General features: G+C 60.1%; 298 protein-coding genes, 3 tRNA genes, 25 pseudogenes and 1 riboswitch (1 of these 327 running past the window's edge). Of the genes and pseudogenes, 166 read left to right on the top strand and 160 right to left on the bottom strand.

The features are described 5' to 3' along the window. A pseudogene (locus tag KQH55_RS14405) lies at positions 1-217 on the top strand (two-component system response regulator); the annotation flags it as partial. Here KQH55_RS14405 and KQH55_RS14400 read toward each other — a convergent pair. The 3 genes from KQH55_RS14400 to KQH55_RS14390 form a co-directional block, all read right to left on the bottom strand. After that, on the bottom strand, positions 186-965 hold the full coding sequence (locus KQH55_RS14400) for an SDR family oxidoreductase (RefSeq protein WP_076796714.1): 780 nt from the start codon (positions 963-965) through the stop codon (positions 186-188). The pseudogene KQH55_RS14405 and the gene KQH55_RS14400 overlap by 32 nt on opposite strands. Beyond that, the gene (locus KQH55_RS14395) at positions 962-2674 is read right to left on the bottom strand and encodes an ATP-binding protein (RefSeq protein ID WP_235091461.1); all 1713 of its coding nucleotides are present in this window, start codon (positions 2672-2674) and stop codon (positions 962-964) included. Before KQH55_RS14395 ends, KQH55_RS14400 begins: the two co-directional genes overlap by 4 nt. Before the next feature lie 112 nt (positions 2675-2786). Beyond that, on the bottom strand, positions 2787-3287 hold the full coding sequence (locus KQH55_RS14390; protein ID WP_076796713.1) for a molybdopterin-dependent oxidoreductase: 501 nt from the start codon (positions 3285-3287) through the stop codon (positions 2787-2789). Positions 3288-4059: 772 nt separating this feature from the next. On the opposite strand from KQH55_RS14390, the gene KQH55_RS14385 reads away from it, so the two are divergent. From KQH55_RS14385 to KQH55_RS14375, 3 genes are all read left to right on the top strand, one after another. After that, positions 4060-4323 (top strand): helix-turn-helix domain-containing protein, encoded by a 264-nt coding sequence (locus KQH55_RS14385; RefSeq protein WP_076796710.1) that lies wholly within the window; start codon positions 4060-4062, stop codon positions 4321-4323. 1 nt (position 4324) lies between these two features. Further along, positions 4325-5674 (top strand): type II toxin-antitoxin system HipA family toxin, encoded by a 1350-nt coding sequence (locus tag KQH55_RS14380; protein WP_235091460.1) that lies wholly within the window; start codon positions 4325-4327, stop codon positions 5672-5674. 379 nt (positions 5675-6053) lie between these two features. Then, positions 6054-11999, top strand: coding sequence for a DUF3320 domain-containing protein (locus KQH55_RS14375; protein WP_235091482.1), 5946 nt, complete (start codon positions 6054-6056; stop codon positions 11997-11999). A gap of 122 nt (positions 12000-12121) precedes the next feature. Here KQH55_RS14375 and KQH55_RS14370 read toward each other — a convergent pair whose 3' ends face one another. The 5 genes and pseudogenes from KQH55_RS14370 to KQH55_RS14350 all read right to left on the bottom strand — a co-directional run bounded on the left by KQH55_RS14370 (position 12122) and on the right by KQH55_RS14350 (position 16516). After that, a complete protein-coding gene (locus KQH55_RS14370; protein ID WP_170872434.1) occupies positions 12122-12265 on the bottom strand; it encodes a hypothetical protein in 144 nt (47 codons plus the stop codon). Positions 12266-12323: 58 nt separating this feature from the next. After that, a complete protein-coding gene (locus KQH55_RS14365; RefSeq protein ID WP_076785806.1) occupies positions 12324-12764 on the bottom strand; it encodes a CesT family type III secretion system chaperone in 441 nt (146 codons plus the stop codon). Positions 12765-13378: 614 nt separating this feature from the next. Next, the gene (locus KQH55_RS14360) at positions 13379-14986 is read right to left on the bottom strand and encodes a hypothetical protein (RefSeq protein WP_235091459.1); all 1608 of its coding nucleotides are present in this window, start codon (positions 14984-14986) and stop codon (positions 13379-13381) included. 228 nt (positions 14987-15214) lie between these two features. Beyond that, a pseudogene (locus KQH55_RS14355) lies at positions 15215-16022 on the bottom strand (IS5 family transposase). 344 nt (positions 16023-16366) lie between these two features. Beyond that, positions 16367-16516, bottom strand: coding sequence for a hypothetical protein (locus KQH55_RS14350; protein WP_235091458.1), 150 nt, complete (start codon positions 16514-16516; stop codon positions 16367-16369). 589 nt (positions 16517-17105) lie between these two features. On the opposite strand from KQH55_RS14350, the gene KQH55_RS14345 reads away from it, so the two are divergent. From KQH55_RS14345 to KQH55_RS14335, 3 genes are all read left to right on the top strand, one after another. After that, positions 17106-17297, top strand: coding sequence for a type II toxin-antitoxin system VapC family toxin (locus KQH55_RS14345; protein WP_139337414.1), 192 nt, complete (start codon positions 17106-17108; stop codon positions 17295-17297). Positions 17298-17377: 80 nt separating this feature from the next. Next, positions 17378-17794 carry a hypothetical protein gene (locus tag KQH55_RS14340; RefSeq protein ID WP_076796696.1) on the top strand — a complete coding sequence of 139 codons (417 nt, stop codon included), beginning with the start codon at positions 17378-17380 and terminating at the stop codon, positions 17792-17794. Positions 17795-18099: 305 nt separating this feature from the next. After that, positions 18100-18573, top strand: a complete 474-nt coding sequence (locus KQH55_RS14335; RefSeq protein ID WP_076796694.1) for a transposase — start codon at positions 18100-18102, stop codon at positions 18571-18573. A gap of 237 nt (positions 18574-18810) precedes the next feature. Here the strand turns inward: KQH55_RS14335 and KQH55_RS14330 are convergent, their stop codons facing one another. Beyond that, positions 18811-18966 carry a hypothetical protein gene (locus KQH55_RS14330; RefSeq protein ID WP_235091457.1) on the bottom strand — a complete coding sequence of 52 codons (156 nt, stop codon included), beginning with the start codon at positions 18964-18966 and terminating at the stop codon, positions 18811-18813. Between the two features lie 1117 nt (positions 18967-20083). Here KQH55_RS14330 and KQH55_RS14320 point away from each other — a divergent pair. The 16 genes from KQH55_RS14320 (at position 20084) to KQH55_RS14245 (ending at position 45195) form a co-directional block, all read left to right on the top strand. Beyond that, positions 20084-20533 (top strand): phage tail protein, encoded by a 450-nt coding sequence (locus tag KQH55_RS14320; protein WP_104076374.1) that lies wholly within the window; start codon positions 20084-20086, stop codon positions 20531-20533. 54 nt (positions 20534-20587) lie between these two features. Then, entirely contained in the window at positions 20588-21820 is a 1233-nt protein-coding gene (locus tag KQH55_RS14315) for a phage tail sheath C-terminal domain-containing protein (RefSeq protein WP_235091456.1), read from the top strand. 69 nt (positions 21821-21889) lie between these two features. Beyond that, on the top strand, positions 21890-23314 hold the full coding sequence (locus KQH55_RS14310) for a phage tail sheath C-terminal domain-containing protein (protein WP_235091455.1): 1425 nt from the start codon (positions 21890-21892) through the stop codon (positions 23312-23314). Between the two features lie 78 nt (positions 23315-23392). Next, positions 23393-24763, top strand: a complete 1371-nt coding sequence (locus KQH55_RS14305) for a phage tail sheath C-terminal domain-containing protein (RefSeq protein ID WP_235091454.1) — start codon at positions 23393-23395, stop codon at positions 24761-24763. Beyond that, complete coding sequence (locus tag KQH55_RS14300) at positions 24760-25302, top strand: phage tail protein (protein ID WP_235091453.1); 543 nt, start codon at positions 24760-24762, stop codon at positions 25300-25302. Before KQH55_RS14305 ends, KQH55_RS14300 begins: the two co-directional genes overlap by 4 nt. Continuing rightward, a complete protein-coding gene (locus KQH55_RS14295) occupies positions 25299-25511 on the top strand; it encodes a DUF5908 family protein (RefSeq protein ID WP_235091452.1) in 213 nt (70 codons plus the stop codon). Before KQH55_RS14300 ends, KQH55_RS14295 begins: the two co-directional genes overlap by 4 nt. Further along, complete coding sequence (locus KQH55_RS14290) at positions 25508-26269, top strand: hypothetical protein (RefSeq protein WP_235091451.1); 762 nt, start codon at positions 25508-25510, stop codon at positions 26267-26269. The genes KQH55_RS14295 and KQH55_RS14290 overlap by 4 nt, the downstream gene beginning before the upstream one ends. Next, positions 26269-28029 carry a phage baseplate assembly protein V gene (locus tag KQH55_RS14285; protein ID WP_235091450.1) on the top strand — a complete coding sequence of 587 codons (1761 nt, stop codon included), beginning with the start codon at positions 26269-26271 and terminating at the stop codon, positions 28027-28029. The genes KQH55_RS14290 and KQH55_RS14285 overlap by 1 nt, the downstream gene beginning before the upstream one ends. Before the next feature lie 20 nt (positions 28030-28049). Beyond that, the gene (locus tag KQH55_RS14280; RefSeq protein WP_076796677.1) at positions 28050-28490 is read left to right on the top strand and encodes a GPW/gp25 family protein; all 441 of its coding nucleotides are present in this window, start codon (positions 28050-28052) and stop codon (positions 28488-28490) included. A 145-nt stretch (positions 28491-28635) separates the two neighbouring features. Next, positions 28636-33492, top strand: a complete 4857-nt coding sequence (locus tag KQH55_RS14275; RefSeq protein WP_235091449.1) for a hypothetical protein — start codon at positions 28636-28638, stop codon at positions 33490-33492. Between the two features lie 75 nt (positions 33493-33567). Then, positions 33568-36444, top strand: a complete 2877-nt coding sequence (locus tag KQH55_RS14270; RefSeq protein ID WP_235091448.1) for a hypothetical protein — start codon at positions 33568-33570, stop codon at positions 36442-36444. A 52-nt stretch (positions 36445-36496) separates the two neighbouring features. Further along, the gene (locus tag KQH55_RS14265; RefSeq protein WP_076796674.1) at positions 36497-38182 is read left to right on the top strand and encodes a hypothetical protein; all 1686 of its coding nucleotides are present in this window, start codon (positions 36497-36499) and stop codon (positions 38180-38182) included. After that, positions 38179-39048, top strand: a complete 870-nt coding sequence (locus KQH55_RS14260) for a hypothetical protein (RefSeq protein WP_076796673.1) — start codon at positions 38179-38181, stop codon at positions 39046-39048. Before KQH55_RS14265 ends, KQH55_RS14260 begins: the two co-directional genes overlap by 4 nt. Positions 39049-39225: 177 nt before the next feature. Then, positions 39226-40986 carry a hypothetical protein gene (locus tag KQH55_RS14255; RefSeq protein WP_235091447.1) on the top strand — a complete coding sequence of 587 codons (1761 nt, stop codon included), beginning with the start codon at positions 39226-39228 and terminating at the stop codon, positions 40984-40986. 89 nt (positions 40987-41075) lie between these two features. After that, entirely contained in the window at positions 41076-42833 is a 1758-nt protein-coding gene (locus tag KQH55_RS14250; protein ID WP_235091446.1) for a methyltransferase regulatory domain-containing protein, read from the top strand. Positions 42834-42846: 13 nt separating this feature from the next. Continuing rightward, positions 42847-45195 (top strand): contractile injection system tape measure protein, encoded by a 2349-nt coding sequence (locus KQH55_RS14245; protein WP_235091445.1) that lies wholly within the window; start codon positions 42847-42849, stop codon positions 45193-45195. A 57-nt stretch (positions 45196-45252) separates the two neighbouring features. On the opposite strand, the gene KQH55_RS14240 is transcribed toward KQH55_RS14245, so the two are convergent. The 4 genes from KQH55_RS14240 to KQH55_RS14225 form a co-directional block, all read right to left on the bottom strand. Further along, complete coding sequence (locus KQH55_RS14240; protein WP_235091444.1) at positions 45253-45954, bottom strand: hypothetical protein; 702 nt, start codon at positions 45952-45954, stop codon at positions 45253-45255. A 118-nt stretch (positions 45955-46072) separates the two neighbouring features. Then, the gene (locus KQH55_RS14235) at positions 46073-46684 is read right to left on the bottom strand and encodes a hypothetical protein (protein WP_235091443.1); all 612 of its coding nucleotides are present in this window, start codon (positions 46682-46684) and stop codon (positions 46073-46075) included. Positions 46685-46924: 240 nt separating this feature from the next. After that, the gene (locus KQH55_RS14230) at positions 46925-48325 is read right to left on the bottom strand and encodes a hypothetical protein (RefSeq protein ID WP_235091442.1); all 1401 of its coding nucleotides are present in this window, start codon (positions 48323-48325) and stop codon (positions 46925-46927) included. Positions 48326-48446: 121 nt separating this feature from the next. Then, the gene (locus tag KQH55_RS14225) at positions 48447-49181 is read right to left on the bottom strand and encodes a hypothetical protein (RefSeq protein ID WP_235091441.1); all 735 of its coding nucleotides are present in this window, start codon (positions 49179-49181) and stop codon (positions 48447-48449) included. A gap of 728 nt (positions 49182-49909) precedes the next feature. Here KQH55_RS14225 and KQH55_RS14220 point away from each other — a divergent pair. The 4 genes from KQH55_RS14220 to KQH55_RS14205 all read left to right on the top strand — a co-directional run bounded on the left by KQH55_RS14220 (position 49910) and on the right by KQH55_RS14205 (position 54672). Further along, positions 49910-50056 (top strand): contractile injection system tape measure protein, encoded by a 147-nt coding sequence (locus KQH55_RS14220; RefSeq protein WP_235091440.1) that lies wholly within the window; start codon positions 49910-49912, stop codon positions 50054-50056. 5 nt (positions 50057-50061) lie between these two features. After that, positions 50062-52248, top strand: a complete 2187-nt coding sequence (locus KQH55_RS14215; RefSeq protein ID WP_235091439.1) for an ATP-binding protein — start codon at positions 50062-50064, stop codon at positions 52246-52248. Positions 52249-52357: 109 nt separating this feature from the next. Then, the gene (locus KQH55_RS14210; protein ID WP_235091438.1) at positions 52358-53239 is read left to right on the top strand and encodes a DUF4255 domain-containing protein; all 882 of its coding nucleotides are present in this window, start codon (positions 52358-52360) and stop codon (positions 53237-53239) included. A gap of 332 nt (positions 53240-53571) precedes the next feature. Beyond that, positions 53572-54672: a hypothetical protein gene (locus tag KQH55_RS14205; RefSeq protein ID WP_235091437.1), complete on the top strand. Its 1101-nt coding sequence runs from the start codon at positions 53572-53574 to the stop codon at positions 54670-54672. 236 nt (positions 54673-54908) lie between these two features. Here the strand turns inward: KQH55_RS14205 and KQH55_RS14195 are convergent, their stop codons facing one another. Then, positions 54909-55172, bottom strand: coding sequence for a type II toxin-antitoxin system RelB/DinJ family antitoxin (locus tag KQH55_RS14195; protein ID WP_076785779.1), 264 nt, complete (start codon positions 55170-55172; stop codon positions 54909-54911). A 168-nt stretch (positions 55173-55340) separates the two neighbouring features. Here KQH55_RS14195 and KQH55_RS14190 point away from each other — a divergent pair. Then, positions 55341-56267 (top strand): annotated as a pseudogene (locus tag KQH55_RS14190) (DUF6216 family protein). 162 nt (positions 56268-56429) lie between these two features. On the opposite strand, the gene gyrB reads toward KQH55_RS14190, so the two are convergent. The 3 genes from gyrB to dnaA all read right to left on the bottom strand — a co-directional run bounded on the left by gyrB (position 56430) and on the right by dnaA (position 62064). Next, positions 56430-58913, bottom strand: a complete 2484-nt coding sequence (gene gyrB, locus KQH55_RS14185) for a DNA topoisomerase (ATP-hydrolyzing) subunit B (protein ID WP_235091436.1) — start codon at positions 58911-58913, stop codon at positions 56430-56432. 99 nt (positions 58914-59012) lie between these two features. Then, positions 59013-60119: a DNA polymerase III subunit beta gene (gene dnaN / locus KQH55_RS14180; RefSeq protein WP_076785776.1), complete on the bottom strand. Its 1107-nt coding sequence runs from the start codon at positions 60117-60119 to the stop codon at positions 59013-59015. A gap of 391 nt (positions 60120-60510) precedes the next feature. Then, complete coding sequence (gene dnaA / locus KQH55_RS14175; RefSeq protein ID WP_235091435.1) at positions 60511-62064, bottom strand: chromosomal replication initiator protein DnaA; 1554 nt, start codon at positions 62062-62064, stop codon at positions 60511-60513. A gap of 423 nt (positions 62065-62487) precedes the next feature. Here dnaA and rpmH point away from each other — a divergent pair, with 423 nt between their 5' ends. From rpmH to KQH55_RS14145, 6 genes are all read left to right on the top strand, one after another. Further along, positions 62488-62622, top strand: coding sequence for a 50S ribosomal protein L34 (rpmH, locus tag KQH55_RS14170; RefSeq protein ID WP_006998755.1), 135 nt, complete (start codon positions 62488-62490; stop codon positions 62620-62622). Between the two features lie 140 nt (positions 62623-62762). Then, positions 62763-63293 (top strand): ribonuclease P protein component, encoded by a 531-nt coding sequence (gene rnpA, locus KQH55_RS14165; RefSeq protein ID WP_076785774.1) that lies wholly within the window; start codon positions 62763-62765, stop codon positions 63291-63293. A 1-nt stretch (position 63294) separates the two neighbouring features. Further along, the gene (yidD, locus tag KQH55_RS14160) at positions 63295-63525 is read left to right on the top strand and encodes a membrane protein insertion efficiency factor YidD (RefSeq protein ID WP_235091434.1); all 231 of its coding nucleotides are present in this window, start codon (positions 63295-63297) and stop codon (positions 63523-63525) included. A gap of 30 nt (positions 63526-63555) precedes the next feature. Continuing rightward, a complete protein-coding gene (yidC, locus tag KQH55_RS14155; protein ID WP_235091433.1) occupies positions 63556-65220 on the top strand; it encodes a membrane protein insertase YidC in 1665 nt (554 codons plus the stop codon). Between the two features lie 153 nt (positions 65221-65373). After that, a complete protein-coding gene (gene mnmE / locus KQH55_RS14150; protein WP_235091432.1) occupies positions 65374-66762 on the top strand; it encodes a tRNA uridine-5-carboxymethylaminomethyl(34) synthesis GTPase MnmE in 1389 nt (462 codons plus the stop codon). A gap of 383 nt (positions 66763-67145) precedes the next feature. Further along, a complete protein-coding gene (locus tag KQH55_RS14145; protein WP_076785770.1) occupies positions 67146-67478 on the top strand; it encodes a DUF4148 domain-containing protein in 333 nt (110 codons plus the stop codon). Between the two features lie 187 nt (positions 67479-67665). Here KQH55_RS14145 and KQH55_RS14140 read toward each other — a convergent pair. Then, a pseudogene (locus tag KQH55_RS14140) lies at positions 67666-68161 on the bottom strand (O-methyltransferase); the annotation flags it as partial. A gap of 118 nt (positions 68162-68279) precedes the next feature. Here KQH55_RS14140 and KQH55_RS14135 point away from each other — a divergent pair. The 13 genes from KQH55_RS14135 to KQH55_RS14070 all read left to right on the top strand — a co-directional run bounded on the left by KQH55_RS14135 (position 68280) and on the right by KQH55_RS14070 (position 87447). Further along, a complete protein-coding gene (locus tag KQH55_RS14135) occupies positions 68280-68453 on the top strand; it encodes a hypothetical protein (protein WP_235091431.1) in 174 nt (57 codons plus the stop codon). An 876-nt stretch (positions 68454-69329) separates the two neighbouring features. Further along, positions 69330-69680: a surface attachment protein Sap1 gene (sap1, locus tag KQH55_RS14130; RefSeq protein WP_235091430.1), complete on the top strand. Its 351-nt coding sequence runs from the start codon at positions 69330-69332 to the stop codon at positions 69678-69680. 534 nt (positions 69681-70214) lie between these two features. Beyond that, positions 70215-70895: a CsgG/HfaB family protein gene (locus KQH55_RS14125; protein WP_235091429.1), complete on the top strand. Its 681-nt coding sequence runs from the start codon at positions 70215-70217 to the stop codon at positions 70893-70895. 41 nt (positions 70896-70936) lie between these two features. Further along, entirely contained in the window at positions 70937-71305 is a 369-nt protein-coding gene (locus KQH55_RS14120; protein ID WP_306666093.1) for a DUF4810 domain-containing protein, read from the top strand. A gap of 13 nt (positions 71306-71318) precedes the next feature. Then, positions 71319-72002, top strand: coding sequence for a DUF799 domain-containing protein (locus KQH55_RS14115; RefSeq protein WP_235091428.1), 684 nt, complete (start codon positions 71319-71321; stop codon positions 72000-72002). A gap of 1069 nt (positions 72003-73071) precedes the next feature. Next, entirely contained in the window at positions 73072-73725 is a 654-nt protein-coding gene (locus tag KQH55_RS14105; RefSeq protein WP_235091427.1) for a hypothetical protein, read from the top strand. Next, complete coding sequence (locus KQH55_RS14100; protein WP_235091426.1) at positions 73722-80972, top strand: S8 family serine peptidase; 7251 nt, start codon at positions 73722-73724, stop codon at positions 80970-80972. Before KQH55_RS14105 ends, KQH55_RS14100 begins: the two co-directional genes overlap by 4 nt. Before the next feature lie 85 nt (positions 80973-81057). Further along, positions 81058-83184 carry a type I secretion system permease/ATPase gene (locus tag KQH55_RS14095; protein WP_235091425.1) on the top strand — a complete coding sequence of 709 codons (2127 nt, stop codon included), beginning with the start codon at positions 81058-81060 and terminating at the stop codon, positions 83182-83184. A gap of 13 nt (positions 83185-83197) precedes the next feature. Further along, positions 83198-84619 carry an HlyD family type I secretion periplasmic adaptor subunit gene (locus KQH55_RS14090; protein WP_235091424.1) on the top strand — a complete coding sequence of 474 codons (1422 nt, stop codon included), beginning with the start codon at positions 83198-83200 and terminating at the stop codon, positions 84617-84619. Then, positions 84609-86069, top strand: coding sequence for a TolC family protein (locus KQH55_RS14085; protein ID WP_235091423.1), 1461 nt, complete (start codon positions 84609-84611; stop codon positions 86067-86069). The genes KQH55_RS14090 and KQH55_RS14085 overlap by 11 nt, the downstream gene beginning before the upstream one ends. A gap of 258 nt (positions 86070-86327) precedes the next feature. Next, entirely contained in the window at positions 86328-86621 is a 294-nt protein-coding gene (locus KQH55_RS14080; protein ID WP_235091422.1) for a hypothetical protein, read from the top strand. Between the two features lie 272 nt (positions 86622-86893). Beyond that, positions 86894-87166 carry a CopG family ribbon-helix-helix protein gene (locus KQH55_RS14075; RefSeq protein ID WP_235091421.1) on the top strand — a complete coding sequence of 91 codons (273 nt, stop codon included), beginning with the start codon at positions 86894-86896 and terminating at the stop codon, positions 87164-87166. A 26-nt stretch (positions 87167-87192) separates the two neighbouring features. Then, the gene (locus KQH55_RS14070; RefSeq protein ID WP_255763158.1) at positions 87193-87447 is read left to right on the top strand and encodes a type II toxin-antitoxin system RelE/ParE family toxin; all 255 of its coding nucleotides are present in this window, start codon (positions 87193-87195) and stop codon (positions 87445-87447) included. A gap of 199 nt (positions 87448-87646) precedes the next feature. Here KQH55_RS14070 and KQH55_RS14065 read toward each other — a convergent pair. Together KQH55_RS14065 and KQH55_RS14060 are read right to left on the bottom strand one after the other, a co-directional pair. Further along, positions 87647-87722 (bottom strand) — tRNA-Lys (locus KQH55_RS14065). A 580-nt stretch (positions 87723-88302) separates the two neighbouring features. Continuing rightward, entirely contained in the window at positions 88303-89316 is a 1014-nt protein-coding gene (locus KQH55_RS14060; protein WP_076785765.1) for a D-2-hydroxyacid dehydrogenase family protein, read from the bottom strand. Between the two features lie 350 nt (positions 89317-89666). Here KQH55_RS14060 and KQH55_RS14055 point away from each other — a divergent pair, with 350 nt between their 5' ends. Further along, positions 89667-91523, top strand: a complete 1857-nt coding sequence (locus KQH55_RS14055) for a phosphoenolpyruvate carboxykinase (GTP) (RefSeq protein ID WP_235091419.1) — start codon at positions 89667-89669, stop codon at positions 91521-91523. A gap of 217 nt (positions 91524-91740) precedes the next feature. After that, positions 91741-92898 carry a LysR family transcriptional regulator gene (locus tag KQH55_RS14050; RefSeq protein ID WP_235091418.1) on the top strand — a complete coding sequence of 386 codons (1158 nt, stop codon included), beginning with the start codon at positions 91741-91743 and terminating at the stop codon, positions 92896-92898. A 215-nt stretch (positions 92899-93113) separates the two neighbouring features. Here KQH55_RS14050 and KQH55_RS14045 read toward each other — a convergent pair whose 3' ends face one another. From KQH55_RS14045 to dprA, 3 genes are all read right to left on the bottom strand, one after another. After that, entirely contained in the window at positions 93114-95792 is a 2679-nt protein-coding gene (locus tag KQH55_RS14045; protein ID WP_235091417.1) for a DNA topoisomerase III, read from the bottom strand. A 217-nt stretch (positions 95793-96009) separates the two neighbouring features. After that, complete coding sequence (locus KQH55_RS14040) at positions 96010-96387, bottom strand: thioredoxin family protein (RefSeq protein WP_076796618.1); 378 nt, start codon at positions 96385-96387, stop codon at positions 96010-96012. A gap of 147 nt (positions 96388-96534) precedes the next feature. Next, positions 96535-98280 carry a DNA-processing protein DprA gene (gene dprA, locus KQH55_RS17015; protein ID WP_076796615.1) on the bottom strand — a complete coding sequence of 582 codons (1746 nt, stop codon included), beginning with the start codon at positions 98278-98280 and terminating at the stop codon, positions 96535-96537. 250 nt (positions 98281-98530) lie between these two features. On the opposite strand from dprA, the gene def reads away from it, so the two are divergent. The 9 genes from def to KQH55_RS13985 all read left to right on the top strand — a co-directional run bounded on the left by def (position 98531) and on the right by KQH55_RS13985 (position 106918). Next, positions 98531-99034, top strand: coding sequence for a peptide deformylase (gene def / locus KQH55_RS14025; RefSeq protein WP_076785758.1), 504 nt, complete (start codon positions 98531-98533; stop codon positions 99032-99034). An 8-nt stretch (positions 99035-99042) separates the two neighbouring features. Further along, the gene (gene fmt, locus KQH55_RS14020) at positions 99043-100056 is read left to right on the top strand and encodes a methionyl-tRNA formyltransferase (protein WP_235091416.1); all 1014 of its coding nucleotides are present in this window, start codon (positions 99043-99045) and stop codon (positions 100054-100056) included. Positions 100057-100065: 9 nt separating this feature from the next. Continuing rightward, positions 100066-100707, top strand: coding sequence for a LysE family translocator (locus KQH55_RS14015; RefSeq protein ID WP_076785756.1), 642 nt, complete (start codon positions 100066-100068; stop codon positions 100705-100707). A gap of 81 nt (positions 100708-100788) precedes the next feature. After that, positions 100789-101646: a zinc metalloprotease HtpX gene (htpX, locus tag KQH55_RS14010; RefSeq protein WP_076796613.1), complete on the top strand. Its 858-nt coding sequence runs from the start codon at positions 100789-100791 to the stop codon at positions 101644-101646. After that, on the top strand, positions 101647-103026 hold the full coding sequence (gene rsmB / locus KQH55_RS14005; RefSeq protein WP_235091415.1) for a 16S rRNA (cytosine(967)-C(5))-methyltransferase RsmB: 1380 nt from the start codon (positions 101647-101649) through the stop codon (positions 103024-103026). Next, a complete protein-coding gene (locus KQH55_RS14000; RefSeq protein ID WP_076785753.1) occupies positions 103023-103616 on the top strand; it encodes a DUF4390 domain-containing protein in 594 nt (197 codons plus the stop codon). The genes rsmB and KQH55_RS14000 overlap by 4 nt, the downstream gene beginning before the upstream one ends. Position 103617: 1 nt before the next feature. Next, a complete protein-coding gene (locus tag KQH55_RS13995; protein ID WP_304610934.1) occupies positions 103618-106050 on the top strand; it encodes a PAS domain-containing sensor histidine kinase in 2433 nt (810 codons plus the stop codon). Then, positions 106051-106737, top strand: a complete 687-nt coding sequence (gene esaR / locus KQH55_RS13990; protein WP_235091413.1) for a response regulator transcription factor EsaR — start codon at positions 106051-106053, stop codon at positions 106735-106737. Positions 106738-106842: 105 nt separating this feature from the next. Continuing rightward, a tRNA-Phe gene (locus KQH55_RS13985) sits at positions 106843-106918 on the top strand. Between the two features lie 124 nt (positions 106919-107042). Here the strand turns inward: KQH55_RS13985 and KQH55_RS17010 are convergent. From KQH55_RS17010 to KQH55_RS13945, 9 genes and pseudogenes are all read right to left on the bottom strand, one after another. Further along, a pseudogene (locus KQH55_RS17010) lies at positions 107043-107984 on the bottom strand (tyrosine-type recombinase/integrase); the annotation flags it as partial. 854 nt (positions 107985-108838) lie between these two features. Continuing rightward, complete coding sequence (locus KQH55_RS13980; RefSeq protein WP_235091412.1) at positions 108839-111631, bottom strand: toprim domain-containing protein; 2793 nt, start codon at positions 111629-111631, stop codon at positions 108839-108841. After that, positions 111610-111909, bottom strand: coding sequence for a hypothetical protein (locus tag KQH55_RS13975; RefSeq protein ID WP_212667367.1), 300 nt, complete (start codon positions 111907-111909; stop codon positions 111610-111612). The genes KQH55_RS13980 and KQH55_RS13975 overlap by 22 nt, the downstream gene beginning before the upstream one ends. A 43-nt stretch (positions 111910-111952) precedes the next feature. After that, positions 111953-112156: a hypothetical protein gene (locus KQH55_RS17005; RefSeq protein WP_076796754.1), complete on the bottom strand. Its 204-nt coding sequence runs from the start codon at positions 112154-112156 to the stop codon at positions 111953-111955. A gap of 5 nt (positions 112157-112161) precedes the next feature. Further along, positions 112162-112380, bottom strand: coding sequence for a hypothetical protein (locus KQH55_RS13965; protein ID WP_076796755.1), 219 nt, complete (start codon positions 112378-112380; stop codon positions 112162-112164). Positions 112381-112465: 85 nt separating this feature from the next. Then, positions 112466-112714 carry an ogr/Delta-like zinc finger family protein gene (locus tag KQH55_RS13960; RefSeq protein ID WP_255763156.1) on the bottom strand — a complete coding sequence of 83 codons (249 nt, stop codon included), beginning with the start codon at positions 112712-112714 and terminating at the stop codon, positions 112466-112468. Beyond that, entirely contained in the window at positions 112702-112905 is a 204-nt protein-coding gene (locus KQH55_RS13955) for a hypothetical protein (protein ID WP_235091410.1), read from the bottom strand. Before KQH55_RS13955 ends, KQH55_RS13960 begins: the two co-directional genes overlap by 13 nt. Positions 112906-112944: 39 nt before the next feature. Next, positions 112945-113142, bottom strand: a complete 198-nt coding sequence (locus KQH55_RS13950) for a hypothetical protein (protein ID WP_076785744.1) — start codon at positions 113140-113142, stop codon at positions 112945-112947. Positions 113143-113156: 14 nt separating this feature from the next. Continuing rightward, a complete protein-coding gene (locus tag KQH55_RS13945; protein ID WP_235091409.1) occupies positions 113157-113372 on the bottom strand; it encodes a hypothetical protein in 216 nt (71 codons plus the stop codon). Positions 113373-113432: 60 nt separating this feature from the next. On the opposite strand from KQH55_RS13945, the gene KQH55_RS13940 reads away from it, so the two are divergent. Next, positions 113433-113942, top strand: coding sequence for a helix-turn-helix domain-containing protein (locus KQH55_RS13940; protein ID WP_306666091.1), 510 nt, complete (start codon positions 113433-113435; stop codon positions 113940-113942). A gap of 566 nt (positions 113943-114508) precedes the next feature. Further along, entirely contained in the window at positions 114509-114790 is a 282-nt protein-coding gene (locus tag KQH55_RS13935; RefSeq protein WP_235091408.1) for a hypothetical protein, read from the top strand. A 3-nt stretch (positions 114791-114793) separates the two neighbouring features. On the opposite strand, the gene KQH55_RS13930 is transcribed toward KQH55_RS13935, so the two are convergent. Beyond that, on the bottom strand, positions 114794-114994 hold the full coding sequence (locus tag KQH55_RS13930; protein WP_235091407.1) for a hypothetical protein: 201 nt from the start codon (positions 114992-114994) through the stop codon (positions 114794-114796). Positions 114995-115338: 344 nt separating this feature from the next. Between KQH55_RS13930 and KQH55_RS13925 the strand changes: the two genes are divergently transcribed. Continuing rightward, positions 115339-115644, top strand: coding sequence for a transcriptional regulator (locus tag KQH55_RS13925; RefSeq protein ID WP_235091406.1), 306 nt, complete (start codon positions 115339-115341; stop codon positions 115642-115644). Positions 115645-115869: 225 nt separating this feature from the next. Here KQH55_RS13925 and KQH55_RS13920 read toward each other — a convergent pair whose 3' ends face one another. From KQH55_RS13920 to KQH55_RS13850, 15 genes are all read right to left on the bottom strand, one after another. Then, positions 115870-116145, bottom strand: a complete 276-nt coding sequence (locus tag KQH55_RS13920; protein ID WP_235091405.1) for a BrnA antitoxin family protein — start codon at positions 116143-116145, stop codon at positions 115870-115872. Beyond that, positions 116117-116398, bottom strand: a complete 282-nt coding sequence (locus tag KQH55_RS13915) for a BrnT family toxin (protein ID WP_235091480.1) — start codon at positions 116396-116398, stop codon at positions 116117-116119. Before KQH55_RS13915 ends, KQH55_RS13920 begins: the two co-directional genes overlap by 29 nt. A 196-nt stretch (positions 116399-116594) precedes the next feature. Further along, positions 116595-117671 carry a phage late control D family protein gene (locus KQH55_RS13910; RefSeq protein ID WP_235091404.1) on the bottom strand — a complete coding sequence of 359 codons (1077 nt, stop codon included), beginning with the start codon at positions 117669-117671 and terminating at the stop codon, positions 116595-116597. After that, the gene (locus tag KQH55_RS13905) at positions 117671-118099 is read right to left on the bottom strand and encodes a phage tail protein (RefSeq protein WP_235091403.1); all 429 of its coding nucleotides are present in this window, start codon (positions 118097-118099) and stop codon (positions 117671-117673) included. Before KQH55_RS13905 ends, KQH55_RS13910 begins: the two co-directional genes overlap by 1 nt. Positions 118100-118106: 7 nt before the next feature. Continuing rightward, a complete protein-coding gene (locus KQH55_RS13900; protein ID WP_235091479.1) occupies positions 118107-120809 on the bottom strand; it encodes a phage tail tape measure protein in 2703 nt (900 codons plus the stop codon). 2 nt (positions 120810-120811) lie between these two features. Further along, positions 120812-120925, bottom strand: coding sequence for a GpE family phage tail protein (locus KQH55_RS13895; protein ID WP_235091402.1), 114 nt, complete (start codon positions 120923-120925; stop codon positions 120812-120814). 8 nt (positions 120926-120933) lie between these two features. Beyond that, positions 120934-121284, bottom strand: coding sequence for a phage tail assembly protein (locus tag KQH55_RS13890; RefSeq protein WP_235091401.1), 351 nt, complete (start codon positions 121282-121284; stop codon positions 120934-120936). 60 nt (positions 121285-121344) lie between these two features. Then, entirely contained in the window at positions 121345-121854 is a 510-nt protein-coding gene (locus tag KQH55_RS13885; RefSeq protein ID WP_076785733.1) for a phage major tail tube protein, read from the bottom strand. A 15-nt stretch (positions 121855-121869) separates the two neighbouring features. Beyond that, the gene (locus KQH55_RS13880) at positions 121870-123042 is read right to left on the bottom strand and encodes a phage tail sheath protein (RefSeq protein ID WP_235091400.1); all 1173 of its coding nucleotides are present in this window, start codon (positions 123040-123042) and stop codon (positions 121870-121872) included. Between the two features lie 45 nt (positions 123043-123087). Further along, a complete protein-coding gene (locus KQH55_RS13875) occupies positions 123088-123846 on the bottom strand; it encodes a tail fiber assembly protein (protein ID WP_235091399.1) in 759 nt (252 codons plus the stop codon). Positions 123847-123860: 14 nt separating this feature from the next. Continuing rightward, entirely contained in the window at positions 123861-125822 is a 1962-nt protein-coding gene (locus KQH55_RS13870; protein WP_235091398.1) for a hypothetical protein, read from the bottom strand. A gap of 1 nt (position 125823) precedes the next feature. Beyond that, positions 125824-126366 (bottom strand): phage tail protein I, encoded by a 543-nt coding sequence (locus KQH55_RS13865; protein WP_235091397.1) that lies wholly within the window; start codon positions 126364-126366, stop codon positions 125824-125826. Further along, positions 126359-127264, bottom strand: coding sequence for a baseplate J/gp47 family protein (locus KQH55_RS13860; RefSeq protein ID WP_235091396.1), 906 nt, complete (start codon positions 127262-127264; stop codon positions 126359-126361). The genes KQH55_RS13865 and KQH55_RS13860 overlap by 8 nt, the downstream gene beginning before the upstream one ends. After that, positions 127261-127632: a GPW/gp25 family protein gene (locus KQH55_RS13855; RefSeq protein WP_235091395.1), complete on the bottom strand. Its 372-nt coding sequence runs from the start codon at positions 127630-127632 to the stop codon at positions 127261-127263. Before KQH55_RS13855 ends, KQH55_RS13860 begins: the two co-directional genes overlap by 4 nt. After that, on the bottom strand, positions 127629-128330 hold the full coding sequence (locus KQH55_RS13850; protein WP_235091394.1) for a phage baseplate assembly protein V: 702 nt from the start codon (positions 128328-128330) through the stop codon (positions 127629-127631). The genes KQH55_RS13855 and KQH55_RS13850 overlap by 4 nt, the downstream gene beginning before the upstream one ends. A gap of 139 nt (positions 128331-128469) precedes the next feature. On the opposite strand from KQH55_RS13850, the pseudogene KQH55_RS13845 reads away from it, so the two are divergent. Continuing rightward, positions 128470-128733: pseudogene (locus KQH55_RS13845) on the top strand (site-specific DNA-methyltransferase); the annotation flags it as partial. 21 nt (positions 128734-128754) lie between these two features. Here KQH55_RS13845 and KQH55_RS13840 read toward each other — a convergent pair. From KQH55_RS13840 to KQH55_RS13780, 13 genes and pseudogenes are all read right to left on the bottom strand, one after another. Then, entirely contained in the window at positions 128755-130005 is a 1251-nt protein-coding gene (locus tag KQH55_RS13840) for an F-box domain-containing protein (RefSeq protein ID WP_235091393.1), read from the bottom strand. A gap of 391 nt (positions 130006-130396) precedes the next feature. Continuing rightward, positions 130397-130861 (bottom strand): phage virion morphogenesis protein, encoded by a 465-nt coding sequence (locus KQH55_RS13835; RefSeq protein ID WP_235091478.1) that lies wholly within the window; start codon positions 130859-130861, stop codon positions 130397-130399. Further along, a complete protein-coding gene (locus KQH55_RS13830; RefSeq protein WP_076796773.1) occupies positions 130846-131292 on the bottom strand; it encodes a phage tail protein in 447 nt (148 codons plus the stop codon). Before KQH55_RS13830 ends, KQH55_RS13835 begins: the two co-directional genes overlap by 16 nt. Further along, complete coding sequence (gene lysC / locus KQH55_RS13825; protein ID WP_235091392.1) at positions 131285-131548, bottom strand: Rz1-like lysis system protein LysC; 264 nt, start codon at positions 131546-131548, stop codon at positions 131285-131287. The genes KQH55_RS13830 and lysC overlap by 8 nt, the downstream gene beginning before the upstream one ends. Further along, positions 131472-131774 (bottom strand): annotated as a pseudogene (locus KQH55_RS13820) (LysB family phage lysis regulatory protein); the annotation flags it as partial. The gene lysC and the pseudogene KQH55_RS13820, both read right to left, overlap by 77 nt. Positions 131775-131835: 61 nt before the next feature. Beyond that, positions 131836-132642 carry an N-acetylmuramidase family protein gene (locus KQH55_RS13815; protein ID WP_076796776.1) on the bottom strand — a complete coding sequence of 269 codons (807 nt, stop codon included), beginning with the start codon at positions 132640-132642 and terminating at the stop codon, positions 131836-131838. Beyond that, on the bottom strand, positions 132639-132914 hold the full coding sequence (locus KQH55_RS13810) for a phage holin family protein (RefSeq protein WP_076796777.1): 276 nt from the start codon (positions 132912-132914) through the stop codon (positions 132639-132641). The genes KQH55_RS13815 and KQH55_RS13810 overlap by 4 nt, the downstream gene beginning before the upstream one ends. Positions 132915-132916: 2 nt before the next feature. Then, positions 132917-133261 carry a putative holin gene (locus tag KQH55_RS13805; RefSeq protein ID WP_076796778.1) on the bottom strand — a complete coding sequence of 115 codons (345 nt, stop codon included), beginning with the start codon at positions 133259-133261 and terminating at the stop codon, positions 132917-132919. A 17-nt stretch (positions 133262-133278) separates the two neighbouring features. Further along, the gene (locus tag KQH55_RS13800) at positions 133279-133485 is read right to left on the bottom strand and encodes a tail protein X (RefSeq protein ID WP_076785719.1); all 207 of its coding nucleotides are present in this window, start codon (positions 133483-133485) and stop codon (positions 133279-133281) included. Beyond that, positions 133485-133976 (bottom strand): head completion/stabilization protein, encoded by a 492-nt coding sequence (locus KQH55_RS13795; protein ID WP_235091391.1) that lies wholly within the window; start codon positions 133974-133976, stop codon positions 133485-133487. Before KQH55_RS13795 ends, KQH55_RS13800 begins: the two co-directional genes overlap by 1 nt. Positions 133977-134075: 99 nt before the next feature. Beyond that, positions 134076-134789, bottom strand: coding sequence for a phage terminase small subunit (gene gpM, locus KQH55_RS13790; RefSeq protein ID WP_235091390.1), 714 nt, complete (start codon positions 134787-134789; stop codon positions 134076-134078). Continuing rightward, entirely contained in the window at positions 134786-135847 is a 1062-nt protein-coding gene (locus KQH55_RS13785; protein ID WP_235091389.1) for a phage major capsid protein, P2 family, read from the bottom strand. The genes gpM and KQH55_RS13785 overlap by 4 nt, the downstream gene beginning before the upstream one ends. Positions 135848-135883: 36 nt before the next feature. Next, on the bottom strand, positions 135884-136747 hold the full coding sequence (locus KQH55_RS13780) for a GPO family capsid scaffolding protein (protein ID WP_235091388.1): 864 nt from the start codon (positions 136745-136747) through the stop codon (positions 135884-135886). 142 nt (positions 136748-136889) lie between these two features. Between KQH55_RS13780 and KQH55_RS13775 the strand changes: the two genes are divergently transcribed. Both KQH55_RS13775 and KQH55_RS13770 read left to right on the top strand, forming a co-directional pair. Further along, positions 136890-138656: a terminase ATPase subunit family protein gene (locus KQH55_RS13775; protein ID WP_235091387.1), complete on the top strand. Its 1767-nt coding sequence runs from the start codon at positions 136890-136892 to the stop codon at positions 138654-138656. After that, positions 138656-139723: a phage portal protein gene (locus tag KQH55_RS13770; protein ID WP_373566402.1), complete on the top strand. Its 1068-nt coding sequence runs from the start codon at positions 138656-138658 to the stop codon at positions 139721-139723. Before KQH55_RS13775 ends, KQH55_RS13770 begins: the two co-directional genes overlap by 1 nt. On the opposite strand, the gene KQH55_RS13765 is transcribed toward KQH55_RS13770, so the two are convergent. The 9 genes and pseudogenes from KQH55_RS13765 to KQH55_RS13725 form a co-directional block, all read right to left on the bottom strand. Beyond that, positions 139720-140025 carry a BrnA antitoxin family protein gene (locus KQH55_RS13765; protein WP_235091385.1) on the bottom strand — a complete coding sequence of 102 codons (306 nt, stop codon included), beginning with the start codon at positions 140023-140025 and terminating at the stop codon, positions 139720-139722. The genes KQH55_RS13770 and KQH55_RS13765 overlap by 4 nt on opposite strands. Then, entirely contained in the window at positions 139979-140215 is a 237-nt protein-coding gene (locus tag KQH55_RS13760; protein WP_235091384.1) for a hypothetical protein, read from the bottom strand. The genes KQH55_RS13765 and KQH55_RS13760 overlap by 47 nt, the downstream gene beginning before the upstream one ends. Next, entirely contained in the window at positions 140212-140403 is a 192-nt protein-coding gene (locus KQH55_RS13755) for a type II toxin-antitoxin system HicA family toxin (protein WP_235091383.1), read from the bottom strand. The genes KQH55_RS13760 and KQH55_RS13755 overlap by 4 nt, the downstream gene beginning before the upstream one ends. A 49-nt stretch (positions 140404-140452) precedes the next feature. Continuing rightward, complete coding sequence (locus tag KQH55_RS13750) at positions 140453-140806, bottom strand: addiction module antidote protein (protein WP_235091382.1); 354 nt, start codon at positions 140804-140806, stop codon at positions 140453-140455. Between the two features lie 2 nt (positions 140807-140808). After that, positions 140809-141042 (bottom strand): annotated as a pseudogene (locus tag KQH55_RS13745) (type II toxin-antitoxin system RelE/ParE family toxin); the annotation flags it as partial. A 462-nt stretch (positions 141043-141504) separates the two neighbouring features. Next, positions 141505-141705, bottom strand: a complete 201-nt coding sequence (locus KQH55_RS13740; protein WP_235091381.1) for a hypothetical protein — start codon at positions 141703-141705, stop codon at positions 141505-141507. Between the two features lie 627 nt (positions 141706-142332). After that, positions 142333-142515, bottom strand: a complete 183-nt coding sequence (locus KQH55_RS13735; protein WP_235091380.1) for a hypothetical protein — start codon at positions 142513-142515, stop codon at positions 142333-142335. 1093 nt (positions 142516-143608) lie between these two features. Next, positions 143609-143989 (bottom strand): type II toxin-antitoxin system VapC family toxin, encoded by a 381-nt coding sequence (locus KQH55_RS13730; protein WP_235091379.1) that lies wholly within the window; start codon positions 143987-143989, stop codon positions 143609-143611. Continuing rightward, on the bottom strand, positions 143986-144192 hold the full coding sequence (locus KQH55_RS13725; protein ID WP_235091378.1) for a type II toxin-antitoxin system VapB family antitoxin: 207 nt from the start codon (positions 144190-144192) through the stop codon (positions 143986-143988). Before KQH55_RS13725 ends, KQH55_RS13730 begins: the two co-directional genes overlap by 4 nt. A 612-nt stretch (positions 144193-144804) precedes the next feature. On the opposite strand from KQH55_RS13725, the gene KQH55_RS13720 reads away from it, so the two are divergent. From KQH55_RS13720 to queD, 4 genes are all read left to right on the top strand, one after another. Continuing rightward, on the top strand, positions 144805-146064 hold the full coding sequence (locus tag KQH55_RS13720) for a glycosyltransferase (RefSeq protein WP_235091377.1): 1260 nt from the start codon (positions 144805-144807) through the stop codon (positions 146062-146064). A 116-nt stretch (positions 146065-146180) separates the two neighbouring features. After that, on the top strand, positions 146181-146915 hold the full coding sequence (gene queC / locus KQH55_RS13715; RefSeq protein ID WP_235091376.1) for a 7-cyano-7-deazaguanine synthase QueC: 735 nt from the start codon (positions 146181-146183) through the stop codon (positions 146913-146915). Between the two features lie 22 nt (positions 146916-146937). Continuing rightward, a complete protein-coding gene (queE, locus tag KQH55_RS13710; protein ID WP_104076420.1) occupies positions 146938-147579 on the top strand; it encodes a 7-carboxy-7-deazaguanine synthase in 642 nt (213 codons plus the stop codon). 18 nt (positions 147580-147597) lie between these two features. After that, positions 147598-148044, top strand: coding sequence for a 6-carboxytetrahydropterin synthase QueD (queD, locus tag KQH55_RS13705; protein WP_076785890.1), 447 nt, complete (start codon positions 147598-147600; stop codon positions 148042-148044). Between the two features lie 33 nt (positions 148045-148077). On the opposite strand, the gene rodA is transcribed toward queD, so the two are convergent. From rodA to KQH55_RS13680, 5 genes are read right to left on the bottom strand one after another with little or no spacing between them, the layout of a single operon-like run. Further along, positions 148078-149226, bottom strand: a complete 1149-nt coding sequence (gene rodA / locus KQH55_RS13700) for a rod shape-determining protein RodA (RefSeq protein WP_076796599.1) — start codon at positions 149224-149226, stop codon at positions 148078-148080. An 8-nt stretch (positions 149227-149234) separates the two neighbouring features. Beyond that, complete coding sequence (gene mrdA, locus KQH55_RS13695) at positions 149235-151586, bottom strand: penicillin-binding protein 2 (RefSeq protein WP_235091375.1); 2352 nt, start codon at positions 151584-151586, stop codon at positions 149235-149237. Between the two features lie 17 nt (positions 151587-151603). Beyond that, entirely contained in the window at positions 151604-152116 is a 513-nt protein-coding gene (mreD, locus tag KQH55_RS13690) for a rod shape-determining protein MreD (RefSeq protein WP_076785892.1), read from the bottom strand. Continuing rightward, a complete protein-coding gene (gene mreC, locus KQH55_RS13685; RefSeq protein ID WP_235091374.1) occupies positions 152113-153129 on the bottom strand; it encodes a rod shape-determining protein MreC in 1017 nt (338 codons plus the stop codon). The genes mreD and mreC overlap by 4 nt, the downstream gene beginning before the upstream one ends. A gap of 35 nt (positions 153130-153164) precedes the next feature. Beyond that, entirely contained in the window at positions 153165-154208 is a 1044-nt protein-coding gene (locus KQH55_RS13680) for a rod shape-determining protein (protein WP_076785893.1), read from the bottom strand. Between the two features lie 336 nt (positions 154209-154544). On the opposite strand from KQH55_RS13680, the gene gatC reads away from it, so the two are divergent. From gatC to KQH55_RS13655, 5 genes and pseudogenes are all read left to right on the top strand, one after another. Further along, complete coding sequence (gene gatC / locus KQH55_RS13675; RefSeq protein WP_076785894.1) at positions 154545-154844, top strand: Asp-tRNA(Asn)/Glu-tRNA(Gln) amidotransferase subunit GatC; 300 nt, start codon at positions 154545-154547, stop codon at positions 154842-154844. A 22-nt stretch (positions 154845-154866) separates the two neighbouring features. Next, positions 154867-156360, top strand: coding sequence for an Asp-tRNA(Asn)/Glu-tRNA(Gln) amidotransferase subunit GatA (gatA, locus tag KQH55_RS13670; RefSeq protein WP_076785895.1), 1494 nt, complete (start codon positions 154867-154869; stop codon positions 156358-156360). After that, complete coding sequence (gene gatB / locus KQH55_RS13665; protein ID WP_235091477.1) at positions 156357-157832, top strand: Asp-tRNA(Asn)/Glu-tRNA(Gln) amidotransferase subunit GatB; 1476 nt, start codon at positions 156357-156359, stop codon at positions 157830-157832. Before gatA ends, gatB begins: the two co-directional genes overlap by 4 nt. After that, positions 157831-157977 (top strand): annotated as a pseudogene (locus tag KQH55_RS13660) (polyphosphate kinase 2 family protein); the annotation flags it as partial. The gene gatB and the pseudogene KQH55_RS13660, both read left to right, overlap by 2 nt. Positions 157978-158041: 64 nt before the next feature. Next, on the top strand, positions 158042-158830 hold the full coding sequence (locus tag KQH55_RS13655) for an exodeoxyribonuclease III (protein WP_076785896.1): 789 nt from the start codon (positions 158042-158044) through the stop codon (positions 158828-158830). Positions 158831-158874: 44 nt separating this feature from the next. On the opposite strand, the gene KQH55_RS13650 is transcribed toward KQH55_RS13655, so the two are convergent. The 7 genes and pseudogenes from KQH55_RS13650 to argB all read right to left on the bottom strand — a co-directional run bounded on the left by KQH55_RS13650 (position 158875) and on the right by argB (position 165118). Then, complete coding sequence (locus tag KQH55_RS13650) at positions 158875-159732, bottom strand: M48 family metallopeptidase (RefSeq protein ID WP_235091373.1); 858 nt, start codon at positions 159730-159732, stop codon at positions 158875-158877. 95 nt (positions 159733-159827) lie between these two features. Continuing rightward, positions 159828-161111: an AmpG family muropeptide MFS transporter gene (locus KQH55_RS13645; protein ID WP_076796588.1), complete on the bottom strand. Its 1284-nt coding sequence runs from the start codon at positions 161109-161111 to the stop codon at positions 159828-159830. A 26-nt stretch (positions 161112-161137) separates the two neighbouring features. Then, on the bottom strand, positions 161138-161746 hold the full coding sequence (gene metW, locus KQH55_RS13640) for a methionine biosynthesis protein MetW (protein WP_235091372.1): 609 nt from the start codon (positions 161744-161746) through the stop codon (positions 161138-161140). Next, positions 161743-162888: a homoserine O-acetyltransferase gene (locus KQH55_RS13635; RefSeq protein ID WP_076796585.1), complete on the bottom strand. Its 1146-nt coding sequence runs from the start codon at positions 162886-162888 to the stop codon at positions 161743-161745. Before KQH55_RS13635 ends, metW begins: the two co-directional genes overlap by 4 nt. Positions 162889-163132: 244 nt before the next feature. After that, a pseudogene (locus KQH55_RS16730) lies at positions 163133-163380 on the bottom strand (nucleoid occlusion factor SlmA); the annotation flags it as partial. A 35-nt stretch (positions 163381-163415) separates the two neighbouring features. Beyond that, positions 163416-164216, bottom strand: coding sequence for a pyrimidine 5'-nucleotidase (locus KQH55_RS13625; RefSeq protein ID WP_235091371.1), 801 nt, complete (start codon positions 164214-164216; stop codon positions 163416-163418). Positions 164217-164218: 2 nt separating this feature from the next. Beyond that, a complete protein-coding gene (gene argB, locus KQH55_RS13620; protein WP_235091370.1) occupies positions 164219-165118 on the bottom strand; it encodes an acetylglutamate kinase in 900 nt (299 codons plus the stop codon). Positions 165119-165453: 335 nt separating this feature from the next. Between argB and KQH55_RS13615 the strand changes: the two genes are divergently transcribed. After that, complete coding sequence (locus KQH55_RS13615) at positions 165454-166722, top strand: ATP-binding protein (protein ID WP_076785903.1); 1269 nt, start codon at positions 165454-165456, stop codon at positions 166720-166722. Further along, positions 166719-167261, top strand: a complete 543-nt coding sequence (locus KQH55_RS13610; protein WP_076785904.1) for a response regulator transcription factor — start codon at positions 166719-166721, stop codon at positions 167259-167261. Before KQH55_RS13615 ends, KQH55_RS13610 begins: the two co-directional genes overlap by 4 nt. Before the next feature lie 27 nt (positions 167262-167288). Here KQH55_RS13610 and hslU read toward each other — a convergent pair whose 3' ends face one another. The 9 genes and pseudogenes from hslU to KQH55_RS13565 all read right to left on the bottom strand — a co-directional run bounded on the left by hslU (position 167289) and on the right by KQH55_RS13565 (position 176568). Further along, a complete protein-coding gene (gene hslU / locus KQH55_RS13605; RefSeq protein WP_235091369.1) occupies positions 167289-168626 on the bottom strand; it encodes an ATP-dependent protease ATPase subunit HslU in 1338 nt (445 codons plus the stop codon). Between the two features lie 99 nt (positions 168627-168725). Next, positions 168726-169262 carry an ATP-dependent protease subunit HslV gene (gene hslV, locus KQH55_RS13600; protein WP_076796583.1) on the bottom strand — a complete coding sequence of 179 codons (537 nt, stop codon included), beginning with the start codon at positions 169260-169262 and terminating at the stop codon, positions 168726-168728. Positions 169263-169511: 249 nt separating this feature from the next. Continuing rightward, positions 169512-169931 carry an RNA polymerase-binding protein DksA gene (gene dksA / locus KQH55_RS13595; protein WP_076785906.1) on the bottom strand — a complete coding sequence of 140 codons (420 nt, stop codon included), beginning with the start codon at positions 169929-169931 and terminating at the stop codon, positions 169512-169514. A 418-nt stretch (positions 169932-170349) separates the two neighbouring features. Continuing rightward, positions 170350-171396, bottom strand: a complete 1047-nt coding sequence (locus tag KQH55_RS13590; RefSeq protein WP_373566398.1) for a GTP-binding protein — start codon at positions 171394-171396, stop codon at positions 170350-170352. Positions 171397-171590: 194 nt separating this feature from the next. Next, a pseudogene (locus KQH55_RS13585) lies at positions 171591-172800 on the bottom strand (class I SAM-dependent rRNA methyltransferase). A 71-nt stretch (positions 172801-172871) separates the two neighbouring features. Next, positions 172872-173810, bottom strand: a complete 939-nt coding sequence (gene xerC / locus KQH55_RS13580) for a tyrosine recombinase XerC (protein ID WP_076796578.1) — start codon at positions 173808-173810, stop codon at positions 172872-172874. A 29-nt stretch (positions 173811-173839) separates the two neighbouring features. After that, positions 173840-174643, bottom strand: coding sequence for a DUF484 family protein (locus KQH55_RS13575; protein WP_076797313.1), 804 nt, complete (start codon positions 174641-174643; stop codon positions 173840-173842). 139 nt (positions 174644-174782) lie between these two features. After that, entirely contained in the window at positions 174783-175661 is an 879-nt protein-coding gene (gene dapF / locus KQH55_RS13570; RefSeq protein ID WP_076785909.1) for a diaminopimelate epimerase, read from the bottom strand. Positions 175662-175683: 22 nt separating this feature from the next. Further along, on the bottom strand, positions 175684-176568 hold the full coding sequence (locus tag KQH55_RS13565; protein WP_076796572.1) for a lipid A biosynthesis lauroyl acyltransferase: 885 nt from the start codon (positions 176566-176568) through the stop codon (positions 175684-175686). 253 nt (positions 176569-176821) lie between these two features. Here KQH55_RS13565 and metK point away from each other — a divergent pair, with 253 nt between their 5' ends. After that, complete coding sequence (gene metK, locus KQH55_RS13560) at positions 176822-178009, top strand: methionine adenosyltransferase (protein WP_076785911.1); 1188 nt, start codon at positions 176822-176824, stop codon at positions 178007-178009. A 122-nt stretch (positions 178010-178131) separates the two neighbouring features. On the opposite strand, the gene KQH55_RS13555 is transcribed toward metK, so the two are convergent. Further along, positions 178132-178899, bottom strand: coding sequence for a BPSS1780 family membrane protein (locus KQH55_RS13555; protein WP_076796570.1), 768 nt, complete (start codon positions 178897-178899; stop codon positions 178132-178134). Positions 178900-179049: 150 nt separating this feature from the next. Next, positions 179050-180456 carry an amino acid permease gene (locus KQH55_RS13550; protein ID WP_076785913.1) on the bottom strand — a complete coding sequence of 469 codons (1407 nt, stop codon included), beginning with the start codon at positions 180454-180456 and terminating at the stop codon, positions 179050-179052. A gap of 354 nt (positions 180457-180810) precedes the next feature. On the opposite strand from KQH55_RS13550, the gene KQH55_RS13545 reads away from it, so the two are divergent. From KQH55_RS13545 to KQH55_RS13525, 5 genes are all read left to right on the top strand, one after another. Continuing rightward, the gene (locus KQH55_RS13545; RefSeq protein WP_076787564.1) at positions 180811-181023 is read left to right on the top strand and encodes a hypothetical protein; all 213 of its coding nucleotides are present in this window, start codon (positions 180811-180813) and stop codon (positions 181021-181023) included. 222 nt (positions 181024-181245) lie between these two features. Beyond that, positions 181246-182286, top strand: a complete 1041-nt coding sequence (locus tag KQH55_RS13540; protein WP_076785914.1) for a serine/threonine protein kinase — start codon at positions 181246-181248, stop codon at positions 182284-182286. A gap of 265 nt (positions 182287-182551) precedes the next feature. Then, a complete protein-coding gene (locus KQH55_RS13535) occupies positions 182552-184747 on the top strand; it encodes a TonB-dependent siderophore receptor (protein ID WP_235091368.1) in 2196 nt (731 codons plus the stop codon). A 28-nt stretch (positions 184748-184775) separates the two neighbouring features. Next, entirely contained in the window at positions 184776-185462 is a 687-nt protein-coding gene (locus tag KQH55_RS13530; protein ID WP_076796567.1) for a Fe2+-dependent dioxygenase, read from the top strand. Continuing rightward, entirely contained in the window at positions 185459-186076 is a 618-nt protein-coding gene (locus tag KQH55_RS13525) for a PepSY-associated TM helix domain-containing protein (RefSeq protein WP_235091367.1), read from the top strand. Before KQH55_RS13530 ends, KQH55_RS13525 begins: the two co-directional genes overlap by 4 nt. Before the next feature lie 314 nt (positions 186077-186390). On the opposite strand, the pseudogene KQH55_RS13520 reads toward KQH55_RS13525, so the two are convergent. Beyond that, a pseudogene (locus KQH55_RS13520) lies at positions 186391-186621 on the bottom strand (acyl-CoA dehydrogenase family protein); the annotation flags it as partial. Positions 186622-186685: 64 nt separating this feature from the next. Between KQH55_RS13520 and KQH55_RS13515 the strand changes: the two are divergent. From KQH55_RS13515 to KQH55_RS13470, 10 genes and pseudogenes are all read left to right on the top strand, one after another. Further along, positions 186686-186784 (top strand): annotated as a pseudogene (locus KQH55_RS13515) (LrgB family protein); the annotation flags it as partial. Positions 186785-186816: 32 nt separating this feature from the next. Further along, positions 186817-186931, top strand: a riboswitch (S-adenosyl-L-homocysteine riboswitch). A 29-nt stretch (positions 186932-186960) separates the two neighbouring features. Next, positions 186961-188382 (top strand): adenosylhomocysteinase, encoded by a 1422-nt coding sequence (gene ahcY / locus KQH55_RS13510; RefSeq protein ID WP_076796556.1) that lies wholly within the window; start codon positions 186961-186963, stop codon positions 188380-188382. A 76-nt stretch (positions 188383-188458) separates the two neighbouring features. Continuing rightward, a complete protein-coding gene (locus tag KQH55_RS13505; protein WP_076785924.1) occupies positions 188459-188824 on the top strand; it encodes a phage holin family protein in 366 nt (121 codons plus the stop codon). Between the two features lie 48 nt (positions 188825-188872). Then, positions 188873-189703, top strand: a complete 831-nt coding sequence (gene metF, locus KQH55_RS13500) for a methylenetetrahydrofolate reductase [NAD(P)H] (RefSeq protein WP_076796553.1) — start codon at positions 188873-188875, stop codon at positions 189701-189703. A gap of 139 nt (positions 189704-189842) precedes the next feature. After that, complete coding sequence (locus KQH55_RS13495; RefSeq protein WP_076796551.1) at positions 189843-191486, top strand: ABC transporter substrate-binding protein; 1644 nt, start codon at positions 189843-189845, stop codon at positions 191484-191486. 128 nt (positions 191487-191614) lie between these two features. After that, positions 191615-192625: an ABC transporter permease subunit gene (locus KQH55_RS13490; RefSeq protein WP_235091366.1), complete on the top strand. Its 1011-nt coding sequence runs from the start codon at positions 191615-191617 to the stop codon at positions 192623-192625. A gap of 2 nt (positions 192626-192627) precedes the next feature. Beyond that, complete coding sequence (locus KQH55_RS13485) at positions 192628-193557, top strand: ABC transporter permease subunit (RefSeq protein WP_076796548.1); 930 nt, start codon at positions 192628-192630, stop codon at positions 193555-193557. Continuing rightward, a complete protein-coding gene (locus KQH55_RS13480; RefSeq protein WP_235091365.1) occupies positions 193554-194726 on the top strand; it encodes an ABC transporter ATP-binding protein in 1173 nt (390 codons plus the stop codon). The genes KQH55_RS13485 and KQH55_RS13480 overlap by 4 nt, the downstream gene beginning before the upstream one ends. Beyond that, positions 194723-195730 (top strand): peptide ABC transporter ATP-binding protein, encoded by a 1008-nt coding sequence (locus tag KQH55_RS13475; protein WP_076796542.1) that lies wholly within the window; start codon positions 194723-194725, stop codon positions 195728-195730. The genes KQH55_RS13480 and KQH55_RS13475 overlap by 4 nt, the downstream gene beginning before the upstream one ends. Then, complete coding sequence (locus tag KQH55_RS13470; RefSeq protein WP_076796540.1) at positions 195723-196832, top strand: TraB/GumN family protein; 1110 nt, start codon at positions 195723-195725, stop codon at positions 196830-196832. Before KQH55_RS13475 ends, KQH55_RS13470 begins: the two co-directional genes overlap by 8 nt. A 181-nt stretch (positions 196833-197013) precedes the next feature. On the opposite strand, the gene pcp is transcribed toward KQH55_RS13470, so the two are convergent. Further along, positions 197014-197673 (bottom strand): pyroglutamyl-peptidase I, encoded by a 660-nt coding sequence (gene pcp / locus KQH55_RS13465; protein WP_235091364.1) that lies wholly within the window; start codon positions 197671-197673, stop codon positions 197014-197016. Positions 197674-197875: 202 nt separating this feature from the next. Here pcp and KQH55_RS13460 point away from each other — a divergent pair, with 202 nt between their 5' ends. After that, the gene (locus KQH55_RS13460) at positions 197876-200584 is read left to right on the top strand and encodes a hypothetical protein (RefSeq protein WP_235091363.1); all 2709 of its coding nucleotides are present in this window, start codon (positions 197876-197878) and stop codon (positions 200582-200584) included. Here the strand turns inward: KQH55_RS13460 and KQH55_RS13455 are convergent. From KQH55_RS13455 to pxpB, 5 genes are all read right to left on the bottom strand, one after another. Next, on the bottom strand, positions 200505-201461 hold the full coding sequence (locus KQH55_RS13455) for a DUF979 domain-containing protein (protein ID WP_076785932.1): 957 nt from the start codon (positions 201459-201461) through the stop codon (positions 200505-200507). The two genes, KQH55_RS13460 and KQH55_RS13455, sit on opposite strands and share 80 nt — an antisense overlap. Then, on the bottom strand, positions 201461-202201 hold the full coding sequence (locus tag KQH55_RS13450) for a DUF969 domain-containing protein (RefSeq protein ID WP_076785933.1): 741 nt from the start codon (positions 202199-202201) through the stop codon (positions 201461-201463). Before KQH55_RS13450 ends, KQH55_RS13455 begins: the two co-directional genes overlap by 1 nt. 74 nt (positions 202202-202275) lie before the next feature. Further along, positions 202276-203052 carry a 5-oxoprolinase subunit PxpA gene (pxpA, locus tag KQH55_RS13445; RefSeq protein ID WP_076785934.1) on the bottom strand — a complete coding sequence of 259 codons (777 nt, stop codon included), beginning with the start codon at positions 203050-203052 and terminating at the stop codon, positions 202276-202278. 15 nt (positions 203053-203067) lie between these two features. Beyond that, complete coding sequence (locus KQH55_RS13440) at positions 203068-204096, bottom strand: biotin-dependent carboxyltransferase family protein (protein WP_076785935.1); 1029 nt, start codon at positions 204094-204096, stop codon at positions 203068-203070. A 61-nt stretch (positions 204097-204157) separates the two neighbouring features. Continuing rightward, positions 204158-204811, bottom strand: coding sequence for a 5-oxoprolinase subunit PxpB (pxpB, locus tag KQH55_RS13435; protein ID WP_076787574.1), 654 nt, complete (start codon positions 204809-204811; stop codon positions 204158-204160). A 189-nt stretch (positions 204812-205000) separates the two neighbouring features. On the opposite strand from pxpB, the gene KQH55_RS13430 reads away from it, so the two are divergent. Beyond that, positions 205001-205513 carry a winged helix DNA-binding protein gene (locus KQH55_RS13430; RefSeq protein ID WP_076785936.1) on the top strand — a complete coding sequence of 171 codons (513 nt, stop codon included), beginning with the start codon at positions 205001-205003 and terminating at the stop codon, positions 205511-205513. A gap of 16 nt (positions 205514-205529) precedes the next feature. Here the strand turns inward: KQH55_RS13430 and KQH55_RS13425 are convergent, their stop codons facing one another. Beyond that, a complete protein-coding gene (locus KQH55_RS13425; protein WP_076785937.1) occupies positions 205530-206153 on the bottom strand; it encodes a 5-formyltetrahydrofolate cyclo-ligase in 624 nt (207 codons plus the stop codon). 33 nt (positions 206154-206186) lie between these two features. Here KQH55_RS13425 and KQH55_RS13420 point away from each other — a divergent pair, with 33 nt between their 5' ends. The 3 genes from KQH55_RS13420 to KQH55_RS13410 are packed head-to-tail and all read left to right on the top strand — an operon-like array spanning position 206187 to position 209719. Further along, complete coding sequence (locus KQH55_RS13420; protein WP_235091475.1) at positions 206187-208160, top strand: lytic transglycosylase domain-containing protein; 1974 nt, start codon at positions 206187-206189, stop codon at positions 208158-208160. A gap of 58 nt (positions 208161-208218) precedes the next feature. Beyond that, positions 208219-208467, top strand: coding sequence for an NAD-dependent epimerase/dehydratase family protein (locus KQH55_RS13415; RefSeq protein WP_076785938.1), 249 nt, complete (start codon positions 208219-208221; stop codon positions 208465-208467). A gap of 7 nt (positions 208468-208474) precedes the next feature. Then, the gene (locus KQH55_RS13410) at positions 208475-209719 is read left to right on the top strand and encodes a multifunctional CCA addition/repair protein (RefSeq protein ID WP_076796531.1); all 1245 of its coding nucleotides are present in this window, start codon (positions 208475-208477) and stop codon (positions 209717-209719) included. A 166-nt stretch (positions 209720-209885) separates the two neighbouring features. Here KQH55_RS13410 and KQH55_RS13405 read toward each other — a convergent pair whose 3' ends face one another. Together KQH55_RS13405 and KQH55_RS13400 are read right to left on the bottom strand one after the other, a co-directional pair. Further along, entirely contained in the window at positions 209886-210584 is a 699-nt protein-coding gene (locus KQH55_RS13405; RefSeq protein ID WP_076785940.1) for a dienelactone hydrolase family protein, read from the bottom strand. 156 nt (positions 210585-210740) lie between these two features. Then, entirely contained in the window at positions 210741-211961 is a 1221-nt protein-coding gene (locus KQH55_RS13400; protein WP_373566396.1) for an MFS transporter, read from the bottom strand. 328 nt (positions 211962-212289) lie between these two features. Here KQH55_RS13400 and KQH55_RS13395 point away from each other — a divergent pair, with 328 nt between their 5' ends. The 3 genes from KQH55_RS13395 (at position 212290) to KQH55_RS13385 (ending at position 215344) form a co-directional block, all read left to right on the top strand. Next, positions 212290-212949, top strand: coding sequence for a HugZ family protein (locus KQH55_RS13395; protein ID WP_076796528.1), 660 nt, complete (start codon positions 212290-212292; stop codon positions 212947-212949). A gap of 458 nt (positions 212950-213407) precedes the next feature. Beyond that, on the top strand, positions 213408-213707 hold the full coding sequence (locus tag KQH55_RS13390) for an H-NS family nucleoid-associated regulatory protein (RefSeq protein WP_041753907.1): 300 nt from the start codon (positions 213408-213410) through the stop codon (positions 213705-213707). A gap of 470 nt (positions 213708-214177) precedes the next feature. After that, positions 214178-215344, top strand: coding sequence for a cation diffusion facilitator family transporter (locus KQH55_RS13385; protein ID WP_235091362.1), 1167 nt, complete (start codon positions 214178-214180; stop codon positions 215342-215344). A 13-nt stretch (positions 215345-215357) separates the two neighbouring features. Here the strand turns inward: KQH55_RS13385 and KQH55_RS13380 are convergent, their stop codons facing one another. After that, positions 215358-215816 (bottom strand): Lrp/AsnC family transcriptional regulator, encoded by a 459-nt coding sequence (locus tag KQH55_RS13380; protein WP_076785944.1) that lies wholly within the window; start codon positions 215814-215816, stop codon positions 215358-215360. A 249-nt stretch (positions 215817-216065) separates the two neighbouring features. Between KQH55_RS13380 and KQH55_RS13375 the strand changes: the two genes are divergently transcribed. Continuing rightward, positions 216066-217199 (top strand): glycosyltransferase family 4 protein, encoded by a 1134-nt coding sequence (locus KQH55_RS13375; RefSeq protein ID WP_235091361.1) that lies wholly within the window; start codon positions 216066-216068, stop codon positions 217197-217199. A 19-nt stretch (positions 217200-217218) separates the two neighbouring features. On the opposite strand, the gene KQH55_RS13370 is transcribed toward KQH55_RS13375, so the two are convergent. Both KQH55_RS13370 and KQH55_RS13365 read right to left on the bottom strand, forming a co-directional pair. Further along, positions 217219-217899 carry an exonuclease gene (locus tag KQH55_RS13370; protein WP_076785945.1) on the bottom strand — a complete coding sequence of 227 codons (681 nt, stop codon included), beginning with the start codon at positions 217897-217899 and terminating at the stop codon, positions 217219-217221. Positions 217900-217910: 11 nt separating this feature from the next. After that, on the bottom strand, positions 217911-218558 hold the full coding sequence (locus tag KQH55_RS13365) for an MBL fold metallo-hydrolase (protein WP_235091360.1): 648 nt from the start codon (positions 218556-218558) through the stop codon (positions 217911-217913). A 606-nt stretch (positions 218559-219164) separates the two neighbouring features. Here KQH55_RS13365 and KQH55_RS13360 point away from each other — a divergent pair. After that, on the top strand, positions 219165-219794 hold the full coding sequence (locus tag KQH55_RS13360) for a septal ring lytic transglycosylase RlpA family protein (protein ID WP_076796517.1): 630 nt from the start codon (positions 219165-219167) through the stop codon (positions 219792-219794). 59 nt (positions 219795-219853) lie between these two features. On the opposite strand, the gene rsmI is transcribed toward KQH55_RS13360, so the two are convergent. Continuing rightward, positions 219854-220681: a 16S rRNA (cytidine(1402)-2'-O)-methyltransferase gene (rsmI, locus tag KQH55_RS13355; protein WP_255763162.1), complete on the bottom strand. Its 828-nt coding sequence runs from the start codon at positions 220679-220681 to the stop codon at positions 219854-219856. Between the two features lie 80 nt (positions 220682-220761). Between rsmI and KQH55_RS13350 the strand changes: the two genes are divergently transcribed. The 7 genes and pseudogenes from KQH55_RS13350 (at position 220762) to KQH55_RS13320 (ending at position 225596) form a co-directional block, all read left to right on the top strand. After that, positions 220762-221307, top strand: coding sequence for a YraN family protein (locus KQH55_RS13350; protein ID WP_306666090.1), 546 nt, complete (start codon positions 220762-220764; stop codon positions 221305-221307). A 32-nt stretch (positions 221308-221339) separates the two neighbouring features. Continuing rightward, on the top strand, positions 221340-221927 hold the full coding sequence (locus KQH55_RS13345) for an SIS domain-containing protein (protein ID WP_076785948.1): 588 nt from the start codon (positions 221340-221342) through the stop codon (positions 221925-221927). Between the two features lie 22 nt (positions 221928-221949). Further along, positions 221950-222735, top strand: coding sequence for a BON domain-containing protein (locus KQH55_RS13340; protein WP_076797306.1), 786 nt, complete (start codon positions 221950-221952; stop codon positions 222733-222735). Further along, positions 222735-223133: a c-type cytochrome gene (locus KQH55_RS13335; protein WP_076796509.1), complete on the top strand. Its 399-nt coding sequence runs from the start codon at positions 222735-222737 to the stop codon at positions 223131-223133. The genes KQH55_RS13340 and KQH55_RS13335 overlap by 1 nt, the downstream gene beginning before the upstream one ends. Before the next feature lie 57 nt (positions 223134-223190). Further along, a tRNA-Ala gene (locus KQH55_RS13330) sits at positions 223191-223266 on the top strand. Between the two features lie 106 nt (positions 223267-223372). Then, a pseudogene (locus KQH55_RS13325) lies at positions 223373-224272 on the top strand (tyrosine-type recombinase/integrase). Between the two features lie 991 nt (positions 224273-225263). Further along, a complete protein-coding gene (locus tag KQH55_RS13320; RefSeq protein ID WP_235091359.1) occupies positions 225264-225596 on the top strand; it encodes a hypothetical protein in 333 nt (110 codons plus the stop codon). Positions 225597-225692: 96 nt separating this feature from the next. Here the strand turns inward: KQH55_RS13320 and KQH55_RS13315 are convergent, their stop codons facing one another. The 8 genes from KQH55_RS13315 to KQH55_RS13285 form a co-directional block, all read right to left on the bottom strand. Further along, complete coding sequence (locus tag KQH55_RS13315; RefSeq protein WP_170872431.1) at positions 225693-225947, bottom strand: hypothetical protein; 255 nt, start codon at positions 225945-225947, stop codon at positions 225693-225695. A 2-nt stretch (positions 225948-225949) separates the two neighbouring features. Continuing rightward, the gene (locus tag KQH55_RS13310; RefSeq protein ID WP_235091472.1) at positions 225950-226201 is read right to left on the bottom strand and encodes a type II toxin-antitoxin system RelE/ParE family toxin; all 252 of its coding nucleotides are present in this window, start codon (positions 226199-226201) and stop codon (positions 225950-225952) included. A gap of 26 nt (positions 226202-226227) precedes the next feature. Further along, entirely contained in the window at positions 226228-226506 is a 279-nt protein-coding gene (locus tag KQH55_RS13305) for a CopG family ribbon-helix-helix protein (protein ID WP_076785951.1), read from the bottom strand. Between the two features lie 93 nt (positions 226507-226599). Then, the gene (locus KQH55_RS13300; RefSeq protein ID WP_235091358.1) at positions 226600-226899 is read right to left on the bottom strand and encodes an LPD7 domain-containing protein; all 300 of its coding nucleotides are present in this window, start codon (positions 226897-226899) and stop codon (positions 226600-226602) included. Beyond that, complete coding sequence (locus KQH55_RS13295) at positions 226900-227145, bottom strand: hypothetical protein (RefSeq protein ID WP_235091357.1); 246 nt, start codon at positions 227143-227145, stop codon at positions 226900-226902. Then, on the bottom strand, positions 227142-227696 hold the full coding sequence (locus KQH55_RS17000; RefSeq protein WP_338893462.1) for a hypothetical protein: 555 nt from the start codon (positions 227694-227696) through the stop codon (positions 227142-227144). Before KQH55_RS17000 ends, KQH55_RS13295 begins: the two co-directional genes overlap by 4 nt. Positions 227697-228087: 391 nt before the next feature. Then, positions 228088-229218 carry a replication protein RepA gene (locus tag KQH55_RS13290; RefSeq protein WP_170872430.1) on the bottom strand — a complete coding sequence of 377 codons (1131 nt, stop codon included), beginning with the start codon at positions 229216-229218 and terminating at the stop codon, positions 228088-228090. A 1034-nt stretch (positions 229219-230252) separates the two neighbouring features. Continuing rightward, entirely contained in the window at positions 230253-230771 is a 519-nt protein-coding gene (locus KQH55_RS13285; protein WP_235091356.1) for a DUF6496 domain-containing protein, read from the bottom strand. A 578-nt stretch (positions 230772-231349) separates the two neighbouring features. Here KQH55_RS13285 and KQH55_RS13280 point away from each other — a divergent pair. After that, positions 231350-231859 (top strand): hemerythrin domain-containing protein, encoded by a 510-nt coding sequence (locus KQH55_RS13280; protein ID WP_076796501.1) that lies wholly within the window; start codon positions 231350-231352, stop codon positions 231857-231859. A gap of 673 nt (positions 231860-232532) precedes the next feature. On the opposite strand, the gene KQH55_RS13275 is transcribed toward KQH55_RS13280, so the two are convergent. Next, positions 232533-233399: an SDR family oxidoreductase gene (locus tag KQH55_RS13275; protein WP_076785955.1), complete on the bottom strand. Its 867-nt coding sequence runs from the start codon at positions 233397-233399 to the stop codon at positions 232533-232535. Between the two features lie 538 nt (positions 233400-233937). On the opposite strand from KQH55_RS13275, the gene KQH55_RS13270 reads away from it, so the two are divergent. Both KQH55_RS13270 and KQH55_RS13265 read left to right on the top strand, forming a co-directional pair. Continuing rightward, the gene (locus KQH55_RS13270; protein WP_235091355.1) at positions 233938-234870 is read left to right on the top strand and encodes an extracellular solute-binding protein; all 933 of its coding nucleotides are present in this window, start codon (positions 233938-233940) and stop codon (positions 234868-234870) included. Continuing rightward, positions 234867-236771 carry an ATP-binding cassette domain-containing protein gene (locus tag KQH55_RS13265; protein ID WP_235091348.1) on the top strand — a complete coding sequence of 635 codons (1905 nt, stop codon included), beginning with the start codon at positions 234867-234869 and terminating at the stop codon, positions 236769-236771. Before KQH55_RS13270 ends, KQH55_RS13265 begins: the two co-directional genes overlap by 4 nt. Here KQH55_RS13265 and KQH55_RS13260 read toward each other — a convergent pair. Further along, complete coding sequence (locus KQH55_RS13260; protein WP_235091347.1) at positions 236746-237504, bottom strand: Mut7-C ubiquitin/RNAse domain-containing protein; 759 nt, start codon at positions 237502-237504, stop codon at positions 236746-236748. The genes KQH55_RS13265 and KQH55_RS13260 overlap by 26 nt on opposite strands. Before the next feature lie 491 nt (positions 237505-237995). Continuing rightward, positions 237996-238853, bottom strand: a pseudogene (locus tag KQH55_RS13255) (alpha/beta fold hydrolase). A 263-nt stretch (positions 238854-239116) separates the two neighbouring features. Here KQH55_RS13255 and KQH55_RS13250 point away from each other — a divergent pair. Then, a complete protein-coding gene (locus tag KQH55_RS13250) occupies positions 239117-240076 on the top strand; it encodes a nitronate monooxygenase family protein (protein WP_235091345.1) in 960 nt (319 codons plus the stop codon). Here KQH55_RS13250 and KQH55_RS13245 read toward each other — a convergent pair. The 3 genes from KQH55_RS13245 to KQH55_RS13235 all read right to left on the bottom strand — a co-directional run bounded on the left by KQH55_RS13245 (position 240033) and on the right by KQH55_RS13235 (position 242088). Then, positions 240033-241067: a LysR family transcriptional regulator gene (locus KQH55_RS13245; RefSeq protein WP_076796494.1), complete on the bottom strand. Its 1035-nt coding sequence runs from the start codon at positions 241065-241067 to the stop codon at positions 240033-240035. The two genes, KQH55_RS13250 and KQH55_RS13245, sit on opposite strands and share 44 nt — an antisense overlap. A gap of 110 nt (positions 241068-241177) precedes the next feature. Then, the gene (locus KQH55_RS13240; RefSeq protein WP_170872429.1) at positions 241178-241330 is read right to left on the bottom strand and encodes a hypothetical protein; all 153 of its coding nucleotides are present in this window, start codon (positions 241328-241330) and stop codon (positions 241178-241180) included. A 71-nt stretch (positions 241331-241401) separates the two neighbouring features. Then, positions 241402-242088 (bottom strand): hypothetical protein, encoded by a 687-nt coding sequence (locus KQH55_RS13235; protein WP_235091343.1) that lies wholly within the window; start codon positions 242086-242088, stop codon positions 241402-241404. A gap of 264 nt (positions 242089-242352) precedes the next feature. Between KQH55_RS13235 and KQH55_RS13230 the strand changes: the two genes are divergently transcribed. Continuing rightward, a complete protein-coding gene (locus KQH55_RS13230; protein ID WP_235091341.1) occupies positions 242353-243360 on the top strand; it encodes a bile acid:sodium symporter family protein in 1008 nt (335 codons plus the stop codon). Here the strand turns inward: KQH55_RS13230 and KQH55_RS13225 are convergent. Then, the gene (locus KQH55_RS13225; protein ID WP_076785962.1) at positions 243357-245111 is read right to left on the bottom strand and encodes a penicillin-binding protein 2; all 1755 of its coding nucleotides are present in this window, start codon (positions 245109-245111) and stop codon (positions 243357-243359) included. The genes KQH55_RS13230 and KQH55_RS13225 overlap by 4 nt on opposite strands. Before the next feature lie 629 nt (positions 245112-245740). Here KQH55_RS13225 and KQH55_RS13220 point away from each other — a divergent pair. Next, positions 245741-249373 carry an indolepyruvate ferredoxin oxidoreductase family protein gene (locus tag KQH55_RS13220; protein WP_235091338.1) on the top strand — a complete coding sequence of 1211 codons (3633 nt, stop codon included), beginning with the start codon at positions 245741-245743 and terminating at the stop codon, positions 249371-249373. Between the two features lie 156 nt (positions 249374-249529). On the opposite strand, the pseudogene KQH55_RS16995 reads toward KQH55_RS13220, so the two are convergent. Beyond that, positions 249530-249679 (bottom strand): annotated as a pseudogene (locus tag KQH55_RS16995) (EAL domain-containing protein); the annotation flags it as partial. Between the two features lie 170 nt (positions 249680-249849). Between KQH55_RS16995 and KQH55_RS13215 the strand changes: the two are divergent. Together KQH55_RS13215 and KQH55_RS13210 are read left to right on the top strand one after the other, a co-directional pair. After that, entirely contained in the window at positions 249850-251523 is a 1674-nt protein-coding gene (locus tag KQH55_RS13215; protein ID WP_235091336.1) for a Na+/H+ antiporter, read from the top strand. A gap of 146 nt (positions 251524-251669) precedes the next feature. Beyond that, complete coding sequence (locus tag KQH55_RS13210) at positions 251670-252977, top strand: solute carrier family 23 protein (protein ID WP_235091329.1); 1308 nt, start codon at positions 251670-251672, stop codon at positions 252975-252977. A gap of 92 nt (positions 252978-253069) precedes the next feature. Here the strand turns inward: KQH55_RS13210 and hemN are convergent, their stop codons facing one another. Further along, positions 253070-254461 carry an oxygen-independent coproporphyrinogen III oxidase gene (gene hemN / locus KQH55_RS13205; protein ID WP_076796480.1) on the bottom strand — a complete coding sequence of 464 codons (1392 nt, stop codon included), beginning with the start codon at positions 254459-254461 and terminating at the stop codon, positions 253070-253072. Between the two features lie 285 nt (positions 254462-254746). Between hemN and KQH55_RS13200 the strand changes: the two genes are divergently transcribed. Next, positions 254747-255766, top strand: coding sequence for a sulfate ABC transporter substrate-binding protein (locus KQH55_RS13200; protein ID WP_076785967.1), 1020 nt, complete (start codon positions 254747-254749; stop codon positions 255764-255766). Between the two features lie 87 nt (positions 255767-255853). Here KQH55_RS13200 and bioB read toward each other — a convergent pair whose 3' ends face one another. From bioB to KQH55_RS13160, 8 genes and pseudogenes are all read right to left on the bottom strand, one after another. Beyond that, entirely contained in the window at positions 255854-256783 is a 930-nt protein-coding gene (gene bioB, locus KQH55_RS13195; protein ID WP_235091471.1) for a biotin synthase BioB, read from the bottom strand. Between the two features lie 355 nt (positions 256784-257138). Next, a pseudogene (locus KQH55_RS13190) lies at positions 257139-257297 on the bottom strand (adenosylmethionine--8-amino-7-oxononanoate aminotransferase BioA); the annotation flags it as partial. A gap of 44 nt (positions 257298-257341) precedes the next feature. Continuing rightward, a pseudogene (locus tag KQH55_RS13185) lies at positions 257342-258160 on the bottom strand (dienelactone hydrolase family protein); the annotation flags it as partial. 142 nt (positions 258161-258302) lie between these two features. Beyond that, positions 258303-258728: a YchJ family metal-binding protein gene (locus KQH55_RS13180; protein ID WP_255710802.1), complete on the bottom strand. Its 426-nt coding sequence runs from the start codon at positions 258726-258728 to the stop codon at positions 258303-258305. A 41-nt stretch (positions 258729-258769) separates the two neighbouring features. Continuing rightward, positions 258770-259993, bottom strand: coding sequence for an acetyl-CoA C-acetyltransferase (locus KQH55_RS13175; RefSeq protein ID WP_235091327.1), 1224 nt, complete (start codon positions 259991-259993; stop codon positions 258770-258772). A gap of 40 nt (positions 259994-260033) precedes the next feature. After that, entirely contained in the window at positions 260034-260849 is an 816-nt protein-coding gene (gene can, locus KQH55_RS13170) for a carbonate dehydratase (protein ID WP_235091325.1), read from the bottom strand. A gap of 46 nt (positions 260850-260895) precedes the next feature. After that, positions 260896-262728, bottom strand: a complete 1833-nt coding sequence (gene aceK / locus KQH55_RS13165) for a bifunctional isocitrate dehydrogenase kinase/phosphatase (RefSeq protein WP_235091323.1) — start codon at positions 262726-262728, stop codon at positions 260896-260898. Beyond that, entirely contained in the window at positions 262728-263156 is a 429-nt protein-coding gene (locus KQH55_RS13160; protein ID WP_076797297.1) for a MerR family DNA-binding transcriptional regulator, read from the bottom strand. Before KQH55_RS13160 ends, aceK begins: the two co-directional genes overlap by 1 nt. An 80-nt stretch (positions 263157-263236) precedes the next feature. Here KQH55_RS13160 and KQH55_RS13155 point away from each other — a divergent pair, with 80 nt between their 5' ends. Then, positions 263237-264319 carry an MBL fold metallo-hydrolase gene (locus tag KQH55_RS13155; RefSeq protein ID WP_076796467.1) on the top strand — a complete coding sequence of 361 codons (1083 nt, stop codon included), beginning with the start codon at positions 263237-263239 and terminating at the stop codon, positions 264317-264319. A gap of 105 nt (positions 264320-264424) precedes the next feature. Here the strand turns inward: KQH55_RS13155 and KQH55_RS13150 are convergent, their stop codons facing one another. The 6 genes and pseudogenes from KQH55_RS13150 to argS form a co-directional block, all read right to left on the bottom strand. Beyond that, positions 264425-264814: a GtrA family protein gene (locus tag KQH55_RS13150; protein WP_076796465.1), complete on the bottom strand. Its 390-nt coding sequence runs from the start codon at positions 264812-264814 to the stop codon at positions 264425-264427. A gap of 6 nt (positions 264815-264820) precedes the next feature. Continuing rightward, entirely contained in the window at positions 264821-266380 is a 1560-nt protein-coding gene (locus tag KQH55_RS13145; RefSeq protein ID WP_076797296.1) for an ABC transporter substrate-binding protein, read from the bottom strand. Positions 266381-266571: 191 nt separating this feature from the next. Continuing rightward, positions 266572-266984 (bottom strand): annotated as a pseudogene (locus tag KQH55_RS13140) (SDR family NAD(P)-dependent oxidoreductase); the annotation flags it as partial. 20 nt (positions 266985-267004) lie between these two features. Beyond that, positions 267005-267652 (bottom strand): thiol:disulfide interchange protein DsbA/DsbL, encoded by a 648-nt coding sequence (locus tag KQH55_RS13135; protein ID WP_076796462.1) that lies wholly within the window; start codon positions 267650-267652, stop codon positions 267005-267007. A 114-nt stretch (positions 267653-267766) separates the two neighbouring features. Then, positions 267767-268528 (bottom strand): SPOR domain-containing protein, encoded by a 762-nt coding sequence (locus KQH55_RS13130; RefSeq protein ID WP_076796459.1) that lies wholly within the window; start codon positions 268526-268528, stop codon positions 267767-267769. A 125-nt stretch (positions 268529-268653) separates the two neighbouring features. Then, entirely contained in the window at positions 268654-270462 is a 1809-nt protein-coding gene (gene argS, locus KQH55_RS13125) for an arginine--tRNA ligase (RefSeq protein WP_235091321.1), read from the bottom strand. A gap of 193 nt (positions 270463-270655) precedes the next feature. Between argS and KQH55_RS13120 the strand changes: the two genes are divergently transcribed. Next, positions 270656-270982, top strand: a complete 327-nt coding sequence (locus tag KQH55_RS13120; RefSeq protein WP_076796454.1) for a DUF1840 domain-containing protein — start codon at positions 270656-270658, stop codon at positions 270980-270982. A 95-nt stretch (positions 270983-271077) separates the two neighbouring features. On the opposite strand, the gene metH is transcribed toward KQH55_RS13120, so the two are convergent. From metH to KQH55_RS13105, 3 genes and pseudogenes are all read right to left on the bottom strand, one after another. Further along, positions 271078-273795, bottom strand: a complete 2718-nt coding sequence (metH, locus tag KQH55_RS13115) for a methionine synthase (RefSeq protein WP_235091319.1) — start codon at positions 273793-273795, stop codon at positions 271078-271080. Beyond that, positions 273792-274841: a homocysteine S-methyltransferase family protein gene (locus KQH55_RS13110; protein WP_235091317.1), complete on the bottom strand. Its 1050-nt coding sequence runs from the start codon at positions 274839-274841 to the stop codon at positions 273792-273794. The genes metH and KQH55_RS13110 overlap by 4 nt, the downstream gene beginning before the upstream one ends. A gap of 148 nt (positions 274842-274989) precedes the next feature. After that, positions 274990-275287: pseudogene (locus KQH55_RS13105) on the bottom strand (IS3 family transposase); the annotation flags it as partial. Positions 275288-275702: 415 nt separating this feature from the next. Between KQH55_RS13105 and KQH55_RS13100 the strand changes: the two are divergent. The 5 genes from KQH55_RS13100 to KQH55_RS13085 all read left to right on the top strand — a co-directional run bounded on the left by KQH55_RS13100 (position 275703) and on the right by KQH55_RS13085 (position 279541). Further along, positions 275703-277076, top strand: coding sequence for a hypothetical protein (locus tag KQH55_RS13100; protein WP_235091315.1), 1374 nt, complete (start codon positions 275703-275705; stop codon positions 277074-277076). A gap of 263 nt (positions 277077-277339) precedes the next feature. After that, positions 277340-277864 (top strand): F-box protein, encoded by a 525-nt coding sequence (locus KQH55_RS16725; RefSeq protein ID WP_306666089.1) that lies wholly within the window; start codon positions 277340-277342, stop codon positions 277862-277864. A gap of 90 nt (positions 277865-277954) precedes the next feature. Further along, positions 277955-278668: a hypothetical protein gene (locus KQH55_RS16720; RefSeq protein WP_306666088.1), complete on the top strand. Its 714-nt coding sequence runs from the start codon at positions 277955-277957 to the stop codon at positions 278666-278668. A 293-nt stretch (positions 278669-278961) separates the two neighbouring features. Continuing rightward, positions 278962-279297 carry a type II toxin-antitoxin system Phd/YefM family antitoxin gene (locus KQH55_RS13090; RefSeq protein WP_235091313.1) on the top strand — a complete coding sequence of 112 codons (336 nt, stop codon included), beginning with the start codon at positions 278962-278964 and terminating at the stop codon, positions 279295-279297. After that, complete coding sequence (locus tag KQH55_RS13085; RefSeq protein WP_235091470.1) at positions 279194-279541, top strand: putative toxin-antitoxin system toxin component, PIN family; 348 nt, start codon at positions 279194-279196, stop codon at positions 279539-279541. The genes KQH55_RS13090 and KQH55_RS13085 overlap by 104 nt, the downstream gene beginning before the upstream one ends. 114 nt (positions 279542-279655) lie before the next feature. On the opposite strand, the gene KQH55_RS13080 is transcribed toward KQH55_RS13085, so the two are convergent. The 3 genes and pseudogenes from KQH55_RS13080 to tnpB all read right to left on the bottom strand — a co-directional run bounded on the left by KQH55_RS13080 (position 279656) and on the right by tnpB (position 280479). Then, on the bottom strand, positions 279656-279802 hold the full coding sequence (locus tag KQH55_RS13080; protein WP_170872370.1) for a hypothetical protein: 147 nt from the start codon (positions 279800-279802) through the stop codon (positions 279656-279658). A gap of 232 nt (positions 279803-280034) precedes the next feature. Then, positions 280035-280214: pseudogene (locus KQH55_RS13075) on the bottom strand (transposase domain-containing protein); the annotation flags it as partial. Beyond that, the gene (tnpB, locus tag KQH55_RS16990) at positions 280183-280479 is read right to left on the bottom strand and encodes an IS66 family insertion sequence element accessory protein TnpB (RefSeq protein WP_373566395.1); all 297 of its coding nucleotides are present in this window, start codon (positions 280477-280479) and stop codon (positions 280183-280185) included. The pseudogene KQH55_RS13075 and the gene tnpB, both read right to left, overlap by 32 nt. On the opposite strand from tnpB, the pseudogene KQH55_RS13070 reads away from it, so the two are divergent. Beyond that, positions 280467-280741: pseudogene (locus tag KQH55_RS13070) on the top strand (IS3 family transposase); the annotation flags it as partial. The gene tnpB and the pseudogene KQH55_RS13070 sit on opposite strands and share 13 nt — an antisense overlap. Before the next feature lie 77 nt (positions 280742-280818). Here the strand turns inward: KQH55_RS13070 and KQH55_RS13065 are convergent. The 3 genes and pseudogenes from KQH55_RS13065 to KQH55_RS13055 all read right to left on the bottom strand — a co-directional run bounded on the left by KQH55_RS13065 (position 280819) and on the right by KQH55_RS13055 (position 283599). Further along, on the bottom strand, positions 280819-281076 hold the full coding sequence (locus KQH55_RS13065; protein ID WP_076785985.1) for a DUF3567 domain-containing protein: 258 nt from the start codon (positions 281074-281076) through the stop codon (positions 280819-280821). Positions 281077-281297: 221 nt separating this feature from the next. Further along, complete coding sequence (locus KQH55_RS13060; protein WP_235091311.1) at positions 281298-282836, bottom strand: DUF3108 domain-containing protein; 1539 nt, start codon at positions 282834-282836, stop codon at positions 281298-281300. A gap of 52 nt (positions 282837-282888) precedes the next feature. Beyond that, positions 282889-283599: pseudogene (locus tag KQH55_RS13055) on the bottom strand (IclR family transcriptional regulator). Between the two features lie 61 nt (positions 283600-283660). Here KQH55_RS13055 and KQH55_RS13050 point away from each other — a divergent pair. From KQH55_RS13050 to rfaE2, 5 genes are all read left to right on the top strand, one after another. Further along, a complete protein-coding gene (locus KQH55_RS13050) occupies positions 283661-284497 on the top strand; it encodes an enoyl-CoA hydratase/isomerase family protein (protein ID WP_076785988.1) in 837 nt (278 codons plus the stop codon). Between the two features lie 46 nt (positions 284498-284543). Beyond that, positions 284544-286025, top strand: coding sequence for a PhaM family polyhydroxyalkanoate granule multifunctional regulatory protein (locus KQH55_RS13045; protein WP_235091309.1), 1482 nt, complete (start codon positions 284544-284546; stop codon positions 286023-286025). Between the two features lie 310 nt (positions 286026-286335). Beyond that, complete coding sequence (locus KQH55_RS13040; RefSeq protein WP_235091307.1) at positions 286336-287346, top strand: MerR family transcriptional regulator; 1011 nt, start codon at positions 286336-286338, stop codon at positions 287344-287346. A 242-nt stretch (positions 287347-287588) separates the two neighbouring features. After that, positions 287589-288467, top strand: a complete 879-nt coding sequence (locus KQH55_RS13035; protein ID WP_076785990.1) for a ferritin — start codon at positions 287589-287591, stop codon at positions 288465-288467. A gap of 4 nt (positions 288468-288471) precedes the next feature. Continuing rightward, on the top strand, positions 288472-288951 hold the full coding sequence (gene rfaE2, locus KQH55_RS13030; RefSeq protein WP_235091305.1) for a D-glycero-beta-D-manno-heptose 1-phosphate adenylyltransferase: 480 nt from the start codon (positions 288472-288474) through the stop codon (positions 288949-288951). Here rfaE2 and KQH55_RS13025 read toward each other — a convergent pair whose 3' ends face one another. The 3 genes and pseudogenes from KQH55_RS13025 to KQH55_RS13015 all read right to left on the bottom strand — a co-directional run. Beyond that, the gene (locus KQH55_RS13025) at positions 288952-289221 is read right to left on the bottom strand and encodes a hypothetical protein (RefSeq protein WP_235091298.1); all 270 of its coding nucleotides are present in this window, start codon (positions 289219-289221) and stop codon (positions 288952-288954) included. 40 nt (positions 289222-289261) lie between these two features. Continuing rightward, entirely contained in the window at positions 289262-290119 is an 858-nt protein-coding gene (locus KQH55_RS13020) for a type III pantothenate kinase (RefSeq protein ID WP_076785993.1), read from the bottom strand. A 234-nt stretch (positions 290120-290353) separates the two neighbouring features. Beyond that, positions 290354-291268: pseudogene (locus tag KQH55_RS13015) on the bottom strand (biotin--[acetyl-CoA-carboxylase] ligase); the annotation flags it as partial. A 73-nt stretch (positions 291269-291341) separates the two neighbouring features. Here KQH55_RS13015 and KQH55_RS13010 point away from each other — a divergent pair. The 8 genes from KQH55_RS13010 (at position 291342) to KQH55_RS12975 (ending at position 297944) form a co-directional block, all read left to right on the top strand. Next, positions 291342-292505 carry an ABC transporter permease gene (locus KQH55_RS13010; RefSeq protein WP_076796428.1) on the top strand — a complete coding sequence of 388 codons (1164 nt, stop codon included), beginning with the start codon at positions 291342-291344 and terminating at the stop codon, positions 292503-292505. A 7-nt stretch (positions 292506-292512) separates the two neighbouring features. Continuing rightward, the gene (locus tag KQH55_RS13005; protein WP_076785995.1) at positions 292513-293469 is read left to right on the top strand and encodes an ABC transporter ATP-binding protein; all 957 of its coding nucleotides are present in this window, start codon (positions 292513-292515) and stop codon (positions 293467-293469) included. A gap of 1 nt (position 293470) precedes the next feature. Then, positions 293471-294430 carry an MlaD family protein gene (locus KQH55_RS13000; protein ID WP_076797292.1) on the top strand — a complete coding sequence of 320 codons (960 nt, stop codon included), beginning with the start codon at positions 293471-293473 and terminating at the stop codon, positions 294428-294430. A 53-nt stretch (positions 294431-294483) separates the two neighbouring features. Continuing rightward, positions 294484-295140: an ABC-type transport auxiliary lipoprotein family protein gene (locus tag KQH55_RS12995; RefSeq protein ID WP_076796425.1), complete on the top strand. Its 657-nt coding sequence runs from the start codon at positions 294484-294486 to the stop codon at positions 295138-295140. Positions 295141-295213: 73 nt separating this feature from the next. After that, positions 295214-295549, top strand: coding sequence for a ferredoxin (locus tag KQH55_RS12990; protein WP_076785997.1), 336 nt, complete (start codon positions 295214-295216; stop codon positions 295547-295549). A gap of 4 nt (positions 295550-295553) precedes the next feature. Beyond that, positions 295554-296198 carry an alpha/beta hydrolase gene (locus KQH55_RS12985; RefSeq protein ID WP_076785998.1) on the top strand — a complete coding sequence of 215 codons (645 nt, stop codon included), beginning with the start codon at positions 295554-295556 and terminating at the stop codon, positions 296196-296198. A gap of 178 nt (positions 296199-296376) precedes the next feature. Beyond that, positions 296377-297585 carry a D-alanyl-D-alanine carboxypeptidase family protein gene (locus KQH55_RS12980; RefSeq protein WP_235091293.1) on the top strand — a complete coding sequence of 403 codons (1209 nt, stop codon included), beginning with the start codon at positions 296377-296379 and terminating at the stop codon, positions 297583-297585. 89 nt (positions 297586-297674) lie between these two features. Continuing rightward, positions 297675-297944 (top strand): DUF493 family protein, encoded by a 270-nt coding sequence (locus KQH55_RS12975; protein ID WP_076786000.1) that lies wholly within the window; start codon positions 297675-297677, stop codon positions 297942-297944. Between the two features lie 135 nt (positions 297945-298079). Here KQH55_RS12975 and KQH55_RS12970 read toward each other — a convergent pair whose 3' ends face one another. Next, positions 298080-299021, bottom strand: coding sequence for a transcriptional regulator GcvA (locus tag KQH55_RS12970; protein ID WP_235091291.1), 942 nt, complete (start codon positions 299019-299021; stop codon positions 298080-298082). Positions 299022-299178: 157 nt separating this feature from the next. Between KQH55_RS12970 and KQH55_RS12965 the strand changes: the two genes are divergently transcribed. From KQH55_RS12965 to lipA, 3 genes are all read left to right on the top strand, one after another. Further along, complete coding sequence (locus KQH55_RS12965; RefSeq protein ID WP_076797291.1) at positions 299179-299505, top strand: DUF2917 domain-containing protein; 327 nt, start codon at positions 299179-299181, stop codon at positions 299503-299505. Positions 299506-299607: 102 nt separating this feature from the next. Beyond that, on the top strand, positions 299608-300306 hold the full coding sequence (gene lipB / locus KQH55_RS12960; protein WP_235091468.1) for a lipoyl(octanoyl) transferase LipB: 699 nt from the start codon (positions 299608-299610) through the stop codon (positions 300304-300306). Positions 300307-300340: 34 nt separating this feature from the next. Then, positions 300341-301354: a lipoyl synthase gene (gene lipA, locus KQH55_RS12955; protein ID WP_076797289.1), complete on the top strand. Its 1014-nt coding sequence runs from the start codon at positions 300341-300343 to the stop codon at positions 301352-301354. A 91-nt stretch (positions 301355-301445) separates the two neighbouring features. Here the strand turns inward: lipA and KQH55_RS12950 are convergent, their stop codons facing one another. Further along, positions 301446-301961, bottom strand: coding sequence for a TlpA disulfide reductase family protein (locus KQH55_RS12950; protein WP_076797287.1), 516 nt, complete (start codon positions 301959-301961; stop codon positions 301446-301448). A gap of 225 nt (positions 301962-302186) precedes the next feature. Here KQH55_RS12950 and KQH55_RS12945 point away from each other — a divergent pair, with 225 nt between their 5' ends. Further along, positions 302187-302708 (top strand): hypothetical protein, encoded by a 522-nt coding sequence (locus KQH55_RS12945; protein ID WP_083703715.1) that lies wholly within the window; start codon positions 302187-302189, stop codon positions 302706-302708. Positions 302709-303141: 433 nt separating this feature from the next. Here the strand turns inward: KQH55_RS12945 and KQH55_RS12940 are convergent, their stop codons facing one another. Together KQH55_RS12940 and KQH55_RS12935 are read right to left on the bottom strand one after the other, a co-directional pair. Then, complete coding sequence (locus tag KQH55_RS12940) at positions 303142-304674, bottom strand: YifB family Mg chelatase-like AAA ATPase (protein ID WP_235091289.1); 1533 nt, start codon at positions 304672-304674, stop codon at positions 303142-303144. 54 nt (positions 304675-304728) lie between these two features. Continuing rightward, positions 304729-304986: an accessory factor UbiK family protein gene (locus KQH55_RS12935; protein ID WP_076786003.1), complete on the bottom strand. Its 258-nt coding sequence runs from the start codon at positions 304984-304986 to the stop codon at positions 304729-304731. A gap of 395 nt (positions 304987-305381) precedes the next feature. Between KQH55_RS12935 and KQH55_RS12930 the strand changes: the two genes are divergently transcribed. From KQH55_RS12930 to ptsP, 7 genes are all read left to right on the top strand, one after another. Further along, the gene (locus KQH55_RS12930) at positions 305382-305720 is read left to right on the top strand and encodes a P-II family nitrogen regulator (protein ID WP_076786004.1); all 339 of its coding nucleotides are present in this window, start codon (positions 305382-305384) and stop codon (positions 305718-305720) included. 71 nt (positions 305721-305791) lie between these two features. Further along, the gene (locus KQH55_RS12925; protein WP_076796417.1) at positions 305792-307294 is read left to right on the top strand and encodes an ammonium transporter; all 1503 of its coding nucleotides are present in this window, start codon (positions 305792-305794) and stop codon (positions 307292-307294) included. A gap of 355 nt (positions 307295-307649) precedes the next feature. After that, on the top strand, positions 307650-308939 hold the full coding sequence (gene gshA / locus KQH55_RS12920) for a glutamate--cysteine ligase (protein ID WP_076786006.1): 1290 nt from the start codon (positions 307650-307652) through the stop codon (positions 308937-308939). Between the two features lie 72 nt (positions 308940-309011). Next, positions 309012-309962: a glutathione synthase gene (gene gshB, locus KQH55_RS12915; RefSeq protein ID WP_076796414.1), complete on the top strand. Its 951-nt coding sequence runs from the start codon at positions 309012-309014 to the stop codon at positions 309960-309962. 71 nt (positions 309963-310033) lie between these two features. Beyond that, complete coding sequence (locus tag KQH55_RS12910) at positions 310034-310552, top strand: PTS sugar transporter subunit IIA (RefSeq protein ID WP_076797286.1); 519 nt, start codon at positions 310034-310036, stop codon at positions 310550-310552. A gap of 76 nt (positions 310553-310628) precedes the next feature. Further along, on the top strand, positions 310629-310898 hold the full coding sequence (locus KQH55_RS12905) for an HPr family phosphocarrier protein (protein WP_076787634.1): 270 nt from the start codon (positions 310629-310631) through the stop codon (positions 310896-310898). Between the two features lie 248 nt (positions 310899-311146). Further along, complete coding sequence (gene ptsP, locus KQH55_RS12900) at positions 311147-312892, top strand: phosphoenolpyruvate--protein phosphotransferase (protein WP_076797285.1); 1746 nt, start codon at positions 311147-311149, stop codon at positions 312890-312892. Positions 312893-312904: 12 nt separating this feature from the next. On the opposite strand, the gene KQH55_RS12895 is transcribed toward ptsP, so the two are convergent. The 3 genes from KQH55_RS12895 to gpmA form a co-directional block, all read right to left on the bottom strand. Next, positions 312905-313678: a molybdopterin-synthase adenylyltransferase MoeB gene (locus KQH55_RS12895; protein WP_076796412.1), complete on the bottom strand. Its 774-nt coding sequence runs from the start codon at positions 313676-313678 to the stop codon at positions 312905-312907. A gap of 101 nt (positions 313679-313779) precedes the next feature. Further along, complete coding sequence (locus KQH55_RS12890; protein ID WP_076786009.1) at positions 313780-315354, bottom strand: S41 family peptidase; 1575 nt, start codon at positions 315352-315354, stop codon at positions 313780-313782. Positions 315355-315467: 113 nt separating this feature from the next. Continuing rightward, the gene (gene gpmA / locus KQH55_RS12885; RefSeq protein ID WP_076786010.1) at positions 315468-316214 is read right to left on the bottom strand and encodes a 2,3-diphosphoglycerate-dependent phosphoglycerate mutase; all 747 of its coding nucleotides are present in this window, start codon (positions 316212-316214) and stop codon (positions 315468-315470) included. A 123-nt stretch (positions 316215-316337) separates the two neighbouring features. On the opposite strand from gpmA, the gene KQH55_RS12880 reads away from it, so the two are divergent. From KQH55_RS12880 to KQH55_RS12860, 5 genes are all read left to right on the top strand, one after another. Continuing rightward, positions 316338-316760, top strand: coding sequence for a rhodanese-like domain-containing protein (locus KQH55_RS12880; RefSeq protein ID WP_076797284.1), 423 nt, complete (start codon positions 316338-316340; stop codon positions 316758-316760). Continuing rightward, positions 316757-317017 carry a glutaredoxin 3 gene (gene grxC / locus KQH55_RS12875; RefSeq protein WP_076786011.1) on the top strand — a complete coding sequence of 87 codons (261 nt, stop codon included), beginning with the start codon at positions 316757-316759 and terminating at the stop codon, positions 317015-317017. Before KQH55_RS12880 ends, grxC begins: the two co-directional genes overlap by 4 nt. 151 nt (positions 317018-317168) lie before the next feature. Then, positions 317169-317654 (top strand): protein-export chaperone SecB, encoded by a 486-nt coding sequence (gene secB / locus KQH55_RS12870; protein ID WP_076786012.1) that lies wholly within the window; start codon positions 317169-317171, stop codon positions 317652-317654. A gap of 91 nt (positions 317655-317745) precedes the next feature. Continuing rightward, the gene (locus KQH55_RS12865) at positions 317746-318750 is read left to right on the top strand and encodes an NAD(P)H-dependent glycerol-3-phosphate dehydrogenase (protein ID WP_076796410.1); all 1005 of its coding nucleotides are present in this window, start codon (positions 317746-317748) and stop codon (positions 318748-318750) included. A gap of 57 nt (positions 318751-318807) precedes the next feature. Beyond that, positions 318808-319341, top strand: a complete 534-nt coding sequence (locus KQH55_RS12860) for an O-acetyl-ADP-ribose deacetylase (protein ID WP_076786014.1) — start codon at positions 318808-318810, stop codon at positions 319339-319341. 29 nt (positions 319342-319370) lie between these two features. Here the strand turns inward: KQH55_RS12860 and trmL are convergent, their stop codons facing one another. Together trmL and KQH55_RS12850 are read right to left on the bottom strand one after the other, a co-directional pair. Beyond that, positions 319371-319841 carry a tRNA (uridine(34)/cytosine(34)/5-carboxymethylaminomethyluridine(34)-2'-O)-methyltransferase TrmL gene (gene trmL / locus KQH55_RS12855; RefSeq protein WP_076786015.1) on the bottom strand — a complete coding sequence of 157 codons (471 nt, stop codon included), beginning with the start codon at positions 319839-319841 and terminating at the stop codon, positions 319371-319373. Positions 319842-319917: 76 nt separating this feature from the next. Then, positions 319918-320838, bottom strand: a complete 921-nt coding sequence (locus tag KQH55_RS12850) for a ComF family protein (RefSeq protein ID WP_083703713.1) — start codon at positions 320836-320838, stop codon at positions 319918-319920. A gap of 74 nt (positions 320839-320912) precedes the next feature. On the opposite strand from KQH55_RS12850, the gene KQH55_RS12845 reads away from it, so the two are divergent. From KQH55_RS12845 to KQH55_RS12820, 6 genes and pseudogenes are all read left to right on the top strand, one after another. Next, positions 320913-321965, top strand: a complete 1053-nt coding sequence (locus KQH55_RS12845; protein ID WP_083703712.1) for a methyltransferase domain-containing protein — start codon at positions 320913-320915, stop codon at positions 321963-321965. A gap of 174 nt (positions 321966-322139) precedes the next feature. Continuing rightward, entirely contained in the window at positions 322140-322460 is a 321-nt protein-coding gene (locus KQH55_RS12840) for a DUF2244 domain-containing protein (RefSeq protein WP_255763148.1), read from the top strand. After that, positions 322454-323662: pseudogene (gene coxB, locus KQH55_RS12835) on the top strand (cytochrome c oxidase subunit II); the annotation flags it as partial. The gene KQH55_RS12840 and the pseudogene coxB, both read left to right, overlap by 7 nt. Before the next feature lie 60 nt (positions 323663-323722). Then, entirely contained in the window at positions 323723-325333 is a 1611-nt protein-coding gene (gene ctaD / locus KQH55_RS12830) for a cytochrome c oxidase subunit I (protein WP_076786017.1), read from the top strand. A 223-nt stretch (positions 325334-325556) separates the two neighbouring features. After that, entirely contained in the window at positions 325557-325784 is a 228-nt protein-coding gene (locus KQH55_RS12825) for a DUF2970 domain-containing protein (protein WP_076796405.1), read from the top strand. A 77-nt stretch (positions 325785-325861) separates the two neighbouring features. Beyond that, the gene (locus KQH55_RS12820) at positions 325862-326719 is read left to right on the top strand and encodes a cytochrome c oxidase subunit 3 (RefSeq protein ID WP_076786019.1); all 858 of its coding nucleotides are present in this window, start codon (positions 325862-325864) and stop codon (positions 326717-326719) included. 68 nt (positions 326720-326787) lie between these two features. On the opposite strand, the gene KQH55_RS12815 is transcribed toward KQH55_RS12820, so the two are convergent. Next, on the bottom strand, positions 326788-326997 hold the full coding sequence (locus KQH55_RS12815; RefSeq protein WP_235091285.1) for a twin transmembrane helix small protein: 210 nt from the start codon (positions 326995-326997) through the stop codon (positions 326788-326790). A gap of 72 nt (positions 326998-327069) precedes the next feature. Between KQH55_RS12815 and KQH55_RS12810 the strand changes: the two genes are divergently transcribed. From KQH55_RS12810 to KQH55_RS12785, 6 genes are all read left to right on the top strand, one after another. Continuing rightward, the gene (locus KQH55_RS12810) at positions 327070-327786 is read left to right on the top strand and encodes an SURF1 family protein (RefSeq protein ID WP_235091467.1); all 717 of its coding nucleotides are present in this window, start codon (positions 327070-327072) and stop codon (positions 327784-327786) included. 211 nt (positions 327787-327997) lie between these two features. After that, positions 327998-328618 carry a cytochrome C oxidase subunit I gene (locus KQH55_RS12805; RefSeq protein WP_076787644.1) on the top strand — a complete coding sequence of 207 codons (621 nt, stop codon included), beginning with the start codon at positions 327998-328000 and terminating at the stop codon, positions 328616-328618. Positions 328619-328659: 41 nt separating this feature from the next. Next, a complete protein-coding gene (locus tag KQH55_RS12800; RefSeq protein WP_235091282.1) occupies positions 328660-329769 on the top strand; it encodes a heme A synthase in 1110 nt (369 codons plus the stop codon). 7 nt (positions 329770-329776) lie between these two features. Then, on the top strand, positions 329777-330682 hold the full coding sequence (cyoE, locus tag KQH55_RS12795) for a heme o synthase (RefSeq protein WP_076786023.1): 906 nt from the start codon (positions 329777-329779) through the stop codon (positions 330680-330682). 110 nt (positions 330683-330792) lie between these two features. Then, the gene (locus KQH55_RS12790) at positions 330793-331353 is read left to right on the top strand and encodes an SCO family protein (protein ID WP_076797281.1); all 561 of its coding nucleotides are present in this window, start codon (positions 330793-330795) and stop codon (positions 331351-331353) included. Positions 331354-331552: 199 nt separating this feature from the next. After that, on the top strand, positions 331553-331659 hold the 5' end (the start) of the coding sequence (locus tag KQH55_RS12785; RefSeq protein ID WP_076786024.1) for a MetQ/NlpA family ABC transporter substrate-binding protein. Its footprint extends 697 nt past the window's final position; 107 of the gene's 804 nt are visible here — the first part of the coding sequence; its start codon is at positions 331553-331555; its stop codon lies off the right edge, out of view.

Below are 331659 nucleotides of genomic sequence, written 5' to 3'. Positions count from 1 at the left end.
TCAGTCGCGTCACGGCGACGCACCCATTTTGCTGCTCACGGGCAAGCTGGTGACAGGCGAGGCGAACGAGGATGAGGTGGCGCGGGTCATTCAGCAATACGATGTGAAACCCTTTGAAAAGCCGGCGCGACTGAATTGGGTGGCCGTGGAACTGGCGCGTCGGCTCAAGGCGGGGGGCCATCCGGCTAGGGCCGCGGGGCGCGATGCAGATAGATGACGTCCTGCTGCACGGGTATCAGGTTCTGGCCGCTATCGATGACGAAGTCGGTGCCGTTGTAGGCGGGGGAAGCCAGCAGCAGGACCGCCGCTGCGACATCGGCCGGGCCTGCCACCCTACCCAGCAAGTTGGACTGGCGGGCCGCGTAATGAAAGTCCGCATCGGTCTGGCTGTCGCTGGGCAACATCAACCCGGGAAAAACCGCGTTAATGCGTAAGACCGGTGCGGCCGAGATCGCAAGCATTTGCGTCAGGTTGCCCAGCGCTGTCTTTCCGACCGTATAAGTGAAGTGGTCGCGGTGGAAGTTGCCTTTCACCTTCTGGTCCACAACATTGACCACTGCGCCGGTTACACCCGTGGCTCTCGCGCAGTCGTGGAAGGCCCGCGTTAGCAGGATCGGAGCCCTGCAGTTCACCGCCCATGCCTGATCCAGCGCCTGCACGGAGAAGTCGACGAAATCGTCTTGCCAGAAAACCGCCGCGTTGTTGACCAGCAGGTCCAACCGGCCGAAGTGCGCGAAGACATCCTGGATGAGCTGGTCGATCTGCGCGGCGTCCCGCAGGTCACCGCTGAAGGCAAGTGCGTCATACCCGGCATGCTGCAGCGCCAATGCGGCCGTTTCCGCCTCATCGCGCGATGTGCACGCGTGTACGGCCACGCGATATCCATTCTTCGCGAGATGCTCCAGGATCTGTCTGCCGGCCCGCTTGGCCGAACCGGTCACCAGTGCTACCTTATCGACGCTCATGAAGACGCTCCATCCAGCAAGTTTTCGAATGCGGCGCGCAGCGCGTCAATCCGGACCGGTTTCATCAAAAGTTCATCAAACATGGCCAATTGCGTTTCACTGAGTAGCTCCGGTGCCGATGCGCTTACGCCAATCAATTTCGAATGAGGTGCGCCGGTTTTCCGGATCCATCGCGCTAATGAAGCGCCGTCTTCCCCCGGCATTTGCAGGTCAATGAGCGCGACATCCACTTCCCGCTGGCTAAGCATGACTCTGGCGTCCCATGCCGAGTCCACGGCAGTAACGGCCAGGCCCAAGCTGCGCATGAGCGCGACCAGCGCATCCCGCATCTGGGGCTGATCGTCCACCACCAGCGCCTGTTTGCCGCACAGCGGCGTGTCCGGCAGCGCGCTTCGGCTGTCGCCGTCGGGCTGCGCGCGACGTATCAACGAGTCGGTCGATTCGCGAAACGTGACTTCGAACGTCGATCCAACACCGAGCGTCGACGTAACGGTGATATGGCCGCCGAGCAGTCGCACCAGCCCGTCGACAATGGCCAGACCCATGCCGATGCCCGTGTGGCTTCGCGTGTTGCCGTCGTCAAGCTGCACGAACGGCTCGAACAGCTTTTCCTTGGCCTGCTCCGGGATGCCAATGCCGTGGTCGGTCACCGCGATCCGCGTGACGCATTCCGATGCAGCAATGTGCTGCGTCGCACGGATCAGCACGTCGCCTTGGGTCGAATACTTGATTGCGTTGTCGACCAGGTTGAGCAGGATCTGCCGTATCCGTTGCTGATCGGAATGAATCAACCAGACGATGCCGCGCGTGTCGATTCGTACAGACAGCCGCTTGAGCGCAGCCATCGGCCGCATCTGTGTGGCGACCTGCTGCACGATATCGATCAGATCCACCGGCGCAATGCGCAACTTGAGCTTGCCCGCGTCAAGCCTTGCATAATCGGCCAGGTCTCGCAGTTGCGCGTCGATCTGTTCGGCCGCCTGCTCCATTCGCAACACAGCGCGCATACTTCTTGTCGACAGTTCGGCGTCCGCGAGACTCGAAAGACCGGCCGATATGGTTTGTAGTGGCGTGCGGATCTCGTGCCCGATCGCCCCTAGAAACGCACTCTTGGCTTTTAATGATGCATTGGCTGCCGCCGTCGCGCTTTGCTCGGCGATTCTCCAGGTTCGCTCCCGCCAGGCGGCGCGCATGCCACGATATGTGGCGATGGCCAACACGATCAATAGCGTGCTCGTCAACGAAGCTGCACTGATATAGCTCGCCCACAGCACTCGCCGTTTGTGTCGGAAGTCCTCCAACGCAATGTCGCGACGTTTGTTTTCCGCTTCGCCGATGCCTTGCGCCAATCGAAGTGTTGACTCGTCCAGCGCGTGCAGGTGGCCGGCGATGACGCGCGCCGTCGACCTGTCGCCTGGCTGCAGATCGACGATGAGCGGATCGATCGTTTGCAAGCAATGTCGGATTGCCGCGATGGCCTGCACGTAGTCCGGCACGCTCAGCTGTACCTGGATAGTATCCGACGGCTTCGAAATAAGCGAGAACTTTGACACCAGGATCTCATAGGAACGCTGGATCTCATCCAGGTCCTGGCTGTCGCCGCTCGCATACCGCAAAAGCAGGTTTTCCAGGCGATCTGCATTGAACTTGAACTGAGCGGGTGCCCAGTAGTAGTTTTCCTGCGGACCGGCTAGCTTGTACACGGACATGGGTTCCGTGCTGGTCCATTGAAGTGCCGTATAGCCCCATGCCGCTATCACCAGCGCGAGCGCCACCCCCAACAAGGTGCCTGCCCGCGACCAACGAAGCCATTGACACGTATCATCTGACCTCAATCGACTTCACCTGCCACACGAACCGCCCGGCGATCTCTGAGCGATTCAACTCCTTTGGGAACCGGTCGCGGGGATAGACAAGAAACAGCGGGCCGAAGTCCCTGAGCGTCAGCTGTTTGCCGTTGATCTGGTCGGCTAGAATCACGCCGTACCGGTGCGCGTCGCTGATCGGGACCGCATACGATACATAGCCATCGTGTGCTGTCACCCGGAGCGTTGTTCCCTTTGCGCCCACCTTCGATAGCACGTCGCTCAAAAGCACGCCGGAAAACTGCGACGAGGGCGTCCAGTTCGTGGCCGTGGTGAACTGGGCACGCGGCATTGACCGCCATTCCTGCTCCGTGAAACGGTACATGTGAGTACCTGGCACATTCGTGCGTTGAATATTGCCGGTGACATCCAATTGCATCGGCGTAGCCTGTGCAAGGCCACCGAAGACGAACAGGATGAGCGCGAGGCCTCTCGCGAGCGTTGCAAACTTGTTCATGCAGGTTCTCCTGACGAGCCCATTGGCTCAAGCGGTATCTCGGGATTCACATGCTAGACAAGCGGTCCAATTGGTAGCCACGGCGACTGGCTGTGGAATGCGACATGCAAGCTGTCGCTCAAATGATTAAACGCGTTCGTAAACAGCCGACCGCGTTGACTGCAGTGCATATAGGGTATCGACAGTGGGTTTGCTTGCGTGCCCGTCGTTGCGGGATCGACGCAGCTTTTCAAAAAACCAGCGTACCCGTCCAGAACAGTCGGTGCGCCGCATACCTTGCAGTGACAAACGGCCACATCGCTATCGATATCAGATAAGCGGACCCTCGGTGCAGCCATTAATAAATGGACAGATTTGTCTGGACGAGGTTGGAAACCAGGTCAGCATATCGTCGGTGTCCGTGTGTCGCAATGCTTGCGTCCGACCTTTTTACAAACAGACGGAATGCTTGCTTTTTATGACGAGGTGGTGGGTTGAGTGATGCGGTGGCTAGCCCACGCTACACCAGCCCTTTTGCGTGCTGGCCGCGGCTGGCGTATCGGTGAAGCGTTTAACGAAGCATTGGTGTATTGTCAATGTGCTGCTGGGACGTTGCGCGCGGTATCGGTGGTGCAAAGCTGGGTAATTGTGAATCTGACGCGGCGTCAGCGTGCTGAAGGGCTCAATTTTATCTGAATTTCAGATATTTTTTAGGTTATCCGTTTTTCGGATATATTGCAAATATCCGGATTGCAGCTAAAATTAAAATAGCTGATTTTCGGGTACAAATCGTATGTCTCACACCCCGCCGTTCCAACTGCTTGTGACTGCTTTGCAGCTAGGTCAACTGCTGAAGGCGGCTCGCAAGCGTAGCAAGCTGACACAGGCCGAGGTGGCGGCCCGATTGGGGCTGAGCCAGAACCGCGTTTCCTATCTGGAACAACATCCGGACCAACTGAGTTTCAAGCAGTTGCTGGGCTGGTGCGCGGCCGTCGGCCTGGAACTGCGGCTGGGCGAGCGCGAGCGCCTCGAATCGACCAACAAGACGCAGTGGTGAGATGGGGCAGCGCTCACACAGTCAAACCCTGACGCTTTGGGCCAACGGCGACTACGTAGGCCGCTGGACTATCACGGCCCGCGGCGACATGGAGCTGCAATACGATGGGGGCTGGCTTGCCTCTGCGCATGGACGGCCAATATCTTTGTCGCTGCCCTTTAACCTCAACAACGAGCCGTTGAAAGGCGAGCGCGTTGCCCATTACTTCGAAGGCCTGCTGCCTGATAGCGATGCCATCCGCAAGCGCGTTGCAGCCCGCTTCAAGACGGGGTCTACCGAAGCCTTCAACCTGTTGGCCGCCATCGGACGCGATTGCGTAGGCGCACTACAACTCCTGCCGGAAGGCGAGACACCTTCTGGTGTTGACCGTATCGACGGCGTTGTCGTGGACGACGAAGCCATCGAACGCCATCTGCTCGAAGTCGTAACCCCGGACCGCTTCGCCGGTGCGAGGGACCCTGACGACGACTTCCGGTTCTCGCTAGCCGGCGCTCAGGAGAAGGATGCTTTCCTGTGGTGGGATGACAAGTGGATGAAGCCGCGCGGCGCAACGCCCACCACGCACATCTTTAAGCTGCCGCTTGGCCTGGTCGGTGGTCGGCAGGCCGACTTCAGCACCTCCGTGGACAACGAGTGGCTGTGTCTTCGCTTGTTCAAGGCGTATGGCCTATCCACGGCAAAAGCTCACATCGCCACATTCGGCAAGCGGCGGGTACTCGTTGTCGAGCGATTCGACCGCGTGGTGTCGTCCGACGGCACGCGGTTGTTCCGGCTCATACAGGAAGATTTTTGCCAAGCCACTGGAACATCGCCGCTCGTAAAGTACGAGAACGAAGGCGGGCCAGGCCTCAAGCAACTGTTCCCCCTCGTGCAGCAGTCGCTGGATGCCGAGCGTGACCTGCGCGCCCTCATGGCTTCGCAAATCCTGTTCTGGATGCTGCGCGCGCCGGACGGGCATGCCAAGAACTTCAGCATCCAACTACAGGCCGGGACAGCTGGACGGTTCCGGCTCACGCCGATGTATGACGTGATGTCTGCGTATCCGGTCATCGGCGAAGGACCGAACCAGTGGGCCGAGCAGGACCTTAAGCTTGCTATGGCGCTGCTGGGCAAGAACCGGCACTATCGTATGCACGCCATCCAGCGCCGGCACTTCAATAGCACGGCCCAAAAGCTCGGCTATGGAGGAAACGCCGAGCCATTGCTTCAGGAACTGGTCGCTCGGACGCCAGAGGTAGTCGCGCAAGTGCAAGCGGAGCTGCCGCAAGGCTTTTCGCAGCAAGTGGCCGACAAGGTACTGGGCGGGCTATTGGATGCCGCCCGGGCGCTCGAAGGGATGCCGCCAGTGTGACGCCCGCGGCAGTCGTAGCAACGGGTAAGGACAGGCGACAACCACGCGAATTACCTTGTCGTGAAAGCTCCTTACGCCACCGGCCGCACTTCTGCCGCGAGACGAAAGAAGCGATGCCGCCAACGCTGGTCTCAGCACTTGCAAGCCCGCCGGAACAATGATGCGAAACTGACTATGATCGCCATGTTCATCCGTACGGTGACGCATGTCGCTTCCAGGTTGCCGTTCTTGATCAAGGGGACAAATTTCCGCGCACCCGGCATTGGCGAGGAGAGAATAAAATCTTTGCGAAAGACTCGCAGGTTATCGCGCAATCAAGGTCCAATCTAGCGCCTGCAATAATGAGAACTCGGTTGAACACAGTAGGGGGAACGGGGTGATGATGCAGGAACAGGCAGACAATGCTAAGGATCTGACGACCGATACCGATGTGAAGCTACCTGACGTTCAGGTGATTGCCAACCTGACGATAGGGTATGCGGCGATTCAGAACAATGTTCCGGTCATCCGTGAAATTCGGGTCACAAATGAGGGTGAAACAACGCTCTCTGATATTGAACTAATGGTCAAATGTGTGCCGGCTTTTGCTGAAAGTGCCCGTTTCCGTTTCGACGCATTGATGCCTGGAGAGAGCCGTCGCCTTGCACCGGTCGACCTACGCCCTGATCATCAGTATTTCAGCCAGCTCGACGAATCTGAGCGAGCGGTCATCACAGCAACGCTGCATGCTCGGAAAACGGCACTCGTAACGGCAACGCACAACATTGATGTGCTCGCCTACGACCAGTGGGCCGGCACACGGTCGCTACCCGAACTGCTTGCCGCGTTTTGCATGCCGAACTCGCGGGTCGTAGACAAGCTTCTCGCACGAGCATCTGGGTTGTTGCGCCAGACGTCGGCCGACCTGTCCATGGACGGATACCAGTCCAAGAATCGTGAGAAGGTCTGGAAACAGGTGTCGGCTATCTACAGCACGATAGTTGCTGAGGATATCCAATATTCCAACCCGCCGGCGTCGTTCGGCAATGACGGTCAGAAAATCCGGACGCCGGAACGCATTCTGGATGGCAAGCTCGCGACGTGCCTAGACCTCGCCATGCTGTTTGCGTCTTGCTTGGAGCAGGCGGGCCTGCATCCCGTTGTGCTGTTCAAGGAAGGTCACGCCTGGATCGGTGTCTGGCTGATAGAGACCAGTTTCCCGACCGCATTGGTAGACGACGTTCAGGCTGTTCGCAAGCGGGTGAAATCCGGCGAGTTCATGGTTTTTGAGACCACCAGCGTAGCAGGCGGACATAAACCGTCCCTTCGCTGGGCCTGCGCTCGTGGTCAGGAACACCTGAATGATGAGGACGAGTTCGTGTATGCAGTAGATATTCGGCGCGCACGTGAAGTCCAGCTTCGTCCCCTGCCATCGCGCTCGTCGCAGGTCGATGCGTCTGCTGTCCCGATTGGCAAGACCGAAACGCCCATCATCGAAGACATGCCGCAATTGCCGCCGCTGGACCCGGTCGTCGTTCCACTGCACGATAATGTTACATTCGATACACCCGAAGGCCGACTGGCGAAATGGAAGAGCAAGCTGCTCGACCTGACGCTCCGCAACAAGCTTCTGAATTTCAAGCCGACCAAGTCGACGCTGCGCGTCATCTGCCCTAACCTGGGTGCGCTAGAAGACCGGCTGGCAGGCGGAAACGCATTCCGCGTTCGTGCGAAACCAAAGATGATGTCCGGTTCGGATGGTCGCGATGCCGATGTGTACACCGGGCGGAACGGTACGGCTGCAATGGATGACCTAGCGACCGACGCGCTTGGTCGCAACGAAATCATCACAGACATCGACGAGGAAGCGCTGGAAAGCAGGCTTCTCGAGATATTTCGAACGGCCAGCACGGGCATGGAAGAAGGCGGGGCCAATACGCTGTTTCTGGCTTTTGGAATGTTGGAGTGGCAAGAGAGCCAGGATGCCGAATCCAGCCACCTAGCTCCTATTTTGCTCATCCCGGTCACGTTGTTCCGCCAATCCGTCCGGAGTGGTTTCCGCCTGGCCCGTCACGACGACGACGCGCTCGTGAATCCGACGCTGCTACAAAAGTTGCAGCAAGATTTCAGCCTGAGTCTGCCGTCATTCGACGTTTTACTGACTGATGATCGTGGTATCGACGTCAACCGGATTCTGCAGATCTTCCGGCTGCATGTGGGCGAAATGAAGGGATGGGAAGTCAAGGAGCAGGTGCATCTAGGTATCTTTTCGTTCACGAAGTATCTGATGTGGAAGGACCTCCAGGACCGCCAAAAGCAGCTTCAGGAAAACAGCGTTGTCGCTCATTTAATTAACCATCCCGGCAAGGCATTTGCTGACAGCGCAACTGGATTCGAGCCCAGTACCCTGGATGAGAAGTTCCGACCTCAAGACCTATTTACGCCGTTGCTATCGGATTCGTCGCAGTTGCGTGCCGTTTGCGTCGCTGCCGAAGGCAAGAATCTTGTCATCGAGGGTCCGCCAGGTACGGGTAAGAGCCAGACCATCTCGAACCTGATTGCGCACTTGTTGGCGACTGGGAAGACCGTGCTGTTTGTCTCGGAGAAGATGGCCGCGCTGGAGGTAGTACATCGTCGGCTCAGCAGCCTCGGTTTGGGGCCATTTTGTCTTGAGCTGCATTCGTCCAAAGCTAAAAAAGGGGATGTTCTGAAGCAGCTTGGCGTCGCGCTTGATGCTGCCAGCACACGTACGGTGAAGGATTGGGAGCGGGAGTCAGAACGGCTTCTAACGCTTCGTGCAGACCTCAATGGTGTCGCGCGTGCACTACATCACATCCATCCGAACGACCTGACCATTTATGAGGCCATCGGAACCAGCCTGCAGTATGCGCAGTGGCGGCCTGGCGCAATGCCGTGGGCGGATGCAGATGTACATGATCGTGCCCGGCTCGAGGCACTGCGTGAGCGCTGTCGCCAGATGGGCGCTCTGGCTGGCCAGCTGACCGGTTTGCAGAACCATCCTCTGGCAGCCGTTCACAAAACCGAATGGATGGCGTCCTGGCAGCAAGAGTTTCTCGACGCGGTTTCGGCGTTTGAAGCCCAAATCAAGAAGCTGGATGAGGCTGCATCGAACCTGCTGGATCAATTGGGCCTTCCTAAAATTGCTTTTTCCCTGAATGGGCTGGGCCAATTGGATGTACTGGCCGACGTGCTCTCTGCCGCGCCCACCGTTCCTATCGAGGTCGCCCGGTCGGCGCATGACGAATCCACGCGCAACCGACTTGCCAACCTGCGGCGCCATGGCCTCGCGCGCAATCAGGCATGGGAGCCGCTGAGCAAACACTACGTGGAAGACGTTGCCACCCTAAATGCGTCGGAGCTGAAACTGCAGTGGGCGGCGGCGACCCATACCTGGTGGCCGAAGCGCCTATTTGCCCGGCGTGCGGTTACCGGACGATTGCGACTGTATCGACAGGACCAGCGTCGCCCACCAGGTGGCGATGTTCCGTCCATCATTACGGCATTGACCGCCGTCAATGCCGAGGACAAGATCATCGAGTCTATGTCTCATGACGCGTCGCAATTGCTGCATGAAGCGTTCGCCGCGTCGAAGACGGATTGGAACGCCGTCGAGTCGGCCGAGCGGTGGGCGACGTCATTTGCGGACGCGGTAGCGGCAATCGCGGACAACGACATCGAGCTGGCCCAGACGCTCCGCGCAAAGCTGCAGCCGTTTGTTTCCGACAACCGGGGCATGCTGAAGGCAGGCATGCCTCTCGGCTCCAGTTTGTTGGCGTACCGCGATTGCTATCGGAACGTCATGACTAAACTCCGCCAGGTCATTGAGCTTGGACACTGTCAGGCTGACTTCGGACTCGATCCAACTGCCGCCAGCGTGATTCCTCGGCTGTTGAACTTGCTCCAAAGATGGCAATCTGCTTCGCGGCAACTGCAGCCGTGGTGCCTGTGGCGGAAATCCCGCGCCAATGCAATCAACAGCGGGTTGCAGGGTATTGTGGATGCACTGGAGGCTGGCGAGGTGCCATTGTCCGCTGTGGCGACGTTCTTCGAATACAGCTACCAGAGCTGGTGGCTGCGCAAAGCGATTGACCGGGAGCCGGTGCTCTGCAACTTCTCGAGTGCCGAGCATAACCGCAAGATTGCTGAGTTCAACGAGGCTGACGAGCGGTTTCAGAAGCTGACCCAGCAATATATTGTGGCCAAACTTGCGGGCCAGATTCCGGCGAGCCTCGAGGTTGTGCCCGGTGCTGATTCTGAACTGGGGAAGCTACGGCGCGAATTACAGAAGCAGCGCAAGCACATGCCGATTCGGCAGCTGGTGCAAAACCTGCCGACTCTGATGACCCGGCTGAAGCCATGCCTGCTGATGTCACCCTTGTCAGTCGCCCAGTATCTGGACGCGTCGCACGCTCAGTTTGATGTGGTCATCTTCGACGAGGCCTCTCAGATTCCGGTGTGGGACGCCGTCGGTGCAATGGCGCGCGGCAAGCAGCTCGTCTGCGTCGGCGACCCGAAGCAACTGCCGCCGACCCGCTTCTTCTGCCGGTCAGATGACTCGGAAGTCGGGGCGGATAGCGACGATGTTCAGGACCTTGAGAGCATCTTGGACGAGTGTCTCAGTATCGGCCTGCCTGAACTGCGGTTGAAATGGCACTACCGAAGCAAGCATGAAGGGCTGATTACCTTCAGCAATGTCACGTACTACAATAACGAATTGGTCACGTTCCCGTCGCCGATGACAAATGACCAGAGCGTGCGCTTTGAACGCGTACTGGGTGTCTATGATCGCGGCGGTTCGCGAACTAATCGGGCGGAAGCCGATGCCATCGTCAAGGCAATTGAGCGGCACTATCTGGACTCGGCGAAGCGGCATCTGACGCTCGGCGTAGTGACCTTCAATCAGGCACAGCAAAGCCTGATTGAGCGGATGCTGGAGGAGCGCCGTCGAGCGTCTCAGCAACTAGACCAGGCTATTGCACAGGCGGCGCAGGAGCCGCTGTTCATCAAGAACCTGGAAAACGTCCAAGGTGATGAGCGGGACATCATCTTCTTCTCCATTACCTACGGCCCCGATGCATCGAGCAAGATCAGCCTCAACTTTGGGCCGTTGAATCTAGAGGGCGGCCATCGGCGTCTCAACGTGGCCGTATCACGTGCTCGTGTCAGCGTCGTGATTTTTAGCACGCTGCTTCCCGAGCAGATTGACCTGTCGCGTGTCCGGGCTGCCGGCGTACGAGACCTGAAGAACTACCTGGAGTTCGCCATTCGAGGCCCACGCGCCCTGGTGGAGCAAAAGGTGCCGACTGGACGGGAGCCCGATAGCCCGTTCGAGCAGCAGGTGATTTCCGCACTTCGTGAGAAAGGTTGGACTGTCCACCCGCAGGTCGGCGTGTCCGGATACCGGGTTGATATTGGCGTGGTCGACCCGCGTGCGCCGGGACGCTATCTGCTGGGCGTCGAATGCGATGGCGCCATGTATCACTCCGGCGCCACTGCGCGCGACCGTGACCGGCTCCGCCAGCATGTCCTTGAAGGGCTGGGTTGGGAACTGTATCGTATATGGTCCACGGACTGGTGGTTGAATCCGCAAGAGCCGATACGAAAGCTTGTGGCCCGACTGGAAGAGTTGGTAGCGACGGTGCCGACCGAGAGCGAACCGCCTGTTGAGCTGCCGGAAGAGGAGAAGGATGAAGAAGCGCCGCATGCTTTGTATGCCCGGGCCGGATCGGTCGTCGAGTCGATTGCGCCTGCTACTCAGTTGCCCGAATACGAACTGACCTGCTTGGACAGGGGCAACCCCCACCTCTTCTACGAGAGCCGCTCAATGCCGACTTTGGTCGAGCAGTTACTTAAGGTAATCGAAACGGAAGGACCGGTATCGCAGGCGATAGTGTTCAAGCGTGTGACGCGGGCTTGGGGGTTGTCTAGGGTGGGTAGTCGCATCGAGGCTCATTTGATTGCAGTGGTGCCCAAGCAGGTGACCCGTACGACGGACAACGACATCACTTTTTATTGGCCTGGGCATGCTAACCCAAGCACCTGGGAAGGTATCCGGGTACCAGGAGGTGACCCCGAAACGCGCCGCAGTATCGACGAGATTAGCCTCGAAGAATTGGGCAATGCGGCTATGTATATCTTGATGCAACAGGGTGGTACGTCGCAAGAGGGATTGGTAAAAGCGGTTTGCCGACTACTCGGTGTGGCTAGGACAACGGCCGATGCCGGCATACGGATTTCTCGGGCGCTGACCCACGGGCGAGTCCAGGCAACAGTGGCTATGGAGGGCGGTTCTGTTCGGTTGCGGAACGGAGTTAGCGTAGGGTAGGCGTTGTTTCAGGGCCGCGTTGATGTTCAGAATTGGGTCCACTCGCCGAATAGGCGGCTGGTTACTGGGTCGAGAATGGCCGCGCTTACCGACGATGATAAGCGGCGCGACCAGCGCTTTGTTCATCGACTGCCGAGCGAAATCCGCGCATCGCAGCGCTCCTCAAGCCCTACAGTAACGGCGTCGTTGAGGGCCATGTCAATCGGCTCAAGTTCCTCAAGCGCCAAATGTATGGCCGCGCCGGCTTCCAGCTGCTTCGTATTCACAGTCTTATGCCTACCCGCTATTGTAAGTGGCAGAGTGTGTCCGGACTTTCAAAGGATGTCAAAGTTGCCGGATTTGTCGAAACCGTTGAGCGAGGCGCTGGCGTTCTTCGATAAATTTTTCGATTGCTTGCTCAAGCGCATCGGGCTTAAGCGTCTCGGCAGGCAAACCGAGATGATAGACGAATGCGTCCATCGGCTCAGAAACTGAAATTACACCGCCACGCGTGCCTACCTCCAAACAATTCAAACGCAACATATCGGCAAGAATTTGCCCATCCTGAGCATCATTCAACGGCGCAAAGGGTGCATATATATACAGTTTGTTTGATTCAGCATTGAACCTTAGGTACAAACGCTCCCCCCACGCTAGCTCGATCCCTGCCTCGTCATTGGCATCCAATGTCAAGCCGGTGATACGGTGACGTTGACCAAGTGCTTCAAGACACCTGCGCACGCGTTCTTTAGCTTGAAATTGCATGACTGCAAAAAAATGATTCATAGTATTTTTACTGTCAATAGATGCAATAGCACATGACCGCTCAAAGAGTGAAGTGCTGTTTTGAAAATATAGAAAAAACCTTTTTTGGATATTTGGCCATAATTTGCGAAAATTTCATCAAGACAGATAGTTTGTGTTGGAGAGCTTGCTTTATATTAAGTATTTTTCTGAAAAAATAATTTTACGGCATGTAAACGTTAATTTCATTTCCGTGGATTAATCGGTGATCATGTGCATAATTTCTGTGCTGCTCAGAATAACAAAGCGCAAAAATGTGTGAATTTTATTGGTGACTGGTTACGCTGCTTAATAGCCGGCAGTCGTGCAAAAAATATTGCTTAAATATTTGTCAAAAATAAACGCTCAGATAGCTCGCGGCATCAATGTCGATGTGCATTCTCTCAGTAACCCACTTACACCCGTGCGGCCTCACTTGTTTATGCGTTTTGTCCTATAATTTATTCCATGTTAAATATAAGTTTTAGTATTTACCTTCGCGGCCGAAACCTTTTGTCAAACTTAATGCGGTTTTGGCATTTTTCTCTAATTCAAAAAACGTTTTTGTTGGATTATGCGCACTGAAAGCACAGTTTAAAATTTAGTCAAATCATTGTTTATTCCGAATAATAGCGAGAGCGCCCAGAAACGCGGAGGCGCTCGGATTTTTGAAGAGCCGATAGTGGTGAACTAATCGGGTCGGACTTTGAAACTGCTGATGGAGCTTTGGTTGAAGTCGCTCCTTCAAGGGGGCTCTTGGTCCAAGTATTAAAAATTGTATTAGATTGATTGTCGGAGGATTTTTGTTTATGATAATCTAATATAATGCGCTCTATAATACATGCTGCGACGTTGTGTGATTCCGGGCTTGGGTGTTGCTCAATATATCCTTGATCTTTAAAATGCTCCATGAGTTTATTTAAGCTCATGGTTTTCCCGTCAAATTCAACTTGGGTATCCTTTTCTGCTTCAAAAAGCTTCTTAAGGGTTTCGGGGCGCATTTTTTTCCAATAGTGATTGAGTTCATCCTCCTGGCCCTTGAGTTCCTTCTTCACAATTTTTCCTTCCATTAAAGCGATATTTTTGACAATAGGTCGACCGTATTTTTGTTTAAATTTTTGGATTAAGCCTTGCTGTATTCCCATAAGCATGTCTTCTCCGCCTGCAACCATATACGCAGCATAGATTCCATCTTCCCCTTTTTTGCGAAATGGAGATTTTATAGAAACGTATTGTTGTGCTGGCGATAGAACTGGTCGCTCGTTTGCGGCTTTTGGTTTTTTGGGTGAATATTCATTTTTTTTGAATCCAAAGTGTTTTGGAGGATCTTCGCGTGTAGGATAACCAACTCCAAGTCCGATGATAGATTTTTGAGTATTTTTATGTTTATTGTTCAATTGAGTTTTTATACCAGGATTGGTGTGTCTAGTATTTTCGGTTAGAGCAACGTCCTGATCCATCATTATAATTTGCTGAGGACGATATGGTAGTGTATCTGCAAACGCCAAGGCTGCAGCGCGCGCAGCGCCGAAACCGGTCAATTTACCGCCGTACCACCCAACAAGGCGCAAATTTTTATATTGCTCCATCATTTCGTTAAGAGCAGCCTCATAGCATTTGAACTCTGTCTCATGAACAAGCAAATAAATTGATTCATCTCGCATATGTTTTGGATGCCATGCAAGGCTGCCACCTGTTTTGCTTTTAAGGTCGCCTGCAATTTTATTTGCGCTCCCGCCGCTTATAACAATAATTGGCACTTTATTTGACTGCAGATCATATTCTTGCCCGTTATGTTCTTGTGTGCCCTCTCTTTTTCTGAATGAGAACCAGCCAGCTGGATTGTCTTTATAATTGCCTTGATAAGCGAGTTTTTTACATGTGGCAATTCTTTTTTCTAACACTTCTTTCATGTATTCAAAATTTTTATTTTTATCACCTGATACGGTGACGGGAGCATATTTGCAGCTTGGTCGCGTTTTTTTGTCAGCCCATCGAGGGTTTAAATCTATCTTAATTGCAGGTTTCCCTGCAGGCGCAGTGCCAGAATTATTTTTTATATCAGGAGCGCTACGATCTCCAGTAAGATGAAGTTTAGGGGTATAGTATCTTGAATTTTTTAAAGAACTTTGGTGACCTTTCGAAACAGAAGCGTGTGCTTCCGCCGATCTGGACGACCTAGAAGGATTTGTAGAATTATTTTTTAGCTCTTTGCGGCCAAGCATAATTTTCCCTCTATTTTAATTAATTAAAATTATTGGGGTATAGCTATATCCCAATTATCGAAAAACAAATTTCTTCCTTATTGGCATCTTTCTTTGCGCAATGCACAGAGCATTTGGACTGTCAATCAACGGTCAAACCCTCAATGTAGAATAATTTGAGTGATCTCTATTTATTTTGGCGGCAATCGACTAGGTTATGTCTGATGGATCAAAATTATCTAGAGCGTGTTATGCACTTTGCGAGATAGGCGCGGCATGAACGTGCATGAGCATGGCAAAGATGACGAAATGCAAGCCGACGAGCGTTTCAGGCAAACGCTCGTCGTCGCGAGCGAGTCTTTGAAAGCGATTGAGCTATCCAAGACTGCGCTCGACGACCCATCGGCGCGGCAGCAGGATAAAGCCCTTCGTTGCCTCTGACCGTTTGATAACCTGCAATTCGATGCCTTCATCTTACGCGGCTTGCGCAGGCTCTTCTCCTGTATAACCTTGGTCGGCAAAGGCAAGCTTCACGCTCTGCCTGCTAACATGTTGTACCTCTTGTGCCAACACCTGAACCTGTGCGCGTGCTTGCTCATTGGCCGGCGTAACATGGACCGCCAGCCAATGCCCGGGCGTATCGACGGCCCTATGCACCTTGCTTCCCCGTTTGCGCTTGTAGCCATCGTAGCCTGCGCGTGGGCCGTTCTCGCAGCTCGACTGCAACATACGCCCGTCCAGAACCACCGCACTAGGCTGACCTTGGCGACCCTGCGCAACATGCAGCACCGAACGCAAATCCTGAACCATCGCTTCGAAGCCGCCCGCTCGCAGCCAGCGTTGAGTTTGCTGATACACCACGCTTCCCATGGCGGAAAGTTCGCCGGCAGCATGCGCCATGCAGCGCCTGCATGAGCCAGCCAACGCAGCGTGTTGCACAACTCGCGCAATTCATACCATCTTGCGGTGCGTCTGGCTCCATCAACGTCAAATACGGAGCAGCGAAGCGCCATGCTTCGTCCGTCACGCCGCTCGGATAGGGTCTGCGTTTCTCCATCTTGATTCGGCCCTGAGCCTCGATAAAATTGCATAACACGCTCTAAATCCGCAAGAGCCTGGCTTGCCACCCGTTATGGCATACGGTGTCAGCAATGATGAAGAGCGTAATCTGCGCGTCCCATGCGTCCCAGTGCGTAACCTGTCAGAAGGTTGTAAATTGCCAGAGTCTTCTACACAACGGAAGCAACGTAGATGGGACCGCAGTGTGCTATATCCAAAAGGAAGCTCACCGACCAACACATAGAAGTTCTGTTGCATTAATGCGGCGATGCCGCCAGTTGCCTGGACAAGTCGATCAGGGACCCCGCGAGAATCATCATGTGTGGCATGGGGCCCTCCGGCTCACCGGGCCGCGGCGCATCCGCCGACCGGGACAGTGCGATAGCACATATACGCATAGAGCGTGCTCTTGGGAATGTGCAGCCGTTGTGCAATCTGCTCAACGCTGAGCTGCCACTCGCGGTACAAGGTCTCGGTGGCATATGCTGTCATGCAGCAGCCCGCGCGCTTTGGAATACAATCACCTCTCGCAGGCAACAGTTACTCTTCGCCAACGTCTGGTGTACCCGATGTCGCGACGTAACAACGATCGTCGATTTTAGTGGTCGGACTGAACGCAGGGATTTCGTGCTGCAGGGGCGCTGCAAAATCTGCGGTGGTGAAGTCGCACACTCCTGCAACTGCCCCTTCCATTCCGTGACCTGATTCGGGCGCACATTGAATGGGTGCGCCAATCCCGCCAGCGCTTGCTCACCCTTGACCGCCGACGAGTGCTTCCGTCTCGTTCTCTTCATCATTTCTTGGGATCCTTTGCCTGCATTATCGCCGGCTTAGGCCCGGACATGTCACTTATCAGGCTGTCCGATTGCAAGGCCACCTATGCTAACTTGGAACCCAAAACGTCACACGATATGTGAGAGCCAGCTTTTGAAAAGCGTTGACTGGGCGAGTTAAGATGGACTAGTATGAACTTAAAGTGTGTTATGAACTTTCAGCGAGACTCGTCGCAGACGATGTTTTGTCAGCAGCGCGAGTATTCGCGGCCAATCTAGGCAAGCTTGATGCTAACGTGAGTCCGCTCGTGTCAGAAATTGAGGCTGGCGGCTTTTTAGAACTGTCGGTAGCTTACGCTGCAATGGCTCGCCATCTACCGGCTATCCATCATGACCTGTTCGATTGGCTTCTTGCTGCACAGGCGTTTTTTGAATCGTTGCGCGTATTGATATCCGATGGCCATTTACCGAAATACGCTGATTTTGTGATTTCCCTATAGGGAAAAGGATCTATTTTAGATTTCGCGGGGGCTTGGTAATGGAACGGTCGATTTTTAGCTGAAGGCAATGGAGATCATCGATGGGCAAGCTGATCGTCGTGACGGGCGCCATGCTGGTTTTTCCGGTTCAGATTCAGGATGTACTATTCGTGCCCCCGATTCCTCCACGGCCCCTGTCGGGAAGCGGCTTTGCCAAGGTAAAGGGGCGGCCGGTTTGTCAGCTTGGCGATGAAAAGAAAATCATCGTGACAACTAGCTATCAGACGGCATCGGCCTCCATTCCAGGCGTCGCTATTCTGACGGTCACGCAGGCCGAAACCGCCAAGCGAACAAAGAGCCCGCTGCCTGTCATTATCGCGCCCAGCTGGGACATATTATGTACTATCACGGTTCCGGCACAAATACCGGGTGCGCCCCCTGTTCCACAACCCCATCCACCCGTTTCAGGCAAGGCTACCGTGATGGCTAATCCCAATATCAATGTGATAGCGAATTAGGCATAGGTTGCTTATCTATCTAAAAACCACTTCATTTCTACACCATTTTTTCCTTAAATATCGTGATGGCTTTATCTGAATCACAGCAAGCATGCATTCAGGTTTGCAACATATGCGAAACAACTGGCACAATCGCATGCACTTCCTTAATAATCCTTATGGGGAAAATAAGACTTTAGTGTGGTATGATTTTTTCTATAAAAATGAATCGATCTTTATTTCGATGGCAGGTAGTATCCGATAGGACATGTGATTGTGTGCCGCAATTCATTTTTCATGCTGTTCAACGATAGGAATAACATGACGTGAGGAACCATAAGCTCAATGCGACTGAAATCATAGCGGTGTTACAAGCACTCCGTGAGGGCGAGACGGTACCTCAGGTTTGTTGCCGATGGGGTATCAGTGCAACGACGCTTTATCAATTAAAAAAAAGTTATGATGGTCTGAGTGCACCTGTATTTGAACGTATCACCGCACTGACGCGGGAAAACGCACGGTTGCGCCAGCGTGTGAAATCGCTTGAACGCGATAGTGAAGTACTGAGCGAGGCGCTTCGAGCGCAGAGTCTCAGCACACACAAGCGTCGCAGGTTAATCGATCACTTAAGGCAGCATTTCACCGTGAGTCTGGCGCGTGTGTGCCGCTTAGTGGGGATGTCGCGCACCCTTTATTATTATGAACGTGGCGAACTAGGAGGAGAACAAGATGGCCCGGGCTTTGACCGAAGCTCGGTAAAATCGTCTGGAAACGGCCTTACTCAATCGGACAGGCCTTGAAGAAATGAGCAAGAAGGCAAGAGAATCTTTAAGAAATGCCTTGCGCAGGTTGCAATGAGACGCCAAATTCCGCCGCTCGCCGATGTCATTGTTTGATGACTCGCTCCCTGTAGCACCGTCCGTAACGATCTGCTCCGGGGGCCGCGGACGTCATGCCGAAACGCATCGTGTTGTAGAGCAGCACTGCAATCTTCCGGGCGGTGGCTGTTAATGCCTTTGCTTTACCGATACGCGCTGCTAAACGACGATAAAACGCCCGAGCGCCGTATTGGACTTGTTCACAGTGACGGCAGCCAGCCGCAGCAGTGCGGCCAGGCGATTAGTTGCCTTGCGCGTATGCGACAACAATACCTTGCCGCCGCTGATTTTGCAGCCGGCGACAACGTTAGTCAAGCACGAGGTGAAGTGTTTAGCCGTTGGTCAGCAGCTCAGATTGGCACCGCACTTGGCAACTAGGCGTCTGGTCAGATACGGTCCGAGTCCGTGGATCTGCGTCAGGTCAACGCCATCAAGCTGATAGATGACATCTCGTACATCAAAGCTCCGTGCGTTCTGTTGCTTCGTGCGGCTCCGCGTATCGGACAAAAGCTTCTGCGGTATTGGCTTATCGGCAGTCAGGACATCCAGATCACGCTCTCCTGGCTAATAGAATCTGATGCGTTGCATCGACAAGCTATATCTGGCGTTTGCATTTGCCGGGGCGCGGATGCTTGCGTGCCTGCTGCGCCGGAAAGGCCATGAGGTGGCCGGTGACGCGTGCGCACATTGATGGAACGGGTGGGCGTAGAAGCGTTGTACCACCGTCCGAACACGAGCCGGCGCAACATGCAGCACAAGGGTTCGCGCTACGGCAGCCCAAAACCGCGAACACAAACCAAGGCAGTCAGTTCACAGCGAACGCGTTCATGGAGGCCGTGCCGTGCTGGGCCGGAGCATTCGAGTGTTAATAATGGGCAAAAGAAGTGGGCGCGACAATGTATTTGTTGAACGAATGTGGCGGAAACTCACTAAAATTGTCCGAATAACTGAGGCCAACTCGGTCATCTATTACAAGAATAAATTGTACTAAACTATTTTTCACACTGAACTAAACTTTTAGCCACGGCGATACACTGCCGACTGCGAACGAAGCATCACTCAGGCGGTGCTGGCGCAGCAACCGAGTCAGAGGTGAAGGTCCAGCGCGAATCGGGTGAATTGTCAAAATCACGAAGCATAAAAAGGATACGAAGATGACAGCACTGAGTTAGCCTTTATCGCTTGTTTAGCCGCGGGCGGGTGTCGATATTCGAAGCGTTGAAGCTCGACTTGCTTAGCCGGTCAATCCATTCTCTCAATGAAGCGACGTATAACCGCCGATGAGTTGGGCGCGTCTGTCAGCGGATCAAAATATCGCTGAGCGGCACGGTAAACGTCGTGTCCACTGTACGTAATACGTGCTAGTCAAACGGCACGGGCTCATGATGCAATCGGGACGCAGGGTTTCCTAATACACAATAAAGGAGAAGTTATGGCAACCACGGCAGATCAAATCGCAACAACTTACCCGATTCCGGTTTACCGGTTCAAAGTGACGATGGGCAAAGACGAGATGGCATTTAGCAATGTCTCGGGGTTGGATTTGGGATTTGAGACGATTACCTATAAAGATGGAGCGGGGCATGTGTACCGGATGCCCGGGCAGCCTAGTGAGTTAAACATCACATTGCGGCGGGGCGTGATTAAGGGTAAAAACGAGCTGTATGACTGGATTAGCAAGATATCGAAAAACCTGATCGACAAACGGGATCTGTCGATTAGCCTGACCGACGAGGCAGGCACCGCGTTGCTGGTGACGTGGAATGTGACGGATGCATTCCCGAGCAAATTGTCGGGGCCAAGCTTTGATGCGACAAGCAATGAGGTGTCGATCGAGGAGTTGACGCTTGTAGCCGATCGATTGACGATAACATTCCACTGAAAGCGCGATCAGCGGCGCATGCCGCCAGTGCCCTATCCCGATTGAGGTAAGAACATGGCTTACGATTGGCCGGGTGTCTATGTCGAAGAAGATAAAGGTCTGTCCTTGGCGATTACCAGCGGGGCGACCGCGGTGCCGGTGATTGCGTATGACCTTGGCGACCAAAATAAAGATAAAAGTAAAGCAAGTAACCAAGAATTAATCTCAGCGCCGACCCGTATCGATTCATGGATGGCGTTCATAAATTTGCCCAATGTTCAGACCGCGGCCGAGAACGAGGCAAAAGATCCAAAAAATCCTCTTACAAAGCATCTGGTCGATTACTCACTCTATGTTGCGTTAAAAACCTATTTCGACAATGGCGGTGGCTATTGTTATGTGTGTCCGACAAACGGAAAAGGTGATACTACCGACGCCTTAATCAAGACTGTACCCGAGCTGGATGACGTGACGTTAATTGTTCAAGCGGGGGTACCTAAGTTGGCAGACGCGGTCTTTACGCCAGGTACAGGTTTATGTGCAGAGGGCAAATCGCGCTTTGCGATCCTGGATGGTCCATCCATCAAGCTTGCCACGGACCCCAGTCAGAGCATGACAAAGGATTATCCTAATAGCTCATATGCTGCTGCTTATTATCCCCCTTTGCAGGCAAACTGGGCAACTTATGTCACGACGGATAAAGGTACAGGGAAGGATGCGCAGGTTATAAAGGATATCCCGGTGAGTGCGGCGGTTGCTGGTGCATACTGTGCTGTTGACCGTGACCGCGGCGTGTGGAAGGCGCCAGCCAATGTTCAGTTACAAGGCGGGGTCGTGCCGAAGTTTGTCGTATCCGATGCAATTCAGGGGATCTACAATCAATATACCAAACCCCTGAACATCATTCGCTGTTTTCAGACAGACGTGCCATTGGTGTGGGGTGCGCGCACGCTGGCAGGCGACAGCGAGAAGGAGCGTTGGCGATACGTGCCGGTGCGGCGGCTATTCAGTGCGGCGGAAAAAGATATCAAACGGGCGATGGCGTTTGCGGTGTTCGAACCGAATAACCAGCCGACGTGGGAGAAGGTGCGGGCGGCAATCGATGCGTATCTGTACGGTATCTGGAAGGCGGGCGGGCTCATGGGTACGAAGCCGGAGGAGGCGTACTTTGTGCGGTTAGGGCTGGGGGTGACAATGACGCAGGACGACATCGATGAAGGCAAAATGATTGTCCAAGTTGGCATGGCGCCCGTGTTTCCTGCGGAGTTCATTATTTTGCGCTTCACTCAGGACATGGACACCGCGTAATGCGAATAGGTGGTCGAGCGGATAGGATGCACTAGAAAATTAAGAAATGTATAAATAGTGAGGGTAGTTATGGGCGTATCTTATAAAGTTCCTGGCGTGTACATCGAAGAAGACCATTCGTTGTCGCTGAGTGTGCTCTCTGGTGCAACGGCCATTCCAGTGTTTGTTGGACAGTTTTTTAAGCCCGGGAAGAATAAAGGTGATCCTCCAATTTCAACACCAGAGGGCACAAACCCAGTAGCCTGCGTCAGAGTGAATAATTGGGCTGAGTTTACTAAGCAGTTTGATAGCACGCTTGATTTAAAGGAAGCCGATCTTAAAGTGGCTAACGATGCCATTAAGGGTACGTGCACCGTTGTGCCCAACTCCGCCAGCGCCATATCGGTACGGGCATATTTCGAAAATGGTGGTGGGCCATGCTATATTTTGTCAATTCAGCAATCAACATTACAAGCCGATATTGAAAGTGCGATTCTAGCCTATCCTGATATTTCACTGCTGTGCTATTGTGGAAATGAGTCGTCGGAGCCGGAGAAGGTTAAAAGTACCTTCAAAAGTTTGATTGATCCGCAGAAAAACCTTGGCTATTTTGTGCTGACGGACAGCAATCTTGAAGATGTAACGAAGGTTGATTTCGGCAATAAGGAGCAGGTTGCGATTTACTACCCAGCATTGCAGATGGATTATCAGATGACGATACCTGATGATGATAAAATTAAATTAAGTGGAAGTTTTAAAAGTTTTTCCCCTCCCGGTCCGTCTTTGCCGACAACACTTAAATCACTGAACGATTATAACCCAAAAAATGACGCGGAACAGAGGGATAAAGAAGAACTGATTGGAAAGATTAGGTCGTTGTCAGCCATTCCTCTGCGTGCAAGTGGAGTCATGGCGGGAGTCTATGCGCGTACCGATGCATTGCGTGGAGTATGGAAGGCCCCGGCAAATGTGACTTTGTCGTCGGTAAAAGGGACGGTGTGGCCTTGCCCAACACCCCAGCAAGTACTTCAGCAAGCACCTCTGCCGGTGACGGTTACCGATGAGCTTCAGGAGAAACTGAATCCAGTAGGCATCAATGCAATCCGATATTTCACGAATCAACAAGCTTATGTAGTCTGGGGAGCCCGGACGCAGAACGGTACCGACGAAAATCCTGATAAGCGTTGGCGGTATATCCCAGTGCGGCGATTATTTAATGCGGCTGAACGGGATATCAAGGCCGCGATGAGGCAAGTCGTGTTCGAGCCGAACAGTCAGCCGACATGGGAAAAAGTTAGTGCGGCTATTAATACTTACCTGTACGCGATATGGCGTAAGGGCGGCTTGCAGGGCACAAAACCGGAAGAGGCGTATTTTGTACAGGTGGGAAAGAATGTGACGATGACCGATGCCGATATTCGCGCGGGCAAACTGATCGTTAAGGTTGGAATGGCTGCGGTGCGCCCGGCCGAATTCATTATCTTGCAGTTCTCACAGAAACAACAAGACGAGTGAGCGCTTGAGTTTGGCACACCGAGTGCCGGTTGGAGGCATTGAGATGCGTTGAGATTGACGAATTTTGGAGTTTGAACAGTGCATCACGAACAACCTGGTGTCGGTTTCAATTTTCAAGAGGAAGCCCGTACGACGACACCGGCCGATACGACGGTGCCGTTATTTGCTGGCTATACGGAAAAAGACCCGGAATCACAGGATCCAAAATTAAAGTGTCCAAAATTCCCCGTCCTGCTAAATACGTTCGAAGATTTTACGCAGGTTTTTGGTGGTTTTCCGTCATCTAATCCACTGGTTCCGTTGACGCAGGAAGCCGCTTTCTATTACACCGTGAGACATTATTTCGATAACGGTGGTAGTGCATGCTATGGTGTTTCATTGGGAAGCTATGCGAATTTGCCAGAAGGGGACGACTATTACACACGGCAAGGCATAGCCGATTGCATCACTAGAACTGACTGGAATGATTTTCTTGAACAAGCGCTAGATGCAACGCTGCTGGCGGTGCCCGATATGGTGATGCTATCGGCACCCCAGTACTATCAGGCAAACGGCAGCGATCAGTTGAGCGATCAGCCGGTACCGCAGGGAGATGTAGGGCTTTGGACGTCGGTGTGGAAGACTTTATTAAACACAACCGAATCTCATCGGCAAGTTTTTGTAGTACTCGATGCGCCGGACAATCCGAAGCTTGTGCGCCATTGTCTGGATAGTCTGGAGTCAATGGATGAGACACTGCGCGCGCGCGGTGCGGTGTATTGGCCACGTCTGCAAACGAACTATTACGTTGATTACGATGACGGCCGTCAGCGTACTCGCCAAATCGTCGTTCCACCTTCAGGCGCTGTGGTTGCAGCGATCGGTAAAACTGACCGCGATCGTGGTATTTGGAAGGCACCGGCCAATGTCGAATTAAGCCAAGTGATCCGGCCTAACTATCGGAGCTGGCGCGATGTATTGCTCTCTGACCCGCCGTTATTCGATGAAAATAGAATCAGCATTAACCTGATTCAAAGCTTTGTCGGGCGCGGGGTGCGTGTATGGGGTTGTCGCACGTTAGTTGCCCCACCGTTGCCGGATCGGTGGCGCTACGTTCAGGTACGGCGCACGCTGACCTATATCGAGACCACTTTAACGAACATTGGCCGTTATACGATGTTCGAGCCGAATACCGCAATTACGTGGACGACGCTCAAAAGCTTAGCGCGTGCTTGGCTACGCGATCTATGGCTCGCGGGAGGACTGGTTGGGACACAAGAAGACGATGCGTTCCAGGTCTTGTTAGGACTTGGCGAGAGCATGACGACAGAAGATATTCGATCGGGCCGGTTAATTCTGATCGCGAAGCTTGCGATGCAATATCCGGCGGAATTTATCGAGCTGCGCGTGTTGTTTCAAACGGGCAGCGATGCTGTGCTAACGGAATCGACGGAGAAAGTGACATCATGAGCAGTGCAATTTTATCAACCGCCGAGGCGATGGCTAAGGCGCCGATCACCGGTGATTTTTACGCGCATAGCCACCGGTTTCTAGTCCAAATATTTGCTAAGAAGAATTGGGGATTTACGGGTAATCTGCAAGCGCTCAATGTACTGCCAACGGTCGTTGATTTTCGTTTTCAGCGCATTAGTGGACTGGGCCGGACGATCCAAACACAGAAGTTTCATCAAGGTGGTGATCCTATTAACCAGATTCACTTACCGAAGGAACTCACACAGGAGAACATTGTGTTGGAGCGCGGGGTCACGACATTATCACCGTTGACGACAATGTTCATCGACACGATGCGTCAATTCAAAAGCCGGTATTTGGTGGTAGTCATATTGTTGCTTGATTCATCGTCGTTGCCGCTGTGCAGTTGGATCTGCATGGATGCGTTGCCCGTGAAGCTGCAATGGGGTGAACTTGATGCTAATAGCAACACCGTCTTGCTTAATACGATGGAACTTGCTTGCCGGGATGTGCAGTGGATGGGATTGGTGGCATGATTGAAATTCATGAATTAATCATCGAGGCGCGCATCGGTACGCCAAGGACACGGAGTGTGCCGGCGACCGCCCTGGATACGACTGCGTCACCCATACCCCCTCGGGAAGCAGCACAGGGTGAGGCGCGTTGGGTGGATGCGATCGTGCGGCAGGTTATTGAACGGTTGCGTGATGAATGGCGCAGTGATGTCCACGGAGGTGGCGTATGAGCGGGAGCGATCAGTCGCTGCAGAAATTGAAGATGACGCCCTATTCGCTGGACAAGGGGGGAGCGCTCAAAAACTTGGCCGGGCCCTTCGAAGTTTTGTATAACCCCGAATCATTGACGATTGGGTATGGTGCGGATTTTCGGGAAGAGTCGCTGGCCGACAGCTCCAATACCCGCGTCAAATTCGGCGCGGTGACACCTAGCACGCTGGCGGTGGAATTGATCCTAGACAGCAGTTTGCCAGACAGCAAAACAAGCGTCGATGAACAGTTGTCTAGTCTGTACATCACGTTTTTTAGGATCAAAGGTGCGGTGCGTACGCCCAATATTGTTAAGGTCGAGTGGGGCCATTTTGGCTGGGCGGGGCAAATGAAGTTTACCGGCTGGATGACGAACATGACGGTGACATGTTCGCTCTTTGACCGCAGTGGCGCGCCTCAACGTGCCAACCTCTCAGTCAACTTTCTTGAAGAGTTGGAGCTAGATATGGGAGGCAAGGGAGGCAGCGGCGGTAACGTGTCGCAGGGAGGCGGCCAAGGCGGTAGCGGTGGTAGTACGCGGCAAGCCAGTATGTTGTACGAGGGCGGGCCCGTTCCAGATGGTGCCACATTGGCTCATATTGCCGAGGGAGCGTGGTCTGTGCCGAGCCAAACGACGGCGAGCGATTATCTCTCGTACGCTCGTGAAAATGATTTGGATAGCTTGGAGGCCTTGACACCCGGCCAATTTTTGCGTGTGCCTGGCTCTAGGGAGACGTGATGACGCTTCCCTTTGCGAGTAAAAAATTTGACATCCAGGTGCAAGGCCAGCCGTTGTCCAAACTCGGTTTAACGGTGATTGAAGCGGAAGTTCAGTATGCAGCCAACCGGATTCCAATGGCTCGGTTAACGTGCCGGGTGGATATAGAAGATCCAGCTAACAGCTGGGCATCGTTAGACCAGATAGATAAGGCATGGCAGCCAGCTCATCCCGTCAAGATCAGCTATACGGATGAAACGGGCACGCGCGTTCCGATTTTTGATGGGATGGTCGCCAGGCCACTGAACCCAAGCTATGTGCAACGGCAACTAACGTGCCAGCTTGAGGTGGTCCATGAACTGCAGAAAATGGCCAACAGCCACCGCAGTCAGGTGTTGACCCAAAAAGGCGAAAAACTCACCGATGCTCAGGCTCTGCAAAAGCTGTTCAAGGAGCACGGCATCAAGGTGAAAAAAATGGATGGCATGACGGTTTCTCACGCACAGCTGATCCAATGGTCTTGCTCGGACTGGGCCTGGTTGATGAGCCGGATTAGCGCGTATCCGGTCTGGTTGATCGGTGCTCCAGAACAATCGGTGTCGATTCTCAAACCGGATATTGGGCAAGCGCCCCAAGGCCTCGTCTTGAAAGCGGCGAAGCAGAATGCTGGGATCGAGTTGCGTGATATGAAGTACCGGCGTGATAGCCGAAGACTACCGAGCCAATTGAGCGTAAATTACTGGGATGTCGCGCAGCAGAAAAGCCGGTCTGTGAAGGCGAAATCTCCGGCAGTCGGATCGGGCGTGTTCAAGCCGCTCACCTATGCTGCGTCCGATGCGATGCACTGGACACTGAACTCAGGCTTGCCGCTTAGCGAGACGGAAGCGCAATCTTTCGCGGATGCCCGCTTACTAGGTTGCCAACTGGCCGGTACCCAGGCGGAGTTCACAGTGGATTGGAGTGAAGCAACGGCTAAACTGGCACCTGGGCAAACCCTAGAGTTGTCGGGCTATGGCACTTTCGATGGCAAGGGGCTGATTGCCGAAGTGCGGCACCAATGGCTCGGTGCTGGCCAAGGTAAGACGATCTTGACGACAGGCCGGCCTAACGCCGTGATCGGCCTTCAAGTACCTGAAATCGATGCGCCCTTGATGCCAAGGGTCCAAGGTATGGCACCCGGTGTGGTTGTGAAGCCTGGTCGCGAAAAGGACCCGACTGGTTGGGGGTGTATGGCGGTGCGTGTGCCGGGCCTGGGAGGCACGCCAGGACAGGAGCCGCCGATCTGGGTGCGGCCCGGCATGGCCTATGCCAGCAAAGGCAGCGGCTTATGCTTGTATCCGGAAGCCGATGACGAGGTGATGCTGGCGTTTCTGAGTGACGATCCGCGCTTTCCAGTGATCGTCAGCGCCGTGCATAACCCGAAAAACAAGGCACCGTTCGAGCCGAGCGAGAAAAACGAGCAAAAGGGCTTGGTTTTGGCGAAAGACGGCAAGGCGCAGTTCCAGTGGCTTTTTGACGTCAAGGACGGTGGCACGCTTACATTGGAAGCGCAGAAGACAGCACTGGTGCTGTCTAAGGCAAGCCTGCGCTTGCATGGCGAAGAAGCATTTGCGCTTGATGCGAAAAAAATCACGGTAGAAGCCAAAGAAGGTCTCACCCTCAAAAATGGTCAATCCGAAATGAAGATGGGAGGGACCTCCCTAAGCGCCAAATCGCAAACGCTTTCGCTGCAGGGCTCAGCCAAAGCTGACCTCAAAGGCGGCCAGGTCAACTTGGGTTAATCGTATGAATGGAGGACAGGATGGCGAACGGACCCCAGAATCAACTTGGATGCGGCTGGAAGTTTCCAGTGCAGTTCGAATGTGTCTCCGACAAGCCAAAAGCAGCGCAAGTGACGATGTCACGCGATGCGGACAATATCAGAGAGAGTCTGCAGGTACTGTTTAGTACGCAGCCGTACGAACGGGTGATGCGTGCAGGCTATGGGTGTGATTTGCAGACCTTTGTGTTTGAGAACATCAGCGATGGGTTGCGCACCGCAATTCGCCAGATGATCAGTGACGCGGTTCAAACCTACGAGCCCCGGGGCACGCTGGTCTCAATTGATTTCAGGCCGGACAGCAATTCGCCGTGGACGCTCAATATCGATATTGCTTACCGGATTCCTCTGAACAATACGGTGCAGCATGTCGGTGGCAAGCTGAATATTGGCAGTCCGCAGGGAGGATGGCTTGCACGATGAATAGCCGGATAAGGCGCCCTTGAGCCAGTGTGATACAGCAGAGCATGCGTACCACGCGGCGAGCCAATGAGAGCAGTGCTTAGGGAAGGAAGTCCAAGCCGGGTAAATAGAACGTTTTCTCACGATCAGCGTAAAAAAACCTATTATGGCAGCGAAGAAGACATTATCGCCTCAAGAGTCGTTCATACTGGATCAACGTGATTTGGCATGGCACTTAAAGGCTTGGCGAGACTATGTAGCTTTGCTGCCATTTGATGACCCGTTTGCCAAGCCAGGCAAATTTAATAAAGACGATGAGTCGTGGAAAAAGTTTTTTTTCCCGTCCGATGAAGCCGGTGATTCAGTCGACCCCGTCGCGGCACTACTTGAGTCGGTAGCTCAGCCCAATGGCTTGCTGCCTCCCCAACAAGCCTTTCTGATCGCATTTTTAGCCGCGCTCAACGTGCCGCGAGACCTGTTTAACACAATACCGGCTCGGCATCGCGCGCTTTATTATCGGGACGAGCTTGGTGTGCGGGAACGCCCTGCCGTGCCGGATCAGGTGATGCTGTCATTCACGCCAAGCCAGCCAACCTTGATGTTGCCGGCCGGTGAACGGTTCAGTGCGGGTCAGGATAGTGCAGGGACACCATTGGAATATCGGCTTGATGAGGATGTGTGGGTGAATCAGGCGATGCTCACGGACGTGTGCTGGTATCAGTCGAAAAACCATAACGATAACCCTCAAATCCAGCATCCTGCCATGAAGCGGGTGGTGCTTGATACGCTTGGTCAGTCTGCCACGGTGTGGCCAAACGAAGGGGTGCGGCTATTTAGTTACGATCCTCAAAGGGACCAGACCGTGGTGTCCGGGCGCGTGGTGGCTTCGCCGGTGCTGGCTGTTGCGCAAGGGGAGCGCGAGATCGAGGTGACGTTTGAGGGTGACGGCGGCCTGGTAAAAGAAGACCAGAACCTCAGTGCATGGATGAGCGGGGAGAAAGGTTGGGTCCCCCTAAAGAGTCTCCCCATCATCGGTATGCCGCCTGATGGCTGGAAGGCGGTGTTTGTATTACAGGCCGATCAAGGCGCCATAGCGGTGCCCGCGGGGTTGGATGGTTTTAACGATTCCGTGCCGTTGCTCAAGATAACGTGTCCATTGACTGATATTCCACGTGTTAAGCAGATTAACGTCACGGTGCGTAACTCCACCCAGGTGATGATGGCGACCGATGACAGTGTGGCAGAAATAGGTAAAAAGAGCACGCCATTCGGTGAATTTCCCGCATTGGGCAGTAGCTTGTATTTGATGTCGCCTGATTGGTGCAACAAGCCGGATTGTATGCTGACCATCACACTGAATCCGGCGTGGACGGGATTACCCACGCAGAATTTCCACGATTGGTACCAATGGGACAGCGTGGGCGGCCAGGGTGGAGAGTCTGGTTACGCCATTTATGGCGGTGGCGTACCCGCGAATAATCAGGCGTTCACGGTCAAAATGACGGTGGCAAATGGTCAATCAGACGGTGAAACGGTCCCGTTATACGACAATCAATCGTCGGGAGACGCTCCGCCGCCGATAGGCGCCTTGCTAGCCTTTAACGAGATTGAGACACTCACTGCTCCCATCATTGAAAGTACCGATCCGCACGACTGGACACAGTATCTTCGTTTCGAATTGACGGGTCAGGACTTTGGGCATGCTGCGTATCAGAATTCACTTGTCGCGCCGCAATATAAGAATACGCCTACGATTATTGAACTCCATCCCCCCTATACACCGCGGTGGACATCGTTATCGGTGTCGTACGAGTTATCGACAACAAAGCAGCTCACCCGGCATCCGCTCCCGTCGGGTTGCGCCATTGCTTCGTCGGTGCTGGCCGTTGCGGGCGGGCAGCGTGTGATCGAAGTGACATTTGATGCCTCTATCGGGGCAAGAGAGGACCTGAGTGCATGGGTGAGTGGGGAGAACCAAAGTTGGATTTCCCTGCAGAAGACCGAGAAGATCGATGATGATAAAAAGGCTTCATTTGTATTACAGGCCAGTCAGGGCGCAGTAGCGGCGCCCGCTGGGTTGGATGGCTTCGATGATCTTGTGCCGTTGCTTAAGATGACGCATTCATCGGCTGAGGTTCCAGGTGTTACGCAGATCAACGTAACCGTGCACAATTCTCCCCACGTGTTCATGGCGACCGACGGCGGTGTGGCGGAAATAGATAACGAAAACAAGCCATTTGGTGATTCTCCAGAATTGGACAACAGCAGCTTTTATTTGATGTCGCCGGACTGGTGCAACAAGCCGGATTGTAAGCTGGCCATCAGGCTGGACCCAAGTTGGGTGGGATTGCCCGCGCAGAGTTTCCAGCGTTGGTATAAATGGGACAGCGTTGATGGCCAGGATGAGAATTTTGGCTATGCCATTTATGATGGTTGCATACCTGAAAACAATCAAGTTTTCACTGTCGAAATGACTGTGGCAAGCCGTCAAACGGTGATAGCTGGCAATTCATCAGATAACGAGAAGCTCCCGCTATTTGAAGACAAATCGCCGGGGAACGATTCGCCACCGATTGGCGCTTCGTTAGCCTTTAACGCGATTGATGCGCTGAACGCCGATATCAGCCTAGATCCCGATCCGCGCCAGTGGGACCAGTACCTTCGTTTCAAACTGACGGGCCAAGACTTTGAGCATGCCGTTTATCAAAGTTCTCTGAACACACCGCTCTACAAGAATACGCCTACGATTATCCGGATTCATCCCCCGTATACGCCGCAGTGGTCATCGTTGTCCGTGTCGTACAAACTATCGACGGCTGCACTCGACACCCAATACCAGCTTACGCCATTTGGCCATTGTTTGGACGATGCGCCAATGGCCCGCGAGTTGGGGCAACCAGCGCGTCAATTAATGCTGGGCTTCACGGGGATACAGCCGGGACAAGATTTGACGCTGTACTGGAAAGTGCGAGCAGCCAATCCCGATGTGTTGTTGTCTTGGGACTATCTTTCCCAGGACAAGGATAAGAAGAGCTGCTGGCAAGCGCTGGACATGCAGGTACATGATAAAACAGAAAAATTGTCAATGTCCGGCTTATGGCGGACAACGTTGCCGCATGATGCGAGTCAAGAAGACCCGGCCATGCCCGCAGGGCGCTATTGGGTACGCGCACAGTTCAAGCCGCCTGCCCAGCACGAGCACGATGAGGAGCAGGATGACTTTGCGGTCAGTGACGATGCGGTGCGGCCTTCCGATTTTCCGTGGCTGTTGGGCCTGAATATCAATTGCATGACGGCTACGCTTGTCAATGTTGAGCATATTGCCGCAGATCATCTGACCACGCCCCTGCCTGCTGATACCGTCACGCGCAGTGTCGAGCCCATCGAGGGTCTGCAAACTATCACACAACCCTGGCCTTCCGAGGGTGGCCAACCCGTGGAAGAGACAGGAAGATTTTACCAACGAATTGCCCAGTGCCTGCATCACCGCGGCCGTGCATTGACATGGGGCGATATTCGGCAATTGCTCACGGAGCGTTATACGGAAATTCATGACGTACGAGAGGCCGCCCCCCGCGTGCAAGACAAAGATGATCCAAACGCTTATCCTTTAATTCAGCGTCTGGTCGTCATTCCAGAGCCTGATCAATCCGATAGCGGTGACCGGTTGCGTCCTGCATTCAATGCGTCACGGCTGAAGCAGATGAAACAATTCATTCTCGACAAAGCGACGCTATGGCTTAACCTTGAAATCGGCAACCCAGCTTATCGTGATGTCCCGCTCGCTTATACGATCGACTTTACTGCGAGCACGAATTCTGACCAGGGCTATCGGCTGGTGGCCCAGGCGCTCAGCGCTCAGTATATGCCGTGGGCCAATGGCTCCAGCCCGGGTGAAGTTCGTACGGGTGCAACGCTCGACTACTATGCGATGCTTGCTTTCATCGAACGTTTGCCGATCGTGATGCGCGTGAAGAGCCTATTGCTCGATGGACAAGCGCGAACCGTTTCGGCAAACGGTTTAGAGGCGTTGGTGCTCACGTTTGGCGAACGCACGTCAACACTTTTTGGACAACCTCAGCAGGTGAAGCTTCCGGCAGACTATACCCTTGTTGGCAAGCGCGTACGCATTAGCCATGACGGCCAGTATCTAGCGGTCGATGCGACTAAGGAGTCTGACAAGCCGGTCATTGCCATTTATGGGCCAGACAGACAATGGCGCCAGATTGACCTAGATGCCGGGCAGGCGGCCATATTTGAGTTGACTGGGCCGCATGCCTGTCCTGGTATTGCCTATCTTCGCGGTACCGCCGTGCAGTTTGATCTGCTCAATAACCAGCCGTTTGGCATCGGCCCAAGCTTCGAGGTGGACGCAAAAGAAGGCGATGTGACGGATCTCAGCGTTGAGGACAACGGGCAGTTTATCGCTGTGGCTCAGAAAGGAGGATATCTTCGTTTCTGGACACTCAACAACAATACGTATCAGAAAGTATGGGAGGACCCGATAACGCTGCCGGATTGGAAAGATCGCCAGATTGACCTCAATGGCGGCGGAACGCTTCCCTTAGTCGCAAGCTGCAAGGACGGTACGGGCGTTTATGTGTACCCGGACGTGATCCATCATCCTGATAAGCCTGTCCAATTGGGAAGTACATCAAGTGCCGTGTCTACTCTCAGCCGGAACGCGCAGGTGATCACATGCGCGTATCAAACGGATATTACTATTGATCAGCTACAAAACGGCATCTGGCAACGTGCCGGTAAGGGCATCTCATTGGCTCAGCCGGTGACTAGTGTGAGTCTGAGTGACACCGGCTATGTTCTGGCCGCCGGCGCTGCTGATGGCAAGCAGGTTGAAATTTGGATCGGTGTGAATGGTCCCGATCCCACCTTGTTGCAAACGCTTGAGGCGGAAACAGAGTTCGGCACAAGTGTGAGCTTAAGCGGCAATGGCTTAATACTTGCGATGGGCGGCGAACAAGACTCAATCCTATTGTTTCACCGGGCAGCAGAGTCAATATGAGTCCGCTGTTGATTCGACGGTACACACCGTCTACGCGCCGGGAAACAGACACTTTTATCGACTGGGGCTTATCGCATGGATGACGCTGAACAGGAGTACGACGCGATTCACTTTGATAGCCTGTGGGCCACGGCGCTGGATACGTTGCGTACGCTCGCTGGCCAACAATGGACCGAGTTTGGCGAGCACGATCCAGGTGTAACGTTTTTACAGGCGCTCACCTATAACGTGGCCGATCTAGCTTATCGGCACACGCATCCGCTAAAAGATTTGCTGACGCTCAGTCCTGAGGATGTTAAACGGCGTGAAGAAAAAAATCGGAAGCGAATTTTTCCATTGACGTTTGGCCCAGATTGGGTGCTAACCTGCTCACCGGTCACGGAAGGCGACTATCGGCGCGCGGTTCTGGATCTGCGCTCAGATGAGACAATGCAGGCTGCAATCCTATCGCAGGGTTTTTACTTTATGGATGCGCAGCTGGTACGGGAGCCCTTCGATCTCGAACAGATATATAGCTATCGGTACGATGAAGACAATCGTCGTTTCTGGTTCGATTTCGGTCTGCTTTCCGGTCACCCGCAGCTTGAACCCAATCAATTCTGTTTGTTAGGCGGATACCACTTGTATGTGGCGAAGCAGCGCGATATCGATGAAGAAAAAGCGAAGGAGGCCTTGCAAAGGTGTCTGCGAAACAATCGTAATCTGTGTGAGCAGGTGCGCAGGGTCATCTGGCTCAATCCCCAAAACGTGGACGTGCAAATCGATATCGAACTCGACGATGAGTGGCAGGATCCGGTCAAGACAATGGCCGCTCTTTATCAGCAGGTGGATGCTTGCATCAGTTCACCGACGAGGCGAGCGGGGGCGCAGCAGCTCGTCGAGCAAGGCATCCCGGTGGAGGCAGTCTACGATGGTCCGCGATTACAGAACGGCTGGATTACCTCAATACCTGACCCCGTTGACTACACGCAGTCCCGTGCCGTCGATATTAGTGGACTTGCTCAATCACTACTGGCGCTTGCCGGGGTCGATAGGCTGATGAAGCTGCAAATCGGCGATATACCGTCCTGGACAACGGTGATCGGCCCGGCATGCTATCCGGTCGCCTGGGGGGACGATCCGATTGCTTCGTTAACCGGTGATTCACCTAAAGTCCGCTTATTTAAGCGAGGCAAACTACAAACTATTGATCCAGACGCTCTCAAACAAGCGATCCAAGAGGCGCAACCCTCCATCGTCACGGACACGCCTACGGGCGTGCCGATTGGCCGTTGGCGTGGCGATACCTACGCACCAGCGAGCAATCGCATTCCGCCGTGCTACGGCTTGCAGGATGATATTAAGTATCAAGAGGACGAAGAAACAAAACGTCTGCAACGCCAATACCAGTTCTTTTTGCCGTTCGAGCAGTGGATTGCGAACGGCATAGCGCAAACGGCCAATGTTGCCAAATTATTGGCATTCGATCGGTACACCTTGAAGCAAGCTGCGCCAGGGAACGTATGGGGATTTCAGTGGCCTTATTTGCCGGATTCTCACTTGAATGATTTGTTCGATCACTGGAAAAAGGACCTAACCGATTGTATGGTCGAGCGCTCGGAGGATTGGGCCAAAGAACTGGCGATTATCGGCTATCTACTGGGGTATTTTGGGGAAGGTCTAGGCGTGTTGCGTGATGAGGCGCGGCTTCATGAATTTATTCAGGTTCAGCAAGGCTACCTCGAAAATTTTTGTACGCTGACCTACAACCGTGCCAATGTCCAAATCGGTCAGATCTCCGATCTTCAGAAGCGAATTGCCGCTCGGCTGGGCATTGGCGCAGAACTCTTTGCCCTGCCTCGTGGCGGCAAGCTGAACAATCTACCGTTTTACCTGATTGAATATTGGCTATTGTTACCGCCGCAACCCAGAAAATCCATTCAGTTCGGGCCTGCGACTAAGGCAGTCATTGAATTTTTAGATAAACAGGAAACGGAAAAAGAAGCACTAGCTCTGAGCTTTGGAAAGGGAGCAGACGTTCCCGAAATCGGACAACTCTTTAAAATGACTGTGACAGGCGGTTCTCCACCGCCTGATGTTAGTGCTTATCCTTGGGCGGTTGTTTCGAATGTAAAGGAAGAAGAAAAGTCTATTACGCTATCGTTCGATCTGCAGCACAATAACCAGCTGTATGTCGATGCTGAATACATTGTGGATGGTGTACACAATAAAGCGTGGCAGCTGTCTTGCGAGACATTGAGCGAATGGATGTGGGGCGTCGACTATCCACTCGTCTATGCTGCTGATCAATCTGGCTTACTCGATAATCAGCGGAAGCGCTGCCAAATTGCCTCCAGCGCGACAGCGATCCAGATCGGGGATAAGATTGATATTCCACCTAATCGAAACATTCCGGGTGATCCGATCAACGTGGTGGTTGAACAGGTGAACATATCGCAGGGCACCTTTGTAGCGAAATGTGACACTGGCGCCCAGTGGCCAGGAACCAACGCAGACGGCAAAACACTTCGGCGCTGCTACATCGAGCGTTCGTTACCCCTGGCAGACCAGTTTTCATTTAGCATCGGCGTCGTGTTGAATCGCGAGAGCGATTGGTTCTCTCCGTCTTCTAAACCCAGCGATGTTATCGAGTGGGTTGAGCAGGTTGTACGAGATGAAATTCCATGTCATATCCAATCGACTGTCCACTGGTTGAACCGTAGCGCATTCCGTTCCTTTGGACATGCGTACAATGGTTGGCAAAATAGCGGTTGTCCGTTCGGCGATGAGGCATATCAACTGCTCGAGCTCCTGTCACTGAGTCGCTTGCCAGATCAACCGGCTGGCATTGGCACGGTCTCTCTGTATAAAACAGATGGAGATGTAAAGCTTAATCCTGATGGGACTTATCAAAACGAAGAGGCCGTTAAGGAAAATGAAGTGATGTATATCTTAACAGATAAACCGTACTAATCACCATGCGATATTTGAACGCGAGGCTGCTGATATTACCGGTGAGGAGCTTATGACGCTGCAAAAAGCCATGCACCGAATATTGGGCGCCCGTTTGGAAGTTAAGATTGCCGATTTAAAAAAGCGTTTCGGGACCGGCAGAAAACCGAGTGAAGGCGATTATGTCCTCTTATTTAACGTGCTCGAGGCATTATGTGATGCGCTGGACATGGCGCAGGATCTAACGAAAGTTGTGCCGGGTGATGGACTGCGGTTGGAACAAGACCGTCTCGCGCTGAATCTGGAGGCAAAGGGTGGGTTGAAAATCAACGCATTGGCGCCGTATCTTTTTGCTGATTTCGACGGCAGCACATGTTTAGCGGCCGATGAAAACGGTATCTATGTTAAATGCCGCCCCGTGCTTCATGATGGTAAAGGCCCCCTGTCTGTGCAGACGGGATTTGGCGTGAGAGTCGAAACGGTCGATGGTGCCGAAAAAGTGGTGCCGCAAGGCGTGAATCAACCCGTGGGCGGTATTCGGGCTACGGACGACGGCTTAAGGGTGGCGGCAGCCGGTAGCGGGCTTACTATCAAAGAGGGGCTGGCGTTGACGTGCGGCAAAGGCATGAGCGCTGAGCAGGGGCTGCAGATCGTGCTGGCTAAGGATACAGCGTTAGTGCTCGATGCTGATGGTCTGCATGTGTGTACAGGCAAAGGCAATGCGCTGCAGATTGACGAGAAGGGTCAATTGACGCTTAATCCAAAAGTCTCGGTTAGCACGTTTGAAAAGATGTCATTCGCCGAGCGTCAAGAGATATGGAAGCTTTTAGAAGCGACCACTCACCCCCCCGCGATCGGTAAACTGCGTATTTTGAGTCAGTCTGAAGATGTGCACTTGAGTGGCATCCTCAATGATCAGGAAAAAATTGAACTGGCCAGAGTTTATTTTGTGCCAGCTGCTTCAGAGCAACCGGCTCAGGCGGTCACGGGCGATTTAGCATCGGTCATTGTGCAACTCAAGGAGGCATTTCAGACAGAAAAGTTACCGTGTCCCGAGCATTACGTGTCATGGTTCAATGTACTCGAAGCGTTGTTTGACGCGCTGGGTATGACGCAGGATCTAACGAAAGTCGTACCGGGTGATGGACTGCGATTGGAACAAGACCGTCTTGCGCTGAATCTAGATAAGAAAAGTGGGTTGAGTGTCGATCAACAATCATGCCTCACGGTCCACCTTGACGACAGCACATGTTTAGTAGCTGATGACAAAGGGATCGATGTGAAGTGCCACCCCGTACTCCATGATGGCCAAGGCTGCCTGGCTGTGCAAACGGGGCGCGGCGTGATGGTCGAAAAGGTGGACGGTGTCAAAAAAGTGGTGCCAAGCAATTGGCAAAGCAACAATCAACCCGTGGGGGGTCTTCAAGCCACGGCGCAGGGTTTAAAGGTCGCGGTGGCTAGCAGCGGGCTGACGACCCGCGAGGGGCTGGCAGTGGTCTGCGGTGGCGGTGTGAGTGTCCAGGACGGGCTGCACGTCGCGCTGGCCCAAGACACAGCGTTGGCGCTCGATGCAAACGGACTCCGTGTGCATACCGTCGAAGGCAACGCGTTGCGACTGAACGGCAGCGGCCAATTGGCGCTCGATCCGAGCGCTTTGGTCTCGGTTGAAACGTTTGAAAAGATGCCGCTCGCCCAGCGTCAAGAGATATGGCGGATTTTAGTGAAAGCAGGCCAAGAAAAAGAGGATGAGTTGACATGAGTTCAGACGACGAAAACGGCAGGCCGCAGAATACGCTCGTTCGGAATAGCCCGCTGAGAGACCGGATTGCAGAGCTAAAAGAATATTTTCAAGCGGGGCAGGTCCCGACTGAAGCTGACTTTTCCGAACTATTGGACCTGTTGCAAGAGGCCTGTCAAGCAGTTGGGGCAGTGGATCTTAATCCGGGAGCTGGTTTGCAGCTGTCTCCGCCGTCGACAAAATTGGACGGTCCGTTGAAGTTGAGCGTTAAGTGTGACGGCCAGACAACTGAGCTAGGCGCGGAGCAAGAAGGGTCAAAGGCACTGAAACTGAAAACGAACCCGGACGGCGCGTTGCAGGTTTCTGATGATGGAAAGCTTCAGCTTGTTTTCAGTTCGGAGTTGGAGGGGGCGGGTTTGCTTCAAATCCAAACAGGGCCGGGGCTGGAAATTATGAGGAACGCGGGGAAAGAAACCCTTGCGGTGAAGTTGCAAGAGGATAAAGGTTTGAAGTTTGACAGCACAAACGGCGACAGCGTGCAGATCCATTGTGGGCCTGCCATCAAGATCGATAATGGGCCGCTTGAGGTTGTACTGGGTGACGGATTGCAGTGGAATACTCAAGATAAAAATCTCGAGCTCAATCTGGCAAAAGATAGTGGTTTGATATTTAACGGTGAAAATGCTGTCGATTTGCTGCTTAATCCTCAAGAGGATAACGTGATAGAGAAGGTCGGAGAGAATGGCCAAAACGCTTTGCGTGTAAAGGAAGGTACGTTGCTTTGTGATGTCGCCACATTTAGAAAGCTCGATGAAGACCCAGCGGGCCGTCTGATCCTGAAGGCTATTTATCAGCTTCTATGCGACGCTGCACAGGAGGATTCATGATAAAACAGAATAAACGAGAGCGCTGCATGTAGTGGAAAAAGCGGTAGAGTATTACTTTCAACCTTTGACGGAAAATGGGGCGATTCGACGAAAGTTGATGAAAGCGTTAAATTTAGATAGCGGAGTATATTCTTCGTATCAACGTGGAATCAGCGGGACTCGATCGAATAGTGAGTAATGGAACCAGATAAAGATCTTGGTGCAAAAAAAAATGTCGATGAAGAGGGCTCCTCTACAGAGGGCCCCTGGTCGCTATCAAAGCTGAAATCGTGCTTTGAAGCCAAACATGTTCCCCGACAAGAGCACTTCGAGGCCATTCTGGATGGGTTGTCGAAATGTTTTAAGGCCATTGGTATCGATTCAGAGGGAAAGCCAGAATTGCCTGCGAATGGGTTATATTTGAATAAACTACCCAATGATAACTATCAATTATCTGTGTGCCTGGATGAAAAACGGTCAATGACCAGCGAGACAGGTAGTGTGGCTGTCAAGGTGGACAAAGATCGTGGAATCGGTTCGGATGATAAAGGTTTGAAATGTATTTTTGGCAATGAGTTGAGGGGCGAAAAGAATGAAAATGGTGTGACGATGCTTGCCCTGCAGGCGGGCTACGGGATTGAGGTAACAAAGGGCGGTGAAGGTGGTAAGGCTAAAAAAGTCAAACTGAAAATCAAGAACAAAGATGCATTAGTCTTGGATAAACAAGAGGGGTTGGGGTTGAGATGCAAGGAGAACAGTGGATTCAAGATCGATTCCACTTTGCAGCTCGATATATTTAAGGAAAAGGGACTAGTCATCCCAGATGAGGGAAGTAATCAAAATAAATTGAGTGTTCTGCTTGATAAGACAAGGGGCGTGGAATTTAATGGTGGGTTACGTCTTAAACTCGATGCCGAAAGTCATTTTGAAGATATTTCAAAGGGGCTTTGTTTAAAGCAGGGTGATGTATTTTCGAAGGAGGTTTTTGAGAGTCTTGGAAAAGAATCATTGAAAAATATATACAATTTACTTCGTTCTGTTTTTGATGAAAATGGTGTGCCGTTTGGGCCTGAAATTAAAGATTTTTTATGGGCGGATGCCGCTTGCGGTCGTTACGATAACTATCGCTCGAATAGTGGATGGTTTTCTGTTTTGACTATTAGTGAAAATGGCGAAAATAAATCATCAATGTTTTTGGATCGGGAGGGGAGAAAAGATATTGAAGGGGAGGTTGGGGATTCAGTTGTTATTATTGGCAATAAATTGGTTGCCATTGGTGTATGCGAAGAAGAATCTGAAATTCACTGTATAGATGTAAGTACTACACGCTATAGGGATGAAATATTTCAACTTGAACCAAAATCTGGTTCTAAAATTTATTTTAGTGGGCCGCTATGCTTTAGTTCGGATGGGGATCGAATAATCTTGTTAGATGACGACAAGAAAAATGTCAATGTATATTATTTTAGTGACGAGGGCGGTGACGAGGGCGGTGATGGAGGTGTAAAGAAAAAATACGAAAAAAGTGATGATTTTATCTTTAATGATGATCTTCCTTTTCATGTTGTTCCAACCTGTGTAACGTTGAGTGGAAACGGAAAATTTGCAGCGGTGGGGGACGAAGAAAAAATATATTTTTTTAAAGAAGGGGGTGGAAAAAAATGGACTAAAGAGCACGAATGTGAGTTGTCCCATTCTGCGCTGGCCATCGGTGAAAATGGAGATTATTTCGCCGCGATAGAGAAAGATGTCATTGGGGTTTATCGAATTAAACGGGAAAATACCCCCGCTCTTTCTATTGATAGAGTGCAAACGCTTGGTTATTCCGCGCGGTCCATCTCGATGAAAATAATTGAAAGCTCGGAAGAACAAAAAGAACAGTATCTTGTTGCAATCAAATCAGACAATAATGAGGCCCCCTTTTTAGGGGTGGTATTTAAAGGCTCAGTTATCGGGTGACATCACAGTTTGATGATTGCGTCGCGCGCCTGAAAGGGAGCCTGTATGAGCTGGCTGAACGGCAGGCTGTCCCAATTTTTGGAAAGTTTATGTTAGAAACGCAATTACAAGTTGATGAAGCCGTTCAAGACACTGCGGCAACAGCGCTTGCGCCTTTTGTCTCGACGTATGACCGCTTGCCGTACACTTCGTATCCGTTCGAGCAGACACACCCAGGAGCACTCGCTGCGTTGGCAGGACTATTCGGGCTTACCGCGCCGCCAGTGCATACCGCGCGGATTCTAGAGCTGGGTTGCGCGGCTGGCGGAAATCTGATTCCGCTCGCCGCTGAATTTCCTGAGTCGGTGTGCGTGGGTATCGATCTGTCGCCGGTCCAAATTGAGGATGGGCAACAACGCATTGCCTACTCGAGTTTGCACAATGTGCGCCTCGAATGTCGCGACTTGCTCGAGCTTCCTGGCACATTAGGCCTATTCGATTACATTATTTGTCACGGTGTCTACAGCTGGGTGCCGCCTGCGGTACGTGCGGCAATTATGCAAATCTGCCAACAGCATCTGGCCCCCGACGGAATCGCGCACGTTAGTTATAACGTGCTGCCGGGTTGGCGGCAGCGGCAGGCGATTCGGGATGCGTTGTTGTGGCACATTTCAGCGGATGTGGAGCCCGCTCAGCAGCTCGAGCAGTTGCGAGCAATGCTGAGCTTTTTGCGAACGCATGCATCGTCCGATTCGATGTATGGCTCGGCAGTATGTGCGATCATCGACGATTTGACGCAGCGCTCAGATCCGTATTTGATGCATGAATATCTGGCTGCAACCAACGCACCGTGCCTATTCAGCGAATTCGTGCAGGCGGCCAAAGGGCTGGTGTTTCTGTGCGAAGCGCGCTTAACCACCATGCTGCCGGAGTTGAGCGCTCCCGAGCGGGCAGCCGCGATCCGTGCGTGGACGGGCGACCGGTTACTGGCGAACGAGCAGATGAATGATCTCGTCTCGGGCCGCCCGTTTCGTGAAAGTTTGCTCGTGCATGATCATCGGACGATTGATCGCACATTGCGGGCTATGCAGATAGATAAGCTGCACGTCGTTTTGTGTGGACCTTACCGGTTCGAGTTGGAGAATGACGCTTGGATGTTGCATGCTCCTCAAGGTCAATACCGGACGTCTGACCCCATTGTGCAGGCGGCTTTGAATACGCTTATCTTACGGTATCCGGCTTCGAGTACGTTGGATGAACTGAGTGCGGCTGCGGTGGGATCTGGCATTTCAGAGCCCATTCGAGCAGCAATACGTGATGCGCTGTTTTATCTCGTGGTGGGCGGGCTCGCGATCGCGCGCACGGAACCGGTGTGCGCACAACCCGCGAGCACGCTGGAATGCACGGTGCTGGAGGATAAACTGGACACAACATTTTGCTGTGCCAGTGCGCTGGCACGCAGCGATGCCGCAGCCGGCGCGCGGGCCACGGCGAATCTGCTTCACCGGCCTGTGCAGCTTACAGCCATTGATATCCTTCTGTTACCTCGCTTGACGGGGGACATGTCGATCGCTGCGCTACTCACAGCACTGGCGGGTGCAGTGACAGAAGGGCTGCTCAAGTTTGCTGAGCACGGCGATGTGTCGCTGCGCGAGCTGCTCATCGCACGTTTGCGGCATTATGCGCGGGCGGCATTGCTGGTCGCACAAGCAAAGGACGAACCAGGCGGCAACCGGCAGGATGCCGAGCACGACCAGGTGCAAGCGATGACCTTATCAGGGGAGGTGTCAAGATCAGGGGAGGGGGCAAGCACAGCCGGGCAATCGATTAATGAAGCGATTGTCTCGTTCAGTTCGCCAGAAAATTGACTGGAAAGCAGCCGTGTCCAAAATTGACCGAATGCGCTTATCGTTCAAGGCTGAGCAGTTCGATGGTCACGCGTTGCTGCGTGAATGCAGCCAGTTGTTTCACCAGCGTGTGCTGGCTGATCTCGATCAACTCATCCATCGTTTAGCGAAGCAAGCCTCCCGTCCCAGACTCATCAAACGGCTGGTGGTCGATCTAGGTGTGTTGGACGCGTCCGGCTGGAAAGAGCAATGGCGAACGCGCTTGTTGCAGCGAGTGGAGCAGGCGCTTATCGAGGAATTGGCACGTGCTGAGCAAGACAGGGCCAATGAGGACTCAATGGCACCGCATGATGAGTCCGAGGCGTGGATTCACTGGCTGCAGACGGGCATTGGGACAGCGTCAGCTGCACCGTCTCTTTCCGCGATGAAGGTGCAGGTACATCCAGCGATGCCGGCAGCACCTGTGACGCAGCTCACCGAGAGCGCTATGCGCACTGTGCGAACCCGGCTGCAACAATGGTTGCAAGCGAACCCGGGATTGCACTCAGCAGTGCGTCACCGGTTGGCGCAGCTGTGTGCGATACCGGCGCTACAGGATATTTGGGCTGCCTATGAGGCTCAGCACTTCGAACCGGCTAAAGCGGGTAGTCTAGCCCGTGCGGCACAAGGCATTCCGCTCACCCCATACTCCCCGGACGCTATTGCAGAGTCCAATCGGCCGGCTTCGGAGGCAGTGCCCGCACAGCAAGGTACCATCTGGCCAGACGCATCTGCGCACGCACCGGATATGCCTTATCGGATGAACCCCGCGATCGTGCCAAACGAACTAGCTGGCTTTAGCGCTGGTTTTGGGCTGCTCTGGCCGCTGTTGCCGGGCATGTTTCGCGCGCTTGAACGCAATAAACCGGCGGCGGATACTGATGATGCATTGCTGTGGACTGCGTTGGAGTCTTTTCAGTCACATTCGGCAATGCCGACATCCTCCGCAATGCAGATCACCGAGAAGGCCATACATACCGCACGAACCCGTCTGCAACAATGGCTACAAGCGAACCCGGTGTTGCGCCCAGCAGTGCGTCACCGGTTGGCGCAGCTGTGTGCGATACCGGCGCTACAGGATATTTGGGCTGCCTACGAGGCTCAGCACTTCGAACCGGCTAAAGCGGATAGCCTAGTCCGTGCGGCGCAAGACATTCCATCCGCCACACGTCTGCCGGGCGCTATTGCAGAGTCCAATCGGTCGGCTTCGGAGGCAGTGCCCACGCAGCAAGATGCCATCAGGTCAGACGTATCTGTGCGCGCACCGGATATGCCTTATCGGATGAACCCCGTGACCGTGCCAAGCGAACTAGCTGGCTTTAGCGCTGGTTTTGGGCTGCTCTGGCCGCTGTTGCCGGGCATGTTTCGCGCGCTTGAACGCAATAAACCGGCGGCGGATACTGATGATGCATTGCTGTGGACTGCGTTGGAGTCTTTTCAGTCACATCCGGCAATGCCGACAACCTCCGCAATGCAGATCACCGAGAAGGCCATACATACCGCACGAACCCGTCTGCAACAATGGCTACAAGCGAACCCGGTGTTGCGTCCAGCAGTGCGTCACCGGTTGGCGCAGCTGTGTGCGATACCGGCGCTAAAAGATATCTGGACTGCCTACGAGGCTCAGCATCCCAAACCGGCTAAAGCGGATAGCCTAGTCCGTGCGGCGCAAGACATTTCATCCACCACACTTCTGCCGGATGCTATCGCAGGATCTAATCGGCCAGCTCCAGAGGCGGTGTCCGCACAACGTACCATTCGGCCAGATGCACCCGTGCTACCAGATACTCCCGATCGTATAAACAGAAGCCGTGACCGGAACGCCGCGTTCATACCGTCCGAGTTTGCCGTCTTGAACGCGGGTCTCGTGCTGCTGTGGCCGATGTTGCCAGGCTTGTTTCGCACGCTTGCGCTACTCGATGATGCCAATCACTTTATCGATGTCAGCGCACCGTTGATTGCTGCGGGTTGGCTTGATGAACTGGCTTGGGGCGATGACACGGTCGCCGAGTGGCGTACACCGGTTAATAAACTACTGTGCGGTGTGGCACTGGACGCTACGTTACCCGATTGGCAGCCTGACCCAACGGTGAGGGCGCAACTGAACGGCTGGCTCGCGGCGTTGCCATCTCGCCTGCCGGGGTTGCATCGCTGTGGTGTGACTGACGTGCGGCAATTGTTCCTGCAACGTCCCGGCATGCTGACGCGTCAGCCCAATAAGCGCTGGACGCTGCAGGTTGAACCGCATGCGGCTGACGTGCTGCTACACACGATTCCGTGGCCACTCGAGCAGGTGTGGTTCCCATGGTGTAACGATTCGTTATGCGTGGAGTGGCGAAGATGAAGAGTAAGTGCTTACCACACTCGTTTTGCTGAAGATGCGCATGGTAGGCACTACGGACTACCCGCCCCCTTCCCACTTAAAGGTGGTACTGGCGGCGAGCGTGGTTTGCAAGGGATTTTGCTCGTCATACCCGCTTTTGAAGTAGCCGAGCGTATATTCGATGCCATTCTCAACGTTCTGACCTTCAGGGAGGGCGAACACACCGTTTCCCTTGTTGGTGTGGATTGGCACCGGCGAGAAGCATCGAGGTCTTTTGTAGTAAAGCTCAGACACCGTAGAGCCCTCCCACAGTCCGACCCAATCGTTGTCGTCCTTTGGATTCATCCCTCTTGGCACGCAGAGCCAGTACGACAACGATGCCGGGCCGATCTGAGTTACCGAAAACGATAGGCTATCCGTGGGGGAGGATACCGTGAATCGACCGTCGCCCACACCTTCGATGAGCAGCGTAGCGACAATAGCCCTAACGTTGTCATTTACCGCGTAGGCCATTAAGTACGGTTCTTTACTCAATGAAAGCCCCGTGAAGTTGGTCGAGGCGTTAGGTTCGTTGCGACTGATGGACTGCAATCTGAAAGGCGTGATTTTGACGAGAACGTCCTCTCCCTTCGTTTGCCAAAGATAGACAGTATTTTTGTTTGTCTTCGGCTGGTTTCCCGGCAGTGTGTCATAGCGAAAAGGGATGATTCTCGGCTTGATGTCCTCCGCTTCGACAGTGAACTGAGTGATCGAAGTTGCTTGGGAGGAGGGCTCGTCCATCATTTTTCCCTCTTAGTTTGAGAAAAAGGAGCGCATACTTTTGACTGACCTGGCGCGGCTGAACTCAGGCACGGGCGACCGCCGGGGTCCCTTCATTCGCCTGGGTGCTGCCCGGCGTTTATGGGCCGGTAAAGATGGTAACGGCGGCGAGCGTGGTTTGCAAGGGGTCTCCCATACTTCCCCCTTCTTGATTGTTATTCTTATCTTCTTCTTTACCTCCCACTGCTTGTTCGTTCTTCTTGTCTTCTTCCTTACCGCTGCCTTCTTTATCGACTTTCTTATCTTTCTTATATCCGCTCTTGAAGTAACCGAGGATGTATTCGATGCCGCTCATGAGGTTTTGGCCTTCAGGCAGCGTCAGTCCACCGTATCCGCTGTTGATGTCGCTTAACACCGGCGAGGAGAAGAGGGGTTTTTTGTAGTAGAGTTCCGAAACCGTAGAACCTTCCCACAGTCCGACCCAATCGCCATCGTCCTTCGGACTCATTCCTCTCGGCACGCAAAATTGGTAACACAATGATGTCGAGCCGACCTGGACCACTGAGAACGCCAGCTTATCTTCTGGGAGGGATACATCAAATCGGCCATCACCCACACCCTTGATGAGTAGCGTGGTTACAACGGCGTTCACGTTATTCGCTACCGCGTAGGCCATCAAATACGAGTCTTTAGCCAGCGAGAGCTCGTCGAAGTTGATGAGATTATCCGCCCGATTAGAATCGATGAGCATCGATTTTCGCTGTGGGTCTTCATGAAAGGGGACCTCTTCTCCATTTGTTTGCCAAAGGTAAACGATATTCTTATTTGCCTTCGGCTGGTTCCCAGGCAGCGTGTCATACCGAAACGGTATGATGGTTGACTTGATGTCTTCTGGCTCGACAGTGATTGAAGTGAACTGAGAGTGGAACCTACCTGGGCTTATTATCATATTGCCTCCTAGTTTAAGGCCTATCCGGATGCTGCTTAGTGCTTAGGGACCCCTGAAGTGAACAATGGCGGCGAGCGTGGTCCGCACGGGTTCGTTTGGTTTGTTCTGATCGTATCCGCTCTTGAAATAGCCGAGCATGTAGCTGGTGTTGCTCGCGAACTGCTGGCCGCCAGGAAGGGTCAAACTATCGTTCCCGTGGCTGTCGTCGATTGATATCGGCTTTAAGCCAAGGGGTTCTTCCGCATCGTTGTATAGTTTCGACACCGTAGTACCCTTCCACACTCCGATCCAATCCCCATTGGTTTTCGCGCTCATCCCCGCCGGTGTACGGAAGCTGTATGATACCGTTGTCGTATTGACATTGGTTATCTTTAACGAGAGTGCCTCGTCGCTGGGCGCCGGGATAATCTTGTAGCGCTTGCTGTCTTCCTGGTACTCTAGGCGCTGGGTGGTTACAACGGCATCCCTTCCTTCGCCCACCGCGTAGGCGATTAAGTAATTCGCCTGATCCAACTCAACGTTAAAGCTTTGTGAACCTTCGGCTGAATCGGAGGTAATTGAATGCTTCTTGTCCGTCGTTGAGGGGACCGTCCAACCTTCTGTCTGCCAGAGGTAGACGGTATTTTTGTATGTGTTCGGCTGATTCCCGTCCAGCGTTTTATAGTGAAAATCAATTTCGGTCGCGTCGATGTTAATAGAATTGACACTGAACTGGGTGAGGCTAGGCCTCGGAGGGCCTTTGAACGAGGTAACGGCAGCGAGCGTGGTCCGCAAGGGGTTTTGCGTATTGTATCCGCTCTTAAAGTAGCCGAGCATATAGTTGACGCCGATTTCGAATTGCCGAGCATCGGGAAGAGTCAAGCTACCGTTCCCAATGCTGTCGTCGTCTTCTACCGGTGAGAAGTGAATAGGCTCTTGCGTATTGTCGTAGAGGTCCGATACCTTGGGATCTCTCCACACTCCGATCCAATCCCCATCGTCTTTTGCGCTTGTCCCACTCGGCATGCGGAATCTGTACGACGCTGTTGTTGGATTAACATCGGTTATCTTAAACGAAAGTGCCTCCTCCTCGGGCGGTGTGATGACCCTGTATTTACCGCCGCCCAAGGGCTCTAGGCGCTGTGTAGTCACAACGGCATCCTTTCCTTCGCCCACCGCATAGGCGATTAGATAATTCGCAAGAGTCAACTCAACGTTAAAGTCCTGGGAGGAACTAGGGTTGTTGTCTTTAATTAAAGGATTTTTTATTAGATTTGAGCTTGATGGGGGAACCTCCCAACCGTTTACCTGCCACAGGTGTACAGTATTTTTGTATGTGTTTGGCTGGTTTCCCTGCAGAGTATTATAGTAAATGGGAATGTTTGTTGCGATTAGGTTTTTCTCATCGACATTAAACTCGGTAAGAACAGAGGGGTCGGTGAGAAGTTTGGTTGGTGACGACACATTTTTCTCCTATTTGAATTTTTAATTTAAAGGATATATGTTAGTTTGCCCCATGCAGCTGAACTTAGGGGCAGGAGAGAGGGCGCCCAGGTACCTTCATTGCCCGGGCGCTGTTCAGTGCTTAGGGACCCTTGAATTTGACAATGGCGGCGAGCGTGGTCCGTACGGATTCGTTTGGTTTGTCGTGATCGTACCCGCTCTTGAAGTAGCCAAGCATGTAGCTGGCACCACTTACGAATTGTTGGCCGCCAGAAAGGGTCAACCTATCGTTCCCGTAGCTGTCGTCGATTGATATCCCCTTCGAACTAATGGGATGTTTCGACGGGTCGTAGAGGTACGAACCCGTAGAACCCTTCCATACCCCGACCCAATCCTTGTCGGCTTCCGCGCTTGTCCCGCTCGGCATGCGGAAGCTGTACGACACCGTTGTCGTATTGACATTGGTCATGTTAAACGAGAGTGCTTCCTCCGGAGGCGCTGGAATTACATCGTATTTACCACCGCTTTGGGGCTTCAAGAGCTGCGTGGTCACGACAGCCCCCTTTCCTTCGCCTACCGCGTAGCCTATCAAGTAAAACCGATTAGCCAATCCAAGATCTGAAAAGGTCTGGACGCCACTGGCTAGTGGGGAGTCGATTTTATGGGTTTTGAATACCGTTCCGGGAATTTCCCAACTACCTGTGCTATCTGGGCCACCTACGTCCCACAGGTAAACAGTATTTTTGTTTCTATCCGGTTGATTTCCATCCAGCGTATTATAGAAAAAGTTAAGGCTGCTTGAGTCGATGTTATCCTTATCGACCTCTAACTTAGTGAGAACGGCTGGGTCAGCGAGAAGTCTAGCAAAAAATTTCATCATCATTTTCCCCTATTTTGCGTTTTTGGCAAAGTGGTTGGCTACTTCTTATTAGGACCACGACGCTTTCTCAACTTCCTGCAACTTCCCATCCATTGAGAATGGTGTCGCTGAAAGACCGCATACGTCTGACTTGCCCGGTGCAGCTGAACTCGTCATCGATGAGGTGACTGTCCCACCAGCTTGAGTTCCCTGGCCAACCAACAGCGAACTCACACTCACTTTAGTCTATGTTTAAAAATAGTCAATGACTAAATTGCCCCGGATGCTGTGGAGGCTCGTACTCTTGAGAGAATGGAGCCATGAACAACAGGCCAAACAAGTTCCACCGGAAGTCCGAGCGCGCGCCGTGCGCCTGGTGCGTAAGCAGCGTCTACCGGCACCATGCCGTACAGTTTTGCGATCCGTCAAAACGCTGCGCCTGTGCAAAACGCGATGAAATTCTGTAACCGGAAACAAGCTGTCCCCTGACACATTCATTGTTGCAATGTTGACGCATTCAATGCAATCCACGTCTTTTGCGGTGGAGTTTTATCTTTTTTATTCACAATACAACGTGACAAAGATATTTAGTTAGGCTAAATGTAAGGCCAAGTAGTGTTGTGAAATTTGCAAGAAACGTGCATATTGACGCGTGAGGACTGCAAATCCTGAAAGGCGTAGACGGGTCCGAGGACACCGGTGAGCGAGGGAGATTGATCCCGCCAAGCGCTGCGCGAGCTGTTCCTATGCGCCCGGGCACGCTGCAGCAAGAAGACGGCAGGCTGCAGTTTAGCGTCGAGCGCGCGGTGATCGACATTCTACTCAATGAAGTGCCGTGGCCGCTCACGCAAGTACCGCTGTCGTGGCTGCCGGTCCCAATCAGCGTGATGTGACTTCAATGAAAACTCTCTCGACTGACGTGTTAGACGCCCTTGCATCGGGCGCTGGGCAACCCGATACGGTTGATTGGGCCAATGCGCCGCCTGCGAATGCAGGCGTGGCCCATGCGTTCGAGGCGCTGGGGCCATGGCTCGAATACGTCGACCAGGCGCTGCAGCACCTGCTGGTGTGGCAGCACCAACGCGAAGACGACCGCTTTAACATAGCGGAGTTGCTGCACACGCAGGAGGCGCTTGAAGCCACACGCACGCAACCGCGCGGCATGCCGCATTGGAGTACAGCGAGCGGCGACGCTCCCCCGTGGACAACGCTGTGCGCACCCGTGCCGTGTGGCCGGCTCGCCAACGTTATCGACCGATTCGGGTTGACGCATTTTGAAACCCAGGTGCTGGTGCTGTGCTTATTGCCGCTCATCGAGCCACGCTACCGCGCACTGATTGCTTATTTGCAAGGTGATGAAGGCGCGAGTTGGCCTGGCGTGGAGCTGGCGTTGACGCTATTTAGCGCCACGCCGGTGGAGCGTATCGCACACCGCCACCAGCTTTACTCGAGCGCAGGCAGCCTGTTGCTTAATGAGCTTGTGCATACGACCGAGCGCAATGGCCGCGCATGCGCGCGCGACGATGCAGCCTACCTGCGCGTGAACGAGACCGTGTTTCGCTATCTCAGTGGGGCGGACGCGATGTCGCTGCCCATGGCACTGACGGAACTCGCGCAATGGCACCCCACCTCACACGCCGAAGAGGCGCTGCGTCACGGCGCGTGGGCCGCGTGCGCGGAGCAGATTGCGATGTTCTGTTTCGGGACCGGATCACGCGCGATGCCCACCCCATTATTACTACTGCAAGGAGGCGATGGCAGCCAGGCGCTTATCGCGCAGCTAGCCAGCGAGGCTGGCCGTCCAACCTTGAGCGTCAATCTGCGGGCGTTGCCAGACGATGCGACGGATGCCTGGCCGCTGCTACTGGCGGCGCTGCGTGAGGCGCGCTTGCACGGCGGCATACTGGTATTACAGCACGTCACCGAAGGCCTATCTCGGCACAGACCGCTCCTCGAGGCACTGGAGCCACGACTGGCGCGGCATGGTCAACCCATCGTGTGCCTATTGCCTACGCAGGAAACAGCAGAGGCGTTCGCAAGCCTGCCGAAGCTGCGCCTGACGATGCCGCCGCGCATGCACGAGGATAACGTGCGGTTGCTGCAAGCTGGCCTGGGGACTAGCAGTGATGGGTGGGATCTGGCAGGCTTGCTTAAGCGCACACGGGTGAATCCGGACACCTTGACTTCAACGCTGCAGGAGGCGCAAGGCTATCGGGCACTGCGTGGGGCGCAAGCGCCGCTTGCAGAAGCCGACCTGTGCCAAGCGCTGCGCGTGCGGGGCCAGCAACACTTTGGGCAACTCGCACAGCGCATGCAGCCGCAGCGCACCCTCGACGACCTGATCGTGAACGAGCACCTACGTGAGCAGCTGCACGAGATTCTCGCGGCCATCCGGCAGCGCGACGCGGTGCTGACGCGCGGGTTCGCTCGCAAAGTAGGCTATGGCACTGGCATCAGCGCATTGTTCTATGGCGAATCGGGCACGGGCAAGTCGATGGCCGCAGAGGTACTCGCTGGGGAGTTAGGGCTGGATTTGATCCGAGTGGACCTGTCGACGGTAGTCAACAAGTATGTCGGCGAGACAGAAAAGAATCTGTCGCAGATCTTTGATCTAGCGGTGGCGGACACGGGCGTATTGTTGTTCGACGAGGCGGATGCGCTGTTTGGCAAGCGCAGTGAGGTAAAGGACGCGCAAGACCGGCATGCGAACATTGAAGTGTCGTACTTGTTGCAACGGCTGGAACAGTACCCCGGGCTGGTGGTGCTGACGACGAACAATCGTGCGCACTTGGATGATGCGTTCACACGCCGCTTAACGTTTATTACGCGTTTCGAGACACCCAATGCCGTATTGCGTGAACGCATGTGGCGGGCGATCTGGCCGGAGCAGGTGGCGGTGGATCAGGAAGTGGATTTTGCGCGGTTCTCGGCGGCCACGGAGTTAACGGGAGCGGGCATCCGGAACGTGGCGTTGCTGGCGAGCTGGCTTGCTGCCGAGGAGGACCGAGCGGTAAGTTGGGTTGATATCGCTCGCGCGGTGCGCCGCGAGCTGAGCAAGACGGGGAGGATTATGCCGCAGCTTTAAGTAAAGGCCTTTGCCAATGCAAGGCGGGGGCTGATGAAAACGTCAACTTTAAATGACGGATGCGGTCATCGCAGACTAAATCATGGATAGGGGCGAGGAGTCAGAAAGTATGCAGCCGATCATCACTTTGAATAAAGCGATTGCACTTTCATTGGAAAAATACTTGTCGCGGATCAGCGATGTGCCAATCGATATTCGTTTTGATATTCCGGACAAAACATTGCTACCGGATATGCCAACTGTTTGCGTGTTCCTCTATGACATTCAAGAAGACCTTGAGCTACGCCAAGGGCAATCACGTCAGTATTGTGCAAAGACAGGGACATTTGATGCTAGACAAGTCAACGTGCGTTGTTGTTATCTTGTAACGTATTGGGAGCAACCGAAGAAAGAGGGGATGAAGCCAGACGGTCAACCGATGATAGTAATGAATGCGGTGCTCGATGCACTGCTCAGTGCTGAGCTGGGTACGCTGCTTCGTGACGCAGGTCTGCCGTCATTTGCGCGGGTGATCGCACCATTGGAGCATTTATCGAGTTTGGGGAATTTTTGGCAATCGTTGGGCGATCGGCCACGCCTGTGTCTGAATTTTCAAGTGACGATACCAATTAAAATAGTTCCTGACCAGCCTGTAAAAGCGCCACCCGTGCTTAGTACGGAACTTGAATCGTCAAAATGGGAACAGTATGATAAATCGTTGCCCTTCAAGCGCGCGCTGGTTAAACAAGTTCTGCAGAAGTCCGACGTCAACACAATGCCTGAGGTACGAGCACAGCTCGCACGTTTGGCCATAACATGTGAGTACAAAGAGCCCGATCAGCCTGTGGTTCACGTAAGCGGCCTACTTGACCAAGCGACAAATAATGCAGTAGAAGAAGTGATTAAAGATTATAACAACCGTTGGAATGAGATAGATAAGGATCTACCTAATTCTCTAATGGTAATCACTGATTTGACTGTAGTGAACGCTCCCGCTCACGATGCCGATTGATGAATGAAAGCTGACTTGCGTGTCTGCAGTGCCATGAATTTTAAGTATGGGAAAGAGGCTGATGGTGGATTGAGGATTGGCTTGGCTGTGACAGCAGCATAGATGTCGCAATGATATGCCAATTCAAGCTGATATTCTCGCGTAGACGATTTTGAATTTGATGTGTTAAATACGCAAACCTAGCATTGATTGGTTGCCTATAAATAATGTGGTGCCGTTAAGCTTGACGCACTGGTGCAAGCGGGCCAACGTCATCAAAAGTTCGAGTCTGAAGCGGGTGATCATTGGCACATTAAAGTTATGAATAAATACAGCTATTCATGAGGTGCACAATGCCAAAGACAAGTTCGTATGATATCCAATCCAAAAAACAAAAGAGAAATCAAGGTGAGCTTGCTACGCCAGACCAGGACGCGATGGACTTACAAGTTATGCCGCTCAGCCGGCGTAACCTGGACCCGGAAAATCCGGATCGACTACCCGAGAATCTGCCACCCTTAGATCACGCAGACCTACCGCCTCAAACACGGTTAACCCAGCTCAACATGCTGGGTTCACACGATGCAGGCACCTATTTGTTTAGTAAAGAAAAAGCGCAAGGCGGCTTTGCGTTGGGAAAAACATTTCCGGGCCCTTTTAAGTGTCAATCCCTGGATTTGGTGGGACAAGCTGAAGCGGGTATCCGCTATTTTGATTTGCGAGTAGAACGTGATAAAAGCAATATTTACCGATTTTTTCATAACTTTAGCTCGACAGGCGGGGATGCACTGGAAGAGGTCAAAAAGTTGCTTAGGTATGCGGCCGGAGATGAAAGAAATTTATATATAATGAAGTTGCATTTCAAAAAGAGAGATGCGAGGCACTTCATTCGTCAACTATCAGATTTCGAGCAACGTATTATTCAAAATAACGCATCAGGTTCAGAAAAGCCTCTTGGGAGTTTGACCATTGATAATACGATTGGCCAAAACAGAAATATTTTGCTGCTAGTCAAAAATGCGGAGGGTAGTATTATGGAGGGGTCTTTAAAGAAATATTTCTGGGACTATGATAAAAATACCAATACAAAATGGGCCGATCAGGCCGGTGGCTCAGGAACGGGATCTCATATTCTAAATTTTCATGGTGATCGCAGAGGCGACAGGGAAAATAAATTCAACATTATACAAACAAATATGCCAATGAGGGCTAATCCTATTTCAAAGGATTTTAATTATTTCCTTGGTTTAATGAAATTATTTAGCGTTAAAAATCTGGCCGCGGATCAAAAAGAGCAGGTTGCCAATTTTGTTCGTCACCTTGTTTTGCGAGGTGTCAGTCCGGGCATTATTTCGATGGATTATGCGGGAAAGGATGATAGATCTGATACGCGTTTATATAGACAATTGGTTGATGATGAAAATCGTAAATTAACTAACGCCAACAATGCATAATTAAAATTTAACTGGTGAAATATTTGTTGGGTTAGTCTACTGTATTCGCTGATCGAAACCTGAAAGGCAAATCGCGTCGAATCGTATGGCTATCTCGTCGCGCTGTTCAGGCTCCTACCACTGGCAAACACTGCCGACGATTACTAGGCCCTGTTGCCGTGACGGCTCTTCGCCTCAACGCACTGACGTATGGCAGACCACCCAGATTAAACCATGTCGTCTACTGAAAGCTTACCTTAATCCTGCGCATGCATGTCTCCCATTAGCGCCTCAACACTATTGAAGCGCTTGAGGTTACCTGCACGTGCCTCACGCATAGCCGCGATAGTCGTTTCATTCGGCACCAGCGGCTCAAATGGAAGGGTTTTTTCGTGGGCGACGCGGGTCAGCATGATGCGGAAAGCGTCGGATACCGTAAGGCCCGTCGCCGCCAGTATGATCGATGCCTCTTCTTTGATACGCTTGTCGATGCGGGCGGGAACAACCGCGTTTGCAGACATGGTGGGGTTTTCTAGCCTATGGGCTACATTATGGCCCATCTATCTGGAATGCGTACCTCGTTCATTGCCTAAACGTCATGACATCCCGCGGATTAGGCGCTTGCATGTGCAGGTTCCTGTCCTCATCGCCGTTCGCTAGACCCATCAAAGCATCCAGGAATCGACAACGTGGAATCCCTTTCAACATTTGTCCAAAGTCCAGCCCTTTCACCACTATCTATCATCTTCGGCGGGCTGATTATGGTCGGCTTATTTTGGTGGCGTGCCGGCTCAATTCACATCGTGCTGGACCGGCTCTGGCGGCTGGTTGCCGGCAAGGCCGACGTGCATGACCCAGTACTGAAAGCGCTCTTGCTTGAAAGCCGCGACATTGAAAAATTTAAATATACCTACCGGTTGAAGGTAGAGACTATGGCTGCAATCCACAGGCTCGACAAATGGAGAAGAACACATGAAATCAGCATGTCTCGGCTTTAAAAAATGCGCTTTTGGATTGATACCACTTCGCACGAGATGGTGCGCCAGCCACCCAGGCACTATGTTTTGATCCATTTAGCGTGGGCTTGCTTGGCACTGTTCCCAATATCCGGGATCAGTCAACTCGTCGGGTCGGGCGACGCTTACCTTCAAACGCGTACGTCCAAAGTGTTGTTCAAGACCGACGCTGTCACGGTCAAGGCACCGCTGGGAGGTTGGTCCTTCGATTCGGCAAAATGCGTGGCCGACAAAGCTGGCCTCGCGCAATTGACCGGCTTCAATGCCTCCGAGATCGACGCAATTTGCAATGCTCTGAAAGACGATAGTTTGAAAGCGCTGGTCAAACAAACCCTGAAAGAGCAAGCATGGGTCGCAATTGCTGTCGTCCTGGTTGCCGTCGTCGTAGCCCTGAGCAATATCTTGGCTGCGCGTGCAGCAAAAGAAGCCCTGCGTCTGAGAAAGCAGCTGTATCCATCCAGTAAAGGTGACGGCAAGGAGGAGGGCCAGGCAGTGCAGCCTGGATCACCAAAGTCCAAATCTTCGCGTTTTAAGAGCCGAATGAAGGCTGTGCCGGATGGCATGGATGTCGCTCATCCATCCGAACCGCACGGCCAGTGAAGTTCGCCTTCAAGGTTGCCGGGCCGATATCGAACTAAGCAAACGGCGGGTACTCGTTGTCGGTCAATCCGACCGCCTGGTGTCGTCCGGCGGCACGCGGTTGTTCCGGCTCATACTCTTGTCGTTGGCCGACGCGCGGCGCAAACAGATCTACAGCAGGCCTCAAACATCAATATTCCCCGCCCGCAACGCGTTGCTCTCGATAAACGCCCGTCGCGGCTCGACCTCGTCGCCCATCAACGTTGTGAAGATCCCATCGGCGGCAATCGCATCCTCGATCTGCACTCGCAGCAAACGACGCACGGCCGGGTCCATCGTGGTTTCCCACAGCTGTTCCGGGTTCATTTCGCCGAGCCCCTTGTAGCGCTGCTTTGACACGTTGCGCTCCGCATCCGCGAGCAGCCACTTCATTGCGTTCTTGAAGTCCGTCACGGCCATTGTTCGCTCGCCACGCTTGATCATCGCGCCGGCGCCGATCAGCCCCTTGAACGTATGCGCGGTATTCGTCAATTGCTGGAAGTCCGCAGTCAGTAGGAACTCTTCGTCGATAACCGAGACTTTAATATTGCCGTGATGCCGTCGCTCGATGCGCAGCGAACGCAATTCGCGCACGGCGTCATATTGCGGCAACACCGATACGTCCGGCTTGAGCGCGTTATCACGCAGCTTGTCCTCCAGGGCTTGCGCGGATTGTCGCGTCGCGTCCTCGGATGTCAGGTCGATGGGCACGCCGTCCATGACCGCTTCGAGCGAAGCCTCGTCATAGAGCTTGCTGAGCCGGTCCACCACCGCCTGCGCAAGCAGGTACGAGCGAGCAAGCTCGCCCAGCGCGTCGCCGACGATCGGCGCTACGCCTTCCGACGGCACCAGCTCCGCGCCATGTAACGCCAGCTTCAGCATGTGCTGGTTCAACTCGTGCTGGTCCTTCAAGTAGCGCTCGTCCTTGCCGGCCTTCAGCTTGAACAGCGGCGGTTGCGCAATGTAGACATATCCGCGTTCGATCATCTCGGGCATCTGCCGATAGAAGAATGTCAGCAGCAGCGTACGGATGTGTGCGCCGTCCACGTCCGCATCGGTCATGATGATGATGCGGTGGTAGCGCAGCTTCTCAAGGTTGTAGTCGTCCTTGCCGATGCCGCAACCGAGAGCGGTAATCAATGTGACGATCTGGTCGGACGACAGCAGTTTGTCGTACCGCGCTTTCTCGACGTTCAACACCTTGCCGCGCAGCGGTAGGATCGCCTGGAACTTACGGTCGCGTCCCTGCTTCGCGGACCCCCCCGCGGAGTCGCCCTCGACGATGTAGATTTCCGATTTCGCCGGGTCTTTTTCCTGGCAATCGGCCAGTTTGCCGGGCAGCCCGACGCCATCCAACACCCCCTTACGGCGCGTCATCTCGCGCGCCTTGCGCGCTGCGTCGCGCGCCCGCGCGGCATCGACGATCTTGCCGCAGATGACCTTCGCATCGTTTGGTGTCTCGAGCAGGTACTCCTCGAGCGCTTTCGCCACGACCTCTTCGACCGGCGCGCGCACTTCCGACGACACCAGTTTGTCCTTTGTCTGCGAGCTGAACTTGGGTTCTGGCACCTTGACGCTGAGTACGCATGACAGCCCTTCGCGCATGTCGTCGCCAGTCGTCTCGATCTTCGCCTTCTTCGCGATCTCGGTGTCGATGATGTACTTGTTGATCACGCGCGTCATCGCCGCGCGCAGTCCGGTCAGGTGTGTGCCGCCGTCCCGCTGTGGAATGTTGTTCGTGAAGCACAGCACGTTTTCGTTGAAGCTGTCGTTCCACTGCATCGCGACCTCGACGCCGACGCCGTCTTTTTCGCCGACGACATGGAAGATGTTCTGGTGCAAGGTCTGCTTGGTCTTGTTGATGTATTCGACGAAACCCTTCACGCCACCCGCAAATGCGAAATCGTCTTCCTTGCCGGTGCGCTGGTCGGTCAGTCGGATCCGTACGCCATTGTTCAGGAACGACAACTCGCGCATGCGCTTGGCGAGGATGTCGTAGTGGTACTCAACCGTGCCAAAGATCGTGTCGTCGGCCAGAAAGTGCACTTCGGTGCCGCGATTCTCGGTGTCCCCAATGATCACCATGGGCGAGACTGGTTCACCGTCGCGTTGCTCGAGCACGCGGTTCTGCACGACGCCGCGATGAAATTCCAGGAAGTGCTTCTTGCCGCCACGGCGCACGGTGAGCCGCAGCCACTTGGAGAGTGCATTGACGCAAGACACGCCGACACCGTGCAACCCGCCGGACACCTTGTAACTGTTCTGGTCGAACTTGCCGCCGGCGTGTAGCTCGGTCATCACGATTTCGGCAGCGCTGCGCTTCGGTTCGTGCTTATCGTCGCGCTTGATGTCGGTCGGGATCCCTCGGCCGTTGTCGGTCACGGAGATCGAGTTGTCCGCGTGGATAACCACATGGATGTCATTGCAGTGTCCGGCGAGTGCCTCGTCAATCGAGTTGTCGAGTACTTCGAATACGAGATGGTGCAGACCGGTGCCGTCGGAGGTGTCCCCGATATACATGCCTGGACGCTTGCGTACAGCTTCGAGACCTTCGAGGATCTGGATCGACGACTCGCCATAGCTGTTATCCGCGTTCGAATTCGCTTGCAGATTGTGCTGTTCAGTCATGAATTTCTTCCGGTTCTGCGTACTGCTTAAACATCCAATAAACATCAAAGGGGCCGGGATAGTTCCCTAGGCCCCTTGGTCATCGCTCTAATCTGCGGGTCATATCCGCATTGGCATCACCACGTATTTGAATTGTTCATTCTCGGGGATCGTAATCAACGAGCTCGATGTCGCATCGCTACCCAACGCGACCTGGATCATGTCGACTTTCAGGTTCGCAAGCACGTCCAGCAAATACGTGACGTTGAAGCCCACGTCCAGCGTATCGCCTTGGTATGCGATTTCTAGCTCTTCCTGCGCTTCTTCCTGATCGGCATTGGTCGACATGATTTTCAGCTGGCCAGGCGCGACGATGCACCGCACGCCCTTGAACTTGTCCGACGTCAGGATCGCCGCCCGTTGCAACGAATGCTGCAATTCGTCACGACCGATCATGAACGTGTTCTTGTAGCCCTTCGGGATCACGCGCTGAAAGTCCGGGAACTTGCCCTCGACGAGTTTGGACACCAATTCCACCTGGCCGAACGTGAATTTCACCTGTGTGGACGCGATGTCGATCTTTAGCGGGTCGTCGATGTCTTCCAGCAGCCGCTGTAGCTCGAGGATCGTCTTACGCGGGATGATCACTTCCTGGCGCGCGAATGCGCCGTCCGTCTTCATCGACGAGAACGCGAGGCGGTGGCCGTCGGTTGCCACGGCCATCAACTGATCACCGTCGACCACCAGCAGCATGCCGTTTAAATAATAGCGGATGTCCTGCTGTGCCATCGCGAAGTGGACCATCCCGAGCAATTGCTTGAACGTCTTCTGTGGTACCGACAGGCTCGCGCTAAAGTCCTTTGCCTGCGCCAGCGTCGGGAACTCGTCGGCCGCCAGCGTTTGCAGTGCGAACCGGCTCTTACCGGACTGAACGGTCAGCCGTTTGTCGGACAACGTCAGCGTGACGTCGCCGATCGGCATCGCGCGCAGGATGTCGACGAGCTTGCGCGCAGCCACCGTCGTGGCCACCTGCTCGTTGCCGATGCCGAAGTCGGCACGCGTGGTGATCTGCAATTCGAGGTCGGTGGACAGAAACGACACGTCCGGGCCGTTTTTGGAGATCAGCAGATTGGCGAGGATTGGCAGCGTATGGCGGCGTTCGACAATACCACTGACCGTCTGCAACGGACGCAGCAGGGTGTCTCGTTCGGTCTTGACCAATTGCATAGAATTCCTTCGTTGATATGACGGCTCATCCGCCCCACCTCGCCATTGCCGTGCGCAGCGCCTGGTGCGGGGCGGCCCCCGTGCCCCGCACCGCAGGGCATGTAGCGGTCGATCAAACAGGCGTTTGAACAAGGCGTTGCGCCCGGCTGTCGGCCCGCCGGCCATAAACCCGTATTGTGCCTGAAAAACGCTCAGATTTGCCCGATTCATAGGGGGGGATCATGCAGTTTTCCAGGCGGCGCCTGTGGCGGTGTAGGGGTCCTGCTGTACGGCACCCCGATAGGGCGCCGCCGGCGACATATGGCGGGTGAGACCGACGGTGGCCGGCGCCGCGACGCGGCACCGTGGCGCATCGTGGGCCGCTGGCTCGGATCGCCGCGGCAGTTATTCCTTATCCCTTGAGGGTTTGCTCGAGTACGTGCAACTCGTGGTTTAACTGCGCATCCTTGCCGCGCTCGTCGGAGATCTTGCGCACCGCGTGCAGCACGGTGGTATGGTCGCGACCGCCAAACAGTTCGCCGATCTCAGGCAGGCTCTTCTGCGTGAGTTCCTTGGCCAGGTACATGGCGATCTGGCGCGGCCGCGCAATGTTGGCCGGGCGCTTCTTCGAGTACATGTCGGCAACCTTGATGTTATAGAAGTCGGCGACGGTCTTCTGAATGTTCTCGACCGAGATCTGGCGGTTCTGCACCGTCAACAGATCCTTGAGCGCCTCCTTGGTCAGCTCGATCGTGATGTCGCGTCCGTGGAATTTCGAGTACGCGAGAATCTTGCGCAATGCGCCTTCAAGCTCGCGCACGTTCGAGCGCAGGTGTTTCGCGACGAAGAACGCGACATCCTCGTTCAGCACGACACCCTCGGACTGCGCCTTGCGCATTAAGATCGCGACGCGCATCTCTAGCTCGGGCGGCTCGATCGCCACCGTCAGGCCGGAGTCAAAGCGCGAGATCAATCGGTCATCGATGCCGGAGATCTCCTTCGGGTAGGTATCGCTGGTGATGATCACTTGCGCCTTGTTCGCGACCAGCGCCTCGAACGCGTAGAAGAATTCCTCCTGCGTGCGCGACTTGCCGGAGAAGAACTGGATGTCGTCGATCAACAGCAGGTCCAGCGAATGGTAGTAGCGCTTGAACTCGTCGAACGCCTTGCGCTGGTACGCCTTGACGACATCGGACACGTACTGCTCCGCATGGATGTAGCGGATGCGCGCATTGGCCTTGTCCTGCAGCAGTTGGTTGCCGATCGCGTGGATCAAGTGCGTTTTGCCCAGCCCGACGCCGCCGTACAGGAACAGCGGGTTGTACGATACGCCGGGGTTGTCGGCGACCTGGATCGCCGCGGCGCGCGCAAGTTGGTTCGCCTTGCCGGTGACGAAGTTTTCGAACGTGAGGACCGGATTGAGTTTGGAGCGCTCGTACGCGGAATCGGCCTCGGGCGACGGCGCGGGTGCCCCGGCGCGGAAGTTGCGCCGTGCCGCCGCGGCTTCGTTCGCGTCCAGATTCGGCAAGTCCAGTTCCGCGTTGCCGTCCGTGGTCGCGGCGCTGGCCGTGCTGAGCGCCTGAGCCATCGTCGGGTGAGGCGGTGAACCATTGGCCAGCGCGGCGGCCGATGTGCCCGAGGCCGCGGCAATGACCGCATCCACGGCGTTGGCGAGCGGACTGCCGCTGGCGCGCCGTGCCGGCGATGCCTTCATGCCGGCTTTCGGATCGAGGACGAACTGAACGTGCACCGGATGCTGCCAAAAGTCCCGCGCCAGGTCAGTGATGCGCCCGGAGAATTGGCTTTTCACCCAGTCGAGCTTGAAGCGGTTCGGTGCGGCAATGCGCACTGTGTTGGCTTCAGCGTCGAAGTCGACCAGCGAGAGCGGTTTGATCCACGTCACGTACTGCTGAGGCGTCAGTTCACGTGCCAGCAGTGTCGAGCAGTGTTGCCAGAAATCGTTCATGTGGTCTGTTGTGGTGTCGCGACGTCGTATCGGCCGCATCGCTCGACGCGAACGGCACGGTTTCCCTCAGGAGTCTTCATAGGTTTGCATTCGAAGCTGTGGGACGCACTCAGCCGCAGATGCGACAACGCATTGCGGCGGCCGAAGCGGCGTACTGGATTCTTGGGATAGCCAGAATTCTACCGCCAAACGCGTCGGGCAGGGCGAGTTATCCACAGGGTCGGTTCGGCGTTGTTGCCGCGGACGCTCGGGGCGGCAGCCTGCGCTGGTGAACGTAAAGTATTGACGCCGCAAAGAAAAGCAGTTTAAATAGCGGGTTCCGCGAAAACCGAATTTTTGGCTCGGCGTCGCACTGCCGTTGTGCTGGCGCGTCAGGTCCTTGCAAAGCACGCCGCAGCCCATCCTCCAACGAGTGAGAGCAACATGAAACGTACCTATCAACCGTCCGTGACGCGCCGCAAGCGCACCCATGGCTTCCGTGTTCGCATGAAGACCGCGGGCGGTCGCAAAGTCATCAACGCTCGCCGCGCGAAGGGCCGTAAGCGCTTGGCCGTCTAAGGCCGGCGTGACGCTGGGTGGCGATGGTCGGCAGCCGAGCAGCGCGGTTTGCGCACGTCAATGCCGGGCGATGCCCGCCATGGGTGAAATGATGCCGGGCAGCGCGGTGGGCTGGCCCACTAGATGAGAGGCCTGAGCGCGTGCGCACGACACCTGCTGGTTTCCCGAAGACTGCAAGGCTGCTGAAAACGGATGAGTTCTCATCCGTTTTTCGTTTGCGCCCATGGGCGCGTTCCGCTCACTTCGTGTTGTACGGCCGCCCCACCGGGCAGGCTGCGCGGCTCGGTGTGGTGGTTGGCAAGAAGCAGGCGCCGCGCGCAGTCACGCGCAACCTGGTCAAGCGGCTGGTTCGCGAGGCGTTTCGCGTGCGACGCCTGGAGTTGACTGGCTGGGACGTGCTGATCCGGCTGTCGGGCAAGATCGATCGTGCGCAGTTTCCGAGTGCCGAGTCTGCGGCGCTCACGCAGATGCTGCAAGCGCAGATCGAGGGTTTGGTCGGGCGCGCGGTGCGCGAGGCCACCCGTCGCCCGGGCGGCGAACGGCTTATGCAGGCGCAGGCGTCGGTGCTCGCGCCGCAGCACGGGCAGCGCGCTCCGGCGGCCCCGGCCTCGTCGGGCACGGTGCCGGGCGATGGCCCGCCGGAGCGCGCGTCCACCGACACGCAGCAATGACATGCAAACGGTGTTGATCGCGCTCCTGCGCTTCTACAAGCTTGCCGTGAGCCCTTATCTCGGCGATCGGTGCCGTTTTTACCCTTCATGTTCGGACTATGCGCGCGAGGCAATCCAGTATCATGGCGCCGCGCGCGGGACCTATCTGGCAGTGAAGCGATTGTGCCGCTGCCATCCGTTTTCGGCGGGCGGCGTCGACCCGGTGCCGCCGGTCCGGGCCGACAGGCGCTAGTCGCTCAGCTCATTCACCACGAGACAACGCATGGACATCAAACGTACCGTCCTATGGGTCATCTTCTTCATGTCAGTCGTCATGCTTTACGACAACTGGCAGCGTGACCATGGACGTCCGTCGCTGTTCTTCCCGAACACGACGCCGACCCAGACGGCCGCTTCGGCGACGCCCGGCACGACCACGCCGGGCACGCAGCTGGCGGACCTGCCGCAGACCGCGGAGCCGAGCGGTGCGCCTGGCGCGGCGCCCGCCGCGCAGCTCGCGGTAAAGGGCCAGCAGATCCACTTCAAGACGGACGTGTATGACGGCGACATTAGTACGGTGGGCGGCACGTTGTCGCGGCTGTCGCTGGCCAAAGGGGGGAGCGGCAAGCAACCCGACCTGTACATCACGCTGTTCGACCAGACGGCCAACCATACGTACCTGGCGCGCACTGGTCTGATTGGCGGTGATTTCCCGAACCACAACGATGTGTTTACCGTCGTGCCGGGACCGACGTCGCTGGCGGATGGCGCGAACACGGTGTCGATCAGCCTCGAATCGCCGGTCAAAGGCGGCGTGAAGGTCGTAAAGACCTATACGTTCACGCGCGGCAGCTATGTGATCGGCGTCGATACAAAGATCGACAACGTTGGCTCCACCCCGGTGACGCCGACGCTATACATGGAGTTGGTGCGCGACGACATGCCGGTCGAGACGCCACGTTTCTCGCATACGTTCATCGGTCCGGCTGTCTACACCGAGCAGCACAAATTCCAGAAGATGAGCTTCTCGGATCTGGACAAGGGCAAGCAGGACTACGCGTCGTCGGCCGATAATGGCTGGGTCGCGATGGTGCAGCACTATTTCGCCTCCGCTTGGATTCCGAAGGAGGGCGTGCAGCGCCAGTTCTATGCGGACAAATTCAGCCAGGCGCTGTACCGCGTTGGCATGAAGGAGCCGGTGCAGAGCATCGCCCCGGGCCAGAGTGTGAATGTGGCCGCGCGCCTGTTCGCCGGCCCGCAGGAGGAGCGTAAGCTGGAGAAGATCGCGCCAGGCCTGGAGCTGGTCAAGGACTACGGCTGGGTGACGATCATCGCGAAGCCGTTGTTCTGGCTGCTCGAGAAGATTCACGGCTTTGTCGGCAACTGGGGCTGGGCAATCGTGTTGCTGACGCTGCTGATCAAGGCGGTGTTCTTCCCGCTGTCGGCGGCTAGCTACAAATCGATGGCGCGGATGAAGGAGATCACACCGCGCATGCAGCAGATCCGCGAGCGTTTCAAGAGCGATCCGCAGAAGATGAATGCGGCGTTGATGGAGTTGTACAAATCCGAGAAGGTGAACCCGTTTGGCGGCTGCTTGCCAATCTTGATCCAGATCCCGGTGTTCATCTCGCTGTACTGGGTGCTGCTCTCGTCAGTCGAGATGCGCGGCGCGCCCTGGGTGCTGTGGATCCGTGATCTGTCGCAGCAGGATCCCTACTTTATCTTGCCGGTGTTGATGGCGGTCTCGATGTTTGCGCAGACCAAGCTGAACCCGACGCCGCCCGATCCGGTGCAAGCGAAGATGATGTTGTTCATGCCGCTCGCATTCTCGGTAATGTTCTTCTTCTTCCCGGCCGGACTGGTGCTGTACTACGTCGTGAACAATGTACTGTCGATTGCCCAGCAGTACTACATCACCCGGATGATAGGCAAGGGCAAGAAGGCCTGAGTCCGTGATGGTGAGGCGGGCAGCTTGACGAGGTGCCCGCCGCCGGCATGGGCCGTCGCGGTATCCGACGCGAATCGCCGGGCCGTCTGACTACAATGGACGCGAGCCGCTATCGACGGCGACCCGTATTGCCGCACCTATTTATTTGAGTTAATGCAAACCGATTCTGATCCGATCGTTGCGATTGCCACCGCACCGGGCCGTGGTGGCATAGGTGTGGTGCGTGTCTCGTTCGGCGCGGCCGGGGCCGACGCGGCCGCGCGGCTGATGGACGCATTGTTCCGCGATCGGCTTGCGCCCCGCCGTGCCGTCTATGTGCCGTTTTTCGATGCGACCGGCGTGCCGCTGGATCGCGGCATCGGTTTGTATTTCCCGGCACCCCATTCGTACACCGGCGAGCACGTCCTCGAACTGCAGGGGCATGGCGGGCCGGTTGTATTGCAACTCGTGCTGCAGCGATGCCTCGACGCTGGCTGTGACATCGGCCTGCGGCTCGCGCAGCCCGGCGAATTCACGCGACGCGCGTTCCTGAACGACAAGCTTGATCTCGCGCAGGCTGAAGCCGTGGCGGACCTAATCGAAGCCAGCACCGAGGCGGCCGCGCGCTCGGCCGGTCGTTCGTTGGAAGGGGCATTCTCGCGCGACATCCATCGGCTCGTCGACAAGGTCGTCGACCTGCGGATGCTGGTCGAGGCCACCCTCGATTTCCCGGAGGAGGAAATCGATTTTCTGGAGGCGGCCGACGCGCGCGGCAAGTTGGCGCATATCCGCGACGCATTGGCGGCCGTACAGCGCGATGCGAAACAAGGCGCGTTGCTGCGTGAGGGACTGTCCGTCGTACTGGCCGGGCAACCGAACGTCGGCAAGTCCTCGCTGCTTAATGCGCTGGCGGGTGCCGAACTGGCAATCGTGACACCGATTGCTGGCACGACGCGGGACAAGGTTGCGCAGACCATTCAGATCGAAGGCATACCGCTGCACGTGATCGATACCGCCGGCCTGCGCGATACGCAAGACGAAGTGGAGCGGCTCGGTATTGCGCGGTCATGGCACGAAATCGAGCAAGCGGATGTCGTGCTGCACCTGCTGGATGCGCGTGATGGAATAAGCGTAGAGGATCATGCGATCGCCGCACGGTTTCCCGCCGGCGTGCCGGTGGTGCGGATTTTCAACAAGATCGACTTGGCAGACATCGAGCCGGAGGTGCGCGATGCCGGGGATGGCGCGGCGCGCGAGGTCAGCCTATCCGCAAAGGCGGCGCTCGGTATCGACCTGCTGCGCGCCGAACTGCTGCGCATTGCCGGCTGGCAGGCAGGCGCGGAAAGTGTCTATCTGGCGCGCGAGCGTCATTTGCGCGCATTGCGCATAGCAGGCGAGCATTTGGCGACGGCTGCGGAGCACGCGGCGCGCAATGCGCAAGCGCTCGATTTATTTGCCGAGGAGTTGCGACTGGCGCAGGAGCAATTGAACGCGATCACTGGTGAGTTCACGTCGGACGATTTGCTGGGTGTGATCTTCAGCCGGTTCTGTATTGGAAAGTAATGCAGGGTCCATAGACATCCGTTGGCAATCTTTAATGCCCTGGATATTCACCTGGACCGGCTCGAACTCGTCAATCCCGACCCGTCTCCGTTGGGCGTCACCCCGCAAAACGACCTGTTTTGCTGCGGTGTTGCACGCATGCCTGGATTTCAGGCTAGCGGATCATTGTGCGTCGTAGCGCGCGCCTGAGTCGGCTGCGACGGGGCGCAATAGCCGGAGTGCGTTGAGACGCTGCACCGCGTCTCGATTGTTCTTTTTTTGATAACAGTGAATTCGTGGATTAGATATTTACCCTTATTTGTCCGGCTCCTACACTGCATTTGTCGGCTACGGACCTTGACGTTTGTAGCTTCAAGGTGAAACGAACAATCGGAGGTTATGTCATGAATGCGCTGATTAAAGCTGTCGTCATTACCACTGTTGCCGCTGCTGCTGCGGCGCCGCTGACCTCGTTCGCACAAACGAACGCACCGCTTACGCACGCCCAAGTGCGGGCCGAGTTGATTGAACTCGAGCAAGTTGGCTACAATCCCGCCACGGCCAACGACTACGATTATCCGAACAACATCCAAGCGGCTGAGGCCCGCGTGGCGGCCAAGCATGCCGCTGAGCAACACGTCGCCGCACAAGCGGTGGGCGGCGTGGCCAGCGGTTCGACGCAGGCGGGCGGCCCGACCATTGCCCATGTGTCTCAATCCGTCTATATGGGGCACTGAGCCCGCCACTGGGAGGAGCCTGCCGGCGCCAACGGTATTCGCGGGTGCATCCGACGTTCAAGGTGGGTGAGGATAGCCTCGTGAGTGCTGCGTCGGCCGGCGATGACGGTGCAGCGCAAATCAAGCCGTGGTGTGCCGCACCGAGTGCCAGCGGGACGCTGCAGCGGATGTATAGTTGAATGCCCATTCAACAGACTCGGATAGACAACTCCACATCGTCGTCTAACGGCGTGGACAGGTAGCCCTCCCCAGGCGAGCGCACGCGCGCCAGATAGTCGGGACTGTGGTTGGCGTTGTCGGCGACGATGAAGGCACCTGGCCTAAGGTGGCTTTCCACTTGGCTTAAAACTTCCGGATATAACCCCTTCGCGCCATCGAGTAGGAGCAGATCGATTGTTTCTGGCAAGTCGACGCTCAACGTCTGCAGCGCGTCGCCCTCCCGGATCTCGACCAGGTCGCTTAGTCCGCCGGCTGCGAGGTGATTGCGGGCCCGCGCCACCTTGGACGGCTCAAATTCACTCGTAATCAGCCTACCGCCGCCGTTGTCCCGCAACGCCGCCGCCAAATGCAGCGTCGAGATGCCGAACGAGGTGCCGAACTCGACGATCTCTGTGCGCCACAGCCGCGAGCCAGCATGTACAGCAGCATGCCTGTTGTCGCGAAACGGGCAGCGGTAGATCCCTGCACGCGCTCAATGGCGGCTGAGTCAACTAGCCGCGCGCAGGCGCATGTCTTTGCCCCTTTTCGTCGCTATCCGATTGCCTACAATAAAGTGATGAGTGTTCCCAATGGAGGGCAATCATGGAAGGCGAAACGGTTGCAGGCCTGATCGGTGGTGGATTAGGCCTCCTGATTCTATTGGCACTGTGGGGGTTTGAACTTTTATCACGTTGGCGCGAGCATCCGGAACGCAGCCGTGTACTTCATTGGATGGAGACTCGCCATCTGGCGGGATGGCTGCGCCACCGTCATTGATTCGACGCCGCGCGCGTGGTGCGCCGGTGCGCAGGTGCGGCGTCATTCGTAAGCTGCCCCCTGAAACCGGCGGGTGATCGTGACGAATCGCGTCCCGCATCCGTCGATGATTAAGGCCGCGCGCGCTCGGCGCGGCCTTAATGCGTAACCGGTGCTCCTGCCATAGCCCGTCAATGAAAAGAAACACAACGATCACAATGGCAGTAAGAGAAATGCGTCCAGGATAATCTGCTCGGCCATGATCGGATCCCTACGCTAGTCCTTGTTCATTTGAGGACGCTGTACATTACCCGCCAGCATTTCCGCTTGCCCACTAGCATTCCAGCTAGCCAGTCAGCACCTGTATTTCCATCCTGCGCCCACATCGACACCCAGTCGGCGCGCCGCGATGGGCATGCTGGCCGGCGAGCGGAACTAGCGTGGAGGCTGTCAATGGGGCGTATGCCTACCCGGGCCAATCCGCGCGATCCATCGTGCGATGTGATTCGGATTGCCGCGCTTTGCTTATCCCGGCTCGGGGCACATATGTGTCTTTCCCCCGGCGCTCTTTTATTCAGCAAGCGTTCCAGCGCCTCATTGATTTTTGGCGAAATGGCGCCGAGGGCTTACCCGTTGGGGGCTAGGTATTTTTATGCAGTCTTTAATGCGACGAACCCCGCGCCATTTCGGCGACATACTGCAGCGCGATATGTGCGATGCGTCAAAACGCCGCAATGCGCGTGGCAGGCATGTTACCGATGGGTGCGGCATTTTAGCCTATTGCGGTTGCACAAAAATTCTGCTTGTGCTTCGCGTGCATTGGTCTACGATGGAACTGCTGCGTTTAACTTCAGATATGACATACCAAGGTATGCGCAGTTCACAGGAGAGAGATTCATGATGAAATGTACTGGGATGGTTTTTGCTCTCGTCACGCTTGCCGCCGCATTTTCCGCGGCGCAAGCCCAGGATAAAGTCGTCAAGTTGGCGCCGGACCAGACGTTCCGGTTCAAGGCAAATGCCTATGGATGCTTGTCACGCGATAAGCTGGACGCGGCTGATCAGCATGCGTTGGCCGGTGAACAAGTAAAAATGCAAGAGTTGTTCAATGCGTATCAATGCCTGTCGACGCCGGAGAATGACGAATTCAGAATTATCCGAGTAGTCGGGCATGCAATTGAATTTCAGAACGCGGGCAATCGCGATCCGAACGGCTTATGGACTTCGTACCGCTTTATCAAGCAATAGTGAAGAATGCCTGCATGGCGATGAATTGCTGTGTTCTGATACGAGCGCCGTACTGGTTTGAGGCACTGCGGTAGCCGGGATCCGCCCATACAAATGGGCCGGATCTCATCTTCTTTGCAACGGTCGCGCAATGTCAATTCGGCGTTGACATTGCGCGACTCAGACGTGAAAATCTCGCTGTTTAGCACCACATCATAAAATCCTTTCTCGTTGCCATCGATGAAGCGAAATGATGGCTGAAAAATGCAGGTGCAGCGGGATTTCAAACAAAAAACGACGAAGGGGCTATCGATTTTGTCGGAATAGATAAGACTGGCGCAGTAGTAGCGGCTGTTGTTCTACACACACCGTTTCATCGAAAAACCTTAGCATGGTGAGCGCCAAGCTAAGCGCGTCTTTTTTATTTCACCGGTTCGACAAGTTGGGCAATGACTGACGTTGCCGCCGATTTGGCAACGGCATGGCCGCGTTCGGGCGTTTGCCACGAGCCGCGCCCAATTAGGCAGTGTTTTTTTAAGTTGATAAGGAGGTTGCGTGAAAAAGCATAAAAATGTTGGCGTTATCTGGTTCACGGCGGCGCTCGCCCTGGGACTAAGCGCGTGCGCGACGGAATCGTCGCGAACGCTGCCGGTGCCCGTGGTCAGCAGCGCCCAAACACCGTTCGCTGGCAAGCCGATGGGGATCGCCGTCGGCAAGTTCGATAACCGGTCTAGCTATATGCGTGGCATCTTTTCCGACGGAATCGACCGTCTCGGTGGACAGGCCAAGACGATCCTGGTTACGCGACTGCAACAGAGCCGCCGTTTTAACGTGCTCGATCGGGACAATCTAGACGAGATCAAGCAGGAAGCTGGCTTCATGAAAAAGGCTCAAGCGATCAAGGGGGCCAATTTCGTCGTGACGGGCGACGTCACCGAGTTCGGTCGCAAGGAGGTCGGCGACCATCAACTGTTCGGCATCCTCGGGCGTGGCAAAGAGCAGGTCGCGTACGCAAAGGTCAATCTCAATGTCGTCAATACCGCGACGTCTGAAGTTGTGCTGTCGAGTCAGGGCGCGGGCGAGTACAGCGTGTCCAATCGGGAGGTCATCGGCTTTGGCGGCACGGCCGGCTATGACTCCACGCTGAACGGCAAGGTGCTGGATCTGGCCATTCAGGAAGCGGTCAACCACTTGGTTGAACAGGTCGATGCCGGCGCACTCGGCTCGGTGAAATGAAGCGGTCGCCCCGCGCTATGCCAATCGCTAAAAAAAGCAGTATGAATTTTCCTATCTTATTCAGAAAAAACGGATTGTCGCTGGTCGCGGCTGCGGCCTGGTTGACCGGCTGCGCCAGTCACCCGACCGTGCCGTTGTATCAATGGGACGCTTATCAGCCGCAGGTCTACGAGTACTTCAAAGGACAAGCGGCGCCGGAGCAGCAGATCGACGCCCTGGAAAAAGCGCTGCAACAAATTCGTGCGGCGGGAAATCGCCCGCCGCCGGGTTTTCATGCGCATCTCGGAATGCTGTATGCGAGCGTCGGCAAGGACCAGCAAGCCGCACAAGCATTCGAGGCCGAGAGACAGTCGTTTCCCGAATCATCGCCGTACATGGACTTCCTGATGAAGAAGTCCAAGCAACCCTGAGCTGAGCGTCACTATGTTCAAGATCAGCAAGATCTCTTTACTGAAATCGCTATGCGTCGGTGCGATGCTCGCATTGCTGGCCGCATGTGCGGGCCCCGCCCAACGTCCTGACTACACGGCATTCAAGAGAAGTCAGCCGCGTTCAATCCTCGTGCTGCCGCCGGTGAATGAAACGTCGGACGTGAAGGCGACATACGGTTTGCTTTCGCAGATGACGCTTCCGTTGGCTGAGGCTGGATACTACGTGGTACCGGTGGCGCCCATGGAGGAGACGTTCAAGTACAACGGGCTGACCACTCCGACGGATATTCAAAGCGTCACGCCCGCGAAGCTTCGCGACATCTTCGGCGCCGACGCCGCACTCTATACGAAGGTCAAGCAATATGGCTCCGTCTACACCGTGCTCGACAGTAAGACGGTCGTGGCAGCATCAGCCAAGCTTGTCGATCTGAAAACCGGCGATGTGCTGTGGCAGGGCGAGGGGCGTGCGACCGGCGACGAGGTGGGCACCAACGTCAACGTCGGTGCATTTGGATTGATCGGCATGTTGGCCCAGGCCGCGATCAAGCAGATTGCGCATACGCTGTCCGACGACAGCGTTGACGTTGCGAATTTAGCGAGCCGGCGCCTGTTGTCGGCCGGGCCGCCGACTGGCTTGCTTTACGGACCGCGCTCGCCGAAGTACGGAACCGATTGACGAGCTTCTCGCTGCGTTTGCCTCACGGGATGTGGTATTGCGGCTGCGTATGCGCAGCGGGCCATTTACGGGCGCACCGCCATTTTTGCGGTGCGCCGCTGCTTGACCGCGTGCGGCGGCTGTATTACTCCTTTGCCCTACTTTGGAATCGTTTCAATGGGGCAATTCATTAGCAGCCTGACACGGAGCAATGGAGCGCCGCAGGAAAGTTCGCATACAAGGGCTGCGGAATCGACGCGATAGCAGGACACATCGGTTCCGGCTCCAAACTCCGCTAATACGACGAATTCTCTGTGGGGACTGCCGAGTCACACTGAGCAGCGGTGCAATTGTGCAATGCAGCGATTCTCGTTACGATCGCCTAAAGGCGCACAAGCGCTCCCGACGTTCAAGAGCAAACGTAGGCCTGGCTGACAGCGGTCCTCGATCGTGCGCTGCAGCTCCTCGGTGCCAGTTGCTGCCATTGACTGTCGAACGAATAGGCTGATCCAGCGTCGATATGCGGAACCCCAATCAACTCGGTCCGTGTAGTGCATCTCGTGCGAGAGCGGAAAGGCTTTGAGCCGTTGGCACGCAAGCCAAGGAACTGATTGAGGGCATCAGCGCCGAGCACCTGTTTATCGATGGGAAGGGCTACGACAGCTAAACCGTCGCCGAGCAGGCGCGTCCAAGGTATGTAAGCCCAGATTCCGCCGCGCAAGCGTCGCAAGGTGCCACGAAATTACAAAAAGCGTTTTGTACTGCCACAGGCATCGGGTTTTAAACGCCTTTCTAAAACAATGGCGTGGCATTCCACTCACTATGCTGAGCGCATTGACTCATTTGTTGCTGTCGCGAAGACTCAGTTCCGCATCTATTAGAGCAAAAAGTCTTTTGATGACACTATATAGGCTGTTTGCAGCGGTTTACATGGCGCTTTTTAGCGAGTAGATTGCAGAAAAATCCTTGCAAGGGGAAGATATAGATGTCCATCTCAAAACGGCCAAAGTAAAACGCTTAACGCCTAACCTGTTTGGATTTGGCCACGGCACTAAGGTTTTCCGACATATGTCTTGCAGAGGGGAAAGTGATGCACTTTTTCATCATGTGGGGTTTACGCAGGATACGAACGTTGATGAGTGCCGGACTGGGTGCGTTGTGCTGTACTGCACAAGCCGGCATGTTTGAAGATGCAAGGTCGATGGATCCCACACCGATCGATATCGAGATGGCGGGTGCGCATTATCGTATCCCGCGCAACTACTTGTTCGAGATGGACGATTGGCGCGGTGGGCCACAAAAACAGGTTTCCCTGCGCGTCTTTTATCCGGGCTTCAAGCCGCTCGGTCCGGATACAAAGGACTGCAACCATGCTCGCTGCCGAATTTATGAAGTGGTCATGGTTGACCGATTTACGACTACCGAAGAAAGCGTCAGCGATAGGGAAATTAACCCACAGGAAGAAAAAACAGGGCCATATGGGTTTAAATTGTATGAGCGCGGTCCAGAAGAAGCGCGTATTGAATATTATAGGAAGATGGTAAATGGGCAGCCAATAATGTTTGTCTGTTCAATAAATAAGACCCATCAGAACGAAGCTATATGTCACCATGTAGCACGAACGCGGTCTGGGGCCACAATTTACTATTTTTTTGTGCGAAATAAGGAATTAAAGGACGCGGTTGAGGTAGATCTTGGCCTGCGAGCGCTGATTGACTCATTCTATGTGGGAGAGGCTCAATGACGCAATTTGCCCTGAGTGCTAAAACAGTGGACTTGGTCAATATTGCCCTGAAAAAAGGGCCTGGTGAAAAAAATGTCAATTATTACAATGCTTATGCTGCTATCTATAATGACATTAAGGATCGCCAGGATGTGGATCCAGGTACAATCAACTGGTTTTCCAAGGCCGGGGAGGTCAACATTCAGTTGTTTTCTCCTAATCCAGCTGGGACGTGGATCTATCATTATATGTTCGCTGCCGCGAAATCCCAGGGGGCTGTACTGAATAACAGATTATACCAAGATATCTCTAATGAGATTGCTTTAACGGTCTTTAGGCAGGTTAGTAAAGGTGTATTTAATATAGAAGATTTTTTGCCTAAAAATATAACAAGATATGATGCGGGTGCGGGCATGCGAAGACTTCAAGACGAATTTCCCGATAAAAAGCTGAGTTTTTCTAGTTGGGGAGGCACTCTTTTTGCCCGGGATATGCTGAATTATTCTGAATACCTGTCGGACTATAAAATCAACACTGCTGGGGCGCTTACTCGAGATTGTCGAATAATTACGGCCGGATTTGCTGCTGCTGCCAGTGCCACTGCCAAATATTTCACAGAAAATTGGAATGTGGCGTTTGGTCTGGATGGAGTTACTATTTTATCCTGCATGCATATGCCACTTTCGCCCGTGTCAGTATTTAACCAGTTGTCTGACACCAAAGTGGGGAATTTCAACTTTGTCCCTAAATGGAACGATCTAGTTAAAGCTGTTGGAGACCTCGTGTTTCGTCCAGCAGATGCCGCAACGCTTGCCCAAGACGCTGCGAAGCTTAGAGAAAGTTTCCAGTTACCGCGCCCCAACGCGCCTGCCCGCCACCTCATTAACATCGAGATCGATCCCAATCCCCGCCCGCAAATGGGCTCGGTGAGCGAGGACAAGCCGGCACAAGATGTACGCAATGGTTTCGTGCAGAATACCGCCACCAGCAAAATCTCATTTTCTGACAATACGCTGGACAATACCGATTTTGCCTCCGCGCAAATGGGCAGTTTTGCCACAGGTGGTGTTCGCCCGGGCGCGTTTCAACTCGATCCAAACGCTAAGCCTGGGGCACACCTTCGGCAGTTTTACGTCGACCCGGCGTTGACATATAAGCCAAACGCGCTTCCATTGAATTCGGCTGTACTCAATGGTTTGTCGGCGATGACAACGGTCAACACCTATGTGGATCCGATTTTATTGGATCTAACTGGCCAAGGTGTGAGCATGACGGGTATCGAAGACCCGGTCCTGTTCGATGTCGATCATAGTGGCGTGTTGAAGCGCACTGGATGGGCGGACAGCAAAACCGGCATATTGGTCGTCGATGATGGTAGCGGCCAAATCACCAATGCAAGCCAGTTTCTGTCTGAATACTACGGTGGGAAAGCCGGTGAGAACGGCGTTTCGGGTCAAATGCCGTTTAAAAATGCATTTGATGCGCTCAAGAGTATTGATTCAAATCAGGATGGCGTAATCGACAGGGATGACGCGATCTGGAACACGCTCAAGGTATGGTTGGATGCCAACCATGACGGAAAATGCGACGCAGAAGAGCTTAAGACACTGGACGAGCTTGGCATTACGCAAATCCATATCAAGCCGACATCCGTTGCCTCTGGGCAAATAGTAAACGGCAATGAAGTGATGGGCCATGGAACGTTTACGATGAATGGCCAGGTGCGCGAATGGATGGCGGTGAAGTTTTTGGCAGATCCGGTCGGCAATGCCTTGGTTGCTGTCGAGGGGGGCGTCAAGGTGACGTCAACGACGGGCCGTGTAACACGGACTGCATTCGCCAGTGTGAGCACGGAGAGCGAAACGCTCGATGCGGCCAAACTGGGCGTGGACAACGTTTATGCAGGCAAAGGCGATACCACACTGATTGCGGCTCCCACGGGTAGCTGGCTAGTCGGTGGTGGCGGCAGCAATATCTATCAAGGGGGCGAGGGAGATGATGTCTTTGTCATCAGCGCTCGGGACAACCCGGACAATATCCGGGGTAATGGCGGTCGCGATATGGCAATCATTGTCGGTGATCAGGGCATGACGCTGAACATGGCAAAGGCGGGCTTGACCATCGCGGAGGGAGGGCGAGGCGACGACGTCATCATCAGTGGTGGCAACAGCAGTGTATTCGTTAAGGGTGGCAGCGGAAATACGACGATTATTGGCGGTGGGGGGAATGATGTGCTGGTGGGCGGCGCCGGCCACAATACGATTATGGGGGGCGCCAGTAAGGCGGTAATCTATGCGGGGCCGAACGGCGATACGATTTATGCGTCCATGGGCGGCAGCATTATTTATGCGGGGGGCGGCGCCGATCGCATTTATGGTGGAATGGGCGATGATGTTATCGAAGCGGGTCACGGCAATGCAGTAATCGACGGCGGGGGCGGGACCAATATCGTGACCCTGCATGGAAAATTGGGCGATTACACGATTACTCCGACCGAATCGGGTTATACGGTCGTTGACCATCAGATAGGGCGTGATGGTACGCTGTCGCTCAAAAACATCCAAAAATTGAATTTTTCAAATATTTCCGGATTCAATTTAACTCACCCGAACCCGGCGCCGGTTGCCGACTCACTACGCGTTAATCAGGCCGGTCAGGTATTTGATCGTATACAGCCACATGGAATTGCCGCGTCACAACTACTGGCGAACGATCAACGCTTGAACTGCCAAGGGGAATTAAAAATTGCATCCGTGGGTGACGCCGTGGGTGGAACGGTCGAACTGACGCAGTCGGGTGACGTGTTGTTCACGCCTAATCCGGCGTTCACTGGTGTGATGAGCTTTAAGTACGGCGTGACGGATACGGCGGGCAATCCTACTGCGACTGTGCTGGATTTGGACAGCGGCGAATCTGCGCCGATGCGCGCGACGGTGACGATGCTCACCCCGGAAGTGCCGACTGATCCATTGATTTCACTACAGTGGTATTTAAGTGACGCCAATATCCTGCCTGTCTGGCAGGATTTCACTGGTAAAGGCGTACGCATCGGGCAATTTGAGCCAGGTGGTCCCTTTGCCACCGAGCCAGAAATTTTTGACATTCACCATCCGGACTTGGCGCCGAATGTGGATCCGGCATGGCTTGCGATCCAGAAGGCTAAAGGTACGTTACCTCACGCGGTATCTAACCATGCCACGATGGTGGCCGGTGTCATGGTTGCAGCGAAGAATGAGTTAGGGGGAATCGGGGTTGCATACGACGCTACGATCGGCGGCCACTATCTTGCCAACAGCGGCGCCGATTTGACCGCGCTAGGTAACATGGTCAGCTTCGATATTGCGAACAATAGCTGGGGCTTTGAGCACGACTTTGCGTTGAGCAATCTGCAACCGGGGCTCATCAATACCGAGACCGCGCTGGTGGGGAATGCTCGGTATGCGGCGCACAATGGCCGAGGCGGACTGGGCACGATCATCGTAGCAGCCGGTGGAAATGAGCGCGAGAAAGGCGGAAGCGCCCAGGGCTCGCTAACGAGCAATAACCGATTTACGATCCAAGTCGGCGCGATCAATGCACAAAGTGATCTATCGACGTTGCAACCCGGATCGGCGCCTTTTTCGAATCCGGGGGCGAGCTTGCTCGTCTCCGCGCCCGGCAGCAATGTTATGTCAACTAGTTGCATGCTAGAAACAGACCGTGGATCGACATTTGGCAGCCAATATAGCGATATGCGTGGAACGAGTTTCGCGACGCCGATCGTTTCAGGCATTGTCGCGCTTATGCTGGAGGCGAATCCCAATTTGGGCTATCGGGACGTACAAGAAATTTTGGCGTTGTCAGCAAAGCGTGTGCAGGATAAGGCGACGACGTGGTATGACAATGGCGCGCGCAATTGGAACGGCGGCGGCATGCATGCCAGCAGCGACTACGGTTTCGGTATGGTGGATGCGCGCGCAGCGGTGCGTTTGGCCGAGTCGTGGCTGCGGAAAAGCATCGGTGAGAACGAGATCGTCTACTCAGCGAAAAGTGTTGCACTGAACCACATCATCCCGGCGGGCGCTGCGTTTAAGTCAATACTGCTGATGGAGGCCGGGCTTACTGTTCAGCATGCGGAAATTGATTTCGATGCCGATGTCGGACGTTTAGGCGATTTGATTGTCAAGCTGATTTCACCCAATGGTACGGAAAGCGTTCTCTTGGATCGCGTAGGTAAAGCTCCAACTGGCACCGCGGGCGCTAGCGATACCGATGTCGGCAGCACGCGATCAGGAACGTTCAAATATACGTTCATGTCGACCCATCACTGGGGCGAGCGTTCCAATGGCCATTGGGCGCTTGAGGTGACGGACGCGGCAACCGGGCTGCCTGTTACACTCAATCAATGGTCTTTGCGATTATATGGGCACCCGACCTCGGCAGACGATATCTATTTTTATACCGATGAATATAAAAATTTAGTTGCAACGAATGTGGAACGAGCTGTGCTCGATGACAGCGTCAATGGTACACAAGGCGGGCGCAATACGATTAATACGGCGGCGGTCGCTGGTGGCACGTCGATCGATCTAACGACGGGAAGCGCAAGTATTGGTGGCACGGCGTTGACGATTCAGTCCCCTAGCGCCATTCAGAACATAGTGACGGGGGATGGCGATGACACGCTGATCGCAGGCGACGGCGGTGCGCTGCTGGATGGCGGTCGGGGTGTCAATACGTTGATTGGTGGCGCAGGCAAGGATTTTTTTGTTGTTCATCGCCGGATCAATGGTTCTGATACGATCATCAACTTCGATGCGGCTGGTGGCGAAATCATCGACCTCGTCGGTTTTACAGGCAAGCAATTCAGCGATCTCATCCTGTCTCAGCGTGGAGCGGATGCACACATCGATCTTGGTAACGGTCAGCAAATCTTGGTTAAGGATCAGCAAGTTGGCGCGTTGAATGCCAACTGCTTTATTTTTCAAGACAGCTTTATTGCGCCTGCCCACTATATTAAAAGTATAGCCGTAAACACCGAGTCGTCTAATGCAACAGGTATCGTTGTGCTCAATGGCGGTGCACGGGGCGTGAGCTATACGAGTGATGAGAGTGGCGCATTGGTGGCGGCATTGACGGGCACCATTTACAGTCACGACAGTGCTATATCCAATACTTTTGTCATTGCCAAGCAGAATGGTGTGGTAAGTTATTGCAATGCATTGCGCGGATTCAAGCATGGAGTCGATAAAATTGATTTGAGCCAGACGGGCATCATGCATTTTGATGATTTGATTATTGAGAAACGAAACCGAGCCACGATTAATGGGCTTTCTCAGATTCATGGCGTGAGCGTGGGTAGCCAATCGCTGGGTAAGACGAACGAGCCTTTAGAGCTTGTCTATCTCGACGCAATCGATCCAACTCAACTAACCGAATCGGATTTTATCTTTGCGACAAGCCGGGCTGTGTCGGAAAGTGGTGTGTCCATGCCGTCAACCGAAAGGGGGGCAGCGGACGTGGATGCGCAGGATCCGAGGTTAGCGTCTTTCCCGATGCACGTCTTACAAGCGTTACGAAGGCATGAATTGTCTCGGCAGCACAATCCCATCGCTCCAGTCAAGTCTTGCACAGATGATTTCGAACCAGTGTGCAAGGATAGTCCGATGGAAGGACATAAGAAGATAGACTTGGCTGAACCAGTCAAACCTATCATGGCGCCCATGCTCACTGTGCCAACTGCTTCGACGTTTTCTGAATGTTTGATATCCAAGAAGGAGTCGCGGACATTGGATGAGCCGAGCTCTGTTGTTGCCCTTCCCATCTCAAGCCAGATTAAATCAGCATCGGTTAGAAAGAAAATATCCGGGCTATCACCATGGCAATCCCCAAGTGCCAAGTTCAAAGGCAGTGTGTTCCAAACTCGCGAGAAGCCCATCACTTTCCCTGCAGTTGCCGCGCCTCCCGCTTTGCCATATCCGGAGTGCCCAACATCTATTCTGATGATTGATTCAACGAAGCCTTGGACAAGTGATGTGTTGTCTACGTTGTTCACCGCTTCGCAGGATGATGTTGTCGGGTACGCTGCCACGTTGGTGGATAACAAGCCGTTACCCGCATGGCTCAGGTTTGATGCAAACAAGAATAAATTAAGTGTTGTGCCCGGGGAAGCCGAGGTTGGCTCATGGAACATAAAGATTCAGGCTACTGATCAGTCAGGAAAATCAACTGAGTCGCTGCTTGAATTAATCGTTCAGCCTAATGTGCTTGATGTTGGGATGAATGAGACTGTCAATGTGGCAAATGACCAAATGGCAATTCATGCGCTTCAATTTAATCCATCTTCGAACATTAAGGCGCAAGGAGGCAGTCACATCTTGCTGCAAAATGCATTTGGCTCTTCGGCCACGCTAGCGGGAGAGGGTTCTAACCATGTAACGGTTACCAGCATTAATGCGAATCTTACCGTGGGGGATGGGAATAACACGATCAGATTGTTTGGTATGGGAACAGTGGTCGCCGGGGGCAACGGAAACAATGTGGTGTCAAGCACGGACACGTCAGCGGAAGTTTCACTGGGTGACGGGGATAACATCCTATCGGGCTTATTTGGAAAATTGTCGGTCGGTAATGGACATAACGTCATTCATGGCTCGGATCAGGGGGGGGGTGCAAGAGAGGTCCATCTTGGTGACGGTAACAACACTGTATCAGGGAAATTTAGAAATTTATTCGCCGGTGATGGGGACAATGTTATTCACGGCTCCGGTCTGGGCGCAGACACGATTCATCTTGGTGATGGCAACAATACCGTGTCGGGTCAATTCAGGGAACTGTCAGTCGGTGCTGGACGCAATAACATTCATGCTTCCGGCTGGGGCGTCCAGATTTATCTTGGTGACGGTGACAATATTGCCACGCTCAAAGGCAGAACGACAGTGAACGTTGGACACGGCACTTGTGAACTGGATTATTTCGATCATTTCGGGAAGCTGGCGTTCGGTCCAGATGCGTCGTCAGACCGCCTTTGGTTCCAGCATACAGGTCAGGACCTAAAAATCTCCGCGATAGGTTGCCCGGAAACGGTATTACTGAAAAACTGGTATGCGTACCAGTCCGATCGACCCAGCGAGATCGTTGCGGGTGATGGCAAAAAGTTGCCCAGTCATGGTGTCGAAACGCTTGTTCAAGCGATGGCAGCATTTTCTCCACCCACCGCAGGAACGATGAGCCTCACGCCGAATCAGCAAGAAACGTTACAACCTATTCTCGCTGCTAATTGGCAGTGACCGTTTCATCTTTATCGCCGTCCGCGGTTTCCATCGCGGATGGCTCTTCTTGCCCGTCTGTCGAAACAGGTCATTTCCTTTTGTCATGAATCATCCTCAATCGACTACGCTATCCGATGATCCAGGCTTGTCTGTACTGGTACTGATTGCGCAGTTCCATGGCATCGCGACGGACGCCACGCAGTTGCGTCACGCGAGTGGTTTGACGTCTACTTGTTTCAGTGTCAACGACCTTATATTGGCGGCTCGATCCATTGGGTTGAAAGCGCGTCGGGTACACGTGACGTTGGATCGGCTGGCCTCTCTACCCAAGCCCGTTTTGGTGCTCGATGCTCACGGGAAGCACTTTGCGCTAGCCGCCTGTGACGCAGAAAAAGCATTGATTGTCGAAGCAGACTCGTCTGGACCCACAGTGTGTACACCTGCCGACGTGATTAAACGCTCGGATGGCTGGATGGTGCTGCTGACCTCTCGCTCGGCGCTTGTTGGCGAGTTTGCACGTTTCGATTTCTCATGGTTTATTCCGGCCGTTGTCAAATATCGGCGCATCCTTCTAGAAGTATTGCTTGTATCCGCGGTGCTCCAACTATTCGCATTGGTGTCGCCGCTGATGTTTCAAGTCGTCATGGACAAGGTGCTGGTCAACCGTGCGTTCAATACACTCAACATCGTTTGCATCGCGCTTTTGTTGAGTGTGACTGCCGAGATCTTGATCACTGGTGTGCGCAATTACATTTTCGCGCACACTGCAAGCCGTATTGATGTCGAGCTTGGCGCCAAACTGTTTCGCCACTTGCTGGCACTGCCGTTGGCCTATTTCGGCGTGCGTCGCGTCGGCGACACCGTCGCCCGTGTCCGGGAGCTGGAAAATATTCGCAGTTTTTTAACCAGTCAAGCTGTCACGGCGGTGATCGATTTGTGTTTTTCGTTCATCTTTTTGGCCGTGATGTGCCTGTATAGTGTCTGGCTAACGTTGGTGGTAGTCGTTTCGTTACCTATCTATGCAGCGATATCGATTACGGTCACGCCAATGCTACGTAAGCGATTGGACGAAAAGTTTGCTCGCACTGCCGATAACCACTCGTTCTTGGTGGAGACGGTCTCGGGCGCCGAGACCGTCAAGTCGATGGCGGTCGAGCCACAATTCACGCGCCGCTGGGACAATCAGCTTGCGGGTTACGTCTCGGCTGGCTTTCGTGTGATGTCGCTGAGCAACGTTGGCCAGCAACTGATTCAACTGGTCGGCAAGCTTGTTTCTTTAGTGACACTTTATCTCGGTGCACGGTTTGTCATTGAGGGCAAGCTGTCGGTTGGGCAGCTCATCGCATTCAACATGATGGCTCAACACGTTTCGGCTCCGGTGTTGCGACTGGCCCAATTATGGCAGGATTTTCAGCAGGTCGGCATCTCGATGAGCCGGCTAGGCGATATCCTCAATACACGCACCGAATTGTCGACTAGTCGCCAAGCATTACCCGCTGTACGGGGCAACATTAGCTTCCAAAACGTTCGTTTCCGTTATCGGCCAGAGGGGCCAACCGTTCTTGACAATGTATCGCTTGACATTGCCGCAGGTGAAGTAGTCGGCATTGTCGGTCGGTCAGGTTCGGGAAAAAGTACGCTGACGAAATTGCTGCAGCGCCTTTACCTGCCTGAGCAGGGACGGGTCCGTATCGACGGTATTGATTTGACGTTGGCAGATCCGGCCTGGCTACGCCGCCAGATTGGTGTGGTGCTACAAGAAAACCTGCTGTTCAACCGTTCGATCCGTGAAAATATTGCTGTCACTGATCCGGGTGTATCACTCGATGTTGTGATTGGCGCTGCGCAGCTTGCCGGCGCACACGACTTCGTTTCTGAACTTCCAGAAGGGTATGACACAGTCGTCGGTGAGCATGGTTCGAATCTGTCTGGCGGGCAACGACAACGCATTGCGATTGCCCGTGCGTTGATGACTAATCCGCGCATCCTAATCCTGGATGAGGCAACAAGCGCACTTGACTTTGAAACCGAGCGCATCATTCAGAATAATATGAAGGCAATATGTAATGGGCGTACGGTCATCATCATCGCGCACCGACTCAGTTCTGTACGTCATGCGGATCACATTATTGCGATGGATAAAGGGCGTATTGTCGAGAAAGGAACGCACGAGTCACTTCTTGAAAGGCGTGGTTACTATGCGTCTTTAGTTGCACTTCAAAACGCCTAATCATGCCTTTACCATGATTCTGACAAAGATCCAAGCGCTCGGTGCATTGCTGACGCGATATGTCGCCGTATTCCGTGAAGCCTGGCGGATACGTCACGAACTGGATACTAAACCGCGATTGCCTCACGAGCGAGCCTTCCTGCCTGCACATCTCGAACTGACTGAAACGCCAGCGCATCCACTGCCATGGTGGACGATGCGTATTCTGATGGTTCTAGGATTGCTGGCTGTTGTCATTGCACTGGTCGGCCGGTTGGACATTGTCGCTGTTGCACCGGGCAAGTTAATACCCAAGGAAAAAGTCAAAAAAATACAACCAGCGCTAACTGGAGTGGTGCGTCAGATCTTGGTTCGCGACGGTCAGCGAGTGCAAGCCGGTCAATTGCTCATGGAGCTCGATACAACTCAGGCCGCAGCTGATGCCGATAAAGCAAGGTTGAGTCGCATCGATGCAGCGTTGACTGCCGAGCGTTCACGCGCCCTCTTATTGGCTCAGGCGCAAGGCAAGCCTCCAACCGTAGGGAGGGTGGAGGGCGCGAGCGACGAACAACAGCATGAAGCACAGCACTTAGCCGAAGGTTTTTACAATGAATACCGAGATAGGCTGAGTGGAGCCCAAGCTGAACTGATGAAGCGAGAAGCGCAGCAGGCTACGGCTCGGCGGCAGATTGCGAAGCTCGCTGCGACGGCGCCCTTGGCAAGGCAGCAAGCCAACGACTACCGAACGCTCGCGAGCGATAAGTACGTGGCTAAAACAGAATACTTGGATAAGGAACAGACTGCGCTGAGCCTAGAACATGAATTGGCCGCACAACGTAGCCGTACACGAGAACTGAATGCTGCCATTGCACAGCAGCTCGCTGAGATCGCAGCGATATCTTCGCAATTTAGGCGCCAGCAACTAGATTGGCTTGATAAGGCGACTCAACAACTCGCTCAAAGCCGCAACGACGAAACTAAGGCGGAAACACGTCAGAAGTTGCTTAGCCTGACCGCTCCCGTTGCTGGCACGGTTCAGCAGCTACGCATTCATACGTTAGGCGGCGTCGCAACGGCAGCTTCGCCAGTCATGGAGATTGTGCCGGACGACGTGCTTGAAGTCGAGGCCAGCATCGAAAATAAGGATATTGGGTTTGTGAAAGTTGGGCAGCCAGCCACCGTTAAAGTCGAGGCTTTTCCTTACACTCGCTATGGCTTTTTGAAAGGAACAGTCGAGGCTGTGTCAAATGACGCCGTTCTTGACCGCAGGCGTGGCTTAACCTTCGTTGCACGCATTCGTATCGAGACCAATCGGATTCGAGCTAATGACACTTGGATTAATTTGTCACCTGGAATGGCCGTGACAGCTGAAATCAAAACCGGCCAGCGCAGCGTTGCACACTATTTTCTCGATCCCGTCGCTCGGACTGCCCAGGAGGGCTTGCGTGAGCGCTAAATATGACTTGACATCATTCGTCGCGGCCCTGCTGGTTGGGGGCGGATGTGTATTTAGCGGTGTTGCTGCCGCGTCGCTATTCGATCCGCTGGGGACAAACCGCGTTGTGCCGGCATCACCGGCGATAGAGGTGCTTGGCGCTGAAATAAATGGGTGTATGACGGGTGAGCTGTCCCGGCCTTTGAGATTGCAAGACGCCGTGGCACGCGCGCTCTGTCACCATCCAAAGACCCGGCAGGCCTGGGCACATGTTAAAGTTCAAGCCGCGGCTGTAGGCGCGAGTCGGGCAGCGTTTTTGCCGTCCGTCAGTGGAAGCTGGCAACATACCCATGGCAATACAGCCAATGATGTAACCGGTCACCCTCAATTTAAGTCGGACTATCGCACCAACCTGCAGAATGCCAATATATCGTTGAGTTGGACGCTGTATGATTTTGGCGGACGTGTGGCAGGATTACGATATGCGAATGAGCTGGTAACGGCCGCGTTGGCAACTCAGCAAGCCACCTTGCTAGAAGTGTTCGCTACGGTTGTGAAAAACTTTTATGCAGCACAGGCTGCGCATGGTGCGCTCACCGCTGCGCAGGAAATGGAGCAAGTTGCAAAGGCTAGCGTCGATGCAGCCACGGCTCGTGTTGACAGAGGCGTGGCCGCAATCAGTGATCAGTTACAAGCGCAGACCGCATACGCAGCAGCAGCGGTGAATCGTGTCCAGGCTGAAAACGAATGGCAAAGCGCAATAGGTACACTTGCGTCCAACTTGAATCTCGCGCCGACAACGGCGATTTTGCTACCCGGTGTCGAAGATGGCGTCACGCCAGATCAGGAATTTAATGATTCTGTTACCGCCCTAATGGATGATGTTCAGCGTAATCATCCGAGTGTTGCTGCTGCCCAAGCACAAATGGTTGCGGCACAATCTAAGGCTGTTCAAATTCGCGCAGAGGGACTGCCGCGTCTGAACCTCGTGGCTCAATACAATTACAACAACCAGCCGACGAGTGTGCAACTAGGCTCCCCAGTATTTCCCGCGACACATCGGGAATGGTATGTTGGATTCCAGGTGACCATTCCAATTTTTGAGGGATTCGTCAGAACTTATCAAGTCAGGCAAGCGGACGCGCAAATTGAACTACAATCCAGTGCGCTTGATGAAATTCGCCGGCAGGCCGGTCTCGATGTATGGAACAGCTACCAATTATTGCAAAGTGCGACCCAGAATCTTGGCAACAGTTCTGCACTGTTATCGTTAGCCCAACGTTCATATGATGCAGCGAACCATCGGTATCGGAAAAACGTTGGAAACATGCTCGAACTACTCAATGCTCAGTCTGCACTGGCAAATGCAAAGCGGCAACGGATTCAGGCGCTCACGGATTGGCGATCAGCCCGTCTGCAATTGGCGGCGAAACTGGGCAAGCTTGGGATGTGGGACTTAGATAAAGCGTAGATGGATAGTATATTGAGATGTTACCGACTATCTGTGCGCCGTTGGTGATATTGGTTTTTATGGATTGAACTACTTGACTTTGCCGGAGTTCTACTTTCCAGACTCGCAGGTAACGGCGATGAAACAGCGAAAGGTCAACAACCGTTCTAGCAGGCCGCCATGTGACTTCGGATGCAGGAGTGACAGCGCGCCGAGCGCCGCGGCTTCCTGGAGCGTTTTCGGCCGTTTCCGAGCTACAAAGACTGGCTTAGAGATGTGTTGTCGCCCAAGGCGGCTGACCAGTGGCGTTACCGCAACCACGAATCGGACGAGATCCCGGCGCGCATTGTCGGCGATGCACAAGTCGATTCGAACGAGACTCGGCGTCGCAAGGATCTGCGCGACTTCGTGACCGAGATCCACGGCGATCATGTGGCCTACCACTTGGCCGGCAGGGTTTCGCCGGCGTTCGTCGACCGTGGCGATCGCATCGACGTGCACGACGCCGACTATAAGGCCGCTATTCTGGTCGCCCTCAGCTCAACACGGAGAAGTGGGGAGCATTCCAAGTAACCGGCAGTAGGGCCGACAAGGACCGCTATGCCTGTCTGGCGGCCAGCTACAGCTTTCACGGTCACCAACCTGGGGCTGCAGGCCGGCATACGCGAGGATCCGGCCGGTTGGCTGCCCAGCGTAGCCCGGTCGCTGGCTAGATCGGGCGGTCGGCCAATGGCACGCCGAAGCGGGTCGCTCCGCTGGCCGTCGTGATGGCTCGCGTGGACAGTGATGGTGAGCAAGACTATAGTATCGTTAGGTATCACTTATTGATAATGGAGGGCTGGCGTATGGCAACGTCACTCAAAATCGACGAGGAGCTGAAGGGACGCGTGCAGCACCTGGCCAACCTGCGCGATCGGTCACCACATTGGATCATGCGTGAAGCGATCAAGCAGTATGTGGAACGGGAAGAAGCCCGTGAAAGCTTCAAGCAGGAGGCGCAGGCGTCCTGGACTGCCTATCAGGAAACCGGCCAGCATTTGACCGGGCAAGAGGTGCGCGCGTGGTTGAACACCTGGGGCACGGACAACGAAACGGGACTGCCTGAGTGCCACACGTAATCATCACGGAAGGCGCAGGCCGAGGATTGGAGCGCTGCCGGCGCTTTGTGGCCAGCAAGAGCCCGGAAGCGGCCCGGCGGGCCGCCCAAGCCATCACGCGGCAATTCCTGTTGCTGGAAACGACGCCAGCCGTCGGACGACCTTTTTCCGAGCAACCGGGGTGGCGTGAGCTGATCATCGAATTCGGCGATTCCGGCTATGTGGCTTTGTATCGCCACGAACCTGCAGACGATGCCGTATACGTGCTGGCTTTTCGGCATCAGAAGGAAGCGGGGTACTGACCGTGACCGACGATGAAACCAAAGCCTGAGTCGGTCGTTCGCCTGGTCAATGACGACAACCATTTGGGCGCTTGATTCAATGCCGACGTAGCGGCAGATTTCCGGCAAAGGCTAGTTTTTGAGGCTTCGCGTCCGACTGATGAACGAAAAAAAGCACTGGCGATTACTCGCAAGTGCTTGATTTAACTACAGAATTCTTTGGTGGGGCGTGAGTGACTCGAACACTCGACCTACGGATTAAGAGTCCGCTGCTCTACCAACTGAGCTAACGCCCCAACAGAAGGGGAATTATAGCAGGCTTTTTGCGGCGCGCACACATTTTTTGGACCGGACATCCTCGTGCTGTGCCGCTCCCTATTCACGGCCGTCGCCTGCCTCTCACAGACGCCCCGATCGCTCCCCATCTCGAATCAAGCTCTAGACACTCCTCGAGCAAGCCCGTCTCAGCCCCAATATGATGTCGCCGGCTGATGTCGCCGGCACGTGCTCGACGGTACATTGTCCGTGCCATCTAGCCCCGCCACCCGAACTGAAAAGAAGCATTGCTCAATGGGTCTCGCCGCGATCGACTCGATGCTCGACAGCTTGTTTGCACCTGGGTCAAAGTATTTCAACTCCGGGCCGAAGCGCTCCACGACGATACGCTCACGCTGCGTCTGCCTTTTTCGGCCGCGCTCTGGCACGCTAGTGGCGTCATTCGCGGGCAAGTTTCCATGGCGGGCGGCGGATACCGCGATGGTTATTGGCCGCGCCCCGCAGCGCTGGCTCCGGCCGATGACCACCGTATCGCTGAACATAAGCTTTATGCGCGCGATGCGCACCGGCGATCCCGTGCAGCCCCGACGCACCTGCGCATCAACGCCGCATCCGCGCCGTGAGTGATTCCGGGTTCACGACGTTTTGCGTATCGCCGCCCAAATACGCGAGGATGTTGTTGAACGCCGCGCCGAAATACAGTTCATAGCTCTCGCGTTCCACATAGCCAATGTGCGGCGTGCAAATCGCATTTTCCATGCGCAGTAACGGATAGCCCTGCAGGATCGGCTCGCTTTCGAATACGTCCACCGCGACCATGCCCGGCCGCCCTTGATGAAGGGCTGATACGAGCGCGTTCTCCTCGAGCAGCTCGGCGCGACTCGTGTTGACGAACAGTGCCGTCGGTTTCATCTGCACCAGGTCATTGACGGTCACGATGCCGCGGGTCTCGTCGTGTAGCCGCAGATGTAGGCTCAGCACGTCGCTTTCGGCAAAGAGTTGCTCGCGCGTCTGCGTCACTTCAAAACCATCGCCTTTCGCCGCCTGCAACGAATGTTCGCGTCCGTAGATCAACACGGTCATGCCGAACGCGCGCCCGTAGTGGGCGACAATCTTGCCGATTTTCCCGTAGCCCCAGATGCCCAGCGTCTGCCCGCGCAGTACCTGGCCGAGTCCGAAGTTCGGTGGCAGCGCGGTGGTGCGCAAGCCTGATTGCTGCCAGGCACCTTGCTTGAGGTTCGCGACGTATTGAGGAATGCGACGCTGCGCCGCCATGATCAGCGCCCACGTCAGTTCGGCGGGCGCAACGGGCGAGCCGGTGCCTTCGAGCACCGGAATACTGCGCTCGGTGCACGCCTGCAGGTCCAGGTGGCTGGATACGCGGCCGGTCTGGCTGATGACTTTCAGTCGCGGTAGTTTGTCCAGCAATTGCGGCGTGATGCGCGTACGCTCGCGGATCAATACGAGCGCTTCGACTTCCGCGAGTCGGCTGACGAGTTGCCCGAGCCCGCGCACCGTGTTGTTGAACACCTTGACGTCATGCCCGGCGAGCAGTTGAAAACAGTTGAGCTTGCGGACGGCGTCTTGGTAGTCATCGAGGATGGCAATCTTCATGGGGACTTAGAACAGGGCGGTCTTTTGCGGTGCACCACTTGCACCGCGGACAGGGTGCTATGCTTGACGCTCTACCAGCAATGCAGTGATCGGCGGCACCGATGCGCCGAGACCGGAGAACCGCTTTCGTGCGCGTCAGCGCACCTATGCCGTGCCGAGAATCAAGCAGCCTTTTCAATTTCTAACAGCTTGTCGAGCGCCGATGCAAGCCACGTTACAAGATGGTACAAGCCGGCAAACTGCAATGTCCGCGACGTCTGTTGCGCACGCGCGCCCATTGGCGCGCGCCTCTCGCAGCCAGCATCGTCGGGCTCATACCGTTTCTTTCTTGTCAAAACGGAGACAGCTCCATGAATCAACCAGGAGGCACCCCCACCATTGATCCCGACATTCCGGCATACGTCAGGCACCGCAAGCTGATCGAGTGGGTCGAGCACGTCGCAGCGTTGACGCGGCCGGACCGCGTCGTCTGGTGCGATGGCTCTCAACAGGAATATGACTGGCTGTGCGACCAGATGGTTCGGCACGGAACGTTCAAAAAACTCAACGAAGCGAAGCGTCCGAACAGTTATCTCGCCTGCTCGGATCCGTCCGATGTCGCGCGGGTTGAGGACCGCACGTTCATCTGTTCGCAGCGCAAAGAGGACGCGGGTCCGACGAACAACTGGATCGATCCCAACCAGATGCGCACGACGCTTGGACAGCTTTTCGATGGCTCGATGGCCGGGCGCACGATGTACGTCGTGCCGTTCTCGATGGGACCGCTCGGCTCGCCGATTGCGCACATCGGCGTCGAGCTGACTGATAGCCTGTATGTGGTCGTGAACATGCGGATTATGACCCGGATGGGGCGGCCGGTCTACGACATACTCGGTGAGCACGGCCAGTTCGTGCCGTGCGTGCACTCGGTCGGCGCGCCGCTCGCCCAAGGTCAGTCCGATGTGCGCTGGCCGTGCAACGATACAAAATACATCGTGCACTTCCCGGAAACCCGCGAGATATGGAGCTACGGCTCAGGCTATGGCGGCAATGCATTGCTCGGCAAAAAGTGCTTCGCGCTGCGTATCGCGTCGACGATGGGTCGTGACGAAGGGTGGCTCGCCGAACACATGCTGATCCTGGGCGTGACTTCGCCGCAGGGGCGCAAGTACCATGTCGCTGCCGCGTTCCCGTCGGCCTGCGGCAAGACGAATTTCGCGATGCTGATTCCTCCGCAGGCGATGAACGGCTGGCGTGTGTCGACGATCGGCGATGACATCGCATGGATTAAGCCGGGCCAGGACGGCAGGCTGTACGCGATCAATCCGGAGGCCGGCTATTTTGGCGTCGCGCCGGGTACCAGTGAAAAGACCAATTTCAATGCGATGGCCACGTTGCGCCAGAACGTGATATTCACGAATGTCGCGCTGACCGATGATGGCGATGTCTGGTGGGAGGGCATGACGGACACGCCGCCTGCGCACCTGATCGATTGGCAAGGTCAGGACTGGACACCGCAGATTGCGCAAGAAGCCGGTCGCAAGGCCGCTCATCCGAACGCGCGCTTCACCGCGCCTGCATCGCAGTGCCCGTCGATCGATCCTGATTGGGAAAACCCGCAGGGTGTGGCGATCGACGCATTCATCTTCGGCGGCCGCCGCTCCAGTACCGTGCCTCTGGTGACCGAGGCACGTAATTGGGTGGAAGGCGTCTATATGGCCGCGACGATGGGTTCCGAGACGACGGCCGCCGCGGCGGGCCAACAAGGCGTCGTGCGTCGCGACCCATTCGCGATGCTGCCGTTTTGCGGCTACAACATGAGTGACTACTTCGCGCATTGGCTCGACATCGGCGCCCGGCTGCAAGCGCAAGGCGCGACGTTGCCTAGGATCTATTGCGTGAACTGGTTTCGCAAGGGCGCCGACGGCAAGTTTGTCTGGCCGGGTTTTGGCGACAACATGCGCGTTCTGCAGTGGATGCTCGGGCGCATCGACGGACAGGCGCGTGGTGTCGAGCATGTGTTTGGCGTTTCACCGCGCTATGAGGATATCGATTGGACCGGCCTGGCGTTTTCACGTCAACAGTTCGAGCAGGTCATGTCGGTTGACGCTGGCGTGTGGCGCGAGGAGCTGGCGTTGCACGGAGAACTGTTCGCCAAGCTGGAGCGCCGGCTGCCCGAGGCGTTGAGCCGAATCAAAGACCGAATCGAGCAACAACTCGCGGTCTAGTCCTTTTGCACAAAATCGGTGCGTGGTTGAGAGTTTTTGCGCTGAATAGTCCATTAGTACCACATTGCGCCGATTCCCCTACGAGGTTTCGGCGTTTTTTCGGAAAATGCTGTGCCGCAGTGCCGCAACTTATGCAGACTTTCGCAAGTCATAGGAAAATCCCGCATTGCAATTGTGCAACAACGCCATTTCGGTTGCACGCTGTAGGAGTTTCCTAATGGATCATTTGCAGTCGATGCGCGTTTTCGTCAAGGTGGCGGACCTAGGCAGCTTTGCCAAGGCGGCCTCCATGATGGACATGTCCAATGCTGTTGTCACCCGGCACGTCGCCGACCTGGAAAGCCGGTTGGGCACCCGTTTGCTGAACCGAACCACGCGCTCACTTTCGTTGACCGAGTCTGGCCAAGTCTATCTTGAGCGCGCCCGCCAGATCCTGGACGAGTTGGAAGAGGTTGAGCAGATGGTGGTGGCGCGCAATCACGAGCCGGTCGGCACGTTGCGCATCGTCGCGCCAGTGGTGTTCGGGCTACACAATTTGGCGCCCGTGCTGCACTCGTACGCGCAGCGGTTTCCGCAGGTCGTCCCGAACGTCACGCTGGTGGACCGGGAGGTCGATATGGTGGAGGAGGGTTTCGACGTCGGCGTCGTAATTGCGCGCAACGTGCGCAGCGCCAGTGTCGTGATGCGTCGGCTGACTACCGGCTGCATCACTGTCTGTGCAACGCCTGAGTACATCGCCAAGCATGGTGCGCCGCAGCGACCCGAGGACTTGCTCGAGCATCACTGCCTGTCATTGCCCGCGGACTATTGGGGCGACGAGCGTGTATTCACTGGTCCGGATGGCCAAGAGGTCCGGGTGCGGCCCGCCAATGTGATGATTGCGAACAATACCGAGATGCTGCGTCAGCTTGCGTTGCTCGGCAATGGCATTGCGTTGTTGCCGAGCTACCTGATCGGCCGCGACATGGCCGAGGGGCACTTGATGCGCTTGTTGCCACAATATCATCTGCCGCGGGTCGATATCAACATCGCTTATCCCAGTCGGCACTATCTGCCGGCCAAGGTGCGCACGTTCATCGATCACCTCGTCGAGCACTTCAGCCAGACGCCGAACAGCATGCTCGGTGAACAATGGTCTGGCATTGATGGCGCGCACACCAAGGCAGCTGACGGCTCGATGGGGTTGGCCGACGCGGCGGTGCATCCGGCCCCGGCACCCCGACGCCCGGAACAAGGGCGCGGCGAGGATGAGCTGGACCAGCTTGATGAACAATTGCGCGCTAACGGTATCGAACGCAAAGGGACGCGCCGTGCGCCGGCGGCGCCACGGCGATATCCGGGCAACGCTGAACGTCACACGTACGAACCGGCATAGGCAGCGGATATGTCCGGGCGGCGCGACCTGCCGCCGCTGGCACGCCGGGCCTCCGGCGCCGTGCACCACACCACCTCGTGGCCACGGCAGTGCACGCGCGGGTACCTGTAACGCCGCATCACCGGTGCGTGAAGTGACATATCGTGCGATGTATTGATCGTCCGGTGTCTTACCGGCCGCTCCGCCCAATGCTTGGCCCGTGCTCGCCGGGGTGGTCAGCCCGCGGTGCGCTTGCGTGCCGGCGCCTTGCGTGCAGTGGTTTTCGCGGCAGGACCCGCTGTTGCCGTGCCGGTTCGGGCAGCCCGTTTGGTTGCGGGCTTGAGCGGCGTCGCGTGGTCGCTGTCGCCGTGTTGCGTCGTATCGGGCACGGCGCCCCCGGCTTCGCTGTTTGCCTTCGCGCCACGCGCTGAAGACTTCGCTGCGGTCTTTGCCGCCGGCTCCTTCTTCTCGAACTCGAAGCCAATCGAGCCGTCTTTCTGCTTGACGAGAAATGCCTTGAAGTTGCGCCCGGTGCGGGACGACTTGAAATTCGTCAGCAGGTCGGTGCGCCCCTGATCGAGCAACTTTGCCATTTGCTCCCGCGTGATTTCCTGTTGCAGGATCACCTTTCCGGAACGGAAGTCACAGGTCTTCGGATGGGCGGTCTGGTTTTCGCAAACGTAGCTCATGCCGTGCTCGAACACACGCGCATGGCACTTCGGGCATTGGCCGACGGGTTCCTGTGAGGAGAAGTCGGGGGCTTCGCCATCGTCTCCCGCCGTATCTTGCCCGAAGTCGAACTCCAGCTTGTAATTGTTTGCCTCTTCGTCGCGCGCGAGCTTGAGGATGGCGGAGAATGGTCGGCCCATCTTCGAGCGGAAGCCCGACAGCGGGCCGATTGATTTTTCCGACAGCAACTGCTCGACCTCGTCGATCTCGAACTGGCGGCCACCCGGAATCTTCGAGATCGAGAAATCGCATTTCGTGCACGCGAAGCGACGGTAGTTCTCTTTGACTTCGCCGTCGCAGTTCGGGCAAGGCGTCTTCAACGTCGCATAATCGCCCGGGATCGTGTCCGAATCGTATTCCTTCGCACGTTTAACGATTGTTTGGGTCATACGCGCGATCTCGCGCATGAACGCTTCGCGCTCCAGACGGCCTCGCTCCATTTGCGACAGCTTGTGTTCCCACTCGCCGGTCAGCTCGGGGGCGGTCAACTCTTCGACGCCCAGGCCACGCAGCAGCGTCATCAGCTGGAATGCCTTAGCCGTCGGGAGCAACTCGCGGCCCTCGCGGAGCAGATACTTTTCACCAAGTAGCCCCTCGATGATCGCTGCGCGCGTGGCGGGCGTGCCCAGGCCCTTGGCCGCCATGGCTTCGCGCAATTCGTCGTCCTCGACCAGCTTGCCCGCTCCTTCCATCGCTGAGAGCAGCGTCGCTTCGTTGTAGCGGGCGGGCGGCTTGGTGGTTAATTGCTGGGCTGCGATCTTGTCCGTCTGGACCTTCTCGTCCTTGGCGACCGGCGCGAGGTTCGCATCTTCGCTCGATGTCTCGCGGCCGTACACCTGCAACCAGCCTGGCGCGACCAATACCTTGCCTTCGGTTTTAAAATGATGGCCCACCACTTCCGTGATCCGGGTCGTCACTTTGTACTCGGCGGCTGGGAAAAACACGGCCAGGAAACGCTTGACTACCAAGTCGTACAGCTTCTGCTCCGGCTCGGACAGGTTCTTGGGCGCTTGCAGCGTCGGAATGATTGCAAAGTGATCGCTGATCTTAGTGTTATCGAAGATCCGCTTGTTTGGCCTGACCCAGCCCTTGTCCAGCACCTGCTTGGCAAACGGCAGGTAGTTGTTGCTTTCCTTGAGCACCTCCAGCGTATCGCGGGCCGCGGCCATGTAGTCTTCGGGCAGCGCGCGCGCATCGGTACGCGGATAGGTCAGCACCTTGTGCCGCTCGTATAGCGCCTGGGCCAGCGCGAGCGTGTTCTTGGCCGAGAAACCGAAGCGTCCGTTCGCCTCGCGTTGCAGGCTGGTCAGGTCAAACAGCAGCGGTGAGAGCTGCGTTGACGGTTTCGATTCCTCGCTGACCGTGCCCATCTGCCCACGGCATGCCGCAACGATCGTTTCGGCCGCGGCCGCGCTCCAGAGTCGGGAGTCGCGTTGTTCGGGATCAAACTCGTTTTTCTTGAATTTCGGGTCAAACCAACGCCCTTCGTAGAAGCCGGTCGCGCAAACAAACTCAGCCTTGACTTCCCAATAGTCGCGCGGCACAAAGCGACGGATCTTTTCTTCGCGCTCCACGACGATCGACAGCGTTGGCGTCTGCACGCGTCCGACCGTGGTCAGGAAAAAGCCACCGCCCTTGCTGTTGAACGCCGTCATCGCCCGCGTGCCGTTGATGCCCACGAGCCAATCGGCCTCGGAGCGGCAGCGTGCCGCGTCGGCCAGCGGTTGCATCTCCTGGTCGCTGCGCAATTGCGCGAAGCCGTCTCGGATTGCCGCCGGCGTCATCGACTGGAGCCACAAACGCTGCACCGGTTGCTTGGCTTTGGCGTGCTGCACGATCAGCCGGAAGATCAACTCGCCTTCGCGGCCCGCGTCACATGCGTTGATCAGTCGGTCGACGTCCTTGCGCTTGATCAGTCGGGTCAGCAGCTTTAGCCGAGATTCACTTTTGGCGATCGGCTGAAGGTCGAAATGGGGCGGAATAACGGGCAGATTCACAAAGCTCCATTTGCCGCGCTTGACTTCATACTCCTGCGGCGCCGCGATCTCCACTAAGTGACCAACAGCCGACGACAGCACATAGTCATCGCTCTCGTAGTAATCGTCATGCTTTGTGAAGCCGCCCAGCGCGCGCGCGATATCGTTCGCGACAGACGGCTTTTCGGCGATGATCAGGGCTTTTGACATGACTATTGGTAAGTACGAATGCGCGGAATCGAACGCTTTATAGCATATCGGCCGCAAACACATCGCGGCTCGAGCGCGGCAAGCGGCTTGCGGCAACAGTTCAGCCGCGCATGATAAGCGCGTGTTAAGGCCGACCGCAAGCGCTCAGCGCAATTGCGTGCAAGCGTGGCGCGAGGTGGCAATAGCCGGAGAATGGGCAATTTGCGTGCCGCGTCGCTCACGCGTCAACGAGCGCCGGACGTAGTTTTGGCGCGCGCTCCACGCCAGGCAGCGAGGATAAGTCGACTAGCATCCGCGCAACGATCTGCGGATGGGGCAGTACGGTGCCGAAAAAGCGCGTGGCATGAGTATCTTCGATCAGGATGGTCGGAAAGTTCTCCACATCGAGGTCATCGAGCCGGTCGGCATGCGTCTCGATGTCGATCCAAACAAAACATGCTTCCGGATGCGCGTCCGCGAGCGCGTCGAAACCGGTCCGGTATTCGCGGCACGAGCCGCACCATTCGGCGCACAGGCAGGCGACAAACAGCGTGTCAGCGGATGACAGACGTGTGGTGATGACGTCGGCGTCGTGGTCAAGGTCGAGGGCAGGCATGATTGAGAGATCCTGGCAACGCATCGTGGCGGCGTGGGCGTGCCGGCGTGGCTCGCCTGGCGGGTGCCGCCGTGGTGACACGCCGCTACCGATGCAATCTAACTTTGGACTGTAGCATGGTCGCCGTGCGATCGGCATGCAATCTGCTCACGCGCGCTGAAAGCGCCCGCCTGGTAGCGCAACGATCGTACCAGCCAATTCCAGTTCCAGCAGTACCGCTTGCAGTGTCGCGCAGTCCAAATGGGTACGCTGTACTAGGGTTTCAAGCGTGACGGGATCGTGTCCGATTGCGTCCAGGGCTGCGCGCCGCGCTGCGTCTGCGGGATGGCTGGCTTGAGTATTCCGTGCAGCAGCGAGGTACGCTGGGCGGCGTCGGGCGCTCGACCAGGGTCCGATTGCGCGATGTCGGGTGGAGGCGCGCACCGCAGCGGTGCCGCGCCGTGCGTCACCGGGCGTGACGGTGCGGTACCGCCGTGGACGCGCGTGGTGGTCAGTCACCAACGGATCGGCCGGTACGGCGGCCGTGGCGTCGCCCCAATCGGCTGCCGGCGCGTCAGCCAATTGGGACGTTTCAGCGCGCACTGGCCGGATGGTGGCGCGCTCGGCCGGGCGGGTTGTCGACGCACCGGCTGTATCGGTTGTGAAAGCATCTGGTACGTGGGCTGCCGAAATATCCGATGTGTGAGCTACCGAAGTATTCGATGTGTGGGCTACCGAAGTATCCAGCGTATGGGCCACCGAAGTACTCGGCGTATGGACTGCCGAAGCATTCGGTGTATGGGTCATCGAAGTATCATGCCTATGAGCCGTTAAAGCCTCTGGCATGCGGGTCGCCAAAGCATCCGAAGCACAGATTGCCGCCTCGGGCCGGTGGATTGCCGACAGCTCAGGCGTGTGGGCTGCCAGCGCATGGGTCGCGTAGACGGTCGGTGGGGCGGCTTGCACGCTGGCCGGGGCGGTGCCGGGGGCCGCTTCGACGCCGGGCTCCGGCAATCGAAGCTCGGTCAGCACGTCGTGCGGTGTTTCGACTAGCTTGGCGCCGTCTTTGATCAGCCGGTGACAGCCACGGGACATCGGCGAATGGATGGAGCCGGGAATGGCGAAGATGTCGCGGCCAATGTCGTTGGCCAGTCGCGCGGTGATTAACGAACCGGAATAGGGGGCGGCCTCCACGACGAGCACGCCCCGTACCATCGCGGCGATGAGTCGATTGCGTTGCGGGAAGTGCTGGCGCAGCGGCGCGGCGCCCAATGGCCATTCGCTCAGGATGGCACCGCCACGCTCGACGATTTCAGCCGCCAGGCTGACGTGACGTTGCGGGTAAATCACATCCGCGCCAGAGCCGGTGATCGCCACTGTTACGCCGCCGCTATCCAGCGCGCCGCGATGCGCGGCACCGTCGATGCCCAACGCCAGTCCCGATACGATGCACACACCCTGTGCCGCAAGCGCCTGCGCGAACAAGCGCGCATTGTCATTGCCTTGCGGCGTTGGATTGCGGCTGCCGACGATCGCCAGCGCTGGTCGGTGCAGCGCGCCGATCGTGCCATGCACGTAAAGTAGCGGCGGCGGATCGTACAGTGTCAGCAGCGCGGGCGGATACGCCGGGTGGCCGAACGGCACGATCAGCCGTGCATCTCCGGCGGTCCACGCAAGCGCGGCCTCCACGCGTGGTGCCACCGCGTCGCGGCTTTGCAGCAACGCCTGCGCGGCGACGGCGCCGACTACACGCTCCAGGCCCGCGGCCGTCTCGGTCATGATGGGTCGCGGCGAGCCGAATGCCGCGAGCAGCGCGAGCGCCGCCGATGCCGGCACGCGCGGCGTATGCGCGAGCGTCAACCAGGCAGCGAGTTCATCTGCCGCAAGCATCGGCGGCTGAATCGTGGTATTCATCGCGTGATAAAATTTTGTCAGTCTAGTAGGTTGGTTTCCAGCGTTCCCGGTTCGCGTCTCAGGACCCGCGCGCCGTGTCCGCCAGTGCAAGCGCCAAGCGGCCTTTGCGCGCCCGCGATGCCGCCCGCGGCTTGATTCGGGGGCGCTGCGCCCTGACTTAACTATTACCGAAGATGAAGAGGTGGGCGATTCGGCCGATTGGCCGACGCTTGTGCGCGAATACGAGTCCACTCGAGAGGACTGATTGATCATGGCTTTGCTCAATATCCTGCATTACCCCGACAAGCGCCTGTACAAGGTCGCCAAGCCCGTCGAACGTGTCGATGAGCGCATCCGCAAACTGGCGGCCGATATGGCCGAGACGATGTATGCGGCGCCCGGCGTCGGGCTAGCGGCCACGCAGGTGGATGTTCACGAGCGCGTCGTGGTCATCGACGTGTCGGATACTCGCGACGCGCTGCGCGTGTTCATCAACCCGGAGATCGTCTGGTCGAGCAATGAGCGCAAGGTCAATGAAGAGGGGTGCCTGTCGGTGCCGGGCATCTATGACAGCGTCGAACGCGCCGAGCGGGTTCGCGTGCGCGCATTGAACGAGAACGGCGAGCCTTTCGAGCTGGAGTGCGAAGGATTGCTCGCGATCTGCATCCAGCACGAGATGGATCACCTGCTCGGCAAGGTATTCGTTGAGTATCTGTCGCCGCTCAAGCAGATGCGGATCAAGACGAAGATGAAGAAACTCGAGCACGCGATGTGACGGCCGCGATGACGTCTACCCTTCGCGTAATCTTTGCCGGTACGCCACAGTTCGCAGCGACCGCGCTGCAGGCGATCCACGACGCGGGCTTTGCGGTGCCGCTTGTGTTGACGCAACCTGATCGTGCGGCGGGACGCGGAATGAAGTCCTCGTCGAGTCCGGTCAAACAGCTCGCGCTGGCGCGGGAGTTGGCGCTCGCGCAGCCGCCCTCGTTGCGATGCGACGGCAAGTATCCTACTGAAGCGACCGACGCGTTGGCGCTATTGCGCGCCACGCCGCACGACGTGATGGTAGTGGCTGCATACGGGCTGCTGTTGCCGCAAGCGGTGCTCGATATCGCACCGCATGGCTGTATCAATATTCATGCGTCGTTGTTGCCGCGCTGGCGCGGTGCGGCGCCGATCCACCGCGCGATCGAGGCCGGCGACCGAATCACGGGCGTCACGTTGATGCAGATGGACGTGGGTCTAGACACGGGCCCGATGCTCATGCGTGAAGCCGTGGCGATCGAGCCGACGGACACGACGGGTACGCTGCATGACAAGCTGGCCGCGACCGGCGCGCGGCTTATCGTTGCCGGGCTGCGCGAGCTGGAGCGTACCGGTTCGTTACCGGTGACGCCGCAGCCAAGCGAAGGCGTCACGTACGCGCACAAGCTATCGAAGCAGGAGGCGGCGCTGGATTGGCGCTTGCCAGCCGAAATGCTCGCATGCAAGGTGCGCGCTTTTGACCCGTTTCCGGCCGCGCATGGGATACTGGGGGGCACGCCCCTGAAGATCTGGGCCGCCGAGCCGGTATGCGCCAGCGGGCCTGAGCTGGCTCCGGGCACTATTCGGGCTGTGGACAGTGCTGGCGTGACGATCGCCTGTGGCGAGCATGCATTGCGCGTTACCCAGTTGCAAAAGCCGGGAGGCAAGCGGCTTGCCGCCCGAGAATTCGTGGCGGGATTTCCGCTGCGCGTGGGGCAGCGCTTCGAGACCGGGCCGAACGATCGGCCCCAGGCTGCGCTACCGTCGCAATAGAGAGTGGCCATGCTGGGAATCACGCATTTTCCGCTTTTCATCGCCGCGGTGTTTCTGCTCAACCTTACGCCGGGCCCCGACACCGCGTACATCGTGGGGCGCAGTCTCGCGCAGGGGCGGAAGGCCGGTGTATTGTCCGCGCTCGGCGTGTCCACCGGCGCCTGTGTGCACACGCTGGCGAGCGCGTTCGGCCTGACCGCGCTGCTTGCTGCGTCGGCGACGGCGTTTTCGGTGTTCAAGATCGCGGGTGCGGTGTATCTCATTTATTTAGGGACCCGGTTGCTGCTGACTAAGCCACGGCCCGGCGGTGTGGCGACGGCGGGCGCCGCCGCGGGCATGCCCAGGCCGTTGCGCGCGGTGTATCTGCAGGGTTTCTGGACGAACGTGCTAAACCCCAAGGTTATGCTGTTCTTCGTGTCGTTCTTTCCGCAATTTGTATCGGCGCAAAGTGACTACAAGCCGCTGGCGTTCCTGGTACTCGGCGGGATATTTGTCGCGATGAGCCTGGTCTGGTCCTGTTTCGTGGCTTGGATCGCCGGCACCGCGACGCAGCGGCTGTCGGGGCGTGCGCGGGTTAGGCAGTGGCTGGAGCGCGGTGTGGGCAGCGCTTTCATTGGGCTCGGTATCAAGCTGGCGATGACGACACGCTGACGGGTGGGGCATTGAATTTTTGATGCACACCCCTATCTAACATAATCCTTACGACGGGTCGTTTGGTTCGGAGTGGCTAACATGTTCAACTGGTTCAAGACTGCGTTGCTGATGGCCGCGATCACCGCGCTGTTCATTGTGATCGGTGGCATGATCGGCGGCACGCGCGGCATGACGATCGCGCTGGTGTTCGCGCTGGCCATAAATTTTTTCTCATACTGGTTTTCGGACCAGATGGTGCTGAAGATGTACAACGCGCAGGAGGTCGACGAAACCAGCGCACCACACTTCTATCGGATGGTCCGCGAACTGGCTACGCGCGCTGGGCTGCCGATGCCGCGCGTGTACCTGATCGACGAAGACCAACCGAATGCGTTTGCAACCGGCCGCAACCCGGAGCACGCGGCGGTCGCGGCGACCACCGGTATCCTGCGCGTGTTGTCCGAGCGTGAGATGCGCGGCGTGATGGCGCACGAGCTTGCGCACGTCAAGCACCGCGACATCCTGATCTCGACGATTTCGGCGACGATGGCGGGAGCCATCTCCGCGCTGGCCAACTTCGCGATGTTCTTTGGCGGCCGGGACGAGCAAGGTCGGCCGACTAACCCGATTGCTGGTATCGTGGTTGCGCTGTTGGCGCCGTTAGCCGCCGGTCTGATCCAGATGGCGATTTCGCGTTCGCGGGAGTTCGAGGCGGACCGCGGCGGCGCGCAGATCAGCGGTGATCCGCAAGCGTTGGCGGCAGCGCTCGATAAAATCCATCGGTATGCGGCGGGCATTCCGTTCGCTGCTGCGCAGGAGCACCCGGCGACCGCGCAGATGATGATCATGAACCCGCTGTCCGGTGGCGCGGTCCAAAACCTGTTCTCCACTCACCCGGCGACTGAGGAACGGATCGCGCGGCTGATGGCGATGGCGCGCACGGGGCGTTATAGCTGAGTGAGCCACGTGCCCTGGAAACGGCCTACCTCCGGCGCCGCCACGCTGCGGCCGGATTCTCTCGCGTTTGCGTTGGACGGTGCGGCACGCGCCCTTGCGCGGCTGCGGGCCGGGACCGCGCTGCCGGACGCGCTGGCCATCGTCCATGCGGGCATCGCGTCGGCGCAGGCTCGCGGCGCAATCCAAGACCTTGCCTATCGCGCGACGCGGCAATTGGCACGAGCTGACGCGTGGCTGGACGCGCTGGTTCGCAGAGCGCCTGCTGAACACGTGGCGAATGTGTTGCGCTGCGCATTCGCGTTGCTTGCTGAGCCTGATGCGACGCGCGCATACCCTGACTTCACGGTGGTCAACCAGGCGGTCGCTGCGATCGCGGCCCGCGCGGATGTCGCGCATACGAAGGGGCTGGTCAATGCCGTGCTGCGCAATATGGTCCGTTCACGGCCCGCTTTGCTTGCCGAAGCGATGCTTGATCCGGTTACGCGCTGGAACTATCCTCGATGGTGGATCGACACACTGCAGCGCACGTGGCCCGACGACGCGCAGCGTTTGCTTGAAGTGGGCAACGCGCATGCGCCGATGACGCTGCGGGTGAACCGTCGTCAGACGGATGTGGCGACCTATCTCGAGAGGCTGCGGGCAAGCGGCATCGACGCGTTGCGCAACCCGGCTTGCCCGGATACCGCGCTCACGCTGCGCGAGCCGATGCCGGTCGAACGATTGCCCGGTTTCGCGCAAGGCGCGATTTCAGTGCAGGATGCGGGCGCGCAGCGTGCCGCCGCGCTGCTCGACGTGCGCGACCGAATGCGTGTGTTGGACGCGTGTGCGGCGCCCGGCGGCAAGACCGGGCATCTTCTCGAATGCGCCGATATCGAACTGGTGGCGCTCGACAGTGATGCGGCACGGGCTGCGCGCATCAACGAAAACCTCGCGCGGTTGAAGCTGCGCGCCAGCATTCAGATCGGTGATGCAGGTGAGCCGGGTCAGTGGCACGATGGCCGGCGATTCGATCGTATACTGGCCGACGTGCCGTGCTCCGCGTCAGGCATCGTCCGGCGCCATCCGGATATCCGCTGGCTGCGACGTTCCACCGACATCATCGCATTGGTTGCCGAGCAGCGCCGCATCGTGCAGGCGCTCTGGCCGCTGCTGGAGCGCGGCGGGCAATTGCTGTATGTGACATGCTCGATCTTCCCGGAAGAAGGCGAGCAACAAGCCGCATGGTTTGAACACGCGCTCGAAGATGCGGTACGATTGGACGCGCCGGGCCAAATCCTGCCCACGGCGGCGTGCCCGGGTGAGCATTGCGATGCTCACCGTGACGCCCGATCGGACCTCGACCAAGACGGATTCTTCTACGCGCGCTTTCAGAAACGGTGACCCAATCACGCTTTTTCTCGTCACGGCTCGTTGCCGTTTTCGGTCTGGTGCTGGCGGTCTGGTTCGCGACATTCGCATCGGGCTCGCGCGCGGACACATGCTCGGTGCAGCGGGCGTCGTTACAGGCCGACGGCAACGGTTGGAGCCTGGACGCGCGGTTCGACTTCCAACTCAACAGCAGTCTGGAAGACGCTGTCAACCGGGGCATCCCACTGTATTTCACGACGGAGTTCCAGTTGAGTCGCGCGCGCTGGTATTGGTTCGATGAGCAGCCGGTCAGCGTGTCGCAAAGTCTGAGGCTGTCGTTCCAGCCGCTCACGCGCGAGTATCGCGTGTCCACCGGCGGGTTGCAACTGGGCTTTCCGACATTGGAGGACGCGTTGGCGGTGATTCGCCATGTCACATCGTGGCATGTAATCGACCGCTCGCAGGTCAAGCCCGACGAGACCTATACGGCGTCGGTACGCATGCAGCTCGATACCGCGCTGATGCCCAAGCCGTTCCAGATCGACGCGGTCAACAATCGCGACTGGAACCTGGCCTCGGACTGGAAGCGGTTTACGTTCACGGCGGGCGAGCATGGCAAATAGCATGAGGTTCAAGAGTCTGCTGGTTAGGCTGCTGATCGGGACGTTCGTGCTGACCGCGCTGCTGCTGTTGGGGTTGCTGGCGCTCGCCAGCGCGAACACCGAGTTCTTCGACCGCTATTATTCGTGGCTGTACACGGCGAACTTCGTCGTCGCGCTGATCTTTATGCTGATCGTCGGTGGATTGGTGTGGATCATCGTCAGCCGGCTCAGGCAGGGGCGTTTCGGCACGCGGCTGCTCGCCAAGCTGGCAGTATTCTTCGCGCTCGTCGGTGTGCTGCCGGGCGGTATCATCTACCTGGTGTCGCTGCAGTTTGTGTCGCGCAGCATCGAATCGTGGTTCGACGTCAATATCGAGACGGCGCTGACCTCCGGATTGAACCTCGGGCGCGGCATGCTCGATGCGTCATTGTCGGACCTACAGAATAAAGGCCGGCTGATGGCAGACCAGCTTGCCAATACCGATCCGTCCAATATGACGCTGACGTTGCTGCGGCTGCGCGACCAGTTCGGCGTGCATGATGCGACGATTGTCGAGCCGGCGCGTAGCGTGTCCGGTGCGACCGGCGAGATGCGCGTCATCGCGCAGGCGTCGTCCAATTTTGCGGCGATTTTGCCAGATGACCTGCCCACGCCGCTGGTACTCGGCCAGGCGCGCGAGCGTGGCTATGCGGCCGTGGAGGGCGAGATCGACAACAGCGGCGCGGGTGCGCATACCGCCGCCAAGGACGTGCTGCGGCTGCGCGTGGTAGTCCGTATCCCGAGCACGGACACGAGCGCGCTGCAACCGAGCGAGCGCTTTTTGCAGCTCGCGCAGCCGGTGCCGTCGTCGCTGGCGCACAATGCCGACGCAGTGCAGCGTGCGTACCGCGAATACCAGGAGAAGGCGCTCGGCAGGACCGGCCTGCGCAAGATGTATATCGGTACGCTGACGCTTGCTTTGTTTCTCGCGACATTTACCGCGATGATGCTGGCGCTGGCGTTGGGCAACCAGTTGGCGCGTCCGCTGTTTCTGCTGGCTCAGGGCACCAAGGAGGTAGCGCGCGGGGATTACACGCCCAAGCGCGAAATCAAGACGAACGACGAACTGGGCTTCCTGACCCAATCGTTCAACGCAATGACGCGCCAGCTCTCCGATGCGCGCGCCGCGGTCGAGCGCAACCAGATCGAGCTCGAGCATTCGAAGGCTTATCTGGAAAGTATCCTCGCGAACCTGACGGCGGGGGTGTTCGTATTCGATCATCAGTTTCGACTAACCACGGCGAATCGCGGCGCGGAGCGGATTTTCCGGCAACCTTTTGACGCCTTGCTTGGCGTGCCCCTGGAGCAGATCGCCGTGTTGGCCGCGTTCGGCGCGATGATCCGCAAGGCGTTTGCCGAACGTGATGCGGCGCGCTCCCCTGAGCAAGGCCTGCCGCCCGACACCGGACATTGGCAACAGCAGATCGCGATCGAGGTATCCGGTGAAAGCGACCCGCTGACACTGCTCGTGCGCGGCAGCCGCCTTGCGCAGCCTGGCCTGGCTCATGCGCCGCAGATGGGCGCCGCGGGCTATGTGGTGGTGTTTGACGATATTTCTGACTTGATCTCGGCGCAGCGCTCGATTGCGTGGGGCGAAGTCGCCCGGCGGCTCGCGCACGAGATCAAGAATCCGCTCACGCCGATCCAGTTGTCGGCCGAGCGGCTGCAAATGAAGCTCGGCGACAAGCTCGCGCCGGAAGATGCGGGCTTTTTGAAGCGCAGTGCGACGACGATCGTCAACCAGGTTGCCGCCATGAAGCGCATGGTCGACGATTTCCGCGAATACGCGCGCACGCCTCCGGCGGTGCTCGTGAACTTACAATTGAACGAGTTGGTCACCGAAGTGTTGACGCTGTATGGGATCGAGGACGGCAAGGGCCCGTTGAAGGTGGCGCTGTCGGCATTACCGGTGATCAAGGGCGATCCGACGCAGCTGCGGCAGGTCGTGCACAACCTGTTGCAGAACGCGCTGGATGCGGTCGCGGACGTTCCGAGCCCGCATATCCTGCTCGAGACTAGGACAGTAGAATACGGCGAGCCCGATGCGCAAGGGCAATCGCGCGTCGCGGTCCGGCTTGCAGTATCGGACAATGGTCCGGGCTTTCCCGCGCGCATCCTGGCACGCGCGTTCGAGCCCTATGTCACGACCAAATCTAAAGGGACAGGTCTCGGGCTTGCTACGGTGAAGAAAATCATCGACGAGCATGGTGCGCGTATCGACATCCGCAACCGCACGAAGCCGGGAGAACGGGGCGTGGCTGGCGCGCAGATATCGATTTTGTTCCTGCAGTTGGCCGACGGCGTCGATGCACCGGACCCTTTAGGCGACACGCGCACGCCGCAATCCGCTGCAGCGGCGAAGGACACGGCGCATACAAAAGCAATAGCGGCAACAGCGCAGACAAAGGTAGCGTAAATGGCAACCATTCTGGTGGTAGACGACGAAATGGGTATCCGAGAATTGCTCTCGGAGATCCTGAGCGACGAAGGACATGCTGTCGACGTCGCCGAAAACGCACAACAGGCACGGGAGTATCGGCAGCAATCGACGCCGGACCTCGTACTGCTCGACATCTGGATGCCGGATACTGATGGTGTGACGCTGCTCAAGGAATGGACGGCACAGGGCCAACTAACGATGCCGGTCATCATGATGTCAGGGCATGCGACGATCGACACCGCGGTCGAGGCGACGAAGATTGGTGCGTTGAATTTCCTCGAAAAGCCGATTGCGCTGCAGAAGCTGTTGAGTGCGGTCGAACAAGGGCTGGCGCGCGGAGAGGCCGCACCGTCGGCGACGGCGGCCAGCAAGCCGTCCGTGCCGGCGACGCAAACGATCGCCGGGGCGGCAGCGTTGCCGGTCGCGGACGCATTGGATGCCGCGTCCAATGGTGTGGCAGGCGTGCCGACCACGGCCATCTCGTTCGACATTCCGCTGCGCGATGCGCGCGACGCGTTCGAGCGCGCGTATTTTGAATATCACCTCGCGCGTGAGAATGGCAGCATGACGCGCGTTGCGGAAAAGACCGGGTTGGAGCGTACCCATCTGTATCGTAAGCTTAAGCAGCTTGGCGTTGAACTGGGCAAGAACAAGTCGGAATAACGGCGCCGCGCGCTGCCTGCCTCGCTGCACCGCCCGTGCCACGTGTGCCACGCCGAAAAAAACTTGAGGTCTGCAGCAGGCCTTGATATAATTTTTGCTTCGCGTGGCCCGGTAGCTCAGTTGGTAGAGCAGCGGATTGAAAATCCGCGTGTCGGTGGTTCGATTCCGCCCCAGGCCACCAAGTCTGACAAGGGTTCCGAGCAATCGGAACCCTTTTGCATTTCTGGCGGTGTGCCAGATTTGTGCCTTAATGTGCCAATGTTCGCTGCATACGCTGCAACATGGTCCCGCCCCAGGTGCGCGTAGCGCAGCACCATCTGATAGCTGGCCCATCCTCCAAGCTGCTGAAGGATAGGTAGCGGCGTGCCGGCTTGCACGTGCCAGCTTGCCCACGTATGCCGTAAGTCGTGAAATCGTAGCCCCGCCACTCCCGCACGAGCACATGCCTTTTGCCATGCGTGATTGTAGATACGGCAGATGGGCGCCCCCCTATACACGAACACGTAGCGCTTGTGCTGCCCTTGTTGCTCGCTCAATACAGCCAAGGCATCGTCGTTCAGCGGCACGGAAATCACCTTGCCAGCTTTGGCCTGGTCGGCGTGAATCCAAGCCAACGCCTGCGCTTGATCAACCTGCGTCCATTCCAACAGTCGCACGTTCGATTCTCGTAGCCCCGTTGCCAACGCGAACCGCGCCATCTGGCGCAGGTGCGCTGGCAGTTCGGCTAGTAGCCGCTGTGCCTGTGCACGCGTAAGCCACGTCAGGCGCGCGCTGCGCTCCGGCAGCTTGCGAATCGGAGGAACCGCGTCAATCCACCCCTGCGCATGACAGTGATGCAGGATGACCGAGAGCGCGGCTATATGCCGATTTACCGTCGCGCACGCTACCGGGCTACCCCGGTAATTTTCCGCTGCCTTCGTCTCAATCAGCGCCTGGATGCGCTCCCGATTGATATCGCGCACGCACTCCCCTTTCAACTGACCGGTCAGCCAGCGCAGGCGCTGCTTTGTCGTCTCGAGCGAGCGCTGGTGCTGGTTCTGCTTGAGCCAATGCACGACAGCCGCTTCCCATGTCACGGCCGGTCGCTCACCGAGCTTTTTTTGCCGCCAGTAATCGCTCGCAACCTTGGCGGCAAATTCTTCCGCCTCCCGGCGATCCGAGGTGCCAGAAGATCGTCTAATTCGCGAGCCGTCGAGGCTGAGGTCAAACCACCAGGGCCCATTTTTTTGCCGTTTGTAGAACCGCATTTCCCGCCTGCTTTTTCGTATTGCCGTCTGAGCCAATCTATCACGTCGACGTCCACGAGTACCCACGCTCGGCCAATCTTTGCGGCCGGTAGACCGTGGTGCTTGATGCATTCGGACACCGTCTCGGGCGTAGTGAATAGCCACGCTGCTGCGTCTTCCAGACTCATTGTGCGCATCGTGATTGCCTCGTTTTCAGGCCGTGCGGGAGGGGGGACAGGCAGCGCAACTCATGGAATGATGGATAAGACAGTTTGTCAGATTTAACCATTTGATTTTAAACAAATTTCTTTGCCATCAATTGCCATCATTTAGGCATGGCAAGGGTCAAAAACTCGTGGCCTAAAAAATAGGCAGCGTCCGTCACTCATGGCAAAACGCACATGACTCGTGGCAGCGCGTTGGGGCTGATTTCTTGCCTTCTTTGTATTCTTTCTTCTTATTTTTCAATAAGTTAGAGGGAGATAAGATAGGGGTGGGGAGGGCCGGCACAAAAACCAGACTCGTGGCAAAAACGGCCCAACTCGTGGCAAATCGAGCATGACTCATGGCGGTACTCTTCTCAAGAATCAAGAACTTACGAGCGCACACCCCCCAAAACCACGACTCGCATGCGCTACCTGGGCGGTTCCCGCGTGGCAAAACCCGTGTGCGGCCCTGCGCCCGCGCCGCTCGCGACGTTGCCCGGCCGTTTCGGCTCGCTAGGGAGTGGGGCGAAGCGAACTGAGTAGCGCTCGCGTGACGGCGTATGCCGATGGCGGCGCGCACTGGACAGCGCAATCTATGGCCGCTATGCGATTGGGTGAAATGAAGGAAGCGGCTACCGCCGCACGGTGGTTGCAAGGGCTGAAAGCGGTTCATACGTGCCCCCTTGCAAGCGCGTCGGTTGCCAAGTCTTCACGAATGGACACATGCAGGCCGAAGCCGGTCAAGCGTTCGAGTGAGACCGGTGTGAGATACGGCACACGACGGGTATAGATGCGACGCTCCACTTCCTTGTCGCCGACAACGACACCGGCGTGCTTGAGCTGCGCTTTGAACACGCGGTCGGACTTCACCGGCAGGCCGTTCCACTTATCACGTAGGCTGCTCGTGTGCGCGATGTGGTCCATCACGTGACCGGTGCGCAGCAACAGACAGAACTCACCATCGACAGTGTCGAACGTGAACGGGTGCTTGTAATTGCCGCCGTCGATCTCGGACAGCACGGTTTCCATGATCCAGACCCATGGCTCGCGGTCGGCGCTCGTCTCGGCGATGTGGCCGTTCATCTCGGTGAGCAGGTCGCGCGGGAAGTTGCCTTCGCTCGGGTCCATGCCGGCGAACTCGGTCAGGTAGCGCCAGGCGAGCGCGACGGCCGCGTAGTTACCGGCCATGCGCTTGGCGCCGTCGTCCTCGCCGCTCGCGCGGCAATGGGCCAGCGCCATGTCGCGCAGCTTCGCGTATTGCTCAAGCACGGCCTGCTTGTTCAGACTGGCGAGGAATTCGAGCCACTGCCGGACCGGAAAGCGCGGCAGATTGTCGGGCAGCAGCGGGCCACGTTTGCCGGTCAGCGTCGTGCGCACGAGTTTGCCGAGCAGACTGCGCACTGGTACGTCCTCGCCGGCTAGCATCACCGGCGCACACAGCAGGTATTCGGTCATATCGGTGCCGCGGCGCGTGACGGTGTACTGGTAATTCTCTTGCAGCAGTCCAACCGCCTTATCGATCACGTCCTGCCGGCGCGCGGACAGCTCTTCCCATCCGACCGGGTGGCTCGTGTGGCTAATGCTGGTCAGTAGGCGAAATTCCGTTTGCAGCGACTGCCCGGAGAACATGGTGAATGCAAGCGAGCGTTCGAGCCGCTTGATCAGCGTTGACTTACCTGCACCCTTGTTCGCCTGGATCGTGATATGTGGCCAGAAGCCGAGCAGTGCTTTTAGATGGCCGCCGAGCGACCACACAAGCGGGATTGTCGCGGCGTTCTGCTTAAACGTCGTTTGGTAGGCGGTGATGACGCGGCGCGCGTCGCTGACTGGGCCGCTTGGGAACGTCAGATTGTGATACGGACATTGTTTGTCTGCTTCGGTGAAATAGCAGTCTGGGCCTTCGTTGACGATTAGGCGGCCGTCGCGCCATGCGAGCCCGACGAAGTTTGCCGCCTGGCGCGCGCCGAGGTTGGCGCCGCGCTCCAGGATGTTCACCATGCGCTTGAACGGCGCTGGCGCCCAGATCGGGCCGAACTTGCCCCACTGGTCGACGTTGTGCAGCTGATCGTCAAGCATCACGCGGCGGATCAGCTGCGCGCCGTGCCGTGGCGCCTGCACGGACACGGCGAAGTAGACGGTCGGCGCTTGGTCGGCGTCGCCCGTCATCGTTGATGTTGCGCTTGCGACCGACACGCGGCTGATACCGGCGATGCGAAAGCCGCACAGATCCGTCATCACGGGCGTTTCAACGCCGGATTCCTCATTGCGCTCCATCTTCGTGATGTAGCTGGTGAAGTCCGGGCGTACGCGAAAGCGCCAGTATTGCGCGAAGTCGTGCGACGGCAGAAAGATGCGTGGCCGGCCGCGGCGTGTGGCGTCGCCGGCGAGACCCGCGATCAGCCAAGGTTCGAGCTGCTCAAGTGCGCGTGCCAGCTCGGCCGGGCCACGCAGTTGCAGATAGTCGTTCACGTCATTGATCGGCTTGCGCGTCGTCTCGCCGTCTGCGAGGTCAGCGAGCCAGCCGGCCTGGTCAACGAGCACCGCGCTAATGTTCAAGCTCGTGAGCCGCTCGTAGAGTGCCCACGCCGCTTCGGGGCCGGGGCGGTGGCCGGCGCGCGGGTGACTGTCCGAGAACGGCTCGTCGTTGTCCAGGCAAATGACGACTTGTTTGCCCCGCAGGAACGTGAAATCGATGCCATCGACGTTAGCGAGGCCGCGCAGCGCGAGCGCGGCGGTACTGGACATCGCGCAGGTGTCGATCGACAGCGCATTGATCGCGCTTTCGACGATGAACACGCGCTTCGCTTTGTCGAGCTGGCGAGGATCGGCGCTCCAGCCGTAACCGGCTTTGTCACCTTGCGTCTGCGTCTTGACGCCACCGTTGAGCGCGGGATCGACATAGCGCATGTCGACGGCGACGACGCGGCCGTCGCCCGGCGCGCGCACGATGAACGCGGCGGCCGGGCCGGCATAGCCGACCTCGCCGGCGGCGACCTTCGAGCTCGTCCAGGTGTTGAAGCCGAGGGTGCGTGCGGCGATCGCCGCGTTCATCGCCGCCGGGCAGATACCGCGGCTACTGAGGTAGTTGCGCACGCGATCGCGTTCGGCCAAGCATCGATCGGCGATGTATTCGACGGCCGATTTCTCACGGTGCTCGGCGTGCGTTGGCCGGTCCAGTGGGATGCCGTAGGCGTCGTGCAGGTAGCGCACGGCGTCGGCGACGGTGCCGCCACGGGCATGGATCACCAAGTCGATGCACGAGCCGCCGGCGTCGGCGCTGTGGTCGCGCCAGCCGGTGCCGTGCTTCGGGTGGTTCACATAGATCGACAGGGACGGGCTCTTGTCCTCGTGCTGTGGGGAGTGATAGAGCGCCTTGTCGCCGCCGCGACCGCGCCTTAGGCCGAGCCGATCGGCGAGGTCGTGCAGGTCGATGTGTTGTTTCAGTTCGTCGATCGAGGCCATGGTGATGGATGTTGCTCAGAGAGTTGCATGGGATAGCGGCTCGGATGGAATGGCTCGCCATGGCGGGGAGCCAAGCTCATGGCGTCACTTCGCGACGGGACTGACCATGCCAGCGCAACAATGAGAGCGCAGAACGTAAAGATGCTGACGGCGAATGCGGTGGCTGGCCCCAATAGCGGATCGAGGTGACGCAGGACGCTATGGAGTGCGAGATACAGCCCGGTCAATGAAAAGAACAGCATGAACAGCACTGTCGTGCAGAAAACGTAGTACTTCATGGCGTGGTTCCTTGTGAGTGCGCCGGCGGCCGGTGCGGTTGCGTTACTCGTCTTGGTCCTTGGCGGTTGTGCGTCGGCGGTGGACAGTAGGCCGCTTCCGGTCAATCGAGCGAGCCCGCATGGCACGCGCGGCGCTTTCCACTACACGACGAACAGCGGTGTGGCGCATGGCGGTATCGAAGTCCCCGACCATGCGAAGGCGCTGCCATGCGCGTCGCAGCTCGCTTTCTGAGATAGACGTATGCATCGGTATCAATGCAGCGTGGCCACCATTGGCAGCAAAACGGGCATGCCAGCGGCGATGTCCCACTCGCAACGGATCACATAGCCGAGCCTGCGTGCGGTACCTGCGAACACGAAGGGATCGATGTCGGCATCCCAAAGGGTGCGCAGGTACTGCCGGCGCTGCTCCATGGGCAGCGAGGCTGGATCGAAGGGAAGAACGAGTGGAGCAGAAGCGAGGGTGGCCATGCGGATCTCCTTTTTGTAGGCAAAAAAAGTCCCTCACGCCGGCGCGGGCGCGATGCGAGGGAAACGGGTTGAGTGACTTGGGCCGCTAGGCCAACAGTTCTAGCTGTTGCGCAAGCTGACTACGCACATGTGGCGACAGCGGCAGGTTCAACGTCAAGTTGGGCGTTGCAGACGGAGAGAGCGTGCGGGCGAACTCCATGTTCACGACATAAGTGTGGCCGCACTGCGCGTTGGTGCACTGGTAAGTAACCTCACGAAAGGTCAACGACATTTCGCGACTACTGCGCGCGTTGGCGCGCGTGCGGCAATGTGGGCAACGATTCAGGATCCGCATGTCGCCTTACTCCGGACGAGATACAGTGCGCGGCCGCGGCCGTTTATGTGCCGTGCCGTGCGGCGCAGGCGCCGCTTCACGAGCCATTCGACCGTCGCCTCGATCGACGGCAGGCCGTGATGTTGGCGCATGCATTCCAGCACGTCGCGGTCCGCATCGGGGATAAAAATGTCCGTGCTGGTATCCGGCATCGTAGGAGCTACTCATGGTGGACGGTTGAGTGCCTTCGCTTAGGCACTGGCGTGGTCAAAAATGGAGGCTTGGCGTTCAGCCAGCAGTGCTGCGGCTTCGCGCATGGCCATTTCGCGGATCATCACCGCAAGCTGCTCACCTTGGTAGTTCGCCAGGGCGAGCAGCAGCGCCTGTTCGTAGTCGTCGAAGCGAATGGTGTGTTTGTGGTTGCGAACGCGTTTTGGATCGGGGTACATGTGTGCTCCTCAATTCAACTGCGAACGGGGGTTTGAGATGGGGTGGAAGCGGCATTGAAATGGCGTTTGCCGACGGAAATGAGTTCGCGCGCCATGCTCGAAATCGAGCGGTGGTGGTCTGCGGCGATTTGTTCGAGTTCGGCGCGTTCGGCGGACGTCAATCCGACGTAGACGAAACTGCCCGATAGCATGCCGCGTGGCGTGCGGCGTGGGCCTGTGGTGATAGTCATGGTCGGTATACTTTATGGTTACTCTTGCGTTACGGTCAGCCCAGTTTGACGTCCATTTTTATGGATGTCAATACGTTTGATGGAATTTTAATGGATGGAATAGGGAAGCGATTACGTAGCGAGCGGATGAGGTTGGGTCTAAGTCAGCCAGAATTTGCGGCGCTAGGTGGGCTGAAACACAAAACTCAGCTCAATTACGAAGCGGAAGTCAGTGTGCCGGATGCGCGGTACCTGCTCGCGTTGCGCGAAGTAGGTGTTGATATTTGGTATGTACTGACGGGCGAGGTAAGCTGTTCATCACTTATCGAAGACGAAAGCGAAGTCGTTGATGGCTATCGAAAGCTGAACGAAGCGGGAAAAGCCGCAGTTCAGACCTTTATTTCTAGTTGCGTCCGTACCGGATCAATGACGCTTGACGCCGACCCAACCTCGCCCGATAGACGAGTTAAACGCCTAGCCGAAAACCGGCGGGCAGCCCTTGATCAGCGCATGGCAGAAAATGTTGAGCGTGCAATGGCTGAGATCGAGCGACAACGTAAAGAGCGGGCCGCGAAGACAAAAAAAGGTTGAATTGTTGTTCGTGATTATTGGAGGACGATTGTGCGTCCTGAGCCTCGATGCTATATAGCACCGCTGCATATGGGCTATTGATGCGCATAGCAATAGTGCAAAGCGCTCAGAGATTGAACGCTTTGCGTATTGCTCGACACACTAGCCATGCGATGGCGCGCATTGGCACAGTGTGATTGCAGCGTGTACGACAGGCAAAGTAATTTAGTGCGACTAGCGATTATTGCAGCGCTGCACGAACTCAGTGTTGGTTACGCGAAGCTTAAAGTTTTGCTACGTATGTGCCGATATCGCGCTGCTATGCCGCTGATAGACGATTCATGCCTTAATACTTTCAGGCATTCTGTCTTGAGTGTACGGCACAAACCAAAGTCCTATGCTAGAAGCGCCACCTACATACACTTTCAAACGCGACATAGTACGACAAATGATATGGGGCCGTTACAGTTTACTCGCCGATTCAACTCGGCAGTTAGTTAGCATTGCAATTTATGGGGCATGCTTACGCCTTGAAGCGATGCTAGATGGTGAACGTGTAAGTAAAGGTCCAAAATATGTACACCGATATGAAGCAAATTGACGGTATGATCGGCGCGGCGGCTGCGGCGGAGAGTGATGCTGGTGCTCGCCGGAAAAGGGTGTTAACTGAGCCTCGTACAGACTCGACCGCTGATACGCGTCTGGAGGCTCGCAACGCGATTGACGATGCGATGGAGCTTACGACTCTTGCCCTTGAAACAGCACTCCAAGCGGTCACGTATTTGCACGTGGCGCGCGCGGCGCTGATAGCAGAAGATGAAGGGCGGTTGCTGCGGACCTCTCGCGATGCGAATAAAGGCGTTGATTAATAATTAAGCTGAGTTGTGGTAATGCAAGCGGTACTGTGAATTCCTCACAGGTCGCAAGACATCGCAGGCCGGCTTGACCGCCCACAAGGTTTCGTCTTTGAGGTCGAAAGCGGTAGTCGCCGGCTCGATGTGATTGAGCTGTTCAATTTTCTGCGCGCGCTCGAAGTCAATCCGCACGGCTTCATCAAAAAGCTGATGTCCCACTCAGCGTCTTCGTTGCTGCGCTAAGGGCGGTTTTCTGCGCCCGTGGCCGCGGCGAGCGGCGTGGGCCTGTGGCGTGAGTCATGATCAGTATACTTCAACGATAGTCTTGCGATATGCAAGGCTAGTGCAATGAGCTGAAAAAATTCATAAATAATGGGTAATTTATGTCACAAGTAGGCAGTCGCTTGCGAGACGAGCGTTTGCGGATCGGGCTCAGTCAGGACGAGTTTGCGTCTGTTGGCGGGGTCGCGAGACGCTCGCAATCCGCGTACGAAGCGGACAAGCGTTCACCCGATGCTGATTACTTCTTGGCTGTTCGCGAGATAGGCGTCGACATCTGTTACGTGCTGACCGGTGAGCGGCACCAAGCTGAAGACGGGAAGGTTGGGCAGAGCGACGCTGACGAAGCCGAAGTGCTTGCGTTGTATCGGCAGCTCAACGAAGCAGGAAAAGCGTCGATCCACGCATTTCTGCTGAGCTGTTTTTACACGGGTTTGATGCTTCAGACGGCGACGCCGCGACGCGCCAAGCGTCTAGCAGAGAACCGCCGTGCGGTGCTTGATCAACGTACTGCTGAGAACGTCGAACGGGCGAAATTGGAAATCGAGCGCTTGCGTCGCGAGCGGGCAGCTAAAGCAAAAAATAAGTAGCGTTGCCTTTATGGATATAGGGCTATCGACTTCCGGGATTGGTTCAGGTTCGGTTAAGAGCGGACGCGCGGCATGCGATGACTTTTGCACTTCCGCATCCAGCTGTCGCGATACAGCTGGCTCACAGCATAAAGAAAGTAAGGACAGTTTACAGTTCTGCTGCTGTCTGCCGCGTGCGCGCGCCGACGCACGCACGCCGATGCGTGCAAAGCGCACCACGCTACCTCAGACTGGGTGCGTTTTAAGCCACTCGCGCAGCGCATTGTTCATACGAGTTTGCCAGCCGTCGCCGCTCGCCCGAAACTGCTGGAGCACGTCCGCGTCGTAACGAACCGTCACAGCGATTTTGGGCTGTTCCAGTTTCGGCCGTCCGCCACGTCGCTTCATCTGCGCAAATTGTTCGTCGGTGGGCACGAACGTGTCGGGGTCAGCGGCAATGCCACGTTCGATCGCAGCTTCTTCCTCTGCAGTATTACGAATCAACTTCGGTTGCTTGTTCATAGCGGCTAATCTCCCGGTTATTGGCTTTGCGAAGACTGATCACGCGAAACGTGTCGCCGCGCTGCGTAAACACCACGCAGTAAAGGCGCTCGTTGATTACCACATAACCAATCTCGCGCAACTCGCCGTAGTCGGCACGATCGTCGGCGAAACACCAGACCATTGACCAATCGATAGCGTCTGCCAGCTCCATCGAAACACCGTGTTTGCACTTGTTGACTTCATTTTTCGCGGGGTCAAAGATGGCCTTCATCAAATTATTGTAGTAACGAAAACCGTCTGGCGCAACAGGTTTTTGTGGTTACGAATTCCAGGGGAGATATTTGGGTGCGTGCTCTGGATGGGATTTCCTACACGTGCTCGAATCTGATTCGCATGACTTCATCAAAAGCTGATATCCCGCTCAGCGCCTTCGTTGCCGCGCTAAGGACGGTTTTCTGCGCCCGTGGCTAGCGCTGGCCTTTGCGGAAATGCGATCGGTGCCGGTCGGTGGTGGGATCGCCGCGCACCTCCAGTTCAAGCGCGGTGGTAAATCCCCCTTCGCCGATGGTGTGCAGGGCCTGCTTCACCAGCCAGGGCGTTTCGTCGATTTCCGGTTTAAAGCCTGACACCGTGACGGGCATCTCGGGGAATAGCTCGGCGCGGCCGTGCGCCAGTGTATAGCTTAACGTCGCCTGACTGCGCTGCATCCGGTTAAACTCGGCTTGCGCTGCCGCGCGTGCTTCCGCTTGCGTTGCGTACTCCTCGGGCAGCACCTTAACGTTCTTGTTGTTTTGGCCACCGACGATCACGGACTGGCGCTTTGCGCGCCCGTTTAAATGGTAGTGCGCCCGCACGGCCGCGTAGTTCTCGCGCTCGGACACGTGGTAGCGATGGCTGTCGCCACTGGCGCGCGTCAGTTCAAGCACGGCGAGCGGCTTGCCGCTTGCCGTGTGCCCGCTGCCGATCGGCATGAACAGCAAGTGCAGGTCTTTGACGTTCATCACCGCGTCATAGCGCTTGGCCAAGCGCGTGAGAAACGACATGTCTGATTCGTGCGTCTGATCAATGTGCTCGATCAAGGTTTTCGCGAGCGCGTCGCCGACCGCCGGGGTCAGCGCGTAGCGCGCGGCGATCGTGCGCACGATCGAGCCGATTGTCTGTCGGTGCCAGCTTTTCTCACGCCGCTCCTGCATGCCGCTAGTCATCGCCGCAGAACGTGCACGGACAGTGAGGATGTCGGGGCTGCCGCTGTGCTCGACTTCGTTCACCACGAAGCTGCCTTTGTCGATCAGCGGCTCGCCTACCCATCCGAGCGCCACCTTAATCCGCGCGCCGCGGTTGGGGATCGCCAGGTCGTTTTTTGAGTCGTCAAGCACGAGGTCGATTGTGTCGGCTTCGTCCGATCGCGACTCCGACAGACACAGCGACACGAGCCGTGGCATAAGGCGACGCGACAGGTCACGCTCGTCTAGCGAGATCCGATAGTCGGGTTGCGGATGAACACGCGCAATGCGCGGCGTGTGTCTGCTCGACGACGCCGTCATCAGAATCTGCCTAGTTGCCGCGTTGTCCAACCGCGCTGCACGCGCAGCGCGTCATCGTCGACGCGCTCGAGCGTCAGCCTGAATTCGATCTTGCGCGGTGTGCCATCGGCGGCATGGTACGTCTGCGTCTCATCGAGTGCGGCGATCACGTATGCGCCGTAGACATGGCCGGCGCCGTCAACCAGCGCGTAAGCGTCGCCGGTATGGGCCATGGCCGCGAGTTCGCGAATCGACGCGATGGTGCCGATCATCTCGGGCGCCACGAGCCCGTTGAGCGTGATCGTGTCCTCGCCTGTGCCGGTGAATTGGCGCGCGTCGCGCGCCCCGACGCGCGAGCTAGTCCGATGCTTCCACGTGCGCCGCCGCTGCAATTCGTGAAACGGTGCACTCGATAGGCTAAAGACGAACTGGTCAAGGGACATCAGCATGATCGAGTCAATCGGAAAGGCGCGAGCCGGCGCGCGCTTGCTTGGCCCGCTCGCGACGTTCGAGCGCTGCTTCGACGGCGCGTGCGATCGCCTGCGCGTCTTGTCCCGGCTGTGCGTAAATGTTGATAGTCACGTGTGATGCCGGCTGTGGCGACGCTGGCGTCTGCGCTGCCGAGGCCTTCGCGAGCGGCGGCCGGCTGTCGATGGGCACAGTGGGCGACACGAGCGGCTTGGCGAGCGCCGTGTCTACCGACAGCACGGGCGTGCCAAACGACGCGACGGCGGTGGTTGCGAGGCTAAGTGCAGCTTTTGCGACGTGTCGCTGCTTCCCTTGCATGCCAAGCGCCGCGCCTTCGCTGACAAAGCCACCGAGCGTCGCGAACACACGGCTCGGGCTATGGATGCCGAGCTTGTCCTTAAACCATTTAACCGTGCTCGTGGCCACGCTCGCAATCGCGTCTCGCACTTTACCTAGCCGGCTGGTAATACCGCCGACCAGCCCGTCAATCAAGTGTGCCCCGATTTCCGTCAAGCGCGCACCGATATCGCCGAACCAAGCGCCCATGCCGCCTAACTTCGATTTCACCCAGTCGAGCATTGCGTCCCATTTCGACTGAATCCAATCGAAAGCCGCACCGAATGCGCCCTTGATCGTCTGCCATAGCGCCGCGAATTTCGGCCCAAGCGTGTCCCAGTTTTGCCAGATCAAGAAGGCCGCGGTGGCGATCAGTGAGAGGATGGCGAGTAACGGGTGCGCGTGCGCGACGCGGCCAAGCACCAGGATGGCCCGCCCCAGCAGGGCGAAGGCTCGTGACGCCACGGCAGCGCCTTGCACCAGCGCGCTGCGTAGCAAAGACGCCAGTGCGCCGAAGACGGTGCGTAGTACCCCAGCTTGGATACCCAGCGTGGTCAGGCTGAACCGCACGACAGCCAGCGGCCCCAGTACTCCGGCGAGCACGATCGCGAACGTGCCGACGACGGCGAGCAGTGCGGCCAGGCCCGCCGCCAGCGCGACGACCACTTTCGTCGCTTCTGGGTGCGCTTGGATTGTCTTTAGTAGCTTGTCGGCAAGTTCTCGCGTCTTGTCCAGCGCAGCGTTGTACATCGGTGCGACACGCTCGCCGATCTCGTTTTTAAGATCACGCAGCTTCGCGTAGGCGTCTAGCTCCTTGCCGCTTGTTTGCGCTTGAGCGAGCTGGTGCATGTCCTCGATGCCATACGCGCCCTGGCTGAGCTTCGCGCTTTTATGAATTTGGGCGCGCTGCAGGTACATCGTTGAGTACAGGTTGGCTGCGCTACGGTTCGTAAAAATTGAGCCGATCACGCTCAATACCTGCTTTTCTTCGGTGATGCCCTTTTTTTCCAGCGCCGGCAGCAGCGTTTGCTCCAGCCATTCGAAGGGCGACGCCTTGAATTGCTGCGAATTGAGCAGCGCGCCGTCTGAGAACGCCTTGACACGGCCGAGCGGGTCGTACTCGACTTTGTGCTGATCGAGCAGTCCCAGCGACATCAGCTTGCGCGACGCGCGCACTGTTGTGCGCCCTTCGATCAGGTTTTGGTAGCCCGACATGAGCGCTTGACCGACCGAATCGCCGCCCATTTCTTGAGTGAGCGGTTCGAGCTGGTAATAGAACGCGTCCGGGCGCATCTGTTTTGCGGCGACGCCGCCACGCTGGATGACGTTGCGCCACTCATCGCCACCGACGCGCCCGCCGGTGGCCGACAACACTTTCTGCACGTAGTTGGCTTCGCGCTCGAATGTCGCTTGATCCTTGGTGCCGCCGCGCAGTTCGATGACTTTGAGCATGTTCATGAACTGCGCTTCATTCGCGTGCGCATCTTCGGCTCCGAACATCGCCTCATTGGCAAACTTCATTTTTGCCAGCGTTGGCAGCGCCATCTGCGCGTGGTGCTCGTCTGCGAAGATCGATAGCGCATCGCGCATCAGCGTCATGTTCTCCGACGTGCTGACGCCCATCATCTTCATCGAGCGCACGTACTGCTCGGCGTCCTGTGTCGCCTGCTCGCCCAGGCCTAGCGCCATGATACGCGCGCGCTCGGTCTGGACGCTCTTCGTTTCGCCCAGGGCTTGGCGCAGCCCGCCCAGCATCGGTGCGCCCGTGGCGCGCGCGGCGTAGCCACCGATCGCCATGCCGCCAGCCGCGCTTTGCAGCGCATGCATCTTGCCACGCGCTGCACCCAGCTGCTTCTCGCGCTCGGCGATGGCTTCGAGCTGGCGCGTCTGCGAGTGCATCGCCGCGGTTGTGGACGCGATGCTCGCGCGCAACGCCCGCTCATGCTGAGCAAGGTTGCGCGTGTGAATGCCTGTGCTGGCGAGTTCGCCGCGCAACTCGCGCACGCGTGCTGACTGTTTGGCGTGCTCGCCAGATAGCCGCGCCGCGGCCCGCTTCGCGGCTTCGAAGTCAGCAATCATCTGGCGCGACGGTGGGCCAAACGCGTGCAACGAAGCCGCCAGGCTTTGGGCGCGCGCCCGCGCTTGATTGAGCTTTGACGCGGTCGCAGCTAGAGTCGTGCGCATCTGGCGAAACGACGCCACCGCCTTGTGCTGCTTGCCCAGCTCAGCCAGCTCAGCGCGCGTGTGCTTGAGCGACTGCGCGAGCCCCTGAGTGCTGTTGAGTAGGGTTTTCAGGGGCCGGGTGCAATTGTCGATCATGTCGAACATGACCCGTAGTTTGAGCGCGTTGTCCATCGTCACGGGTATTGGCTACGTATCCGGGCGCGCTCGCGCCAGTCCATCAACTCGGCAAGGCTCAAGCCGTCCATGTCGCGCGGCGCCCAACCAAAGACTGTCGCGATGTCGGCCATCGCGTCTTCTACGCGCTCGGCGATTCCATGCTCGCTTTCAGCGCCTTGGGCATCAAAAAACCGGCGAACATCCCCCCCAGTGCCACAAGGTCGGCCGGGTCCATATTGACCACGTCCATCTCGGTCAACGTCGGCGTGCTAATGCGCGGCAGCACCTTGCGCAACGCGTCCACGTCCAGATTCACGAGCGCGGTGAGCGCCGTGCCGCGCAGCGCGCCGGCCGTCGGCTTGTGCAGGGTGACCTGCGTGAGGCTTTGTTCACCGCGCTTGATCGGCGTGTCAAAGGTGTGCGTGTGCTGCGCGCTCGCTTCAAGCTCGGTGGCGCTCGCCCTGGTGTTCGTGGTGTTGATTTCGGTCATGATCGTGTCGGGTCGGTGGTGAGATCGAATGCGTGGCCCATGCGTAGCGTGGGCAGTGTGTTAGAGGCCGATCGCTTGACTCAGCCCGCTTGCCAGGTCGATACCGTTGATGCGCTCGGCCATGTTGATGAAATCCAACTCGATAAGCTCGCGCCCGTTTACGGATAGCTTGTAGTAGCTCGCGTTGGTCGTCACCTTGAACTGAGTGTCTTCCTTGGCCTTCGCGCTGCCAAAGTCGATTTCCTCGTGACGCCCCTTGACGACGATTTCGACCGAGTCGTAGTCCGTGCTGTCCTCGCGTTGATAGCCGCCCGCAAAGCGCAGCAGCACGCCGTCGTGCTGCATCGCGCCGTATTGTTCGAGCACTTCGACCATCAAGCCGCCGCATGTCCATTCGAGCTGGATTTCTTCATTGCCAAAGTCGATCTTGACCGGGCCGCTCATGCCGCTGCCTTGCCACGGCTCCATCTTGCGCTTGAGCTTGGGCAGCGTGATCTCTTCCACTTGGCCCACGAAGTTCGTGCCGTTGTGAAAGAGGTTAAAGCCTTTAAGTTTTCGGGGCATTCCCATCGTCGATCCCTCCTATTAGGCTGCCACGCGCGCGGCGAAATCGGCCAGATACCGATCGGTGATGCGTTGGCGTAGCATCAGGTTCTCCAGTGGCGGCACCGGCGTATAGTCGTAGTCGATATACGCTTTGCCGGCCTTAAGCACGGCGGCCGTGTTCGGCTCAGGATCAAACCAGGATGTGCCGCCCACGAGATAGCCGGCGGCGCGCTGCGCGCGGAACCAGCCGTTGATACTCTCGATCATGTCGCGCGGCAACGATGGATTGAGCGGGCCATCGACCACCGGCATCTGTGCTTGCGCAATCGAGTCTTTGACCACTTGCGCGGTGCGCGTGTAGTTTTCAAACGCGAACAGCGGATCGTCCGAACACGTGCGCGAGCCCCAGAACCGGAACCCGTTGCGGTTGATCAGCGTGGTGACCTCGTGCTCGTTCAGGTAGCCAGCGTCGGTCGCTGGGTCTTGAAGGTCCCAAAACACGTCGCAGCTGATACCGGTGACGCCATTGACGGCGACGTTAGACAGCGTCTTGTGCCAGCCGATATCATTGTCGATCTTTGCGCGCAGTCCAACCGCGTAGGCGGTGGCTGGGACCACGACCGTGGCGTTCACTGTGTCGTCCCAGGCCAGAAAATCCGGCCAGATCACCATCAACTCGCGCTGGCTCAATTGCCGACGGTATGCGACCGCTTCCTGCTTTGTTTTGCATCCGTGGGCCGACACATACGCAAAGCCGCGCAGCGCCTGCGCGATCGAGCCCAAGGCGGCCGCCACCGGTGCGGTATCCAAGCCCGGTGCGGCCAATATGCGCGGCTGGATGCCGAACTTCGCTTGCGCGGCGAGCAGCGCCTTCATGCCGGTGTACTGGCCATCGTCGGTTACCGTACCGATCACATGGCTGGTGGTTTCTGCTTCGTCGTCGCCTTCGGCTACCCGCACGACAATCGTGATGGGCTGAGCTTGCTGGCTGATGGCGACGAGCGTCTTGCGCAGCGTGCCGCACTCGCCGGCTTGACCCAGCGCCGATGCGACGTGGGTGATAAGCACCGGTGTGTCGAGCGGGAACGTCGCCTCATCGGCATCGTCGGCGGTAGCGACAACGCCGACGATCGCCGTCGATATAACGCGAATTGGGCGCGTGCCTTCGTTGATTTCAACGACGCGCACGCCGTGGTGGTAGTCCTGCGGCATGTTAAACACTCCTTCGGTGGCAGGTCATGGGGTAACGATGGTCGGCTATTCGCTGTCGGAGACATCGGGCGTGGAGGCGGTGTCCGTATCGAGTTCGGGCACCGGCTCGTCATCGAGCGACGCGTCATCGGCGTGTTGCACGGCGGCATGTTGCGCGGCGTAGCGTGACGCGCGATGTGCTTTTTGCTCGTGCACCTGCGAGAGCACGCGCTTCGATAGCGCTTTGGTGACAATGGCCTGTTCATCCGGGGGCGCTGGCCATTGGACGTGGGTCGGAAAGTCGGCGGCATTCACGACGCAGGCGAGTTCCATCTGGTAATGGCTCCACGCCTTAAAGAGCGCTACCTGCTCGTCGGACAGCAGGCCTGCCGCATACGCATCGGCTTTACCCGCGTTGGCCGCCTGCGCCTCGCTCATGCGTCGGTCGAACTCGCGCATTGCCGCGTCGCGCTCGCGCTGCGCGACGATGCGCGGATCGATGCGCCAGCCGTCGTCTGTCCACATGTACTCGTCACCGGGGCACGGAATCGGCGTGAGTCCCGCGTCGTCGGCGGTGATACCGGGGGCAAGGATTTCCGCCGCCGCGCCATTGACTTTGCGGAACAAGCGCTGGCCGCGAAAGTCGGGCAGCAGCACCCATGCACCGTCGCGGAAAAATGGCCATTGATTGCGCTGGCGCTGCGGCAGTGGCACGTCGGTGCAGCAAGAGGGGATGAGCCAACGGGTTGGATTGATCGGGTCCGGGTCAGCGAGGCGGCTGCTGACGTATTGGCCGGTTTGGTGGTCGTATTGGTGGATCAGCATAAGAGGTAACCGAATTAGTAGGCGCGGATCATCGCGAGCAGCGCGATGTTGCACGGGCGTGCTTCCTTGCCGCCGTCGTGATTAATGATCACGTCATGGGTATGTATGCCGTCTGCGTCAAGGTGCACGGTATGGCGGTGCTGACCTGCGGGGTCGATATGCAAACTGTGGTCATGCCCGCCGCTCGGGCTGGTCATGCCCCATACGTTGTCGACGTCGTGATGGTGTGCGCCGGGTAGATTATTGCTGCCATGATGTCCCCAGGGTGGGTTATACCCAGGGTGGTTTTCACCCCACGGCGAAATGTGTTGGTGGTCGCCCACAGGGTGGGCGTGGCCGCCATGCTGATGGTCGCCTTGTTCATCGGTCAGCCCAGTATGGTGATGTTCGCCAGCCCACGCGGCTTTTGCCAGGTGGGCGTGTCGGCGGTTCTGGCTGTCCTGCCACGTGCCGATGCCGCGGCCCGGATCGACGCCGCGCCCGTCATCCCAAAAGCGCAGGTGCTCACCGCGCACCTCGGGGATCCGAAACGTCGTCTTACCGTCGCCCCTCGAAAAGCATCCCGGGTGATCGGGCCAGGCTTCCTCGGATACGAGTTCACCGCAAAACTGCGCATAGGCCCACAGCTCTGGATAATCGTCGCGGCGAATGAGCACGCCCGCCAGTTTCAGGCAGCCCGCCCGCACGGTGGTGCGCGCCTCGATGATGATTTGACCGATGGACGCCTCACGGATCGCGTTGGCGACAAACTGCGTTGTCGCGAGCTTGTGTGACATGTCCCCTGTCGGTGGGGTGGCGGCGGTTACGGTGCCGGCCACTTGCAGCGTGCTCGCCCCGTCGTCGGTGGCGCCTTCGCCGATCAACACGCGTCCGCCGCTGCGTGCGAGCTGCACTGTCGTGACGCTCGTGCCCGTACGATTGACCGTTAGCCAAGGGCGGACCGTGGCCCCGGTGTCGTCAAGTAGGCGCGCGTCGAACGCATTTGTGCTCGTCTTCACGTCCCAGACCTGCTGGTCTGTTGGCGCGTGCGGACAGTGAAAGGCAATGCGTCCCCCGCTGTTGGCGCCCACTATCACGCCCGCGCGCGGCGTGGGCAGGTCGGTGAGCGCGCCATAAAACGCGCCGATGCCGTTGACCAGCACGTCAGAGGAATCATCCAATAGGCGTCGCCACGTGCCCCATAAGCCGTTGTAGCGCACGCGCGTGTAATGCACACTGCTGTTAAACAGCGAATAGGTTTGGTACACGGTGCGCCCGGCCGCATACACTTGCAGCCGGCCTGGCACCGGGATGGGGTAATTTAAGGAGGCCGCCGCGTGTCCAGCCTGATACGTTTGATGATAGATGCCCGAGGTAACGAGCGTGTTCAGGTCCGCATGCGCATCAAGTTCCCCCCGCAGTGGTAGCGCATGCGTGAGCACCCAATCGCGCGGGGCATAGCGACGCGCGGCGGTGCGCGGCGTGAGCACCCGCGAGTCATCTTTGCCGGCGTTGACTTCGGCCTGTGTCGCAAGCTCGACCACCCCGCGCGCGTCAGTCGTCGCCGGCGGGTTTAAGAATGACGCCGGTCCAAACTCGAGCGTGGCCGCATCAATCGTTACGAAGCGGATATCAGTGGACAGCAGCAGCGTGGCGGCTGCGGATTTTTCCATGATCGGGCCGTGCCCGACCGGTTGACTGTAATACGCGGCGAGCGTGCCATCCTCAAGGTAGAGCCCGAACCCGTACAGCGCATACTGATCGGGCGAGTCGTCGTGCATCGTGATGTGGATCGTCGTCGCGTCGATCAGTTGCCCGCCAAACGTATCAATACGCTTAAGTTCATAGGGCAGCTGCGTCAGTGACCGGTTCGACGCATCAAACGACGCGGTGCACAAGCCAATGTGCGTGACCCGGTGCGCCGTGGTGCCCGTGTGGCCGGGCGCGATCAGTGCAGCGCGAAACGCGTCGGCGACCGTAATAAGCGTGCCTGTCATGTCAAACATCCGAGAGAAAAAGACGCCGGTACAGCCCAATGCGGGTCGCTGCGACCACGACCATGGTTCCGGCGCGCACCGTGTGCTGCGTGAACGTGTAGTGCGCGCTGCCGCGCTTGACGCGATCCACTTCGGCGATGATGTCGGCCACGTACTGTGCCGTGCAGGGCAGGTCGCTGCGCTCGCCCACGGTCATGACAATCTCGAACGTGCCGGGCTTGCCCCGCGGGGTTTGCTCGAACCATTCACGCATCGCGACATGCGCGCCAAACGACGCGCACACTTGCCGCACGGCTTCGGCCGTGCCTTTTTGGCGGGCGATGCGAATCGCAGCACTTACACGCGCGCGTTTGACCGATTCGGGCCAATAGTCCTTCCACGTGTCAACACCCAGGTGCCACGCCAGCCACGGCAGTAACGAGAGCGGCACCGCGTCGGCGTTCATCAGCGTGCTCAGCGGCACTGCGATGTCCGACAGGCGTGCATTCGTGGTGGCAAGACGCCGCTCCAGTCGCGTCGCACTCGGTGGCAGCAGCTCACTCATTGGCCACCCCACCGTCGATGAGCTCAATGCCGGTGCAATAGGCCGCTTCGTCGCGGGCCACCGCTACGCCGTCAGCGGGGGTGTCGAGCAACACTTTCTGCACACCGGCCACCCGCATTGACGCATACAACCCATCTTTCGTGACCTCACGGCCGATGCGATGCATGTCGCGCGCGAATTGCGCGGTGCGCCGGTTCGCTTCTGCGAGGGCCACCGCGCGGTCTGGGCCACTAAAGAATTTCAGCGTCGCGCGAATCGTGTAAGGGACAATCTTGGCGCTGCGCACGATCACTTCATCCGTTTGTGGGCGTTTCTTCTCCAGCGCGTCGCGCACGACGGCCAGCAGCGCGTCGCTGGCCGTACCGTCACCTTCGCGCGACAGAATGGTGACGACCATCACGCACGGCGACGGGCTGTACGCGTCGGCTGACAGCACGCGGCCATCGGCCGAGCGCGCGTGGAAAACGTACGCATCAAGCGGGCCGGCCACTGAAAAACCGCGCGGCGCCAGTTGGATACGCTCGCGGTAATCGTCGCAATCCTCATACACCGGATCGCGGCCGGCTGGAGGGTCGCCGGCGGAAATGAGCAGCCGCTTGACATCGAACAGTGCACCCAAGTGGTCTAACGTGGCACCGGTCGCGTACGCGAGCAGCAGCGCGCGCGCCGCATCGTTCACGCGCTGGCGCAGTATCAGTTCACGGTACGCGCTTTCCTGCAACAGCTTGACCATCGGCTCGGACTCGAGCGCGAGCGTCGCGGCAACCTGTGCTTGTTCGTCGGGCGGGTACAGCGCAATCAGCCGCGCCTTGCGTTGCGCGAGCAGCGTCTCGTAATCGAGCGGCTCGATGACATCGGGCGCGGGCAGCTGCGACAGGTCAATCGGGGTGGTGCTCATGCGCGGCGCTCCGAACCCGAAGCGGACATCGGCACACGCACACTGAACGCTTCGCCGGTCTCGGCCGTCATGCCTTCAATATCGACCATCTGCCTGCCCGCTCGCATTTCGGCAGGCTCGCCGCTTAGCTGCACGCGCGTGAGGATTAGTCGTGGCTCCCAACGCATCAGTGCGGTGGCAATCGCCGCGTACAGCCGCGTGCGCGTCGTGCCGTTGTTGGGCGCGTCAACGTGTTCTGGTACGTCCGAGCCGAATGTGCGGCGCTGAAGACACGTGCCCAGCGGCGTGGTGATGATGCGCGCAATCGACTGGTACAGGTGGGCTAAGCCGATGACGGTGCGTCCCGTGGTCGCGTTCATGCCTTTCATTGCGGCGCGCTCACCAGTTGCCCGTCGCCCTGATCGCGGTGCGTGTGGCGTGGCAGACTCACGCCTTGTGACGTGACGTCGCCGGTGAAGTGCGCTTGTCCATCGATGGTCATCGTCGCGCCGGATCCGCTGTCTTGGTCGCCCTGCCCCGTCATACCCGATTCGAACGTGAAGGGGCCTTGAACGAGCAGCGCGCCGGTGCAAGTGGTTTGCTCGGCGTCGAGCGTGATGCAATCGGCTTTGACGATCGCGGTGCCCGTGTGCACGGTGACGGAAGCGGGCGACACGATTTGTACACAGGCGCCGTCAGGCAACGTGGCGCTCAGTGTGTGGCTCGCATGGTCGTAGCGAACGCATGCGCCATCCGGATACACGCGCGTGTGCACGGCCGGATCACGCGACGGCGTGTCAACGCAGTCCGAAAACAGCCCGCGCAGCGCGACGCCTTGTGCAGGGTCACCCATCGGGCACAGCAGCAGCACTTGCTCACCCTTCGTGGGCGGCAGCCACTCGCGCGTGGTGCCGGCCGCAAGCGTCATCCACGGAATCCAGTTGGTCTGCAAGCCTGCGCGCTGCGCATCGGTCACGTCACCGACGGCCACCCGGCAGGTCGGCGGGTGGCTCGCGCAATTGACGTCCAGCACCACGCCCTTGCGGACCAGGTTGACGATCAGGCGACACAGTTCGTTGGCATCCATGTCGCCCATGTTGCCGGGCGCGCGAGCACGGTGCACGCATTGGCCTATGTCGCGGCGGCCCACACAGCCGGCGCATCGTGCAGCGGCACCTGCACCGATCAGACAATGCGGCCCCATCGTGCTTTATCGCTTGATTCGCATGAGTTCTACGTCTATCTGTTCCAACGCGCTGTCTGAGATCGTCAATCGACTGCATTCGAGCGACGCGCTGCACTTTGCACGCGAATTGCCCGACCAGTCGATTGATATGGTCCTCACTGACCCGCCGTATTCGTCGGGCGGCTTGCATGCGAGCACGCGTGCACAGCCGCCGATGCGCAAGTACATCCACGGTGGCACAAAGGCGGTCTATGAGGATTTTGAGTGCGACAATATGGACCAGCGCGCGTGGGCGTTTTGGTGCAGCATCGCGGCCGCAAGCCAATTACGGTGTCTGATACATGCGGAACCAACTATAGTTATCAGAGTTCAGCATCTCATTGTAGGTTGCCTGATCGAATTGGTTACGCGCGAAGAAGGCCTTCATTTCAGTTTTTGCGGCTTCCCATTGCTGGCTATTGAGTTTCAGTCCAGTCCATATGTGGATATGGTGGAACGCTTCCGCTATGCCGGGTCCCTTGCTGCCGTCCAGCAAGCGCATTGCGCGCTGCCATACCTGCTTTAACAGCACGTCGTTCAACCGCGATGTTTCTTCAAGCAGCCCGAGAACCACTAGATCGCGCTGCGCAGGTAGCACGCGCTGCAGGGCGGGTTCGAGCAGCGAAAGCTCATGCGCATGTTGATCGGGTGGTAGAAGCATCATTACAGCACCTGGTAGGTAGTGTAACGCGCTGCCTAATTGATGATCCGGCAGTGACAGCGTCAAATGCCGTAGATGGGCGAGGTACACTGGCCTTTGTGCCTTTGGCAACATCCATACTCGATTGGCTAGTTCGCCGATTGGCGCGCCCCGATGCGACGCTGGCAAGCGTTGCATCCATTGGAACAGTGTTTCGTATAATTCAATAATTGTCGCGCTTGTAAAAGCATTACTATGAGGAGGATATTCGGGCGAGGGACGATTTGAGAATGCTCCCAGCTGCGTGGCTAATGCCGCTATCAATTCCGCTTGTCCGGATGTGTCCAATGCGGGAAGTCGGCCCAGAAAAGCCCGATATTCGCTTTCAATCTGCGGTGGGTCAAACTGCGCTTCATAAACGTAGCTGTCTAGCAGCGACGCAACCGCCCCCCAGGTACTGCCCTGTTCAGGGGAGCGTCGTTCGGCGTCTGCATATACGAACCTGTACATATTGCGTTGGTGCTGGATCGGAATCGCCCGTATGCCCTTAATCATGTCTTTTTGTACCTGCAAGCCTTGCTTTGGAATACGGCCTGCGGCTTGGAAGACCGGTATGAATACCTCGGGCTTCACTACGTACTGTTTTTTTATCCGTAGCCACAGCGCCTGAAGCAATTCAGCGCGCAGGAAGTCGGTGCCAATACGCTCAATTTCGATCAATAACTGTTGTACCGACGTGCGATTCAGTGCACTGATATGGGAAATGCGTTGGTGGCAGAGCCAGCTCAGTCGCCTTTCTTGCAGCGCCTGATAGGTCTGGCTGTTCACCGTTGACAGATTGCCGATGTCGTCAGCCGGCATGTGATCAGCCACTTGTTGAAGAATTTCGGCTGGCAAGTCGCGGTATGTCGTGCGCCGGCTGGCTGACGTGTTAGTCAAGGCACTGCTTGGCGGCTTCAATGGCGGTGGTGCTGACGCGGCGGATTGCGGGCACGTTTCCAACGCGCAGATGTAGGCCTGGTGATGGTTTAAAGCAGCATTTAGATCGAAGTCCATTCGCAAGTTCAGCAAGAGGTTAGACACACGCAGCGCAAAGCGATGCCGCGCCGTAATGTAGATGAAAGCAGGCGAATAAACATAATCATGAGCCGCACTCGCTAGATTTTAGGCGGATCACGCGTTGTCGATTAGGACCTTAGGCTAAGCCATGACGGCGCACAGCCGTTGGCGGGTCGAGCAGAAGTAACGGGTTAACCAGCTAGGGGCCATGGCATGCAGAAGCAGCCAGTTATCGACCTATATGGGCCAGCAGTCGCTCGCGAATCAGCTTTCGCTCGGCGTCGGTCAAGCCAAGTAGCCGGCGCGCTGGATAATGGTAGTACGGTCCACGTGGTGTAACCTGCTCGCGTTCGCCGAACTGGTGTACGCGGGCGATGCGCGAGGCACGGCCAACGAATCCGACGGCTAGTTCATGCTTGTTCACCTCGGTGCGCATTAGCCGCGCGGTGCGCAACTTCGCAAACATCGTACGCTTAATTCGCCCGCGCTTGTTGCGCAATCGCTGGGCGTTGGTGCGCGCCTTACGTGGCGCGTACGCGGTGCCATCGGGATTGCGTTGTGCAGCAATGCGCGCTTTTTGCGCCTGCCGCAGCGCCCGCGCCACGTCGTGTAGCGCAGCGCGGCGTGTGGCCGGTGACAATCGTGCGAGCAGCGCGCCGGCCCACTGTTCGAGTGCGGTTAGCTCGTCCATGATGGCGCGACCCAAGTTTGCGTCTCAGCTGCGTTGATCGTGTCGTCGACATGCTCGATCACGCGTCGTCCCGCCGCATCGGTGCGCACCACGACGCTCTCGGTGAGTTTAAGCTTGATCGATAGATCCGCCGTTTCGTGATTCAGTAGATCCACCTCGAACGTGATGCCGTCCTCGCGTGCCTCGGCGTGGGTGACCAAATCGGGCTGGTTCGCACGTACCCATTCAATGATGGCTACCATTACCGCATCGGCGTCGCCTGCATAGTCCAGGAGCAGCACATTCAGTACATACCGATACTCAAACGATAGCGAGCGCGTACCGGTGGCCACTAGCGTGCCGTGGTCAATGAATACGCTCAACGCGTCGGGTGCCGATTGCAAGGGCGGGAGGGCGGCCACGAGCGCAGCGCGCAAGCTCGCTGGCTTATTCATCGCGATGGGCAACCTGACACTCGACGATCATGTCAACCTGCGCAGCACAGGCGGCCCACGCGGCGCGGGCCGCGCTCAGCGACTCAGCCAATTCACCGTTCGTGCGCGGCGCCATTGACGGCATCGTGCACGGTGACACGCGTGCGCATTCGTTCAGTGTAATCTTTGGCGCCGGTAATGGCGGGGCAGGCGTGCAGGCGCACAACATCGTCAGGCAGAGTAGTAGCGGCCCAGGAGCGAACGGCCTGGTTGTCATCGATCAATCTCCGAAAGGCCTTTTGGTAGGCTGCGAGCGTCGTGTCGATCGCCGCGCGCGTGCGTTCGAGTTGCGCACGCTGCGCGTCCTTCTCGCGTGCATCGCGCAACAGTCGCTCGATAATCGCGTCACGCTCGATGCGCATCTGGAGGGCACGCCGCTCAGCGGTGCGCGCCCCGTCCAATTGCGCGCGCAGTGTACCGATGACGTGCCACTCGGTAACCATCGCCAGCAGCGCGGCGGCGGCCAGCGTCCATCGAAAAGGCGCCCATCTCATGCGGTCTCCTTCATGCGGCGAGTTCGGTGGCCCGCGCGTACTTGCGATAGGCTTGCGCAAGCTTTGTGTCATACAGATTGCGGCTATAACCGGGGCCGTTGTAGAGTCGCGCAAACTGCGCCCATCGACGGCCACGCAACGCGGCGAGCAGCCGGCGGTCCGCCGCCACGAAGCGCACGAACGCGTCCAGCTGCTCGGCCTCGTTTGCTTGCATGCGATCGACGAAATCGTCGACGCTCGCGTAGCCGAGCCGCGCCCAATGCTGGCCCAGTATCTGAAACGCGCCCCAGCTGGCCGACTCATGCGCAGCGACTGACTCGATTTGAGCAGCGATCGCCAGTCGCGTGTACTCCGCCGCGCCGCCGTGGTAGCCGCCGCGCACCGGGGCGACGATGTTTGGGTGTTTCGCCGTGAGCGCCGCCGGATCCAGCTGGCGCGCCTTTAGTCGCTGCCAAAACACGTGCCGCTCGAACAGGATCGTGGGTCTGCCGTCGGGCAAAAAGCCGGCGCCGCGCGATTCGACTTCGTTGACTGCGCGAATGCAAGCCATGGACACGCCGAGCGTGTGGGCCGCGCGCTGCAAATCCGCGTCGCTCAAATGCGCCCGATGGCGCTCGCCACGCGCCAGGGCGCTTAGGGTCTTGGGGCCGGCGATGCCATCGACGACAAGGCCGGTGTGAATCTGCAAGGCCGTGACGGCCGCCTCAGTTGCGGCGTCGTACACATGCGTGAGTTGCGGCCCGTAGCCGGCGCGGATCAGCCGCCGCTGTAGCAGTGCGACGTCTTGCCCTTGATCGCCCAGGCGCAGCGGCTTCATCGCGTATGCGCTCCAGCGCCAAACAGCCGCGCGACGTTGCCGCGCACGGCCCACGTGAACGCGGCAAGCAAGACGGCCGTGGCCGCGTCAAACCAATCCGTCGGACGCTCTTGTAGCAGCCGATCGATGATCGAGCCGCCTAGGGCGACTGCGAGCGTCCACGCCAGCCATGCGATGCCCGGCCGGTGTCGGGCGCCCACGCGGCGATAGGTCAGCACGCGCAGTAGCGCGGCACCATGCGCGGCGAGCGTAATCAGCGCAAGCGTTGGCATGCTTAGCGCTCCTTGCGCCAAAACGCGAACAAGTCCGCGGACCGGATTCGTTCGATCAATTGCAGCGTCACGACGATGACCAGTGCCGCAGCGAAGAACGCGGCCACGCCGCTCGATCGTATCGGTGTGGCATGCACAATTTCCGGTGCGGCGAGATACCCCATCACCAGCGAGATCAGTAGATACGCGGTGCGCTTCAATAACCCCATATCCTTCGAGGAAACGACCACGAGGGCCGCGCCGGTGAAGGCACCAATCAGTGCATTACCGTCGACGCCAGGCACAACGCTGACGATGCCGATCACAACGGATAACGCCGCTGCGGTAGTGGTGTTAGGTTCGGCCATATCGGACAGGTCCTCTGTCAATCAAACAGTTGCACAAGTGGCGCGGTGCTTGCGATTGCGCTTGCGTCGGGCAGCTCGACGACGGTGCCGATCGGCAATATCACGCCCAGCTCCGCCAATCCTGGATTGGCCTGCAGCGCGGCTTCGACGGTGCCATCGGTGCGTCCGTAATGGCGCCAGCACAGCGCGTCAAGCGTGTCGCCTTGGCGTGAGATGACTTTCATTAAATCAACTCGATCGTTGACAGCGGGATGCCGCGAATCGCGCTGATTGCCCATCGCACATTGCGCCGCGCTTCGCTGATCGCGTCTGTGACATCTTCAGCGCGACTGGCACCGGCCTTGGTCATGTCGTAGCCGCGATACTGCTCCAACACGTCGGCTCGCACGCGGTGGTAAATCGCGCGGCGATAGCGCACGACGTGCACGCTGACACCATTGACGTGCGGTGCTGGCACACTGGCTAGATCGGCGTGGCCGGCCGCGACCTGGGCGGTCTGCCACGTTGCCAATTCGTCATTGACGCTGGCGAGCGCGTCCAGTGTGGCTAGGCGCAGCCGTTCGTCCGTGACCGTGCCATCGAGCCGCATCGCATCGCGCAGGCCGGCGAGATCAATATCAGGAAACCAACCGTCGTTGGCGACGGTGCCTGGTGTAGCGGGCGGGCGCGCTACCGCGCGACCGGGCGTATCGGGGATGGCAAAAAAGCCGCTCATGGTTTCGAGGTCGGTAGATGGCGGTGGACCGACGTTCGCCTCGCGTTGCCGTCAGGTGTGGCGAAGGAACGCCGGTGCCGCCATGGCCGTAGGGGCTCGTTACGAACGCGCGGCTAAGCCGTGCGCGGCGCTCAACATCGAGTCGAGTCGAGCGATGCTCTGTTTTACGCCGGATCGCGCGTCGAGCCGCAATGCCTCGCGCAGGCTCGCCAAGGCCGCCTGCGCTCGCGCTCGATCGCTGGCGTCATCCAGGCTGTCGCGACCGATGGCTCGCATGTCCAGCAGCCCCAACGCTTTGTGCAGCTTCGCGCGGATCGGATCGTGCATGTCGCACGACTGCGTGAGTGCGTGTACCTCGGCCAGCTGCGTCGCGTCGAACGGGCCACCATCGCGTAGTGCGGCCAATGCCGCGTCTGCAAACTCTTCGGCGATGGCGGCAGCCGTCGAGCGTTCATACTGGTCGGGTAGCGTCAGGCCATGCCGCAGCGCGTACCGCGCGATGTCCAGTGCGCCGGCATAATCGCCGGCGTCGATGCGCCAAATCATGACAGTCATCAGCACATCGTCCTGCGCACCGCGCCCGCCTGCAAGGGCACCGTCCACATAGGCGGCATAGTCAGGCAGCACCTCGCGCTTCACGTCGATTTTGCGGGCCACGGACTGGATCGCCTTCAAGCGTCGCTTGTCACTGGCGAGTTTGGCCAGCATCAACTCATAGTGACTTGCCCCGATGAGCGATTCGCCCGACTGCGCCAGCGTGGCCGTCTTGGCAGCCCGCACGCGCTCAATGTGACGTTTGGCCAGACTGGTCACGGCGTATCCTTCGTGCGAGCCCGGCTCGTGTCGTCGCTCGCATCGTGCTTGGCGGCAATCTCGATGTTTTCCACGAGACAGCCCGAGCCAAAGTCCTCGACCACATAGGCATCGTTCGACGACTCGTAGTTCTCGATGCGGTCGCGCTTCGGATTGTCGGTGACTGCACGGCGCCGCGCACCTTCCTGCCAGTAGATCGACAAGTGGTCCAGCCGCTGAATCAGGAACGCGTTGGCGGGGAAGTACGGCACCGACACGGCTGGCAGCCCACCGATGCGCTTTTGGCCCACAATCATGTCGGCGGCCATTTGCTCGCTGGGCACGTTTTGCGTGTTCAGAATCGGGAAATACTTGTCGTGTAGCAGGCCTCGACCGCAGATGACCACCAGCGCCGTGTCGTCCTGGTACCACGGCTCGACCAGATTGGATAGCGCATCGTAGACGGCCGCATCGAGCGTGGCAAAATCCGCGCCCGTGCCACCAATGGCGATCTTGCCCGATGTCTTGCCTTCACTGAGCACGCGCTCTGGGGCCTGTTCGCGGTACTTTTGCAACCAGCCCTTGTTGACGTCTTGCAATAGCGGGTGTTGCTGACGATCGGAGCTCGCCGCGCGGCTCGTACCATTGAAGCCGATGCAAATGCGATCGAGCGCTTGGCGCTTGACGATCGCATCGCGCACGCGGATTTGAAAGTCGTCGAACTTGGCCCACGCGTCCAGCTTCGCATAGGTTAGGTGCGTATCGAAGTCGGTCTTTGTGCAAAAGTACCCACTCGGATCTAGGTCCGTAGCATCGACCGTCGTGCGGTCTTTGACCGACGTGTCGGTCGTGCTGGCGATTGGTGAACCCACTCCCAGGCCGAGTTTTTGGCCTTGCTGCTCGGCCACGCCAATCACGTTGATGCGTTGCAGGAATTCACTCGATTCGGTCAGTCGATTCTCAAGTGTTTGTTGCACGCTGGGTTCGACCGTGAACTTCTCGGCTGCGTTTGGCACGCCATTGAGTTCGGCAAGCTGGGCGGTGAACGCGTTGAACTTTTGCCGAGTGGTGTTGCGCATGGAGTCGGTCTCCGGAAAACGTAAAAGAGGAGCGGGTTAGCAATCGGTGGTGATTGGGCCACGCTGACCCAGTGCCACTGGGCGCGGCGTGTTGCTCGGCTCAGATAGCGTGGCAGTCAGCTCAGCCAGTGCCTGGGCCGTGGCTGTATGAGCGTTGCGCTCGCGGGTGACATCGGCGTTAAGCTGCTCAAGCCGGGCATGCAAGGCCTCCATTTGTTCGGCTTGATTGCGGCCGTGCTCGGCAATGGTCTCGATTGCGCGAGTCAAATCGCCGAATCGGTTTTCGTCGCTTTGCCCCTTCTTTTTGATAAGCCCCAAAATGTCGGCAATCTTTGAAAAAACAGACTCATTGCGCTCCTGTGATAGGGCGGTCGACTCAAATTCCATGGCAGTTTCAATCGCTTCGGAAAACACGTTCTGTGGCGATTGCTTACGCGGCGCAAGCGGGTTCGCTTGCGCGCTGGCGGCGAACGTGAGCATCTCGGTACCCAGACTCGCTGGACTGTCGGTCACCGCCAGGCCCACTAGATACGCTTGCTTGGTGTCGGCAAACGACGGGTCCACCTCGCATGACGTATAAATCTTTTGCTTGGCGCGCGTAAGCTCGACCAGATTAGGCGTCGGTTCAATCTGCGCATACAGCCCCACCTTGCCGGCAAACTCGCCGGTCTCATCGCGCGCTTCAAGTGCGAGCACGTCACCATACGCGTTAAAGGGGCCATCGGGCAGCACGCCGCGGATGTGTTCGAGATTCACGCGTGCACCGTACAACGTGCGGCTGTAGTTCTTCGCCATCTGCGCAATCCACTCGCGCGAGATGGTGCGCCCATCGGTGGTCGCGCCTTCGACGGCGATGCGAAACCACTTCGACTTGCTGGTAGGGTGTTCCAAGGTTGGCATGGGAGGCGTAACGGACGGTAGGTAGCGTGGAGGAGATGGTCGCGGTTTGCGCATGTACATTCAACGATGCGCGTCGGTGTGCGCACCGGGCACGTAGCGCCGCCGCTGCGCGTGCGCGCGTGTCGCGGGTACGCTGTGCGCCATGTCGGACATTGCCTATCGCCCGCCTCCTGTTGATCCCCGCAAGCAAGCCCGTGCGCTGTACTGGCAGGGCTGGCGCGTGTCGTCCATCGCGCGTCATCTGAATCTCAAGCGCGCAACCGTTGAATCGTGGAAGCGGCGCGACGGCTGGGACAAGGCGTCGCCGATCGATACGGTCGAGCTCACGACTGAGAGGCGTGTCAACACGCTGATCGCTAAGGAGAAGAAGGATGGCGCCGATTACAAAGAAATTGACCTACTGATGCGCCAACTCGAACGCATTGCGCGCGTGCGCAAGTACGGCGAAAGTGGCCGGGAAGCGGATCTCAATCCTCATATCGCGGCACGTAATGCCGCGCCGAAGAAAAAGCCAACGCGTAACGATTTCAGTGACGCGCAACGCGAGAGCCTGGTTGACGCGTTTCGCGCGTCGCTGTTCGACTACCAAAAGATGTGGTGGCGCGCCGGGCAGCACCGCACGCGCAACATTCTGAAGTCACGGCAGATCGGCGCGACGTGGTATTTCGCACGCGAGGCGCTGGTCGATGCGCTCGACACGGGACGCAACCAGATTTTTTTGTCCGCCAGTCGCGCGCAGGCACATGTGTTCCGCCAGTACATCACGCAGTTCGCGCGCGAAGCAGCCGACGTCGATTTGACGGGCGATCCGATCGTGTTGCCGAACGAAGCGATACTGTATTTCCTCGGCACGAACGCGCGTACTGCCCAGAGCTATCACGGCAACTTCTATTTCGACGAGTACTTTTGGGTGCCGCGCTTTCGCGAGTTAAACAAGGTCGCCTCCGGCATGGCGATGCATCAGCACTGGCGCAAGACCTACTTTTCGACGCCATCGAGCATGAGCCATGAAGCGTATCCGTTTTGGAGTGGCGAGCACCGCAACCGCGGACGAGCAAAGGCCGAGCACCTCCACCTCGACATCTCACATCAAGCGCTGGCCGGTGGTCGGCTGTGCGAGGACCGGCAGTGGCGTCAGATCGTCACCGTCGAGGATGCGGCGGCGGCCGGCTGCACGCTCTTTGACTTGGCCGAGCTGCGTGATGAGTACAGCGCCGACGAGTATGCGAACTTGCTAATGTGCCAGTTCATCGACGACACCGCGTCAATTTTCCGGCTCGCCGACCTGCAGCGCTGCATGGTCGATTCCTGGCAGGAGTGGGCGGACGACTTCAAACCGCTCGCGGCGCGCCCGTTCGGTGATCGTCCGGTGTGGGTGGGCTACGACCCGGCGCTGTCGGGGGATTCGGCCGGGTGCGTTGTCGTGGCGCCGCCGCTCGTCGCCGACGGTCCGTTCCGCATACTGGAAAAGCACCAGTGGCGCGGCCTGGACTTCGAAGCGCAGGCGCGCAGCATCGAGCAGATTACGCAGCGTTACACCGTCACGTATATGGCGATCGATACGACTGGCATCGGGCAGGGCGTCTATCAGCTTGTGCGTCAGTTTTACCCGCGGGTGGTTGCGTTTAATTACTCGCCGGAAGTGAAGGGCCGGCTCGTGCTCAAAGGGCTGTCGGTGGTGGGCCATGCCCGGTTGCAGTTCGATGCGGGTTGGACCGACATGGCGCAGTCGTTTATGGCCATTCGCAAGACGCTGACCGCCAGCGGCCGTCAGGTGACGTATGAGGCCAGCCGTAGCGAGCAAACCGGTCACGCGGATCTCGCCTGGGCAGTGCTGCACGCGATATCGAACGAGCCGCTCGAAGGCATGGCGGCTCGTCATGCTGGATTTATGGAGATTTGTTCATGATGGGAAAAACTGAGCGGCAACGGCGCGCTCGCAACCTGTCGGCTCGACGCCGTCCTGGCCGGGCGAGCGCCTTCACGTTTGGCGATCCAGTGCCGGTGCTCAATCGCGCCGAGCTGCTCGACTATACGGAGTTGGCGACCGTCAATGGATGGTACGAGCCGCCGGTGAGCTGGTCGGGCTTAGCGAAGTCGTTCCGGGCTGGCACGCATCACGCATCAGCGCTGTACTTCAAGCGCAATGTGCTCGCGTCCACGTTCGTGCCGCACCGGCTGCTGTCGCGCGACACGTTCCGTCGCTGGGCGCTCGATTTTTTGATGTTCGGCAACGGGTATATCGAGCGGCAGACGAACCGGCTGGGCGGCACGCTCAAATTCGAAGCGGTGCCGGCCAAGTACGTGCGTCGCGCAACGGACCTGGAGCGGTATGCACAGACAGATGGATGGCGGCCCGTGCACGAATTTACGCCCGGCACAATCCACCATTTGGCCGAGCCGGACGTAAATCAGGAAGTGTATGGCTTGCCCGAGTACCTCGGCGCGCTACACGCGGCGTGGCTCAACGAGTCATCGACGCTCTTTCGTCGTCGCTACTACGAGAACGGCAGCCATGCCGGTTTCATCTTGTACGTGACCGATCCGGCACAGAATCAGGACGACATCGACGACATGCGCGCCGCGCTTAAAAGCGCGAAGGGGCCGGGCAATTTCCGTAACCTTTTTTACTACGCGCCCCATGGCAAGAAAGACGGGATCCAGCTGATTCCGGTGTCGGAAGTGGCTGCCAAAGACGAGTTCTTCAATATCAAGAACGTCACACGCGATGATCTGCTCGCTGCGCACCGCGTGCCGCCACAGTTGCTGGGGATCGTGCCGGGCAACACCGGCGGCTTTGGCGCAGCAGACACCGCCGCGAAGGTGTTCGGCCGCAATGAAATTGTGCCATTGCAGGCGCAGTTCCTCGCGTTCAACGAGTGGGCGGGTGACGAAATCGTGCAGTTTGTGCCGTATGCGATCGATATGCCTGCCGCGAATGGTGCCGCGCCAGCCATCGGCGCAGCATCGGCCTAACGCATCATCCCGTGGCTCTTCGCCCAGTCTCGCAAGGCCTCATTCATGCGGGTCTGCCAGCCTTCGCCCTGTGCCTTGTAGGCTTCGATCACGTCCAGGTCGATGCGCAGGTTTATCTGCTGCTTCTTTGATCCTGCTGGCCGGCCCCGACCACGTTTCATGAGTATGCCTGCGCGGTGTTCGTCCGCTTGCTCGAAGAACTCGTCACAGAGTTCTGGGATTTCCTCATAATCGGCTGGCTTGACGCCGCGCGCGTCAGCCTTTGCCAAGTCGCTGCTCAAAGCGCTTTTTCTCGCGTTCATTTGCCTTCCTCATCGAGTCTTCAAGATAGTGATCGATGGCTGCATGAAAATCTTGCCTCAGTTCAGCAACCGTCTCGCCGTGAAAACTGATCTTGTCGTCAACACCGAGCACGTGGCCGATGAAGATGTTGTCTCGCCCGTCAAAATCGACGCGAGCGAAATAGCCTTTGTAAGTCATTGCATTGGTCATGGTTTGATTCCCAATTCGATGAACCAGTCGCGCAAACTTTCCACCTGATACCGCTTTGCCTCTTTGCCCGGATGCGGACGCTGCAGGTAGCGGTGTGTCCCGTTCAACTCGAAGGCAATGCGCGAGCCGGCGCCTTCGTTGATGCTGCCCCCCAACGCGACAACCAGTGATTCAATGTCAGTGAACACGATACCGACTAGCGTTGGCTTCGTGAAGATCGCGGTCAGCGTGCGGGCGTTACGCGTGCGCGGCGGTACACACGCGCGCCCGAGTTGGCGCGGGCGCAGGCTCCACCGCATGCACGGGCGATGCAGTGATGGTCAAATGCAGTCCCAACGCGCGCACAACCTTCATGATCGTTGCGAACTCCGCGTTTCCGCCTTCCGACAGAGCGCGATAGAGCGCTTCCCGTTTCACACCGGACTCGCGCGCGAGCGCCGTCATCCCACGCGCCTTCGCGACGTTCCCGAGCGCGGCTTGAATCAGGCGCGGATCTCCATCTTCGAATGCTTGCGCCAGATAGTGACGAACCGTTTCTTCATCCTTCAGGTACTTCGAGCCGTCGAATTCAGTCAGTTCGCTGATTTTCATACTTAATCCTCCAGTTCGCCGGCGAGCTTTTTCGCCAGTTTGATGTCTTTTTTCTGCGTCGATTTGTCACCACCGCACAGCAGCACGACGATGATTTTGCCCCGCCGCACGAAGTAGGCGCGGTAGCCTAGACCAACGTCGATCTTCATCTCGCAGACGCCTTCGCCGACAGCACGCCAGTATCCAAGATTGTCGAGCTTTGTACGCTCGATGCGAACGTTAATCGCCGCGACTGCTTGCTCGCGCTTGTCTCCGTTCCGTGCGCTGAGGGACGCAAGCCGCGGCGCCTGCGGCGGCCGTCAGCAGTGCATGATCGTCGCACTGGTTTTCATGATATTCGGCACGGCGCGCTCGCGTGCCCGCGCGCTGTCTATGTGCCGTCGCCTTTTCATTGCCTTGCGCAGGGTCAGCCGGCCCGCGCGAGGCCGCTGCGGAGCCTGCTGCCGCGTCGCGGCGGCCATTTCAGAGGGATGAGGGGGGCGCACCTGCGAGCGCTGTAGCCGCCGTCGCGCAGTCCCCTCCTCGCCTGCCCGCTTCGCTTGTCACAGCACTTTTAATGCATTTGGGATGTGCCCGGAAGGCCCGCACCGCGTAGGTCTGAGGACATTTGAGCGTGCAACAAAATGATGCGGTTTGATGCGCGAATGGTGCACTTTCATGCGCATGATGCCCCTCGCGATGGCAAGGGGCGGCAAAGTTCACAGCATGTCGTCTAGATCACTCGATGCGCTTATCAGCTGACGGCGCAACGGGTCCAGTAATAGATAAACCGACTGTGCATGTACCTGTCCAGTATCGGTCTTGCTAAGCAACTCGCACAATGCATCGATCCCGTGACTGGCATTGGCGATGGTCTCGGATACCTCGCGTAGAGGGGGCAGTAGTCGGGTGAGCGGCATATCACACCTCCAACTGCAATTGCGCCATGGCTTGGCCAATTAGCGCCAACGCCTGGGGAATGCCGTGGATGTGGACAATCTGGGAAAGACCTGTCTCACCCCATTGAAAGGGTTGAAGAGAAGGGGGGCACGCGGCCATGTTAGCCTCCTACGAATCGTTGAATTTGCCTCTGTTCAAAGAGGCGGCCGGGCGCTTCAACACGGTCGTAGGGCCGCCCGCAGATTTCCCCTTTCAGGTCTTGTATAGCTGCGCGCCACCCGGCCATAAGCAAGTGTTGCCTACGTAACCAGGACAACACGGAACCTATGGACGCAAAAAAGCCGCTTGACTGACGGGAGCGATTTTCCGCCTACGAAAAGGTGTGTTGAGCACCTTAAATTAGCTTGCCATCGATTCGGAAGAGCGTCAACTTTTTGATTGTTGATCGCATCACGCAGACCGGCGTATTCGAGCCATTTGCCGATCGCGGCTTTCGTCTCGTAGGGAGTGCCGTTGATGTGGACAATCTGGGAAAGATTAATATCGCTCCATTGAAGAGACTGGAGGGAGAGGAGGACATGAGAGACCTCCTGTGAATTTGTTGAATTTGCCTCTGTTCAAAGAGGCGGCCGGGCGCTTCAACACGGTCACAGGGCCGCCCGCAGATTTCCCCTTGCGGGTCTTGTATAGCTGCGCGCCACCCGGCCATAAGCAAGCGACCATCGTAGCGATGGCAGCGCAAAACCTATGGGCGTAAAAAAATCCGCTTGACTGACAGGAGCGGCTTCCGCCTGTGATGGTGTGTTGAGCACCTCACGATAGGTTGCCATCGATTCGGAAGAGCGTCAACTTTATACGGTGGATATAGGGACTTCCTGTGAATTTATTCAATTTTGCCTCCTGTTCAGAGAGGCGGCCGGGCACTTGAACACGGTCACAGGGCCGCCCGCAGATTTCCCCTTGCGGGTCTTGTATAGCTGCGCGCTACCCGGCCATAAAAGAGTGTTGCCTACGTAACTAGGACAACACGGAGCCTATGGACGCAAAAGCCGCTTGACTGAGGGGAGCAGTTTTCCGCCTGTGAAGACCTATTTCATCCCATTGAAAGGGTTGAAGAGAAGGGGTGCACGCGGCCATATTAGCTTCCTACGAATCATTCAGTTTCGCCTCCTGTTCAGAGAGGCGGCCGGGCACTTGAACACGGTCGTAGGGCCGCCCGCAGATTTCCCCCTACGGGTCTTGTATAGCTGCGCGCCACCCGGCCATAAGCAAGTGTTGCCAGCGTAACTAGGACAACACGGAACCTATGGACGCAAAAAAGCCACTTGACTGACGGGAGCGGTTTTCCGCCTATGAAAAGGTGTGTTCAGCACCTTGAAATAGCTTGCCATCGCTTCGGAAGAGCGTCAACTTTTTGATATTTTGAGACCTTTCCTCGCCTGCGGGCTGTGCTTACGCGAGCACCATGCCGCACAGCTCGCCAGCCCTTGTGACATGGTTTCCAAACATTTTCCAGTGTGCGGGAATCGTGCGCTTTCATGCACGTCATTGCGTCACAATGCATCTATTCGGCGCTACGAAGACATACATAGCCTTGCACTAAGAGAAATATCCTTTGGTATTGTTTGCTTTATGGAGCCCTTGGCAGTACGCCGACGCACATCATCGAGCGCCGCGCCGAACCCTTGGGCTTTTTTGTGTTCCGAGGTCGTAAAAACAGAGGCGGGGGATGTGGGTAAAACCCTGAAGGCAGTGTTCGCTTGATATACGCGCGCGAACAACTACGCTGCGTGGCGCACGTTAGCTACCAGGGCATCGAGGAAAAAACTGCGCGGCGACCGGTTGAGAAGATGCCACGCGAGCACGTTGATGTCGGCTCGCTTCGGAGTCGTACTTTGGCGCCCCAATCGTCGAATCCCTTTTCTAGTGCAACTTGGAATGATGCGCCACACCAAAACGTGCCGACAAATCGGCAAGGCGCTTGTCCAGTGTCCATAGTTGCGCGCCTGGCGTGATCAACGTTGAAGCGAGCAATGCCATGTCAACTAGCCCGCAGCCAAGCCCATGCAGCTTTTCGTGTTCGATGAACGCCATCACTTCTGTCAAGCTCGCTTGATTGGCGGGCTGCAACAACCCGATATCGTTGAGTGTCTGGGCACGTGGAGCCGGGGGTGTCCCGCAGGCAAGCTCAATCAAGACCATAGGGTGAGTCAGTGCCAAGTCGGCTTCGATCAAGTCGATCAAAGCATTGTTGCGGCTCCTGAAGTGGCTCACCCATACCGAAGTATCGACGAGTACGCTCATCTTTCGCCTGGCTCCGTACGGCGACGTGGCACGTCTTGCATATCTGTCATCGTACCGCCCAGCGCAGCTAAACGCTTGGCTGCTTGTACCCTCACGAAAGTCTTGATGGCTTCACGAAAGATGTCCGATTTGTCCATGTTGGGATCGGCGATTTCCAGCGCCTTTTGGTAAAGAGCATCGTCAATGGTGACAGTGGTTCGCATGAAGACTTCTCCTCTAATTTTGATGCAATTTAGCATCAATTTTATCATCTTTTCAATCGCAGCGCTTCCTCCACCCTACGTCGCCCCTCGCGGGGGGCTTGACCGTACGCCGGTGACCGCGTCATTCAGCTTTCGGTGCGCCCGGTGTCGGCCCGCAGTTGGTCGAGTGGGTATTCCGACTCAACGTGACCGAGCATTCCGATTCATCGCGAGCATGGGTGCGCCGGGCTCATGACAACCGAGGCCACTTCTGGCTTTTGTTACAATGTCGGCGACAGGTAGGGCTAATCGGCTAAGCTAGCGTGTGCCAAAAATGAACCGAGCTGTGCCAGGATTGTGCCGAGTTATATAGTATTTCAGGCCGCTTTTCGCTTCTTGGAAGGCCGCGGAGCCTTGTCAGACAAGGGTGTGGTTCTTGCGGTACGTTTTGAAAATCCGCGTGTCGGTGGTTCGATTCCGCCCCAGGCCACCACCGATTGATTGACAAAAACCCAAGAGCCGAAAAGTTCTTGGGTTTTTGTTTATTGATCGCCTGTTCACGCAGGCGAGACCTGCATTGTCGGCGCATGCGGCGCTCCAGGTAACGCGGACAGGCGAGGAATCCTCCGAATCATGCAGCACGACAGGTATGCGGCGCGCGAGGCTGAGGTCACGCGCACCCGCATCGCATTTCATATCCACCATTTTGGACTTGGCGGGACCGAGACCGCACTGATGGGATGGTTGCATGCGCTGGATCGTGGCACGTTCGACGTCGACTTGATCGTCGGTTTTCCGACTGAGGAGTTCGAACAGCATTTCCGGGCGCAGCTGCCTGGCGACGTGCGCGTGCACTTTCTCGCCGACCGGCCGTGGCAGTATCGGCTCGAGATGCTGCGGCTGCAACGCCGGCTCAGCCGGATCGGCCGTATCGTGCAACAATTGGTGTTGCGACCGTGCTTGCGACAGGTGTTCGCGCGTCGGATCCGCGCCCTTGCGGCTCACTACGACTTGATCTGCGACTTCGATCTGTCGCTGCGCCAGCATGCGGGCGCCGGCGGCAAGCCATGGATTGGTATCAGCCACTTCAGCCTCGCGGCCCGGCTCGGCAATCGGCCGGCCAAGGTCAGGCGGCTCGCACGTCAATACGCGCGCTACGCAGCGGTCGCGGCACTCAACATGGACATGGCGCGCGAGGCGCGGCAGATGTTCGGTGCGCGATTGCGCGACGTCATTGAATTGCCGAACGTCATCGACCCTGCAGTGATCCGGGCACAGTCTGAAGCATCGGTCGAGTTGCCGACACGTCCGTATATCGTATCGGTTGCGCGACTCGACGGTGATCAAAAAGATCACGAAACGTTGTTGGACGCTTATGCATGCACGCTCGCGCGCGGGTGCATGGAGGGTACGAGGCTGGTGCTGGTGGGCGATGGCCCTTACCGTCCGGTACTGGAAGCGCAGGTTCGGCACCTCGGATTGACGGACCACGTGATATTCGCCGGATTCCAGCCGAACCCTTTCCCATTTATGCGACATGCACGAGCGATGGTGTTGAGCAGTCGATATGAAGGCTTGCCGATGGTGCTAATTGAGGCGATGGCGCTGGGCACGCCAGTGGTGGCGACAGACTGTCCGACCGGTCCGCGTGTGCTGCTTGCGGACGATGCGGGACTGCTAGTGCCAGTGGGCGATGCCGCCGCGATGGCCGGCGCGCTTGAGCAGGTGCTGACGCATCACGCATTGCGCGAGCGTCTTGTGGCACGAGGCTTGGCGCGCGTGGACGAATACGCCCCGCAGGCAGCGAACCGGCGTATGACGGCACTCGCCACGCGGCTGCGCGCGCAGGGCGCCGCGCCGCTGAGCGTGCCTGCGCCCAGCAGTTCCGCATGATAAAATCCATCGTTTTGCGCCGTCCTCCGGCAGGCCGATGACCGGTAAACACTCGCGCGCAGTGGCCCGCGCGGCGCCGGCCTATACTGCCTGCATCTGATCGAAGGAGTGCCACGGTGACTCGGACAGACGCCCAACGCGGCGCGCTCGTATTGTTTTCCGGTGGACAGGACTCGGCCACTTGTGTGGCATGGGCGCTTTCGCGCTACGATCGCGTCGAAACCATCGGCTTCGACTATGGGCAACGGCACCGCGTCGAGCTGGAATGCCGCGACGGGTTCCGCGATGCGTTGATCCGCGCGTTTCCTCAATGGAAGCTGACGCTCGGCGACGACCATCGCGTTGACCTGTCGGTGCTGGGGGCAATCAGCGACACGGCAATGACGCGCGAGATCCAGATCGAGACCCAGGCCAATGGGTTGCCGAACACATTTGTGCCAGGCCGCAACTTGATGTTCATGACGATCGCGGCAGCGGTTGCGTACCGGCGCGGGCTCGGTGTGCTGGTGGGCGGCATGTGCGAAACTGATTTTTCCGGATATCCAGATTGTCGCGATGACACGATGAAGGCGCTGCAAGTGGCGCTGAATCTGGGCATGGACCAGCGTTTCGTGCTCGAAACCCCACTGATGTGGCTGGACAAGGCGGACACTTGGCGGCTTGCGGAATCGATCGGCGGCGAAGCGCTGATCAAGCTGATCCGCGTTGAGACGCATACATGCTATGTCGGCGAGCGGGCTGAATTGCACGATTGGGGCTTCGGTTGCGGCGAGTGTCCGGCATGTAGGTTGCGCGCACGCGGCTACCACGCATTCCGGCATGGCGGGCGTGTTGATCCCGCGTCGCTTTGACGCTTCAGGGGCAGGCAGTGAAATGACGTACGCGGTCAAAGAAATCTTCTACACGTTGCAGGGAGAGGGCGCCAATGCCGGTCGACCGGCGGTGTTTTGCCGCTTTGCGGGTTGCAACCTGTGGTCGGGCCGCGAACAGGACCGCGCGGATGCGGTGTGCCGCTTTTGCGATACCGATTTTGTCGGCACCGACGGTGAGAACGGCGGCAAATATCGCGATGCCGATGCGCTGGTGGCGAAGATCGCATCGCTGTGGCCGCCTGGCGAGGTTGCGGCACAATACCGTTTTGTCGTTTGTACCGGCGGCGAGCCGATGTTGCAGCTCGATGCGGCGTTGATCGACGCGCTGCACCGTGAACGATTTGTCATCGCGATCGAGACCAACGGCACCCTGCCGGTGCTTCCCGGCATCGATTGGGTCTGCGTAAGCCCGAAGGCTGGTTCGTCCCTCGTGGTGACGCGCGGCAACGAACTGAAGGTTGTGATCCCGCAGGACAACCAGCAGTTGTCGGAATACGCGCGGCTGGATTTCGAGCACTTTCTCGTGCAACCGATGGATGGTCCATCGCGCGAACTGAACACGAAGCTGGCCGTGGATTGGTGCAAGCGGCATCCCCAATGGCGCCTGTCGATGCAGACGCATAAGTACTTGAATATTCCCTGAACCAGGCGCTGGACCACCGTGCTGACTATCACGCGCAAACTCGCATTCGACGCAGGCCACCGTATCCCGGATCACCGCAGCCAGTGCAGGAACCTGCACGGCCATCGGTATGTGCTGGAAATCACCTTGCAAGGCGAACTCGTCGATACGGAAGGCGCGCCGGATCGCGGCATGGTGATGGACTTTGCCGACGTGAAGCGGCTGGCGATGGAGCACTTGGTGAACGTGTGGGATCACGCGTTCATCGTCTATGAGCAGGATGTGATGGTCCGTTCTTTCCTCGATACGCTGCCCGAGCACAAGACGGTCGTGCTGGACCGGATCCCGACTGTCGAGAATTTGGCTGCTAAGGCGTTCGAGATCCTGGCCCACGTCTATGATGCGCATTACGGCATCAACCTGCGGCTGGCCAACGTACGCCTGTACGAGACGCCCAACTGCTGGGCCGATATCAGCCGCGACTGAACGCCGCCAGGGCCGGGCACCGACGCGCCGTCGTCAGCTTTGCATCAGGCGTTTTTGTCGCGCCACGCTCATGATCATCCCGGTCGCGATGCCCAATGTGATCAGCGCGGTGCCGCCGTAGCTCATGAATGGCAGCGGTACGCCTACTACGGGCAGAATACCGCTGACCATGCCGATATTAACGAATGCGTACATGAAGAAGGACAGCGCCAGCGCCCCGGCCAGCAATCGGCCGAACAGCGTGGCGCCGTTGGCCGCGATGTACAGGCCACGCGCGACGAGCAGCAGGTACAGGAACAGCAGCATGAGCCCGCCGGCTAGACCGAACTCTTCGGAGAACACGGCGAAAATGAAGTCCGTATGTTTTTCCGGAATGAACTCCAGGTGCGCCTGCGTTCCCTTGAGCCAGCCTTTGCCGAAGGCCCCGCCGGAGCCGATCGCGATGACCGCCTGAATCGTATGAAATCCTTTGCCAAGCGGGTCTGAACTCGGATCGAGCAGCGTGCAGACGCGGTGCTTCTGGTAGTCGTGCAGCAGAACCCATTGCACGTCCGGCTGACAAATCCGGTCCTCGGTTGCGATCAATGAGCCGACGCCGATCACCAGCGCCAGCAACAGCGGCACGATTAGCTTGAAACTCAAGCCCGCGAAGTAGATCACGAACAGTCCCGTGGACAGCACCAGGATCGCAGTACCCAAGTCGGGCTGTTTGGCGATCAGCCCGACCGGCACTGCCAGGATGATCAGGCCGATCAGGTAGTCGTACCACCGTATCACGCCCTCGCGTCGCTGGTAGTACCACGCGAGCATCAGCGGCATGGCGATTTTCAGGATTTCAGATGGCTGAATCACGACGCCGACATTGATCCAACGTTTGGCGCCTTTCTTAGTCAAGCCGAACAGCGCCACGGCGATGAGCAGTGCCACGCCGAACGAGTAGGCGGGCACGGCAAAACGCATCAGCGTCTGCGGCGGTACGTTCGCGATCGCCCACATCAGCACGAACGTGAGCAAGATATTGCGGACCTGGTCCTCGACGCGTCTGGGTACGTCCATGCTGGCGCTGTACAGCGTAAGCAGACCCACGCATAGCAACAAGAAGACGATCAACGCAAGTGGCTTGTCGAAGCCGGCGAACATCCGTTTTGCGCGTCCAATCAGCACGCGAGGCTCGATGGGCATGGCGACTCCTAGTGCGCCGGGGTAGCGCCATGCGCGCCCCCGGATCGATTCAACGTGGCTGGCGTGTCGGCCGGCGCACGCGGCCCCTGTTCCGACGGGGGCTCGTATGGACCGGGTATCGGTTGTTGGGCGGGGGGCATATCGTCGCCGCTGCCGGTGTCCGGGGTGGCGGTACCACCGCCCGCGGCGCCTGCCGCTGACGCGCCCACAGCGCCCACAGCGCCGCGTGGCGGATCGCTGCGAGTACTCTTGCGCGCCGCATCCGCGAGCACCGACGCAGACGTCACCGCCGCTGCGACGGCCGGGTTCGATGCCGCCTGTGGCGCGAAGGCGGCGCTGCTGCTGACCACCGACGCCGGCAGCGCGGCTTGTATTGGGGTTTGCGCGCCGCCGATCACCGGCGTGCCGCCGAGGTCGGTCGCCGACGCTGCCATCGCGACGGAGGCGGCTTCGGCACCGGGCTTGACGCGGTCGATCAGGTAATAGTCAAGCACTTTGCGGGCAATTGGGCCGGCCGCCCGGGCTCCCCAGCCGCCATTCTCGACGATCAATGCGAGCGCGATCTGCGGGCGCTCGACCGGCGCGAAAGCGATGAACAGCGCGTGGTCACGCAGGTGCTCGGCCAGCGCATGCGCACGGTATTTCTGGCCCTGCAGCGAAAACACCTGCGCCGTACCAGTCTTGCCGGCCGACGTATAGGGTGCGTTACCAAAGATTTTGTACGCGGTGCCTGACGGGCTGTCCATCACGTTTTTCATCGCGTGCTTGACGACGTCGAGGTCCGCCTGCGTGATGCCTTGGATGCGGCCACTGGATTTGGGCACCGTCAGCCGGAATTCGCGCGTGATCGGGTTCTCGACATCCTTGACCAAGTGAGGTTTCATGACCACACCGTTGTTCGCCAGCGTCGCGACAGCGTGCGCGAGTTGCAGGATCGTATACGAATTGTAACCTTGGCCGATGCCGAGACTGATCGTCTCGCCTTCGTACCAGCGCTGCTGCTCGGGCTTGCGATAGGCGCGTTTCTTCCAGTCGGTGGACGGCAGCACACCGCGTGCTTCGCCCTCGACGTCGATGCCGGTCTGCTGGCCGAACCCCCACTGCTTCATAAAACTCGCAATCGTGTTGACGCCCAGATCGTGCGCGAGCATGTAGTAATACGTGTCGTTGGACACGACGATCGAACGGTACATGTCGACCCAGCCCTGTCCCTGTGGCACGTCGTTGCGGAATGTGTGGCCGCCGAACGTGTACGAGCCAGGATCCTGGAAGCCCCAATTCGGCGTACGCTTGTGCGTGGCGAGCGCGGCCAGCGCCATGAACGGCTTGTATGTCGAGCCAGGCGGATAGGTGCCGCGTAGCGGCCGGTTCAGCAGCGGCCGGTCGGGTGACGTATTCAACTCGTCCCAGGTTGGCTGATCGATGCCATCGACGAACAGGTTTGGATTGAAGCTGGGCGACGACACGAACGCAAGCACGTCGCCCGTCGACGGTTCGATGGCGACCAGCGCGCCGCGCTTGCCTGCAAATGCCTGTTCCGCGCTTTGCTGCAGGCCGATATCGAGTGACAGCCGCAGATTGTTGCCGGGCTTGGCCTGGGTGCGTGACAGCGTGCGCACCGGGCGGCCACCCGCGGTCACCTCGACTTCTTCGAAGCCCGTCACGCCGTGCAACTCGGTCTCGTAGCTCTGTTCGACGCCGATCTTGCCGATATAGTCGGTGCCATTGTAGTTGTTCGCATCGAGTCGCGGATCGTAGTGTTCCGGGTCACTGTCGTTTTTTTCGCTGGCCGCGTCGATGCGCTCCTGGTCGCGCTGTGAAATACGGCCGATGTAGCCGATCACGTGCGCCGCGGTCGTACCGAGCGGGTATTGCCGGAACAGCCGCGCGCGCACTTCCACACCCGGAAACCGATAGCGCTGCGCGGTGAAGCGGGCCACTTCGTCGTCGGTCAATCGCGTGCGAATCGGTAGACTCTCAAAGTTTTTCGAGTCCTCCTGCAGTTTCTTGAAGCGGCGGCGGTCGCGCGCATCGATATTGACCACGTCCGACAGCTGCTCGATGACCTCATCCAGTGTGCCGTCGATCTTCGATGGCGTGATCTCCAACGTGTAGGCCGAGTAGTTCTTCGCAAGCACCACGCCGTTGCGGTCGATGATGATGCCGCGATTCGGCACGATCGGCGCGACCGAGATGCGATTTTCGTTAGCCTGAAGCGAGTATTTGTTGTAGTTCCAGACTTGCAGATACAGAAAGCGACAGCCGATCAGCGCGAAGCACGCGAGCACGAACACGCCCGCGGCGGCCACACGAAGCTTGAAGCGCGCCAGTGCCTGCCGGGGATGGTTGAACTGCGTCATCTGCGAGCGGGCCCCGGTCAAATCGGTCGCGTGTCGTCGTGGTCGGCCGCGCGTTTCTGCGGCAACAGCAGTAGCACGCTGGCAACCGGCCACAGCAGCGCGCCGACGAAGCCGTCCAGCAAGTAGCCCCAGCCCGGGAATGCACCGCCGGCAATCAGCCGAATCGCGAACGGCACGGCCTGCGCGAGCATCAGCAGCGGCATCACGACGAAGACCTGCGCACCCAGCGATAGCCACAGCACGCGCCGGTGCACCATGATTGCCCCGTACGACAGCAGTGTGTAGGCGAGCGCGTGCTCGCCGAATAGGCTCGCATCGTGCACGTCGATTAGCAGCCCAAGCAGGAACGCGATGCCCATGCCGACCTTGCGCGGTTGATGCACGTTCCAAAACAGCAGCACGATCGCGACGAAATCGGGCACGCCGATCCACTTGCCCCATGGCAGCAGATTCAAAAAAAACGCCGCGGCCAGGCTGAAGGCAATGAAGTACGGATTGACCGGCAGCAAGATGTGATGAGGTCGATTCATTGCCGTGCTCTGGTTACCGTGGCCGACGCGGCTCGGGCAGATAATGCCGGCGAGCCGGTGCCCGTCGCAGCCGGTGTCGCGGCGTTCTTGCCGGCGGCTGCCCTCGCGCCTTTCCTGGCCTTTGCCTTGCCGGCATCCTTGGCCGCGCCGGTGTCCGTGTCGGTGGGATGCGGCGGCGTGCGCGCATCGTAGCGCAGTACCAACAACTGGCGGGCGCCCCGCACCGGCGCGAGCGGCTCGCAGACCACCCGGGCGAATGTGGTGTCCGCTTGGCGGTCGACGCGAATAACCTTGGCCACCGGCAGTCCCGGCGGGTAGACGCCGTCCAGCCCATTTGTCACCAGTTCGTCGCCGGTCTTCACATCAGCGCTGGTCGGCACGAACCTTAGATCCAGTACGTCGCCCTTAGGGGTGCCGTAGATGACGCTGCGAATGCCGGTGCGTACCACCTGCACTGGCACCGCCTGGTCCTTGTCGGTCAGCAGCGTGACCTCAGATTGCAACGGGAAGACGCGTGTGACTTGCCCGATTACGCCTTTTTCGTTCACCACCGGTGCGCCTGCCTGCACATCCTGCTGGCTGCCGCCGGCGATGATGACCTTCTGCGTGAACGGGTCGCGCGTGTCGTACTGAATCTCGGTGGGCGTTGTCTGTATCGTTGAATGCTGCTGTAACTGCAGCAGCCGGCGCAGATGTTCATTCTCGGCCAGCAGTTGGGCCGCTTGCGACGCACGTACCGACAACTGCAGGTTCTTGTCGCGCAGCGTCTGGTTCTCGCTGCGCAACGAATGGATCGTGACGAATAGGTCGGTGCCGCCGACGATCAGATCGCGTGGCACCAGCGCCGCGCGTTGTAAAGGATAGAGCCCCGTGCCGATCACTTCGCGCACGACTTCGAGCGTTTGGAAACGCGCGTCGGTAATCAACAGTACGAGCGCGAGACCGACAAACGTGAACAGACGCGCGAGCGCCGAAGGACCTTGCTTGAACAGGGGCGGCGGACTGTATTCCATGGTCGACGCCCGAAACCGCATTTACTTCAGCCGGATCATTCGTACGAGAAGATGCTGCCGAGCTTGTCCATCCGCTCGAGCGCCATGCCGGAGCCGCGCACCACGCACGTGAGCGGATCCTCGGCTACCAGCACCGGCAGCCCCGTTTCCTCCGCGAGCAGCCGATCCAGGTCGCGCAGCAGTGCGCCGCCGCCGGTCAGCATCATGCCGCGCTCGGCGATATCGGCGCCCAGTTCCGGCGGCGTCTGTTCCAGGGCGATCTTGACCGACGAGACGATCTGGTTCAACGGGTCCGTTAGCGCTTCCAAGATCTCGTTGCTCGAGATCGTGAAGCTGCGCGGGATCCCTTCGGACAGGTTACGGCCCTTGACCTCCATTTCTTTCACTTCGGAGCCGGGGAACGCCGAGCCAATCTCCTTCTTGATCGCCTCGGCGGTCTGCTCGCCGATCAACATGCCGTAGTTGCGGCGGATGTAGTTGACGATCGCTTCATCGAACTTGTCGCCGCCGACCCGTACCGAGCCCTTATATACGATGCCGCCGAGCGAAATCACGCCCACTTCGGTGGTGCCGCCGCCGATGTCCACGACCATCGAGCCGGTCGCCTCCGACACTGGCAGGCCGGCGCCAATCGCCGCGGCCATCGGTTCCTCGATCAGGTAGACTTGCGATGCGCCGGCGCCGAGCGCGGCTTCACGGATTGCCCGGCGCTCGACCTGTGTCGAGCCGCACGGCACGCAGATGATGATTCGCGGCGACGGCGAGAACATTCTCGATTCGTGCGCGGTCTTGATGAACTGCTTGATCATCTGCTCGGTGACGCGGAAGTCGGCGATCACGCCATCCTTCATCGGGCGGATCGCCTCAATGTTGCCCGGCACCTTGCCGAGCATCTGCTTAGCTTCTCTGCCCACGGCCTGGATCGTCTTTTTTCCGTTGGGCCCGCCTTCTTGGCGGATTGATACAACCGACGGCTCGTCGAGCACGATACCCTTGCCGCGCATGTAGATCAGTGTGTTGGCGGTGCCTAGATCAATCGCCAGATCGTTCGAGAAATAGCTGCGGAGAAAACCGAACATTAAAAATCCTGTCTCGCGGATGCCGGTCGCGGGAAATGTGCGTATGCGCCGGCGGCGGGTAAAACAACAGCTTCGGCAGAGGTCCGGAAGGCGGCCGCCGCGCAGTCACGAAGCTGCGGGAACAAAAATTTTACCGGCGCAGGCGGTGCACGCATCTGGGCAACGCGAATGCCGCAGCCGCGGGAGTATGCGCGTGCGGAGGACATTGCTGAAAGATGACGGTAAGGCCGGCCGGGTTTAGGGCGAACGCGTAATGATACCTTATAATTCCAGCTCATTCGAAGAAAAGCGGGGGACGTTTTTGCCCGCTTTTCCCCCTCCATTCTTGGTGACCGCATGGCCTTGACCCCCACTGACGTAAACCGCATTGCGCACCTGGCGCGCATCGAGCTCGGGCAACGCGAGGCCGAGCCCATACTCGAGCAATTGAACCAGTTTTTTGGCCTGGTCGAGCAGATGCAGGCTGTGGACACGACTAGCATCGCGCCACTCGCGCATCCGATCGAGCAGATCGAGGACGTCGCGCTGAGGCTGCGCGAGGACGCCGTGACCGAGCACGTGCGGCGCGAGGACAACCAGCGCTGCGCGCCGGCGGTGCAGGACGGCCTGTATCTGGTACCGCAAGTGATCGAATAACGCGACGCAGGAAAACCGCACGATGCATCAGAAAAGCCTTACTGAATTGCGCGCCGCGCTCGATACAAAGCAGGTATCGGCGCTCGAGCTTGCGCAGCACTTCCTGCAGCGTATCGAGGCCGCACGCGAGCTGAACGCGTTCATCGACGTGAATCCGCCACTGACGCTGGACGCGGCGCGCGCGGCCGACCAGCGGCTCGCGCGCGGCGAGCGTGGGCCGCTGCTTGGCCTGCCGGTTGCGCACAAGGATGTATTCGTGACCCGCGGCTGGAAGTCCAGCGCCGGCTCCCGGATGCTGGCCGACTACGTGAGTCCGTTCGACGCGACGGTCGTCGAGCGGCTGACGGCGGCGGGCATGGTCACGCTGGGCAAGACCAACATGGACGAGTTCGCGATGGGCTCGTCCAACGAGAATTCGTTCTTCGGCCCGGTACGCAACCCGTGGGACCGGAATACGGTGCCGGGCGGCTCGTCGGGCGGCTCGGCCGCGGCGGTGGCCGCTGCACTGGCGCCGGTGGCCACCGGCACCGACACCGGCGGCTCGATTCGCCAGCCGGCGTCGCTGACTGGGATTACCGGCATCAAGCCGACCTACGGCCGCGTCTCCCGCTACGGGATGATCGCGTTCGCGTCGTCGCTCGACCAGGGAGGGCCGATGGCGCGCTCGGCCGCCGATTGCGCGCTCGTGCTAGGTGCAATGAGCGGTTTTGACCCGCGCGATTCGACGAGCTTGCCACGCGACGCGGAAGACTACACGCGCTGGCTTGGCAAGCCGTGGCAGGATGCCGGCGCGCTCGCCGGCCGCCCGCTCGCCGGGCTGCGCATCGGGTTGCCGCGCGAGTACTTCGGCGCGGGGCTGTCGGGCGACGTGCGCGCGGCGATCGATGCGGCACTGCGGCAATACGAGGAACTTGGCGCGACACTGGTGGACGTATCGCTGCCTAAGACGGAGCTGTCGATCCCAGTCTACTATGTGATCGCGCCGGCCGAGGCGTCGTCGAATTTGTCACGTTTTGACGGCGTGCGCTACGGCCATCGCGCGGCCGAGTACCGCGACCTGCTCGACATGTATAAGAAGACACGCTCGGAGGGCTTTGGCGCCGAGGTCAAGCGCCGCATCCTAGTCGGCACGTACGTACTGTCACACGGCTACTACGACGCGTACTACCTGCAGGCCCAAAAGATTCGTCGGATCATCGCGCAGGACTTCCAGAACGCGTTCGAGCAATGCGACATGATCATGGGCCCGGTGTCGCCGAGCGTCGCGTGGAACCTGGGCGAGAAGGCCGACGATCCGCTGCAGATGTATCTGGCGGACATCTATACGCTGTCCACGAGCCTAGCCGGATTGCCGGGCATGAGCGTGCCATGCGGCTTTGGCACTGGCGCCCATGCGGCGCGGCCGGTCGGCCTACAGATCATCGGCAACTATTTCAACGAAGCGCGGATGCTGCAAGTCGCCGATGCGTTCCAACGCGTCACCGATTGGCATCGGCAAGTGCCCGCGGGAGTCTGACTATGCAGTGGGAAGTGGTAATCGGGCTGGAGACACACGCGCAGCTGTCGACCCAGTCGAAGATTTTTTCCGGGGCCTCGACGCGGTTCGGTGCCGAGCCGAACACGCAGGCCTGCGCAGTTGATTTGGCCTTGCCCGGGGCGCTGCCCATCGCAAACCGGGGCGCCGTCGAGCGGGCTATACGCTTCGGGTTGGCGATCGGCGCGACGATCGCGCCGCGCAGCGTGTTTGCGCGCAAGAATTACTTCTATCCGGATTTGCCCAAGGGCTACCAGATCAGTCAGTACGAGTTGCCGGTTGTGCAAGGCGGCTCGATCACGATCCAGGTGGAGGCGAACGAAAAGGCTGGCCGCGATGCGTACGAGAAGACGATCAGATTGACTCGAGCGCACTTGGAGGAGGACGCCGGCAAGTCGTTGCACGAGGATTTCGCCGGGATGACCGGCATCGACCTGAACCGCGCTGGCACACCGCTGCTAGAGATTGTGACCGAGCCGGACATGCGCAGCGCCGCCGAGGCGGTGGCTTATGCAAAGGCGTTGCATTCGCTGGTCGTCTGGCTAGGTATTTGCGACGGGAACATGCAGGAAGGCTCGTTTCGCTGCGACGCGAACGTGTCGGTGCGCCGGCTCGGCGAGCAGGCATTGGGCACACGCGCCGAAATCAAGAACTTAAACTCGTTCCGCTTTCTGGAAGAGGCGATCCAATACGAGGTGCGCCGCCAGATCGAGCTGATCGAGGACGGTGGCACCGTTGTGCAGGAAACCCGGCTGTACGACCCGGACCGTGGCGAGACGCGCTCGATGCGCAGCAAGGAAGACGCGCATGACTATCGCTACTTCCCTGACCCGGACCTGATGCCGCTCGTGATCGACAGCGAGTGGATCACCGAGGTCCGCCGCGCGCTGCCGGAATTGCCGGACGCGATGAAGCGTCGCTTTGCCGAACAGTACGGCTTGCCCGGCTATGACGCGGGTGTGCTCACAACGTCACAGGCGCTTGCCGCGTACTACGAGGCAGTGGTGTCCAAGGTGGGCGTTGCGAATGCGAAGATGGCGGCGAACTGGGTAATGGGCGAGCTTGCGTCGCAGCTGAACCGCGATGGGCTGGACATCGGGCAGTCGCCGGTATCGGCCGCGCAATTGGCGCTAGTTCTCGTGCGGATCGCTGACGGTACGATCTCGAACAAGATCGGCAAGGAGATTTTTGGCGCGATCTGGGACGAGAAGGCCACCGACGACACGGCGGCAGACCGCATCATCGACGCCAAGGGACTCAAGCAGATCTCCGACAGCGGCGCGCTCGAGGCGATTCTGGACGAGGTGCTTGCCGCCAATCCGAAGTCCGTCGACGAATACCGCGCGGGCAAGGACAAGGCATTCAACGCGCTGGTCGGTCAGGCGATGAAGGCCACGAAGGGGCGGGCCAACCCGCAGCAGGTCAACGAGCTGTTAAAGAAAAAGCTGTCCTGATCGTGCGCGCTGGTACATCGTGCCAGCGGACTCGAAGACTCATCGCAACCTGATGGTCGCCGAGCTATTGTTGCGGCGGCTGGCGGGGTTGGACCTGCGTTATCCACCGGCCAAGGCCTCGCTCAACGGTATCGTTGTCAAGTAATCCGTAGAGGCTGGCGCGTGCCGCCAGCTTCCACGATCATCCGTCAACAAGGAAACAACACACCATGCTGCGAGTCATCACCGCCAATCTGAACGGCATACGTTCCGCCGCGAAGAAAGGCTTTTTCGACTGGTTCGGCAAACAGAACGCCGACATCGTCTGCGTGCAGGAAATCAAGTGCTCGCAGGATGACATGACGCCCGAATTCCTCGCGCCGCACGGCTTCACCGGCTATTTCCAGCATGCGCAGAAGAAGGGGTACAGCGGCGCCGGGCTCTATACGAGGCATGAACCGGACGAGTTCATCGCCGGCTTCGGCAGCAAGGCGTTCGACCACGAGGGACGCTATGTCGAGCTGCGCTACGGCGACCTGTCGCTGGTGTCGGTCTATGTGCCGTCGGGTTCGAGCGGCGAGGAGCGGCAGGCGGTCAAGTACCGCTTCATGGATGATTTCTATGTGCACCTGGACGAGCTTCGGCGCGAGCGCGAAGTGATTTTCTGCGGCGACGTCAACATCGTGCACAAGGAAATCGACATCAAGAATTGGAAAGGCAACCAGAAAAACTCCGGGTGCTTGCCCGAAGAGCGCGCATGGTTAAGCAAGGTATTCGACGAGCTTGGCTATGTGGACGTCTTTCGCACGCTGGATCCGCGGCCCGAGCAGTACACGTGGTGGAGCAACCGCGGCCAAGCCTATGCGAAAAACGTCGGGTGGCGAATCGACTACCAGATCGCGACAGCCGGTATTGCCTCGACGGCCAGGCGCACGTCGATCTTCCGCGATATTAAGTTCAGTGATCACGCGCCGCTAACAATCGACTATGACTACACGCTGCGCCGCCGCGCGGCGTGACATGGCCGGCGCTCGTCGCGTCCGCTGCGGCGTCGCCACGTGGCTTAACGGTTGTGTCGGTAGCGCGGCAATGCGTCGGTAGTCGTGCCGAGCGCCTTTGCATACAGTGGCAGCATGTCGGACAATCGCTTGCGCAGGTCAGCGGCGCGCTGCGGCGTCATCGGATGGGCCGCGATGAAACTCGTCTTGCTGGCGCCCGGCAGGGCGGCGGCCCGGCTCCATACCGTCAGCGCGGCTCTTGGGTCAAAACCGGCGCGCGATGCGATCTCATCGCCGATCACGTCAGCCTCAGTCTCGTCGGCTGCATCGTAGCGTAAGTGCGCGAGGTGCGTGCCGATGTCCAGCGGCGTGGACCCGAGATCGGCCAGCCCAAACAACTGCGGGATCGTGCCGGCGCCCAATTGCGTGGCCTGTTGCCGGCCCAGGCGTTCGCGCGCGTGTTCGCGCAACGCGTGAGCCACCATGTGGCCCATCAGCATCGCCAGTTCATTGTCGTTCGGGCGCAGACGCGTGAGTAGCGCGCTGTTGATCAGCAGTTTGCCGCCGGGCAGGCAGCGGATCATCATGTGCGGCGAGCGTACCACATAGGCTTCCCATTGCCACCGTTTCGCGCGTTCATTCCATTTCAGCGCATACGGGATGAGCCTTTGCAGAATCGCGCGAACCCGTTTGACCTGCGGGTCGCCATCGGGCAGCAATTGTCCTCGCTGCTGGGCGCTGTGCACCCATTGCCGGTATTCGCCGCTGGCCTGTTGTTCAAGCATTGACGGCGAAATCAGGTGGCGGAACGCCGCCGCGTTGCCGAAGCGCACCGCCTGAGCCGGATCATATGACCCGGCGTTGCCGGTCCTCGGCTGCGCGCCGGACGGCGGCGCGATGGCACCGCCGATCAGCAGCGCCACGCCAGCCAGTCGTCTGGCGAGCGCCAGGACGCCTGCCCGAGGCGGCCGCGGGCACCGAGCGCGTCCAGGACGCCAACTGACATACGGGCGCCGCATCAGCGTGCTCTCCATGGTGCAACCCGCGGCAGCAGCAGCATGCCCGGGATCGCCAGCACGGCGCACAGCAGAAAGAACTCAAACCAGCCGGTCTGCGCGACGATATAGCCGGCGCCGGCATTGGCGAATGTGCGAGGCATCGACGCGAGACTGGTGAACAACGCAAACTGCGTTGCGGTATAGCGTGGGTCAGTAGTGCTGGCGATGTATGTGGTGAACGCGGCCGTACCCAGGCCTGTGGCGAACGCCTCGAGGCTGATGACCACGGCCAGTCCAGGCAGCGTATGGCCCGTGCGGGCAAGCGCTGCGAAGCCAAGCACTGCGACCATCTGCGCGACGCCGAAAATCCACAAGCTGCGCGCCGTGCCGATGCGCATTAGCCATATGCCGCCGAGAATGCCGCCGGCAATACTCGCCCAAAAGTTGCTGGTCTTGGCCACCAGTCCGATCTCAGTTTTCGTAAAGCCGATGTCCAGGTAGAACGACGTTGCCAGCGACGTCGCCATGTTGTCGCCGAGCTTGTACAGGAAAACGAACGCCAACACGATCAGCGCCTGCTTCGCACCGTCGCGCGCGACGAATTCGCGAAACGGCATCACCACGGCTTCCTCCAGCGTGCGTGGCAGTGTGCCCTGCACCTGCGGCTCGCGCACCACGAGCGCCGTCACCACGCCAGGCAGCATGAACGCCGCGGTGACCGCAAAGACCGTCGACCACGCGAAGTGGTCTGCGAGGATCAGCGACAGCGAACCGGGCACGAGGGCGGCTAGCTTGTACGCGTTCACGTGGATTGCCGTGCCGAGGCCCTGCTCGGTGTCTTTCAGCAACTCGCGTCGGTACGCGTCGAGCACGATGTCCAGGCTTGCGCTGGCGAATGCAAGGGCGGCTGCGAGCACGGCCACCGTGCGGATTGAGTTGCTCGGCGACACGAAGCCCATGGTGGCGACCAGCGACAGCACGCCGAGTTGAGTCAGCAACATCCAGCCACGCCGTCGCCCAGGGCGCCAGCGGCCGAACCCGGGCACGAAGCGGTCCATTAACGGCGCCCACACGAATTTCCACGTATAGGGAAACTGCAACAATGCAAACAGGCCAATGGTTTTGATATCGACGCCGCCGCTGCGCAGCCACGCCTGCACCAGAACCAGCAGCGTAAACAGCGGCAGTCCCGAGGTGAATCCAAGGAACACGCAGATCAACATGCGTGTATTGAAGTAGGCGCGCCAGCCTGAGTGGGGATCGCGTGCGGCCAGTGTGCGGGCTTCGTGAGGTGGAGTGGACATGGATCTGCGGTCAACGAAAGGGACGGTCAAATTTTCTTGACGCGATAGACCGCAAGACTACCACGCCAGTTCGTTCCCCACCGGATCGCGCGGCCGCCGTGCAGTACGGCTCGCTCCAGAATCCGGATGCCGACCTCCGGAGCAAGTGTTTCGAAGTCGCGGATCGTCAGCACGCGCACGTTCGGCGTGTTGTGCCATTGGTAGGGCAGTGATTGGGAGACCGGCATGCGGCCGTGGAGCACCGCGAGCCGATGCCGCCAGTAGCCAAAATTGGGAAACGACACGATGCATTCCTTGCCGACCCGCACGGTCTCGCGCAGGATCGCCGCGGTCTGGTGGAGGGTCTGCAGCGTCTGAGACAGGATCACGAAATCGAAGCTCTGATCCTCAAACAGCCGCAGGCCGTCCTCCAGATTTTGCTGGATGACGTTGACGCCCTTTTGTGCGCAGCCAAGCACGCCCGCATCGTTGATCTCGATCCCGTAGTCGTGCACGTCCAATTCCTCAGCGAGGATGGCCAGCAGCGAGCCATCCGCGCAGCCGGCATCGAGTACGCTTGCGCGCGGCTCGACCCAGCGCGCGATCATGCGGAAATCGGCGCGGGTGGACAGGGTATCGAAGGCTTGCTGGTTCATGCGCCGATCTCCGTGGCGATGCGTTCGTAGTAGGCGCGCACCAGATTGTGATAGCGCGCGTCGTCGAGCAAGAATGCGTCGTGGCCGTGCGGCGCATCGATTTCGCCATAGGTCACGTTGCGCTTGTGGTCGAGCAGCGCCTTGACGATTTCTCGCGAGCGCGCCGGCGCAAAACGCCAATCTGTTGAAAAGCTGACTACGAGGTAGTTGGCCTGTGTCTGCGCGAGCGCCGCGGTCAGGTCGCCATCGTATGCCTTGGCGGGGTCGAAGTAGTCCAATGCGCGCGTGATTAGCAGGTAGGTATTGGCGTCGAAATAGTCGGCGAACTTGTTGCCCTGGTACCGCAGGTACGACTCGACTTCGAATTCGACGTCAAAATTGAAATTGTAGGTATCCATCGCTCCGTCTGCGCGGCGCAGCGCGCGGCCGAACTTCGCGGCCATATCGTCGTCGGACAGGTACGTGATGTGCCCGATCATACGCGCGACCCTGAGGCCGCGGCGCGGTTTGACGCCGTGCGCATAGTAGTCACCGCCATGGAAATCCGGATCGGACAGGATCGCTGAGCGGGCGACCTCGTTGAACGCGATGTTTTGCGCCGACAGCTTGGGCGTCGAGGCGATAACCACACAATGTGCGACGCGTTGCGGATACAGGATGCTCCAGGCGAGCGCCTGCATGCCACCGAGCGAGCCGCCCATCACCGCGGCAAAACGCTCGATGCCGAAATGATCGGCGACGCGCGCCTGCGCATTGACCCAGTCCTCTACGGTGACCACTGGAAAGCGCGCGCCATAGGGCAGGCCGGTGGCCGGATCGATGCTCATCGGACCGGTGGAGCCGAAGCACGAGCCGAGATTGTTCACGCCGATCACGAAGAAGCGGTCCGTGTCGAGTGGCTTGCCTGGGCCCACCATGTTGTCCCACCAGCCGAGGTTCTTGGGCTCATGTTCATACACTCCGGCCACGTGGTGTGACGCGTTCAGCGCGTGACAGACGAGCACCGCGTTGGAGCGCGCAGCGTTGAGCGTGCCATAGGCTTCAATCGTCAGATCGTAGCCGGCGAGTGACAAGCCGCTTTGCAGGTGCAGCGGTGTGGTGAAGTGGAGCGTTTGTGGAACGACGATGCCGATCGAACTCATACCCTTGCCTGTGTTGTTGTCCGCTTGCGCGGGCGTGCGGATAACAAGTCGGCAAAGGGTCAAAGGTGCTGCGTGTATGGGCGCACGCATGGACCGCTGACGACCGCTTTAGCCGGATTTGTACTGAACCGCTTGGGTTCGCGCGCCCGCAATCGAGTCAGCAAATCGGCGCGCAGAGGAAAGCTTGTGACCGACAAGTATAAACGAAATTGTTCCGCTGACGTAGGCGGCGCAGGTATGGCCGCTATTGCAGCAACAGCCGCAGCTGTGCAGCGGCGTGCTCAAACGGCTTTTGTGAAAGCCGCTGCGCGCATAGTGGTGCCAGCGCCCCAGCACGTAGCGGATGATAAGGTCCGCGCGCAACGCCGGATCGTAGCCGCACGGCAACGTATCGGCATGCTCGGCGCACGCCAGCCTCAGGCGCTGGCGCAGCGAAGCTTGCAGGCGCTCGGTGAGTTGGCTCATGCGTGCGGTCAGCCGCGCGTGCGGCCCGGCGCCGTTCGTGGACGATGGCGTGGCGCTGTCGGTCAGTGCGCACGGCGATTCGGGCGCCGTGCCGGGGCGTCTGGATGGCTGCCGCATGGTGCCCTCCGCGATGCGTTTAGAGGCTTGAGTCGTAACGATTTTATCGAACGTATGCGGCAGTCGATATAGTGCGCACGTCCAGTGCCCGCCAGCGCTGGCGGGCCGCTCGAAGCCTTGGGCACGGGGGGTAAGTGCCCAACCATCCATACAGTGCGCAGTCCCAGGCGCTTGTAGCGTTTCAAATGCGAGCGGGTGTCCTCGACCAGCGTTGCGTCGCGCGCCCGCACTCGCGCGCGGCGCAATGTGCGGCGCAGCATGCCGGCATCGGGTTTGGCGTGCCAGCGGCCGCGGTACCGCATCTGCTCGATGGCGATCACTTGTTCGAACAGCTCAGTGATGCCCAGCGCGTCGAGCACGGCCTGCGCGTAGCGGCGCGGGCCGTTGGTCAGCAGGATCCGGCGCCCCGGCAGCGCGCGCAACAGCCGGGCGAGCCCGCGCTCGGCGCGCAGCATCGAATGCAGATCGTGGAATCGGTGGACCTGCGCGAGGAAATCGTCAGGATCGAGTGGATGGTGCTGTGCGAGTCCCAGCAGTGTCGCACCGTAGCGCCGCGTGTAGTGCACGCGTAGCCGGTCCGCTTCGTCCCGGCTGACCTGCAGCGCACGCTCGATGTAGTCGGTCATCGCCCGATTGATTTGCGGGAACACCGCATGCGACGCGTGGTGCAGCGTATCGTCCAGGTCGAACAACCAGACCGGGCCGCGCGGGTGGGCAATGCGCCGCCGGCGCGCGCGCGTGGCCATGGTCAGTGCGACCGGATCATCGTGCCAAACGGCTGCTCGGTCAGGATCTCGAGCAGTACCGAGTGCTCGATGCGTCCATCGATGATGTGCACGGAGCGCACACCGCTCCTGGCCGCGTCTAGGGCTGACGAGATTTTCGGCAGCATGCCACCGGAGATCGTGCCGTCGGCGAATAGTGCATCGATCTCGCGCGCCGACAGATCCGTGAGCAATGTGCCGCTCTTGTCCATCACGCCCGGGATGTTTGTCATCATCACCAGCTTTTCCGCATTCAGCACGACCGCCAGCTTGCCCGCGACCAGGTCCGCGTTGATGTTGTACGCGAGCCCATCCTCGCCGAAGCCGATCGGCGAAATGACTGGGATGAACGCATCGTCTTGCAGCGCCCGCACGACCGCGGGATTGATCGAGTCGACCTCGCCGACTTGGCCGATGTCGAGAAATTCACCCGGCTTTTCCCGGTCCGGCATCAGCAGCTTGCGTGCATGGATCAGTCCGCCGTCCTTGCCCGTTAAGCCGACCGCGTGGCCACCAACATGGTTGATTAGCGTGACGATGTCTTGTTGCACCTCGCCGCCGAGCACCCACTCGACAACCTCCATCGTTTCCTCGTCCGTCACGCGCATGCCTTGTATGAACGTGCCCTGCTTGCCGATTTTCTTTAGCGCCTGGTCGATCTGCGGGCCGCCACCATGGACGATGACCGGATTGATGCCCACCAGCTTCAGCAGTACAACGTCGCGTGCGAAGCCTTGCTTCAGGCGCTCCTGCGTCATCGCGTTGCCACCGTACTTGATCACGACCGTCTTGCCGTGGTACTGGCGGATGTAAGGCAGCGCTTCCGCGAGGATTTCGGCCTTCAGCGCGGGTGAGATGGCAGGCAAATCGTTGGTGTTGGACATGGTGCGAGCGGACTGAGCAGGCAAACAACCGCGAATTGTACAGGACTGAAGTGTCGGCACGATGCCGCTCGCCGGGCTTTTTTGACGTGTCTTGTCGTCCTGGCGTGCTGCCGATAAAAGACGCGCAGACATTGGGAACCCCATCATCGAGCGTGCCGATAGTGTGGTGCTGTGACGCGGCCGGCACGAAGTGTCGCCCGCCTGTCGTAGCGCGTACGCCACGCTGCTGCAGTGCCCGACTGCAGCGCGCTGGCACTTGCGTCATAGTGTCGCGAGCGTGATCGAGCTTGAGTTGACTGCGGGGTCGTGCCACGTCAAACCGGTAAACTTGTCGCATGACACCGTATGCAAATCCCGGCCGGGTCAATCTCGGCCATATGTTCTGGCTCCGTTGCCTGGCGATCATTGGCCAACTGGTCACTATCGCCGTCGTGCAGATCGCCTATGGCGTGCATTTGCCGCTCACCGCGATGCTCATCGTCATCGCGTTGGAAGTGATCTTTAACATTCTGACGTGGATCCGCGTGGCCCAAGCCAAGCCGGAAACGCACATCGAGCTGATGGGGCAGCTGTGGGTCGACCTCGGTGCGCTGTCCGCGCTGCTGTTTCTATCGGGTGGCACGACCAATCCGTTCGTGTCGCTGTACTTGCCTTCGCTGGCGATTGCGGCGGCGGTGTTGCCGTGGCGTCTGGCCGCATGGCTCGCGGCGTTCGCAGTCGCCTGCTATTGGTTGCTCGGCTTCGATTCAGTGCCGTTGAACATGGACAACCCGGCCAACCTGTTCGATTACTACCGGGCCGGCATGTGGGTAAACTTCATGGTCAGCGTCGGGCTGATCTCGTGGTTTGTCTCGCGCATGTCGTCCGCGTTGCGCAAGGGGGATGCGGCATTGGGCGAGGCGCAGGAGCGGCTGTTGCGCGACGAGCGGGTGGTGGCGTTGGGCGCGCAGGCCGCCAGCGTCGCGCACGAGATCGGCACGCCACTGTCGACGATCGCGATGGTGGCCGAAGAGTTGCGCGACCTGTCCCATACCGACCAGGCGCTTGCGCCCTATCAGGCCGATTTCGACCTGCTCGAGCAACAGCTGGCGTTGTGCCGTTCAGCGCTCGCCCGGCTGCGCACACGGGCAGCGCTGCCCACCGGCCAACAACCGGTGGGCAGTTGGCTCGACGCATTCATCGAACAGTGGCGGCTGCGTCACCCGCATGTGAATTTCTCGCGGATCGGCACGGCGCCCGCCGACGTGTTGGTCGCCGATACCGTGGCGGTCGGGCAGATCTTGACCATCTTGCTGGACAATGCGGCCCGGGCCTGCCGCGAATCGGTGACGTTGGAGGCGGCGTGTGACGGCGACATGCTGGTCTTCGACATTCGCGACCGCGGTCCTGGCATTGCGCCTGAACGGCGCGCCAAACTCGGGCAGGCACCGGTCGAAAGCACACAAGGGGGCCACGGCGTTGGCTTGTATCTCGCGTTTACGACGGCGGCGCGGCTGGGCGGCTCGATCGAGCTGACCGAGTTGCCGCAGCCGGCCACCACGGGCACCCGTGCGATGCTGCGCCTGCCCGCGATCCAAGCGCATTCAAATGGAGAAGTACAATGAGCGAAATGAATTTTCTGGTGATTGACGATGACGAGGTATTTGCTGGCATCCTCGCGCGCGGCCTGACCCGGCGCGGCTATACCGTTCACCAGGCGCACGAGCGCGACAGCGCACTGAAGCTCGCTGATGCGCTGCCGTTCGGCCAAATCACGGTCGACCTGAATCTGGGCAATGATTCGGGGCTGCATTTGATCGCACCACTGCGTAAGCTACAGCCCGAGGCGCGAATCCTCGTGCTGACCGGCTATGCGAGCATTGCGACGGCGGTGCAGGCCGTCAAGGACGGTGCGGACAATTATCTGGCCAAGCCGGCCAACGTGGAGACGATCCTGGCGGCGTTGCGCGTGGACGCAAGCGAGTCACAAGCCGACGAGGCGCTCGAGAATCCGATACCGCTGTCGGTGGCACGGCTCGAATGGGAGCACATCCAGCGCGTGCTGTCCGACAACGGCGGCAATATTTCGGCGACCGCGCGTGCGCTGAACATGCACCGCCGCACGCTGCAACGCAAGCTGGCGAAACGGCCCGTGAAGCAATGAGCGGTGCACGCACGGCGGCGAGCCGCGTTACAACACGTAGCGTGACAGGTCTTCGTTTTGCGACACGTCGTTCAGTGCACTGTCCACGTACGCAGCGTCGATCTTGACCGATTGGCCCGAATGGTTGCCGGCCGAGAACGAAATTTCTTCGAGCAGCTTTTCGATCACCGTGTACAGCCGCCTCGCGCCGATGTTTTCAGTCTTTTCATTAACCGAAAAGGCGATTTCTGCCAGGCGCTTGATGCCGTCGTCGGCAAACTCCAGGTGTACGTTTTCGGTTGCGAGCAGTGCCTGGTATTGCTTGACCAGGCTCGCGTCGGTGCGTACCAGGATCGATTCGAAGTCACCGACCGACAGCGAATCGAGTTCGACGCGGATTGGAAACCGTCCTTGCAGTTCGGGAATCAGATCGCTCGGTTTGGCCAGGTGAAACGCCCCGCTGGCAATGAACAGGATGTGGTCGGTCTTCACCATGCCGTACTTGGTGTTGATCGTCGTGCCTTCCACAAGCGGCAGTAGGTCGCGCTGTACGCCCTGGCGTGACACCTCGCCACCGCCGGCTTCCTGACGCGACGCAATCTTGTCGATCTCGTCGAGAAAGACGATGCCGTTCTGTTCGGCGTTCTGTACCGCGCGGGTCTTGATATCTTCTTCGTTGACCATTTTGGCGGCTTCCTCATCGGTCAACAGCTTCAAGGCTTCTTTGATCTTGACCTTGCGGTGCTGCTTCTTGCCGCCGCCGAGATTGGCGAACATCGAACGGATCTGCTCCGTCATTTCCTCCATGCCGGGCGGACCCATGATGTCCATGCCGACCTGTGGCGCCACGATGTCGAGCTCGATTTCCTTGTCGTCGAGCTGGCCTTCGCGCAGTCGCTTGCGCAATGTCTGGCGCGTCGCGCTCTCGCGCTCGCTCTCCTCGCTGGTCGGGCTGAAGCCGACGGGCCGTGCCTGCGGCAACAGGATATCCAGGATGCGGTCCTCCGCCAGGTCCTGTGCCTTCGTGCGGACCTTGTGCATTTCCGATTCGCGTGTCTGCTTGACCGAGATATCGATTAGGTCGCGCACGATGCTATCGACATCGCGTCCAACGTAGCCGACTTCTGTGAACTTCGTGGCCTCGATTTTGATGAACGGCGCGTCGGCGAGCTTGGCCAGGCGTCGCGCGATTTCGGTCTTGCCCACGCCAGTCGGTCCGATCATCAAAATGTTCTTCGGGGTGATTTCCTGGCGCAACGGCTCTGGCACCTGCAGACGGCGCCAGCGGTTGCGCAGCGCGACCGCGACGGCGCGCTTGGCGCGGCCCTGGCCGATGATGTGCTTGTCTAGTTCGGAGACGATTTCAGCGGGAGTCATGGTAGTCATGTTCGACATCCTTCAGGTGGCGCCGGGCCTGAATCGGCCCGCAAGCCGCGATGCGTGGGCACAATGGGCCGCGCAAGGTTGCCCGGCACCCGGCTTCATTTATTCGATGGTTTCGATGACGCGGTTGTGATTCGTGTAGATACACATGTCGCCGGCAATCGCGAGCGCCTTTTCGACAATGTCGCGCGCGCTCAACTCAGTGTTCTGCGCGAGCGCGCGGGCCGCAGCCTGCGCGTATGCGCCGCCCGAGCCGATGGCGCAAATGCCGCCTTCCGGATCCAGCACGTCGCCGTTGCCGGTAATCACCAGCGTCGTTTCCGCGTCCGCAGCGATGAGCATCGCTTCCAGGCGGCGCAGCATGCGGTCAGTGCGCCAGTCCTTGGCCAGTTCGACGGCGGCGCGGGTCAGGTTGCCCTGGTGCTTTTCCAGCTTGCCTTCAAAGCGGTCCAGCAGCGAGAATGCGTCCGCGGTGCCGCCGGCGAAACCCACCAGCACCTTGCCACCGTAGATGCGCCGCACTTTCTTGGCGCCGCCTTTCATGACGATGTTGCCCAGCGTCACCTGACCGTCGCCGCCTAATGCAACGCTGTTGCCTCGCCGTACCGAGACGATGGTTGTGCCGTGATATTGCTCCATGTGGAATTCCTTTAAGCGGGGTCGCGCGCCAACGGCGCGGGACAGGACTGAAGTCGCGCGTTCCCGCCTATTTTAGGGCGGCTGGCGCAATATCAAGGCGTGCGCACGCGGGGCGGTGCCGATATGACGCAACGCGCGCGCACAATGCTCGCGCAAGAAGCGCGCCACAAATAAAAAAGGCACGCCTATCGCGTGCCTTCCGACAGGAGCCGGCTGGACCGTACCGTGCGCCATGCGGCGCACTACGCTTTAGTCGCCGAACAACTTCTGGCGCAGTTCGCGGCGCTCCTGCGCCTCGAGCGATAGCGTCGCGGTCGGCCGCGCGAGCAGGCGCGGAATGCCGATCGGTTCACCCGTTTCCTCGCACCAGCCATATTCACCGGTTTCGATCCGCGCGAGCGATTGCTGCACCTTCTTCAGCAGCTTGCGTTCGCGGTCGCGTGTGCGAAGCTCAAGCGCGTGCTCTTCTTCGATCGTCGCGCGATCGGCCGGATCGGGCACGATCACGGTTTCCCGGAGATTTTCCGTCGTCTGCCCGGCATTGCGCAGGATTTCCGCCTGCAACTGTTCGAGCCTGTGCTTGAAGAAAGCGAGCTGATCCTCGTTCATGTAATCCTTGTCGCTCATCTTCAGGATTTCGGCTTCGGTCAAAAGTCGTGTCGTCGTCATCTGGCTTACTGTCTTCATTGTGAGGCGATGCATCAAGCATTACCCGCACTTACCATTGCCCGCAATTGTGGCGGCCGAGTGCCTTGCGGCGGCCACGCCGGATTCGTCGTGGCAGGTGCGGCGGCCGTTGCGGGGCCGAACTCCTTCTGGCGCCGCGTCGTTATCATTCTCCAGTGGGCACGTATTGTAACTGAACCACAATCGGTGCCAATAGCGGCGGAAAACCCTGTCCGAAACGGTATTTCTCGGTCCGACAGAGAACTTCCGGCGTTGTTGCGAATGCCTCAATATACGCCAAAGGAAATGAACTCTCGACTAAGCCACCCCTTATTTACCAATGCGAGATACCGCCGCCACACCCAGGTAGAGAGGTCGGCGCGCTATCTCGTGCGTTGCCGTGACCTGGTGCACGACGTCGTCACGCCAGGCATGCGTCCAGGCCGTCGGTAATCAGGTCCCGGGGCAGGTCCACGCCAATGAACACCATCTTACTGGTCTTCTTCTCAGCCGGTAGCCAGCGCACGGCCAAGTCGCTGCCCATCATCTGGTGCACGCCCTGGAATACCACCTTGCGATCGATTCCCCTCATGAACAGCACGCCTTTGTAGCGTAATAAGCGCTCACCGTAGATTTGTAGGATCCCGCCGAGAAAGTCCTCCAATTTTTGGGGATCGAACGCCCGGTCGCTACGGTACACGAACGATTTAATCTTGTCATCGTGATGCGTATGGTGGTGACCGTGCGCGCAATGTCCATGATCATGGTCACAATGCTCGTGCTCGTGGTGGTGCGCGTGATCGTGTCCGTCTTCGGCGAGGAAGTCCGGATCAATTTCAAGCTTCGCGTTCAGGTTGAACCCGCGCAGGTCAAAAATCTCCTTGATGTCGGCGTTGCCGAAATTAACCACTTGAATCGGCGCTTTCGGGTTCATCTGCAGCAGTCGATGGCGTAGATCGGCGAGCGTCGCCTTGTCCACCAGATCGGCCTTCGTGATGAATAAGCGGTCGGCAAAGCCCACTTGCCGTTGCACGACCTCGTGCTCGTCAAGCTGCTGGTTGGCGTGCTTCGCGTCGATCAGCGTGATCACCGCGTCGAGCAGGAATTCGTCAGCGATCGACTCATCGATAAAGAACGTCTGCGCGACCGGTCCCGGATTGGCCAAGCCCGTGGTCTCGATCACTACCCGGTCGAACTTGAGCTTACCTTCGCGCTTTTGCTCGGATAGGTCCGACAACGCACGGGATAGGTCCCCGCGGATCGTGCAGCAGATGCAGCCGTTGCTCATCTGCACGATTTGTTCCGCCGACTCCTGCACGAGGATGTCATTGTCGATGTTCTCTTCGCCGAATTCGTTTTCGATCACGGCGATTTTCATGCCATGCGGCTCGTTTAGGATACGCTTGAGCAGCGTGGTCTTACCGCTGCCGAGAAAGCCGGTCAGGATGGTGACGGGAATCATGTTCATCGCCTGCCTTTACTTAAGTTCCGTGGAAGTTGCGAGACGGTCCGCGCGAGCGCAGCGCGAAATATTCTATTGAAGCACAAATGCGGCGGCAGGGTTGTGACCATTATCCGGGCGCCGACGATGCGGTGCGTCAACGGGTGCATTAAAAGGTACATTGACGGGCGCGGTATCTGGCCCGCCCGACGTGGGGCGCACTAGGGTTTTTGCAACCACAGTCCCTTCAAGTATTCACCTTCCGGGAAGCTGGTCAGCATCGGATGATCGACGCCGGCCGACAGTCGGCGCAGAATCCGTGCATCGACGCCGGCGTCGGCCGCGGCGCTCGCGACGATCTTTTGAAATAGGTCCATGTCGATCGCGCCCGAGCACGAGTAGGTCGCGAGTAGCCCGCCCGGGCGCAGCAGCTTGAAGCCGCTCAGGTTGATATCCTTGTACGCGCGCGCTGCCCGATCGACGTGCTCGCGCGACGGGGCGAATTTCGGCGGATCGAGCACGATCAGGTCAAAGCGCTCGCCCGCATCGTACAACTGCCGCAGTGTCTTGAATGCGTCGGCGTCGTGCCACTGGGCCCGCGCCGGATCGAAGTCGTTGGCGGCCAAGTTCGCGCGCGACCTGCAGCGCTTCGCCGGATGAATCGATCGACACGACCCGCGCGGCGGCGCCCCGTAGCGCAGCCAGCGAAAAGCCGCCGGTATAGCAGAAGCAATTCAATACGTCGCGCCCAGCCGCATGTTGTTGCACAAGCAACCGATTGTCCCGCTGGTCGATGTAAAAGCCGGTCTTGTGGCCGCGCTGCACATCGACCCGATATCGTACGCCATTTTCCTCAACCATCAGGGCCTGCGGCGGTGCTTGGCCGGCGAGCACGCCCGTGGTCTGCTCAAGTCCATCTTTCTCGCGGATCGACACGTCCGAGCGTTCGTAGACATTGGCGCAGCCGGTCACGCCGAGCAGGGCCTGCACGATCGCCGGCTTCCATGCGTCGACGCCGGCCGCCATGAACTGACAGACGAGTTGCTCGTGCGGCGTGCCGCCGTCGCCATTCCATCCGCTGTAGTGATCGACGATCAGTCCGGGCAGGCCGTCGGCCTCGCCGAATACGAGCCGTACCGCGCCGGTACCGGACACGAACGCGCGACGATACGCGAGCGCGTTCTGGATGCGCCGCTTGAAGAACGCGTGGTCGATCGGTTCGGTTTCGTCGAAACTCCACATCCGCAGACGAATCGCCGAGTGCGGACTGTAGGCGGCACGCGCGAGAAACCGCCCGTCGGCTGCACGCACCACGACCGTCGCGCCGGATGCGGGCCGACCGTCAACGCGCTCGATCGCGTTCGCATAGATCCACGGGTGGCGTCGCAGTAGCAGTTTTTCCTTGCCTGGTTTCAGCGTGACAGTGTTCATTGCAATAGTCAGTATAGGGGCGGTCGCGTCCGCGCAGCACGGCGATTTGCCGATGTCGGCGTGCCAGACGGCTATTGCCGTCCTGGATCGCGCTTTTTCGCGCGCGGATGGGCTTGGTCGTAGATGCGCGCAAGATGCTGGAAGTCCAACGACGTATAGACCTGCGTGGCCGCGACGCTCGCGTGGCCAAGCAATTCCTGGACCGCACGCAAGTCGCCGCTCGATTGCAGCAGATGCGTCGCGAACGAATGCCGAAGCACGTGCGGATGCACGTGGGATGGCACGCCCGCGGCGAGCGCGGCCCGCCTGACCCGCTCGCGCACGACGCCGGCAGACATGCGCATGCCGCGCGCCGACAAGAACAGCGGATGCGGATCGTGCTTGAGCAGTTGATCGCGCACGGCAAGCCAGCGATGCAACGCGTCAAGCGCCTTGCTGCCGATCGGCACCGTGCGCCGCTTGCCCCCTTTGCCGAGCACGGTAACGTCGGCCGTGCCTAGTTCGATCCAGCCCGCCGAGCGATATTGCGCGGTGTTGACAAAGGCGATGTCCAAGCCGATCAACTCGGCCAAGCGCAACCCGCACGAGTAAAGCAGCTCCAGCATCGCCCGGTCGCGCAACGCGTCAGGTGTTTCGATGCTCGAGGCTTCCATCAGCGTGACAGCGTCGTCGACCGACAGCGCCTTGGGCAGCGTTTTCGCCCGCTTCGGCGCGCGCACGCCAGCGACCGGATTCATGGTCAGAGGTTGATGTAGCGCGAGCCAGCGATAGAAGCTGCGCCACACTGACAGACGATGCGCGATCGAGCGGGGCGAGAGTCCACCCGAATGCGCTCGCGATACCGCGCCTCGCACGTCGACGGGCGTCAGTTGCGCCAGCTCGCGGGTGCCGGCTAACTGGCGCAACATGTCCAACTCGTGCGCGTAGCCGCGCAGCGTGTGCGCCGAGAGTCGGCGCTCGTGGGCGAGGCTGTCTAGGTAGCGCGCGATCGGGTCGGTGGAGGGTGGCATCGGGCAGGCTGCGGTGACAACATGCCGCACTAGTGCGCACGCAGCCGGCTCAGCGCAGCGCTGGTGAGCGCGCCGATCTGCGATAGGAAGTCGGTGGCCATGCCGTCGTGGAAGCGGCGCGGGTCTGGCGAGCCAAGCACCAGCAAGCCGAATACGTTTTCCGCATCGGCCTGCTGCGCATCGCGCAGCGGGACTAGCGCGATCGACGCGGTCTGCTGCGACGCGCTGATGTCGTTTTCCGCCGCGCTGCCCGGCTGCGCATCGGCACACGGTGCGTCCGCGTCACCGTTCGCCCTGCCCGGCGACGTGACGGCGAGCGACAGGCCCGTTGCCGCGCCCCCTTGCGGGGCGGGGGCGGCGCTGAGCCACTGCGCGGCTTCGAATCCGGCGTTCGCGCCGCAGTAAGGCGCGACGAGACTGCTGGCAAAAATGCGGACCTCCTCGCCGACGCTGCGGGCAAACTGCGCTTGCGCATAGGCGCTTGCGACATCCCAGACGCGCAGCGCCGCCTGCGGCACGTCGAAGATCTCGCGCAAGCCCGAGGTGATGGTGGCGGGTAGCGCATGCGGATCGCGTTCGGCGATCACGCGCAGTGTCCAGCGCTGGAACTTCGCGGCCAGGCTGTCGTTCTCGTGACCATGGCGCAGCAGTTCCGCCAGCTTGCGCTCGAGTTGCTTGTACTTGTCGCGCAGTAGCTCCATTTGTCGTTCCTGCAGCGACACCGCCGCTTTGCCGTGCGGATTGGACAGCCGGATTGTGGCAAGCAACTCGGCGTGACGGCCGAAGAACTGCGGGTTGGCCAGTAGGTAATCGGCGACTTCGCGATCATTCATGATTGTTTTCAGCTTCAGCTCAAAAGGGCGGCGCGCGTCGGGTAGGCGGGCCGGAAGGGGCGGCGCCGCGGATACCACACAGTAAAGGTTGCGCCGCATCGGGGTCAATTGGCCGGACGGCCTAGGGCGGTGATCGCGCTCACGCGAGCAACTCGTCGGGTACGTCGATTTCGCCCTCGAACACAGTGGTTGCCGGACCGGCCATTATGACCGGGGCGTTGCTGTTGCGCTGGCCGTCCCACGAGATGGTCAGCGTGCCGCCGCGCGCACGTACGCGCACCGGCGAGTCCAGTACCCCCCGGCGGATGCCGGCCACGACCGCCGCGCAAGCGCCGGAGCCGCATGCGAGCGTCTCGCCCGCGCCGCGCTCATAGACCCGCAGTTTGATTTCATGCCGCGAGACGATTTGCATGAATCCCGCGTTCACGCGGTTTGGGAAGCGCGCGTGCGACTCGATTACCGGCCCGTCCCTGAGCACCGGCGCGACGTCGGCGTCATCGACAATCTGCACCGCGTGGGGATTGCCCATCGAGACCACCGAGATCCATTGCGTCGAGCCATTCACGTCCAGCGGCCACAGTAGGTCGTCACCATCGCGCGCTGGTGTCAGTGCCGACGTGTCGAACGGCACTTGTGGCGTGGCCAGTGCTGGTGCACCCATGTCAACGAGCACTTCACCGTTGTCCTGCACGCTCAATGTGATCACGCCGTGCTGCACCTGCACGCGAATCGTGCGCGCCTGGCTCAGGCCGGTGTCGCGCACGAACTTCACGAAGCAGCGCGCGCCATTGCCGCAGTGCTCGACTTCTTTGCCGTCACAGTTGAAGATCCGGTACTTAAAATCGACGCCATCGAGCGTGGGCCGCTCGACCAGCAGCAACTGGTCCGCGCCGACGCCGAAGTGGCGGTCGGCGAGGTAGCGCACTAACGCGAGCGTGGGCGAGATCACGTTGCGCACGCCGTCAAGGACCACGAAGTCATTGCCGGCGCCATGCATCTTGGTGAATTTGAGCTTCATGGCACCGTATTGTAGTCGAGCGTCAGTAAAAGCCCGCTTCGCCCAGTGGGCGCGTTTTGAAGCGCTTGTGTATCCAGTAGTATTGCTCTGGGACGCGCGGAATTTCCTGCTCCAGCCACGCATTCATGCGGCGCGCGTCCGCCATGTCGTCGTCGCTCGGATAGTCCTGCCACGGCGCGAAAATTTTGAGTCGATAACCCTTGTAATTGGGCAGCACCTCGCAGATGAACGGCGCCAATTGGGCACGTCCTGCCTTCGCGAGCCGGCCCACCGCGGTCAGCGTGCACGCCGGTACGCCGAAGAACGGCACGAACGCCGAGTTGCGCATGCCGTAGTCCATGTCTGCGCCGAGCATGACCGGCTTGCGCTCGCGCAGCCAACGCAACACGATACGCGCACTGTCGGCGCGACTGGCCATGTCCGCGCCGAAGCGCGCGCGCGCGGCGACCGCGACCTTGTCCAGCAGCGGGTTGGATATCGGTTGGTACAGCGCGCCGCATTGCCGGCGCAACTGATAGTTTAGGAAAATCGAGCCGGCTTCAATACCGACAAAATGCGCTCCGAGGAACAAGGTCGGCGGCAAGTTCGGGTCGCGCAGGTCGATCGCGCTGTCGAGTTGGATCAGCTTCTCCAACTTGCGTGCCGAGCCGAACCACTGCACGCTGCGCTCGACGTAGCTGCGAATGGCATGGCGGAAATGCTGCTCGGCGACCTGCTCGCGCCGCGCTTCGCACCACTGTGGAAAGCAGAGCCTGAGGTTGGTGTGGACCACGCGACGGCGACTGTTCGGAATCCGATACAGTAACCAGCCCATCGCATCGCCGAAGCGGGCGATCCAACCATAGGGTAATAGTGCAAACAGCCTTAGCAGCAGGATGGCGAGCTGGGTTCCGGCGCGGCCTAGCATCGTGGATCTCGCGATGTTCTCAGCGGCTGGCAGGGTGAAGCAAACGGCAATTCGGCCTCTACTCTATGAAAAATGACAGAAATCGATATAATACGGGCATCGCCGAGTTAATGGGACAACTTGCGGGGCGATATTGGGCGCGGCATCTAGTGAAGCGGCGCCCGAACCATGTAATCCGCTAAAGCGTCGCCGCTTCGATCCGAAGCCGGCAACGTGAAAACGCGACCGACTTCACTTACTGGGAGCTAACGAAGTGGCGAACAACTATCTCTTTACGTCCGAATCCGTATCTGAAGGCCATCCGGACAAGGTGGCTGACCAAATCTCCGACGCGATTCTCGACGCAATCCTGACGCAGGACCGGTATTCGCGTGTAGCGGCCGAGACGTTATGCAACACCGGCCTGGTGGTGTTGGCCGGCGAAATCACGACGCATGCAAACGTCGACTATATCCAGATTGCGCGCGACACGATCCGGCGCATCGGCTACGACAATACCGATTTCGGCATTGACTACCGCGGCTGTGCGGTGCTGGTCGCTTACGACAAGCAGTCGCCGGATATCGCGCAGGGCGTGGACAATGCGCACGACGACAATCTGGATCAGGGCGCGGGTGACCAGGGTCTGATGTTCGGCTATGCGTGCGACGAAACGCCCGAATTGATGCCGTTGCCGATTTATTTGTCGCACCGGCTCGTCGAGCGGCAAGCCGATCTGCGGCGTGATGGTCGTCTTCCGTGGCTGCGTCCGGACGCGAAGTCGCAAGTGACGGTGCGCTATGTTGACGGGCGTCCGGATTCGATCGACACGGTCGTGCTCTCCACGCAGCATGCGCCGGATATTGATCTGTCCACGTTGCGCGAGGCGGTGATTGAGGACGTCATCAAGCCGGTGCTGCCGAACGAGCTGATCAAGGGCGACTTGAAGTTCCTCGTCAATCCGACCGGGCGGTTCGTGATCGGCGGTCCTCAAGGCGATTGTGGACTCACTGGCCGCAAAATCATCGTCGATACGTACGGCGGGGCCGCGCCGCACGGCGGCGGTGCGTTCTCGGGCAAAGATCCGACCAAGGTGGATCGTTCCGCCGCGTATGCCGGCCGCTACGTCGCGAAAAACATTGTCGCCGCGGGCCTTGCGTCGCGCTGCCTGGTCCAGGTCTCCTATGCAATCGGTGTCGCGCGTCCGACGTCGGTGATGGTTAACACCTTCGGGACCGGCCGGGTGCCGGATTCGATGATTACCGAGCTTGTCCAGCAGCACTTCGACCTGCGCCCGAAGGGCATCATTCAGATGTTGGACCTGCTGCGGCCGATCTACGAAAAGACCGCTGCATATGGCCACTTTGGTCGCGAGGAACCTGAATTCTCGTGGGAAGCAACCGACAAGGCCATTGTGCTGGCCGACGCGGCTGGCATCAAGCCGATTGCCGCCGTCGCCTGACAGCACAGGCATGGCTGCGCTGACGTGCCGGAGCTGCCGGCACACCACAAAACCCTCGGCCTAGTCGGGGGTTTTGTGGCTGGGCTTGCTCATCCCCGCTTAGCGCGGGGCGCAGGCAGCGCTCAACGTATGATAAACACGTCCCGATAGCCGACGTAGACTGACAAGAATAACAAAGGTAGTACGATCAGCCAGCCGAGCAGAAACGGGAGTGCACCGACCACCAGCATCACGAGCAGCAACAGCGCATAGACAATGCCCGCCAGCCAGTTTCGCATCACGCCCTTGAAGCTTGCCCGCATCGCACGAATGGGCGCCACGTCATGCAGTATCACTAGCGCGGGCGCGAACCATGCAGCGGCTACCGCCACCGTGACGATCGCGATATAGATCAGCAGCCCGACGAGGCTCGATGCCCCCAATTGGGGTGGGTTGCCTGGCTGGTGCGAGACCAACTGAGCAAATGTGTCGAAGCCGATGATCGACGCGAGCACCACGACACCGATAATCACGATCGCGAACGTGAGCGCGCCGACCAACGCTAGCGGGCCCAGCTTGCGCGTGAACCCGGTGAATAGGCCGCCGATGCGCACGTCGCCGTCGGCACGGAACTGCTCGCACGTGAACATCAATCCGCCCAGCAGTATCGGCGTGACCAACATCGACAGCAGGTTGAACACCGGCGCGAATGACAGCGCGCACTCGATCACCATGTACAACAGGGCCAGGCCGATCCACTGCAGCGGACGGCGCTTGAACAGCGTCCATGCGTCTGTGATCCAGCGCAAGCCTTCTGCCGCAGTGACCGTGCGTCCGTCTAGATTCAACGTTTCGACGGATGGCGCCGAGCCGTCTGGAGCGAGCGGAGGGTTCAGCGTGTCGTCGTTCATGAGGCCCTCTTCACAAAATTCTGTAGAGCATCCGTCGCAGGCGGCCTGTGCGCCGCCGTATCGCCGGATGCGGTCGGCATCATAACTGGACGCCCGGCTGGGGCACGCGAAACAGGGCGTATCCAGGCACAATGCGGTCCGCCGCGAGCGCTATCCGTGCTCGGGGTTCAAAGCGAGCTTCGCATATCGCCGTGAATAACCGAAGTACACGGCCAGTCCTAGTGCCAGCCATGCCACGAATGCGACCCACGTCATCGCCTGCAAATGGGCCATCAGAAACACGCAGGATGCGACCGCGAGCATCGGCACGAGTGGCACGCCTGGGCACCGGAATGCGCGCGGCAGCGTCGGATGCGTGCGGCGTAGAATCAGCACGGCGACAGAGACCATCGAAAACGCGGCGAGCGTGCCAATATTGATCAACTCCGCCAATACGTCCAGTGGCACCAGCGCGCCGATTAACGCGAAAAAGATGCCGACCAACCAGGTGGTGATTAGCGGCGTCTGGAAGCGCGGGTGGATGCGCGAGAGCGCGGCGGGCAGCAAGCCGTCCCGGGACATCGCAAAGATGATGCGTGTCTGGCCGTACATCATCACTAAGATCACCGTCAGCATGCCGAGCACCGCACCTAGATCGACGAAGCCGGCAACCCAGTCCGCACCGATCCTCTGCAGCACGTAGGACACCGGATGCGACACGTTCGCGAACTCACCGTACGGCACGATGCCGGTGACTACGGCGGCGACCGTCACATAGAGCGCCGCGCAGACGGCGAGCGACGCAATGATGCCGATCGGCAAGTCGCGTTTCGGGTTCTTGACCTCTTCTGCCGCGGATGACACCGAGTCAAACCCGATGAAGGCGAAAAACATCACCGCGGCGGCCCCGAACATGCCGGACCAGCCCATCGGCATGAACGGGTGCCAGTTCGTGGGCCGGACATGGAACGCGCCGACCGCGATCACCAGCAGCACGACGGCTACCTTAATTGCGACCATCACATTGTTGACCCGGGTGGATTCACGCACACCGATCGATAACAGGAATGTGATGGCCATCATCACGAGGAACGCTGGCAGGTTGAACCACGTTGTGTGGCCGGGTACGGTGCCAGGCGCCGCAGTGAGTACTTGCGGCAGCGTGATGCCGAAGCCGGACAGTAACGATTGCAGGTAGCCGGACCATCCAACCGACACCGCCGACGTCGCGAGCCCGTATTCAAGCATTAAATCCCAGCCGATGATCCAAGCGGCAAGCTCGCCGAGCGTCGCATACGAATAAGTATAGATTGAGCCGGCGACCGGAATCGTCGATGAGAATTCGGCGTAGGCAAGCGCCGCGAAGCAGCACGCGATCGCCGCAATGACGAAGGACAGCGTCAGGGCGGGGCCGGCGATCACCGCGCCGGTTCCTGTCAGCACGAAGATGCCTGTACCGATGATCGCTCCGATGCCCAAAAGCGTGAGATCCAGTGGGCCCAGTGCCCTGTGCAAGCTGTTGTCAGCATTGCGGCGGGCCAGCATATGACCAATATCTTTCTTTCGAAACAATGACATAAGGGGTATTCGGCAGCCGTGGAGCGGCGCAACCGACTTCGGTAAAACCGGTTATTCTAGCTGACTGGTGCAAACGGTCCGCCCTGGGTTGCGCTGATTGGTCGTACGCTGCGGGCACGATGAGGCAATCGGTGCGTGCCAGCGGGCGGCGAGCACCGGCGTGTCAAATTCGGCACAATGGCAGCAGGCGTCGGCGGGACCGGGACGGTGGCTGGTCGCTGCGACGCGTGTCGTTGTATAGAGGTGATGGATCAGTCGCAATTGGGCTGTTCCATATTTCCATTTCGGGCTTCGCAGGATGCGCATCGCCGACACAATGCCTGTCGGACGGGCCAACATCAAAAGGGGGAAATCATGAAGGTAGGTTCAATCGTGCGTTCCAGCCATATCGCAGTGCCGCGCGACGCGCGCGGCATCGTATTGCGCATCCTGGGCGACATGGCGATGGTGACATGGTTCGAGGGCGAGCCGGGGCAATCCAAGCCGCTCAACACCGAGCCGTTCTTCTTGGTGGATTTGATCGAGACCGGCGAGGTGGTACGCCCGGCGGACGCACCGTTGCACTAATGTAGCCTGGATGCGGCTGGCGGGGGCTGCCTCTCGCGCTGGTGCGGGTGCTGGCGGGGCTGCCGCGGGTGTTGGCACGGACGCTGGCGAGGGTCTGCCTCGCGCACTGGCGCGGGTGCTGGCGGAGAACTGCTGCGGATAATGCCACGAACAGGACTGCGTCTCGTCCCCGTCCGCGTGCGGCGATGCTCGGGCCGTGCGCCGCTCAGGCACAATGGCGGGATGGAACCCAATGATCGCAGCTTCAACAATCCGCCGCGCGCCGATGCCGGCGCCCTGGCTCCCTACGCGGGCCTGACGCCCGAGCGCGTGCTCGACGCGCTTGATGCCGTGCTAGCGCGCGGCGGTCGCCGTACCGACGGACGGTTGCTTGCACTGAACAGTTATGAAAACCGCGTTTATCAGGTCGGCATCGAAGACGCCGCGCCGCTGGTAGCGAAGTTCTACCGGCCCGGGCGTTGGAGCGATGAGGCAATCTTAGAGGAGCATGCGTTCGTCGCGCAGCTGGCCGAGCATGAGATCCCGGCCGTGCCGGCGATCATGCTCGACGACCATACGCTGCATGAGATCGACGGTTTCCGCTTCGCGTTGTTTGAGCGGCGTGGCGGCCGAGCACCGGAGTTGGAGGACAGCGCTACGCTGCAATGGCTGGGACGCTTCATCGGCCGCATCCACTCGATCGGTCGGCAGCGCGACTACGTCGCTCGCGGGCCGCTGGATATCGACACGTTCGGCCGTGAGCCGCTTGCGTACCTGCTCGCCAGCGGCTTCGTGCCGCTCGAGTTGCGTCAGGCCTACGAGACGATCAGCCAACTGGCGCTGGACGCGGTGCAAGCCTCGTTCGAACGCGCCGGCGATGTACGCGCGTTACGCGTGCACGGTGACTGCCATCAAGGCAACGTGCTGTGGACCGATGCCGGCCCCCATTTCGTCGACTTCGACGACAGCCGGATGGCACCGGCGATTCAGGATCTATGGCTGCTGCTACCGGGCGAGCGCGCGCAGGCGAGCCGTGCGCTGGGTCACGTGTTGGCGGGCTACGAGGACTTTTGCGAGTTCGATTCACGCGAGCTTCACTTAATCGAAGCGTTCCGCACGTTGCGCTTGATCCACTATGCGGCATGGCTTGCGCGTCGGTGGGACGATCCGGCGTTTCCTGTCGCATTTCCGTGGTTCAACACGCACCGGTACTGGGAGGATCGTATCTTGGAATTGCGTGAGCAGGTCGGGGCGTTACAGGAGCCGCCGCTGTGGCCTGTGTGAGGTGGGCTGCCGATATTGACTGTCCGCCATGCGTCAGTTGAAAAAAGACGTCATACATGTAATGATAACGATTCGCATTTCAGTGTGATGCGGGATATGCGAACACGAGCCGCCAGCCCACCACGCTCACCCGTGCCGTGACAACGGTAAGGGAGCGGCGTAAGCCAGCCGACAATCAAGACATGCCGCAGGGCGCTTTGCCGTGCGGGCGACGTCATGCGAGCGCGAGGGCGTGAGCGTCGCCATTTCGCAGGACATACCGACAATGACGAAGATGACGCCGCTCGCCACGACGCTGGTGGCCGCTTTTACCGTGCCGATGCCGGCGCTTGCACAGTCCGCTCAACCCGATTCCAATTCACAAGACACGCAACATGGCGCCGTGGCTCGTGCCGCGCTGCCCGCCGTACGGGTCACCGGCGATGCGGATCGGGCCGATTTCCAGGTAACGCGCGCCTCCGTCGGTGCAAAACGCCCCACCACGCTGCGGGACATCCCGCAGGAGGTAGTGGTGATCAACAAGGCCTTGATGCAATCGCAAGGCGTCGCGTCGTTTGCCGACGCGCTGCGCAACGTTCCGGGCATCACGATTGGCGGGGCCGAGGGTGGGCAGATCGGCAATAACATCAATCTGCGCGGCTTCACGGCCCGCACCGATATCTATCTGGATGGCTTCCGCGATCGCGGGCAATACTATCGCGACACCTTCAACCTCGAATCGATCGACGTGCTGTATGGGCCGTCGTCGATGTTGTTCGGACGCGGCTCCACCGGCGGCGTGATCAACCAGGCCAGCAAGAAGGCGAATCTGACGCGTTCGGCCGAGGTAAGCGGTACTGTCGGCACGGGCGACGACTACCGGACCACGGTCGACGTGAACCAGCCGATCTCCGATACTGCGGCGGTGCGGGTCAACGCATTTGGCCAGAGCGTGGGCACCACGCGCGATGCGATGCGCAACAAGGATTTCGGTATTGCGCCGCAGGTGCGCTTGGGTATTGGAACACCTACCGAGATTACCCTCTCGGCGCTGATCCAGCATAACCGCGACATGCCGGACTATGGTGTGCCGGCGGTCAATGGGCACCCGGTGCCGGTAGGCCGCGAGCGCTTTTACGGCTACACGGGCGATCGCACGGTGCAAGACGTGCAGACGTTGTCGGCGCGCATCGAGCATCGGTTCAGTGATGAACTGAAGCTGCGCAACCAAACGCAGTTTAGCCACTACGCGACCGATGCGCGCGCAACCAACGCTGCCAGTGTGGTGACTGGGCCGCTCGCCGGTTCGCGTGCGCTGTCCAACGGCAGCTACACGTCGCTGCCGCTATCGAACTTGTATGTGAAGCTGATGGGCAAGGATAGAGTGATCAACGATCACTCGCTTTATAACGCGACGGACGTCGAATGGAAGGTCGCGACCAGGGCACTGAAGCACGACTTGATCGCCGGTATCGAGCTTGGGCACGAGACATACAATAACCAGTCCTATACCGCAACCGGCGCCGGCATGCCGAGCAACGTGATCGGCGTGGTACCTCTGACCGGTGCAGCTTACGTGCCACGGCCAGCCGATGTGGTGCGGGGCATCGGCAACCTGGCTAGGTCCAGCGCGAACTCAATTGGTGTATATGTGAATGATACGGTGTCGCTGACGCGGCAGTGGAAGGTGGTTGGCGGCGTGCGCTGGGACCACTATCAGGCCCATATCGCAAACTCGATGAATGCGCCGTCCTATGCCGCGCAGACGAACAGCTACATGAGCGTGCGCGGTGGCGTGATCTACCAGCCGGACGATGCACAGTCGTACTACTTATCATATGGTACGTCGTTCAATCCGTCACTCGAGGCGCTGACGCTGACCAATGGCACGCAAAATCTGAAGCCCGAAACGAACCGCTCATACGAGGTGGGCAACAAATGGGACTTGCTGGGCGGCACATTGTCGATTTCGCAATCGCTGTTCAACATCGACAAATCCAACGTACGCACGCAGGATGCGACCGGCGCGTATTCGATCGACGGTGACGTGCGGGTGCGAGGTTACCAGTTTGGTGCGTCGGGCCGGATCACGGACAAGTGGCAGCTATACGGCGGCTATACGTACTTGAACAGCCGCATCACGGGCGCGAAGGACGGCACGCAGGGCAACACGCCGGCAAATACGCCGCGCAACATGTTGACGCTGTGGACGACATATGAATTCATGCCGCACTGGCAGGCGGGCGGTGGCCTGAATTACATGAGCACGCGCTATGCGGCGAACAACAACCGAGTGTCTGTTGGCGGCTATACGCGCTGGGATGCCATGCTCGCGTATCACGCCAAGCAGTACGACGTGCAGCTGAACTTGCTGAACGTGACGGACAAGCGCTACTACGATGCACTGATTCCGTCCGACGGCGGGCGCGCGGTGCCGGGGCTGGGCCGCACGTTGCTGGCGACGTTCAATTACCGGGTCTAACCATGCAGCTGACAGCAGGCGCCGTGAGATGATCGTGTCCATACCGAACGTATTGTCGCCGCAGCAATTGCAGGCGATACGCGCCGCCCTGGACGCGGCCGGCCACGCGTGGGTCGATGGTCGCGCCACGGCCGGTTACCAGGGCGCGCCGCTCAAGCACAATCAGCAAATCGACGAGCGCGCGCCGGTTGCGCGCGAGCTGGGGGACGTGATCCTGGCCGAGCTGGAGCGGCATCCGCTGTTCATTAGCGCGGTGTTGCCCAACCGCGTGTATCCGCCGCTGTTCAATCGCTATGGCGCCGGGATGGCGTTCGGCGACCACGTCGACGGTTCGATCCGGATCGTGCCTGGACATGACGCGAAGCTGCGCACCGACGTGTCGGCGACGCTGTTTTTGGCCGGGCCCGACGAATATGATGGCGGTGAACTGGTGATCGAGGACACCTATGGCGCGCACGAGGTCAAGTTGGCCGCCGGCGACATGGTTGTTTATCCGACGACCAGCGTTCACCGGGTCGCGCCGGTCACCCGCGGCGTGCGGCTCGCCAGCTTTTTCTGGATCGAGAGCCTGGTGCGCGACGACGCCAGGCGCGCGCTGTTGTTCGACCTGGATACGGCGATCCAGCGCCTGAACCGCGATCATGCCGATGACGTCGCGCGGCGGCAGCTAATCGGGTGTTATCACAATCTTCTGCGCATGTGGGGCGAGACATGACGCGCCGCTCGACGTTCCTCAAATGGCTGCGCAACGTGCACGGCTGGATTGGCCTGTGGGGCGCGGTGCTGGGATTGATGTTCGGCGTGACCGGCTTCCTGCTGAATCACCGCGGCGGGCCGATGAAAATCTCGCCGGGTGAGCCGCAAGTGTCGCAAATGCGGCTGCCGCTGCCCAATTCCGCTCCGGATTCCCCGCAAGCACTCGCCGAGTGGGTCGGCCGTGAACTGCGCTTTGATGGCCGTATTGGACGCATGCAGCGCGAGCCGGCGCACAAGGTCGCGTGGGGCAATCGCAGCGTGATGCAGCCGGAGCGCTGGAGCGCAATGCTGGCCGGCCCGAAGACGTCGATTCTAATCGAATACTGGCAAGGCAATCCGACCGTATCGGTCAAGCGCACCGAAGGGACGTTGCTCGCCATGTTGAACAATATGCACCGTGGTGGCGGCATGGGTATTGGTTGGACCTTGCTCGTCGATACGATCGCCGGCAGTCTGGTGCTGCTGTCGTTGACCGGCGTATTGCTGTGGACCGAACTGAACCGGCGCAAGACAATCGGCGTCGCGATTTTCGTCGTGTCGCTCGTCGCGATGGTCGTGTGCGGCATCGTATGACCGCTGCTGCGGATAACGTGGGTGCGCGAGACGTTGACATGTGACGTTCGGGTAAGATGGTGGCAGATGACGGTGGCGTATGGCAGGCAGCGACTTGACCGCTATGTGCATCAGTGTGTCATTGACGGTGTACGCGCCGCAGACCGCGCGCCGCATCACAGCGTCGGCGATTGCGTCGCGATGTTCGAGCGGCATCGCGACGCCTTTAGGTACGCGGCGCGTTCAATCAGCGCCGACGTGTCGATGTCGGCCGGCAGCGTGCCATAGACCCTTGCTCAGTCGGTACCAGCCTCGCGCCGGCCTGTGTCAAAAAGGCTTGCGCCGTCCTGCTCGAAGGCGCGCGCTAGCCGCATGAATAGTGGTGTCGCAAACTCCGACTTCAGTGCCAGGTCCGCCAGCACGTTGCGCATCAGCGGCTGCTCGGCCAGGTATCGGCCGACTGCCTGCCGGTGCCGCGTAGGGTGGATCGCGTGCTTGAGCGAGGCGCGCATTTGTGTCGCGTTGCCGATCACGCAATCACGTCGTGTCAAGTTGGCTATTTTGATGCTGGCTTGTGCGGCAAACCGTCAGATGCCGGCTGGCGGCTCGGTGAAATCGGCGCTGTCCTGGTTGGGCAGCCAAGAGGGCGTCGTCGCCAGCCTGACGATGATGATCTGTGGGGTGGTGATGGTGTTGCTGGCTCCGCTGCTGGCCGTCTGGCTCGATTGAGTGATATCTGCGGTTTTGCTACAATCACCGTTCGTTTCGAGGAGCGTTGCGACGGCTAATGGCCGCCAGGCTCGAAACGTTTCGATCGGCGGTTCCGATTTGCGCGGTCAACGCGCGCGGCCGCCGCCACAACGGCGCTCACGTCTTTTATTTCTCTTGACAGAAAAGGAGGCGTGATGAACGCCGTAGTCTACGAAAAAAACCTATCCCAGGATTGTGTCGTTGCCGACCCGTCGCTCGCCGAATGGGGCCGCAAGGAACTGAACATCGCCGAGACCGAAATGCCGGGTCTGGTGCAGATCCGCGACGAGTACCAGGCCGAGCAGCCGCTGAAGGGGGCCCGCATCGCCGGCTCACTGCACATGACGATCCAGACCGGCGTGCTGATTGAGACGCTGAAGGCGCTGGGCGCGGACGTGCGCTGGGCGTCGTGCAACGTTTTCTCGACGCAGGACCACGCAGCGGCGGCGATCGCCGCAACCGGCACGCCAGTGTTCGCGTACAAGGGCGAGTCGCTCGACGAATACTGGGAGTTTGCGCACCGGATCTTTGAATGGCCGAACGGCCAGTTCGCCAACATGATCCTCGATGATGGCGGCGACGCGACGCTGCTGCTGATTCTGGGTGCGAAGGCCGAGCAGGATCGCTCAGTGATCGCCAAGCCGCTCAACGAGGAAGAGGTCGCGTTGTATAACGCGATTGCCCGTTACCTCGACACGGACCCGCACTGGTACTCGACGCGCCTCGCGCATATTCGCGGCGTCACCGAAGAAACCACGACCGGCGTGCATCGGCTGTACCAGATGGAGCGCGAGGGCCAGCTGCCGTTCCCGGCCATCAACGTGAACGATTCGGTGACCAAGTCCAAGTTCGACAACCTGTACGGTTGCCGCGAATCGTTGGTGGACGGCATCAAGCGCGCGACCGACGTGATGATCGCCGGCAAGATCGCCGTGGTGGCCGGCTACGGTGACGTTGGTAAGGGTTGCGCACAATCGCTGCGCGGGCTCGGCGCGACCGTGTGGGTGACCGAGATCGATCCGATCTGCGCATTGCAGGCGGCGATGGAAGGCTATCGCGTCGTCACGATGGACTACGCGGCGGATAAGGCCGACATCTTCGTAACGGCCACCGGCAACTACCATGTGATTAACCACGACCACATGAAGGCGATGCGCCACAACGCGATCGTCTGCAATATTGGCCACTTCGATTCCGAAATCGACGTGGCATCTACGCGCCAGTACCAGTGGGAGAATATCAAGCCGCAAGTGGACCACATCATCTTCCCGGATGGTAAGCGGGTGATCCTGCTGGCCGAGGGGCGGCTTGTAAACCTGGGGTGCGCGACCGGCCACCCATCGTTCGTGATGTCCAATTCGTTCACGAATCAGACGCTCGCGCAGATCGAGTTGTTCACGCGCGGCGACCAGTATCAGAACAAGGTCTACGTGCTGCCCAAGCATCTGGACGAAAAAGTCGCGCGGCTGCATCTGGCGCGCATCGGCGCGACACTGACCGAGCTCAGCGACGCGCAAGCGCGGTATATTGGCGTGGACAAGCACGGTCCGTTTAAGCCGGGCCACTACCGTTACTAACTGCGACTGCACGCGCGCCGGGGCACGATCGATAACGTGCCCCGGCGCGCACCGGCCGCATCACAGGGAGCCCCCGATGACTGTATTGCTGACCTGGTTGATCAATGCGCTTGCGCTGCTGATCATCACGTATATCGTGCCGTCGATCCAAATCAAGAGTTTCGGCACCGCGTTGATCGTCGCGCTCGTGCTCGGGTTGATCAACGCGATTATCCGGCCGCTCCTGATCCTATTCACGCTGCCGCTGACGGTGCTCACCCTGGGGTTGTTCATTCTGGTGATCAATGCGTTGTGCTTCTGGCTGAGTGCGACGTTGCTCAAGGGGTTCGAGGTCTCCGGCTTTTGGTCGGCATTCTTTGGCTCGATCCTGTACAGCATCGTGTCGTATCTGCTGAGCGCGTTGATCCTTGGGCATCGCTTTACCGTTGAGCGCTGGTACTAACGCGCGCTGGACGCACGCCGGCGGCACGTATCTCTTTCCAATACTTCTATGTCCTTGCCTGAAATCTCGTTCGAGTTCTTTCCGCCGAAGACGGCGGAAGGGGTCGATAAACTGCGCGCAACGCGTGCGCAACTGGCGCCGCTTAAGCCAAAGTTCATGTCGGTGACATTTGGCGCCGGCGGCTCGACACAGCAGGGCACGCTCGATACCGTGCTTGAAATGGCGGGTGAGGGCTTCGAGGCCGCGCCACATTTGTCGTGCATCGGCGCGTCGAAGGAGAGCTTGCGCGGCGTTTTGGCGCAGTACCGCCAGCACGGCATCAGGCACATCGTCGCGCTGCGCGGCGACTTGCCCTCTGGTATGGGAGAGGTCGGCGAGCTGCGCTATGCGTGCGACTTGGTTGCCTTCGTGCGCGCCGAGCACGGCGACTGGTTTCATATTGAAGTGGCCGCGTATCCCGAATACCACCCGCAGGCGAGGTCGCCGCGCGCGGACCTGGAGAATTTCGCACACAAGGTGAAGGCGGGCGCAAATTCAGCCATTACACAGTATTTCTATAATGCGGACGCCTATTTTCGCTTCGTCGACGACGCGCGCAGGCTTGGTGTTGACGCACCGATCGTGCCCGGCATCATGCCGATCACGAACTATGCGCAACTGATGCGGTTTTCCGAAATGTGCGGCGCAGAAGTCCCGAAGTGGATTGCGCGGCGACTGGAGAGTTTTGGTGACGACCGTGACGCCATTCGGGCATTTGGGCTGGATGTCGTGACCGCAATGTGCGAGCGGCTGGTCGTGAACGGTGCACCAGGATTGCATTTCTACACACTGAACGGCGCGTCGGCCAGCAAGGCGATTTGCGAGCGTCTGCGCATCTAGAGCGCAACAAGGACGGCCCGGCGCGCGTTGGCCGTTGAGAATTTGTCGAACGTGCGTTTTTTTCCGCCTTGCCGGTTTGGCGAAATCCAGTACACTCGCGCCTACACCGGAGATCCCGGGACGACAATTCGGAGCAAGCATGCCACATAACCGTCCGTTATCCGAAACCTACCGCGCGACCTATCATGCCGTGCTCGCCGTGGTGACCGCGCTGGCACTGAGTGGCGCCGGGCTCGCGCAAGCCGCGTCGCTGCCCAACAAGACGCTAGTCTATTGCTCCGAGGGCAGCCCTGCGGGCTTCGATCCGGCGCAGTACACCACCGGCACCGATTTCACCGCCAATACGTTCACCGTCTTTAATCGTCTGGTCGAGTTCGAGCGTGGTGGCACGAAGATTGAACCTGGCCTAGCCGAAAAGTGGGATGTGTCGCCGGACGGTCTGCAATACACTTTCCATTTGCGTCATGGCGTAAAGTTTCACTCGAATGACATCTTCAAGCCGACGCGTGATTTCAATGCCGACGACGTGCTGTTCACGTTCAATCGGATGCTCGACCCGAATCTGCCGTTCAACAAGGCGTACAAGGTCCAGTTCCCGTACTTCACTGACTTGGGGCTGGACAAACTGATCGCAAAGGTCGAAAAGATCAATCCGTATACTGTGCGGTTCACGCTGAAGGAGGTCAACGCGCCGTTCCTGCAGAACTTGGCGATGGAGTTCGCATCGATCCAGTCAGCCGAATACGCGGACGCGCTGCTCAAGGCCAATCGCGCGCCGGATTTGAACCAGAAGCCGATCGGCACCGGACCGTTTATTTTCAAACGCTACACGAAGGATGCGACGATCCGTTTCGACGGCAATCCCGATTACTGGAAGCCGGGCGCGGTTAAGGTCGGCAAGCTGATCTTTTCAATCACTGTCGATCCAGGCGTGCGGAGCCAGAAGCTCAAGCGCGGCGAATGCCAGATCACAGTCTATCCGCGGCCGGCTGACATCGAGTCGCTCAAGAGCGACCCGAACGTGCAATTGCCGTCTAAGCCGGGCTTCAACCTTGGCTACTTGGCGTACAACGTCGAACACAAGCCGTTTGACAACGCGCAGGTGCGCCGCGCGCTGGATATGGCGATCAACAAGAAGGCTATCATCGAGTCGGTGTACCAGGGCGCGGGCCAGCTTGCGACCAACCCAATGCCGCCGACCCAATGGTCGTACGACGCATCGATCAAGGCGTTGCCGTATGATCCGCAGCAAGCCAAGGCGTTGTTGCAGAAGGCGGGCGTCAAGAAAGGCGCCGAGGTCACGTTGTGGGCCATGCCCGTGCAACGCTCGTACAACCCGAATGGCAAGCTGATGGCCGAGATGATCCAGGCCGACTGGGCGAAGGTTGGCGTGAAGGCGAAGATCGTCACGTATGAATGGGGCGAGTACATTAAGCGCGCCCATGCGGGCGAGCACGACGCGATGCTGATTGGCTGGACCGGCGACAATGGCGATCCCGACAACTGGCTCGGCACGTTGCTCGGCTGTGACGCAGTCCATGGCAACAACTTTGATAGGTGGTGCTACAAGCCCTTCGACGATCGGGTCGTCAAGGGCCGCGAGACCACCGATCAGGCGCAGCGCACGAAACTGTACATCGAGGCGCAAAAGATCTTTGCCAAGGAGCTGCCGTTCTCGCCGCTCGCGCATTCGACGACATACCAGCCGATCGCGAAGAACGTTGTCGACTTCAAGATCGATCCGCTGGGTTACACCCGTTTTGACGGCGTGAGCTTGAAGTAAGCGTTTCGACATCGTCCTGCGTGACGCTGGCGACGACACGTCGCTCAAGCGTTGAGCATGGACTGCGGCGGCCCGGGCGCGAGCCCGCGCCGCCGCTCACGCACTGGCACCCACAAACGGGAGTTTTCATGATCCGTTTTGTCTTGCGCCGCCTGGGAATGGTCATACCGACGTTTATCGGCATCACCCTTCTCGCGTTCGCGCTGATTCATCTGATACCCGGCGATCCCATCGAAGTGATGATGGGCGAGCGCGGCGTCGATCCGCAGATGCATGCCGAGGCGCTGCATCGCCTGGGGCTCGATGAGCCGCTGCCGTTGCAGTATCTGCACTATGTTGGCCGCGCGCTGCATGGCAACCTCGGCACGTCGTTGATCACCAATACCAGCGTGATGGACGAGTTCGTCGCGCGCTTTCCGGCGACACTGGAGCTGTCGGTCTGCGCCATGGCGTTCGCGCTGCTGTTCGGCCTGCCGGCGGGCGTTGCCGCGGCGCTCAGGCGCGGCTCGTGGCTCGATCACACGGTGATGGGGACCGCGCTGACCGGCTATTCGATGCCGATCTTCTGGTGGGGACTGCTGCTGATCATGCTGTTCTCGGTCACGCTCGGCTGGACACCGGTGTCCGGGCGCATCGCGGTGGAATACGACATCCCGTATACGACGGGCTTCATGCTGATCGATTCGCTGCTGTCCACCGATGAGGGCGCGTTCAAGTCCGCCGTGTCGCATTTGATCCTGCCGGCGGTGGTGTTGGGCACGATTCCGCTGGCGGTCGTTGCGCGGATGACGCGCTCGTCGATGCTCGAGGTGCTGCGCGAGGACTATATCCGCACTGCGCGCGCCAAGGGCTTGTCGCCGGTGCGGATCGTCCTCGTGCACGCGCTGCGCAACGCGCTGATTCCCATTGTCACGGTGATTGGGCTGCAGGTCGGCACTTTGCTTGCGGGCGCGGTGTTGACCGAGACCCTGTTTTCGTGGCCTGGAATCGGCAAGTGGCTGATCGACGCCATCTCGCGCCGCGACTACCCAGTCGTGCAAGGCGGCATCCTGATGATCGCGACGCTGGTCATCCTGGTCAACCTGCTCGTCGATTTGCTGTACGGCGTGCTTAATCCGCGCATTCGCCACACGAGGTAACGATGGCAGACTTGCCAACTCCACCCCTGTCATCGCCGCAGGCGGTGACGCCGCCGCCGTCCGGACGCTTGCTGGCGGCGCGCGAATTTTGGGCCCAATTCTCGCGTAACCACGGCGCAGTCGGCGCGCTCGTGGTGGTCACGATATTGATCGTGGTCGCGCTGTTCGCGCCGCTGCTGGCGCCGCATAGCCCGATCGAGCAGTACCGGGAGTTTGTCAAGTTGCCACCGGCGTGGCTCGCCGGCGGCAACTGGCAGTTCGTGCTGGGCACTGATGAAGCGGGACGCGACATCCTGTCGCGGCTAATGTACGGCGCGCGGCTGTCGTTCTTCATCGGTCTGGTGTCAGTCGCGTTGGCGCTGCTGCCAGGCATCGTACTGGGCCTGGCCGCCGCATTCTTTCCGCGCTGGGGCGATGCGCCGATCATGCGGCTGATGGATGTGCTGCTCGCGCTGCCGTCATTGTTGCTCGCGGTGGCGGTCGTGGCCGTGATCGGGCCCGGATTGACCAACACGATGCTGGCCATTGCGATCGTCGCGCTGCCCGCCTACGTGCGGCTCACGCGCGCGTCCGCGCTCGGCGAGCTGCAAAAGGAGTATGTGACCGCCTCGCGCGTGGCGGGCGCCGGCACGTTGCGTCTGATGTTCTCTCAGGTGCTGCCTAACTGTACCGCGCCGTTGATTGTGCAAGCCACGCTCGGCTTCTCGACCGCGATTCTTGATGCCGCCGCGCTCGGCTTTCTCGGCCTGGGCGTGCAGCCGCCCTCAGCCGAATGGGGCGCGATGCTGGCCTCCGCGCGCGACTACATCGACAACGCGTGGTGGATCGTCACGATGCCGGGCTTGTCGATTCTGATCACCGTGCTGGCCATCAACCTGCTCGGCGACGGGTTGCGCGATGCACTCGATCCGAAATTGAAGAGGTTGTCATGAGCCCGAATCCGAATGCACCGTGCGATGCAGGTGCGCCGTTGCTGACGATCCGCAACCTGCATGTCGACTTCGACGGACTGGCCGCGGTCGATCGCGTGAATCTGTCGGTGGCCGCCGGCGAGGTGCTCGGCATTGTCGGCGAATCCGGTTCGGGCAAGAGCGTCACGTCGATGGCCCTGATGGGGTTGATCGACCCGCCGGGGCGCGTTAGCGCCGACGAACTATGCTTTGACGGCGTCGACCTGTTGCGCGCGTCGCCGTCTAAGCGCCGGCGCATCGTTGGCAAGGACATCGCGATGGTGTTTCAAGACGCGCTCACGAGTCTGAATCCAAGTTATACGGTCGGCTACCAGATCAAGGAAGTGCTTCGCTTGCACGAAGGGTTGCGCGGCGCGGCCCTGGAGCGCCGTGTGCTGGACCTGCTCGAGCAAGTTGGCATCCCGGACGCGAAGAACCGCATCAACGCGTTCCCCCACCAGATGTCGGGCGGGATGAATCAGCGCGTGATGATTGCTATGGCCGTGGCGTGCAACCCGAAACTGCTGATCGCCGACGAGCCGACCACCGCGCTGGACGTGACAATCCAGGCGCAGATCATGGATCTGCTGGTGCGCTTGCAGAAGGAGCGTGGTATGGCGCTCGTGCTGATCTCGCACGATCTGGCTGTGGTATCCGAGGTCGCGCAGCGGGTCGCGGTAATGTATGCGGGTGAGATCATCGAAATAAACCGCGTGCCGGATATTTTCTCGGCGCCGCACCATCCATACACGGAGGCGCTGCTGGCGGCCATTCCCGAGCACAACCGCGGTGCGCGGCGGCTCGCGGCGCTCTCCGGCATGGTGCCTGGCCACGGCGACCGCCCTAGTGGCTGCCTGTTCGCGCCGCGTTGTAAGTATGGGGTTGACGATTGTTGGATAGGGCGGCCCGCGCTCGCCCAACTCGATGCGCAGGACGACGCGATGCGTGCCCGATGCATCCGTCCTCTAAATATGGAAAAGGTCGTGGTGCCGATACTCGATGCGGGGCGCATTGCGCTGGCCGGCGCGACGCCGGGGGATGACGCCGGCGAGTGCGTCGCGGCGCCGGCCGCGCCGCCTGCCAGCGGCGTTGCCAACGACCGGCATGACCCGCACGCACGCGGCGCGCACGAGAACGGAGGTAAACGATGAGCGCGGTGGCGCATGCCCGCGACACGGCGACGGCCGAGGATGCCGTGCTGGTTGCGGACCAACTGACCAAGCACTACGAGGTGCGCCGTGGCCTATTCGGCACGGCCACCGTGAAGGCGCTCAACGGCGTGTCGTTTTTGCTCGCCCGTGGTCGCACGCTGGCGGTCGTCGGCGAGTCGGGATGCGGTAAGTCAACACTTGCGCGGCAATTGACGATGGTCGAGAGCCCGACGTCTGGCCGCCTGTTGATCGATGGCGCCAATGTCGCGACCGCCACGCATGAACAGCTAGCCGAGGTGCGCAAACGCGTTCAGATGGTGTTCCAAAACCCGTTTGCCTCGTTGAACCCGCGCAAGACGGTCGAGCAGACGCTGGCCGAGCCGCTTGCGATCAATACCGGGATGAGCGCCGGCGAGCGGGCATCGCGCATCGCCGAGATGATGCGCACGGTCGGCCTGCGGCCCGAACACGCGAAGCGGTATCCGCACATGTTCTCCGGCGGGCAGCGGCAGCGCGTGGCGATTGCGCGCGCGATGATCCTGACGCCGCGCATCGTCGTAGCTGACGAGCCGGTGTCAGCGCTGGACGTGTCGATCCAGGCGCAGATCTTGAACTTGTTTATGGACCTGCAGGACAAGTTCGGCACCAGCTACGTGTTCATTTCGCACAACCTCGCGGTGGTCGAGCACGTCGCCGACGATGTGATGGTGATGTATTTCGGCGGCATCGCGGAACGAGGGGCCAAGGCGACCCTCTTCGCGCGGCCGCGGCATCCGTACACACGCGCGTTGATGTCGGCCACACCGGCTATTTTCGAATCCGACCGTCGCCTTAAGATCAAGCTGGAAGGGGAGCTGCCGTCGCCGTTGAACCCTCCTCGCGGCTGCACATTCCATCAGCGCTGTCCGTACCGGATCGAGCGGTGCGTGGCCGAAGAGCCGAGGTTGCGCGACGTTGACGGCCGCCAAGTGGCCTGCCACCGTGCGGAGGAGATGGATGCTTGAGTGGCGGCGCGGCCGCCGCGCGCGATGCAATACCGGCCTGACCAAGTGGCTCACGTGGTGGGTCGCCTTCGGATTGTTGGCCAGTATCGCATCATCCGCGCACGCATTGTCCGGCGCGTCCATGGTGCAGGTTCCGCTGGGGCCGTCAACCGTGCCGATACCCGCCAACCAGACCGAGGCGGCCACGCCGCTGCGCCAGCACAGTCAGCCGGCGCTGCAAGCCGACGACGGAACGGCGCCTAGCCGGCCCGGCGCCGCCCAGGCGAGTATGCCGCGGCCTGCGCACATGCCGTTCTATGTCGCGACCAGGGGCGCCCTGACACTGTACCTGTTTGGCACGCTGCACGTTGGCGACCCGGCTGACTATCCCGCCGAGCAACCGTTTCGGCAACCGATCATCGACGCGTTGCGTGCGGCGTCGTGCATGGCATTTGAGCTTTCGCCCGACGATCTGGTGATGTCGCAGGACGATGTGACGCGCTATGGCATGTGCTCGTATGCGTGTCTGCCACGGTTGCTGCCGGCCGATATGTGGACGAAGATCGTGCGTCGCATGCGCGGCAATCCTGCCGGGCTCGCGGTAATCCGCAAGACACGCCCATGGTTGGCGGCGCTGCTGATCGAGACCTACGACTCGTTGTCGGCCGGGTTGCAGGCCGAGTACGGTTCCGAGCCACAGCTCGAAAACCTATACGTGGGGCGTATCGTCGGTCTCGAGACGCGCGATGAGCAGATCGCCGCCTTTGCCGGACTGACGCTCGCCGAGCAGCGCGAGATGCTCGCGCAGGACTTGCGGCAGATGCCGGCCGACAACGTGTCCGACGTGCGCGTCCTGCATGCGCTATGGCATGCCGGTGATGCCGATGCGATGGCAAACTGGCAGGCGCGGCAATCGGCGAAACTGGCGCGCTCGCCGACGTTGTCGCGGCGCATTGATGATCGGATCGTGTACCAGCGCAGCGAGCGCTTTGTTGCACGTATGCTGCTGCTTGCCGAGCCCAACAGACCGATCTTCGTCGCGATCGGCGCACTGCATCTCGGCGGGCCAAAGGGCGTGCTCGCGCTATTGCGCGATCGCGGCTTTGATGTCGTGCCGCGCTGACATGTGCCGGGCTGCTCGCGTCGCTATCACGGCGCTGGCCGCGAAGCGGCAGGATCGTGCGGATGTGGCCGGGCCATGCCGAGGCGGCAGGCTAGTACGGATGTGGCCGGGTCATACCGAGGCGACGGGCTCATGCGAATGCGGCTGGGCTGTGCCGAGGCGGCAGGCCAGTGTGGCCAGCTTAGTGCAACGCGCCGCCCGTTTCCGGCACATCCATGCGGACTGATAAGGCAGTCTGCACAATGACCTTCAGCCCTTCAATGACGGACGCGGTTGGCAGGCTGGGCTGGCCTGGGTGGCGCACGGCCTGCCGCGGCGTATAGGGTATATGCACGAAGCCACCGCGCAATTGCGGTGCACGTGTCGCGATGTAGTGCGACAGGATGTAGAAGAGACGGTTGCACGTGAAGGTGCCGGCCGTTTGCGACACCGATGCAGGGAGGCCGGCCTCGCGTAGCGCATGGACGAGCGCCTTGATCGGCAGCGTGGAGAAGTAAGCCGCCGGTCCGTCGCTGACGATCGGGGCGTCGATTGGCTGGTAACCGTCGTTGTCCGGGATGCGTGCATCGTCCACGTTGATGGCGACGCGCTCGACGGACAAGTCCGGACGCCCGCCGGCTTGGCCGACACAGATTGCCAGCGACGGATGCGTTGCCTCGATCGCGTCTAGCAGTGCCTGATCGAGCGTGCGAAAGCGCACTGGCATCATCCGCGCGTGTACGATGGCGTCGCCAGACGGGGTCGCGATCCGTGCGCCGTCGAGTGCGCGCACGGCCTCCCACGATGGATTGATCAGTTCATTTTCGAATGGCTCAAAACCGGTTAGCAGTACGGTGTGCATCGTACGGTTTTCCTGAATGAAGTGATGGTGACACAGCAAGGCGGCGCACAGCCAAAGCGATATGATGCCCGGTGGCATGGGCAAAAGCCATTTAATTCGCTTAGCGGCGTCGTGCGCGCGGAAGCGTCTCGCTTCGGATTAAAAGTGTAAATGATAATGGTTATCGTTAATATGGATTGCGTCCATTGTTTGATCGCAACCCATGCTAAGTTTTCCTACATTTCCAATCGGCTTGCCTCTGTCAGGCGCCTCGCGGGCGAAAAAGTACGTTCACCAAGACAAGGCCGATGTTCATTCCGGTCCGCCGAAGATCGACGTGGAGATCGCGTCCGTTGCCAACTGTTCAGGGCTGCTAGATGAATTAAATGCCATCAGCGATGGCACGCCTGCCTGCCGGAAGGCGTCGCTGAAGCGTCTTCGATGGGGTACAGCGTCCTGCTCGCTCATCGATAAGCATGCTGCAACGCTCGACGAATTGAAAGCATGGCGTCGCGGTACGGCCTCGGCCACGATGCTGGGACTGGAGTGCCCTAGCGAGCTGTATGCTCAAGTGAAGCGACTGGTGGAGCAGCGGCTCGGCGAGACCTCGGAGCATTGTGGTGCGCTGGCGATCGATGCCGATGAGTTCGTGCATTGCCTGTATGTGATGGTCGTGACGCTGATTCAAGTATCAAAGGGCGACGGCGCCGGCGTTGAAGCAGCGTTCAGGCAAGCATCGGAATTGCTTGCGCATGACCCGGTCGGATGGCTCAAGGACGCGGGTATTCCGCATGGCATCGCGGATATGGCGGTGACCGCTGGCATGACTGGACCGTTGCTGGCACTGGCGGGGCTGGCGATCAAGGAGGGCCTTGCTGAATGGCGCCGTGCGCGCAAGACTGACAAGGCGTTGGCGCAGGCACTCGATCAAGTGGATAAAGAAATAGTCGCGCTGCAGGCGCTCTCTGCGTTGCTTGATGCGCGGCGTCACAACGTGGGTGGCACGGCAGAACAGCGCAATGATGAGGGTACGGGCGCTAATGCGACGCCTGTAAGCGGTCAGCCGCTGCCCAAGCTCACGGCCATCCAGCAGGAGCGGCGTGCCGCGTTGCGCTTTCTGCGCAAGCAGAACGATGCGGACAAGGTGATTGGTGCTAGTTCATTCGCCTCTGGTAGCGCCATTGCAACCAAATGTATCGTCGATACCACGTTAAAGGGCGTCTACATCGGACAGCAGGGTAGCGCTGTTGCAACAACTGCTGCTGGCGCTGCGGGCGTGGTTGGTTCGGCAGCACTGGGGCCGATGGCTGCGGCCGGTTCGCTGGCGCTCGGCGGTTACATGCTGCACAAGTCACGTAAAAAACGCGACGCGTTCCGTGCAGAAAAGCAAAGCACGGATTCGAGAATAGCTTTTTGGCTAAAACGAACTGAAGCGCAGCGCCGAGGCGGCGCGTCAATGGATCCGCCGTATGACGAGCATACGCTCAGCGAGCGCTATGCACGCTTTCTTCGCGAAAAGACTCAGCAGCACGATGCGTTCTTCACACGCTATACGGACTGGAATAAAGGGTTTGTCGCCGGTAGTGGCCTTTATACCGCTTGCACGGTCTCCAAGCTTGCGCTGGCTGGCATCGTCGCGGCGGGCGGCACCGCGCTCGCGACGCCAGCCGCGCCAGTCGTGCTGATGGCCGGGACAGGTCTAGCCAGTGCCGCGATGATTTTTTTCTCAATGCAGTACTTGAAGGGTCACGGCAAACTTCAGCGTTACCAGCGCTATTATCACGACGATGACCCCGAACTCGATCGGCATTTTTTGGCGAGTGTCGATTTGTTATGCGCGGACGATCGACCGGGGGCGGGTTTTGATCTGCGTAAGGTCTTCTATTATCAAGCGGCGGCACGCGAGGACCAGCGCCAGGCCTTCCTTGCTGACGTGGCTGCGCGATGCGCGAAGCGGTTTGACGATCAATATACCTATACAGCCGACGACGACGAGGCGATTCGCCGACGGGGCCCTAAACCGAATGGTAAGCAGCAGCTGACGCAGCTCGCGCGGCGTGCCGGGGAGGCAGTAGTAGGCCGGGCCAAGGCCGCATCGGCGTTTGCTCGTATGGTCCATCTGGATGCGCGGACACAGACCTCGCGGGCCGCGCGCAGCGCGTGGAGCAATGCATCCGGCGCGGCGCGCAATGCATGGAATGAGTCGCGGCGCCATTTGACAAGAATGAGCCTAAAAGCGTGGCTTGCCGATCCTGCGAATCATGCCGAACAGGCGCGCGTGCTCAAGCAAATGATCGAGACACAACTGATTTATTTGGAGCGTAAGCTTGAAACTAAGCACCGCGCGTATAGCCATATCGAGCGCGGGCTCAATGTTGATAGAGGCGCGATGCCAGCGCATCGTCGCGGCGTGGCGGGCGTGCCAGCCCCTGTCGCCGCGTCGATGCCGGACGTGGCCGCATCCGAGGTACAGCGGCTTGTGCTGGGATTAAGCCGCGACATCGAAAATGACGAATGCCTATACCGCCAGGCTGTACTCGTGCGCGATGCACTGAGCGTGCTGGCGAGCCGGCCTGCGGGGACCCCGGGCAGCCGGCAGTTGCTCGCTTGCGCAATCGAACAGTTCATCAGCACGCAACAGGGCATGCTGCCGGATGCGGATATGCCGCTGCCGGACCTGGAAGCCAGCCACGATCGCTTGGCGACGTACCTAATGAAGGAAGCGCCGGTGCGCTACAAGGACCTGCGCGGCAAGCTGGTCGAGACGGAGCTCCAAGCCACGCGCATTTGGCAGGCATGGGAACAACGGATGGCCAGCCTCGTGTCGCAGGCTGGCACCCTCCAGCCCAATGCTACGCGCGAAACGCCAGCACGTTCATCAGCACGATATTGGCCACGAGGATCGCCAGTGCGGTCGGCACTTGCGCCTTGATCACCGCGTTTTTGTCGGGCAACTCCAGCAGCGCTGCCGGCACGATGTTAAAGTTCGCGGCCATCGGCGTAAGCAGTGTGCCGCAATAGCCAGAGAACATGCCGATCGCGGCCATCACGGCTGGGTCGGCGTGGAACACCCCGACCAGCACCGGCACGCCGACGCCGCCGGTCATGACCGGGAACGCGGCAAAGCCGTTGCCCATAATGACCGTAAAGAGCGCCATGCCGATACAGTACACCGCGACCGCGATTACCCGCAGGTCCATGTTGATGTAGGCCGTGGTCAGGTGGGCAACTGCCTTGCCCACGCCAGCGTCCGAAAACACCAGTCCCAGCATGCCCAACATCTGCGGCAGCAGCACCGCCCACGACAGCGCATCGACCAGGCGCCGTGTTTCCCGGGTTGACTGCGCAAGCGTGTCGCGCGTGAGCAAGCATGCGAACGCCACGGCGACGAGGCAGCCGATGCCGAATGCCACGAGCGTGACGTTCTTCGGGTCCAGCAACGGTGTGCCGCCGACATTCAGATGCGGCGCGGACAGCGTGAGCACGACGGTGACGGCCGGGATCGTCAGCGCCGGAAGGAACAGCTTGTTGCCGAGTCGTTTCGCGCTCGCCGTGCGCAACTCCGCCGATAGCATTTTCGCCTTGCCGCCGGCCACGCCGCCGAATCCGGCGATGAGCGCCATTGCGATGACGAAGGCGCCGACCAGTTCAGCCGGCAGGCGCTCGCCGATTAGGAAGATGATGGCCGCCAAGGCCCAGAATGTGCCGGCCAGCCAGCGCTTTGGATGCGTGGTGTCGGTGACGATCATGCCCGCGACAATGGCCAGCAGGATGCCCACCAGCCAGTAAAGATAGTTGATCGACAGCATTACGCTTGTTCTCCGCTTGATTGGGTGGGGGGGACGTCGGCGCCGCGCGGCTGGGTCAGCAGTTCGCGATCCAGCGACCGGTCGAGCAGGTACAGCCGCGTGCCATGGATCAAAAAGGCGCAGATCGCGGTCGGGATACCCCACAGCGCGACGTGCAACGGCACTACGTCGATGCCTGCCTCGTGCAGGAACGTGGTCATCAGCACGATCGCGCCGAATGCCACGAACACGTCCTCACCGAAGAACAATCCGACGTTGTCGGTGGCCGCGGAGAACGCCCGCAGCTTGTATCGCACCGCATCGGCAAGCGCGCCATAGCGCGTTTGCGCGGCGCCTTCGGCCATCGGCGCGATCAACGGACGGACCATCTGCGGATGACCACCCAGGCCGGTCAGTCCCACCGCGGCGGTCACTTCCCGCACGAACAGGTAGACGATCAACAGGCGTCCCGCAGTGGCGGACTTGATGCCGGCAATCCACTGGTGAGCCCGCTCGCGCAGCCCGTGACGCTCCAGCAAGCCAATGACTGCGAGCGGCAGCAGGATAATCAGTGGAAGGTTACGCGTCTTAACAAAGCCGATACCGATTTCCGCGAGGATCTTGGCCGGCGGATAGTGAGCGGCGGCGGCTGTCACGATCGCGGCGGCGGTGACCACGAGCATCGGATTGAAGCGCAGCACGAAGCCGGCAATGATGACGGCCACTCCGAGCAGTGGCCAGAGATTGAGGGTAGTTTGCATGAGATCTCCAATTGGCAAGTCCAGCGGTGGTGAACAAGCATGAAAAACCCGGCTTCATGGACCGGGCTGTGTTGTCAAGCATCGGGTGCACAGCCCACCGCCATTGCGACGTGGCGGGCTGCGTCAACCCGGATGCCTTCATTGGCCAGCCGCGCGCGGATGCGGCGGGCAAATTCGAGTGCGTGCGGACCGTCTCCGTGCAGGCAGATCGTCTGGGTGTTCAACGTCACCCAATGTCCGTCCACGGACCTCACGCGCTTGTCCCGGATCATCACCAGCGTGCGCTCCAACACCGCCTCCTCGTCCTCGAGCAGCGCGCCGGGCAGCTTGCGCGGCACCAGCGAGCCATCGGACAGGTAGCCGCGATCAGCGAACACTTCTTCGATCGCGAGCAGACCGGCACGCCGGGTCGCTTCGATCAGGCGGCTGTTCGCCAGACCGAACACGGCCAGCGATGGGTCGAAGTCGCGCACCGCGGCAACGATCGCATTGGCCAGCGTGATATCGCGCGCGGCCATGTTGTACAGGGCCCCATGAGGTTTCACGTGAGCCACCTTGCCGCCTTCGGCATGCACGATTGCGGCAAGGGCGCCGAGCTGATACAGCATGCCGGAATAGACATCGGAAGGCGGTAGCGCCATCTCGGCACGTCCGAAATTGTCCGGATCGTTGAAGCTAGGATGCGCGCCGATCGCCACGCCTTTCTCGATGGCCCAGCGAACACTCTGACGCATGATGCTGGGGCCCCCTGCATGCCAGCCGCACGCGATGTTCGCCGAACTCACTAGTTCGAGCAGCGCTTCATCATTGCCACATCCCTCGCCGAGATCGGCGTTCAGATCGACTTCCATGTTCCTGCCTTCAATTCATGCCGCAGCCTTACAGCGCTCCTGCTGTAGTGCAATGGCCAGCTCGATATGGCGCAAATATTTGTTGAGTTCCGCCAGTGCGTTGCGCGCCTGTTCCAACGAACATTGGATGAAATGAACCCGTTGGTTCAACCGAGCCTGCGCGAGCAGCCACAGGTCCGCGGCGATCACGCTGCCGAACCGCGGGTAGCCGCCGGTGGTCTGGGCGTCGCTCATCAGCACGATCGGCTGCCCATTCGGTGGCACCTGAATGGTGCCCGGCAGCACGCCGTGTGACAGCAGATCGATCGGGCTTTGCCGCTCCAGCACCGGGCCGGCTAGCCGGAAGCCCATCCGGTTGCTGTTTGGTGTGATCGACCAGTCCTCGTTCCAGAACGCGGCGTGGGCCTGCGTCGAAAAGCTTGCATATTCGGGGCCGGGTATGACCCGCACGCGCGTCGCGATGGCGCCGAGCCGGTGACCAGCGCCCTGTTCAAGATACTCTAGTGCGCACCAAGATGGTGGCTTGACCCCGAACGCCGGTGCTTCCGGACTGAATGCGGGGTTGCGCGCGCTCGCGGGCAGTGGCGTCACCGGCAAGCGATCGCCGTCCTTCAATACCCGCCCCGCGAGCCCGCCGAAATGCGCGCCCAAATCCGTCGAGCGCGAGCCCAGCATCGGCATCACATCAATGCCGCCGGCAATCGCCAAGTAGCCGCGCATGCCGATCGACGGCGCGCGCAGCGTCAAGGTTTGTCCTGCTTGCACCGGCAGGCTGCGCCATGCGTAGACAGGCTGGTCATCCAGCGTGGCGTGGAAGTCGGCGCCGGTCAGCGCGATGCGTGTGGCACGCGGGAACCGCAGCACCACCGGCCCTAGGGTCAATTCGAGCCCTGCGGCCCCCGGGACGTTGCCCACTAGCCGGTTGGCTACCTGCAGCGCCACGGTGTCGAGCGCGCCGGCGGTGCACACGCCACACTGGCGATGGCCGGTGCGGCCCAGGTCCTGGACGCTCGTCAGCGTCCCCGCGCGGATGACCTCGATCATGCGTGCCTCCCTGCCCAGTCATTGCGCGCCTGCAGTACCGCAGCGCAAGCCCGTCCATCTTTCATGCCAGCACCTCCGCGATGGTGAAGCGGACTTTATCGCCTGGCAGCAGTGTCGTGCTTGGTGTCCTGGCTGGATCGAACAGCACCATGTCCGAGCGCCCGATCAATTGCCAGCCGCCCGGCGACGTGGCCGGGTAGATGCCAGTCTGCTCGCCGCCGATGCCCACTGATCCGGCCGGCACCGCGAATCGCGGCTCGTGCCGCCGCGGCGTGGCCAGGCTTGCGTCGAGTCCGCCCATGTAGGCGAATCCGGGCTGGAAGCCGAGAAAGAACACAACGTATTCACCGGCCGCATGCCGCTCGACCACTTCGCGGGGCGAGTAGCCGGTGTGCCGCGCCACGTTTTCCAGGTCCGGTCCCGCCTCGCCGCCGTAGCGCACCGGGATCTCGACGACGCGGCATGCTGTCTCCTCGGCCGGGGCTCGCGCCCAAGCGCCGCGCAGCTGTATCGCCAACCCGTCCGGATCGGCATGTAGCGGGTCAAATACCAGGGTGACGTTGTTCATGCCAGGTACCACGTCCAGCACATGTGGCCAGTCGCGTGCCATCCGGGCCACATGCCACACGCGCTGCTGGTACGCGAGCGTGGCCGGCGGTGGCAGCTCGCACACCAGTGCCTGATCGCCCAGCGGGAAAATTCTTGGTGCAGTCATCATTGATTCGCCTCCATAGCCATGCATTCTGGTGAAGGGGACGCGTATCCGCGCGTGCCTCAGGCATATTTTTATCTCGTATTGTCAATAAAATATAGAGAATTTATCAATAAGTGTTTTCACGAGACATTGCCGAGCGTTTGTCCGCCGCTATACTGGGGGCCCTGCAACGAACCACGGTCATTTGGCATGATCCGCACGCCAACGAAGATTGTCTCGTCAGAACACCTCATGTCTGAAACCAGCGCGGAGCTGTCTGAGTTCGAGTATGGATTGATCCTGGCTAGCCACGCGTTCGATCGTTGGATGGTGCGCTGTATGTCCGCGGCGGGCGCCAAGGACATGACGGCAATCGAGGTGTCGCTGCTGCATCATGTGACACATCGCGAGCGCAGGAAGAAACTGGCGGATATCTGTTTCGTGCTGAACATCGAGGATACGCATGTGGCGACGTACGCGCTGAAAAAGCTGGTCGCGCGCGGTTACGTGGCCAGCGAGAAATCCGGTAAGGAGGTGTTTTTTTCGGCGACTGAGGCCGGCCGCGAGCTTTGCCTGAAGTATCGCGAGGTGCGCGAGAGTTGCTTGATGGTGACGTTGGCCGAAGCCGGCCTGGACAATGCGCAGATCGGTGACGCCGCGCAGTTGCTGCGCACCGCGTCAGGCCTCTACGATACGGCCGCGCGCGCCGCGACGTCGCTCTGAGCGCGTCGGGCGGCGATCAATAGCAGAGCGCGTCTGTGACGATAACGTCCAGCGGCAAATCGTGCGCTTCGTGCGGCAGTGAGTCCGCCCGCGAGCATTCATAGGCGATCCCCACGGTGACCGGCGGGCCCGCGCGCGCCGGCCAGGCGGCCAGCGTCCGGTCGAAATAGCCGCCGCCGTAGCCGAGCCGGTACCGTGATGCGTCGAAGCCAACACATGGCGCTAGCAGCAGGTCCGGTACGACGCTGACTTCGTGCGCCGGCACGGGAATCCGATAGCGCCCTTCTTTCATCGGCGAGTCGGGTGTCCACGCGTGGTAGGCCATCGGCGCGTGCGGCGCGACGATAACCGGTAATGCTGCCCGCCGCGCGGCGTCGCCGCTCAGCCAGTGCGCGACCACGCGTCGCGCGTCGAACTCTGCAGCAACCGGCCAGAACAGGCCCACGCAACGCGGCGCATACCGCTGCAGCACATCAGCCAGGCGCACCGCCAATTCGACGTCGGCCTGCGTGCGCTGCGGCGTGCCGGCGAAGCGCTCGCGTTCGGCCAGCAACCGGGCGCGCAACGCCGTCTTCAGCGACGATCGCGTTGCGCTTTCTTCGCTCAGCAGTCCTGGCTCGCGTGCTATGCTTTTTATCACTGGCAGAGTCCTTGTTTAAACGTGAAAAAGAAGATACCCGTGCGCGTTCACCGAGTATATCGTGCGGTCACAGGCGCGTTGACGGCGGCGCTCTTTGTCGTGTGCGGCAGCGCTTTTGCGGTACGGTCGCTACCTGGCGCCGTGCCGTCCGATCCGGACCAGATATTCGTGCAGCTTCGTGAGGCGGCACGCAGGAACGACGCGGCCGGCGCTGCACGGCTGGCGGCATTGATTCCCGATTATCCCGCTGCATCGTATCTGACGTACTTCCAGATCAAGCCCACGTTGTTCGATGACCAGGGCCACGCGCGTGTCGATGCGGATGACGCACCGGTGCTCGATTTCTTGTCGCGCTACGATGGCCAGGCGATTGCGGAGCGGATGCGCAGCGATTACCTTGCGGTGCTCGGCGCGCGCCATGATTGGCGCAATTTCGACGCCCAATATGCGCGGTTTGTGCTCGACGACGATACGCAGATCAAATGCTACGCGCTCGAGTCCAAGGCAGCACGGCGCCAGGATGTCGCCGATGCGGCGCGTGCGCTGCTCGTCGAGCCTAAATGGTATGGTGACGGCTGCATCGACCTGATCACCGATTTGGCGCAGCGCGGCCAGTTCAGCGCCGATGACGTATGGGCGCAGATTCGGCTGGCGCTCGAGCAAGGCTACTCGAGTCTGGCGTCCAAGTTTGTCGAGGCGCTCGGCAGCGACCGGCCCGATTCAGTGCTGTACGAGCAGGCGACGTCGTCTCCGCCGCTGTATCTGGCGCGCGGGATGGCGCCGAATACGCCGGCACACCAATTGGCGTTGGTCGCGATCACGGCGATGGCACGCAATGATCCCGTGCTAGCCGCGACGACCTTCGCGTCGGTCAGTGAAGCGCTTACCCCCCAGGAGCGGGCGCTTGGTTGGGGAACAATTGCATACCAGGGCGCCATCAAGCGGCTGCCGGCGGCCGCGCACTGGTACCGCCTGACGACCGGTGCGCTGTTGAGCCCGCCGTCTTACGAATGGCGGGTGCGCAGTGCATTGATGGTTGGCGACTGGGCCATGGTGCGCTGGAGCATTGAGCAGATGCCGCCGAGGTTGCGCGCGCAGCCCGCGTGGGTCTACTGGCATGCCCGTGCGCTGGCGCAGGCCGGCGACAAGGAAGCTGCAGCGCAGGAATACGAATCGATCGCATCGCAGTTCCACTTCTACGGTCAATTGGCCGCGGAGGAACTCGGCCGCAAGACGACGGTTCCACCGCGCACCGAGGTCACCGATGCGGAAGTGGATGCGATGAGCAAGGTGCCCGGCTTCGCGCTTGCGCAGCGCTTTTATGCGCTGAACCTGCGTTTGGAAGGCAATCGCGAATGGAATTGGCCGCTGCGGCCGATGAGCGATCGGCAGTTGCTCGCCGCCGCCGAGTATGCGCGTCGCATTCAACTGTACGATCGCGCGGTAAACACTGCGGAGCGCACGCAACTGCAGCACGACTTCACGCTGCGCTACCTGTCGCCGTTCCGCCAGACGGTCGAGCGCGATGCACAGCGCACCGGGCTGGACATCGAATGGGCATATGGGTTGATGCGACAGGAATCGCGCTTCATCATCAACGCACGCTCTGGCGTCGGCGCGAGCGGCTTGATGCAGCTGATGCCGACCACCGCGCAGATGGTTGCCAAAAAAATCGGCCTGGGCAGGCTCTCGCGTGCGCAGATGAACGACATCGACACGAATATCCTGCTCGGCACAAACTATCTGTCGATGATCTACAATCAGTTCGACGGCTCGGCCGTGCTCGCGACGGCTGGCTACAACGCCGGCCCCGGCCGGCCGCGCCAGTGGCAAAAGAGTCTCAACCGGCCAGTGGAGGGCGCGATCTTCGCGGAAACCATCCCGTTTTCAGAGACGCGGGATTATGTGAAGAACGTGCTGTCGAACACGACCTACTATGGCGCGTTGTTTGAGGGCCAGCCGCAGTCGCTGAAGGCGCGCCTGGGCGTGATCCTGCCCGCGCCGTGACGAATCAGCGTGCACGAGCGTGGGTAGCGCGCGTCGTGTTCACGTCGGGAGGCGAATTATGCGACAGACGAGCGTCGTCGTGCTTGGCGCGTCTGGGTTCATCGGCCGCTATGTCGTGAACGCGCTGGTTCATGCGGGCAAGCGGGTCGTCGTCGCGACGCGCCGGTGTCAACATGCCGCGCATCTGACGCGGCTGCCGGTCGACGTGGTCGAGGCCGATGTCTATCCAGAGCGTGGCGCTGCTGTATCTGATCGGTGCGACGTGCGAGGCGTACTACAGCGCAAAGCGTATGATCGGGAAAAGTGAACGGCTGATGAATGTATACGCAGTGGGTGGCGCCATCCGCGACGAGTTACTGGGCAAACCGGTGCAGGATCGCGACTACGTGGTGGTCGGGGCGACACCCGAGCAGATGATAGCGCAGGGCTTTCGCCCCGTCGGCAAGGACTTTCCGGTATTCCTGCACCCGCGCACGCAGGAAGAGTACGCGTTGGCGCGCACGGAGCGCAAGACGGCAGCCGGCTATCACGGGTTCCAGTTTTTCTATGCGCCGGATGTGACGCTGGAGCAGGACCTGGCGCGGCGTGATCTAACCATTAATGCAATGGCGCGGGCGGTGTCGTCCGATGGCACGCTGCACGGGCCCGTGATCGATCCGTTCAACGGCCAGGCGGATCTCCAGGCGCGTGTGTTTCGCCATGTCAGTGACGCGTTCGCCGAGGACCCGGTGCGCATTCTGCGGGTGGCGCGCTTTGCCGCGCGCTTCACCGATTTCACCGTTGCGCCGCAGACACTGGCGTTGATGCGGCAGATGGTCGCGGCGGGCGAAGCCGATGCGCTGGTGCCCGAGCGCGTATGGCAGGAACTCGCGCGCGGTTTGATGGAGGCCGAGCCCTCGCGGATGTTCGATGTACTGCGCCAATGCGGTGCGCTGGAGCGCGTGCTGCCCGAAGTGGCGAGGCTGTTCGGTGTGCCGCAGCGTGCCGACTATCATCCGGAAGTCGATACCGGCGTGCATGTGATGATGGTGATCGACTATGCGGCGGCGCGGCACTATGCGCTGCCGGTACGCTTTGCCGCGCTCACGCACGACTTGGGCAAGGCCGACACGCCATCCCATGTGCTGCCACGCCACACTGGACATGAGGCGCGTAGCGTCGAGCGCATCCTGCCGCTGTGCGAACGTCTTAGGGTCCCCAACGATTGCCGCGATCTGGCGGTGTTGGTAGCGCGCGAACACGGCAACGTCCATCGCGTGATGGAGATAGGGGCGGCCGCGCTGGTACGTATGCTCGAGCGCAGCGACGCGCTGCGCAAGCCTGCGCGGTTTGCGCAGGCGCTGCAGGCCTGCGAGGCGGACTTGCGCGGGCGCCTGAATTTCGTGTCTCATCCTTATCCTCAGGCCGAACGACTGCGCGTCGCGCTGATGGCCGCTCGCGGCGTCGACGCCGGCGCCATCGCGCAACGCACGGCCGGCGAGCCGGCCCGCATTAAGGAGGCCGTGCATATGGCGCGTGTGCGGGCTGTCGAGTGTGCGATACGCGAGGGCGCACGGTAGCGTGCCGGCGGCTATTCCGGGGCTTTCACTGGTTGCAGCGACACCCAAGCTTGCTATGCTGTGCCGCGCCGCCGCGTAATACACGCGGTGCTTAGCGCGGACGGTCCGGTGCGCTCGTTGCCGAGCTGTTCCCCGCGCACATCCGTCCGACCGTGCTGCCGGTCGCCTACAGATGTTCGACCAGGAAAGTCAGCGTGCGCCCATGTGCCAACGCGGCTGCGCGTTGCTGGTAAGTTGCGCGATGCGTGCAGTTGAAGCCGTGGTGTGCGCCTGGGTACAGATGGAATTGGGCATTGTTCCGGCCCGTGAAGCGCTCCTTTACCTGACCCACCGCGGATAGCGGGATATTGGCGTCCTCCTCGGCATAGTGAAACAGTATCGGCACATGCACCTGTGCCGCGCGGTCCAACTGGTTCTGGATGCCGCCGCCATAATAGGCGACCGAGGCGTCCACCGAGCCGTGCGCGGCCATGTTGTAGGCGAGCAGCCCGCCGAAGCAGTAACCGATCGCGGCGATCCTGCCATCTTGTTCCGGTAGCGCGCGCAGCGCCTGCGCGGTCGTGGCGAGGTCCTTCAGCGTCTTGCCAAAGTCGACCTGCTGCATCAGCGTGATGCCCCGGCTGCGATCCGCGTCTTCATACCCGAGCTCGACTCGCGGCTCGCTGCGCCAGAAAATGTCCGGCGCCAGCACTACGTAGCCGTCTGCCGCGTACTGGTCGGCCACTTCGCGGATGTGCTGGTTGACCCCAAAGATCTCCTGGATCAGTACGATCCCGGGCCCCTTGCCGGTGTGCGGGAGCGCGAGATACGCCTGGAACGTTCCGTCGTCGGTGGCAATGTCATGCCATGTCGAATGCGTAGTCACGTTGATTTCCGAGTCGCTAAAAAGAATCGAATGGAAAGAATTGGTCAGTGTGCCACCATTTCAATTGCTGCGCGCGCATCGCCGGTGCATTGCGTTGCGGCGGTGACCGGAATGAATCATGTCAAAGTATTCCCCTAAATTAATTTGATGGCCGACTCACAGTCCGATGCGTTTCAGGCCCCGCGGCCCGACGACGGCGACCAGCGCTGCGCACAGCGCGACAATCGATAGTCCAATCGGTAGCGTCGTGGCTTGAGCCACGCCACCGATCAGCGCAGGGCCCACCAGCAATCCCACATATGCCATTCCCGCAACACGTGCCAAGCCCTGCGCTGCGCGCACGCCTTTGACGTTGGCCGCCGCGGCAAACAGTACCGGCATCATGTTCGCCATGCCGAGTCCCATTAACGTGAAGCCGATCAGCACGATATACGGGAAAGGCAGCAGCAACGCGATCACCATGCCGGTACAGGCGAGCAACGCGCTCATGCAGACGAGTTGGGGCGCGCCGAGACGGGCGCGGATCCAGTCGCCCGCGAATCGTGCGACGGCCATGCCGGCTGAAAACGACGCGTACGCCGTACCTGCAAAAGCGGGGCTGGTCAGTACGATGTCGCGCATATAAACAGTCGTCCAGTCGTACATTGCACCTTCGGCGATTAGCGCGATCAGCGCGACACTGCCGAGCAGCGCCAACTCACGCGAGCCGCTGTGTGGCTTGCCCGGCGGCGGATGCCTATTCTCGGCGACATGCGGCAACACGCGGCCACGCGCCGCGAGTAGGACCGCGGTGGCTATCAATGACACTACAGCCATATGCAGTTCAGGGGCAATACCTAGGCCAAGCAACGCCGCACCGGCAGCCGCCCCGCCCATGCCGCCGATGCTCCACATGCCGTGCAACGACGACATGATCGGCCTGGCAGCAGCGTTCTCGATCGCACTGGCTTCGGCATTCATTGCAACATCGATGGTGGCCATCGTGACCCCGAACAGTGCAAGCATGGCCAGCAGTGCAATATAGGAAGGCATGGTGAGCACGAGCGACGCACTGACTCCCATTGCGGGGCCGGTAATCAGGTACGCGCGGCGTGTACCCACCTTCGCGAGCCATGGCCCGACACACAGCATCGCCGCAATCGAACCGCCGGCCACTGCAAGTGGCGCGACGGACAATTGTGCGGCGTCCAGTGCGAATTTGTCGCGTACCGTCGGTATGTTTACGCCCCACGACGCGTACAGCATGCCGCTCACGAAGAAGACCGCCATCGTCGCGATGCGCGCGCGCCATAGTGTCGAGCGCGGCAATCGCCGCGCGGTGGAGGAGGGCGACGTGGCAACCGGGTCAGGCACATTCGAAGAGTATTGATCGGACACAAGCGAACCCCGCGGCGAGCCCGCCGAATGGGGCGGCGCCGAGCTGAAGTGAACGGGACCGCGTCCAGCGCGCGGCAAGACCACTCATTTTAGCGAACGCTTGATACCCGCGTCGCCAGCGAGCCGTTAAGATCATTGCGTGCTGTGCTGTGCTGTGCTGTGCTGTGCTGTGCTGTGCTGTGCTGTGCTGTGCTGTGCTGTGCTGTGCCGTAGGCCCAATGCCGGAGGGGGAAGACACAGCAGAGGATGCCTGCCGCAGGTACCACGCGGGAACGGAATAGGACTCGTCGCCCGTGAGCGGCGGTAGCGTGACTGATCGAGGTGATTCTTGAACATCCCTGTAACTGCTCCGATTCATCTGCTGCACGCCCAACCGGTGGGAGTGCTGGCGACGCATGCTCGCCAATCAACAGGATTTCCATTTCCGACGGTTTTGTCCTACGCGTTGGATGCGCACCATCGTCCGGTTGTCCTAGTCAGTCGTCTGGCAGAGCACACGCGCAATCTTGCCGCGGATTCGCGCGCGGGTTTTCTCGTCTACGATCCCGCAGTTGACGTGTCGAACACCGAACGGGTCACGATCGTCGGGCGGTTCGAGCCGACCGATGAGACAGGGGCGACGCTGGCGCGTCGATATTTGCGTTATCACCCAGAGGCTGAGCAATATTTGGCGCTGGGCGACTTTGTGTTTTACGTGCTCAGGCCGCAGCGCATCCGCTACATCGGCGGATTTGGCGCAATGGGATGGCTGGACGCCGCGCAATGGGATGGTTTGCCTGCACTTGCGGAGCACGAAGAGCAGGCGTTGATCGACGCATTGACGCCGAGCGACGCGGCAGCACGCGGTTTCCGCCTGCTTGGGGTCGATCGCTTCGGCGCGGATTGGGTGCAACACGGCTGCCGTGCACGTGTAGCGCTGAACGAGCCGCAAAACGATCTGGAGGCGTTGCGTGCGGCGCTTGCCGCCGAACTGCGTCAACTCGGCTGACTGCCCGGACGGTGGCGCGTTCGCTACACGAAATTATTTGAAACACGAACGCGTGCGCATTCTTCTGCTGAAAGGGTTAAACCCGACGTATTAATTAATCTGACCATTCGTCGTCAGTAGAATAGTGCCTCGCTTCCTTGCGGTCAGGAAAAGTCTGGACTAGTCAATACGCGAGGGCCCACGCTTTAGCGGTTTATCAAATAAAATCGAACTCGAATGTCGATTGCCATGGTCTCCGGATGATTGTTGATCAGTGGTCACTGCGTTCGCCGCTGTAATAGGCAGTCGCGCGAGCATATTTTTGTAACATGACGTCAATCCAATGCTGAATCTGTATATCAACTATTTGTCTCAGTCGCATTTTGTGTTAAATTCACCCGGTACTATTCCGAGGTGATCTCTATTGGAGCGACTTAACGGGCGCAGAACCGAGTCGTGTCTACTATCCAAGGACCCCTATGTCATCGTACAAAGAGCTTCTTGCACAGCGTGAAAAGCTGGAAAAGCAAATCGAAGAGGCAAAGGCCAAAGAGTTTGCTGAAGTTGTCAACGACATCAAACAAAAGATGGCCGATTATGGTATTACACTGGCTGATCTCGGCTTTGGCCGGGGCAAGCTGGCGAAGGCGGGACGGCCTCGTGCAGGTGTGGCGCCGAAATATCGCGACCCTGCTAGTGGCAGCACTTGGTCGGGTCGTGGCAAACCGCCGAAGTGGATTGCTGGAAAGAATCGGGATCAGTATTTGATTCAGCAATAAGTCAGGAGGCCGCGCAAGCGGTTATAGCGAGGGTGTGCCGAACCACGGATCGCCCACAAAGAGAAGGCCGTGTGCCCGACAAGGGCCACTGGCCTTTTTTATTGCTGCGTCTCAAACCGTGCCGGGCGCAAAACTGTGCCGGACGCGAAACTGTGTCGGATGCGAAACTGTGTCGGATGCGAAACTGTACCGGACGCGAAACTGTACCGGACGCGAAACTGTACCGGACGCGAAACAAGCCGGGCGTCAAACCATGGTGGATTCAAAACCATACCGGCTGCGTACTCTGACGGATACTGCGAAATGGCGTGTGATAGCCCTGCAGCGTGTTGCAGACGTGGAATGAGAATGCGTCACATCATCGTAAACTGATGATTTTATTCTGAAAAATCGTGAGAGCGGCGCGAACCAGATTCGGCTGATAAAATAGCCATCCAATCAATGGTCTTCGCCGCCCTGATCTATTTTTCATGACCGCTCCGTTGCCCGAGCGCCAAGTCGTCGCACAGAAATCCACATTGGTGAGCATCGTACTCAATACGGTGCTGATGATGACGCAGATCGTGGTCGGCGTGCTTGCCCATTCGCAAGCGCTGGTTGCCGACGGGGTGCATTCGCTGGCCGACCTCGTGTCTGACTTCGTCGTGCTGGTTGCCAATCGGCACAGCGGGGCCCACCCGGACGCCGATCACAACTACGGCCATAGCCGCTACGAAACCGTTGCTTCGCTTTTTCTGGGTAGCCTGCTGATCGTCGTGGGCATCGGCATGATGTGGCGCGGCGCGCAGCGCATCGCCGATCTCGATGGCATTCCGCCCGTGCATGTGTCCGCGCTCATCGTCGCCGTGGCGGTGTTGTTTTCCAAGGAATTACTGTTCCGCTATATGTTGCGCGAGGCGCAGCGGGTGCGTTCGGCGATGCTGGTGGCCAATGCATGGCATGCTCGATCCGATGCCGCGTCCTCGCTCGTGGTTGCGGTCGGCATCGTCGGCAGTCTGGCGGGCTGGCGGTGGCTGGATCCGATCGCGGTAGCCATCGTCGGCTTCATGATTGTCCGGATGGGCTGGATTTTTAGCTGGGATGCGCTCCAGGACTTATCGGACCGAGCGTTGGACGAACAGACGACACGTCGGATCCGCGAAATGCTGCTATCGACACCTGGCGTACAAGGGGTGCATGAACTGAGAACGCGCAAGATGGGCGATGCGGCATTGGTCGATGCTCATATTCTCGTAGAACCTCGAATCACCGTTTCCGAGGGGCACTATATCGCAGAGACGGCCCGTTTGCGTGTGCTGAAGGAGCCGCACGTGCTTGATGCGTTGATCCACGTTGATCCGGAGAGCGACGATGAGCGCATCGCGTGGGAAGCGTTGCCGCCGCGCGATCAGTTGCGCAAGAATCTGGAGCGCGAACTCTTCCCTCACGGCGTGCAGTTCGTGTCGTTCGACATCCATTATCTGCGGCACGGCGTCGAGCTTGACTTGCTGCTCACACCGGGCAGCGGCGCGCAAGCCGGTGGTGACCATGACTTAACTCAGGCGCTCGATCTCGATGCCGTCGCCCAGCGTCTCGGCGTGTGCCAGATCCGGCTGCAGCAGAGGGTTGGTCCGGCTGCGGTGCACGCGACGACCTAATGTGCACACCGTATCAAAGCGGCAATTGCGTGTCGAACTTGATTTCCCGCAGTACGATGCTGGTGTGGACTTGCGCGACGGCTGGAATCGTGAAAATGCGCTCGTGCAGGAACGTGTCGTAAGCTTTGATATCGGCTGCAACGATTTTTAGGATGTAATCGGCCTCGCCCGTCGTGCTATAGCATTCGGTGACTTCCGGGCAGGTCGCGATTTCCCGCTCAAATTGCTCCACGCCGCCCTCGGTATGGCGCGTCAAATGGATATGGGCGAGCGCGCACATAGGTAATCCGAGCTTTTCCCGGTCGAGCAACGCAGTGTAGCGCTGGATCACCCCCGACTGCTCCATTTCCTTGATTCGTCGCCAGCACGGCGTACTCGATAAACCGACTTGATCGGAAATTTCCTGTACCGAGCGGCGCGCATCGAGCTGCAGCAGGCGCAATATCTTTTGAGAAAACGCATCGAGTGCCAAGAGTGCCTCCCTTTAGCGCGTTTCTATTTCTTGAATGGTAGAGAAGTCGCGAATAAAACGCAATTCGTATCGGTTGTATTGAGTGACTTGGTCTCTGTCCAGTCTACTTGCCGCGGCACTTTTACTCATAGTGCCCATATTCGCCGCGTTGGCGTGCGGGCCGGCGTTTTTGCGATTGGCAATTGTGTGAGTCGAGCGGCTCCATTAGACTGCGCGCGCTCGCAACAAAAACTTTTTTACGCTCTTATCATGCGCGTCGTGCTGGTGGCCAATACGCTGTGGTCCATTGTCATCTTTCGTCCAGGGCTGCTGCGCACGCTGGTTGGAATTGGGGTTGATGTCGTCGTGATGGCGCCTGTCGACGATACGTTGCCACGTGCACGCGAACTGAACGTGCGGGTCATCCCGCTGGAGCTGTCCGCGAAAGGCACGAACCCGCTGCACGATCTCGGGTTGGTGCGCACGCTCGTGACGCGCTACCGTGCGCTGAAACCGGACCTGGTGTTCCACTACACCATCAAGCCGAATATCTATGGTTCGATCGCGGCCAAGTTGGCTGGCGTGCCGTGTATCGCCGTGACCACCGGACTTGGCTACGCGTTCGTGAATACCAATCTCGTCGCGCGCGTGGCCAAGGTGCTGTACCGCTTCGCTTTTCGTTTCCCGCGCGAGGTGTGGTTCCTTAACGGTGACGACCGGCAGGACTTCGTCGCGCAGCGACTGGTCGATCCGGTCAAGACGCAGGTGTTGCCCGGCGAGGGCATCGACCTCGCCCATTTCGCGCCGCGTGCAGCGGGCATGCCCGACGGCAAGGTGCGCTTTCTGCTGATCGCCCGCATGCTGTGGGATAAGGGGGTTGGCGAATACGTCGAGGCCGCCCGCCTTGTCCGCGCGGTGTATCCGCAGGCGGTGTTCCAATTGCTCGGCGCGACCGACGTTGCCAATCCAAGTGCGATCAGTGCCAAGCAGATGCGCACGTGGGCCGCCGAAGGCGTGGTCGAGTACCTCGGCACGACGCAAGACGTGCGCGATATCATCGCGCGCGCTGATTGTCTCGTATTGCCGTCCTATCGCGAAGGCGTGCCTCGTACGCTGCTGGAGGGGGCGGCGATGGCCAAGCCGCTGGTGGCGACGAAGGTGATCGGGTGCCGGGAAGTCGTAGTCGACGGCGAAACCGGACTGTTGTGCGCGCCCAGGGATGCCGCGGACCTGGCGCGCAAACTTCAGCACATCATTGAAATGGGGCCAGACGCGCGCGCGACCATGGGCGCGCGCGGGCGACGAATGGTTGAGCAGCGCTACGACGAACGGATCGTCATTGAGCGCTATCTAGAAGCGATGCAGCGGATTGGATTGAGGATCACTGACATGCCGGTAGCGTGACGGCTGGCGGCTTAGGGGCTCAAAGGCCGCCGCCCTGTTGTCCGGGTTCCGTTTCGGACTCCGCGGGGCCTGCCGTTGGGTCGAGAGGCGTTGCTTTCGCGAGTCCGTCGTTCGTTGTCTCCGCCAGCCATTGGGCATGCGCCGCCTGGTGGACGCGCAACTCCGACAGCATGTTGCAAAACAATGCCCCCTGCTCGATCGCATCGTCGAGCGCCACATGCGTGTGCGGATGGGCGTCGAACCAGTGCTTCGGCAGTCGCGGCTTGATCGCCTTCCGGTAAGGCAGCCCGGTCATTGCAAACGCCAGCGTCTTGATGTCTAGCGCCGACCAGGAAAACGGGCAGCGGCCAGCAAAGCGCATCATGTACCAGAACATGAACGTGAAGTCGAAGCCGGCCGGATAGGCCACGAAGACGGGCTTGCCGGGTAAAGCCTCGACCCAATCGACATAGGCGGGCAGTGCTTCTTCGGGCGCGCGCGTATCTGTACGGCATGCTGCCCAAGCGTCGGGTTGCGTTTTCCACCACGCGTCCTGAATCGGATGCGCAGACGCGCCGGGCAGCGTGTCCAAGTTGGCAGAGAACGTTGCGATCAGTTGTTTGTCCGCGGTATAGGCCGCTGATGCGAAACTCAGCATTGAATGCGGGCCGGGAATTGGGCCGTCAGCCTCGATATCAGTGCTGACATAGATTTCGTCCATTGAGTATCCGGTTAACTGGCAGTAATGTGGTCCGCCACGTATGGGTTCGTGCGCCGCTCGTCGCCGAAGGTCGACATCGGACCGTGTCCGGGGACGAAGCGTACGTCGTCACCGAGCGGCCACAGCTTCTTGCGGATCGACGAGATAAGATCTGCATGATTGCCGCGCGGAAAATCTGTCCGCCCGATCGATCCCGCGAACAGTACGTCACCGACCAGCGCAAGTCGATGTTCGCGGCTGAAAAAAACCACGTGTCCCGGCGTGTGTCCCGGGCAGTGAAGGACCTCCAGTATCTCATTGCCGAACTGCACGGTATCGCCATCGTGTAGCCAGCGGTCCGGCTCGAACGCTTGCGCCGCCGGTAGGCCGAAACGCGTGCTCTGCTGCGGCAGCAATGCCAGCCAGAATTGTTCATCCGGATGCGGTCCTTCGATCGGCACGCCGTAGTAGCTTGCCAATGCACGGGCACCTGCGCAATGGTCGACGTGTCCGTGCGTCAACAAAACCTTTTCTACGCTCGCGCCGTGCTTTTGCACCTGCGCCTGGATCAATTCCAGATCTCCTCCCGGATCAACAATGGCGGCGCGTTGAGTCTGCTCGCACACGAGCAGCGAGCAGTTCTGCATGAAGGCAGTGACGGGAATCAGCTTGACTTGCATTGGGTTCGGAAGCGCACTGAACGGCTTGGCTGAATGAAGGCAACATTGTAGTCGTCATGTCCCGATCCGCGCATCCGCGCATCTGCACGTTCGCCTGGCCGCAGTAGCGTACTGCGGAAAATGACGATCTGCACTAATCGGGTATAATGGCCGGCATGCACCTTAATTGTGCATGCCAAGTCGGACGCCCCTGCACCATCCGGCGGAGTAGAAAAGGGCGCCGTCCAATAACAACGCCGCGTACGAAACGCGGTGGCATCCAGCATTGCAAGTCGGTGCGACACGTTCCATCCGGTTGGGCGCGGGGCGCCTGATTCCCGGCGTAGCCCGGCACCGGTACGGAGCCTTCACCGCTGGTCGACATGACGCTTGTTTCGCAAGCGCCATGCCAACCGTTGTAACGTCGTCAGCGGTGATTCGGGTCTGGTTGACGTCTCTAAAAAGGGGCGGCCAGACGTGCCTTAAAACCTGGCGGATCACGGCGCTTGCCGTTTCGCGATCGTCGCCCACCGTGCGCAGCCTGCCTGTTCGGTGCTGTGGCGCATCCGTTCGTTCGCCCAGAGCCGTGGCCCCTTGGCGGCGGCTCACAATAGTGAAGACGTACCTATGAAAGCTCGATGGCCTCGATGTTATGGGACCGTTTGCGCTCTTCTTCTGCTGGCCGGTTGCGCGACGGACAGCGGTCGCAAGGAGCCAACGACGGTGAGCCCGACGATGGGAAGAGCGGGGGCAAGCAGTGCGGCGGTCGTCCAGTCGGTGTCAAGCCGCGCAAAGTTAGCCCTAGATGCACTCGCGCGCGGGGAGTCGGGCGATGCGCCGGCCGACACGGCCGCACGTCATGTCTCCTCGCTTGCCGATGCCGAGCCGCTGGTCGCGGATGCGCCTGATGTGTCGGACTTCAAGCAGGAGGGGCGCGCATCTTGGTATGGCCCCCGTTTCCATGGCCGTCGTACTGCGAACGGCGAGCGCTTCGACAAGAATGCGTTGACTGCTGCGCATCGGCGCTTGCCGCTGTCATCATTCGTGCGTGTGACCAACGTGGCGAACAAGAGATCGGTGGTGGTGCGGATTAACGATCGTGGGCCGTATCACAGCGGACGGATTATTGACGTGTCGCAGGCGGCGGCGAGTGCACTTGGGCTGCAGCATTCCGGGACCGCAAGAGTGCGGCTGCAAGGCTTGTCGCGCGACGAGGCCCGCGTGGCGATGGCCGAGCAACTCGCGTCGGTCAGATGATCGAAACTGCAGGTTGGTGCAATATGCTCTGTCCCGGGCCGTGGTTCAATCGCGGCTTTTTATCTTCCCGGTCCGTCCTTTTTCAATTCAAGCGCACGCGCATAGAGCACGCCACGTGATGCGCCCGTCAGTGCGACTGCCAGTTTGACCGCGGTGCTGACTGGCACTTCGTTCAGCAATGTCGTCAGTATTGCGTCGTGCTGGTGCGCATCACTTTGCGTGGGTGCGCCAGCACCTTCGACCACAAGGACGAACTCGCCACGCAGCCGGTTCGGATCCGCGGCAAGCCATGCTGGCCCTTCGGCCAGCCTGCACTGATGCAGGCTCTCGTGTAGCTTGGTGATTTCTCGCGCGATCAACATTCGACGCGACGGGCCAAGCGTTTCGGCCAACGCGCGTACGGTCTCGAGCGCGCGGTGCGGCGCCTCATAGAAAACAAGCGCTTCTTCACGCGACGCCAATGCTTGGAGCCGGGCGGTCCGCTGCGTTGGCTTGGTCGGCAAGAAACCGGCGAAGGTGAACGTGCTTGCCCAGTCGCCGACCACGCTTAGCGCCGCGGTCACCGCGCTGGCGCCCGGTATCGGCACCACGTCTAGTCCTGCGTCGCGTACTGCGTCGACCAGCCGTGCGCCCGGATCCGAGATGCCAGGCGTGCCCGCGTCTGATACGTACGCGATACGCTCGCCCGCGTGCAGGAAATCAACGACGCGTTGCGCGGCTTCGCGTTCGTTGTGTTCGTGAACCGCCAGCAAGGGGCGCGTGATTTGGTAACGCGCGAGCAGTTGTGCCGTGTTGCGCGTATCTTCCGCCGCAATGCGGTCCACCAGCGCAAGCACGTGCAACGCGCGCAGCGTGATGTCGGCGACATTGCCGATCGGCGTCGCCATCACATAAAGCGCTGGTGCCGGATAGTGCTGGTTCTCGGCGAGCGCGAGGGAATCGATCACGGAATACCTCAGGAGAAGCGATGAGCAACGAAGCGCCCGCCATTGTGCCACGACATGGTATAGCGACTGATACTGCCCGGCCGGCGACGCAGCCGACACAGCCGACACAGCCGACACAGCCGACACAGCCGACACAGCCGACACAGCCGACGCGGGCCGAAAGGGCGTTAGACAACTTTTCGCGCCGGCCGATGTCGAAGCGGGTCGGTCGTGTTTTCGAGTCGCATGCGCTGCGCCATTTGAGCTGCCACGGGTTGGCGCTAGTAGCGCGCAACGTACGTTATCGGCGCGGGGAGATTGACCTTGTTATGCGGACCACCGATGGGACGATCGTATTTGTTGAGGTCCGTGCTCGCAATCGCCCCGATTATGGTGGAGCACTCGCCAGTGTCGATGTGCGCAAGCAATACCGCCTGATGGCCGCCGCCCGGGCTTTCCTGGCTACGCGTCTGGCAGACGGGCGCCTACGGGCGGTGCCGCCTTGCCGGTTTGACATCGTCGCGTTCGAGGGAGGCCAACTGACGTGGGTCGTCGATGCCTTCAGTGAAGATCCGCGACTGCGGTAAACTCGCGGGCGAGAAACGAGCATGAGCAATTGATGTCGATCGAGAGAATTCAGCGGCAGTTCCGTGAGAGCGCGGAGTTGCAATTGACTGCATTGGACGCACTGGGAGTGCCGATTGCCGCGGCGATCGATGCTATGTTCGCGACACTGGCGAACGGCGGCAAGATCCTGACATGCGGGGATGGCGTGTGCGCATCGGACGCGCAGCGTTTCGCGGCAGCGCTCGTCGGCCGTTTCGAGCGTGAGCGTCCGGGGTTGCCGGCGCTTGCGCTGGCCAACGATGACTCGATGAGAGCGTTGGGTGGCACCCAGGCGCACGACGAGGTCTTCGCGCGCCAGGTGCGGTCGCTGGGACACGGCGACGACATACTGCTGGCGATCGGTGTGCACGATGAGGCACCGGCGCTGGTTGCGGCCATCGATGCTGCGCATGAGCGGGAGATGATCGTCGTCGCGCTGACTGGGGCCGGCGGCGGGCCGCTGACCCAATCGTTGACCGATACCGACATCCATATTTGCGTGCCTGCGCAGCGTCATGCGCGGGTTCATGAGCTTCAACTGCTGACGATCCACTGCTTGTGCGATGGGATCGATGCAATGTTGCTCGGGGAAGAAGACTGACCAAATCAGGGAGAGCTTGTTGATGACTGCCACTTGCGTTCGCAAAACGCTTATGCATGCCGTCCTGGCCGTGGGCCTTGCTTCATCGCTCCAGGGCTGCGGCCTGCTGCTGCTGGGCGGCGCGGCCGGCGGTACGCTGGTTGCTGTTGACCGGCGCACGCTCGGGGCACAGACGGAGGACCGCGAGATCCAAATCAAGGCATTGAAACGGATCGGCGGTGCATTACCGGACACCGCCCACGTCAACCTAACGGTTTATAACCGTCGCGTGTTGTTGACCGGTGAGGTGCCGGATGAGGCCACGAAGCAAAAGGCCGAGTCGATTGTGCGTGACATCACTAATGTGAGCAGTATCGCCAATGAACTGGCCGTGCAACCCGCGAGTTCGTTTTCTTCGCGCACCAGCGATACGTATATCAGCAGTAAGGTGCAGGCTGCGTTGGTCGGCAGCAAGGATATCTCGGCGAACTATTACAAATGGACCACGGAGCGCGGCATTGTTTATTTGATGGGCTTGGTGACGGTTGATGAAGGCAATCGCGGGGCGGATGTCGTCAGTCGCGTGACCGGTGTGAAGCAGGTCGTCAAGTTGTTTCAGTACGTGAAGCCCGAGGATGCGAAGTCGCTGGTGGCGACGCCGGCATCCAGTGCTAGCGCGGCTTCTGCACCCGAGGTGGAGCAGCCGACGGGGGCGACAGTGGGCGAAGTGCCGCCGTCAGGGGTGACCGCGCAACCGCTTGATCAGCAACCGCCCGCTCCCGTGTCCAACTCGGCGATCAAGCCGGGTAACCCGGAGGCTTCAAATTGATGAGTGGCGTCAATCAGGTGCGTCGGCACGAGGTTTGGTTGTTGGGTGGGTTTAGGTCTGTTCAGTGGGGACTGTTGTGTTGGGGCGTGGCCGTTGTGCTGGCGGGGACGTCCACCGGTGCACATGCGTATGATGCCGAGCGCGCGCAGACCCTGGCGAAGCAGAATGCTTGCTTTGGTTGTCATGCCATCGAGCGCAAACTCGTCGGGCCCAGCTTTGCTGAGATCGCGCAACGGTACAAGGCGGATGCGACGGCGCCCGCGCGGCTGGTCAAGAAGGTCATGCAGGGTGGGGCAGGGGTATGGGGACCGATTCCGATGCCGTCGCAACCTCGGTTGAGTGAGGCTGATGCGAAGGTATTGGTGGATTGGGTGCTGGCAGGGGCGCCGCGGAAGTAGGAGGGGAAACGTCTTGCTTTCGAGGCCTGCATTTCTGCTATACTTGTTGTTTTAAGTGGGGCGGTAGCTCAGCTGGGAGAGCGTCGCGTTCGCAATGCGAAGGTCGGGAGTTCGATCCTCCTCCGCTCCACCAATAGATTCAAGGGTTTAGCCGATGGCTAGGCCCTTTTTCTTTGGTAGATTCGATTTATTGCGCCAATTTTGCGCCACTCGGGCTGTCGAAGCTCGAGGAGCAGTGAATGGCATCTATCATCCGTCGAGGCGATCTTCAGTGGCAGGCCCGCGTTCGCCGGAAGGGCTACCCTGTACAGACCAAGACGTTCAATACGCGCGCGGAAGCCGAAGCTTGGGCTCGACAGATCGAGTCCGAGATCGACCGCGGCATGTTCGTCAGCCGAACGGAAGCCGAGTCGACAACCCTGTGCGAGGTACTTGATCGGTACGAGCGTGAAATTGCGCCGCTGAAGAAAGGGAAAGCACAAGAAATTTCTTTCCTGCGGACGTGGAAAGCAGCTCCGATCGCACAACGATCGATGGCGTCAGTGCGCAGTTCGGACGTGGCCAAGCTACGCGACGACTGGCTGAAGCAGGCAGATCCACCTTTGAAGCCCGCGACGGTACTGCGGCGCCTGGCCGTTCTCTCGCACGTCTCCAGCATTGCCCGCAAGGAATGGGGAATGGAGAGCCTTTCCAATCCCGTCGAGCTCGTACGCAAACCGCAAGCAAAACGTCACGTTGCTCACCTTCTCGACACTAAGAATGATAGCTCCCGAGATGTCCCCCTTTCGCCTCGTGCCATCGAGGCGCTGAAAGAGTGGCGGAAGGCTTCCGACGGCCAGCGCGCCGGCGCCCGACGCGTCTTTTCCATCAAAGGAGACGCTGTAACCCGCGCGTTTGAGCGGGCCGTAGATCGAGCTCGGAAGATTTAAGAGCAGGAATGCGAAGACGCAGGCAAGGTACCCGACACGAAGTATCTAGTCGATCTTCGTTTCCATGACTTGCGGCACGAAGCTACGTCCCGGCTCGCGTCTATTTTCCCTATGCACGAACTTGCAAAGATCACCGGCCACCGCGATCCGCGGATGCTGATGCGGTATTACCACCCCAAAGCAGAAGATCTGGCAAAACGACTTAGATAGAGGCTGCGTACATACGTACGTATGTACGCGACGATCAGCAAGGCCATCTTGTTGCTTGGCGGACGATCGTATTTCGCCGAACGGCAGCGATAGGGCGCAGCCGATATGGCGATGAGTCAGCCGAGTGGCAACAAAATTTTCGAACTGATTGATGGCATCACGCCGGAGTGTCGTTCTTCGATGCCTTTTCGAGCGCGATGTCCGGCGCTGCACGCGGCACTACGGTCCTCGAACTGAGGACTTGGTGAAGCGAGACTGAAGTAACGATCAAGGCCGCCGCATACATACATGCGTACGTAATTACGTATATTATTGTTTTTAAATGGAAATATTGAATTTTCTGCTGCTTTGCTCTAGATTGATCAGCACAATTCGCAGCACCGAATCCCAATCGGGGCTGTGATGATGCTGGTGCCGCTGAGTCAAGTCAGTGAAGGGATAACTCAGAAAACGGCTGCGCTCCCGAGAGCGTAGGGAACCGACCAGGCTCTGCAATCTGCGCGAAGTTGCATTGCTGAATCGGTTTGTCAGTCCGCTAGCCACCTGCAAGGGGCTCTCACACGTGGGGGACGACACCCCACACGCGCTTTTCTTGTGTGTGAAAGGTAGACGTGCGCCCCTTGGTAGCCGCAGATTGCGGATCTCCGCGTGTCATTTTTATCGAACAACTTGCCGAATTGATCGGTAAGACCCCAGCCACGATCCGGACCTTCGCTGCAAAGGACCGGTACCGGTACCTCATCCCCACGCCTTTCAAGATGCCACATAGCCGCGCCTCTTTATCCCGACATACGCGTTCTGAAAGAACCTGGAATCGATCAAGGCAGCCAAACAGCAGCATGACGAAAACGTCATCTTCATCAAGGAGCTATACGAGCGCGCGAAGAAGAAGGTTCGCGCTGAACGGCAGATTGAGGACACCACCGCTCACGAGCTGGGATTCGACGAAATGATGCGGAGTCGATCAATCGGTGCACCAAGCATTGCGGAGTTGGAGAAACGGTTCCGGTTTCAAAAACGGCTTGCCATTGGAACGGGGACAGCTTTTCTTTTGATAGCGGCCTATGCAATTTCACGCGGCAACGTGCTCGGCATCTTCACGCTTGTCGCCGGATTGCCGGTGATGTTCATGGCCAGCTTGGATGTGCAATTTCGCCTCTGGCAGGTCCGCAACCGCCGACTGTCCGAGCAGAGCACGGCAGCCTTAGCGACTTCATGCGAGAGCCCGGTTGGTTTGTCAGCGTGCTCGATCCCGAGCTCGGGAAGCACCAGAAGGGAGAGCAGGCATGAAACGCAGCCCCCTTTTTCCTTACCGCGCTTCTGAACGGTTTCGTCTCGACCCCCGCACTCGCTGAGGGCACGACGCTTGGAGAGATCACCCAAGCGGCGAATCGCTCCGGCGATTATAGCCGCCAAGCCTTCATCTGTGCGATTCAGAGACCCATTTCGTGTTTGGATCGTCCGCTTCCTTCAGCCCCTCACGGACCTGCTGCCGGAACCATTGATCATGCGCTACCGCATCGGCGAACAACCGCAACGTAGGCTCGTGCCGAACCGTGACCTGCTCCAGGATCAGACGGTAAGCCTGCAGGGGCGACAGTCCTCGCTTGGCCAGAATAGCCGCCGCCTCGTCGTGGAGCACGTTGATCCGCGCCTTCACCTCGTCGTTGGTCATGATCAATACCCCGCTTCCTTCTGGTGTCGGACAGCCAAGATCGTGACGGCATCGGCATCCAAGCGGTACCGAGCTACGTAACCACTATCCCCGAAATCAATGGGCCACTCTCGATACTGCTCGGGCAGACCTTCTACGAGACGTCCCATTCGAGGGTGGGCGCCGAGAGCTTGTACGCCTTGTCTAATCGCTTCACCAGCCCGCCTCGCGGCATCAGGATTCTTCGGTCGCAGGAAGTCGCGCAGCCGCTGCATATCTCGGATAGCCGCCGGCGCAAAGATTACTTGTGGCATTCTGGCGGAGGCAGTTCGTTTTCAGTTCCCCAGCTCGCGAGCCACTTTTCCACTTCCTCGGCGGTCGCGTGCAGGCCAGTCGCCTGAAATTCATCCCATGCCTTGAGCGTGTCCTGGTTCAACGCCTCACGCTTTTCCTCGCGCTCGACATACTGCTCAATGGCTTCACGCATGATCCAATGCGGAGTGCGCCGACGAGCCTCGGCCAAGTGCTGAACCCGCCCTTTTAGTTCATCATCAATCTTGATAGATGTTGCCGTAACCATGACATGGCCTCCGTAGCAAAGGTAATACCTGCGACTACTATAGACCTAAGTGCAATTCGTGTCCACGCGACCTCAATAATTCGGCGAACCGGTTCATGGCTCGCTGGGACGGCTGGGCGTTCGCCGGCGCGCGTGCCTCGCCGCAGCCGCTGCTGCGGCACGGCGCAGTGCTTCTTGGTCGGCGCCTCGTAGGCGGACATCAATTCGATATTTGACCATCAGGTCGATCGCACGTCGCTTGAATTCATCGCTGCCAGTGAGCTCAAATGTGCCCCCGTACTTCTCCGCGGCCAACCGGAGCGCAGTCGTAATCGACATATCGTCACCGTCGCCTTTGGCGAGTACGTCGATGCCTCGACCGAGATCAACGAAAGCGTCACGACCATCGTCCAATCAATAGATAACCGCGCCGTCCCGGCGAACACGGAAATACAGTCCCTCGGCGACGTTTCGCGCAACCGGGTCCACATCATCAATGTGCACGACGCCGTCGGCCTCGTCATTGGCGAGGGCTTGCACCAGCTCTCGCGTACGTCGCTTTTCACTGTAGACGAAGCCGCGTAGCTGCCCTATAGCCGCACCGTCGCCAGCGGCCGCCTGCCATTCGACCCACTCGCGGTATGACAGTCTGCGATTCATTGGGTCTGCGAATATCGCCTGACGCTCTTTGCGGATCTCGCGTAGCAGCCGATCGCGCTCCCGCAGAGACTCGAATGCAACGACGCTATACAGCGCTTTACGGGCTGCGGCGACCGGAACCGTTTCTCGGATCTCGCGTCGCTTCTGACGAGCCGCCTCGCGGATGTCCAAGGATCGCTGCCGCACGGTGTCCGGGTCGAGTCGCGATACACGAACGCCCTCTTGTACTCGCCGTACCGGGCGCGTAGCTCGCGTCGGGCTTCGGCGTGCTCTTGCCGGCGCTCCTCGCGGATCTTGGGATCATGCTTCAGCGGCCGATGCTTGTCGTAGGTAAGAACGGCGTCGGTCGTCGACATCGAAGGTTTGAATGGGCCGAGCCGTTTAGTCAGCCGCGTTTTGCCCAGCTCCTCGTGCATGTCGCTGGCCTTGGTTGGCGTAGTGTCGCCTGAGTTGACGTCATAGATTGCGAACCCCCGCCCTTTTTCGCGCAGTTCGAGCCCGTACTTCGCGAGCAGGTTGTGAAGTTGCCGCCTTGGTAGATATCCCACCATAGGCCTAGGGCGATATCAGGTCATTGGAAGGGACGGGGTGCGTAGCGTAAGCCCTGGGAAGATAGACGGTCTTTGCTGCGGTAAACATGTCACTTTCCCCACAAATTCGAGTGATCAACTACTAAGTATATCTAAAGGAAAAGACATAAAGGAATAGATACAGGAGAATCGAGACAAATCTCCGGGAAGCCGCGCCATCGCTGGCCTTAACGGATTTTGCTAGCGTTTCAGTGAGAGTTGCTCATCACGGATAAGCCGACTTGTTTACAAGCCTTATCCACAGGCGAAAGCGCCCGTGAGAGTTCATCATCACGGGCGCTTCGCTGTGACGCTGCCTAGGTCGGAGGGGTGATTAAGCGTTGGAGTTCTGATTACGGAATCGCTGAGTCCGTCAGAACAGTTCCGGCTGCCGCGGCACATGAGGCGGGGACGGTAACAGGATCACACCACTGTCGGTCACTTCGACATTGGCGCGCAGATAGACAATCTGGACAGCCTTCAACGCCTTGAGGAAGGCTTTCTTGAAGTCCAGTACGGCACGATGCGTCTCATGGTTGCTACCGAATTGGCCCATAAGGGCCTCCCATCGAATGGGGCGGCTGCGACGCTGCGTATAGCTCATGCGGTAGGTAAGCCAAGTGTACACATCCATCGCAAGCGGTGAGCCCCGCAGTGCTTTGTAGACACGTAGGTCGATAGGCACTGGTTTATCGACGCACTCTCGGAAAAAACTTTCTGAGAGCCGCACCTTGCTTTTCCAGGTGCCGGCCAGTTCCCGCGCCTGAGGAATCCATAGAGTGCTGCTGTTGACCGGCGCTGGCAGCTCCGGAAGCTCAAGCCGCAATTCCTGTTCGTGTAGCTCCAGGCGATCGGCAATCGTTACGTTGTGCAACTGGAAGCCGCGATGCTGCATGTCGCCCGTGTACTGTACCGTGATGAGGGAGCCAAACAAGCGCTTCATCTGTTCGGCAACGCGCGTAGAACTACCGCGCTTGCCGCCGCCGCGTCGAATATCCAGCACGTCGCGGAGAAATACCGAAAGCGAGTCGCCCAGCTCGATAAGCGGCGATTGCGTTCGCACGGCCTCGGTGGCAACCCAGGACATGAGCAAGCGGGGATAGATCCAGAAGGGAATCCCGCCTTCGTAATCCGCGACGATTCGCAAGCGGAAGTCGCCGTTCTCGCGCTTGAACACGTCCACCTTAGGGTCTTTGTAGGGCATCGTAGCGATGACCAGGGCGCGCGCCATGAAACCCAGCGAGCCGGCGCTCTTGGCGTCCTCCTTCTCAATGGCAAGGTGCGCCTCGATCACCTCTTGCACCCATGCCGGCACCTTACCAGCGAGATAGTCGATCTCGGCCTGTACCTGGCGAAGCTGTATGCGTCTATCGGCGGCGCATAATTTGGCTGCAGCTTCGTTGCGTGTGGAGCACCAGCTGGCGGTCACCACGTCAGTCGTCAGTTTATGTGCGCTCCGATCGGATTGCTCCAGGATGACACGCGCAGCCTGAAGGCTCGTCATAGCGAACCTCCTTGGCTGTATTCGCATCCTTGCCTTTTTGCGTCCCCCTCGATCCCTCCCGAGAAATAGGAAAACGGATCAAGGTTGTGGGGTCATGGGCTCATTGGGCGGCCGGCCTGGCCAACGTTGAACCCCGCTTGCCATGCCGATGGGTTGATTCGAACCTTGACGTTCATCGCGTACCCCCTGCCAACCCGGATGAGGGGACGCTTAGCCGCGCTTGCAGTTTCGCTACCTGCTCCGCCTTCGTCGGCCGGCCTCGCTGGGCTGGTCGGTTGGCGGGGTTGCACGGGTCAACAGCAATTTGCTGATCGATAAGCGCCGCAACATCGATGAGCCGAAAGACGCGCTTGCGGCCAACCTTCCCGGATTCTATCGGGTACGTGCCTTTGCTGAGGCGATTCCGGGTAGTTTGCGGCGCTTCGCTGGTGATCTCCGCCACCTGCGCAATCGACAGGGCGGGAGGGTACAGCGACGACAAGTACGGAAGCGAGCTGCCGGCATGCCCGGCAAAAAACGGAGGTTTGGAGCGTTGCATGGACGTACGCCTTCTGCAATCGCCCGCGCATCTGTACATTGGAATCGGTACTCACCATCGATCCGCCGATTCCTCGATGGCTTTCCTTACAGGCTCTTCTTCGTCCCGCCGCGGCCTGCTTCGTCGGTAGAACGGCCTCAAAGAGGCATCAGTGCTCTGTCGCTGGCTCTGTCCCGAAACGTCAACCGGGGTTCCTTCCAGTCTGACGGCCTGCTCAAGCAGGTTGGGGAGAAAGCTGGCCGTTTAGCGACGGCCAAAGCAATAACTGGGCTGATTGTACCGGGCTGTACCGATATAATTCAAGTTTCGCGGGCCTCCTGCGCCGATCACCAGCATTATTCGTTCGTTATCGGCCAGCCGCTTATCAACCAGCGGCTTCGAGGGCGCGTAGAGCAGAGCCATGTTGGCCAGTCACGGCACAGACGCCGGGATGGCTGCGCGGGGAAGCGGCTACGCGGGATCGCGTGGCGCGACCCCGCGGACCCGCGTCCGTCCCTTAATGGTGTGCACGTGCGGCGCGCGTGTGGGCAGCCTTCTTGGCGGCGGCGGAGCGGCCTGCCGCGCCCTTGGTCCTGGCGGCACGCTTGGCCGCAGCGGAGCGGCTGGCGGCCGGCCGTTTCGCCGCGGCGGACCTGGCCTGCTTTGACATCGACTCGCGTGTGGCACCGTCTGAATGCTCGCGTCGCAGTACGGAAGTCGTCGTGCGCGAGCGCTTAGCCTGGGTCTCCTTGCTTGCGGAACCCGTCGTCTTGTGTTGGCTTGCCCCGCTGTCCTTGGCCGCTTTTTTGCGGGTGGCCTCGCTGCTGGTGCCCTTCTTCGGCGGTTTCAGGTCGATGCCGGCTCGCCGCGCCTTTGACAACCCGATTGCCACGGCTTGCTTGGTCGAACGCACGCCATGCTTGCCGGCTCGCACATGCTCAACCTCTTCCTTGACGAATTCGCCGGCCTGTGTGCTGGCCGATTTCCCGGCGCGCTTGTCGGCCTGCGCTCGAGCCATAGTCTTTCTTTCTGGCATGACAATCCTCCTTGAAAGAGATGCTGTATGCGCAGATTGAGCAAACTCAGTGCCAACGCGTGGCTGCGGCAGGCGCTGGCCCTGCGCTCGCATGGATCGGATGGTTTTAGGCCATCGAGATGGCGCAACGCATGCCCTCGGCGTCCCGAATCGGTACCGGTGCAGCCCGATTCACCGATGCAGCCTGATTGCCCCATGTCGAGCGCGCAAAAGTCAGTGCTTGTGCGATCTCGGTCGCCGTCAGCTGGTCCCGAAAGCCGATGTGGTATCGGCTCGCCAGCCGTTACCACAGCGGCTTTTGGACGCGGAACGGCTTCAATGTTCAGGCATACGATCGATAAAACATCGTTACCTGCGAGCACAAGATGAGCGTGCAGTATGGGCCGCCAGTGCCCGACCCGCTGCCCGCGTGCGGGGTTGGCTTCGGGCGGGAAGCGGGAGCGATGCTCACGCCGTGCCGTGCGGTGGCCCGGCGACACAAAAGGCGGGCGCGTTGATTGCTAAATGCAGTAGGCTTTTTCATAGGAGCGAACATGACCACTACTGCAACACACCAAAAATCTACGCGATCCTCGACGATGCCACCTCATGGCGTCGATATGGCGCGTGCAGCCGAACAGGACGCGATTGCGCTGCTGGAGGCGGACCATCGCGCAGTCCAGCGGCTATTCGATACGTTCGAGAAGACGCCCGATAACGACCTTGATGCCAAGGCAACTCTGGTTACGCGCGCATGCGACGAGTTGGCCATGCATACGATTATTGAGGAAGAGATCCTGTATCCGGCCGCGCATCGCGCGCTGTCAGGACAGCCGCAAAAGGAAGTTGACGAGGCCTATGTCGAGCATTTTCTTGTCAAGACGTTGATGGAGAAACTCCGGGCCTCCCGGGCAGGCGACGATGGTTTTGATGCGGCGTTCAAGGTGTTGGCGGAAAACGTCCAGCATCATGTCAGCGAGGAAGAATCGGTGCTATTCCCTGCGCTGCGCAAAGCGGGCGTCGACCTAGATGAACTCGGCGCTCGTATCGCACAGCGCAAGGCGCAGTTGCAGGCAAAAGTGTCAAAGGATGTCGGTGACCGTACTTAATGCGTGAACGACCCTTGGTGCGCTGGGTCAGCCCGCCTGGCAAGGCAGGCTGACATTGCTGGGGGGCGCGCCACCGTTGGACTGACGTCGGAACAGGTGGTGCGCGCAGGCTTGCCACAGGTTGGCTTAAATTGACTCAGAGCAGCACAAGTCAGCGCAGATTGGCCGGCCTAGGTTAGCCCGAACTGGCTTAGGTTCGCTCAGGTGCCGGCAGGGACCCCGCGCCAGGAGTAGTATTTGATGACAAGCTGGGCCGATCTTGTGGCAGTTTCCACCCTTGTTCAAATTCGATGCAGCGCGCTTCGAGGCATTCTTCGCGATGCGGCTCCGGGACATGCTGACGGCGACGGAGCTTGCCAGCGGACATGATCATCCGATCAAGCAGCCTATTGGGCAATCAAATATAACCATAAGCTTAGGCATACGATCGACGTGCGCCATGGAAGCTTTGTCGGTTTGCTGCCCATTCGTCTGCTGTGCCGCTATGCTACTGTAGTTGTGTTGAATGCCACTGGACATTGGCCCTGCATCGAGGATCTTGCGGCCGATTTCGTTTATCTGCACCTGCACGGCACCGGGAGTGAGGACGCCGACGCGTACAAGCGGCCCAACGCCGCAATACGAAACCACACCGCATAGCGTGCTGGGCGCAAGCCGCCTGCCTGACGTATGATTAAAGCATCGGTGCGCCGCCCGTTACCGCAACCGTTGCGCCTGAAACATAGCTCGATTCGTCGGACGCGAGCATCACATACACGGGGGCCACTTCGGCTGGCTGTCCGGGCCGTTTCATCGGCACCTGCGTGCCAAATTGCTTGACCTTTTCCGCCGGCATCGTCGCGGGGATCAAAGGGGTCCAAATCGGCCCCGGCGCTACGCAGTTTGCTCGAATGCCTTTTTGCGCGAGCAATTGTGCCAATCCCGCCGTGAAATTTTGGATCGCCCCTTTGGTGGCGGCATACGCCAGCAACGTCGGATTCGGACGGTCGGCATTGATCGATGTGGTGTTGATGATGGCGCCGCCCGCCTTCATATGATGCAGCGCGGACCGGGTGATCCTGAACATCGCGCCAATGTTCGTATCGAAAGTGTTGTCCCACTCATCGTCTGAGATCTCGTCCAGCGACTCGTGCGTCATTTGAAACGCCGCATTATTGACCACAACATCGATTTTGCCGAATGCGTCAACGGCTTGCTGGACAATCCGCGCGCAGTGCTCGCGCTGTGCCACATCGCCGCGCACGAGCACGGCGCGTCGTCCCGCCTGCTCAACCCAGCGCGCTGTCTCGCGCGCATCGTCGTCCTCATTGAGATAGGCAATCAACACGTCAGCGCCTTCCCTAGCAAAAGCGATGGCGACTGCGCGTCCGATTCCGCTATCGCCGCCGGTAATGATCGACGCTTTGCCAGCAAGACGGCCCGAGCCTTGGTATGAATGCTCGCCATGGTCGGGTTGCGGTTGCATGTCCCCAGTGTGGCCAGGCACTGTAGTTTGCTGTTGGTGTGGCAGTGGGGGTTCTGGACGTTGATTTTCAGTCATGACACGCTCCTATCCGTTGATTGTCGCGCGACACCGGCGCGCACATGTAGGTGAAGCAACCAACAGGCCTGCCGCGCGCGCGCTCCGCTCAGCGCACGATGGAGCCGTACGACGTTGCGCCATACTGATCATAATTTGCCGCGGTAATTGGGTTCCCCGTCGGAAGTGGGCCACTCAACGCCGCTGCGACTTTGCTGCACAATGAGCGTTCATTTGCATTCCATCCGATCGTCCTGGCCAACCGTCTGCCCCGATGAACTCGTGCTGGACAGTACACTCAACGACAGGCGCATCAGTACCTCAATTGGAAATAGCCGTTGCTAATTTTTCATGGTTAAAGTGGCGGCGCGAGCATTCTTAGTGCAAGCGCGACTCGTTCGCATACCTTGGCAGTTTGGGTGCAGACCCTCGTGCAGTCTAGCTGACCGAGCGTGCGTGTGGGATGACAATGCTGCCGCAACATGGGACGGCGGCGCGCAAAAGTCAACGCGCCCGACAGCGTAATATATGGCCCAATACAACGAAGACGGGGAACGCAATGTTGGATGAACGTTTCGCGGCGAACGCCCAAGCGCTGTGCCTATCGCTGTCTTGGCTTGTGCGCAGTGCGCTCGTGCTGGCGGCGGTGGCCGTGGCGGCGGCGCCCGGTGTCGCGCTGGCCGGCGACGCTGGCACGGTCCGGGTGTTGTACGCCGGGTCGCTGGTGCATGTGATGGAGCACTCCATCGGGCCGGCATTCGAAAAGGCGTCAGGGCTGACGTTCTCTGGCTATGGCGCCGGCTCAAACAAGTTGGCCAACGAGTTGAAGGGTAAGCTGCGGCGCGGTGACGTGTTCATCAGCGCCACGCCGAAGGTCAATGCGAGCCTGGGCGGTGCTGCGAACGGCAATCAGGTTAGCTGGTATGTGAATTTTGGCGAGTCGCCGCTGCTGCTCGGCTACAACGCAAACAGCCGCTTTGCAGCGGCGCTGAAGACTGAACGCTGGGACAAGGTGTTGCTGCAGCCGGGCATCCGGATTGGGCGCACGGATCCGAAGCTCGATCCGAAGGGGGCCTTTACGCTCGAGGCGGTGACTCGCGCCGCGTCGCTGTATCGGCAGCCTGACCTGGTGCAGCGCATGCTCGGAACACCGGACAATCCGAAACAGGTGTTGCCGGAAGAAACACTAATGGGCCGCCTGCAGTCAGGGCAGCTCGACGTGGGTTTTTTTTATTCGACCGAGACGGCGCAGTTGCACATCCCGACAGTGAAATTGCCGGCCGAACTCGCGGTCAAGGCCAGCTATACGATCACGATCCTGAACGACGCGCCAAACCAGGAAGGCGCGATGCGCTTCGTGACGTTTCTGCTCGGCGCGAAGGCGCGCGCATTACTGTGTGACGCCGGCATCGACGTGATTGTGCCGAGTGTTGGCGGCGAGCGCACACAGCTCCCCGCACGCGTGCAGGCCATGCTCGACGCGGCGCGATGATGCTGCAACGTGGCAGTGGCAGTGGCAGTGGCGCGGGGCGGCGGCGCGCCACACCCCTGAGGTGGCTTGCGGCCTTGCTGGCGCTTTATCTGTGCGCGCCGTTTATTGCCATGCTGCCGCAGCTCGCGCATGCCGACTGGCGCGCGATCGAGCCCGGGGCGCTTGTCAAGGCAACCACCGTGTCGGTTGGCAGCGCGACGCTGGCTACGCTGCTGATCGCGCTCACCGGGATCCCGCTCGGTTATCTGCTGTCGCGTTCACGCTCTAGATGGGCGAGCGTGCTCAGCTTTGTTGTGCAATTGCCCCTGGCGTTGCCGCCGCTGTCCAGCGGCGTGCTCCTGTTGTTCCTGATCGGTCCGTACAGTCCGCTCGGTACGTTAACTGGCGGCGGGTTAACTGATTCGTTCGTGGGCATCGTGCTCGCGCAAACTTTCGTGGCCGCGCCGTTTCTGATTGTGGCTGCCCGTTCGGCATTCGATTCCGTCGATCCGGTCCTTGACGACGTCGCGGCTACGCTGGGGCATGACGCGCGCACGCGCTTGCTGCGCGTCTGGCTGCCGATCGCCTGGCCGTCCATCCGCGCCGGCATGGTGCTCGCGTGGCTGCGTGCATTCGGCGAGTTCGGCGCTACGATGATGGTGGCCTACCATCCGTACTCGCTGCCGGTGTATACGTATGTGATGTTCGGCTCGGTGGGTCTACCCGCGATGCTGCCGTTACTCGCGCCGACGTTGGGCATCGCGCTGGCACTGTCGCTGGCGGTCACCGTCCGTCTGCGGCCATCGTGCCCGGTCGCCATGGCCGCCCCGGGCGACGAGCTTGACCCATTGCGCTCGCTCGCCCGGGAAGTCGTGCCAGTGCCACGTCATTCGTCAGGTGGCACGCTTGCGTTTCACTTCACATGCACGCTCGGCGATTTCGTGCTCGATGTTCAATGGAGCGCGCGCAGCCGGCGGTTGGCGATCATTGGCGCGTCTGGGTCCGGCAAGTCCCTCACGCTGCGCATGATCGCCGGTCTGCAGCACGGCGCGACGCAATCGGTAATCGTCGATGGTGAAGTGCTGACGGCTAGCGCGCCGCAGTCGCGGCACATGGCCTACGTGCCGCAGGACTACGGTCTTTTTCCGCATATGAGCGTTGCGCGACAGCTTACGTTCGCCGCCGATGCCGACCCGGACGCCGCGCGCTACTGGAGCCTGCATTTGGGGATCGCACCACTGGCGCAGCGTCTGCCAGCCCAGCTTTCGTTTGGCCAGCGGCAGCGCGTGGCACTGGCGCGCGCATTGGCGCGCAAGGCGCGCGTGATCTTGCTAGACGAGCCGTTCTCCGCGCTGGACACCCCGCGCCGGCGTACGTTGCGCGAGACGTTGCGCACGTTGCAGCGGGAGATCGATGCGATCACGGTGCTCGTCACGCATGATCCAGAGGATGCGGCGTTGCTGGCCGACGAGATTCTTGTGCTGGACCGTGGACGCGTGTTGCAGCAAGGGCCGACGCGCGCGCTATTCGAGCGGCCGGCCAGCCTGAAGGTGGCGCAGTTGCTAGGTATCGACAACGTCGGCGAGGGCACACTGGTAGCCGGCGGCAAGGTAGATATCGGCGGCGTGTTGCTCGATGTGCGCGACGACGGTCTGCCAGCTGGTACACGGCTGATGTGGCGCGTCGATGCGCGCGGCGTCTCGATGACAGAGCAGGGCCAGCACACCGCAGTGGTGGAACGGGTGTATGAATCGCACGGCGAGACGCGCGTGGCGGTGCGACTGGGCACCGCGCTGCTTCATTGCCGTGCGCCATCGGACGCCGACGCGCGCACAGCGTTCGGGCTGCATGTTTGCGAAGGCCGCTGTTGCCGTGTCGATATCGCGGCAGGCACGACTACGGTGTGGCCCGTGATGCCGTAGCAGCTCGTCTGCCCAGCACGTCGTCCATCAGCTCGCTCATCCGCTTCCAATGCGAGCCTTCCCAGTAGATTCTGCCGCATACGTCGCAGGTCACAAACCGGTCGCATCGCTCGCGCACGTTGGGCGGAACCCGCGCGAGCACGTCAGCTTTATCGACTCGGCGCAAGGGCGCATTGCAGTGCAGGCATAGGCACAATGGCCGTGCCTGTGCGTGCAGCGACAGCCGCGCGGCGACTTCACGCAGCTGTTCGAGTGGATCGAGTGCGTGCACATAGCACCCATGCTCGATGCTGCGCCGTTTGAGTAATTCTCGGTCGCGCGTGAGCACAATGCGTCGCTCCTGCGCGGCGATTTGCTCGACGTTGCGATCGTCGATGCGATTGTCGTACAACGTGTCAAAGCCCGCCATGCGCAGCAGGCGCGCGAGCCGGCCTAGGTGGGCGTCAGCGAGGAACCGCAACGGGTCGGGTAGCGCGCCGCGCAGCGGCACCGGGGCGCGCTCGCTGGGTGGATACACGACCACGCTGTCCCCGTCGGCGAGCGGTCGCTCGAAGCCGGCCGCCTCACCATTGATGACAATCCGTCCCACTTCGGTATGCGGCACGCCCAGCGCCTCGATCGTATGCTTGACCGACGCATTGCGCGCGTACGATGCGGCGAATGTCCGCTGACGCAGTCCTGCCGGCAGGAACGCGTTCAGTTCAGCGTGGAAACGGAAGGTTGCCGTGGTCATTACAGTCGCTCCGGCGGCGGCTCGCGGCGCGACGCGCTACAGCGCGCGCCGGATCTTGGTCACGCCGAATAAGTTTAGCGCCAGCCCCGCGATCCGGTCGATCAGCCGGTGCAGTCGCGCACGCAGCACATGGCGTACACCAGCTTAGATACAACAGGAGCAGGCCGGCCGCAACATGCAGTGGCTTGACTGTAACATCCGGTATGCCAAAAAAGAAAAAAGCCGTCCACGAGTGGCGAACGGCGGAATATCGTACGACGTGATCAGCGTCGCAAGGATGTTATCCGATGTATCAACCTCGCAGAATTGGTATTTTCCCTACAGATTATGGCGGCATGAATTTAAGTTAACCGCGTTATTTGAGTGCCACGGATACGCAAATTTCGTTTTTTTAGGATACCACTTCGTGAATGGAATGGCGTGTGGTGCAATGATTCATGTAGATGGAAAAATCAGTTGCTCTAGTCGTTCTATTATCGATTTCACGCTGTTTATCGGTAATCGAAAAAAGCATCGATTTCCTCCAATAGCGCTTGCGGCGCCTCCTCCGGAATATAGTGGCCGCACGGCAGCGTTCGGCCGCTGACGTCGCGGGCGACGCGGCGCCATTGCGCCAGCGGATCGAAGCACTGCGCGAGCACGCCAAGCTCGCCCCACAGCACGCGCAACGGGCAGGCAAGCTTGCTGCCCCGCTCGACGTCAACGCGCTCGTGCAGCAGGTCGATGCCGGCCGACGCACGATAGTCCTCGCACATCGCGTGCACGGCGCCGGGTTGCGCCAGCGCTTGACGATAGGCGTGCAGCGCGTGCGGCGCGAATGCCTCCCGACCGGCATGCTGCGACTCCATGAGCCGCTCAATATAGACGTGCGGTGCCGCGCCGATCAGCGTTTCGGGCAGCGGTTCCGGTTGGATCAGGAAAAACCAGTGAAAGTACTGCGTCGCGAAATGGCGGTTGGTTTGCTCCTACATCGCCAGCGTCGGCGCGATGTCCAGCAGCATCAGCCGCTCCACCGCGCCAGGGTAGTCCAGCGCCATTCGATGTGCGACGCGCGCGCCCTGATCATGGGCGCAGATGAAGAAGCGTTCATGGCCAAGCTCGTGCATCAACTGCATGAGGTCGGCTGCCATTGTCCGCTTGGCATAAAGCACGTGTTGCGGATCGTCGGCAGCCGGCTTTGACGACGCACCGTATCCGCGCAGATCGGCGGCAATCACGGTGAACCGCTCCGCCAGTTGCGGCGCGACGCGATGCCAGATCATGTGCGTTTGAGGATGACCGTGCAGCAACAGCAGCGGCGGCCCGTCGCCTCCCAGGGCGGCGAAAATCTCGATGTCGGAGCGCCCCATCGCCGTGTCGACAACATGCACACTTACGTGGCGAAATCCAGCGATCGATTCGGTCGCACGCGTCATGGTCCCCTCGGGGCGGTCAGTGAAGGGCGTATTGTAGAAGCACGCTATTTCCTTTGTCCGTCTGAATCACGCAATTTTTATCGAAGCCGAACACTTCTTCAGTTAAAAGAACGGACGTGCATTAAAGTAAATTTCTGTTAGCCGCTACGTATAATAGAGCGGTCGTTCGATCGCCCCGGCTCCAGGAGACGTTCAGCATGGCCTTGCCCCCGTTACTGCAGTGTTTGTCGCTGCCGGTTGTATCGTCGCCGATGTTTATCGTTAGCTATCCGGAATTGGTGCTCGCGCAGTGCAAGGCGGGCATCGTCGGATCTTTTCCTGCGCTCAATGCGCGGCCGCCGGAATTGCTCGACGAATGGCTCACGCAAATCCAGCAGGCGCTGGCGCAGCACCGTGCCGAGCATCCGGACGCGGTGATCGGCCCGATCGCGGTCAATCAAATCGTGCATCAGTCTAATGCCCGTCTGGAGCGCGATGTGCGCGTGTGCATCGACCATCGGGTGCCAATCTTCATCACCAGTCTGCGCGCGCCGGTCAAGGAGATGATCGACGCGGTCCATTCATACGGCGGCATTGTGCTGCACGACGTGGTCAATCTGCGTCATGCGCAAAAAGCGCTGGAGGCGGGCGTCGACGGCTTGGTCCTGGTCGCGGCCGGTGCCGGCGGGCACGCGGGTACGCTGTCGCCGTTCGCGCTGGTCGGTGAAGTGCGTAAGCTATTCGATGGGCCGCTGGTCCTGTCCGGGGCGATCGCCAATGGCGCGTCCATTCTCGCCGCCCAGGCAATGGGTGCGGATTTGGCGTACATTGGCACGCGTTTCATTGCCACGCGCGAAGCGCATGCAGCGCACGCGTACAAGCAGGCCATCGTACAGGCCAGCGCGGAGGATATCATCTACACGAATTTGTTCACCGGCGTGCATGGCAACTACATGCGGCAGAGCATCGTGGCGGCCGGCCTAGATCCAGACAACTTGCCGATGTCCGATAAAAGTCAGATGAACTTTGGCGATGGCAGCAGCAAGGTTAAGGCATGGAAGGACATCTGGGGCGCCGGCCAAGGGGTTGGCCTGATGGACGATATTCCAAGCGTGGCCGAACTTGTCGCGCGGCTCAAAGACGAATACCAAGCCGCCCGCGTGAGGCTTGCGTTGTAGCGCGGCTCGTCGTGTTCCCGCCGGCTTGCTGGCAGGTGGCGGCACCGCGTGTGGCCAGCATCGTCACGTGTTCGCGGGTCGGCCAGTACGCGTCGCCAGCAAAGCGCTCGGCGATGAAGTCGACGAACGAGCGAACCTTTGCCGACAAGTGGCGCCGGCTGGGGTAAACTGCGAAGATCGGCAGCTCGCGCGGCCCTACGTGCTCGAGCAGCAGCGGCACCAGCGTGCCGTTTTCCAGGTCATCGCGTACGCAATCGGTGCCCAGATAGGCGATGCCGGCGCCGGCTATGGCTGCGGCGCGTAGTGCCTCGATGTCGTCGGCCACGATATTGCCGCGGGTGACCACGCCGCCGCCGTTTTCGGCGTTGCCCAGCGGCCACTCGCGCGCGTGCGCGCCATTGGCGGCCAGACGCAGGCAGTTGTGTGCGCGCAGGTCCTCCGGCACCTGTGGCACGCCTTGCCGGCACAGGTAGTCAGGCGACGCGCAGATGACAAAATACGTGCGGGCAATCTGGCGGGCGATTAATGATGAAGTCCGCAGTTTGGACGAGCGTGAGCCGCGGATAGCCAGGTCGTAGCCTTCCTCCACCAGGTCGACGACGCGGTCGCTCATTGTGATGTCCACCTGCACGCTGGGGTGCTGGCGCGTGTACTCGACAATGGCTGGCATCAGGTACCGATTGCCGAACGTCGATAGCGCATTGATCCGCAGCGTGCCCTTTGGCACCACACTCGCGTCACTGACGGCTTGCTCGGCCTCCTCCAGCTCAGTGAGCGCCTGCACGCACCGCTCGTAATAGCCTCGCCCGGCTTCGGTGAGGCTGATACGGCGTGTGGTGCGGTTCAGCAACCGTGCGCCTAGGTGTGCCTCGAGGTGCATTACGTGTTTGCTGGCCATCGCAGGTGACAGGTGCATGCGCTCAGCTGCTGCCGCGAAGCTGCCGGCTTCGACGACATGGCGAAACACCTTCATGCTGACCAGCGTATCCATGATTGCGTGCGCTTACGCTGTGGCCGGCGCTTTATTCGTTCGTGCCAGGGAATAATGTTCGCTTTTAGGGCGGCAGGCAAGTGTGCGTTGCGTGCCGCGTTGACTCACGATCAGAACCGCCTGCATAGGCTTACGCCGAACGTGCCGACGGTCGACTGGTCAGTGAACTTGTCGTACCTGTACGCCGCATACAAGTCGGTGCGCTTGGACAGCAGATAGTCATCGCCGAGTGCCCCCGCGCCTGACACTCGCACGACGCTCAAGGGCGATGGCGATCTTGCTGAACGCGGTGTCACGCCGACCAATATTATATTTTACCGCTGCGGCAATGGCGTCAGTGTGCGTAGGGCCAGGCGTCGTGAGGGGGCGGAACATACGGCGGTGCGCGGCGTGCCGGCGGCACATGGCGATGCTCCGTATTGTACCGGGTGATGTCCGCCCGAAGTGAGCCGGCGCGCACCGCGCTGCGATCCATATCGGGCCGGGATGCCACACATATATCGACCGAAACCGGCACGATCGGGCTCAGTGGGCGCAATTGTGGTGTCGGCGCACCGATCCGCACGGTCATGTCGCGCTGCGCGGCGCCGGGTGCGACGAATGGCTGGACTAGCCTGCCGAGCTTGATCTTGCCATCTTGCCCGCGCGCTGCCGTAACCCACTGCGCTGCCGAACCGAACGTCCCGGCCTGCATGGACAGCGCACCGGCCAGCGCGCGTGGACCTTGCGGATCAACATGCGCGCTGCCGGCGTTGGCGGCGCCCACAGCCGGCAGGGCCCCGGAAGCGGTGTTGTGGAGACGGGCCGAGGTCCCGACGTTACCGTCCGCCGGACGCGCCTCCTGCGGCGCGAAGCCGGGTAACCGCAGCGCCAAAATGAATGGCTGCATCTCCTCACGGCCCGGCGTGAGTGTCCCGGCAACTAGCCCGAGCGCGATCACCGCCCCGATTGCGACGGCAGATATGCTCAGTAACGAAAACGTACGGCCGCCACGCAGCAGCATGAAAGTCGATGATTGCAACGATTATCGAGCTAATCTATTCACGTGGCCTGTGCGTGTCGAGCCGAAAAATGTTAGGTGAGTTTCCGTGTTGTAACGGCATGTAACAGACGGGACAAGCGCCAAATCTATGAAGAATTTGCATGAAAAGGAGAGAAAAATGAATTTGTCTATTAGATAATTGGGCGCCGACAATAGGTACTTTTTCCACGTGGGCGCGCCCCTGGCCCGAGAGGGCCGCAGGCGATGCCCGACACGATGACGCCGCATGGCGCCGAGATGACCATGGCCCGATCCAAACTGCTACCCGACAACTTCACCCTCGCGTTGGTCACGACGGTGGCGATCGCGACTTTCTTGCCGTGTCGCGGCGGCGCGGCGCTGGCGTTCAACTGGCTCACGAATTGTGCCGTTGGTTTGCTGTTCTTCCTGCACGGCGCGAAGCTGTCGCGCGAGGCGGTCGTCGCTGGCGCGACCCATTGGCGGCTGCACCTGGTCGTGATGCTGTGCACGTTCGCCCTATTTCCGCTGCTTGGGCTGGCGCTCAGACCGCTGATCGCGCCGCTGTTGACGCCGGAACTGTATGCCGGCATGTTGTTCCTGTGTGCGTTGCCTTCGACAGTGCAGTCCTCGATCGCCTTCACGTCGATCGCCAAGGGCAACGTGCCGGCCGCGGTGTGCAGCGCGTCCGCTTCCAGCCTGCTCGGTATCTTCGCCACGCCGTTGATTGCCGGGATGATCCTGTCTAAGCAAACCGCGGGCGGCGAGTCGTGGCACACCGTATTCAATATCGTGCTGCAGCTGCTGGTGCCGTTCGTTACAGGCCAACTGCTGCGGCCATGGATTGGCCGCTGGATTGCCCGTCATGCCGTGGTGCTGAAGCTGGTCGACCAGGGCTCGATCCTGCTCGTTGTCTATACCGCGTTCAGCGAGGCGGTCAATCAGGGGTTGTGGCACCAGATTCCGCTATCGGCGCTGTTCGCACTGCTGTTCTCATGCATGCTGTTGCTCGCGCTTGCGTTGCTGATCACCGGCTTTGCCGCCCGACGGCTTGGTTTTGATGAGGGAGACCGGATTACCATTATTTTCTGCGGTTCGAAAAAAAGCCTCGCAGCCGGTATTCCGATGGCCAAGGTAATTTTCGCTGGTCACGCGCTGGGCGCGATCGTGTTACCGCTGATGCTATTCCATCAGATCCAACTGATGACCTGCGCGGTGCTAGCGCAACGTTGGAGTGCGCGAGCGCCCCGCCGGCGCGACCTAATCGTTGGTGCGTCGTCGCGGCGCGGCTAAGCGCTGGCGTCGTTTGATGTGCCCGAGAGCAGCGGCGTGGCGTCCGGCGGCACGCCGAGCAATTGCAGCGACTCGCCGGTCACCGCGGCGAACACCGGTCCGGCGACCGAGCCGCCATAGAATGAACGGCCTGCCGGTTCATCGATCATCACCGCGACGATGACACGCGGATCGCTCATCGGCGCCATGCCGACAAATAGTGCGCGATACTTGTCCTTTGCATAGCTGGTGCCGGCGAGCTTGCGCACGGTGCCCGTTTTGCCGCCGGCGCGGTAGCTATCGATCATCGCGGCGCGCGCGGTGCCGCCGGGGCCGACCGCCATCTCCAGCATCGCGCGGATCGATGCCGCCGTGTCCGGTGTCGTCACGGCGCGATGGCCGCCGGTGGCCGTGTCCGGTTCGTCCCTGATCACCAGCTTGGCCGGCTTTATCACGCCGTCGCCGGCAAACGCGGTGTAGGCTTGGGCAACCTGCATCAGCGACATCGACAGTCCATACCCGTACGCATGCGTGGCTTGGTCGATCGGAACCCAGTGTTTGTACGGACGCAGCTTGCCCGGAGCGGCGCCGGGAAACGTGATGGCAGGCGGGTGGCCAAAGCCGTATTCTTGGTATTTGGACCAGATCGTCTCGGCCGGCAGCGACAGCGCCAGTTTTGCCATGGCGACGTTACTGGACTTTTGGATCGCCTGCGCGACGGTGATCATGCCGTAGTTCGACGTGTCGTGGATGACGTTGCGCCCGATCCGATAGGTGCCGGGGGACGTATCGATCAGCGTATCGGGGCGTACCTTGCCCGCATCCAGTGCCAGCGCAACGATCATCGGCTTGATCGTCGAGCCCGGCTCGAACGTGTCGGTCAGGGCGCGGTTGCGGACCTGGCCCGACACCCGGGCCGCCCGATCGTTTGGATCGAAGGTCGGCCAGTTTGCCATCGCCAGGATCTCGCCGCCGCGCGCATCGAGCACCACGACGCTGCCCGCCTTGGCTTGGTGTTGCTTGATCGCGGCTTCGAGCTGCGCATAGGCCAGCTGTTGGATACGGCGGTCGATCGTCAGCCGGATCGTGTCGCCATGCCGGGCCGGCGTGACGGGGCGCGCATCGTACAGGAACCGCCCGAGCCGGTCGCGGACCACCTCGCGTTGGCCAGCATTGCCTTTGAGCGCGTCGTTCAACGCTAGTTCGACGCCTTCCAAGCCGTTGTTCTCCAGGTCGGTGAAGCCCACGATTTGCGCGACCGATTCGCCTTCCGGATAGACGCGCTTCTCGCTGGCCACGCGCGTGATGCCCGCGCCGCCGAGCGTCTCGATGCGGGTTGCGGTTTCCTCGTCGATCTGGCGCTTGAGCAGCACGAAGCCACGATGCGGCGCGAGCCGGCGCTCGAGTTCGGCCACCGGCATGTCCAGCAGCTTGGCTAGTGGTGCCACTGTGTGCGGCTTGACCAGCCCGGGTGTGGCCCAGATCTCGTAGGTCGCTACGCTAACGGCAAGCAATGCGCCATGTCGGTCGACGATGCGCCCGCGCGTCGCATCCAGCGGCAACGTGAGCTGATAGCGCTTTTGGCCTTGGGCAGTATAGAAATCCCGGTCGATGACTTGTACCCACAACGCGCGCGCGGCCAACGCAGCGAAGCCAACGATCATCAACGCCAGGACCAGCCTGGAGCGCCAGCGTGGCATACGGACCGCGAGCAGGGGGCTTTTTAACGGTGCATAAGGATCACGCAACAACCTTTTATTCCAAAGCGACATGGCGGGTACGGCGTTCCGAAGCGGCGGTTGACGTGTATTTTGCTTTCAATCTCCTTTCGATGGCAAGCGTGCGTCGTCCAGAATTTACGTGTCGTCCGATATCTCTAAGCGACGATCGGATATGTGCATACTGACCAAGAATTCGTACATGCTTGATATCCGTACACGCCTGATGACTGCCCTCCACGAGCGCGAACGGTCTACAGTGCACCGAGATGGACCATGGCCGATAGCATCTACACGAAGGGCATTGATACGGCGAGCATCGCTCGCGCCTCGCATTCTCGGCGAACGGCAACCCTGATGTACGATGACGATGGCCGTCGGATTGACTCGCGTCTGTCATGGGGCTTAGCTGGCGTGCGCGAGGCGCCCGCACGTCGGTGCTGGCGGCACTATTGCCTCTTTGGCCTGTTGGGCGCAGAGCAGGCGAATTCGCTCGTAACTTGGTGTTTCGTGGCAAATTTACCGCACAAGCGCTGTGTGTGCACCGATCTTCGTAAAAATCTTCCCGCGTTTCTGCGGAAGAATAGTGTATTACCAAGCGCCTCGCGTCCCCCTTGGGTGGCGCATCTCCCGGTATCCGCCGCGAGGCCTCTCCGGTACCCCAAAATACACAGGAGACAAATATGGGCGTCGACCGCCTCCCGTTCGGATCGCAGGATCCGCTACTGTTTGCCTACCAGCTGTCAGATAATCTGCGCGCCACCCGTGGCCGCATCTTTCTCACCGGGACGCAGGCGCTGGCGCGGCTCGCGTTGATGCAAAGCGCGCTAGACAAGGCGCGGGGGCTCAATACGGCAGGGTTCATCAGCGGCTATCGCGGCTCGCCGTTGGGCATGGTGGATCAGCAATTGTGGAAGGCTAAGCCCCATCTCGATGCGGGTGGCATCCGCTTCCTGCCGGCCGTCAACGAGGAACTCGGTGGCACCGCGGTACTCGGCACGCAGCGCGTGGAGGCCGACCCGCAGCGCACCGTCGACGGTGTGTTCGCGATATGGTATGGTAAGGGCCCGGGTGTGGATCGCGCCGGCGACGCGCTCAAGCACGGCAATGCGTATGGCTCGTCGCCGCACGGCGGCGTGCTGGTGGTGGCCGGCGACGATCATGGCTGCGTGTCCTCGTCAATGCCGCACCAGAGCGACTTTACTATGATCGCGTGGCAGATGCCGATCGTCAATCCGGCGAATGTCGCCGACATGCTCGAGTTCGGCTTGTACGGCTGGGCGCTGTCGCGGTTTTCGGGAAACTGGGTCGGCTTCAAGGCGATTTCTGAGACGGTCGAATCGGGCTCGACCGTGGACCTGGACGCGTTGCGAACCGAATGGTCCGCGCCGGCCGACTGTGTCAGCCCGCCGCACGGGCTACACAACCGCTGGCCCGATTTGCCGAGTCTGGCCATCGAGGCGCGCATGGCGGCTAAGCTTGACGCGGTCAGACATTTTGCGCGTGTCAACAGCATCGACAAGTGGGTGGCGCGCAGTACGCATGCGAACGTGGGCATCGTCACGTGCGGCAAGGCACACTTGGACCTGATGGAAGCTTTGCGGCGGCTCGGGCTCACGGTGCAGGATCTGGACGCCGCTGGTGTTCGCATTTACAAAGTCGGCCTGTCGTTCCCGCTCGAGATGACCCGCATTGACGCCTTCGTCAACGGGCTGTCAGAAGTACTCGTGATCGAGGAGAAAGGACCGGTCGTCGAGCAGCAGATCAAGGATAACTTGTTCAACCGCCGCGCCGATGCGCGGCCCGTGGTAATCGGTAAGCACGATGTGCAGGGGCGGCCATTGCTGTCGGCGCTCGGCGAGCTGCGTCCGTCGCGTGTGCTACCGGTATTCGCCGATTGGTTGGCACGCCACAAGCCGGCGTTGGACCGCCGCGAGCGGGTGGTCGAACTGGTCGCACCGCAGATCCTGTCGAACGCGGCCGATGTGGTGCGCCGGGTGCCGTATTTTTGTTCCGGCTGTCCACATAATACGTCGACCCGCGTGCCGGAGGGGTCGATCGCGCAGGCGGGCATTGGCTGCCACTTCATGGCCTCGTGGATGGAGCGGGATACGACCGGGCTGACCCAGATGGGCGGCGAGGGGGTGGATTGGGCCTCGCACTCGATGTTCACGAAGACGCCGCACGTATTCCAGAATCTGGGCGATGGCACGTATTTCCATTCCGGCTTGCTGGCGATTCGCCAGGCGGTGGCGGCGCGTACGAATATCACGTACAAAATCCTGTACAACGATGCAGTCGCGATGACCGGCGGGCAACCCGTGGACGGCAGTATCTCCGTGCCGCAGATCGCGCGGCAGGTCGAGGCCGAGGGCATTGCAGCGCTCGTCGTGGTCAGCGATGAGCCGCAGAAATACCAGGGGCACGAGGGGCTGTTTCCGCGCGGCACCACGTTTCAACCCCGCGCGCAACTCGATGAGGTGCAGCGTCGCCTGCGCGACACGCCCGGTGTTACCGTATTGATCTACGACCAGACCTGTGCCGCCGAGAAGCGGCGTCGCCGTAAGAAGGGCGAGCTCCCTGATCCGGATCGGCGCCTGTTCATCAACGAGGCGGTATGCGAGGGATGTGGCGATTGCGGCGTGCAGTCCAATTGCCTGTCCGTCGAGCCGCTGGAGACACCGTTGGGACGCAAGCGCCGTATCGAGCAATCATCGTGCAACAAGGACTACTCGTGTGTAAACGGCTTCTGCCCGAGCTTTGTGACCGTGCGGGGCGCGAAGCTGAAGCAGCCGGCCGGCACTGCATTTGACGTCAATGCATTATCCGCGGTGGCGGCGCGGCTGCCACGGCCGGCAACTCCATTGGGCGATGCACCGTACGATATTCTGGTGGCCGGCGTGGGCGGCACGGGTGTAGTCACCGCGGGTGCGCTGATCTCGATGGCTGCCCACCTGGATCGCAAGAGTGCATCAGTGCTCGATTTTATGGGATTCGCGCAAAAAGGTGGCGCGGTGCTGTCGTTCGTGCGGTTTGCCGCGACCGACGCGCTGCTGAACCAGGCGCGTATCGATACACAGCAGGCCGACTTGCTGCTGGCCTGCGACATGGTCGTGGGCGCGGGCGCCGACGCACTGCAAACGGTCCGGCATGGCCGTACCCGCATCATCGTCAATACCCATCCCATTCCGACCGCTTCGTTTGTCGGCAATCCTGATGCAGACCTTCACGCGCCAGCGTTGCTCGATAAGATGCGCTACGCAGCAGGTGACGAGCGACTCGAGACCTGCGATGCGCAGGCGCTCGCGCAACGGTTTCTCGGCGACAGGATCGGTTCCAACATTCTGATGCTCGGCTATGCGTGGCAGCGTGGCCTCGTGCCGGTATCACTCGATGCGATGCTGCGCGCGATCGAGTTGAACAACGTCGCGGTCAGCGCGAACAAGGTGGCATTCTCGCTCGGTCGGGTCGCCGCCGCGGATGCGGCGGCGCTCGACGGGCTGCTTCATACGCCGCGTGCCGAGGCCCCGACGCTGCCGTTCTCGGTGACGCCCGATGTCGCCACCGACGTGGACGCAGTGATTGCCGATCGCCAGGCTCGGCTGCTCGCCTATGGCGGGGCGCGGTACGTTGCGCGCTTTTGCGCGTTGCTCGACAAGGTACGTGAGGCGGAGCGGCGCCTGGCGCCCGGTGGCGCGGCAGCCGGGCACCGCAGTGAACCGTTGACGCGTGCAGTGGCGACGACCTTCTTCAAGCTGCTGGCTGTCAAAGACGAATACGAGGTCGCGCGCCTTTATAGCGACGGTACATTCCGGCAGGCGCTGCAGGCGCAATTTGACGGTGTGGCGGGACGCGATTTCCGTATCGAGTTCAACATGGCGCCCCCGGCACTCACGCACGCAGCTCTCGGGCAGCGGCCGAAGAAGGTGCGGCTGGGCCAATGGATGTGGCCTGCACTCGGTGTACTGGCCCGGCTCAAGGGATTGCGTGGCACGCCGCTGGATCCGTTCGGCAGAACGCTGGAAAGGCGCATGGAGCGGCAACTCGCGTTGGACTATGAGTCCAGCATCGATGCGCTGCTTGGCGTGCTTTCACCCGATACGTTGTCCGACGCGGTGCGGCTGGCTGAAGTCATGCAGCAAGTGCGTGGCTATGGACCGGTCAAGCTCGCCAGCGTGGTCGCAGCCAAGGCCCGCGAGCGCGCGCTCGCGCGGCGGCTTGGCATCGAGCCGGCGACCGGCGACGCGGTGCGGACCGCGCTCGAGCAGGCGCCCGCGACCGGCGCGTTGCGCGGTATACCGGTGGTGGCGCGCTGATTTGTCAGCCGCGAGCGCGGTGGCTGGCCTAGTGGCGCGTCGGCCTGCTGGTCGGTTGGCCGGCGATGCCGCCCGTTGCGTCAGATCATGGCGACTGCGATGGTGCCGCTGGGCCGTTCGTCGGCCGGATCCGGCCGCCAATCTACGTCGGTGCACAGCATGCACGGTCGCTCGCCGACCCACGTAGCGATCGGCAGCGGCCGTCTCATCGAGCAGGTAGCATCGCGACGCGTGCTCCAGCGACAGGAAGTTCCAGCATACCGCGGACAACGGCTCGCCGGCCGCAAACCGCTGTGCCGCACGCTTCATCGGATGAGAAAGCCAGCTCTGTACTCGTTCTGTGATGCTTGCTGGCCGCGATGGACACCGCAACGGCGCGCCGCGCCCGGTTTCGCGCGTACCAGTATGGTGCGCGTACTTCATCGGGGGAATCCGTCACGCGGAACTGTGTATCTTCGTTTCACCTCATTGTGCACATGCAAATCGTTTTTAATATTCTCATTCTGCTGTTGGCCGTCGCGGCGTCGGGGCTGATCGACCGGCTGGTACACGTCCCGCTGCCGATGCCGCTGATTCAGATCCTCGTCGGCGCCGCGCTTGCCTTCGCGCCGCTGGACCTGGCGACGCAGCTGCGGCTGGACCCGGAGATCTTTATGCTGCTGGTCATTCCGCCGCTGCTTTTTGCCGACGGATGGCGGATCCCGAAGCGCGAATTCTTCATGCAACGCCGCGCGATCCTCATGTTGGCGCTGTTTCTGGTACTTTTCACCGTCGCCGGTCTGGGCTACTTCATCCATTGGATGATCCCGCAGATGCCGCTGCCGGTCGCCTTTGCGCTGGCTGCTGTACTGTCGCCGACCGATGCAGTCGCGCTCAGCGGCATCGCCGGCCCTGGGCGCATTCCACCCCACCTGATGCACATTCTCGAAGGCGAGGCGTTGATGAACGACGCGTCAGGGTTGGTCGCGTTTAAGTTCGCGGTCGCCGCGGCGGTCACGGGCGTGTTTTCGCTGCGTGACGCCACGATCGGTTTTGTGCTGATCGCCGCCGGCGGGCTGCTGGTCGGCGCGGCCATCGCATGGGCGGTCAGCTTCGTGTCCAGCCGCCTGTCGCAGCTGCCCGGCGACGGTGACCCGGCGGCCGGCGCACTGGTCACGTTGCTGATACCGTTTGCTGCGTACCTGTTCGCCGAACATCTGGGATTGTCCGGCATCCTGTCTGCGGTGTCGGCTGGGATGGCAATGAACTATGCGCCGATCGCGCACGTGGGTCCGCTGGATATACGGGTGCGTACGCAGAGTGCATGGTCGCTGATCGAATTCGTTTTCAACGGCGTCGCGTTCACGCTGCTCGGCATGCAGTTCCCGCACCTGATCGCGCCGGTGCTGATCGACGCGCATCATAGTAGCGCGACAGACTTCTGGACGTTGCTCAGCCAGCTCGCTGCAGTGATTATCGTGCTGTATGCGTTGCGCTTCGTCTGGGTCTGGTTGCTGCGCTGGTTCGCCAGCCGCCGCGCGTCTCGGCAAGGTGTCAAGGGCGCGGTGCCGGGCTTGCGGATCGTCGCGCTGACGACCGTGGCCGGCGTGCGCGGTGCGATCACGCTGGCCGGCGTGCTGTCACTGCCGATCGCGCTGCCGGATGGCACGCCGCTGCCCGCTCGGGAGCTAGCGGTGTTCATTGCGTCGAGCGTGATATTAGCGTCGCTCGCCATTGGCCTAATCGGACTGCCACTGCTCACGAGCGGTGTGCGGCGCGGCGTTGATCCGCACGCGCAAGAAGAGCGCGACGCGCGCGTGGCGGCCGCCGACGCAGCGATCCGCGCAATCGATGGCGAGCTGACGTCACTGAGCGCCGGCGAGGACACCGCACGCGCAGCGGCTGCTGGCGACGTGGCGGCGCGCCTGTGCGACGCATACCGGCATCGCAAGGCCAGGTTGGGCGAGGAGCAAGCGCAACGGCAGCAGGCGCGACTCACCGAGAGCGTCGAGGTGCAGATGCGTTTTGCCGCGATGCGCGCGGAGCGCATGGCGCTGGTGCGGTTGCGCGGGGCCAATCGGATCAACGACGTGACGCTGAATAAGCTGATTCGCGAGATCGACCTGTCCGAGACGGCGCTATCCACGCGCGCCGGTAAGCGACGGTTATGATGGCGGGCGCGTACAACGATGAGCGAACAACGACAACCAAGCAACGACAACCAAGCAACGACAACCAAGCAACGACAGCCAACAACGACAGCCAACAACGACAGCCAACAACGACAGCCAACAACGACAATCGAAGGATAGCCTTTATGTTTGATTCCTACTTTCCATGCTGGCGTAGGGTCAGCGGCGTAGCCGGGCGCTCCAGCGTGCCGCCCGGTGTCATTGCACCCGACGAGCGGCTGCCGGTCGCACAGACGCTGGCGATGGGCGTGCAGCATGTGGTCGCGATGTTCGGCTCGACCATACTCGCGCCGTTGTTGATGGGATTCGATCCGAACCTGTGCGTCCTGATGTCGGGTATCGGCACGCTGCTGTTTTTTGTGTTGGTCGGCGGCCGCGTGCCGAGTTACCTTGGATCGAGTTTTGCGTTCATTGGACTGGTGATCGCCGCCACGGGCTACACTGGGCAGGGTCCGAATCTGAACGTGCCGGTCGCGTTGGGCGGCATCGTCGCGTGCGGCGTTGTCTATACGGCGATCGGGCTGTGGGTGACCGTGGTCGGCACGAGCTGGATCGAGAAGCTGATGCCGCCGGTGGTCACCGGCGCGGTGGTGGCCGTGATCGGCCTGAACCTTGCGCCGATCGCAGTTAAGGGCGTCACGGCGACGACATTCGATGCGGCGATGGCGTTGCTGACCGTGGTCACCGTCGGCATAATCGCCGTGTTCACGCGCGGCATCGTGCAACGGCTGTTGATTCTCGTCGGACTGGCGCTTGCCTATGCGATGTATGCGCTCGTCACCAACGGGCTTGGGCTGGACGAGCCGATCGACTTTTCGGTCGTTGCTCGCGCCGCCTGGTTCGGGATGCCGCGATTCGCGACGCCGGTATTCCAAATGCCGGCGATGTCGCTGCTGGCGCCGGTCGCGGTGATCCTGGTCGCGGAGAACCTTGGTCACATCAAGGCAGTCGGCGCAATGACCGGCCAGAGCCTGGACCAATATATTGGCCGTGCGTTCGTCGGCGACGGTTTGGCCACCATCGTGTCGGGCCTCGCTGGCGGTACTGGCGTGACGACATACGCGGAGAATATCGGCGTGATGGCCGCCACAAAGATCTACTCGACGCTCGTATTTGTGGTGGCCGCGCTGATCGCGGTCGTGCTCGGTTTCTCGCCGAAGTTCGGTGCGCTCATCGCGACGATCCCAGGCCCCGTCCTCGGCGGCGTATCGATCGTCGTATTCGGGCTGATCGCGGTGACCGGCGCGCGCATTTGGGTCGAGAACCGCGTCGATTTCACCGAAAACCGTAATCTGATCGTGGCCGCAGTCACGCTGGTGCTGGGCGCGGGCGACTTTACGGTGCACCTGGGCAACTTCGCGCTCGGCGGCATTGGCACCGCAACGTTCGGCGCTATCTTGCTGTACGCGCTGTTGCGCCGGCACGGGCGCTAGCACGCCTGCCCTCGTTAGTACCCGCGCTTGCGTTGTACGAGGCCAGCGACCGGCTCGTCGCGCTCGAGCACCGCACCGCGACCGGCGGCCATTCAGACCGTCTTCGAGTACTGCACCGCGACGCTGGAGGTATCCACATAGCGGTCGAACGTCATGCAGATATTGCGAATCAGCAGCCGGCCGCGCATCGGTACGACGATGCCCTCATTGTCTACCGACACCAGCCCGTCGGCTTGCAGTGCACGCAGGCGCTCCAGCTCCTGCTCGAAATACGACGAGAAGCGTATGCCGTACGTCGCCTCGACCTGCGCGAAGCGCAAGGAGAATGCACACATCAATTGCCCTATCACGTCTCGTCGCAGCTGGTCATCGGCGTTCAGCCGCCAGCCACGAGAAAGCGGCAGCTCGCCGCGGCGCACCCGAGCCTCGTAGCGCTCGACGTCCTTTTCGTTTTGCGCGTAGACATCGTCGATGCGGCCAATCGAGGACGCACCGATGCCCAATACGTCGCAGTCAGCGTGGGTGCTGTAGCCTTGAAAGTTGCGGTGCAGCGTGCCGTTGCGTTGCGCGATCGCCAGCTCGTCGTCCGGCCGGGCAAAATGATCCATCCCGATATAGACGTAGCCGGCGTCGCTGAGCCGTTCGATGACTAACTGCAGGATCGCCAGCCGCTGCGCGGGCGATGGCAGCGCGTTCGAATCGATCTGGCGCTGCATCTTGAACAGATGCGGCAGGTGGGAGTAAGCGAACACTGACAGCCGGTCCGGTGCAAGTTCGATGATGGTGTCGAGCGTGCGCGCATAGCTCGATACCGTCTGGTGCGGCAACCCATAGATCAAATCGACGCTGATCGACTTGTAGCCACTCTCGCGTGCCTGGCGGATCGCGCCGGCTGTCATCTCGTGTGGCTGGAGCCGGTTGACCGCTTGCTGCACGAGCGGATCGAAATCTTGTACGCCCAGGCTCAGACGGTTGAAGCCCATCTCGCGCAGCACTGCGATTGTCGAATCGTCAATCGCGCGAGGATCGATCTCGATTGAATACTCGACGTCGTTCCAATCCGGCGTGAGTGTGAAATGCTCGCCGATCCAGTTCATCAACTGCATGATTTGAAGCCGGCACAGGAACGTTGGCGTGCCGCCCCCCCAATGCAGTTGGCGTATCCGCCGGCCTTGTCCGAACAGCGTCGATTGCAGCGCAAGCTCCCGGCTCAGCGTTTCGACGTAGCGGTCGGCGCGGCTGCGGTTTTTCGTGACGACTTTGTTGCAGCCACAGTAAAAGCAAACGGTGTCGCAAAATGGAAGATGCACATACAGGGATAAGTCCCCGCCACGCGCATTGGACCGTTGGATGGCGCCTTGGTATGTCTCGACGTTCAGCGATGAATTGAACAACGCCGCGCTCGGATAGGACGTGTAGCGGGGGCCGTCGAGCGCGTAGCGACTGATCAACTCAGCATCGAACAGGTCGCGGGTGGTCGTCATGCGGGTGATGTCCTTGTGCGGTGCGCGGTGGCTTGCTCGGCTCTGGAGCCGAGCAGCGGCAACAAACTTTAGTCCACATACGAGTATGCCAGTGCCAGCGGTTCGGCCCATTGACAGAAATCAAAGCAGGTCTATCTTGGCATGGCGAGCGCCTATTCTGTGCCGACGGCATGCGCTACCGGAACGAAATTTTCTTTCCAGAGCAGGCGCAACAAGCGCCATGGTCTTCGGCTGCCCTACTTTTGGGCGCTGGTTACAATGCGATTTTTAGACTGGGGAAAGGGGATGGCGATTCACCGTGCAAAATGGCTCGTGTTGGCGGTGTGCCTGATATTAGCGCTAGCAGCGACGGAGGGCGCGCGTGCCAACGAGTCGCTGCTGAATGTGTCATATGACGTTACGCGCGAACTCTATGAGGATATCAACGCCAGCTTCGTCGCCAGCTATACGAAGAGCACAGGCGAATCCATATCGATCAGGCAGTCGCACGGTGCATCAACTTCCCAGGCGTTGTCCGTGCTATACGGGCGGCAGGCCGATATCGTAACGATGAACCATCCAACGGATATCGATCTGCTCGTTCAGCGTGGGAAACTTTTGCCTGAAAACTGGCGTACGCGGCTGCCGAATTCGAGCAGCCCTTATTCGACTACGGTGGTGTTCGTTGTGCGTAAGGGTAATCCGAAAAAGATTAGGGACTGGGATGACCTCGCGCGGCCGGGTATTCAGGTCATTATGGTCCACCCCAAAACATCGGGTAACGGCCGTTATACCTATTTGGCTGCATGGGGCTACAAACTGCAGCGGGGAGGGGATGACGCTCAGGCGAAGAAATTTGTGAAAGCGATTATGGCTGATACGCCGACGTTTGATACCGGGGGGCGAGGCGCAACGATGACGTTCACGCAGCATGGTATCGGCGACGTACTCGTGACGTTCGAGAATGAAGTGGCTTCTATCATAGGTGGCGAAGGGGGAGAGAACTATGAAGCGATATATCCGTCGATAAGCTTGCTTGTTGAGCCGCCGGTTGCCCTGGTGGACAAGGTCGTCGACGAGCGCAACACGCGTGAGCAAGCCCAGGCGTATCTCAATTACCTATGGTCGCCTAAGGCGCAGCAAATCATCGCAAATCACCATTTTCGACCACGCGACGCGACGATATTGGCGATGCATTCAGCGAAGTTTCCAGCAATTAAGACGTTTACTGTCGAACAGGTATTTGGTGGTTGGGCTAAAGCGGAGCAAACGCATTTTATCGACGGCGGAACGCTTGACGAAATAGTTCCGCAAAAGCGTCGATAGCGGCCTGAGATACACGGCGTGCATGAAGTGCCGCGCGCCGTTCAAGCGGGGGGCGGCTGCCTCCTGCGGCTATAGCCAGTACGAGCGTTACGCGATGTGCAGTCCCAGCCGGGCGAACAGCGCGCAGTCCTTGGCCAGCTGCGGGTGCCCCGGTTCCAGCAAGGGGTCTGCGTAGAGTACGGCGTTGGCGCCGGCAAAAAAGCATAGCGCCTGCAGCGCATCGTCCATGTGCTCGCGTCCGGCCGACAGGCGGATCACTGCCGTGGGCATTGTGATGCGCGCGACGGCAATCGTGCGGACGAACTCGAACGGGTCGAGCGCCGTGGCATCGGCTTGCGGCGTGCTCTTCACGCGCATCAGAGCGTTGATTGGCACCGATTCTGGGTAGGGCGTCATGTTCGCCAGTTGTGCAATCAACCCGGCCCGGTCGCGGCGCGACTCGCCCAGCCCGACGATGCCGCCGCAACACACCGCGATGCCCGCATTGCGCACTCGCTCGAGCGTGTCCAGGCGGTCCTGATAAGTGCGGGTCGAAATGATTTGCCCATAGAACTCGGGCGAGGTGTCGAGATTGTGGTTGTAGTAGTCCAGTCCCGCATCGCGCAGTGCCTTGGCCTGCTCGTCGTTGAGCATGCCCAGCGTGGCGCAGGTCTGGAGCCCGAGCGCCTTAACGCCGCGGATCATCTCCAGGATCTTGTCCCAATGCCGCGCCTTTGGATTGCGCCATGCGGCGCTTAGGCAGAACCGGCTCGCGCCGCTTTCCTTGGCCGCGCGGGCTGCACTGAGCACGTCGTGCAGCGACATGAGCGGCGCCGCCTTCAGTCCCATGCCAGGGTGAGAGGATGAAGGGCAGCGGGCGCAGTCTTCCTCGCACCCGGCGTTTCTGATCGACAGCAGCGCTGACAGCTCGATGGCGTTTGGAGCGCAGTGGTCGCGATGTGTTTGCTGCGCACGCAACAGCAGATCGCCCAGCGGCAGTTCGTACAAGGCAGCGATGTCGCAGGTGCTCCAGAGCATGGTGTGCTGGTTACGCGTGACATCGGTGGTACTGCTGCGTTCGGCCCTCGCTGTACTGATGTCGCCCAGCGCGCATGTATCTGAACCGCCCCGAGCAATGGACGCTGGCAGGCCAGTGTGGGCCGTGCTTTGGGTCATAGTCATCGGTCTATCCCCGTTTCTGTCGAATCCGCTTGAATGTGCGCGGATTGATGCACATCGGCCAGTTTCCCACGGGGGTACGTCCTAGGCAGCGCCGATTGTCGGATTCCGTAAGCAGATTTACCAACGGGGTATGGTTTGCCGCCAAGGCCCGGACTAGCGCGCGTCAGTGCCCAAGCCGCTCGAGCAGTGCGTCGATATCGATGTACGTTGCCGCTTCCTCGGTGCGCTTGCCGTCGCGATCGTAGAGCCATGCCCCGGCGCCGCGCGCAACAGCGATCAATGGCAACTGCTCATGGTGCTTCATCTGCGTGCACGGATGCCACACTGCGCGCAGGCTACGGGAAATCAGATCAGACGAATTGTTCTTCAAAGTCTACAGTCATACGAATTACCCGGCGCCAGTCAACGGCCCGCCCAGACGACGGCGTTGTCCACTGCGTACAGCTGGCACGGATCGCGGCTGTGTTTCTGGCAATTGTCCAGCGCGACCGATACGGGATCGTCGCCCCCTTCGGCCCATGACCACGCACCACTGTCGGACAGCGCAAACGCGCGGCTCGGGTATTGTTTCAGGAATGTCTCATAGCCTTTGCGGCCGCTGTCATTTATGTAGGGGACTGCATCAATCGCGTCGATCGACGCATAGCCGGTCGGCTGCACAGCAGGCGTATCCTCGACGCGATAGCGCACGGCGGTGGGCATGCCGATCTGCGTGAGGAACTGCTGGGTTGGCGGCCACCAGAGCGCAATCCCGTCGCGATCCCCGACGATCCGGTGTGCATTGTCCTTGTAGAAGCCGAAATCCACAAGTTCTGCATGTGCACCGCCGGTTACGTAAGCACTGTACATCTGCGCCACCAGCTGTGGTGACCAGAACGAGTCGTTTTCGCCGTAGAACCACAGCGACGGCAGTCGCACTTTACCGCCATAAGTGGCGAACGCGTGCGTCAGGTTGTGCTGCCAGCTGCTGCATGCGTCCTGACGCAGTCCGCCGGCAAAGTTCAGCAGGCCGCGTACGCCGCGCTGCGGCCGCTGCCCATACGCGATCGTCGTCAGCCCACCGTGCGAAGCGCCGGCTACGACGATATGCTGCGCGTCGATATACGGCTGCGTTGACATGTAGGCGATCGTGGCCGTTACATCTTGCGCCTGGGCCAAGCCATTGTCGGCGACATCGCAACCGTGCTCGACATAGGCGCCGCCCGACTGCGCGAAACCCTGCCAATTCGGCGCTTCGCCTGCCCCTGCTCATATCGGATGCACCGGCGTCGCACAATCGCGGCAGGCGGCACGCGGGCCGGTGACGGGATATGAGGTAGGGTCGGCCTCATCGGCAAGGCTTCAAGCTTAAGCAATCAAAAATCGCCGGTGGTGATTAATCGAGTATGTCGCCGTCAACGTAGCGCCACCGACCGTCGTCACCGCGGCAAAACCGGCTCAGCTCGTGCAGCCGCTGTGCGCGCCCGCCACCTGCACCGGCGCTTCGGTAGCGCGCGATGAACTCGACCCGGCTATGCGCATCATCGTCGCTGACGTGTTGCTTGACCGTCAAGCCGAGCCAGCGGGTTGGTGTATCGGCGTTGCAGCTGAGATCCGGTGGACAGGTGGCAGGATCCCACGTCTGGCGCAAGTAGTCGAACGCATGGAGCGTATAGGCGGTATAGCGCGAGCGCATCAACTCGAGCGCCGAGGGCGCCGCTTCGCCGTCTTCGATGAAGCGCGCGCAGCAGGGGCCATAACGTGCCGAGCGGCCTTGCTGCATTGCGCCGCAGGGGCACGGCGCCTCGGGCGACAAGTGCAGACGTGCTGCGGGCCATGCGCGGGGCGTGTGCGGTGTGCTGTTCAAAACAGTTCGATCCCCATCGCGGTGGCTTCGCCGCCGCCAATGCACAGGCTTGCGACACCCCGCTTCAGGCCGCGTTGGCGCAGCGCGCCGATCAGCGTCGCGATGATGCGCGCACCCGAGGCGCCAATCGGATGGCCCAGCGCACAGGCGCCGCCATGCACGTTGACTTTCTCGTGGGGTAAGCGGTGTTCCTTCATCGCGGCCAGGGTGACGACCGCGAACGCTTCGTTGATTTCGTACAAGTCGACGTCCTGCGCGCGCCAACCATTCTTGTCGAGCAGCTTCGCGATCGCGCCGACCGGCGCGGTCGTGAACAGATTGGGCGCCTGCGCATGCGTGCTGTGGCCGACCACTCGGGCTACCGGGCGCAACTCGCCAGTGTACGCGAACGCGTCGGCGCGCGAAGCGCGCATCATCACGAGCGCGGCCGCGCCGTCGGAGATCGACGATGCATTGGCGGCCGTGATGGTGCCGTCCTTGCGGAACGCTGGTTTGAGCGTCGGGATCTTGTCTAGGTTTGCCTTGAACGGTTGCTCGTCACGTGACACGATCGCCTGGCTGGCGCGCGCGTTCACAGTAACCGGCACAATCTCCCAGTCGAACAAGCCGTTCTCGCTGGCTGCCTTCGCGCGCTGCAGCGAGGCGATCGCGAACGCATCCTGTTCTTCACGGGAGAATCCATATGACGCCGCACACTCCTCGGCGAAGGCGCCCATCAGCCGACCGCCGCCGCGCTCGTCCTTCAGATACGCATCCTCCAGGCCATCGAAGAACATATGGTCGATCAGTTGCGCATGACCCATGCGCAACCCAGCGCGGGCTCTGGGCAGCAGGTAAGGTGCCTGCGTCATGCTTTCCATGCCACCGGCTACGACGACCTGCGCGGTGCCCGCCGCCAGCATGTCGTGCGCGAACATCGCGGCGCGCATGCCGGAACCGCACATCTTGTTGATCGTCGTGCAGCCGGTGGACAGCGGCAGCCCTGCGCCCAAAGCTGCCTGGCGCGCCGGCGCCTGGCCAACTCCGGCGGGCAGCACGCACCCCATCACCACCTCGTCGACCTGCGAGGGCTCCAAGCGCGCCCGTTGCAGTGCGGCGCTAATCGCCGCAGCGCCGAGCTGCGGGCAAGTCAGCGACGCGAAACCGCCCTGGAAACTAGTAATCGGCGTACGGGCGACGTTGGCGATCACGATCGGATCGTGTTCGATGGAGTCAGTCATCGGGGTGTTGTGTTCAAATCGAGGGGTTTCCTGGTTCGATTCAGCGCGTGACGCCGGCAGCTGGTTCGCCTTGGTGTACGTGGCCGACGGCTGCCGCCAGGCGCGCCGCATCGTCGGCGAGCACGTCGTTTGGATGAGGCGGCGGCGCCGCATCGGCTGGACGGTTGCGCTTTAGGGCATCCACGCATAGCGCATAGGTTGTATCCAGCTCGCCCGGCTCGCAGATCGTCATGCCCAGGTTGCGCATCTTGCCGTCGTGCACGCCGTACACCCAGCCATGCACGGTGAGCTGCTGGCCCCGTTGCCACGCATCGCTCACGATCGTCGTGCGGCACACGTTGACCACCTGCTCAATCGTGTTGAGCTCGACGAGCCGGTGGTGCCGTGCCTGGCCCAGCGGCCATTCGGCAAGCAGCGCCGCGTGCTTGCCGTGCACATCCTGGATGTGATGCAGCCAGTTGTCAGCCAATCCGACGCGCGTGCCGAACAGCGCGGCACGCACACCAGAGCAGCCATAGTGGCCAACCACCATGATGTGCTTGACCTTGAGCAACTCGACGGCGAACTGGATCACTGACAGGCAGTTCAGGTCCGAGTGCACGACCACGTTGGCAATGTTCCGGTGCACGAACACTTCGCCGGGCGGTAAGCCGATGATCTGGTTTGCGGGCACGCGCGAGTCGGAGCAGCCGATCCACAGGTACTCCGGGTTCTGTTGCTCGGCCAGTCTCGCGAAGTACTGGGGGTCTTCACTGAGCTTGCGTTCGACCCACAGCCGGTTTTTTTCAAACAGGTGTGCAAGCGGTTCGGACGCGGGAGTGGACGGTTTTTGGGGAGAGGACGGTTTTTGATCCATGGTCATCGTTTCGTTTGTGGGTCGTGCTTCGTACATTGCTTGTCGGTCAGGTCTCATGCAACGGCGGCGCGTGGCGTATGTTGGCCAGCGGCTTCGCGGCGCGGGCCGCCGCGAAGCATTCGGGGTAACGCACGCAAAATCGCTCGCTGCGTTCATAGGGAAAGAAATCGGGTAACATGCCAGCTAGTAACTGCTCTTTTGTCGACTGCCACAACGCCGGGTCGAAGAAATCCGGGTGGTGACGCAGAAATGCGGCGCGCACGCGCGGCTCACCGAGCAGGAACGTGCCGTAAGTCTGCGGGAAGATATCGTGCGGGCCGATCGCGTACCAGGGCTCGTCCGACATCTCGTCCTCATCATGACGCGGTGGCGGCACGCGGCGCACATTGCAGTCCGTCAGGTACTCGATCTCGTCGTAATCGTAGAAGACGACGCGGCCGTGACGCGTCACGCCGAAGTTCTTATATAGCATGTCGCCGGGGAAAATGTTGGCCTTGATCAATTCCTTGATCGCGTCGCCGTATTCCTTGATGCCGTGATCGATCTGCTCGTCCGTGCCATTGTGCAGATACAGGTTCAGCGGCGTCATGCGGCGCTCAATGTACAGATGGCGGATCACTACGGTGTCGCCCTCGTACTCGATCATTGACGGCGCGTACCTCTCCAGTTCCTTGATCAGCGCATCGTCCAACCGCGACAGCGGCAACGCGACGTCCGAATACTCGAGCGTGTCGGCCATTCGGCCGAGGCGGTCGTGCCGCTTGACGAGCTGGTACTTGGCCTGGATCTGCTCGCGCGTCGTCTCCTTCGGCGGCGGGAAACTGTCCTTGATCAGCTTAAACACATAAGGGAACGAGGGCAGCGTGAACACCAGCATCACCAAGCCCTTGATGCCGGGAGCGATGATGAACTTGTCGCTGGAGTGCGATAGGTGATGCAGCAGGTCGCGGTAGAACAGGTTCTTGCCCTGTTTTTGCAGGCCCACCGACGTGTAGATCTCGGCCTTCGGCTTACCCGGCATGATCGAGCGCAGAAACTGCACGGTTGCCGATGGGACCTCCATGTCGACGAGGAAGTACGAGTGCGAGAAGCTGAAGATAATCAGGATTTGCTCGCGTCGCAACAGCACCGTATCCAGCGTCAGCCGGCTGTCCGCGGTATGGCGGATCGGCACTGAGAACGGGATCACATGCTCGCCGTTGATGATCCGCCCGACGATGTAGGCTGCCTTGTTGCGGAAGAACAGCGACGACAGCACGTGGATCTGGAAGTTGAACGCCGCGTCGAACTCGCCAAACGCGTCGTGAATCGAGCGCATCACGCAGCTCACGTCGCGTGGCAGATCCTCGAATGGCACATCGAGCTGGAAATTCGTGACGATGCGCTCCAGCGTCGACGCGAGCCCGTCGGCTTCCGGGTAGTATGCGCGATACGTGGGCTTGGCCGCCGGCTCGTCGTTCTCGATGTATTCGGTCGAGATGGCCGGGCGCACGAAAATGAAATCGTTATTGAAATACGAGCGGTGCAAGATCTTGCAGCACACCGAGTTGAAGAACGTCTCCGCGCACTCGGGTTGCCGGTGGTGGGTCAGTAGCCCAATGTAGTGCAATTTGATCTGCGGCCAGACTTCGTCGTCGATGTTCTCCGCGTCATACTCGTCCTCGAGCAGCTTGACGCACTCGCGCACCCGGTCGTCGTACGAGGTGATCCGCTCGCGCGCGAGCTTTGGCAACCCGTGCCAGTCGCCGCGCTCGAACTGGCGTTTCGCATCGATCGCGGCTTCGCGAAAGATCTGGTAGTGACGGTTGAAGCCATCCAGAATCGTCTGCGCAAGGTCAAAGCCGATCTGCGAAGACAGCAGTTTCGGGAAATGTTTCATCAATTTAGCGTCTTTTGCTGCGGTTCAGTCGCCGCATCATGCCGCTGCGACGACTCAAGCAGCGCTCGCGCTTGCGCTTCGTACTGGGCAAGATCCTCGAGCGTCGCGCTCAAATCTTCCAATTGACGCTCCAGCGCCTGCCGGTGCTCGGTTAGCGTGGTGAGAAAGGCCTGAAGCTGCGTGACCGTGTCGGTTGGCGATTCGTACAGCTCGAGCAGGGTGCGGACCTCGGATAGCGTGAAGCCGAGCCGCTTGCCGCGCAACGTCAGCTTCAACCGCGTGCGGTCCCGCGCTGAGAATACGCGGCGTAGGCCGCTCGCGCCTTCGCGGCTCGGCGACAGCAGGCCCTGGTCCTCGTAAAAACGGATCGCCCGCGGCGTCACGCCGAATTCACGGGCTAATTCAGTAATGGTGTAGTGCGTCGGCATGTCGGCGGCAACATGGATACAATGCACGTTTACGTTATCGTCGACCTTGCCGGAACGCAACGACTGCAAACCCGACCCCCATGAACGCGCTCGAACATCAGTTGGACTACGCTTTCGCCGATACCCTACCGGCCGACGGCACCGTGCACGAAGTCGCGCCCGGCGTGCTGTGGATCCGCATGCCGTTGCCCTTCAAACTCGACCACATCAACTTGTGGCTGCTGCGCGACCAATTCGGCGCGCAGCCCGGCTGGACGATCATCGATTCTGGGATCGCGAGCGACACGATCAAGGCTCATTGGGAGCGGATCTTCGACGATGTGCTGGGCGGCCTGCCGGTGCTACGTGTGCTGGTCACCCACTTTCACCCGGACCATTTGGGCTTGGCGCATTGGTTGTGCGGCGGTGGCGAACGCGGCCGCTGGCGCGCCCCGCTGTGGATGACGCTGGGCGAATACCTGATGGGTTGTCTATTGTCGTCGTCCAAGGAGGGGGGTTCGAACGCCGGCGGTGAGGCGGCTGCGCGGTTTTTCGCGTGCCATGGCCTGAACGATCCGCAGTCGGTCGAGAAGATCCGCGTACGCAAGGGGTATTATCACACGCTGGTTCCGCAGGTGCCCGCGTCGTACGTGCGGATGCAGGAGGGGGGCACGGTGACGATCGGCTCGCGGCGCTGGCGCGTCATCACCGGGGTGGGTCATTCAACCGAGCATTGTGCGCTGTATTGCGACGCGGATCGCCTGTTGATTTCCGGGGATATGGTGTTGCCGCGGATTTCGACGAATATATCGGTGTTGGAGATCGAGCCGTGCGGCAACCCGCTGGCGCAGTACCTGGATTCGCTCGGCCGCTATCACGGATTGCCCGAGGATACGCTCGTGTTGCCGTCGCACGGCAAGCCGTTCCGCGGCCTGCACACGCGCATCGCGCAGTTGCGCGAGCATCACGCGGCGCGGCTGGGCGAAGTACTCGAAGCGTGCGTGCGGCAGCCGCGCAGCGCAGCCGACATCGTGCCGCTGATGTTCAAGCGGCCGCTGGACCTGCATCAGATGACGTTCGCGATTGGCGAGGCGCTGGCCCATTTGCATTTCTTGTGGCACTCCGGCGAGCTTGAGCGCGTCGAGCACGACGGCGTGATTCGCTTTGCGCCGTACGCGGATTAGTGTGCTGTTCGACAAGCGCACGCGGTGTGTTCAAATCGATTGTCTCCAGTCGCGCTCGCAGTGCTCCGCAACAGAACCCTGCTCCGCTTTTGCTTCTCTTCATTGTTAACGCTTGCGACGGAAAACCCACCAGCGGGCGGAAAAAAAATTGACCGCAAGGCCAGCGAGCGAGCCGGCCGCTACTCCGACGTAAGGTACAAAGACGCGCGGCGGCAAATTAAGGACCACCACGCTGTACGCGGCATAGTTCACGCATCCGCCGGCGGACATCGCGGTGAGGTACCGCCACCATTCGCGCCATACGGATCCGCACCGCTTGTCCGAGAACGTGAATTGCCGGTTCAATCGCCAGGTGACCCAAACGGCCACGAGAAACGACGCCGCGCGCCCAGCGAAGTAGCCGAGCCCGAGCCACAGCATGAGCCATAGCATGCCAGCATCGACAATGAATCCCACTATACCGGCGAGCGCGAAACGAAGGAATTGCGAACGCACGTTAGCCTAGTCGACCTTCACGCTTGTATAGTCTTGTCGGCCGAACGGGCTCACCCGGTAGCCGCTGACATTGCTGCGCGTCAGCGCGGCCGCACTCGGGTACGCCAGGGGAATCCACAACGCCTTGTCATGAATGATTTTCTGCGCGGCGGCGTACGCCTTCGCGCGCGTGGGCTGATCGGTGGTGCGCTTGCCGTCCGCGATCAACTTGTCCAGTTGCGGGTCGCAGTAGCGGGAGAAATTGATGCCGGACTTCACCGAGGCGCACGAAAACTGCGGCGTCAGAAAGTTGTCTGGATCACCGTTGTCGCCGGACCAGCCCATGAAAAGCAGGTCATGCTGCCCTTGCTTAGCATCCTTGATCAGTTGTCCCCATTCGATGACCTTGACCTGCGCCTTGACGCCGATCCGGGCGAGATCCGCTTGCAATAGTTCCGCGCCGGCCTTCGGATTAGGATTCAACACGCTAGCGCTTGGCCGCACCCAAATCGACGTTTCGAAGCCGTTCGGATAACCGGCGTCGGTCAGCAGCTTTTTCGCCTGTTCGATGTTGTACGGGTACGGTTCGAGCGCTTTGTTATAGCTCCATGTATTCGGCGGGTACGGATTGACAGCTGCCACTGCAGTGTTGCCAAACACCGTCTTAATGTACGTCTGTCGGTCGAACGCGATGTTCAATGCTTGCCGGACTTTGTCATTGTCCAGCGGCTTATGCTGCGTGTTCAATGCGACAAACGCGGTCATGAACGCTGGTGTTTGCACGACCTTCAGCGACTTGTCGTTCCTGGCTGCCAGTACATCCTGCGGCTTGGGCGACAGCGCAATCTGGCATTCGCCTGACTTGATTTTTTGCGCGCGCACCGCCGCATCAGGCGTGATGGCGTAGATCAGCCGGTCGATCTGCGGTTTACGACCCCAGTAGGTTGGATTAACGTCGTAGCGGATCACCGCATCCTTCGTGTAGCTTTTCAGCACGAACGGACCGGTGCCAACCGGCTTCGCATTGATGTCGGCTTGTCTGCCCGCCTTTTCCAACTGGCTCGCGTACTCTGCCGAGTAGATTGACGCGAACGGCATCGTCAGGATCGACACAAACGCCGCATTGGACTCGGACAGTTCAAACTTCACCGTCAGGTCGTCCACTTTGGTGACCGATTTAACCAGCTTCGGCAGGTTCATCGACTGCGCATGTGGAAAGCCGCCGTTGCCCGCAATTTTGTGCCACGGATGATTCGGATCGAGCATCCGGTTGAACGTGAACAACACGTCGTCGGCGTTCAATGCGCGGGACGGCTTGAATTCTTCCGTAGTCTGAAACGATACGTTGGGGCGCAGGTGGAACGTGACGGCGAGCCCGTCCGGGCTGACCTCCCACCGGTCGGCGAGCGACGGCGCGAGCTTGCCGGCCGCCTCATCGTAGCGCAACAATTGATTGAAGACAACGTCGCCGGATGCGTTGGAGGTGGTCAGCGAGTTGTACTGCACGATGTCGAAGCCGTCCGGACTGGCCTCGGTGCACACGGTCAACGGCTTGGCCTGCAACCAGGTGGGCGCGGTCAGCAGCATGGTCGCCACGCTGAGCCACGCGGCTGCGCCGCGCGGTCCACGGGGCACGCTAACGGGGTGTTTCACACGCATACAATCTCCCAAAGCTTGTTCTTCACGGTTTCTGATGGTGGCCTCGACTGCCAGGCGACGGGGGCCGAATCCGGCTATTCTGATACGTTTTTCGCCACCGTGCTGTCTGTTGCGTCGCTTTATCGTGCGGCGCGTGGTTTGCGCGGCGCCCGCTCGAACGCGAAATCGTAGAGCCAGCGCGGCAGCACGTGCGGCAATGCGGCAACCACGCGCATCGGTCGGGGGAAGATGGCGAAGCGCTTCTTGGCGGCGATGGCCGCTGCCGCGTTAGCGGCGAACCGGTCGGGATCCGTCAAAAACGGCATCGGGTAGGGGTTACCGTCGGCATCGGCGTACGGATGTAGCCGGGTGCGATCGTAACGATCGCCACGCCGGTGGGGCGCATCTCGACCCGCAGCGCCTCCAGGTACTTCAGCGCGGCCGCCTTGGACGCGCTGTAGGCGCCTGCGCCTGGCAGGCCGCGCACGCCCGCCACGCTGGCAATACCCACCAGCGTACCGCGCCGGGCGGCGACCATCGTGGCATGGCGCGGCGCGGGATGCCACGCACCCGCTACATCTTCTTCGCGGCTACTTGCCCGACTAGGTAATCAAGTACCTGGACGGTACCTTCCAGGCTGTTGGTCGCCGCCGGGCCGGTCTCGTATTTGCCTTGCACGACTACCGTCGGCACGCCGTCGATCTTGTAGTCCTGCGCCATTTGTGACACGCGCTTCAGTTCGCTCGCGACGGTGAACGAATTGTACGCATCGAGGTACTTTTTCTTGTCCACGCCTTGCTTGGCAAGAAAGTCTGCTTGCGCGTCCGGCGTCAGCAGGTAGTTCCGCTTGACGTGGATCTCGTCAAAGATCACCGGCGCGAGTTTGTCGCTCAGGCCGAGCACGTCCAGCGCGAGCAGCATCTTCGAATGTGGAATGAATTGGTCGCGAAACGCGACCGGCACGCGCCGGAACACGATGTTTGCACCTTGCTTGGCCTTCCACTTTTCAAGGTATGGGTCGAATTCGCCGCAATGCGGGCAGCCATACCACATGAATTCAGTTACTTCGACTTTGCCGGCCGGGGCCTTCACCGGATGGGCTGGCGCGAGCACCGTATAGTCCTTGCCGGCGACCGGCGCGGACGGTGACGCTTGGACGAACGGGGCTGCGCCGAGGGTGACAGCGACGGCGAGCAGGGCAGCGCTGAGGGTTTTCTTCATAGTGGACCGTGGCAAAAGCGTGGCAAGAAAAAAGCGGCACGAACCTGTTCAGACTGGTACGGATACCGCCGGTTCAAGAGCGTGCGCCACGCGCGCGTGGCGCGGGACGCGAGGCTATGGCTTCGTAAAACGGATCACGACGGTGTCGATGCCGGCATCGGACAGCCGCTGCCGGGCGCTGTTCATGTCTTCGAAGCGGGAGAACGGGCCGATGCGCACGCGGTAGTACACGACCCCGCCGGCGTCGCGCTGCGTGACCTTGGACTCGAATCCCTGCAGCGCCAGCCGTGCGCGCTGCTGCTCCGCATCCTGTTCCGTGCGGTACGCGCCGACCTGCAGGAAATAGCCGGTGTTGGCCTCGCTCGCGCCCGGCTTTTGCGGGGCGGCCGGCGTGCCGGCGCCTAGCTTGGCCGAGGCAGGGGTGGGCGCGCTGGCGCCGGGCGGCGCGGGACGGGGCGCCAACGTCGCGGACGGGCTCCAAGGCGCTCCGGGCTTGGGCTGCGCTGGTGTGGCGCTGGCCGTGGATGGGACCTCGATGATCTGCGGCTCTTCCAGCACGTCCGTTGACTGCGATTGCTGCGAGCTTTGGCCTGGCGCCGTGTTCGGCGGCGGCTGGGTACCCGACGGCGGTACCGGCTGACCAGGCGACTTGCCAGCCAGCACCCGATTCGGATCAAACGTCGCGCCGCTGCCTGCCGTGTCGGAGGTTGCCGCGGGCGCGTTGCCTTTGGACACGAACGGCGTTGGCGCTCCCCTGATGTACAGCGCCACCACAATCGCGATCGCCAGCCCGACGATCAATCCCAATACGATACCGAGGAACGTACCTCCACGTTGCTTCGAATTCGGCGAGGAAGATCGTCGTGCTTTTGCCATCGTGTTTGATTACCTGTATCTCTATGAAACCGCGCGGATGAAACCGTGGCCGTCATGCCGCCGTCGCGCCCACGTCATCCGTGACCGGGAAGCGCCGATTATACGGTCCCCGCGCATTCCGTTCCCTACATCTTCGCGGGCGCCGATACCCCGATCGTCGCGAGCCCGTTGGCTAGCACCTGGCGCGTTGCGGCCAGCAGTGCCGCGCGGGCCAGGCGCTCGCGCGCATCGTCCACGAGCACCCGTTCGGCGCGGTCGTTGTAGAACGAATGGAACTCGCCTGCCAGGTCGCGCAGATAGAATGCGACCGCATGAGGGGCCAGTTCGTTTGTTGCGTGCTCCAGCATTTGCGGATATTCGGCCAGTTTTTGCAGCAGCGCCTTGGACCGCTCGGTGCCGAGCGGCGTCAAATCGACCTGCGACCAGTCCTCAGGATCGTCCGCGTAGCGTGCGCGTAACTCCGACAGCACCGAGCAGATCCGCGCATGCGCATATTGCACATAGTAGACCGGATTCTCGTCGTTTTGCTTCAGCGCGAGGTCGATGTCAAATGTGAATTCGGTATCGGCCTTGCGCGAAATTAGGAAGAAGCGCACCGCGTCGCGGCCCTTGCGCAGCATGTCGCTGTCCAGTTGCTGAGGGCTCAGTGAGGCGGCGGACTCGTCCGGATTGCCGCCGCCGGACCATACGATCAGGTCTCGCACCGTCACGTAGCTGCCCGCCCGCTTGGAGATTTTGATCTCGCGGCCGTCGCGCATCACGGTGACCATCTTATGCAGCACGTAGTCCGGATAGCCGCTCGGAATACCGATGGCCAGCGCCTGTAGGCCGGCGCGCACGCGCGCGATCGTGCCATGGTGATCCGAGCCCTGCACGTTGATCACTTTTGTAAAGCCGCGCTCCCACTTGGTGACGTGATAGGCGATGTCCGGCACGAAGTAGGTATAGGTGCCGTCCTTCTTGCGCATCACCCGGTTCTTGTCGTCGCCGTAGTCGGTGGTGCGTAACCACAGCGCGCCATCGTCCTCGTACGTCTTGCCGGCGGTCACCAGCGCCTGGACCGCGCGCTCGACGCGGCCTTCGTCGTACAGTGACGACTCCAGGTAGTACTGGTCGAACTTGACACCGAATGCCTTCAAGTCGATGTCCTGCTCACGGCGCAGGTAAGTCACGGCGAAGCGCCGGATTGCATCGAGATTGTCGACGTCACCGGCGCCCGTTACGGGCGTGCCATCACTGGCCGACGCCGTTTCGCCGGCCAGGTAGTCACGTGCGATATCCGCGATGTAGTCGCCGTTGTAGGCCGCTTCCGGCCATTGCGCATCGCCCGGCTTGAAGCCGCGCGCCCGCGCCTGCACCGAGAGCGCAAGCGTGTTGATCTGCACGCCGGCGTCGTTGTAGTAGAACTCGCGGTGCACGGTCCAGCCCTGTGTCTGCATCAGTGCGCCGAGGGCGTCGCCGAGTGCCGCCTGCCGGCCGTGGCCCACGTGCAGCGGCCCGGTCGGATTGGCCGACACGAATTCGATTAGCACTTGCTTACCATGGCCGCCGTGCCCCGGCGGCGCGAAGCCGAAGCGCTCGCGCTCTGCCAGTACCGCGTGCACGGTCTGCTGTTTCGCGGCGTCGGTCAGCCGCAGGTTCAGGAAACCTGGGCCGGCGACTTCCGCGCCGGCGATCAGCCCGGCCGCGCGCGGGTGCGCAAGGGTGGCCTCGGCCAGTTGTTGCGCGAGCGCGCGCGGATTGGCGCGCAGCGGCTTGGCCAGCTGCATCGCCAGGTTCGACGCGACATCGCCATGTGCGGCGATCTTGGGCCGGTCCAACGCGATGGTCGGCTGTATGAATGCTGCATCGCTGGCCGCCGGCGACGCCTGAACGGCTCCGGCGACGGCATCTGCTAGGATCAATTCGATGATGTGTTTCTGTGCGGGCAGCATGGAATGACGGCAGTTATCGGAACAGGCGGGCGCGGCGACCCGCTGGCCGCCTGCCTCGCGAACACGCCACAAAGCGAGAATGATGGATTTTAGCAGGTGCTAAACTGTCGAATACAGGTCCAAGCCGGTGCGGTGCGTATGCGGCGCCGCGACGCGGGCGCGACCGGATCGACGAAGCGAACAAGGAGCCGCCATGCTGATCACGTTTAAGTCTCGGGCCACCGTGGATGTGACGATGCTCGAAAACCTCGCGCAATTCCTGTTGGCGATCATCGGCAAGCGCTTCGGGCAGCGTGGCGTCATCGCGCATGACGAGTTGCAGCCGGCGATTGCCAAGCTCGAGGCGGCCATTGCGCAGGACAAGCAACGCCGGGCCGAACACGACGGCCATGCCGATGACGAGGAGGGGGATCACGAGGCGCATGAGGCGCCGATTGGCCTGGCGCAGCGCGCCTATCCGTTCCTCGACATGCTGCGGCAGGCGCACAAGGAGAACTCGGACGTGATCTGGGGCGTTTGAGCGCCAACCGTCCGAGTAATGCGGGTGCTCGATCGCGCGCCGCGCCGCCGCCGGGCACAGCCGGTGAACGGCTGATTGCGTGCCCAAGGGCGGGATCACAGTTGCGGCGCCAGCGCGCGCCGCGCGTCCTCCAGTGACAGGCCCATGCGGCGCGCGTAGTCCTCGAGTTGATCGTCGCCAATCCTGCCGACGGTAAAATATTGGCTGTCCGGGTGGGACAGATAGAAGCCCGACACGCTGGCCGCCGGCCACATTGCCAGCGATTCGGTCAGGCTCATGCCGATCTCGTCCGCTTGCAGCGCCGCAAACAGGTCACGTTTGACCAAATGGTCCGGACACGCTGGATAGCCGGGCGCGGGCCGAATGCCGGCGTATTGCTCGGCAATCAACTGATCGTTGTTCAGTGCCTCGTCGGCCGCATAGCCCCACAGGTCGCGTCGCACGCGCTGATGCAGTTGTTCGGCGAACGCTTCGGCAAGCCGGTCGGCGAGCGCCTTCAGCATGATCGCGCTGTAGTCGTCATGGTGCTGCTCGAACTGTTTCTCGCGCGCGTCGACTCCTAATCCCGCCGTGACCGCGAACAAGCCGATGTAGTCGGCGATGCCGCAGGCGCGCGGTGCAATGAAATCGGCCAGGCAGCGGTTGGGCCGCATCACGCCGTCTACGACGGGCCGCACGCTTTGCTGGCGTAGGTTGCGCCACGTCAGCGCAACCTGTGTGCGGCTCTCGTCGGTATAGATCTCGATGTCATCGTCGTTCACCGTGTTGGCGGGCAGCAGCGCGATCACGCCGTTCGCGCTCAACCATCGTCCCTGGATCAGCCGCGCGAGCATCGCCTTGCCATCGTCGAACACGCGCCGCGCCGATTCGCCGACCACCTCGTCGTCCAAGATCGCCGGGAAGCGTCCGGCCAGGTCCCAGGTTTGGAAGAACGGGCCCCAGTCAATGTAGTGTGCAAGCTCGGCCAGATCCTGGTTCTTGAATGTGCGCCGGCCGACGAATTTGGGCTTGGGGGGCACATAGCCGTCCCAGTCGATGCGGGTCTTGTTCTCACGTGCCTGCGCCAGGGTGACCAGCGGCTGGGCCTTCTTGTTCGCGTGCTGCTCGCGGATCCGATCGTAGTCGGCGCGCAACTCGTCGATGTAACGGGCCGCGCCCTCGTCGGACAGCAGGCTAGAGGCGACCGAGACCGAGCGCGACGCGTCGGGTACGTAGACAACTGGACCATCGTAGTGCGGCGCGATCTTCACCGCGGTGTGCACGCGCGAGGTGGTCGCGCCGCCGATCAGCAACGGAATGTTCTTGCCACGGAAATAATCGTCGCGTTGCATTTCGGCGGCAACGTAGGCCATCTCCTCCAAGCTCGGGGTGATCAGCCCGGACAGCCCGACAATGTCGGCGCCCTCGGCCTTGGCGGTCGCGAGGATGTCCGTACACGGCACCATCACGCCCATGTTGACCACCTCGAAGTTATTGCACTGGAGCACCACGGACACGATATTCTTGCCGATGTCGTGCACGTCGCCCTTGACCGTGGCGATCACGATCTTGCCCTTAGGCTTCACGTCCGAGCCGGCGGCGGCCAATTGGCGCTTTTCTTCCTCAATGAAGGGAATCAGGTGCGCGACAGCCTGCTTCATCACGCGCGCCGACTTCACCACCTGCGGCAGGAACATCTTGCCTTGTCCAAACAGGTCGCCGACGATGTTCATGCCGTCCATCAACGGCCCTTCGATCACGTTGATCGGTCGCCCGCCAGCTTGCGCGATTTTCACGCGCGCCTGCTCGGTATCCTCAACGATAAAGGTCGTGATGCCGTGCACGAGCGCGTGGGCCAGCCGCTGCTCGACCGGCTGCTCTCGCCATTGGAGGTTTTCCTCCTTTTTGGCCGCACCGCTCTTATACTTATCCGCGATCTCCAGTAGCCGGTCCGTCGCATCGGGCCGACGATTAAGCACGACGTCTTCGACGCGCTCGCGCAGCACGGGGTCCAACTCTTGGTACACGCCGAGCTGACCGGCATTGACAATGCCCATATCCATGCCGGCCTGGATCGCGTGATACAGGAACACCGTATGGATCGCCTCGCGCACTGGGTCGTTACCGCGAAACGAGAACGACACGTTCGATACGCCGCCGCTCACCTTGGCATACGGTAGGTTCTGCTTGATCCAGCGTGTCGCGTTAATGAAGTCGACCGCGTAGTTGTTGTGCTCGTCGATGCCGGTGGCGATCGCAAAGATATTTGGATCGAAGATAATGTCCTCGGGCGGAAAGCCCACTTCGTTCACGAGGATGTCGTAGCTGCGCTGGCAAATCTGGCACTTGCGCTCGAAGGTGTCGGCCTGGCCGTTTTCATCGAATGCCATCACGACGGCCGCCGCGCCGTAGCGGCGGATCAGCTTCGCATGGTGGCGAAACGCCTGCTCGCCTTCCTTCAGCGATATCGAGTTCACGATCGCCTTGCCTTGCACGCATTTCAGTCCCGCTTCGATCACGTCCCATTTGGACGAGTCGATCATGATCGGCACCCGTGCGATGTCCGGTTCTGACGCGATTAGGTTCAGGAAGCGGACCATTGCGGCGCGTGAATCGAGCATCGCCTCGTCCATGTTCACGTCGATCACCTGCGCACCGTTCTCCACCTGCTGGCGCGCGACGGCGAGCGCGTCGTCGAACTGGCTGTTCAGGATCATGCGCGCGAAGGCTTTGGAGCCGGTCACATTGGTGCGTTCGCCGACGTTGATGAACAGTGTCGTGTCCGTGACGTTGAACGCTTCGAGCCCGCAAAGGCGCATCGTATGGTCGGTCATGAGTCGTTTTTTTCTTGATAATGCGCCCATGTGCGTGGCTTGACGTCCGCCAGGCGCGCGGCGATCGCTGCAATGTGCTCGGGCGTTGTGCCGCAGCAGCCGCCAGCCAGATTGATGAGGCCCGTGTCGGCGAATTCCTTGAGCAGTCCGGAGGTGACCTCCGGTGTCTCATCAAAACCGGTCTCGCTCATCGGGTTCGGTAACCCGGCGTTCGGATAGCACGACACGTACGTGTCGCACAGCTTCGCCAACTCGGCGATGTACGGCCGCATCAGCGCTGCCCCGAGCGCGCAGTTCAACCCGAAGGTTAGCGGCCGCGCATGGCGCAGCGCGTTCCAGAATGCCTCGACGGTCTGTCCGGACAGGATTCGTCCAGACGCGTCGGTCACCGTGCCGGAAATCATGATCGGCAGCACTTCGCCGGTATCCTCGAACAATTGGTCGAGCGCGAACAACGCGGCTTTCGCATTGAGCGTATCGAAGATCGTCTCCACCAGGAATAAGTCCGCGCCGCCATCGAGCAGCGCTTGCGCTTGCTCGTAGTAGCTGTCGCGCAATTCGTCGAAGGTGACATTGCGCGCGCCCGGGTCGTTGACGTCTGGTGAGATGCTCGCGGTCTTCGGCGTGGGCCCTATCGCCCCGGCGACAAAACGTGGCTTGTCCGGCGTCGAATACCGGTCGCATGCAGCGCGCGCCAGCTGGGCCGAAGCGATATTCATTTCGATCGCAAGCGCCTCCATTCGGTAATCGGCTTGGGCAATCCGGGTCGCGCCGAACGTGTTCGTCTCGACGATATCCGCGCCGGCGGCCAGGTACTGCTCGTGGATCTGACCGATGATCTGCGGCTGCGTAATCGACAGCAACTCGTTGTTGCCCTTGACATCATGGTCCAGCGTGGCGAACCGTTCGCCCCGGTAATGGGCTTCGGACAGCTTGTAGCGCTGGATCATCGTGCCCATTGCGCCGTCCAGTATCAGGATGCGGCGCGCGAGCAGCGCGGGCAGTGCGCTGCCCCGGGTGTAGCGAAGGCTGTATGCGTTTTGCATGGAATGAATGCACGAATCGCGGCTGGCCACGTCGCGTCACGTCGTGACGGTCGGCGGCGCGTGCCCAAATGCGCCACAATATAACATCTAAAAAGAAAAAACCCACTGGACATTGAACTGACCCGAAAAGTTGGGCAGCTTCGGAAAGCTAGGGCTGACTGGGCTGGGCCCTGTATTGCACACGGCCCAGCCCTTTTAGTTTGAGTTTGATGCGATCGTGGTTGTAGTCGTGGATGTAGCGTGCCAGACTGAACTGCAGTTCATCCAGGTTGCGCAAGCGCTCAAGATGGAAAAGCTCGGACTTGAGCGTGCCGCGTCAATCGCGCCAGCGCCTTTTTGAGCATCGCGCTCACTACCTCGAACGCCGCACAGCGGCTGGTCTCGTCAGCGACGATTTCGCCGTTGTACAAGTCCAGCAGCGGCAAAAGGTCAAGCTTATGCCCGCCTCAAGTTCGTCCAAATAGCAAATGGGCTGGCTCACACCACTGGCGACATTAGCGTATTGCTGGTTATCGAGAACCAGCAACTTGAACGATATTCACTGCGCATTGCGCGCGAGCGTGATCACTTGACCGACTAAGCGAAGTGCGGCGTATTACAGGCGATTGTCAAGTCATGTGATCCGCTTGGCTGAAATGTATTAGCTGAAACGACCTGACATGCTACGCACATTGAGTTATTGCCTGGCAGATGCCCGCTGTCGTTACCCGCTTGCATCACTCGCCTGTCATACCGCGGCTTATCCGCCAGCTTATGTCCTCCGCCAAAAACCTCGCGCTTGTGAAGTATCGTTGCGCGCCTGTGCCTACTTTTCGCTAGCCTGCTGCGCAACTTTGCTACGCGTGGTGTCTTCTTTACTTCTTGCTGAGCTTGCCGATGGACTTCGATCTGAATGCCGCTTTAAACGACTATCAGGCCTATATCTGCGCGTTAGAGGCTCGCCCGGCACCCGCCTCGTCGGCAGCACCGCCGCCGCAGCCATCCAACGCCGCGCTGACACCCCTTTTGACCAAGCAGCCCACCACCTACCAGGACTTGCCGACCGAAATCATCGCGCGCATTGGTGACTACGTGCCCGTCCAAGACGTGATGCCGTTTGCCACCGTTGACCGGCGCACGTATCATGCGATGCAGACTCGACGCCTTGTTCATAGCTATTGGCAACGAGCAAAACAAGCGGTGACCTTTCAGTCGATCCACCGCCTGCTCGATGAGATGAACGGCACGTTCGCTGATCCAGCGCAGTACGCCGACCCCCTGGACGCGCTGTGCCAACGTTTGAAAACGTTGGAGGCCGGGCGCACCCGCGTATTTAAGCGTTTATTCGCAGCCGCGCAGCGTATCCCGCAAGACGGCGTGCAGATACAAAAAGCGCTGCTGCTCATGCACCGGGATTTCACCTATGAGCGCGAATGGATGGAACTGTTTGACTTTGCCTACGCACTGGCCGAACAGCGCGAGCCCGGGCAGGACAATGTATGGCCGGAACTGGCGCTTGGGCTGTCGAATTTTTCCCTCGACACACCTGAAACCCCTACGTTTGCTCAGTGGTATTACAAGATTCTGGCACGGCTGCCGTCGTTGAGCGTAGCCGAGCAAGCGCAGATCATTCCCACATTGGTCCGTTTACTAAATAAATTTAACCAAGCAGACCCGCGCGTCATTGAACTTTATACGCTCTTACATGACTACGCGTTACGCTTGCCCCCCTCTCATCAAGGCGCATCGGTCGGCGCGTTGGCAAGTTACGTGTGGCGCTTTCCGGAAGCGGAACAATCCGCGCGGTATGCGCAAATGCGCGATTGGGCGCTGTCGCTGCCTGACGACCAATGGGGGGTCGCGCTGCAGCGTTTGCCCGAAGGACTAGGTAGTTTCTCACCTAAGCGACAAGCGCAGGAGCTGGCGTTGCTGGAACGCTATTTGACGCGCGTGCCGACGGCGCAGCGCACGCAAGCAGCAGTCGGGTTAATTAGAAGTATCTATTTCATCAATGACACGCTAGCCAAGCGGGGATGGCAGCAGGGATTGAGTCTACTGAACGGGGCGGGTGAAGCTGCTTTATGGGAGGTACTGAACGAGCTTCGGGCCAATGGGGTGCTATGGCGCCGGAACAATCGCCAATGGAAAGTGGCGATGGGCGAGATCACGCGCTTTATGAAAGCCAACCAGTTTTCCAAACCAGCCCAGGCGCGGATCCAAGACAGTGCGTGCTGGCTCAGAAGTCGGCCAGATTAATAGCTGAATCTGCATCATCAATTATTTGATCCTCACGTTGTTTCGGCTGCTTGCTGGTTATCACTGTTAGCTTCGCACAAGCTTCTTCAGAAGTGTGAGTTGTCAACAGACGATGTAACAATTTCCGCATATTGGCATGGCACTATCCGCCAAGAACATGGCGTTCACAGTCCATCGCTGTGCTCAGCTTCCCGTTTTCAGCTAGCCTGCTGCGCGGCCTCACTTCGTATTGCGACGTTTTTTATCGACTGCCGAGCTTACAGATGGACTTTGACCTGAATGCCGCTTTGAACGACTGCCAAGCCTACATGTGTGCGTTGGAGTCGTGCCCGCAGCCTGCTGCGTCGGCACCTCCGCCGACACTAAAACCGGCAAGCGGTGGGCTGGCGAACCTGCCGGCCAACCGGCCCACGACATATCATGACCTACCGCCTGAACTGATTGAGCAGATCGGTGACTACGTGCCCGTCCAAGACGTGGGAAATTTTTCAGCAGTCGATCGTCGCACGTACCATGCGATGCAAAGTCGGCATTCAGTCTACCGCTACTGGCAACGAGCCAACCAAGCCGTGAGCCTCGCGTCAGTCAACCAGCTGCTCAATGAGATGGATGGCACGCTCGCCGATCTGGCGCAGCACGTCGAGCCGCTTGACGCGTTGCGTCAGCGTCTGCAAGCGTTACCAGAAGCCGAGCGCGGCGGCGCAGCGCATTCCGAAGGATGGCGTGCAGATACAAAAAGCGCTGTTGTTGCACTCATTGCGCGATTTTCAGTGGAACCAGCGGGTTGAATTATTCGATTTTGCTTACGCGATGGCGCAGCAGCGTGCGCCCGAGCAGGACAATGTCTGGGCGGAACTAGCTGACAGTCTGAACTTTTTTTGCTTCGCTCACCGGAGGTTGTCGAGCGTTATCAGGCGCTCGTGGCTCGGCTTGCGTCCTTGAGGATGTCTGAGCAAGCGGAGCTGATCCCGGCATTGTGTCGGCGAATGGTTCACTTTGCTGGAAGCAACGACCGCCTCCCTGGGCTGTATGCGGTGTTACGCGGACACGCGTTGCAGCTGCCGCCCTCTCATCAAGGCGCATCGGTTGGCATGTTAGCCAGCGCCATATGGGTTTTGCCGCACGCGGAGCGGCTCACACAGTACACGCAGCTGCGTGATGTGGCACTGTCGCTGCCTGACGAACAGTTGGGCGTTGCGCTACGCGATCTTCCAGAGGGGTTGACGAAATTACCACGCGAGTATCACGCAAACGAACTCCAGTTACTGGAGCCGGCATTGCTGCGCGTACTGCCAGCGCAGCGCGCGCAGGTCGCACTCGGCTTTCTAACGTATACCCACAGATTGGACGATGCACTAGTAAAGTGGGCTTGGCAGCAAGGGTTGAGTCTACTGAATGGCACGGGCGAAGCCGCCTTATGGGATGCGTTTAGCAGACTTCGGATCATGGGTTCGCTAAATATTTTAAACGATCGTCAATGGAATATAGCGGTGGTTGAGATCACCCGCTTTATGGAAGCCAACCAGTTCTCTGAGCCGGCTCGGGCGCGATTCCAGGACAGCGTGCCTTGGTTCAGAAGTGTGCCACGTTAATTTGCGGCTGAACCCGCATGCTTCGTTTATTCGGGGGATCCTTCACGAGTCGAACAAAGTGATGCCAGTTCACCGCCTACACCCGCTGGGTGAACCACTACCCTAAGTAGGATTCACCATGGACCACCGGATACCCTTCTCTTCCATTAATGTAGGCGCCAGCACATTATCTGCGCCACCCGCCGTGACAGATTAAGTTTGGGCGACTGTCACGCTCGATCGATCCGGAGCTAGACGCCGCGCTCATTTCTAGCCATATGATCATTATGATTAATATGGCAAAGGAGGGTGCGATGATTACCGAAGTCAATGCCGTGAACTTCCGACAAAACCTAGGTGAAATGCTCAATCAGGTACAGTATCGCAACGACAGTATCGTGATCAATAAGGACGGCAAGCCGGTCGCAGCGCTCGTCGACGCCGAATTATTCGCCCGCATCCGGCGTATGCAGGACTGCTTCGATGCGCTCAGCGACCGAATCGCCGAAGCCTATGCCGGTATCAGGCTTGGCTTACTCGAGCAGCATGCCTGGGCGCATCGTCGCGGCTTGGCGCCAGGGCGGGTTGGAGGTGGCACTGTCGCACTACCTCTTAAACGAGATGGTCCGGGTTCTACCGCGGTTGCCTAGGGCAGGCATGACACCGGCGCAAATTCGCGACCTAGCCGACAGTTTTATGTTATTGGCCGATGTAGTCGAGCCAGAGGGCGCACAGGGCGCAAGTTTGCGCGATTCCGCTGATCAGCCCGTATTACTTACGCTGCTGGCAGCGAAAGGGCAGTATCTCATTACGGGGGACAAGGATTTGTTGGCGCTGGCGGATCGGTATCCCATCGCCACGCCTACGGATTTCTGGACGCGCGATGGGACCTAGTTGAAATGGGCTGGTGATGCGAGTTCTAGAATGCACGACCTGTAGCTACCTTTTATTCCGACAGTGAAAGGGGCGCCGTACCTTTCGTAAAAGAGGTATTCGTATTGAAATGGATCAGATTTCGCCTCGCTCGATCAGCCGCGCCAGCGTTGATATGTCAATGCCGTAATTTTTCGGCTCGTGTATTGATCCGGCACGCTCGCGTTTGAGTAGCACGACACGATCGCGCGTAAGCGTTGCGGGATCGTCTTGCTTTAGCATTTGGCCTTCTGACACGAGGACCCACCGCATGCCGCTAGAGCTACTTTACGTTACGAACCGGGTTGTCACGATCATTCTGCCCAACGCGCCGTTTGTCGATGGGCCAAGGCGGCCGATCCTGTTGCTTCCCATGCCACGATCACGTTCGAGGATGCGCGTGAGGAACCGTCGGCGTTTCTGATTCTCATGGATGATGCCGATGATCCGGAGCTATGCCCGCGTAACCAAACGCTCAAGTTGTTCCGGGATTGATGTGAGGTCCGCGTTCACACCGTTGTTCTAAATACGCCGATACACCACTCGAGCACGATGACTGATCCAGATGCCACGGCAGCAGTTCATCGATCCGGTTAATCGGATGATCCGCGATGCGCCCCAGCTCATTTCGCAGATACGCCTGTAGACCCTCCAGGTGTAGCTCGAGTTGGTGATCCAATTTCTCTGATTTGTGGCCGAACTGTATGCGTCACAACTTGGCAATGAGCCGCTTCAGATGCTCGGCTTCTGCAGCGCGCGAAGTGTGCCGGACTCAAGCAAATGACGCCGCTGCCGACTGGCGGCCATATGAAGGATGCCTGCTCGAGTCGCATCATTAATAAGCACATGCCATTGTCGCTCCACCACAACAGCTTGAGCAAATCGTCGCGCTTGCCGCAAAAACGAATGGCCGTACCCAATGCCCGCGTATGGCCGCCTACTTAAGCAGCGCGCGCTTACCCAACGCATGTCTCGCAAGGGCAGTTATCTGGATAATGCCGCCATGCAGGATTTCTTCGGCACGCTTCAGTCTGAATTCTTCCATCTTGAGCGCTTGCGCAACCTGGATGAACTACAGACCAGTCTGGCACGCTACTCCACTACTACCACCACGATCGCATCAAGCTCAAATTAAAAGGGCTGAGTCCTGTGCAATACAGGACTCAGCCCAGTCAGCCCTAGCTTTCCGAAACTGTCCAACTTTGCGGGGTCGGTTCACATCCGGTAGGGGGCTTGGGGAGTCCGCCAGCGATCGAAGATCAGTGCAGCACGACGGGCTGGTTCATTAGGCTGTCGAATTGCCCGAGGAATTCGTCGACTTCCTCCAGCGACGGTTGCGCTTGGATCAGGCGCTGCACGTGCTCGCGAAAGCGCGCCGCCATCGAGCCGTCGATGAATATCTCGCGCTGCGCATTTTTGTCGACGATCTCGAATCCGCCGGACAGCATGGTGCCGTGCTCAGCTTGGGGGGCAAATTCGACAACGCAGTAGTTCGGGCTGTTGTAGATCATTTGCATGGCGACACTCCTCAATTCTGTTGCTCTGCCACGGTTTGCACCGTAGATGGAGAGGTTAATCAGAAATTCAAGGGGCCGACCCGGAACGGGTATTCCCTGCGATTACATTACGTTATGTTGTTGAGCTGACTGCCGTTCCGAATCTACCGATTCGACCGCCGGTGCGGAAAAGGATTCCAGCGCTAGGCCGACGCACTGAACGGCCAAGCGAAGCATCCGCGCTACGGTTGCGCCGGTGCTTGCCATGGCGATGATTCAGCATGGCCTATGCCCGGCACAGACGTGGGTGCATCGGCGGTCGCGGGCGCCGGACGCTTCTGAGCAGGCTCGGCCGGGGCGACGGTCTTTTCTTCGGACATGCCGGTCGCCTCGGATAGGATGGGCCGGCCTGTCCCGCTGTTCGCCGGCAGCTTGCCGTGCCATAGTAATTCGACTTGCGTGCCGTTTGGCTCGGTTTGCACTAGCCTGACCGGCAAGTAATCGAGCATGGGGCAGAGCCATACGTCGATGCGTCGTCGGTCGCCATTGCGGCGTGGCAGGCGCATGAAATGTAATGCATCAACGAATCCTTGCCGAGTCTGCACCGATTCGGTGCCAATCATCTCGATCGACCAGGTCTCGCCACTGTCGCTGTCGGCGACGAAAAACTGACGTGCGACGCCCGGTGTATAGGCCGACGGGTTACCGCGCACGAGGCTGGCTAATTGCATCACCATGCTGAAGCGGTCTTGCGCGCCGTCGGACAGTGGCACGATTTGAGGCGAACGCGAGAACGCGATGCGTCCCGGCTGCGTGTCGCGCTCAAAGCGCGTCGTATCGGTGCCTCGGCGCCCGCGCTGTTCCACGTAGCGTTGTGGCGCGAGCCCGAATGCGTCGACGCGGCCCTCGCTGGTGAAGCTGTATGTGCCTACGAACGGCAGCGTCATCGAGACGACCATTTGGTAACGTGTGCCATTGGTGGTCCAACGCAGCGTGCCAGCCTGATTTTGCACGCCATTGTAGAAAGTGTCGTACCGGATATCTGCGCTCGGGGGCAGCGCGAATTTTTCGCCGCCGGGCGTGAGCGGCGCGGAGGCCGGCGACAGAGCTGAGGCGGCTGATGTGCTCGAAGCGGTCGAAGTACCAGAAGTAGCCGAAGTAGCCGAAGTATCGGCTGCGCGCGACGCCTCGTCCAGCGGCGACGCGCCGCTCGCCACCGCGTCGCGCGTGGCCGGCTGCGGTTGCCAGCTGGCGCCGTATTCGCCGGCGAGCGGGCCGCGTGTGCCGGCAAAGGCCTGTGCGGCCGTGTCAGCCGGTGTGTGCGGGGTCAGCGCGCCCGGCCCGGTGTTGTCTTTCGCGCGCGGTGTCCGGGTGGGCGGCAGGCCAGCGGTGTCGGCGCGCGTAGCACGGGACGTGTTCGGCTGTGGTACCACCGCTTGCAAGACATCGCTGGACGGCAGGGCTGCCGCGCTGGACGGCGAGAGAGGCGCCGCGTGTGGCGCATCACCGGTCACCGACGCGGCGCGCTCGTGCTGCATCGCCGAGTCGATCGGCCGCGGTATCAGCACGGCGACCTGGATGGGGATCTCGCTCGGCATCAGTGCGGGGTTCAGTCCAGGCACGCGTTCTAACCACACGCCAGCTAGCGCATGGGCGAGCAATACCAGCGCCAAGGTGACGACCCAGCGCGTGGCTGGCCCGCGTGCATGCCGGCGGCATGAGTGGCTGGCAACGATCGTGCTGGGCCGCCGCGATGCGGCGTGCGAAGACAATTCCGCCATGGATTTCCAAGCAGGCGGGCACTACGCGTTGCATGCGCGATCGTACCCCAGTTCATAGGATAGCCATTGCATAGGACAGCCATTGCGCGCAGTCGCGCAGTGCCACGTCGATTTCGCCGCCCCAGCGGATATCAAACGTGCCTTCCTGTCCGGCCGCGATAAGCGCGAGCGCTCCAGTGGCATCGAACACTGGCCTGCAGAACGCATAGAGCGGCGGCAGCAGCATGCCCTGCGTCCGTGCGGCACCGTGTTTGCGAACCGTGGCAAATAGCGCTTTGGCATCCGCTGCGTGCGCGGGGCATTGGGCAGTTGCGACGCGCGTGCATCGCGCAGTTCGTGCTCGATTATCGCCGCTGCACGGCAGGTAGGTAGCAAACAGTCGCTCAGTGGCCGAACTGAGCAATGGCATTACATCGCCGAGCTTGAGCGAGGCTTTGGCTGGATGGCTCAACTCCGTCCAGTGTACGACAGTCGGCCCTGATTGCCCCAAACTGCGATGCCCACCGTCTGGTCGAGCTGATCACGTAGTCTGGTCAATGCGATTCGCGAGCTTCATGCCGTCCACGCGCACGAGTCGCGCCAGGCCCATCTGCAGCGTAAAGTCGCCGAGTTCGTAGCGCTGTGCCAAATCGCGCAGCATCATTGCATGTGGTTTGTTGATCAACACCGCGAGCAGCTTAAAGCCGACCTCGATCGACTGAATGCCAGAGCGCACCTTGTCTTCGCCGATATCGCCGCGCTCGTTTTCAACTTCCTCTCCCATTGTGGCGGGCGTCTGCTAGTGTTCAGACTATCGGGCGTGCCGCCCGCTTCCGGACAGGCCGATGAACGATTTTCCGAACGACCTACACTACGCCCGCTACGAAGCGCTAAAGCTGCGCCGACACGAGCATGGGATTCTCGAAGTGATCATGAGTGGTGAAGGGGCCAACAAGAGCGCGTTGGCCACCGCCGATGAACGGATGCATCGCGAACTGGCGGATATCTGGCGCGACATCGACACTGATCCGCACACACGGGTAGCGATCATCCGCGGCGAAGGTAAGGGATTCTCCGGCGGCGGCAATCTGGCATTGGTCGAGCAGATGGCCAACGACTTCCAGGTGCGCGCGCGGGTATGGCGCGAGGCGCGTGACCTCGTCTACAACCTGGTTAATTGCAGCAAGCCGGTGGTTTCAGCGATGCACGGTCCGGCGGTGGGGGCTGGCCTGGTGGCCGGCTTGCTCGCCGATATTTCAATCGCCGCGAAAAGCGCGCGCATTATCGACGGACATACGCGGCTGGGTGTGGCCGCCGGCGATCACGCGGCGATCGTCTGGCCGCTGCTGTGTGGCATGGCCAAGGCCAAGTATCACCTGCTGCTGTGCGAGCCGGTGTCCGGCGACGAAGCCGAGCGTATTGGCCTGGTGTCGCTGACGGTCGACGATATCGACCTGGTGCCGAAGTCCTTTGAGCTGGCGCAGCGATTGGCCAACGGCTCGCAAAGCGCCATCCGTTGGACCAAGTACGCGTTGAACAACTGGCTACGCAGCGCCGGCCCGACGTTCGATACATCGCTGGCGCTGGAATTCCTCGGCTTCGGTGGGCAGGACGTGCACGAAGGCATTCATTCGCTGCGCGAGCGTCGCGCGCCACGGTTTCCAGACGGTGCGCCGTTCTGACTGGACGATGCCCATTATGACCGAGCGGCAGAGGGAGGCAGGATCAATGAGCGAGTCAGGCGACAATAACCCATTTTCGTCATTCCCGCAGTTTTCGCCGAATGCCGGCTATCAGATGTTCGACAGCTTGCTCAAGCTGATGCGCATGCCGGACAGTTTTGCAGACGGCGGCGGGTCGACGTCGTCACCGCTCGGGCCCAGGCCGGATATCGTCGCGCAGCTGATGAGCGTCGAGGAGCTCGATAAGCGCATCATCGATCTTCAAGCGGTCGAACAGTGGCTCAAGCTCAACTTGTCGATGCTGCAGTCGATGATCCAGGCGCTGCAGGTGCAACGCTCGACGCTTGCGACGCTGCGCGCGTTCGGCGCATTCGTGCAGGCGCCGATGACGTCTGCGCCGGACGGCGCGTCTGGCGCAGGCCGTCCGTCGGGCGAGTCCGGCATAAGTGGCGATGCGCGCGGTGAGCCATGGTCGCCGCCGGCCGCAGCGGGTCAAGCAAACGAAGCAAATGGAGCGGATGATGCCCGGCGGACCGGCTCGCATGCGGCGCCTGCGGCTGACGATCCCCCAGAGCAAGCGGCGGCCGCGGATCCGTTTGCGTTCGCAAGGGCGTTTTACGATGTCGCGAGCGATGTGGTAAAGGGTGCGATGGAAGGCGCGGCCGGCGCCACCAGACCTGCCGACGCGGACCCGGCCGCCCCTGGCGAGGCATCGCCGCAACGGGACGCGCCGGCGGCGCACGGGATACGGGCGGCGCAGACGGGCGAACCGGTTGCCGGACAGCGGGGGCCCGATACGCAGGACGGCGCGCCAGCGGATCGCCGTACACCGGATACGTCGCGGGGTGAAGCCGCCGCCGCTGCCGCGGCGGCTGGTGCCGGCGAGCGCGCGGCCGCGTCCAGGGCTGGCGAGCCGCTCGACGTGTCAGCCTGGTGGAACTTGCTGCAGACGCAGTTCGAGCAGATTGCCCGGTTCGCGGTTGCGCCGCATACGATGCCCGGTGCATCGGTGTCGGCCGACGATATCAAGGAAGCGATGCGGCAGCGGGTCGACGAGGGGCTGGGGCGTTCGTCGCCGAGCGCTTCGGCGGGAGCGGGCCGATCCGCTACAAAGGTCCGCGCGCTGTCCAAGCGCGCGGCAGCAGCTGCAAGCGGATCGGCGACCCAGGGCGGCGCCATGGCGGAAAGTGGGATGGCTTCAAGCGGCACGTCGGTGGCGGCAGGCAAGTCGGCGAGGCGCAGCGGCTCGGCGAAGCACGGTGGCTCGGCGAAGCACGGCAGGTCCGCTGCGAAGGATAAATCTGCGACGCGCATCAAGTTGGCGACGGCGACGGGTCGCAAGGTCCCAACGGCTCGCAACGCTGCCACTCATGGTAACGCCACGAGTGGCACGGCCACGACAGGCAATAAGGCCGTGACTGGCAGTAGCGCCGACGCGGACAATAGGCCGTCAGCGGCCCGCAGGCGCACCAAGGGAACAATGCCGGCGGCCAGCGTGCGCGGGCGCCGCGGCCGGACCGCCGAATAGCACCGGACATCGATGCCGGATGCTCCCGCGCCGCTGGCTGCCCGACCCTTGCGTAGATCGGCCAGCAGACCGTGGCCAGCGTGTTGCTCGACCTGTAGACCGCCATCGTCATACCCCATGATGTGGCCGGCACCTGCGAACCAAACGAACCCATCTTGCCCTATTGTCCGGGATTTGTCCGCGTATAGCTGCGAATTTGTCGGTTACAAACCGCTTTCTTCTGTCCCCAAAAGCGTGAATTAGGGTTAGGATTGGCGGCCACGTTTGAACAATAAGGGGCGCGCCGCATTGGCGAAGCTTCACGACACCTATGGCCAAGCACATTTCCGCCGATGGGCAAACGGCAGAGGCAGCAGATTGGGGGCCGGCGCATGGCGACGGCGCGAGTGGCCGGATGCACAATGACGATACTGGCGTGCCCGAGCCGTCACTATCGCCGGTCGGCATTGGTGCCCTTGCCCATGAAATTGGTTTGACGAAGGATACGTTGCGCGTCTGGGAGCGCCGATACGGTTTTCCTCGGCCGCTGCGCAACACGGGTGGCGAACGCCTGTATCCGGCCGAGCAGGTCCGCAAGCTGCGGCTTGTGAAGCAGTTGCTGGAGGCCGGGCATCGTCCGGGCAACGTGTTGCTGCATTCTGAGTCGGTTTTGCGTACGATGGTGCGCCAGAGCACGCCGGTGTCACCCCACGTGGACTTGGTGCCGCTGCTCGAACTGATCGATACCGAGCGTTGGCCGGCGCTGCGCGACGAACTGATGTGGCGCCTGGTGCGCGTGGGCATCGAGCGCTTCATCGACGAAATCGCGATCCCGCTTGGCGCGCGGGTAGTCCAGGCGTCGGCGGGCGGATCGCCGAGCGCCGCGCATGCGCCGGCACTTGGACAAGTGCTGCAGGACGTTTTCCGACGTGCGGTGCGGCTGCTCACGGATGGCGTACGGGGCCGGCCCTGCGCGTTACTGGCAGCGGTCCCGGGCGCGGCGCATGATGTGCAACTGGCGATGATGGAAGTCTTGTTTGTGCTCTCCCGCTGCCGTTGCACGGTGATGAGTGCTGGTGTATCGATTGATGAGATCGCCGACGCGGCGCGCGCTAGCGATGTTGACATGGTCGTGTTATCGATGGCAGCCGCACCCGACGCCGAGTCTGCGGCGCGCGCGGCCAGCGAGCTGCAGACTCGGCTGCCGCCGCAAGTGCAATTGTGGACCAGCGGCGGCAACGTCCCGCGCCGCCTCGCGCAACAGGGGATCCAACACTTGGTGTCGATGACGCACATCGATAGTGCAGTCGCGCAGTGGCGTCAACACCGCGTGCTATCATAAATAATTGGAACGCCGTACATTGGCGCCGCGCAACAGCCAAACACGATGGATAACAGACGCTGCGTGGCAACGCGGATTCTCTCTCGGAAGGCGTCGCCCGCTGCGGCATTTTTCCGCACCTGGGCGGGCCGCGCTCACGTAAAATCCTGCGTTTGCCCGTCTGCCGGGTCGAACCATGCGGCGCACGATATCGATGACGGGCGCAACGCAGTCTACGCTTTTCAGGTTGATAGGGTGGCACCATGAACACCATGCTTTATCCGGAACTCTACCGCTCGCTCGAATCGGTTCGCTGGGATATGGAAAAGGACATCCCGTGGGACAAGTTCGATGGGTCGATGTTGACTGACGAACAAGCGAACACAATTAAGATGAACGCGATCACCGAATGGTCCGCGTTGCCGGCGACGGAGATGTTCCTGCGCGATAACCATAACGACAGCGACTTCTGCGCGTTTATGAGCGTCTGGTTCTTTGAGGAACAAAAGCATGCGCTGGTATTGATGGAGTATCTGCGGCGCTTCCGCCCCGAGTTCGTGCCGACCGAGCAGGAGTTGCACGCGGTGCGCTTCCCGTTCGACCCGGCGCCGCCGCTGGAAACGCTGATGCTGCATTTCTGCGGCGAGATCCGGTTGAACCACTGGTACCGCCGTGCGGCCGAGTGGCATACAGAGCCGGTAATCAAGCACATCTACGAGACGATTTCACGCGACGAGGCGCGGCATGGCGGCGCCTACCTTCGGTATATGAAGAAGGCACTGGCCACGGCCGGCGACTCCGCGCGCGCCGCATTCGCGAAAATCGGCGTGCTGATGGCGTCGGCTCGGCGTACCGAGAAGCCGCTGCACCCGACGAACCTGCACGTGAACCGACAGTTGTTTCCGCGGGACACCGTGCAATCGCGACTGCCCGACCCGGAATGGCTTGAGCGCTGGCTGGACGAACAGATCCGATTCGACGACACGTGGGAAAAAAAGGTGATCGAGCGGATCCTGCACAATTTGTCGCTGCTGTTCGAGCGCACGTTCACGACGGCGCAGGAATTGAACCGTTACCGCAAGGAGTTGGTGGCGCGACTGCAGCGCGATACCGACGTGAGCGGCACAGCGCAGCCGGCGTAGGCCCATGCCGGCTTCATTCGAGCGCAAGATCGTCGAGTGGCAAACGTTGCTCGGGTGCCGAGCCTCGCTCGGTGCGCCGGTCGTGTTCACCAATGGTGTGTTCGATATCCTGCATCGAGGGCATGTGACGTATCTAGACGATGCCCGCGCGTTGGGCGCGTGCCTGGTGGTCGGCGTCAACAGCGATGCGTCGGTGCGGCAGCTCGGCAAGGGCGACGATCGCCCGATCAATGCGGAAGCGGACCGCATGGCGTTGCTTGCCGCGCTGGAAAGCGTTGATTACGTTGTGATGTTCGACGAGCCGACGCCGATCGAGTTGATCCGCGCGTTGCGCCCGGACATTCTGGTCAAGGGCGGCGACTATGACATGGACAAGTTGCCGGAATCGGCATGGGTGCGCAGCTGGGGCGGCCGCGCACTAGCGATTCCGTTTGAGCACGACCGCTCGACGACGAAGCTGTTGCAGCGCGTACGCTCCCGCTGATCACGGGCTGAGCGCGTACGCGGCCATCCCCGAATCCTGGCCCGGCCCGCCGATCACCGGCTGTGGCTGTGGCTGTGGCTGTGGCTGTGGCTGCGGTTGCGGCTGTGCCGGGTCGAGCGGCTGGGCGCGCAGTGCATCCGGACGTACTTGGCTGCTCCGGCGAAACGGCTCCCTGGGACCGGCCGCCGGAGCCGGGCCAAACGCGCCACTGAGCGTCACGAATCCGAGTACGTTCGCCACTAGCAATCCTGCAATCAACCAGCGCAGCATCTGCGATTCTCCGTGCTTCTTCTCTAGAGGGGCCGCTGCGTCAGGCGCCGTGCCTGTGCGCCGTCACCTCGTCCTGCGCAATCAGCGCGAGCCCAGACAGTATCAAATGATCGTGCCGCGTGTGCGGCACAGTCAGCGCTGGCGCCAACGCGTCGGCGGCGCCGCCGCCAAGCACCATGCGTACCGACGCGCCGCCGAGTTCAGCACGCCATGTCAAGTAAGCATGCTCGATCAAGCCGGTTTGTGCGAGCGCACATCCGGCGCACAGCGACGCGGGCGTGTCGGCGCCGAACGTCAGGCCCGGCTTGCCGGCCAGCGCGGAGCGTGCGCCCGCCGGCGTCAGCGTCGGCAACTGCGCGGTATGCTCGCCGAGCGAGCGCATCATCAATGACCATCCCGGTGCAATCAAACCGCCGACAAAGATGCCGTCAGCGCGCAGCGCTTCGATCGTTGTCGCGGTGCCGAGCGTGACGATCAGCAGATGCTCACGCGGGTAGGCCGCACGTGCCCCGATCATGCCGGCCCAGCGATCGGTGCCCAGTTGTGCCGGCTCGCCATATCCGTTTGTCACCCCGCACTGCGAGCGGCGCGATACGATGGTCGTGCGTGCGATGCCTGGCCAGCGCGCATCGAGCATCGTCGACAGGCGCGCGGCGACGTGCTGGCCCGCAACGTTGGAGATCCAGATATCGGCTGGTGTCGGCAAGTCGTCCCACTGCAGTTCCGCCGCGCGTGCGGCGACGTCGCCCTGCGCGTCGTCTAGCGGGTTTTCGTGCGAGAACGCGCCGAGTTGCCGCAGACTGCCATCGGCATGCACCAGCGCCCATTTGGTGCGGCTATTGCCCGCGTCGATCACTAGGCGGTGGCCGGTCGTGCCGGCAAGGTCAGAATCGATCATGGCGGCTTACGCGTCGTCGTTGTGCGGCTGTTGTTCACGCGCGCATCCGGTAGCGGGCGGTTTGCCAGCGCCCGGGAGCGCGGGGGCGGGCGCGTCGGACGCGGGCACGCCGCCGGGGGGCAATCCGGACGGACGCAGTCCTGCGGTGGATACGGCAGCCGTTGGCAGTGCGCCCGTGCCCGCACCGCAAGTAGACGAACCGGGCGCCGGCTGCGCCGGCGCATCGATGCTTGCGGCAAGCCGCAGCGACACGTCGCCTGTGGCGATTGCCCGGATTGCTTGTGGCGTGCGTATCAGCAATTGTCCTTGTTCGTCAACGCCGTATGCGGTGCCGCGTGCCATCTCGTCGCCTTGCTCCAAGACGACGACTTCCTGGCCTGCATACGCATGCTCGGCGATCCAGGCGTCACGGAACGGCTCGAAGCCATGCCGGCCGAAGCGCTCCAGTCCGACTGCCAGCGCATTGAGCACTGCGCCGAGCACGGGGGTGAGCGCAGCATGCGGCCACGCGCGGGATAGTGCACCAGGCATGGTCGGCAGCGTGGCGCGAAGCGTTTCGTGCAACGACGCAATCTGCTGCTCCAACTCGTTGGCGCCATTGATGTTCAGGCCCACGCCGACTACCAGCGCGGTGGCGTCGCGCGTACTCCATACGGTTTCCACGAGCACGCCGGCTAGCTTTGCGCCGTCCAACAGGATGTCGTTTGGCCACTTGAGGGAGAGCCTCCCGCTGTCATCCAGCGGCAGAGTACGCAGCCCGTCCACGATCATTGCACCGAGCGCCAGGCTCAGCCCGGCGAGCCGGGCTGGCGCGCGCGGCATCAAGTAGCCGAGCGAGAACAGCAGCGCATTGCCCGGGGTGGCCAACCACGGCCGGCCGCGCCGCCCTCGTCCCGCCGTCTGCGAATAGGCAACGCGCACGCTTGGCTCGAACGGCACGCCGCGTGCTTTTTTCAGCCGTGCGGCGAGATCCGCGTTGGTCGAGCCGGTCTCGTAGACTACCTCGATTGCCCAGCGCGAAGGCCATGGGTCGAGCAGCTCGAGGAGTCGCTCGCGTTCGATGTGGCGGGCCGCCGGCCGCGGATCGCCGCTGGCGGTGGTCTCACCCGGGATGCCGGGCGGATCTTGGAGGGAAGAAGGATTGGACATCTTGCTATTGTAGCGAGGCTGTGCTGCGCCTTTCGATACAATGACGCTACGTTGACCCTTTGCCGTGCCCGCTTTGGATTTCGAGACGCCGCCGCTGCTCACTATCGATGCCGTAAAACCGAGCCAGGACCGGTCCGTGCCGTCAGGTACGGCGATTCGCCTAGGTGGCCAATGGACCGCGCTCTCGCTGGCGCTGGATCAACGGCGCGGCGGCATCGCAGCCAAGCTGCGCACGATGCGCGACGCGGCGGCCCGGGCCGATACGCTGTGGGACCTGTCGCCAATCCAGAGGCTGGATCATGTCGGCGCACAGGCGCTGTGGCAGATTTGGGGACGGCGCTTGCCGCCCGGCATCAGCTTGACCAGTACGCAGCGCGAGATCTTCAACCGGATCACGCTGCTTGAGGCAACGCGTGAACCGGCCGAGCCGGCGGCGGCAATCGATCCGATCACACGGCTCGGGCTCGCTATGTTCGATTTTGCCGGGCACCTGCGCGACGGCATCACACTGCTCGGTGGCCTGGTGATGGATGGCGGCAGGCTGCTGCGTGACCCGCGCCGCATCCCGTGGCGCGAGATCTCCGCAAACGTCTACGCGGCCGGTGCGCAAGCACTGCCGATCACCGCGCTGGTTGCATTTCTGATCGGCATCGTACTGTCGTATTTGTCCGCACAGCAACTGAGGTTGTTCGGCGCGAACGCTTACATTGTCAACATCCTTGGGCTGTCGATTATTCGGGAGCTTGGCCCGGTGCTGGCGGCGATTCTCGTGGCCGGCCGCTCCGGCTCGGCGATCACCGCTCAGCTGGGCGTGATGCGCGTGACCGAGGAGTTGGACGCAATGCGCGTGATGGGGATCTCGCATGGGCTACGGCTGATTTTTCCGCGGGTGATCGCGCTGGGTGTCGCGATGCCGTTGCTCGTGATGTGGACCGACGCGATCGCGCTGACCGGCGGGATGCTGGCCGCGCAACTGGTGCTCAATATCGACATGAGCTTCTTCATCCGTTCGTTGCCGAACGTGGTGCCGGTGGCGAATTTGTACATCGGCCTGGGCAAGGGCGTGGCGTTCGGCATGCTGATCGCGCTGGTCGGTTGCCACTTCGGCTTGCGCATCAAGCCCAATTCGCAAAGCCTGGGCGAGGGAACGACCACGTCGGTCGTGTCTTCGATCACGGTCGTGATCCTGGCCGACGCGGTGTTCGCAATCATGTTCCAACGGATCGGGTTGTCGTGAGGCGTGCATGATCCGACCGCACGCGCTGACCTCGATGGCCCTCGCACACGGCGCGCCGCCGGTGGCCGAGCCTGTTATCGAGGTGACCGACCTGACCAAGCGCTATGGCCGTACGGTAATCCACGAGCACCTGGACCTGGAGGTGCGGCGCGGCGAGATCGTATCGCTGGTCGGTGGTTCCGGCTCCGGCAAGACGACGCTGATCCGGCAGATTCTCGGGCTCGAGGCGCCAAGTTCGGGCACGATCCGCATCTTCGGCGAGGATACCGCGACGATGAGCGAGCACGCGGCCCGATTGCTACGCAGCCGTTCGGGCATGTTGTTTCAGCATGGCGCGCTGTTTTCCGCGATGACGGTTTTCGACAACATCGCACAGCCATTGCGCGAACTGGGCAAGATCCCGCCGGCGCTGTTGTCGGATATCGTCATGCTGAAGCTCGAAATGGTCGGGCTCTCGGGCCGGCACGCAACCAAGATGCCGGCCACGCTGTCCGGCGGGATGGTCAAGCGCGTGGGCATGGCACGCGCGTTAGCGTTGGAGCCGGAACTGCTGTTCCTGGACGAACCGACTGCCGGCCTGGATCCCCAGGCCTCAGAGGAGTTCGTCGAGTTGATTGCGACGCTGCATCGCGCGCTCGGCCTGACGGTGGTGATGGTCACGCACGACCTGGACACGATGGTGTCGTTGTCCACGCGTGTGGCGGTGCTGGCCGATCGCAAGGTGATCGTCGCGGCGCCGCTCGAGCAAGTTGCCGGCGTCGACCACCCGTTCATCCGCGAGTATTTTTTGGGCATGCGCGGCCGTCGTGCACTGCAGGCGCTGCCAGCGTCGCGCCGTGCCAAGCTGCCGGCGGACGCGCTCGAGCCGATACCCGACGACGCATTGCTCGAAGTCGAGCATGCCGCCCGGCGTGGGCATCGCGGCGAGCATCGTCGACCGGGCGTTGGCGTGGAGGGAAGCTGAGATGGAAAACAAGTCACATGCATTCTGGGCCGGGCTGTTTACGATCGTGCTGCTGGCGGCGATCGTGTTGACGATCGCGTGGTTCAGCATGGATCGCACCGAGCGCGTTCCGTATGACTTGGTCGCCACGACGAATGTAACCGGCCTGCGCGCCGACGCGGCGGTACGCTATCGCGGACTGGCGGTCGGCAAGGTGCAGAACATTCACTTCGACACGCACCGCCCCGGCCGGATCGTGATCCGCATCCTCGTGGACAAGCGCGTGCCGTTGACCAACTCGAGCTTCGCGTCGCTCGGCTTTCAGGGCGTGACTGGGTTAGGCTTTATCCAGCTGGATGATACCGGCGACGATCCGCACCCCCTGAGCTCGTCCAACGAGAACGTCGCGCAGATTCCGATGCGGCCTGGCTTGGTCGACGATCTGCAGCGGCATGGCGTGGCCTTACTCAATCAAATGGAGAAGATTGCGGTCAACCTGCAGCAAATGACCGACGAACCGAACCGTCGGCAATACTTGGCCACCGCGCGCAGTATCCAGGATGCGGCCAGCGGTGTGGCTGCGCTCACGCAGCACCTGGAGCCGGTGACACGCAAGCTGCCGGGTACGATCGACGAGCTGAACCGGACGATGGGTTCGGTCAACATGCTGGCGACCAGCCTGTCCAACCCTAATGGACCCGTTGCGGCCAATCTGAATCGGGTGGGCCAGGCGGCCGAGCAGGCGGGTGTGGCATTGGCGCAGCTTAATACATCGATGCAGGAGCTGACCGCGCGAGTCGGCTACGAGACGTTGCCCCGCGTGAATTCGCTGGCCGACGACGTCAGGCAGGCCATGCGGTCGGTCAACAGCGCGGCAGGCGCGATCAACGCGAATCCGCGCGCACTACTGTTCGGTGCACCATCGCCCGAGCCCGGGCCCGGCGAGCCGGGTTTCTCGTGGTCGTCCGGCTCCCCGCACTAACGCGCGCACGTTGCCGCACTGCACGGTGGGCGTCCATTCGACAAGGATCATCGATGTCATTACGTATTATTAGTTCGCTTGCGGTGTTGCTGGGCGCGTTCACGTTCGGCGGATGCGGCACGGCCGGACACCGCGCGTCGCCGGTGGCCCATCGCTACGATCTCGGCGCGCCGGCCATGGCGGTGTACCCCGGTCCCATGAGCCCGAACGGGGCGGCATCTCGCGCTGGCGCCGCGTCGCCGGCGTTCGGTCCGTTTAAGCTGGTTGACATGGGCGCGCCGGCGGGCTTGGATTCGGACGGCATCGTCTACCGGCTCGCCTATGCGCACGCGCAGCAGCTGCGCACTTACACGTCGAACCGCTGGACCGCGACGCCGACACAGTTGCTGACGCAACGTTTGCGCGCACTGCTCGGCGCACGCGGCGTGGTGGTTTCGCCCGGCGACCCGGTGTCGGCACCGGTGTTGAGGGTCGAGTTGCTGGACTTCGAGCAGATCTTCGACAAGCCCGGCGCGAGCCGTGGCGTTGTCGCGTTGCGTGCGACGTTGCTGCGGCGGGGCGGACAGTTCATGCAGGCGACGTTCCGCGCTGATGCGCCGGCGCCGTCCGCCGATGCGATCGGCGGTGTGCGCGCCCTCGCGCAGGCCAGCGACGTTGCGCTGTCGCAACTAGTTGACTGGCTGGCCAGTCAGCCGGCGCTCGCGCGCTGAGCGACGGGGGCACGGCGTGCCGGTTGCCCCGTCGTTATAATTGACTCAATGCCGATGGCGGGACCGCTTTCCAATGACTTCTTTTTATCAGCACCATGTTTTCTTCTGCTTGAACCAGCGCGATCCGGGCGAGCGCCCGAGTTGCGCAAACTGCGGTTCGCAAGCGATGCAGGAATACGCGAAACGGCGTATCAAGGCGTTGGGCCTTGCCGGTGAGGGCAAGGTGCGCATCAACAAGGCCGGGTGCCTGGATCGGTGCGAGCTTGGTCCTGTGCTGGTCGTGTACCCCGATGCGACGTGGTACACCTATGTTGATGAAGCGGATATTGACGAGATTATCGATTCGCATCTGGTCGGCGGCCGGATCGTCGAGCGCCTGTTGATCGACGCGCCGCGCGGCGGAGTGTGACCGGATGAACGCGCAAACGCAGAAGTATCGGATCGATGGTCCGGTCGGCAAGATCGAGATCGCGATCGATCGTCCGGATCGTGGCGACGCGGGGGGCGAGCCACGTGGGCTGGCGTTGGTTGCACATCCGCATCCGCTGTTCGGCGGCTCGTTAGACAACAAGGTCGCGCAGACACTGGCGCGCACGTTGGTGCAACTCGGCTACGTGGCGGTGCGACCGAACTTCCGCGGTGTCGGTGCCACCGAAGGCGAGCATGATGACGGGCGCGGCGAGCAGGATGACCTGATTGCAGTGATCGATCACGCGCGCATGCTGCCGGGGCTGGCCGGTGTGCCGCTGGTACTGGCGGGTTTCTCGTTCGGCACATTCGTGCTGTCACACGTGGCGCAGCGACTGCGCGAACGCGGTGACGCGATCGAGCGCATGGTATTCGTTGGGACCGCGGCGAGCCGTTGGCAGGTCGCTGACGTGCCGTCCGACACCATCGTGATTCACGGCGAACTCGACGATACGGTGTCGATTGCGTCAGTGTACGATTGGGCGCGGCCACAGGAACTGCCGGTCGTGGTGATCCCGGGTGCCGAGCATTTTTTCCACCGCAAGCTGCACATCCTGAAGCGAGTGATTGCCGAGCGCTGGCGCGTATAATGGGTGCCGCGTCGCTGCCGCTGCACAGGCGGGGGGCGCATCACCCGTGCCGAGCCGGTGTTGGTTCGCCGCGTGGACACGAACGCTTGGTTCGTTCGCCAGTCCAATCGGCTTGCGCCGCGGGCCGCCGTAGCGGGCCGCTTCCCGAACTCCCCCGTTTAACGTCGATTCGATTGCTATGCGTTTGACCTTTGTCCCGACCGTTGTCGCCCGCGCGGCAACGCTCGCGTGCGTGCTGCCTGCCGCACTCGCCGCTTCCGCTCTGATTGTTCCCGCCGACGCGCTCGCGCAAGTGCCGCCTCCGGCTGTCAATGCGCGCTCGTGGGTGCTCGTCGATGCCAGCAGCGCGCAGACGCTTGCGTCGGCCAATGCCGACGAGCGGGTCGAGCCCGCTTCGTTGACCAAGTTGATGACCGCGTACTTGGTGTTCGATGCGTTGAAGACCAAGAAGATCTCGATGGACCAGACCGTGATCCCGAGCGAGGCGGTGCGTCGCGTGCGCGCGGACGAGTCGCGCATGTTCATCGAGGCGAACAAGCCAGTGACCGTGCACGACCTGGTGTACGGGATGATCGTGCAGTCGGGCAACGACGCGGCGATCGCGTTGGCTGAACTGGTTGGCGGCAGCGAAGCGCACTTCGTGCAGATGATGAACGAGGCGGCGCAGAAGCTGGGCATGAAGAACACGCATTACGCCGACGTAAATGGCATGCCAAATCCCCAGCACTATACGAGCGCGGCCGACCTGGCCGTACTGTCAGCGCACCTGATTCGAGACTATCCTGAGTATTATCCGATCTTTGCAGTCAAGGATTTCACGTACAACAAGATCAAGCAGCCGAACCGCAACCGTCTGCTGTGGATCGACCCGACCGTGGACGGGGTTAAGACCGGCCATACGAAGGCGGCCGGCTTTTGCCTGATCGCCAGCGCGAAACGGCCGCTGCCGGGGGTGCCGGACGCGTCGCGCCGGCTGGTGAGCGTGATGATGGGCGAGCCTAAGGAGCACGATCGCACGCAGGACAGCCTGAAGATGCTGAACTACGGCTACGCGGCGTATGACACGCTGCGCCTGTACAAGGCCAATCAGGTCATCGATTCGCCGCGCGTGTACAAGGGCCAGCAGGACGCGGTGCCGGTCGGCGTCAAAAGCGACCAGTACATCACGGTTCCGAGGGGGGTGAGCGACAAGATCAAGCCGGTGCTCGAGCGCCATGGTCCGCTGGTCGGCCCGATCGCCGACGGGCAGGTGGTGGGCACGGTGAAGGTCGTCGCCGATGGCAAGGTACTGACGCAGTTCCCGGCCGTGGCGCTGCAAGCCGTGCCGCAGGCCGGCATCTTCGGGCGCTTGTGGGATTCGGCGCTGCTGACGCTGGCCAAGAAGTAAGCCGAGGATTAGGCGATCGGCCGCCGAGGCCGGCGCGCCCCGCGCGGGTGCGTCGTATGCATGAAACCGAGGATTGAAGGAACACTGTCATGAACTCATCCAGCGAATCACTGCTGCAGTTTCCGTGCGACTTCCCGATCAAGGTGATGGGCAAGGCGCACCCGCAGTTCCAGCAAGTCATCGTTGAGGTGATTCGGCAATTCGATGCCGAGTTCGACGACAGCCGGGTCCAGAGTCGGCCGTCCAACGGCGGCAACTACGTCGGCCTTACGGTGACTGTGCGTGCGACCAGCCGTACACAACTCGATGACCTTTACCGGGCGCTGACCGGGCACCCGATGGTGAAGGTCGTGCTATGACAACTGGGCGAGCGTCGTGCGCGGATAATCGTCGTGCGTGGCGCGCCGTCGCGATGCAACGCGGTGGCTAGTGCCGCCATCGCGCGGCTGCACCCGTAACGCGTTGTGTGGCGCCGATGTGCGCTGATGTAGCACTTACGCGGCGGCCGCGGACAAGGGTACGCCGCTCGGGCATTGCGCGTACAGGGCGCGAAAGCGCCCGGCTTCCTCGCGCAGCCATTCGCGTAACACCGTGACCCGGCGTGTCTCCAGCAGCGGTGCTGGACAGACGAACCAGTACGTCCCCGGGCTGGGACCGTCTATGTCGAATAGCCGCACGAGCCGACCGTTGATCACCTCTTGCATCGCCAGCGAGCGGCGCACCAGCGCAATGCCCTGTCCCTCCAGCGCGGCTTGCAGCAGCATCGACGAGTCCTGGTATAGCACCCCGCGCCGCGGCTCGCTCCAGCCGCTCAGACCCGCCGCCTGAAACCATGGACCCCACATCTCGTCGTCGTTGCGCAGCAACGTCAGGCCGGACAGGTCGGCCGGCGTTTTCGGCAGCCGGCCGCCGTTGAAGTCGGGCGTGCATACGGGGAAAAACACCTCGTCGAGCAACGGCTCGACGAACAACCCCGGATAGTTGCCGCCGCCAAAACGCAGCGCAACGTCAACATCGTCCCGGTTGAAGTGCGTGATCGCGTTGGTGGACAGCAGCTCGACGTCGATTTCCGGGTGCCGCTCGATAAAGCGTCCGATCCGCGGCGTCATCCAGCGTGCGGCAAACGGCGGCAGCACGCTGATCACGAGCCGGCGTTGTCGGTCACCGGCGCGAACCGCATCGGTGGCCGCGGCAATGTCGAACAGGGCGGCGCGCACCTGGGCCGCATAGCGGCGCCCGCAGTCGGTCAACGCGACCCGCTTGCCATCACGCTTGAACAGCGGCATGCCGAGTTCGGCCTCCAGCGCACGGATCTGATGGCTGATCGCGCTGTGCGTCACGAACAGTTCCTGCGCGGCGCGCGAAAAGCTCTCGAGCCGGGCTGCGGCTTCGAAAGCCTTCAACGTGCCTAGATTGGGCAATTGGCGCAGGTCCATGGCGGTTCCTCTTCGATAGGTGGCGGGCGTCGCGGCGCTGGCCGTGCTTGTTAATTATGCTCACAAGCCGGCGAAAAAACATCGCTTTGCGCCGGGGCTGGCCATCGCTACGATTCTAGTTATCCTGGTGCATCCGGGGCGTGGGCAGGAGCGTACGATGAAACCCCTTTATTCAAGCATCACGTTCGAGGTTCAACCCGGGCAGACCGTGCCATTGCGCGTGAGCCGGGGCGTGGCGCTCACCATCGAAGGCGAGCGCGTTTGGATCACCCGCAGCGCGGACGAGCACGACTATTGGGTGGCCTCAGGCGAATCGCTGTCGCTGCGGCCTGGCGAGTTGATGTGGCTCGGCACAGAAGGCACGCGCACGGCGCGGGTGACCGTGGCTCTGCGCCCTCACTATGCTCAACGCGTTGCGTCATGGTGGTCGCGACGGCTGTCCGCCAGCCGGTTCAGCTGGCATACCGGATGGCTGTTAGTCTGATTGTCGCGGGTACGGGCGGGCGGACTCGCTTTTCGGTAAACTGACGGGATCATGCCCGCGCCGTCATTTGAATTTAACACCGAGCTTGTCGCATTGGCGGCGATGTCCAACGATGTCGTCGTGTGCTGGCGTGGCCTCGAGCCCTACGAAGCGAGCTTCGACGCGATGCGCGCGTTCACCGCCGCACGCACGCCGCTCACTACGGATGAAATCTGGCTGGTTGAACACCCGCCGGTCTACACGCTGGGCCAAGCCGGCGATCCGGCCCATCTGCTGGCCGCGCATAACGGTATCGCGCTGGTCCAGGTCGATCGCGGCGGGCAGATCACCTACCACGGGCCGGGCCAAGTCGTCGCGTACCTGCTGGTCGACCTACGGCGGCGCCGGCTATGGGTTCGTGACCTGGTGACGCGCATCGAGCAGGCGGTGATTGACACGCTGGCAGCGTATAATCTAGTCGGTGAGCGCCGGATCGGCGCACCAGGCATCTATGTCGCCGCCGGATCTACGCATCGCCATGCCGGTGCGAAGATTGCAGCGCTTGGCCTGAAAATCCGCAATGGCTGTTCGTATCATGGCGTGAGCCTTAACGTGCGGATGGATTTGCAGCCGTTCCGCGACATCAACCCATGTGGCTACGTCGGTCTCGAAACGATCGACATGGCTTCGCTCGGCGTGTCGGCGCACTGGCACGACGTGGCAAGAACACTCGCCGAGCGGCTGACCGGCAACCTGCCGCCGGTTGCCGTCGCCGCATCGCCCGATGCAGCACGCGAAAGGGGCAACCCCGTGGTTGGCTGAGCAGGATGCGGCCGCCACTGCACTGGATTTCGACATGACGACTGCTGTTCCCGACCCATTCGCCACCCTCGCCGCATCTGCGGCGCACGCTTCTTCCGCCACCTACGATCCGAGCGCGAAGCAGAAGGCTCAGGCTAAGACTTCGCGGATCCCGATCAAGGTCGTGCCGATCGACAAGCTGAAGAAGCCGGATTGGATCCGCGTGAAGGCCGCGACCGGCAACTCCCGCTTTTATGAGATCAAACAAATCCTGCGCGAGCACAACCTGCACACGGTTTGCGAAGAAGCCAGTTGCCCGAATATCGGCGAATGCTTCGGCAAGGGGACGGCGACGTTCATGATCATGGGCGACAAGTGCACGCGCCGTTGCCCATTCTGCGACGTTGGGCATGGGCGACCGGATCCGCTGGATGTCGACGAGCCGGTGAACCTGGCACGTACCATCGCCGCGCTCAAGCTGCGCTACGTCGTGATCACCAGCGTGGACCGCGACGACTTGCGCGATGGCGGCGCCGGGCATTTTGTTGAGTGTATCCGGCAGGTGCGGGAGCTGTCACCGCAAACCCGGGTCGAGATCCTGACGCCGGACTTCCGAGGCCGGTTGGACCGCGCGCTGACCATTCTCAACGCAGCGCCGCCGGACGTGATGAACCACAATCTCGAAACCGTGCCACGACTATACAAAGAAGCGCGTCCAGGTTCCGACTACGCACACTCATTGAAGCTGTTGAAGGACTTCAAGGCGCTGCATCCGGACGTCGCGACCAAGTCGGGGTTGATGGTCGGGCTCGGCGAAACCGAGGAGGAGATCTTACAGGTCATGCGCGACTTGCGGGCGCACGATGTCGACATGCTGACGATCGGCCAGTACCTGCAACCCTCGGAGCACCATCTGCCGGTGCGCGCCTACGTGCATCCGGACACCTTCAAGATGTACGAGCGAGAAGCCTATGCGATGGGTTTCACGCACGCGGCCGTCGGCGCAATGGTGCGCTCTAGCTATCACGCGGACGTACAGGCGCAGGGCGCGGGTGTCGTCGCGGGCTGAAGCAGCGGGCGCCATCGCCGGGTGACGCGCGGGCGTCGTCGCGAACCGAGAGAGGGGGCCGGTCCACCAGGTTGCCTGCGCAGGCCTATCGTCAGGCTGCCAGCGCTTTTTCCAGCAACTGGTCGAGTTCTGCGAATTGCGGCGGACCGACATAACGTTTCAGGATCTGGCCGTCGCGGCCGATCACGAACGTGGTCGGTGTCAACTGGACGTTGCCAAACTGTTTAGCGGCGGAACCATCATCCATCGCCACCTTGAACGGCAGTTGCCGCGTTTGCGCATAGTTGGTCACGTACATCGGCGGATCGTATTGCATCGCGACGGCAACGAATTCGAGACCCTTGCCCTTGAACCGGTTGTACGTGTCGACCATCTGCGGCATTTCCTTCACGCACGTGTCGCAACTGGTCGCCCAGAAGCTGACTAGATAGACCTTGCCCTTCAGGTCCTCGGTGGTCAGCTTCTGACCGGACAGCAGCGTGAAGCTCGCTACGGGTGCCTGCTTGTGCGTACTAAAAGCGAAATACGCACCGACGGCCAGCGCGATGACGACAAGCGCGGTTGCGATCCATGAACGGGATGGGCGGGAAGTGGCGGGCTGGCTCATCGGCGTATTTTCGGCTGACACAACGCCGGTGGCGTCGCTGGATAGCATAACAACGATAGCCGACATTCTATCGCTGATTCGCGGTACCCGTGAGGCGTGCGTGCCCGCTGTGGCCTGATCGGCGCGTCGGCGATAATTGTCGTTTTTTTGCGTTATGCCGCGTCGATCTCCAGCCGTGGCTGCGCGACGGGGGCTGGTCCAATGTTAAACCGACGTTTATGCTGGATGATATGGGTTATTTCTCTGCTGATAGTCGCCTGTTCGCCACAATTTGACTGGCGCACGGTGCGCAACGACGAGGGCCACTATACGGTGATGCTGCCGGCCAAGCCGTTGCTTGACGAGCGAGTGCTTACGATCGCCGGGCACACGCTGAAGATGCAAATGCAAACGGCGACGGTCGGCGACGCGATGTTCGCCGTTGGGGTCGTGACGCTTCCCGCCGACGATCCCGCGCTTCGTGCACAAGTGCTCACGTACCTGCAAAACGGTCTGGCGCGCAACGTCGGGGCGCAGCCCATGTTGTACGTGGTCCGGAGTCCGGGCAGCCATGACGCCGGGGGTGAAACGCGCATCGCGATGGATGTGGCCGGTCCGGTAGCCCATATGCAAACACAGGAGCAGCGCGTGATCCACGCGCAGTTTGTTGCGCGTGATCGACACGTGTACCAGGCTGCGGTCGTGTCCAGGCGTGAGCTCGACCCAGTGCAGTTGGAACAGTTTTTTGCGTCGTTGAAGGCGGATTGAGGCTCTATTTTTTCAATATCTGGAGCAACCTTGTGGTTGCGCTGCGCACCTATGTTCATTTTTCAAATGAGCTATGGACACTAACCACACGATTCTTATTGGTTTTTAAAGCTGTCCACATACGCTGTGGATAACTTTGTTGAAAAGTACCCGGGTCGCGGCTCGGGAGCACGCTGTGACGTCACGTGTAGAGGGGGTAATGTGATGTCAGGCAGTTCATGCATTTCTTTTATTTTCATGGAGTTGCGGTAAACCGTCGGAGATCTGCCGGATTCGGCCCAGAAGCGGTACCGCTATCAAAACAGGTGTGCATAAGTCAAGGGTTGTTTTCTCCCGAAGGTTGGCTTTCGGGCTGAATTCTCACATGCTGGTGCGCCCGGGCGGGCTATGTGCTCGCATGCGACCGGCGTGCGGTTGTGAGTCGCGGCCAGGATCAGACCGTGATCGACGCGCGCCGGTATTGCACCGCCTCGCCGACGTGGACAGCGAGTACGTCATCGCTCAGATCAAGGTCGGCGATGGTGCGCGCAACGCGGCGCACCTTGTCGAAGGCACGCCCCGACCACCCCAGGCGCTCGCCGCAGATTTGCAGTAACGCTTCGCTGCGCGGATCGAGTGGGCACCAGCGGTTGAGGTCCTCAGCATTCAACGCGCAATTGGCCTTATGCTGGCGTGCCAATTGACGTTCGCGCGCGCGCCGCACACGCGCCGCGATCACGCGGCTCGCTTCGCCGCGCGCGCCGGTGCGGCGGGCAAGCTCGGCGGCCGACAGCGAAGGCACGTCGATGACGATGTCGATCCGATCGAGCAGTGGTCCAGACAGCCTGCCGACATAGCGGGCGATCTGATCGGGCGTGCATCGGCACCGTCCTAGCGGATCGCCGCGCAAGCCGCAAGGGCACGGGTTCATCGCGGCAACCAGTTGACATGCGGCGGGAAAGTCGGTTTGCGCAGCTGCCCGAGAAATCGTGATCTTGCCCGTTTCGAGCGGCTCGCGAAGGGTCTCCAGCACCGCGCGGCTGAACTCGGGCAGCTCATCGAGGAACAGTACGCCCAGGTGCGCTAGTGTGATTTCGCCGGGCCGTGGCGGGTTGTAGCCGCCGACCAGCGCGGCGGCGCTCGCACTATGATGCGGCGCGCGAAACGGACGGCGCCGCCAGTCTGCCGCCGTGAAGCCACGGCCGCTGGCGGACCGCAGCATTGCACAGGCCAGCGCGTCGTCGTCCGACATCGGTGGCAGTATGCCCGGCAGACGTTGCGCCAGCATCGACTTGCCGGCGCCGGGCGGTCCCACCATCAACATGTGATGCGAGCCGGCGGCAGCGATCTCCAGCGCCCGGCGCGCGGCAGGTTGGCCGATCACATCGGCCATATCCGGTGCGGGTTGTGCGGGTAGGGCGACGCCGCTCGGCTGCGCGCGCTCGATGCGAGCCTCGGGCTCGCCTTTCAGATGCGCGACGAGCGTGGCCAGGTCGGCAGCTCCGTACACGGCCACGCCTGGCGCCAGCGCGGCTTCCGCCGCATTGTCCAACGGCACGTACAGTTCCGGGTACGCCGCGTCGGGCCCAGCCTGTCTCGCGGTGCCGCACGCCATCGCGAACGCACCCCGGACCGGCCGCAGCGTGCCGCTGAGCGATAATTCGCCGGCGAATTCGCGGCCGGTCAGTGCATTGCACGGCAATTGCCCGCTCGCGGCCAGGATGCCCAGTGCGATCGGCAAATCGAAGCGCCCGGATTCCTTCGGTAAGTCCGCCGGGGCCAGATTGACGGTGATTCGCCGCACGGGCACGTCGAAACCGCAATGGGCCAATGCGGCCCGCACCCGCTCCCGGCTCTCACGCACTTCCAGGTCAGGCAGCCCGACGATCGCAAACGACGGCAGGCCGTTCGCCAAATGGACTTCGACAGTGACTTCGGGCGCGAGCGCGTGCAACGGCGCGCGGCTGCGGACCACGGCTAGCGACATGGCTCTTCCTTGCGGCATGTCGCCGCCGATCGGAATGTCCCGGAGCTTGCGCGCCTACACGCTGTCCACGCGCGCGGACAGCCTCTGCTCGAGCTCGGCCACACGCCGCTCCAGTTCCTCGAGCCTGAGCCGGGTGCGGGCTAGCACCTGGGCCTGGGTGTCGAATTCCTCGCGCGTGACCAGGTCCAGTTTGGAGAAGCCTTGCGACAGCATCGCCTTGACGTTGCGCTCGACATCCTTCGCCGGCGAGTTTTTCAGCATTTCGCTGAAGCGGGTCTGCAAATCGTTGAACACGTCGTTTGGCTGTTTCATCACTATTCCTCAATCTAAAAGTGGCATAAAGCCTGTGCATTACCTCTGATTGCCGCCATCGCGGCGCGATGTGATGCACGGCGCGTTTTGTCGCACAAATGCACGATTTTGGTGCAAAATCGACCAGACGCCTGTTTTTGGCGCAGCTCACCGCGGGCGGTTTGGCTGCGTGCCATCCCGGTCGCGCAGCCGATGGAAAGACTCTAGCACGTCCGACACGCCGCGTTGTCACGGTGAGTGCGGCGTTGACCATCCGGTCGAGCCCTGCTGGGCGCAGTGTCCGCGATGTACCACGTTGACACTTTCAAACCACTTGCAGTCCGTGGGCGCAGCATACGGCATGATCATTGCTTTAAGTGGCCCCAGCGCAAGAGGTCAGCCACCAAGAGGATTCCATGAAACTCATTACCGCAATCATCAAGCCGTTCAAGCTGGATGAAGCACGTGAGGCACTGTCGGCGATCGGCGTCTCGGGCATGACGGTGACCGAGGTCAAGGGCTTTGGTCGCCAAAAGGGGCATACCGAGCTGTATCGCGGCGCCGAGTATGTCGTTGACTTTCTGCCTAAAGTCAAGATCGAGGCCGCCGTGGCCGAGGACGTCGTCGAGCAGGCGATCGAGGTGATCGAGTGTGCGGCGCGTACCGGCAAGATCGGCGACGGCAAGATTTTTGTCACGCCGATCGAGCAGGTGATCCGCATTCGTACTGGGGAGACGGGTGCCGACGCGCTTTGACGCAAAGTGTCGGGGCCGCGCAGCGTCTGCAAACGAATTCGAATGAAGGGCAAGGAACAAGAGAAATCACTATGCGTAAGATTTTGAGGACGTTCCTGATAGTCGTATTGCTGTTGGCGGCTGGCATCGGGCTCTCGGCGCCGGCGTTGGCCGACGGCGCGCCGGGTGCCGTTGCAGCGTCCGCGCCCGAGTCGAGCGCGACGGATACGGCCCATGCCGCCAGTGCGGGGCCGGCCCCGACCCCGGTGGCGGCCGAGGCTGAAGCGCCGAGTGCTGCGCCAGCCATGGGCGCCAGCGCCGAACAGGCGGCCAGCGCGCCTGCCGTACCGACGGCACCGGTGGTGCTTGACGCATCAAAGATCAACTCTGGCGACACCGCATGGATGCTGATCTCCACGGCACTCGTGCTGTTCATGACGATCCCAGGGCTCGCGTTGTTCTACGGCGGTATGGTGCGCAAGAAAAACGTACTGGCGACCCTAATGCAGAGCTTTGCGATCACCTGTCTGGTGACGATCATCTGGGTGGTGCTCGGCTACAGCTTGGCCTTCACGCCCGGTAACGCGTTCATCGGCGGGTTCTCACGCGTGCTGCTGTCGGGCATGAGCTTTGTCAAGGGTGACAAGGGCGTCACGCTGACAGTGAGTCATCTGGCCCCGACGATCCCCGAATCAGTCTACATGACCTACCAGATGACTTTTGCGATCATCACGCCGGCATTGATCTGTGGTGCGTTCGCGGACCGGATGAAATTTTCGGCGATGCTGGTGTTCATGGCCCTGTGGTCGATCTTGGTGTACCCGCCGATTGCGCATATGGTGTGGGAGCCGACCGGCTGGCTCTCCGCAGCAGGCATCCTTGACTTTGCCGGCGGCACGGTTGTGCATATCAACGCAGGTATTGCCGGGTTGGTCTGCGCGCTGGTGTTGGGCAAGCGCGTCGGCTACGGCCGCGAGGCGATGGCGCCGCACAATCTAGTGCTGACGCTGGTCGGTACGGCGATGTTGTGGGTGGGCTGGTTTGGCTTCAACGCGGGCTCGGCGCTCGCCGCCGACGGTCGCGCCGGTTTCGCGATGGTAACCACGCAGGTCGCCACGGCCGCCGCGGCGCTCGCGTGGATGTTCACGGAATGGATTGGCAAAGGCAAGCCGTCCGTGTTGGGCATTGCATCCGGTGCGGTGGCAGGTCTGGTCGCGGTGACACCCGCATCCGGCTTCGTCGGCGTATCGGGCGCGCTGAGCATCGGCATCGTGGCCGGCGTGCTGTGCTTTCTGTCGGCGACATGGCTCAAGAACAAGCTTGGCTATGACGATTCGCTCGATGCATTCGGCGTACACGGCGTTGGCGGAATCATTGGTGCGGTTCTCACCGGCGTGTTCGCGCTTAAGGATATCGGCGGCGCCGACGGCAGCGTGATCCTGCAGCTTAAGGGCGTGGTCACCACGCTGATCTACAGCGGCCTCGTGTCGTTCGTCCTGCTTAAGATCATCGACGCGGTCATCGGCCTGCGCGTGACCGAGGAGGAAGAACGTGAGGGACTGGATGTGGTGCTTCACGGCGAGCATGTCGAATGAACCTGTGGCGTGCCCGGCGGGCAGCAGGCACGCCGTGGCGGGCCAATCGCGCAATAGCGAGAAGTGGCACAGCGTTTGACCCGTCGCGAAGCGGGTTTTTTATATCCGGTTCCCGCCATTGAACGTCAGCCATGAACTTCAGCCGTATCGAGCAGTATTGGCGCTGTATTGAGTAGTATTTGAGCGGCGTCGAGCGGTATTAAACTGCATCGAGCGGTAGCCACTCTGCCGTCAGAGCGGGTAGGGGCGGTGCGCGGCGATGCTGACGCGGACCTTGCAACGAGGCAAAACACCCCCATTTGGAAGAAGCAACCCTCTACAATTGCTTTTTTGAGCCTGTAAGCCTCGAGTTTCTATGGTTCCGCACCTCGTCACCGCGCTCAATGGTCCACTGCTCGACTTGGAGCGGCGGATTCTGGACGCCACGCCCGCGATTGAGCGCTGGTTCCGCCTCGAATGGCAGGAGCACACGCCACCGTTCTATTGCTCGGTGGACCTGCGCAATGCCGGCTTCAAGCTTGCGCCGGTCGATACGAACCTGTTTCCGGGCGGTTTCAACAACCTGCCCCTCGAAGTGCTGCCACTCGCCGTGCAAGCCGCGATGGCGGCCATCGAGAAGATCTGCCCGGACGCGAAGAATCTGCTGCTGATCCCGGAGCGCCATACGCGCAACGCGTTCTACCTGGACAACCTGGCGCGGCTCGTCACGATTATGCGCCAAGCGGGTCTGAACGTGCGGCTGGGCACGCTGGACGAAACCGTCACCGAGCCTGTTACGCTGCCGTTGCCTGACGGTCAGGCTCTGGTGGTCGAGCCGCTGGAGCGCTCGGCACGCCGTCTCGGGCTGAAGAACTTCGATCCCTGCTCGATCTTGTTGAACAACGACTTGTCGGCTGGGGTCCCGCCTGTGCTGGAGAACCTGCACGAGCAGTTTCTGCTGCCGCCGCTGCATGCCGGATGGGCGGTGCGGCGCAAATCGAACCACTTCGGCTGCTACGATGAGGTGGCTAAGAAGTTCTCCAAGTTCATTGGCGTCGACCCGTGGATGCTTAATCCATACTTCACTCGCGTGTCGGACATCGATTTCACCGAGCGCTTGCATGACGAGGCGCTGGCCGACGCGGTCGACGCGGTGCTGAAAAAGGTAGCGAAGAAGTACCGCGAGTACGGGATCAAGGATCGGCCGTACGTGGTGATCAAGGCCGATGCTGGCACCTATGGGATGGGCTTGCTGACCGTGCACGACGCATCGGAGCTTGCCGGGTTGAACAAGCGCGAGCGCAACCGGATGGCGGTCGTCAAGGAAGGGCTGCAGGTGCACGACGTCATTGTCCAGGAAGGCGTGCAGACGTTCGAGCACGTGAACGAGGCGGTGGCCGAGCCGGTCGTCTATATGATCGATCGCTACGTGGTCGGCGGCTTCTACCGCGTCCATGCGGGTCGTGCGCCGAATCAGAACCTGAACGCGCCGGGCATGCACTTCGTGCCGCTGGCCTTTGAGCATACGGCGCTGCCGGACGTGCACGCCAAGCCCGGTGCCGCGCCGCCCAATCGCTTCTATATGTACGGTGTTGTTGCTCGCCTGGCATTGCTAGCTGCATCGGTCGAATTGGAGAAGACCGATCCCGAGGCGATCCTGGTGTGACCCGCTGGCGCACGCGGGCTTCCACTGCGCGATAATGCACGCTGGATAGCCGCTTTGCGCCGGAACGACCCAATGGACATTCTCTTTATTGCCGACCCGTTGTCGCAGTTCAAGATCTATAAGGACACGACGTACGCGATGATGACGGAGGCCGCGCGCCGCGGCCATGCGCTTTATGCGTGTGAGCCGCGGCACCTCGCGTATGCGGGCGGCGGCGTCGAGGCCACGGTACGGCGTTTCTCGATTGTTGGCGATCACACGAACCCGGGTCAGTGGTACGACGCGGAACTCCCGGAGAATCGCGGCCTGGGCACATTCGGTGCGGTGTTGATGCGCAAGGACCCGCCGTTCGACATGGAGTATGTGACATCGACCTGGCTGTTGGAGATCGCCGAGCAGCACGGCGCGCGCATTTTCAACAAGCCGCGAGCGATCCGCGACCACTCCGAGAAGATGGCGATCGGCGAGTTCGCGCGGTTCACCGCGCCCACACTAGTCACGCGCGACGCGGCACGGCTGCGGGCATTCCACGGCGAGCACCGCGACGTGATCTTCAAGCCATTGGATGGCATGGGTGGCACGGGCGTGTTCCGGATACGCGAGGACGGCATGAACCTGGGCTCGACAATCGAGATGCTCAGCGACCATGGCGCGCGCACCGTGATGGCGCAGCGGTATATCCCGCAGATTAAGGACGGCGACAAGCGGATCCTGCTGATTGGCGGGGAGCCGGTACCTTATTCGCTGGCGCGGATCCCGCAGGGCACCGAGATCCGCGGCAACCTGGCCGCTGGTGGGGTAGGCTGCGCGCAGCCGCTGGCGCCGCGTGACCGCGAGATTGCCGCCGCGCTCGGCCCGGTGCTGGCCGAGCGCGGCCTGCTGCTAGTGGGCTTGGATGTGATCGGCGATTGGCTCACGGAGGTCAACGTGACGAGCCCGACATGTTTTCGCGAGATCACCGAGCAAACGGGGTTCAATGTCGCGTCGATGTTCGTCGACGCGCTAGAGCGCGCGGTTGGCTGACACGGGACCGAGACGATCTGCGCCAGCCTGATAAACTATTGAAGTTCATGGCGATTTTGACGCAGGCTGACATGGCTGGCATCTTGATCATTGCCCACGTGCCACTGGCATCGGCGTTGCGTGATTGTGTCGCGCATTTCTACGGCAGTTTGCCACCGCGCATCGGCGTGCTGGACGTGACACCGGACTGCGATCCGGTCGCGGCGCTGGCCGGCGCGCACGCGCAGCTACAGCAGGTGACCGAGCACAATGGTGCACTGGTATTGACTGATATGTTCGGGGCGACACCGGCCAACATTGCGGCGCAATTGGCGGCATTGCCGCACGTGCGGGTGGTGGCGGGTGCCAATCTGCCGATGTTGGTGCGTGCGGTGTGCTATCGGACGCTGCCGATCGACACGTTGGCGGACAAGGCACTGCAAGGCGGAGCCAAGGGCATCCACGGCGTCGTGCCGGGCACGCCTGCCACAGCGGCGTGCCTGCCGTGCGCCGAAATGGCGTCGGCGGCCCACGGGACTGCGTTGCCGCCGTGCAGCGCCGATCTGCCCGCGGATCCCGCGACGAGTATGCCGTGCGGCCCGACGGGCTGAGCGGCAGGCGCGCGTGCCGCATCGAGCCTGCGTGCGCCCGATGCAGGCTTTCCATCGTTTCAATCCCAACCAGAACATGATTCAAAAAGAAGCAACGATCGTTAATAAATTAGGGCTCCATGCACGGGCATCGGCCAAGCTGACGCAACTCGCTGGCAGCTTTCGGTGCGAGATCTGGATGGCGCGCAACGGCCGACGGATTAACGCAAAGAGCATCATGGGGGTCATGATGCTCGCGGCAGGTATCGGCAGCACGATCACCATCGAGACCGAGGGTCCCGACGAGCAGGCGGCGATGGATGCGATCCTCGCGCTGATCGCGGACAAGTTCGGCGAAGGTCAGTAACGCCAAACAATCGGTGCTGGCGGCCAGGTAGTGTCAACGCGTGCCGCGATCCCTACTGCGACATCGCGGCGCATTGCCCGATACTGCATCGCGGGCTGCGGCCAAACAGGGCAGAACCTATAATGGGCGTGACGGTCTGAGGCTGCGTCAGACATTGGCCGGGCAGACATGATGGCGCCCAGCGCGGGTTGGTTGACCACGCGCGTCCGATGCCCCCAATTGCCCAAACACAACTAGAGGAGGTGCGCGTGTCGTTCACGCTGCATGGAATCCCTGTATCTCGAGGCATCGCGATCGGCCGCGCGTACCTGATTGCGCCTGCCGCGCTGGACGTTGCCCATTATTTAGTCGAGCCCGACCATGTCGAGGCCGAGGTGGCCCGCTTCGTCGCGGCGCAGCAGGCTGTCCACGACGAACTCGATACGTTGCGAGCCGAGCTGCCGGCGGATGCGCCCAGCGAGATGGGCGCGTTCCTCAACGTCCACACACTGATCCTGCACGACGAGATGCTGGTCGAGGCGGTAATCGAACTGATCCGCGTGCGGCGCTACAACGCCGAATGGGCGCTCACCGAGCAGCTGGAGCGCCTGGCCAAGCACTTTGACGACATCGACGACGAGTACCTGCGCGAGCGCAAGGCAGACCTGGAGCAGGTCGTCGAGCGCGTGCTTAAGGCGTTGGCCGGATCACCGGCGACCGCCGTGATGGCCAACGGCGCGCGGTGCGGCATCGATGAGATGATTGTGGTCGCGCACGATATTGCACCGGCCGACATGCTGCAATTCAAGACGCAGACGTTTCGCGGGTTTGTCACGGACCTGGGCGGGCGCACGTCGCATACTGCAATCGTCGCGCGCAGCCTGGGCATCCCGGCGGCGGTGGGCATGCAGCACGCAAGCTCGCTGATTCGGCAGGACGACATGATCATCGTCGATGGCGAGCGTGGCGTGGTGATCGTCGACCCGGCGCCGATCGTGCTGGAGGAGTATACATACCGACAAAGCGAAAAGCTGCTTGAGCAACGCAAGCTGCAGCGGCTGAAGTTTTCGCCGACGCAGACCGTATGCGGCACAAAGATCGATCTGCTGGCAAATATCGAGCTGCCGGACGATGCACGCGCCGCGCTGGACGCCGGCGCAGTCGGCGTCGGGCTGTTCCGCACCGAATTTCTGTTCATGAACCCGCGTGGCGAGTTGCCGGAAGAGGAACAGCAATTCGATGCGTATCGACGCGTCGTGCAGACGATGAACGGCTTGCCGGTGACGATCCGCACAATCGACGTTGGCGCCGACAAACCGCTCGATTCGCGCGACGAATTCGAGACAGCGCCCAACCCGGCGCTTGGTTTGCGTGCGATCCGCTGGAGCCTGTCTGAGCCGCAGATGTTTCTCACGCAGTTGCGGGCCATCCTGCGTGCCTCGGCGTTTGGGGCCGTGAAGATTCTCGTGCCGATGCTCGCCCATGCGTGCGAGATCGACCAGACGCTGGACTTGATCGCGCAGGCCAAGCACCAGCTCGACGATGCGGGCCTAGCATACGATCCGAACGTGCGGGTCGGCGCGATGATCGAGATCCCGGCTGCCGTGATCGCGCTGCCTCTGTTTCTGAAGCGCCTCGACTTCCTGTCGATCGGCACCAACGACCTGATTCAATACACATTGGCGATTGATCGCGCGGACAATGCGGTCGCGCATTTATATGACCCGCTGCATCCCGCGGTACTGCAACTGATCGGCATGACACTGCGCGAAACCAGGCGAGCCGGCGTGCCGGTGTCGGTGTGCGGGGAAATGGCCGGCGATCCGGCGCTGACGCGGCTGCTGCTCGGGATGGGGCTGACCGAGTTCTCGATGCATCCGAGCCAGTTGTTGCTGGTCAAGCAGGAGGTGCTGCGCGCGCAATTGAAAAGTCTGGAAAAGCCGGTCGAGGACGTCCTGGCGTCATACGAGCCGGAAGAAATCCAGGCAGCGCTCGACCGGTTGCTGCAAGCGTAACGCGGCGGCGTGCTACGGCGCGGTGTCAGCGCCGCGATGCGGCACGCCACACACCAGGCAATCGGCCTGGCGGCCGATACGCATCGTCTGCCAGTCCATCGTCATCGCGTCGAGCATCATCAGCCGTCCGACCAGCGTACGCCCGATCCCGGCGATCACGCGCAGCGCTTCGGCCGCTTGCATCGCGCCGATGATGCCCACCAACGGGGAGAACACGCCCATCGTCGAGCATGCGACTTCATCGAACGGCTGGTCTGGCGCGAACACGCACGCATAGCAGGGTGAAGTCGGATCGCGCGCATCGAACGTACTGATCTGCCCGTCAAAGCGCAACGCCGCGCCGGATACCAGCGGCACGCGATGCCGGACGCATGCGCGATTCACCGCATGACGGGTCGCGAAATTGTCGCTGCAATCGAGCACGACGTCGGCGTGCAGCACCCATTGCTGCAGCAGTGCATCGTCCGCGCGCGCGCGGATCGCGTTCACGCGTACGTCGGGATTGATGCGGGTGAGCGTTGCACGTCCCGAGGCGACCTTGGCCTGTCCGATGGTGTCGCTCGAATGCAGAATCTGTCGTTGCAGGTTGGTCAGATCGACGGTGTCGGCATCGACCAGCGTCAGCGTGCCAACGCCCGCTGCACCGAGGTACATCGCAGCCGGCGAACCGAGGCCGCCGGCCCCGATAACCAACACGTGCGCGTCCAGAAAGCGCTGCTGTGCCTCAATACCGATTTCGTCGAGTAGGATGTGGCGCGAATAGCGCAGCAGTTGGTCGTCGTTCATTGCAGCATTCGTCGGAGTTCATGCGCGGCGTGTCGGCAACATCACCGCCGACACGCCGCCGCCGGCGTGTGCGATGTCGGCCGACAACGCGCGCCTGGTGTCTAGCGTGGCGCGGACGCGCCGGCGGGCGCCAATGCCGGGACATGGTCAGTACTCGGCACCGCAGGTAGCGCGGGCTTCACCGCGATCGGCGCGGACGCGGAGCGGGGCGGCTTATTCTCGGCCATCTTGCGCTCGGTCAGCGACTTGGAGACTTGCACCGGTTCGCCCTTGAGCTGGTGCATCGCCTGCTGCAGCATGAAGTCATCGCTGCTACCGAACTCGATCGGTGGACGGCTGCGTTCCTTCTCGCGCTGTTCCTGCGTCTTCTTCGAATTCTGCTCCTCAAGCTGACGCAATTGGTCGAGCCGGTTCTGCTCGCGCTTTTCCTGCTCGGCCTTCTCGTTCGGGTCCTGCGTGTTGGCCAGGTGATTCGAATAATCGACCTCGCGCGTGACCAGGGCATCGTCCGGATCGCCGTCCGCGAACTGGTCGACCGGGATGTCGGGACGAATACCCTTATTCTGGATCGAACGGCCGCTCGGCGTATAGTAGTACGCGGTCGTCAGGCGCAGTGCAGTGTCGGCGGTCATTGGGCGCACCGTCTGCACCGACCCCTTGCCGAACGTGGTCTTGCCCATGATCAGCGCGCGATGCTGGTCCTGCAGTGCGCCGGAGACAATTTCGGAGGCCGACGCCGAGTACGCGTTGACCAGCACCACCATCGGCACCGTCTTGTAAATCGCGGGCAGGTTCTTTAGCGGGTCGCTGTCGAAGGTCGACAACCGATAGTTGTCGAACGTGTCGCGATAGGTTTGCTTGGCATCGGCGATTTGGCCATTGGTCGACACGACCACCGAATCCGGCGGCAGAAATACGCCGGCCACGCCGACCGCGCTTTGCAGCAGGCCACCACCGTTGTTGCGCAAGTCCAGGATCAGGCCCTTGAGCTGCGGTTGCTGGTGTGCGATATCAGTGAGCTTAGCCGCCAGGTCCGGCACGGTGCGCTCTTGGAAGCTTGTAATTCGCACCCACGCATAGCCCGGTTGCACAATCTTTGTCTTCACGCTCTGGACTTTGATCACCGCGCGAGTGACGGTGATCGGGAACGTGCGCTCGTCGCTCTTGCGATAGATGGTCAACGTGACCTTCGTACCCGGCTCGCCGCGCATCTGCTTAACCGCCCGGTCCAGCGTCATGCCGCGCACCGGCTTGTCGTTGACCCGCGTAATCAGGTCGCCCGGGCGGATGCCGGCGCGAAACGCCGGCGTATCCTCGATCGGCGAGATGACCTTCACCAGGCCGTCCTCCTGCGAGATTTCGATGCCCAGCCCCGCGAAGCGCCCCTTGGTCTGTTCCTGTAATTCCTGATAATCAGTCTTGTCCAGGTACGATGAGTGCGGATCCAGGCTTGACACCATGCCTTTGATCGCCGCGGTCAACAGCTTCTTGTCATCGACTGGCTCGACGTACTCGTGCTTAATTTGGCCGAATACCTCGGCGAACAGCCGCAACTGATCTAGCGGCAGTGGCGCGGTTGTGCTGGTCGCGGCGGACGCCGAAAATTGGAGCGTGGCGAACATGCCGGTCGCGAGGCCGGCGGCGATCAGACCTGCGTTCTTCAGAGTCTTGCGCATAAAGTAAACAGTTGCGGTGGCGTGTTATGACGCGCGGCAGCGCCCGGCGGGCGCTCATCGGAGAGCAAGTATAACCGCCGTTGGACAGGCCACTGGCGGCACGGTTCGGAAAATTAGGCAGCCTTACCCTGGTTCGCGACCGCGGCCTGCGCGTTGGCGATCGCCGCTGCGTCACCTAGATAATAGTGCTTGATGGGTTTGAGTGCTTCGTTCAACTCGTAGACGAGCGGCACGCCGTTCGGGATGTTCAGCCCGACGATATCGATATCCGAGATGTCGTCCAGGTATTTGACCAGTGCGCGGATCGAGTTGCCATGCGCGGCAATTAGCACGTTGCGGCCCGACTTGATGGCCGGCGCGATCGATTCGTTCCAGATCGGCAGCACGCGCGCGACCGTGTCCTTCAAGCATTCCGTGAGCGGCAGCGACTCGCGCGGCACCTTGGCGTAGCGCGGGTCATTGTACGACGTGCGCGGATCGGACGGCTCGAGCGCCGGCGGTGGCGTATCGTAGCTGCGCCGCCATATCAGCACCTGTTCGTCACCGTACTGCGCTGCCGTTTCAGCCTTGTTCAGCCCGGACAGCGCGCCGTAGTGCCGCTCGTTCAGGCGCCACGAGTGCACGACGGGGATATACATGAGATCCATTTCATCCTGCACGTGCCACAGCGTGCGGATGGCGCGCTTGAGCACGGACGTATACGCGATGTCGAACGTGTAGCCGGCCTGCTTGAGCAGCACGCCGGCGTGCCGCGCTTGGGCCGCGCCTTTGTCAGTGAGGTCGACGTCGACCCAGCCAGTGAAGCGGTTTTCCTTGTTCCACGTCGATTCGCCGTGGCGGATGAGGACGAGCTTGTACATGTCAATGTGAACGGTAGTCAGGAAGCGGTAGGCCGCCGGCGCACGCCGATCCAACGGCGCACGTTAGCGCATCATACGGATATTTTATAATGTTGGATTGTCTTCTTTGTGCGAATGCCATCCGTGAAATTTTTCACCGAGCCAGCTAACCTTGTATTGATCGCTATTGCCCTCATTTCCGGAGGACTGCTGCTGTGGCCGGTCATCACGCGGCGCGACCGCGGCCTGTCCGCCGCGGACGCCACGCAACTGATCAACCGCCGTAATGCGGTCGTTATCGACTTGCGCGATGCCGATGAATTCGCGCAGGGTCACTTACCGCAGGCGCGTCATCTGCCGTTCGACGAGTTGAAGAGTAAAGTTGCGCAAGTGGCCAAAAACAAGAACACGCCAGTGCTGCTAGTCTGCCAAAACGGCGGGCATTCGGCCAGGGCGCAGCATGTGCTGAAGGAAGCCGGTTACGCGGAAGTGTTCATGCTGCAAGGCGGCGTCAACGCGTGGCAGCAGTCCGGCATGCCGGTCGTCAAGCAAGGAGCGGCGAAATGAACAAGGTGGTCATGTATAGCACCCAGGTCTGTCCGTATTGCCAGATGGCTGAGCGGCTGTTGAAGTCGCGCGGTGTCGAGCACATCGAGAAAGTGCTAATCGATCGCGATCCTGAACGTCGGGCGGAAATGATGGAGCGCACCGGCCGGCGTACAGTGCCGCAAGTCTTTATCGGCCAGACCCACGTCGGCGGCTACGATGACCTGTCCGCGCTCGACCGTGCCGGCGGGCTGATGCCGCTGCTCGAGGCGGTTTGACGCTCGTCTGATTGACACCTTTGCCGACGCTCCCGCGGCGTCGGCAAGCCGTTATACGCGCGCGCCCCGGTCTCGCTTGGGCCGCGCCATTCGCGCGGCGTGCAGCGGCTCGATGCCGGGCGCACCCGCCCCTTTCACCGAAGGAAAGTTCATGTCCGACCAGCAGAACAACCAGCCGTTCTTTAACATCCAGCGCATTTACTTAAAGGATTTGTCGCTCGAGCAGCCGAATTCGCCAGCAATCTTCTTGGAGCAGGAGATGCCCGGCGTTGAAGTCGAAGTCGACGTTAAGGCGGAGCGGCTTGCTGACGGCGTGTTCGAGGTGATCGTGACGGGCACCGTGACGGCGAAGGTCGCCACCAAGGTTGCCTTCCTGATCGAGGCCAAGCAAGCTGGTATCTTCGACATACGCAACATTCCGAACGAGCAGATCGATCCGCTGATCGGCATCGCCTGCCCGACGATTATTTTTCCGTACCTGCGCTCAAACGTCGCCGATGCGATCACCCGTGCCGGCTTCCCACCGATCCACTTGGCCGAAATCAACTTTCAGGCGCTGTACGAGCAGCGGCTGGCGCAGGTCAATAACCAGCCAGGCAACGGCGCGGCCAACGAAGGCTCCGCGACCACGCACTGAGCGCGGCGCAGATGATCGACGCACGGCCGATCGCTGTGGCGCCGAGTATCTGGACGGACTGCAACGAGGTTGCTGATGCGAGGTACCGGAAATGAAAGTTGCCGTACTCGGCGCCGGTGCGTGGGGCACTGCGCTGGCCAGTCACCTCGCGCAGCGCCATGACACGCTGCTGTGGGCCCGCGATCCGGCTCTCCTAGCCGACCTTGCTGCCGCGCGCGAGAATCGCCGCTATCTGCCAGGCATTGCGTTGGACCCCGCGCTGCGCTACGAGTCCGACCTGGGGAGCGCGCTGCAACATGCGCTTGCGGACGATGCGCTGTGCGTGCTTGGCACACCGGTCGCGGGGCTGGCCGACGCCTGCACCGCGATGCGCAATGCGGGCCACGTGCCGTCACACCTTGTTTGGTTGTGTAAGGGCTTCGATGTGGACACGATGCATTTGCCGCATCAGCTCGTTGCCGATGTGCTAGGCGCGCACCCGAGTTGCGGCGCGCTGTCTGGCCCGAGCTTCGCGCGGGAAGTGGCCCAGGGCCTGCCTGTCGCGTTGACCGTCGCCAGCGCGAGCGCCGAATGCCGGCGGCGCACCGTCGATGCATTCCATCATGGCTCGATGCGCGTCTATACTGGAGACGATGTCGTCGGCGTCGAAGTGGGCGGTGCGGTCAAGAACGTGCTGGCAGTCGCCACCGGCATTGCCGACGGGCTCGGGCTCGGCCTGAACGCACGTGCTGCGCTGATCACGCGCGGGCTGGCGGAAATGACGCGATTCGGCGTCGCGCTCGGTGGACGGTACGATACCTTTACTGGTCTGACCGGGTTGGGTGATCTAATCCTGACCGCGACCGGCGATCTGTCGCGCAACCGCACCGTGGGTTTCCAACTGGCGGCTGGACGCGCGCTGGATGAGATCTTGGCCGCGTTGGGGCATGTCGCCGAAGGGGTGCGATGCGCGCGCGCGGTATTGGCCATTGCGCGTCAGCATGGAATCGAGATGCCGATTACCGAAGCCGTCTGCGGCGTGCTGTTTGACGGCGTGGCGCCCCGCGCCGCAGTCGATGCGCTGTTGCGGCGGGATGTGAAGGCCGAGACGAACTGAACGGGGGCGGGCGAGTCGAGGTGTTCGTTTGCCGGGCACGGCATGTAGGAGGTCATCATGCAGTCAGCCCAACTGTTGATCGGCGGTTGTGTGCTTCGAGCGCGGCAAGCCGATATCACGACCCTAAAGGTTGACGCGATCGTCAACGCGGCTAATACGTCACTGCACGGTGGGGGCGGGGTCGATGGCGCGATTCACCGCGCGGCCGGTCCTGAGTTGCTTGAGGCGTGCCGGGCACTCGGCGGCTGCCGCACCGGCGATGCCAGGATCACTGGCGCGTACCGGTTGCCGGCGCGGTATGTGATCCACGCGGTTGGCCCCGTCTGGCACGACGGCGAGCACGGTGAACCCGACTTGCTGGCCGGTTGCTACCGCCGCGTGCTGGAATTGGCGCACGAGTCCCAGTGCCGCAGCATCGCGTTTCCGGCAATCAGTTGCGGAGTTTTCCATTTTCCGGCGCCGCAGGCCGTAAAGATCGCCGTATCGACCGTGATTGACACGTTGCGCGCCGTTCCGGCGCTCGAGCACGTGATCTTTGCGTGCTTCGATGCGGCCATGCTACGGCTTTACGAGGCGGAACTCGCGCGCTAAGAGATAACTGGCGACGACTATCGCGCCGTTCAGGCGCCGCCCTCGAAGCCATGTTGCCGCCACGCCTCGAATACCACGATGGCCACCGTATTGGACAGGTTTAGGCTGCGGCTGCCGACGCGCATCGGCAGGCGTACACGCTGGTCGGCGGCAAAGTGCTGCAGCACTGTGTCGCACAGGCCTCGCGTTTCGGCGCCGAATACAAACCAATCGCCGGGATGGAACGCGCGGTTTCCGAACATCGACGAGCCTCGGGTCGTGAATGCGAACATCCGGGCTGGGTCGGGCTGCTCTGTGGCGAGCAGTGTGTTCCAGTCTCGGTGTACGCGCATCTGCGCGTATTCGTGATAATCGAGACCGGCGCGGCGCATCTTCGCGTCGTCCAGTGGAAAGCCCAGCGGCTCGACCAGGTGCAGCGTGGCGCCAGTATTCGCGCAGAGGCGAATGATGTTGCCGGTGTTCGGCGGAATCTCGGGTTCGACTAGAACGACGTTGAACATGGAATGAGTCAATGAGGTGGCTGGCGTGGGTGTTGCCGGACGAGTGCCGGTCGTGATCGTGGCCGCCCGGGGCTGATTATGCGCGCGGCGTGCGCAGCGCGACGAAATTGGTGACGCGTCGCGCGCCAGCATCCTTGAGCATTCGCGCGAGCGTATCGAGCGTCGCCCCGGATGTCATCACGTCGTCGACAATGCCCACGTGTTGGCCGCGGACCGTCTTGCGCAGCGCGAATGCGCCAGCCAGGTTCGCGCGCCGGGCGGTTGCACCGAGCAGCGCTTGTTGCCCGGTGTCGCGCACACGCACGACGGCGCGCGGATCGGCGCGCACGCCGAGGCGCCGGGCGAGCGCACGTGCGATCTCCCAAGCCTGGTTGTAGCCGCGCGCTGAGAGCCTCGGCGCTGAAAGTGGCACGGCGATCAACACGTCGGGCAACTCAGGCAGGTCTTGCGACGCGAGTGCCAGCCGGCGCGCGAAATCGCGCCCAAGCTCGATACGGGAGCGAAATTTCAAGTCGGCCACCAACTGGTCGAGCGGCGGCGCATAATCGGCAAGCGTCACGGTGGCGTCGAACGCCGGTCGTGCCTGTACGCAAAACGAGCATTGCGTTGCAACATTGCGTGGCAGTGGCAGTGGCAGTGGCAGTGGCAGTGGCAGTGGCAGTGGCAGTGGCAGTGCGCAGCGCGGGCAGCGCAGCCGTGTTTCATTCCAGTAAATTTCATCGCAGGCGTTGCACAGTACATCGTGCGACAAATTGCCACAGAGCGCGCACTGCGTTGGTAATGCAGTGCGCCAAGCGCTGCGACATAAGCCGCGCAGCGTGGCTACCCAGCGGCGCTGCCCACGGCCGGTGCGCGGCGCGACGGGGGCGCGGCCTGGGTGGGCGATGCGCACCGCCGCCGCAGCGGGCCACCCGTGGCCCTGCTGTCGGCCACTGCTGTGATCGTTGACGGATATACTGTCGCGGGCTGGTGTGGGCAACGGGGTAGACTGCTTCATCAAGAAATGGAAAGGGATACTGGCTCAGGGCGGTCGAACGAGTATACTGCGGCCCTTCCCGCAAGCCTATGCTCATGCCAACCGATCACGACCGCCCGACGGACCAAGACACCGATGTGGGCGCGCAGCGCACCCCCAGGTTGCGCCAGCTCAGGCAGATTTTTGATCGCCGTGCCGCGCAATTTTGCGACGTGGCGTTCCTGCCGCGCGAGATCGCGCAGCGCATGCATGAACGATTGCAGTACATCAAGCTGCAGCCGGCGCGGGTGCTCGACGCGGGGTGCGGTGCGGGCGAGGACATCGATACGCTGCGCGTGCGCTTCGCGCAGGCCACCGTCTATGGCGTGGACCTATCGCGAGCGATGCTCGGCGCCGCGCACTCGTCGAGTTGCGGCGGCGCCGACGCGGCGTGCGGGCAGCTCGCCCCAGCAGGCGGCTGGCGTCGCTTGCTGCCGGCCGCACTGCGTCATCTCGCGCCGGGCCGCGCCCAACCGCGCGACCGGGTGCAGGCCGACTTCGGCGCGCTGCCGTTTGCGCCGGAGCGCTTTGACTTGCTATGGTCAAATCTGGCGCTGCAGTGGCATGCGCGTCCGGACCTGGTGTTTCCCGAGTGGCATCGGGTACTGAAAACCGGCGGGCTGCTGATGTTTTCCACGCTCGGTCCTGATACGCTGCGCGAGTTGCGTGGCGCATGGGCGGTCGCGGATGGCGGCGCGGCGCAGCACGTGCTCGACTTCGTCGATATGCACGACTGTGGCGACATGCTGGTTGCCAGCGGCTTCGAGATTCCGGTGATGGACATGGAGACACTCACCATCACGTACTCGTCTGCGCAATCGTTGTTGGCGGATGTGCGCCGCTGGGGGGCGATGCCGCCGCAAGGTGCGCGGCGCGGCGACGCGCGCGCCGATGTGTCGCGTGGCCTGATTTCGCGCGGCACGTATCGTCGCCTGCTCGACGCGCTGGAAGCCCAACGGCAGCCCGACGGCACGATACCGCTCACCTTCGAGGTGGTCTACGGTCATGCGTGGAAGGCGGTGGCCCGCGTGACGCCTGAAGGCCATGGCATCGTGCGCATCGACGAGATCGGCCATCTGTCGCGCGGTGGGCGCAGGACGTCTTCCTGATGCATCGGCAGGCGCGCGTGGGCGGCGAGACCGGTACTTCGTTATCCCGGAAATCGCTGCTGAAAATGACTGTCGCAAACTGCGTCAAAATGGCGCAGAGGCTTGTCGGGCAAAGGTTCGAGCCGGTTTGGCGTTGCTTGTGGATGGCCATGAACCCGCCTATAATGCGTCAGTTTGTCACCCGGGGTTCCGCAATATGGAGGCGATGGGCACGTAGCATACATTTGTCTGTGCCCGGACCATCTTTTGATTCGACGGGTGAGCGCCGGCAACGTCACGCAATTCGAGTTCAACCCGCGCTGTGTCCGGATCGAGCCGGGCCGCGAGTCGCGACAATATGTGACCGTGGCATCGGGTCGGGTGTTGATATCGGTTGGGCGGCATCTTGCGTTCGGCCATCGCGCCGAATTTGCGCGCGAGTTGCGCGCGCGGCTCAAGCAGAGCGCGTCGTGCGGGCACTGGGGCAGCAGGGCGGAAGGCGAGTCTGAATGGTAATTTTGGGTAAGGAAGCTATGAAAACAATCAAGCGAGCCCTCGTGGGCATGCTTGCCGCGAGTACGTGGCTCGTCGCAGGCACGGCCCAGGCGGTCAATGACATGCCGGGCGGCCCGGCGGTCAACCAACTGAATTTCCAGCCGCCCGTCACCAAGATCGCCGAGGAGCTCTACGGCTTGCATACGATGATGTTGATCATCTGCGCGGTGATCTTTGTCGGCGTGTTTGGTGTGATGTGCTATTCGATCCTCGTGCACCGCAAATCGAAAGGCTTCAAACCCGCCCACTTTCATGAAAGCACCACCGTCGAAATTATTTGGACCGTCGTGCCGTTCCTGATCGTCGTGCTGATGGCGTTGCCTGCGACGAAGGCGGTGGTCGCGATGAAAGACACGTCCAACGCGGATTTGACGATCAAGGTCACCGGCTACCAATGGAAATGGGGTTATGACTACGTGAAGGGGCTGGGCGAGGGGATCAGCTTTCTGTCGACGCTGACGACGCCACGCTCGATGATCAACGGCAAGGAGCCGATTTCCGATACCTATCTGCAGGAAGTCGACAATCCGCTCGTTGTGCCGGTGGGCCAGAAAATTCGGATTATCACAACGGCCGCGGACGTTGTGCACTCTTGGTACGTGCCTGCATTCGGTGTCAAGCAAGATGCGATTCCCGGCTTCACGCGCGAAACCTGGTTCAAGGCCGAAAAGGTCGGTACGTATCGTGGTTTCTGCACCGAGCTGTGCGGTAAAGAGCATGCGTACATGCCGGTTGTCGTTGAAGTCAAGAGCGCGGACGACTATGCGAAATGGGTCGCCGACGAGCAAAAGAAAATGAGCGCGTCCGCAAACGAGCCGAACAAAACGTATACGATGGATGAACTGAAGGAGCAGGGTGCAAAGGTGTACGCGGCCAACTGTGCGGTTTGCCACCAACCGACCGGCAAGGGCACCGGGCCGTTCCCGGCGCTTGACGGCAGCCCGGTCGTCAAAGGCCCGATTGCCGGACACCTGAACGTCGTGCTGAATGGAAAGGGACAAATGCCGGCGTGGGGGCCGACGCTAAGCGACGTCGACATTGCGTCGGTCATGACGTTTGTGAGCAATACGTGGGACAACCACAACGGTGTGGTATTGCAACCACGGCAGGTCACAGACGCGCGCAACGGCAAAATGCCCGCCGTCGCGGTAGCCGGCAACGGCGCCTGATGTCCCGCATGCAACCGTTGATTCGGCCCCGGAATTCGTTTTAGGAGAAGTGTTATGTCAACGATCGGACACGACGTCGCGGCAGGTCACGATCACGCACACGACCATGCGCACGAGCATCCGCATGGCTGGCGGCGCTGGTTGTTCGCGACCAATCACAAGGACATTGGCACGCTGTACCTGATTTTCTCGTTCGTGATGTTTCTGTCGGGCGGGGTGATGGCGCTGCTGATTCGCGCGGAGTTGTTTGAACCAGGCCTGCAGATCATGCGGCCCGAGTTCTTCAACCAGCTCACGACGATGCACGGGCTGATCATGGTGTTCGGCGCCATCATGCCAGCGTTTGTCGGCTTTGCGAACTGGATGGTGCCGCTGCAAATCGGCGCGGCCGACATGGCGTTTGCGCGGATGAATAACTTCAGCTTCTGGCTGCTGCCGGTTGCCGCGGTACTGCTAGTCGGCTCGTTTTTCTCGCCGGGCGGCGCGACCGCCGCGGGATGGACGCTGTATGCGCCGCTGTCAGTGCAAATGGGGCCGGGCATGGATCTCGGCATCTTCGCGGTGCACATCATGGGTGCGTCGTCGATCATGGGCGCGATCAACATCATTGTGACGATCCTGAACATGCGCGCGCCTGGCATGACGCTGATGAAGATGCCGATGTTTTGCTGGACCTGGCTGATCACCGCATTTCTGTTGATCGCGGTGATGCCTGTACTGGCCGGTGCGATCACCATGTTGCTGTTTGATCGGCATTTCGGCACGGCGTTTTTCAATCCGGCCGGCGGCGGTGATCCGGTGCTGTATCAGCACATCTTCTGGTTCTTCGGTCACCCCGAAGTCTATATCATGATTTTGCCGGCGTTCGGGATCATCTCGCAGGTCGTACCGGCATTCTCGCGCAAGCCGCTGTTCGGCTATAGCTCGATGGTGTATGCCACGGCGTCGATTGCGATCCTGTCGTTCATGGTGTGGGCGCACCACATGTTCGTGACCGGTATGCCAGTCACCGGCCAGCTATTTTTCATGTACGCGACGATGCTCATTGCGGTGCCCACTGGCGTCAAGGTATTCAACTGGGTCGCAACGATGTGGCGTGGTGCGCTCTCGTTTGAGGCGCCGATGCTGTTCGCCATCGGCTTCATCTTTGTGTTCACGATGGGCGGCTTTACCGGATTGATCCTGTCGATGGCGCCGCTCGATGTCCCGCTTCACGGCACGTATTACGTGGTCGCGCACTTCCATTATGTACTCGTTGCCGGATCGCTGTTCGCGCTGTTTGCTGGATGGTATTACTGGTCGCCGAAGTGGACCGGCTGGATGTATAACGAGACACGCGGAAAGATTCATTTCTGGACGTCGATGATCTTCTTCAACATCACGTTCTTCCCGATGCACTTCCTTGGGCTGGCCGGTATGCCGCGCCGCTACGCTGACTATCCGGCGCAGTTCACCGATTTTAACCAGATTGCGACGATCGGTGCATTCGGTTTTGGGCTTGCACAAGTGTACTTCCTGCTGGCGGTCGCATTGCCGGCGTACCGTGGTCATGGCGAACACGTGAAAGCGGAAGACCAACCATGGGATGGTGCAACGGGTCTTGAGTGGACCGTGCCCAGCCCGGCGCCATTCCATACGTTCGAAACGCCGCCGACGGTTAAATGAGCATTGGACGGTAATCGAAACGAACATGCTGTTACTGTGATGGGGGCCCTGGTGGGCGCCGGGGCCGCAAAATGATGCGAACGGATTCACAAAAAAGACGAACGCCAGCTGAGCAACGTGCGGCCAACCGCCGATTGCTGGCTATTTTGATCGGGATTGTTGCCGTCTTCTTTATGAGTGTCGTGCTCAAGCATCGGGTCGCATGAAAAGTGGGAGGACGGTCATGTCGGATCGGCCGCAGGACTTGAAGGCGGGCGCCGTCGCGCGTTTCACCCAATCGATACGCGCGGTGCTATGGTCGTTTTTTGGCGTACGCAAGGGCAAAGATCATGAACGCGATCTGGCAAGCCTGAACCCGTTGCACGTGATCGTTGCGGGCGTTGTCTGCGCTGCGGTGTTCATCGGGATCCTGCTAGTGGTCGTTCACTGGGTGACGCAGCCGACTTCTTAATCGCGAAAGCCGGCGTCGGTGGTGGACAAGACAGGACCTGCATCAAGAAAGAACTGGACTGAAGTGGAGAATCAACAATGAGCGGACAAAACGAGAGCCCGTATTACTTCATACCCAATCCGTCGCAGCATCCGATCGCCGCGGCAGCGGGCTTGCTGGTCATGCTTGGCTCGCTCGCCGGCTGGATTAACGGCGTGTCGCTCGCGCCACTCACGTTTGCACTCGGTCTCGCGTGGTTGTTATTTGTGCTGTGGCACTGGTTCGGCGATTCGATCGGTGAGTCCGAGATCGGGATGTACGGCAAGCGCGTCGATACGTCGTATCGGTGGAGCATGAGCTGGTTTATCTTCTCCGAAGTGATGTTCTTTGGCGCGTTCTTTGGCGCGTTGTTTTATGCGCGGCAGTTCGCGTTGCACGACCTGGGTAATCTCGATGCGAAGTTGATATGGCCTGACTTTGCCGCAGTGTGGCCGAACAACGGCCCGTCCAATCTGGTCGCGCATTTCAAGTCGATGCAGCCGTGGCCCATTCCGACGATCAATACCGCATTGCTGCTAACGTCGGGCGCGACGCTAACGGTTGCGCACCATGCGTTGCGCGACGATCATCGTAACAAGGCGATTGTGTGGCTGGCCGCGACGGTGTTGCTCGGCGTGATTTTCCTATTCATGCAGGGATATGAGTATTTTCACGCGTACAACGAACTGAACCTGAAGTTGACCTCCGGTGTCTACGGCTCGACGTTCTTTTTGTTGACTGGGTTTCACGGTTTTCACGTGACGATGGGCGCGTTGATGCTGGCCGTTGTGCTGGTGCGACTGATCCGTGGACACTTCAAGCCCGATCATCACTTCGCGTTTGAAGGCGCCGCATGGTATTGGCACTTCGTTGACGTCGTCTGGCTTGGACTGTATGTGGTTGTTTACTGGTTGTGATATTCACTGTGACAAAACGCCGCCCTTCTTCAAGGCGGCGTTTTGCATTTTGCGGGAAGCGACGACATTTATCGTCCGTACGGAATGCCGGTCGACTCTATCCAACCTATCCAGTGCGCGAATAGGATGAACAGGAACAGTGAGATGGATAAGCCAACGCGCGTCGCGAGCGACCACACCATCCGTTTGGTGGTGCCGCGGTCGCGCATCATGAAATAGAGTGCGCACGCCATACTGGCAATAATCAGTGTGAACGCGATGGCAACAAGGATACCCATGAAGAAGGCCGAAAAAAGCTGTTTGGATATTATCCCACTATGTTGGATGGTACGCGCTGTCGTGCCGGCATGCTGAAAATCCGCTTTTGGCCAGCGTTGGCGGTGCTGATCGTTATCGCGGTGACCGTCCGGCTCGGATTCTGGCAGCGTGACCGTGCACACCAGAAAGAGGCGCTGCAGGCGCGTATCGAGCGGTTCGAGCATGCGACCCCGATATCGCTGGATGGTCGTAGATGGGCGCTGGCGGACATCGAGTTCCACCGCGTCGTGGTGCGCGGCCGGTTCGTGCCGGATGCGACGGTCTATTTGGACAATCGGCTGTACAACGACCAGCCCGGCTTCTATGTCGTCACGCCGCTGAAGCTGGCGGCTGGCGGCTACGTGCTGGTCAACCGGGGCTGGCTGCCGCGCAACGCGCAGCAGCGCAGCGTGATCGCACCCTATCGTACGCCTTCCGGCGAGGTGACGATCGAGGGCGTGGCTCGGGCGGATGCGTCGCGCGCGTTCGAACTCGGGCGAGGGGGGGCGGCGCCGCACCAGTCGATCCGCCAGAACCTGGATGTGGGATCGTACGCAGCGGAGACCGGTTTGCCGCTGGAGCCGTTTGTGCTGCAACAGACCAATGACACGGCGGACGGGCTGGTGCGTGACTGGCCGGCACCGGACACCGGTGTCGAACGTAACTATGGCTATATGGTGCAGTGGTGGGGCATGGCGTTGGCGGCGCTTGCCTTTGGGCTGTATGCGGCGCGCCGCGCTGCGCGGGGCGGCAACGACGCTCAGGCATGATCCTGCGCGGTGACTTGGTGACTTGGTGACTTGGCAGTGTGGCAGTGTGGCAGTGTGGCAGTGTGGCAGTGTGGCAGTGTGGCGGCGCGTGCAACGCGTAGCCAGCGCGGCAACCGATGTTGTGAATGAAGTGTGAAGGAGTGTAGCGTTGACCGATTCTTCTCGATCGGAACCCGGTTCCGAGGTGCCCTGTACGCGCCGCGTCGACCCGATGGTCACCGGCGGCGTGCCCGCATCGCATCGTGGCAGGCGGCGTACGCGGTGGATGCTGCTGTTGCTGGCCGCGGTTTGTGCCGCGCCCGTCGTCGCATCGTACTTGATGTACTACGTATTCAAGCCCGGCGGTGGCTCGACTAGCTACGGCCAATTGATCCAGCCGCAACGGCCGATTCCGGATCATCTTATCGTGCGTGATGAAACGGGTCATCCGATGCGGCTCGATTCGCTGAAAGGGAAATGGCTGATGTTGTCGGTCGATCCGAGTGCCTGCGATGACGCGTGCGCGAAAAAACTGTACTTCATGCGGCAGGTGCGGGCGACGCAGGGCGCCGAACGTGAGCGAGTCCTTACTGTATGGCTGCGCACCGACGACGGCGCGATACCGGCGCGCGTCGCTGGTGCGTACCCGGACACGCCCAAGCTGATCGTGCCGCCGGCGCAGGTCGCCGCGTGGCTGCCGCCCGATCCGGATGTGGCTGGCGATTCGATCGCCTCGCACATTTACTTGGTTGACCCGAACGGAAACTTGATGATGCGCTTTCCGCGCGATCCGGATCCGTCGCGGATCAAGCAGGACCTGACCAAGCTGCTCAAATGGTCGAGAATCGGCTGAACGGTCGGGCCGCCTTTCGATGAAGTCCCTACACCATTGCCATGTTTGTCGTTGAGCTTGCGTTGATCGGCGTGGCAGTCGCGCTGTTGCCTTTTGGCTGGATCCTGTTGCGGGTGCGCTCGGACCGCTATCGCAAGCTGGCCTGGCTGACGATGTTCCTGACGCTGGACCTCGTGATGTTCGGTGGCTTCACGCGCTTGACCGACTCGGGCCTGGGCTGTCCGGACTGGCCCGGCTGCTATGCCAGTTCGTCGCCGTTTGCTGCGCATGCGTCGATCGCCGCCGCGTATGCGGCGATGCCTAGCGGACCGGTCAGTGTGATGAAGGCCTGGATCGAGATGACCCACCGCTATTTTGCGATGGCGATTGGGCTGCTGATCGTGCTGATGACCGCCATCGCGTGGATCCGACGATGGCGTGGCCAGCCCTTGCCGGCTTCGCCGTGGTGGCCGACCGCGTTGCTGGCGCTGGTGCTGGTGCAGGGGGCATTCGGTGCGTGGACCGTGACGTTGAAGTTGCAGCCGGTGATCGTGACCACGCACTTGTTGCTTGGCCTTGGCTTGCTGGCGGCGCTCGGCCTGTTCGCGGCGCGCATGACGCCAGCACCGCAGCGGGAGCCGGCCGCCAGCCGCGGTTCCGTGGCCGCGCTCGTCGCGCTTGCACTATTGATCGCGCAGATCGCACTCGGTGGCTGGGTCAGCACGAATTATGCGGTGCTCGCGTGCCCCGATTTCCCGACCTGCAATGGGCAATGGGTGCCGCCAATGGACTTCGCGCAGGGATTCCACCTATGGCGGGCCCTCGGCCTGGATGCCAACGGCGAGGTGATCACGCAGGACGCGCTCGTGGCGATTCACTGGACCCACCGCACGTTCGCGATAATCGTCATTGCCTATCTGCTCGGATGGGCGTGGCGCATCCGGCGCGTGAAGACGCTGACACGGTTGGCCGATGGCGTGCTGGCGGTCGTCGTGCTGCAGTTTCTGACCGGCCTGTCCAACATCGTGCTGCAATGGCCGCTGCCCGTCGCTGTCGCGCACAACGGCGGCGCGGCAATCCTGCTGTTGCTGGTTGTCATGTTAAACTGGCGCATTGCCTCCAGCCGCGCCGTTGCCGCCTCGTCGGCGGAATCGAGCCCCGTCACCGCGTGATTCACGAATGGACAGTACAACGCTTCGTCACTCGTCCGGCAGCCGCATCGCACAATATTTTGCGTTGACCAAGCCGCGTGTCACCCAGCTCGCCGTATTCTGCGCGGTGATCGGCATGTTCCTGTCCACGCCCGGCATGGTGCCGTGGCAGAAATTGGTTGGCGGCACGATCGGCATCTGGCTGTTCGCCGGCGCGGCGTTTGCGATCAATTGCCTGGTTGAGCAGCGTATCGACGCGATGATGCGGCGTACCGCGTGGCGTCCGTCGGCGCGCGGCGAGATCACACCGGCGCAGATTCTGACTTTTTCCGCGGTGCTAGGTGGGCTGGGCATGGGGACGCTGTACACGTTCACGAACGCGTTGACGATGTGGTTGACGTTCGCGACGTTTATTGGTTACGCGGTCATCTATACGATCCTGCTGAAGCCGGCTACGCCGCAGAACATCGTGATCGGCGGCGCCTCGGGCGCGATGCCGCCCGCGCTGGGTTGGGCGGCAGTGCAGGGCACGGTGCCGGGCGACGCGTGGATCCTCGTGCTGATCATCTTTGTATGGACGCCACCGCATTTCTGGGCGCTGGCGCTGTATCGTCGCCAGGACTACGAGAGCGCGAAGTTGCCGATGCTGCCCGTTACCCATGGCGTGCACTTCACTGCGCTGCATATCCTGTTGTACACGCTCGTGTTGTTCGCCGTCACGCTGATGCCATTCGTGTCAGACATGAGCGGGGTGCTGTACCTCGCCAGCGCGGTCGTGCTCGGCGTACTGTTTCTGAGCTATGCATGGAAGATGTATCGCGACTATTCGGACGAGATTGCGCGCAAGACATTTCGGTATTCGATCGTCTATTTGTCGCTGTTGTTCGTTGCATTGCTGATCGATCACTACGCGCGCGGTTGGATCGGCTTCTGATGTCGGCGCGCGCTTTTTCCCATCTTCTGGCAGCGGCCCGGGTAGTATCCGGTCTACGCGAAGCGGCTCGTGCGAGCCACGGCGGGTTGCGGCGCGCGGTGGCCGCAGTCATGGTCGGCACGGCGCTCGCATTGGTTGGCTGCGGCGACAAGCCGGCGTTCATGAACGTCGACATCACTGGCGCGAGCCAGTTCGGCACCGACTTCGCGCTTGCCGATACCAACGGCCACGTACGTACACTGGCCGATTTCAAAGGCAAGGTGGTGGTGCTGTTCTTCGGCTACCTGCACTGCCCAGATGTGTGTCCGACGACGATGGCCGAACTTGCACAAGCGATGCAGCAATTGGGCGACCAGGCAAAACGCGTGCAGGTGCTGTTCGTCACGCTCGATCCAAAACGCGACAGTGCACCGTTGCTCGCACAGTACGTTGCGGCGTTCAACCCGTCGTTCATCGGCCTGCGGCCTGCCAACGACGTGCAGCTGTCGAAGGTGACCAAGTCGTTTCGCGTGTACTACGCGAAAGAGCCGGGCAAGGATGGTGCCGATTATACGGTGGATCACACTGCCGCGAGCTACGTGTTCGATCCCGCCGGCAAGCTGCGGCTGTTCGCGCGCGACGGCCAGGGTTCGATGCCGTGGGTGCACGATATCAAGTTGTTGCTCGACTAGGTGGCCCGTAGTCGGAGTTGGTAATCGGTGGTCGGTGGTCGGTGGTCGGTGGTCGGTGGTCGGTGGTCGGCGTCGGTGGTCGGCAGCCAGTAGCCCGATGGTCTCTCCCGTAAAAGCATAAGCGTATGCGTATTCGGTAGTTCACTTCGTTGGTGCTGCCATGCGACCATCGCGTTCTCAAAATCGAAGTGGGGTACCCATGCTACGCAGAACACTACTGAAAACGCTGTCCATCGTCGCAATGGCAGCTGCATTGTCGAATGTTGCGCGAGCCGATCCGGTGCTGCGCGTGGGCACGATGAGCGG

Origin of the sequence: Mycetohabitans sp. B3 (assembly GCF_021498065.1) — a bacterium.
In the GTDB taxonomy this organism is placed as follows: Bacteria; Pseudomonadota; Gammaproteobacteria; order Burkholderiales; family Burkholderiaceae; genus Mycetohabitans.
The sequence above is the reverse complement of the archived record's forward strand: the minus strand, read 5'-3'. Positions and strand labels throughout refer to the sequence as shown.

Coding starts and splice junctions, on each gene's coding strand:
- KQH55_RS13810 (WP_076796777.1), bottom strand. CDS start 132,914: ATGCCAACGCTTGCGCTGATTACGCTCGCCGCGCATGGTGCCGCGCTA.
- KQH55_RS13275 (WP_076785955.1), bottom strand. CDS start 233,399: ATGACTGAAAATCAACGTCCAGAACCCCCACTGCCACACCAACAGCAA.
- hslV (WP_076796583.1), bottom strand. CDS start 169,262: ATGGAGCAATATCACGGCACAACCATCGTCTCGGTACGGCGAGGCAAC.
- KQH55_RS14075 (WP_235091421.1), top strand. CDS start 86,894: ATGGCAACGTCACTCAAAATCGACGAGGAGCTGAAGGGACGCGTGCAG.
- KQH55_RS13220 (WP_235091338.1), top strand. CDS start 245,741: ATGGGCGTCGACCGCCTCCCGTTCGGATCGCAGGATCCGCTACTGTTT.
- KQH55_RS13645 (WP_076796588.1), bottom strand. CDS start 161,111: ATGTCCACTCCACCTCACGAAGCCCGCACACTGGCCGCACGCGATCCC.
- KQH55_RS13865 (WP_235091397.1), bottom strand. CDS start 126,366: ATGAGTGAGCTGCTGCCACCGAGTGCGACGCGACTGGAGCGGCGTCTT.
- KQH55_RS12910 (WP_076797286.1), top strand. CDS start 310,034: ATGGCTGGCATCTTGATCATTGCCCACGTGCCACTGGCATCGGCGTTG.
- KQH55_RS13525 (WP_235091367.1), top strand. CDS start 185,459: ATGACGCGCCGCTCGACGTTCCTCAAATGGCTGCGCAACGTGCACGGC.
- gpmA (WP_076786010.1), bottom strand. CDS start 316,214: ATGTACAAGCTCGTCCTCATCCGCCACGGCGAATCGACGTGGAACAAG.
- KQH55_RS13880 (WP_235091400.1), bottom strand. CDS start 123,042: ATGCCGCAGGACTACCACCACGGCGTGCGCGTCGTTGAAATCAACGAA.
- KQH55_RS13335 (WP_076796509.1), top strand. CDS start 222,735: ATGAGTGGCGTCAATCAGGTGCGTCGGCACGAGGTTTGGTTGTTGGGT.
- KQH55_RS13545 (WP_076787564.1), top strand. CDS start 180,811: ATGAAGGTAGGTTCAATCGTGCGTTCCAGCCATATCGCAGTGCCGCGC.
- KQH55_RS13155 (WP_076796467.1), top strand. CDS start 263,237: ATGAACGCGCTCGAACATCAGTTGGACTACGCTTTCGCCGATACCCTA.
- KQH55_RS13505 (WP_076785924.1), top strand. CDS start 188,459: ATGACTGTATTGCTGACCTGGTTGATCAATGCGCTTGCGCTGCTGATC.
- gyrB (WP_235091436.1), bottom strand. CDS start 58,913: ATGACTGAACAGCACAATCTGCAAGCGAATTCGAACGCGGATAACAGC.
- KQH55_RS13905 (WP_235091403.1), bottom strand. CDS start 118,099: ATGCTGATGTCCCTTGACCAGTTCGTCTTTAGCCTATCGAGTGCACCG.
- KQH55_RS14055 (WP_235091419.1), top strand. CDS start 89,667: ATGAATCAACCAGGAGGCACCCCCACCATTGATCCCGACATTCCGGCA.
- pcp (WP_235091364.1), bottom strand. CDS start 197,673: ATGCACACCGTACTGCTAACCGGTTTTGAGCCATTCGAAAATGAACTG.
- KQH55_RS14215 (WP_235091439.1), top strand. CDS start 50,062: ATGAAAACTCTCTCGACTGACGTGTTAGACGCCCTTGCATCGGGCGCT.
- KQH55_RS14260 (WP_076796673.1), top strand. CDS start 38,179: ATGAGTTCAGACGACGAAAACGGCAGGCCGCAGAATACGCTCGTTCGG.
- gshA (WP_076786006.1), top strand. CDS start 307,650: ATGGTTCCGCACCTCGTCACCGCGCTCAATGGTCCACTGCTCGACTTG.
- KQH55_RS14220 (WP_235091440.1), top strand. CDS start 49,910: ATGCGCCCGGGCACGCTGCAGCAAGAAGACGGCAGGCTGCAGTTTAGC.
- mnmE (WP_235091432.1), top strand. CDS start 65,374: ATGCAAACCGATTCTGATCCGATCGTTGCGATTGCCACCGCACCGGGC.
- KQH55_RS13450 (WP_076785933.1), bottom strand. CDS start 202,201: ATGCAAACTACCCTCAATCTCTGGCCACTGCTCGGAGTGGCCGTCATC.
- KQH55_RS14090 (WP_235091424.1), top strand. CDS start 83,198: ATGATTCTGACAAAGATCCAAGCGCTCGGTGCATTGCTGACGCGATAT.
- KQH55_RS13860 (WP_235091396.1), bottom strand. CDS start 127,264: ATGAGCACCACCCCGATTGACCTGTCGCAGCTGCCCGCGCCCGATGTC.
- KQH55_RS14395 (WP_235091461.1), bottom strand. CDS start 2,674: ATGTCCGTGTACAAGCTAGCCGGTCCGCAGGAAAACTACTACTGGGCA.
- KQH55_RS13555 (WP_076796570.1), bottom strand. CDS start 178,899: ATGAACGACGACACGCTGAACCCTCCGCTCGCTCCAGACGGCTCGGCG.
- KQH55_RS13975 (WP_212667367.1), bottom strand. CDS start 111,909: ATGAAGTACTACGTTTTCTGCACGACAGTGCTGTTCATGCTGTTCTTT.
- esaR (WP_235091413.1), top strand. CDS start 106,051: ATGGCAACCATTCTGGTGGTAGACGACGAAATGGGTATCCGAGAATTG.
- KQH55_RS13870 (WP_235091398.1), bottom strand. CDS start 125,822: ATGACAGGCACGCTTATTACGGTCGCCGACGCGTTTCGCGCTGCACTG.
- dapF (WP_076785909.1), bottom strand. CDS start 175,661: ATGAAGCTCAAATTCACCAAGATGCATGGCGCCGGCAATGACTTCGTG.
- KQH55_RS13575 (WP_076797313.1), bottom strand. CDS start 174,643: ATGAATGATCGCGAAGTCGCCGATTACCTACTGGCCAACCCGCAGTTC.
- KQH55_RS13635 (WP_076796585.1), bottom strand. CDS start 162,888: ATGAGTTCGATCGGCATCGTCGTTCCACAAACGCTCCACTTCACCACA.
- KQH55_RS13130 (WP_076796459.1), bottom strand. CDS start 268,528: ATGGCAAAAGCACGACGATCTTCCTCGCCGAATTCGAAGCAACGTGGA.
- KQH55_RS14045 (WP_235091417.1), bottom strand. CDS start 95,792: ATGTCAAAAGCCCTGATCATCGCCGAAAAGCCGTCTGTCGCGAACGAT.
- KQH55_RS14360 (WP_235091459.1), bottom strand. CDS start 14,986: ATGCTTGGCCGCAAAGAGCTAAAAAATAATTCTACAAATCCTTCTAGG.
- KQH55_RS13295 (WP_235091357.1), bottom strand. CDS start 227,145: ATGAATCGCAGACTGTCATACCGCGAGTGGGTCGAATGGCAGGCGGCC.
- KQH55_RS12990 (WP_076785997.1), top strand. CDS start 295,214: ATGACTTCTTTTTATCAGCACCATGTTTTCTTCTGCTTGAACCAGCGC.
- KQH55_RS13390 (WP_041753907.1), top strand. CDS start 213,408: ATGTCATCGTACAAAGAGCTTCTTGCACAGCGTGAAAAGCTGGAAAAG.
- KQH55_RS12805 (WP_076787644.1), top strand. CDS start 327,998: ATGGTCACCGGCGGCGTGCCCGCATCGCATCGTGGCAGGCGGCGTACG.
- KQH55_RS13225 (WP_076785962.1), bottom strand. CDS start 245,111: ATGTCGCTTTGGAATAAAAGGTTGTTGCGTGATCCTTATGCACCGTTA.
- KQH55_RS13895 (WP_235091402.1), bottom strand. CDS start 120,925: ATGGCCGACATCGCGACAGTCTTTGGTTGGGCGCCGCGCGACATGGAC.
- metH (WP_235091319.1), bottom strand. CDS start 273,795: ATGACCGACCATACGATGCGCCTTTGCGGGCTCGAAGCGTTCAACGTC.
- KQH55_RS12950 (WP_076797287.1), bottom strand. CDS start 301,961: ATGAGCCAGCCCGCCACTTCCCGCCCATCCCGTTCATGGATCGCAACC.
- KQH55_RS17000 (WP_338893462.1), bottom strand. CDS start 227,696: ATGGTGGGATATCTACCAAGGCGGCAACTTCACAACCTGCTCGCGAAG.
- KQH55_RS13210 (WP_235091329.1), top strand. CDS start 251,670: ATGTTTGATTCCTACTTTCCATGCTGGCGTAGGGTCAGCGGCGTAGCC.
- KQH55_RS13680 (WP_076785893.1), bottom strand. CDS start 154,208: ATGTTCGGTTTTCTCCGCAGCTATTTCTCGAACGATCTGGCGATTGAT.
- KQH55_RS14350 (WP_235091458.1), bottom strand. CDS start 16,516: ATGACAGCATATGCCACCGAGACCTTGTACCGCGAGTGGCAGCTCAGC.
- dprA (WP_076796615.1), bottom strand. CDS start 98,280: ATGAATACCACGATTCAGCCGCCGATGCTTGCGGCAGATGAACTCGCT.
- KQH55_RS14365 (WP_076785806.1), bottom strand. CDS start 12,764: ATGAATCATTTTTTTGCAGTCATGCAATTTCAAGCTAAAGAACGCGTG.
- hslU (WP_235091369.1), bottom strand. CDS start 168,626: ATGACTACCATGACTCCCGCTGAAATCGTCTCCGAACTAGACAAGCAC.
- KQH55_RS14300 (WP_235091453.1), top strand. CDS start 24,760: ATGAGCAGTGCAATTTTATCAACCGCCGAGGCGATGGCTAAGGCGCCG.
- KQH55_RS14390 (WP_076796713.1), bottom strand. CDS start 3,287: ATGAACAAGTTTGCAACGCTCGCGAGAGGCCTCGCGCTCATCCTGTTC.
- KQH55_RS12985 (WP_076785998.1), top strand. CDS start 295,554: ATGAACGCGCAAACGCAGAAGTATCGGATCGATGGTCCGGTCGGCAAG.
- KQH55_RS12815 (WP_235091285.1), bottom strand. CDS start 326,997: ATGGGTATCCTTGTTGCCATCGCGTTCACACTGATTATTGCCAGTATG.
- KQH55_RS16725 (WP_306666089.1), top strand. CDS start 277,340: ATGGACTTTGACCTGAATGCCGCTTTGAACGACTGCCAAGCCTACATG.
- KQH55_RS12995 (WP_076796425.1), top strand. CDS start 294,484: ATGTCATTACGTATTATTAGTTCGCTTGCGGTGTTGCTGGGCGCGTTC.
- mrdA (WP_235091375.1), bottom strand. CDS start 151,586: ATGACGCAGTTCAACCATCCCCGGCAGGCACTGGCGCGCTTCAAGCTT.
- def (WP_076785758.1), top strand. CDS start 98,531: ATGGCTTTGCTCAATATCCTGCATTACCCCGACAAGCGCCTGTACAAG.
- KQH55_RS13040 (WP_235091307.1), top strand. CDS start 286,336: ATGGCCAAGCACATTTCCGCCGATGGGCAAACGGCAGAGGCAGCAGAT.
- pxpB (WP_076787574.1), bottom strand. CDS start 204,811: ATGACTGCACCAAGAATTTTCCCGCTGGGCGATCAGGCACTGGTGTGC.
- KQH55_RS13085 (WP_235091470.1), top strand. CDS start 279,194: ATGCCTGGGCGCATCGTCGCGGCTTGGCGCCAGGGCGGGTTGGAGGTG.
- argS (WP_235091321.1), bottom strand. CDS start 270,462: ATGCTGCCCGCACAGAAACACATCATCGAATTGATCCTAGCAGATGCC.
- KQH55_RS13265 (WP_235091348.1), top strand. CDS start 234,867: ATGATGCTGCAACGTGGCAGTGGCAGTGGCAGTGGCGCGGGGCGGCGG.
- rpmH (WP_006998755.1), top strand. CDS start 62,488: ATGAAACGTACCTATCAACCGTCCGTGACGCGCCGCAAGCGCACCCAT.
- KQH55_RS13550 (WP_076785913.1), bottom strand. CDS start 180,456: ATGTCATTGTTTCGAAAGAAAGATATTGGTCATATGCTGGCCCGCCGC.
- KQH55_RS13215 (WP_235091336.1), top strand. CDS start 249,850: ATGCAAATCGTTTTTAATATTCTCATTCTGCTGTTGGCCGTCGCGGCG.
- KQH55_RS13370 (WP_076785945.1), bottom strand. CDS start 217,899: ATGGACGAAATCTATGTCAGCACTGATATCGAGGCTGACGGCCCAATT.
- KQH55_RS13995 (WP_304610934.1), top strand. CDS start 103,618: ATGAGGTTCAAGAGTCTGCTGGTTAGGCTGCTGATCGGGACGTTCGTG.
- dnaA (WP_235091435.1), bottom strand. CDS start 62,064: ATGAACGATTTCTGGCAACACTGCTCGACACTGCTGGCACGTGAACTG.
- KQH55_RS12970 (WP_235091291.1), bottom strand. CDS start 299,021: ATGGACCTGCGCCAATTGCCCAATCTAGGCACGTTGAAGGCTTTCGAA.
- KQH55_RS13765 (WP_235091385.1), bottom strand. CDS start 140,025: ATGAACGCGAGAAAAAGCGCTTTGAGCAGCGACTTGGCAAAGGCTGAC.
- KQH55_RS13315 (WP_170872431.1), bottom strand. CDS start 225,947: ATGACCAACGACGAGGTGAAGGCGCGGATCAACGTGCTCCACGACGAG.
- metW (WP_235091372.1), bottom strand. CDS start 161,746: ATGAACCAGCAAGCCTTCGATACCCTGTCCACCCGCGCCGATTTCCGC.
- KQH55_RS13940 (WP_306666091.1), top strand. CDS start 113,433: ATGGATGTCAATACGTTTGATGGAATTTTAATGGATGGAATAGGGAAG.
- KQH55_RS14265 (WP_076796674.1), top strand. CDS start 36,497: ATGACGCTGCAAAAAGCCATGCACCGAATATTGGGCGCCCGTTTGGAA.
- KQH55_RS12800 (WP_235091282.1), top strand. CDS start 328,660: ATGTTTGTCGTTGAGCTTGCGTTGATCGGCGTGGCAGTCGCGCTGTTG.
- KQH55_RS13455 (WP_076785932.1), bottom strand. CDS start 201,461: ATGCTGTCGATCAACTATCTTTACTGGCTGGTGGGCATCCTGCTGGCC.
- KQH55_RS13750 (WP_235091382.1), bottom strand. CDS start 140,806: ATGAAAATCAGCGAACTGACTGAATTCGACGGCTCGAAGTACCTGAAG.
- KQH55_RS12790 (WP_076797281.1), top strand. CDS start 330,793: ATGGTCGGCACGGCGCTCGCATTGGTTGGCTGCGGCGACAAGCCGGCG.
- KQH55_RS13610 (WP_076785904.1), top strand. CDS start 166,719: ATGAGCGAAATGAATTTTCTGGTGATTGACGATGACGAGGTATTTGCT.
- metF (WP_076796553.1), top strand. CDS start 188,873: ATGTCCTTGCCTGAAATCTCGTTCGAGTTCTTTCCGCCGAAGACGGCG.
- mreC (WP_235091374.1), bottom strand. CDS start 153,129: ATGGAATACAGTCCGCCGCCCCTGTTCAAGCAAGGTCCTTCGGCGCTC.
- KQH55_RS13245 (WP_076796494.1), bottom strand. CDS start 241,067: ATGGATACGCTGGTCAGCATGAAGGTGTTTCGCCATGTCGTCGAAGCC.
- KQH55_RS13005 (WP_076785995.1), top strand. CDS start 292,513: ATGATCCGACCGCACGCGCTGACCTCGATGGCCCTCGCACACGGCGCG.
- yidD (WP_235091434.1), top strand. CDS start 63,295: ATGCAAACGGTGTTGATCGCGCTCCTGCGCTTCTACAAGCTTGCCGTG.
- KQH55_RS12865 (WP_076796410.1), top strand. CDS start 317,746: ATGAAAGTTGCCGTACTCGGCGCCGGTGCGTGGGGCACTGCGCTGGCC.
- rsmI (WP_255763162.1), bottom strand. CDS start 220,681: ATGGCGACGCCGATCGGCAATGTCGCCGACATCACGCTGCGCGCGTTG.
- KQH55_RS13805 (WP_076796778.1), bottom strand. CDS start 133,261: ATGGCCGAACCTAACACCACTACCGCAGCGGCGTTATCCGTTGTGATC.
- KQH55_RS13345 (WP_076785948.1), top strand. CDS start 221,340: ATGTCGATCGAGAGAATTCAGCGGCAGTTCCGTGAGAGCGCGGAGTTG.
- KQH55_RS14210 (WP_235091438.1), top strand. CDS start 52,358: ATGCAGCCGATCATCACTTTGAATAAAGCGATTGCACTTTCATTGGAA.
- KQH55_RS13495 (WP_076796551.1), top strand. CDS start 189,843: ATGCCACATAACCGTCCGTTATCCGAAACCTACCGCGCGACCTATCAT.
- KQH55_RS14195 (WP_076785779.1), bottom strand. CDS start 55,172: ATGTCTGCAAACGCGGTTGTTCCCGCCCGCATCGACAAGCGTATCAAA.
- KQH55_RS13305 (WP_076785951.1), bottom strand. CDS start 226,506: ATGGTTACGGCAACATCTATCAAGATTGATGATGAACTAAAAGGGCGG.
- KQH55_RS13475 (WP_076796542.1), top strand. CDS start 194,723: ATGAGCGCGGTGGCGCATGCCCGCGACACGGCGACGGCCGAGGATGCC.
- KQH55_RS14015 (WP_076785756.1), top strand. CDS start 100,066: ATGCTGGGAATCACGCATTTTCCGCTTTTCATCGCCGCGGTGTTTCTG.
- KQH55_RS14255 (WP_235091447.1), top strand. CDS start 39,226: ATGGAACCAGATAAAGATCTTGGTGCAAAAAAAAATGTCGATGAAGAG.
- KQH55_RS14320 (WP_104076374.1), top strand. CDS start 20,084: ATGGCAACCACGGCAGATCAAATCGCAACAACTTACCCGATTCCGGTT.
- KQH55_RS14290 (WP_235091451.1), top strand. CDS start 25,508: ATGAGCGGGAGCGATCAGTCGCTGCAGAAATTGAAGATGACGCCCTAT.
- KQH55_RS14100 (WP_235091426.1), top strand. CDS start 73,722: ATGACGCAATTTGCCCTGAGTGCTAAAACAGTGGACTTGGTCAATATT.
- KQH55_RS13285 (WP_235091356.1), bottom strand. CDS start 230,771: ATGCCAGAAAGAAAGACTATGGCTCGAGCGCAGGCCGACAAGCGCGCC.
- KQH55_RS13270 (WP_235091355.1), top strand. CDS start 233,938: ATGTTGGATGAACGTTTCGCGGCGAACGCCCAAGCGCTGTGCCTATCG.
- ctaD (WP_076786017.1), top strand. CDS start 323,723: ATGTCAACGATCGGACACGACGTCGCGGCAGGTCACGATCACGCACAC.
- KQH55_RS13780 (WP_235091388.1), bottom strand. CDS start 136,747: ATGCCAACCTTGGAACACCCTACCAGCAAGTCGAAGTGGTTTCGCATC.
- can (WP_235091325.1), bottom strand. CDS start 260,849: ATGGATCAAAAACCGTCCTCTCCCCAAAAACCGTCCACTCCCGCGTCC.
- KQH55_RS14105 (WP_235091427.1), top strand. CDS start 73,072: ATGCACTTTTTCATCATGTGGGGTTTACGCAGGATACGAACGTTGATG.
- KQH55_RS13470 (WP_076796540.1), top strand. CDS start 195,723: ATGCTTGAGTGGCGGCGCGGCCGCCGCGCGCGATGCAATACCGGCCTG.
- KQH55_RS13120 (WP_076796454.1), top strand. CDS start 270,656: ATGCTGATCACGTTTAAGTCTCGGGCCACCGTGGATGTGACGATGCTC.
- KQH55_RS12820 (WP_076786019.1), top strand. CDS start 325,862: ATGAGCGGACAAAACGAGAGCCCGTATTACTTCATACCCAATCCGTCG.
- KQH55_RS12930 (WP_076786004.1), top strand. CDS start 305,382: ATGAAACTCATTACCGCAATCATCAAGCCGTTCAAGCTGGATGAAGCA.
- KQH55_RS13020 (WP_076785993.1), bottom strand. CDS start 290,119: ATGATCGATTCTGACCTTGCCGGCACGACCGGCCACCGCCTAGTGATC.
- KQH55_RS14310 (WP_235091455.1), top strand. CDS start 21,890: ATGGGCGTATCTTATAAAGTTCCTGGCGTGTACATCGAAGAAGACCAT.
- KQH55_RS13375 (WP_235091361.1), top strand. CDS start 216,066: ATGCGCGTCGTGCTGGTGGCCAATACGCTGTGGTCCATTGTCATCTTT.
- KQH55_RS14250 (WP_235091446.1), top strand. CDS start 41,076: ATGTTAGAAACGCAATTACAAGTTGATGAAGCCGTTCAAGACACTGCG.
- KQH55_RS13795 (WP_235091391.1), bottom strand. CDS start 133,976: ATGAGCGGCTTTTTTGCCATCCCCGATACGCCCGGTCGCGCGGTAGCG.
- ahcY (WP_076796556.1), top strand. CDS start 186,961: ATGAACGCCGTAGTCTACGAAAAAAACCTATCCCAGGATTGTGTCGTT.
- KQH55_RS13735 (WP_235091380.1), bottom strand. CDS start 142,515: ATGGCAACCTATCGTGAGGTGCTCAACACACCATCACAGGCGGAAGCC.
- sap1 (WP_235091430.1), top strand. CDS start 69,330: ATGATGAAATGTACTGGGATGGTTTTTGCTCTCGTCACGCTTGCCGCC.
- KQH55_RS13945 (WP_235091409.1), bottom strand. CDS start 113,372: ATGACTATCACCACAGGCCCACGCCGCACGCCACGCGGCATGCTATCG.
- lipB (WP_235091468.1), top strand. CDS start 299,608: ATGTCCAACGATGTCGTCGTGTGCTGGCGTGGCCTCGAGCCCTACGAA.
- KQH55_RS13960 (WP_255763156.1), bottom strand. CDS start 112,714: ATGCGGATCCTGAATCGTTGCCCACATTGCCGCACGCGCGCCAACGCG.
- KQH55_RS13740 (WP_235091381.1), bottom strand. CDS start 141,705: ATGCCGCTCACCCGACTACTGCCCCCTCTACGCGAGGTATCCGAGACC.
- yidC (WP_235091433.1), top strand. CDS start 63,556: ATGGACATCAAACGTACCGTCCTATGGGTCATCTTCTTCATGTCAGTC.
- KQH55_RS14315 (WP_235091456.1), top strand. CDS start 20,588: ATGGCTTACGATTGGCCGGGTGTCTATGTCGAAGAAGATAAAGGTCTG.
- KQH55_RS13260 (WP_235091347.1), bottom strand. CDS start 237,504: ATGACCACGGCAACCTTCCGTTTCCACGCTGAACTGAACGCGTTCCTG.
- KQH55_RS14340 (WP_076796696.1), top strand. CDS start 17,378: ATGGGCAAGCTGATCGTCGTGACGGGCGCCATGCTGGTTTTTCCGGTT.
- KQH55_RS13110 (WP_235091317.1), bottom strand. CDS start 274,841: ATGCAAAACGCATACAGCCTTCGCTACACCCGGGGCAGCGCACTGCCC.
- KQH55_RS13360 (WP_076796517.1), top strand. CDS start 219,165: ATGAAAGCTCGATGGCCTCGATGTTATGGGACCGTTTGCGCTCTTCTT.
- KQH55_RS14095 (WP_235091425.1), top strand. CDS start 81,058: ATGAATCATCCTCAATCGACTACGCTATCCGATGATCCAGGCTTGTCT.
- KQH55_RS12940 (WP_235091289.1), bottom strand. CDS start 304,674: ATGTCGCTAGCCGTGGTCCGCAGCCGCGCGCCGTTGCACGCGCTCGCG.
- KQH55_RS13950 (WP_076785744.1), bottom strand. CDS start 113,142: ATGTACCCCGATCCAAAACGCGTTCGCAACCACAAACACACCATTCGC.
- argB (WP_235091370.1), bottom strand. CDS start 165,118: ATGTCCAACACCAACGATTTGCCTGCCATCTCACCCGCGCTGAAGGCC.
- secB (WP_076786012.1), top strand. CDS start 317,169: ATGTCCGACCAGCAGAACAACCAGCCGTTCTTTAACATCCAGCGCATT.
- bioB (WP_235091471.1), bottom strand. CDS start 256,783: ATGCTCTGGAGCACCTGCGACATCGCTGCCTTGTACGAACTGCCGCTG.
- gatA (WP_076785895.1), top strand. CDS start 154,867: ATGCATCAGAAAAGCCTTACTGAATTGCGCGCCGCGCTCGATACAAAG.
- KQH55_RS12850 (WP_083703713.1), bottom strand. CDS start 320,838: ATGAAGCAGTCTACCCCGTTGCCCACACCAGCCCGCGACAGTATATCC.
- KQH55_RS13080 (WP_170872370.1), bottom strand. CDS start 279,802: ATGCTAAAGCAAGACGATCCCGCAACGCTTACGCGCGATCGTGTCGTG.
- KQH55_RS14400 (WP_076796714.1), bottom strand. CDS start 965: ATGAGCGTCGATAAGGTAGCACTGGTGACCGGTTCGGCCAAGCGGGCC.
- KQH55_RS13875 (WP_235091399.1), bottom strand. CDS start 123,846: ATGCTGATCCACCAATACGACCACCAAACCGGCCAATACGTCAGCAGC.
- KQH55_RS14040 (WP_076796618.1), bottom strand. CDS start 96,387: ATGCCTGCCCTCGACCTTGACCACGACGCCGACGTCATCACCACACGT.
- KQH55_RS12905 (WP_076787634.1), top strand. CDS start 310,629: ATGATTCAAAAAGAAGCAACGATCGTTAATAAATTAGGGCTCCATGCA.
- KQH55_RS13565 (WP_076796572.1), bottom strand. CDS start 176,568: ATGCTAGGCCGCGCCGGAACCCAGCTCGCCATCCTGCTGCTAAGGCTG.
- KQH55_RS14235 (WP_235091443.1), bottom strand. CDS start 46,684: ATGCTCATCGATTCTAATCGGGCGGATAATCTCATCAACTTCGACGAG.
- KQH55_RS13590 (WP_373566398.1), bottom strand. CDS start 171,396: ATGAACATGATTCCCGTCACCATCCTGACCGGCTTTCTCGGCAGCGGT.
- KQH55_RS14275 (WP_235091449.1), top strand. CDS start 28,636: ATGGCAGCGAAGAAGACATTATCGCCTCAAGAGTCGTTCATACTGGAT.
- KQH55_RS13135 (WP_076796462.1), bottom strand. CDS start 267,652: ATGAAGAAAACCCTCAGCGCTGCCCTGCTCGCCGTCGCTGTCACCCTC.
- KQH55_RS12925 (WP_076796417.1), top strand. CDS start 305,792: ATGCGTAAGATTTTGAGGACGTTCCTGATAGTCGTATTGCTGTTGGCG.
- KQH55_RS12935 (WP_076786003.1), bottom strand. CDS start 304,986: ATGAAACAGCCAAACGACGTGTTCAACGATTTGCAGACCCGCTTCAGC.
- KQH55_RS13955 (WP_235091410.1), bottom strand. CDS start 112,905: ATGCCGGATACCAGCACGGACATTTTTATCCCCGATGCGGACCGCGAC.
- lipA (WP_076797289.1), top strand. CDS start 300,341: ATGACGACTGCTGTTCCCGACCCATTCGCCACCCTCGCCGCATCTGCG.
- KQH55_RS14115 (WP_235091428.1), top strand. CDS start 71,319: ATGTTCAAGATCAGCAAGATCTCTTTACTGAAATCGCTATGCGTCGGT.
- KQH55_RS13490 (WP_235091366.1), top strand. CDS start 191,615: ATGATCCGTTTTGTCTTGCGCCGCCTGGGAATGGTCATACCGACGTTT.
- KQH55_RS13050 (WP_076785988.1), top strand. CDS start 283,661: ATGAACGATTTTCCGAACGACCTACACTACGCCCGCTACGAAGCGCTA.
- aceK (WP_235091323.1), bottom strand. CDS start 262,728: ATGAAACATTTCCCGAAACTGCTGTCTTCGCAGATCGGCTTTGACCTT.
- KQH55_RS13035 (WP_076785990.1), top strand. CDS start 287,589: ATGAACACCATGCTTTATCCGGAACTCTACCGCTCGCTCGAATCGGTT.
- KQH55_RS14145 (WP_076785770.1), top strand. CDS start 67,146: ATGAATGCGCTGATTAAAGCTGTCGTCATTACCACTGTTGCCGCTGCT.
- KQH55_RS12965 (WP_076797291.1), top strand. CDS start 299,179: ATGAAACCCCTTTATTCAAGCATCACGTTCGAGGTTCAACCCGGGCAG.
- KQH55_RS13770 (WP_373566402.1), top strand. CDS start 138,656: ATGGGAAAAACTGAGCGGCAACGGCGCGCTCGCAACCTGTCGGCTCGA.
- KQH55_RS13460 (WP_235091363.1), top strand. CDS start 197,876: ATGCTAAGTTTTCCTACATTTCCAATCGGCTTGCCTCTGTCAGGCGCC.
- KQH55_RS13885 (WP_076785733.1), bottom strand. CDS start 121,854: ATGGGAATGCCCCGAAAACTTAAAGGCTTTAACCTCTTTCACAACGGC.
- KQH55_RS13025 (WP_235091298.1), bottom strand. CDS start 289,221: ATGCTGCGCTGGTTGATTGCAGGATTGCTAGTGGCGAACGTACTCGGA.
- KQH55_RS13410 (WP_076796531.1), top strand. CDS start 208,475: ATGAATGTATACGCAGTGGGTGGCGCCATCCGCGACGAGTTACTGGGC.
- KQH55_RS17005 (WP_076796754.1), bottom strand. CDS start 112,156: ATGCATACGTCTATCTCAGAAAGCGAGCTGCGACGCGCATGGCAGCGC.
- lysC (WP_235091392.1), bottom strand. CDS start 131,548: ATGACAACCAGGCCGTTCGCTCCTGGGCCGCTACTACTCTGCCTGACG.
- KQH55_RS12890 (WP_076786009.1), bottom strand. CDS start 315,354: ATGCGCAAGACTCTGAAGAACGCAGGTCTGATCGCCGCCGGCCTCGCG.
- KQH55_RS13065 (WP_076785985.1), bottom strand. CDS start 281,076: ATGCAAATGATCTACAACAGCCCGAACTACTGCGTTGTCGAATTTGCC.
- KQH55_RS13800 (WP_076785719.1), bottom strand. CDS start 133,485: ATGAAAGTCATCTCACGCCAAGGCGACACGCTTGACGCGCTGTGCTGG.
- gshB (WP_076796414.1), top strand. CDS start 309,012: ATGGACATTCTCTTTATTGCCGACCCGTTGTCGCAGTTCAAGATCTAT.
- rfaE2 (WP_235091305.1), top strand. CDS start 288,472: ATGCCGGCTTCATTCGAGCGCAAGATCGTCGAGTGGCAAACGTTGCTC.
- KQH55_RS14135 (WP_235091431.1), top strand. CDS start 68,280: ATGGAAGGCGAAACGGTTGCAGGCCTGATCGGTGGTGGATTAGGCCTC.
- KQH55_RS13440 (WP_076785935.1), bottom strand. CDS start 204,096: ATGATCGAGGTCATCCGCGCGGGGACGCTGACGAGCGTCCAGGACCTG.
- KQH55_RS13965 (WP_076796755.1), bottom strand. CDS start 112,380: ATGGCCACCCTCGCTTCTGCTCCACTCGTTCTTCCCTTCGATCCAGCC.
- trmL (WP_076786015.1), bottom strand. CDS start 319,841: ATGTTCAACGTCGTTCTAGTCGAACCCGAGATTCCGCCGAACACCGGC.
- queE (WP_104076420.1), top strand. CDS start 146,938: ATGACGTACGCGGTCAAAGAAATCTTCTACACGTTGCAGGGAGAGGGC.
- KQH55_RS13615 (WP_076785903.1), top strand. CDS start 165,454: ATGACACCGTATGCAAATCCCGGCCGGGTCAATCTCGGCCATATGTTC.
- KQH55_RS13910 (WP_235091404.1), bottom strand. CDS start 117,671: ATGACGGCGTCGTCGAGCAGACACACGCCGCGCATTGCGCGTGTTCAT.
- KQH55_RS12980 (WP_235091293.1), top strand. CDS start 296,377: ATGCGTTTGACCTTTGTCCCGACCGTTGTCGCCCGCGCGGCAACGCTC.
- KQH55_RS14050 (WP_235091418.1), top strand. CDS start 91,741: ATGGATCATTTGCAGTCGATGCGCGTTTTCGTCAAGGTGGCGGACCTA.
- KQH55_RS12860 (WP_076786014.1), top strand. CDS start 318,808: ATGCAGTCAGCCCAACTGTTGATCGGCGGTTGTGTGCTTCGAGCGCGG.
- KQH55_RS13485 (WP_076796548.1), top strand. CDS start 192,628: ATGGCAGACTTGCCAACTCCACCCCTGTCATCGCCGCAGGCGGTGACG.
- KQH55_RS13200 (WP_076785967.1), top strand. CDS start 254,747: ATGGCGATTCACCGTGCAAAATGGCTCGTGTTGGCGGTGTGCCTGATA.
- KQH55_RS13415 (WP_076785938.1), top strand. CDS start 208,219: ATGCGACAGACGAGCGTCGTCGTGCTTGGCGCGTCTGGGTTCATCGGC.
- KQH55_RS14060 (WP_076785765.1), bottom strand. CDS start 89,316: ATGAAGATTGCCATCCTCGATGACTACCAAGACGCCGTCCGCAAGCTC.
- KQH55_RS14380 (WP_235091460.1), top strand. CDS start 4,325: ATGGGGCAGCGCTCACACAGTCAAACCCTGACGCTTTGGGCCAACGGC.
- KQH55_RS13290 (WP_170872430.1), bottom strand. CDS start 229,218: ATGACGAGCCTTCAGGCTGCGCGTGTCATCCTGGAGCAATCCGATCGG.
- KQH55_RS13920 (WP_235091405.1), bottom strand. CDS start 116,145: ATGAACAAGCAACCGAAGTTGATTCGTAATACTGCAGAGGAAGAAGCT.
- hemN (WP_076796480.1), bottom strand. CDS start 254,461: ATGACGACCACCCGCGACCTGTTCGATGCTGAGTTGATCAGTCGCTAC.
- KQH55_RS12825 (WP_076796405.1), top strand. CDS start 325,557: ATGTCGGATCGGCCGCAGGACTTGAAGGCGGGCGCCGTCGCGCGTTTC.
- KQH55_RS13855 (WP_235091395.1), bottom strand. CDS start 127,632: ATGAAAGGCATGAACGCGACCACGGGACGCACCGTCATCGGCTTAGCC.
- KQH55_RS12895 (WP_076796412.1), bottom strand. CDS start 313,678: ATGAACGACGACCAACTGCTGCGCTATTCGCGCCACATCCTACTCGAC.
- KQH55_RS14270 (WP_235091448.1), top strand. CDS start 33,568: ATGGATGACGCTGAACAGGAGTACGACGCGATTCACTTTGATAGCCTG.
- KQH55_RS13430 (WP_076785936.1), top strand. CDS start 205,001: ATGATCCGCACGCCAACGAAGATTGTCTCGTCAGAACACCTCATGTCT.
- dksA (WP_076785906.1), bottom strand. CDS start 169,931: ATGACGACGACACGACTTTTGACCGAAGCCGAAATCCTGAAGATGAGC.
- KQH55_RS13530 (WP_076796567.1), top strand. CDS start 184,776: ATGATCGTGTCCATACCGAACGTATTGTCGCCGCAGCAATTGCAGGCG.
- KQH55_RS13775 (WP_235091387.1), top strand. CDS start 136,890: ATGTCGGACATTGCCTATCGCCCGCCTCCTGTTGATCCCCGCAAGCAA.
- KQH55_RS13090 (WP_235091313.1), top strand. CDS start 278,962: ATGATTACCGAAGTCAATGCCGTGAACTTCCGACAAAACCTAGGTGAA.
- KQH55_RS13850 (WP_235091394.1), bottom strand. CDS start 128,330: ATGGATGCCAACGAACTGTGTCGCCTGATCGTCAACCTGGTCCGCAAG.
- KQH55_RS13915 (WP_235091480.1), bottom strand. CDS start 116,398: ATGAAGGCCATCTTTGACCCCGCGAAAAATGAAGTCAACAAGTGCAAA.
- KQH55_RS13160 (WP_076797297.1), bottom strand. CDS start 263,156: ATGCCGACGCACTACACCATTACTGAATTAGCCCGTGAATTCGGCGTG.
- KQH55_RS13815 (WP_076796776.1), bottom strand. CDS start 132,642: ATGAAGCCGCTGCGCCTGGGCGATCAAGGGCAAGACGTCGCACTGCTA.
- KQH55_RS13060 (WP_235091311.1), bottom strand. CDS start 282,836: ATGGCGGAATTGTCTTCGCACGCCGCATCGCGGCGGCCCAGCACGATC.
- KQH55_RS13365 (WP_235091360.1), bottom strand. CDS start 218,558: ATGCAAGTCAAGCTGATTCCCGTCACTGCCTTCATGCAGAACTGCTCG.
- KQH55_RS13350 (WP_306666090.1), top strand. CDS start 220,762: ATGAGCAACGAAGCGCCCGCCATTGTGCCACGACATGGTATAGCGACT.
- KQH55_RS13310 (WP_235091472.1), bottom strand. CDS start 226,201: ATGCAGCGGCTGCGCGACTTCCTGCGACCGAAGAATCCTGATGCCGCG.
- KQH55_RS12845 (WP_083703712.1), top strand. CDS start 320,913: ATGCCAACCGATCACGACCGCCCGACGGACCAAGACACCGATGTGGGC.
- KQH55_RS13340 (WP_076797306.1), top strand. CDS start 221,950: ATGACTGCCACTTGCGTTCGCAAAACGCTTATGCATGCCGTCCTGGCC.
- KQH55_RS13385 (WP_235091362.1), top strand. CDS start 214,178: ATGACCGCTCCGTTGCCCGAGCGCCAAGTCGTCGCACAGAAATCCACA.
- KQH55_RS13785 (WP_235091389.1), bottom strand. CDS start 135,847: ATGCGCAACACCACTCGGCAAAAGTTCAACGCGTTCACCGCCCAGCTT.
- KQH55_RS13725 (WP_235091378.1), bottom strand. CDS start 144,192: ATGCGAACCACTGTCACCATTGACGATGCTCTTTACCAAAAGGCGCTG.
- KQH55_RS13830 (WP_076796773.1), bottom strand. CDS start 131,292: ATGAATAAGCCAGCGAGCTTGCGCGCTGCGCTCGTGGCCGCCCTCCCG.
- KQH55_RS13535 (WP_235091368.1), top strand. CDS start 182,552: ATGACGAAGATGACGCCGCTCGCCACGACGCTGGTGGCCGCTTTTACC.
- KQH55_RS13175 (WP_235091327.1), bottom strand. CDS start 259,993: ATGACTGACTCCATCGAACACGATCCGATCGTGATCGCCAACGTCGCC.
- KQH55_RS13730 (WP_235091379.1), bottom strand. CDS start 143,989: ATGAGCGTACTCGTCGATACTTCGGTATGGGTGAGCCACTTCAGGAGC.
- KQH55_RS13230 (WP_235091341.1), top strand. CDS start 242,353: ATGGCCCGATCCAAACTGCTACCCGACAACTTCACCCTCGCGTTGGTC.
- KQH55_RS12975 (WP_076786000.1), top strand. CDS start 297,675: ATGAACTCATCCAGCGAATCACTGCTGCAGTTTCCGTGCGACTTCCCG.
- KQH55_RS13000 (WP_076797292.1), top strand. CDS start 293,471: ATGGAAAACAAGTCACATGCATTCTGGGCCGGGCTGTTTACGATCGTG.
- cyoE (WP_076786023.1), top strand. CDS start 329,777: ATGGACAGTACAACGCTTCGTCACTCGTCCGGCAGCCGCATCGCACAA.
- KQH55_RS14280 (WP_076796677.1), top strand. CDS start 28,050: ATGGCGAACGGACCCCAGAATCAACTTGGATGCGGCTGGAAGTTTCCA.
- fmt (WP_235091416.1), top strand. CDS start 99,043: ATGACGTCTACCCTTCGCGTAATCTTTGCCGGTACGCCACAGTTCGCA.
- KQH55_RS13250 (WP_235091345.1), top strand. CDS start 239,117: ATGGCCTTGCCCCCGTTACTGCAGTGTTTGTCGCTGCCGGTTGTATCG.
- KQH55_RS14285 (WP_235091450.1), top strand. CDS start 26,269: ATGACGCTTCCCTTTGCGAGTAAAAAATTTGACATCCAGGTGCAAGGC.
- KQH55_RS13935 (WP_235091408.1), top strand. CDS start 114,509: ATGAAGCAAATTGACGGTATGATCGGCGCGGCGGCTGCGGCGGAGAGT.
- pxpA (WP_076785934.1), bottom strand. CDS start 203,052: ATGGAAGTCGATCTGAACGCCGATCTCGGCGAGGGATGTGGCAATGAT.
- KQH55_RS13145 (WP_076797296.1), bottom strand. CDS start 266,380: ATGCTGCTGACCGCGCCCACCTGGTTGCAGGCCAAGCCGTTGACCGTG.
- KQH55_RS13480 (WP_235091365.1), top strand. CDS start 193,554: ATGAGCCCGAATCCGAATGCACCGTGCGATGCAGGTGCGCCGTTGCTG.
- rodA (WP_076796599.1), bottom strand. CDS start 149,226: ATGCCCATCGAGCCTCGCGTGCTGATTGGACGCGCAAAACGGATGTTC.
- KQH55_RS13900 (WP_235091479.1), bottom strand. CDS start 120,809: ATGGACAACGCGCTCAAACTACGGGTCATGTTCGACATGATCGACAAT.
- gatC (WP_076785894.1), top strand. CDS start 154,545: ATGGCCTTGACCCCCACTGACGTAAACCGCATTGCGCACCTGGCGCGC.
- KQH55_RS12945 (WP_083703715.1), top strand. CDS start 302,187: ATGATATGGGTTATTTCTCTGCTGATAGTCGCCTGTTCGCCACAATTT.
- KQH55_RS14240 (WP_235091444.1), bottom strand. CDS start 45,954: ATGGACGAGCCCTCCTCCCAAGCAACTTCGATCACTCAGTTCACTGTC.
- KQH55_RS13540 (WP_076785914.1), top strand. CDS start 181,246: ATGGAACCCAATGATCGCAGCTTCAACAATCCGCCGCGCGCCGATGCC.
- htpX (WP_076796613.1), top strand. CDS start 100,789: ATGTTCAACTGGTTCAAGACTGCGTTGCTGATGGCCGCGATCACCGCG.
- KQH55_RS14385 (WP_076796710.1), top strand. CDS start 4,060: ATGTCTCACACCCCGCCGTTCCAACTGCTTGTGACTGCTTTGCAGCTA.
- KQH55_RS14205 (WP_235091437.1), top strand. CDS start 53,572: ATGCCAAAGACAAGTTCGTATGATATCCAATCCAAAAAACAAAAGAGA.
- KQH55_RS13280 (WP_076796501.1), top strand. CDS start 231,350: ATGCCACCTCATGGCGTCGATATGGCGCGTGCAGCCGAACAGGACGCG.
- KQH55_RS13720 (WP_235091377.1), top strand. CDS start 144,805: ATGCAGCACGACAGGTATGCGGCGCGCGAGGCTGAGGTCACGCGCACC.
- KQH55_RS13890 (WP_235091401.1), bottom strand. CDS start 121,284: ATGACCGAAATCAACACCACGAACACCAGGGCGAGCGCCACCGAGCTT.
- KQH55_RS14295 (WP_235091452.1), top strand. CDS start 25,299: ATGATTGAAATTCATGAATTAATCATCGAGGCGCGCATCGGTACGCCA.
- xerC (WP_076796578.1), bottom strand. CDS start 173,810: ATGCCACCCTCCACCGACCCGATCGCGCGCTACCTAGACAGCCTCGCC.
- KQH55_RS14120 (WP_306666093.1), top strand. CDS start 70,937: ATGAATTTTCCTATCTTATTCAGAAAAAACGGATTGTCGCTGGTCGCG.
- grxC (WP_076786011.1), top strand. CDS start 316,757: ATGAACAAGGTGGTCATGTATAGCACCCAGGTCTGTCCGTATTGCCAG.
- KQH55_RS13760 (WP_235091384.1), bottom strand. CDS start 140,215: ATGACCAATGCAATGACTTACAAAGGCTATTTCGCTCGCGTCGATTTT.
- KQH55_RS13045 (WP_235091309.1), top strand. CDS start 284,544: ATGAGCGAGTCAGGCGACAATAACCCATTTTCGTCATTCCCGCAGTTT.
- KQH55_RS14375 (WP_235091482.1), top strand. CDS start 6,054: ATGATGCAGGAACAGGCAGACAATGCTAAGGATCTGACGACCGATACC.
- KQH55_RS13980 (WP_235091412.1), bottom strand. CDS start 111,631: ATGGCCTCGATCGACGAACTGAAACAACACATCGACCTGCACGACCTC.
- mreD (WP_076785892.1), bottom strand. CDS start 152,116: ATGAATCGACCTCATCACATCTTGCTGCCGGTCAATCCGTACTTCATT.
- KQH55_RS13625 (WP_235091371.1), bottom strand. CDS start 164,216: ATGGCCACGCGCGCGCGCCGGCGGCGCATTGCCCACCCGCGCGGCCCG.
- KQH55_RS13655 (WP_076785896.1), top strand. CDS start 158,042: ATGCTGCGAGTCATCACCGCCAATCTGAACGGCATACGTTCCGCCGCG.
- dnaN (WP_076785776.1), bottom strand. CDS start 60,119: ATGCAATTGGTCAAGACCGAACGAGACACCCTGCTGCGTCCGTTGCAG.
- KQH55_RS14225 (WP_235091441.1), bottom strand. CDS start 49,181: ATGAAATTTTTTGCTAGACTTCTCGCTGACCCAGCCGTTCTCACTAAG.